At 58.1% G+C, this 461,373-nt stretch carries 434 protein-coding genes, 2 tRNA genes, 1 other RNA gene, 1 pseudogene and 1 riboswitch (1 of these 439 only partly in view); of the genes and pseudogenes, 208 read left to right on the top strand and 230 right to left on the bottom strand.

The genetic code is table 11. From position 1 onward, the window contains the following. Positions 1-617, bottom strand: the 5' portion of a protein-coding gene (gene queA / locus ACHZBF_RS02185) for a tRNA preQ1(34) S-adenosylmethionine ribosyltransferase-isomerase QueA (RefSeq protein WP_321527520.1). Its footprint begins 415 nt before the window's first position; the window shows 617 of its 1,032 coding nt (coding positions 1-617); it begins with the start codon at positions 615-617; its stop codon lies off the left edge, out of view. Between the two features lie 105 nt (positions 618-722). Between queA and ACHZBF_RS02180 the strand changes: the two genes are divergently transcribed. The 4 genes from ACHZBF_RS02180 (at position 723) to ACHZBF_RS02165 (ending at position 4,240) form a co-directional block, all read left to right on the top strand. Next, positions 723-809 (top strand) — tRNA-Leu (locus ACHZBF_RS02180). A gap of 345 nt (positions 810-1,154) precedes the next feature. Next, the gene (locus ACHZBF_RS02175; protein WP_321527519.1) at positions 1,155-1,793 is read left to right on the top strand and encodes a glutaredoxin family protein; all 639 of its coding nucleotides are present in this window, start codon (positions 1,155-1,157) and stop codon (positions 1,791-1,793) included. Between the two features lie 284 nt (positions 1,794-2,077). Next, on the top strand, positions 2,078-2,677 hold the full coding sequence (locus ACHZBF_RS02170) for a glycine zipper 2TM domain-containing protein (protein ID WP_321527518.1): 600 nt from the start codon (positions 2,078-2,080) through the stop codon (positions 2,675-2,677). Between the two features lie 153 nt (positions 2,678-2,830). Then, complete coding sequence (locus tag ACHZBF_RS02165; RefSeq protein ID WP_321527517.1) at positions 2,831-4,240, top strand: peptidoglycan-binding protein; 1,410 nt, start codon at positions 2,831-2,833, stop codon at positions 4,238-4,240. 51 nt (positions 4,241-4,291) lie between these two features. Here the strand turns inward: ACHZBF_RS02165 and ACHZBF_RS02160 are convergent, their stop codons facing one another. The 3 genes from ACHZBF_RS02160 to ACHZBF_RS02150 form a co-directional block, all read right to left on the bottom strand. Next, positions 4,292-6,007: a CHASE2 domain-containing protein gene (locus tag ACHZBF_RS02160; RefSeq protein ID WP_321527516.1), complete on the bottom strand. Its 1,716-nt coding sequence runs from the start codon at positions 6,005-6,007 to the stop codon at positions 4,292-4,294. A gap of 149 nt (positions 6,008-6,156) precedes the next feature. Beyond that, the gene (locus ACHZBF_RS02155) at positions 6,157-6,978 is read right to left on the bottom strand and encodes an SDR family oxidoreductase (RefSeq protein ID WP_029133911.1); all 822 of its coding nucleotides are present in this window, start codon (positions 6,976-6,978) and stop codon (positions 6,157-6,159) included. A 265-nt stretch (positions 6,979-7,243) separates the two neighbouring features. Next, positions 7,244-8,182: a hypothetical protein gene (locus ACHZBF_RS02150; RefSeq protein WP_273441028.1), complete on the bottom strand. Its 939-nt coding sequence runs from the start codon at positions 8,180-8,182 to the stop codon at positions 7,244-7,246. Positions 8,183-8,243: 61 nt separating this feature from the next. Here ACHZBF_RS02150 and ACHZBF_RS02145 point away from each other — a divergent pair, with 61 nt between their 5' ends. Continuing rightward, positions 8,244-8,537 carry a hypothetical protein gene (locus ACHZBF_RS02145; protein WP_321527515.1) on the top strand — a complete coding sequence of 98 codons (294 nt, stop codon included), beginning with the start codon at positions 8,244-8,246 and terminating at the stop codon, positions 8,535-8,537. Between the two features lie 372 nt (positions 8,538-8,909). Next, on the top strand, positions 8,910-10,127 hold the full coding sequence (boxA, locus tag ACHZBF_RS02140) for a benzoyl-CoA 2,3-epoxidase subunit BoxA (RefSeq protein WP_321527514.1): 1,218 nt from the start codon (positions 8,910-8,912) through the stop codon (positions 10,125-10,127). Here the strand turns inward: boxA and ACHZBF_RS02135 are convergent. Next, on the bottom strand, positions 10,121-10,249 hold the full coding sequence (locus tag ACHZBF_RS02135) for a hypothetical protein (protein WP_273441025.1): 129 nt from the start codon (positions 10,247-10,249) through the stop codon (positions 10,121-10,123). The genes boxA and ACHZBF_RS02135 overlap by 7 nt on opposite strands. Before the next feature lie 348 nt (positions 10,250-10,597). Between ACHZBF_RS02135 and ACHZBF_RS02130 the strand changes: the two genes are divergently transcribed. From ACHZBF_RS02130 to asd, 3 genes are all read left to right on the top strand, one after another. Then, positions 10,598-11,965 carry a substrate-binding protein gene (locus ACHZBF_RS02130; RefSeq protein WP_273441024.1) on the top strand — a complete coding sequence of 456 codons (1,368 nt, stop codon included), beginning with the start codon at positions 10,598-10,600 and terminating at the stop codon, positions 11,963-11,965. A gap of 136 nt (positions 11,966-12,101) precedes the next feature. Further along, entirely contained in the window at positions 12,102-12,917 is an 816-nt protein-coding gene (locus ACHZBF_RS02125; protein ID WP_273441023.1) for a sulfurtransferase, read from the top strand. Between the two features lie 72 nt (positions 12,918-12,989). Beyond that, on the top strand, positions 12,990-13,901 hold the full coding sequence (gene asd / locus ACHZBF_RS02120; RefSeq protein ID WP_335342937.1) for an archaetidylserine decarboxylase: 912 nt from the start codon (positions 12,990-12,992) through the stop codon (positions 13,899-13,901). A 267-nt stretch (positions 13,902-14,168) separates the two neighbouring features. Here asd and epmA read toward each other — a convergent pair whose 3' ends face one another. Together epmA and efp are read right to left on the bottom strand one after the other, a co-directional pair. Further along, positions 14,169-15,197 carry an EF-P lysine aminoacylase EpmA gene (gene epmA / locus ACHZBF_RS02115; protein ID WP_394707542.1) on the bottom strand — a complete coding sequence of 343 codons (1,029 nt, stop codon included), beginning with the start codon at positions 15,195-15,197 and terminating at the stop codon, positions 14,169-14,171. Beyond that, a complete protein-coding gene (gene efp, locus ACHZBF_RS02110) occupies positions 15,172-15,744 on the bottom strand; it encodes an elongation factor P (protein ID WP_288107029.1) in 573 nt (190 codons plus the stop codon). The genes epmA and efp overlap by 26 nt, the downstream gene beginning before the upstream one ends. A 35-nt stretch (positions 15,745-15,779) precedes the next feature. Here efp and epmB point away from each other — a divergent pair, with 35 nt between their 5' ends. From epmB to ACHZBF_RS02095, 3 genes are all read left to right on the top strand, one after another. Continuing rightward, on the top strand, positions 15,780-16,787 hold the full coding sequence (gene epmB, locus ACHZBF_RS02105; protein ID WP_321527513.1) for an EF-P beta-lysylation protein EpmB: 1,008 nt from the start codon (positions 15,780-15,782) through the stop codon (positions 16,785-16,787). 221 nt (positions 16,788-17,008) lie between these two features. Then, the gene (locus ACHZBF_RS02100) at positions 17,009-18,772 is read left to right on the top strand and encodes a hypothetical protein (RefSeq protein WP_321527512.1); all 1,764 of its coding nucleotides are present in this window, start codon (positions 17,009-17,011) and stop codon (positions 18,770-18,772) included. Between the two features lie 60 nt (positions 18,773-18,832). Continuing rightward, the gene (locus ACHZBF_RS02095) at positions 18,833-20,920 is read left to right on the top strand and encodes an EAL domain-containing protein (RefSeq protein ID WP_029133920.1); all 2,088 of its coding nucleotides are present in this window, start codon (positions 18,833-18,835) and stop codon (positions 20,918-20,920) included. A 68-nt stretch (positions 20,921-20,988) separates the two neighbouring features. On the opposite strand, the gene ACHZBF_RS02090 is transcribed toward ACHZBF_RS02095, so the two are convergent. Then, positions 20,989-21,576 carry a hypothetical protein gene (locus tag ACHZBF_RS02090; RefSeq protein ID WP_321527511.1) on the bottom strand — a complete coding sequence of 196 codons (588 nt, stop codon included), beginning with the start codon at positions 21,574-21,576 and terminating at the stop codon, positions 20,989-20,991. 376 nt (positions 21,577-21,952) lie between these two features. Between ACHZBF_RS02090 and ACHZBF_RS02085 the strand changes: the two genes are divergently transcribed. Next, positions 21,953-23,032: an SUMF1/EgtB/PvdO family nonheme iron enzyme gene (locus tag ACHZBF_RS02085; protein WP_321527510.1), complete on the top strand. Its 1,080-nt coding sequence runs from the start codon at positions 21,953-21,955 to the stop codon at positions 23,030-23,032. Positions 23,033-23,162: 130 nt separating this feature from the next. Here the strand turns inward: ACHZBF_RS02085 and ACHZBF_RS02080 are convergent, their stop codons facing one another. The 12 genes from ACHZBF_RS02080 to ACHZBF_RS02025 all read right to left on the bottom strand — a co-directional run bounded on the left by ACHZBF_RS02080 (position 23,163) and on the right by ACHZBF_RS02025 (position 39,133). Beyond that, the gene (locus ACHZBF_RS02080; protein WP_029133922.1) at positions 23,163-23,924 is read right to left on the bottom strand and encodes an ABC transporter ATP-binding protein; all 762 of its coding nucleotides are present in this window, start codon (positions 23,922-23,924) and stop codon (positions 23,163-23,165) included. Continuing rightward, positions 23,921-24,679 carry an ABC transporter ATP-binding protein gene (locus ACHZBF_RS02075; protein WP_037375422.1) on the bottom strand — a complete coding sequence of 253 codons (759 nt, stop codon included), beginning with the start codon at positions 24,677-24,679 and terminating at the stop codon, positions 23,921-23,923. Before ACHZBF_RS02075 ends, ACHZBF_RS02080 begins: the two co-directional genes overlap by 4 nt. A 4-nt stretch (positions 24,680-24,683) precedes the next feature. After that, positions 24,684-25,820 carry a branched-chain amino acid ABC transporter permease gene (locus ACHZBF_RS02070; RefSeq protein ID WP_335342936.1) on the bottom strand — a complete coding sequence of 379 codons (1,137 nt, stop codon included), beginning with the start codon at positions 25,818-25,820 and terminating at the stop codon, positions 24,684-24,686. A 1-nt stretch (position 25,821) separates the two neighbouring features. Then, positions 25,822-26,838: a branched-chain amino acid ABC transporter permease gene (locus ACHZBF_RS02065; RefSeq protein ID WP_029133925.1), complete on the bottom strand. Its 1,017-nt coding sequence runs from the start codon at positions 26,836-26,838 to the stop codon at positions 25,822-25,824. Positions 26,839-26,918: 80 nt separating this feature from the next. Next, positions 26,919-28,274 carry a substrate-binding protein gene (locus ACHZBF_RS02060; protein WP_029133926.1) on the bottom strand — a complete coding sequence of 452 codons (1,356 nt, stop codon included), beginning with the start codon at positions 28,272-28,274 and terminating at the stop codon, positions 26,919-26,921. 630 nt (positions 28,275-28,904) lie between these two features. Beyond that, complete coding sequence (locus ACHZBF_RS02055) at positions 28,905-29,393, bottom strand: hypothetical protein (protein ID WP_051302333.1); 489 nt, start codon at positions 29,391-29,393, stop codon at positions 28,905-28,907. Between the two features lie 166 nt (positions 29,394-29,559). Next, positions 29,560-30,138 carry a DUF302 domain-containing protein gene (locus tag ACHZBF_RS02050; RefSeq protein ID WP_321527508.1) on the bottom strand — a complete coding sequence of 193 codons (579 nt, stop codon included), beginning with the start codon at positions 30,136-30,138 and terminating at the stop codon, positions 29,560-29,562. A 78-nt stretch (positions 30,139-30,216) separates the two neighbouring features. Further along, the gene (locus ACHZBF_RS02045) at positions 30,217-30,849 is read right to left on the bottom strand and encodes a nucleotide-binding protein (protein WP_029133929.1); all 633 of its coding nucleotides are present in this window, start codon (positions 30,847-30,849) and stop codon (positions 30,217-30,219) included. 1,037 nt (positions 30,850-31,886) lie between these two features. Further along, positions 31,887-32,639 (bottom strand): hypothetical protein, encoded by a 753-nt coding sequence (locus ACHZBF_RS02040; RefSeq protein ID WP_037375430.1) that lies wholly within the window; start codon positions 32,637-32,639, stop codon positions 31,887-31,889. Between the two features lie 609 nt (positions 32,640-33,248). Then, on the bottom strand, positions 33,249-37,265 hold the full coding sequence (locus ACHZBF_RS02035; protein ID WP_321527578.1) for an efflux RND transporter permease subunit: 4,017 nt from the start codon (positions 37,263-37,265) through the stop codon (positions 33,249-33,251). Between the two features lie 78 nt (positions 37,266-37,343). Next, positions 37,344-38,495 (bottom strand): efflux RND transporter periplasmic adaptor subunit, encoded by a 1,152-nt coding sequence (locus ACHZBF_RS02030; RefSeq protein WP_029133933.1) that lies wholly within the window; start codon positions 38,493-38,495, stop codon positions 37,344-37,346. Positions 38,496-38,737: 242 nt separating this feature from the next. Further along, complete coding sequence (locus ACHZBF_RS02025; RefSeq protein ID WP_321527507.1) at positions 38,738-39,133, bottom strand: SCP-2 sterol transfer family protein; 396 nt, start codon at positions 39,131-39,133, stop codon at positions 38,738-38,740. 385 nt (positions 39,134-39,518) lie between these two features. Here ACHZBF_RS02025 and ACHZBF_RS02020 point away from each other — a divergent pair, with 385 nt between their 5' ends. Next, positions 39,519-41,054: a dynamin family protein gene (locus ACHZBF_RS02020; protein ID WP_084610097.1), complete on the top strand. Its 1,536-nt coding sequence runs from the start codon at positions 39,519-39,521 to the stop codon at positions 41,052-41,054. A 22-nt stretch (positions 41,055-41,076) separates the two neighbouring features. Continuing rightward, positions 41,077-41,988 carry an ROK family protein gene (locus tag ACHZBF_RS02015; protein ID WP_321527506.1) on the top strand — a complete coding sequence of 304 codons (912 nt, stop codon included), beginning with the start codon at positions 41,077-41,079 and terminating at the stop codon, positions 41,986-41,988. A gap of 54 nt (positions 41,989-42,042) precedes the next feature. On the opposite strand, the gene ACHZBF_RS02010 is transcribed toward ACHZBF_RS02015, so the two are convergent. After that, positions 42,043-43,206, bottom strand: a complete 1,164-nt coding sequence (locus ACHZBF_RS02010; protein ID WP_051302335.1) for a sensor domain-containing diguanylate cyclase — start codon at positions 43,204-43,206, stop codon at positions 42,043-42,045. Positions 43,207-43,234: 28 nt separating this feature from the next. After that, entirely contained in the window at positions 43,235-44,101 is an 867-nt protein-coding gene (locus ACHZBF_RS02005) for an HDOD domain-containing protein (protein WP_037375439.1), read from the bottom strand. Between the two features lie 167 nt (positions 44,102-44,268). On the opposite strand from ACHZBF_RS02005, the gene ACHZBF_RS02000 reads away from it, so the two are divergent. The 3 genes from ACHZBF_RS02000 (at position 44,269) to ACHZBF_RS01990 (ending at position 47,814) form a co-directional block, all read left to right on the top strand. After that, entirely contained in the window at positions 44,269-44,943 is a 675-nt protein-coding gene (locus ACHZBF_RS02000; protein WP_288107291.1) for an NUDIX hydrolase, read from the top strand. 25 nt (positions 44,944-44,968) lie between these two features. Further along, positions 44,969-46,021, top strand: coding sequence for a quinolinate synthase NadA (gene nadA, locus ACHZBF_RS01995; protein WP_321527505.1), 1,053 nt, complete (start codon positions 44,969-44,971; stop codon positions 46,019-46,021). 158 nt (positions 46,022-46,179) lie between these two features. Then, the gene (locus ACHZBF_RS01990) at positions 46,180-47,814 is read left to right on the top strand and encodes a methyl-accepting chemotaxis protein (protein WP_029133938.1); all 1,635 of its coding nucleotides are present in this window, start codon (positions 46,180-46,182) and stop codon (positions 47,812-47,814) included. A 91-nt stretch (positions 47,815-47,905) separates the two neighbouring features. Here the strand turns inward: ACHZBF_RS01990 and ACHZBF_RS01985 are convergent, their stop codons facing one another. The 4 genes from ACHZBF_RS01985 to ACHZBF_RS01970 all read right to left on the bottom strand — a co-directional run bounded on the left by ACHZBF_RS01985 (position 47,906) and on the right by ACHZBF_RS01970 (position 51,039). Next, positions 47,906-48,613, bottom strand: coding sequence for a Crp/Fnr family transcriptional regulator (locus ACHZBF_RS01985; RefSeq protein ID WP_029133939.1), 708 nt, complete (start codon positions 48,611-48,613; stop codon positions 47,906-47,908). A 191-nt stretch (positions 48,614-48,804) separates the two neighbouring features. Then, on the bottom strand, positions 48,805-50,163 hold the full coding sequence (locus ACHZBF_RS01980; protein ID WP_321527504.1) for a hypothetical protein: 1,359 nt from the start codon (positions 50,161-50,163) through the stop codon (positions 48,805-48,807). A 90-nt stretch (positions 50,164-50,253) separates the two neighbouring features. Beyond that, positions 50,254-50,511 (bottom strand): DUF2249 domain-containing protein, encoded by a 258-nt coding sequence (locus tag ACHZBF_RS01975; protein WP_029133940.1) that lies wholly within the window; start codon positions 50,509-50,511, stop codon positions 50,254-50,256. Positions 50,512-50,604: 93 nt separating this feature from the next. Continuing rightward, a complete protein-coding gene (locus ACHZBF_RS01970) occupies positions 50,605-51,039 on the bottom strand; it encodes a hemerythrin domain-containing protein (RefSeq protein ID WP_273441015.1) in 435 nt (144 codons plus the stop codon). A gap of 227 nt (positions 51,040-51,266) precedes the next feature. Here ACHZBF_RS01970 and ACHZBF_RS01965 point away from each other — a divergent pair, with 227 nt between their 5' ends. The 15 genes from ACHZBF_RS01965 to ACHZBF_RS01895 all read left to right on the top strand — a co-directional run bounded on the left by ACHZBF_RS01965 (position 51,267) and on the right by ACHZBF_RS01895 (position 66,220). After that, positions 51,267-51,713 carry a c-type cytochrome gene (locus ACHZBF_RS01965; RefSeq protein ID WP_029133258.1) on the top strand — a complete coding sequence of 149 codons (447 nt, stop codon included), beginning with the start codon at positions 51,267-51,269 and terminating at the stop codon, positions 51,711-51,713. A gap of 15 nt (positions 51,714-51,728) precedes the next feature. After that, on the top strand, positions 51,729-53,120 hold the full coding sequence (locus tag ACHZBF_RS01960; protein ID WP_029133259.1) for a cbb3-type cytochrome c oxidase subunit I: 1,392 nt from the start codon (positions 51,729-51,731) through the stop codon (positions 53,118-53,120). Between the two features lie 513 nt (positions 53,121-53,633). Next, on the top strand, positions 53,634-55,262 hold the full coding sequence (locus tag ACHZBF_RS01955; RefSeq protein WP_029134679.1) for a cytochrome D1 domain-containing protein: 1,629 nt from the start codon (positions 53,634-53,636) through the stop codon (positions 55,260-55,262). Positions 55,263-55,370: 108 nt separating this feature from the next. Continuing rightward, positions 55,371-58,199 (top strand): NapC/NirT family cytochrome c, encoded by a 2,829-nt coding sequence (locus ACHZBF_RS01950; protein WP_321527503.1) that lies wholly within the window; start codon positions 55,371-55,373, stop codon positions 58,197-58,199. A gap of 387 nt (positions 58,200-58,586) precedes the next feature. Continuing rightward, positions 58,587-58,937 (top strand): plastocyanin/azurin family copper-binding protein, encoded by a 351-nt coding sequence (locus ACHZBF_RS01945; protein WP_157606877.1) that lies wholly within the window; start codon positions 58,587-58,589, stop codon positions 58,935-58,937. 259 nt (positions 58,938-59,196) lie between these two features. After that, positions 59,197-59,520, top strand: a complete 324-nt coding sequence (locus tag ACHZBF_RS01940) for a c-type cytochrome (RefSeq protein ID WP_029134676.1) — start codon at positions 59,197-59,199, stop codon at positions 59,518-59,520. Beyond that, complete coding sequence (locus ACHZBF_RS01935) at positions 59,517-60,695, top strand: cytochrome D1 domain-containing protein (RefSeq protein WP_029134675.1); 1,179 nt, start codon at positions 59,517-59,519, stop codon at positions 60,693-60,695. Before ACHZBF_RS01940 ends, ACHZBF_RS01935 begins: the two co-directional genes overlap by 4 nt. A 1-nt stretch (position 60,696) precedes the next feature. After that, positions 60,697-61,221, top strand: coding sequence for a winged helix-turn-helix transcriptional regulator (locus ACHZBF_RS01930; RefSeq protein WP_157606876.1), 525 nt, complete (start codon positions 60,697-60,699; stop codon positions 61,219-61,221). After that, positions 61,212-61,688, top strand: coding sequence for a siroheme decarboxylase subunit beta (gene ahbB / locus ACHZBF_RS01925; RefSeq protein ID WP_029134673.1), 477 nt, complete (start codon positions 61,212-61,214; stop codon positions 61,686-61,688). The genes ACHZBF_RS01930 and ahbB (ACHZBF_RS01925) overlap by 10 nt, the downstream gene beginning before the upstream one ends. Continuing rightward, positions 61,685-62,140: an Lrp/AsnC family transcriptional regulator gene (locus tag ACHZBF_RS01920; protein WP_245621787.1), complete on the top strand. Its 456-nt coding sequence runs from the start codon at positions 61,685-61,687 to the stop codon at positions 62,138-62,140. The genes ahbB (ACHZBF_RS01925) and ACHZBF_RS01920 overlap by 4 nt, the downstream gene beginning before the upstream one ends. A 56-nt stretch (positions 62,141-62,196) precedes the next feature. Beyond that, complete coding sequence (ahbB, locus tag ACHZBF_RS01915; RefSeq protein WP_029134671.1) at positions 62,197-62,700, top strand: siroheme decarboxylase subunit beta; 504 nt, start codon at positions 62,197-62,199, stop codon at positions 62,698-62,700. 14 nt (positions 62,701-62,714) lie between these two features. Continuing rightward, the gene (gene nirJ, locus ACHZBF_RS01910) at positions 62,715-63,878 is read left to right on the top strand and encodes a heme d1 biosynthesis radical SAM protein NirJ (RefSeq protein ID WP_321527502.1); all 1,164 of its coding nucleotides are present in this window, start codon (positions 62,715-62,717) and stop codon (positions 63,876-63,878) included. Beyond that, on the top strand, positions 63,875-65,425 hold the full coding sequence (locus ACHZBF_RS01905) for a cytochrome D1 domain-containing protein (protein WP_321527501.1): 1,551 nt from the start codon (positions 63,875-63,877) through the stop codon (positions 65,423-65,425). Before nirJ ends, ACHZBF_RS01905 begins: the two co-directional genes overlap by 4 nt. Positions 65,426-65,443: 18 nt before the next feature. Then, positions 65,444-65,638, top strand: coding sequence for a protein nirD (locus ACHZBF_RS01900; RefSeq protein WP_037375993.1), 195 nt, complete (start codon positions 65,444-65,446; stop codon positions 65,636-65,638). A gap of 42 nt (positions 65,639-65,680) precedes the next feature. After that, positions 65,681-66,220 carry a thermonuclease family protein gene (locus ACHZBF_RS01895; protein WP_321527500.1) on the top strand — a complete coding sequence of 180 codons (540 nt, stop codon included), beginning with the start codon at positions 65,681-65,683 and terminating at the stop codon, positions 66,218-66,220. Positions 66,221-66,311: 91 nt separating this feature from the next. Here the strand turns inward: ACHZBF_RS01895 and ACHZBF_RS01890 are convergent, their stop codons facing one another. After that, positions 66,312-67,103: a hypothetical protein gene (locus ACHZBF_RS01890; protein ID WP_321527499.1), complete on the bottom strand. Its 792-nt coding sequence runs from the start codon at positions 67,101-67,103 to the stop codon at positions 66,312-66,314. Between the two features lie 282 nt (positions 67,104-67,385). On the opposite strand from ACHZBF_RS01890, the gene ACHZBF_RS01885 reads away from it, so the two are divergent. The 11 genes from ACHZBF_RS01885 to ACHZBF_RS01835 all read left to right on the top strand — a co-directional run bounded on the left by ACHZBF_RS01885 (position 67,386) and on the right by ACHZBF_RS01835 (position 78,357). Beyond that, positions 67,386-67,832, top strand: a complete 447-nt coding sequence (locus ACHZBF_RS01885; protein ID WP_029133258.1) for a c-type cytochrome — start codon at positions 67,386-67,388, stop codon at positions 67,830-67,832. A 15-nt stretch (positions 67,833-67,847) separates the two neighbouring features. Further along, a complete protein-coding gene (locus ACHZBF_RS01880) occupies positions 67,848-69,239 on the top strand; it encodes a cbb3-type cytochrome c oxidase subunit I (RefSeq protein ID WP_029133259.1) in 1,392 nt (463 codons plus the stop codon). A gap of 447 nt (positions 69,240-69,686) precedes the next feature. Next, the gene (locus ACHZBF_RS01875) at positions 69,687-70,301 is read left to right on the top strand and encodes a cytochrome c oxidase subunit 3 family protein (protein ID WP_037375108.1); all 615 of its coding nucleotides are present in this window, start codon (positions 69,687-69,689) and stop codon (positions 70,299-70,301) included. 8 nt (positions 70,302-70,309) lie between these two features. Further along, on the top strand, positions 70,310-70,585 hold the full coding sequence (locus ACHZBF_RS01870) for a cytochrome C oxidase subunit IV family protein (protein ID WP_029133261.1): 276 nt from the start codon (positions 70,310-70,312) through the stop codon (positions 70,583-70,585). A 27-nt stretch (positions 70,586-70,612) separates the two neighbouring features. Beyond that, positions 70,613-71,431: a CbbQ/NirQ/NorQ/GpvN family protein gene (locus ACHZBF_RS01865; RefSeq protein WP_051302125.1), complete on the top strand. Its 819-nt coding sequence runs from the start codon at positions 70,613-70,615 to the stop codon at positions 71,429-71,431. A 5-nt stretch (positions 71,432-71,436) separates the two neighbouring features. Further along, the gene (locus ACHZBF_RS01860) at positions 71,437-72,456 is read left to right on the top strand and encodes a 4Fe-4S binding protein (RefSeq protein WP_321527498.1); all 1,020 of its coding nucleotides are present in this window, start codon (positions 71,437-71,439) and stop codon (positions 72,454-72,456) included. 2 nt (positions 72,457-72,458) lie between these two features. Continuing rightward, entirely contained in the window at positions 72,459-74,294 is a 1,836-nt protein-coding gene (locus ACHZBF_RS01855; RefSeq protein ID WP_321527497.1) for a nitric oxide reductase activation protein NorD, read from the top strand. Between the two features lie 398 nt (positions 74,295-74,692). Further along, entirely contained in the window at positions 74,693-75,265 is a 573-nt protein-coding gene (locus ACHZBF_RS01850) for a NapC/NirT family cytochrome c (protein WP_029133264.1), read from the top strand. Positions 75,266-75,304: 39 nt separating this feature from the next. Beyond that, positions 75,305-76,246 (top strand): ankyrin repeat domain-containing protein, encoded by a 942-nt coding sequence (locus ACHZBF_RS01845; RefSeq protein WP_037375111.1) that lies wholly within the window; start codon positions 75,305-75,307, stop codon positions 76,244-76,246. 182 nt (positions 76,247-76,428) lie between these two features. Further along, positions 76,429-77,049: a c-type cytochrome gene (locus ACHZBF_RS01840; RefSeq protein WP_029133266.1), complete on the top strand. Its 621-nt coding sequence runs from the start codon at positions 76,429-76,431 to the stop codon at positions 77,047-77,049. A gap of 18 nt (positions 77,050-77,067) precedes the next feature. Then, on the top strand, positions 77,068-78,357 hold the full coding sequence (locus tag ACHZBF_RS01835) for an NAD(P)/FAD-dependent oxidoreductase (RefSeq protein WP_029133267.1): 1,290 nt from the start codon (positions 77,068-77,070) through the stop codon (positions 78,355-78,357). Positions 78,358-78,428: 71 nt separating this feature from the next. Here ACHZBF_RS01835 and ACHZBF_RS01830 read toward each other — a convergent pair whose 3' ends face one another. After that, the gene (locus ACHZBF_RS01830; protein ID WP_051302127.1) at positions 78,429-79,175 is read right to left on the bottom strand and encodes a c-type cytochrome; all 747 of its coding nucleotides are present in this window, start codon (positions 79,173-79,175) and stop codon (positions 78,429-78,431) included. A gap of 241 nt (positions 79,176-79,416) precedes the next feature. On the opposite strand from ACHZBF_RS01830, the gene ACHZBF_RS01825 reads away from it, so the two are divergent. After that, a complete protein-coding gene (locus ACHZBF_RS01825; RefSeq protein ID WP_321527496.1) occupies positions 79,417-81,420 on the top strand; it encodes an ATP-binding protein in 2,004 nt (667 codons plus the stop codon). A 70-nt stretch (positions 81,421-81,490) separates the two neighbouring features. Here ACHZBF_RS01825 and ACHZBF_RS01820 read toward each other — a convergent pair whose 3' ends face one another. Continuing rightward, positions 81,491-83,788 (bottom strand): TonB-dependent receptor, encoded by a 2,298-nt coding sequence (locus tag ACHZBF_RS01820; RefSeq protein ID WP_321527495.1) that lies wholly within the window; start codon positions 83,786-83,788, stop codon positions 81,491-81,493. 107 nt (positions 83,789-83,895) lie between these two features. On the opposite strand from ACHZBF_RS01820, the gene ACHZBF_RS01815 reads away from it, so the two are divergent. Further along, positions 83,896-84,102 (top strand): hypothetical protein, encoded by a 207-nt coding sequence (locus tag ACHZBF_RS01815; RefSeq protein ID WP_321527494.1) that lies wholly within the window; start codon positions 83,896-83,898, stop codon positions 84,100-84,102. A 187-nt stretch (positions 84,103-84,289) separates the two neighbouring features. On the opposite strand, the gene ACHZBF_RS01810 is transcribed toward ACHZBF_RS01815, so the two are convergent. The 10 genes from ACHZBF_RS01810 to ACHZBF_RS01765 form a co-directional block, all read right to left on the bottom strand. Next, the gene (locus tag ACHZBF_RS01810) at positions 84,290-85,558 is read right to left on the bottom strand and encodes a (Fe-S)-binding protein (protein WP_321527493.1); all 1,269 of its coding nucleotides are present in this window, start codon (positions 85,556-85,558) and stop codon (positions 84,290-84,292) included. A gap of 14 nt (positions 85,559-85,572) precedes the next feature. Continuing rightward, on the bottom strand, positions 85,573-86,214 hold the full coding sequence (locus ACHZBF_RS01805) for a hypothetical protein (RefSeq protein ID WP_273438902.1): 642 nt from the start codon (positions 86,212-86,214) through the stop codon (positions 85,573-85,575). Continuing rightward, positions 86,211-87,311 carry a formate dehydrogenase subunit gamma gene (locus tag ACHZBF_RS01800; RefSeq protein WP_321527492.1) on the bottom strand — a complete coding sequence of 367 codons (1,101 nt, stop codon included), beginning with the start codon at positions 87,309-87,311 and terminating at the stop codon, positions 86,211-86,213. The genes ACHZBF_RS01805 and ACHZBF_RS01800 overlap by 4 nt, the downstream gene beginning before the upstream one ends. A gap of 184 nt (positions 87,312-87,495) precedes the next feature. Beyond that, the gene (gene fdh3B / locus ACHZBF_RS01795) at positions 87,496-88,125 is read right to left on the bottom strand and encodes a formate dehydrogenase FDH3 subunit beta (RefSeq protein WP_029133273.1); all 630 of its coding nucleotides are present in this window, start codon (positions 88,123-88,125) and stop codon (positions 87,496-87,498) included. 16 nt (positions 88,126-88,141) lie between these two features. Next, complete coding sequence (locus ACHZBF_RS01790; RefSeq protein WP_321527577.1) at positions 88,142-90,976, bottom strand: formate dehydrogenase subunit alpha; 2,835 nt, start codon at positions 90,974-90,976, stop codon at positions 88,142-88,144. Positions 90,977-91,070: 94 nt separating this feature from the next. Next, the gene (locus ACHZBF_RS01785; RefSeq protein ID WP_321527491.1) at positions 91,071-91,280 is read right to left on the bottom strand and encodes a twin-arginine translocation signal domain-containing protein; all 210 of its coding nucleotides are present in this window, start codon (positions 91,278-91,280) and stop codon (positions 91,071-91,073) included. A gap of 41 nt (positions 91,281-91,321) precedes the next feature. Then, on the bottom strand, positions 91,322-91,987 hold the full coding sequence (locus ACHZBF_RS01780) for a TorD/DmsD family molecular chaperone (RefSeq protein ID WP_321527490.1): 666 nt from the start codon (positions 91,985-91,987) through the stop codon (positions 91,322-91,324). Between the two features lie 94 nt (positions 91,988-92,081). After that, positions 92,082-93,704, bottom strand: a complete 1,623-nt coding sequence (locus ACHZBF_RS01775; protein WP_321527489.1) for a 4Fe-4S binding protein — start codon at positions 93,702-93,704, stop codon at positions 92,082-92,084. Beyond that, positions 93,701-94,312 carry a DUF3306 domain-containing protein gene (locus ACHZBF_RS01770; RefSeq protein WP_321527488.1) on the bottom strand — a complete coding sequence of 204 codons (612 nt, stop codon included), beginning with the start codon at positions 94,310-94,312 and terminating at the stop codon, positions 93,701-93,703. The genes ACHZBF_RS01775 and ACHZBF_RS01770 overlap by 4 nt, the downstream gene beginning before the upstream one ends. Next, complete coding sequence (locus ACHZBF_RS01765) at positions 94,309-94,827, bottom strand: DUF3305 domain-containing protein (RefSeq protein WP_029133276.1); 519 nt, start codon at positions 94,825-94,827, stop codon at positions 94,309-94,311. The genes ACHZBF_RS01770 and ACHZBF_RS01765 overlap by 4 nt, the downstream gene beginning before the upstream one ends. A 306-nt stretch (positions 94,828-95,133) precedes the next feature. Here ACHZBF_RS01765 and moaA point away from each other — a divergent pair, with 306 nt between their 5' ends. After that, positions 95,134-96,165, top strand: coding sequence for a GTP 3',8-cyclase MoaA (moaA, locus tag ACHZBF_RS01760; protein WP_037375115.1), 1,032 nt, complete (start codon positions 95,134-95,136; stop codon positions 96,163-96,165). Between the two features lie 89 nt (positions 96,166-96,254). Continuing rightward, positions 96,255-96,530: a hypothetical protein gene (locus ACHZBF_RS01755; protein WP_029133278.1), complete on the top strand. Its 276-nt coding sequence runs from the start codon at positions 96,255-96,257 to the stop codon at positions 96,528-96,530. A 129-nt stretch (positions 96,531-96,659) separates the two neighbouring features. On the opposite strand, the gene ACHZBF_RS01750 is transcribed toward ACHZBF_RS01755, so the two are convergent. The 3 genes from ACHZBF_RS01750 to ACHZBF_RS01740 form a co-directional block, all read right to left on the bottom strand. Continuing rightward, on the bottom strand, positions 96,660-97,304 hold the full coding sequence (locus tag ACHZBF_RS01750; RefSeq protein WP_321527487.1) for a class GN sortase: 645 nt from the start codon (positions 97,302-97,304) through the stop codon (positions 96,660-96,662). Further along, the gene (locus ACHZBF_RS01745; protein WP_321527486.1) at positions 97,301-99,502 is read right to left on the bottom strand and encodes a marine proteobacterial sortase target protein; all 2,202 of its coding nucleotides are present in this window, start codon (positions 99,500-99,502) and stop codon (positions 97,301-97,303) included. The genes ACHZBF_RS01750 and ACHZBF_RS01745 overlap by 4 nt, the downstream gene beginning before the upstream one ends. 135 nt (positions 99,503-99,637) lie before the next feature. Further along, positions 99,638-100,384 (bottom strand): OmpA family protein, encoded by a 747-nt coding sequence (locus tag ACHZBF_RS01740; RefSeq protein ID WP_321527485.1) that lies wholly within the window; start codon positions 100,382-100,384, stop codon positions 99,638-99,640. Between the two features lie 358 nt (positions 100,385-100,742). Between ACHZBF_RS01740 and ACHZBF_RS01735 the strand changes: the two genes are divergently transcribed. Continuing rightward, on the top strand, positions 100,743-101,645 hold the full coding sequence (locus ACHZBF_RS01735) for a helix-turn-helix transcriptional regulator (protein ID WP_029133280.1): 903 nt from the start codon (positions 100,743-100,745) through the stop codon (positions 101,643-101,645). A gap of 23 nt (positions 101,646-101,668) precedes the next feature. On the opposite strand, the gene ACHZBF_RS01730 is transcribed toward ACHZBF_RS01735, so the two are convergent. After that, positions 101,669-101,917: a hypothetical protein gene (locus ACHZBF_RS01730; RefSeq protein ID WP_273438883.1), complete on the bottom strand. Its 249-nt coding sequence runs from the start codon at positions 101,915-101,917 to the stop codon at positions 101,669-101,671. Between the two features lie 204 nt (positions 101,918-102,121). Continuing rightward, complete coding sequence (locus ACHZBF_RS01725) at positions 102,122-103,525, bottom strand: sigma-54-dependent transcriptional regulator (protein ID WP_321527484.1); 1,404 nt, start codon at positions 103,523-103,525, stop codon at positions 102,122-102,124. A 436-nt stretch (positions 103,526-103,961) separates the two neighbouring features. On the opposite strand from ACHZBF_RS01725, the gene mobB reads away from it, so the two are divergent. The 3 genes from mobB (at position 103,962) to pdsS (ending at position 107,565) form a co-directional block, all read left to right on the top strand. Next, on the top strand, positions 103,962-104,537 hold the full coding sequence (gene mobB / locus ACHZBF_RS01720) for a molybdopterin-guanine dinucleotide biosynthesis protein B (RefSeq protein WP_273438881.1): 576 nt from the start codon (positions 103,962-103,964) through the stop codon (positions 104,535-104,537). A 203-nt stretch (positions 104,538-104,740) separates the two neighbouring features. Then, positions 104,741-105,451 carry a proteobacterial dedicated sortase system response regulator gene (gene pdsR, locus ACHZBF_RS01715; protein WP_273438880.1) on the top strand — a complete coding sequence of 237 codons (711 nt, stop codon included), beginning with the start codon at positions 104,741-104,743 and terminating at the stop codon, positions 105,449-105,451. After that, positions 105,448-107,565, top strand: a complete 2,118-nt coding sequence (gene pdsS / locus ACHZBF_RS01710; RefSeq protein WP_321527483.1) for a proteobacterial dedicated sortase system histidine kinase — start codon at positions 105,448-105,450, stop codon at positions 107,563-107,565. The genes pdsR and pdsS overlap by 4 nt, the downstream gene beginning before the upstream one ends. Positions 107,566-107,588: 23 nt before the next feature. Here the strand turns inward: pdsS and ACHZBF_RS01705 are convergent, their stop codons facing one another. Together ACHZBF_RS01705 and ACHZBF_RS01700 are read right to left on the bottom strand one after the other, a co-directional pair. Continuing rightward, positions 107,589-108,365 (bottom strand): ABC transporter permease, encoded by a 777-nt coding sequence (locus tag ACHZBF_RS01705; RefSeq protein ID WP_029133284.1) that lies wholly within the window; start codon positions 108,363-108,365, stop codon positions 107,589-107,591. Continuing rightward, the gene (locus ACHZBF_RS01700; protein ID WP_321527482.1) at positions 108,362-109,291 is read right to left on the bottom strand and encodes an ABC transporter ATP-binding protein; all 930 of its coding nucleotides are present in this window, start codon (positions 109,289-109,291) and stop codon (positions 108,362-108,364) included. The genes ACHZBF_RS01705 and ACHZBF_RS01700 overlap by 4 nt, the downstream gene beginning before the upstream one ends. A 261-nt stretch (positions 109,292-109,552) precedes the next feature. On the opposite strand from ACHZBF_RS01700, the gene ACHZBF_RS01695 reads away from it, so the two are divergent. After that, the gene (locus tag ACHZBF_RS01695) at positions 109,553-110,680 is read left to right on the top strand and encodes an NAD(P)/FAD-dependent oxidoreductase (protein ID WP_321527481.1); all 1,128 of its coding nucleotides are present in this window, start codon (positions 109,553-109,555) and stop codon (positions 110,678-110,680) included. Positions 110,681-110,779: 99 nt separating this feature from the next. On the opposite strand, the gene ptsP (ACHZBF_RS01690) is transcribed toward ACHZBF_RS01695, so the two are convergent. Both ptsP (ACHZBF_RS01690) and ACHZBF_RS01685 read right to left on the bottom strand, forming a co-directional pair. Further along, positions 110,780-113,044 (bottom strand): phosphoenolpyruvate--protein phosphotransferase, encoded by a 2,265-nt coding sequence (ptsP, locus tag ACHZBF_RS01690; RefSeq protein WP_321527480.1) that lies wholly within the window; start codon positions 113,042-113,044, stop codon positions 110,780-110,782. A gap of 153 nt (positions 113,045-113,197) precedes the next feature. Continuing rightward, positions 113,198-113,725, bottom strand: coding sequence for an RNA pyrophosphohydrolase (locus ACHZBF_RS01685; protein WP_037375165.1), 528 nt, complete (start codon positions 113,723-113,725; stop codon positions 113,198-113,200). 185 nt (positions 113,726-113,910) lie between these two features. Between ACHZBF_RS01685 and ACHZBF_RS01680 the strand changes: the two genes are divergently transcribed. Next, the gene (locus ACHZBF_RS01680) at positions 113,911-114,567 is read left to right on the top strand and encodes a histidinol-phosphatase (RefSeq protein WP_321527479.1); all 657 of its coding nucleotides are present in this window, start codon (positions 113,911-113,913) and stop codon (positions 114,565-114,567) included. A 50-nt stretch (positions 114,568-114,617) separates the two neighbouring features. Continuing rightward, positions 114,618-114,824, top strand: a complete 207-nt coding sequence (locus ACHZBF_RS01675) for a hypothetical protein (protein WP_029133290.1) — start codon at positions 114,618-114,620, stop codon at positions 114,822-114,824. A 78-nt stretch (positions 114,825-114,902) separates the two neighbouring features. On the opposite strand, the gene ACHZBF_RS01670 is transcribed toward ACHZBF_RS01675, so the two are convergent. Then, the gene (locus ACHZBF_RS01670) at positions 114,903-115,310 is read right to left on the bottom strand and encodes a hypothetical protein (RefSeq protein ID WP_029133291.1); all 408 of its coding nucleotides are present in this window, start codon (positions 115,308-115,310) and stop codon (positions 114,903-114,905) included. A gap of 45 nt (positions 115,311-115,355) precedes the next feature. After that, complete coding sequence (locus ACHZBF_RS01665) at positions 115,356-117,740, bottom strand: protein kinase domain-containing protein (RefSeq protein WP_321527478.1); 2,385 nt, start codon at positions 117,738-117,740, stop codon at positions 115,356-115,358. A 204-nt stretch (positions 117,741-117,944) separates the two neighbouring features. Here ACHZBF_RS01665 and ACHZBF_RS01660 point away from each other — a divergent pair, with 204 nt between their 5' ends. From ACHZBF_RS01660 to ACHZBF_RS01640, 5 genes are read left to right on the top strand one after another with little or no spacing between them, the layout of a single operon-like run. Then, a complete protein-coding gene (locus tag ACHZBF_RS01660; protein WP_321527477.1) occupies positions 117,945-119,705 on the top strand; it encodes an NAD(P)H-dependent oxidoreductase subunit E in 1,761 nt (586 codons plus the stop codon). Continuing rightward, on the top strand, positions 119,702-120,424 hold the full coding sequence (locus ACHZBF_RS01655) for a 2Fe-2S iron-sulfur cluster-binding protein (protein ID WP_321527476.1): 723 nt from the start codon (positions 119,702-119,704) through the stop codon (positions 120,422-120,424). The genes ACHZBF_RS01660 and ACHZBF_RS01655 overlap by 4 nt, the downstream gene beginning before the upstream one ends. Beyond that, entirely contained in the window at positions 120,417-120,956 is a 540-nt protein-coding gene (locus ACHZBF_RS01650; protein ID WP_321527475.1) for an NADH-quinone oxidoreductase subunit B family protein, read from the top strand. Before ACHZBF_RS01655 ends, ACHZBF_RS01650 begins: the two co-directional genes overlap by 8 nt. After that, on the top strand, positions 120,949-122,454 hold the full coding sequence (locus ACHZBF_RS01645; protein ID WP_321527474.1) for a Ni/Fe hydrogenase subunit alpha: 1,506 nt from the start codon (positions 120,949-120,951) through the stop codon (positions 122,452-122,454). Before ACHZBF_RS01650 ends, ACHZBF_RS01645 begins: the two co-directional genes overlap by 8 nt. Next, on the top strand, positions 122,451-122,939 hold the full coding sequence (locus ACHZBF_RS01640; RefSeq protein WP_273438865.1) for a hydrogenase maturation protease: 489 nt from the start codon (positions 122,451-122,453) through the stop codon (positions 122,937-122,939). Before ACHZBF_RS01645 ends, ACHZBF_RS01640 begins: the two co-directional genes overlap by 4 nt. A gap of 165 nt (positions 122,940-123,104) precedes the next feature. Here ACHZBF_RS01640 and clpB read toward each other — a convergent pair whose 3' ends face one another. From clpB to rluD, 6 genes are all read right to left on the bottom strand, one after another. After that, positions 123,105-125,681, bottom strand: a complete 2,577-nt coding sequence (clpB, locus tag ACHZBF_RS01635; protein WP_321527473.1) for an ATP-dependent chaperone ClpB — start codon at positions 125,679-125,681, stop codon at positions 123,105-123,107. A gap of 70 nt (positions 125,682-125,751) precedes the next feature. Next, positions 125,752-126,465: a lysophospholipid acyltransferase family protein gene (locus ACHZBF_RS01630; protein ID WP_273438863.1), complete on the bottom strand. Its 714-nt coding sequence runs from the start codon at positions 126,463-126,465 to the stop codon at positions 125,752-125,754. Positions 126,466-126,643: 178 nt separating this feature from the next. Continuing rightward, positions 126,644-127,168, bottom strand: coding sequence for a peptide deformylase (gene def / locus ACHZBF_RS01625; protein WP_029133298.1), 525 nt, complete (start codon positions 127,166-127,168; stop codon positions 126,644-126,646). A 2-nt stretch (positions 127,169-127,170) separates the two neighbouring features. Continuing rightward, positions 127,171-127,677, bottom strand: coding sequence for a glycine cleavage system transcriptional repressor (locus tag ACHZBF_RS01620; protein ID WP_029133299.1), 507 nt, complete (start codon positions 127,675-127,677; stop codon positions 127,171-127,173). Between the two features lie 143 nt (positions 127,678-127,820). Further along, entirely contained in the window at positions 127,821-128,564 is a 744-nt protein-coding gene (gene pgeF, locus ACHZBF_RS01615) for a peptidoglycan editing factor PgeF (RefSeq protein WP_335342935.1), read from the bottom strand. Next, on the bottom strand, positions 128,557-129,516 hold the full coding sequence (gene rluD, locus ACHZBF_RS01610) for a 23S rRNA pseudouridine(1911/1915/1917) synthase RluD (protein ID WP_321527472.1): 960 nt from the start codon (positions 129,514-129,516) through the stop codon (positions 128,557-128,559). Before rluD ends, pgeF begins: the two co-directional genes overlap by 8 nt. A gap of 185 nt (positions 129,517-129,701) precedes the next feature. On the opposite strand from rluD, the gene ACHZBF_RS01605 reads away from it, so the two are divergent. After that, positions 129,702-130,529 carry an outer membrane protein assembly factor BamD gene (locus tag ACHZBF_RS01605; RefSeq protein ID WP_029133303.1) on the top strand — a complete coding sequence of 276 codons (828 nt, stop codon included), beginning with the start codon at positions 129,702-129,704 and terminating at the stop codon, positions 130,527-130,529. A 165-nt stretch (positions 130,530-130,694) separates the two neighbouring features. On the opposite strand, the gene ACHZBF_RS01600 is transcribed toward ACHZBF_RS01605, so the two are convergent. The 4 genes from ACHZBF_RS01600 to sucC all read right to left on the bottom strand — a co-directional run bounded on the left by ACHZBF_RS01600 (position 130,695) and on the right by sucC (position 135,040). Then, entirely contained in the window at positions 130,695-131,033 is a 339-nt protein-coding gene (locus ACHZBF_RS01600; protein ID WP_029133304.1) for a P-II family nitrogen regulator, read from the bottom strand. Between the two features lie 131 nt (positions 131,034-131,164). After that, positions 131,165-132,778, bottom strand: a complete 1,614-nt coding sequence (locus ACHZBF_RS01595; protein ID WP_321527471.1) for an NAD+ synthase — start codon at positions 132,776-132,778, stop codon at positions 131,165-131,167. 162 nt (positions 132,779-132,940) lie between these two features. Beyond that, positions 132,941-133,810 (bottom strand): succinate--CoA ligase subunit alpha, encoded by an 870-nt coding sequence (gene sucD / locus ACHZBF_RS01590; protein ID WP_029133306.1) that lies wholly within the window; start codon positions 133,808-133,810, stop codon positions 132,941-132,943. A 66-nt stretch (positions 133,811-133,876) separates the two neighbouring features. After that, the gene (sucC, locus tag ACHZBF_RS01585; protein WP_321527470.1) at positions 133,877-135,040 is read right to left on the bottom strand and encodes an ADP-forming succinate--CoA ligase subunit beta; all 1,164 of its coding nucleotides are present in this window, start codon (positions 135,038-135,040) and stop codon (positions 133,877-133,879) included. 94 nt (positions 135,041-135,134) lie between these two features. Between sucC and ACHZBF_RS01580 the strand changes: the two genes are divergently transcribed. The 11 genes from ACHZBF_RS01580 (at position 135,135) to ACHZBF_RS01530 (ending at position 146,768) form a co-directional block, all read left to right on the top strand. Beyond that, positions 135,135-135,368 (top strand): PP0621 family protein, encoded by a 234-nt coding sequence (locus ACHZBF_RS01580; protein WP_273438857.1) that lies wholly within the window; start codon positions 135,135-135,137, stop codon positions 135,366-135,368. Between the two features lie 44 nt (positions 135,369-135,412). Next, positions 135,413-137,056 (top strand): sensor histidine kinase, encoded by a 1,644-nt coding sequence (locus ACHZBF_RS01575; protein WP_321527469.1) that lies wholly within the window; start codon positions 135,413-135,415, stop codon positions 137,054-137,056. Further along, positions 137,056-138,408: a sigma-54-dependent transcriptional regulator gene (locus tag ACHZBF_RS01570; RefSeq protein ID WP_321527468.1), complete on the top strand. Its 1,353-nt coding sequence runs from the start codon at positions 137,056-137,058 to the stop codon at positions 138,406-138,408. The genes ACHZBF_RS01575 and ACHZBF_RS01570 overlap by 1 nt, the downstream gene beginning before the upstream one ends. A 274-nt stretch (positions 138,409-138,682) precedes the next feature. Continuing rightward, entirely contained in the window at positions 138,683-139,162 is a 480-nt protein-coding gene (locus ACHZBF_RS01565) for a pilin (protein ID WP_321527467.1), read from the top strand. A 54-nt stretch (positions 139,163-139,216) separates the two neighbouring features. After that, positions 139,217-140,950 (top strand): PglL family O-oligosaccharyltransferase, encoded by a 1,734-nt coding sequence (locus ACHZBF_RS01560; RefSeq protein ID WP_273438853.1) that lies wholly within the window; start codon positions 139,217-139,219, stop codon positions 140,948-140,950. Positions 140,951-141,233: 283 nt separating this feature from the next. Next, a complete protein-coding gene (gene pilB / locus ACHZBF_RS01555; protein WP_273438852.1) occupies positions 141,234-142,946 on the top strand; it encodes a type IV-A pilus assembly ATPase PilB in 1,713 nt (570 codons plus the stop codon). Between the two features lie 5 nt (positions 142,947-142,951). Then, positions 142,952-144,193: a type II secretion system F family protein gene (locus ACHZBF_RS01550; protein ID WP_321527466.1), complete on the top strand. Its 1,242-nt coding sequence runs from the start codon at positions 142,952-142,954 to the stop codon at positions 144,191-144,193. Between the two features lie 27 nt (positions 144,194-144,220). Further along, positions 144,221-145,099 (top strand): prepilin peptidase, encoded by an 879-nt coding sequence (locus ACHZBF_RS01545; protein ID WP_273438849.1) that lies wholly within the window; start codon positions 144,221-144,223, stop codon positions 145,097-145,099. A 3-nt stretch (positions 145,100-145,102) separates the two neighbouring features. Then, complete coding sequence (gene coaE, locus ACHZBF_RS01540) at positions 145,103-145,696, top strand: dephospho-CoA kinase (RefSeq protein ID WP_273438847.1); 594 nt, start codon at positions 145,103-145,105, stop codon at positions 145,694-145,696. Between the two features lie 89 nt (positions 145,697-145,785). Next, positions 145,786-146,565: a cell division protein ZapD gene (gene zapD / locus ACHZBF_RS01535; RefSeq protein WP_321527465.1), complete on the top strand. Its 780-nt coding sequence runs from the start codon at positions 145,786-145,788 to the stop codon at positions 146,563-146,565. Positions 146,566-146,570: 5 nt separating this feature from the next. Then, positions 146,571-146,768 carry a DNA gyrase inhibitor YacG gene (locus ACHZBF_RS01530; RefSeq protein ID WP_273438844.1) on the top strand — a complete coding sequence of 66 codons (198 nt, stop codon included), beginning with the start codon at positions 146,571-146,573 and terminating at the stop codon, positions 146,766-146,768. A gap of 175 nt (positions 146,769-146,943) precedes the next feature. Here ACHZBF_RS01530 and ACHZBF_RS01525 read toward each other — a convergent pair whose 3' ends face one another. The 4 genes from ACHZBF_RS01525 to ACHZBF_RS01510 form a co-directional block, all read right to left on the bottom strand. Next, on the bottom strand, positions 146,944-147,900 hold the full coding sequence (locus ACHZBF_RS01525) for a Nudix family hydrolase (RefSeq protein ID WP_321527464.1): 957 nt from the start codon (positions 147,898-147,900) through the stop codon (positions 146,944-146,946). Between the two features lie 111 nt (positions 147,901-148,011). After that, positions 148,012-149,220: a bifunctional glutamate N-acetyltransferase/amino-acid acetyltransferase ArgJ gene (gene argJ / locus ACHZBF_RS01520; RefSeq protein ID WP_029133318.1), complete on the bottom strand. Its 1,209-nt coding sequence runs from the start codon at positions 149,218-149,220 to the stop codon at positions 148,012-148,014. A 143-nt stretch (positions 149,221-149,363) separates the two neighbouring features. After that, positions 149,364-152,174 (bottom strand): preprotein translocase subunit SecA, encoded by a 2,811-nt coding sequence (secA, locus tag ACHZBF_RS01515; RefSeq protein WP_029133319.1) that lies wholly within the window; start codon positions 152,172-152,174, stop codon positions 149,364-149,366. A 171-nt stretch (positions 152,175-152,345) separates the two neighbouring features. Further along, positions 152,346-153,278, bottom strand: a complete 933-nt coding sequence (locus ACHZBF_RS01510) for a M23 family metallopeptidase (RefSeq protein WP_029133320.1) — start codon at positions 153,276-153,278, stop codon at positions 152,346-152,348. A gap of 77 nt (positions 153,279-153,355) precedes the next feature. Between ACHZBF_RS01510 and ACHZBF_RS01505 the strand changes: the two genes are divergently transcribed. Then, on the top strand, positions 153,356-153,802 hold the full coding sequence (locus ACHZBF_RS01505; protein WP_321527463.1) for a DUF721 domain-containing protein: 447 nt from the start codon (positions 153,356-153,358) through the stop codon (positions 153,800-153,802). Between the two features lie 3 nt (positions 153,803-153,805). Here the strand turns inward: ACHZBF_RS01505 and lpxC are convergent, their stop codons facing one another. The 18 genes from lpxC to rnpB all read right to left on the bottom strand — a co-directional run bounded on the left by lpxC (position 153,806) and on the right by rnpB (position 173,530). Continuing rightward, on the bottom strand, positions 153,806-154,717 hold the full coding sequence (lpxC, locus tag ACHZBF_RS01500; RefSeq protein WP_321527462.1) for a UDP-3-O-acyl-N-acetylglucosamine deacetylase: 912 nt from the start codon (positions 154,715-154,717) through the stop codon (positions 153,806-153,808). 305 nt (positions 154,718-155,022) lie between these two features. After that, positions 155,023-156,192 (bottom strand): cell division protein FtsZ, encoded by a 1,170-nt coding sequence (ftsZ, locus tag ACHZBF_RS01495; RefSeq protein ID WP_029133323.1) that lies wholly within the window; start codon positions 156,190-156,192, stop codon positions 155,023-155,025. A 75-nt stretch (positions 156,193-156,267) separates the two neighbouring features. Then, positions 156,268-157,503, bottom strand: coding sequence for a cell division protein FtsA (gene ftsA, locus ACHZBF_RS01490; protein ID WP_029133324.1), 1,236 nt, complete (start codon positions 157,501-157,503; stop codon positions 156,268-156,270). 70 nt (positions 157,504-157,573) lie between these two features. Further along, entirely contained in the window at positions 157,574-158,335 is a 762-nt protein-coding gene (locus tag ACHZBF_RS01485) for a cell division protein FtsQ/DivIB (RefSeq protein WP_321527461.1), read from the bottom strand. After that, on the bottom strand, positions 158,335-159,258 hold the full coding sequence (locus tag ACHZBF_RS01480) for a D-alanine--D-alanine ligase (RefSeq protein WP_029133325.1): 924 nt from the start codon (positions 159,256-159,258) through the stop codon (positions 158,335-158,337). Before ACHZBF_RS01480 ends, ACHZBF_RS01485 begins: the two co-directional genes overlap by 1 nt. Further along, positions 159,255-160,160 (bottom strand): UDP-N-acetylmuramate dehydrogenase, encoded by a 906-nt coding sequence (murB, locus tag ACHZBF_RS01475; RefSeq protein WP_321527576.1) that lies wholly within the window; start codon positions 160,158-160,160, stop codon positions 159,255-159,257. The genes ACHZBF_RS01480 and murB overlap by 4 nt, the downstream gene beginning before the upstream one ends. Positions 160,161-160,314: 154 nt before the next feature. After that, positions 160,315-161,760: a UDP-N-acetylmuramate--L-alanine ligase gene (gene murC, locus ACHZBF_RS01470; RefSeq protein WP_037375127.1), complete on the bottom strand. Its 1,446-nt coding sequence runs from the start codon at positions 161,758-161,760 to the stop codon at positions 160,315-160,317. Beyond that, positions 161,757-162,836, bottom strand: coding sequence for an undecaprenyldiphospho-muramoylpentapeptide beta-N-acetylglucosaminyltransferase (gene murG, locus ACHZBF_RS01465; protein WP_321527460.1), 1,080 nt, complete (start codon positions 162,834-162,836; stop codon positions 161,757-161,759). The genes murC and murG overlap by 4 nt, the downstream gene beginning before the upstream one ends. Then, entirely contained in the window at positions 162,821-164,002 is a 1,182-nt protein-coding gene (gene ftsW, locus ACHZBF_RS01460) for a putative lipid II flippase FtsW (protein WP_273438827.1), read from the bottom strand. Before ftsW ends, murG begins: the two co-directional genes overlap by 16 nt. After that, on the bottom strand, positions 163,999-165,351 hold the full coding sequence (gene murD / locus ACHZBF_RS01455) for a UDP-N-acetylmuramoyl-L-alanine--D-glutamate ligase (RefSeq protein WP_029133329.1): 1,353 nt from the start codon (positions 165,349-165,351) through the stop codon (positions 163,999-164,001). Before murD ends, ftsW begins: the two co-directional genes overlap by 4 nt. Positions 165,352-165,382: 31 nt before the next feature. Further along, a complete protein-coding gene (gene mraY, locus ACHZBF_RS01450; RefSeq protein WP_029133330.1) occupies positions 165,383-166,465 on the bottom strand; it encodes a phospho-N-acetylmuramoyl-pentapeptide-transferase in 1,083 nt (360 codons plus the stop codon). Between the two features lies 1 nt (position 166,466). After that, positions 166,467-167,828, bottom strand: coding sequence for a UDP-N-acetylmuramoyl-tripeptide--D-alanyl-D-alanine ligase (locus ACHZBF_RS01445; RefSeq protein ID WP_321527459.1), 1,362 nt, complete (start codon positions 167,826-167,828; stop codon positions 166,467-166,469). Then, complete coding sequence (locus ACHZBF_RS01440) at positions 167,825-169,342, bottom strand: UDP-N-acetylmuramoyl-L-alanyl-D-glutamate--2,6-diaminopimelate ligase (protein WP_051302178.1); 1,518 nt, start codon at positions 169,340-169,342, stop codon at positions 167,825-167,827. The genes ACHZBF_RS01445 and ACHZBF_RS01440 overlap by 4 nt, the downstream gene beginning before the upstream one ends. Before the next feature lie 8 nt (positions 169,343-169,350). Further along, a complete protein-coding gene (locus tag ACHZBF_RS01435) occupies positions 169,351-171,114 on the bottom strand; it encodes a peptidoglycan D,D-transpeptidase FtsI family protein (protein ID WP_321527458.1) in 1,764 nt (587 codons plus the stop codon). A gap of 2 nt (positions 171,115-171,116) precedes the next feature. Continuing rightward, complete coding sequence (ftsL, locus tag ACHZBF_RS01430; RefSeq protein WP_029133334.1) at positions 171,117-171,389, bottom strand: cell division protein FtsL; 273 nt, start codon at positions 171,387-171,389, stop codon at positions 171,117-171,119. Beyond that, positions 171,386-172,321: a 16S rRNA (cytosine(1402)-N(4))-methyltransferase RsmH gene (gene rsmH / locus ACHZBF_RS01425; RefSeq protein WP_321527457.1), complete on the bottom strand. Its 936-nt coding sequence runs from the start codon at positions 172,319-172,321 to the stop codon at positions 171,386-171,388. The genes ftsL and rsmH overlap by 4 nt, the downstream gene beginning before the upstream one ends. 2 nt (positions 172,322-172,323) lie before the next feature. Continuing rightward, the gene (gene mraZ / locus ACHZBF_RS01420) at positions 172,324-172,779 is read right to left on the bottom strand and encodes a division/cell wall cluster transcriptional repressor MraZ (RefSeq protein WP_029133336.1); all 456 of its coding nucleotides are present in this window, start codon (positions 172,777-172,779) and stop codon (positions 172,324-172,326) included. Positions 172,780-173,167: 388 nt separating this feature from the next. Next, positions 173,168-173,530: RNase P RNA component class A (gene rnpB, locus ACHZBF_RS01415), an RNA gene on the bottom strand. 173 nt (positions 173,531-173,703) lie between these two features. On the opposite strand from rnpB, the gene ACHZBF_RS01410 reads away from it, so the two are divergent. Both ACHZBF_RS01410 and argF read left to right on the top strand, forming a co-directional pair. Beyond that, positions 173,704-174,888 carry an aspartate aminotransferase family protein gene (locus ACHZBF_RS01410; protein ID WP_029133337.1) on the top strand — a complete coding sequence of 395 codons (1,185 nt, stop codon included), beginning with the start codon at positions 173,704-173,706 and terminating at the stop codon, positions 174,886-174,888. Positions 174,889-174,917: 29 nt separating this feature from the next. Then, on the top strand, positions 174,918-175,841 hold the full coding sequence (argF, locus tag ACHZBF_RS01405) for an ornithine carbamoyltransferase (protein ID WP_037375132.1): 924 nt from the start codon (positions 174,918-174,920) through the stop codon (positions 175,839-175,841). 37 nt (positions 175,842-175,878) lie between these two features. Here argF and ACHZBF_RS01400 read toward each other — a convergent pair whose 3' ends face one another. Next, positions 175,879-176,088, bottom strand: coding sequence for a dodecin (locus tag ACHZBF_RS01400; RefSeq protein WP_029133339.1), 210 nt, complete (start codon positions 176,086-176,088; stop codon positions 175,879-175,881). Positions 176,089-176,307: 219 nt separating this feature from the next. Between ACHZBF_RS01400 and ACHZBF_RS01395 the strand changes: the two genes are divergently transcribed. Beyond that, positions 176,308-177,258 (top strand): MBL fold metallo-hydrolase, encoded by a 951-nt coding sequence (locus ACHZBF_RS01395; RefSeq protein ID WP_321527456.1) that lies wholly within the window; start codon positions 176,308-176,310, stop codon positions 177,256-177,258. Between the two features lie 7 nt (positions 177,259-177,265). Next, a complete protein-coding gene (locus ACHZBF_RS01390) occupies positions 177,266-177,637 on the top strand; it encodes a hypothetical protein (RefSeq protein WP_321527455.1) in 372 nt (123 codons plus the stop codon). A 3-nt stretch (positions 177,638-177,640) separates the two neighbouring features. Here the strand turns inward: ACHZBF_RS01390 and ACHZBF_RS01385 are convergent, their stop codons facing one another. Then, positions 177,641-178,024, bottom strand: a complete 384-nt coding sequence (locus tag ACHZBF_RS01385; RefSeq protein ID WP_169720398.1) for an antitoxin Xre/MbcA/ParS toxin-binding domain-containing protein — start codon at positions 178,022-178,024, stop codon at positions 177,641-177,643. A gap of 93 nt (positions 178,025-178,117) precedes the next feature. Beyond that, positions 178,118-178,555, bottom strand: a complete 438-nt coding sequence (locus tag ACHZBF_RS01380; protein WP_321527454.1) for a hypothetical protein — start codon at positions 178,553-178,555, stop codon at positions 178,118-178,120. A gap of 147 nt (positions 178,556-178,702) precedes the next feature. Here ACHZBF_RS01380 and ACHZBF_RS01375 point away from each other — a divergent pair, with 147 nt between their 5' ends. The 3 genes from ACHZBF_RS01375 (at position 178,703) to ACHZBF_RS01365 (ending at position 180,939) form a co-directional block, all read left to right on the top strand. Next, positions 178,703-179,596: a phosphoribosylaminoimidazolesuccinocarboxamide synthase gene (locus ACHZBF_RS01375; protein ID WP_029133344.1), complete on the top strand. Its 894-nt coding sequence runs from the start codon at positions 178,703-178,705 to the stop codon at positions 179,594-179,596. Between the two features lie 103 nt (positions 179,597-179,699). Next, on the top strand, positions 179,700-179,957 hold the full coding sequence (locus tag ACHZBF_RS01370; RefSeq protein ID WP_051302151.1) for a glutaredoxin family protein: 258 nt from the start codon (positions 179,700-179,702) through the stop codon (positions 179,955-179,957). Beyond that, positions 179,950-180,939, top strand: a complete 990-nt coding sequence (locus ACHZBF_RS01365; RefSeq protein ID WP_321527453.1) for a serine/threonine protein kinase — start codon at positions 179,950-179,952, stop codon at positions 180,937-180,939. Before ACHZBF_RS01370 ends, ACHZBF_RS01365 begins: the two co-directional genes overlap by 8 nt. Before the next feature lie 182 nt (positions 180,940-181,121). On the opposite strand, the gene ACHZBF_RS01360 is transcribed toward ACHZBF_RS01365, so the two are convergent. The 15 genes and pseudogenes from ACHZBF_RS01360 to ACHZBF_RS01290 all read right to left on the bottom strand — a co-directional run bounded on the left by ACHZBF_RS01360 (position 181,122) and on the right by ACHZBF_RS01290 (position 198,535). Beyond that, complete coding sequence (locus tag ACHZBF_RS01360) at positions 181,122-181,490, bottom strand: CZB domain-containing protein (protein WP_394707541.1); 369 nt, start codon at positions 181,488-181,490, stop codon at positions 181,122-181,124. Positions 181,491-181,586: 96 nt separating this feature from the next. Next, a pseudogene (locus ACHZBF_RS01355) lies at positions 181,587-181,805 on the bottom strand (methyl-accepting chemotaxis protein); the annotation flags it as partial. A 529-nt stretch (positions 181,806-182,334) separates the two neighbouring features. Further along, a complete protein-coding gene (locus ACHZBF_RS01350) occupies positions 182,335-183,639 on the bottom strand; it encodes a DUF58 domain-containing protein (RefSeq protein WP_029133346.1) in 1,305 nt (434 codons plus the stop codon). After that, entirely contained in the window at positions 183,636-184,634 is a 999-nt protein-coding gene (locus tag ACHZBF_RS01345; protein ID WP_084609995.1) for an AAA family ATPase, read from the bottom strand. Before ACHZBF_RS01345 ends, ACHZBF_RS01350 begins: the two co-directional genes overlap by 4 nt. Then, positions 184,627-185,853, bottom strand: a complete 1,227-nt coding sequence (locus tag ACHZBF_RS01340; protein WP_321527452.1) for a DUF4350 domain-containing protein — start codon at positions 185,851-185,853, stop codon at positions 184,627-184,629. Before ACHZBF_RS01340 ends, ACHZBF_RS01345 begins: the two co-directional genes overlap by 8 nt. Next, positions 185,840-187,360 (bottom strand): DUF4129 domain-containing protein, encoded by a 1,521-nt coding sequence (locus tag ACHZBF_RS01335; protein ID WP_321527451.1) that lies wholly within the window; start codon positions 187,358-187,360, stop codon positions 185,840-185,842. The genes ACHZBF_RS01340 and ACHZBF_RS01335 overlap by 14 nt, the downstream gene beginning before the upstream one ends. Next, on the bottom strand, positions 187,347-188,336 hold the full coding sequence (locus ACHZBF_RS01330; protein ID WP_029133350.1) for a stage II sporulation protein M: 990 nt from the start codon (positions 188,334-188,336) through the stop codon (positions 187,347-187,349). The genes ACHZBF_RS01335 and ACHZBF_RS01330 overlap by 14 nt, the downstream gene beginning before the upstream one ends. 1 nt (position 188,337) lies before the next feature. Then, on the bottom strand, positions 188,338-189,021 hold the full coding sequence (locus ACHZBF_RS01325; protein WP_051302157.1) for an RDD family protein: 684 nt from the start codon (positions 189,019-189,021) through the stop codon (positions 188,338-188,340). A 10-nt stretch (positions 189,022-189,031) separates the two neighbouring features. Then, on the bottom strand, positions 189,032-190,303 hold the full coding sequence (locus tag ACHZBF_RS01320) for a BPSS1780 family membrane protein (protein WP_051302158.1): 1,272 nt from the start codon (positions 190,301-190,303) through the stop codon (positions 189,032-189,034). 219 nt (positions 190,304-190,522) lie between these two features. Further along, entirely contained in the window at positions 190,523-191,587 is a 1,065-nt protein-coding gene (gene fba, locus ACHZBF_RS01315; RefSeq protein WP_029133353.1) for a class II fructose-bisphosphate aldolase, read from the bottom strand. A 139-nt stretch (positions 191,588-191,726) separates the two neighbouring features. Further along, positions 191,727-193,160 (bottom strand): pyruvate kinase, encoded by a 1,434-nt coding sequence (gene pyk / locus ACHZBF_RS01310; protein ID WP_029133354.1) that lies wholly within the window; start codon positions 193,158-193,160, stop codon positions 191,727-191,729. Positions 193,161-193,212: 52 nt separating this feature from the next. Beyond that, a complete protein-coding gene (locus ACHZBF_RS01305) occupies positions 193,213-194,394 on the bottom strand; it encodes a phosphoglycerate kinase (protein WP_029133355.1) in 1,182 nt (393 codons plus the stop codon). Between the two features lie 170 nt (positions 194,395-194,564). Next, positions 194,565-195,563, bottom strand: coding sequence for a type I glyceraldehyde-3-phosphate dehydrogenase (gene gap / locus ACHZBF_RS01300; protein ID WP_029133356.1), 999 nt, complete (start codon positions 195,561-195,563; stop codon positions 194,565-194,567). An 84-nt stretch (positions 195,564-195,647) separates the two neighbouring features. Next, positions 195,648-197,633 (bottom strand): transketolase, encoded by a 1,986-nt coding sequence (gene tkt, locus ACHZBF_RS01295; protein WP_321527450.1) that lies wholly within the window; start codon positions 197,631-197,633, stop codon positions 195,648-195,650. Between the two features lie 344 nt (positions 197,634-197,977). Next, positions 197,978-198,535 (bottom strand): thioredoxin family protein, encoded by a 558-nt coding sequence (locus ACHZBF_RS01290; protein ID WP_029133358.1) that lies wholly within the window; start codon positions 198,533-198,535, stop codon positions 197,978-197,980. A 273-nt stretch (positions 198,536-198,808) separates the two neighbouring features. Between ACHZBF_RS01290 and metK the strand changes: the two genes are divergently transcribed. From metK to ACHZBF_RS01260, 6 genes are all read left to right on the top strand, one after another. Then, positions 198,809-199,981 (top strand): methionine adenosyltransferase, encoded by a 1,173-nt coding sequence (gene metK / locus ACHZBF_RS01285; RefSeq protein ID WP_037375137.1) that lies wholly within the window; start codon positions 198,809-198,811, stop codon positions 199,979-199,981. A gap of 117 nt (positions 199,982-200,098) precedes the next feature. Next, positions 200,099-200,177, top strand: a riboswitch (S-adenosyl-L-homocysteine riboswitch). Between the two features lie 18 nt (positions 200,178-200,195). After that, positions 200,196-201,611 (top strand): adenosylhomocysteinase, encoded by a 1,416-nt coding sequence (ahcY, locus tag ACHZBF_RS01280; RefSeq protein WP_321527449.1) that lies wholly within the window; start codon positions 200,196-200,198, stop codon positions 201,609-201,611. Between the two features lie 120 nt (positions 201,612-201,731). Next, on the top strand, positions 201,732-202,589 hold the full coding sequence (gene metF / locus ACHZBF_RS01275) for a methylenetetrahydrofolate reductase [NAD(P)H] (protein ID WP_321527448.1): 858 nt from the start codon (positions 201,732-201,734) through the stop codon (positions 202,587-202,589). Between the two features lie 112 nt (positions 202,590-202,701). Continuing rightward, positions 202,702-203,826, top strand: a complete 1,125-nt coding sequence (locus ACHZBF_RS01270) for a hypothetical protein (RefSeq protein WP_321527447.1) — start codon at positions 202,702-202,704, stop codon at positions 203,824-203,826. A gap of 48 nt (positions 203,827-203,874) precedes the next feature. Beyond that, positions 203,875-205,227 carry an adenosylmethionine--8-amino-7-oxononanoate transaminase gene (locus tag ACHZBF_RS01265; RefSeq protein ID WP_321527446.1) on the top strand — a complete coding sequence of 451 codons (1,353 nt, stop codon included), beginning with the start codon at positions 203,875-203,877 and terminating at the stop codon, positions 205,225-205,227. 1 nt (position 205,228) lies between these two features. Next, positions 205,229-205,963, top strand: coding sequence for a 16S rRNA (uracil(1498)-N(3))-methyltransferase (locus ACHZBF_RS01260; RefSeq protein ID WP_321527445.1), 735 nt, complete (start codon positions 205,229-205,231; stop codon positions 205,961-205,963). Between the two features lie 207 nt (positions 205,964-206,170). Here the strand turns inward: ACHZBF_RS01260 and ttcA are convergent, their stop codons facing one another. From ttcA to ACHZBF_RS01215, 9 genes are all read right to left on the bottom strand, one after another. Then, the gene (gene ttcA / locus ACHZBF_RS01255; RefSeq protein WP_321527444.1) at positions 206,171-207,046 is read right to left on the bottom strand and encodes a tRNA 2-thiocytidine(32) synthetase TtcA; all 876 of its coding nucleotides are present in this window, start codon (positions 207,044-207,046) and stop codon (positions 206,171-206,173) included. Between the two features lie 107 nt (positions 207,047-207,153). Continuing rightward, positions 207,154-207,624 (bottom strand): chemotaxis protein CheW, encoded by a 471-nt coding sequence (locus tag ACHZBF_RS01250; RefSeq protein WP_029133367.1) that lies wholly within the window; start codon positions 207,622-207,624, stop codon positions 207,154-207,156. Then, positions 207,621-213,557 (bottom strand): hybrid sensor histidine kinase/response regulator, encoded by a 5,937-nt coding sequence (locus tag ACHZBF_RS01245; protein WP_321527443.1) that lies wholly within the window; start codon positions 213,555-213,557, stop codon positions 207,621-207,623. Before ACHZBF_RS01245 ends, ACHZBF_RS01250 begins: the two co-directional genes overlap by 4 nt. Positions 213,558-213,639: 82 nt before the next feature. Further along, positions 213,640-215,694 carry a methyl-accepting chemotaxis protein gene (locus ACHZBF_RS01240; RefSeq protein WP_037375138.1) on the bottom strand — a complete coding sequence of 685 codons (2,055 nt, stop codon included), beginning with the start codon at positions 215,692-215,694 and terminating at the stop codon, positions 213,640-213,642. Positions 215,695-215,812: 118 nt separating this feature from the next. Next, positions 215,813-216,355 (bottom strand): chemotaxis protein CheW, encoded by a 543-nt coding sequence (locus ACHZBF_RS01235; RefSeq protein WP_029133370.1) that lies wholly within the window; start codon positions 216,353-216,355, stop codon positions 215,813-215,815. A 10-nt stretch (positions 216,356-216,365) separates the two neighbouring features. After that, positions 216,366-216,788 carry a response regulator gene (locus ACHZBF_RS01230; RefSeq protein ID WP_051302160.1) on the bottom strand — a complete coding sequence of 141 codons (423 nt, stop codon included), beginning with the start codon at positions 216,786-216,788 and terminating at the stop codon, positions 216,366-216,368. A gap of 48 nt (positions 216,789-216,836) precedes the next feature. Further along, the gene (gene pilG / locus ACHZBF_RS01225) at positions 216,837-217,232 is read right to left on the bottom strand and encodes a twitching motility response regulator PilG (protein WP_029133372.1); all 396 of its coding nucleotides are present in this window, start codon (positions 217,230-217,232) and stop codon (positions 216,837-216,839) included. 109 nt (positions 217,233-217,341) lie between these two features. Next, positions 217,342-218,070, bottom strand: coding sequence for a rhodanese-like domain-containing protein (locus ACHZBF_RS01220; RefSeq protein ID WP_029133373.1), 729 nt, complete (start codon positions 218,068-218,070; stop codon positions 217,342-217,344). A 119-nt stretch (positions 218,071-218,189) separates the two neighbouring features. Further along, positions 218,190-218,564: a hypothetical protein gene (locus ACHZBF_RS01215; RefSeq protein WP_157606782.1), complete on the bottom strand. Its 375-nt coding sequence runs from the start codon at positions 218,562-218,564 to the stop codon at positions 218,190-218,192. A gap of 267 nt (positions 218,565-218,831) precedes the next feature. Between ACHZBF_RS01215 and gshB the strand changes: the two genes are divergently transcribed. From gshB to ACHZBF_RS01170, 9 genes are all read left to right on the top strand, one after another. After that, entirely contained in the window at positions 218,832-219,782 is a 951-nt protein-coding gene (gene gshB, locus ACHZBF_RS01210) for a glutathione synthase (RefSeq protein WP_029133375.1), read from the top strand. Further along, positions 219,779-220,834, top strand: a complete 1,056-nt coding sequence (locus tag ACHZBF_RS01205; RefSeq protein ID WP_321527442.1) for an FAD:protein FMN transferase — start codon at positions 219,779-219,781, stop codon at positions 220,832-220,834. Before gshB ends, ACHZBF_RS01205 begins: the two co-directional genes overlap by 4 nt. 14 nt (positions 220,835-220,848) lie before the next feature. Then, positions 220,849-221,748, top strand: a complete 900-nt coding sequence (locus ACHZBF_RS01200) for an energy transducer TonB (protein WP_321527441.1) — start codon at positions 220,849-220,851, stop codon at positions 221,746-221,748. Between the two features lie 50 nt (positions 221,749-221,798). Next, positions 221,799-222,362 carry a YqgE/AlgH family protein gene (locus ACHZBF_RS01195; RefSeq protein WP_029133378.1) on the top strand — a complete coding sequence of 188 codons (564 nt, stop codon included), beginning with the start codon at positions 221,799-221,801 and terminating at the stop codon, positions 222,360-222,362. A gap of 138 nt (positions 222,363-222,500) precedes the next feature. After that, entirely contained in the window at positions 222,501-222,902 is a 402-nt protein-coding gene (ruvX, locus tag ACHZBF_RS01190; RefSeq protein WP_029133379.1) for a Holliday junction resolvase RuvX, read from the top strand. 7 nt (positions 222,903-222,909) lie between these two features. Beyond that, positions 222,910-223,434 carry a bifunctional pyr operon transcriptional regulator/uracil phosphoribosyltransferase PyrR gene (gene pyrR / locus ACHZBF_RS01185; protein WP_273438923.1) on the top strand — a complete coding sequence of 175 codons (525 nt, stop codon included), beginning with the start codon at positions 222,910-222,912 and terminating at the stop codon, positions 223,432-223,434. Further along, on the top strand, positions 223,431-224,408 hold the full coding sequence (locus ACHZBF_RS01180; protein ID WP_321527440.1) for an aspartate carbamoyltransferase catalytic subunit: 978 nt from the start codon (positions 223,431-223,433) through the stop codon (positions 224,406-224,408). The genes pyrR and ACHZBF_RS01180 overlap by 4 nt, the downstream gene beginning before the upstream one ends. Then, positions 224,405-225,709: a dihydroorotase gene (locus ACHZBF_RS01175; RefSeq protein ID WP_029133382.1), complete on the top strand. Its 1,305-nt coding sequence runs from the start codon at positions 224,405-224,407 to the stop codon at positions 225,707-225,709. Before ACHZBF_RS01180 ends, ACHZBF_RS01175 begins: the two co-directional genes overlap by 4 nt. Positions 225,710-225,717: 8 nt before the next feature. Then, complete coding sequence (locus ACHZBF_RS01170; protein ID WP_321527439.1) at positions 225,718-226,599, top strand: dihydroorotate dehydrogenase electron transfer subunit; 882 nt, start codon at positions 225,718-225,720, stop codon at positions 226,597-226,599. Between the two features lie 147 nt (positions 226,600-226,746). On the opposite strand, the gene ACHZBF_RS01165 is transcribed toward ACHZBF_RS01170, so the two are convergent. After that, positions 226,747-227,904 (bottom strand): PilT/PilU family type 4a pilus ATPase, encoded by a 1,158-nt coding sequence (locus tag ACHZBF_RS01165; protein ID WP_394707539.1) that lies wholly within the window; start codon positions 227,902-227,904, stop codon positions 226,747-226,749. Between the two features lie 14 nt (positions 227,905-227,918). Beyond that, positions 227,919-228,959: a type IV pilus twitching motility protein PilT gene (locus ACHZBF_RS01160; RefSeq protein WP_029133385.1), complete on the bottom strand. Its 1,041-nt coding sequence runs from the start codon at positions 228,957-228,959 to the stop codon at positions 227,919-227,921. Between the two features lie 189 nt (positions 228,960-229,148). On the opposite strand from ACHZBF_RS01160, the gene ACHZBF_RS01155 reads away from it, so the two are divergent. The 20 genes from ACHZBF_RS01155 (at position 229,149) to mgtE (ending at position 246,522) form a co-directional block, all read left to right on the top strand. Continuing rightward, positions 229,149-229,847: a YggS family pyridoxal phosphate-dependent enzyme gene (locus ACHZBF_RS01155; protein WP_321527438.1), complete on the top strand. Its 699-nt coding sequence runs from the start codon at positions 229,149-229,151 to the stop codon at positions 229,845-229,847. Positions 229,848-229,925: 78 nt separating this feature from the next. After that, positions 229,926-230,753, top strand: coding sequence for a pyrroline-5-carboxylate reductase (proC, locus tag ACHZBF_RS01150; protein WP_273438756.1), 828 nt, complete (start codon positions 229,926-229,928; stop codon positions 230,751-230,753). Then, on the top strand, positions 230,753-231,331 hold the full coding sequence (locus tag ACHZBF_RS01145) for a YggT family protein (protein ID WP_288105885.1): 579 nt from the start codon (positions 230,753-230,755) through the stop codon (positions 231,329-231,331). The genes proC and ACHZBF_RS01145 overlap by 1 nt, the downstream gene beginning before the upstream one ends. 18 nt (positions 231,332-231,349) lie before the next feature. Beyond that, entirely contained in the window at positions 231,350-231,640 is a 291-nt protein-coding gene (locus ACHZBF_RS01140; RefSeq protein ID WP_029133389.1) for a DUF167 family protein, read from the top strand. Between the two features lie 118 nt (positions 231,641-231,758). After that, entirely contained in the window at positions 231,759-233,741 is a 1,983-nt protein-coding gene (locus ACHZBF_RS01135; RefSeq protein WP_321527437.1) for a dynamin family protein, read from the top strand. 120 nt (positions 233,742-233,861) lie between these two features. Beyond that, positions 233,862-234,308 (top strand): DUF4426 domain-containing protein, encoded by a 447-nt coding sequence (locus ACHZBF_RS01130; RefSeq protein WP_321527436.1) that lies wholly within the window; start codon positions 233,862-233,864, stop codon positions 234,306-234,308. Position 234,309: 1 nt separating this feature from the next. After that, the gene (locus ACHZBF_RS01125; protein WP_029133391.1) at positions 234,310-234,495 is read left to right on the top strand and encodes a hypothetical protein; all 186 of its coding nucleotides are present in this window, start codon (positions 234,310-234,312) and stop codon (positions 234,493-234,495) included. A 145-nt stretch (positions 234,496-234,640) separates the two neighbouring features. Then, positions 234,641-235,663, top strand: coding sequence for a calcium/sodium antiporter (locus ACHZBF_RS01120; protein ID WP_051302164.1), 1,023 nt, complete (start codon positions 234,641-234,643; stop codon positions 235,661-235,663). Then, positions 235,660-236,658 carry a KpsF/GutQ family sugar-phosphate isomerase gene (locus ACHZBF_RS01115; RefSeq protein ID WP_321527435.1) on the top strand — a complete coding sequence of 333 codons (999 nt, stop codon included), beginning with the start codon at positions 235,660-235,662 and terminating at the stop codon, positions 236,656-236,658. Before ACHZBF_RS01120 ends, ACHZBF_RS01115 begins: the two co-directional genes overlap by 4 nt. 52 nt (positions 236,659-236,710) lie before the next feature. Continuing rightward, positions 236,711-237,235 carry a 3-deoxy-manno-octulosonate-8-phosphatase KdsC gene (kdsC, locus tag ACHZBF_RS01110; protein ID WP_321527434.1) on the top strand — a complete coding sequence of 175 codons (525 nt, stop codon included), beginning with the start codon at positions 236,711-236,713 and terminating at the stop codon, positions 237,233-237,235. 42 nt (positions 237,236-237,277) lie between these two features. Beyond that, on the top strand, positions 237,278-237,847 hold the full coding sequence (lptC, locus tag ACHZBF_RS01105; RefSeq protein WP_051302166.1) for an LPS export ABC transporter periplasmic protein LptC: 570 nt from the start codon (positions 237,278-237,280) through the stop codon (positions 237,845-237,847). Beyond that, the gene (gene lptA / locus ACHZBF_RS01100) at positions 237,831-238,346 is read left to right on the top strand and encodes a lipopolysaccharide transport periplasmic protein LptA (protein WP_051302168.1); all 516 of its coding nucleotides are present in this window, start codon (positions 237,831-237,833) and stop codon (positions 238,344-238,346) included. Before lptC ends, lptA begins: the two co-directional genes overlap by 17 nt. A 7-nt stretch (positions 238,347-238,353) precedes the next feature. Continuing rightward, a complete protein-coding gene (lptB, locus tag ACHZBF_RS01095) occupies positions 238,354-239,079 on the top strand; it encodes an LPS export ABC transporter ATP-binding protein (RefSeq protein ID WP_321527574.1) in 726 nt (241 codons plus the stop codon). Positions 239,080-239,199: 120 nt separating this feature from the next. Further along, a complete protein-coding gene (locus ACHZBF_RS01090; protein WP_029133397.1) occupies positions 239,200-240,702 on the top strand; it encodes an RNA polymerase factor sigma-54 in 1,503 nt (500 codons plus the stop codon). A 24-nt stretch (positions 240,703-240,726) separates the two neighbouring features. Then, the gene (gene hpf, locus ACHZBF_RS01085) at positions 240,727-241,062 is read left to right on the top strand and encodes a ribosome hibernation-promoting factor, HPF/YfiA family (protein WP_029133398.1); all 336 of its coding nucleotides are present in this window, start codon (positions 240,727-240,729) and stop codon (positions 241,060-241,062) included. 15 nt (positions 241,063-241,077) lie between these two features. Next, the gene (gene ptsN / locus ACHZBF_RS01080) at positions 241,078-241,554 is read left to right on the top strand and encodes a PTS IIA-like nitrogen regulatory protein PtsN (protein ID WP_321527433.1); all 477 of its coding nucleotides are present in this window, start codon (positions 241,078-241,080) and stop codon (positions 241,552-241,554) included. Positions 241,555-241,641: 87 nt separating this feature from the next. Then, positions 241,642-242,520, top strand: coding sequence for an RNase adapter RapZ (rapZ, locus tag ACHZBF_RS01075; protein ID WP_321527432.1), 879 nt, complete (start codon positions 241,642-241,644; stop codon positions 242,518-242,520). 253 nt (positions 242,521-242,773) lie between these two features. Then, positions 242,774-243,043, top strand: coding sequence for an HPr family phosphocarrier protein (locus ACHZBF_RS01070; protein ID WP_029133400.1), 270 nt, complete (start codon positions 242,774-242,776; stop codon positions 243,041-243,043). Further along, a complete protein-coding gene (gene ptsP, locus ACHZBF_RS01065; protein WP_321527431.1) occupies positions 243,040-244,761 on the top strand; it encodes a phosphoenolpyruvate--protein phosphotransferase in 1,722 nt (573 codons plus the stop codon). The genes ACHZBF_RS01070 and ptsP (ACHZBF_RS01065) overlap by 4 nt, the downstream gene beginning before the upstream one ends. A gap of 399 nt (positions 244,762-245,160) precedes the next feature. Further along, on the top strand, positions 245,161-246,522 hold the full coding sequence (mgtE, locus tag ACHZBF_RS01060; RefSeq protein WP_029133402.1) for a magnesium transporter: 1,362 nt from the start codon (positions 245,161-245,163) through the stop codon (positions 246,520-246,522). A gap of 6 nt (positions 246,523-246,528) precedes the next feature. Here the strand turns inward: mgtE and ACHZBF_RS01055 are convergent, their stop codons facing one another. Continuing rightward, positions 246,529-248,412, bottom strand: coding sequence for a thiamine pyrophosphate-dependent enzyme (locus tag ACHZBF_RS01055; RefSeq protein ID WP_335342934.1), 1,884 nt, complete (start codon positions 248,410-248,412; stop codon positions 246,529-246,531). A 182-nt stretch (positions 248,413-248,594) separates the two neighbouring features. Between ACHZBF_RS01055 and ACHZBF_RS01050 the strand changes: the two genes are divergently transcribed. Next, complete coding sequence (locus ACHZBF_RS01050; protein WP_037375146.1) at positions 248,595-249,086, top strand: Lrp/AsnC family transcriptional regulator; 492 nt, start codon at positions 248,595-248,597, stop codon at positions 249,084-249,086. Positions 249,087-249,205: 119 nt separating this feature from the next. Further along, positions 249,206-249,487 carry a pyrimidine/purine nucleoside phosphorylase gene (gene ppnP / locus ACHZBF_RS01045; protein WP_029133404.1) on the top strand — a complete coding sequence of 94 codons (282 nt, stop codon included), beginning with the start codon at positions 249,206-249,208 and terminating at the stop codon, positions 249,485-249,487. 15 nt (positions 249,488-249,502) lie between these two features. On the opposite strand, the gene ACHZBF_RS01040 is transcribed toward ppnP, so the two are convergent. Genes ACHZBF_RS01040 through ACHZBF_RS01030 form a run of 3 tightly spaced genes read right to left on the bottom strand, consistent with a single transcriptional unit; the run spans position 249,503 to position 251,088 of the window. After that, positions 249,503-250,051, bottom strand: coding sequence for a DUF924 family protein (locus ACHZBF_RS01040; protein WP_321527430.1), 549 nt, complete (start codon positions 250,049-250,051; stop codon positions 249,503-249,505). Between the two features lie 18 nt (positions 250,052-250,069). Continuing rightward, on the bottom strand, positions 250,070-250,582 hold the full coding sequence (locus tag ACHZBF_RS01035; protein WP_029133406.1) for a GNAT family N-acetyltransferase: 513 nt from the start codon (positions 250,580-250,582) through the stop codon (positions 250,070-250,072). A 14-nt stretch (positions 250,583-250,596) separates the two neighbouring features. Then, a complete protein-coding gene (locus ACHZBF_RS01030) occupies positions 250,597-251,088 on the bottom strand; it encodes an FKBP-type peptidyl-prolyl cis-trans isomerase (RefSeq protein ID WP_029133407.1) in 492 nt (163 codons plus the stop codon). A gap of 235 nt (positions 251,089-251,323) precedes the next feature. Between ACHZBF_RS01030 and ACHZBF_RS01025 the strand changes: the two genes are divergently transcribed. From ACHZBF_RS01025 to mutM, 8 genes are all read left to right on the top strand, one after another. Next, a complete protein-coding gene (locus ACHZBF_RS01025; protein ID WP_321527428.1) occupies positions 251,324-254,275 on the top strand; it encodes an EAL domain-containing protein in 2,952 nt (983 codons plus the stop codon). 195 nt (positions 254,276-254,470) lie between these two features. After that, positions 254,471-254,638, top strand: a complete 168-nt coding sequence (locus tag ACHZBF_RS01020) for a hypothetical protein (protein WP_157606783.1) — start codon at positions 254,471-254,473, stop codon at positions 254,636-254,638. 43 nt (positions 254,639-254,681) lie between these two features. Continuing rightward, positions 254,682-254,885 carry a hypothetical protein gene (locus ACHZBF_RS01015; RefSeq protein WP_321527427.1) on the top strand — a complete coding sequence of 68 codons (204 nt, stop codon included), beginning with the start codon at positions 254,682-254,684 and terminating at the stop codon, positions 254,883-254,885. A 78-nt stretch (positions 254,886-254,963) separates the two neighbouring features. Further along, the gene (locus ACHZBF_RS01010; protein ID WP_321527426.1) at positions 254,964-255,881 is read left to right on the top strand and encodes an ABC transporter ATP-binding protein; all 918 of its coding nucleotides are present in this window, start codon (positions 254,964-254,966) and stop codon (positions 255,879-255,881) included. Further along, positions 255,878-256,624 carry an ABC transporter permease gene (locus tag ACHZBF_RS01005; protein WP_321527425.1) on the top strand — a complete coding sequence of 249 codons (747 nt, stop codon included), beginning with the start codon at positions 255,878-255,880 and terminating at the stop codon, positions 256,622-256,624. The genes ACHZBF_RS01010 and ACHZBF_RS01005 overlap by 4 nt, the downstream gene beginning before the upstream one ends. After that, positions 256,617-257,975 carry a GldG family protein gene (locus ACHZBF_RS01000; protein WP_245621712.1) on the top strand — a complete coding sequence of 453 codons (1,359 nt, stop codon included), beginning with the start codon at positions 256,617-256,619 and terminating at the stop codon, positions 257,973-257,975. The genes ACHZBF_RS01005 and ACHZBF_RS01000 overlap by 8 nt, the downstream gene beginning before the upstream one ends. Before the next feature lie 11 nt (positions 257,976-257,986). Then, complete coding sequence (locus tag ACHZBF_RS00995) at positions 257,987-258,826, top strand: DUF4340 domain-containing protein (protein ID WP_051302174.1); 840 nt, start codon at positions 257,987-257,989, stop codon at positions 258,824-258,826. 1 nt (position 258,827) lies between these two features. Next, the gene (gene mutM, locus ACHZBF_RS00990) at positions 258,828-259,640 is read left to right on the top strand and encodes a bifunctional DNA-formamidopyrimidine glycosylase/DNA-(apurinic or apyrimidinic site) lyase (RefSeq protein WP_029133412.1); all 813 of its coding nucleotides are present in this window, start codon (positions 258,828-258,830) and stop codon (positions 259,638-259,640) included. A gap of 75 nt (positions 259,641-259,715) precedes the next feature. On the opposite strand, the gene ACHZBF_RS00985 is transcribed toward mutM, so the two are convergent. The 4 genes from ACHZBF_RS00985 to ACHZBF_RS00970 form a co-directional block, all read right to left on the bottom strand. Next, positions 259,716-259,970: a hypothetical protein gene (locus ACHZBF_RS00985; protein ID WP_029134238.1), complete on the bottom strand. Its 255-nt coding sequence runs from the start codon at positions 259,968-259,970 to the stop codon at positions 259,716-259,718. 32 nt (positions 259,971-260,002) lie between these two features. After that, positions 260,003-260,449, bottom strand: coding sequence for a hypothetical protein (locus tag ACHZBF_RS00980; protein WP_157606842.1), 447 nt, complete (start codon positions 260,447-260,449; stop codon positions 260,003-260,005). Positions 260,450-260,556: 107 nt separating this feature from the next. Then, positions 260,557-262,221, bottom strand: coding sequence for a gamma-glutamyltransferase (ggt, locus tag ACHZBF_RS00975; protein WP_321527423.1), 1,665 nt, complete (start codon positions 262,219-262,221; stop codon positions 260,557-260,559). 14 nt (positions 262,222-262,235) lie between these two features. Beyond that, positions 262,236-262,484 carry a YfhL family 4Fe-4S dicluster ferredoxin gene (locus ACHZBF_RS00970; protein ID WP_029134235.1) on the bottom strand — a complete coding sequence of 83 codons (249 nt, stop codon included), beginning with the start codon at positions 262,482-262,484 and terminating at the stop codon, positions 262,236-262,238. Positions 262,485-262,706: 222 nt separating this feature from the next. Here ACHZBF_RS00970 and ACHZBF_RS00965 point away from each other — a divergent pair, with 222 nt between their 5' ends. Continuing rightward, positions 262,707-263,579 carry a formate dehydrogenase accessory sulfurtransferase FdhD gene (locus tag ACHZBF_RS00965; protein ID WP_051302456.1) on the top strand — a complete coding sequence of 291 codons (873 nt, stop codon included), beginning with the start codon at positions 262,707-262,709 and terminating at the stop codon, positions 263,577-263,579. After that, a complete protein-coding gene (gene mobA, locus ACHZBF_RS00960; RefSeq protein WP_321527422.1) occupies positions 263,572-264,189 on the top strand; it encodes a molybdenum cofactor guanylyltransferase MobA in 618 nt (205 codons plus the stop codon). The genes ACHZBF_RS00965 and mobA overlap by 8 nt, the downstream gene beginning before the upstream one ends. A 299-nt stretch (positions 264,190-264,488) precedes the next feature. Here the strand turns inward: mobA and ACHZBF_RS00955 are convergent, their stop codons facing one another. From ACHZBF_RS00955 to had, 11 genes are all read right to left on the bottom strand, one after another. After that, positions 264,489-265,682, bottom strand: a complete 1,194-nt coding sequence (locus tag ACHZBF_RS00955; protein ID WP_029134232.1) for an acyl-CoA dehydrogenase — start codon at positions 265,680-265,682, stop codon at positions 264,489-264,491. Between the two features lie 98 nt (positions 265,683-265,780). Continuing rightward, positions 265,781-266,488, bottom strand: a complete 708-nt coding sequence (gene fabG, locus ACHZBF_RS00950; RefSeq protein ID WP_029134231.1) for a 3-oxoacyl-ACP reductase FabG — start codon at positions 266,486-266,488, stop codon at positions 265,781-265,783. A gap of 10 nt (positions 266,489-266,498) precedes the next feature. Then, on the bottom strand, positions 266,499-267,413 hold the full coding sequence (locus tag ACHZBF_RS00945) for a GNAT family N-acetyltransferase (RefSeq protein ID WP_037375644.1): 915 nt from the start codon (positions 267,411-267,413) through the stop codon (positions 266,499-266,501). A gap of 147 nt (positions 267,414-267,560) precedes the next feature. Then, entirely contained in the window at positions 267,561-267,803 is a 243-nt protein-coding gene (locus ACHZBF_RS00940) for a YfhL family 4Fe-4S dicluster ferredoxin (RefSeq protein ID WP_029134230.1), read from the bottom strand. A gap of 29 nt (positions 267,804-267,832) precedes the next feature. Next, positions 267,833-268,675, bottom strand: coding sequence for a benzoyl-CoA reductase subunit D (bcrD, locus tag ACHZBF_RS00935; protein WP_029134229.1), 843 nt, complete (start codon positions 268,673-268,675; stop codon positions 267,833-267,835). A 2-nt stretch (positions 268,676-268,677) separates the two neighbouring features. Then, complete coding sequence (gene bcrA, locus ACHZBF_RS00930) at positions 268,678-269,997, bottom strand: benzoyl-CoA reductase subunit A (RefSeq protein ID WP_288106906.1); 1,320 nt, start codon at positions 269,995-269,997, stop codon at positions 268,678-268,680. Positions 269,998-270,009: 12 nt separating this feature from the next. Continuing rightward, on the bottom strand, positions 270,010-271,305 hold the full coding sequence (bcrB, locus tag ACHZBF_RS00925) for a benzoyl-CoA reductase subunit B (protein WP_029134227.1): 1,296 nt from the start codon (positions 271,303-271,305) through the stop codon (positions 270,010-270,012). Between the two features lie 7 nt (positions 271,306-271,312). Beyond that, positions 271,313-272,473, bottom strand: a complete 1,161-nt coding sequence (bcrC, locus tag ACHZBF_RS00920; RefSeq protein ID WP_084610151.1) for a benzoyl-CoA reductase subunit C — start codon at positions 272,471-272,473, stop codon at positions 271,313-271,315. A 2-nt stretch (positions 272,474-272,475) separates the two neighbouring features. Beyond that, positions 272,476-273,246, bottom strand: coding sequence for a cyclohexa-1,5-dienecarbonyl-CoA hydratase (locus ACHZBF_RS00915; protein WP_029134225.1), 771 nt, complete (start codon positions 273,244-273,246; stop codon positions 272,476-272,478). 3 nt (positions 273,247-273,249) lie between these two features. Beyond that, complete coding sequence (gene oah, locus ACHZBF_RS00910) at positions 273,250-274,386, bottom strand: 6-oxocyclohex-1-ene-1-carbonyl-CoA hydratase (RefSeq protein ID WP_029134224.1); 1,137 nt, start codon at positions 274,384-274,386, stop codon at positions 273,250-273,252. A 12-nt stretch (positions 274,387-274,398) separates the two neighbouring features. Beyond that, the gene (gene had / locus ACHZBF_RS00905; RefSeq protein WP_029134223.1) at positions 274,399-275,472 is read right to left on the bottom strand and encodes a 6-hydroxycyclohex-1-ene-1-carbonyl-CoA dehydrogenase; all 1,074 of its coding nucleotides are present in this window, start codon (positions 275,470-275,472) and stop codon (positions 274,399-274,401) included. A 208-nt stretch (positions 275,473-275,680) separates the two neighbouring features. Between had and ACHZBF_RS00900 the strand changes: the two genes are divergently transcribed. The 18 genes from ACHZBF_RS00900 to ACHZBF_RS00815 all read left to right on the top strand — a co-directional run bounded on the left by ACHZBF_RS00900 (position 275,681) and on the right by ACHZBF_RS00815 (position 297,279). Continuing rightward, positions 275,681-277,444, top strand: a complete 1,764-nt coding sequence (locus tag ACHZBF_RS00900; RefSeq protein ID WP_157606841.1) for a 2-oxoacid:acceptor oxidoreductase subunit alpha — start codon at positions 275,681-275,683, stop codon at positions 277,442-277,444. Next, a complete protein-coding gene (locus tag ACHZBF_RS00895; protein WP_029134221.1) occupies positions 277,444-278,283 on the top strand; it encodes a 2-oxoacid:ferredoxin oxidoreductase subunit beta in 840 nt (279 codons plus the stop codon). The genes ACHZBF_RS00900 and ACHZBF_RS00895 overlap by 1 nt, the downstream gene beginning before the upstream one ends. Further along, a complete protein-coding gene (locus ACHZBF_RS00890; RefSeq protein WP_029134220.1) occupies positions 278,280-278,798 on the top strand; it encodes a ferritin-like domain-containing protein in 519 nt (172 codons plus the stop codon). The genes ACHZBF_RS00895 and ACHZBF_RS00890 overlap by 4 nt, the downstream gene beginning before the upstream one ends. Before the next feature lie 298 nt (positions 278,799-279,096). Beyond that, positions 279,097-279,501, top strand: a complete 405-nt coding sequence (locus ACHZBF_RS00885) for a thioesterase family protein (protein ID WP_321527421.1) — start codon at positions 279,097-279,099, stop codon at positions 279,499-279,501. A 12-nt stretch (positions 279,502-279,513) separates the two neighbouring features. Further along, positions 279,514-282,249: a molybdopterin-dependent oxidoreductase gene (locus ACHZBF_RS00880; RefSeq protein ID WP_321527420.1), complete on the top strand. Its 2,736-nt coding sequence runs from the start codon at positions 279,514-279,516 to the stop codon at positions 282,247-282,249. Next, entirely contained in the window at positions 282,246-282,899 is a 654-nt protein-coding gene (locus tag ACHZBF_RS00875) for a 4Fe-4S dicluster domain-containing protein (protein ID WP_273438698.1), read from the top strand. Before ACHZBF_RS00880 ends, ACHZBF_RS00875 begins: the two co-directional genes overlap by 4 nt. After that, a complete protein-coding gene (locus tag ACHZBF_RS00870; protein ID WP_037375642.1) occupies positions 282,899-283,783 on the top strand; it encodes a hypothetical protein in 885 nt (294 codons plus the stop codon). The genes ACHZBF_RS00875 and ACHZBF_RS00870 overlap by 1 nt, the downstream gene beginning before the upstream one ends. Next, the gene (gene padE / locus ACHZBF_RS00865) at positions 283,780-284,382 is read left to right on the top strand and encodes an NADH-dependent phenylglyoxylate dehydrogenase subunit gamma (RefSeq protein WP_273438695.1); all 603 of its coding nucleotides are present in this window, start codon (positions 283,780-283,782) and stop codon (positions 284,380-284,382) included. Before ACHZBF_RS00870 ends, padE begins: the two co-directional genes overlap by 4 nt. Continuing rightward, positions 284,379-284,687 (top strand): NADH-dependent phenylglyoxylate dehydrogenase subunit delta, encoded by a 309-nt coding sequence (gene padF / locus ACHZBF_RS00860; RefSeq protein WP_051302454.1) that lies wholly within the window; start codon positions 284,379-284,381, stop codon positions 284,685-284,687. The genes padE and padF overlap by 4 nt, the downstream gene beginning before the upstream one ends. Further along, positions 284,687-285,925 carry an NADH-dependent phenylglyoxylate dehydrogenase subunit alpha gene (padG, locus tag ACHZBF_RS00855; protein WP_321527419.1) on the top strand — a complete coding sequence of 413 codons (1,239 nt, stop codon included), beginning with the start codon at positions 284,687-284,689 and terminating at the stop codon, positions 285,923-285,925. The genes padF and padG overlap by 1 nt, the downstream gene beginning before the upstream one ends. A 10-nt stretch (positions 285,926-285,935) precedes the next feature. Further along, positions 285,936-287,189, top strand: a complete 1,254-nt coding sequence (gene padH / locus ACHZBF_RS00850) for an NADH-dependent phenylglyoxylate dehydrogenase subunit epsilon (protein ID WP_029134213.1) — start codon at positions 285,936-285,938, stop codon at positions 287,187-287,189. Positions 287,190-287,204: 15 nt separating this feature from the next. Next, on the top strand, positions 287,205-288,536 hold the full coding sequence (padI, locus tag ACHZBF_RS00845) for an NADH-dependent phenylglyoxylate dehydrogenase subunit beta (RefSeq protein WP_029134212.1): 1,332 nt from the start codon (positions 287,205-287,207) through the stop codon (positions 288,534-288,536). 25 nt (positions 288,537-288,561) lie between these two features. Beyond that, a complete protein-coding gene (locus ACHZBF_RS00840; protein ID WP_321527418.1) occupies positions 288,562-289,872 on the top strand; it encodes a phenylacetate--CoA ligase family protein in 1,311 nt (436 codons plus the stop codon). Between the two features lie 9 nt (positions 289,873-289,881). Continuing rightward, complete coding sequence (locus ACHZBF_RS00835) at positions 289,882-290,088, top strand: hypothetical protein (protein WP_029134210.1); 207 nt, start codon at positions 289,882-289,884, stop codon at positions 290,086-290,088. A 227-nt stretch (positions 290,089-290,315) separates the two neighbouring features. Continuing rightward, the gene (locus ACHZBF_RS00830; protein WP_321527417.1) at positions 290,316-292,649 is read left to right on the top strand and encodes an aldehyde ferredoxin oxidoreductase C-terminal domain-containing protein; all 2,334 of its coding nucleotides are present in this window, start codon (positions 290,316-290,318) and stop codon (positions 292,647-292,649) included. A gap of 91 nt (positions 292,650-292,740) precedes the next feature. Further along, positions 292,741-293,634, top strand: a complete 894-nt coding sequence (locus ACHZBF_RS00825) for a helix-turn-helix transcriptional regulator (RefSeq protein ID WP_051302451.1) — start codon at positions 292,741-292,743, stop codon at positions 293,632-293,634. Between the two features lie 260 nt (positions 293,635-293,894). Next, positions 293,895-295,100, top strand: coding sequence for a 3-oxoadipyl-CoA thiolase (gene pcaF / locus ACHZBF_RS00820; protein WP_321527416.1), 1,206 nt, complete (start codon positions 293,895-293,897; stop codon positions 295,098-295,100). A gap of 124 nt (positions 295,101-295,224) precedes the next feature. Next, on the top strand, positions 295,225-297,279 hold the full coding sequence (locus tag ACHZBF_RS00815) for a CoA-binding protein (protein WP_321527415.1): 2,055 nt from the start codon (positions 295,225-295,227) through the stop codon (positions 297,277-297,279). A gap of 75 nt (positions 297,280-297,354) precedes the next feature. Here ACHZBF_RS00815 and ACHZBF_RS00810 read toward each other — a convergent pair whose 3' ends face one another. Beyond that, positions 297,355-297,612, bottom strand: coding sequence for a tyrosine-type recombinase/integrase (locus ACHZBF_RS00810; protein WP_321527414.1), 258 nt, complete (start codon positions 297,610-297,612; stop codon positions 297,355-297,357). Between the two features lie 329 nt (positions 297,613-297,941). Here ACHZBF_RS00810 and ACHZBF_RS00805 point away from each other — a divergent pair, with 329 nt between their 5' ends. Together ACHZBF_RS00805 and ACHZBF_RS00800 are read left to right on the top strand one after the other, a co-directional pair. After that, positions 297,942-299,084, top strand: a complete 1,143-nt coding sequence (locus ACHZBF_RS00805) for a helix-turn-helix transcriptional regulator (protein WP_029134207.1) — start codon at positions 297,942-297,944, stop codon at positions 299,082-299,084. Between the two features lie 535 nt (positions 299,085-299,619). Continuing rightward, a complete protein-coding gene (locus ACHZBF_RS00800; protein WP_157606840.1) occupies positions 299,620-300,759 on the top strand; it encodes a hypothetical protein in 1,140 nt (379 codons plus the stop codon). A gap of 271 nt (positions 300,760-301,030) precedes the next feature. Here the strand turns inward: ACHZBF_RS00800 and tehB are convergent, their stop codons facing one another. Next, entirely contained in the window at positions 301,031-301,597 is a 567-nt protein-coding gene (gene tehB / locus ACHZBF_RS00795; RefSeq protein WP_029134205.1) for a tellurite resistance methyltransferase TehB, read from the bottom strand. A gap of 130 nt (positions 301,598-301,727) precedes the next feature. Between tehB and ACHZBF_RS19745 the strand changes: the two genes are divergently transcribed. From ACHZBF_RS19745 to ACHZBF_RS00775, 5 genes are all read left to right on the top strand, one after another. After that, positions 301,728-301,877: a hypothetical protein gene (locus ACHZBF_RS19745; RefSeq protein WP_435685527.1), complete on the top strand. Its 150-nt coding sequence runs from the start codon at positions 301,728-301,730 to the stop codon at positions 301,875-301,877. Positions 301,878-301,931: 54 nt separating this feature from the next. Then, the gene (gene sigZ, locus ACHZBF_RS00790) at positions 301,932-302,477 is read left to right on the top strand and encodes an RNA polymerase sigma factor SigZ (protein WP_321527413.1); all 546 of its coding nucleotides are present in this window, start codon (positions 301,932-301,934) and stop codon (positions 302,475-302,477) included. 81 nt (positions 302,478-302,558) lie between these two features. Continuing rightward, on the top strand, positions 302,559-303,359 hold the full coding sequence (locus ACHZBF_RS00785) for an arsenite methyltransferase (protein WP_321527412.1): 801 nt from the start codon (positions 302,559-302,561) through the stop codon (positions 303,357-303,359). A gap of 246 nt (positions 303,360-303,605) precedes the next feature. Beyond that, a complete protein-coding gene (locus ACHZBF_RS00780) occupies positions 303,606-304,463 on the top strand; it encodes a flagellar motor protein MotA (protein WP_245621760.1) in 858 nt (285 codons plus the stop codon). Positions 304,464-304,469: 6 nt separating this feature from the next. Then, complete coding sequence (locus ACHZBF_RS00775) at positions 304,470-305,747, top strand: OmpA family protein (protein WP_321527411.1); 1,278 nt, start codon at positions 304,470-304,472, stop codon at positions 305,745-305,747. Positions 305,748-305,823: 76 nt separating this feature from the next. On the opposite strand, the gene ACHZBF_RS00770 is transcribed toward ACHZBF_RS00775, so the two are convergent. The 3 genes from ACHZBF_RS00770 to ACHZBF_RS00760 all read right to left on the bottom strand — a co-directional run bounded on the left by ACHZBF_RS00770 (position 305,824) and on the right by ACHZBF_RS00760 (position 308,199). Further along, positions 305,824-306,048: a hypothetical protein gene (locus ACHZBF_RS00770; protein ID WP_029134201.1), complete on the bottom strand. Its 225-nt coding sequence runs from the start codon at positions 306,046-306,048 to the stop codon at positions 305,824-305,826. A 104-nt stretch (positions 306,049-306,152) separates the two neighbouring features. Further along, positions 306,153-306,818, bottom strand: a complete 666-nt coding sequence (locus ACHZBF_RS00765; protein ID WP_029134200.1) for an FAD-binding oxidoreductase — start codon at positions 306,816-306,818, stop codon at positions 306,153-306,155. Positions 306,819-306,834: 16 nt separating this feature from the next. Further along, positions 306,835-308,199: an NAD-dependent succinate-semialdehyde dehydrogenase gene (locus ACHZBF_RS00760; RefSeq protein ID WP_321527410.1), complete on the bottom strand. Its 1,365-nt coding sequence runs from the start codon at positions 308,197-308,199 to the stop codon at positions 306,835-306,837. Between the two features lie 544 nt (positions 308,200-308,743). Between ACHZBF_RS00760 and ACHZBF_RS00755 the strand changes: the two genes are divergently transcribed. Further along, the gene (locus tag ACHZBF_RS00755; protein WP_321527409.1) at positions 308,744-309,490 is read left to right on the top strand and encodes a flavodoxin family protein; all 747 of its coding nucleotides are present in this window, start codon (positions 308,744-308,746) and stop codon (positions 309,488-309,490) included. Positions 309,491-309,715: 225 nt separating this feature from the next. After that, positions 309,716-310,927 carry an MFS transporter gene (locus tag ACHZBF_RS00750; protein ID WP_029134197.1) on the top strand — a complete coding sequence of 404 codons (1,212 nt, stop codon included), beginning with the start codon at positions 309,716-309,718 and terminating at the stop codon, positions 310,925-310,927. 27 nt (positions 310,928-310,954) lie between these two features. On the opposite strand, the gene ACHZBF_RS00745 is transcribed toward ACHZBF_RS00750, so the two are convergent. Continuing rightward, on the bottom strand, positions 310,955-311,485 hold the full coding sequence (locus ACHZBF_RS00745) for a DUF4405 domain-containing protein (protein ID WP_084610147.1): 531 nt from the start codon (positions 311,483-311,485) through the stop codon (positions 310,955-310,957). Between the two features lie 387 nt (positions 311,486-311,872). On the opposite strand from ACHZBF_RS00745, the gene ACHZBF_RS00740 reads away from it, so the two are divergent. Next, complete coding sequence (locus ACHZBF_RS00740) at positions 311,873-312,850, top strand: alpha/beta hydrolase (RefSeq protein ID WP_029134196.1); 978 nt, start codon at positions 311,873-311,875, stop codon at positions 312,848-312,850. Positions 312,851-312,882: 32 nt separating this feature from the next. Here the strand turns inward: ACHZBF_RS00740 and ACHZBF_RS00735 are convergent, their stop codons facing one another. From ACHZBF_RS00735 to ACHZBF_RS00695, 9 genes are all read right to left on the bottom strand, one after another. Further along, the gene (locus ACHZBF_RS00735; protein WP_029134195.1) at positions 312,883-313,656 is read right to left on the bottom strand and encodes a ferredoxin--NADP reductase; all 774 of its coding nucleotides are present in this window, start codon (positions 313,654-313,656) and stop codon (positions 312,883-312,885) included. 140 nt (positions 313,657-313,796) lie between these two features. Next, positions 313,797-314,330: a DUF2244 domain-containing protein gene (locus ACHZBF_RS00730; protein WP_029134194.1), complete on the bottom strand. Its 534-nt coding sequence runs from the start codon at positions 314,328-314,330 to the stop codon at positions 313,797-313,799. A gap of 74 nt (positions 314,331-314,404) precedes the next feature. Then, a complete protein-coding gene (locus ACHZBF_RS00725; protein ID WP_321527407.1) occupies positions 314,405-315,232 on the bottom strand; it encodes an SURF1 family protein in 828 nt (275 codons plus the stop codon). After that, on the bottom strand, positions 315,229-316,104 hold the full coding sequence (locus ACHZBF_RS00720; protein WP_273438657.1) for a cytochrome c oxidase subunit 3: 876 nt from the start codon (positions 316,102-316,104) through the stop codon (positions 315,229-315,231). The genes ACHZBF_RS00725 and ACHZBF_RS00720 overlap by 4 nt, the downstream gene beginning before the upstream one ends. A gap of 59 nt (positions 316,105-316,163) precedes the next feature. Then, on the bottom strand, positions 316,164-316,718 hold the full coding sequence (locus ACHZBF_RS00715) for a cytochrome c oxidase assembly protein (RefSeq protein ID WP_321527406.1): 555 nt from the start codon (positions 316,716-316,718) through the stop codon (positions 316,164-316,166). 126 nt (positions 316,719-316,844) lie between these two features. Further along, positions 316,845-318,440: a cytochrome c oxidase subunit I gene (gene ctaD, locus ACHZBF_RS00710; protein ID WP_321527405.1), complete on the bottom strand. Its 1,596-nt coding sequence runs from the start codon at positions 318,438-318,440 to the stop codon at positions 316,845-316,847. A 10-nt stretch (positions 318,441-318,450) separates the two neighbouring features. Next, positions 318,451-319,572 carry a cytochrome c oxidase subunit II gene (gene coxB / locus ACHZBF_RS00705; protein ID WP_335342933.1) on the bottom strand — a complete coding sequence of 374 codons (1,122 nt, stop codon included), beginning with the start codon at positions 319,570-319,572 and terminating at the stop codon, positions 318,451-318,453. A gap of 412 nt (positions 319,573-319,984) precedes the next feature. After that, positions 319,985-320,767, bottom strand: coding sequence for a slipin family protein (locus tag ACHZBF_RS00700; protein WP_321527404.1), 783 nt, complete (start codon positions 320,765-320,767; stop codon positions 319,985-319,987). Between the two features lies 1 nt (position 320,768). Next, positions 320,769-322,163: an NfeD family protein gene (locus ACHZBF_RS00695; RefSeq protein ID WP_321527403.1), complete on the bottom strand. Its 1,395-nt coding sequence runs from the start codon at positions 322,161-322,163 to the stop codon at positions 320,769-320,771. A 373-nt stretch (positions 322,164-322,536) separates the two neighbouring features. On the opposite strand from ACHZBF_RS00695, the gene gdhA reads away from it, so the two are divergent. After that, entirely contained in the window at positions 322,537-323,889 is a 1,353-nt protein-coding gene (gene gdhA / locus ACHZBF_RS00690; RefSeq protein ID WP_321527402.1) for an NADP-specific glutamate dehydrogenase, read from the top strand. A gap of 170 nt (positions 323,890-324,059) precedes the next feature. Next, positions 324,060-324,530: a c-type cytochrome gene (locus ACHZBF_RS00685; RefSeq protein ID WP_321527401.1), complete on the top strand. Its 471-nt coding sequence runs from the start codon at positions 324,060-324,062 to the stop codon at positions 324,528-324,530. Between the two features lie 9 nt (positions 324,531-324,539). On the opposite strand, the gene ACHZBF_RS00680 is transcribed toward ACHZBF_RS00685, so the two are convergent. Further along, entirely contained in the window at positions 324,540-325,433 is an 894-nt protein-coding gene (locus ACHZBF_RS00680) for a CPBP family intramembrane glutamic endopeptidase (RefSeq protein ID WP_321527400.1), read from the bottom strand. 2 nt (positions 325,434-325,435) lie between these two features. On the opposite strand from ACHZBF_RS00680, the gene ACHZBF_RS00675 reads away from it, so the two are divergent. Together ACHZBF_RS00675 and ACHZBF_RS00670 are read left to right on the top strand one after the other, a co-directional pair. Continuing rightward, entirely contained in the window at positions 325,436-325,735 is a 300-nt protein-coding gene (locus ACHZBF_RS00675; RefSeq protein WP_321527399.1) for a hypothetical protein, read from the top strand. Positions 325,736-325,889: 154 nt separating this feature from the next. After that, positions 325,890-327,479, top strand: a complete 1,590-nt coding sequence (locus ACHZBF_RS00670; protein ID WP_321527398.1) for a hypothetical protein — start codon at positions 325,890-325,892, stop codon at positions 327,477-327,479. A 121-nt stretch (positions 327,480-327,600) separates the two neighbouring features. Here ACHZBF_RS00670 and ACHZBF_RS00665 read toward each other — a convergent pair whose 3' ends face one another. From ACHZBF_RS00665 to ACHZBF_RS00655, 3 genes are read right to left on the bottom strand one after another with little or no spacing between them, the layout of a single operon-like run. Then, on the bottom strand, positions 327,601-327,804 hold the full coding sequence (locus tag ACHZBF_RS00665) for a YgaP family membrane protein (RefSeq protein WP_288105357.1): 204 nt from the start codon (positions 327,802-327,804) through the stop codon (positions 327,601-327,603). Between the two features lie 30 nt (positions 327,805-327,834). Then, positions 327,835-328,980: an OmpP1/FadL family transporter gene (locus ACHZBF_RS00660; protein ID WP_273438642.1), complete on the bottom strand. Its 1,146-nt coding sequence runs from the start codon at positions 328,978-328,980 to the stop codon at positions 327,835-327,837. Positions 328,981-329,029: 49 nt separating this feature from the next. Beyond that, positions 329,030-329,644 (bottom strand): hypothetical protein, encoded by a 615-nt coding sequence (locus ACHZBF_RS00655; protein WP_321527397.1) that lies wholly within the window; start codon positions 329,642-329,644, stop codon positions 329,030-329,032. Between the two features lie 170 nt (positions 329,645-329,814). On the opposite strand from ACHZBF_RS00655, the gene ACHZBF_RS00650 reads away from it, so the two are divergent. Together ACHZBF_RS00650 and ACHZBF_RS00645 are read left to right on the top strand one after the other, a co-directional pair. Further along, positions 329,815-330,522 (top strand): response regulator, encoded by a 708-nt coding sequence (locus ACHZBF_RS00650; RefSeq protein WP_273438639.1) that lies wholly within the window; start codon positions 329,815-329,817, stop codon positions 330,520-330,522. 9 nt (positions 330,523-330,531) lie between these two features. Next, positions 330,532-331,866: an ATP-binding protein gene (locus ACHZBF_RS00645; protein WP_321527396.1), complete on the top strand. Its 1,335-nt coding sequence runs from the start codon at positions 330,532-330,534 to the stop codon at positions 331,864-331,866. A gap of 238 nt (positions 331,867-332,104) precedes the next feature. On the opposite strand, the gene ACHZBF_RS00640 is transcribed toward ACHZBF_RS00645, so the two are convergent. Then, positions 332,105-333,256, bottom strand: a complete 1,152-nt coding sequence (locus ACHZBF_RS00640; RefSeq protein WP_321527395.1) for a helix-turn-helix transcriptional regulator — start codon at positions 333,254-333,256, stop codon at positions 332,105-332,107. A 333-nt stretch (positions 333,257-333,589) separates the two neighbouring features. Here ACHZBF_RS00640 and ACHZBF_RS00635 point away from each other — a divergent pair, with 333 nt between their 5' ends. Continuing rightward, positions 333,590-334,489 carry a bile acid:sodium symporter family protein gene (locus ACHZBF_RS00635; RefSeq protein ID WP_321527394.1) on the top strand — a complete coding sequence of 300 codons (900 nt, stop codon included), beginning with the start codon at positions 333,590-333,592 and terminating at the stop codon, positions 334,487-334,489. A 155-nt stretch (positions 334,490-334,644) separates the two neighbouring features. Here the strand turns inward: ACHZBF_RS00635 and ACHZBF_RS00630 are convergent, their stop codons facing one another. The 3 genes from ACHZBF_RS00630 to ACHZBF_RS00620 all read right to left on the bottom strand — a co-directional run bounded on the left by ACHZBF_RS00630 (position 334,645) and on the right by ACHZBF_RS00620 (position 338,877). After that, positions 334,645-337,065, bottom strand: a complete 2,421-nt coding sequence (locus tag ACHZBF_RS00630; RefSeq protein ID WP_321527393.1) for a hypothetical protein — start codon at positions 337,063-337,065, stop codon at positions 334,645-334,647. An 11-nt stretch (positions 337,066-337,076) separates the two neighbouring features. Further along, positions 337,077-337,928 (bottom strand): SH3 domain-containing protein, encoded by an 852-nt coding sequence (locus ACHZBF_RS00625; protein ID WP_273438632.1) that lies wholly within the window; start codon positions 337,926-337,928, stop codon positions 337,077-337,079. A gap of 253 nt (positions 337,929-338,181) precedes the next feature. Continuing rightward, positions 338,182-338,877: a hypothetical protein gene (locus tag ACHZBF_RS00620; RefSeq protein ID WP_273438630.1), complete on the bottom strand. Its 696-nt coding sequence runs from the start codon at positions 338,875-338,877 to the stop codon at positions 338,182-338,184. A gap of 115 nt (positions 338,878-338,992) precedes the next feature. Here ACHZBF_RS00620 and ACHZBF_RS00615 point away from each other — a divergent pair, with 115 nt between their 5' ends. From ACHZBF_RS00615 to ACHZBF_RS00605, 3 genes are all read left to right on the top strand, one after another. Next, positions 338,993-339,805 (top strand): NAD-dependent protein deacetylase, encoded by an 813-nt coding sequence (locus ACHZBF_RS00615; RefSeq protein ID WP_029134179.1) that lies wholly within the window; start codon positions 338,993-338,995, stop codon positions 339,803-339,805. A gap of 240 nt (positions 339,806-340,045) precedes the next feature. Beyond that, on the top strand, positions 340,046-341,776 hold the full coding sequence (locus ACHZBF_RS00610; protein WP_321527392.1) for a 2-oxoacid:acceptor oxidoreductase subunit alpha: 1,731 nt from the start codon (positions 340,046-340,048) through the stop codon (positions 341,774-341,776). A 1-nt stretch (position 341,777) separates the two neighbouring features. Continuing rightward, on the top strand, positions 341,778-342,623 hold the full coding sequence (locus ACHZBF_RS00605) for a 2-oxoacid:ferredoxin oxidoreductase subunit beta (RefSeq protein ID WP_321527391.1): 846 nt from the start codon (positions 341,778-341,780) through the stop codon (positions 342,621-342,623). 328 nt (positions 342,624-342,951) lie between these two features. On the opposite strand, the gene ACHZBF_RS00600 is transcribed toward ACHZBF_RS00605, so the two are convergent. From ACHZBF_RS00600 to ACHZBF_RS00580, 5 genes are all read right to left on the bottom strand, one after another. Beyond that, positions 342,952-343,197, bottom strand: a complete 246-nt coding sequence (locus tag ACHZBF_RS00600) for a YfhL family 4Fe-4S dicluster ferredoxin (RefSeq protein WP_029134176.1) — start codon at positions 343,195-343,197, stop codon at positions 342,952-342,954. A 44-nt stretch (positions 343,198-343,241) separates the two neighbouring features. Beyond that, complete coding sequence (gene coaD / locus ACHZBF_RS00595) at positions 343,242-343,721, bottom strand: pantetheine-phosphate adenylyltransferase (RefSeq protein ID WP_029134175.1); 480 nt, start codon at positions 343,719-343,721, stop codon at positions 343,242-343,244. A gap of 248 nt (positions 343,722-343,969) precedes the next feature. Further along, on the bottom strand, positions 343,970-344,545 hold the full coding sequence (gene rsmD, locus ACHZBF_RS00590) for a 16S rRNA (guanine(966)-N(2))-methyltransferase RsmD (protein ID WP_273438623.1): 576 nt from the start codon (positions 344,543-344,545) through the stop codon (positions 343,970-343,972). A gap of 6 nt (positions 344,546-344,551) precedes the next feature. Continuing rightward, positions 344,552-345,871: a M16 family metallopeptidase gene (locus ACHZBF_RS00585; RefSeq protein ID WP_273438621.1), complete on the bottom strand. Its 1,320-nt coding sequence runs from the start codon at positions 345,869-345,871 to the stop codon at positions 344,552-344,554. After that, positions 345,861-347,240, bottom strand: a complete 1,380-nt coding sequence (locus ACHZBF_RS00580) for a M16 family metallopeptidase (RefSeq protein ID WP_321527390.1) — start codon at positions 347,238-347,240, stop codon at positions 345,861-345,863. The genes ACHZBF_RS00585 and ACHZBF_RS00580 overlap by 11 nt, the downstream gene beginning before the upstream one ends. Before the next feature lie 201 nt (positions 347,241-347,441). Here ACHZBF_RS00580 and ftsY point away from each other — a divergent pair, with 201 nt between their 5' ends. The 15 genes from ftsY (at position 347,442) to ACHZBF_RS00505 (ending at position 363,297) form a co-directional block, all read left to right on the top strand. Next, complete coding sequence (gene ftsY, locus ACHZBF_RS00575; protein ID WP_288108391.1) at positions 347,442-348,437, top strand: signal recognition particle-docking protein FtsY; 996 nt, start codon at positions 347,442-347,444, stop codon at positions 348,435-348,437. Between the two features lie 18 nt (positions 348,438-348,455). Beyond that, a complete protein-coding gene (ftsE, locus tag ACHZBF_RS00570; RefSeq protein WP_321527389.1) occupies positions 348,456-349,133 on the top strand; it encodes a cell division ATP-binding protein FtsE in 678 nt (225 codons plus the stop codon). After that, on the top strand, positions 349,133-350,104 hold the full coding sequence (gene ftsX / locus ACHZBF_RS00565; protein WP_321527388.1) for a permease-like cell division protein FtsX: 972 nt from the start codon (positions 349,133-349,135) through the stop codon (positions 350,102-350,104). Before ftsE ends, ftsX begins: the two co-directional genes overlap by 1 nt. A gap of 134 nt (positions 350,105-350,238) precedes the next feature. Continuing rightward, a complete protein-coding gene (rpoH, locus tag ACHZBF_RS00560; RefSeq protein WP_321527387.1) occupies positions 350,239-351,087 on the top strand; it encodes an RNA polymerase sigma factor RpoH in 849 nt (282 codons plus the stop codon). A gap of 538 nt (positions 351,088-351,625) precedes the next feature. Then, positions 351,626-352,774 (top strand): ABC transporter substrate-binding protein, encoded by a 1,149-nt coding sequence (locus ACHZBF_RS00555; protein ID WP_321527386.1) that lies wholly within the window; start codon positions 351,626-351,628, stop codon positions 352,772-352,774. Between the two features lie 184 nt (positions 352,775-352,958). After that, a complete protein-coding gene (locus ACHZBF_RS00550) occupies positions 352,959-353,840 on the top strand; it encodes a branched-chain amino acid ABC transporter permease (RefSeq protein WP_273439356.1) in 882 nt (293 codons plus the stop codon). A gap of 240 nt (positions 353,841-354,080) precedes the next feature. Continuing rightward, positions 354,081-355,091 carry a branched-chain amino acid ABC transporter permease gene (locus tag ACHZBF_RS00545; RefSeq protein ID WP_321527385.1) on the top strand — a complete coding sequence of 337 codons (1,011 nt, stop codon included), beginning with the start codon at positions 354,081-354,083 and terminating at the stop codon, positions 355,089-355,091. After that, positions 355,078-355,851, top strand: a complete 774-nt coding sequence (locus ACHZBF_RS00540; protein ID WP_273439360.1) for an ABC transporter ATP-binding protein — start codon at positions 355,078-355,080, stop codon at positions 355,849-355,851. The genes ACHZBF_RS00545 and ACHZBF_RS00540 overlap by 14 nt, the downstream gene beginning before the upstream one ends. Next, complete coding sequence (locus tag ACHZBF_RS00535) at positions 355,841-356,563, top strand: ABC transporter ATP-binding protein (protein WP_273439362.1); 723 nt, start codon at positions 355,841-355,843, stop codon at positions 356,561-356,563. Before ACHZBF_RS00540 ends, ACHZBF_RS00535 begins: the two co-directional genes overlap by 11 nt. 159 nt (positions 356,564-356,722) lie before the next feature. Next, positions 356,723-357,379, top strand: coding sequence for a CBS domain-containing protein (locus ACHZBF_RS00530; protein ID WP_321527384.1), 657 nt, complete (start codon positions 356,723-356,725; stop codon positions 357,377-357,379). A 94-nt stretch (positions 357,380-357,473) separates the two neighbouring features. Further along, positions 357,474-357,932 carry a hotdog fold thioesterase gene (locus ACHZBF_RS00525; RefSeq protein WP_321527383.1) on the top strand — a complete coding sequence of 153 codons (459 nt, stop codon included), beginning with the start codon at positions 357,474-357,476 and terminating at the stop codon, positions 357,930-357,932. A gap of 3 nt (positions 357,933-357,935) precedes the next feature. Beyond that, a complete protein-coding gene (locus ACHZBF_RS00520; protein WP_029133072.1) occupies positions 357,936-359,237 on the top strand; it encodes a phenylacetate--CoA ligase family protein in 1,302 nt (433 codons plus the stop codon). Between the two features lie 90 nt (positions 359,238-359,327). Further along, a complete protein-coding gene (locus ACHZBF_RS00515; RefSeq protein WP_335342932.1) occupies positions 359,328-361,226 on the top strand; it encodes a thiamine pyrophosphate-dependent enzyme in 1,899 nt (632 codons plus the stop codon). A gap of 46 nt (positions 361,227-361,272) precedes the next feature. After that, on the top strand, positions 361,273-361,875 hold the full coding sequence (locus tag ACHZBF_RS00510; RefSeq protein WP_288107494.1) for an indolepyruvate oxidoreductase subunit beta: 603 nt from the start codon (positions 361,273-361,275) through the stop codon (positions 361,873-361,875). Between the two features lie 84 nt (positions 361,876-361,959). After that, positions 361,960-363,297, top strand: a complete 1,338-nt coding sequence (locus ACHZBF_RS00505) for a class II 3-deoxy-7-phosphoheptulonate synthase (RefSeq protein ID WP_029133076.1) — start codon at positions 361,960-361,962, stop codon at positions 363,295-363,297. 503 nt (positions 363,298-363,800) lie between these two features. On the opposite strand, the gene ACHZBF_RS00500 is transcribed toward ACHZBF_RS00505, so the two are convergent. From ACHZBF_RS00500 to ACHZBF_RS00485, 4 genes are all read right to left on the bottom strand, one after another. Next, positions 363,801-364,877, bottom strand: a complete 1,077-nt coding sequence (locus ACHZBF_RS00500; RefSeq protein WP_321527382.1) for a 3-deoxy-7-phosphoheptulonate synthase — start codon at positions 364,875-364,877, stop codon at positions 363,801-363,803. A 218-nt stretch (positions 364,878-365,095) separates the two neighbouring features. Next, a complete protein-coding gene (locus ACHZBF_RS00495; RefSeq protein WP_273437910.1) occupies positions 365,096-365,554 on the bottom strand; it encodes a YbaK/EbsC family protein in 459 nt (152 codons plus the stop codon). Beyond that, a complete protein-coding gene (locus tag ACHZBF_RS00490) occupies positions 365,551-366,150 on the bottom strand; it encodes an acyl carrier protein phosphodiesterase (protein WP_321527381.1) in 600 nt (199 codons plus the stop codon). Before ACHZBF_RS00490 ends, ACHZBF_RS00495 begins: the two co-directional genes overlap by 4 nt. Before the next feature lie 16 nt (positions 366,151-366,166). Next, on the bottom strand, positions 366,167-366,757 hold the full coding sequence (locus ACHZBF_RS00485) for a TetR/AcrR family transcriptional regulator (protein ID WP_321527380.1): 591 nt from the start codon (positions 366,755-366,757) through the stop codon (positions 366,167-366,169). Between the two features lie 97 nt (positions 366,758-366,854). On the opposite strand from ACHZBF_RS00485, the gene ACHZBF_RS00480 reads away from it, so the two are divergent. Continuing rightward, the gene (locus ACHZBF_RS00480; protein WP_321527379.1) at positions 366,855-367,499 is read left to right on the top strand and encodes a peroxiredoxin-like family protein; all 645 of its coding nucleotides are present in this window, start codon (positions 366,855-366,857) and stop codon (positions 367,497-367,499) included. 30 nt (positions 367,500-367,529) lie between these two features. Here ACHZBF_RS00480 and bioD read toward each other — a convergent pair whose 3' ends face one another. Genes bioD through bioB form a run of 5 tightly spaced genes read right to left on the bottom strand, consistent with a single transcriptional unit; the run spans position 367,530 to position 372,082 of the window. After that, complete coding sequence (gene bioD / locus ACHZBF_RS00475) at positions 367,530-368,207, bottom strand: dethiobiotin synthase (RefSeq protein ID WP_321527378.1); 678 nt, start codon at positions 368,205-368,207, stop codon at positions 367,530-367,532. Between the two features lie 6 nt (positions 368,208-368,213). Further along, complete coding sequence (bioC, locus tag ACHZBF_RS00470; RefSeq protein WP_321527377.1) at positions 368,214-369,104, bottom strand: malonyl-ACP O-methyltransferase BioC; 891 nt, start codon at positions 369,102-369,104, stop codon at positions 368,214-368,216. Then, positions 369,097-369,873 carry a pimeloyl-ACP methyl ester esterase BioH gene (gene bioH, locus ACHZBF_RS00465; protein ID WP_321527376.1) on the bottom strand — a complete coding sequence of 259 codons (777 nt, stop codon included), beginning with the start codon at positions 369,871-369,873 and terminating at the stop codon, positions 369,097-369,099. Before bioH ends, bioC begins: the two co-directional genes overlap by 8 nt. Continuing rightward, positions 369,870-371,033: an 8-amino-7-oxononanoate synthase gene (bioF, locus tag ACHZBF_RS00460; protein ID WP_321527375.1), complete on the bottom strand. Its 1,164-nt coding sequence runs from the start codon at positions 371,031-371,033 to the stop codon at positions 369,870-369,872. Before bioF ends, bioH begins: the two co-directional genes overlap by 4 nt. A 32-nt stretch (positions 371,034-371,065) precedes the next feature. Next, positions 371,066-372,082, bottom strand: coding sequence for a biotin synthase BioB (gene bioB, locus ACHZBF_RS00455; protein WP_051302109.1), 1,017 nt, complete (start codon positions 372,080-372,082; stop codon positions 371,066-371,068). A 124-nt stretch (positions 372,083-372,206) separates the two neighbouring features. Between bioB and ACHZBF_RS00450 the strand changes: the two genes are divergently transcribed. The 3 genes from ACHZBF_RS00450 to hisG all read left to right on the top strand — a co-directional run bounded on the left by ACHZBF_RS00450 (position 372,207) and on the right by hisG (position 374,413). Continuing rightward, positions 372,207-372,899, top strand: a complete 693-nt coding sequence (locus ACHZBF_RS00450) for a ComF family protein (RefSeq protein WP_321527374.1) — start codon at positions 372,207-372,209, stop codon at positions 372,897-372,899. A gap of 145 nt (positions 372,900-373,044) precedes the next feature. Beyond that, positions 373,045-373,287 carry a YdcH family protein gene (locus tag ACHZBF_RS00445; RefSeq protein ID WP_029133086.1) on the top strand — a complete coding sequence of 81 codons (243 nt, stop codon included), beginning with the start codon at positions 373,045-373,047 and terminating at the stop codon, positions 373,285-373,287. Between the two features lie 247 nt (positions 373,288-373,534). Beyond that, a complete protein-coding gene (gene hisG, locus ACHZBF_RS00440; protein WP_321527373.1) occupies positions 373,535-374,413 on the top strand; it encodes an ATP phosphoribosyltransferase in 879 nt (292 codons plus the stop codon). A 336-nt stretch (positions 374,414-374,749) separates the two neighbouring features. Here the strand turns inward: hisG and ACHZBF_RS00435 are convergent, their stop codons facing one another. After that, complete coding sequence (locus ACHZBF_RS00435; protein ID WP_321527372.1) at positions 374,750-375,820, bottom strand: class III poly(R)-hydroxyalkanoic acid synthase subunit PhaC; 1,071 nt, start codon at positions 375,818-375,820, stop codon at positions 374,750-374,752. Position 375,821: 1 nt separating this feature from the next. Further along, complete coding sequence (locus ACHZBF_RS00430; RefSeq protein ID WP_321527371.1) at positions 375,822-376,736, bottom strand: poly(R)-hydroxyalkanoic acid synthase subunit PhaE; 915 nt, start codon at positions 376,734-376,736, stop codon at positions 375,822-375,824. Between the two features lie 219 nt (positions 376,737-376,955). Between ACHZBF_RS00430 and ACHZBF_RS00425 the strand changes: the two genes are divergently transcribed. The 4 genes from ACHZBF_RS00425 to dsrA all read left to right on the top strand — a co-directional run bounded on the left by ACHZBF_RS00425 (position 376,956) and on the right by dsrA (position 381,117). Beyond that, the gene (locus tag ACHZBF_RS00425) at positions 376,956-378,140 is read left to right on the top strand and encodes an acetyl-CoA C-acetyltransferase (RefSeq protein ID WP_029133089.1); all 1,185 of its coding nucleotides are present in this window, start codon (positions 376,956-376,958) and stop codon (positions 378,138-378,140) included. Between the two features lie 215 nt (positions 378,141-378,355). After that, positions 378,356-378,820 carry a polyhydroxyalkanoate synthesis repressor PhaR gene (gene phaR / locus ACHZBF_RS00420; RefSeq protein ID WP_029133090.1) on the top strand — a complete coding sequence of 155 codons (465 nt, stop codon included), beginning with the start codon at positions 378,356-378,358 and terminating at the stop codon, positions 378,818-378,820. 194 nt (positions 378,821-379,014) lie between these two features. Next, complete coding sequence (locus tag ACHZBF_RS00415; RefSeq protein ID WP_273437923.1) at positions 379,015-379,392, top strand: phasin family protein; 378 nt, start codon at positions 379,015-379,017, stop codon at positions 379,390-379,392. 477 nt (positions 379,393-379,869) lie between these two features. Then, on the top strand, positions 379,870-381,117 hold the full coding sequence (gene dsrA, locus ACHZBF_RS00410; protein WP_029133092.1) for a dissimilatory-type sulfite reductase subunit alpha: 1,248 nt from the start codon (positions 379,870-379,872) through the stop codon (positions 381,115-381,117). Between the two features lie 49 nt (positions 381,118-381,166). On the opposite strand, the gene ACHZBF_RS00405 is transcribed toward dsrA, so the two are convergent. From ACHZBF_RS00405 to recG, 4 genes are all read right to left on the bottom strand, one after another. After that, entirely contained in the window at positions 381,167-381,625 is a 459-nt protein-coding gene (locus tag ACHZBF_RS00405; protein ID WP_029133093.1) for a hypothetical protein, read from the bottom strand. 29 nt (positions 381,626-381,654) lie between these two features. Continuing rightward, a complete protein-coding gene (gene ubiA / locus ACHZBF_RS00400; RefSeq protein WP_029133094.1) occupies positions 381,655-382,560 on the bottom strand; it encodes a 4-hydroxybenzoate octaprenyltransferase in 906 nt (301 codons plus the stop codon). After that, the gene (locus ACHZBF_RS00395) at positions 382,557-383,120 is read right to left on the bottom strand and encodes a chorismate--pyruvate lyase family protein (RefSeq protein WP_321527370.1); all 564 of its coding nucleotides are present in this window, start codon (positions 383,118-383,120) and stop codon (positions 382,557-382,559) included. The genes ubiA and ACHZBF_RS00395 overlap by 4 nt, the downstream gene beginning before the upstream one ends. 168 nt (positions 383,121-383,288) lie before the next feature. Further along, a complete protein-coding gene (gene recG / locus ACHZBF_RS00390) occupies positions 383,289-385,352 on the bottom strand; it encodes an ATP-dependent DNA helicase RecG (RefSeq protein ID WP_335342931.1) in 2,064 nt (687 codons plus the stop codon). Between the two features lie 334 nt (positions 385,353-385,686). On the opposite strand from recG, the gene ACHZBF_RS00385 reads away from it, so the two are divergent. Together ACHZBF_RS00385 and ACHZBF_RS00380 are read left to right on the top strand one after the other, a co-directional pair. Further along, positions 385,687-386,001, top strand: a complete 315-nt coding sequence (locus ACHZBF_RS00385; RefSeq protein ID WP_288105984.1) for an MTH1187 family thiamine-binding protein — start codon at positions 385,687-385,689, stop codon at positions 385,999-386,001. A 22-nt stretch (positions 386,002-386,023) separates the two neighbouring features. Beyond that, entirely contained in the window at positions 386,024-386,440 is a 417-nt protein-coding gene (locus ACHZBF_RS00380) for a secondary thiamine-phosphate synthase enzyme YjbQ (RefSeq protein WP_273437930.1), read from the top strand. A 119-nt stretch (positions 386,441-386,559) separates the two neighbouring features. Here ACHZBF_RS00380 and ACHZBF_RS00375 read toward each other — a convergent pair whose 3' ends face one another. From ACHZBF_RS00375 to ACHZBF_RS00355, 5 genes are all read right to left on the bottom strand, one after another. Beyond that, on the bottom strand, positions 386,560-386,940 hold the full coding sequence (locus tag ACHZBF_RS00375; RefSeq protein WP_273437931.1) for a RidA family protein: 381 nt from the start codon (positions 386,938-386,940) through the stop codon (positions 386,560-386,562). 19 nt (positions 386,941-386,959) lie between these two features. Then, positions 386,960-389,125 carry a bifunctional GTP diphosphokinase/guanosine-3',5'-bis pyrophosphate 3'-pyrophosphohydrolase gene (spoT, locus tag ACHZBF_RS00370; protein WP_321527368.1) on the bottom strand — a complete coding sequence of 722 codons (2,166 nt, stop codon included), beginning with the start codon at positions 389,123-389,125 and terminating at the stop codon, positions 386,960-386,962. A gap of 95 nt (positions 389,126-389,220) precedes the next feature. Then, a complete protein-coding gene (gene rpoZ, locus ACHZBF_RS00365; RefSeq protein ID WP_029133101.1) occupies positions 389,221-389,502 on the bottom strand; it encodes a DNA-directed RNA polymerase subunit omega in 282 nt (93 codons plus the stop codon). A 415-nt stretch (positions 389,503-389,917) separates the two neighbouring features. Further along, positions 389,918-390,532 carry a guanylate kinase gene (gene gmk / locus ACHZBF_RS00360; protein WP_321527367.1) on the bottom strand — a complete coding sequence of 205 codons (615 nt, stop codon included), beginning with the start codon at positions 390,530-390,532 and terminating at the stop codon, positions 389,918-389,920. A 54-nt stretch (positions 390,533-390,586) separates the two neighbouring features. After that, a complete protein-coding gene (locus tag ACHZBF_RS00355) occupies positions 390,587-391,441 on the bottom strand; it encodes a YicC/YloC family endoribonuclease (protein WP_273437935.1) in 855 nt (284 codons plus the stop codon). Between the two features lie 158 nt (positions 391,442-391,599). Between ACHZBF_RS00355 and ACHZBF_RS00350 the strand changes: the two genes are divergently transcribed. The 3 genes from ACHZBF_RS00350 to rph are packed head-to-tail and all read left to right on the top strand — an operon-like array spanning position 391,600 to position 394,168. Then, on the top strand, positions 391,600-392,577 hold the full coding sequence (locus ACHZBF_RS00350; RefSeq protein ID WP_245621698.1) for a serine/threonine protein kinase: 978 nt from the start codon (positions 391,600-391,602) through the stop codon (positions 392,575-392,577). Further along, entirely contained in the window at positions 392,574-393,455 is an 882-nt protein-coding gene (locus ACHZBF_RS00345) for a PP2C family protein-serine/threonine phosphatase (RefSeq protein WP_321527366.1), read from the top strand. Before ACHZBF_RS00350 ends, ACHZBF_RS00345 begins: the two co-directional genes overlap by 4 nt. Beyond that, positions 393,452-394,168 (top strand): ribonuclease PH, encoded by a 717-nt coding sequence (gene rph, locus ACHZBF_RS00340; protein ID WP_029133104.1) that lies wholly within the window; start codon positions 393,452-393,454, stop codon positions 394,166-394,168. Before ACHZBF_RS00345 ends, rph begins: the two co-directional genes overlap by 4 nt. Before the next feature lie 64 nt (positions 394,169-394,232). On the opposite strand, the gene ACHZBF_RS00335 is transcribed toward rph, so the two are convergent. The 3 genes from ACHZBF_RS00335 to aptA form a co-directional block, all read right to left on the bottom strand. Then, positions 394,233-396,437: a diguanylate cyclase gene (locus tag ACHZBF_RS00335; protein ID WP_321527365.1), complete on the bottom strand. Its 2,205-nt coding sequence runs from the start codon at positions 396,435-396,437 to the stop codon at positions 394,233-394,235. A 195-nt stretch (positions 396,438-396,632) separates the two neighbouring features. Beyond that, a complete protein-coding gene (locus ACHZBF_RS00330) occupies positions 396,633-398,126 on the bottom strand; it encodes a CoA-acylating methylmalonate-semialdehyde dehydrogenase (protein WP_321527364.1) in 1,494 nt (497 codons plus the stop codon). A gap of 123 nt (positions 398,127-398,249) precedes the next feature. Then, the gene (aptA, locus tag ACHZBF_RS00325) at positions 398,250-399,590 is read right to left on the bottom strand and encodes an omega-aminotransferase AptA (protein ID WP_321527363.1); all 1,341 of its coding nucleotides are present in this window, start codon (positions 399,588-399,590) and stop codon (positions 398,250-398,252) included. A 425-nt stretch (positions 399,591-400,015) separates the two neighbouring features. Here aptA and ACHZBF_RS00320 point away from each other — a divergent pair, with 425 nt between their 5' ends. Continuing rightward, positions 400,016-400,546 (top strand): pentapeptide repeat-containing protein, encoded by a 531-nt coding sequence (locus ACHZBF_RS00320; protein ID WP_273437947.1) that lies wholly within the window; start codon positions 400,016-400,018, stop codon positions 400,544-400,546. 97 nt (positions 400,547-400,643) lie between these two features. On the opposite strand, the gene ccmI is transcribed toward ACHZBF_RS00320, so the two are convergent. From ccmI to ccmA, 9 genes are all read right to left on the bottom strand, one after another. Further along, on the bottom strand, positions 400,644-401,885 hold the full coding sequence (ccmI, locus tag ACHZBF_RS00315) for a c-type cytochrome biogenesis protein CcmI (protein ID WP_321527362.1): 1,242 nt from the start codon (positions 401,883-401,885) through the stop codon (positions 400,644-400,646). Beyond that, positions 401,882-402,343: a cytochrome c-type biogenesis protein gene (locus ACHZBF_RS00310; RefSeq protein WP_029133108.1), complete on the bottom strand. Its 462-nt coding sequence runs from the start codon at positions 402,341-402,343 to the stop codon at positions 401,882-401,884. Before ACHZBF_RS00310 ends, ccmI begins: the two co-directional genes overlap by 4 nt. Beyond that, positions 402,340-402,873 (bottom strand): DsbE family thiol:disulfide interchange protein, encoded by a 534-nt coding sequence (locus ACHZBF_RS00305; RefSeq protein ID WP_029133109.1) that lies wholly within the window; start codon positions 402,871-402,873, stop codon positions 402,340-402,342. The genes ACHZBF_RS00310 and ACHZBF_RS00305 overlap by 4 nt, the downstream gene beginning before the upstream one ends. Next, on the bottom strand, positions 402,870-404,843 hold the full coding sequence (locus ACHZBF_RS00300; protein ID WP_321527361.1) for a heme lyase CcmF/NrfE family subunit: 1,974 nt from the start codon (positions 404,841-404,843) through the stop codon (positions 402,870-402,872). The genes ACHZBF_RS00305 and ACHZBF_RS00300 overlap by 4 nt, the downstream gene beginning before the upstream one ends. Beyond that, positions 404,840-405,289: a cytochrome c maturation protein CcmE gene (ccmE, locus tag ACHZBF_RS00295; RefSeq protein WP_288105714.1), complete on the bottom strand. Its 450-nt coding sequence runs from the start codon at positions 405,287-405,289 to the stop codon at positions 404,840-404,842. The genes ACHZBF_RS00300 and ccmE overlap by 4 nt, the downstream gene beginning before the upstream one ends. Beyond that, entirely contained in the window at positions 405,286-405,459 is a 174-nt protein-coding gene (gene ccmD / locus ACHZBF_RS00290) for a heme exporter protein CcmD (protein ID WP_037375017.1), read from the bottom strand. Before ccmD ends, ccmE begins: the two co-directional genes overlap by 4 nt. Continuing rightward, positions 405,456-406,205 carry a heme ABC transporter permease gene (locus ACHZBF_RS00285; RefSeq protein ID WP_029133113.1) on the bottom strand — a complete coding sequence of 250 codons (750 nt, stop codon included), beginning with the start codon at positions 406,203-406,205 and terminating at the stop codon, positions 405,456-405,458. The genes ccmD and ACHZBF_RS00285 overlap by 4 nt, the downstream gene beginning before the upstream one ends. Positions 406,206-406,370: 165 nt before the next feature. After that, the gene (gene ccmB / locus ACHZBF_RS00280; RefSeq protein WP_029133114.1) at positions 406,371-407,039 is read right to left on the bottom strand and encodes a heme exporter protein CcmB; all 669 of its coding nucleotides are present in this window, start codon (positions 407,037-407,039) and stop codon (positions 406,371-406,373) included. Continuing rightward, positions 407,032-407,667 (bottom strand): cytochrome c biogenesis heme-transporting ATPase CcmA, encoded by a 636-nt coding sequence (ccmA, locus tag ACHZBF_RS00275; RefSeq protein ID WP_029133115.1) that lies wholly within the window; start codon positions 407,665-407,667, stop codon positions 407,032-407,034. Before ccmA ends, ccmB begins: the two co-directional genes overlap by 8 nt. 280 nt (positions 407,668-407,947) lie before the next feature. On the opposite strand from ccmA, the gene ACHZBF_RS00270 reads away from it, so the two are divergent. After that, the gene (locus ACHZBF_RS00270) at positions 407,948-408,553 is read left to right on the top strand and encodes an XTP/dITP diphosphatase (protein ID WP_321527360.1); all 606 of its coding nucleotides are present in this window, start codon (positions 407,948-407,950) and stop codon (positions 408,551-408,553) included. A 95-nt stretch (positions 408,554-408,648) separates the two neighbouring features. After that, a complete protein-coding gene (locus tag ACHZBF_RS00265; RefSeq protein WP_321527359.1) occupies positions 408,649-408,999 on the top strand; it encodes a hypothetical protein in 351 nt (116 codons plus the stop codon). Between the two features lie 3 nt (positions 409,000-409,002). Here ACHZBF_RS00265 and ACHZBF_RS00260 read toward each other — a convergent pair whose 3' ends face one another. From ACHZBF_RS00260 to ACHZBF_RS00230, 7 genes are all read right to left on the bottom strand, one after another. After that, the gene (locus ACHZBF_RS00260) at positions 409,003-410,181 is read right to left on the bottom strand and encodes a CaiB/BaiF CoA transferase family protein (protein ID WP_029133118.1); all 1,179 of its coding nucleotides are present in this window, start codon (positions 410,179-410,181) and stop codon (positions 409,003-409,005) included. A gap of 390 nt (positions 410,182-410,571) precedes the next feature. Beyond that, positions 410,572-411,027 (bottom strand): response regulator, encoded by a 456-nt coding sequence (locus ACHZBF_RS00255; protein ID WP_051302045.1) that lies wholly within the window; start codon positions 411,025-411,027, stop codon positions 410,572-410,574. A gap of 109 nt (positions 411,028-411,136) precedes the next feature. Next, positions 411,137-412,072, bottom strand: a complete 936-nt coding sequence (locus tag ACHZBF_RS00250; RefSeq protein WP_321527358.1) for a 2-dehydropantoate 2-reductase — start codon at positions 412,070-412,072, stop codon at positions 411,137-411,139. A 197-nt stretch (positions 412,073-412,269) separates the two neighbouring features. Beyond that, positions 412,270-413,070, bottom strand: coding sequence for a type IV pili methyl-accepting chemotaxis transducer N-terminal domain-containing protein (locus ACHZBF_RS00245; RefSeq protein WP_321527357.1), 801 nt, complete (start codon positions 413,068-413,070; stop codon positions 412,270-412,272). Between the two features lie 172 nt (positions 413,071-413,242). Continuing rightward, a complete protein-coding gene (locus ACHZBF_RS00240; protein WP_321527356.1) occupies positions 413,243-414,085 on the bottom strand; it encodes an alpha/beta fold hydrolase in 843 nt (280 codons plus the stop codon). Between the two features lie 225 nt (positions 414,086-414,310). Further along, the gene (locus tag ACHZBF_RS00235) at positions 414,311-415,024 is read right to left on the bottom strand and encodes a cyclic nucleotide-binding domain-containing protein (RefSeq protein WP_084609961.1); all 714 of its coding nucleotides are present in this window, start codon (positions 415,022-415,024) and stop codon (positions 414,311-414,313) included. Between the two features lie 200 nt (positions 415,025-415,224). Further along, a complete protein-coding gene (locus tag ACHZBF_RS00230) occupies positions 415,225-415,860 on the bottom strand; it encodes an HD-GYP domain-containing protein (RefSeq protein ID WP_321527355.1) in 636 nt (211 codons plus the stop codon). Positions 415,861-416,302: 442 nt separating this feature from the next. On the opposite strand from ACHZBF_RS00230, the gene ACHZBF_RS00225 reads away from it, so the two are divergent. From ACHZBF_RS00225 to nhaA, 3 genes are all read left to right on the top strand, one after another. After that, entirely contained in the window at positions 416,303-418,096 is a 1,794-nt protein-coding gene (locus tag ACHZBF_RS00225) for a methyl-accepting chemotaxis protein (RefSeq protein ID WP_029133124.1), read from the top strand. A 131-nt stretch (positions 418,097-418,227) separates the two neighbouring features. Further along, positions 418,228-419,148 carry a ribosome biogenesis GTPase YlqF gene (gene ylqF, locus ACHZBF_RS00220; protein ID WP_321527354.1) on the top strand — a complete coding sequence of 307 codons (921 nt, stop codon included), beginning with the start codon at positions 418,228-418,230 and terminating at the stop codon, positions 419,146-419,148. 214 nt (positions 419,149-419,362) lie between these two features. Continuing rightward, positions 419,363-420,544 (top strand): Na+/H+ antiporter NhaA, encoded by a 1,182-nt coding sequence (gene nhaA, locus ACHZBF_RS00215; RefSeq protein ID WP_029133126.1) that lies wholly within the window; start codon positions 419,363-419,365, stop codon positions 420,542-420,544. 188 nt (positions 420,545-420,732) lie between these two features. Here nhaA and ACHZBF_RS00210 read toward each other — a convergent pair whose 3' ends face one another. From ACHZBF_RS00210 to ACHZBF_RS00165, 10 genes are all read right to left on the bottom strand, one after another. Then, positions 420,733-421,707, bottom strand: coding sequence for a quinone oxidoreductase family protein (locus ACHZBF_RS00210; protein ID WP_321527353.1), 975 nt, complete (start codon positions 421,705-421,707; stop codon positions 420,733-420,735). 127 nt (positions 421,708-421,834) lie between these two features. Further along, positions 421,835-422,563 carry a phosphate signaling complex protein PhoU gene (phoU, locus tag ACHZBF_RS00205; protein WP_029133128.1) on the bottom strand — a complete coding sequence of 243 codons (729 nt, stop codon included), beginning with the start codon at positions 422,561-422,563 and terminating at the stop codon, positions 421,835-421,837. Positions 422,564-422,566: 3 nt separating this feature from the next. After that, entirely contained in the window at positions 422,567-423,427 is an 861-nt protein-coding gene (gene pstB, locus ACHZBF_RS00200; RefSeq protein WP_051302047.1) for a phosphate ABC transporter ATP-binding protein PstB, read from the bottom strand. Between the two features lie 96 nt (positions 423,428-423,523). Then, on the bottom strand, positions 423,524-424,822 hold the full coding sequence (pstA, locus tag ACHZBF_RS00195) for a phosphate ABC transporter permease PstA (protein WP_273437977.1): 1,299 nt from the start codon (positions 424,820-424,822) through the stop codon (positions 423,524-423,526). Continuing rightward, on the bottom strand, positions 424,815-426,203 hold the full coding sequence (gene pstC, locus ACHZBF_RS00190; protein ID WP_321527352.1) for a phosphate ABC transporter permease subunit PstC: 1,389 nt from the start codon (positions 426,201-426,203) through the stop codon (positions 424,815-424,817). Before pstC ends, pstA begins: the two co-directional genes overlap by 8 nt. Positions 426,204-426,326: 123 nt before the next feature. Further along, entirely contained in the window at positions 426,327-427,373 is a 1,047-nt protein-coding gene (locus ACHZBF_RS00185; protein ID WP_335340029.1) for a PstS family phosphate ABC transporter substrate-binding protein, read from the bottom strand. Between the two features lie 189 nt (positions 427,374-427,562). Continuing rightward, positions 427,563-428,861 (bottom strand): phosphate regulon sensor histidine kinase PhoR, encoded by a 1,299-nt coding sequence (phoR, locus tag ACHZBF_RS00180; RefSeq protein WP_321527351.1) that lies wholly within the window; start codon positions 428,859-428,861, stop codon positions 427,563-427,565. Next, a complete protein-coding gene (phoB, locus tag ACHZBF_RS00175; protein ID WP_321527350.1) occupies positions 428,858-429,556 on the bottom strand; it encodes a phosphate regulon transcriptional regulator PhoB in 699 nt (232 codons plus the stop codon). The genes phoR and phoB overlap by 4 nt, the downstream gene beginning before the upstream one ends. Positions 429,557-429,690: 134 nt before the next feature. After that, positions 429,691-430,023: a DUF2782 domain-containing protein gene (locus ACHZBF_RS00170; protein ID WP_321527349.1), complete on the bottom strand. Its 333-nt coding sequence runs from the start codon at positions 430,021-430,023 to the stop codon at positions 429,691-429,693. A gap of 233 nt (positions 430,024-430,256) precedes the next feature. After that, entirely contained in the window at positions 430,257-430,970 is a 714-nt protein-coding gene (locus tag ACHZBF_RS00165) for an LOG family protein (RefSeq protein WP_037375019.1), read from the bottom strand. Positions 430,971-431,067: 97 nt separating this feature from the next. On the opposite strand from ACHZBF_RS00165, the gene rep reads away from it, so the two are divergent. Then, positions 431,068-433,077 (top strand): DNA helicase Rep, encoded by a 2,010-nt coding sequence (rep, locus tag ACHZBF_RS00160; RefSeq protein ID WP_321527348.1) that lies wholly within the window; start codon positions 431,068-431,070, stop codon positions 433,075-433,077. An 87-nt stretch (positions 433,078-433,164) separates the two neighbouring features. Here the strand turns inward: rep and ACHZBF_RS00155 are convergent, their stop codons facing one another. Then, on the bottom strand, positions 433,165-433,944 hold the full coding sequence (locus tag ACHZBF_RS00155; RefSeq protein WP_321527347.1) for a c-type cytochrome: 780 nt from the start codon (positions 433,942-433,944) through the stop codon (positions 433,165-433,167). Positions 433,945-434,198: 254 nt separating this feature from the next. On the opposite strand from ACHZBF_RS00155, the gene ACHZBF_RS00150 reads away from it, so the two are divergent. After that, positions 434,199-434,275, top strand: a tRNA-Arg gene (locus tag ACHZBF_RS00150). Between the two features lie 38 nt (positions 434,276-434,313). On the opposite strand, the gene ACHZBF_RS00145 is transcribed toward ACHZBF_RS00150, so the two are convergent. Then, positions 434,314-435,477, bottom strand: a complete 1,164-nt coding sequence (locus ACHZBF_RS00145) for an IS481 family transposase (protein ID WP_335342930.1) — start codon at positions 435,475-435,477, stop codon at positions 434,314-434,316. Positions 435,478-435,788: 311 nt separating this feature from the next. Continuing rightward, entirely contained in the window at positions 435,789-436,109 is a 321-nt protein-coding gene (locus ACHZBF_RS00140; RefSeq protein ID WP_037375020.1) for a glycine zipper domain-containing protein, read from the bottom strand. 433 nt (positions 436,110-436,542) lie between these two features. Here ACHZBF_RS00140 and ACHZBF_RS00135 point away from each other — a divergent pair, with 433 nt between their 5' ends. Continuing rightward, positions 436,543-437,400, top strand: a complete 858-nt coding sequence (locus ACHZBF_RS00135; protein WP_321527345.1) for a DMT family transporter — start codon at positions 436,543-436,545, stop codon at positions 437,398-437,400. 9 nt (positions 437,401-437,409) lie between these two features. Here the strand turns inward: ACHZBF_RS00135 and ACHZBF_RS00130 are convergent, their stop codons facing one another. From ACHZBF_RS00130 to ACHZBF_RS00095, 8 genes are all read right to left on the bottom strand, one after another. Then, positions 437,410-437,904 carry a TlpA family protein disulfide reductase gene (locus ACHZBF_RS00130; RefSeq protein ID WP_321527344.1) on the bottom strand — a complete coding sequence of 165 codons (495 nt, stop codon included), beginning with the start codon at positions 437,902-437,904 and terminating at the stop codon, positions 437,410-437,412. Between the two features lie 91 nt (positions 437,905-437,995). After that, positions 437,996-438,595, bottom strand: coding sequence for an energy transducer TonB (locus ACHZBF_RS00125; RefSeq protein ID WP_394707537.1), 600 nt, complete (start codon positions 438,593-438,595; stop codon positions 437,996-437,998). Between the two features lie 164 nt (positions 438,596-438,759). Further along, positions 438,760-439,131, bottom strand: a complete 372-nt coding sequence (locus tag ACHZBF_RS00120) for an ExbD/TolR family protein (protein WP_169720393.1) — start codon at positions 439,129-439,131, stop codon at positions 438,760-438,762. A gap of 19 nt (positions 439,132-439,150) precedes the next feature. Further along, positions 439,151-439,813, bottom strand: a complete 663-nt coding sequence (locus ACHZBF_RS00115) for a MotA/TolQ/ExbB proton channel family protein (RefSeq protein ID WP_245621699.1) — start codon at positions 439,811-439,813, stop codon at positions 439,151-439,153. After that, entirely contained in the window at positions 439,810-440,511 is a 702-nt protein-coding gene (locus tag ACHZBF_RS00110) for a sulfite exporter TauE/SafE family protein (RefSeq protein WP_321527570.1), read from the bottom strand. The genes ACHZBF_RS00115 and ACHZBF_RS00110 overlap by 4 nt, the downstream gene beginning before the upstream one ends. Further along, positions 440,511-441,563, bottom strand: a complete 1,053-nt coding sequence (locus tag ACHZBF_RS00105) for a 4Fe-4S binding protein (protein ID WP_029133141.1) — start codon at positions 441,561-441,563, stop codon at positions 440,511-440,513. Before ACHZBF_RS00105 ends, ACHZBF_RS00110 begins: the two co-directional genes overlap by 1 nt. After that, a complete protein-coding gene (locus ACHZBF_RS00100; RefSeq protein WP_321527342.1) occupies positions 441,560-442,390 on the bottom strand; it encodes a hypothetical protein in 831 nt (276 codons plus the stop codon). The genes ACHZBF_RS00105 and ACHZBF_RS00100 overlap by 4 nt, the downstream gene beginning before the upstream one ends. Before the next feature lie 11 nt (positions 442,391-442,401). Then, positions 442,402-444,588: a TonB-dependent receptor gene (locus ACHZBF_RS00095; protein WP_321527341.1), complete on the bottom strand. Its 2,187-nt coding sequence runs from the start codon at positions 444,586-444,588 to the stop codon at positions 442,402-442,404. A gap of 495 nt (positions 444,589-445,083) precedes the next feature. Here ACHZBF_RS00095 and ACHZBF_RS00090 point away from each other — a divergent pair, with 495 nt between their 5' ends. The 6 genes from ACHZBF_RS00090 to ACHZBF_RS00065 all read left to right on the top strand — a co-directional run bounded on the left by ACHZBF_RS00090 (position 445,084) and on the right by ACHZBF_RS00065 (position 450,483). After that, positions 445,084-445,431, top strand: a complete 348-nt coding sequence (locus ACHZBF_RS00090) for a metalloregulator ArsR/SmtB family transcription factor (RefSeq protein ID WP_321527340.1) — start codon at positions 445,084-445,086, stop codon at positions 445,429-445,431. Between the two features lie 39 nt (positions 445,432-445,470). Beyond that, positions 445,471-446,559 (top strand): ACR3 family arsenite efflux transporter, encoded by a 1,089-nt coding sequence (arsB, locus tag ACHZBF_RS00085; protein ID WP_029133144.1) that lies wholly within the window; start codon positions 445,471-445,473, stop codon positions 446,557-446,559. 2 nt (positions 446,560-446,561) lie between these two features. Continuing rightward, on the top strand, positions 446,562-447,479 hold the full coding sequence (locus ACHZBF_RS00080; RefSeq protein WP_335342929.1) for a sulfurtransferase: 918 nt from the start codon (positions 446,562-446,564) through the stop codon (positions 447,477-447,479). Between the two features lie 149 nt (positions 447,480-447,628). Then, the gene (locus ACHZBF_RS00075; RefSeq protein WP_029133146.1) at positions 447,629-448,630 is read left to right on the top strand and encodes an ArsJ-associated glyceraldehyde-3-phosphate dehydrogenase; all 1,002 of its coding nucleotides are present in this window, start codon (positions 447,629-447,631) and stop codon (positions 448,628-448,630) included. 5 nt (positions 448,631-448,635) lie between these two features. After that, positions 448,636-449,901 carry an organoarsenical effux MFS transporter ArsJ gene (gene arsJ / locus ACHZBF_RS00070; protein WP_037375021.1) on the top strand — a complete coding sequence of 422 codons (1,266 nt, stop codon included), beginning with the start codon at positions 448,636-448,638 and terminating at the stop codon, positions 449,899-449,901. Between the two features lie 129 nt (positions 449,902-450,030). Then, complete coding sequence (locus tag ACHZBF_RS00065; RefSeq protein WP_029133147.1) at positions 450,031-450,483, top strand: archease; 453 nt, start codon at positions 450,031-450,033, stop codon at positions 450,481-450,483. 11 nt (positions 450,484-450,494) lie between these two features. Here the strand turns inward: ACHZBF_RS00065 and ACHZBF_RS00060 are convergent, their stop codons facing one another. The 12 genes from ACHZBF_RS00060 to ACHZBF_RS00005 form a co-directional block, all read right to left on the bottom strand. Then, positions 450,495-451,820: a sigma-54-dependent transcriptional regulator gene (locus ACHZBF_RS00060; protein WP_321527339.1), complete on the bottom strand. Its 1,326-nt coding sequence runs from the start codon at positions 451,818-451,820 to the stop codon at positions 450,495-450,497. Next, positions 451,820-453,256, bottom strand: coding sequence for a HAMP domain-containing sensor histidine kinase (locus tag ACHZBF_RS00055; protein ID WP_029133149.1), 1,437 nt, complete (start codon positions 453,254-453,256; stop codon positions 451,820-451,822). The genes ACHZBF_RS00060 and ACHZBF_RS00055 overlap by 1 nt, the downstream gene beginning before the upstream one ends. Beyond that, the gene (locus ACHZBF_RS00050) at positions 453,253-454,113 is read right to left on the bottom strand and encodes a substrate-binding domain-containing protein (protein WP_245621700.1); all 861 of its coding nucleotides are present in this window, start codon (positions 454,111-454,113) and stop codon (positions 453,253-453,255) included. The genes ACHZBF_RS00055 and ACHZBF_RS00050 overlap by 4 nt, the downstream gene beginning before the upstream one ends. Positions 454,114-454,180: 67 nt before the next feature. After that, entirely contained in the window at positions 454,181-455,020 is an 840-nt protein-coding gene (locus ACHZBF_RS00045; protein WP_394707536.1) for a hypothetical protein, read from the bottom strand. A gap of 86 nt (positions 455,021-455,106) precedes the next feature. Next, the gene (locus ACHZBF_RS00040; RefSeq protein ID WP_273438000.1) at positions 455,107-455,577 is read right to left on the bottom strand and encodes a rhodanese-like domain-containing protein; all 471 of its coding nucleotides are present in this window, start codon (positions 455,575-455,577) and stop codon (positions 455,107-455,109) included. Further along, complete coding sequence (locus ACHZBF_RS00035) at positions 455,574-456,329, bottom strand: HisA/HisF-related TIM barrel protein (protein ID WP_321527337.1); 756 nt, start codon at positions 456,327-456,329, stop codon at positions 455,574-455,576. The genes ACHZBF_RS00040 and ACHZBF_RS00035 overlap by 4 nt, the downstream gene beginning before the upstream one ends. A 260-nt stretch (positions 456,330-456,589) precedes the next feature. Further along, the gene (locus ACHZBF_RS00030; RefSeq protein ID WP_051302061.1) at positions 456,590-457,522 is read right to left on the bottom strand and encodes an Mrp/NBP35 family ATP-binding protein; all 933 of its coding nucleotides are present in this window, start codon (positions 457,520-457,522) and stop codon (positions 456,590-456,592) included. Beyond that, positions 457,519-458,583: an Mrp/NBP35 family ATP-binding protein gene (locus ACHZBF_RS00025; protein ID WP_394707535.1), complete on the bottom strand. Its 1,065-nt coding sequence runs from the start codon at positions 458,581-458,583 to the stop codon at positions 457,519-457,521. Before ACHZBF_RS00025 ends, ACHZBF_RS00030 begins: the two co-directional genes overlap by 4 nt. Further along, positions 458,580-458,843: a hypothetical protein gene (locus ACHZBF_RS00020; RefSeq protein ID WP_321527335.1), complete on the bottom strand. Its 264-nt coding sequence runs from the start codon at positions 458,841-458,843 to the stop codon at positions 458,580-458,582. The genes ACHZBF_RS00025 and ACHZBF_RS00020 overlap by 4 nt, the downstream gene beginning before the upstream one ends. Positions 458,844-458,927: 84 nt before the next feature. Further along, positions 458,928-460,079 (bottom strand): 4Fe-4S binding protein, encoded by a 1,152-nt coding sequence (locus ACHZBF_RS00015; RefSeq protein ID WP_321527334.1) that lies wholly within the window; start codon positions 460,077-460,079, stop codon positions 458,928-458,930. Next, positions 460,070-460,504 carry a methylglyoxal synthase gene (locus ACHZBF_RS00010; RefSeq protein ID WP_037375025.1) on the bottom strand — a complete coding sequence of 145 codons (435 nt, stop codon included), beginning with the start codon at positions 460,502-460,504 and terminating at the stop codon, positions 460,070-460,072. The genes ACHZBF_RS00015 and ACHZBF_RS00010 overlap by 10 nt, the downstream gene beginning before the upstream one ends. Positions 460,505-460,719: 215 nt before the next feature. Continuing rightward, positions 460,720-461,373, bottom strand: a 654-nt coding sequence (locus tag ACHZBF_RS00005) for a glycosyltransferase (protein ID WP_321527333.1), incomplete at its 5' end; no start/stop codon positions are given.

The following is a 461,373-nucleotide window of genomic DNA, read 5'->3' as shown; positions in this document are numbered from 1 at the left end:
GCCCCCACATGCAGGGTGACGAAGGCACGTTCGACCCCCATGGCATCCAGCCGCGCCAGCATGGCCTGGTCAAAATGGAGACCCGCAGTAGGTGCAGCGACCGCGCCCTCGCGCTGGGAGTAGACGGTCTGGTAGCGCTCTTCATCCAGCGCCTGATCCTCGCGACTGATGTAGGGAGGGAGCGGCATATGCCCGGTCTGGCACATCAGTTCATGGAGGTCCACGTCACAAGCGGCAATGACGAACAGATCCTCCTGCCGCCCCTGCACCTCCAGCACATTCCCGTCTTCAAGCAGTATACGGCTGCCTGCCCTGGGTGACTTGCTGGCCCGGATATGGGCCAGCCCCCGACGAGGCTCCAACACCCGCTCGATCAGCAGTTCAACTTTCCCCCCAGTCGCCTTGGTACCAAACAACCTGGCGCGCATTACCCGGGTATCATTGAACACCAGCAGGTCACCGGGATTCAGTAGCGAGGGCAGGTCGGCAAACAGACGATCAACCGGCCCTTCTCCGCCGCAGGGCAGATGGAGTAGCCGGCTGTCCTGCCGGTTTCCGGTGGGAAACTGGGCGATCAGCTCATCAGGGAGATCATAGTGGAAGTCGCTTCTCTGCATGGGGCGCGCATCTTACCATAGACTGCCGTAGCGCCAAGGCTTCTGTGGTTACCACCGAGGGATTGCACTGCCCCATGAAAAGATTATACTACGCCTCTTCAATCTGCCGGGGTGGTGAAATTGGTAGACACAGGGGATTCAAAATCCCCCGGGGGCAACCCCTTGTCGGTTCGAGTCCGACCCTCGGTACCACTTAAATATCAAAGGCTTATTGCTGTTATTCGGCGTAGGCCTTTTTTATTGTGTGCGACACCAGGTAGCAAACAGGCAGCAAAATGCCCACAGGCCAGCTCACGCCAGATGAATGCAGGAAAGCGTTACTACTGACTGATTTTTGGCATCCAGCTTGGCCAGCGGGCTTGGCGGCTGAGGCGGCCGAAATCCTTGCTACAGCGCAAATCCTCTCCGGAAAACAGAAATTATTACCATCCACCGCAATATTTGTCCGTTGTTTGTCGGTCTATTAACAAGATGGGCTCAAACATTCAGTAGTGCATTGGCCCCAGAGAAACCGCCGCTTTCATCAAAGGCAAGCATATGGAAAACCATCGGATCGTAGTCACCCTGTTTCGCTGGGCGGGTGCCTGGGGACCGTTCAAGGTCAACATCCCCTGTGGCGAACGTTCATTATCCAAAGATGTCATTCTTGACACACTATCCACAGAACTGGCTGGAATACCGGTCGATCTGGATATTCGGGAGTGGTTAAGCGAGTGGTGGAAACCGCTATTGAAAGGAGGATGGCATGCACCCATCGTTATGGTCGAGGGCAAGGTGATCGCCCAGGGCCATGCCCTCAATCGTGGCGTTCTCACCCAAGCTGTCATCGAGGCCTATTCACATACAGCCGTGGTCACCGGCAATCATCTGTTTGGCAAGGAAAGTTGTCCGCACTGCAAACGCGCCAAGGGATACCTGGAAAAGGCCGGCATCAGCTACACATATCATGACGTAGTCAAAAACCCCCATGATCTTTATGAGATGCTGGCAAGGGTCAAACCCATCATCGGGCCCAAGACACCGATCACCGTTCCCCAGATCTGGATTGAAGGTAGCTACATCGGTGGCGCCGACCAGCTAAGTAAAATCGTCCAGCAGAACGTGACTCCAAATTTTGATCGCGGTAAGTGCTCTCTATCCCCTGAAAATCGGAAACTAGCCGAAGACCCAGCTTAAACCGCCATCTTCTGGGTACCGCATCCGTCAGTATTCCTGGCAAAACCTTGCCGCTGCGCATCCCTTTCTGCAAGGATGTGGGGAGTCCGAACGGATTCTAATACATCACTCTTTTGTCGAATGTTTATCGAATCTGTGCGGTTGTATTCCCGTCGCCTGCCGCCAAGCACGCATCAACACTACCTTACGCAGGGTTGTATCAATCCGCTTATCCTCATTTGGTCTAGAATAATAAATAGCCAATCGCCGCAGCGAATCGGCTAGAACCGAAGAAGGAGAATGCGATGATGCAGACTTCCAGGCACCTGTTTTCAGCTCTCCCCGCATTTTTGCCAACAAATAGAAAGGCCGGCGCAAAGGAGCCTCTTCCAAGCCAACGATTCAGGCCAGGCGTTGAAGCAACGAAGCAAAAATATCTCCCCATCATTTTTGCTGGTGTCGTCGCCCTACTCTCCAACGGCTGTGCCAGCAACGGATCGGACAAACAGACGATAGGCGCTATAACCGGCGCTGTTATCGGCGGTGTAATTGGCAACCAGATCGGCAGTGGCAGCGGCCGGACGCTCGCAACTGGTGCAGGGGTTCTTCTCGGCGCACTCGCAGGTAGCCGAATCGGCAGTTACCTGGAGGAGCAGGACCGCATGAAACAAGCAAAGGCTACCGCCGAGGCGCTCGACAACACGGAACGGAATGAGGTGGCCTGGCAAAATCCCGACAGCGGTGTAAAGGGAACGGTCGAGGCCGAACCCGTCGTAGTCGATAGGCAGGCCAATCTGCAGTGCCGCGTGGTAAAGCAGAAAGTCCGACTGTCGGACGGCCAGACAATGGATGAAGACCTGAAGTTCTGCCGGGGACCCGGAGACGACTGGGAGCTCTCCACATGATTATCGGCAAACCGGTTTCACCCCCCTTTAACCAGGCACCATTGTCACGGCAGTCATATCCATTCCCAATCACCGACACGATAAGTCGAGGCTGACCCCTTGATACGCAACGGCACAAGCCAGCACTGTAATATTTTGGTGATCGCTTGGGCCTTGCTAACGCTCGCCCTTGCGCCCAATGCGCAATCTGCAGACCAAAATGCTGGTGACGCAGGCATCAAGATTGTCCTGCGCAATGCAGTATCCGGGGATCGACCCGCCGACCCTGCTGAGTTCGCGGATATTCTCATCGTCAGGGATCGTCGATCAATCCCGGTTGTGCCCAACATGCGCCTGCGTCCGGGCGACCTTGTTTCCACCGGCAATCTTGAAGCGGTAATTACCTTCAACGGTGACGAAAAAGAGCTTATCGTTGGCAGTAACAGCCAGATTGACATCCTGAACCCTTCGATCAGAGCGGTTATCGGTGAGGTGGTCGTGAAAATTAAAACCGGGGTGACCAAAGCAGCCACCGCAACACGTGACCTGTTCCGTGTTGAAGGCGAATTCGTCCGCGCAGCGGCCGAGGGCACGATTTTCTATTTCCGCGCTTCAGCGGAGGCAACGGAGGTCCGTGTCTTCGAGGGGCGGATACGCATGGAACCCAATCTTGACGAGGCGGAATCACTCTTGCTGGAAGCGGGGGAAATCGCGACCTACCAGCCGAATAAAACACCGGTAAAACACCGGATGAGCAGCGACCAGATCAATGAGATCCTGGTTAAGGTACGTCGGGTCGAGCATGCAGTCCCGCCCTATTCGGGGCGCCAGATCATGCCGCCGCCAGAACCGCAACCGGTGGTACCAAAGCCACCCGACACCCCGGTGATTACTGCGTCAACAGACAGACCTGAACTCGTCCGGGAGGTAAAACGTCTGCTGCTTGCATTGGGTTACGACCCGGGTCCACTGAACACAAACGAGAACGAATCCACCACGGCCGCCGTACGCGCATTCAAACAAAGTCGTAATTTGCCCGGACCGGCGCAAATTGATGAGCCACTCGCCCGAGTGCTGAGAACTGAGAAAAATGCACTCGACAGACGCCAGCCGCTGCCACCGCTGGACCGCGGATCGATTAAAGGCATAGATGCAGCCGCGGGCAAAAAAGTATACACAAAGAACGTCATGACGGCCGATGAGCTGATCGAGTGTATTCGCCAGGACCAGCGGGCCGAAGCAGGGAAATCAGCACTGGACGCGACCATGGCAGAGCTGGATGCCAGAAAAAAGCTACTGGAGAATTTGGCAGAGGCACTGGATCAGCTGTATAAAAATCTGGATCGATCCGATCAGACCGCCGTGGACAGCTACAATGCAAGAATTACCGACTACCAGTTACTGGCAGAAAAATTCAATACAGAAGAGATTGGAAGACACAGAGAGCTGTTGAAGTCGTACAACGACGCACTGAATGCATGCGAAAAGATGTGCGCCAACCGGCAATACTATATTGATGATTACCTGGTGGCGCGGGATACACTTCGATTGAAAGAGCCGCACGACTCACGCTGCGGGATATGACCTGACGGCTGTTGAAAAGAGGAATTGCCACAACAGTGGCCATGTCACCTTTCATACCAGCCACTTGGTGGAAAAACGCCGGAACAACAGGTACGCGACAGTCAGGGTAAACAGGTCGTAGGCAGTGTGTAGCAGAAGATTCTCCTCGGCGACCAGATAAACCGATAACAGCAGATATAAAAACATCAGCACAGCGAATACCAGACGACGAAAATAAGCGGGCCTGCCAAACAGCTTTATTCCCAGCCAGGCCCCCAGGCTGGATATTGCCAGCATCAGAAAAACCTGAGGGTAGACGCCCAATGGCCGGACTATCCGGTTTGTTACAAGCGTGTTGATCGCATCGGCGTATAGTTCGTAACCGTAACGCTGTTCCGGCCCGAGGCCGTAGGCAACAGTAAACTCCTCTTCGGGGGCCTCAAGGCCAACAATTACCGTTCGCCCCCGGATTATGTTTCCGTCAAATTGACCGGCCAGGACGGCGTTCATATCTATACGCCTGTCATATGCACGTAACGCCACCAAAGGACTGAGACGCAACAGGATCAGCGCCGACTGCGTATCTGGATTCATTGCCTTACACCCTTTGGGCGTTGCGTGAATCCGCTCCAGCAGGGAGATCGGGTATTGGAGTTTCCTTCCATCGCCTGCGGCAAGCGTCAGCGAGTTCGATTCCGGGTTGAGGGAGTCGACGGAAACCCGTCCGGCAGCTCCCAGCAATGCGATACCCGGAAGACTGCTAATCCGATCCGGTTCATTCCTGGATTCCGCCTCCCGGTAATTCATCGCTATCGGCATCATCATCGTGTAACCGAGGCGTCTGCCCACGCAGACCAAGCCGAGCCCACCGACTGATTCCGCCAGTATTTTTACCGCCCGCGGCTTTCTCTCTTCCAGCTCAGCGAACCCGAAGAACACGCTTGTTCCCGCATCTGCCGCCGCCTCGAATGCGGCCGATAACGTTTCATCCTGATCACGTGATTCATGAAAAACAAGATCCAGGAGGATGGCGCCGGCACCGGCTTCAGTAAGTCTGGATATCAGTTCGGCGTAGGTGGCGCGGGCAGAGGGTGCATGCGTATTAAAGGTTCCGGGTATGGCAACCAGCGATACATTTGCTTCGAGCTGCGCGGGGAAGAGCATATCGGCCAGTGCGAGCGACCATGTGGTGGTGCGCGTCTCCAGGGTGAAGAGATCCAGAAGACCGACCCACAGAATAACCAGCATCAGCAGCGTAATTGCCGGAACCGACCAGCGCTTGGACCGTTCCAGCACGCGGCGTCCCTGTTCCCAACGCAGCTTCTCGCGCAGGCCGCGCCCGGTTATCCGGGCGATCAGATTCTCCAGGTCGGCATTAAAGGTCTCATGCCGAATACTGAGTGTCTGCATCCCGGCAAGCGGGGAGAGTAGCGCGGGCAGCTCTTCGTTAGCCAGTGGCGGGACATCCTCGAGCAGCACGGGTATCAGTTTTTTTTTCTTCTCCAGCGCTGACGCTATCTCCCACCTGGTCACGTCATCGGGATTGTCAAGACGTCGAACCCCGTTGGGTTCGGTCATCGTCAGCCATTCGCGTCCGATGAGGACTATCATGATATCCGATGAATCTATTCGCGCACCGAGCACATTGCGCCAGTTTTCACCGGCAGGAATACCCTCGACATCCATGAAAATATCCCAATCCGGCTGCGCGGCCCGCAGACGGTCGTATACCAGCCGGGAGTAGCCGGAACTCTCTTTTCGCCTGTAACTGATAAAGACTTTTTTCATCAACCCGCCTTGCACGGAACAGGACCGACGGCGCCAAAATGGGTCGAGTCCCAACCAGGATTGGTTGGATCCATTTCAACCTGCTGACCCGGATAACCCCGAATCTCGTCTGCAGCCAGCGGCACGCGCTATTGGACGGATTTGTCCAATCAATCTAAAAACAGGTCCTGGTACAATTTTCCCTTGGGATTGACAGCATACTGAGCGAAATCCGTGATTCCCGTTTCGGTCAAGACTTCGTCGTCGATAAAGAAATTACCCGTACATTCGCGGCTTTTACGTATCAGGATAGCGTAGGCGGCGTCGGCCACAATAGCGGGCTTGCGACAATTCTCAGGCTTTACCATATCACCGAGCATGGCGACTGCCGCCGTGTAGATTACAGTGCGCGGCCATAGCGCATTGACCGCCACACCCTGCTTTCGAAACTCCTCCGACATGCCCAGAACGCACATACTCATGCCGTACTTGGCAATGGTGTAAGCAGTATGATTTTTAAACCAGTGAGGCTTCATTAACAGCGGCGGGGACAGCGTAAGGATATGCGGATTCTCTGCCTTGAGAAGATGCGGCAGACAGGCCTGAGAGCTCGCAAAGGTTCCGCGGGCATTGACCTGGTTCATCAGGTCGTAGCGTTTCATCGGCGTCTCCAGCGTGCCGGTGAGACTGATGGCACTGGCGTTGTTGACGAGAATGTCGATGCCGCCAAACAGATCCACCGCCTGACGCACCGCCTCAGCAATCTGCGCCTCATCACGAATATCGGTCTGCACCGGCAGCGCCTTGCCGCCCGCCGCCTCAATCTCCGCTGCCGCAGTGAAGATAGTCCCTGGCAGCTTGGGATGAGGTTGGATGGTCTTGGCGGCGATAACGATATTGGCCCCGTCCTGTGCGGCGCGCAATGCAATTGCCAATCCAATGCCCCGCGTAGCGCCGGTAATGAAAATGGTCTTACCCTGCAAAGAGCCCATGTTATCTCTCCTTACGCCTGTGCCACCGAAACAAAACGCTACAGTGCAGAGTTTTCGTTTTGGCGATCGATTTTGAAGCGACTAGCCTTTCCGATCAGGTATTCAAGCACTAATAAAGAAAGATAGCCCCTGATCTTGATGGTGTCGATGCTCAGAGTGTGCTGAGCATCGACACCATATGCTGATCGGCTGTTTGTAGTGGCACATAGATAGTGCCCATGGTGAACAGGACATCACGCGGCTAAAAAACCGCTATGAGCCTCGATCATCTATCAGGGCTCATGGCGGCAAAACTCTTATCCTTCCATTCTCCGCCAGCAGCCAGGACCAGGGATTTATTTATCGCATCCGGCGTCGCCATAATCTGGGTAAACCCATGCTCGCCGACCATTCTCAGATCAGGAAAATTAACGGCAATTCGAAAGCGTGGCGCCAGTGCAACCACCTCTCTACCGACAACCAGAAGTTCGTAGGGCAGATGGGCCGTCTGCTTGAGCGCCTTGTAATCGATCACTTCCATCACCCGCCTGTCGTCCGCCATCCCTTCAGAGAGGGCGACACCAAACACAGATATATCCGAATGAGGAATATCGAGCCTGTAGACCAGACTGGTCCCACCACGGCCATTGGCGAGGGAGGCCTCCACAGCATTGAGCGCCTCCCGGTGGCTGTCGTATCGTGCCAGGTCCAGCGGGTCATCGAAATATTCCATGCCAAACGTGTAGTGGTATTTGCGCAGTTTTCTTGCTGTCAGCCCCTTGGACCCAAAATATTCAACCGCCCCCAACGCGGCCGCCAGTTTTTTAGTCACTGGTCCAACGTCACCCGACACCCGGTAGGCATGGGCAAAATAGTCTGGATTGGTGTAGGCGATCTGAAGGCCTTTTTTCGTCTGGGTAATGGCCACGCGCTGCGCTGACATATAGGCGGCGTTGGATTCTCCTGCGGCCAGAGCAATTAGATCGTCATTGGTCACAATGACGATATGTGCCTGCTCATAGGGGGTGTATTCCCCCACCACTGTAAACTGCTGAGCCTCCAGCGCCTCTTTTACCCGCTCAACGGTGGACGCAAAGTCACTATCCGAACCGTTTGCCAGGACAAAGGGTTTGAGTTTCTCTGCAGCAAAGCTACTGGAAAAAACACTCAACAAAACCAGAAACGTGTATACAAGCAACCCGAAACGGGACATAGCTGATCTCATCTCCACTCCTCCCTTGGTTTTTTGCATTTTTCCCGGTGATAGCCCGGGGGATCGGCTAACTTTGAACGACCCTGTTTACTTAGTTATTATCTATGTGGGCATTGTCGCCTTGCCCAACGGCAAAAACTTTTTTTGTCAGGTGCGCTGTAACGATTACCTGCCTGGCGGCTGCTCCGGCACCGTCCGCTCCCGGCTCATTATCGCAATAACGGATCCTTACATCTGGGGGGAGAGCAGTGATGAACAACCGCTGCTTGATTCAAACCGCCTGCCTCCGTCCTCAAAAACAGGGATAGGATTTTGCTTTCAGCAAATACCCAAGGTGCCGCCCAACCCCCGCTACAGCACTTTGTAACATAGCTGTGTTTATAGCCAGTGACCAGAACTACGTCCATTTTATGAGAACTTGCTTCCGTTTCATCAAGCATCCTCCATCTCTGTCAGGATTTCAAGTACTGCATCCGTTTTGGCCTATTCAGGCAGAATTGGCCGGACAGGTTTAGATTCCGGATAAACCACGCGGATTAGCTGTGTTCACCTGCCACCCCGAAGCAAGCACTACAATTAAAGCAGAGATTGTAAGGATGTAAATTCAATTTGACTCTGCTCTAATGAAGCGCATCTCTATGCTTACGTTATCGGTTATGCCATCCATACTCTGTAGTACTGATACGAAGACCCTTTTTTATCGGTTTGCTGACAAACCACCACGACTGGTCAACGCGCAATGAAACTTTTACGTCAACACCTGATTGATCCGGAAATCTGTATTCGCTGTAATACCTGTGAAGAAACCTGTCCGGTAGATGCCATCACGCACGATGACAATAACTATGTGGTGGATGCAGCCAAATGTGATTATTGCATGGATTGTATTTCACCATGTCCGACTGGCTCGATTGATAACTGGCGGATGGTAACAACAGGTTATTCTATTGAAGAGCAATTCTCCTGGACTGAGTTGCCTGCAGCAATTGACCATGGAGAAGCCGCTTCAGCTGAGTCACAACAACAGGAAGCGAATGAGGAGGATGCCAGCGAAATTCTGAAAATCGCACACTCTGGCGAGAGTGGAAAAGTACTGCCTCCAGCGTCTGCAGAACGTCCCTATATCAATATATACAATCGTGAAAAACCGATGGTGGCGCGCGTTGCGGGTAATTTTCGTCTGACCGATGCAGACAGCGAGTCGGATATCCGCCATATTATTCTGGACTTCGGTGATCGCACCTTCCCCGTGCTGGAGGGACAGAGTATCGGCATCATTCCTCCCGGAACGGATGAAAAAGGCCGTCCCAACCTGGTGCGACTATATTCCGTCGCCAGTCCACGTGATGGTGAGCGTCCTGGAGCCAACAACCTCTCACTGACCGTTAAGCGCGTGGTTTTTGAGCAAGATGGCAAAACGGTTCGGGGCCTGGGCTCAAACTATGTGTGTGATTTAAAGAAGAATGACGAAGTGCTTGTCACCGGTCCATTTGGCGCTACTTTCCTGATGCCTAATTCATCCAGCACTAATCTTATTATGATCTGTACTGGCACCGGCTCTGCGCCATTTCGCGCCATGACCGAGTACCGTCGCCGGCATCTACCCGACGCTGAGGGCAAACTGCTCCTCTATTTTGGTGCCAGAACACCCGGTGAACTACCCTATTTTGGACCGCTCAATAAACTGAGTGACCGGTTTATAGACAAGCAGTTGGTTTTTTCCAGGCTTCCTGATGCACCTAAAGAGTACGTGCAGGACCGCATGGTTAGCCAGTCAAAAAAACTTGCACCCCTGATGGCCTCAGAGGACACCTACATCTATATCTGCGGCTTGAAAGAGATGGAAGCAGGGGTTGAAGAAGCGTTTGAAAAGATCTGCATTGATAACGGCTCAAGCTGGAGCGATATAAAACTGGCAATGAGACAAAGCGGCCGTTATCACGTTGAAACCTACTGATTGTTTTGCTGCTCCAAAAAATAGCGCGTGTATAATTGGTTAGTACGGTTGGCCTCGCCACCCGGCAGCAGACGCAAAAAGCCGCTGGAGCCCGCAGCGGTTTTTTTGCCCGTCAGCGGCATAACCCACTCTGATCATACGCGGCCCACCAGGTCCATCAGAGGCAGATTCCGCGAGACGCCTCACGAAATCCACCGCCCCCGGCAATAAGTCTCAATTTATCCGCACCCCGGCCGATGTACTGTTTATGCCGGGTCGGTAATCACAACTGATGCCCGCAAGCAGCAAATGCAATATATTACAATGCCGTAAGGCCTCGTTCTCTCTTTTGTTCAGTGAGTTAGTAAGCAGTCTCGTTGTTCCTGACAAGAGTTCAACAGGCTGCCGTATGTCCGGTTCCCCCCGAACTGCATTGAGCGAATACCTAATAACGAGATGGGCCAGAGCCCAAGTGTGAGGATGAGATAGAGATGACAGATCACAGTTCTGACAAGTTCAGCACCCTTTCCCGGCGCGGATTCATGAAGCTGGGCGCCGTATCGATCGCCGCCGCGGCCAACACCCCGATGTTCTTTGTCAAGGATGCCTGGGCCGAGCAGTCCATAGGCAACTATCCGGTTAGAGGCAAAACGGTAAAATTCGGCTTCAACTACCCCCAGAGCGGCGCCTACGCCGATGAGGGGGCCGACGAGGGACGCGCCTACAAACTGGCTGTTCAGCACATCAATAACGGGGGCGGGATGCTCAACACCCTGCAACCACTTGCCCTGAAAGGCAACGGGATTCTGGGTAAAAAAGTCGAATACGTGATTGGCGATACCCAGTCCAGCCCCGGGCCGGCACGCACCAGCGCCCGACGCATGATTGAACAGGACGGTATTATCATGTTCTCCGGCGGCTCATCCAGTTCTGTGGCTATCGCTCAGCAGTATCTGGCGCAGGAGAAAGGGGTGATTTTCATGTGCGGCCTGACCCACTCCAATGACACAACGGGTAAAGACCGGCGCCGCTATGGCTTCCGCCACTTTTTCAATGCCTACATGAGCGGCAAGGCGCTGGCGCCGGTACTGGCGCGAAATTACGGCAATGACCGGCGCGCCTTCCATCTGACCGCGGACTACTCATGGGGACATACCCAGTATGCATCGATGAAGGAGTTCACCGAAAAAGAGGGATGGACCACGGTGAATAACATCATGACACCGCTCGGTTCCAGCGACTTCTCCATGTTTATCACCGCCATCCTTAACTCCGACGCGGATGTGCTGGTCCTCAACCACTATGGGAAGGACATGGTGAACTCTCTGACCCAGGCCGTGGAGTTCGGATTGCGTGATCTGCAGAAAAACGGCAAGACCATCGAGGTGGTAGTGCCACTGTTTAGTCGCGTCATGGCCAAAGGCGCCGGTGCCGCCAATATCGACGGGGTTTTCGGCACCACCGGGTGGAACTGGACCCTGCAGGATCCGGGCTCCCAGGCTTTTGTCAATAGCTTCACCAAGGAGTATGGCTTTCCCCCGTCGCAGGCAGCCCACACCTGTTATGTACAGACCCTGCTCTACGCCAACGCCTGCGAGAAGGCCGGTACCTTCTACCCCCCCGAAGTGATCAAGACCCTGGAAAATTCCCGCTATGCCGGCATCGGACCGGGAGAGACCTTTTACCGGGGAGAAGATCACCAGTGCTTCAAGGACATGCTGGTGATGAAAGGTAATGGACCCGACAAAATGACCGGACAGTATGATCTGCTGAAGATAGTGGAGCAGGTCAAGGGAGAAGACACAGTCTACGACCACAACACCTTCAGCGGCGAACTGGGCCCTTATATTCCCGCCTGAAATATCCGCCTCGTTACCGCCCGGCAAGGAGAAACCGGGCGGTAACCTCACTCACCCCGGCCAGATCCATACTTGAAAGCAGGCAATCCTGCCACCATTATCCTATTTTGAGAGCCGACCCGCCGGACTACCGACCATGAACAGACCCGATCTGCCGCTGATCCTGGAACCTGAAACCCTCGAACCATTACTGGGTAACGACAATCTGTTGCTGGTCGACCTGACCAAGCCAGCCACCTACACCGAGTTTCACATCCCCGGTGCGGTCTACCTCGATTACGGGCAAATTGTTGCCATGCGCAAACCGACCATGGGCCTGTTACCGGAAACAACCGTGCTGGAAAACTGTTTCTCATCCATCGGGATCGATGACTCGGTCCATGTGGTCGCCTATGACGATGAAGGCGGCGGCAAGGCCGGCCGACTGCTCTGGACCCTGGAAACGATGGGACACAACCACTTCTCTCTGCTGAACGGCGGCCTCCATGCCTGGGCCAATGAAGGCCATGCAATGGAACGGACAGCAACAATCCCCAACCCCAAAGTGTTCCACGCCCGGCCCAGCAACACCCCGGTGGCCAATGCGGAATATATCCAGCAGCACCTTGGTGAAACCGGCTTTGCCTTGCTGGATGCCCGTAGTCCGGATGAATACAACGGCCTGAAACGCTATGCGGAAAAAGCCGGACATATCCCCGGTGCCGTCAACATGGATTGGCTGCTCGCCCTGGACCAGCAGCGCAATCTGCGCCTGAAACCCGAGGCCGATCTTCAGGCAATATTGACCGAACTGGGGATTAACCAGAGCCAGCAGATCGTAACCTATTGCCACACCCATCACCGCTCATCCCTCACCTACATCATGCTCAAATCGCTTGGCTACCAGCGGGTAAAGGGATATCCGGGCTCCTGGTCGGACTGGGGTAACCGGCCGGACACGCCGATTGCCTGATATCTGCGTTTACCTGATGGAACGATGCCGGTAGTATCCCCCTCTATCCGACAACCCACGGAATCGTTGTAGATGAATCACCATCCTGAGAACACGGCCAAAGAAGCCGGCCTGGTCGACAAGCTGTTTGCCTTGCTGCTCTACCTGCTACCCCACCACCTCCTGTCGCAAGCCATGCACTGGCTGACCCGGATAGAGTGGCCACCTCTCAAGGACCGGCTGATCAAGGGGGCGATCCGGCTCTACCGGGTAGACATGGGCCTGGCCGTGCAACAGGACCCGACAGCCTATCCCAGCTTCAACGCCTTCTTTACCCGGGCACTGCAGCCCGCGGCGCGTCCGCTTGCCGGGGAACCATCCGCCGTCCTCTCGCCGGTCGATGGCGCCGTCAGTCAGCTCGGCAGGATAGAAGACGGCCGAATCTTCCAGGCCAAGGGACAGAGTTACACACTGCGGGAATTGTTGGGCGACGACAGCGAATGGTGCGAGCGGTTTGCCGAAGGCCATTTCGCCACCCTCTACCTCTCACCGAGGGATTACCACCGCATTCACATGCCGCTGGCCGGCGAGCTGAAAAAGATGCTGCATATCCCCGGCCGGCTGTTCAGTGTCAGCCCCTCCACAACCCGGGTGGTACCACGCCTGTTCAGTCGCAACGAGCGAGTAATCAATCTGTTTGAAACCGAGCATGGCCCGATGGCCGTGATCATGGTGGGAGCGATTTTCGTGGCCAGCATGGATACGGTCTGGGCAGGCACGGTCGCACCGCTCTCACGACGCATCAGCCAGTGGCGCTACGGCCAGCAGAAGCCGGTTGAACCTGTCACCCTGGACAAAGGCGAGGAGATGGGCCGCTTCAACATGGGGTCAACCGTGGTACTGCTGTTCCCGAAAGATGCCATCGAGTGGAGCGATCAGTTGTCCGCCGACACCAAGGTTCAGATGGGCCAGCAGATCGCCACCCTGACAAGGTCGACCGGCTAGGAGTTTGTCGGGCTTGACCGATCGTAGCGAGGGAAAGCCGATTTGTTCCGCACATCCCTGTGCTCCACCCCTTCGGGGTTGGCACGTCAATCGCTCCAGGCGATTGAATGAGACAGATTTTTTGATCTTTCGAGGCGAAGAGTGGTGCAGGGATGCACCGTTTACGGACCTAAGGATGGAATAGTGGACCTATTCAACGAGGAAGATCGGAAAATATGGCCAAATCCGGCTTTTCCGCAGTAGATCAGTGTTAAGTCCGACAGGCTCCTAGGCACGCTCCAGCGGAAAGGCCAATACCTGGCTGATCTGCTCCGCACCGGCCAGCTGCATGATCAGGCGATCAATACCCAACGCCACACCTGCGCAATCCGGCAAACCCAGTGAGAGTGCCTCGATCAACTGCCTGTCCATCGGCACATCCGCTTGACCGGCGGCCGATCGGGTCTGTAGATCCTGTTCAAAGCGGCGCTGCTGTTCGGCCGCATCGGTCAATTCGTGAAAGCCGTTGGCCACCTCAATCCCGTTGATATAGAGCTCAAACCGCTCCGCCACCGGCGGGTTGCCCGGCCGAACCCGGGACAGGGCCGCCTGGCTGGCCGGGTAATCATAGACAAAGCAGAGACCCGGCCCCATGGCCGGCTCCACGCAATGGGTCATCAGCAGATCCAGCCAGGCATCCCGGTGCGGCAGATCCAGTCGATCCACCCCCGACACCCCCTGGTTCAGGGCGCAGTCGCGCAGTTGCCCGGCCGAAGCCTGATGGGGGTCCAGCTGCAGCTGCTGCTGAAACAGCGCCTGATAGCTGATGCGCCGCACAGCCAGCGGTTCCGACATCAGCGCCTGCACCAGTTGCTCCACCTCATCCATCAATCGGTGATGATCAAAACCGGGGCGATACCACTCCAGCAGGGTGAACTCGGGATTGTGCAGGCGACCCGATTCTCCGTCCCGGAACACCTTGCATATCTGATAGATCGCGCCGGAACCGGCGGCCAGCAGCCGCTTCATGGGAAATTCTGGCGAGGTATGCAGATACAACGGCAATCCGGCCGGCGCTCCCGGCCCGGTGTAGCGGGTGACCAGGGATTCTATGGCGGGATCGGTCGTCGCTGATCGGGAGCAGACCGGCGTTTCCACTTCCATGACTCCCTGCCGGTGAAAAAACGTCCGGATCGCCGCTAACACCCGGGCTCGCATCCTGAGCATCTCTAAGGAAGCCGCAGGATACGCCCCGGAATCCGGTTTACCGTTGTTCAAGCGGTTGACCAACTCACTCTTCTTTGGCCCGGGAGACATATTCACCGGAACGGGTATCCACCTTGATCAGTTCACCTGTCTGCACAAACAGCGGCACCCGCACCACGGCACCGGTCTCCAGGGTTGCCGGCTTGCCACCACCACCTGAAGTGTCGCCCTTAAGGCCCGGATCGGTTTCCGTGATGGTGAGATTGACGAAATTGGGCACCTCGACAATGATCGGCGCACCGTTCCACAGGGTGACGGTGCACATATCCTGATCCTTGAGCCATTTCACCGAGTCACCGACCGCGGCCGCATCGGCGCTCACCTGTTCAAAGGTATCCGGATGCATGAAATGCCAGAATTCGCCATCCGAATAGAGATACTGCAGATCCATCTCCATCACGTCGGCGGCCTCGACGGACTCACCCGACTTGAAAGTGCGTTCGATGACGCGACCGGTTTTCAGATTACGTATCTTCACCCGGTTAAATGCCTGGCCTTTGCCGGGCTTCACGAATTCGTTTTCAATGATGGAGCAGGGGTCGCCATCCAGCATGATTTTTAGCCCACCCTTGAACTCACTGGTACTATAAGTTGCCATCTTGTCCTCACCAAACAACCGACTGGAAAACGCGCATGATACATCGAATAGAGCCTGTATGTCAGACTCCCCTGTGGCAGCAATCGCTGGCGAACGCCTTCAGCGATGTTGATGCGTTTATCGAATTCCTTCATCTGGACAAGGCGATATTACCCGCAGCGCGGGCCGCGGCGGGACTCTTCGGTCTGAGAGTCCCCAGGGAGTTTGCCGAGCTGATCCACAAGGGAGATCCCGGCGATCCCCTGCTGCGGCAGGTCCTGCCCATCGGTGCGGAAAATCTGCCCGCACCCGGTTTTGTCCGTGATCCCGTGGGCGATCTTGATCAGTCGATCATTCCGGGGGTACTGTCCAAATATCAGGGGCGACTGTTGCTGATCGCCAATGGCAGTTGCGCCGTCAACTGCCGCTACTGTTTCCGCCGTCACTATCCGTATCAGGAAGCCACCGCTTATCGACAGCGTTGGCAGGAGGCCCTTGATCACATCCACCAGGCGGAGAAAATCGATGAGATTATCCTGAGTGGCGGTGACCCGCTGACCCTGAGCGATGGCAAACTCATCGAACTGGTCAGCCGGCTGGAGACCATCCCGCACCTCAAGCGGTTACGCATTCATACCCGGCTGCCGGTGGTAATTCCCTCACGCCTGACGCCCGAACTGACGCGTTTGCTCACCGGCGGGCGTCTGCAGCCGGTACTGGTGCTGCACATAAACCACGCCCGGGAAATTTCCCCCGAACTCTCCAGCGGTTTGGTCCCATTGAAGCAGGCTGGCGTCACCCTGCTCAATCAATCCGTGCTATTGAAGGGTGTCAATGACAGTACGGCTACCCTCAGCGCGCTCAGTCTTGCGCTGTTCGATGCCGGTATTCTCCCCTATTATCTCCATCTGCTTGACCGTGTGGCCGGTGCTGCACACTTCGAGGTAGGCATAGGACATGCCCGACAGCTGCAGGAGGAACTGCGCGCCTATCTGCCCGGTTACCTGATGCCCCGAATGGTCAGGGAGGAGGCAGGAGCCCCGGCCAAACAGCCGGTATTCTGACCGGCAAATACCTCTCGGAGGCAAGGCAACAGCGTAGTCCGTACCCATTTACAATAAAATTTTTATTGTAGTAGGATCTGAACCTGCCGATAAAACACTGTACACTACACACGGCCAAATGGCCGTTGAATTCCATTTACCAGAACAGTAACGATTTCATGGAGATACAGAACACTCTCGGTTTTACCACGCCTGAGCGCTCAAGCGCGCCCGCAGGCTCGATGCTACTGAGCCCTAAGGAGGCCGCCATCTGGATAGGCAGTCTGCCGATGGCCAATGTCGGAGAGACCTCGCGACAGGTATTCAAGGCGCTTGTTGAATTCAATAGAATCAACATTCCCAATCTGGATCGAATTAAAATAGCCGAGCTGTTCCGGCGGCCGGTCGGTTACATATCCGACAATCTGCGCAAATACTACTACGACTCGCCCTTCCCCCTTTCGGCAAAAAGCCGCAAGATCGCCGTACTCAACCGCGAGCTCTATACTGAACTGGCCCTCGCCTACAAAATCTTCATCGAAACAATGATTTCCGGTGGATCAGGGAAATTTGACCGCAAGCTACTGATTATCGCCATCCATCGGGCAATGCGCTTTCTCACAACGGTCATCTATCAGTCGATGATAGTTTATGATCCGATTCCAGTGACTGTATGGAAAGAGCTCCACCGTCTATACGCCTACGCCGAACAGAACCAAATACATGAACTGGCGGTTAAGGATGGCAGAAACGATGACAAGGTCAGCAGCATCGCCGCCCTGTATAAACAGGCGTTGCTTCTCTCCGTCTGCTCACCCTACCGGATGCGGCAGCGTGAAATTGAAACTGTAATGCAATCTATGGAGCATTGGGGCAGCCTCACAACGCTGAACAAGCCGGCCAAGGAACCACTGGATCACTTTGACTTTGTCGTAAGACTCTCCACAGACTCTCCCCCCCTGCACAATGCGCTGGAAACGGATGAGGCAGCCAATCTCTGCCGAATACTGAACACTCAACCCCTGGTACAAATGTTGCGGGAAACCTTTGATCAAGTGCCGCAGGAGAGTGGCAGCAACGGTGCGAATCGAACAGAACCGAAACTATCAAGACACCTGCTGCGGCAGTTGATTCGGATTCTAAGCTCAGAACCAAAAAGGGAGTTTGTTCGTACCAAACTGAATTTTGAGTTGAAAGTGGCGGTTGGAATAACCGCAATCTACAGTCTACTCACAACAGAAAAAGTATCGCACGAACCAGCAACGGCACAACGAACCGGCAGCGACCTGGACTGGATAGATCAACCAACGAGTAATCTGCCCAACCCGTCGCTATATACAGTAACGGAACACAAACTGGCCCTGGAAGGGTTTGATGAATCCATTCAGGAGACCATCATTGCGAGCGGCTTTGGTGAGTCAGGCTGCCGACAGGACGGCACCCCCATTTGGGCAGCCCGACCGACAGAACAGCAGCATGAAACCTTCGCCTGCAAAACCAGCAATGAAAGCGCCGGTGGCTACTGCATCAACTGGCAGGGCAGCAACGCACCCAAGATAAAGATCGGCGAGGTGATTGGCGTACAGTCGGCAACTGTCAAGAACCAGTTCGCGATCGGTATCAGCCGCTGGATGAAAAACCAGCCTGGCCAGGGACTGCAACTCGGCATGCAGATGATTGCACCGAATGTCACTGCTGTACTGATTCACCACCTGGAAGGCGGCAACCCGGCCGGCCATCCCCAAAAAAGCCTGCTGCTGCCGGAACTGAGAGCTTCTGAACTCCCGGCCAGCCTGATATTACCCACACTGCCCTTCAAGACTGGTGATCTGATCATGATCGACCAGGCTGGCATTGAACGAAAGGCCAGGCTCACGCATCTTGTAGAGACAACCGGGGCATTTGCCCAGTTTTATTTCACCTACCTCAACCCACAGCCAAGCTTTGGAGACGACCCGTTTAACGACGATGAGGCGGATTTTGACAATATCTGGCCTGTGCTGTAGTCATGCCTAACTAATATAATCACATGTAGGCATCTTAATAACATTGGACACTTGCCACTTATGAATGGATATCCCGAGACCGACATACCGATCAGACTTCTGATAATTGAGTCCTCCCTCAATGAGGCAGAAGCCCATATCAGTACGCTGCGAAATGCCGGCCTGGTTGTCCATCCTACCGTTGCCGTGGATGACGATGCACTGCTCGATATTGCCGACAACGAAAAGCCCGAACTGATCCTGCTTTCCCTGACCGACACTACTGATAAGCTGACCGCCACTCTCAAGCTGTGTCGGGCGGCTTTCCATGACGCGCCCTACGTTATTCTTTACAAGAATCCTGAAACTGACCCCGACACCTTGCTCCAGATCATGCGTGACGGGGCAAGGGATGTGGTTTGCACCAGCGACCCGGATCATCTGCAATTGGTGGTCATGCGGGAATCGGAAAATCTTTCCATACGCAAGGAGTTGGCATTAACCCAGCAAAAACTGAAAGAAGCGGAAGCTCGCTGTAACACCCTCATCGCCAGCTCACAGGACGCCATCGCCTACATCCATGAAGGGATGCACATGCAGGCGAACCCGGCCTATCTGCAGATGTTCGGCTATGTCGATATGGGTGAACTGGAGGGGCTGCCCATCCTCGACATGATCCCGGCGAAGGACCACAAAAGCATTAAGGCCTTTCTCAGAACCCTGGGCAACGAGCATGCGGAGCTCAATATTGCCTGCCAGAACAGCGCCGGAGAAACTTTTGATGCAAAACTGGAGTTCTCTCCAGCCACCTATGATGGCGAACCCTGTACCCAGCTCGTCATCCGTAATGAAGCACAGAACAAGGAACTTGAACAGACCATAGAGCTGCTGAGCAACCAGGATGCCCAGACAGGCCTGGCAAATCGCCAATATTTCATGGCCAAAATGGAGCAGCAGATCGCCACATTGCGCGAAACGGGAGGAGGCTGTTCACTGTTCTATATCGTTATTGATGACTTCAGGGAGATCAGAGCTGAAATCGGCATTACCGCAAGCGACAATCTACTGAAGGAACTGGCCGGAATCCTCAGCCGTAACATAGATAAAAGTGATCTGCTGTCACGCTTCGGCGACCACTCATTTACCATTTTGAGCACCAAGCAAAACCCGATTGACGCAGAAACCATGGCGGAGCGGCTACGCCTGCTGATCGAGGAGTTTGTTTATCAACAGACCAATGTCACCTGCTGCATCGGTATCAGCCTGCTTGACCAGGAGATCACGGGAAGCCAGGATTTTATTAACCGCGCCTATCACGCCTACGAGGCGGCCCGCAACAGCGGCGGCAACCGCTACTCACTCTATGACGCCAGCGAGATGCAGGCCAGTTACGGGGAAGACAACACCGGCGATGAGGCTCGGATCAATGAACTGATACAGCACGCCCTGGAAAACGACCGATTTCGCCTGGTCTACCAGCCTATCGTCAGCCTTCAGGGGGACAGCCGGGAACACTACGCGGTTCTGACCCGGTTACTGGATAACAATAACGAGGAGATTCTTCCCGACTACTTTATCCGGCATGCCAAGCAGGGTGAGCAGATGGCGAAAGTGGATCGCTGGGTCATCAACAAGGCCATTGAAGAGCTCGCGGAACAGCGCACGGAAGGTAAAAAAGTCAATTTCTTCATCAGCATCTCAAGCGCCGGCCTGGAAGATGAAGGCATGTTGCTATGGATCTGCGACTGCCTGCGCAAGCACAGGGCCAAAGGCCCCTGGATCACCTTCCAGATACAGGATAAGGAGCTGCGTAACCATATCCAGACTGCGAAGAAGCTGATTGAAGGCCTGAAAAAGATCAAATGCCAGTTGGCCATTGATCAGTTCGGCGCCAGCCCAAAGGCGGAGACCCTGTTAAAACATCTGCCGGTGGATTTCGTAAAATTCGATTTTGAACTGATGCAGGACCTGGCCTCCAAGCAGGAGCAACAGGATCATCTGAATGAATTGAATGCCCTGGCCAAGCAGCACAATATCAAAACCATCGCCATGGGGGTGGAGGACGCCAACAGCCTGGCCATTCTCTGGACCGTCGGCGTCAATTACATTCAGGGTTATTTTCTCCAGGAACCATCGGAAAACATCTCGTACGAGTTCAGTTCCGCGTAGTCCTCGCTCGATTTGGAACACTGCCCCCGGGCCGGGGAAGCCCCAGTCGCCCGCGGTTCGCCAGTTTCTCAGTCGATTGCGAAACAGTAGAACAACCCATTACCACCTGTAGCCTTCAGCGCTTCCAGTCCGCAACCACGGGAGCTGTGGGAAGCGTTCCAGGACCGGGAAGGTGCATCGTCCCGCAAACCGATGCGGTCATGATGTCCGACAAAAGCACTTCCCTCGCCACTGCTGGTCCAGTCACTACAGGTCTGCCCCTCATTCAGGGTTCCGTCCGGGTTTGAACCGGTAAGTATGTCATGCATATTTGGCGAATCGCCCCGGCCATTCACCATCTCGCCCTGTTCGGTCAGCCCCGTTTCTTTATTTATGCCATTGGCTTCCGAGTGCAGTCCTGCCAGATCACTGGCAATCATGACACCCTTTATATTGTGCCAGGGCCCCATGCCGATCCGGTCCCGGGCATTCTCCCGTGAACTGCTCAGGTAGGCTCGCCAGGTCTTTCCACCCACACCTGCCGAGGCTGCCAGTTGCTGGCAGTGTGCATCCGCGCCCTCCAGGCCACCCAGATCGGCCCCCTGCCCCGGCCCATTACTGGTGATGAAAAAACTCGCTGCGTTCTCGGCCGATTGCAACGGCATTGAAACTGACATAACCAACAGACACATAACGAATGTCCTCATGAGATTCCACTCCTGTTCAGCATATCCGGGAATAACCAACCCTGGCTTATGCCAGGCTCTAATCTTCGTACAACCAGCACACAAGACTCATCAGCAATAGTAGACCAGCAGAAAGGATCTGCAGACCTTAAATCCAAAATCGTATTCTCCCGCTCCAGGCACGCCAATAACAATATTCCACGGCCCAGACGGGCAGCTGATCATGCGCAACGATAGCCGCTACCCATAAGAACCGGGTGTAGGGGGCAGTCAGCAAACCTTTTCAACTCAAAGGAGACGGAGTGAAACCATTTTATGTATTATGGGAGAAATCTTTAGAATCGATCACCGGAGTAGCTGCTGACCCATGCAGTGCGCCAACTGCCATCATCAGATTGAAGATCCGGAAGCGCTGTTCTGTGCCCAATGCGGTCAATCCCTTTGCCGTGAGGGACACTGTTGTTACTGCGGAAAACAGCTGCACCAGAAGGCCAACTTCTGCGACCGTTGCGGAGCACCGGTAACGGTCAATCCACCTCTCCAAAATGTGTCCGTGCCCCCCCTATTCAAAAAAACTCTCCGGCAGGTCGCCCCCCTCAAGGGCATCATTCAGGAAGAGGTCCGGCACCATGTTGAACAGGCACAGGTTAAACGGAGCATTGAACGGGCAATCCAGAGAGAAAAAGCCCATCAAGCCAAGCTGCTCAAGTGCGGACTGTGCGAAAGCGACTGGATCGGCATTGCGGGTGGCAAGTTTATTATGGGGTCGCCGCTCGACGAGAAAGACCGTTTTGAAAATGAACGTCAACATGAGGTACATGTTGGCCGCTTCGAGATGCTGAAGACACCGGTCACCTTTGCCATGTTTGATATCTTCTGCGACGAGGTGAGGCGCAACCGACCCCGCGATGAGAATTGGGGCCGGGGAAACCGGCCTGTCATCAATATTACTTACTGGTCGGCCATGGACTACTGCGACTGGCTGTCAAAGCAGACCGGCGCCAATATCCGCCTGCCGACCGAGGCCGAATGGGAATATGCCTGTCGCGCCGGAACCAACACTGCATTCTGGACTGGAAAGAGCATTTCGCCCGGGCAAGCGAACTTTGATGGAAACTATACTTATTGCGGGAGTGGCAAGGGGGCATCTCGAGGCCAGACGACAGCGGTAAACGAGTTTCCTGCCAATCCCTGGGGATTGCACGACATGCACGGAAACGTCTGGGAATGGTGCGCCTCTATCTATGATGAACTATACAGCGGTCTCGAACAGATGGATGCCGGCCATCTGGACGATGATCTTCGGGAACGAGTGGTCAGGGGCGGCTCATGGCACAACGTACCGGGCGGGCTGCGCTCTGCCTCGCGTAACAAACTGATGCCGAATTATCACTATCTCAGGATCGGCTTCCGAATAGTCCGCGACGTGGAGCAAACTTCGCATTAATGCTCTATCGGCCGGCACAAGGGGAGATCAGCCGTTAAGCGTTTTCATGGAATTGACGCGATGTGACACAAAAAGTCCGCGATACTCCATTCGAATACCGCGGACTCTGCAGACATAAGCCAGCGCCAGATCAGATCGCCAGATACTGCTGGCGCAGATCCTCGTTATCCAGCACTTCCTGGGCAAGACCATCAAACACAACCTGGCCCATATCGAGGATAATCGCCCGGTCCGCCAGACGCAGGGCGGCTACCGCATTTTGCTCGACAATAATGGTGGTGATGCCGAGCTTTTTGATTCCATCGACAATCCGCTCGATCTCATGCACGATCACCGGCGCCAATCCCTCGTAGGGCTCATCCAGCAACAACAGCTTGATGTCTCTGGCCAGGGCACGGGCCACTGCCAGCATCTGCTGTTCACCACCGGACAGCGTGGTGGCTTCCTGGGCACGACGCTCGGCCAAACGCGGGAAGTGGTCATAGATGCGTTCAATACTCCAACCGATGGGCGGGGCGATCTGTGACAGGATCAGATTCTCCTCGACCGTCATGCCGGCAATGATGCGGCGATCTTCCGGAACCAGGGCGACCCCGTTCTGCGCAGCCTCATGGGATTTCATGCTGTGCAGCGGTTTGTGGTCGAGCCAGATCTCCCCGTGGGTCACCTGTGGGCTATCCACCCGGGCAATAGAACGTAACGTGGATGTCTTTCCGGCACCGTTGCGGCCCAGCAGGGCCAGAACCTCGCCCTCGCGGACGTCGAAGCTGACTCCCTGCACGATATAGCTCTCGCCATAGTAGGAGTGGATATCCCAGCAGGAGAAGAACGCCGGATCAGAACCGGCCCGGGTAACCGGAGTGACCCGGTGCGTTGTGCTGTATTTACTCATAGCTCAGCCCCTCCCAGATAGGCTTCCTGAACCTTCGGATTACCACGGATCTCATCCGGTGTGCCACTGGCGATAATCCGACCCTGGGCCAAAACACTGATCGTGTCAGCAAGGCTGAACACCACGTGCATATCATGCTCGATAATAATCTTGGTCATGCCGCGCTCTTTGATCCGTTTCAGCAGATCAATGGTTCGGTTGGTATCGTGGCGCGCCATGCCGGCGGTCGGCTCATCCAGCAGTAGCAGCCGGGGATGCTGCACCAGTCCCATGGCCAATTCCAGGCGACGCTTGTCACCCCGGGACATGCTGCCCGCGTGCTTATGGATATGCTCTCCCAGCCCCATGTCCTCCAGTATGTGTACCGCGTCCGCCTCTATCGCCTTCTCCGAAGCCAGACTGACGAAGGCATTAAACTTGAACGTGCCGTCACGCCTGGCCAACGCAGGGATCATCACATTTTGCAATACCGTCAGATCGGGAAAGATTTCCGGAGTCTGAAACACCCGCACCATACCGGCATGATTGATCTCATGCGGCTGCATGCCGATCATGTTTTTGCCTTCAAACTCCACGGTCCCGCTATCAGGTATCAGACGACCGATACAACAGTTGAGCAAGGTGGACTTGCCGGCCCCATTGGGGCCGATAATGGCGTGGGTCTTACCCTCTTCAATATCCAGATTGATATCACCCAGGGCATGCAGCCCGCCAAAAGTTTTATCGACATTTTTGATGCTTAATACAATACTCATCACATCACTCCTTCTCTGCCGACAGGGCAACATCTTTGTCCCCGGACGATTGGAAAATACCTTTCACATAAGCGGACGCACGACGAATGCCCTCGACCACTCCGCCCGGCAGGAAGATCACCACTATCATGAACAGCAGTCCAAGGGTCAGATGCCAGCCCTCTCCAACAAACTCACCGGTGATGGCTACCACAATGTTTTCCAACCAGTCTGGAAGGAAAGCAAAAATCTCGTGTAGCCGACCATCATTCATGGCGGAGAAGATATTTTCAAAGTACTTGATAATACCGGCACCAAACAGAGGACCGAACAGGGTACCGGCACCACCCAGTATGGTCATCAACACAACCTCACCTGATGCGGTCCACTGCATGCGCTCCGCTCCAGCCAGTGGATCGGTGACAGCCATCAACGAGCCCGCAAGACCGGCATACATACCGGAGATGACAAAAGCAGTGAGCAGATAGGGTCGGGTATTGAAGCCGGTGTATTTCATCCGGGTCTGATTAGACTTGATCGCCAGCAATTTCAATCCAAACGGGGAGCGGAAGATCCTCAACGATATGAAAAAACCAAGAATCAACATCACCGCACAGAAATAGAATCCGTTGTACCCACTCATCTCGATACCGAACAGCTGAGTCGACGGCAATCCCTGACCGGCGGGACCGTCCAGCACTCGTGGATCATCCATAGTCAGCTGTAGACCGGTTTCACCATTGGTCAGCGGCGTCAGCACTGAGTACGCCAGGTTATAGGACATCTGGGCGAAGGCCAGCGTCAGGATGGAAAAATAGATACCTGAGCGTCTCAGACTCAAATATCCGATGACAACCGCAAATACACCAGCCAGCAGGATGGAAAAAATCACTGCCGGCAACACATTCATGGTTAACAGCTTGAATGACCAGACCGCCGTATAGGAACCGACCCCGAGGAACACAGCATGTCCAAACGACAGGTAGCCGGTCAGTCCGAACAATAGATTAAAGCCAATGGCAAAAATTCCAAATATTGCGAATTTCTGCATCAGGTCGGGATAGCCGGCACCGACGGGAGTAAGCCACAGGGGCGCGGTCAGGACAGCCACGGTGAATATGGCCATAATAACCCAGTCATTCTTTAGCAATGGCATATTCATATCAATCCTCCATCACGCCTTTGCGTCCCATCAGACCGCGTGGTCTGACCAGGATGATAACTACCGCGACCAGATAGATAATGATCTGGTCAATACCCGGAATGATGGCTTTAACTTCATTCATGGAGGCAAACGATTGCAGAATGCCGAGCAGAAACCCGGCCGCTACAGCACCACCCAGCGACCCCATGCCGCCGACAACCACCACCACAAAGGAGAGCACCAGAAAGTCCATTCCCATGTGATAGTCAGGTGGCAGGATCGGAGCGTACATAACGCCCGCCAGACCGGCCACGACCGCCGCTATACCGAATACAATGGTAAATCTGTGTTCAACATTGATACCGAGCAGTCCTACCGTCTCGCGATCATGCATACCCGCGCGCACCACCATGCCGAAAGTGGTGAACTGCAGAAAAGCGAACACGGCAAAAATGATAATGCCGGAGAACAACAGGTAGATCAGCCGCCACCAGGGGTAAACCACTGACTCTCCCAGTCCCAGCAGGACGCCAATCGGGGCACTGCCGGAGAATATTTCAGGTGCTGGAGAGGGAATCGGATTGGCACCAAAGAAGGACTTCACGATCTCCTGGAGTACAATTGCCAGACCGAAGGTCACCAGAATCTGTTCAGCATGGGGCCGCTTGTAAAAATGCTTGATAAGCCCACGCTCCATCACCAGCCCGATGAGCAGCATGACCGGAATGGCCAAAAGGATCGATATGGGTACCGACCAGTCAATTATCGTTGTACCGAAATCACCAAACCAGATCTCCAGGTAAGGCTGCTCCTTGTAGGCATCAAAGAAGGTAATGCTTTCATCCTTTACCTTCATGGAAATCGTCAATATTTTTTCTAAGGTAATCGCGCAAAACGCACCCAGCATGAACAGGGCACCGTGGGCAAAGTTCACCACGCCAAGCGTTCCGAACACGAGCGTAAGGCCGAGGGCAATCAGCGCGTAGGCACCGCCCTTGTCAAGGCCATTTAAGATCTGAAGAAAGATCGCATCCATTACTGTCTACACACCAGTGAAAATGAAAGAATAACAAGAGCCGGCTGCCCAGAGGCAGCCGGCTTACAGGCTAGAGTGGATCAGACCTCGTAAGGACCGAGTTCGCCGCCGAAGATTTTCGCGTCGTACTCCACCTCTGAGCGTGGCACGATCTTCTGAACTTGCAGCAGGTCAAACTGGGAAGTTGGATTCTGATTACCGCGAACGACCAGTACATCCTTAAAGCACTGGTGGTCTTCTGCACGGTATTCAGTCGGGCCGTTACCCATGCCATCAAACTTGAAACCTTCCAGTGTCTTGATGACTTCGGGTGGGTAGAAGGTACCTGCCTGTTCAACTGCGTTGGCATACAACAGGGCCTGTACATAACAGGTGTGCGCAGCCATTGAGGGTGGGAAGCCGTACTCCTGGCCAAAGGACTTCACAAAGGCTTTGGAACCTTCATCCTGCAGCGACCAGTTCCAGTTGGTGGTACCCAGGATTCCCTTGATGTTCTCACCGGCACCCTGTGCCATCAGACGTGAGAACAGCGGCACCACGATTTCGAAGTTCTTACCATTGACCTGCTTGTCACGCAGACCAAATTGAACCGCCTGGGTCAGGGAGTTGATCATATCCTTACCGTAATGGTTAAGGATCAGCACATCCGCACCGGAGTTCAGCACCGGCGTGATGTACTGGGAGAAGTCGCCGGCACCCACCGGGGTCTTAACCGCGGCGGTAGTCTGCCAACCCAGTGCTTCCGTGGTGTTCTTGATTGACTCTTCCTGGGTCCAGCCCCAGGTGTAGTCCGCGGTCAGGTGATAGGCCTTACGATCGGTACCCATCTCTTCCTTCAATACAGGACCCAGTGCCTTACCGGACATATAAGCGTTGAAGAAATGACGGAAGCCATACCGACGCTTGTCCTTACCCGTGGTATCGTTGGAGTGAGTCAGGCCAGCCATGAAGATGACTCCCATCTCCTGACACAGCCCCTGCACCGCAACAGCCACGCCGGAGGATGAACCGCCGGTAATCATCACCACACCATCTTTCTCGATCATGCGTTTGGCGGAAGCGCGGGCCGCATCAGATTTGGTCTGGGTATCGCCCGTTACATACTCAAGTTTTTTACCCAGGATGCCATTGCCTTTCAGAGTAAGCGGTTTCATGGTGTTCAGCATACCGCCGTCACCTTCACCATTGATGTGCTTGACAGCCAGTTTATAGGCACGTAACTCGTCAGCACCCTCATCCGCATACGCGCCGGTCTGAGGGACGTTGAAGCCGAATTTCACGGAACCGGCATTACCCGGATTATTGCGAAAATCTTTTGCCGCCCAGGCATCCTTGACAAAGAACATGGGCATGTTGGCCGCGGTCAGTGCTGCCGCACCCACCTTGATAAAACCACGACGGGAAAGTTCGCTGGTCTTAGACTTATCATCACTCATTACTATTTTTCCTCTCTCCATTTCGGGCTGAATGCCCGATTATTGTGCACGTACATAAGGTGCTGAATGGCCCCAGTGCGTTTTCGCGATATTGGCTGAGTGCCGGGGTAACGCCGCCGAATTCGATTAAGTACAACCCATCATCTTCAACTGGCGAAACAGTGCAATGAACAGCCAAATGATTAATGAACAAGATGGCTCTCCAGTTCTTTTCTTATGTTTGCTTAAGCAGTTAAAGCGCGCTGCCTTCTGCCGAAACAATATCGGCGCAGGCAATTGCCCGCCGACTAAAGGAGCATTGAGCAAGTTTCATGCCGACATAAACAGACTGGAGAATCAAGGACCTAAGATGAGCCACTGAGGAGCTGTGTTACCAAAGCACACAGGCATCGGTAACATCTTGTGTGTAGATTCGTAACGACTAAACACAAAAAGCTGAGCAAGATCACACGAACAGGCCGACTTATGTCACAGAGTTGGAGCAAGAAGCAGCCGCGCATCGCATGTGAAACAGCAACCCGGGGCAAACGATCAAACTTTATAGTTAACCTGGCGAACGGCCAATACGGCTGGTGCCCGGTCCGTCCGAGACAGGTGCATAAACCCCGCCACCCATACGGTCAGCATCTGTCACCAGGGCATAAAACTGTTCATGAAGGTCATCGGGCGGGAGACACTGTGATTTAACCGGGACATATCCTGCCGCATGATATAAGTGGAGAGGGTCATCGACTGTATGGAGCGATCCATTGATCCGATAGTTTCCAGCATCGGCTCAAGCGTGCTGACCTTATCGTTTATTTCGGACATATATCCAGACATGGTTCGAATATTGGCTGTCATATTGCCCATGTTATCCGACACTGACTGCATATTGCTGGCTAACACCGTCATATTGGAATCAACACTAACAGCCAGGTAGTGAACATCCTTGGCCAGACTATAGACCAGAAAAAAACCGTAGGCAGCGAGAATGATAAAAGCGAACAGGGACGGGTAGACAATCAACTCCCAGCGTCGGGCGCTGGTTTCAAACGCTTCCGAAAGGCGGTCCATCGAGTACGCCTGTCCCTGTTCCGGAACCTGCCCCTGATCCACATGTTCTTTTTCCTGGACCATCTATTCCACCCTCAAGGCCGCGTCCATATATATGTAATTAATTTATTTCTAATATTTGCAATCTCTAATATATGTTATCACAGAACGCTTTTAGGGATAGCCGTTTTTTACTTATAAAGATTATACGGCGATTTATACTAATTGAATTCTTAACGGGAAAACTCGATCAGAAATCCCCAATCGAACCGCGCCGCATGATCTCGAGAATAACCTTTTTCACATGCACCGCCTCCTCTTTAAGCGCGGGAGGCAACGGCTCACCGCCATGGATCATAAGATCCATATTCAGGGCATACAGCCAAAGCTGCCCCTGCTTGTCCTCAACCATGGTAATTCGGCATGGCAGATAGGCGGAAAATGCGTCGCTGTAGTCAAGCATCCGTGCGGCGGTAAGGGAGTTACAGAACATATAGATTTTAACAAAACGATACGACTCACCACTTTTCGCTTCGACATCCTTATACAATGGAAGCTCTCCAACATTGGAGATATTGAGTTCATTGGCGACCGTCTTCATTGATTGCTCAACATCCTCCGGTGTCAGCCCTTCCTCTACCGGCACTTTCCAGACCGTGGCCTCGGCGGCATTTCGCGTCTTAACTATATTCTCGATCAGTTCCTGGTATACCTGCACGGCACCAGGATCAAACCCATCCAATACAACCCGGGTTTGCACCACGGCCACGCCGCCGGCAATCACCGCGAGAAGACCGATCAAAGCGAACACATTCCTGATTACACGCATAAGTTACCCCTCGCCCCTACCAATGCCGACCCTGTTCTTAACCACTGACTTCCTGGCGGCATGCTCAGCCCACACTAGCTATTTCACCACCCCTGGATAAAGTTTGGCACAGAGAGCATTCAACTCTTTGCTACCTTTACCCCGCGGATTTAACTCAAATACCGCAAGCCCTTCACTGAATGAGCGGCGGAAAATGGTCCTTTGCGACAACCGCGGCTTGATAAATTTCATACCAGGTAGCGATACCAGCGCCGCGGCGGCTTCATCGGTTTCGCGCACGGCATGGTGAGTATCGCCACGATTGATAAAACCGATAATCTCCGGGGCATTCCCTTCAGTGGTGGAATTTACAAACTGTATGAAGCGCTGCGTTGACCAGATGTCCGCCTGGGAAGGCGGAACAGGTACCAGTATGCGATCAGCCAGCCGGATGGCACGCTTCATCATCTCGATATCCGCAGTACCGATATCGATCAACACCTCATCAGCACCATTCAGTTTGTCATCATCCAGCTGTTTTTTCCCTTTCACGGAGATGCGTGGTCGATAACCCTCCTCATCCCGAACTTCCGCAACATCTCTTAAAGTAGCCTGGGGATCAAGATCGATAACCTGTACGTCCGCCTCCGCCATTGCCAGCCAGACGGCAAGATTGAATGTTACCGTGCTTTTCCCTGAACCACCCTTCAGACTACCCACGACAGTGATCATGCCTACGCCCTTGCTCTAAATCAGATATCGAGAACCCATACAGCGCCCTTTCAAAACTAGTACGCCGTCCGGGAAAACTGTTTCGCTGTGTTGTGCCAGGCCAACACCTCTCCCTTGCGAATGGGCCTGTCCGGCATTTGCCAGGCCTGATAGGACCATACGGGCGTTCTGCCTAATCCGTGGTTAGGCGGACCCTGCCGAAAACGATAGTCCGGCGAATATCCCGGAGCGGCAGGATAACCTGGCGTAGGGTAGCCCTGATACGCCACTGACCTTGGCATGGGCCGGAAACGGAAATCCGGTTGCCCACCCGGCGACCTTGAATAAGGCTGATAACGGCCTGCAAATTGCCCTTGCACTGTGCGTGGCCCCGGCACCGGATACCGGTTTGATTGTCGATAGGGATAGGCCGTACCGGGCATCGGCAAAACGGCACGCCTGGGCGTTGCCCAGGACGGTTGGCGATAGTACACCGGAGCCATCGGCGGATAGGGCCGTTGTGCCCGAAATTGCACCGGGCGTGGATACCCCCATGTATTAACCGGGGGACGGGAGGGATAACGGTAAGCCATTCGGGGCATTGGCTGAACGCCATAACCCCCCGTCGGTGGCGGATAACCGGCCCAGCGCGGCGGCGCTCCACGATAGCCATAAGGCGGGAATCGGGGAGGTGGCATAGGCGCAGCAATGGGTCGATAACTGACTGGTATCGGCCAGTTGGCGGCATGGCGTCGTACCGGTGCATAGTGCGGCGGCACATTTACGGGATGGGGATACCGCGCCATTGGCCGAACCGGTTGAACCCTATACTGGGGTCTGAAACTGGCGACCCCCCGTGACGGCGACGCCGGTACATAGCTGGGCAACATCTGCTGAGGCAGTCCCGCGGGGCCCGCAACTACGCCGCCCCCCATCGAGAGAAGCGCCAAACCGAACACCGCTGACAATATCTTTCCGAATCTGATCTTCATTGTTTTACCCCATGATCATCTGATCATTCAGTATGCTCACCCGCAACAACCGACCTGCTATCATTTTTAACGCTGCTGTTGAGGGACGATTTTCTTGAACTGTTCGGGCACCTGGAACAGGCCAGGGTCCTGGGGGGCGATTGTGATATTGCGCAGCTCACGGATATAGCCCCCCGGGCTCTCCTCCTTGATGGCCAGATTGAGCTGCGGATCAAACCAGCGTGTCGAACGCTGAACCGGCTGATCGCCCTCGGTTATGGTCATTTCCCACTTCTCAACTGTCCGCCCGTGGAGCTGTTCCACCTCCAGCATACGCTGCTCCATTACAGGACCTCCCGCGATCTCCTGCCGCAACAGGATTGAACGCTGTTTACCGATCCACTGCGTACTCTGCACAGCCCCCCCTGGTGAGGGCATCGTCACCTGCCATTTGGTGGCCATCCGACCCTGTATGCTCTCATCACCCAGTTTCTTGCACTGTGACCCCGGCAGACCCTCACAGGGGCTACCCTTCTCAGCCATCGGCTGCGCGGTCTCCACGCGATATTCTATATAGCTGCGCTGCCGGGGATAGAGCACCCAGGTTACCTGATTTTCGGTATCTATAATATTTACAACCGGTTGGCCATTTTGCTGCGTTTCACTGCGCACCAGGCTTTTCCCGACAAAAATGTGTCCCACCCGCTGATTCTTCTGCGGATCAGTTTGAACGGTATCAGCGGAAAACTCTACTGCAGCCGGGGAAGCCGCTTCGCCATGATGCATGCCCACAAACAGTAGCGAGAGACCAAACATCATAATTTGACCGCGTATTGACATCTATACCTCCAAAGCGCCCAGGCAAATTCATCCTTGGCGCAACTGCCTACCCTCACTATCTCCCGGCTGACCTGCAAATGTGCGGGTTTGTTATTTCTGTATCCAATGCTTCGCCAGGAAACCTTTAATACTCCCAATACCGGTGCCCTTATGGACGAAAGCGATAACCTGGATTCGTCCATCCCGGCGGAGCTGCCTGATGAACAGAAAAACCCGGCCCCGGTTGCGCGCTGTAAGGGGGGCGCTTCTCGTGCGCTGTCGACTTACGTTCTCGACGATCAGGTCTGAATCTCAGTTCCGGCTGCTGGTCCTGCCTCGGTGACATGATATAGCGCCCCTTTCCGGCTCCCACCTTCCCGCGATATGGATATCCCGGTTGCGCAAATGCAGGGACACCGGATATGGTCCTGGGCAAGTAATAACCGGTTTCACCAGAATACCTGCCACCTTGCTTACCCGCGGATGGGTTTTCCGTTGTCCCCGTTAACGGACGAAACTTCCCGTAAAACTGCCCGAATCCTTCAGCCAATGCCATTTGTGGAAGCATCAGAGTACAAATGATGCCGGTGCTCAACATTCGCTTGAAAGTGTCCGACACACCCATCTGGATCACTCGATACCGCTCTCGTTATCAAGCTTCAGCCGAATCCCGCGCCGGCCACTTTTTCGACCGGAGTCAGGTTGCGAACCGGGATGATTGTCCCTTGCCGGAGCCGGCTTTTCGGTCGTCTCAACGGTACTCCGGGCTGTCGGTTTGGTCGTGACCGCTTTTTTTACTACCTTTTTCTTTGCCACGCTCTTTTTCCTGGTCACAGCCTTTTTTACCGGCGCTCTCCTTTTCCTGGCTACCGTTTTCTTGGCGACGGGCTTGGCCACTCCCTGCCCATCATGAGGCAACTCCTCCTGAACGCTTTTTACTCCCCCGGTATCCGGTGCTTCGGTTTTAACTGCCAGTTGATCAGCTTCATCCGGCATCTGTTGACGCCGGGAAACAACGGAAGATTCATCAGCACTCCCATGACGTGAGTCTTCAGGGACGACCGGTGACACCTGGGTCGCGGTAGCGCCTTCAGCCACGGACTGCTCCCCGGAGATGGACTCCTCCGTCTCCTTGGCTGATATGCCGGCAGCAGCAGGTGATGGAGCTGTTTTCTGTCGGGGAATCAACTGTCCCAGAAGGAGAAAAATTCCACGGACCGCATAAAAAAGCATCAGCATCAGAGTGGCGATCTTGCCCCACAGCAGCAACAGAAACGACTGCCGAGGAACAGCTGGCTTTACATCCGCTACCGGCGGTTCAGCGTCTTCCGGCAGCGGTGGATTACCATCGTCATAACCGGCGGCCGCCACCTCGCAAAGTGATGCACTGGCCTTCATACAACCGAGTGGAATCACTATCAAGGTCAACAGGGTGGAGACCATGACGCCCGAGGCCAGTGAGATGGCCATGCCCTGAAATATGGGGTCGGTGAAGATCACGCTGGAGCCGCACACCAGGGCCAGCGCCGTGATCATGATAGGCCGGGTACGGGTGGTACAGGCGCGCACTACCGCCTGCTCCACCGGCACACCGCGCTGGATTTCATGAATGGAAAAATCCACCAGCAGGATCGAGTTACGCACGATGATACCGGCCAGGGCGATCCAGCCGATCATGGAGGTGGCGGTAAATTCCGCCCCCATGATGGCGTGCATTGGAATGATGCCGAGAAGAGTCAGCGGAATCGGTGCCATGATCAGGGCCGGGATGCGGAAATTACCGAATTCCCACACCACCAGGATATAGATCAGCACCAGCGCCACCATGAACGCCGCCCCCATGTCGCGGAAAGTCTCAAAGGTAACCGTCCACTCACCGGTCCACTCGATACTGGAGCTGCTGTCATCCCCGGGCGGCTTGAACCAGAAGGTGTCGACTTTTACGCCATCCGGGGCAACATAATTAGCCTCCAGCAGGTCCTGCACCTGAAACATGCCGTACACCGGTGCCGCAAGTTCACCGCCCACATCGGCCACCACGTATTCAACCGGACGCAGATCCTTGTGATAGATAATCGGCTCTTCCTGCATCATCTCAAAGGCACCCAACTCACGCAGTGGCAGGGTGACGCCACTGGTGGACTGGATCGGCAGGTCACCCAGACGATTGATCTGGGAGCGCTCGGCCAGCGGCACCTGAATCAGGATATTAATCGGCTCATGCCCCGCCTTCTGTTTCACATCGCCCAACCGCATCCCGCCGAGCGCCATGGAGAGATTGCGGTTGATGGTATCCACCGAGACACCGCGTCTTACCGCCTTCTCGGTGTCAACTTTAAACAGCCAGTACTCATAGCTGCCGCGCAGGTAGTTGTCCACGTCGACCAGGCTCTCCGCCTGTTCAAAGATACCGGTCAGATCCTCCGCCAGCTGCCGCCGTACCTCCGGTGTCGGTCCATGCACCTCGGCCACTACCGACTGCAACACCGGCGGGCCGGGTGGCATCTCCACCACGGCAAACTTGGCCCCCGACTCCTGGGTAATCTCTCCGACCAGTTCCCGTGCCGCAACCGCCAGTTCATGACTGCTGCGCTCCCGTTTGCTCTTGTGCAGCAACTGCACCTGTACTTCCGCCTGCCACGGATCCTGGCGCAGGTAGTAGTGTCGCACCATGCCATTGAAATCAAACGGCCGTGCCGTACCGACATATACCTGCAGGGCCGTCACTTCCGGCATCTGGCGCAGACGCTCGGCAATTTGGTGGGCCAGGTTGGCGGTCACCGGCAAGGCTGTGCCCTCCGGCATGTCCAACACCACCGAAAACTCAGGTTTGTTATCCAGGGGCAGCATCTTCACTGCCACCCACTTGGTATAGAACATGGAGCAGGCAAAGAAAAACGAACCCCACAGCACCACCCGAAAGATGATGCGCTTGTTGCGTGAACGAATCAGCGGGGTGAGGATTTTTTCGTAAAAGCGCGCCAGTCGCTCCGTCCCCACCTTCTCCCGCTCTTCAGCCACTTCCAGATAGGTCATGCTGGGCCGCAGCCAGCGGGAAATAGCCAGCCAGGGAGTAAACACAAAAGCGGCAAACAGGGAGATCAGCATGGCGGCCGAACCGAGGGCCGGAATTGGCTCCATGTAGGGTCCCATCATGCCGGTCACAAAACCCATTGGCAGCAGTGCTGCGATCACGGTGAAGGTTGCCAGTATGGTGGGATTGCCCACTTCCCGTACCGCGTCCACGGCGGTATAGGCGTCGGTCGAACCGGTTTCGAGCCAGCGCCGATAGATGTTCTCCACCACCACGATCGCGTCATCCACCAGGATACCGATGGAGAAGATCAGGGCGAACAGGCTGACCCGGTCGATGGTGTAACCGGTCACCCAGGCGTAGAAGATGGTCATCAACAGCACCACCGGGATCACCAGCACCACAACAATGGCCGGACGCAGGGCACGGAACGCAAACAGCACCAGCAGGAACACAAAACCGGTGGCGACGAACAGCTTGAAGATCAGTTCATTGACCTTGTCCTCTGCCGTCTCACCGTAGTTGCGCGTAACACTGACACCAACGTTGGATGGAATGCGCAGCCCCTTCAGATGCTCCACCCGATCGAGAATGGCGCTGGCCACGGTAACCCCGTTAACGCCCGGCTTTTTTGCCACCGCGATGGTGACGGCGGGAATGCCGCTGGCCGGCTGTTCATGGTCACCGGCCGGGCCTGTGTAGTAGGCCACCAGCTGTTTGGCATCCTCTGGCCCCTGCACCACGCGAGCCACATCATGTACATAGACGGGGACGTCGTTGTGGGTGCCGATCACCAGTCGGCTGATATCGTCGGTGGTCTTGAGGAAGGCGCCGGTCATCACCGTGAAACGGGTGTTGCCGGACTCCACCCCGCCCGCCTGCTGTTCGCTGTTGGAGGTCTGGATGCGGTTGGCCACCTGGTCCAGGCTGATGCCATAGCCGGAGAGTCGCTCCGGCGACACTTCGATGGTGACCTGCTCGGCACGCCCGCCCACGACGAAACCGTTACCGGTATCCGGGATCTCCTTGATGCTTTGCAACACATCATGGGCCAGCATGCGCAGCTGGCCGTCATCCACATCCGGGATACCGTTTTTGTCCAGGTCTTTGGACCAGAGGGTGATATTCACCACTGGCACATCGTCAATACCCTTTGCCTTGACCAGAGGTGGCGACACGCCGGGCGGGATCTTGTCCATGTTCGAGTCGAGCTTGTCGTTCACCTTGACCAGTGACGGACCCATCTGCTCGCCCACATCAAATTCGATGGTGACCATACCCATGCCCCGTTGTGAGGCGGAGTAGACATGCTTGACGCCATCGATCTCGCTCATGATCCGCTCCAGCGGCTCGATGGCGAGATTGGAAACCTGGTCAGCGGAGGCACCGGTATACTGGACAAAAATATCCACCATCGGCACCGAGATCTGCGGATCCTCCTGCCGGGGCGTCATCATCAGGCCCAGCAGACCCATCAGCATCATGGAGATAAAGAACAGCGGTGAGAGCGGTGAGTTGATGAAGAATCTCGCGGTACGCCCGGCAAGCCCCAATTGCTCATCGGTCAGTTGCGCGTTGTTCAGCTCATCTTTATTTGCATCTTCCTGATTCATCATTTTCACACTTGGTAGCAGCTGTATGACAGGAGTGAGTATCGGTCACTGGAATAGCCGAAAGGCCAGGTGCGTGTTTCAGCGCTTGTCAGCCGGGCTGACCCACCCCGAAGCGACACCATTCGCGGGATTTCGCAATATACGCTCCCCCGAACTCAACCCGGAAAGCACACTGACATAGCCGTTATCCAGACTTTCGCCGACGCGAATCAGACGCAGCTCCGGCCGCCCGCCCTTGCCTTCGACATACACGCCCGGCAGACTGCCGTTGTAACGTATGGAGGAAGCAGGGATGACGGGATGATTGCGAGCAGGCGCTGTAAGGTCCGGCACCCTGACCTTGACATACATGCCGGGCGCGGAGACCCCCTGTGGCAGATCGAACTTCACCTTGACGGTATGACGCTGTGAATCAGCGGTTGGGAAGATTTGCGCCACCCGCACCGGCACCACCTGTCCGGTGACATCCAGTTCCGCCTGCAGCATCATCTGCTCATACAGACCTGGGCGCAGTCTGGCCGGCACATCCACCATGATCTGCAGATACTCCACATCGGCATAAACCAGCAGTGGCTGGCCCGGCTGCATGGTATCGCCAACCTCAACATACTTTTTCAGGATGACGCCATCGAACGGTGCAAGACTGATGGCATCGCGCAACTTGGCATCGATAGCCTGAATCTGGGACTGGGCGGACAGGATGGCATTCTGAGCCTGGGTGATCTGCACCCCGGAGGCGTAGAGATCGGCCCGCCGCTCTACATTCTGGTTGCGGTTGCCGGCCATGCCCTCCATGGGACGCGTGAACATCTGATCAAACAGATTTGGCAACCCCATGCCACCCATTGCCTGTTTCGACTGTGGTGACCAGAGCTCGCGGTTGTATTGCACCCCGGCGGCGCGCAGTTGCGCATCCGCATTGGCCAGCTGGGCCAGGGCCGCATTGCGCTTGGCCAGTAGCTCAGTGTCATCCAGCGCAACCAGCAGCGTTCCCTTCTCGAAAGTATCGCCCTCTATACCGGCAAGGTGTTTCACCCGGCCGGGAAGCTGGGCCGACAGGGTCACCTCCTTATAAGGTATCACCGTCCCGCCCAGCGAGACGGTTGAAGCACCTTGTGCCTGTTGAACGACGAAATACTCGCCACTCTCCTGAGCGAAACCCGGTTGGGGCAGAACTGCCGCGACAGCCAGGGCCGTCGCCAGCGCAATCGCATGGACCTGTATTTCCATTGTTATAGTTATCCCGCTGATTAAGGACTGCTATTGATATACCACCCCGGTGACTTTACCACGACCGGCAAAGCTCGGGGTACTTTCGAATACTCAGACGCCTTATTCAGAAAAACGCCTAAAACTGATAGAGCCTTACCGCAACAAACAGGCCCCTTGGTTCATTCAGAACCAGGAGGCCATAAATTTTTGTTGCTTGTTTTCAATCAGGAAGGCCAAATCAGCCCGCCCGAACGATGACATCAGGCCTTACCCATGACAGAAAAGCTTTTAATAAAGGGACCGGCCATACGTGGGTCCTTCAACATGGAGGCATAATCACCCACCTTGAATTTCATCTTGCCGGAGGTAAATGCCACCCCAAGCCCCATCATGCCAGGCGGTTTGCCAATCCATTTCTTCCACTGCGCCTCACTACACCGGATATCCCAGTTCAGAGACTCCCCACTGTAGGCTCCAGCGGCTACAGCCTTGCCATTTTCGACGGTAATCACTCCCCGTGGCTGATCTTCCCCTTCAAATCCATAACCGATCACACTGCTAAAACCGATCTGGGCAAGGGCACCAACCAAGTCAGACTCCGCATTCCACTGCGTCATAAAACTCTGCATCCACTCCTCAGAAAATAGTTCAGCCATCTCCACGCTCCCTTATTATCAATATTCCAGGATACGCCGCCAGATGGAAATCAGCAGGGCAACAACCGGCGACAAAAGTGTATTAAGTATCTCTTATATACTCATATAGTGCAATAGTCCCTGACAAAACCAGGATAATTACTTTTACTATAAGTATTTGGGCAAATACGTTTTTTTGTTTTTTTGAGCGGTTACCGGCCTAGCCGAACTGCAACCCACTCTTCCCGCTAATGCACGGGTTTTCGCTAGAATCCACATTGACAGACTACCACCTGTCGTCCCGTCGCGTTAGTATGGCTTATAGACAAATCCGGGGTAATAGTGATCTGAAGCAAACAAAGTCAGCGGTCGGGCAAACAACCCTTCCCTACAGCAGGAGTAGTTCATGAACACGGCAGGAAGACTCATCGAAGGACGCCTGAAACATCTTGAGACGCACCTTGAGCAAGAGAATCCGGTACTGCTGAAGACAGTGCAGAGTTTCAAGAAACTGGACCGGATTGCCTACAGAACCGGCTTGCTGGAGACCGATGACTCCTACGCCACCCAAATACCCTGGTGGCCGCTGATCTCGGTTCTTGGCACCTTCTCATCCGGCAAATCCACCTTTATCAACCACTATCTCGACTACAAACTCCAGCGCACCGGCAATCAGGCCGTCGATGACAAGTTTACGGTCACCTGTTACAGCCGGGAAAAAACCGCTCACGCCCTGCCGGGAGTGGCACTGGACTCGGACCCACGTTTCCCCTTCTACCAGATGAGCGAGGATATCGAGCGGGTCGCCAAGGGCGAAGGTGACCGTATTGACTCCTACCTGCAGTTAAAGACCTGCCCCAGCGAACGGTTGCGCGGCAAGATTCTGATCGACTCTCCGGGATTCGACGCCGATGCCCAGCGCACATCCACACTGCGCATTACCGATCACATAATCGATCTTTCTGATCTGGTACTGGTGTTCTTTGATGCCCGCCATCCCGAACCGGGGGCGATGCAGGACACACTTGATCATCTGGTAAGCAATACCATCAGCCGCAATGACGCGGGAAAGTTCCTGTATATACTCAACCAGATCGATTCCGCCGCACGGGAAGACAACCCCGAAGAGGTGGTGGCGGCCTGGCAACGGGCGCTGGGGGAACGCGGGCTGACCGCCGGCCGTTTCTATACTATCTACAATCCGGAAGCCGCCGTGCCGATTGACGACGACAACCTGCGGCAGCGTTTTGAGCGTAAAAGGGATGCTGATCTGGAGGAGATCCACAATCGCATGCATGAGGTGGAGATCGAACGCGCCTATCGTATCGTCGGCGTACTGGAACGTACGGCCCGGGATATTGAGGAACGCGCCATCCCTGCCATCAAGGACGCCGTAGCCCGTTGGAAACGACGTGTACTCTGGGGTGATGCACTGGCGTTCGGCCTCCTGTTGCTCAGCCTGTTCGCCATCACCCTGAAACAGGGTTATTGGCAGGGGTTTCGTTTCGAGCCGCCCTGGCTGGAGTCTCTAACTACCAGTCCGGCGCTGCAAATCGGGATTTCCGGCGGTGCTTTGGCCGTGGTACTGGGCCTGCATTTCCTGATTCGCTCCCTGGCTGCCCGCAGCCTGTTGCGGCAACTGAGAAGACAAGGAGACAAGCTGGCGATCAGAGGCAATCTGGCCAACGCCTTCCTGCGTAACACCAAACCCTGGCGCAGCATTTTCAGCAGTTCCCCGGCGGGCTGGGGGCGTAGCGCCAGAAAGCGGCTGACCCAGGTCAAGGAGGATGCCGACAATTATGTCCAGACCCTCAACGACCGTTTCACCAATCCGTCCGGGGATGCTTCGGTTCACCTGGAAAACCAACCCATGCTTGCCGACACTGATGCCGTCCCGGATGAAGAGGCTGAATTGAGCCCTGCCTCCACCGGCCGCGGTTAGCCACCGCGCGGCCGATGCAGTCATGCGTATTGGAGTTGATCTCGGGGGTACAAAAATAGAGGCGATCGCCCTGGATGACCGGGGCAATAGCCTGACCCGACAACGCATTCCGACACCGACCGGTGATTACCACGCCACCCTCGATGCCGTTGCCACGCTGATCGGCCGCATCGAACAGCTGACCGGCATGCACGGCAGCGTCGGCATCGGCACGCCCGGATCACCCTCACCCGCCACGGGACTGATCAGAAACGCCAACTCGACCTGCCTCAATGGACAGCCCTTGCAACAGAATTTCGAGCGACTGCTGAACCGCCCCGTTCGACTGGCCAATGATGCAGACTGTTTCGCCCTCTCGGAATCGATCGACGGTGCAGGACAAGGATTTCACTCGGTATTCGGCGTTATCATCGGCACCGGCGTCGGAGCCGGCATCGTCATCAACGGAAGCCTGATCCCGCATGCCAACCGTATTGCGGGAGAATGGGGACACAATCCACTCCCCTGGCCCAGTGCCACGGAGTCACCCGGTGAGGCTTGTTACTGCGGCAAAAAAGGCTGTATTGAAACCTTCCTGTCGGGTGCGGGGTTACATCTCGATTACCGCCGGGAGACCGGGCTCGAGATATCTGGGCCGGAACTGTCAAAACGACTGGAACAACAGGAGCAAGCCGCAGAACGGGTCATGGCACGTTACGAGAATCGCTTGGCACGCAGTCTCGCCACGGTTATCAACCTGCTGGATCCGGAAGTGATCGTCCTCGGCGGTGGCTTATCCAACCTCGTACGACTCTATGAACGGATACCGCGAATCTGGGCGGAATACATTTTCTCCGACGTGGTGCGCACCCGCCTGCTGCCACCCCGGCACGGTGATTCAAGCGGAGTCCGCGGTGCCGCCTGGCTGTGGCCTGAGGGCGAGGATCAACACTGACGCAAGCCACGCCTATTCACGGCTGCATGATCGTCCATCTACTTGACCAACGGGCTACAATTCAAGAGCGGGTGAATAGAAGCGGCGTTGACCACCCCCCTCCCGCTTGCAACACTCAACGGCGCAATCAGCCTGGTGATAAAGCAGATCCAGATGATCCTGCAACTCCATGTCGCCGAGCTCGCACAAGGTTGTCATGCCGATGCTTGCCGTGAGATCCACCGTCTCATCCTGGTGCAGTAAATCCAGGTTACTGACCGCCTCCTGAATGCGCTCAGCCATGCTTTCCATCCCCGCCGGCAAAGTGTGGGGCAACATCAGCACAAACTCACCATCACCCAGGCGGGCCACCAGATCGCCTGTTCGCGCCTCTTGTTGCAGCGTCCCGGCAATCCGGCAGATGGCCTGATCCCCGACCAGATGCCCCCACTTGTCATTAATGCTTTTCAGCTGATCCACCTCGATCAGCATCAGCCCCACCGGGTGGTCATAGCGCACTGCTCTCGCGAGCATCGCTTGACCCTCGACAAAAAAATGGTGCCGGCTACACAGTCCGGTCAACTCATCGGTGACCGAGAGTTCCTGGTGCAGGATGCGCAATTTCTCGGACTCCTCCAGCGACTGGGCTAATGCATGCGTACGTGAAGCGACTTGGTCTTCAAGCCGGTTGACCAGGCGGTGCAAATGCAACAATCGGCCGAGAAAATTAGCGAACAGCATGAAAAAATGCTGGTGCCAGGTCTGAAAAAACTCCGGCTGATGATGTGAAACATTGAGCACACCCAGCACCTCGTCATCCGAAACAATGGGAGCGGATATCAGGGAGCCGTCACCATAGAACAGGGTCGTCCTGGAAAACGGCTTAAAACGCGAATCAGTCTTACAGTTCCGACAATACTGAATCTGGCCGCTCTGCAGGGCCAGCCCCATGATTCCCTCGCCGGCAGTAAACCGCATACCTTCAGTATCGGCAGATGGATCATCCGTGCCCCGTCGACTAAAGGTATTCACACCCCCCCCGACCGTACATCTCAGCACATCCCCCTCAAGCAGAAAGATCGAGCACTGCTCAAGATCCTGATATTCGATAAGCGCTTCCAGCGCCTGATCCAGAAATTGCTGCTCGGAAACACCCTCTATCGGCATCCGTGAAAGCAACCGGATAGCCGAGAGTGAATCCACCAGTGAAAAGAAATGATCCTGCTGGCCAAATATCACATCGATGTCTCTTGGTTGATTTGATTACTCATGCAAGCTGTCTCGCGACCAGTTCCAGGTCATCCAGCTGGCCGAGAAACGTCTCCTCTATCCGCAGAATCCGCTGCCGCTCAAGCCCGTCAATACGATTCAACCAACGGCACTCGCTCAGTGCATACGCCTCGCCTGCACGAACAGCGCTCATCCGTTCGACCGCACAATTCAACAAATCCACTTCCGTCTGGTAGGTCCCCGAATAGTCGCCATCCCCCAGTTGTCCCATCATGGCCACAATCGCCGCAGGCAGATGCCAGCGTTCGGCCAGCCAGGCGCCCGCTTCCCGATGATCAATACCGAGCCGCTCTCTTTCAATATCAAGCAGCCTTTCCGCCGGTTCCTGTACCGCTCTGCTCAGAGCGCCGGCATAAGCTTCACCGAGAACATGCGCCAACAACAGAGCGCCCAGATTATGGAACAGGCCTCCAAGGTATAGCGCCGCCGGATCCGGACGCCGTGCCAGCGGGACCATCACGGCAAGTGAACGAACCAGTTGCCCGCATGCCAGGGCTTTATACCAGTATCCCGGAAGATCAAAAACCGGGCACTTTTCCAGATTGAAGGCCCCAGCAACACTGATACCCAGGGCAAGGCTTTTGACCATATTCAAGCCCAGGACACGGATAATGGCCTCCTCCACGCTATAAACAGGCGAAGGCTGGGCAAAATAGGCCGAGTTTGCCAAACCCACGATACGCGCGGCGAGTCCCGGATCCATCTCTATAATCGCGGCCAGCGCTTTCAGGTCGATTTCGTCGTCGGAGATGGCTTCAAGCAGTTTAGCCGCCGTGGTCGAGAGTGGCGGCAAATGTTTGACCTGAAGTATTTCACGCACGGCACTCTCTCTATCCGCTTGCATCACACAAATCTTCCCGTTTTTATTCGTCATTATGTTAGCGGGATTTCGCTGGTTTTCTTTAACAGCCAATAGATTATCCACATCACATCAAACCCGACCGGACAGATGACTTGACATGTTGCACTGCAATGATCAATATATAGTGTATTATTAACACTTAGTCGCCGATGGCCGTGCCGTATCAGTACAAATACCCCCACCCTGCAGTGACCACCGATGTGGCGGTATTCACCCTGCGTAATCAGCAACTGCAACTACTTTTGATACGCCGGGCACAAGAGCCGTACATGGGCCAGTGGGCGCTACCCGGAGGCTTTCTCGAAATCGATGAAGACCTGGACAGTTGCGCCAAACGGGAACTGAAGGAGGAGACGGGTGTTGCCGATCTCTACATGGAACAGCTCTACACTTTTGGGCGTCCCGACCGCGATCCAAGGGAGCGGGTTATCAGTGTTACCTATTACGCCCTGGTGCCGACCGATAAACTCACCCTGTCCGCCGGGAGTGACGCAGCGGAGACGGCCTGGTTTCCATTGCAGGAGCTTCCGGAACTGGCTTTTGACCATGAAGAGATCATTCTGCTGGCCCGTGAACGGCTGGCGGCCAAGACACACTATTCCACCATTGCCTTTCAGCTCATGCCGGAAACCTTCACCTTGAGCGAACTGCAATCGGTCTATGAAATTCTGCGTGACGAGAAACTCGACAAACGGAATTTTCGTAAATGGGTTCTGGCACTCAAACAACTGGAAGAGACCGGCGGAAAACGCAGAAACGGCAATCACCGACCCGCTAAAATCTACCGGCTGACCAACCCCGATCGTGTCGATATCGTACGCTGAGCCGGCAAAACACAGAGAGAAAACCATGACACAGACATCCAGTCCTGTAGAAATTCAACAACATCCCGTCATTGTCCCTCCCCATCCCCAATGGCCAACCCTCAGTGTGGATGAGAAACGGGTGATCAAGGAACGTATCAAGACACTGTTGAAGGCGCGCAATGCGGTACTGGTAGCGCATTACTACACCGATGGCGACCTGCAGGAACTGGCCGAGGAGACCGGTGGCTGTGTATCCGACTCGCTGGAAATGGCCCGCTTTGGTGCACAACAGGAAGCGACCACCCTGGTGGTCTGTGGCGTTCGGTTCATGGGAGAGACCGCCAAGATCCTCAATCCGGAAAAACGGATTCTGATGCCCGACCTGAATGCAACCTGCTCCCTTGACGAAGGCTGCCCGGCCGATGAATTCAGCGCCTTCTGTGATCAGTATCCCGACCACACGGTGGTGGTGTATGCCAATACCAGCGCCAAAGTCAAAGCCCGCTCGGACTGGGTCGTAACCTCCGGGATTGCGCTGCCGATTGTCAAGCACCTCGCGAGCCGTGGGGAAAAGATCATCTGGGCTCCGGACAAACATCTCGGCCATTACGTACAGAAGATGACCGGCGCCGACATGCTGTTCTGGAACGGCGCCTGCGTGGTCCACGAGGAGTTTAAATCCGTGGCACTGGAACGGGTTCGGCGCCTGCACCCGGACGCCGCTGTTCTGGTTCACCCTGAATCCCCCGAGGCGGTGATAGAACAGGCCGATGTGGTGGGCTCGACCACCGCTTTGATCAAGGCGGTAGTGGAGATGGGTAACAGCGAGTTTATCGTCGCTACCGATGGCGGCATCTTCCACAAAATGAAACAGCTGGCGCCCAACAAAAAACTGATCGAAGCCCCTACTGCCGGGGAGGGTGCCACCTGCGAGAGCTGCGCCCACTGCCCCTGGATGGGGATGAACGCGCTACAGAATCTGCTGGAAGTACTCGAGAATGAAAGTAACGAAATCCTGATCGACCCGGCCACCAGAGAACTGGCGGTCAAACCCATTCAGCGCATGCTCGATTTCGCCCAAAACCAGGAAAAATAGGAGGCCGGCAGAGATTTTTGTTGCAGCGTGTCATTTTTTGTTCAAGTTCCTCTTCTGGTGGTCGCCACATAACCGGGACCAGTAGCAGCAGTATCCCAAGGTCACTAATTTTTACAGCGGCAGAATGGGGACTTCTGGCACTGTTACGAGGAACTCCCATGAATATCTTACGCCGCCTGAATATCACCCACCGACTCTGGACATTGATAACCCTGGCTATTTTCGGCATTGCCATGATTACGGCATTCTCCCTCCTGCAGTTCAAATCCAGTCTGCTGCATGAGAAAGAGTTACAGACCCGGAAGCTGACCGAGATTGCCTACAGCATCATTGCCGATTTCCATGCGCAAGCCAGCAAAGGCGAATTAGACGAGCAGACCGCACAGAAGAGTGCCCTCGCCAGCGTCAGATCCCTGCGCTACGAAGACGGCAACTATTTCTGGGTCATTGATATGGATGCGGTCACCCTGATGCATCCCATCAAACCTTCGCTTGAAGGCAAGGATCTGGCCGGATTGAAGGATGCAAATGGCACAGCCATTTTTGTCGCCTTCGTCAACAAGGCAAAAGAGAGCGGCGAAGGGATGGTGCCTTATCTCTGGCCAAAACCCGGCAGTGAGAGTCCTGTGCGGAAGGTATCCTATATCAAGGGTTTCAAGCCTTGGGGCTGGATCGTCGGCACCGGCATCTATATCGATGACGTGGATAGCGTTTTCTGGAACAACGCCACCACACTGTCTCTCGGCACCGGCGTCGTGCTGCTGATCCTGATTACCGTATCGCTTATTATCGCACGCAGTATCTGTACCCCACTCCAATTGACCACACAGGCAATGCACAACATTGCGGCCGGGGACGGTGATCTCACCCAGCGGCTGGACAGCAGCGGCAATGATGAAGTGGCAAGACTGGCCGGTGCATTTAATGAATTTGCCATCAAGGTACAAAACACGATTGCCCAGGTCAGCACCGCCACCAACCAGATCGCCACTTCCGCCGATGAACTTACGGCCATCACCGCACAAAGCCACGAAGGCATGGACCAGCAACGAAACGAAACCCATCAGGTGGCCACCGCTGTAACCGAGATGGCTGCCACGGTTCATGAAATTGCTCAAAATGCCGAAAATACCGCCAGTTCCGCCCGCGAGGCAAATACGGAAGCGAACGCCGGAAGAACCGTCGTGGACGAAGCGTCCCATGCAATTAATCAACTGGCCAGCGAAGTCGAAAAAGCCTCCAGTGTTATCAACCGTCTGGAAACAGAGAGCGGAGCGATCGGCAGTGTGCTGGATGTAATCCGTGGTATCGCGGAACAGACCAACCTGCTGGCGCTGAATGCGGCCATTGAGGCCGCACGCGCGGGTGAACAGGGTCGCGGGTTTGCCGTGGTAGCGGATGAGGTGCGCACCCTGGCAAGTCGGACACAACAGTCCACCCAGGAGATTCAGGAGATGATCGAACGCCTGCAGTCCGGCACCAACGAGGCTGTTCAGGTCATGGAACGGAGCCAGTCCACAACTCAGATTACCGTCGACAAGGCACGTGCTGCAGCTGATTCACTCAACAAGATCGTGCAATCTGTAGCCACGATCTCGGACATGAACACGCAGATTGCCAGCGCGGCAGAAGAGCAGTCCGCAGTCGCCAGGGAGATCGACCGCAGTATTGTACAGATATCGCAACTGGCCGAGCAGGCGACCGGAAGCACTGATAAGGTGGCAACCGCCAGCCAGGCGCTTGCGAGACTGGGCGAAGACCTACAGATTCAGGTCAGCCAGTTCAAGGTCTGAACCCACCATACCCAAGTTCGGAACAGCTAACGACAGAGGGCGCCCTGGGCGCCCTCTGTTTATGGTCGGGTAAGCGGAGCAAACCCCGCAATCAACTCTCCGGGCTGATATGCTGCCCACAAATCCCAGATGACTCGGCATGTTTGCGCAAACCCTCCACATCGAGGATCTCGATATGCCCTCCCTTCACCTTTACCAGTCCCTGGCTGGTAAAGTTGCTCAGAATTCTTGAGAAGGTCTCCGGCTTGACCGACAGTCGGGACGCCAGTACGCCCTTTGGCGTCGCAAGATCAAAGGCAACCCTGACCTGCCCGTTGAACATGGATTTTCCGCAAAGATACCCGGCGACCCGACCGGTGGCACTCTGCAAGGTAAGATCGTCGATCTCTTTAATCATGCGACGCAACCGCATGCTCATATCACCCATGACCCTGAAACAGGTATCGGTTGATTCCCGAAGCAAATCCAGAAATCCCCGACTATCCACCGCCGTGAGCCGTACCTTGCCGATTGCGGAGGCACGAACGGGGTATGATGGCTTATCCGAGAACATAAGGGCCTCGGCAAAAGTGTACCCGGCCGTGACCACTTCAATCACCTTTTCGTTCCCATTCATTGAAAGTCGGGATAGTTTTATCTGCCCCTCCTGAACCAGAAAGAAGCGTTTTGCCTCATCGCCTGCCTCGAACAGGGCCTCATTATCCTGAAGCTGGATTTCACTACTCATTTTTCGCACACGCTCCAACTGACCCTCATCGAGTTGGGAAAAAAGGTAGGCTTCTCTCAGTTCAGACGGCATAGTCGCACCATGAAAAAATAATTTGCTTAACTTTCATGAAGTTAATATTTCAAGAATGCGTATTTTAGCGCAGAAAATACCTGATGAAAATCATAAAGAGTAAAGTCACGACTCAATACATCCGGTCAAAAATCCTGATCGGATGGTTAGTCTCCCTGACGAAGTGCCTTTAAGTATAGCGGTTACCGCAATTAATCGACATCACCATCAGGCACCCGGACACTTTCAGCGTAGGCCAGCAGTGCACGATTCGTCTCACGATAACGAAGCATTGCAACCAAAAGGTTTTTTAGCAGGAGGGCATTTGAAGCAAAGAAGAACAAACCGGCCAGGTGGGCGAACCAATCGGGACGAAGGGTAGCAAGCAGGGCCGTCAACAGCGCAAGCAAGAACAGACGGAACTGCAAGCGAGCCGCCTTGTCAGAGATAAACTCCTTCATGTTCGGCACCTTTACGGTCATACACATCAGGCCCATCTGCCTATTTTGCAGGTGAAACCAGGAGAGGAAGGGAACAATTTTATATAGCATCCCATTGATTACCGACACACCGACACCCAGGAGCAGGCTCACCCCGAGCAGCAGATTATAATGCGGGTTATAGCCAATGCCAGGTGAAAGGTTTCCCGCAACCCATACCAGTGCGCATACCGGCACAAACAGCATACCGGTACGCCAGAACATCATTGTTATATCCGGTATCCGGCGTTTTCGCTGCAACTGCAACCGCACCGTTACCACCGCATAAATCACAAAACCGGACAGCAGAAAAAACATCCAGATTCTGGGTACTATTTCATTCAGGGCACCAAATATTTCACCCAGCACCAAAGCGGTCCAGATCAACATACCAATGAACAGTGCCGGTGCCAGCAACCGACGCAGGCGGGATGGATATTCCGGGGTCACCTGAAACATCGGCACCACCTGATAAGAGATACCAATCAGTAATAATCCAATCCAACCGAAAATACCCCACCCAAGGTGTACATCCACCAAAGAGGCAATATCTCCGAAACCCATGGTACCCAGGATGCCACTACCCAGCAGCAACCCAAGCAGTAATGTGACCAGTAATGAGACAACGGCGAGGCGTATCGCTACAACAGTGGCACTCACACTTTTCACCCGCCACAGAGCAATCATCACAGCAACAAAGAACAGTATAATTCCGCCGCCCAGCATACCCAGCGCAACCGCGTCCCCAATAGCACTACCCGACAGGAATGCAAAAACCAACATGACCGTTCCCAGGGTAATCATCAGGTGACAGATCGATCCTACCGCGACCACCTTGGGAACAGGTGATCCGGCAAGTACCGGCAACATCTGCAGCAACGCACCGCACATCACCATGGCCAACATTCCCAGGGTCAGCATATGGGTAAGACCCAGGGTCATGGGTGACCAGCGGGTAAGAAACAGATCTGGTCCATTTATCAACAACATTCCCGCCGCAGCCAGACCAAACAGCGGAGCTGTCAGAAAAAATCTGAATGGAATCGAAATCGGCGGAGCCTGATCCAGGGAGAGATTTGCGGTATTGAGCATCTGTTAACCAAGCAGTCAGTGAATAGCCAAGTGATATAGTATCAAATGATACTATATCGCAAGGGAGCGCGTCGCAGTAACTATATATAACTACGAAGTGGCGGAATCCACATCAAGGGCCGCCGCGACATCATCCGTCTTCCAGATAAATATCTCATAACCTCCTGACGAATCATCCCGGCAGCGCCACAAAAAACCGCTTTTTTCCAGTAGCGGATAGAGCAGGTGGGGTTCACGCCGATGCAACACACGCAGATAGTCACCCGGATTCAACTGCTTTATCGCTTCCAGCGTTTGCTCTAGAGGCTCACAGGGCTCAAGCATGCTCACATCAAGTTGTATTTCCATTGCAACAACATGCTCCTGAAGTATGGTGACCACATTGACCGGACATCCTGTCCCTGCCAATGTCTGTATAGCTTATTCATGCTAGCATCGACGCTAAAGCATTTTCATCTCTTGCAGGGTTGCCTCCGCATCGGCGGCAAACACCTGATCCGTCATGGGATAAAGCATCTGCTCCTCTTTCATATTGTGCTGTTGCATCACCATCATCATGGTTTCAGATAGCCCCAGATAGCGCTCATCATCTTCATGAGCCACGGCCGCTTCCATATCCGCCATCAACTGGCGCATCTGAGAGTGCTCCATGCGCATCATCTGGGTCGGCCCCGCCGCCTGCCCCGTGCGTTGTTCAAAGCCCGGAAAGAGAACCCCCTCCTCCATGCTGAAATGGTTTTCGGTCGTATTGCGAAAGGCCTCAAACTTCTCACGCCCCTGTGCCCAGTCCCCCTGCGCAATCAACTCTTCGGCTTCGGCAAACAGTGCATCACAATGCCGATGATCGTTCGCCATGGTTTCGGTGATCGTTGTCATTTCTCGTGTCCTGATCCAAGTCATAATTAGATATTCAGAACGGTGAGTATCGGGAATTCACAACCACTCACACATTGATTTCAATCAATCCGGAGCAAATTCAAAATGTTACCGATCGTTAATATTCTATTGACTCAAATCAAGGAACTAATCGAAACATGCAGGCCTAATGCGGCCTGTACACCTTTCGCGTTACTTACGTACGGAAAAATAATGAGGGGATAACAATGGCCCAGGCCTTCACAAAAACTATGGCGCGGAACATCTTTTACGGTGGTTCTGCGTTTTTCTTCCTCCTTTTCCTGGCTCTGACCTTTGATTCAGTTGGCCAACTGCCCAATCGCGACAATCGTGCCGCACTTGAAGGGGCTGTCGGCGAACAGGTAGCCAAAGGCAAGATACTCTGGGAAGAGAATAACTGTATCGGCTGTCACACGCTGCTCGGTGAGGGTGCCTACTTCGCACCGGAACTGGGCAATGTCTACAAACGCTTCGGCAATTCCAAAGACGGCATCATCGGCTTTATCAAGAGCCGTCCTGCCAACGGCATTCCCGGTCGCCGCAGCATGCCTCAGTTCAACTTCTCCGATGACGAGCTCGACGCCATCGCGGAGTTCCTGAAGTATGTCTCCGAGATCAATGCCGCCAACTGGCCGCCAAACATTCAGGGTTAAGGGGGAGTTTTAACCATGACATATCAATCTCAATCGGTCGCCAAGCTGTACTTTACGGCTGCCATCGCCCTGTTTGCCGCGCAGATCCTGTTTGGTCTGATCATCGGCCTGCAGTATGTGATCGGGGACTTCCTGTTCCCCTATATCCCGTTCAACGTGGCCCGCATGGTCCACACCAACGCCCTGATCGTCTGGCTGCTGATGGCCTTTATGGGCGCCGCCTACTATCTGATCCCGGAAGAGGCCGAGACGGAGCTGTTCAGCCCCATGCTCGCCACTCTGATGTTCTGGGTCTTCCTGGTGGCCGCGGCCCTGACGGTCGCCGGCTACCTGCTGGTGCCCTACTCCACCCTGGCCGCGCTGACCGGTAACGAGTTGTTGCCCACCATGGGACGCGAGTTCCTGGAGCAGCCGACCATTACCAAGCTCGGTATCGTGGTGGTGGCCCTGGTCTTCCTGTTCAATATCGGCATGACCATCCTCAAGGGTCGCAAGACCGTGATCAACCTGGTGCTGCTGCTGGGTCTGGTCGGGCTCGCCGTGTTCTTCCTGTTCGCCTTCTACAATCCCGTCAACGTGGTGCTGGACAAGATGTTCTGGTGGTGGACGGTGCATCTGTGGGTAGAGGGTGTTTGGGAGCTGATCATGGCCTCCATCCTGGCCTTCGTGCTGATCAAGGTGACCGGCGTGGACCGGGAGGTGATCGAGAAGTGGCTCTATATCATTATCGCCATGGCCCTGATCACCGGTCTGATCGGTACCGGCCATCACTACTTCTGGATCGGTACCCCCGAGTACTGGCAGTGGTGGGGTTCGGTGTTCTCCGCCCTGGAGCCGATTCCGTTCTTCATGATGACGGTGTTTGCCTTCAACATGGTCAACAAGCGGCGCCGCAACCACCCCAACAAGGTCGCCACCTTGTGGGCACTGGGTACCGCAGTGATGGCATTCCTGGGTGCCGGCGTGTGGGGCTTCCTGCACACCCTCGCCCCGGTGAACTACTTCACCCACGGTTCCCAGATCACCGCGGCGCATGGTCACATGGCCTTCTACGGTGCCTACGTGATGATCAGCCTGACCATCATCTCCTATGCCATGCCGCTGCTGCGCGGTCGCTCCGCGGCCAACAGCAACAAGCAGCAGGTGCTGGAGATGTGGGCATTCTGGTTGATGACCGTGGCGATTGTCTTCATCACCCTGTTCCTTACCGGCGCCGGTATCCTGCAGGTCTACCTGCAGCGGGTGGCGGAGAATGCGCAGCCGTTCATGGCGGTGCAGGATCAGATCTCGCTCTTCTACTGGTTGCGTGAGGTGGCCGGCCTGATGTTCTTCACCGGTCTGGTGGTCTATATCGCCAGCTTCTTCATCGGCCAGGATGAGCCCGAGGCGGTTGTCGCCGACGCTTAACCAACATCCTCCGGAGGGGTTCCCCCTCCCCCCTTAAGGCCGGCTCCTGGAGCCGGCCTTATCTATTGAGGCCGCCCAAAAAGCCAACATCCCTCACCTGATTATCAAGTACCGGCAACAGGGACAAGCCATCATTAAAGTGGCTACGGATTGATGTTTTTATTGATCCAGATCAACAAGATCACTGATAGGAAATCAAACCAGAATAACAGCCAACCGCCTGCCCCAAATACTTCTCACCTCAAACGCACGAAGCATATAAGCCATTGTTTATATTGTTTTTTTATGCACATCAAGCAGAATCATGCAATAATCACCACGGCATAAATAGTCAGCCATACAATTATACCCAGAGCCTTGAACGTATGATTCGGCCGCAGTAAATACCGCTCTTTGACCAAGGTCAAAGAAGTTTCCAGCCGTATATATGATCGTAGCGACTCGGGAATATACCGCCGCGGACATCACTTCCGCGTTCACTCATATCAATAGCTATTGATGGGGATTTACTAGATGAAAAAAACCAACTTCAGCCTTTCTGCTCTCGGTATGGCCGTCGGCCTGGCTGCATCAGGCGTTGCCGTCAACGTCTCTGCAGCAGAACCCACTCTCTCCGAGGCGGACTTTGAGCAAGCAAAGACCACCTATTTCCAGCGTTGTGCGGGCTGTCACGGCACCCTACGTAAAGGTGCAACCGGTAAAAACCTGGAGCCGAAGAACACCCTGAAACTGGGACAAGAACGTCTTGAGAAGATCATCCAGTTCGGTACTGAGGGTGGCATGAACAACTTCGACGACATCATGTCGAAGGAAGAGATCAAGATGATGGCCACCTATATCCAGATGGAACCACCTGTTCCACCTGAGATGTCCCTGGCACTGATGAAAGAACGTCATCACGTCTTTGTTGAACCAAAGGATTACCCGACCAAACCGCTGCACGGCCGCAACTGGGAGAACTTCTTCCTGGTGATCGAGCGTGATGTCGGCAAGGTTGCTGTCATCGACGGCGACAAGAAAGAGGTGGTTGCCCATATCCCCACCGGCTATGCGGTACACGTACTGAAGGCCGCCGAGCATAGCAAAGTTCTGCATGCAGAGAACCCCGGCCGTTTCTGGTACACCCAGGGCCGTGACGGCAAGTTGACCAAGATCGACCTGTGGCAGACCCCGGACAAAATGAAGGTTGCCGAAGTACAGATCGCCTATGACGCCCGTGACGTCGCCGTCTCCGGTGATGGCAAGTACGTGGTTGGTGGCGGCTACTGGCCTCCACACTTCGTGATCGCCGATGCGGTGACCATGGAGCCGCTGAAGGTCGTTTCCGCCCGTGGCGTGAATGTTGACGGCGAATATGTCAACGAGTCTCGCGTGGCCGCTATCTACGATACCCCCAACCACCCCAGCTGGCTGGTCTCCATGAAGGAACTGGGCCAGATGTGGCAGGTTGACTACAGCGATATCGACAACCTGAAGATCACCAAGATGGATACCGCCAAGTTCCTGCATGACGGTTTCTTCGATCCCACCGGTCGTTATTTCCAGATCGCCGCCAACGCCTCAAACAAGATGGTAGTCGTCGATACCGACACCCAGAAACTGGAGGCATTGATCGATGTCGACAAACTTCCACATCCGGGTCCTGGCGCAAACTGGAACGATCCCAAGTGTGGACCGGTTGGCGGCACCACCCACCTGGGTGTAGGCAAGGTCACTGTCTGGGGTAATGATCCAGCCGGTCACAAGGACCAGGCCTGGAAGGTCTGCTATGAGGTAGAAACCGACGGTGCGGGTCTGTTCATTCGTACCCATCCGAAGAGCGACTACTTCTGGGCCGACCAGACCAAGCATCCGGAGCCTGAGGTTCAGCAATCCATCCAGGTCATCGACAAGAAGACCCGGGAGATTGTCAAGACCATTCGTCTGACCGACAAACCGGGCTATGCAGCGGTTCACATCGAGTTCAATAACGACGGTTCCGAAGTTTGGACTTCGGTATGGAATCGTAAGGACAGCAAGGAAGCCAATGGCGAGATCATCATCTTTGATGCCAAGACCCTCGAAGAGAAGGGACGCGTCAAAGGTCTGTTCGGACCGACCGGCAAGTTCAATGTCCACAACCGCGTGAATCACGTCACCTGATTGCGGATGTAGTATGAGCTAGTCCAAAAGCGGGTATGGAGCACTCTCCATACCCGCTTTTTTAATAAAAACTTCACTCTTCTCTTCTGTACCTGGAGAAACAAAAAGATGGCGGTTCAGGAATCAAAAAAACCGGGCTTGATGTCTCGCCGGATCATTCTAGGCACCACAGTAGCGGGCGCCTTACTCTTCTTTATAGTCGGCATCATATTCTGGGGCGGCTTCAATACCGCAATGGAAGCCACCAACAACCTCGATTTCTGTATCAGCTGTCATGAGATGGAGGAAAACGTCTACGAGGAGTATAAACCGACAATCCACTACTCCAACCGGACTGGCGTCCGGGCCACCTGCCCCGACTGCCACGTTCCTGATCCCTGGGTGCACAAGATGGTTCGCAAGATCCAGGCGAGCAACGAGGTCTACCACAAGATTATGGGAACGGTGAATACCCCGGAGAAGTTTGACCAGCAACGCCTGACCATGGCCAAGCGGGTCTGGAACACCATGAAGAAAACGGACTCACGTGAGTGCCGTAACTGCCATAACTTCGAATCAATGAACCCCGAATTTCAGCGTCCACGTGCACGAAACCAGCACATGAACGCCTTTGAAACCGGTCAGACCTGTATCGACTGTCATAAGGGAATTGCGCACAAACCGGTTCGCAACCTGTTGACCGATGAAGAACTTGAGAAACTCGAGGCGCCCAATCCAGACTTCATACGTCCGGTTCCTGAAATGTTTGCCGAGGGACTGAAGCGGGTCGAAGCCAAAGAAGCCGCCGCAGCTGAAGCTGAGAAGGCGGAAAAAGAGAAAGAACGCGAAGCAAAGCTGGCCGCAAAAAAAGCAGAGCAGGCGCGCATTGAGGCTGCCGTTGCTGCCGCCCTGGCCGGCCAGAGTGCAGGCGCCGCAGGCAAAACAGGCACCGCACCTGCAACCGGTGTAGGCATTGACTGGAGCGATGTGCCAGGACGCAAGATCACTCTGTTTTACCCCGGTGAAACCTCGATGGAATGGGTCATGACTGGTAAGGATCATGGTGGTGCGCGTCCATTCCTGAATGGGGGCGATCGCTGCATCACTTGCCATGATAAAGAGACCGCCGACATGGGTAAAAAGATGGTCACCGGTGAAAAGGCCGAGTCCACTCCCATCCCGGGCAAACGTGGCAGCATCCCGGTCAACATCCAGGCGGCTCATGATGGATCAAACCTTTTCCTGAGATTTGAGTGGGAGGATACCGAGCACGCTCCGGTTCCGTTCGTCGAGGGTGGCAAAATGGATCCCGCCAACCCAATGAAGCTGGCAATTATGCTGGGAACGGATGATGTGGAGTTCGCCGACCGGGCCGGTTGCTGGCAGACTTGTCACGAAGACGCCCGCACTATGCCCGACGCACCGGATGCAGACACCATGGCTTCAAATGATGTGGCGAAGACCCTGGACCTCAAAGCAGGCGTCACCAAGTACCTGAAAGAGAGCCGCAGCAGTATCGAAGTCCAAGGTAGGCGTGGCAAAAAACGCGGCGGCTGGGACAAGCTGAAGAGCAGCGATGAAGTAGCTGCGGCGCTGAAGGCCAACCAATTCATGGACCTGCTGCGCTACCAATCGGGAACAGAAACAACCGAGGATGGATATATCCTGGAGCAGCGCTATATGCAAGGCGGCCAGGGATTCCAGGCCAATGCCCGCAAAGAGGGCAATAACTGGGTGGTTGAGATGAAGCGGAAGCTGCAATCCGACCAGCCGGGAGACATCAGCATCGACGCCGACAAGCTGTATAACTTCGGTTTTGCCATCCACGACGACTACAGCAATGCCCGGTTCCACCATGTCAGCCTGGGCTACAAGCTCGGCCTGGACAACGAAGCAGCGGAAGTGAATGCCGTGAAGCGTGAGGCCAAGTCGGTGGCTGCCGCAGCACCGACCAAAGCCGCAGCAACATCCAGTAAGGCGGCCACGGGTTCAGCTATCGAGGTGGACTGGAGCAAGGCGGGCAGCCGCGACATCACCCTGTTTTACCCCGGTGAAACCTCGATGGAATGGGTCATGACTGGTAAGGACCACGGTGGTGCCCGTCCCTTCCTGAAGGGCGGTGACCGCTGTGTCACCTGTCATGACAAAGAGACCGCCGACATGGGCCAGAAAATGGTCAGCGGAGAAAAGGCCGAGACCAGCCCGATCCCGGGTAAACGCGGCAGTATCCCGGTAACCGTGGAATCAACCCACGATAGTGAAAACCTCTATTTGCGGTTTAGCTGGCCGGAAGGCGAGCATGCCCCGGTACCCTTCGCCGAGGGTGGAAAGATGGACCCGGAAAACCCGATGAAATTGGCGCTGATGCTTGCCACCGATGATGTGGAGTTTGCCGATCGGGCCGGCTGCTGGCAGACCTGTCATGAGGATGCCAACAGCATGCCGGACAGGCCGGAAGCTGACGCTATCGCCGCCAGCGATACCGCCAAGGTCCTTGATCTCAAAGCCGGTGTTACCAAATACCTGAAAGAGAGCCGCAGCAGTATCGAAGTCCAAGGCAGAAGGGGCAAGAAGCGGGGTGGCTGGGACAAGCTGAAGTCCGCCGATGAAATAAAGGCCGCTATGGATGCCCATCAGTTCATGGATATCCTGCGCTTCAAGTCGGGCAAGGGAGAGACCGAGGATGGCTATATCCTGGAACAGCGAATGATGACCGGTGGTCAGGGTTTCGAGGTCAATGCGGCACAGGAAGCCGGCAATTGGGTGGTCACCCTGAAGCGGAAACTGAAGTCAGACAAGGCGGGGGACATCAGCCTGGATACGGACAAGGTATATAACTTCGGCTTTGCCATTCATGACGACTTCAGCAACGCCCGTTTCCACCATGTCAGCCTCGGCTACAAGCTCGGATTCGACAACGACTCAGATGGCGTGGAGATCAACGCCATCAAACAGTAATTAACAATAAGCTATAAACGCAGCACCCTTGAACGCGTCACTCGCCAGAGTGGCGCGTTTTTTTGTCCAGGGATGGACTTATGCCGCGGAGGCCAAGGATGGCCGGGAGCGGCTTTGCCAGGGATGGACTTATGCCGCGGAGGCCACGACTCCAGGGATGGAGGAGGTAGAGCGAAGCACACCGCCAAGGATGGCGGTGGTAGACAACATCGGGAACCGGTTGTCGAGGAAGCCAGAGCCGAAGGATGGCCGGGAGCGGCTTTACCAAGTCCGGCGCGTACAACCGAAAAAAACATACGATACTTTTACGGTATCTGTCATTTTGTCCTAATATTCTTTAAGTGGAAGCGCCGATCCCGAAAATCAGCAAACATTTAGGACATGGTCATGTATTCCCAAAACAGTCGATGGATATCAAAAAGAAGCAACCTGATAACCGCCATATTACTTACAGCCAGCACAGGTGTTTATGCAGGCGGTAGCACACCGGCGGAAGTCGAGATTCAGGGTTTCAAGTTCATCCCTCAGGAAATCACTGTCAAGGTTGGTACTGCCATACGCTGGACCAACAGAGAGAAGCGGCAATACCACAGTGTCTGGTTTGAACAGGCGGGAGACCCCGAACCGGCCTATTTTTTCCCTGAAGAGACCTACGAGCGCTCTTTTGACAAGCCGGGGGTCTATTCTTACCATTGCGGCCCCCATCCAGAGATGACTGGCACCGTCACTGTCGAGTGACGGCAGATTATAGTCACGCCATGCTTGCCCCACCCCCCACGGGGATCCATATCTTGGGGAATAAAAAAACTACCTACCTAAGTCATTGAATTATCAACTGTTGACATTTGACGGAGGTCAATGCTCACCCGGCTCCACTCCTGCTACATTGCCAATCCAGTGATATGCCGTAGGGCCGATTTCCAGACTAAACAAAAACGGGCGGTTCGGGCGTTGAGACCATTGTCAGATTCGTTGCCAACAGACGCCGAGAGCCTTGATGACAAGAATTATCGTTGCCATTACCGCCATCCTACTTGCCGGAATAGGCTCTGTTGTTTCTGCTGAAGTCCCGCTCCAGCGCCAGACTGAACTGCTCCATCTGCTCAAACATGATTGTGGATCTTGCCATGGCATGCGCCTGGAGGGCGGGCTGGGACCGGCCCTTACCGCACAAAGGCTGGCACCCTACGGGATTGATTTCCTTGCCCTCACCATCATTCAGGGCCGACCGGGAACACCCATGCCACCCTGGCGTCCCTTTATTTCCGAACATGAAGCCCGCTGGCTGGCCCAACAACTCAAACAGGGTATCCGTCCATGAGATTAATCCGCTATCTGCTCTCGGCACTGCTACTCTATTCAGGCCAGGCGTCCGCTGATTGCCTGACCCGTGGTACGGGCGATATGGGCATCGTGATCGAGCGGGCGGACGGCAGTGTACAGGTACTCGATCGCCGGGCGCATAAATCCCTGTTCAGGATTGAAGGCCTGGGAGACCTCTCCCATGCATCAGCTGTCTATTCACCGGATGAGCGCTATGCCTATATCTTTGGCCGGGACGGTGGACTGACACGGATAGATATCCTGTGCGGCAGCATTACCCATCGTATTGTTCAGGGTGGCAACAGCATTGGCGGCGCCATCTCCCAGGACGGCAACCTGATTGCGGTATCCAATTACGAACCGGGTGGGGTAAAAATCTTCTCGGCCAGCGACCTTAGCCTGGTTGCCGACATTCCGTCCACACCGGTCAACAGCGAGAAGAGATCCAAGACCGTTGGTCTGGTTGACGCCACCGACCAGCGCTTTGTGTTCAGTCTCTACGACACCGGCGAAACCTGGATCGTGGACATGACCGACCCGGCCAACCCGGCCATCCAGAAGCACACGCAGATCGGCCAACTTCCCTACGATGGCCTGATCACCAGGGACGGCCGTTATTATATTGCCGGACTGTTTGGACAGGACGGCCTTGCCCTGCTGGATCTGTGGCATCCCGAACAGGGCACGCGACTGATTTTGAAAGACTACGGAAAAGGCGAACAGAAGCTGCCGGTCTATAAAATGCCGCACCTGGAAGGTTGGGCGATGGCCGGGAATCGCGCTTTCCTGCCGGGTGTTGGGCACCACCAGGTACTGGTGGTGGAGCGTGGCGAATGGAATCCAGTGACCAAGATCCCGGTTCACGGGCAACCGGTGTTCGTCATGGCGCGACCCGATGGCCGGCAGATCTGGGTCAATTTTGCCTTCCCCGACAATGACACCATCCAGGTGATTGATACCGAAAGCCTGCAGGTCATCAAGACGCTCAAACCGGGCAAGGGCGCCCTCCACATGGAGTTTGCCCCGCGCGGAGAGGAGGTGTGGATCTCCATCCGGGACAAGAATGAACTCCAGGTGTACGATACCCGCAGCCTGGAGTTGATCCACACACTGCCGGCGGCCAATCCCAGCGGTATCTTTTTCACTTCGCGTGCACATACCACAGGACTCTGAAATGGCAACTCCGGCACCGATCATCAAGCAGGCCATCACCCAGCCCCGGCGAGAGAACCGTACCAAGGACGCTATACCGTTGAACGATCTTGAGAAACGACTGCTGAACGAGTATCAAAAAGGGCTCCCCCTGTCGCCCACCCCCTATGCGGACATCGCACAGCGGCTGGGCACCAGTGAGGCCCTGGTACTGAAGATCCTTGATCGCCTCCAGCAGCTGGGCGTGATCAGTCGTGTCGGTCCGGTGTTCAAACCAAAACAGGTCGGCGCCAGCACCCTGGCGGCAATGGCGGTACCGGAGGCGCTACTGGAGGCGGTTGCCGACCAGATCAGCGCCTATCCGGAGGTCAATCACAACTACGAACGCGAGGACAGCTACAATCTCTGGTTTGTCGTCACCGCCCCAAATCAGCAGCGACTGGAGCAGGTACTGGACGAGATGGAACGGGAAACCGGCTACGATATCCTCTACCTGCCACTGGAAAAGCAGTTCCACATTGACCTGGGATTCCCGCTATGGTGCTGAACGAGCAGGATTACCGGCTGATCGCCGAAATTCAGGGCGGACTGCCGCTCACCAGCCACCCCTACGCCGAGATCGGTGAACGCATCGGACTCGATGAAAAAACCGTGATCCAGCGTATCGATGCGATGCTGGAAAGCGGCATTATCAAGCGCCTCGGCATTGTGGTCCGTCATCATGAACTGGGTTACACCGCCAACGCCATGGTGGTCTGGGATGTACCGGATGAACGACTGAATGAGGTGGGCGAGAAACTCGGCGCACTGGACTGCATCACGCTCTGTTATCAGCGCCCTCGCCGCCTGCCCGATTGGCCTTACAACCTGTTCTGCATGATCCACGGACAGGAGCGTGAAAAGGTACTTGCCTATATCGACCGGCTGGTCGGCAGCGAAGGACTGGCGGACATCCCCCATAAAGTGCTGTTCAGTGGCCGACGTTTCAAGCAGCGCGGAGCCCGCTATCAATGAACCGTGAGCTGGATAGTATCGACCGTGCCATCCTGAATCGCTATCAGGGCGGCTTCCCGATCTGTGAACGCCCCTACCAGGCAGCAGCGGAAATAATTGGTATCTCGGAGTCGGAGCTGATCCGACGGCTTGAGCGCATGCTGGAGCAGAAACAGCTCTCGCGTTTCGGCCCCATGTATCATGCCGAACGTCTGGGTGGAGGGCTGAGCCTCTGCGCCATGCGCATCCCGGAGGAGCAGTACGACCAGGTCACCGAGCAGGTCAATGCATTCCCCGAAGTAGCCCATAACTACGCTCGGGATCATGCCTTCAATATGTGGTTCGTGCTGGCCACGGAAACCCCCGAGCGGATCGGTTCCGTCCTGGAGGAGATCGAACGGCGCACCGGTTTCCGGGTCTACAATATGCCCAAGCTGCAGGAATTTTTTATCGGACTGAAGTTCGAAGTCTAGCGCTGCGGAACAGACCCATCCGCCCCGTTACACAGGCAATAGAGTGTTTGTTATTCATGACAGAAACACAATCAACCACGCTGGATGACCTGGATCGCCGAATCATCGTCGCCACCCAGTCTGGGCTGCCCCTGGTGCCGGAACCCTTTGCCGCGATCTCCACTCAGGTGGGTAGTACCAGCGAGGAGGTGATGCGGCGGTTCCAGCGCATGTTGGAGAACGGGATTATTCGTCGCATCGGCGCGGTGCCGAATCACTATACCCTCGGCTTCAAGGGCAACGGCATGACCGTCTGGGACATCCCGGACGACAAGATTGGCCACTACGGTAAGTTGATCGGCAATCTCGATTTTGTCAGCCACGCCTACCAGCGTCCCAGACACCAGCCGGAATGGAACTACAACCTGTTTGCCATGGTCCACGGCAAGGACCGGCAGGAGGTCGAACAGAAAGTGGAAAAGATCGCCGAGCTACTGGGCGATGACAACCGGGGACACGAGATTCTCTACAGCTCCCGCATCCTCAAAAAAACAGGCCTGCGCCTCGTTTCCGACAAATAGCTTCCAGGTACGCCATGTTTCGCATCACACAGTTCATGCAAGAGGTTCTTGATCCCAAACCCCTGGGACCCAAGCGTAACCCGCCCGGCCCGGTGGTGATCTGGAACCTGATCCGCCGCTGCAATCTCACTTGCAAGCATTGCTACGCCATCTCGGCCGACAAGGATTTTCCCAACGAACTGGACACCAATCAGGTGTTCGAAGTAATGGACAACCTGAAACAGTTTCGCGTGCCGGTACTGATTCTCTCCGGTGGCGAACCGCTGATGCGGCCGGATATTTTCGAGATTGCCCACCGTGCCAAGGCGATGGGGTTCTACACCGCCCTCTCAACCAACGGTACCCTGATCGACGAGGCGAATATCGACCGGATCGCCGAGGTCGGATTCGATTATCTGGGTATCAGCATCGACGGCATCGAACAGACCCATGACAAGTTCCGCCGCAAGGAGGGTTCCTACCAGGCATCGATGCATGGCCTGCGGCTCTGCCGTGACCGGGATATCAAGGTGGGCCTGCGTTTCACCATGACCCAGGACAACGCCCCCGAGTTGCCGCAACTGCTGGAGCTGATGGACCGGGAGCGAGTCGATAAATTCTACTTCTCCCATCTTAACTATGCCGGTCGCGGTAACAAGAACCGCGAGACCGACGTGTTCCTGCAGACCACCCGCTGGGCCATGGAGCTGCTGTTCGAACGTGCACTGGCCGATGTACAGGCGGGGAAGCACACCGAGTTCGTCACCGGTAACAACGATGCCGACGGGGTCTTTCTGCTGCACTGGGTAGCGCAGCACTATCCGCAACAAGCTGCCCACATACGCGCCAAACTGGCCCAGTGGGGCGGCAACAGCTCCGGGGTCAACATCTCCAACATCGACAACCAGGGCAATGTGCATCCCGACACCATGTGGTGGCACTACAATCTGGGCAACGTCAAGGAGCGGCCTTTCTCGGATATCTGGCAGGACACCTCCGATCCGATCATGGCGGGCCTGAAGGCCTCGCCCCGAAAAGTCGGCGGCCGCTGTGGTGAATGCGCCTATTTCGATATCTGTGGCGGCAACACCCGGGTACGCGCCCTTCAGCTCAGCAATGACGCCTGGGCCGAGGACCCTGCCTGTTACCTGACGGACGATGAGATCGGCATTACCCAACAGGCTCATGCTGAAAAATGAACCGTTTCTTCACCTCACTTATATCCCTGGTCCTGCTGGCCGCTGCCTCCGCACTGGTCATGGCCGACACCGAGGCACTCTATAAACAGCATTGCGCCGAATGTCACGGCGTTGACCGGCTGGGCATCATGGGCCCGGCCCTACTGCCGGAAAACCTGAAGCGGCTGCGCAAGCAGAACGCCTTTCAGGTCATCCAGAACGGCCGCGCCGCCACCCAGATGCCGGCCTTCAGGGAGAAGCTGCAGCCGGAGCAGATCCAGTCTTTGGTGGATCTGGTCTACACCCCGCTGGAGCAGGTGCCGGTCTGGGGCATGGCCCAAATCAAGGCGAGCCAACTGGTTTACCATCCACCAGGGTCTCTGCCGGACAAGCCACTGTTTGATGCCGATATCGACAACCTGTTCATGGTGGTGGAATTGGGCGATCATCACGCTACCCTGCTCAATGGCGACACTTTCGAGCCGATCCACCGCCTGCCCACCCGTTTCGCCCTGCACGGTGGCCCCAAATGGGCGGACGGCGGACGCTATATCTATTTCGCCTCCCGCGACGGCTGGATCAGCAAGTTCGATGTATTCAACCTGACCTATGTCGCCGAGGTACGCGCCGGCATCAACAGCCGTAACCTGGCAGTGTCCCATGACGGCCGCTATGTAATTGTCGCCAACTATCTACCCCACACCCTCACGGTACTGGACGCCCGCGACCTCTCGCCGATCAAGGTGATCGAGGCGAAGGATGAAAACGGCGTCAGCTCCCGGGTCAGCGCGGTGTACACGGCCGATCCCCGCAACAGCTTTGTGGCGGCCATGAAGGATATTCCGGAGGTGTGGGAAATCAGCTATCTGGACGAGCCGCCCGCCGGTTTCTCCGGCTGGGTGCACGATTACAACAAGGAGTCGGGCGACGCCCATAAGGAGCAGCCGTTTGCCGTGCGGCGCATTCGGGTCAAGGATTATCTGGACGATTTCTTCATGACCCAGGACTATGACCAGATCATCGGCAGCACCCGTAACGGTTCGGGTCAGGTGGTGGATCTGGATCTGAAACGGGCCGTGGCCAATGTGGCGCTACCCGGCATGCCCCACCTCAGCTCAGGGATCACCTGGGATTATCAGGGCCGCACCGTGCTTGCCACACCCAATATCAAGGAGGGTCAGGTGTCCATTATCGACACCAAAACCTGGCAAGTGGTCAAGCAGATCCAGACCGATGGCCCCGGCTTCTTTATGCGCAGCCATGAACAGAGCCCCTACGCCTGGGTGGATGTCTTTTTTGGCCCCAACAAAGACCGGATGCATGTCATCGACAAGCAGACTCTGGAGATCGTCAAGACCCTGAAACCGGCCCCCGGCAAGACCTCCGCCCATGTAGAATTCACCCGGGACGGCAAATATGCCCTGGTCAGCATCTGGGATGATGACGGCGCACTGGTGGTCTACGACGCCAACACCTTCAAAGAGATCAAACGCCTGCCGATGAAAAAACCATCCGGCAAATACAATGTGCACAACAAGCTGACCCGCTCGGCGGGCACCAGCCATTAGATCGGGAAAGATTTTCAGATGGGCGATACTCAGGTCAACTGTCTCTACTGCGGCAAGAAAATCGCCGGCGACGTGGCCGAGTGTCCCCACTGTGGCGCCGTATCCCACTTTCAGACCCGAGGCTATCGTTCAGGCGCCCGGCTGCGATTTGTCCTGTTCTGGATCGGCGTGGCGGCATTCTGCCTGTTCTTCGCCCTCTGGTTGCCCCGCTAGTCATCCAGCCATCCCTTAATCAACCACCAAGAAACATAAATCATGAAACAGCACATCCTGCTACTGGTCAGCCTGATCGCATTGAGTCCCATCGCCCTGAGCCAGGAGGGCACCCGCTACCCGCTGGTGGCAGTAGAGGATGGGGATACCATCACGATTCAGGTTGATGGAGAGATCAAGCGGTTACAGCTTGCCGGTATCGACGCACCGGAGGATCAGGTGAATCCGAAACTGACCAGGGACCTGGAGCGCACCGGCTTGTCAGCCGATACCCTGCTGGCACTGGGCAACGCAGCAACAGCACACCTCAAACAGCTGATTTTGCCGGGTGACGAGGTGGAAGTAGCGGGAGATCTGGCAGCGAGCGACAGATATGGCCGGATACCGGTCTTTGTCTATAAGGATAAACACTCCCTGAATGCGGCGATGGTGACGGACGGCTACGCCATCGTGCTGCAGCAATCATCCATTGCCCAGGAGATCAAGGCCGAGCTATCCGCACTACAGCTAAGAGCACAAAGTGAAAAGCGCGGACTCTGGGGTTCTCATGATTCTGAAACCTTCAGCTGGAGCGGCCTGTAAGCCAGACCAACCCCTCGGCCACCAATTGTCGTGTATTTCGGATAGCGGATGGGCCAAGCTTTTTCACCATCCTCTATCCAACAAAACCAGCTCAGGGCAGCAGTGTCTCGCGGATATCATAGGGCGACCGATGCACCGCATGGCAGCGGGCACAGGCGTAGACCGCCGCGCCGCCCAGTGAACGTCCCGCCAGCTTTTTATCGCCCTGTTTCAATCCCCGCTCCAGATCTTCCAGCGCATCGCGGGTGAGCTTTCCCAGGAAACGTTCCCGTGGCGCCGGATCATTGTGACAGGCTGAACAACCCTCACCCAGGTCATCCAGTCTGCGCCGCAGTTGTTCCAGTGACGCAAGAGCCTGCTGTTCTCGGCTGTCGTCCGTGGCAATCTTGATCCGGTTGATCAGGGACGACAGCTCTTCCATCACATCTGCAAAACTGTCCGCCGATCCGTCGGTCGGTTTTTTTATCATGATATTGCTGAAATCAGGGGTCCGGTAGAGGATCGCCGTCACCGCCCGATATTCACGATGGCAGGATTTACAGCCTTGACCGATCTTGCGCAACGCCAGTTCAACACCCTCGCCATCACCCGTCTCTGCCGCCGACCGCAAACGTTCAAGCCAGTGATACTCCAGCTCATCCTTCCACTCGGGAACCATCTCGGCGATTTTCAGGTAATTGCCAGTAAAGCGTTCGGCCCATTTTTGGGTAAGCGCCTGCTCGCCCGCTGCCGCATATTCAGTGACCGCCTGCATCTCACGCCGTAGACTGAACATGGTGTGGAGCCAGACCTGACGATCGTTTTGCGGTTTGTACCACTGGGCAATACTGGCCGGCGGTAGCAGCAAATACTTCTCGGCGGCGACGCCGCTGCCTGTGATCATTAAAAACCCTACGGCTATCAACCAGAAACTGCTCTTTTGTCCCATCATCTGCCTACCCGGATACTATCCACAATGGATACTTACTATACCCTAAACATCTATGTATAAGTTTTCCGGGCCAATCCTGCACCTGCCGGATTTAGCGAAATATCCCTTCTGTTTAAACGGATTAGTTTACAAAAATAGTCGGATATTTGCCCTACTTGATTAAGGTCAATGCCCCACCTAACCGCTTTGTCTTTTAATCTGCCTGCTTATTCGCACCGCATAGGAGTTACCCTAATGGCCCAGGCCTTCACAAAAACTATGGCGCGGAACATCTTTTACGGTGGTTCTGCGTTTTTCTTCCTCCTTTTCCTGGCTCTGACCTTTGATTCAGTTGGCCAACTGCCCAATCGCGACAATCGTGCCGCACTTGAAGGGGCTGTCGGCGAACAGGTAGCCAAAGGCAAGATACTCTGGGAAGAGAATAACTGTATCGGCTGTCACACGCTGCTCGGTGAGGGTGCCTACTTCGCACCGGAACTGGGCAATGTCTACAAACGCTTCGGCAATTCCAAAGACGGCATCATCGGCTTTATCAAGAGCCGTCCTGCCAACGGCATTCCCGGTCGCCGCAGCATGCCTCAGTTCAACTTCTCCGATGACGAGCTCGACGCCATCGCGGAGTTCCTGAAGTATGTCTCCGAGATCAATGCCGCCAACTGGCCGCCAAACATTCAGGGTTAAGGGGGAGTTTTAACCATGACATATCAATCTCAATCGGTCGCCAAGCTGTACTTTACGGCTGCCATCGCCCTGTTTGCCGCGCAGATCCTGTTTGGTCTGATCATCGGCCTGCAGTATGTGATCGGGGACTTCCTGTTCCCCTATATCCCGTTCAACGTGGCCCGCATGGTCCACACCAACGCCCTGATCGTCTGGCTGCTGATGGCCTTTATGGGCGCCGCCTACTATCTGATCCCGGAAGAGGCCGAGACGGAGCTGTTCAGCCCCATGCTCGCCACCCTGATGTTCTGGGTCTTCCTGGTGGCCGCGGCCCTGACGGTTGCCGGCTACCTGCTGGTGCCCTACTCCACCCTGGCCGCGCTGACCGGTAACGAGTTGTTGCCCACCATGGGCCGCGAGTTCCTGGAGCAGCCGACCATTACCAAGCTCGGTATCGTGGTGGTGGCCCTGGTCTTCCTGTTCAATATCGGCATGACCATCCTCAAGGGTCGCAAGACCGTGATCAACCTGGTGCTGCTGCTGGGGCTGGTCGGGCTCGCCGTGTTCTTCCTGTTCGCCTTCTACAATCCCGTCAACGTGGTGCTGGACAAGATGTTCTGGTGGTGGACGGTGCATCTGTGGGTAGAGGGTGTTTGGGAGCTGATCATGGCCTCCATCCTGGCCTTCGTGCTGATCAAGGTGACCGGCGTGGACCGGGAGGTGATCGAGAAGTGGCTCTATATCATTATCGCCATGGCCCTGATCACCGGTCTGATCGGTACCGGCCATCACTACTTCTGGATCGGTACCCCCGAGTACTGGCAGTGGTGGGGTTCGGTGTTCTCCGCCCTGGAGCCGATTCCGTTCTTCATGATGACGGTGTTTGCCTTCAACATGGTCAACAAGCGGCGCCGCAACCACCCCAACAAGGTCGCCACCTTGTGGGCGCTGGGTACCGCAGTGATGGCATTCCTGGGTGCCGGCGTGTGGGGCTTCCTGCACACCCTCGCCCCGGTGAACTACTTCACCCACGGTTCCCAGATCACCGCGGCGCATGGTCACATGGCCTTCTACGGTGCCTACGTGATGATCAGCCTGACCATCATCTCCTATGCCATGCCGCTGCTGCGCGGTCGCTCCGCGGCCAACAGCAACAAGCAGCAGGTGCTGGAGATGTGGGCATTCTGGTTGATGACCGTGGCGATTGTCTTCATCACCCTGTTCCTTACCGGCGCCGGTATCCTGCAGGTCTACCTGCAGCGGGTGGCGGAGAATGCGCAGCCGTTCATGGCGGTGCAGGATCAGATCTCGCTCTTCTACTGGTTGCGTGAGGTGGCCGGCCTGATGTTCTTCACCGGCCTAGTGGTCTATATCGCCAGCTTCTTCATCGGCCAGGATGAGCCCGAGGCGGTTGTCGCCGACGCTTAACCAACATCCTCCGGAGGGGTTCCCCCTCCCCCCTTAAGGCCGGCTCATGGAGCCGGCCTTTTTTTTGTCCAGGGATGGAGAAGGTAGAGCGAAGCAGGAGCCTGGGCCGAGTGATGGCCGAGAGCGGATTTGTCCAGGGATGGATTTATACCGCGAGGGGTGGTGTCGCATTGCTTTTGGCAACGGTTTCTCAGCGTAAATCATGCATACTGACTGGACACCATCGCTTACTTGAGTAAAATAGTCGGATATTTTTTATCTTATTTAACATTTGTCAATTCGCCCCCCACTATCTTTCTGGTAACTTAATCGACGAATCGTATTAACTACCTGATTTAAAAGGTCTATTGAATATTTATTCAAACGATTGACAAATTACCCGCCGCTCCCGGCCAGCCTTGGCCTTCGCGGCATCAGTCCATCCCTGGACACAATGGAGCTTAACTGATGACACAGGCAGTAGATGCACTCGATCCTGATCAAGGAACATTCGATCCTGATCAGGCAAATCGCTATCCTCCCGGGGATCTGGCGATCTGGATATTCATCCTCGCCGAGCTTTTGGTATTCGCGGTCTTTTTTGGCGCGTATGCCTTCACCCGAATGGACAATGTCGAGCTGTTCAACGAATTCCAGCTTCACCTGGATCGCCAGGCAGCCTTGATCAATACCCTCGCCTTGATTACCAGCTCCTATTTTGTGGTGCGCGCGGTCTCGGCAATCAAGCAAAACCACAGCGCAGCCTGTACCCGCTGGCTGATTGCCGCGATGGGCATGGGAGCGGTCTTCCTTGCCGTCAAGACCGGTGAGTACAGTCACCATATAGAACAGGGCATCAATCTCAGCACCAACACCTTCTATATGTTTTACCTGTCTCTCACGTTCTTCCATTACATGCACGTGATCATGGGAATGGTGATACTCGCCGCAGTCGCTATCAAGGCAAAGAAAGGCGGCTACACCGCACAGGAGCATACCGGCGTCGAGACCGGCGCCTCCTACTGGCACATGGTGGACCTGGTGTGGCTGATCCTGTTTCCACTCGTTTACGTAATGCGCTGAGGTGATCCATGAGTAATAAACCTTTTCTCGGCATACTCCCCAGTACCTGGGTATACGGAATCCTGATTGCGTTGACCTTCGTTACCTACTCGATCGGTGAAGAGGGATTGGGCGGTCTTGAATTGTCCCTGCTAGTGCTTGGCATCGCCATAATCAAGGGCCACTTGGTGGGCGCCTATTTCATGGGCCTGGGCAAACTGCGTGGACCGTGGCGCTGGCCTGTGTCAGTCTGGCTGATTATCCCGGGCGGACTGATCGCCACGGCCTTTATTTTCTCCAACTGAACATTCATTGATAACGGAACTAACGGCATGAGCAACGCGCCCCAGACCGCGGAACAGACCGTGGCACTCGACACCCCCTTCTACAAGCCACAGGGTAATGAGGTTGAGCTGTTCCAGCACGCCTACAAACACCAGCTGCCGATGCTGATCAAGGGTCCGACCGGTTGCGGCAAAACCCGTTTTATCAACTACATGGCCGCCCGTCTGGGGAGGCCGGTATACACCGTCGCCTGCCATGACGACCTGACAGCCGCCGATCTGGTGGGCCGGCACCTGATCGGTGACAGCGGCACTTATTGGAGCGATGGTCCCCTGACCCGGGCCGTCCGGGAAGGCGCCATCTGTTATCTGGACGAGGTGGTTGAAGCACGTAAGGACACCACGGTGGTGTTGCATCCGTTGACCGATGACCGGCGCATCCTGCCAATCGAACGTACTGGCGAGACCCTGCATGCCCCCCCTGAGTTCATGCTGGTAGTCTCCTACAACCCGGGATATCAGAACCTGCTCAAGGGCATGAAGCCAAGTACCCGGCAGCGCTTTGTTGCGGCACGCTTCGATTTTCCCAACGCCGAACTGGAGCAGGAGGTAATTATTGGCGAGACGGGGATCGATGCCATGATGGCCAGGCGGCTGGTCAACCTGGCCAACAGTCTGCGCGCCCTCAAGGACCATGACCTGGAAGAGGCCGCATCAACCCGTCTGCTGGTCTATACCGCAACACTTATTCTTGGTGGCTACGATCCCGTTGAGGCCTGTCGGGCGGCCATGGTGGAACCATTGACCGATGACGAAGAAACCACCCGGGCATTGATGGAAGTAGTCGATATCGCTTTCGGGAACTGATTGTTATGGATCTGGTCAAGAGTGCAACCAAGCAGCAAAAGAACCGGCTCTGGTTTCAGGCCGGATTCTTCACCCTGTTTGTGCTGGCCCCACCCCTGGATCTGTTCCGCTTTGACCTGACCCAGAACCATTTCTTCTTTCTGGGCCAACATTGGACATTGGGTCTGGACGCCTTCATCGCAGGCGAAATTGGCCCCGGACAAGCGGCCTTTAATCTGATCTTCCGTGGCTTCTTACCCATCGCCATGGTTGGCGGCGGCCTGATCTGGGCGGCCTGGCGCTTTGGCAGGCTCTATTGCGGCTGGCTCTGCCCCCACTTTTCGGTAGTCGAGACGATCAATAAACTGATGTATCGCGCCAGTGGCAAGCCGAGCATCTGGGAGAAGAATCCGTTACCGGAACTGCAACCCAACGGCTCGGTACAAAAACCGGACAGGCGCTTCTGGCCGGTAACGGTGCTGGCGGCACTGTTTTTCGCCTTTCTCTGGGCGTTGTCACTGCTGACTTATCTGTTGCCGCCATTTGAGATCTATCACAACCTGATCACCGCCTCCCTGACGCCCAATCAGATGCGCTTCCTCGGCATTGGCACGCTGCTACTGTTCATTGAGTTCATGTTTGCCCGCCACCTGTTCTGTCGTTTCGGCTGCGCGGTGGGCCTGTTCCAAAGCCTGGCCTGGATGGCCAACGACAAGGGCATGGTAGTGGGCTTTGACCGCAAGCGGGCCAACCTCTGTTCCGATTGTAATAACGCCTGTGACAACGCCTGTCCCATGCGGCTGAAGCCGCGCTCGATCAAGCGAAAAATGTTCACCTGCACCGAATGTGCCCAGTGCATATCGGCCTGCAACCAGGTGCAGGCACAGCAGACACGCCCCGGGCTGCTCAAATGGGTGGCCGATCTGGAAGCACTGCCGGTGGTCACGGGACGCGAGGCCAGTGGCAAAAAAGCATCACCGCCCACATCGATACCAGACAAACCACAGCACCAGGCCGATATTACAACAGGGTTCCAGGAACAGTAGGCATGGAAGAGAAAGTCGGCGAGCTCTGGCACCGCATGATTACCCGGATAGCCGATACCCGCTATCCGGAAGCCGCCGTTCACCTGGAGGAGATGGAACTAACCGTCGGTATCATGTTCCGTGCCCTGGGTGGAGATGGTGGCCTGGAGGTTTCCGCAGCCAATGCCACGGAACATGGTGCACGACGCGGTCTGTTGCAGCGTATCGCCGGCAGCAACAAACGGATCGAACTAGCCTGGCGGGATGAACAATCGCTACGGCTTCCCGCATCCATCGACTACTTTCCGGAAAAACAACTCAATCACTATCTCTATACCTGGCTGGCCGCCCTGGCCGTCGGGGATCACCAGGAGGAAGAGGCCTGGCTGACCAAGAACCAGCGCCTGACCGTAAAAACCCTGCATGATTACCCCGGGATAACCAGGCGCTACAAACTGCTGGTTGAAGCTCACCTGGCGGAACGCATGCCGGTGGACCAGCTACCCCCATCGGAGGCAGCCCAGGAATCCGCCATCCGTCAGGCCTTGCTGCATCCCGGCAGTACCGACCGTCTGCCGGTGGCTAAACGACCACCACAACCGGTCCCGCTCTGGCTGCACCCCTTCCCGCCGATTGCCACCCCCTCCTCCGGCAACGCGGGAGACCAAGAGGGTGAACGCGGTAGTGGCGAAACCAAGGAGATCGATGACCAACAGCGACACAAGGCGGAGCGAGCCAAAAAACCCGAGAAGGAGGACCAGGGCCTGATCACCATCCGCATGGAGAATATCTTTACCTGGGGTGAGTTCATGAATCTGGACCGCGGCTCCGAGGAGAACGAAGACCTGGACAGCGCCGCGGATGCCCTGAAGGATATGGATAATCTCAGCGTCAGTCGTGATGCCAAGGCATCGGCCGGCAAACTGCGCTTTGATCTGGATCTGCCCTCAGAAGCCAACGACGATCTGGTCCTCGGCGAAGGCATCCTGCTGCCGGAGTGGGACTTCAAGAAGCAGAAACTGATCCCGGATCACTGTCGCGTACTGCCGATGATGGCAGCCGATGCCCAGCCACGGGACCTGCCTGACAGCCTGCGCAAGACCGCAAAAAAACTGCGCGCCCAGTTTCAGCACCTGACACCGGCCCGTATCTGGCACCGGGGCCAGCAGGATGGCTGCGAGATCGATCTCGATGCCTATCTGCGCTATGCCAGCGACCGCGCGGCCGGCCATACTTCCGCCAGTGACGGCCTGTACAAGGACTTGCGCGTAGGTGCCCGCGATCTTGCCTGCCTGCTATTGGCCGACCTTTCGCTATCTACCGATACCTGGGTAAACAACCACACCCGGGTTATCGATGTTATCCGTGACTCACTGTTCCTGTTTGCCGAGAGTCTCTCTGCCACGGGTGATCAGTTCGCCATGTATGGATTCTCTTCCCGCAAGCGGGATCCGGTACGGGTGCACCAGCTGAAAACCTTCGATGAACACTATTCCGGGACCGTCCGGGGTCGCATCGATGCCATCAAGCCTGGCTACTACACCCGTATGGGGGCGGCTATCAGACACTCCAGCGACCTCCTCAAGGAGCAGCCGGCCGGCCGCCGACTGCTATTGATCCTTACCGATGGCAAACCTAACGACCTGGATAAATATGAAGGACGCTATGGCATCGAGGATACCCGCCGTGCCATCCATGAAGCGCGTCAACTGGGACTACAACCCTTCTGTGTCACCATCGATGCACAGGCTAATGACTACCTCCCCCACCTGTTTGGTACCGGTAGCTACGTGGTTATCCACAAACCCTCACAGCTACCGCGCGAACTGCCACTGCTCTATGCCAAACTCACCGCCTGAGATACAGGCTGCCAGCCGAAAAACCTCCATTCAATTTTCTGATTGAAGCACAGCAAATATCAATACCCCATAAACTCCCAATATATCACTCAATAATCACCTGTTAAATCAATAAGATAACAATATTTTTACTGGTTTCCCCCAACTATCGAAAGCGACTTAGATCATATAGTGGAAAACCACCAGCTGCTTTGCAAAAACCCCGAATATCCCGTACCATCATTGTGAATAATAAAGAGAAATTCTGTGTTTAGAGGGGCATAAGAAGCGGGGATCAGGCACTAATCAGCGAGGCTTGGGGTATTTTCGTTAAATATTATTATCCTTCCCTGCCGCCCTTTTCCCAATATTCACGCAAAACCCACGCCTAAGTTCATGGATATATTTGAGGGTTGTGTATGACAGGCAGTTCCAACGGTGGAAACACCTCAAGGAAAAAATTCATCGTCATCCTTGTATTGGTATTTTCAGCGGGAATACTCTTTACCGGGCTATTCAATATAGGCCTCTCCTCGACTAATGAAATGGAGTTCTGCACGTCATGTCACTCCATGAAGGTCAACTTTGAGGAGTACAAGGAGACTGTTCATTACCTCAACACCTCAGGTGTCCGGGCGACTTGTTCTGATTGTCATGTTCCCAAGGAGTTTGGGCCCAAGATTGTGGCCAAAGTGCTGGCCTATAAAGACGTAGTGCATGAAATTCTGGGCACTATCGACACTAAAGAGAAATATGAAGCCCATCGCTGGAATATGGCCAGTCGGGTATGGGCCAAGATGAAGGCAACAGATTCGCGCGAATGCCGCAGCTGCCACAATTTTAATCAGATGGACCTTAGCACACAGAGCCGGATGGCCCGCAAACGGCATTCTGGCGCAGTCGATGAGGGTTTGACCTGTATTGACTGCCACAAGGGCATAGCCCACATGGAACCCGATGAACCTGAAGAGAATACAGATAACAAGGGTTGATCATTATTCACGGTTCAAATAAGGGAGACGGTTAAGATCATGAAGCAGAACTGGATCTTCGCCATACTGTTACATCTGGTTATTGTCGCTCCCGCTCTTGCGGGAGACAGTGCCAAAGAGGCTGAGTATCGACTGGCCGCGAGTATCGGGGATATCGACACGGTAACGCGTCTCTTGAATGAGGGTGTGGATGTAAACAGTGGCAATCAGTTTGGCGTTACCGCCCTGATGATGGCCATACAGAATGACAATTTTGAGACTACGGCCTATCTATTAACCCGTGGTGCCGATGTCAACGCCGTAGCATCCGCTGGCTGTACCGCGCTCACCTTTGCCGCGGAGAATGGACATTCGGCCCTCACCGCCATGCTGCTGGAGCGCGGTGCCGACCTTAATGCACGAACCCGTGCCGGATGGGATTCACTCAGTATAGCGGCACGTTACGGCCTGACGGATATGGTCGAACAGTTGCTGTACAAGGGCGCAAACCCCAATCAGGGCGACAATGACGGACGCACTGCTCTGATGCATGCGGCGGAGAAAGGGCATACGGAAACCGCCACCAAGCTCATTGAACGGGGCGCCGACCCCGAAGCCCGTGACGCACATGGCAGTTCGGCACTGATTATTGCGGCTGACAAAGGACACCTGGAAGTGATGGAAGCACTTTTGGAAAAGGGCGCCAATGTGAACGCCAGGGACCATGACGGTGCCACTGCATTGATCTGGGCGGTCGGCCGGGGCCGACTGGAGGCCGTTGAACTGTTACTTCGGCGCAAGGCGGATGTGAATAGCGCCGACAATGACGGTGTCACCGCACTGATGGAGGCGGCCACCCTGCGGGACGAGCAGCTGGTCAAGCTGCTGCTGATCAACGGCGCGGATACCGCCCTGACGGACAAAAGTGGACGTACTGCTGCCGATATTGCTAAAAAGAAACGGAATAAAAAAGTGATTTCACTGCTGGCCGGTGAATCCTGAACAAACAGGAAACGATAATAGATTTGTATCCGGCATGCCGGTACATCCGGACATGAAAACGCTATATTCATGTCGTAACAAGTGGTGCAAGAGAAGCCAGGTAACTGGTATATCATGCATTGTATAAAAGAGGCTCCTAAACCCTCTTGCCAAAGAAAAGCCTGAAAACCAAAGGAGGTATCATGGCGTATAAAACCTTAACTAGGGCCGCACTGGTCGCTGGTCTCGCGGTTGGCGCCGCGTTCTCAGCTACTGCAGCCGATGAGCCAAAAACAATGATGGGCGCGGATGCCGCCATGCTGTCCAACACCTGCGCCGGTTGCCACGGAACCAATGGCAACAGCATGGGACCCGCAGCACCCAGCATCGCCGGACTCTCTCCCACTTATTTTGAAGAGACCATGGTTGGCTTTGCCAGCGGTGATATCCCTTCAACCATCATGACCCGCATCGCCAAGGGTTACACCGAAGATGAAATCAAGGCCATGGCCAAGTTCTACGCCGGCCAATCTTTCGTCAAGGCAAAACAGTCCTTCGATGCCAACCTGGCTTCGAAAGGTGCCAAACTGCACGACAAGTATTGTGAAAAATGCCATGCCGATGGTGGACAGTCGGCTGAAGATGACGCGGGCGTTCTCGCTGGCCAGTGGACACCCTATGTAAACTGGACCCTCGCCGACTACAAGGCGGGCGATCGTGAAGCCACTAAGAAGATGAAGAAAAAACTATCAGAATTGCTGGAAAGAGAGGGCAGCGACGGTGTTATCGCCCTGCTCAACTTCTACGCAAGCCAGCAGAAATAAGATAGGGGACATATGAACATGAAGATTACACGTCGAGGATTTATTCAAACTGCTGGCGCGGCAACCGCTGCAGGTCTGATCGGTGTGCCCTATATCGCACTGGGCGCGTCAAAAAAAGTGGTTGTGGTCGGTGGTGGTACCGCCGGTGCCACCGCTGCAAAATATATTCGCATGGCGGACCCCAGCGCGGATGTCACCCTGATTGAGGCCAACAGCAACTACTACACCTGCTATATGAGTAACGAGGTGCTGGGTGGCGATCGTTCCCTGGACTCCATCAAGTTCGGCTACAGCGGCCTGGGCAAACATGGCGTCAAAGTGGTACACGCCAAGGTCACCGGTATCGATGCCAAGGCCCGTGTCGTCAAGGCTTCCGATGGCAACACTTATAACTATGATCGCTGCGTGGTCGCACCCGGTATTGATTTCCAGTGGGACAAGATAGAAGGCTACGACGAAAAAGTCGCCGAAAAAATCCCCCACGCCTGGAAGGCCGGCCCGCAGACCGCCATGCTGCGTCAGCAGCTTGAGGCCATGAAGGATGGTGGCACCGTGGTCATCGCTGCGCCGCCGAACCCGTTCCGCTGTCCGCCGGGACCCTACGAACGCGCCAGCCAGATCGCCATGTATCTGAAGCAGCACAAGCCGAAATCAAAGGTAATGATCTTTGACCCGAAGCCGAAGTTCTCCAAACAGGGCCTGTTTGTCGGCGCCTGGAAAAAGATGTACGGCTACGAGAGCGACAATGCCATGATCGAGTGGCACGGCCAGCAGGAAGAGGCCGGTGTTGTGAAGGTGAACGCGGCCAACAATTCGGTCGTGACCGCCTTTGGTGACGAGATCAAAGCTGATGTACTGAACGTCATCCCGCCGCAGAAGGCAGGCGCCATCGCCTTTGCAGCCGGATTGACCAACGACAGCGGCTGGTGTCCGATTGACCTTGGAACCTTCGAATCAACAATTCACCCGAACATCCATGTCATCGGTGATGCCAGCATCGCCAGCAGCATGCCGAAATCAGGCTACTCCGCCAACTCCCAGGCCAAGGTCTGCGCCGCTGCCATCGTGGCCATGCTGAATGGCCAGGAGCCCGGCACTCCTTCCTATATCAACACCTGCTACTCCATTGCCGGTAAAGACTATGCCTTCTCCGTGGCAGCCGTCTACCGCCTGACGGAAGATCGCTCGAAGATCGCTTCGGTCTCCGGCGGGTTGACTCCAGGCGATGCCAGCCCAGAGGTGTTCAAGCGGGAGGTGGCCTACGCCCACAGTTGGTTCAACAACATTACCCACGATATCTTTGGCTGACATTCAGCTTGACGCATAAAAGAAACGGGGCCGATTGGCCCCGTTTCTTTTTCCTCAACCTGCCCCCTTGACTAGCGCGCCATCTGATATGCCGGCAAAGTCTGCCAGGGGTGGCGGGCATAATCAGGGAAATCGGGATTCTGCCATCCGGGCTGTGCCAGCTTATTCTCCGGCGGCCTGATTCTGGAAACGTAGTCCAGCACGGAATACTCTTCACGCGGAGTGAAACGCTGAATCTGCTTGACCATTTTTGAGTCCGCATTGCGACGCTTGCCGGAGCGTATCCAGTCAAACTGACGAATCAGATAGAAGTAGTTCTGCCCCTGGATCAGGGGAATATGGTCCTTCTTGTCACCCTCACCTGCGGGACCATGGCACTCGGCACACTCATCCTTATACAGGCGCTCACCCAGCTCAAGATCAAATCCGGGGCCAACCATATTGTTGGGATTCATCGGAAGGGCAGAAATATAAGCCGCCACATCAGCAATCTCCTGTGCCCCGCCCAGCAGCCGTGGTGAAGTGAAAGGCAACATGGTCGGGTTATCACGGTTTCGCGCCCGAATATCCGCCAGTTGCTTGATCAGCACACTGGCCTGTTGGCCGGCAATCTGCGGATACATACCATCCGGGCTGGCCCAGCCTTCAGGACGATGACAGACGGTACAGACCATATATACCTTTCTGCCGTTTTCCGCATCGGGGGTCAAATGCAGCGCTTCCTCCACCTCCCTGGCAGCCTCTTCCAGCCCCTGGGCAGAAACCCCGGACGAAAGCAGCGCAAACACAACTCCTACTCCACCTCGTTTTAACATCATTACAGCCTCCCAGTCGGATTCCCTTCAGTACCGCTTAATATTGTTATTACCCAGCCTTGATGGGGTCAAGGTGGCCCTGCAGGGTAACTGGATAAAAGTTATCACTTCAATTGGGTATTTCCCTTAACAGGGGTTTCGATCTCAGGATCAATTAAGCTTATTAGTTCGCCAGAATCACCGGCTTCAAGCGCTTCTGTTGTACACTGTGACCTGGCTGACAAGGACCCGATATTCCCACACCATGAACATCCGTTGGAAGCTTTTCACCACGATCAGCACCGCGCTCGTCATCAACCTGGCGGTAGGCTATTACGCCTTCATGAGTCTCAGGCAGGCCACTGTTGATAGCAACAGGATAACCGAGCATACATTCAACGTTGTCACCCAGAGCCTCACTACCCAGGTCCATTTCAAAAAGCAGGTTCAGGAGTGGAAAAACATCCTGATTCGGGGACACCAGGCTGAACTTTATGCGCAGTACCTTGATCAGTTTCAGCGCGCAGAACAACTGACTCAGCAGAGCATCAACAATCTGCTCGAACTGCTGGAACCGGGAACAGTCTCCTGGAAAGCCGCCCGCGATTTTCAGCAGGCACACGAAACTCTCGGCGGGCAATACCGGAACGCGCTGAACACAAACCGCAATATCACCGGGGGCACCTATATCGATATTGACCGGGATGTAAGGGGCATTGATCGCCAGCCGACAAAACTGATGGATCAGGTGGTGGACGCCACTCTCGACTACAAGACGGCCAGGCTGGAGCAGATTGCCCAACAACAGTCGGAGGTTGAACAGGGCATTCTGTTTGCGGTGATCGGACTCCTGACACTCACGGTGATAACGCTGGTCTGGTTTGCCGATCGCTTGATCGCCCGGCCCATCGCTGAGGCCACCCAAGTGGCCCGACGTATATCCCGGGGGGATCTCAATGGCGTCATACCGGCACGGGGAGACGATGAGGCCGGTGAACTGCTGCAGGCGCTGAAGTCCATGCAAGAGAGTGTCGCCATATCTCAGGGCAGACTCAAACAGGAGCAATCACGTCTGGCTGAGCGCGTGGAACGGCGCACCCGGGCACTCAACATTGCCAATGCGGAACTGGCACGCGCGGCCAAGACCAAGGACATGTTTCTGGCCACCATGAGTCATGAGTTGCGCACTCCGCTGACGACCATCATGGGACTGACAGAAATGTTGCAGGACCAACTCTACGGTCCAATAAATAGTGGACAGGGCCGTTCCCTGGCCACTATCCAGGAGAGCTCCCGCCACCTGCTCACCCTGATCAACGATATCCTGGATGTCGCCAAGGTGGAATCGGGAAAAATGGTGCTTAAATGGGACTATCTACCGGTCGACCAGCTCGCCGAAGCCAGCCTGCGAATGGTCCGGCAACCCGCTATCAGCAAAAAACACCACCTGATACAGCAGATCGACCCGGCGGTGAAACTGATCCACGGCGATGGCCGTCGACTGAAACAGCTCCTGGTCAACCTGCTTGGAAATGCGATCAAGTTCACCCCTGAAGGAGGGACGATCGGTCTTGAGATCACCACAGCTGGAGACAATGCCGGCATTGAATTAGCCGTCTGGGACAACGGTATCGGCATCGAGAAGGAACAGCAGCAGCACCTGTTTGAGCCCTTCGTGCAGCTGGACAATGACTCAACCAGGCGTTACAGCGGCACCGGACTCGGCCTGACCCTGGTCAAACGAATGGCAGAACTGCATGGTGGTGAGGTCAAGGTGGAGAGTACGCCCGGCACAGGTAGCCGGTTTACCGTAAGACTACCCTGGTGCAGCGATGACAACACGGCGCATCATCACAAGTTATCCCAGGAACATACCGATGAGTCCCCCATACAACCGCAATCGCTACAGGAAACCAAGCTTCTGTTAGTCGAAGACAACCCGGCCAATAGCGCCATGCTAAGTGATTTTCTGCGGCTGCAGGACTTCAATGTACTGAGCGCCAGTAGCGGTATGGACGCTCTCAGACTGGCCTATGAGCATCTACCCGACATCATACTCATGGATATTCAGCTCAGTGACATGGATGGGCTGGAGGTGACACGACAACTGCGCAAACACCCGGTGATGGCCAAGACGCCTATCATCGCACTGACCGCACTCGCCATGCCTGGTGATCGGGAGCGCTGCCTGGAAGCCGGCATGGATGACTACCTGAGCAAACCGGCCGGGTTGAAGGAGATCTACCAGCTGCTGGCGAACTACCTCTGACCGAATACCCGCCATCCAAAAAAAGCGCCGGCTGATGCCGGCGCTTTTTCTGTCCAACAAGCCTGCAGGTCTAGAAGCTGTAATTGACCCCGGCATACAGGGAACGTCCCATGCCCGGTACTGCAATACCCCAGGGCACACCGGTCCCGGACATGGTCTTGCCCTGGCCCACATAGGCGCCAGCCAGGGGATGGTTGTAGAACTTGTCGAACAGGTTCTCCACGCCCAGGTCCAGGCGCAGCTGTTTCCACTCGTAGCTGCTACGCAGATGCAGTAGAGCGTAGGAGTCGGTTTCCAGCTCGTTCCGGACACTGGAGACATCGGACTTGTTATCCACCAGTTCAGCCTCCAGGGAGTTGGTCCAGCCGCCATACTGCTGCTCAACCGCCAGCTTGAGATTCAACGGCATCATATTATAGAGATTGTCACCGGTATCCCGGTTTTCACCACGCACGTAGCTCAACGCACCGCGGGCAGTAAACCGGCCAAACCGGGTGCCCTTGGCAAGTGGATAGTGCCCGGAGATATCGAGACCGTACAACCTGGCCGACTGGTTAACAAACTGCAGGTAGACAAAGGCATCCGTCGCCGTCTGGTTGGCTGCTCCGCAGTTCGAATTGGCCGAGCTACAACGCTTCGCGTCAATATAGTCATCAACATAGGTGAAGTAGGGGGTCAGTTTCAGGCCCCAGTCCTCACCATCGGCTGCATGCCAGTCAAAGGTTGCACTCAGGGTGTGCGCTATCTCAGGTTCCAGGTCAAGATTGCCTACATAGCCATTGCCGTCACCAGCCATGTTGATCATGCGCATCGCCATACCACCGGTCGACCAGGCGTAGCGTTCATACAGGTTGGGTGAGCGGGTCTTGCGGGCATAACCGAATTCGATGGAGCGATTCCGGTCCGGTGTAAAGCGGGCAAGCGCCGTCAGGTCCAGGTTATTGTCGGTCTTGTCACGATCGGCCGTATTGAACGCTGCGGCTTCAGCAGCGTAGGTCGCGTTGTACCCCTGAACCTCACCGGTATCCATGCTCACCCGCTCTCCCCGCACGCCAAACTGGGTCAGCCACTGCGGATCCCACTGGGCCTCCCATTCTGCGAACAGTGCCAGGCGATCGCGTTGGCCATCGTTGATATTCAGGAAGGTATCGGGCCACATGCCCTTGCCGGAAGGTTCCCACCAGTCATCCAGTCGGTAACGTTGTACCTCACCACCGACCCGCAGCATATCCCGTAACGACAGGGCAATGTCCGTCTTTATAGTCAGCCCTCTGTTATCACCCTCGGTATCCATCGGCATACCAGCAGCGCAACCATTCATCCCTGGACTCGGCGTGCAGGGCACGCCATCGGGATTGGGGGCACCTGCATTGGATCCGTACCAGAAGAGTTTATCGTCACCAAACTGCATCTTGTGCCGGGTATGCTCGCGGTAGGCACGTGCATCAAGACTACCCCAGTCAAACTCCCCTTTGTAACCTAGATTAATCTGGGTACTGTCGTTGCCGGTCATATCCATGCGTTGATTGGGATATCCCTGGTCGGAGATGTCCTGCAAGCCAAGCGTCAGCTCAAACAGGTGATTTCCATTCCGAAGCCCAAGATCCAGCGCATGGTTGGTGGAGTCGTAGTAAGTAGAGCCGACCTCATCGGCATCCAGCCAGTCCCGGCCAGCCGCCGCGGGACCAGCCGACTTGAAGGCGCCACCTGCCTTGTAGTCATCTGCCTTGATGGTGGAACCACGGTAAGTGAGGCTGATGCTCTCATTGGCCAGGGTGGCCTTCACATTGCCGCCCCGCACATTCCCGTTGCTGCGGAAGGTGGCACCCACCTCCCCTTTCTGCAGCAGGCCAGCCCCTGGTTGGGCAAATTCCGGTTCCGGTGAGTCGACCAGGATCGCACCACCGATACTGTCACCACCCACACTGACCGGGGTGATACCGGCAAACACCTGGGCATTGTTGACGCTGGTTGGATCGATATAGGAGAGTGGCGGGTTCATGTGGTTACCACAGGCCGAGATCAGATCCATGCCGTCCACCTTGATACGCAGACGATCATCCGCCAGACCGTGGATCACCGGGAGACTGGAGACACCACCCGCACCGTAGGTCGTCACACCGGGAACATTTTCCAACAGGCTGGCGGTATCGCTGGTGGCGGCTCGCGAGCGTTTCACCACGGCGGCATCAACAGCTGTTCGGTCGGGAGCTTCACCGTCCACAATGGGTTCCGCAGTGACCGTAATGCTTGGAGCTTCCGATTTTTCCTCAGCCAGGGCCCCACCCTGGATCAGACAGGCTGTTACTAGGACCAGTAAGCGTTTGGTATAGGGCGGAGCGTGAAGTATCCCGTGATTGTTGTTCATCCTGCTTATTCTCCCGATTCCGGTTTTTGTACAGCACCCTCATCGCCTGGCACTGCATTGATAGTTACGCGTGCGGCAGTTTATCGACTTCGATAATGGAGAGGTTGATGAATATCAACTTCAATCAGCCCATATATCAAAAACAAAATATGAACACCTCGAGTGTGCCATATGACATAGAGCTTCAAGTGATTTGCAGTATTTGGATGGGGATCAATCAGGCATCTAATATTGCCAAAAAGGATTCAGGCAGGCTCAACACAATCGACCACGACAGGTCGGACAAGAACCCTTGGCTCAGGGCTCGCATTTAGTTCCAATATTGATATGGTCCTACCCTGGTACTGATGCGGGTAAGGGGGGGCTACACCTTCAGCTTGACCTTCCAACAAGCGTGCCCCGTTCCGGGTGATGAAGATGCTCCGGGGTGGAGGTTATACCAAAGCCGTACAAATAAGCGGCAGCTAGCATTGCTGTATTGAAATACACTTGCCGACCCGTTCACTGTGCCGATTTGGTGGTGAGATACTCGGCCACCAGTTCTGTCAGCCCAATCACTTCAACATCCATGTCACGATCTTCGATCCCTTCCTCGAGTACGATTCGACAGTTCGCGCAGGCGGTGACCATAGTCTTGACGCCCAGCTCTTCAAGCTGTTTGCGTTTGCGATCAAACACCTTGAGGCGCAACTCCTCGGCACGCTCATTGGCGCTGACGCCGCCACCGCCTCCACAGCACCAGTTCATCGTCCCGTGGTCGGCCATCTCGACAAAACCGCTGGCGACCTTGCCCAGCAGATCCCTGGGTGGTCCGACCACGCCGCCACGCCGCACGATCTGGCAAGGATCATGGAAGGTCAGCGGGGTATCCGTGTGACCGGAGAGTTGCAGACGCCCATCCTTTTGCAACTGGTCCAGCAGCTCCAGGATATGAATTATCTCGAATTTATAGGGCCGCCCGATCAGGTTCGGCCCCTCCCAGCGAATCGCACTGTACGCATGCCCGCACTCGGGACTGATCACAAATTTAACACCCAGTGATTCGGCCGCGTTCACCACCCGGCTGACCAACTCCCCGGCCGCCTCGTGGCTACCAATCTGTATGCCGCTGTTGGTGGCCTCAAACGCCTCGCTGCTAATCGTCCAGGAGACACCGGCGGCATCAAAGATACGTGCCACACTTTCGATGTACTCCGGGAAGTTGACGATCTCCATGGACGAAAACAGGGTCATGTAGTCCGCACCCTGTTGATCCATCGGTATCTTCAGGCCGGTATCCTTCTCGACGTGGGCCAGTGCCGCCTTCAGCGTCTTCAGCGTCACGCCCATCGGGCTACCGATAGTCAGGGCGCGATGGGTCGCCTCCTGCATACCGACTGGCGAGTAGCCAGCCGTGGAGAAACCCTCCCGCTCCTTGCGAATCATGTAGGCGATATCGTTACCGACCGGACAGACCATGGAACAACGGCCACACATGGTGCAGCTGTCATACACCAGCTCCTCCCAGTCGGCGAAGTCCTGTTCGGTCAATGGCTTGCTCAAGCCCAGCTTGACGGCAAACTTGCCCCAGAAGGTGTGCTGCTCCTTCCACAGCCGGCGCATCGGCTCCAGCTTGTAGATCGGTGTGTAACGCGGGTCTCCGGTCTCAGTATAGAACAGGCACGCCTCGGCACAGAGTCCGCAGTGAACGCAGGAAGAGAAGTAGGAGGCAATTCTCGAATCGATCTGGCGACCCAGCTCTTCCACCCCTTTTGCAAAGTCATGTTCCATGATCTCTCCCGCTCTCAGGCGTTGACGCCCTTGCGTCCCATGATGGCGCCGGTATAACCGCGGCTGAACACAAAGGTGAAGGTGTGCATCAGGCTGCTGAACGGGAAATAGATCAACAGAAGTTCAGCCAGAAACAGGTGTAGCAGACGCAACGGTTCAAAAGATTGCGCCAGGGCCAGGCAACCGGTCAGCATGACCAGGAATACCAGGCCGGTACCAATGTGGTCGTCGGCTGTTGAGAGCAACCGGGTCACCGGATGCAACAAACGGTGCAGCCAGAGCAGCAGCAGACCGATGAAGGCAATTTCCGCACTGATGATAAAGGCCCAGTAAGGCAGCGCCGGCCAGTCAAAGCCGGTAATCCGTTCGGCATAGAAATCCACATGGGGACGGGCGAAAAACAGCAGCGCAAACAACCCCAGGTGAAACAGATAACCGGCAACCAGGGTCAGCCGGCCGCGCGTCGCCACATCCCGCCGGGGAACAAAGCGGGTGAACAGGTTACGCAGGGCGCCGGCCGCCCCACCTGCGCGGGGTACGGCGAGATCCGGCTTCAGGCCGGCCCGCAGGATGGTGAAAAAACGAAATAACACACCCAGACAGAACACCCCCAGGGAGAAGTACCAGAGCGGTCCGTCGATCAGCTGTCCGATCATTGCCCGGACTCCTGTGCCCCAGCCGGCGGGATATGACCGCCGGACGACTCTCCACGTAACCGGGATACCTCGGCCTCTGATACCACCTGTCCCTCCTGCTCACAGCGCTCGGCCCACTGGGCATGATGTTCACGCGCCCAGTTCAGATCACAATATCCGGTGGTCATGCCATCCAGTGCCCCTTCCATCCCCACCGAACCGATATAGATATGCCCCATGATCACCAGGATCATCAGCAGCGTGGTGATGGCATGGGAGAGATGAGCCAGTTCCATGGTCACTCGTGTCTGGCCAAAGAGCGGGAACACCAGTATCAGCCCGGAACCGATGATCACGATACCCAACAGCACCAGCAGCCAGAACATGCTCTTCTCACCCATGTTGAAGAAATTGGACGGCACGTGGCCCTTGCCGATGATGCCACCGCCTTTCAGCAGCCAGGTGAGATCACCCCTCTGATAGATATTACGCCGGACAAAGCGGATAAAGATCAGCAACAGCGCCACCACGAATACCGGACCGAACAGGTTGTGCCCCTCCTTGCTGGCGGAGGCGAGCAGAGAGAACAGCTCCTGCCCCATCCAGGGAATCAGTAGTGAACGGCCGAACAGCAGTATCAGACCGGTCAGGGCGAGAAACAGGAACACCGAGGCGATGAACCAGTGGATCATCCGTTCATAGAGGCTGTAACGAAACAGCTTCTTGTCACTCATCCCGGCATTCACCTTCACCTTGCCCCGGATGGCGAAGAACAGCAATAACAGCAGCAGCATCCCCACCAGCAGATAACCGCTATAGGGGATCAGTTGCTGCATGCGGAAATTACGCCAGGTTTCACCATAAGGGTTGATCAGGGCCCCGCTGTCCACACCCGCCACCTGAGTCTTGCCCACCAAGATCCCATCACGCTGGCGCACTTCCCGCCACAGATCGGCACTTGGATTGGGGACCGGTATGGCTTGTGCCTGTTCGGCTGTTTCCGCGCCCATGGCGGCGGTGGACGTCACAAGCGGCAATAACATCAACACGCAGAGCAGAAACAACCATCCGCCCTTCATTGCATCTGCCACATTTTGCGGGAACAAGACCCTGCCCATTATTCTCTCCTGCTGTCATGCTCCGGAACACCACGGAGTGATGCCGTGGTGGATGCGCTGTCACTTATCCCGATCTGACCTGGCTTGAAGAACCCACCCGCAGGAGCGGCTTCAACCGCGAATTTCACGGCTGGCGCCACTCCTGCGAAAAATACTCCAATGCGACAGGTAACCGGGATATAGCCTATTTTTTCATGCTGCTCTTGCCCTCCATGCCGCGTGACGCACGGAATGCGGCATTCTGGTAGGAAACCCCCCGGTTCAGCACGCTGGCTCCCCGGTTGATGACCCGTTCACGGTAAATATCCGCGATCACATTCGCATCACCGGCCAGCAGGGCCTTGGTGGAACACATCTCGGCACACAGCGGCAGCTTACCCTCGGCCAGTCGGTTGGAGCCATACTTGCGCCGCTCCTCGGCACTGAGGTCTTCCTCGGGACCACCGGCACAGAAGGTGCATTTATCCATTTTGCCACGCGACCCAAAGGCCCCTTCCTGGGGAAACTGCGGTGCCCCGAAGGGGCAGGCGTAGAAGCAGTAACCACAACCGATACAGATGTCCTTGTTATGCAGCACCACGCCGTCGAGGGTATCGTAGATACAATCCACCGGGCAGACCGCGATACAGGGCGCATCGGAGCAGTGCATGCAGGCGACGGAGAGCGAACGCTCGCCCGGCTCGCCATCCTTGATAGTCACCACGCGGCGGCGATTCACCCCCCAGGGCACCTCGTTCTCGTTTTTACAGGCGGTGACACAGGCGTTGCACTCGATGCAGCGTTCAGCGTCACAATAGAATTTCATTCGAGCCATCGTCTTATCCTCTTGTCTACGCTTTGCTGATCTTGCACAGGCTACACTTGGTCTCCTGCATCTGGGTCACCGAGTCATAGCCGTAGGTCATGGCCGTGTTACATGCCTCACCCAACACATAGGGATCGGCACCCTCGGGATATTTCGAACGCAGATCCTTGCCTTCGAAATGTCCGCCAAAGTGGAATGGCATAAAGGCCACTCCGGAGGCGACGCGACGGGTAACCTGGGCCTTCACCTTCAGCCGGGCACCCTCGGCACCCTCCAGCCAGACGTCATCACCATCCTTGATCCCCGCGTTATTGGCATCGCGCGGATTGATCTCCACAAACATCTCCTGCTGCAACTCCGCCAGCCATGGATTGGAGCGGGTTTCATCGCCACCGCCCTCATACTCCACCAGACGCCCCGAGGTGAGAATCAGGGGATAATCCTTGGAATAATCCTTCGCCTGAATCGAAGCATAGCGAGTGGGCAGCCTGAAGAACGATTTGCGATCCTCGTAGGTGGGATACTTCTCCACCAGATCACGCCGACTGGTGTAGAGCGGCTCGCGGTGAATCGGCACCGGGTCGGGGAAGGTCCAGACCACGGTACGCGCCTTGGCATTACCGAACGGCGAACAGCCATGCTTGATGGCAACCCGCTGAATGCCTCCGGACAGGTCGGTCTTCCAGTTTTTGCCTTCCGCCTGTTTCTGCTCCTCCGGCGTCAGGTCATTCCACCAGCCCAGCTTCTGCAACAGTTCATCGGTAAACTCGGGATAGCCGTCCTTGATTTCCGAGCCCTTGGAGTAGGAACCATTGGCCAGCAGGCTCTCGCCATTACGCTCCACGCCAAAGCGGGCGCGGAAGGTCAGTCCGCCCTCCGCCACCGTCTTGCTGGTGTCGTAGAGGTTCGGCGTTCCCGGGTGTCCCATCTCGGCAGTTCCCCAGCAAGGCCAGGGCAGCCCGTAATGTTCACCGTCGCAGGGGCCACCCTCTGCCAGCAGCGTATCGTAATCAAAAGTACCCCAGTTCTGCTGCTGTTTTTTCATCCGTTCCGGGCTCTGACCGGTATAGCCGATCGTCCACATGCCCCGGTTGTATTCACGGGTAATGTCCTCGATCAGTGGCTCTTCGCCATTGAGCTGGATGTTTTTCACCAACTGTTCGCCAAAACCGAGTTTTTTGGCGAACTTGTACATGATGGTCTGATCGGGCAGCGACTCGAACATGGGTTCAATCACCTTGTCCCGCCACTGCAGTGAACGGTTGGATGCGGTGACCGAGCCGGATGTCTCGAACTGGGTTGAGGCCGGCAACAGATAGACCCCATCCGTGCGGTCGTGCATCACTGCGGAAACCGTGGGATAGGGATCGACAATCACCAGCATGTCCAGTTTCTCCATGGCACTCTTCATCTCCTTGCCACGAGTCTGGCTGTTGGGGGCATGCCCCCAGAGCACCATCGCTTTCACGTTGTCTTTCTGTGCGATGTTCGCCTTGTCCTCCAGCACGCCGTCAATCCAGCGTGAAACCGGGATGCCGGCCGCGTTCATTTGACTCACTTCCTTGCCATTGCCCTGCGCATAAGTGCCGTCATCAAAGCGCCCCTTCAACCACTCGAAATCGAGATCCCAGACGCCGGCCCAGTGTTTCCAGGCACCCTCGGAGAGTCCGTAATAACCCGGCAGGGTATCCATAAGGACACCCAGATCGGTCGCCCCCTGCACATTGTCATGACCGCGGAAAATATTGGTGCCGCCACCGGCAACACCGACATTGCCCAATGCCAGCTGAAGGATGCAGTAGGCACGGGTGTTGTTGTTACCGATGCTGTGCTGAGTCCCTCCCATGCACCAGATCAGGGTTCCGGGTCGGTTATCCGCCATGGTCTTGATGGCGGCAAACACCTGGTGTTCCGGTATACCGGTCACCCGCTCCACCTCATCCGGCGTCCACTTGGCGACCTCTTTCCTCACCTCATCCAGGCCGTAGACACGCTGACTGATGTACTCCTTGTCTTCCCAGCCGTTCTGGAAGATGTGCCAGAGCATGCCCCAGATCAGCGGCACGTCCGTGCCGGGACGCAGCCGCAAATATTGATCGGCATGGGCGGCGGTGCGGGTGAACCGCGGATCAACCACGATCAGCGGCGCATTGTTGCGCTCTTTTGCCCGGAAGATGTGCTGTAACGAGACCGGGTGCGCCTCGGCCGGATTACCACCGATCAGCAGGATGGACCGGGAAAAATGGATGTCATTGTAGGAGTTGGTCATGGCCCCGTAGCCCCAGGTATTGGCGACGCCGGCTACGGTGGTGGAGTGACAGATTCTGGCCTGGTGGTCCACGTTGTTGGTACCCCACAGGGCGGCAAACTTGCGGAACAGGTAGGCCTGTTCATTGTTGTGCTTGGCGGAGCCGAGCCAGTAGACCGAGTCCGGCCCTGAACTCTCGCGGATCTGCAGCATCTTGTCGCCGACCTCGTTGATCGCCTCATCCCAACTGATGCGTTTCCACTTGCCATCCACCAGCTTGGTGGGATACTTCAGGCGCCGTTCGCCATGGCCATGCTCCCGTACCGAGGCGCCCTTGGCACAGTGGGCACCGTGACTGAAGGGATGATCAAAGGCCGGTTCCTGGCCGGTCCAGACGCCATTCTCGACTTCCGCGATAATGCCGCAGCCGACCGAGCAGTGGGTGCAGATGGTCTTTATCTGTTGCACCTCTCCGGCAGTTGCCGATTCGGCGGCCTGTACCCGCTTGATCATGCCGGGCGTGTAGCTACTGGCCAGTACCGCACCACCGGCCATCAGGCCAGAGTTGCGCAGGAATGCGCGACGACTGATGGCACTCCTGCCGGACGCCATACCGCTATTGCTGTCGTTGCCCGGCTGCGCGGGTATCTGGTCGGATCTCTTTGTCAGTTTCATTGCATTCCCCCTGCTGGGCGTTGGGTGCCGATCAACTTGCCGTGGTTTTGTAGTATTCAAGGATATGCGGGGTCAGGCGATAGCCCTTCTGCTCCTTTGGCTGATCGGGAGAATCCTCTTCAGTCGCCACCACCACACCCGGCAACACCGTAGCGGTTGCCACGCCCACACCGGTCACCAGCGAACCCTTGATGAATTTCCGTCGTTCACTATCAAGGTGCTTTTTCTGATCCTGTTTCATTGCAACTCCTCCCGCAGGGGACAAAAAGATTAAGGGTTCCATCAGACCTGCATGGACAGGTAACGCCGCTCTACCTCCATGAAGGCAATACCGAAGCGGCCCACCGCACGATAAAACACGGCGGATCGCGCCTCACTCAGATCAATAAAAAAACGCTTACACCAATCGGCCATATGGGTATTGAAGAAATCTGCCTGACGGTTGTGTGGTACGGCATCGCTGATCAGCAACTGCATCACCTCACACAAGGCCGCCGCATGATCTTCCGGCTCGTGTACCCCGGGATCGCGCTGAAACCCCAATGCCGCCAGGTCATCCCGCAGGCGTCCCAGTGGCCGCTCCATCAGAAACCCGGTGAGATACCAGGAGCCATAAGGCACCAGCTCGCCCCGGCCCAGGCCGATAAACAGCGCGTGGTATTCATCATCAATGGCTTCGGGTCGACAGGTTGTGGCCGCCAGTCCCAGCATGGACATGGCCAAGGCCATCTCATCGCCGGTTTGTTCGACCGGGGCAAAACCGGACACCCAATCCAGCCGCTCCTGATCCGGTGGGCGGCTCAAGAGTGAAGCCAGCAATCCATAGGCACCGGCACGATAGCGCTGCTCCGGAGATTGCTCATTGTCACCCGCTGAGATCGTGGCGGTATTGGTTTGTGATTGTTGTTCCAATAACTCTGTCCGCATAGCTTCGACCTGATTCGCCATCACATCTTCCTCGTAGTAGCTATGAGCAATGGACGGGCCAACAGGCCCGGTAAAAAAGTGACCGATAAGGCGTAAAACAACCAAACCCGACCGCTCACTGGAGTGTTTCGCCCTTTACTCCCTGGGCCATGGCCTGGGGATCCTGCACGATATCCACCACGCGGCAATCCTCACACAGGGTCAGCCGGTGGCGAGCCTTGCTGTCCTGGAACATCCAGTGACCCTCCAGCTTCTTTAACATGTTTTCAATAACCGACCGGGTGGCAAAGGGCTTGCCGCATTCGCTGCAGCAGAAAGGGGGCTCCCGGTGCAGCAGGCGTATCCGGTTGCGTTCCTCCCGATCGAACAGCAGTCTTGGGGTGATCCAGATGGCATCCTCGGGACAGGTCCGGGTACAGATACCGCACTGCAGACAGTTGGCCTCGATAAAACGCAATTGAGGTTCATCCTCCCCCGCCAGCAGCGCCCTGCCGGGGCAGGCACCGACGCAGGCAAGACAGAGTGTGCAGGCATCCGCCTCCACCTGGGCGGTACCGAAGGGTGCACCCACCGTCAGATTGACCATCGGACGGGCCCGTGTGGACTGCTCGAACAGATGATCGATGGCCATGTAGGCGACCTGTCGTTTACCGCCATTGGCAGAAAAATTGGCTGGAGTGATCGCTACCTGTGCGTTCTCGACATCAGCCGACAGACTCTGCTCATCGACCAGCCGAACAGCGCTATCCGGATAACCCAGGGCCGCCAGTATCTCTCCAGCGCTCCCAATCTGCTGTTTAACCGCTTCCCCCACGCGCTCCGGCATCGCCCCCCGATCAAGCAGCAGCACCGATTCGGCGCCATAGGCCAACGCACTCAGCCAGGTCTCCAGTCCGACGCTGGCCAACTCCTCGACCTCAAGCGGGATCAGGTGGGGTTCAAGTGGCGGCGGCGCGCCGTCGGTATCTGCGCTGATCACCAGGACCGGATTCAGTCCACCCGCCTGCCGATAGGTCTTGAGTAACAGACGGACCTGCTCCAGGGTGTCCCTGGGTTGCGGGTAACTGTAGCGGATGGCGCCACTGGGACAGACGGTGGCGCAAACACCACCCCCCTGACAGCGATGAACATCCACGGTGACCTTTTCGATCAGCGAGCTGATCGCCTCGGCCGGACAGGCGTCAATACAGCGGGTACAGGCGATCTGCCCGGAACGCCCGTGGGCACAGATCGAGGCGTCGTAATTGAAGTAGCGTGGCTTGTCGAAAGTACCCACCAGGTCCCTGAGCTGTTCAGCCGCCTGCTCCAGACTGGGCTCATCGGTACCGCTGCAGAGATAACCCGGCGGCTTCATCGGCATGTCCAGCTGCGGTTCGGTTTCCAGATCCAGGATCAGATCCGCCGTGAGTAATTCGGCATTGGGTTTGCCCGGCTCGCCCAACTGTAGCCGGAACGCCCCCAGATGCCCGTCAATGCGCAATGTCCGCCCTGCCTGCGGGATTACCGGTACGCCGGGCAGCTCTTCACCTTCGGTCAACAGCACCTGCGCCCGTAACGGCGGTTGCAACCGGCTGGCAAACTCCAGCGCCTCGTTTCCGCCGATGATCACCACCCTGCCCCGGGACTGAAACTCGATCAGGTCGGTGGCCTCGACCTTGACGCCGGCAAGTGCGGCCAGGGCCGCTGCGCGGGCTCGCTCGTTGCGCACCCGGATGGTATCGGTTATCTGCTCACTCATGATGCCGTTCCATCGTCCGTTGTTAAGCCAGGTTGGCCATTGGCCGCAGAAATCGAATCATTCGCCCCGCTGCCACGGGGATGGGTATCGTCATGGGTCATGGCAGTCTGCCCCCTGGCCTCGGGTTCCGATTCCTGACCCGGGACCGGGGGCCGCTCTTCCGCAGCGGCAATTGCCGGATCTGTCTGGCCCGACTCCATAGCCGCTTTCAGTCGCTCCTCCGCCATGGCCAGCTGATGCCGCATGTCCGCGGTGATGACGTCTCCCAGTTTGGTAAAACTGGTGTAATCGTCATCGTAATCATCCAGGCCGTCCCGGACATTGAAGGCCGCCTGATGAAACAGCTTACGCAACGCCTGCCGGCGCAACGATTCGCTCACCTTTTCCGACAGGAAACCGGTGTAATCGGATGTCTCGTCCAGAGATTCCAGGGGCGGCATATCCGCATCCGTGAGTGGCTGCTCCGAAACTTCCTCGGGAAGCGACGCCTCAGAGGACTCCGCGACCGCCTGGGGCGGTGATGCAGCAGCCCGCTTCAGGCGGGACCAGCGGGAAATAAAACCGCCGGGTGATTGACTATCCACGGCATCCTTCTCACGTCCACTCATAACGCCGCACTCCCGCCAGTCTCCTTGCGCCAATCCGTCAAACGGCGCTTTTGCCTTTTTTCCGGCACAAAGTGATTCAGCACAAACAGCTCGCACCAGCGATAAAGCTCCGGCGGCATGGCAACCGCGTAGACGGTTTCGTCAACCTCCTCGCAGGCATTGGCCTGATCGAAACTGAGGCTGAGCAGAAAAGGGACCGGTGTGCCCTCTCCGTTCTCCCGGGCCATCACAAAACAGCGGGGCGTGGGGGAACAGAGGTTGTGGTAATAGCTCTCACACTCATCGGCATGCAGCTGCAGGCGGAATCCACTGTACAGGTAGTGGCATATCTCACCCTGCTGGTGCACCAGGCTTACCGCCTGCGGCGCCGCCTCCCACGGGGCGGCGGTGACGCCGACTGCCTCCCACAGATAAGTTTGCCAGGGACTTGTCGCGGGTGATCGCTGCATCACTACCGACAGTGAGAAATCGGTTGGCGCCGGCCCATTCAGATCGTCGACAGGTTTCTCGGACATCACACATCGCCTCGTATCCACTCTCCGTCAGAACTCCAACGCAAAGAACATACCAGCCGCTCTGCTAGCGCTCTTAATCAAGGACAAGTGGAACTGCCAGACCAGCCAACGAACTAAATGCAATGAAAATTGCGGCAAAATGTCACAGCTAAACCTGGACATTGGGACAAATGGCACCAGTTGTCCCACCGGACAAACAAGGACCACCGGGACAACTTGACCGGCGGCCGCATGGAGCAATAACCCTAGTAATTAGGTATGGTATTTGCTCGGAGCTGACTCTACACTTTGCCTTGAGGAGTGGTTATGGATGAGTCAGAGTACATCAGCAGCAGTGCTACGACAGAGCGTCAGGGCCTGATCGACCGATTTGGCAGGGAGATTAAGTATCTGCGTATCTCGGTTACCGACCGGTGTGACCTGCGCTGTGTCTACTGTATGTCGGAGGAGATGCAGTTTGTACCCCGCTCCCAGCTGCTGACCCTGGAAGAACTCTACCGTATCGGCAAAACATTCGTCGAACTGGGGGTCAACAAGATCCGCATCACCGGTGGCGAACCCTTGACCCGCCGGAACATCATTCATCTGTTTCAGTCGCTGGGCCAACTGGATGGCCTGAACGATTTCACCCTTACCACCAACGGCACCCAGCTGCCGAAATATGCCAAAGCACTCAAGGCGGCCGGTGTCACCCGGATCAATATCAGCCTGGATACCCTGCAACCGGACCGTTTCCACGCCATCACCCGCACCGGTGAGCTGCAACGCACCCTGGATGGTATCGATGCCGCGCTGGATGCCGGTTTCGGGCGCATCAAGATCAATTCGGTGATTCTGAAACACCGTAATCACGACGAGGTGGTGGATCTGGTGCAGTTCTGCCAGGCGCGCGGCATGGACATCAGCTTCATCGAGGAGATGCCCCTGGGGATAATCAGCGAGCATGATCGCGCCGAGGCCTACTACTCCAGCGACCAGATTCTGCAGGATCTGCAACAGGTGTACTCCCTGCTGCCCACGACGGAAACCACCGGTGGTCCCTCACGCTACTACCGGATCAGCGACAGCGAGACCCGGGTGGGCTTTATCTCTCCCCACAGCCACAACTTCTGCGACAGTTGCAACCGGGTACGTATGACAGCCGAAGGCCGATTGCTGCTCTGCCTCGGTCAGGAACACTCCATGGATCTGCGTCGGGTACTGCGTGCACATCCGCTGGATGATGCACCGTTGCGCGCCGCCATACGAGAATCCATGAATATAAAACCCAAAGGTCACGATTTCGATCTCACCAGTCAACCTGTGCTATTCAGACACATGAACGCCACCGGCGGCTGATCGTAAAATCTGGTGATGTGAATCAACGCACGGCCCTCCGTAACGTGCCATAGTTACACGTGAGAGTATCCAACCGGAGGAATCAACCCATGCTGACTTTTGAAGACTGCCTCGGCCTCTGTGAACTGGATGAAGATGAAATCATGGCCATTGCCGAGCATGAACATGTCCCGGAAATCGTCGCACTGGAGATGGCCCAGTATCTTATCCAACTACCGGACGGAACGGTGACCATCAAGCGCATGATAGTGGAGGATATCCAGCACGCCAGGGAGAACAACAACCTGGCCCATGCGGAACTGCTGCAAAGTGCGCTGAAGCATTTTATCGCCACTCACCCCGAGTTTGACGCATACCGCCGCTGATCCATGCGCCCCGCTGACGAACGTCATTGTGGCGCAGGGGCTGTTGTATGCTGAAACCTGATCCTGCCTCATTCCATCGGATTTTGCCGGCCACAGGTTGAAGAAGGCCGGCGGAGTCTGTACCGGTTGTTACATATAGATCCTCTGCTGCTCTCCCGGATCAGCGACTAACGGTGCCTGAGGGAGCAACCCCGCACCCTTCAGCGGTATGGCGCGAATTACGAAACGGCCCGTGCCTCCCGGCAACAGTGCATCAAAGGGGTAACAGGTGATCAGCGTGAGCAGGGATTGACCCTGATCCAGCAGCCAGAGATCGTCTTTGTCATATACTTCCGCACTGACAACCGCATACATCAACCTGGCACCACTTGCCGGTGTCAGTTCAATCAGGTCACCCGGTTGCAGATCCCGGAGAAACCGGAAATGGGTATCCCGGTGACCACTGAGCACACTGTTGCCAGCCATACCGGGAGCGGCGGTTCCCGCGATATGTCCTGGTCCGAAAGCCAGAGTCCGGCCGCTGGCACCTGACAGGACAACTTGATCAACACCGAGCCGTGGCACCCGCAGCCGGGCCACCGGCCAGGTGTCGGCCCAGGGCCAGGGGCGTACCCGCGCCTCACCCGCCTGGGTGGTCTCCCAGGCCGACTGCAGCAGGTACTGCGCCAGCCAGGCCTTCGCCTTGATATATCCGCCCTCGGCAATCTGCCAGGTACCGGCCAGTATCATCCCGGTGACCAGCAAATGCATCAGGCGATCCCGGGACCGGTTCATAGAACATTCCCCCCATGCGCCTTACCAGCACTCACCGGTCCCACCCGCACCCCGAAGCCGACACCCGGCCAGCGGGAAAAGAGCACTCCGCAGGCCAGCAGCAACAGACCAACCAGGAGGTTCCATTCCGACGCCGTCGCCGTTTGCGGCAGGCTGCCGAACACCTTGGTCGCACTCCAGCCTTGCGGCAGGTTGGTCGGCAGCGCCTTGTTTTCCAGCCCCTGATCCGCCGGTCGGGACGGCGTCTTGTCCACGGCCACCAGGCTGGTATAGCGACTCACCAGCCGGTGGGTCAAGGCAACGTCCAGCACCGCCTTGCGCACCTCGGGCTCGGCAACACCCTGCGCCCGCTGGTCCATCAGATCGGCGATCTTGCGACGGGCCCAGAGCTGATGCACCCCGGACCGTGCCGCCCCGCCCCGCAGGGTGACCTGCTGTTGCCAGGGGACGCCGGCGGCATCGCCCGTGAGGGTCAGCGGCAGGTTCGGTTGTTGCAGCTTCAGCGCCACCAGAACCGGCTCTCCCAGATAGAGATCGGGTATCCGCGCCGGCCACATCTCCACTGGCTGATCTTGCGGCCAGTGGATCTCGATATCGGTAAGTCGCGGCGTCTCCAGCTTGCTGAACAGGGCCGCCATCTTCTCACCCACTTCCGCCACCTTGCCGATGTAGGTGAAGGTGCCCCGACCAAACTGCGCCGCCCGGGTCATGAAAAAGCTGTTCGGTGCCGAGCCGATTCCCACGGTGAACAGACGACTGTCACCAAGTTGCTGATGAATCAGGCTGAACAGCGCCTGCTCGTTACCCACGCTGCCATCGGTGAGAAAGATAATCTGGCGCAACACCCCCTGCTCCGGCTGCTGGCCCAGGGCCAGTTGCAGCGCCGGCAACATCTCGGTCCCGCCATCCGCCACCAGTCGATCGACGTAAGAAAGGGCCCGCTGCAGGTTGTCCGCAGTAGCCGCCACGGCCCGGGAAAACAGCGCCGAGGTTTGATGATTGAACTGGATGACATTGAATCGATCGGCCGTTGTCAGCCGCTCCAGTGCCAGTTTGAGTGCGGCGCGGGCCTGGATGATGGAATCGCCATGCATCGACCCCGATGTGTCGATCACATAGATGACCTCCCTCGGCACACGCAGTGCCGTGGCCCCTGCCGGTGCCGGTGCTGGCGGCATCAACATCAGCAACGCATACTCATCGCCCTGCCACTGTTCATTGAACAGTGCCGCCTGGGGCGCATTCCCTGGCGCGGGCACCCAGAGCAGCTCAAAATCCCGATTCGCCGGCACCTGCGCATCCTGCAGTGTCAACTGATAGATTCCCTGGGCATTTTTTTCTGTATTCACCGCATGATAGACGCTCTCCAGATGTGCCAGCGGCATACCCGGATCCAGCCGAATATGCATCGACACCGGATTGACCGGAGCTTCTGTCGGCGCCACCACCGGCGGCGTGATACGCGAGGCATCGGGCACTTCAGGGGTATCCCGCGCCCAGCCATTGCCCTGAAATGCCGTCACCTCAGGACTCCCCGATGGATATCCCGGAATATAGCGGGGTGCTACCACCAGTGGAAAACGGAGTCTGAACTGCCCCTGGCTGTAGGGAATCGCCTGCTGATACTCGATCTCCACCTGCACCGTCTCACCGGGTGCGATATTGGCCACGGCGGTGGTAAAGATATTCGGGCGCTCCTGGTCCAGCAGGCTGGCCTTTTTCCCTTCCCGCCTGGCCGCTTCGTAGGCTTTTCGCGCCTCGCCCTTTTCGCGGATCTCGCCCTCAATCAGGCGTTCACCGATACGCAACCGCATCCGGTCAACCGCCGCCTCCTCGGGCAGGGGAAACACGTAGCTGCCCTCCACCCATTCAGCGGCGGGATTCCTGAAGCGCTGACGCACCGTCACCCGCGCCAGCATGCCGCTGATATTCATCGCTACATCGGTATGCAGCACCGGCGCTTCCACGACCACACCGCCACTGGCCTGTTTCAGCAGCAGCGAACCACGCTGTACCAGGTCAGGCCGAATCCGTTCTGACTGCAGTGAGCCGACGTTGTCAGCCGCCTCCACCGGCCTGATGAAGATGAACACCAGTAACCCGAGCAACAGCGATGTAACAACACCCGCCAGCAGGGACGCCAGGGAGGTGAACCACATATCCCGTCCCAGATGATTAACCGGTTTTTGCTTTGGCATGACGATCCCCTTGGGTTTTTTTCGGTTTTTGGCTGAACCCGGCCCGCGGAGGCGGGGACAATCGGTAAAGTTCCCGGTTCATCGTCTCCGGGGAACAGTAGAGAAAGTGCTCACTCAGCGGTTGGATGAGCCGACTCATGAGGTGGCCCCCGACAGGAACCGGATCACCACCTGGCGGTCGTAGCCCAACCCCTCGCGGTCCTCGGCCGGATAACGCGCATCCGCCTCGCCATGCGCCTGCCGGACAATGCGCTCCGGGTCCACGCCATGCAGGATCAACTGCCGGCTGACCGCCTCCGCTCGCGCCACACTCAGATTCTGGTTGACCCCCTCCCTGCCACGACGGTCTGCATGGGCATGAATCACTATCCGCAGCTCGCCGATAGTCCGCAGCGCCACTGCCAGATGTGTCAGCTCACGCAGATCATCCGGTTCCATGACGTTTTGCCCGGTTCGAAAATGGATGCGGTGGACAAAGCCGTTGGCTATGGCATCCAACTGCTGTTGATAGCGCGATTTTGCCGACTCCAGCCGTTGTGTCAGTTGCTGCACCTGCGATAGCTGTTGCTGTTCAAGCTGCTCCACCTCCTGCCGGGCACTGCGCAGATCGGATTCGAGCCCCGCACTTCTGCCTGCCAGCACACCCCCGGCGGCACCCAGGATAAGTCCCGGTGGACCAGCCAGGAGCGCACCGGCGATGGCACCGATTCCGGCACCTTGCCACTCACCCGCATAGTGAACGTAACCAGCCATCTGGTCGTCTTCACCAGCCTGCCACTGTTCCAACCCCAACGCCGTTCCCTGCCCCCGGGTCTGATAAGCATTGGCATTGCCAGCCAACATCACACCAACGATCAGGGAATTAACTACCAGTCTATTCATCACACGCTCCCGATTGGTCCAGCGCACCATCCCTGGTGAAGCAGTCATCCTGACTTGCGCCGGTTGCTTGTTATGTTGCGGACATTAAAAGGGAGTGGGATGGCAGGTGGATTTCCTTCTCCGGGCAATCTGCTGACGGATTTGGGCAAAATTGTGGCAATTTGTCCAAGCCGGCCAGCAGCATTGGTACAAATCTGACCACATTCGGGGAGCAGGTTTCGACAAACAGCCGGAAAAACAGGCGGAAAAACCGACTAACTATCGGGAGAACGGATATAAAACCATCGCGGTATGAAATTTGCCTGAAGTATCAGGGCACATCCGAGCAAGACTAGAGAATCCACTGATGGCGGCCTTAATGTCACCCCACAGCGATGCGTTCATGAGTGTCAAGCAGGTGGCCGAATACCTCCACCTGAACGAAAAGAAAATCTACGCACTGGTCAATGAGGGCGGCATTCCGGCCACCAAGGTTACCGGCAAATGGATGTTTCCACGTGAGTTGGTTAACCGCTGGATGCTGGACTCGACTCACGGTGGCCTGCTGAGCGATCGGCTGGTGATCTCCGGCGGGGAAGACCCGCTGCTCTATCATCTGGTCCAGGAATTTGCCCGGGCGACGGGGGCGCATGCCCTGATCAGTTATACCCCTACCAGCACCCGTCTGGGGCTGGACCTACTGCAATCCAACCGGGTGGACACCTGCGGCATTCACTGGGGACCGGATACTGAAAGCCACATCCGTCACCCGGCACTGTTGAGCCAGTATCCCCAGCATCGTCAGTGGGTGCTGATTCGCGCCTTCAAACGGGAACAGGGACTGGTAATCACTCCGGCAATTACCGGGCGGGTCAAAGAGCCACAACCACTGTTTGATCCCCGGTATCGCTGGGTACTGCGGCAGACCGGATCGGGGGCACAGCGATTCCTGCTGGAGCTGCTGAGTCACTACGGCATCGACAAGGACCAATTAAACTGTTGCATCACCGCGCTGTCCGAACGGGAGGCAGCCGCCGCCATCGCCATGCAGCGGGCCGATATCGCACCCGGCACCCGAGCCACGGCAACCGCGTATGGCTTAGGTTTTATACCCTGTGGCTGGGTCTCATTCGATCTCGCCCTACCCCGGGCGATCTGGTTCAGAAAACTGTTTCAGGAACTCCTGACACGATTGAAATCCCAACCGTGCCAGGCAATGGCTGACCTGTTTACCGGCTACAACCTGGATGGTGCCGGAGAGTTGGTTTGGGGGGATGAATAACGGATGGAAACCCCGGCAGGCTCCTAGTCGGGATTTTTCAGCCCTTTCAGGGCAATATCCAGCCGCTCTCCCTCCAGATACTGGAAGCAGCGGGCACTCCACTCATCGGGCGTCATACTGCCATCGGCAAGCATCGCCGAGACCACCTGCCCCCACTGGATCAGGTAGGCATTCGTTTCCAGCAGTTTGGTGTGCTGCTCGAGAATTTCCCGGCGTCTTTTATCCAGCTTCTCAAGCTCTCTTTCAACAAATAACCCATGCTCATCGGTCATGACGGTACCTTTATTAATCGATCAATATCTTTGCGGTATTTGCATGGATAGTATCCTGACACCACAGCCTGCCTCAACTGACAGTCCATATAACTTTCGGAACCTGCAGCCGCAACGTCAACGGAATAGCTTATTGATCACAGCCGACCAAAAACAGATTTCTGAACGGGAACAGCGGCAGCACGAAAAAATCAGCCGGGATACTCAGTCACCCCGGTTGCCGCGCTGCCCACTCATCTCCCAGGCCTGAACTTTTCTCTCCAGCGTCTTGCGCGATATACCCAACAGTCGCGCCGCGGCGGATTTGTTGCCCCCTTCGCGCTCCAGTACCCTGAGAATATGCCGCTTTTCCACACCTTCCAGCTGCAGATCGGCATCGCTATCCCGCGCTACAACTGCCATATCCGCGCTACTCGGCCGGGCCAGGCATTGACTGGGACTACTGTTGAGCAGCAGGCATCGTTCAATTACATTTTTTAGTTCGCGCACATTACCCGGCCAGTTGTAACTACTCAGGCAGGCCAGATCGCCAGCAGAAAATTCCGGCGGCTCAACCCCCAGTTCCGACGCCAGCGACTTGCTGAAGTAGTCGGTCAACACCGGAATATCATCCAATCGTTCCCGCAACGAAGGCATACGGATGGAGAGTACATTCAAGCGGTAAAAGAGATCCTCACGAAACTCCCCGGAGCTCACCAGCTCACCCAGATCCTGGTTGGTTGCGGCGATAATCCGTACCACTACGGGAACCTCCTTGTTGGAACCGACCGGCCGCACCGTTCGATCCTCCAGCACGCGCAACAGATGAGCCTGCATGGAGAGCGGCATCTCGCCAATCTCATCCAGGAAAAGAGTCCCCTCATTGGCATAGGTAAACAACCCTTCACGCGCCTGATGGGCTCCGGTAAAGGCGCCCTTGATATGACCGAACAGCTCACTTTCCAGCAACTCGGCAGAAATAGCGCCGCAATTCACCGGCACAAAACTGCCGGAACGGCCACTCCACTGATGAATCGCCCGGGCGGCCAGCTCTTTCCCCGTGCCGGACTCGCCTTCAATCAGTACGGTCGAGGGCATGGGCGCAACCCGTTTGATCACCTGGCAGAGGCTTCGGATCAGCTCGCACTCCCCCACCATTCCCGACTTGTCAAAAATGTGCTCCACTTGGCGGCGTAGCACGAAATTCTCCCGCTGCATCTTTTGGCGATCCATGTAACGTTTCACCGAAGCCAGCATCTGCTCCATGCGAAAAGGTTTCATGATGAAATCCTCCGCACCGGCACGAAGTGCGGCGACGGCAGTCTCCAGATCGGCATAGGCGGTCATGAAAATCACCCCGGTTGCGGCTCCCTGCCCGCGCAATGCATTCACCCATTCAACGCCGGTGCGTCCCGGCAACCGGATATCCGCAATGATCAAGTCAAAATAGCAGCGATCGTTCAGTACCTCGGCGGCGGCGGCACTGTCGGCAGTCTCCACCAAACCGAAATACTTCTGCAGCCCTCGCTGCAGAAAGCTGCGTATTTCCGGCTCGTGATCCACAATCAGTACCGAGGTCATGCGAGTGTTCGACTCAACCCGGTCTGGGTCCACTAGATGTTCTCCCACTATCATCACCTTGCTTCTGGAATCTGAGAATTAAAAAGCACAAGGAACCACGCGTCCCTGGGGACATATTGTTATTCTGATGCAAAAGGGTGACCGATCAGCCCATGCCGATCCGGACAGAAGGGTAAAATCTGCCCCTGCGCTCTCCAAGTATGGGACATTTTGTCACAATTGCCAGCAAGCACTCTTGGACAGTCTGACCTTACAGCGGGGCATCTATCCCCCAGCCCGGGCGCAGAATAGCCAAACGGGTCCACCCACTCCGATAAACAGCCCGTTTTGTTGATTTTATTCTGACCAGCCAGAGGGAATATCAGGCAAGGTTGTATCAAATCCGACACTCTCACCAATTGGCATTTTTATTGCTAAAACGTATAACAGACGATCAGTCTGAACACACTCTCGCGCCCTGAAGCCTGCCCAGGAGACAAGACGTATGATTGAATTCCCGCTCCCGATCCTGGGATTCAGCGCCTTCAGTGGCACCGGAAAAACCACGTTATTAACCCGATTACTGCCGATACTGACAATGCAAGGCCTGCGTATCGGTGCGATCAAACATGCCCATCACCTGTTCGAGGTGGAGCATCAAAAAAAGGACAGTTATCAATTGCGCCAGGCGGGAGCGGACCAGATGCTGGTGGCATCGCGTAACCGGATGGCCCTGATTACCGAACTGCAGACACGGCACCCGGAACCGACCCTGGCCGAACTGCTCAACGCCCTGAACCTCTCCACGCTGGATCTGGTACTGGTGGAGGGATTCAAAAAAGAGCGTTTTCCGAAGATTGAACTGCACCGGCCCAGTCTGGGCAAGCGACTGCTGTATCCGGATGACCCCGATATCATCGCCATCGCGACTGATGGGCATCTCAGTACCCGGCCGTGCCATATTCCGGTGCTGAATCTCAATCAGCCTGACGAAATCGCCGGTTTTCTCCTCGACTACTGTTTTCAGCAACCGGGACAGCCATCCCATTTGCCGCCGCTGCTTGGGCAACGGCGACTGTAGCGATCCTCCTGCACAGACCATACCGGCGCATCGTCCAAAACAGGGCGGTGCGTGCCCGCCGCCATAACCCCGGCACCCACGGGTGCCCAAACACTCATAAGTCGCAAACAGGCTGGCCAGGCCAATCTTTCGTGCCAGCTCGGCCACTTATTGCCGACCCGGATATGGTGTAGAGTGAGCGGCAAAAGCCACACACCGAGACTATGAAAAAACTGATTGCCATCGTTGAAGACGAACCCGCCATTCGGGAAAACTATGCCGACCTGCTGCGTCGCCACGGCTACGAGGTGCGCGGTTACGCCTCACGCCAGGAGGCCGATGAAGCTTTCCGCGAACGATTGCCCGATCTGGCGATTCTGGATATCGGCCTGAATGACGAGATGGAGGGGGGCTTTACCCTGTGTCGTGAATTGCGCGCCCGCTCCACCACCCTGCCGATCATTTTCCTCACCGCCCGGGATAGCGAGCTGGACACCGTCTCCGGCCTGCGTCTTGGAGCTGACGACTACCTGACCAAGGACATCAGCCTGGCCCACCTGGCGGCGCGTATCTCTGCCCTGTTCCGGCGTATGGAGGCGCTGCGCCAGCCGGTCCAGGAGGAGAAGGTGATGCTGCGTGGCCCATTGCGACTGGACCTGGACCGGCTGCAGGTGAGCTGGAACGACACCCCCATCGACCTGACCCTGACCGAGTTCTGGTTTGTTCATGCCCTCTGCCACCGCCCCGGCCACGTGCGCAGCCGGGACCAGTTGATGGATGCCGCCAACATCCTGGTGGACGCCACCAGCATCAGCACCCACATCAAACGCATCCGGCGAAAATTCGAGGAGTGTGACAGTCAATTCAACGCCATCGAGACCGTCTACGGCATCGGCTATCGCTGGAACAACACCTCGCCCCCTGCCCCGGAATGACCCGCAAACGTCGTTTTTTTCAGAGCATTCGCTTCAAGCTGCTGCTGGTCTCCCTCGCACTGCTGGCTATTCCCTGGGCTGGCTACCGCTACCTGCAGGAGACCGAGCGGTTTTTGCGCCAGACCCAGGAGACCATGCTGCTGGGTACGGCACAGGCAGTGGCGGCCATCCTCCACAACAGTCCGGCCATGATCAACCCTACCCGACACACGATGGGGGACCTGTCCGGCGATCCGCTACAGTATGTCAATCAACTGGAGCGACCGATCCAGTTGGACGGTTACACCGAGGACTGGCTGCCCTATATGGGAAACCTGCAGCGTTTTCCCGAGCAGGGTGAATGGCTGTTCGACAGTATCCTGGGCGAGTACGGTGGTTATCTCTACCTGCTGCTGCGGGTGAATGACCGGCGGGTTCTGTATCACCCCCCAGGCAGCACCCGGCTGGACCAGGGGGATTACATCGACCTCAGGCTGGAATCACCCGATGGAAAGATTACCCGCTACCGTATCGCCACCACCTCACCCGGCTGGGTCAGCGCCCGCGAGATGCCGGACAGGTCTGAAAACCCATTGCCGATTGGCCGTGAAGACAGGATTCAGGGTGAATGGCAGACCTCGGAGAACGGTTACACCCTGGAACTGAGGATTCCCCGCTACCTGATCGGGGAGCGCATCGCGGTTACCGTGGCGGACCTGGATGATACGGCCGGAGAGCTGACCCGTCACCTGGTAAGTTCCACCGGAAACGGCCAACCCGCCCCGCTGGGACGTATCGTACGACCGGACCCGGAGATCGGCCGTCTGATCGGCGGACTGGAACATGAGAATGCCCGCATCTGGGTAGTGAACAACCAGCGACTGGTGCTGGCCAGACGCGGCCGTCTGCAACCACCGGAGACGGTAATCGAAAACGATGAGCCGGTTCAATTCTCCCCACTGCAACCGCTGATGCGACTGATCCTGGACCAGCCCAGCGCGCATTTCCAGGATGACTTCTCCCGCAGCGCCCGTCTGGGAGGTCGCGAGATCGATGCCGCCCTGGCAGGTCAACCGCAGTCGCGCCGCCGCAGCACGACCGATGGGCGGGCAGTGATCCTCTCTGCCGCGTGGCCGATCCAGTCATCCAGTGGCGTGGCCGGAGCCGTGCTGGTAGAGCAGACCACCAACCGGATTCTCAGTCTGCAAAACCAGGCACTGGAACAGATCACCGGCATTACCCTGGCACTGTTTCTGTTCATCGGACTGGCGATTCTTGGTTTTGCCAGTCTGCTGACAGCGCGCATCCGCCGGCTCAGCCAGCGCATTGAAAAGGCGGTAACCACCGATGGCCGGATTCTCGGTCCGCTGACGGCAGACAGATCCAATGATGAAATTGGCGATCTGAGCCACAGCTTCTCGGGCGTACTGAATCGACTCGCGGAGTACAATCGCTATCTGGAGGCGATGGCCTCGCGTCTCGCCCATGAGTTCCGAACCCCGTTGACCATTGTCCGCTCCTCCCTGGAAAATCTCCAGACTGACACCGCGGACGGGGATCAACAGCGCTACATCCTGCGGGCCCAGGAAGGGATAGAACGGCTCGGACTGATCCTGCATCGTATGCGCGAGGCGACCCGGCTGGAACAGCAGCTGGCGCAGACCGAGATGCTGTCGTTCGATCTCGGTGCGCTACTGGATATGGCCCTGGAAGGATATGGCAGCGCCTTCCCGCAGGTGATGTTCCAGCTCGATCGTTGCGAAGGCCCGGTTATAATCCATGGCGCCCCCGATCTGATCAGTCAGGCGCTGGATAAATTGATCAGCAACGCCGTCGACTTCCATCAGCCCGGCACCGCTATTCAACTGATATTGAAAAGAACCGACCGGCATCATGTCCGGCTAAGCGTCCGCAACAGCGGCCCGCCACTCCCGCAGGGCATGGAGCAGGAGCTGTTTTCATCCATGGTTTCCATCCGCAAAAACAGCGGCAACGAACCGCACCTGGGACTGGGACTCTATCTGGTGCGACTGATCAGCGAGTTTCACGGCGGGCGTGCCGAGGCGGATACCCTGGAATCACCGTCAGCCGTCGAGTTCAGCCTGCTGCTCCCGGTCATTCCGCAATCCCGCTAAAAACCCGGGAGCCCGTCGGACTGTCAATTCTTGATACCGATGCCCCGGTTGAGCAGATAGAGACTGAAGCCGGTAAGCGCCACGATAAACAGGACGACAATGCCCAGGGCCACACCCATGGGGATATCCGACACACCGAGCAGGCCATAGCGGAAGGCGTTGACCATATAGAGTATGGGATTGGCCAATGAGACCTGCTGCCAGAACTCCGGCAGCATACTGATGGAATAGAAGACGCCGCCCAGGTAGGTCAACGGGGTGAGAATAAAGGTCGGTACAATGGAAATGTCATCAAAGCTGTTGGCATAGACCGCATTGATGAAACCGGCGAGGGAGAAGAGGATCGCGGTGAGAATGAACACCGTCAGGGTCCAGCCATAACTCTGCACCTGGATGTCGGTAAAAAACAGCGACACACTGGTGACGGCGATGCCCACCATCACGCCACGCGCCACGCCGCCCGCCACGTAGCCGGCCAGGATCACCCAGTTGGGTACCGGCGATATGATCAACTCCTCCACATGGCGCTGGAACTTGCTGCTGAAGAATGACGAGACCACGTTGGAATAGGAATTGGTGATCACCGCCATCAGGATCAGTCCGGGTACGATGAAATCGATATAGCTGAAACCATCCATTTCACCGATACGCGAGCCTATCAGATTACCGAAAATAATGTAGTAGAGCACCGTGGTGATCACCGGCGGCAGGATGGTCTGCAGCCAGATGCGGGTAAAGCGCAGCAACTCCTTGGTGAAAATGGTCTGGAAGGCGGTCAGGTAACGACTATAACGGGTCATTGCGCCGCTCCATTCCTGGCGCTCTCCACCATGTTCATGAACAGTTGCTCCAGGCGGTTCTGCTTATTGCGTAACGAGGTGACACCGATTTCGTGCAATGAGAGTTGCTCGAAGAGCTGGTTGATGCTCTGTTCGCTGTTGACCGCTACCTCGACCCGCTGTTCATCCAGCCGTTTCAGTTCAAAGCCCTGCAGCGACGGTAGTTCATTCAACGGATCCCGCAGATTCAGCACAAAGGTTTCGGTGTGCAACTGATGCAGCAACCGATCCATGCGCGAATGCTCCACAATGCGCCCCTGGTTGATGATGGCGATATTGCGGCAGAGACTCTCCGCCTCTTCCAGATAATGGGTGGTGAGGATAATGGTGGTCCCCTGACGGTTCAGCTCACTCATGAACTCCCACATGGAACGGCGGATCTCGATATCCACCCCGGCCGTCGGCTCATCCAGGATCAGCAGCTTCGGCCGGTGTACCAGCGCCCGGGCGATCATTAACCGACGCTTCATACCACCCGACAGGGTACGCGACATCTGCTGGCGTTTGTCCCACAAATCCAGCTGTCTCAGACTCGCCTCGGCGCGCCGCCACGCCTCTTTCCGGGGTATACCGTAGAAGCCGGCCTGATTGACCACAATCTCGCCGATCGGCTCCCACATGTTGAAATTGAACTCCTGCGGCACCAATCCGATGCAGGATTTGACCCCTTCGGGGTCGTTATCCAGATCGTGGCCAAACACCTCCACGTGACCAGAGGTTTTATTGACCAGAGAACTGATAATACCGATAGCCGTCGACTTGCCGGCCCCATTGGGTCCCAGCAGGGCGAAGAAGTCGCCCTGCTGTACGGTGATATCAACCCCCTTGAGGGCCTCAAAACCGTTCTTGTAGACCTTTCTCAGGTCCCTGATATTCAGTGCATTCATGGGGTAACGATAAATCCGGATAACCGATCTGGGATGCAGGCGCACAATAGTTGAACTGTATCACCGGATCAACCACCCGGATGGATCCCGCACCTACTCTCAAGGCCATCCAGCCTATATGGTGTCGCCACCGATGAAATCAACCGTGGGCAAAGCATACAACCCGAGCAATGTCGGGGAGACGATCCAGGCAAAACCGATATAATGGGGCAAAGCGTTTGGGACATCTCCCGGCCATAACAATATCCTTGAGGTATAGGCATGAACAGAATCACCCTCGTCGGGGCCGGCTTCGCGGCACTGACCGCCGTGCAGAAACTGCGCGCCGCCGATCCGACCGCCGAGATCACCCTGGTCGCACCGGCAGCCGAATTCACCTACCTTCCCGGCACCATCTGGATCCCGTCCGGACTGCGTCAGCCTGAGGATCTGAAGATCGATCTGGGCAACTTCTTCCGCCGCATGCGCGTGAACTACCATCAGGGATCGGCTAGCGGGCTCAAGGCAGGGGGGCGCATCCTGGTAACCGACCAGGGCGAGATCGAAAACGACGGGCTGATCATCTGTTCCGGCGGACGCTTCATCAAAAAACTTCCCGGTATCGAACACGCCATTACCCCCTGCGAGGGCATCCCGGCGGCAGTAAAAATAAAAGACCGGCTGCAGGCGTTGCAGGGCGGCACCATCGCCGTCGGTTTCTCGGGCAATCCGAAAGAGCCCTCTGCCATGCGCGGTGGCCCGATGTTTGAATTTCTCTTCGGTATCGACCGGCAACTGCGCCGCGAGGGCCGTCGGGACCGCTTCAAGCTGGTGTTCTTCACCCCGGCACCGGAACCGGGCAAGCGTCTCGGCCCCAAGGCGGTCGCGGGCCTGCTTCGGGAGATGCAAAAGCGCGGCATCGAGACCCATCTGGGGCACAAGATGAAACAGTTCACCGACAGCAAGGTGATTACCGAGGGAGGGGAGTTCGCCGCCGACCTGATCCTGTTCATGCCCGGTATGACCGGAAACCAGTGGTTTGATAACACGGATCTTCCCAGGTCGGAGGGTGGCCTGATCAGGGCGGATGCCCAGTGCCGGGTGGAGGGGATGGAGCGGGTTTATGTGGCGGGTGATTCCGGCAGCTATCCCGGCCCCGACTGGATGCCGAAACAGGCCCACATGGCCGACCTGCAGGCGGAGGCCGCGGCGGCCAACCTGCTGGCCGAGCTGAACGGCGAGCAGCCCACCCGGACCTTCAAGGTGGAGCTGTTCTGTATTGTTGACAGCCAGACCACCGGCAGCCTGGTGGCACGTACGCCGAAGTACAACATTGCACTACCACAGATGCGGGCATTCCACTGGATGAAGCGGTTGTTCGAGTGGTGGTATCTGCGGCAGTACCGCTAACCCCACTGCCTGTAGGAGGCTCGCCCTCGGCCGATTGGTCGCAACACCGCTGCAGGGTCAAACATCGCGGCGAGGGCGCCGCTCCTGCCGGTTCGGCGGCTATTTACCCGGACGTACCAGCCCGCCCAGGCCCATCTCATCGAGGGATTTCTCCATCAGTTCACGCACCTGACGCGCATCGGTCATGCGCAATGCCGCCTGCAGCAGGCTCTTCGCCCGGGCCCGGCTGTAGCTGCGGATCACCCACTTGATCTTGAGCAGGCTGCCGGCACTCATACTGAGACTATCCACCCCCATGCCGAGCAGCAGTACCGCGGCCAGCGGGTTGCCCGCCAGTTCGCCACAGACACTCACCGGCCGGCGATAGATGGCTGCCCCCTCGACTATCTGCACCAATGCCCGCAGCACGGCGGGATGCATATCATCAAAAATGGCGGCAACACGGGGATTGTTCCGGTCCACCGCCAGCAGATACTGGGTCAGATCATTGGTGCCGACAGAGAGAAAATCGACCCGGCGCGCAATCTCGTCAATCTGGTAGACCGCCGACGGTACCTCGATCATCACCCCCACCGGGGGCATCACCACGTCGTAGTTCTCTTCCAGCAGCTCATCATGGGCGCGTTGAATCAGCATCTGCAGCTCATCCACTTCCGAGACCTTACTGATCATGGGCAACATGATCTGCAGATTGTTCAGCCCGATATTGGCTCGTATCATGGCGCGAATCTGGGTCAGGAAGATCTCCGGATGATCAAGGGAGATGCGCACCCCGCGCCAGCCGAGGAACGGATTGGATTCCACAAAGGGGAAATAGGGCAGCGGCTTGTCGCCGCCGATATCCAGGGTACGCAGAATCACCGGGCGCGGCGCGAACGAACTCAGCATCTGCTGATAGCTCTCGACCTGAACCTCCTCACCCGGAAAACGATCCCGCACGATATAGAGCAGTTCGGTACGGTGCAAACCGACCCCTTCTGACTCCTCCAGCCCCACAGTCATGACATCGGATATCAGACCGGTATTCAGATAGAGCGGCACAGTCACACCATCGGTGGTCTCCGCCTTCAGGCCCTTCATGGCTTCCAGGTCCCGGGATATCTCGGACTCTTCCTTGGCCAGGCGGGCGTATTCGTCACTGACAGACGGATCAGGCGAGACATAAACCCGGCCGCGGTACCCGTCTACGATAATCTCCAGACCTTCCAATCTGCCCACTGGCAGATCGGTCACGCCCATCACTGCCGGAGCACCCATGGCGCGCGCCAGGATCGCTACATGGGAAGAGCTGGAGCCCTTGGCAGAGACGATAGCCGCCAACCGTTCCGTCGGCACCTCGGCCAGTTGCACGGCGCTGATATCATCCCCAACCAGGATGGTCTTTTCCGGGTAATGGATCTCGCGGGGCTTATCCAGTTGCAGGTGCATCAGAATACGCCGGCCGAGATCACGGATATCCGAGGCTCGCTCGCGCAGATAGACATCATCCATGTTATCGAATACCCGGGCATGGATTTCGATGGTGTGGCGTAGCGCACTCTGCGCCCACTGCCCCTGCTCGATACGCTCCACGGTCTGACTCACCAGGGCGTCACTGCCGAGCATCAACAACAGTGCATCAAACAGCGCCTGCTCTTCAACCGGCAGTTCGGTTGAGAGACGCTCCTTGAGGGTTTTCAGCTCCTGCCGGGTCATGGCAACAGCTTCCTTGAACGCGGTCACTTCCGACTGGATATTCTCTGTTGTGCGATCCGGTACCGCATCAAGATCCGCCAGTTGATAAGCCACCACAGCCTTTCCCGTGACCACCCCTGGAGCACTTGGCTGTCCACTGAGATAGCGATTCAGCGGACTACGCGTGGGCTGCAGTTGGGTCAGTTCACCGCTGGCCCGGGCATAGGTAATCGCACCAGCCAGTTGTGCCGCCAGGGTGAACAGGAAGGTAACCTCGTTATCATCGAATTTACGCGACTGCACCTGCCGCACCACCAGCACCCCCAGCACCTTACGGTTCTGGATAATGGGTACACCGAGGAAACCCCGGTATTGGGTTTCACCCGTGGCGTGAATAAAGAGGTAGCGGGGATGCTCCGTCGCATCATCGAGATTGACCGGCTCGGCGCGCTCACAAACCAGACCTACCAGGCCACGGTGCATCGGCAGGCTGACCTTGCCGACCGCCTCCTGACGCAGACCCTCGGTAGCCAGCAGAACATGCTCGCGCCGATCAAAATCGGTCAAATAGACCGAACAGACATCGGCCTTAATCGCCTGCTTTACCCGCTGCACGATCAGCTTTAACGCCTCTCCCAGATCCGGAGCCGCATTAACCTCTTGTACAATCCGATGAAGTATTTCAAGCATGATTTTGTCTTTACAGATCGCGTTACGAAATAGGTGGCCTGCCTCCGGGCATCAGCAAGAAGGCAGCGTTTCTCCCACTCTGAGATACCCGCATCAAGGAAAGCAGCCATTCAACTGTCCTCTCCAAGAGGCCAGCTGAATGGCTACGACTGGCTAGGAGCGCCTGTTCTGGCGAAGATAATTGGTCTGCGTCCGGGCAGGGGCGCCCTCAGGAAACAGCAGTGGTGCCAGTTCCTCAAGTGCCTGCACATAGACCTTGCGCTTGAAATAGACCACCTCGCGTAACGGGTGCCAATACTTTACCCATCGCCAACTATCAAATTCCGGCTTGGGCGCATGATCCAGACAGAAATCTGTCTCTTCACACAGCACCCGCAACAGATACCAGAGCTGTTTCTGGCCAATGCAGAGCGGTTTGCAGTGGTGGCGCAGAAACCGCTTCGGCAAACGGTACCTGAGCCAGCCCGACGTCACACCGATGATCTCAACCTGGTGCTGTCGCAGTCCCACCTCTTCCTCAAGTTCGCGAAACATCGCCTGTTCCGGCGTCTCGCCCTTGTTGATCCCACCCTGGGGGAACTGCCAGGCATCCTGCCCTATGCGTCTTCCCCAGAATAGTTGCCGCTGATTATTGCAAAGTATGATGCCGACGTTAGGTCTATACCCTTCTGAATCAATCAAAGGAAAACCTATATAAGAATCAATAAACTGACTTGATTGTTCCACAATCCACCGTACTCCGGCAACCACTAGCATCCTGCTCCTCCTCCCAGCCACCCGCTTTTTCCACCTCCGCACCACGGCGGCTTATACCGACACTGAGTTCTGGGTTAGAATGGCCGCCCATTTCACCAGGAGCAGTGACCTTGCCTTTAGCCATATTTGATCTCGACAACACCTTGCTTAATGGTGATTCAGACCATCTCTGGGGCCAGTTTCTGGCCGAGCAGGGCATTGTTGATGGCGACTGGTACGAGCGCGAAAACGACCGTTTCTACCAGGAATATAAGGAGGGGACGCTGGATATACATGAGTTCCTGCGCTTCTCCCTGAAACCACTCAGCCAGCATTCACCGGAGCAGTTGCGCCAGTGGCACCAGGCATTTATGCATGAAAAGATCGAACCCATCCTGCTACCGGCCGCTCAAATACTGATCGACAAACACCGGGCCGCGGGCGATACCCTGATGATCATTACCGCCACCAACGCCTTTGTGACCGCACCAATCGCCGCCGCCTTTGGCATTGAACACCTGATTGCCACCGACCCGGAGATGGTCGGTGGCCGCTATACCGGTGAAGTGGCTGGAACCCCCTGCTTTCAAGAGGGCAAGGTGACCCGATTGAAGCAATGGCTGGAACAGCATCGGCAGAATCTTGCCGGAAGCAGTTTTTACAGCGACTCTCACAACGACTTGCCGCTGTTAAGGCAGGTGGAACACCCGATTGCCGTTGATCCCGATGAAACCCTGGCACAACACGCCCGCAAGCACGGCTGGCCCATCATCACCCTGCGCGAATAAACCGCATGCTATAGTCGACCTATCTGGTGCGGATTGAGCAGGCAAAGAATATGAAGCAGAAACCCTTTCTTCTGATAGTCGCCGTCCTGATCGGTGTCATTATCTACGCCTACTACGCCCCGAAGGAGTCCCCGGAGCGGGCCACCACACTGACACCAAAACAGTACATCGAACTGGTGGAACAGAAAAAGCAGGAGCGGAAGGCAGAGGCGGCGGAAGAGGAAAAACAGCAGGATTCGGAGAAAGCACAGCAGTAGCATCCACGCTGCCAAATGCAGGTGAGACGTTCACCGACCTACGAACCACAAGGCTAATGGCAGAAAATCAGCAGGAAATCACAACCGCCGACAGACGGAGCGCTCATCCGGATGCTCCACCGCATCGACAATGGAATTGATGAACCGGCCCAGTTCATCTGTGCTCAGCACTTCGAGAATCCGGTTCAGCAGTGCCGGGTCCACCAGAGCCTGCACGGATCGCCCATCGCTGAGATTGACGCTGACACCGGCGGCATGCACATGCTCGGTTGCATCGGCCTGTTCCACAAACAGCGCCTCGTTCATATCCAGCATCTCATCATAAAAGGCCTCGATGTCATCCATCAGGCTGTCATCGGTATCATCCGGCAACCGCACCATAAAGCCCTGATCCTCGCTGGCAGAGAGAGGCTGCAGCCCCTTCTGTTCCAGAAAGGCGATGAATTGCTGCCAGGGGCGTTCGTCAAAAAAGATATATTCCAACATGGGGAGCGACCTTGATCCTGCCGATACAACAGAGTGGAAACATTTTCACATTCGCGACCTGAATGCAAGAATCAACTGATTGCGCAGGGTCTTGACCAGGTTCAACTGCTTGGCCGTCAGCACGATACCGTCCGCCTGGGGATGATCGGCATAGATCAGCCCCAAAGGACGTTGCTTGATAACCAACGGAAAGACCAGGAACGAGCCGGCGTTGGAGAGCTTTTTGTACCACTCCGGCAGGTTATCCTTGATCCGGGGATCGCTGGTATTGGAGACCGCCAGGTCCACGCCATTTTTCAGCGCGGCATGAAACACATCCGCGCTGTACTGTCTGGAAAAATGGAACCCGGTGATGAAGTTGTCGATATCGCTACCAAATCCCAGCTTCGCCTTAATCTTCTGTTTGCTCTGATCCTGCAGGCAGAGTACCACCCGGTGGAAGGCCAGGGCCCGGTAGATCGTCTCCAGTACCACATTGAACACCTGGATGATATTGCTGTTATCATCCAGCAGCATATCGGTCACTTCCTGCAACCCCTCGGTCAGCACAATCTCTGCATTGATCGCCGGGTCATCCGGGGTAATCTCAGCGACCGGTTCTTCTGTGTAAGCTGATTTCCCCGGTTCCAGTGCAAGTGTGGTAGTCATATCCTCCTTGCGTCCCTTGCCCCGGGTCACGTGGGATGTATCGGGATGGGCAGGCCGGGACAACCGGCGCATAAACGGATCGTTGGCCGCCTTGGCTGACAGACTTCCGCTCAGTTCAATAAACTCCTTTCTCGCCTCGTCCAGCATGCCCTCAAAGCGCCGCTCACTGATCGCCAGGCCGCGGCGAAACCTTTTCAGCAGCTGCTTTATCTGCTGCTCTCCGCCATCGTCCGACTCGCCAATAATCCGCGTTGCCTCATTGGAAAAATTGGCAATCAGTCGCAGCTTTACATCCGTATCCTTGAGGTCACCGGGGGCGGCTGGATCAACCTTGACCATGCCCCGGGTAATGGTGGCGGGAAAATTCCACTGTTCGGCAATGGCAATCCCCATCTCCTGAAAGGTCATGCCCAGCACACGACGCTCCGCCTGCTCCTGAGACACCGATTCGGTTTTGACCAGACGCCGGATCTCCTCACTCTCGTCATTCAGGTAGTAGGTCACCAGGATCTTGCCCAGGGTGTGCAGCATGCCGCAGAGGAACCCCTCTTCAACATGCTCCATCTCCGCATCTTCCGCGGCCTGCCGCGCCAGGGTCGCGCTGAAAATGGCCGCCGCTATCTCATTTTTGAGTTTGACCGCCTGGGTCTTGTTGTGCAGATGTTCAAAAAAGATCAGCGAGGCGGCAATGGAACGGATGGTCTGGATACCAAGCACCACAATCGCCCGCGATATGGTGCCGATGCGCCCGGCAAAACGGCTGTAATAGGCCGAGTTCACCACCTTGAGAATTTTACTCGCCAGGGCAAAGTCACGAATGATTATGCGGGCCAGATGATCCATGCCCTTGTCATCCGACTCGGTCAGGCGGTTAAGGGTTCGAATCGATTCCGAAAGCACTGGAAAATCACTTTTATGCTGCATTCTCCGCAACAGAAAATCGACCGTCCCCTTGGCCGCCTGCCCGGTGATCTCGTCACGGCTTTTACGGTACTCAACAATCGCTCCCAGCATCTCTCCGGCATCCGCAAACCGCGCACCGGGCTCTTTTTCCAGGGATTTCTGCACGATCGCATCCAGCTGTTCACTGACTTCCGTATTGAAACAGGAGGGATTTTCCACGCCATTGGCGCGGATGTTCTTCAGCAGGGTCTGTTGATCCCGGGCGTCAAACGCCATCTTGCCGGTCAGTAGTTCGAACAGAATCGCCCCCAGGGCGAACACATCGGCCTGAGGGCTTACCTTTCCCTGGTCAATATATTCCGGTGCCATGTAGCGCGGGGTACCAGTCAGCTCCATATCCCGGCTCACCGCGCCACCGAGCAGCCGGGCAATACCGAAATCCATGACTTTTGGTGTGCCGTCACCATTAAGAATTATATTCGCTGGTTTCAGGTCGCGATGCACAATGCCTTTCCGGTGCACCTGATCAATCCCGGAAAGAATACCCGTAATAATCTCCAGCGCCTCATGCAGGCTCAGCGTTCCGCGTCGCAGGCGATCCGACAACAGTTCGCCCTCGACAAATTCGAATACCAGAAAAGGCCGTGCCCGCTCCTTGCCCACATCGAAAATCGACACGATATTGGGATGCTGAATCTGGCTGATGGTGCGCGCCTCACTCAGCAGAGTGTCTACGCTGGAGTTGGCGCCCGGCATGACACGATCAAACAGTTTGATCGCTACCGGCCGGTGCAACTCGGAATCGACACATCGATAGACCGAGCCCTGGCTCCCGGCCCCCAATTTCTCCTTGATGTCAAACCGACCAATCTGTGGCATAACCTGGATACTTGTACTCTCAAATCAATATGTACAGAGGTTAGCGGCACGCCAGCGCAAATCTTTCCGATTTAAATCACCCGTCCCCGAAGCCAACCGAATTGCGCTATAGTGAACGGAATTGAATGTGGCCGCCTGCACATTCATATCAGTGAAATCCACGGATTCCATAATAGCTGAGGATAATCCCAAGCTGACTCCAATATGCATACTGTCCAGGAAAACGATCCATCAAATCTGCTACAGCGACTGATTGGGCTGCAGCAAGCCTTTCGGCATATACCGAGCGATGCCATAGATCATCTCGCGGAATCACTCGGTCTGAGCCGGGCGTTCATTCTCGGTGTCATTCAGTTCTACAGCTTCCTGCACAGCTCACCCCGGGGCGAGTACGACATTCTGTTCAGCGACAATATCACGGACCAGATGCAGGGCAGCCGGCTGCTGGCGCAACGCCTCGCCAGCAAACTGGGTGTTGATATCGGTCGCACCCGTGACGACCGGCGCGTCACGCTGGATTACACATCCTGCACCGGCATGGGCGACCAGGGGCCTGCCGCACTGGTCAATGGACACCCCATCACCCGTTTAACCATGGAACGCGTAGACCAACTGGCTGCCCTGATCGAACAGGCAGTCCCGCTCGACAACTGGCCCGCTGAACTTTTTCAGGTCAGTGCCGGGGTTGAGCGCCGCGACATCGTACTCAACAGTGACTATAAACCGGGAACCGCCATCCTGCGCTGCCTGGAAGAGGGTGCAGAGGAGTTGCTGCGCCGACTGGAACAGGCCGGTCTCAGGGGCTGCGGGGGTGCCGGTTTCAGCACGGCAAAAAAATGGCGATTCTGTGCGTCCACCGAATCGGCAGAACGCTACGTGGTCTGTAATGCCGACGAGGGGGAGCCGGGCACCTTCAAGGATCGTTACCTGTTACAGGCCCACGCCGACCGGCTGTTCGAGGGCATGACCCTCTGTGCGGCCGTGATCGGTGCACGCCGCGGTTTCCTCTATCTGCGTGGTGAGTACCGTTATCTGCTGGGGCCGCTGCAACAGATCCTGCAACAGCGCCGAGAAAACAGTCTGCTGGGCCAGGCCATTCTCGGCCGGGACGGCTTTGACTTCGACATCGACATCCATCTGGGCGCCGGTGCCTACATCTGTGGTGAAGAGTCGGCGCTGATTGAATCACTGGAGGGGAAACGCGGTATTCCCCGTAACCGCCCCCCCTTTCCGGTGACCCAAGGCTATCTCGGCATGCCCACCGTGGTGAACAATGTGGAGACCCTCGCCAACGCCGCCCTGATCGCCCAGCAGGGGGCGGAGTGGTTCCGCTCCGTGGGCACGGCCCAGTCACCCGGCAGCAAGCTGCTGAGCATCTCGGGCGACTGCGAAAGGCCCGGCATCTACGAATTTCCCTTCGGCACACCCATTAGCGAGATACTGGCCGCCTGCCAGGCTCACCACACCCAGGCGGTTCAGATTGGCGGGGCGGCGGGACGCCTGATCCCACCGGCCGAGTTCAACCGCACCCTGGCCTTCGAGGATCTCGCCACCGGGGGGTCATTCATGGTGTTGAATCAGAGTCGTGAACTGCTCAATGCGATCGACAATTTCACCCGCTTTTTCCGCCATGAGAGCTGTGGTTTCTGCACCCCCTGCCGGGTCGGCACCGCCATGCTGACCAAACAGTTGGGCAAGGTGATGGTGGGACACGCCACCAGCAAGGACCTAGATGAACTCGGCACCCTCGGCAGCCTGATGCGACAGACCAGCCACTGTGGCTTGGGCCAGACGGCAGCCAATCCCATTCTCGACGGCCTGGAGAAGTTTCCCGACATTTTCCAGTCACGCCTGCGCTCCACCAGCTTTGAGCCGGCATTCGATCTGGACGCCTCACTGGAGGAGGCTCGTGCCATCACCGGCCGTAGCGACCCTGGTGCCCACCTGGAAGGAGGCGGTGTATGAGTGGCAGCTTCAGCATTGACGGCGTAACGGTGCCATTTGAGACGGGACAGAGCATCATGGATGCCGCCCTGGCGGCGAAAATCTATATCCCGCATCTCTGCCACAATCCGGAGTTCCAGCCCCACGGCAGCTGTCGGCTCTGCTGCGTCACCGCCAACGGCCGCACAGTCGCGGCCTGCACCACCCCGGCAACCGACGGTCTGGAGGTGGCCAACGAAACCCATGAGATCACCACCCAGCGACGCCTGCTGCTGAAACTGCTGTTTGTCGAGGGCAATCACGTCTGTCCGGCCTGCGAGAAGAGCGGCGCCTGCCAGCTGCAGGCGGTGGCCTACCACTGCGGCATGCTGGCGCCGGAGTTTGTGCACTTCTATCCAAAGCGGGCGGTCGACGCCTCCCATCCCGAGACGATCATCGACTTCAACCGCTGCATCCTGTGTGAACTCTGCGTCAGGGCCAGCCGGGATCATGACGGCAAATCGGTGTTCAATATCAGCGGACGAGGCATTGATGCCCATTTGACCATCGACTCACCCAGCGGCAGGCTGGGTGACTCCAGCTTCAGCGCCAGTGACAAGGCAGCCCGGGTCTGCCCGGTGGGAGCGATACTGCCCAAACACCGGGGCTATGAGATCCCCATTGGACGGCGGCTATACGACCAGGAGTCGATCAGTCAGGTCGGCGACGTGGCCGGCCATCGGGAGCAGGAAGATGGCTGACAAGATCAGGATTGCCACCGCCTCCCTGGCCGGCTGTTTCGGCTGTCACATGTCCCTGCTGGACATTGATGAGTGCCTGATTGATCTGGTGGCGCATATCGAGTTCGACCGTACCCCGCTGACCGACATCAAACAGATCGGCCGTTGCGATGTGGGGCTGATCGAGGGTGGTGTCTGCAACGCGGAGAATGTGGAGGTTTTGAAGGAATTCCGCCGCCACTGCAATCTTCTGGTGGCAGTGGGTGCCTGTGCCATCAATGGCGGCATTCCGGCCATGCGCAATCAATATTCGTTGACCGAGTGCCTGGAAGAGGCCTATCTGCATGGCAGCGGCATCGACCAGCCCCAGATCCCCAACGATCCGGAGCTGCCGCTGTTGTTGGACCAGGTGCATCCGATTCACGACGTGGTCTGGATAGACTATTTCCTCCCCGGCTGCCCGCCCTCCGCCGACACGATTTTTACTTTTCTGGATGAGCTGCTCTCCGGCAAGCCAATCCAGTTCGCCTACCGGCAGATCCATTATGACTGACAGCACGCCCACCGATATCGGCCGTCTGGAGACGGCGGAGCATCCGGAAAACCTCCGGCGTATCGCCATTGAACCGCTCACCCGGGTGGAGGGGCATGGCAAGGTGACCCTGCTGCTGGACCATGACAACCGCATCCAGCAGGCGCGCCTGCATATCGTCGAGTTCAGGGGCTTCGAAAAATTTATCCAGGGCCGCCCCTACTGGGAGCTACCAGTGCTGGTGCAGCGACTCTGCGGTATCTGTCCGGTCAGCCATCACTTGGCGGCCGGCAAGGCGATCGACCAATTGGCTGGCGTGGACCAGCTAACACCAACCGCGGAGAAGGTGCGTCGCCTGATGCACTATGGACAGATCCTTCAGTCACATGCCCTGCACTTCTTCCACCTCTCCTCCCCTGACCTGCTGTTCGGGTTCGACAGCGACATCGGCCAGCGCAACGTGGTCGGGCTGATTGAGCGGCATCCCGATCTGGCCAAACAGGGCGTGCTGCTGCGCAAGTTTGGTCAGGAGGTGATCCGGGTCACCGCCGGCAAGCGGATACACGGCACCTGCGCCATCCCGGGCGGCGTCAACAAGTCGCTGGACAGCAGTGAACGGAACTACCTGCAACAAGATCTTCCGAAGATGATCACATGGGGGCAGGAGGCGCTGAACCTGGCCCGGAGCTTGTTCCTGGAGGCGCGCGAAAAGCACCGGCGGTTTGCCCGCATCGACACCCCCATGATGAGTCTCTGCCGTGATGACGGGGCGCTGGAGCTCTACCATGGCGGCCTGCGGGTAGTCACCGGCGATGGCCACAAACTGCTGGACCGGATCGACTCCCGGGAATACCACCGGCATATCCGGGAGCAGGTCAAGTCCTGGAGCTACATGAAGTTCCCCTATCTGCAGCAACTCGGTCCGGAACACGGCTCCTACCGGGTGGGCCCGCTGGCCCGCGTCAACAGCTGCGACTATATCGATACTCCGCTGGCGGAACGGGCAAGGGTCGAATTTCGCGCCCTGGAACCGGGTGGACTGGTCCAGTCCACCCTCGCCTACCACTGGGCACGCATGATCGAACTGCTGCACTGCGCCGAAAAGATCGAGCAGTTACTGGACGACCCGGACCTGCTGGGCAGCGATCTGCAGCAAAGCGGTGAGATGCGGCCACGCGGCATCGGCGTCATCGAGGCGCCCCGCGGCACCCTGATCCACGACTACGAGATCAATCCGGACGGCCTGGTGACCCGCGCCAACCTGATCGTCTCCACCACCCACAACAACCGCGCCATGAACGAGTCGGTCAGAACGGTAGCGGCCGATCTGTTCGACGGCCGGGAGATCAGCGAGGGCATGCTGAACAGCATCGAGGTGGCGGTGCGCGCCTACGACCCCTGCCTCTCCTGCGCCACCCATGCCCTGGGCAAGATGCCGCTGGTGGTTGAATTACAGGAGCCGGAGGGACGCATCATCGACCGCCTGATCAAGGATACCCGAGGTGAACTGAGCCGGTGAGCAGGGCACCGGTTGCAATTATCGGTTACGGCAATCCTTCCCGGGGCGATGACGCCCTGGGGCCGCTGCTGCTGGAGCGATTGGGGCAATCTCAGGATATCGATCCAAGGCAGTATGAATCCGTTACCGATTTCCAACTGCAGATTGAGCACGTCACCGACCTGGAACAACGTGATTTACTGCTGTTTATCGATGCCTCGGTCTCGGCCCGGCCGCCGTTCGAGTTTTCCCGCCTGACCCCGCAACGGGACCACAGCTACAGCAGCCACAGCCTGAGTCCGGCCACCCTGCTGTCGGTGTACCAGGATGTCTACAAAATCGCACCGCCGCCCGCTTATCTGCTCACTATTCCAGGCTATCTGTTCGAACTGGGCCAGCCGTTGAGCCAGAGGGCAGCGGAGCATTTGGAGCAGGCCGTCAGTTTCGTTGAAGAGCTATTGCAGCACCCGCAGAGGAGATTCTGGGAGTCGAAAATTCGCAGCTAAAGCCGCGACCAACGCTGGAGCGTCGCATTAGCGCAGGGTAATCCGACAACCTATGCCCCCCTGAGCGCAAACCCTGTCGGGTTAGCCGATGGCGTAACCCGACCTACCCGCCGCCAATAGAGGGCGGGAACGGGCCAACCGGGTGACCCGGCCGGCCCGTTCCACTTACGCCTTACTGAAACGCAATCCCTGGTCCGAAGCATCGACCCGGATGGTATCCCCCGGACCGAAGCGACCACCAAGGATCTCCTGGGCCAGCGGATTCTCCAGCTGCTGGCGGATTGCCCGCTGCAACGGCCGGGCGCCGTAGACCGGATCGAATCCGGCCTCGCCCAGCCGGTCCAGGGCGGCATCGCTGAGTTGCAGACCCATGTCGTGATCGGCCAGACGCTGCTCCAGATAGCGCACCTGGATCACCGTGATGGCGCGGATCTGTTCGCGCCCCAGCGGATGGAACACCACGATATCATCCACCCGGTTGATAAACTCGGGCCGGAAGTGCTGTCCCACCACCTCCATCACCGCCTGTTTCATGTCTTCATAGCGCTCCTCGCCCGCCATGGTCTGGATCAGGTCGGAGCCAAGATTTGAGGTCATGATGATCACGGTATTACGGAAATCAACCGTGCGGCCCTGGCCGTCGGTCAGACGCCCGTCATCCAGCACCTGCAGCAGCACGTTGAACACATCCGGATGGGCCTTCTCCACCTCATCCAGCAGGATCACCGAGTAGGGTCGGCGACGCACCGCCTCGGTCAGGTATCCGCCCTCCTCGTAGCCCACATAGCCGGGGGGCGCACCGATCAGACGAGCCACCGAGTGTTTCTCCATGAATTCGGACATATCGATCCGCACCATGGCGTCTTCGGTATCAAACAGGAAATCCGCCAGTGCCTTGGAGAGTTCGGTCTTGCCCACGCCGGTGGGCCCGAGAAACAGGAACGAGCCGTTTGGCTGGCGCGGGTCGGAGAGCCCGGCGCGGGAACGGCGAATGGCGTTGGCCACAGCGGAGATGCCCTCAGCCTGGCCGATCACCCGCTTACCCAGCTCCTCTTCCAAGCGCAGCAGTTTGTCCCGTTCGCCCTCCAGCATCTTGCTCACCGGGATGCCGGTCCACTTGGAGATCACGTCAGCAATCTCCTCATCGGTCACCTTGTTGCGCAGCAGCTTCATCTCCTGCATCTCGGCCTGGGAGGCCATATCCAGCTGTTTCTCCAGCTCCGGGATACGTCCGTACTGCAGCTCCGACATGCGGCCCAGGTCACCGGCGCGGCGCGCGGTCTCCATATCCAGCCGCGCCCGCTCCAGCTCCTCCTTGATGTGGGCGGTACCCTGCAGGGCGGCTTTTTCGGACTTCCAGATCTCATCCAGATCGGAGAACTCCCGATCGGCCTTTTCAATCTCCGCCTCCAGCTGCGCCAGGCGTTTTTTCGAGGCCTCATCCGACTCTTTCTTCAGCGCCTCACGCTCGATCTTGAGCTGGATCAGACGCCGCTCCAGACGGTCCATCTCCTCGGGCAGGGAGTCGATCTCCATGCGGATCTGCGAGGCCGCCTCGTCGATCAGGTCGATCGCCTTGTCCGGTAGCTGCCGGTCGGTGATATAGCGGGTGGAAAGAGTGGCAGCGGCGACAATCGCCGGATCGGTGATATCCACGCCATGATGCAGCTCATAGCGCTCTTTCAGTCCACGCAAGATGGCGATGGTGTCTTCCACCGTCGGTTCGTCAACCAGCACTTTCTGGAAGCGCCGTTCCAGTGCCGCGTCTTTTTCAATATACTGCCGGTACTCATCCAGGGTGGTGGCACCAACACAGTGCAGTTCACCGCGAGCCAGGGCCGGCTTCAGCATGTTTCCGGCGTCCATCGCACCCTCAGCCTTGCCGGCACCCACCATGGTGTGCAGCTCGTCGATAAACAGGATGATCTGCCCCTCCTGTTTGGAGAGATCGTTCAGTACCGCCTTCAGACGCTCCTCGAACTCACCGCGAAACTTGGCGCCCGCAATCAGCGAACCCATATCCAGCGACAGCAGACGTTTGTTTTTCAGGCCCTCCGGCACTTCGCCATTGACGATCCGCTGCGCCAGCCCTTCCACAATAGCGGTCTTGCCCACGCCGGGCTCACCGATCAGGACCGGGTTGTTTTTGGTGCGCCGCTGCAGTACCTGAATGGTGCGGCGAATCTCGCTGTCCCGGCCGATGACCGGGTCCAGCTTGCCCTGCTCCGCACGTTCGGTGAGATCAATGGTGTATTTCTCCAGCGCCTGGCGCTGGTCTTCCGCGTTGGGATCATTTACCTGCTGACCGCCACGCAGGTTTTCAATCACCTTTTCAATCGGCGCCTTGGCGGCCCCCGCCTTGCGCAGCAGCTCGCCCACAGCCCCTTTGTCATCGAGCGCCGCCAACACAAACAGCTCGCTGGAGATGTACTGGTCCTTGCGCTTCTGCGCCAGCTTGTCGCACTGATTGAGGATCCGCCCCAGATCGTTGGAGATATGCATATCCCCGGACGCGCCCTCGATGCTGGGTAAACGGTCCAGGATATCGCCGAGGCCGGACCGCAACTGGTTCACGTTGACATCCGCCTGGGTCAACAGATGCCTTACCGTACCCCCCTCCTGGTCAAGCAGGGCGGTCATCATGTGCACCGGCTCGATAAACTGGTGATCGCGGCCCACCGCCATACTCTGGGCATCCGCCAGGGCCATCTGAAACTTACTGGTTAGTCTGTCCATTCGCATGGAAATTACTCCGATATTTCTAAGGTTACCCAGGAGATGGGGCACCCGATATCGAAATTCAACTGGAAATTCAGATCGCTACAGAACTCTCTTGATCTTCGTCACCTTCCAGGATTCCCTGAACCAGGGTCTGCAACTGATCCCGTCCCCACTCCTCGGGATAGATCGCGGAACTCGCCTTGATACTGGCCCGACCACGCAGCAGCACCCCGCCGATCACGCCACCCTCTCCACGAATACCGCAGATGCGATGGGGGAAGATTGGCGCGCCGGTGATCTGGGAGAGACGGATGGCACCAGCCTTGATGCGACGCGGCGGATCCGAGTCCAGATGGATCTTGCCATGGGGAAACAGCGCCACCACCTCGCCGTCACGCAGGCAGCGCAGCGCCTCCCGCAGCGCCTGCTCCGGGCGTTTTTCCCGATCCACCGGGATACAGCCGATGGCCCGAAACAGCCAGGTGAGGCCAAAGCGCTGATACTCCTCGCGGGCGATGATAAAACGCAGGGGACGCCGGGCCGAGGCGACCAGCAGCAGCGGATCGAGTCCGGAGACATGGTTAGCCACCACAATCGCCGGCCCGGACTTCGGCAGGCGGATGCCGATCCGATTGAGCCGGTGATAGCGGTAGCAGAACAAGCGGTTGAGTCCATCCAGCAGGTTCACCCAGCCACGCCCCCAGTCAACCCGGTTGGCACGGCGGCAGGCCCGGTAGAGCCGCAAGAGCTGCCACAGCAGCAGGGCGGCCAGCAGGGATGAAATGACTACGGCGGTGGATGGCACAACTCCCTCGTAAACTTAAGCCGCGAATGATCGCGAGTAGTATGCATTCCCACGCGGAGCGTGGGAACGAGAAACGAGAAAAGGCGGATGGCAGTTTAATCGCAGCGAAAGCAACTCTACACCCGCCCTGATTACGGATAGATAATCCCGATCGTAGGCGCGGCTAAAATCAATCCGGCTATTTTTTAGGCTTGCCGCCTTTCTGATACACCTTGCGCTGAAACAGGTCGGTACGCCGGCTCACCACCCGATCGATGAACAACATACCGTCGAGGTGGTCCAGCTCGTGCTGCACGGCGCGCGCTTCGTAGCCCTCCATCTCATACTCCAGCGGCTGCCCCCAGGGGTCCTGGGCACGGATCTTGATCTGGGTGGCGCGAATCACGTTACCGGTGTAATCGGGCACCGAAAGGCACCCCTCCCGACCCATCTCGAAACCGTCCCAGTGGGTGATCTCTGGGTTCACCAGGATCATGTAGCCGTGGTTGGGCACCGGCTTGCGGGTATTGGAGACATCGACAATCACCACCCGTTGAAACCGGCCCACTTGTGGAGCGGCAATGCCGACTGCGGCGGGACCGTCACGACGGGTCTGTTCCAGGTCATCGATAAAGGCGCGCAGTTCATCGTCGAACTGTTCCACCGGCTCCGATACCTGCTTCAGACGGTCGTCGGGGATTTTTAATATTTCCAGAACTGCCATTGTTATCCAATCAGTGTCTCAATGGGGGATACACGCACGTCGATATCACCCAGGTTATCCAGCGCCGCCTCCAGCGACTCTAACGGCAGATCCGCATAACCCTGGATATGCATGATGTAGACCGGCCGCTCACTGGAGCCGGCCACGTCCGATTCCAGTTCCAGAATATTAAAGCCCTGCTCCGCCAGCACGGCGGTTACCTGTGCGACTATGCCGGCCCGGTCGGCTCCGGCTACCCGCACCTGGATATTGGGGACTACATGCTGATGCAGCGAGCCGGCAATATTATCCACATGCATGTGCAGTCCCAGGGCATCCACGACCGGCTGCAACACCGGCTCCACCACGCCCTCACCGGTCACCATCATCATGATGGTGAAGTTGCCCCCCAGGCGGATCATCGAGGCCTCGCCCAGGTTCCAGCCCGCCCGGTAGAGGGCATTCGTCACCTGCCCCACAATCCCGGGTTGATCGGCGCCGACCAGTGTCAGCATTTTCCAGTCATTCATCTTTTTCATCTCCCGTTATTAAACGGACCTTGGTATCAACCCGTAGGTTGGGGTGAGGAACGAACCCCAACATCATGGCGCACACACATGCCCCCCGTTGGGGTTCGCAAGCTCACCCCAACCTACGAACTCGTATCGATTTTTCACTCGATCCAGATCAGCGACGCCATGCGTCCCGTCACCCCGTCCCGGCGATAGGAAAAAAAACGCTTAATATCGGTTACTGTACAGTAATCCCCACCACCGATAAAACCGACCCCTGCCCGCGCTAACCGCAAACGCGCCAGCCGGTAGATATCCGCCAGCCAGTGTCCCGGCCGGCCCGGATGGAACGCACTGGCAGCCTGCGGATCATCCTGTAAGAACCGTTCCCTGACCTCGGGACCCACCTCAAAGGCATCCGGACCAATCGCCGGACCCAGCCATGCCAGCAGTTGGTCGGCCGGGCCCTCAAAACCGGCCAGCGCCGCCTCGATGACGCCATCGGCCAGACCACGCCAGCCGGCATGCACGGCTGCCACCCGGCTGCCCGCCCGGTTACAGAACAGGACAGGCAGGCAGTCAGCGGTCATCACCACGCACACCTGGCCCGGCTGGCTGGTCACGCTCGCATCGGCCTCCCGGCTTGTTACAGATCCCGCACAATCCAGCACCCGAGTACCGTGTACCTGATTGAGCCAGATTGGAGTTGCCGGCAACCGTGCCACAACTTCCAGCCGCTTGCGGTTCTCCGCCACTGCCGCCGGATCATCACCCACATGGTCTGCCAGATTGAGACTGTCAAACGGGGGCAGGCTCACCCCACCGACCCGGGTGGAGATCACGGCATGCACGGCAGCTGGGGCAGGCCAGACCGGAATCAGCAGTTCGGGGATTGGCTCAGGCATGTTGCAGATCCATTCGCAGGGCCTCCAGCAACTGCCGCATATCCTCCGGCAAGGGCGTCTCCCATTCCATCCATTCACCCGATTGCGGATGGGTGAGCCCCAGCTTGAGAGCGTGCAGCGCCTGCCGATGGAATTGGCGAAGCGTCTCGCGCAGCTGTTCCGAGGCGCCCGCCGGCTGACGCAGCCGTCCGGCATAGACCGGATCACCCACCAGGGGATAGCGCAGATGGGCCATATGGACCCGAATCTGGTGGGTTCGGCCGGTCTCCAGCTTGACCTTCAGATAGGTATGGGCGCGAAAACGCTCCAGCACCCGATAGTGGGTGACGGCCTCCTTACCGGCATGGTGGACCGCCATCTTGACGCGCTGGGTCGGGTGACGGCCAATCGGCTCATCCACCGAACCACCTGCCGTCATCACCCCGGTGGCGATCGCCCGGTACTCACGCTCGAACTCGCGCGCCTGCAGTTGCTCCACCAGGAACTTGTGGGCGGCCGGCGTACGGGCGATCACCAGCAGGCCGGTGGTCTCCTTGTCGAGCCGGTGAATAATTCCTGCCCGAGGCAGCTGGATCAGTGACGGGTCGTGGTGCAACAGCGCGTTCTGCAAGGTGCCATCGGGATTTCCGGCAGCCGGGTGAACCACCAGACCGGCCGGTTTGTTGATCAGGATCAGGGCCTCATCCTCATGGACGATATCCAGCTCAATCGCCTGTGGCCGGCACTCAACCTGATCCTCCAGATGCGCTTCCAGCGCCACCCACTCGCCGCCCAACACCTTGTCCCGCGGTCGGCAGGTTACCCCGTCCAGGGTGACCAGACCCTCTTTCACCCACTGTTGCAGGCGGCTTCGGGAGTAATCCGGAAACAACTGGGCCAGCGCCTGGTCCAGCCGTTTGCCCGCCAACTCAACTCCCACCCGTGCACTGAGATGCTCTACTCTTTCAGACAATGCCGCCGCTCCCGATCATTCTGTCCAGTCTCTGCCCAACTCCTCTGAGGGAGGGGAGTTTAACGCATTCCACCCCTCCGCTGCTCACCTTACCAACCTGCTGAACCTTATTTTTCCATAATCGCCCAACAGAAACCTTTCGGGTATACTTTTCGACTCTAATCATCATCCAGTTACGATCACAAATGGCCAGACATCGCATTTTCACCGCTGTACTTATTCTGTTCCTGCTCTCGGGCTGTTCCCTGCTCCCCAAAGAGAAGGACGAAACCATCGGCTGGAGCGCCCAGAAATTCTATTCCGAGGCCAGCTTCGCCATGTCTGACGGTGATTATGAAACCGCCATCAAATATTTCGAAGGCCTGGAATCCCGCTACCCCTTCGGACGCTATGCCATGCAGGCCCAGCTTGACGTGGCCTACGCCTATTACAAGGATGGCAATCATGAATCAGCCATCGCCGCGGCCGATCGCTTCATCCGGCTGCACCCGCGCGATCCCCATGTAGATTACGCCTACTATCTCAAGGGTATTGTCAACTTCAATCGTAACCTGAGTTTTATTACCCGGTTTATTCCAACCGACACCTCCCAGCGCGACCCCGGCTCGACCATTGACTCTTTTAATGATTTTGCCGAACTGGTGCGCCGCTTCCCGGAAAGCCAGTATGCCGAGGATGCCCGCAAGCGCATGTTCTATCTGCGCAATAATCTGGCCAGCCATGAAGTTCATGTGGCCCGTTACTACATGAAGCGCGGCGCCTACCTGGCAGCCGCCAATCGCTGCGTTACCGTGGTAGAGAAGTACCAGCGCACACCATCGGTCAAGGAGGCACTTGAAATCATGATCTCGGCCTATGACAAACTGGGACTGGAAGAACTCTCTGCCGACGCCCAACGGGTACTGGCGCTGAACCTGCAGAGCGGCGCCCTGGATGTGGCAGAGACCAGCTATGAAGAGAAAAAGTCGCTTGGCAAGGCGGTCTGGGATTATCTGGAGCTGGACAAGAACTGAGTGGATCGTCGGAACACGCTATCGCTAATCCGACCCACGAACCCCGCAACCGGGTTGAGCGGTAGGTCGCGTTAGCCCGAAGGGCGTAACCCGACAAATCAGCTGACGCATCGACCACAAAGAAGGGGTGCATGATGCACCCCTTCTTTGTGGCCCTAATAAAAATCAGATTGCGCTTTCGTCTTCCTCACCGGTGCGAATACGCACCACCTTTTCGACCGTCGAAACAAAGATCTTGCCATCGCCGATCTTGCCAGTCTTGGCCGCACTGGTGATGGCCTCAATGCAGTCATCCAGTTGATTGTCGTTGATCACCACCTCGATCTTCACCTTGGGAAGAAAATCAACCACGTATTCCGCCCCGCGATAGAGCTCAGTATGGCCTTTCTGTCGACCGAATCCCTTTACCTCACTGGCGGTCATGCCGGTGATACCGACAGCAGACAATGCTTCTCGGACATCATCCAGTTTAAAAGGCTTAATAATCGCGTCGACTTTTTTCATTGTTTCCAGGCTCCTGTTGTCACCTTACCGCATTGGCGGCGGAATTACTGTTTTATGGATGCTCATCTTACCGGAAATAACCACACCGGCAATATTGTGGAATGATTCTTCCTTTTAACAGAGCAATCCGGTTAAAAACCATTGGTCAGGGGATAGCGTCTGTCCCTGCCGAAGGCGCGCTGGCTGATTTTGACGCCCGGCGGTGCCTGGCGGCGCTTGTACTCGTTGCGGTCCACCAGCCGGACCACCCGGCGCACATCCGCTTCATTGAACCCGGCCGCCACAATCTCCTTGGTCCCTTTATCCTGTTCGATATACATCGCCAAAACCGGGTCCAGGATTTCGTAGGGTGGCAGCGAATCGGAGTCTTTTTGATCCGGGGCCAGTTCCGCCGACGGCGGTCGTTCGATCACCCGGCGCGGAATCACCTCCCCCTCCCGGTTGCGGTACTCCGCCAGTCGATAGACCAGCAGTTTCGGTACATCCTTGATCGGGGCGAACCCTCCGGCCATATCCCCGTACAGGGTGGCATAACCAACCGACATTTCGCTTTTGTTGCCGGTCGTCAGGAGGATTTTTCCCGTCTTGTTGCTAATGGCCATTAACAGTACGCCACGGCAACGGGCCTGGATATTCTCTTCAGTGGTATCCCGGGTGGTACCGGCAAAGGTCTGTTCCAATAAATCGAGAAACGCGTTGAAGGCCGGTTCAATAGGAATGGTTTGATGCTTCACACCGAGGGTTTCAGCCTCGCGAACGGCATCCTCGTTACTCATATCCGCGGTATAGCGGGAAGGCATCAGAACCACTTCAACCTGATCGGCACCGAGGGCATCGACCGCTATGGCCAATGTCAGCGCCGAATCAATACCTCCGGAAAGCCCCAGCACCGCCCCCTTGAAACCGTTTTTCAGGACATAACCCCTGACACCATTGACCAGGGCCGTATAAACCGCCTCCTCTTCAGAGAGCAGCGGCGTGATATGGGCCAATATGGGGACCATCTGCCCATCCCGCTCGGTAAACTCCACCAGCGGCTGATCCTCCCTGAAGAAGGCCGCCCGCTGGGTGATCTCTCCCTGTGGATTGACCACGAACGAGCCACCGTCGAACACCAGTTCATCCTGCCCCCCCACCAGATTGAGGTAGATAATGGAGAGTCCGGTCTCCTGTGCCCGCTTCTGCAGAAGGGTCTCACGCTCCGGTGCCTTGCCGGAATGGAACGGCGAGGCGTTCAGATTAAGCAGGATTTTCGCGCCCGCCTCAGCCGCCGAGGCAGCCGGGGTCTTGTACCAGATATCCTCGCAAATGGTGACGCCTACCGGAATCCCCTGCAACTCGAACACGCAGGGCCGATCGCCGGATTCAAAATAACGCTTTTCATCAAATACGCTGTAGTTGGGCAGCAGTGACTTGAAATATTCGGCGATGATTACGCCATCCCGGATCACGCCTGCCGCATTGTAAAGCTTGCCGTCCTGACATTTGGGGTAGCCCAGAATCAGGTCAATCCCGCTACATTCACTGCACAAACGTTCCAGCTCTGACTCCACCCGGGCAATCAGTTCCGGACGCAACAGCAGATCCTCGGGCGGATAGCCGGTGAGGGTCAGCTCCGGGAAGACCACCGCATGGGCCTGCTGCTGATCCCGGGCAACCCGCATCGCCGCCAGGACGCGATCGGCATTGCCCCTGATATCACCTACCATCAGGTCGATTTGCGCTAAGGATATTTTCAAACTCAAGGGACCACCAACCGATATGCCGGCACAATACCGACATCACCTTCCAGAAAATTGGGCGGGACAATGGGCAACACCAAGCCCTTCACCCCACCAAACAAAAGCCGCCACCGACCTGACGGCCGGGGCGGCATATGATACCCAAAATCAAAAAATTTGGCGCTATCAGCTCATCAGTTCCAGCATCTTGGCGCCAATATCCGACGGGGAGCGCACGGTAGCAACACCGGCCGCTTCCAGAGCAGCGAACTTGCTGTCCGCGGTGCCCTTGCCGCCACTGACAATCGCGCCCGCATGGCCCATGCGCTTGCCCGGAGGAGCGGTTACACCGGCGATATAACCCACCACCGGCTTGGTCACATTGGCCTTGATAAAGGCTGCTGCATCTTCTTCGGCAGAACCACCGATCTCACCGACCATGACGATACCCTCGGTCTGGGGATCTTCCTGGAACAGTTCCAGGCAGTCGATAAAGTTCATACCGTGGATCGGGTCACCGCCAATGCCGACGCAGGTGCTCTGACCCAGTCCGGTGGTGGTGGTCTGGAACACCGCCTCGTAGGTCAGGGTACCGGAACGGGAGACAACGCCGATTTTGCCGGGCTTGTGGATCATGCCGGGCATAATGCCGATCTTGCAGGCACCCGGGGTGATGATACCGGGACAGTTGGGACCGATCAGGCGGCAGTCGTAGTTGGCCAGGGCCGCCTTGACCTTGAGCATATCCAGTACGGGGATGCCTTCGGTGATACAGGCGATCACCTTGATGCCCGCATCCGCAGCTTCCAGGATCGCGTCCGCGGCAAAGGCCGCCGGTACGTAGATCATGGTGGCGTCGGCGCCGGTCGCGTCAACGGCATCATGGACGGTATTGAAAACCGGCAGATCCAGATGTTTCTGGCCGCCTTTGCCTGGGGTAACACCACCCACCATATTGGTGCCGTAGGCGATCGCCTGTTCGGTGTGGAAGGTTCCCTGTTTGCCAGTGAAGCCCTGGCAGATTACTCGGGTGTCTTTATCAATGAGAATACTCACAATTCTTTTCCTGTATCTGGTGATTCCGGCCCGGCGCCTGTTGGACACCGCTTCCGGTTCAAACAATCAGCCTTTGGCGGCAGCGACAACTTTCTCTGCGCCTTCCGAGAGGTCAGCAGCGGTGGTAATTGCCAGACCGCTGTTGGCCAGAAGCTCCAGCCCCTCGGGCGCCTTGGTGCCTTCGAGCCGCACCACCACCGGCACTTTGACATCCACCTCTTTCACTGCCTCGATAATGCCCTCGGCAATCAGGTCACAGCGGACGATGCCACCGAAGATGTTGACCAGTACGGCCTGCACCTTGTCATCGGACAGGATCAGCTTGAACGCCTCTGCCACACGTTCGGCAGTAGTACCGCCGCCCACATCCAGGAAGTTGGCAGGTGAACCACCTTTCAACTGCACCAGATCCATGGTGGCCATGGCCAGTCCGGCACCGTTCACCATACAGCCGATATTGCCATCCAGAGTGATGTAGTTGAGGTCATGCTCTGCTGCCTTTGCCTCTCGCTCATCTTCCTGGCTGATATCACGCATTGCCAGCAGATTGGGTTGGCGGTAGAGGGCGTTGCTGTCCAGGTTGATCTTGGCGTCCAACGCAATCAGATTGCCGGCCTTGGTGACCACCAGCGGATTGATCTCCACCAGACTGGCATCGCTCTCGATAAACAGGTTGTAGAGGGCGAACATGAACTTCTGGAATTCACGGATCTGGGTGCCTTCAAGGGCCAGGGCGAACGCCAGTCTGCGGCACTGATAGCCCTGCAGACCCGCCGCCGGATCGATGCGGATGATGTGAATCTGTTCCGGGGTCTCCTCTGCAACCTCTTCGATATTCATGCCGCCTGCCTGAGAGGCCATGAACAGAATCTTCTTCGATTCCCGATCCACCAGCACACTCAGATAGAGCTCACGCTCGATATCGGTGATTGTCTCAACCAACAGGGTGTTGATAGGCAGACCAGGTTCGCCCGTCTGCTTGGTCACCAGCATGCTGCCCAGCAGACGCTGTGCTTCGGCCTCAACCTGGTCCAGGCTGTCCACCAGCACCACACCACCGACCTTGCCACGGCCACCGGCGTGAACCTGAGCCTTGACCACCCAGCGGTCGCCACCCAGGGCTTCCGCCGCCCGACGCGCTTCCTTGACGGAGGTGACTGGACTACCCTCCGGGACAGGAATACCCTGTTTTGCAAACAACTGTTTTGATTGATATTCGTGTAGATTCATTCTCGCAACCGGTCAACGTGATAAAAAAGAGTGCTATTCTGGTCGAAATCGACAAAATAAGCAAAACTAGGAAATACCCTAATAAACTGAGATTATGGGCATAAGGCTACTACTGATTCTTCTCACCCTGTGGGCGCTGTTCATTATAGTACGGGCCTACATCAGGCGCTTCCCAAAAAAGGATGTCAAAAAGAATAATAAAATTGCAGCCAACATGGTTCAGTGCAAAGTTTGTGGCACCTATCTACCCGAAGCCGAGGCGCTGCAGCACCAGGGGACCTTCTTCTGTTCCCGGGAGCACCTGATGCAGCGGAAAGATGAGAAATAGTCATATAATGCAACCCGCCCTACCGTCCAGGACCTCCCCAAAATATGGCACTTGCTGACCCCAGACAACACAACCTGGCACTGGACACCACTCAGCAGACAGGAACACCACCCCTGCGGCCGCTGGCAATCTTTTTCTATTACCGACTGATGCTGGCGACCCTGCTCGGCATACTCTATTTCAGCAAGGCCGGCCCCACATTGCTGGGGCATACCAACCCCGAGCTTTTCGCCCTGGTGGTCACCGTCTATTTTGGCCTGGTGATCGCCAGCGGACTGCTGCTGTACGCCGCCCGCCCCCTGTCTCTCAATCAACAGACGTTCTTGATGGTACTCGTGGATATCTGCGCCATCACGTTATTGATGCATGCCAGTGGGGGTATCGGTTCCGGCCTTGGCATGCTGCTAGCCGTCTCCATCGCCACCGGCAGCCTCATTACCCGGGGTGTCTATGCCAGTCTGGAAGCGGCAATGGCGTCCATATTTATTTTGTCGGAACAGGTTTATGCCCATCTGAACCAGACCTTCGAGACCACCTCCTACACCCAGGCGGGGCTGCTCGGCACCCTGTTCTTTGCCATTGCAATTCTCGCCCAGGTCATGGCACGCCAACTGAAGTCCAGCGAAGCCCTGGCAACCCAGCGCCAACTGGATCTTGCCAATATGGAACAGCTTAATGACTACGTCATCCAGCACATGCTCACCGGGATTATCGTGGTCGACACCCATAGCACCATCCGCCTGATGAACGAGTCGGCCTGGTATCTGCTTGGCATGCCCGAGGTCGGCACTGGCAGCCCGCTGGAGCAGGCGTGTCATAAACTGGCGGCTCAACTCTCGGAGTGGGATCAGGCAATTCACCCCACGCCCGAACCGTTCCGCCCGATCGCGGGTGGCCGGGAGCTGACCGCGGGGTTCTCCATGCTGGGCGAGAACAACAAGGGCGGAGCGGTTATCTTCCTGGAGGATACCGCCACCGTCACCCAGCAGGCACAGCAGATGAAACTGGCCTCACTGGGTCGGCTGACCGCCAGTATCGCCCATGAGATCCGCAACCCATTGGGCGCCATCAGCCATGCCGAGCAACTGCTCAAAGAGTCGCCGGAGATCCCCCAGGCGGACAGACGGCTGATCGATATCATCAGCACCAATACCCGGCGGGTGAATGAGATTATCGAAAACATTCTGCAACTGTCGCGCCGCGGACGCTCACTGCCCAAGGAATTTCTGCTGAAACCCTGGCTGGAGCAGTTCATCATCGAGCTGGCCCGAACCCTGAATTTGCCAGACGGGGTGTTAAAGCTGCAGATCGATCCGGACAGCACATTGATTCGCACCGATCCGAGCCAATTCCGCCAGGTTTTTGTTATCCTGTGCGAGAATTCCATCAAACACTTCGACAGGGAGCGCGAAGCCTTGAGCATACAGATCAGCGGCGGTATTACCCGGGAGTCGGGCGGCCCCTTCGTGGATGTTATCGATAACGGCCCGGGAATTGCCCCCGAGCATGTGCGACAAATGTTCGAACCCTTCTTCACTACCCGAAATGCGGGAACAGGCCTGGGCCTGTATATTGCCAAAGAGCTCTGTGAGGCCAATCGTCTTGGGCTGGACTATATTGCCGTGCCCGGGGGCGGCAGCTGTTTCCGCATCACCTTCCCCGGCAGGGGCAACCAACCGGTCCGATAATGAATAATCCACTGGCACTCATTGTTGATGACGAACCCGATATCCGGGAACTCCTCGAGATCACCCTCGGACGGATGAAAATCGACTCCCGCTCGGCAGAAGATCTGCGGGCAGCCAGAAAATTGCTGGAATCCGAGCGCTTCGACCTCTGCCTGACCGACATGCGCCTGCCAGACGGCAACGGCATCGAACTGGTGGAAACCATCAGCCGATACTACCCAGACATCCCGGTGGCGGTGATCACGGCTCACGGCAACATGGACTCGGCCGTCCAGGCATTGAAAGCGGGGGCCTTTGATTTCGTCTCCAAGCCGGTGGACCTGGGCATGCTGCGCAACCTGGTCAACACCGCACTGAAACTGGAGCGGGACTTAGCCACAGAGGCGAAGGCGGGGGAAGCCGGCGGCAAGTCGGAGCTGCTGGGAAAATCCCCCGCTGCCGAACAGATTCGCACCCTGATCCGCAAACTGGCGAGAAGCCAGGCGCCGGTATTCATCAGTGGCGAATCCGGCACCGGCAAGGAGCTGGCGGCGCGGCAAATCCACCAGCAGAGCCCACGCGCCGATCACAACTTCATCGCCGTCAACTGCGGCGCCATCCCCCAGGAGCTGATGGAAAGCGAATTCTTCGGCCACATGAAGGGCAGCTTTACCGGCGCCATCAGTGACAAACAGGGGCTGTTCCAGGCGGCCAACGGTGGCACCCTGTTCCTCGATGAGGTGGCCGACCTGCCGCTCAACATGCAGGTAAAACTGCTGCGCGCCATCCAGGAGAAATCGATCCGCCCCGTCGGCGCGCAGAAAGAGATACCGGTGGATGTCCGCATCACCAGCGCCACCCACAAGGATCTGACCGGCCTGGTGGAGAACGGAAATTTCCGACAGGACCTGTTCTATCGAATCAATGTCATCGAGTTGGCTATCCCCACCCTGCGGGAGCGCAAGGACGACATCCCGCTACTGGCGGACATGATGCTGGGCCGCATCGCCGCCCACTCTGGTTGCGCGAAACCTCGCATCGACAGAGATGCCCTGAAGGGGCTGCTCAAATACAGCTTTCCCGGCAATATCCGCGAACTGGAGAATATCCTGGAGCGGGCTGTGGCGCTCTGTGAGAATGAGACCATCACCCTGGAGGACCTGCTGATTCCTGCCGACCCAGCTACAGAGTCCCCAACCGCCCACAGAGTCAACCCGGACCTGCCGCTTGAGGCACACCTGGAACAGGTCGAACGGAAACTGATCACCACCGCGCTGGAAGAGACCCACTGGAACAAAACCGCCGCCGCGAAAAGACTGGGGATCTCATTTCGCGCACTGCGGTACAAACTGGACAAGCTGGGCATGGAGTGACAATTTACGTCACTTTTTGACATTTAATGCAGGTCTATTCTATATCAAGCATCCGCCCGACACCAGAACACCCCTCGCCAACAACACAAACTACACCTTTACTTTCAGCTAGTTAAGCACTCATCGAAGACTATATTTTATATCTGGCACACACTTTGCTCAATACCAGTCAAGTAGTCTGAGGCTGGCAACTGCCGGGCCGCATGATGAAAGGGATGACGGATTACACCAGGCATTTGCCGCAGAATATTTGAGTATTTAAAGGGAGAGACCCATGAAAAAAGTACAAGCTGGTTTTACATTGATCGAACTGATGATCGTGGTGGCGATCATTGGTATTTTGGCGGCTATTGCGCTGCCTGCCTATCAGGATTACACCGTTCGCGCCAAGGTTTCTGAGTTGATTCTGGCCGGCTCGGCTTGCCGCACTACCATTACCGAAACGGTGCAATCAGCCAACACCTTACCCGCAGTAGCTGACACCTGGGGTTGTGGTGAAGGAGGAACTAACGCATCACCTATCTCCCAGTATGTTCAAAGCATCGGCACTGCAGCAACTACCGGCGTGATCACCATTACGGGCCAGACCCCCAGCCAGATTGCAGGCTTAACTATTGACATGACTCCTTGCTCAAATGTGACCGGTGCATGTGCCGCTCCGTCTGCTGGTGGCAGGATCGCACGATGGATCTGTGATGGAGGCGCTGCTAACCCAATCCCAGACAAGTACCTTCCAGGTTCTTGTCGCGGGTAATTAGTCAAAATCAGCCTTTATGCTAAGGAGGGGGAGCAAAGCTCCCCCTTTTTTATGATTGCCGCCTTTCTATATTCCCTGTCAGCTATTGCACTGCTTATCTCCTGGCTTGTGCCGAATCACTATCAGCCCTGGTTAGGTTTCTACAACGAATCTATAGCGGTCTTGGGATTACTCGCACTTTCAACGTGGCTCCTCATACGAAAAAAGAATAACAGCCAAACTCGAATCGCATTACCTTTAGCCGCGCTCCTGTTTCTGACCCTGACATTAATACCTCCCCTGCAAGCGGTATTGGGTATCATCCTGTTTTGGGGTGACGCATGGATCACCTCCCTATTTCTTGCCATGATAGGACTCTCCATAATTGTCGGTTATGGAGTTGCCGGGACCAATGGCTCCAAACTCACTACTACATTGGCCATCGTCTTGTTACTGGCTGCGGTGACCTCATTCTATTTAGCACTCTGTCAATGGTTTGGAATTACGCTTGATGTCTGGCTTCTTGATGCACCTTTCGGCGGCACGCCCTATGCCAATATCGGCCAGCGCAACATACTGGCAACACTTTTCTGCTTTGGTTTGATAGCTACCTTTTATTTACGAGAAGGCGGTTTTGTTGGGAACATCAGCACACTCCTGATCACGTTGCTACTGCTTGTTGGGTTGGCCATGACGCGTTCGCGCACTCCATTTTTAATCATGGTGGTGCTGGCAGTATGGATACTTTGGAAGCGGGAGTATCTGCAACTTAAGCTAAATAAAACGGCTGTCATAACCGGCACGGGGATCTTTGCACTGCTGTGGTTTACTTGGCCAAACATTGCAGTTCTTGTCGATCTCACCGCCGAACCCAGTCTGGGCCGCTTAGAGGGAGCGGCAAGTGGAGAGATACGGCTTACGTTGTGGCGTCAATTGATAGAAGCCGCATGGCGGCAACCCTTGTCCGGTTATGGCTGGAATCAGGTAAGTTTGGCTCAGCTTGAGGTTGCTGCTGACTCACTCCCATCAACCGGAGTGCAGTATGCACACAATATCATTATCGACTTCATACTCTGGAACTCTCCTCTATTGGGCTTAGCACTTACCGCTGTGGGCGCTTGGTGGTTTGTGATACGGCTGAAGGAATGCCGCACATTAGACACCTGGTTCTGCTTGAGCATTCTGCTGATCATGGCTGTTCACAGTATGCTGGAAACACCGCACACCTATGCATTCTTTCTTGTGCCGGCAGGCCTCTGTATCGGAGTCATCGAGCAGGCACATGGTGCGACAAAAATCCATATACCACTCTGGAATTATGCCTTGGCAGTGTTATTTGGTTGGGGAATGCTTACATGGGTCAGCAGCGAATATCTTGCGGCGGAAGAAGACTATCGCCTGATGCGTTTCGAGTCCGCCAAAATAGGGTCTGGAACCGGGGCATCAAGCGCGGCTGACCTCAAACTTCTGACCCAATTGAAAGAAAAGATTCTTCTCGGTCGCACTACGCCTTCCACAGAAATGACAGCTGATGAAATTTCATGGATGGAGAAAACCTCTCACAGAAACCCGTCACCGGAAAACCTTTCAAAATTAGCGCTTGCCCAAGGACTGAATGGGCAAACGGACAGATCAGCCAGGACCCTCCAAACGCTAGAGAAATTATACGGCAGGAGAAACCTACAACATACAAAACGACGCTGGTTGGCCTATGCCTGCGATTACCCGGAACTGGGAAGTGTAATTACACCCTGGAAGCTTGAGAAATGTATAAACAGCGAAGAACCACAGGGTGCACTTGAATAAGGTTAACAAAAGCTAATTTACGCATGATTTTCACTAGAAACCGGGGCGATATAGCCATCACTTCGGGGATAGCCTGCGGGAATTTCGCAGCCGAACCAACAAGTCAGGCAAGGAATGTTCGCTATATAAAACAATGCCTTGATCATAAATTACTACATTTAACTTGAAAAGAACCCTATAATCGATTATTAGGCATGGATAGGTTATAGTTCTCCGAATATGATTTACTAGCCGTTACAATTACACAATTTTTTTCATAAAGTATTTTCAATCCAATAATCAGATGACAGCGGCAACTCAGAAAATAGCGTTAAGCGGCTTACCTCGGCGCCTAGTAGAGGACAATTTGCTATCTGAAGAGATTGCGCAAAAATCAATCCTGGAATCCGCAAAAAAACGCCAGCAATTTGTCTCCTTCCTGGTTGAAAATAAACTGTTGGACAGTAAAAGCATCGCACTCTCCGCTTCACAGGAATTCGGTGTGCCTCTTTTCCAACTTGATGCCCTCGACATGGCCGTGGCCCCAATAGGTCTAGTCGACGAAAAACTCATTCGCATCCACCACGCCTTACCTATATTTCGTCGGGGCAACCGACTATTTCTGGCTGTATCAGATCCCACCAACATTCAGGGCCTTGATGAGATCAAGTTTCATACCGGACTGGCGATCGAAGCGATTGTAGTGGAAGAGGAGAAACTCGTTCAGGCGATCGAGTCCGCGCTGGAGGCCAATGATACCAGCATGTCCGATTTGCTGGATGCCGACCTGGACAACCTGGATATCTCCTCCGAGGATCAAGATGCACAAAGGAAAGAGGGGGATCTGGATGTCGACGATGCGCCGGTGGTGCGCTTTGTCAACAAGATGCTGCTGGATGCCATCAACAGTGGCGCATCGGATATCCACTTTGAACCTTATGAAAAAACTTTCCGGGTTCGACTGAGACAGGATGGTATCCTGCATGAGGTCTCTTCACCTCCGGTCAATATTGCCTCCCGCCTGACCGCACGAATCAAGGTAATGTCCCGGATGAACATTGCTGAGCGACGCGTCCCCCAGGATGGCCGCATCAAAATGAAGCTGTCGCGCAATCGCGCCATTGATTTTCGTGTCAACACCTGCCCCACCCTATACGGCGAGAAAGTGGTGTTGCGTATCCTGGATCCGGCCAGTGCGCAACTCGGTATCGAGGCCCTCGGTTTTGAGCCTGAACAGCAACGGCTGTTTGAGACCGCGATCAGAAAGCCCTACGGTATGATTCTGGTCACCGGCCCTACCGGCAGCGGTAAAACAGTTTCGCTCTATACCGCGCTGAATATGCTCAATAGCGAGGGTGTGAACATATCCACAGCAGAAGATCCGGTGGAAATCCAGGTTGCCGGCATTAATCAGGTCAACGTCAATGTCAAAACCGGCCTGACCTTTGCCGAGGCACTCCGCGCCTTCCTGCGACAGGACCCGGACATTGTGATGGTGGGTGAGATCCGTGACCTGGAGACGGCAGAAATCGCCGTCAAGGCCGCTCAGACGGGCCATCTGGTGCTCTCAACCCTGCACACTAATGATGCCCCGCAGACCCTGACACGACTGGCCAACATGGGTATTCCACCCTTTAATATTGCGTCTTCGGTAATATTGATTATGGCCCAGCGACTGGCCAGGCGGCTCTGCGAGCACTGCAAGGTGGCCGACGATCTGCCCAAAGAGGCTCTGATCGAAGAGGGCTTCAAAGAGAATGAGCTGAAAAGTTTGACCGTCTATAAAGCGGTGGGATGTGACCGCTGCACTATGGGTTACAAGGGCCGTGTTGGTATATTTCAGATCATGCCCATCTCATCTGCCATGGAAAAGCTGGTGATGGAGGGGGGCAACTCATTGCAACTGGAACAACAGTCCAAGAATGAGGGCATCCTCACATTGAGGGAAGCCGGATTGAACAAAATCAGGGCGGGTGTCACCAGCCTGGAAGAGATTAACAGGGTTACCAAGGATTAACTGATATGGCCACTGCAACTGCTGCAAAAAAAGCCCCCAAGGCCGAAAAGGCCTATGTCTATACCTGGGAGGGCGCAGACAAGAAGGGTAAGCGACTCAAGGGAGAATCCCGTGCCGCCTCTCTCGCGCTGGTAAGGGCCGACCTTAGACGACAGGGCATAAATCCGTTAAAGGTAAAGAAAAAAGCCACAGCACTTTTTAACAGCAAGAAAAAAATTACCCCAGGGGATATCGCGGTATTCTCACGCCAACTGGCGACCATGATGGAATCAGGCGTCCCCCTGGTCCAGGCTTTTGATATTGTCGGTCGGGGGCACAATAATCCGGCAATGCAGGATCTGATCCTCGCCGTCAAGGCCGACGTGGAGGGGGGCACTGCGCTGGCAGAAGCGCTCGCAAAGCATCCGCTCTATTTTGACGACTTGTTCTGCAACCTGGTGCGCGCCGGTGAGGCGGCGGGTGTGCTGGAAGACCTGCTGGACAAGATTGCGACCTATAAAGAGAAAACCGAATCCATCAAGGGTAAAATCAAGAAGGCCCTCTTTTATCCGGCTGCGGTCATTCTCGTTGCAATATTGGTAACCATTCTGATTATGCTTTTCGTAATACCCCAGTTTGAAAGCCTGTTCACAAACTTCGGCGGTGATCTCCCTGCATTCACGAAGATGGTGGTAGCCATGTCCAAATGGATGACCAGCTACTGGTGGCTGTTATTGATAGGGATAATGGGAGCTGTTTATGTATTTGGCTATACCTACAAACGCTCAAGAAAAATGCGACAACAGATAGATAAGGCGCTACTTCAGTTTCCGGTTATTGGTACTATCATACACAAAGCAACCATCGCAAGATTTTCCCGTACGCTCGCTACTATGTTTGCAGCTGGGGTTCCACTAGTTGAGGCACTTGAATCTGTTGCGGGTGCCACGGGTAATATCATTTACACAGATGCAGTCCTCCGGATGCGCGAAGATGTTGCGACTGGCCAATCGCTCCAACTGACAATGAAGCAGCAGCAACTATTCCCCCATATGGTGATCCAAATGGTTGCCATTGGCGAAGAATCCGGTTCACTTGATCATATGTTATCTAAAGTAGCGGACTTTTTCGAAGAGGAAGTAGATAACGCTGTCGACGCACTCAGCAGCTTGCTCGAACCACTCATAATGGTCGTCATTGGCACTCTTGTTGGCGGTCTCGTGGTAGCCATGTATCTGCCGATCTTCAAGATGGCAGCCGTAGTTTAAAAAAACCTGGAAGCAACCGCGGTACTAATGAACTTTCTCTCGGTTTTCCAGCAAAGCCCGCTGCTTTTTGCAGTCGCCTGCACGCTCCTCGGCCTGTTCGTCGGCAGTTTCCTGAATGTAGTGGCATATCGACTTCCAAAAATGATGGAGATCGACTGGCGGAATCAATGCCATGATTTTCTGGATATCAAGAACACATCCGAAGCATCCAGCCCGCCCCTGACCCTGAGTCGCCCCGGCTCAAGCTGTCCCCATTGCGGGCACAAAATCAAAGCGTGGGAGAATATCCCTGTCATCAGCTGGCTGCTGCTGCGGGGCCACTGCTCCGAATGTAAAAAACCCATCTCCTTGCGTTATCCAGTCATCGAACTGGCGACCGGGCTGCTCTCCCTGGCAGTGGCACTCCATTTCGGTTTCAGTTGGCAGGCGGCCACGGCCCTTCCGCTGACCTGGGCCCTGATCGCCCTCACCCTGATCGATTTTGATGAGCAGTTGCTGCCCGATTCCATAGTACTCCCCATGCTCTGGCTCGGCCTGCTGCTGAGTATTTTTGGCATCTTCACCGACAGCCACTCGGCCATTATCGGTGCGGTGGCGGGTTACCTCTCGTTATGGACCGTCTTCCAGCTGTTCAAGCTACTGACCGGCAAGGAAGGCATGGGCTACGGTGATTTCAAGCTGTTCGCGCTGTTTGGCGCCTGGTTTGGCTGGCAGTCCCTGATCCAGATCATTCTGCTCTCTTCCGTGGTTGGCGCGGTAGTGGGCATTCTGCTGATAATAATTCGGGGGCGTGATCGCAATATCCCCATTCCCTTCGGACCCTACCTCGCGGCAGCCGGCTGGATCAGCCTGATCTGGGGTGACCTGATCAACGCGGCCTACCTCCAGTGGGCGGGCTTGGCCTGATCCATGTTCGTAGTCGGACTCACCGGCGGCATAGGCTGCGGAAAGAGTGCGGTAACGGATTGCTTCGCCGCGCTGGGTGTGCCCATTATCGATGCCGATGTGGTGGCAAGGGCAGTGGTTGAACCCGGCCAACCCGCACTGCGGGAGATTGGCGAGCAGTTTGGCACCGACGCACTGCTCCCCGACGGGACACTCAACCGGGTCTGGCTCAGGGAACATATCTTCTCCAATCCGGATGCCAAATCCACACTGGAGGGGATTCTGCATCCCAGGATACGCTCTGAAATGCGTCGCAGGCTGGATGAATTCGATACGCCCTATGCCATCTTCTCCATTCCGCTGCTGTTTGAAACAGGGCAAGACAAGAGCGTCGACCGCATACTGGTGGTGGACTGCGCGCCTGAACTGCAGATCAGCCGTGTCACTCGGCGGGACCAGGCAAGCGAAGCACAGACAAAGTCCATTATCGCCTCCCAGATTGACCGGAAAAGTCGCCTGGCAAAAGCCGATGATATTATCGACAACTCAGGGACTCTGGATGATCTCCGCCCGATGGTCGAACTCCTCCACCAGAAATATCTTAAACTTGCCCACTGACAAGCTTATAGTTGCCAGAATCGGTATAATGTAAAAAATTGCCGGATCCAGGCACCGGGGCAGGTGCGGTTATTAACAGACATCGATTCATGCAACCAGCCGTTTCAGACAAGATCATCTATGAGCACCCGCTCAATGAGAAAACCAGAACCTTTCTGCGTCTGGAGCATCTGTTTCGCCAGGTGGATTTTCACATCCCGCAATCCAGCACCTGGGACAGCCGGGCCGCCATCACCAGCCTGATGGACATGGTGGCCATATTTTCCCGCGCCGACATAAAGACCGATCTGATCAAGGAGTTAAAGCGGCACCAGGAGAAGCTGGCCAGCATTCGCGCCATTCCGGATATCAATGAAGAGCGCCTGGACCAGATTTTGCGCGAGCTGAATGGGGTGTCCGGCAAGCTCCAGCAGCACAGCGGGCAGTTGGGACAGGAGCTAAGAGAGAATGAGTTTCTCAAAAGCATCACCCAGCGCAGCAGCATCCCTGGGGGGAGCTGTGCCTTTGATCTACCTCTGTATCATTTCTGGCTGCAGCAGCCTTTCGAACAGCGTCACCAGGAGATTGTTGCCTGGAGGGAGACGCTGGAACCGGTTTTTACCGCGGTCAGCCTGCTGCTCTCACTCGTCCGGGGCAGTACCACGCCGACCCGTGAACTTGCTTCCAACGGTTTTTTTCAGCAGAGCCTGGATGCCCAGTCACCCGCCCAACTGATCCGCGTCGGGCTACCCCGGGAAAGCCACCTGTTTGCCGAGATCAGCGGCGGCAAGCATCGCTTCACCATCCGCTTCATGGAGCAATCGAAGGAGGAGCGCGCCACCCAGACCAAGCTGGACACCACCTTTTTCCTCAACTGCTGTATCCTTTAAAGAATATGTCTGATGCGCTGAAAAACGTACGCTGCCCAATCTGTAAGAAAGCCTTTGACTGGCACAGCAATCCGGAATCCCGCCCCTTTTGCAGCGAGCGCTGCCGACTTATCGACTTGGGGGACTGGCTGGAAGAGAAACACCGTATTCCGGACACGACCCCGGCAAAGCCGTTCCTGACGCCTGAGGATGATTACAGTTAGCCTTTCCTGATCCAGAAATGTAGACATGAGGATGGGGTTGGGGCACTCCTGCGCAATGTACCGGATTCGCCCCTCCCACGCTGTCGGGTTACGCCTTCGGCTGACGTGACCTTCTGTGTGGATTGCCGGTTCCTAATATAGGTCGATTTAGCGATTGCGTAATCCGACAATCAAGCTACTCAATTGAATTCTCATCCGCCCAGAGCGCACTGATGGCGGCTATGCCCTGACCGCCATTTTCCAGAGCTAGCTCGACATGATTCGGGCTCAAACCACCCAGGGCATACACCGGGATATTCGCCATCGCGACGATTTGGGAGAATTTGCCCCACCCCATGGGCACGGCATTCGGATGGGAAGTGGTGGGCAACACCGGGGAGAGCACACAGAAATCCACATCAATTGCCATTGCCTGCTGCAGCTCTTCCGTATTGTGACAGGAGGCGGCAACCCATTTATCGTGAGTAAGTGGTCGCTCACTCAACTCAGCCAACTGACTGCCGCTAAGATGAACACCATCCGCATTCAGCTCCACCGCCAATTCCACAGGACAATTGCAGAGCAGCTTCGCATCGTATTGCTGGCACAGTGCCAGCGCATCGGTGGCCAGCATTGAATATTCGACCCATCCAAGCCGGGGCGCTCTCAGCTGAACCAGCCGCACGCCACGAAGTAAAGATGCCTCAAGACGCCGCAAAAATTGGCCGGGAATCGCCGGGTCGGGACCGGTGATCAGATACCGGGGGGGCAGTTTCAACGCAGTGCAGATGGGCCGGTCAGCTGCCGGCATGGCGTACTGGTGCAGATTTTCAGGTAATACCCACTCAAGGGGTTGCCCTTCCAGGCCGGTAGGATCACCGCTGTACCGGAGTATTCTGTGCACGTCCAGCCGGACACTCTTATCCGAGTAGTGATAGGTGAGGTCAATCAGAGGTTGGTGAGTACTGACTTCAATACCCAGCTCTTCCCGAATCTCCCGGTGCAGCGCCTGGGAAAGGCTCTCCCCATTCTCCACCTTGCCACCTGGAAACTCCCACAGACCACCCTGATGCACATCTTCGGCGCGGCGCGTCAGCAACACACGACCGGCAGCGTCCTGGATGACGGCTACAGCGACGTGGACCGGCAGCATAAATTAAATCTTCTCAATATCGGCATTTGGCTCGTTTGTTCCTGGCTGAAGCCCCTCTTGCGCCTCTATCCAGTTGCATTGCGGGCGGCTCGACCGGAAACATTACATCGACTACGAGCGGTACTCCGCATTGATCTTCACGTAATCGTAGGAGAGATCGCAGGTCAGCACCCGCGTCATCGACTCGCCCCGCCCCAGCGCCACCCGGATAGTCAGTTCGCTCTGATCCATCACCCGCTTGCCGGCGGCTTCGGTGTAGTCATCCGCACGGCCGCCATCTCTGACAATGCAAACATCATCCAGCCAGATCTTGATCCGGTCGATATCCAGATTTTCGATCCCGGCGCGCCCCACGGCGGCAAGTATGCGCCCCCAGTTGGGATCAGAGGCAAACAGCGCTGTTTTGACCAGCGGTGAATGGGCGATGGTGTAGGCTACGTCACGGGCCTCCTGCTCACTCCCGGCCGCCTCAACCCGTACCTCAACCAGCTTGGTGGCACCTTCACCATCCAGCACAATAGCCCTGGCCAGTTGCATACAGACCTCTTCCACCACGGCGCACAACTTGAGGAAGTCAGGCGAAGTCTCGTCGGTGATAGGTGAGCACCCACTAACGCCGGACGCCATCAGCACACAGGCGTCATTCGTGGAGGTATCGCCATCAACGGTGATTGAGTTGAACGAGGGTTTGACCGCCAGTTCAAGACAGCGCTGAAGCAGGTGCCGGTCGACCAGCGCATCGGTAGCAATATAAGCCAGCATGGTCGCCATATCCGGGCGGATCATACCCGACCCCTTGGCCATGCCGGTGACCGTGATGGTCTTGCCGGCGAGTTCCAGCTGCCGGGAAACCAGTTTGGGGACCGTATCGGTGGTCATGATGGCGCGAGCCGTCCTGGCCCAGCCCTGTTCAGACAAGGCGGTGAGCGCATCGGGCACCGCCACGGCAATCCGGTCCACCGGAAGCGGTTCACCGATCACCCCGGTGGAGAAAGGCAATACCTGATTAATGGCGCAGGCTCTTGCCGCCGCGACCGCCTTACAGGACTCTCTGGACGCGCGCAGACCGGCATCGCCGGTACCTGCATTGGCATTGCCGGAATTGATCAGCAGATAGCGTGGCATCGTGGCCGAGAGGTGCTCCCGGGCAACCACCACCGGCGCCGCACAGAAGGCGTTGCGGGTAAAGACCGCCGCGCAAGTGCTGCCCTCGGCCAGTTCAATAATCACCAGATCATCGCGATCCCGATACTTGATCCCCGCGCCTGTTGCGCCGAGGCGAATACCCGGGACCGGCTGAAACTCCAACTCTTCGTTCATTGACTCGATTCCGCCAATTCTCGTTTTTGCTTAATCCACACACACCACCCTGATCAGCCGATTGATGGGCACGCTACGCTTTGCCCATCCTACTGCCCTGCCTATCCTATCCGCAGGTATATCTGGTGTGGATGCTGGCCCTGCTATTGAATACGCCCGTGGCACTGTTTGTATTTTTTACCGGAACCACAGGGGCAGGGCTCATTACGCCCCACCTTGCGATCAGACCGGACAAACGGCTGCTGCGACTCCTCGTCCGCCCCGCTTGCCGCTGCATCCTCTTCATCGCCAAAACCGCCAAAGGTTTCATGCTTGAACTGGAAATCGGCTTCATTCTGCTCATGAGCCGGAATTTCCATCATCTCCTGCGGCTGAATCCTCACCTTGGTAAGGACGACTATGATCTCCGCCTTGATGCTGTCCAACATGTTGGAGAACAGCTCATAGGCCTCCCGCTTGTACTCCTGCTTGGGGTTCTTCTGCGCATAGCCGCGCAGATGGATACCCTGCCGCAGATAATCCATTGCGGCAAGATGCTCTTTCCAGCTGGCATCCAGGATCTGCAGCATGATCGCCTTCTCATACATGCGCAGATTCTCGCTTCCCGCCAGCGCCTCTTTTTCGGCGTACTCCTGCTCCATCTGATCGATAATCCGCTGCCGCAGGGTCTCCTCGTGCAGGCTATCATCCGTGTCGAGCCACTCCTGTATCGGATAATCCAGCTCATATTCCGCCTTCAAGGCCTCGGTGAGACCGGGAATATCCCACTGCTCATCGAGACTCTCCGGCGGAATGTAGCGGTCGATCAGCGCGTTCACCACATCATGCCGGATAGAGGTGATAGAGTCGGACACATCCCCGGTATCCATCAATTCATCACGCTGCTGGTAAATCACCTTACGCTGGTCATTGGCTACATCATCGTATTCCAACAACTGCTTACGGATATCGAAGTTGCGCCCTTCCACTTTCTTCTGAGCGTTGGCAATCGCCTTGGTTACCCAGGGGTGTTCGATCGCCTCACCCTCCTCCATGCCCAGTTTCTGCATGATGGCCGACACCCGGTCGGAGGCGAAGATACGCATCAGGTTGTCTTCAAGTGAAAGATAGAATCGGGTTGAACCGGGATCACCCTGCCGTCCGGAACGGCCGCGCAACTGATTGTCCACACGTCGCGACTCGTGCCGCTCGGTGCCCACCACGTGCAGTCCGCCCGCATCCAGCACCTGCTGGTGACGCTCCTTCCAGTCAGCCCTGATCTTCTCGATAGCCTCCGGGGTGGCTGCGTCACCCAGATCGGCGATCTCCATATCCGGATTGCCACCCAGCACGATATCGGTACCGCGTCCCGCCATATTGGTGGCGATGGTCACCGCACCGGGCCGCCCGGCCTCGGCAACGATATTGGCCTCGCGCTCATGATGCTTGGCATTCAGGACCTGATGCGTGACCTTGGCCTTATCCAGCAATTCCGAGATCAGTTCGGATGTTTCAATAGAGGCTGTACCCACCAGCACCGGCTGACCCCGTTTGACACAGTCCTGAATGTCTTCAGTAATGGCCCGGTACTTTTCCGCTGCGGTCAGATACACCAGATCGCCCATGTCATCACGCACCATATCCCGGTTAGTGGGTATCACCACGACTTCCAGACCGTAGATCTGCAGGAACTCCGGCGCCTCGGTATCGGCAGTGCCGGTCATACCGGAAAGCTTGTTATACAGACGGAAATAGTTCTGGAAGGTGATCGACGCCAGGGTCTGATTCTCCTTCTGGATTTCAACCCCCTCCTTGGCCTCTACGGCCTGATGCAGGCCCTCTGACCAGCGTCGCCCCGGCATGGTGCGGCCGGTGAACTCATCGACAATGACAATCTGACCGTCGCGCACGATGTAATCGACATTTTTCTGGAACAGCGCATGGGCGCGCAACGCGGAAGTGACATGATGCATCAGGCTGATGTTGGCGGTGTCATAAAGGCTGGTCTCGGGATCGAGCAGACCCATCTCAAGCAGCATCTCTTCCACATGCTCATGCCCATCTTCACTCAGGTATACCTGCCGGGCCTTTTCGTCCACCGAGTAGTCGCCGGGACCAAAGGCCGGTTTGCCATCTTCATCCGCTTCGATAGGTTCCTGTCGGGTCAGGCGCGGAATCACCTGATCGATGCGTGTATAGAGGTCCGAACTCCCCTCGGCCGGCCCGGAGATGATCAGCGGGGTACGCGCCTCATCAATGAGGATTGAATCCACCTCATCCACCACTGCGAAGAACTTCTCCCGCTGGACGCGCTGATCGGCGCTGAAGGCCATGTTATCGCGCAGATAGTCGAAACCGTATTCGTTGTTGGTGCCGTAGGTGATATCACAGGCATAGGCTTCACGACGACTTATCGGACGCAGATGAGGATAACCGCCGCTTTTGCCATCGTAGTCGTAATCACAGGCAAAGGAAGAGTCCTCGAGTCCGGCGCCGGACGACTGAATCACCCCGACGCTCAGGCCGAGAAAGGTATAGATTTTCCCCATCCACTCCGCGTCGCGTCGGGCCAGATAATCATTGACCGTCACTACATGCACACCCTTGCCCGGCAAAGCATTGAGATAGACCGCCAGGGTTGCCACCAGAGTCTTACCTTCACCGGTGCGCATCTCGGCGATCTTGCCGTCGTTGAGGACCATACCGCCGATCATCTGCACATCGAAATGGCGCATATTCAGCACCCGACTGCCGACCTCGCGCACGACCGCGAAAGCTTCCGGCATCAGTGTATTCAGCTCCGCACCCTGTTCAAGCCGCGCCCTGAATTCTCCGGTTTTGGCTTTCAGCTCATCATCCGTAAGGGCCTGGAGCTCCGGCTCCAGTGCGTTGATCTGATCAACCACCTTCGACATCCGCTTGACGAGGCGGTCATTGCGACTGCCGAAGACCTTCCTGAGAATCTTACTGACCATGGAAAAACTCTTGCTGATATGAATTTAGGCCCACACCGGCAGAGGCCGATGCGAACAGAAAATAAAACGGTGATGATACCGTAAAAAGACTGCGATAGCAGGCATTACATACAATCAGGACGCTATCCAGTGCGGATCGTGGCGGCATGGCAGAAGCACCTGCCGTGTGGGTCAGCGTTTGGCGCTGAGATACTTGGAAGGATTGATTGTCTTGCCGTTGCGGGCTATCTCAAAGTGCACGTGGGGTCCGGTTGAACGGCCGGTAGACCCCATCAGTGCGATCGGCTGACCCTGGGTAACCAGGTCTCCCGGGGCCACCAGAATTTTGCCATTATGACCATAGCGGGTCACATAGCCACCTGAGTGCCTCACCTCGATCAGGTTCCCATAGCCACTCTTGGTCCCGGTCCAGGTAACAATACCCGAAGCAACTGCAACGACGTTCGAATTCTTTTTTCCCGCTACATCCACACCATGATGAAACGCTTTCTTGCCACTGAACGGGTCATTACGGTAACCATAGCGAGAGGATATCCAACCCTTTTCCACCGGACGTCCGGCGGGGACCAATTCTTCATTCAGCAGGTTATTGCGCATCAGACCTTCCATAAGATCCAGTTTATGCTCACGATCAGTAATAACCAGCGAGAGCTGCTCCATATCGGCTACCAGCTCAGACACACTGACCGACTGTGCCGCCTCCAATGCCTCGATTCCGCCACGGGCAGGCTCTTCATCGAAATTAAACTCGCCCTCATCCAGCTTGCCGATCTTGGCCAGATGTTCACCCAACGCGTCAATCCTCAGAATATGTGACTGCAACTGGCCAAGTCGGAGCGCCAGCGCATCCAGGTGTTCCTGAGTCCGCCCCTTGGCCTCCTGCAGTTCATCACGTTGTGCCTGTAACAGATTGCGCACCACTTCCGTGGTGTTGTCAGTTGCGGCCTGCGGTAACGACGCATCCATTCCCAACTGGTAGCCCGCCCACAGGGATCCTCCCATCAGCAGTGCAAGCACTGGCACAAGGGTAAGCATTAATTTGTACGGAGAGATCGGACGGCTGCCTTTTTTATGGCAGAACCTGGAGAGGAGTATAATCTTCATGGTAGCGTATTAGACTCACAAGTGCCTGTTTGAAAGATAAATCACCAAGACAGCAACTTCCGTGACACAATTCATCCATGAACAAACGACCGCGTCTCATCAAAGACTATTTTCAACGCAAAAATACACTCCGTGGATTACTGGAACAATCCAAAGTGCAATCGTTGTTGCTGCAGCGTATTCGCGCCCTGATTCCGCCGCCCCTGAATACACACTGCGCCGCAGTGGTACAGAAGGGTTCCCAACTGGTGCTCTACGTCGACTCGTCCACCTGGGCCAGTCGACTGCGCTTCACCACCCGGGAACTCGCCCGGCAACTGAATGCCAACGGTATAGCAACCGAGCGCATTACAGTGCGTGTACTGGTCACCAGCAACCCGCCTAAGCCGGAGCACGAGAGGACCAGGCGCCTAAGCCTGGAAAACGCGTCCCTGATTAATCAAACAGCCGCCGGGATCGAGGACAGCAATCTGAGTGAAGCCCTGATTCGCCTCGGCAAACACGCCGTTAAATCACCCGAATAACCGTCAGCTTGCCTGAACCGGTTTCATATAGGAGATGGGCACACTATCTCCCTCTTCGAAGGTCACCTCTTCCCAGGCGGACTCATCCGCTATCAGCGCCTTGAGCAGTTTGTTGTTCAGGGCGTGCCCTGATTTATAACCGCTGAACGCGCCGATCAGACTGTGTCCGAGCAGATAGAGATCACCGATGGCGTCCAGAATCTTGTGCTTGACGAACTCATCCTCGTAACGCAAGCCATCCTCGTTCAACACCCGGTAATCATCCACCACAATGGCATTGCTCATGCTTCCGCCAAGCGCCAACTCCCGCTCGCGCAGCATTTCAATGTCACGCAGGAAACCAAACGTCCTCGCGCGACTCACCTCTTTAACGAAAGAGGTGGAGGAAAAATCGATAGTGGCGGACTTGGTACGCTCGGCAAATGCCGGATGATTGAAATCAATACCAAAGGAGACCTTGAAACCGTCAAACGGTTCGAACGCCGCGAATTTGTCATCCTCCTTGACCATCACCTTGCGCTTGATGCGAATAAAGCGTTTTGCTGCATTCTGCTCTTCCACGCCCGCGGACTGGATCAGAAACACAAAGGGTCCCGCGCTACCGTCCATAATGGGAACTTCAGGGGCACTCACATCCACATAGGCGTTATCAATGCCCAGGCCGGCAAAGGCGGAAAGCAGATGCTCGACGGTGGAAATCTTCAGGCCGTCCTGTTCCAGCGTGGTGGAGAGCCGGGTATCGCCGACATTATCCGGCCGCGCCGCGATCTCGACCGGCTCATCCAGGTCAACCCGACGGAAGACCACTCCAGTGTCAATCGCCGCGGGACGCAGGGTAAGGTATACCTTCTCCCCCGTGTGCAGCCCCACCCCTGTAGCACGAATAACGTTCTTGAGCGTGCGTTGCCGTATCATGTTGCCTGTATTCCCCATTTCCCGGCTACTAAACGGCCGGATGGTATCACACATTCCGCTCATTGAGCTAAACAGAAGCCCATTAACCGCGAACTGCGCCCTATAAAAATAGTGCCAGGCTCAAACATCTACCAGATGAATACCTGCCCCCCGAATACCCATTAGGGTATTCCCTTATTAAGTACCAGCTTCACCCTTTTATTGCAAGTTTATTTCGCCCTCAGGAACGGGCACTGGCCGCTCCGGGAGCCGGTTAGCGGGTAATCCGCCACACCTGCCTTATCAAGGTGTCTGGCACTCACGCCTCAATCTGCCTGGCGCCGCAGGAATGCCGGGATATCCAGATAGTCCATGTTGTGTTCCTGTGCAGCGGCAACATAGGATTTAGCCGCCTTCCTGACCACGGTCGGGCTATCCATTTCACGATAATCAGTCGGCCCCGGTGCCACCACATCGGAATTAACCAGGCGCACCGGGGGAGCTTCTTCAATCACCGACGGCTTGATTTCCACCGTACCCACAGAGCCGAGACCGGTTGCCACGACGGTAACCCGCAATTCATCGCTCATATCGGGATCGATCACGGTACCCACAACCACAGTAGCGTCATCGCAGGCAAACTCCTTGACCGTGCTGCCCACCTCGTCGAACTCACCAATCGAGAGATCCAGACCTGCGGTGATATTCACCAGAATACCCTTGGCGCCCGCCAGATTGACATCTTCCAAAAGCGGGCTGTTGATCGCCTGTTCCGCTGCATCACGCGCCCTGTTTTCACCCTTCGCCGAGCCGGACCCCATCATCGCGGTACCCATTTCGGACATCACGGTACGGACATCTGCAAAGTCGACATTGATCAGGCCCGGACGGGTAATCAGCTCGGCAATACCCTGTACCGCACCCTGCAGCACATCGTTGGCCGACTTGAAGGCGTTCAGCAGGCTCATGTCGCGCCCCAGTACCGCCAACAGCTTTTCGTTGGGAATAGTGATCAATGAATCCACATACTGGCTCAACGCCTCGATGCCCTGATCGGCAATCTGCATTCGTTTCACGCCTTCGAACGGAAACGGCTTGGTCACCACCGCCACCGTCAGAATACCCATTTCACGGGCCACTTCGGCAACCACCGGCGCCGCTCCGGTACCCGTCCCGCCCCCCATACCGGCGGTAATAAAGACCATGTCACTGCCCTGCAGGGCCTCATGGATGCGCTCCCTGTCCTCCATGGCCGCGTCGCGCCCCACATCGGGATTGGCACCGGCGCCGAGTCCCTTGGTGATATTGGAGCCCAACTGAAGCAGCGTGCGCACCTGACTATTCTTCAGTGCCTGAGCATCGGTATTGGCACAGATAAAGTCCACCCCTTCGATGCTCGCATTCAGCATGTGGTTGACCGCATTGCCACCGCCGCCGCCGACACCAATGACTTTGATCACTGCGTTCTGACTGTATGCATCCATTAATTCGAACATGTCACTCTCTCCTCATGATCCAGGCCCTGCTACACGGCCACCTGAAAAAACCCAAAAAATGTTTAAAAACAAAACTTAAAAATTGCCCTGAAACCAGCTCTTCATGCGAGTCCAGATCGCTTTGAAATTGTTACTCCTCGGGAGATCCTGCAATCGTCCCGTCTGGTTCTGCCGCCCGAACAGCAGCAGACCGACCCCTGTCGCGTAGATCGGATTACGTACTACATCCACCAACCCCGTTACATACTGCGGAACACCCAGCCTCACCGGCATATGAAATACCTCTTCCGCCAGCTCAATCAGCCCCTCCATCTTGGAACTGCCGCCGGTCAACACAACACCTCCGGCGATCAGATCCTCAAACCCGCTGCGTCTCAGCTCAGCCTGGACCAGGCTCAGCAACTCCTCATATCTTGGTTCCACCACTTCGGCCAGAGTCTGGCGGGACAACCTCCTGGGCGGCCTCTCACCGATGCTCGGCACCTCAATGGTCTCGTCACTGGCCGCCAACTGGGTCAGTGCACAGGCATAGCGGATCTTGATCTCTTCCGCATGCTGTGTCGGCGTGCGCAAGGCCACCGCAATATCGTTGGTCACCTGGTCACCGGCAATGGGAATCACTGCGGTATGGCGTATCGAACCCTCGGTAAAGACCGCGATATCGGTGGTGCCGCCGCCAATATCCACCAGGCAGACACCCAGCTCCTTTTCATCATCGCTGAGTACGGCATAGCTTGAGCTCAACTGCTCAAGGATCAGGTCATCCACTTCAAGGCCGCAGCGCCGGACACACTTGACGATATTCTGCGCTGCGCTGACCGCCCCGGTGACCATGTGCACCCGGGCCTCCAGGCGCACGCCGGACATACCCACCGGCTCGCGGATTCCCTCCTGCTCATCGATAATGAATTCCTGTGGCAGGATGTGCAGGATCTTCTGGTCGGCGGGAATGGCCACGGCTCGTGCCGCATCAATCACCCGCTCGACATCGCCATGGGTCACTTCCCGGTCCTTGATCGCCACGATGCCGTGGGAGTTGAGGCTGCGAACATGATTTCCCGCAATGCCGGCATGCACAGAATGAATCTCGCAACCAGCCATCAGTTCGGCCTCTTCCAGGGCCCGCTGAATCGACTGAACAGTGGATTCGATATTCACCACCACACCCTTCTTCATCCCGCGCGACGGATGTGAACCGATGCCAATAATCTCAATCTGATTATCCGGCTTGATCTCACCCACGATGGCCACCACCTTTGAGGTGCCGACATCGAGCCCGACAATCAGGTTTTTTTCTGTCTTTTTGGTCATTAAAACCGTTCCTCTGCAACCGGGCACATCCCCACCCTGTGACTGGTCGAGACGTTTATTTTCATTACCTTCAACTTGCTTCTCCCCAGAGCACCGCCACCCCATTGGCATAGCGCATGTCCACTCGCTTCACCCTGCGCTTCTCCGCCTGTTCAAGCATTGGATAGAGCCGCACAAACCGGTCCACCCTCGCCTCGGTATCCGTATGACCCAGCTTGAGTTCCATCCCCTGTTTAAACCCCACGGTCCAGGCGCCTCGCCCGTCCATAACCAGTCGATCGATATCCAGCTTCAGGGCGGCAAACCGACTGCCCATGCGCTGGTAGCGGGCAACGATTTCCGTCGCACTGTCCGCAGGGCCTGCCAAACTGGGCAGCTCCGTCTTCAGCGCCTCGGACTCGGGGGTAAACACACCCCCACGTCCATTCACCAGTTGTGAATCACCCCAGCGCGCCAACGGCTGCTGCTCTTCCACCCACATATTCAGGGTATCCGGCCAGATACGCCTGACGGTTACCTGATCGACCCAGGCCAACTTCAGCGCCGCCGCCCTGACCGCATCCAGATCGACGGTAAAAAAGTTGCCATCCACCACCGCACCGACGGCCTGTTCCAACTCTCGGCGATCGAGATTTCTGAGCTCACCATCGATCCGCACAAGCTTGAGCGGCAGTACCGCCGGATCACGCAGGGTTATCACGCCCCAGACTCCACCACCTGCAAACAGCAGCAGCACACCGAGGACGGTCAGCCAGTGCAACAACCGCTGCAACATGCCGGCACCGGCTGCCGCCTCGGCCTTCTGTGTGGTTTTGCGGGGCTCCATCGCCATTAGCCGCTTACCCGACTGGCCGATAAAATCCGCCAGACCAACTCATCAAAATCGATACCCGCCGCCCGGGCCGCCATCGGCACCAGACTGTGGCTGGTCATGCCCGGCACGGTATTCACTTCCAGCAGATAAGGGCTCCCCGCTTCATCCAGCATGATGTCGACACGGCCCCAGCCTTGCGCTCCAACCGCACGGAACGCCTGCTCCGCCAGTCGCTTCAGCGCCTGCTCTTGTTCTGTATCGAGGCCACAGGGGCAGTGATAGGCCGTGCTGTCGGCCTGATATTTAGCTTCATAGTCATAGAAGGTATTGGGCGTCTCGATGCGGATCAACGGCAACACCTGGTCGTCCAGAACCGATGCCGTATACTCGGCGCCGCTGATCCAGCGCTCCGCCATCACCTCGATGTCGTAACCGGCCGCCTGCCGCCACGCCTCTTCCAGCTGCTGGCGACTCTCCACCTTGGCCATACCAATGCTGGACCCCTCGTGGGAGGGCTTGATCATCAGCGGGAAACCGAGCGCCTCAGCGCGATCCAGATCAGCCGCCTGTTCCAGCATGACAAAATCCGCTGTGGGCAAAGCCAGTCCATTCCATAGCAGTTTGCAGCGATACTTATCCATGCCCAGCGCGGAACCTGCGACGCCGCTGCCGGTATAGGGCATACCGATACTCTCCAGCGCGCCCTGGATCACCCCGTCCTCACCGCCGCGACCATGCAGCATGATGAATACCCGGTCGTAATGCTCCTGTTGCAGCAGGCTGAGCACATCCCGTCCAGCATCCACGCCATGGGCATCCACACCCCGGCGAACCAGTGCCTCCAGCACCGCCCGACCGCCCTGAAGCGACACCTCCCGCTCAGCCGAAAGCCCGCCCATCAGCACCGCCACCTTGCCGAAATCTGCTGCCAACTCTGTCATAGCCGCTCCTCCGCCTCACCGACGATATGTACCTCGGTAATCAGTTCCACACCGCTGGCCGCCTGCACCTGTTTCCTGACCTGTTGAATCATTGCTTCAATATCCATGGCCGTGGCATCACCCCGGTTGATGATGAAATTGGCATGCTTCTCCGAGACCTGGGCCCCGCCAATTACCGTCCCCTTCAAGCCGGCCGCCTCGATCAGGCGCGCGGCATGATCACCGGGCGGATTCCTGAACACGGAGCCGCAACTTGGCTGGCCGATCGGCTGACTGCTGTTGCGCCGTTCCAGCAACGCCCGTATCTGCCGCTGGCTTTCACTGACATCACCCGCTTCCAGGCGCAGGGTTGCGGCCAGGAACCACTCCTCCGCCGGTCGCTCCACCTGCCGATAGCCCACCTTGAACTCAGTCGGCAGGCGCTTGTGCAATTTTCCTGTTCTGTCCACCGTCTCCACGGCCGTCACATGAGTCCAGGTCTCGCCGCCGAAGGCGCCGGCATTCATTGCCAGGGCGCCGCCGAAGGTGCCGGGAATACCGGTCAGAAACTCCACCCCACAGAGTCCCTGCCGCGCCGCGAACCGTGCCACCTGGGCGCAACTGACGCCGGCCTCGACCCGCAATTCGGTAGCGGAAATCAACTCCATCCCATCCAGCCGGCCCTGGGTGGCAATCACCGTGCCGCTGAAACCGCCGTCCCGGACCAGCAGATTGCTGCCCAGACCCAGCCACAACAGGGGTTCGCCCGCCGGCAGGGTGGCGAGAAACTGCAGCAAATCGGCGCTGTCGGCCGGCCGGTAGAACTGGCGCGCCGGCCCACCCACCCGCCAGGTGGTGTAGCGAGCCAGCGGTTCGTTGAACCGCATCTCACCACGCAGAGAAGGTTTGTCCTGTGCCGCCATCACGCGCCCTTGCCTCCACATGGCCGCGGCCGCTCCGGCCGTTTCCCGGGCGCAGCCGGGGGACGGATCAGCGCCCGTGACTTGTCACGCAAGGAAAAAATCCCTGAGAGTGGCTCACCACAACCCATATGCAATCGTCGATTCACCTCGTCTGTCACGACTCACCTCCCTGCTGTTGAAACCAGCCCGGTAACAGGGCGGCAACCTGCCCGATATCCCCGGCCCCCAGGGTCAATACAATGTCACCATCCAGAATCATCCCTTCCAGCAGCTCCGGCAGTTCGCCGATCGGATCGACAAACACCGGGTCGACCTGTCCCCGCGCCCGGATGGCACGACTCAGGGAACGACCATCCGCCCCGGCTATCGGGACCTCACCCGCGGCATAGACCTCTCCCAGCACCAGTACGTCGGGCCGCGAAAGCACCTGGGTAAAGTCATCAAACTGCTCCTGGGTGCGACTGTAACGATGCGGCTGGAACACCAGCACCAGCCGTCGCTCCGGCCATCCCGCGCGCACGGCGTCCAGGGTTGCCGCAACCTCGCGCGGGTGGTGTCCATAGTCATCCACCAGCATGAACCGCCGACCATCGGTCAGCGCGCATTCAGTGGCGTTGAAACGCCGCCCGATGCCTTCGAATCGCTCCAGGCCGCGCTGGATCGCAGCCACATCCACACCCACCTCATGTGCCACCACGATAGCCGCCAGGGCATTGAGCACGTTGTGTCGCCCCGGCATGTTCAGGGTCACATCGAACGACTGCTCACCGCTGAAGGCGACGCTGAAATGAGTGCGCAGCCCCTCTTGCCGAATCCCGCTGACGCGGCAATCCGCATCCGCCGATTCGCCATAGGTGATCACCTGCCGCGTGACTTGGGGCAGCAGCCCGCGCACTTCCTCGTCATCGATACAGAGAATCGCCAGGCCGTAGAACGGCAGATGATGCAGAAATTCGATGAAGGTCTGGCGCAGGCGATTGAAATCACCGCCATAGGTGGTCATGTGATCCGCGTCCACATTGGTGACGATGGCCATCATCGGCTGGAGATAGAGGAAGGAGGCGTCACTCTCATCGGCCTCGGCCACCAGATACTCCCCACCGCCCAGCCGGGCATGGGTGCCGGCGGAATTGAGCCGGCCGCCGATCACGAAAGTCGGATCCAGGTCACCCTCCGCCAGCAGACTGGCCACCAGACTGGTGGTGGTGGTCTTGCCATGGGTACCCGCCACCGCGATACCGAAATGGAAGCGCATCAGCTCCGCCAGCATCTCCGCCCGGGGTACCACCGGGATACGCTGCTCCCGGGCCATGCGCACTTCCGGATTATCCTCTTTGACCGCGGTAGAGATCACCACCGCGTCGGCACCGGCGATATTTGACGCCGCATGGCCGATATGGATGCTCGCACCCTGTTTGGTCAGTCGGGTGATAGCGGGGTTACTCTTCAGGTCAGACCCGGAGATCCGGTAACCGAGATTGAGCATCACCTGGGCGATACCGTTCATTCCAGCGCCACCGATACCGACAAAGTGCAAGTGACGGATGCGGCCCATAGTGGTTGCCGCCAGGCGACGCTGTGTAGCTTCACTCTTTTTCATCGGCTCGCAATCTCCTCACAATAATCCGCCACGGCATTGGTGGCGCCGGGCATCGCCAGGGCGCGAGCCTTTACCGCCATCTCCATCAGTGCCGCACGATCCACCAACAGCGTCCTCATACTCTCGGAAAAGCCGCTTCGTTCCAGTTCGGCCTGGGGCAGCAGTCGGGCCGCACCCGCAGCCACCAGGTAGTCGGCATTGCGGGTCTGGTGATCATCAACCGCATGGGGATAGGGCACCAGGATGGCGGCAACCCCGGCCGTCGCCAACTCACTCACCGTCAGCGCACCGGCCCGGCACACCACCAGGTCCGCCCAGGCATAGGCATCGGCCATATCCTGAATAAAATCGCTCACCTCTGCGTCCACACCGAGCCGCTGGTATGCCTCACGGGTTGTCTCACTTTTTCCGCGCCCAGCCTGATGGCGTACTAGCGGGCGCTCACTGCCGCCCAGGGCTGCCAGCACCTCCGGTATCGACTGATTCAGCGCCTGCGCCCCCAGCGATCCGCCGACCACCAGCAGCCGCACCGGACCGCTGCGTCCCTGCATGCGCACGGCCGGGCCCGGCAGTGCGGCGATCTCCCGGCGCACCGGGTTGCCGCAGGCTATCGCGCCGACACGCTCACCGAAGCTGCCGGGAAAAGCCTCAAATACCCGCGTGGCCATCCGCGACAACCAGCCATTGGTCATGCCGGGCACCGCGTTCTGTTCATGAATCACCAGCGGTATTCCGAGCAGACGCGCCGCCAGGCCGCCAGGGCCGGTAACAAAGCCCCCCATCCCCAACACCACCCGGGGCCGGCGTTGCCGCAAAATCCGTGCTGACTGAAGCATGGCGCGACCGATCTTGAACGGCGCCGATAACCAGCGCTTCAGCCCGTTCCCGCGCAGCCCCTTGATATCCACCAGCTGGATATCGAACCCGTGCTCCGGCACCAGCCGCGATTCAAAACTGTCCGGACTGCCGAGCCAGGAGACCGCTATACCGCGATTGCGCAGCTCCTGGGCGACCGCCAGGGCCGGGAATACATGTCCACCGGTGCCGCCTGCCATCAGCATTACGCTCCCTGCCATGCCGCCCCCCCCTGCTCGACCGGTTCCGGCCGCAGCAGTTCGTAGTCGATGCGCAGCAGTATCGCCACCACCAGGATGGCAACGATGATGCTGTTACCGCCATAGCTCATGAACGGCAGGGTCAAGCCCTTGGTCGGCAGCAGTCCAACATTGACGCCAATATTGATGAACGCCTGCATGCCGATCCAGAGTCCGAAACCATAGGCCACATAGGCAGAAAACCGCCGGCTGTGCGCCTCTGCCCGGGCACCGATGCGGAAGGCACGCCAGACAATCAGGGCAAACAGGGTGATCACCACCAGGGTGCCCAGCAACCCGAACTCTTCACCGATAACCGCCATAAGGAAATCGGTATGGGCCTCCGGCAGATAAAACTGTTTCTGGATACCATTGCCCAATCCGACACCGAACCACTCGCCGCGGCCGAAGGCGATCAGCGCCTGGGCGAGTTGATAGCCGCTGTTTTCCACATCGGCCCAGGGATCGAGAAAGGCGGTCACCCGCTGCAGCCGATAGGGTGAGACCAGTACCAACCCCACCAGCGCCGAGCCGGCAAGACCGATCAGGATGGCGAACTGCCACACCGGGACGCCACCCAAAAACAGCATACCCATGGCCGTGGCCAGCAACACGGTGGTGGTGCCGAAATCGGGCTGCACCATGATTAGCGAACAGGCGATCACCAGCAGCAGCATCGGTTTAATGAATCCCCAGATACTGTGCGCGACCTCCAGCTGCCGGCGCACCAGATATCCGGCGATATAGATCACCATGAACAGCTTCATGAATTCCGAGCTTTGCAGGTTGAATGCGCCCAATGGTATCCAGCGCGTGGCACCGTTCGCCTCGCGGCCGACACCGGGCACCAGCACCAGCACCAGCAGCAGCAGCCCGATAAAATAGAGCAGAGTTCCGGAGCGCTCCCACAGCGTCACCGGCACCCGGGAGATGATCAACGCCCCTAGCAACCCCAACCCGATAGCCACCAGATGACGGTTCACATAATAGAAAGGCGCCTCGCCGATCCGATGCAGTGAAGCGGAGGCAACCATCACCAACCCGAGACCCAACAGAACCAGTGCAGCAAACAGCAGCGGATAATCCAGCGCCGGCAACAGCCTGCGCCCTTCTCCGATGGTAGCCTGGCGATGAGCGGTCAGGTTCATGGGATAAGCCTCGCTACCGCATCCACGAACATTTCGCCCCGCTGCTGATAGTTTTTGTACATATCGAAACTGGCGCAGGCGGGCGACAGCAGCACCCGATCCCCCGGCTCGGCGTAACTGGCCGCCAGCAGCACCGCATCATCCATATTCTTGGCATGCATCAACGGCACCGTGTCGCTCAGGGCTTTGGCGATGCGGGGCGCATCCTTTCCCAGCAGGATCACGGCGCGGGCGTGTCTGACCACTGCCGGAGTCAGCGGGGAAAAGTCGGCCCCCTTGCCGTCGCCGCCAGCTATCAATACCGTGCGCGCCGCATCCCCGGTGGACAAGCCCTCCAGCGCCGCGGCGCAGGCCCCGACGTTGGTGCCCTTGGAGTCGTTGTACCAGCGTACCCCGGCGGACTCCTTGATAAACTGGGTGCGGTGCGGCAGACCGGAAAAGCCCACCAGGCTCTTCAGCATGGTGTCGCGAGACAACCCCAACAGGCTACCGATAGCCAGCGTCGCCAGCGCATTGGCGAGGTTGTGTGTGCCGGGTATTTTCAACGCCGAGGTACGGATCAGCCGCTCGGCGCCGTGACAGAGCCAACGCCCCCCCTGGTCTTCGCAAACCCCAAACACCCCTTCATCGGGCTGGCCCAAGGTAAAGAACAGGTCACCCGTTGCGTGCCGATTCATGGCCATCACCTGGGGGTCGTCCAGATTGAACACCGCGGCCTCGGCATCCCGGTAAATGGTCGCCTTGGTATCCATATAGGACTGCAGGTCCGCATAGCGATCCAGGTGATCCGGCGAGATATTCAGAACAACTGCCACCTTCGGCTTTAGGCTGAAGGTGGTCTCGAGCTGGAAACTGGAGAGCTCCAGCACATAGAGCTCCACATCATCATGCAGCAACGACAGAGCCGGATCGCCCAGATTTCCGCCAACAGCGGCCTTCAACCCGGCATCCCGCAACATGACGCCCAGCAGGGTGGTGACGGTACTTTTGCCATTGGAACCGGTAATTGCCACCACCGGCGCCTTTGCCTCCCGGGCAAACAGCTCGATATCGCCGACCACCGGCACTCCCCTGGCCACCGCCTGCTGGATCAGCGGCTCACTCATCGGTACCCCGGGACTGACCACCAACTGCTCCGCCACCGCAAAGGCATCCGGATCAAAGCCGCCCAGAAACAGGGCAATATCGGGTAGCTCCTGGCGCAGCTCACTGAGCCCCGGCGGGGTGTCCCGGCTATCGGTAATCGCCACCGGCACACCGCGGGCCGACAAATAACGGGCACAGGAGAGCCCGGTCTTGCCCAGACCAACAATCAGACTCTTTCTGTTACCCGCCAGTTGCTGTTTCATATACCTTTAAACGCTTCGATGCGTGGTTCCATTAACGAATTTTCAGACTCGCCAGCCCAACCAGGACCAGAATCACCGTGACGATCCAGAAGCGCACAATCACCCGGGGTTCCGGCCAACCTTTCAATTCAAAATGGTGATGCAGCGGCGCCATGCGGAAGATGCGCCGTCCGGTGAGCTTGAATGAAGCCACCTGCAGCATCACTGATACGGTTTCCATTACGAACACGCCGCCCATGATCAACAGCACCAGTTCCTGGCGAACGACCACTGCCACCACGCCAAGTGCGGCGCCCAGTGCGAGAGCGCCCACATCGCCCATAAATACCTGGGCCGGATAGGCGTTGAACCAGAGAAATCCGAGCCCTGCACCCACCAGGGCGCCGCAGAAGATGACCATTTCACCAACCCCGGGCAGATGAGGGATCAGCAGGTAATTGGCGATCTGGGCATGACCCGATGCATAAGCAAAAATACCCAGCGCGCCAGCCACCAGTACGGTCGGCATGATCGCCAGTCCATCCAGACCGTCTGTCAGGTTGACCGCGTTGCTAGTGCCAACAATCACGAAATAGCTGAGCAGAACAAACCAGGGCCCCATGTCGATCACCACGCTTTTCACAAACGGGATAATGAGTTGAGTTTCGGCCGGTAGCGACGAGGTGCTGTAGAGCGCATAGGCGGCGCCGGCACCCACCAGCGACTGCCACAAGTACTTGTAACGGGCCGAAAGTCCCCGGGAATCCTTCAATACCAGTTTTTTATAGTCGTCGTAGAAGCCGATCAGCCCGAACAGCAGGGTTACCAGAATCACGATCCAGACATAGCGGTTGTCCAGGTTGGCCCATAGCAGGGTGCTGACCGCCACCGCCACCAGCAGCAGGGTACCGCCCATGGTCGGCGTACCTGCCTTGGAGAGATGACTCTGGGGCCCATCGCTGCGTACGGTCTGACCAATCTGGTGATGGGTCAGGCGGCGGATCATCACCGGTCCCACGATAAACGAGATCGCCAGGGCCGTGAGTATGCCCAGGATGGCGCGCAGGGTGAGATACTGGAATACACTGAAGCCACTGTTGAACTGGGTCAGGTAATCGGTTAGGTAAACGAGCATCTCAGTCTGTCTCCCGGTCGACGAGTGCGTTGATGACTTTTTCCATTCCGGCGCGACGGGAGCCTTTGACCAGCACCCTGTCACCTGAGCGCAGCTCCTGCTGCAGCCTCTCAATCAAAGACTCGCGATGCTCGAAAACCGCGCCGCCCCGGGTCATCTGTTGGGCCGCCTCACCCGCCTCACCGACGGCGTAGAGATGGTCGATCCCGGCCGCCTGTGCCTGCTGGCCCAGCTCCCGGTAGAACCCCAGGGTGCCCTGCCCCAATTCGCCCAGTTCACCCAGTACCAGAAAACGACGGCCCGGCGCCTGGGCAAGAACATTGATGGCAGCACCTACAGAATCGGGATTAGCGTTATAGCTGTCATCGATCAACCAGACACCCTGCCGACCCTGTAGCGGTTGCAGCCGCCCCTTGACCGGGCGGATTGACGCCAAGCCGTCAACGATATTCTGTTCGCTCGCTCCGACCTGTAGGGACGCGGCAATAGCCGCCAGGGCGTTCATGCGGTTGTGCTCCCCCGCCAGCGGCAGATCAATGGTCAAACTGCCGTTCGGTATATTCACCGCAAAGCGACTGCTGAAGCCCTGCGCATGCCATTGCAGCTCCAGGCTACCCGGACTGCTGATATCGGCCGGCTGACGAATGCCGAATGTGCAGAGACGCCGTCCCGCGGCGACGCCACCCCAGAACGGCGCGAAATTGTCATCGGCGTTGAATACGAAGCAGCCGGTCTCGGCGAGCCCGGAAACAATCTCGCTCTTCGCCTTGGCCACCCCTTCCAGGGTGCCGAACCCTTCCAGGTGCGAGCGGCAGGCATTATTCAGCAACGCTACATCCGGCCGGGTGATTTTGCTCAGATACGCAATTTCACCCGGATGATTGGCGCCCATTTCAATGACCGCAAACTTCTCATCCTGCAGTTTCATCAGGGTCAGCGGCAGACCGATGTCGTTGTTCAGATTCCCCTGGGTGGCCAGCACCTTGCCGTTGCGGCTCAGGATGGCGGCGATCATCTCCTTGACCGTGGTCTTGCCGTTACTGCCGGTCACCGCGATCACCTGTGCCGTGCTTTTCTGACGCCACTCCGCCGCCATCAGCCCGAGCGCGATTCGTGTGTCAGGCACCACCAGCTGCGGGCACTCCAGGGGCATTTCATGATCCACCACGGCCGCGACCGCACCCTGCGCCAGCGCCTGATCGAGGTAGTCATGGCCATCGAAATTGGGGCCTTTCAGGGCCACAAACAGATCGCCGTTAACCAGTGTCCTGGTATCGGTGCTGACGGCGGCAAAACGACTATCACTGCCCAGGTGCCGGGCGTGGATGGCTGGCGCCATTTCAGCAAGCGTGAATGCGATCATCGCCTCACCTCCTGCAATACCTTTTCCACCTGCTCCCGGTCACTGAAATGAAGCACCTGGTCACCCACCAGCTGATAGCTCTCGTGCCCCTTTCCGGCAATCAGAATCAGATCGCCCGGCAGCGCTTCACGGATACTCATGGCAATGGCCTCGGCGCGGTCACGCACGATCTGGATAGGATCCGTATGATCCATACCGGACACGATCTCCGCGACGATGCGATCACCCGATTCACTGCGTGGATTGTCATCAGTAACGATCACCCGGTCCGCCAGCCGCTCGGCAATAGCCCCCATCAACGGCCGTTTTCCCCGGTCCCGGTCACCACCGCAACCGAACACGCACACCAACCGGCCTCCCACATGTTCACGCAGGGCGGTCAGGGCGTGCTCCAGGGCATCCGGGGTATGGGCGTAATCCACCACCACCAGCGGCAACTCGCCACCGCCGAAGCGCTCCATGCGCCCGGCCACTGTCTCCACCCGCGCCAGCTTCTCAAGCGCCGCGGCGAACGGAATACCGCGATAGAGCAGCACAGCCAACACGGCCAGCAGATTGCTCGCATTGAACCGACCCAGCAGCCGGCTGGCGAACTGACCCCGCCCCCAACTGCTATCGATGGTCAGGGACATGCCTTCAACCTCCGGCACGATGCGGGTCGCCTTCACCCAATATTCCGTCTCCGGAACATTGGCCGCATCCGTGCTGTAACCGATTTTTCGCACGCTCTCGGGCAGCACGGAGAGCACCCTGCCGGCAAACGGGTCATCCATGTTGAGCACCGCGCAATTGATCTCACAGGCCGTGAACAGGCGCAGCTTGGCGTCGGCGTACCCTTCCATACTGGCGTGATAATCGAGATGATCCTGGGTCAGGTTGGTCAACAGGGCGACATCAAAACGCACGGCGGCGGCTCGCCCCTGATCCAGGGCGTGGGAGGAGACCTCCATGGCCACCATGTCGGCGCCGCGGTTTTCCAGATCCCACAGCTGGGCCTGCAGATTGACCGCATCAGGCGTGGTATGGCTGGCATTTTCCAGCGCACCCGGCAGACCGTTACCGATGGTCCCGATCAATCCGCAGAGATGCTCCGGACTGAACACCTGGGCCAGGAAATGGCTGCAGCTGGTCTTCCCGTTGGTGCCGGTGATGCCGAACACCACCAGGCGGTGACTGGGATCGGCATAAAAACGTCCGGCGATGGCGCTAACCTGTTGGCTCAATCCGCTGATCGCATACAGCGGTATCCGCGCCGTCCGCGCCAGCTCCCGGATATCGTCCAGGGTCCAACGCGCATCTGGCTCACAAGCCACCGCGGCTGCTCCGCGATCCACCGCCTGCTGGAGAAATTCAAGCCCATGATGGGCGATCCCCGCACAGGCCAGAAACAGCGATCCCTCACGGATTTGCCGACTGTCCAGGGTAATATCGCTGATTTCCCGATCCGCCAGTGCGGCGGCATCGACCCAGCCGTCAAGCAGCCGGGATAACCGGCAACTGTGGTTATGTGACATGGCCGCCATCACCCGCCACCTCCGCTGCCGGCCAGTTTGACCACTGACTCATCCAGGGCATCGGGGGCAATGTTGAGCAGCCGCAAGGCGCCGGTCATCACTTGCGAAAACACCGGTGCGGCCACGGAACCGCCGTAATATTTTCCAGCTGTCGGTTCATCGATCATCACCACCATCACCAGGCGTGGATCGCTGGCCGGCGCAATGCCGGCGAACACCGAGATATAACGGTCGTCGGCATAACCACCGCTGATGCTCTTTTTTGCTGTTCCTGTCTTACCGGCCACCCGGTAACCGGTAACGGCCGCGGCCGGTGCCGTGCCCTCATCAGTCACCACCGCCTCCATCATTTTGCGCACCGCCCGGGCCGTGGATGCACGCATGACCCGCTCACCCTTAACCGGCTCATCCTGGCGCAGCAGGGACACCGGGTAGCGGATACCATCGCTGGCCAGCACGCCATAGGCGCGTGCCAGTTGCAGGGCGGTTACCGAGAGACCATAACCGAACGCCAGGGTTGCCTGATCGATCTCCGCCCAGCGGCGGTAGGGCGCCAGCTGGCCGGTCACTTCGCCGGGAAACCCGGTACTGGTGGGATCACCAAAACCAACCCGTGAGAAAAAGCCCCAGAACTTGTCCTTGGGCAGATCCAGGGCGATCTTGCTGACCCCCACATTGCTGGACTTCAGGATCACCCGGGCCAGATCGATACGACCGTAGTCGCGATGATCCCGCACCAGATTCCGGCCGACCCGAAAGGTACCCGGGGTGGTATCGATCACCGTACCGGGGGTGTAACGGCCCGACTCCAGCGCGGCGGCAATGGTAAAGGGCTTTACCGTGGATCCGGGCTCGAACACGTCGGTAACCGCACGGTTGCGAAAACGACCGGCCTTGCCGGACTTGGTGCCGTTCGGGTTATAGGCCGGCTGGTTCACCATGGCCAGAATCTCGCCATTGCGGGCGTCTAGAATAACTGCGGAGCCGGACTTTGCCTTGTTCCGCTGCACCGCGCCCTTCAGTTCGCGATAGGCAAGAAACTGCAGACGCCGGTCGATCGATGTCACCAACTCCTTGCCGGCCTGTGGCTCCAGGATGTTCTCCACATCCTTCACGGCCCGGGCACGCCCGTCCTGAATCACCCGCTTGCGGCCGGCAGTTCCCTGCAACCACTCGTCGTAGGCCAGCTCCAGCCCCTCCTGACCCTTGTCGTCTATATTGGTAAAGCCAACCACATGGGCGAACACCTCACCGTCAGGATAATAACGGCGATATTCGCGCTGCAGGCCAATGCCCGAGATATCGTTTTCCGCCACATAGTCCATCAAACGTTTGGCTCTGTCGGGATTGACCCGTCGCTTCAGATAGACAAACGAGCGATCACTGCGACGCGCCAGCAACTGGCGCAGATGATCCAGATCCATCTCGAGTATTTGTGCCACCGGCACCAACACCCGACGATCCGGCGACAGGGTGCGGGGATTGGCCCAGATGGAATCGACCGGGGTACTGATGGCCACGGGGGCACCGAAACGGTCCTTGATCATGCCGCGATGGGCCGGCATCTCCACCACCCGGAGATAGCGGCGCTGCCCCTCATTCTGCAGAAAGTCGGTTTCAAAGATCTGCTGGTCAACCGCACGCCAGACCAACAGGGAGGCGGAGAGCGACAACAGGCCCAGCAGGGTCCAGCGCCGGGCGCGATAGCTCGGCAGGGCCAGCTCAACCCGGCGGGCATTCTTCTGACGCCTGTTTCTGGTTTTCCCACTCATGTCTATGGTTTCACCACCACGACCTCCTCGGCCGTCGGTATGTGCATTTTTAACCGCTTGCGGGCAATCTTCTCGACCCGTGCATGGGTAGCCCAGGTACTCTGTTCCAATTGCAACCGCCCCCACTCCACCTCTATCGCGTCACGCTCGGCGCGCAACATCTGCAACGCCACAAACTGTTTACGGGTGGCGTATTTCGAATACACCACTCCGGTCGAAGTCAACAGCAGACTAAAGGCCAGAAACAGCAATATGATCAACTGACCCCGGTTCACTGCTTTCGCTCTGCTACCCGCAACACGGCACTGCGTGCGCGCGGATTCTCTTCCACCTCCCGAAGCGAGGGCTTGATCGCTTTGCCAATCAGGGCAAGACGTGAATTGCGCTGCTGCTCAGTCACCGGAATACCGGCGGGAAAACGATCACCCCGTTCCGCATCGCGCATGAAGCGCTTGACTATCCGGTCCTCCAGCGAATGAAAACTGATCACCGCCAGACGCCCACCCGGCGCCAGAACCCGCAAGGACTGATCAAGACAGGCCTTCAGGTCATCAAGCTCCCGGTTAATATGGATACGGATGGCCTGAAAACAGCGGGTCGCGGGATGCTTGCCCTTTTCCCAGGAGGGATTGGCCGCCGAGACAATTTCAGCCAAGCGCCGAGTCGTCACGATAGGCTGCTCGATCCGTGCCTCGACGATGGCACGGGCAATCCGCCGGGCGAAACGCTCTTCGCCATATGTCTTGAATATCTGCGCCATCTCATCGGCCTCAGCCACCTTCAACCAATCAGCCGCACTGACACCGGTACTGTTATCCATGCGCATGTCCAATGGCCCATCATTGAGAAAGCTGAAACCCCGCTCGGCCCGATCCAACTGAGGCGAAGAGACTCCCAGATCCAGCAACACACCGTTGACCTGCCCATCAACCCCCGCCGCATCGGAAAAACGCTGCAGATCGGCAAAAGAGCCCTGCTGTATTTCAAACCGCGCATCATCCCCAAACATACTCCGGGCGTATGTAACCGCATCCGGATCCTTGTCAATTGCCAGCAAACGCCCCGCCCTACCCAGCCTCTCCAATATGGCCGCGCTGTGACCGCCACGCCCGAAGGTGCCGTCGATATAAATGCCGCCCGGTATAATATTCAGCGCCTCCAGCGTCTCGTGGAAGAGCACCGGCAGATGTGTGTCCGTGTTGGTCATGACTATATCGAGAGCGTTTCTAAGTCGGCTGGTAAATCGAGGTCTTCCAGATTCACCTCATCCAGCCAATCAGCTCGTTGGCTGTTCCAGCGATCCTCATCCCACAACTCAAACTTGTTGCCCTGCCCGATCAGCACAACGTGCTTCTCCAAACGAGCAAAATCCCGTAGGGCGGGGGGCAGCAAAACGCGCCCCTGACCATCCATCTCAACCTCGGTGGCATGCCCCACCAGCAGACGCTGCAGATTGCGAGCCGCCTTGTTAAAGGAAGGAAGTTTCATCAGCTTTCGTTCAATCTCCTGCCATTCAGGCAGCGGGTAGATTAATAGACAATGATCACGGTCTATCGTCACCACCAATTCCGAGGCACAACCCTCCTGCAGCCGCTCGCGATAACGCGTCGGCACAGCCAAACGCCCTTTGGCATCCAGGTTGAGTCTGTTAACGCCCCGAAACAATGAACGAGTCCCCCTTTTTTGGAATTCCGATTTCCAGAAAAATCCACTTTTACCCACTTATCCCCATAATAGGTACTCAAATTAGGTATTGTCAAGGAAACCATCCCACCAAAACAGGAGAAAGTTCCTTTAAAGACAGAGGGTTAGGGGTGTCGCTTAAAGAAAAAACAGGCGCACAAGACAATAAAAAACAGCGCGATAAAATGCGGAGTTAAAGTAACTTATAAAGATATATTGAATTTAAGCCCTGTTTTACGCATAAGCTCCACTTTTCCAGGTAAAACGGATCGACGGAGATATGGCAATCGGCCATCAGCAGCATTAACGAGAGAGGGAGGAGGAAAATCACTAACGCAGGAGCAGATACCTCTGCCCTGCCAGGGAATTGGTTGGGAGTCGGCCTGTAAGCCGGGTTCTGTCTTGAATGGTCATTCATCTGGGATGCGCGTCACCGCGCACCTCAAGCGACCTACCCGGGGACCGTGCGGGCCACACGTGGCGATCGAATCGCCTGCCCCCCTATTTGGTCTTGCTCCGGGTGGGGTTTACCCTGCCACTGCTGTTACCAGCAGCGCGGTGCGCTCTTACCGCACCATTTCACCCTTACCAACCGATCCGTGGATCGGTGGCGGTATATTTTCTGTGGCACTTTCCGTAGGCTCGCGCCCCCCAGGCGTTACCTGGCACCCTGCCCGTCGGAGCCCGGACTTTCCTCCGCCTTTTTCAAGGCAGCGACCATCCGGCCGACTCCCGGCGTGGAGGGTAGTCCTATCATCCCGCTTGTGCAAGCCAATTCGGCGGTCCGTCTCTCTTGCCATCCACGACCAATACTCATAGTATTGACGGTTTTCTTGGCTATTTGCGCCTCGTCTGAGGCGACTGAATACTGCTCTTCCCGGTTTGGAGACCTTAAGGATAACGACCATGTCCAACGCTTTGATGGCCACATATAACAGGCTTCCCGTCAGTTTTGAACGGGGTGATGGGGTTTGGCTCTGGGACACCGAGGGGAAACGCTATCTGGACGCCCTTTCCGGCATCGCCGTATGCGGTCTCGGGCATGCCCATCCCGCCATCCAGAAGGCCATCTGCGATCAGGCCGGCACACTGTTACACACGTCCAACCTTTACCAGATCCCGCTACAGGAGAAACTGGGTGAAAAACTGACCGCCCTTGCGGGCATGCAGCAGGTGTTTTTTGCCAACTCCGGCGCCGAAGCCAACGAGGCAGCGATCAAGATCGCCCGCTTCTACGGCAATCAGAAGGGGATTCAGAACCCGGCCATCGTGGTCATGGAAAAAAGCTTCCATGGTCGCACCCTGGCCACCCTGACCGCTACCGGCAATCGCAAGGTGCAGGCCGGCTTTGAGCCACTGGTTCAGGGCTTCGTGCGCATCCCGTTTGGTGATATTGACAGCCTGAAAAATGTCGCGGAGAACAGCCCGAACGTGGTCGCCGTACTGGTGGAACCGGTGCAGGGCGAGGGCGGCATCAATATCCCCGCCGATGACTACCTGCCCCAGATCCGCCAGATATGCAATGAGCACGAATGGCTGATGATGCTGGACGAGATCCAGACCGGTATCGGCCGCAGCGGCAAATTCTTTTCTCATCAGCATCAGGGGATCGTGCCCGACGTCATGACCCTGGCCAAGGCGCTTGGAAACGGTATGCCGATCGGTGCCTGCCTGGTGAACGGCCGGGCCGCCAACCTCCTGGGACCGGGCAACCACGGCACCACCTTTGGCGGTAGCCCGCTGGCCTGTCGGGTTGGACTGGCAGTGGTCGAGACGGTCGAGCAGTTCAATCTTACCGCCCGGGCCGAAGTACTGGGGGCAAAGCTGCTGGCCGACTTTGCCGATGCCCTGACGGATGTTGCCGGCGTGGAGGAGATCCGCGGGCAGGGCCTGTTGATCGGTATCGAACTGGAGCGCCCCTGCGGCGAACTGGTCAAACAAGCCCTGGAGCAGGGCCTGCTGATCAATGTCACCGCGGACACCGTCATCCGCTTGCTGCCACCACTGATCATGAGTGACAAAGAGGCTGCCAAACTGGTGCAAACCCTCTCCACCCTGATCCGGGATTTTCTGACTGAGCAGAGCGATTGAGGCGTAACACCTGCGCAAGGTAGACGATTATGACAGCCCAAGCCAATAAACCCGTCAGACATTTTCTGTCGCTGCTGGATCTCTCGCCCGATGAGCTGCGCGCACTGGTGCGCCGGGCCACCGAGCTTAAACGGATTCTGCGCGCCGGCGAGTTGCACGAGCCGCTGAAAAACCAGACTCTGGGGATGATTTTCGAGAAATCCTCGACCCGTACCCGGATCTCCTTCGAGGCGGGCATTACCCAGCTCGGCGGGCATGCCCTGTTTCTGTCGTCACGGGATACCCAACTGGGACGCGGTGAACCGATCGAGGACAGCGCCCGGGTGATCTCCCGCATGGTGGACTGTGTCATGATCCGCACCTTCGAGCACGACAAGGTGGAGCTGTTTGCCGCCCACTCCCGGGTGCCGGTGATCAACGCCCTGACCGACCTGCTGCATCCTTGTCAGTTGCTGGCCGACATGCAGACTTATTTCGAACATCGCGGCGACATCGCCGGCAAGTCCGTCGTCTGGGTAGGAGACGGCAACAACATGTGCCACTCCTACATCAACGCCGCCCGACAGTTTGATTTCAAGCTGAATATCGCTTGTCCCGAAGGGCATGAACCTGACCCGGAGATTCTGCAGGCGGCGGGAGACCGCTGCCAGGTGATCCGCAACCCGATGGACGCGGCCAGCGGCGCAGATCTGGTGGTAACGGACGTGTGGGCCAGCATGGGCCAGGAAGAGGAGCAAAGACAGCGCGAAATCACCTTCGCCAATTACCAGGTGAACGACCAGCTGATGGCACAGGCCCAGCCGGATGCACTGTTCATGCACTGCCTGCCAGCGCATCGGGGCGAAGAGGTGACCGCCTCAGTGATCGACCGCGCGGACAGCGTGGTCTGGGACGAGGCGGAAAACCGCATGCACTCCCAGAAGGCCCTGCTGGAGATGCTGCTCAGTCGCTGATCTGATCATAGGGGGTGTGCCGCGCGCGATACCCCGGCTAACCTTCCAGCCGGAACCCCACCTTGATTACCACCTGCCAGTGGGCGACCTTGCCGTCCACCACATGGCCGCGCGTCTCCACCACCTCGAACCAGTCCATGTTACGTATGCTTTTGGCCGCGTGCTCCAGGGCATTTTCAACCGCCTTGTCGGAACTCTCGCTGGATGTACCCACCAGCTCGACTTTCTTGTAGATATGTGAACCCATGCCGAATCTCCTTAAAGTGTTTCTTTAACTACTATAGCCAAAGGATACGGAAACAAACTGATTCCCGCATGCCTTGAAAATCCATCCAATAATAAAAACTGCTCAGTAACCCCAATAGCGTTTATACACAAAAATTACCGGGTCAATAGCACCTTGCCCGACCCGGCCATACATGGCAAAGTCCACCGCCTGACGTAAGGCAACCCGTGAGCTGAAATCGTGAAACTCTCCTATCAAGACCTGGGACAGGGCATTTTCTGCATCGACACCTTCTATTATCGCCCCAATCTGGATGGCTGTTATCTGATCCAGCAGGGTGACGAGGCGGCATTGATCGACACCGGCACTTCACACGTCGCACTGGCGGTGATGGAACTGCTCGACCTGCGTGGCATCCGTCCCGAACAGGTGAAGTACGTCATCCCCACCCACGTTCACCTGGACCACGCCGGCGGAACCGGACAGCTGATGGCCCTGTTACCCAATGCGCAGATGATTATCCACCCCATGGGCGCCCGCCACATGAACCATCCGGAAAAGATCATCGCCGGCACCATCGCCGTCTACGGCGAGGAGGTATTCAAGGAGCGCTACGGTACCATCCTGCCGGTGCCGGAAGAACGCACCATTGAGGCGGAGGATGGTTTCGAGGTCTCCCTTGCCGGGCGCAAGCTGCGCTGCATTCACACCCTGGGGCATGCGCGGCACCATTTTTGCGTCTGGGATGAGCAGAGCCGTGGCCTGTTCACCGGCGACACCTTCGGCATCTCCTACCGGGAGCTGGATACCGACCAGGGCCCCTTCATGTTCCTCCCCTCGACTCCCATCGACTTTGACCCGGAGGCGTGGCACGACTCACTGAACCGACTCACCCGTCTCAATCCGACGCAACTGTTTCTGACCCATTTCTGCCGGGTGGACCAGCCCGCGCTGCGGGCGGTGGCGCTGCATGAAGAGATTGACGACTATGTCGCCATCGCGCTCAATGCCGGCGGCGAGCAGCGGGAACAGCAGATTCGTGAAGGGTTGACGCACTACTATCGTGACCGGCTCAGGCAGCATGGATCGCAGCTGAGTGATGTCGAGATCGACGAAGTCCTCGGCATGGACATCGCCCTCTGCGCCCAGGGCCTTGAGGTCTGGCTGAAACGCCGGGAAAAGCAGCAGTAAGTCCGGGATGGAGTTTTACCGGCAACTCAAGAGTGAGCTCGGGACGACCCGGCTGCAGGATCTGATTGTTCTGGATCGACTGCCGGAATTATGCGCCTCGATCGACACCCTGCTGGAACAGCAGGGAGAGCAGGGGCGGATCTATTGCGTCTGGGGCACCTTCACGGTAAACCGTGAGGAGATCCGGGATGGCGTTCGCTTCACGCTGCCCGGGTGCCCCAACGCGCTGGCATGGACCATCACCGCGGAACCGGAAAACATCACCATCCACTGCACCATCAACCGCAGCGAACACGACGCCGAATTTGTGGCATCGATCGATCAGTTTGTGGAAGATTGGCGCATCGGCCTGTCAAAGGCACTCAACCCGGACAACTGACAGTCATGAGGGCCGGGTGCTGTTCTGTTCCCAGCAGAAGGTGCAATCCAGCTCCGCCAGTACCTGCTCCAGACCGCCCTCACCCTGCTCCAGGATCAGTGACAGCGGCGCCCGACCAAGGCGACGATGGGTCTGGCGCAGCCAGCGGCCCCCCATGGTGGGATTGGTGGGATAACTGGTGTGCAGCGCCTGGGCGATGCGTCGCACATAGGCGGCACGGCGCTGAATCTCCGGATCATCGGGAAACGCCTCACTCTGTCCCAACCGGTTGAGTTTTCTTAACCGGGTCTCCGGCAGACCCAGGACAAAACAGACCTGCTCCACACCCAATCGCCAGACCCGCAGGACCTCCATGGTCTCTTGTGTTTTGTATATCGCTTGATTCATGGATACCGCACTCATGAAACATGCCTCCCGTTACTTTAATTTCATAGTTATTTACTAGGTTTTTTAGTCTAGCACTTTTAGAATGAATTTACCTTAGCCAAATAGCTGCCGCCACCAGCGTTTGCGATTGTTCGGCAGGACACGGGTCGAAGGGAGATCACAGGGAGGGATTTTACTCAATACCCAACCCGGCAACGGCGGGTTGTCACTGTAGCCGCAGGAGACGCCCAGATTGTGCGGATCATAAATCTTGATAAAGGTCGGCTGCTGCAGATTATCGGCATAGACAATTCCGCAGTAATCTTCATCGTGTTCCCGGCGCAGGAACCGGTCCATCTGATCGATAAAACGCAGCAGTTCCTCCGGGGTTGCGGGAATTTCCGGTGGAGACTCGCCCACTGCATAGATAAACCAGTCAGCGCCACTGTCCGTGCGCAACAGATCCCAGAGCGCATCCAGCTGCGGCCAGCGCAGCGCCGAGGTGAAGCTTCCGCGAAAGGCGGACATGAATTCGCTATCTTCTACAGTCATAGTACCCAGGTTCCCGCTTCCGTCAGCACTGCTGCAGTCTCCCACAGCAATCGGATAATTTGTAATCAAAATGTATTAAGGGATTATAAAGAGCCGCAGGTTCAGGGTATAATCGCTCCCCCTTTTCAGTCACCAAGTTTCACTACTATGAGCCAAGCTGACGCACTGTTTGAGACCGATCTGCCCCACCTGAAGCTGCTGAACCGCGGCAAGGTGAGGGATATTTTTGATATCGACGAGGGGCACATGCTGATCGTCGCCAGCGACCGCTTGTCGGCCTTCGATGTGGTGCTGCCACAACCGATCCCCGGCAAGGGCGAGGTGCTGACCCGGGTAGCCAACTTCTGGTTCGAGCGCACCCGCTCCATACTGCCCAATCACCTGTCTGATCTGCCGTTGGAGCAGGTGGTACCGGACCCCGCCCAGCGGGCCATGCTGGGTGACCGGGCCATCGTGGTACGCAAGCTGAAACCCCTGCCGGTGGAAGCGATTGTGCGCGGCTATATCATCGGTTCAGGCTGGAAGGATTATCAGAAAACCGGCGAAGTTTGCGGTATCCGCCTGCCGGAGGGACTGCGCCAGGCCGACAAGTTGCCGGAACCGATCTTTACCCCTTCGTCCAAGGCCGAAGTGGGCGATCATGATGAGAACATCAGCTTCGACCAGATGGTGGAGCTGATTGGCGAAGAGATGGCCAATCGGGTGCGCGAGGCGAGCCTGCGCATTTACAGCGAGTGCGCCGACTACGCGCTGCAGAAAGGCATTATCATCGCCGACACCAAATTCGAATTCGGCCTGGATGACCAGGGCCAGCTTTATCTGATCGATGAGGTGCTGACCCCCGACTCCTCCCGTTTCTGGCCAGCCGACCAGTACCAGCCAGGCATCAGCCCGCCGAGTTTCGACAAGCAGTTTGTACGCGATTACCTGGAGACACTGGACTGGGACAAAACCCCGCCGGGACCGGTACTGCCGGACGAGGTAATCAGCAGGACTGCCGAAAAATACCGCGAGGCCGAAAGCATCCTGACTGGCCGTTGATCCCTGGGTCAGAACCACGCAGGGTGGGTACGCCTACCGGCTTATCCACCCTGCGAAATCGAATGGAGTGACACCGGCCCACACTCACCGGGTGATTTGAACCATGAAAAAGCGACAGACACGCATCACCCTCTACAGCAGCCGCAACTGCAGCCACTGCCGGCGCGCCAAGGCATATCTGCAGGAGCACCATATCCCTTTTACAGAGCAGGACGTGGAGCGTAACCGACGCGCCCAGCTCGACTTCATGCGCGCCGGCGGGCGCGGCGTGCCGCTGATCACGGTCGGCGAACAACAGATCCAGGGCTTCGAACCGCGCCAGCTGCAGCGGGCGCTGCGCCAGGCGGGATTCGATGTCTGAGGCGCAAACACCCTACGCCGACCTGACACCCGAAACCATCCTCTGCGCACTGGAATCCGTCGGCTATCAGCCGAGCGGGGGCATGCTGGCGCTGAACAGTTACGAAAACCGGGTCTATCAGATCGGCATGGACGAGGCACCACCCCTGGTGGCCAAATTCTATCGGCCAGAGCGTTGGAGTGATGCCAGCATCCAGGAGGAGCATAACTTCACCCTGGCACTGGCCGCCGATGAGATCCCGGTGGTAGCACCCCTGACGGATGCCCAGGGCAGCACCCTGCACCGCTTCCAGGGTTACCGTTTTGCCCTGTTCCCCCGTCGTGGCGGGCGCTGGCCGGAGCTGGAAAACCCCGACAACCTGGAGTGGATCGGCCGCTTCATCGCCCGCATCCACCTGCTCGGCGCGGCCCAGCCGTTCAAGCATCGCCCCATCATCGACCCGGACCAGATGGGCCGGGCATCTGCTGACGACCTGTTGGCCGAGGGCTGTATACCACTCGAGCTGGAATCAGGCTACCGGCGAATCACCGAAGCGCTGCAGCAGCGCATCGACGAGGCGTTTGCCGCCACTCGGGATTGCCGGGTGATCCGCCTGCATGGTGACTGCCATCCGGGCAACATTCTCTGGACCGAGCAGGGTCCGCACTTCGTGGACATGGATGACTGCCGCAGTGGCCCGGCGATTCAGGACCTGTGGATGCTGTTGTCCGGTGACCGCCAGGAGATGGCGCTGCAATTAAGTTATATCCGCGAGGGCTATGAAACCTTCCGGGAACTGGATGGACGGGAGGTCGCACTGATCGAACCACTGCGCACCCTGCGCATGATCCATTATGCCGCCTGGCTGGCACGACGCTGGTGCGATCCAGCCTTTCCCCAGGCCTTTCCCTGGTTTCATACCCATCAATACTGGCAAGCTCATCTGGGCGAGCTGGAGCAGCAGCTCAGGTTGCTGGATGAGCCGCCGCTGCCGCTCTATTAAGACACACCGCTATGGCGCCCCGGATTTCGCCCGAATGGCTCAGCGTACCTGGCCGGGATTCCGGCAACGGTGCGATTCACAAGCCAACCGGCACCGGATGATCAAGAATCATAGGGCGGGCGGTGTGCCCTATGCTTAGCAGCGCTGGAGGCGGGCCTGGATCGAGTCGCCGAATATGCAGATTATCGCCCGTCCTGCTTGGCATCCGCCTCTACCCGGTCGAGCATTTCAAACACCTTCTGGCTGTTCTCCTCCATCACGTGAAACGCCTGCAACAGGGCCGGATAATCACGCTGTTCCCCGCCCAGCAGTTCAAACACCCCTTTGGTTCCCTGATGAACTACCGAGTGAGGCTGCTCAATCTGCTTATAGTGATTTGAATGGGAGAAATACTCCTTGCCGTCCCCTTCGTAATACCACTTGCCCAGACGACAGTTGTGATGATCCACGAAATTAAAGGCCGGTTCGTTCATATTGACCGAGAGGTAGGTATTGACCTTCCAGAGCACATGATCCAGCTTGGCCAGACTGAGAAAAACGTTGTCAGTCATCAGGGTGACATCATCAAAATAGGACTGCACCCCACTCCCCATCTTGCCCAGATCCTGCTGAAAACCACTGACCGCCACCGTGACCTTGCCCACCTTCTCGATCACCTGTACCGATGCCTGGGAGACCGACTTGACGTTGTCCTGCATCGTCTGAATCACATCATTGATTTCGGTAATCGCCGCCTGGGTCTTGTCGGCCAATCCACGTACTTCATCGGCAACCACGGCAAAGCCACGCCCCTGTTCACCGGCACGTGCCGCCTCAATAGCCGCATTGAGCGCCAGCAGGTTGGTCTGCTCGGCAATCCCCTTGATCAGGGCCAGAATAGAGCTGATCTCACCGGCCCGGGAAGACATATCCGACACCGATTCACCAGACCGCTCTGACACCTCAGAAAGATTGCCAAGATCCGCGGTGATCTGCTGAATATGACTGGAAAGTGTCTTGAATTCCCGGTTGATTTCACCGAATCCGGCCAGTGAGTGTTTGGCGGCACCAACCGATCCTGCCAGGTTTCCCTGGATATCCACCAGCCCCAGTTTCAGGTTTTCATTCTCATAGCGCATCAGGCTATCCAGTTGCGCCTCCATACCAGCGCTAACCCGCAGGCGCTCCAGCTCTTCATTCCGGGCCGCCAGTTCAGCCCTGTATCGCTCCATCTCCTGGCAGAGTCGCTTGTTCTCCTCTTCCAGCTCAATCAACCGCCTCTTTTGTTCACCCATGCCAAACAGTGCCATCACTACCTCCTGCACAACCACTCTCTGTCCTGTTGTATTCCCCCATCCCTGTTAACTGCTATAGCGTCATCTGGCCGGTAATCTGTAGTTTGTTCCCGTAACCTGATCAGAGTGAACCCGACGCCTTGATCATCAGATAGCCATTCACCAGGGCCACCGGCAACTGGGGCGCCTGCAGGTCCAGGGTCAATACCCCCTGGTGGCGCAGATTCTCCAGACTCTTCCGCCGACTCTCCAGATACTCGTTGACCGTATGAAACTCCAGCGCCCCGTCCAGATCACTCACCGGTCGTTCCAGGACCTCGTCCAGTATCGACTCGCGCAGATTGGCCACTACCACCAGATGGCGCCGTTTCAGCAGCTGAATCGCTCCAATCAGGTCGGCATGCTCTTCATCCCGGGTGTTGGTCAGCAGCACCACCAGCGCCCGGCGCTGCTGCAGCGACATCAGCTGTTTTGCGGCCAACAGGAAATCGGCCGCGTCCTGCCCCGCCATCAGGTCATAGGTACGCGACAGCAGTTCCCTGACCACTCCAGCCCCTTTGCGTGGCGGCAGCCAGCGGTCGGTGCCACCAAAGGTGAGCAGACCCACCGCGTCCCCCTGCTGTGCTGCCACATGGGCCAGCAACAGCATGGCGTTCAGCGCCTGATCCAGATGTACCCGGCCGGACTCCTCGTGATGCATGCGACGACCACAATCGAGCAGAAACAGCACCTGCTGATCACGCTCGTCCTGGTACTCCTTGGAGATCAGCTTGCGATAGCGCGAACTGGCCTTCCAGTCGATCTGACGCAGGGCATCGCCGGCACGGTATTCGCGCAACTGATGAAAATCGTTACCCTGCCCGCGCCGCTGGCGCCGCCGTACGCCCATCTGGCTGAGCCGATGATCGGTTGCCAGCAGGGCATAACGCCCGATCTCCTGGAAATCGGGGAACACCTTGACCCGTTCGGCCAATGGATAGAAGTGCCGTTTACGCCAGAATCCCAGTGGAGACACGGCGATTACATCACACCCGTTGAACTCGGCATCGCCGCGCCGGAGCGGCTTGACCCGATACTCGACCCGCCCCGTGCAGTGCGCCGGGAGATCCAGTGAACAGGGCATGGATTGGCTGTCGAATCCGGGCGGATAATGGTCATGCAGCGACAGCCTGAGGGGGCGCGAGTCCACATTCTCCAGGGTCAGGCCCACTTTCGACCAGACTCCGACCGGAATACTGTGTCGCAGGGTACGACTGACCGTCATCCCCGGGGTCTTTCGTGCCAGCACGGCATCCAGCAGCAGCACGCCGCCAATTACCCAGCACAGCACCTGCCAGGGGTCATACAGTGCCGGGTAAAAGACCGCCAGCAGGGCCGTCAGGCTGACGGCGAGAGCGGTCCAGAGCAGTGACCGGCTGGGGGTCATACCCGGGGCGCATCCACGTTAACCAGGATATCGGCCAGTACATCATCGGGACGGTAGCCTTCGATCTCCAGATCGGTGGCCAGCTTCATGCGATGGCGCAACACCGCGGTCGCGACCCCCTTCACATCGTCCGGGGTGACGAAGTTGTTTCCCGCCAACAGGGCATGGGCACGGGCGGCGCGCAGCAGGGAGATACTCCCCCGCGGTCCCGGCCCCACCTCCACGCCGCTCCAGTCCCGTGCCGTGCGCACAATCCGCACCGCGTAGGCGACAATCTGCTCATCCACCCGCAGTCCCGCCGCCGCCCGCTGCAGGTTCAGTACCTGGTCCGGTTGCAGTAGCGTCTGCACTTGCGAGATATCCAGCTGATCACCCACCGCGCCGTTGGTAACATGCTGCACCAGCGCCTGCTCTTCTTCCTGAGCGGGATAATCGATGAACACCTTGAGCAGGAAACGGTCCAGCTGGGCCTGTGGCAGGGGATAGGTGCCCTCCTGCTCGATCGGGTTTTGTGTCGCCAACACCAGAAACGGCAGTTGTAGCGGATAAGAGTTGCCCTCAATGGTGACCTGCTGCTCCTGCATCACTTCCAGCAGGGCGGACTGGGTCTTGGCCGGCGCGCGGTTGATCTCGTCCGCCAGCAGGAAATTACAGAATACCGGCCCCTTGCGCACCCGAAAGGCATCCCGCTTCATATCGAACATCACATGTCCGCTGATATCGCTGGGCATCAGATCCGGGGTGAACTGTACCCGGCTGAAATGGCCACCCACGGCGGCCGCAAGCGCCCGCACCAGCAGTGTCTTGCCCAGTCCCGGGACCCCTTCCACCAACACATGCCCGGCCGCCAGCAGACCGACAATGACCTCCCGGATCACCCGGATCTGGCCGATAACGGCGCGTTGCACCTCACGCTCCAGCCCCTGGACCTGGTCCTGTATTTCCTGAGACAAACCGCCGGCTGTCTGATCGGTCCCGTTCGTTTCCTCATCCACTGTCCTTCTCCCCGTTTGAAGTCTGTTCTTTCTGTATCCGCAGCTGTGCCGCCAGCCTCTGTTGTATGGCCGTCACCTGGATAAATCCCTGCTCCCCCTGGTATTCGCCATAGAGCGCCTGCTCCACCTGCTGCGTGGGCAGCCCGACATGTCGCGCAATCCATTGACAGCGCGCGGCCTGTTCCATCGCCCCCAGCACCGGATGGCGCCGTCGCCATGCCTGCTCCAGCGCCGCCTGGGAATGCAGGAAGGCCCCGGCTGCCTGATCGGTGCGCCAGAGGTAGCCCCCCACTGCCGCCAGGTGTTCCATCAGGTTACGCCGGACCGGCCGCCCTACCGACCTGACCGGCCCGCTGCGCAGGGTCAGCGACCAGACCAGCAGCACCCCCAGCGCGAGCAGCGATATAACCAGGCCGGGGGCCCGTCGCCAGAGCAGTATCGGCAGGGCCGGCATGGCGCTGCTGTATAGCAGCCAGGCATGTTGCTGATCACCCACCAGCAGGGCAAGCAGCAGGGCGTGATCATGCTCACCAATCGACGGATTGGAAAACGGCTGCAGATCACTGATCACCGTGATCCTTCCCTGTCCAAGCGCGTATTGCAGCAGATGCCCACCCTCGTTGGTCTCAACCTTCCAGTCCGCGTGCCCCAGGCTGTCAAACAGCACGCGCCGCTCGCTAAAAGCCACGGCAATCGGCTCGTCTACCCCGGGCATCTCGAAGCGTAGCGGCGCTGGTTTGTCCGAACCATCGGCGGACGACTCCGCATCCGGCTCATCGGACTGATCCTGCCCGCTGTCCCGTAAAACCAGCTGGACGCCCAGCGTATCCAGCAGGCTGTTGCCACTGGTTTCCGCCTCTTCGTCCCAGGCATCCTGCGGCGTGATCAACAGATGACCGCCCTGCCTCACCCACGCCAGCAGTGCCTGCTCGCGCTCGGCCGGCAGGCTCACGCCCAGCCGGTAGACCAGCAGCAGGCCCGGTTCCGCCGGTGGATTCAGCAGCCGATCCCGGCCACTGACACTCTCGGTTACCACATGGATGCGATTCAGGAAACGCTCGGCCGCCAGCAGCGGGTTTCTCTTTGCCGCCGGCGACATCCCTTCAACCACCTCCCGGGTACGCTGTTCAAAGTTGGCGGAAAACCACCGTATTCCCCAGCCTGCGAGCAGTAACAGCAGCGCGGCAATCGACGTCCATATCAGCTTATTCCGCACCATCAGTCACCCGGCCAAACAGCCGCTCCCATTCACCGCAGAGCCCGCTCACCTGCCGCTCATCCGGTGCCTGATGGCCATAGGCGGCCCCTATCCATAACCCTGTGAGGCGCACAAAGTATGCACTCTGGTCCTCGGGACAGACCGCCCGCACCCGCTCAATACACTCCCCCTCTGTGGCGCTGTCCGGTATCTCCAGGCGGTCATGCTCCAGCAGCGCCATCAGCACGCCCCGGTAGAGCAGGCTCAAGCCCCCCCGAACATCCCCTTGCTGCAACAAACTTCGACACCCCCCGGCAATATCGGCTGGCAGTGACCCGGCATCCAACGGCAGGCCGAACAGGAGGGCCGGCCGCTGCCGCTGCCTTGCGGTTGGCGGCTGACGGATGACCAGGTACTCCCGATTGGCCCAGGCCTTATACAGCAACCAGGCCAGCAGCACCCCCGCCATGATCAGCAGCAGTGCCTTGCCAAACGCGGCAAAGCCCTGGGTGAAACCCTCCAGCACTTCCAGTATCCACTTCACCAGCCAGGGCAAATCCTCCGGGGCGCCTGGTGCTTCGTCGTTTGTGCCGATATATTTCCAGTAAGTCACTTGTTTGCGCTGGCCGAACGCCTCGTCCGCCAATACTTGATCGATCACCGTCTTCGCCTCTGCCGCCTCCATTGCCGCGGCCTGCAGATCGGATGTATAGCCAGCGGACAGTAGCGTGCCACACAGCAGCAGAATAATTGCCCTGCCCGACAACCCGACACGACGGATCTGCCTTCCGCCGTGCTTTCTACCGATCAGGCGGCGGAAGGCGATCTCGATATCCCACGCCTCCAGATCGGTACGCCGGGTCAGGTAGAGTGAAAAACCGGCCGCCACGTAGAACGGGGCAATCAATGACATGGCGAGCAGGTCTCCCAGATGCTGCAACCATTGCTCCAGTGGTCCGGGGTTAAACAAAAAGCCGTCCAGATCCAGCCAGCGCAACTCCTCCGGCAGCATGACGATGATCAGAAAGATGAAGGAGAGCTGCAGTATGAGTTCAAACACCAGCCCAACGATAGTCAGCCAGGTACTCGCCTGCTGTCCCCGGCTCAATACCGCGATGCGCTTTTTTCGCGCCTTGCCCTTGAGTTTTTCCAGTACCGTCACCGGCATGTTGAACGAGCGATTCGGATTGAAGCGGCGCCAGGTCAGGTTGGCGATCAGCTGCGGACGGATGACGCTGAACGCCTGCCGGATCAGGGTGCGGGCGCCGATCCTGTCGGCAAACAGGGCGCGACTCAGCCAGAACAAAAGCAGCGGTTCGTAGACCGGTTTACACCACCAGACGATGAGAATCGCCCAGGACGGCTGGTCGGCAAAAAACAGTGCGGACAGCAGATAGACCGGCAGTGCCAGGGCCAGCCAGAGCAGCCAGAGCGGAACAAACCAGGACCGGGCCATGGCAAAGCCGAGGTCAACCGCCTCCCAGGAGGTGCGGGGACGAACGATCACCGCAATCCTATCCAGTTCCATGGGCTTTCCTGCCGGCAAGTCCCAGATAGAGCAGTACCAGTATCCAGAACAGACCGGCCACGCCATATTTGATTTCACCGGCCACCGGACTGGAGGACCAGAACGCCTCGATAAAGGCAGCGATCAGCAGCATGAAGGCGGCCCCCATCACCAGCGGCAGCGCTTCCCGGGCGCGCAGTTTCAGCGCCTCCAGCCGGGTCAGCGGCCCCGGTGCGATCAGGGCATGTCCGAGCAGCAGCCCGGAGGCACCGCAAATCACAATGGCGGTCAATTCAAACGCGCCGTGACCGCTGACAAAAGGCCAAAACGTGTCCTGATAACCGATCCGGGTCAAATGACCCGCCACGGCACCGATGACCACACCATTGAACAGCAGCAGCAGCGCGGTCCCCAGGCCAAACAGCATGCCACCGGCAAAGGTGCGAAACCCGATACCGATATTATTCGAGATATAGTGACCGAACATCATCAGGTCGGTCTCCGCGCCGCGCTCCAGCGACCGGCCCGGTTTACGGTTCGCCGGGTCATACATTGATTCCATGCCGGCCACCTGATCCTCATCCATTACACTGTAGATCAACTCGGGTTGCAGATAGCAGAAGCTGCCCACCAGTAACCCTGGCAGGGTCAACAGTGCCGCCGCGAGCCAGAAGTAGCCGATATGACGGCGCAAGGCGCGGGGAAAGCCATAAGCGATGAACTGCACCAGGCGCCACAGCTCGGCGCTGCGGCCCGAATAGAGCTGGCGATGGCCGCGCAACACCAACTCGTGCAACTGCTGCTCCAGCGCCGGACTGTAGTGGCGGCTTCGGGCAATCGCATAGTGATTACAGAGTTCCCGGTAGAGTTTGGGCAGGGATGCCAGCTCAGCAGCCGTGTGCTGGCGTTTGCGTCGCGCGCGATCAAGGTCATCCAGCAGCAGCCTTAACCGTTCCCAATGGTCCCGATGCTGCTGCTCGAAGCCCAGTTGCCGCATGCTAGCGCCCTTGTCCCTGCGCCAGCCAACTGGCGTAGGCTAGCAGCTCGGACACCGCCGGCTCACCCCTTCGACCGCTCAGATCGGTCAGAATTTCCGCCAATTCAATGCGCCGCGCCGCGGTTAACAGCGGCGCGCGTTCGGCAAATGCCAGCAGGGTTTGTTTCTCTTCACTGGTAAAGTGATTGGGCGGCTGGACGGGCGGTACAGACTGCATTTCATGACGCACGGAGGCCTTGTCCCTATAGACCACCAGGGTGCCCGCCGCCAGATCACCCAGACGCTGAAAGTTTCGGCTCAACAGCATCGAAATCAGTCCGGTGGCATATAAGAAAGGGAGAAAGTCGGCCGCCCGTAACAGATTCCTGATCAACGATGCAGACCAGGATACCGGTGTCCCATTGTCATGGATCACCTCAAGTCCCATAGCCTTTTTCCCCGGCGTGGCACCCTGTCGCAGTTCAAAGAACACCGGGTAAAACCATTCGATGACAAAGAACACCACCAGGCTGATACCAAACCCCAGGCCACCAAGAAACGAGAACGGGATGGCAATCGCCAGATAGAGTCCGGCGCGGATCAGCATATCAATGGCCCAGGCGCAGCTACGTACTACCGGTCCGGCAATGCGCAGACTCAGCGCAATCCCCTCCGGCGTCTCATAGCTGCGGCTGGTGTCGAGCATCAAACAGCGTTCATTGATAATAGATATCGCGATAGGCGGTGTACATGGAGGCGGTAATTACCGGCATCACCACCAGCAGACCCAGGCCCACCGGTATGGCGCCTATGAAGAACATCACCAGCGCCACAACACCATACAGCAGGAACGGCAGGATATTCTTCAGGCAGCCGGAAAAACTCATTTTCATGGCGGCGAGGGCCGACATCCCTTCCATCGCAATCAGCGCGGGCGCAAACCAGTAAGCCATCATCAGCGGGATGGAGAGGCCAAACGCCACCAGCATCACCAACACCACCGAACCAACCCCCATGGCAGACTGCAGCGCATCCGGATCGGAATTCTGCATGGCATCCATTCCCCCCAACATACCGATCATCACCCCGCCACCGACCATGGCCATTACAAAGGCAATGGCGATAAAGCCGACCAGATAGAGCAGACCGACCAGCACCAATTGACCGACGCTGGAGGAGAAACCGGCAAACAAGTGACTGATTTCAAAGTCACCTCCATGCTCCTGGGCGGCACACCCCAGCATCAGGCCGGCCAGGATCACCGGTGAAACCAGGGTAATCACCAGCGAACCGATAAACGGCACCAGACTGAGCACCACCGAGAGCACCACCCAGACCACCAGGGTGATAATCCACGCCAGCGGGTTCTGCTTGAAATGCCAGAAGCCCCGGCTGATCCACTGCCAGCCGTTGCCTATCGGCCGGGATATCGGGCCGGACAGCTCGCCTCGTTCCGCCTCACCCACCAGCTCGGCCCGGGGTGCGGCATAGGGGTCTTCCGCCTCACTCGCCGATTCTACAAAAGTGGTCTGTTCGGCCGCAGCCGCCTGTCTAGCGAGGTATTTGGGTATCACGATACCGCAACTGAGGCAGGTGTCGTTCTCCAGCTGTTCCGAGCCGCATTTGGGGCAGGTCGGGGTCGCCCGCTGGGAGCGTTCTTTCCCGGTATTCAACGAGGCCACGGTAGGGCTGTCCGCTTCCGCTTCTCCATCCTCCAATGGCACCAGTGAGAGTGCATCCGACTTGGCCGTCTGCTCCATCGGTTCCAGGCGCACGATCATGCCGACCGCCTCCAGCGCCTGCAGGTATTTTTCCGCCTTCTCTTTTTCCAGCGCCTTCTTCAGTATCACTTCACGGGCTGATGAAAGAACCTTCCTGGCCTTCTCCTCGGACACCTTGAAACGTTGGCAAAAATTCTCTATCGCGTCGCTTATTTCGGTGCCAAGCCGCAACTGGCCGGTATAGATCACTTGGTAGTGCTCAACCACAATCTTTTCTCCTTCCTGTTGTCGTTGTTATGTTGCGGGCCGCCCCAGACGACCGCTCACCATGCCCTATTCCTCGCCTCCGCAATCCGCTAGCCTTGCCACCGACAGAGCACTATCGATGGATTCTATGACATAGGAGTAAAAATCTAAATCCTGATTCCCATAAAAAAAGGGGTGCTTTTGGGCACCCCTTCGAAAAAACGACTGGAAGATCGCGGATCAGCTGATCTTCGGGTCCAGTTCGCCACTCTCGTACAGACCGAACATGGTTTCCAGGGATCGGGCACGAATCTTCGATGCGTGGCCGCTGCAACCAAACGCCTCATAGCGCGCCTTGCAGATCTCCTTCATGCCCTTGGTCGCCTCTTTGAGGAACTTGCGTGGATCGAAGTTGGAGGTATTTTCGTGCAGGTGGCGACGGATGGAGCCAGTCGATGCCATGCGCAGATCGGTATCGATATTGACCTTGCGCACTCCGTGCTTGATACCCTCGACGATCTCTTCAACGGGCACGCCATAGGTCTGGCCCATATCACCACCGAAGTTGTTGATAATGGCCAGCCACTCCTGCGGTACCGAGGAGGAACCGTGCATCACCAGGTGGGTGTTGGGGATGCGCTGATGGATCTCCTTGATCCGGTCGATGCGTAACACCTCGCCGGTCGGTTTCTTGGTGAACTTGTAGGCGCCGTGGGAGGTGCCGATGGCGATGGCCAGGGCATCCACCTGGGTCTGCTTGACAAAGTCGGCCGCCTGCTCGGGATCGGTCAGCAGCTGGTCCATATCCAGCTTGCCAACGGCGCCAATGCCGTCTTCCTCGCCCGCTTCGCCGGTCTCCAGGGAACCGAGACAACCCAGCTCGCCCTCCACCGACACGCCACCGGCATGGGCCATCTCCACCACCCGGCGGGTGACATCCACATTGTACTCATAGGAGGATGGGGTCTTGCCATCGGTCATCAGCGAGCCGTCCATCATCACCGACGAGAAGCCGGACTGAATGGAGCGCAGGCAGACGGCCGGGGAGGTGCCGTGATCCTGGTGCATGACGATGGGGATATGCGGATAGGCTTCCAGGGCCGCCAGGATCAGGTGCCGCAGGAAGGTCTCACCGGCATAGGCACGCGCACCCGCGGAGCCCTGCATGATGACCGGACTGTCGGTCTCGTGCGCAGCCTGCATGATGGCATGCACCTGCTCCATATTGTTGACGTTGAACGCGGGCATACCGAACTGATGGTCGGCGGCATAATCCAGCAGCTGTCGCATGGAAATAAGAGGCATGATGTTCTCCTTCTCTAGATAATTTTTTGTTTAATCCGCCGGACGAAATCCCGTCCGTCTAGTAAATCAAGCGCGTAGGGTGGGCACAGAAGAGGCACCCCCCTTACCCTCTGTTATTCGTAAAACAAACCAATCCGGCTCAACAGTGCTCCCCGACGCGTAAAATCTTCATCACGTTGGTGCCCCCCATGACCCCGTTGGTATCACCTTTGGTGATAATCAGGAGATCGCCGTTGCGCACGGCACCCCGCTGCAGCATCTCGTCCACGATTGCCTTGTTGATATCCTGGGCGCTATCGTTGGAGACATCAAAGCTGACCGGATAGACGCCCCTAAACAGGGTCACCTTGCGCCGGGTTGCCACGTGTGAGGTCAGGGCGTAGATCGGGATGCCGGAGCTGATGCGTGACATCCACATCGGCGTATAGCCGGTCTCGGTCCAGGCCGCGATAGCCGCCACATCCAGATGATTGGCGGTATACATGGCGGCCATGGCGATTGCCTCATCGATACGGCCGAACACGCTGTTCAGACGATGATGGGATTTACGCACCTTGCGCTGCTTCTCCGCCTCACGGCAGATCTTGCCCATCGCCTCCACTGTCTGCACCGGGTAACGGCCGGCGGCCGTCTCCGCCGAGAGCATCACCGCGTCGGTACCGTCCAGGACCGCGTTAGCCACGTCAAACACCTCGGCCCGGGTCGGGATCGGATGTTCAATCATCGATTCCATCATTTGAGTGGCGGTGATCGCCACCTTGTTGCGCGAACGAGCCAGGCGGATCAGTCGCTTCTGCACCGCCGGAAGCTCCGCATCGCCAATCTCGACGCCCAGGTCGCCCCGGGCGATCATGATCGCCTCGGATGCGGCGATGATCTCCTCGATCACCTCCAGCGCCTCGGCCCGCTCCACCTTGGAGACAATGCCGCCACTTCCGCCCGCCTCGCGCAGCAGCGCCCGGGCCTGATCCACATCCTCGGCACTGCGCACGAAAGAGACAGCCAGATAGTCGGCCTCGATACTGGCGGCAAACCGGATATCCAGCTTGTCTTTGTCGGTCAGCGCCGGAGCCGAGAGACCGCCGCCCTGCTTGTTGATCCCCTTGCTGTTGGAGAGCTCGCCACCGGTCTCCACCTTGCAGTGAATCTCGGTCTCATTCACCTCGTTAACCCAGAGCACGATGGCCCCGTCGGCCAATACCAGGGTGTCACCCCGTTTCACATCCTTGATCAGTTCGGGAAATGTCAGACCGACCCGCTGCTTGTCGCCCTCTTTGGGGCCACACCGGGTATCCAGGATGAATGGATCACCCTGCTCCAGAAAGACCTTACCCTCACGAAATCCTGTGATGCGGATCTTGGGACCCTGCAGATCCACCAGTAAACCCACCTGACGGCCGCTGGCGCGCGCCCGGTCACGGACTATCTCGGCACGCTGCCGGTGCTCCTCATGGGTACCATGGGAGAGATTCAGCCGGACCACGTCCACCCCGGCACTAATCAGTTGATCCATTACCTTGGGGTCATCGGTAGCCGGACCCAGGGTAGCCAATATTTTGGTTCTTCTTAACATAGTTTCTCCGGAATCACCGTCCGATCCTCACAGACGGTGATTCCTCAGGTTGTCAGCCAGCCGCGCGTGACTCGAGCATCTCGACAGCCGGCAGTTTTTTGCCTTCCAGAAACTCCAGGAAGGCGCCACCGCCGGTTGATATATAAGAGACGCGATCGGCAATGGCATATTTATCCACAGCAGCCAGGGTATCGCCGCCGCCTGCAATCGAAAACGCCGAAGAGTCGGCAATTGCCATACCCAGGGTCTGGGTACCGGCACCAAACTGATCGAATTCAAACACACCCACCGGCCCGTTCCAGACAATGGTGCCGGCGGATTTCATCATCCCGGCAAAGCGGGCCGCTGTCTCCGGCCCGATGTCAAAAATCATATCGTCGTCCGCCACATCCTCGACCCGCTTGACGGTCGCCTCGGCCGATTCGGAGAACTCTTTGCCACAGACCACATCGGTAGGCACCGGAATCTCGCCACCCTTGGCCTTGGCTGCCGCCATCAGGCGCTTGGCCTCCGGAATCAGGTCGGCCTCATAGAGCGACTTGCCCACGTTGTAACCGGCCGCCGCAATAAAGGTGTTGGCGATACCGCCACCGGGAATCAGCTGATCGACGATCTTGGACAGGGCGTCCAGCACCGTCAGCTTGGTAGACACCTTGGAGCCGCCGACGATGGCCGCCATGGGACGGGCCGGGTTGTCCAGCGCCCGCCCCAGGGCATCCAGCTCGCCCGCCAGCAGCGGACCGGCACAGGCGGTCGGCGCGAAACTGCCGGCGCCATGGGTTGAGGCCTGGGCACGATGCGCCGTACCGAAGGCATCCATTACATAGATGTCACACAGGGCGGCATAGCGGCGCGACAGGGTCTCGTCGTTTTTCTTCTCGCCCACATTGAAACGGACATTCTCCAGCAGGACCACATCGCCGTTATTCATCTGTGGAGGAGTCTCCAGATAATCACTGACCAGCCGCACATCCTTGCCCAGGGCTTCACTCAGGTAACCGGCTACCGGTTGCAACGAAAATTCCTCGGCATACTCACCCTCGGTGGGTCGGCCCAGGTGGGACATCAGCATCACCTGCGCCCCCGCCCTGACGCAATGTTCGATGGTCGGCAGGGAGGCGCGAATGCGCTTATCCGAGGCCACCTTGCCCGCCTTGATAGGCACATTCAGATCCTGGCGGATCAGCACCCGTTTTCCGGCAAGGTCAAGGTCGGTCATTTTGATTACGGACATGGAAAAGATCTCCTGAGAACGCGTGTTTATTATTTAAGAGGGATTAGGTGAAACCAGCATTTCAACTAATGCCTCTGGTCGTAACCGACGGCCCCGGTACGATCGGTTCGTACCGGGGCGCCGTCTGCCGGCGGTTCAGGGGCATTCCCCCGCCCCGCCAAGTCACGCGACTATTTCTGCATGACGCGGACCATCTCCAGCACCTTGCTGGAGTAGCCCCACTCATTGTCATACCAGGAGACGACCTTGACGAAGGTCTTGTCCAGGGCGATACCGGCTTCCTCATCAAAGGTGGAGGTACAGGACTCGCCGCGGAAATCGGTGGAGACCACCTTCTCGTTGGTGTAGCCAAGAACGCCCTTCATCTTGCCCTCGGAGGCGTCCTTCATGGCGCTACAGATCTCCTCGTAAGAGGCTTCACTGTTCAGCTCGACGGTGAGGTCAACCACCGACACGTCCGAGGTCGGCACGCGGAACGCCATGCCGGTCAGCAGGCCGTTCAGTTCCGGTATCACCTTGCCAACCGCCTTGGCGGCACCGGTGGAAGAGGGGATCATGTTCTCCAGGATGCCACGTCCACCGCGCCAGTCCTTCATCGACGGACCGTCCACGGTCTTCTGGGTAGCGGTCGCCGCGTGCACGGTGGTCATCAGGCCACGCTTGATACCGAAGCTGTCATTCAGCACCTTGGCAATCGGCGCCAGACAGTTGGTGGTACAGGAGGCATTGGAAATGATGGTCTCACCGGCGTATTTCTCGTGGTTTACGCCGTACACGAACATCGGTGTGTCGTCCTTGCTGGGCGCGCTCTGGATCACCTTCTTGGCGCCGGCTGCAAGGTGCTTCTCGCAGGTCTCCTTGGTCAGGAACAGGCCGGTGGATTCCACCACCACCTCGGCACCCACTTCGTCCCACTTCAGGTTGGCGGGGTCACGCTCGGCGGTCAGGCGGATGCGGTTGCCGTTGACGATCAGGGTGTTGCCGTCGACGGCGATCTCACCCTTGAAGCGGCCATGCACTGAATCGTATTTCAGCATATACGCCAGGTACTCGGGATCCAGCAGATCATTGATACCAACGACCTCGATATCGTCAAAATTCTGTACGGCGGCCCGGAACACCATGCGACCGATTCGACCAAAACCGTTAATGCCTACTTTGATAGTCATTAGAAAAACCTCCAGATAAGTTGTTATTTACTGCAATCGGATCTTCAGGCCGGGGACGCCCGAGGCGCCCCGGCACTATTTCAGTTAAAGTGTCTCTTCCACTGCCTTGACGACATTTTCAACGGTAAAGCCGAACTCCTTGAACAGTTGATCAGCCGGCGCAGACTCGCCAAAGTGGTTAATACCCACCACCTTGCGTGCATATTTGTACCAACCGTCTGTTACACCCGCCTCGACCGCAACGCGGGCAGTCACCGACGCCGGCAAGACCGACTCCCGGTAGGCCTCATCCTGGGCTTCAAAGGCATCCACCGACGGCATCGAAACCACCCGCACCCGGGTGCCCTTGCCGGCCAGTTCCGCCGCCGCATCCACCGCCAACCCAACCTCGGAACCGGTGGCGATAAGGATGGCATCCGGTGTGCCGTCACAATCCCGCAGCACGTAGCCGCCCTTGGTGATATCAGCGATCTGATGCTCATTGCGCTGCATGAACGGCAGTCCCTGGCGGGAGAAAATCAGGCAGGACGGTCCGCCACTTCTCTCGATTGCGGCCTTCCAGGCCACGGCGGTCTCCACGCTGTCACAGGGACGCCACACCGACATGTTGGGGATCATGCGCAGGGTGGCAATTTGCTCGATCGGTTGATGGGTTGGACCGTCCTCACCCAAACCAATGGAATCATGAGTATAGACAAACAGCGAACGCTGTTTCATCAGCGCCGCCATGCGCAGGGCATTGCGGGCATATTCGGAAAACATCAGGAAGGTGGCGCCAAACGGGATCAGACCGCCATGCAGGGCCACACCGTTCATGATGGCCGACATACCGAATTCCCGCACCCCGTAGTTGATGTAGTTGGAGTCGGGCGACTCTGCCCGCATCGGCTTGTAGCCGGACCATTCCGTCAGGTTGGAACAGCCCAGGTCTGCGGAACCGCCAAACAGCTCCGGCAACAGGGCGGCATAACCCTCGATGGCAGCCAGCGAGGCCTGACGGGTCGCCGGACTCTTCGCCTCGGCATTCATCTTGGCGACAAATTCAGCGGATTTGGCCGCCCAGTCTTCCGGCAGATCACCTGCCATGCGCCGCTTGAACTCAGCGGCCAGTTCCGGGTGGGCTTCCTGGTAGGCGGCAAATTTGCTGTTCCAGGCCGCCTCGGCGGCAGCGCCCTTCTCCCGCGCATCCCAGCCGGCATAGATATCCTCCGGGACCTCGAAAGGCCCATGATCCCACCCCAGCGCAGCCTTGGTGAGATTGATTTCCTCGTCACCCAGCGGCGCCCCGTGACAGGCGTGACTGCCGGCCTTGTTGGGGGAACCAAAACCGATGGTGGTCTTACAGCAGATCAGAGTCGGCTTGTCGGTCATCGCCCTGGCGAACTCCAGCGCCTTGTTGATCGCCTCGGGGTCGTGTCCGTCCACATCAGGGATCACATGCCAGCCGTAGGCCTCGAAGCGCTTCGGAGTGTCGTCCTGGAACCAACCCTCAACATGACCATCAATGGAGATGCCGTTGTCATCCCAAACGGCAATCAGGTTGCCCAGCCCGAGGGTACCGGCCAGCGAGCAGGCCTCGTGGGAGATGCCCTCCATCAGACAGCCATCGCCGAGGAATACGTAAGTGTTGTGGTTGACAATAGTGTGGCCGTCGCGATTGAACTCGGCCGCCAGCGAACGCTCCGCGATGGCCATGCCGACGGCATTGGTGATGCCCTGGCCGAGTGGGCCGGTGGTGGTTTCCACTCCCGGCGCATAACCGTACTCCGGATGCCCCGGAGTCTTGGAATGGAGTTGGCGGAACTGTTTCAGGTCCTCAATGCTCAGGTCATAACCGGTCAGATGCAGCAACGAGTAGATCAGCATCGAACCGTGCCCATTGGAGAGGACAAAGCGGTCCCGGTCAGGCCACTTGGGATTCGCCGGATTATGCTTCATGTAGTCGTTCCAGAGGACCTCGGCGATATCGGCCATACCCATGGGCGCACCGGGATGGCCCGACTTGGCCTTCTGGACCGCATCCATGCTGAGGGCACGGACGGCGTTTGCAAGATTTCTGCGTGAGGACATATGTCTCTCCTGTCTTTAGGATGGTTTAATAATTCTGTATTCCGCCCGGCCGGGATTACCCTGTACCGGCGGCAGGAGTCGCCTGCACGGCAGGCGACTCCCATTAATTCATTGGCTGTAGCGATCCGGTCATATTTCCGACCCGAACCTGTCGCGTGGAGAGACCCCACCCGGGCGACACCACACCCGAAAACCGGCCCGGGGTGTCATTCTTGCGCCATCATCTTCGCAGGGCAAGCCAGATCCGCTTATGGGGGTAAAAACAGCATCCCACAACCGATATAAAGCATTGATTTCAATGCATATACACTGTTTGCAACATGAATAAACGGTATGCGCGCCGGTTATGCGTCACGCCATTTTATCGAACAACCGATACTGGGGATTTGATCCTCCGGCCCCTTTCCTGTCATGGCAACCTGCCGCATCGCCTCAAACAGTTCACGCCGCGCATCGTCAGGCGCAGCCGCCTTGCCACTGGCATCCAGTCGCCCGCGGTACTGCAACTGCAGGTCGGCGTTGTAACCGAAAAAATCCGGCGTGCAGACTGCGCCATACTGCCTGGCCACCGCCTGGCTCTCATCCAGCAGATAGGGAAAAGGAAAGCGATATTGCCGGGAGACCCGAATCATATTCTCGAACGAGTCCTCTTCGTAGAGCGCGGGATCATTCGACATAATCGCTACCGCGTTGACCCCCAGGCTTGTAAGCTCCGCGGTATCTCGTACGATCCGTTCCCGCACCGCCTGAACATAGGGACAATGGTTACAGATAAACATTACCAGCAGCCCTTTCTCGCCACGGCAGTCCGCCAGAGTCCAGCGTTTCCCGTCCACACCCGGAAGATCGAAATCGATCGCCGGCTGGCCAAAGTCACATACCGGAGTTTGCAGAGAGACCATGTCGCACCCTCCCGATCTTATTAGGCGCAAAAACAACGGAACATAATCCTACCTTAAAAGAATGGCAAGATTGATATAAAATTCTTATGGAAGCTATTACTGTGGATTAATTGACATTGATAGAGGCTGAGGCTAACTTAGGGCAGCGCCAATTTGACTCAGATTGCGGGCGCTCTATAAATACAGCTAAAGCGAGGGAACAGTTAAAGATCACTGTGAACCCGTCTTTAGCAATCGCTAGACGGGTTTTCTATTTTCTGGAAGAAATAAATTATGAGTGACTACATCTTTACTTCTGAATCGGTCTCCGAAGGCCATCCCGACAAGGTTGCAGACCAGATCTCCGATGCGGTGCTGGATGCCATCCTTGCCCAGGACCCCAACCCGGAACATGCCCGGGTGGCCTGTGAGACCATGGTGAAGACCGGTGTGGTCATTGTCGCCGGCGAAATCACCACCGACGCCTGGGTCGACCTCGACGACCTGGTGCGCAAGGTGATCTGTGACATCGGCTACACCAGCTCGGACGTGGGCTTTGACGGCAGCACCTGCGCCGTCATGTCGTTGATCGGCAAGCAGTCCGGCGATATCGCCATGGGCGTGGATCGCAAGGCGCCGGAAGAACAGGGCGCCGGTGACCAGGGACTGATGTTCGGTTATGCCACTAACGAGACCGATGTGCTGATGCCCGCCCCCATCACCTATGCCCACCGCCTGGTGGAGCGTCAATCGGAGATGCGTAAAAAACGGGTACTGCCCTGGCTCCGTCCCGATGCCAAGAGCCAGGTAACCCTGCGCTATGAGAATGGCGTGGTGACCGGCATCGATGCTGTAGTGCTCTCCACCCAGCATGACCCCGAAATCAAGCAGAGTGATCTGTACGAAGCCGTGATGGAGAACATCCTGCAGCCGGTGCTGCCGAAGGCCTGGCTGGACAAATGCCCGCAGAACAAGATTCATATCAACCCCACCGGCTCCTTCGTGATCGGCGGTCCGGTGGGCGACTGCGGCCTGACCGGGCGCAAGATTATCGTCGACACTTACGGCGGCATGGCTCGTCACGGCGGTGGCGCCTTCTCCGGCAAGGACCCCTCCAAGGTGGATCGTTCAGCCGCCTATGCCGGGCGCTATGTAGCCAAGAATATCGTCGCCGCCGGACTGGCGGATCGGTGTGAGATTCAGGTCTCCTATGCCATCGGTGTGGCCGAGCCCACCTCCATATCCATAGAGACCTTCGGCACCGCCAAGATCGACGAGGCGAGGATTGCCCAGCTGGTGCGTGAACACTTCGACCTGCGTCCCTATGGTATTCTGCAGATGCTGGATCTGGTGAAACCGATCTATCAGAAGACCGCCGCCTACGGACATTTTGGTCGTGAAGAGCCGGAGTTCACCTGGGAACGCACCGACATGGCCGAGGCGCTGCGGGCAGAGGCCGGACTTTAGGACAAATTGACAGAATGGCCAACAGATTGATCCTGTCGTAGGAGCGACTTTAGTCGCGAAACATTGGATATCGCGGCTGAAGCCGCTCCTACAAATCAAATCAGGCCGCAATACCCTCCTCCTGAGAAGCGCTGCAACAGGGTCACCTGCCAGGCTCGGGAGGGGGAGCACGAGTAATGAACGGCGCTTAGTACTCTAACCAAGGAGACTAATCATGAACGCCGTAGTAGAAAACAGCTTTACCGATTACAAAATCGCCGACCTCTCCCTGGCCGAATGGGGCCACAAGGAGATCGCCATCGCCAACACCGAGATGCCGGGCCTGATGGCGCTGCAGGAGAAATACGGGGAGAGCAAGCCCCTTAAAGGCGCGCGCATCGCCGGCAGCCTGCACATGACCATCCAGACTGCCGTGCTGATCGAAACCCTGGTGAAACTGGGCGCCGAAGTGCGCTGGGCCTCCTGCAATATCTTCTCCACGCAGGACCACGCCGCGGCGGCCATCGCCGACCAGGGCATTCCGGTCTTCGCCTTCAAGGGTGAGAGCCTGGAGGATTACTGGGCCTATACCCACAAGATCATGGAGTGGCATGACGGCGGCACCCCGAACATGATCCTGGATGACGGCGGCGACGCCACCGGCCTGCTGATCCTCGGCAGCAAGGCGGAAAAAGATATCAGCGTGCTGGACAACCCGGGCAGCGAGGAGGAGAAGGTGATGTATGCCGCCATCCGCGCTCGCCTGGCGGAGCAACCCAACTGGTATTCCAGCAACCTGAAGAACATCAAGGGCGTTACCGAAGAGACCACCACCGGTGTGCACCGGCTCTACCAGATGCAGGAGCGTGGCGATCTCCCCTTCCCGGCTATCAATGTCAACGACTCGGTGACCAAGTCAAAGTTTGACAACCTCTACGGCTGCCGCGAATCCCTGGTGGACGGCATCAAGCGCGCCACGGACGTAATGATCGCCGGCAAGATCGCCCTGGTGCTCGGCTATGGCGATGTCGGCAAGGGTTGCGCCCAGTCCCTGAAGGGACTTGGAGCCACCGTCTGGGTCAGCGAGATCGATCCGATCTGCGCCCTGCAGGCGGCGATGGAAGGCTATCGGGTGGTGAACATGGACGAGGCTTGTGCCGAGGCCAATATTTTTGTCACCACCACCGGCAACTATCACGTGATTCAACATGATCACATGGCGAGGATGCGGGACCAGTCCATCGTCTGCAACATCGGCCACTTCGACAACGAGATCGACGTGGCCAGCCTGGAGCAGTACGAGTGGGAAAACATCAAGCCCCAGGTGGATCACATCATCTTCCCGGACGGCAAGCGCATCATCCTGCTGGCCGAGGGCCGGCTGGTCAATCTGGGTTGTGCCACCGGTCACCCGAGCTTTGTCATGTCCAACAGCTTCACCAACCAGACCCTGGCACAGATGGAGATCTGGAATAACACCGGCGGATACGAAAACAAGGTCTATACCCTGCCGAAAAAGCTGGATGAAGAGGTCGCCCGTCTCCACCTGGAGAAGATCGGCGTCAAGCTGACTACCCTGACCCAGCAGCAGGCGGACTATATCGGCGTACCGGTGGAAGGGCCCTACAAGCCCGAGCACTACCGCTACTGATCGGCAACCGGCCCGGCCCCGCTGTTTCAGCGGGGCCGTCCAGACTAACTCAGGGCAGTCCCATTTTCGAACGCTACGCTTCGAGGTGGTCAGCCGATTTTTATAGATCCATAGAAACCGATGCATTCACAACAGACCGATCAGAAACTGTTCAGCTTTGAGCTCTTCCCACCCAAGACCGAGGAGGGCATGGAGAAGCTGAAGACCCAGGTCAAAAAACTGGCCCGGATCAATCCGCTCTATGTCTCCGTTACGTTCGGGGCCGGCGGATCCACCCAGCACCGCACCTTCCAGAGTGTCGAGTGGCTGGTGTCCGAGGGGATCGAGGCGGCGCCTCACATCTCCTGCATCAGCAGCAGTGCGGCAGAGATTGTGGAGATGCTGAACCGCTATAAAGACCAGGGCATCCGCCGGCTGGTCACCCTGCGTGGTGACCTGCCATCAGGCACCGGATTGAGCGGGCGGGGCGAACTCAACTATGCCAATGAACTGGTGGCACTGATTCGCCGCGAGTTCGGGGACTATTTCCACATTGAAGTGGCCGCCTATCCCGAGTTCCACCCCCAGGCGGCCAACGCCCGGGCAGACCTGAACAACTTCAGGCGCAAGGTGGATGCCGGGGCGAATGCCGCCATCACCCAGTATTTCTACAATGCCGACGCCTATTTCCGCTTTGTAGACAGTTGCGAAAAAATGGCTATCGGGATTCCCATTGTGCCGGGCATTATGCCGATCACCAACTTCAGCAGCCTGAGCCGCTTCTCCGACGCCTGTGGGGCGGAAATTCCGCGCTGGATTCGTAAACGCCTGGAGGCTTATGCCGATGACGTGGAGAGCATCCGCGCCTTTGGCGTGGATGTGGTCAGTGAGCTGTGCCGACGCCTGCTCGATCACGGCGCGCCCGGCCTGCACTTCTACACCATGAACCAGTCGGCGGCGACTTTGAAGATCTGGGATAACCTCGGCCTGACCGAGTGAGCATTGCCATGGAACGGTACCGGGATCGGAGACAAACCAAACCGCCTTTACCGCTGTTTTCCCGGGTATTACCCGGTTTGACACCAACCCCTTGGTGTTTCAGGGATAACTGGTGAAACTGCACCCGCTGCTGATAGTTCTGCTGTTGACCACCCTGGCGGGATTCGCCTCGGGACTGCTGCTGCCGTACATGCTGCCGCTGCGCCCGTCCGCACCGCTGCACCTGATATTCGCCCTGGGTATCATGCCGCTGATCATGGGTGCCATGACCTATTTCGTGCCGGTACTGACCCGTACCCGCACGGCGGAGCCCCTGTCACTGGTTCCGGCCCTGCTGGCACTCGGCGCGGGCATAGTGCTCAGTTTCAGCCTGTTTTTCTCTTTCGCCCTCTATCCATTTGGCGCCGTGGCCGGACTGATTGCCGCACTCTGGCTGAGCATCTGGATGCAACGGCGCAAACGGCAGACCCTGGGGCGCCCCCACCCCGGACTGCTCTGGTATCAACTGGCCCTGCTGGCGCTGATACTTGGTCTGCTCTCCATTCTGGCCGGTTATCTGCTGCCGGATCAGTGGACCCAGTTGCGGCGACTGCACCTGCACCTGAATCTCCTGGGATTTGTCGGCTTGACTGCCCTGGGCACCCTGCGGGTGCTGCTCCCCACCACTGGCGGCTATGCCGATCCCGAGGCAGGCCCTTGGCTGATGCGTCAATGGCCCTGGATCACAGCCGGCGCCGGATTGATTGCTGCGGGTGCCGCCTGGTCTCCCGCCCTTTCACTGCTTGGCCTGCTGCTATGGCTGCCCCCGCTCGGTCAACTGCTGAGATCACTGCTGATCACCCATCGACGGGCAGTGTGGCAGGCACATGGCGCCAGCACCTCACTGGCAACAGCGGTATCCGGCCTGCTGATCCTGCTACTGAGCGGCACGGCCCACGCCTTTGGCTTGCTCAACGCATCAAACACTACCCAGGCATTCATTCCGCTGTTTCTGTTACCGCTGGTGACCGGTGCAGCTACCCATCTGCTGCCCCTCTGGATCACATCGGCAGGTGACAACAGCCGGGAGCAGGCCTTGCGTAAACGATTGGGACGCCACAGCGCCGTGCGCGCCACGTTGTTTCTCCTGGGGGGCGCGCTCATACTGGCCGATCAAAACTGGGGTTTGGTACCGATTCTGCTCGCGCTTCTGCACTTCCTCAGCGCCGTGCTTTTCTCCCTTCGCTCGAAATCATGAGCGCAACTGTTATCATCCTCCCTGAGATGCAGATCAGGTATTAACCGTATGAGTAACAATCAGCAAATCGCCCGGCGCGACCTCTCGGTGCTTTGGCACCCCTGTACCCAGATGAAAGATCATGAGTGGCTACCGATGATCCCCATCAAAAGAGGCGAAGGGGTCTGGCTGGAGGACTTCGACGGCAACCGCTATATCGACGCAGTCAGCTCCTGGTGGGTCAACCTGTTCGGCCACGCCAATCCGCGGATCAACGCCGCCCTCAAGGCCCAGGTGGATCAGCTGGAACATGTCATGCTGGCCGGTTTTTCCCACGAGCCGGCGATACAACTGGCGGAAAAACTGGTTGCACTTACCCCGCCAGGACTGGATCGCTGTTTCTACGTGGACAACGGCTCCTCCGCCATCGAGGCCGCACTGAAGATGAGTTATCACAGCTGGCGCAACCAGGGCCACAAAGGCAAGCACCGTTTTGTCACCCTCTCCAACAGCTATCATGGCGAGACCCTGGGCGCCCTGGCGGTGGGCGACGTATCTCTCTACAAAGAGACCTACGAGCCGTTGCTGATGGAGGTCTTTACCGCCCCCTCACCGGACTGCTTTAACCGGGAGCCGGGAGAGTCCTGGGAGGCCTACTCGATTCGGCGATTTGCCGAGATGGAAACGCTACTGGCCGAGCACAGCCGTGAGATCAGCGCGGTGATTGTCGAGCCGCTGGTACAGTGCGCCGGCGGCATGCGCATGTACCACCCGATCTATTTGAAGCTGCTGCGTGAGGCATGCGACCGCCACCAGGTGCACCTGATCGCCGATGAGATCGCCGTCGGCTTCGGCCGCACCGGCACCCTGTTCGCCTGTGAGCAGGCGGACATCACCCCGGACTTTCTCTGCCTCTCCAAGGGGCTGACTGCCGGCTACCTTCCCCTCTCCCTGGTACTCACCAGCGAGCAGACCTACCAGACCTTCTACGATAATTATGAAAATCTGACCGCCTTTCTGCACTCCCACAGTTACACCGGCAACCCGCTGGGTTGCGCCGTCGCGCTGGCCAGTCTGGAAATTTTCGAACAGGACAGCGTGATCGAAAACAACCAGAAACTGGCCCAGGTGATGACAGAGGCGACGGCGCACCTGAATGACCATCCCCAAGTGGCCGAGGTGCGCCAGCACGGCATGATCCTCGCCATCGAGATGGTCAAGGACAAAGCCAGCCGTACCCCCTACCCCTGGCAGGAGCGACGCGGCCTGCGGGTTTACCAGCATGCACTGAGCCGTGGCGCACTACTGCGCCCGCTGGGCAATGTCACTTACTTCATGCCGCCCTATGTGATCACGCCGGAGCAGATCCGGGAACTGGCAACCATTGCCACCGAAGGCATCGATCTGGCGACCCGGGACTGACATGCAGCAGCACCGCATCTACACCGGTCAGCCACTCCAGCCAGGCGTTGTAGTGATCCTGGAAGAGAGTCCGGCCCGGCACCTGACCCAGGTGCTGCGGTTGAAGGCGGGTGCAGAGATCACCCTGTTTAACGGCGACGGCCACGACTACAGCGCCCGCCTGAACGAGGTTTCCCGCCGCGCCACCAGCGCACAAGTGGACCGGTGCCTGGAACCCGCCGAAGCGCCTGCGCCCCTGCAAATCCACCTGGCCATCGGCATCTCCAGGGGCGAGCGGATGGACTTCGCCATCCAGAAGGCGGTCGAGCTGGGGGTTGCCGACATCACTCCGCTGATCACCGAGCGCTGCCAAGTGCGACTACCCGGTGAGCGTCAGGAGAAGCGACTGCAGCATTGGCAGCAGGTGATCATCGCCGCCTGCGAGCAGTCCGGGCGCCGCTATATTCCCGCGCTCAATCATGTGATGGAGCTGAATGAATGGCTCCGGCACCGGGTCACACGGGGTGGCATCCTGCTGGATCACCGCGCCGAAAGCGCTCTGCATGAACTGCCCCCGCCGTCGGGTGAAGTGACCCTGCTGATCGGTCCCGAAGGCGGCCTGTCGGCGGATGAACAAACCCAAGCCGCAGCGGCCGGATTCACCGGCGTGCGCCTGGGTCCACGGGTATTGCGTACCGAAACCGCACCGTTGGCCGCCATCGCCGCCATCCAGACCCTGTGGGGGGATTTTCGCTGATGCAAACAGGGGTCCGGAGTCAAAATTGATGGACATTGCCTATCAAACGCCCCGTTTCCCTGATCAATTTTGACTCCGTCACCGCTCCTGTCACCGACTTTGGTGCAGCGCGCAGGATGAGGTGAGTGAAGCGAACCGTATCACTAGGAATATAGGCACTGAATGCAACGGGCAACCACTGGGGGTTGTCCCTAAGGACAGGCCAGTTCAGCCAATCTTGTAGATACCCAACGCCGGCCCGGCAACCTCGGGCGGGTCAAACACCGTATCACCCTCACCGTCCGCGGCCCCCAGACTCTTGAAATCATACAGCGCGGCATCGGCCAGATGGGATGGCACCACGCTGGACAGGGCGCTGAAGATGTTGGCGGTGCGGCCTGGATACTGCTGCTCCCAGGCCGCCAGCATCTGTTTGATCTGCTTGCGCTGCAGGTTCTCCTGGGAGCCGCAGAGATTGCAGGGAATAATGGGGAATTCACGGGTCCGGCTGTAGCGGGAGATATCCTTCTCGGCACAATAAGCAAGCGGTCGGATCACCACATGGCGGCCATCGTCGGTGTGCAGTTTTGGTGGCATCGCCTTAAGTTTGGAGCCAAAGAACATGTTCAGGAACAGGGTCTCGACAATATCATCCCGGTGATGGCCGAGGGCGATTTTGCTGATTCCCATCTCACTGGCAACCCGATAGATGATCCCACGGCGCAACCGGGAGCAGAGCGAACAGGTGGTCTTGCCCACCGGAATCTTCTCCTGCACCACGGAGTAGGTGTCCTCCTCCACGATCCGATACTCCACACCGAGCCGTTCCAGGTAGGCCGGCAGCACTTCCGCAGGAAAACCAGGCTGTTTCTGATCCAGGTTCATGGCGATCAGGGTAAAGTCAATCGGTGCCCGGGCCTTCAGGGTAAGCAGGATATCCAGCAGGGTATAGGAGTCCTTGCCGCCGCTCAGGCAGACCATGACCCGGTCGCCCGCCTCGATCATGTTGAAATCGCCGATCGCCTTACCGACTTCCCGCTCCAGCCGTTTTTTCAGTTTGTTGAAATTATTGGAGCTTCGGGTCTTTTCCGGGAGTTCTGACATGGGACTTATCGCAGTGGTGGGGTAAAGCGGGGGATATTACACGCGCCCGCCGAAAAAAAACAGCGCGGCGCCTCAGTCGGCGGAGACATCGATGCGTCGTTACAAGATTACAACGGAAATGCGGACAGCGCTGACTCCAGGGCATCCAGATCCGGGATCCAGGCATCCACGCCGTTGATGATCACCCGGCTGGCGACCATTTCATGCTGTGGCTCTTCCCCGGCAAACGGCACAATCGCCGCCTCGGTTACCCGCACCAGATGGGGCGCCGAACGGAGTAAAATCCCGATATAGGGCAGTTGGTCATTTCCGTTCAGGGTATTGCAAACGGCCACCCGGGCACGCAGGCCGACCTCACCGGCATCCCGGCCCAGCAAACGCTCAAAGGCGATCAGCGGCAGAGCATGGTTACGCCATACAAATGTTCCCAGGAGCCAATCGGGTACTGTTGTGGAGGGGGTATCCGGAGTTCGATAACTGACCACTTCGCATACCGCCGCGTTCGGCAGCAGCAGCTGTCCCTCCTGCAATGGCAGCAATACACCCCTTACCTCCGCAGAGGCCTGGCCGCTGCTCATATTGCCCCCTCATTCAGGACCGAATAGATGTTCTCCAACAGCTCACTCTCTTGATAAGGTTTTCCAAGGTAGCGTTTCACACCCAGCTCCATGGCAAGATTGCGATGTTTGTCACCGGTGCGCGAGGTGATCATGATAATCGGTATTCCTTTCAGTTCAGCCGAATTACGCATATGTCGGGCAAGCTCATAGCCGTCCATTCGAGGCATCTCGATATCCAGCAGCATGATATCCGGCCGCTGCTCCTGCAGCATTGCGACGGCATCCACACCATCCTTCGCCGTCACCACATTCATGCCATGCCTCTCAAGCAGTCGCCCGGTCACCTTGCGCACGGTGATCGAGTCGTCCACCACCATGACCGAACGACCAACTCCCGGTTCCGGAGCGGCCATATCGACCCGCGCGACCTCGGGTTGTGGGGCCGCGGTCTGGGCCACATCGGACCGCACCAGTGCGGTCACATCCAGAATCAGCGCAACCCGTCCATCGCCCAGGATCGTACCGCCGGAGATCCAGCGCACGGTGGAGACCTGTACGCCGACTGACTTGACCACAATCTGGCGATTACCCAGCAGACCATCCACCTGCATGGCCACATGATGTTCGCCAGCACGCACCAGCAGCAGCGGATACCATTTGCGCTGATCGGAGAGATTGACCTGACCCACATTAAGCATGCTGCCCATGTAGCGAACCTGATAATCCTGTCCGGCGTAGCTGTAGACCCGCTGCCGTCCGCTGTAGCAAGCCTCAAGTTCTTGCCGGGAGACCCGCACCACGCCCTCAACACTGGTGTGAGGGATAGCGTAAATCTCTCCGCCGAGCTCCACCAGCAGGGCATCGGTGATGGCCAGCGTAAGTGGCAGACGTATGATAAAGCTGGCTCCCTGGCCCACCTGTGAGCTGATATCCAGTGAGCCGCCCAACTGCTTGACCTCACTCACCACCACGTCGAGTCCCACGCCGCGCCCGGAAATCTGGGTCACTTCCTTGGCGGTAGTGAATCCGTGCTCCAACACAAATGGCAACACATCGGAATCCGCCACATCGGCATTGGGATCGAGCAGGCCGCTCTTGATCGCCTGCTCCCTGATCCTGGCCATATCAACCCCGGCGCCGTCATCGGAGATCACGATCTGTACATCCGATCCCTCCCTGGAAAGCCGCAACTGGATCTGTCCGGTCTCCGACTTGCCCGTCTCCACCCGCCGGGCGGGTTTCTCAATGCCGTGGGCGATGGCATTTCGCAGAATATGTTCCAGCGGGCCGATCATGCGCTCCAGGATGCCACGATCGATCTCGCTTTCAGCACCCTGTATCACCAGTTCAGCGGGTTTGTTGAGTTGGTTACTGGTCTGCCGGACCACCCGATGCAGACGCGGCACAATCTGCGCAAACGGCACCATGCGGGTGCGCATCAGCCCGTCCTGCAGATCAGTGGTGATCCGTGATTGTTGCAGCAGCAGGGTATCTGTCTCAGCCTGCAACTCCTCCAGGAAGCCGTTGATATTGGCCAGGTCGTTCACCGTCTCCATCAGGCTTCGTGAGACCTGCTGCATGGCGGAGAATCGATCCAGCTCGAGGGGATCAAACGAGGCATCATGGGACGGCTCGTCACCCCGGTCCTGCTCATAACGGAACAGGATCTGTGCCTCTGTCTCAATTTCCAGCTGCCGAAGCTGATCACGCAAGCGGCTTACAGTCTGTTCCAGCTCGGACAGGTTGAATCCCAACTGTCCGTTCTGCTGCTCGATACGGGTACGATAGATACTCACCTCACCCGCATAGTTGACCAGCCGGTCCAGCAGATCCGAGCGGACACGCACCTGCTCGCGCTGAGCACGCCCTGGCAGCGAACCTGCCTCCTCGGCGACCACGCTCATGGTGGTATCGGACGGGACCGACTTATCAACTTGCGCGTTTGGCGTGAAAATGGCCTCATCGGCAATCTCCAACGCAGGCGCCTCCGGCTCCTGCAGTTCCGCTTCCACATCCGACTCTTCGGTTTCGAGCAGCCCTGTCACCGGGGAGTCCGGGATGGACTCGACCGGGACCGGCGCTGTCTCGTCTTCGGCACCGACAACCGGCATCCCGGAATCGTCACTGCCAGCAGGCAGATCGGCGGTGGTTGATGGTGGCCCGCCCGCAACCAGCCACTCATCCATCTTCTGGACCAGATCATCCGCCACGCGCAGCCGGGGGCCACCGGACAAATCGTCAATCTGTTCCGCCAGACGATCTACCACCTCATGGGTCAACTTGACCAGTTGATCCCCGGTAGCGACCTTCTCCTGGTCGACGGCTGTCAGAAGTGATTCAAAACCATGACTGAGATCGCCAATCGGCATCGCCCCCGCCAATCGCGCACCCCCTTTGAGGGTGTGCAGGGTGCGCTGCAACTCTTCCGAAAGCTTTTTGTCGGAGAGGTCGAACGCCCCCGCCTGCAGCGACCCCTCCAGGGATTCGTGCAGCTCTCTCGCCTCTTCCAGAAAAATATCCACAAGTTCGGGATCACCATCCAGGTCCACCATGACCGGGCCGGCCGTGTCCATGCCTGCTTCCTGGCTGACAACAGGCGGGGCCTGTTCCGTGGCAGCCCAGGTCGGCTCTGTCGCCTCATCCGGGGCTTCTACCGGGATTGCTTCATCCAACAGCGGTGGTGACAGATCCTGCGCTTCTAGTTGATCTGCACGTTCATCGACGCTCTCCAACTCTTCGGTTGGCGCCTCGGGGGCGGTGAAGACCGTTTCAGCAGGCATGGATTCCGCTACCACCGGCTCACCCGCCTCGCCACCTGATTCAATCTGCGACGGGTCGGCGCTCGACTCTCCTGCAAGCGCTTCCAGGGGCTGGATAGAATCTGTTTCCGTCACATCCCCATCGTCGGCCTCATCCAGCCACTCTTCTTGGCCGGCGACATCCTCAATCGCCTCATCAGGCTCTTCGGACAAATCGACAAGGGAGACATCATCGTGGACCGAAGCAGTCGACACGACTGCCGAACGGTCATTTTCATCCGGCGGCGACCGTGGGACGGTAGCAGCGCGTCCGTAGGCGTAAATATCACCTACCAGCACCTGCCAGTCCGGCAATTGCGCCCCGGGGACATTGATCGCGCCAAGTATTGTTCCGAATTGATCAACACTGCGACCTATCAGATCCAGGGCCACCGGATCAGCGGGCCGGTTCATGCTTTTCAGATCCGCCGCCAGGGATTCGAGCGCCGAGCTGACCTGGGCGATGGAATCAACCCCCGCCATCTCGGCACTCCCGTGCAGGGTATGGAGCGCCCGGACCATCTCCTTGTCGATTCTGCAGGCGATCGGATTGCCGCTACACGCCTCGTGAAACTGACCCAGGGTCTCGATATGGGTCCTGGATTCCGCCTCAAATATCTCCAGCAGCATCTCGTCCATGCTGATCGGAGCCGCCGCGGTTTCAGCGCCATCGTCAGCCTCGGCCTCGACTGCCAGTTCGATTTTGGCCTCATCCGACTGCGGCAACAACTCTTCGTCAACGGCCGGAGATTGCGCCACCTGTTCCGCGGCCGTTTCCATATCCAGATCGTCTGAAGCGGTAAACTCCAACGACTCATCCGCGCTGATCTCGTCTTCAAGCGCATCCAGTTTTTCTTCAGACGTCAGCGGTTCATCCACTCCACCAACAGCATCGTCGGATGTTGGCGCGGCCGCTGCCCGACCCGGCTGGGCCAAGGCCTCGGCCCGATCCATCAGCGGTTGCGTGGCCACCGTGGGAACAACCCCGCGTTTCTGGCAATCAATCAACTCGGGCAGTATCTCGACCGCCTCGTTCAGCAACTGGATAACTGCGGGCGATACGTCAATCGTCTGGTCAATGACACGATTGAGCAGGTTCTCGATCGCCCAGGAAAATTCGCCGATGGTTTTTGCACCGACCAGCCGCCCACTCCCCTTCAGGGTGTGAAAAGAGCGGCGGAAGGTCGTCAGCGCATCCCGGTCATCCTGATTTTTACACCAGCGCGGCAGGTACTCCTGAATGACCGCCAGCTCCTCTTCCGATTCCTCGATGAAGATCTCAAGGATCTCGGCATCGATATCCTCAAGCGCGGGCTTGTCGGCTGAGGGCGTATGGGCGGGCGCGGCTTCCGTTACAGCATCGACCGGACTTTCGCTCGCCACTGACAACGGGGCAACAGTATCCTCATGCGGTGTCGCTTCAACTTGATCAAACTCGTTTTCGGCGGCTTGTGATTCCGTCTGAACAGGCGATTCCGGCACCCCGAGACTCGCCAGGGCATCCCGGGTAACATCAAGGATTTCCAGGTGAATGCCACGCCCTTCGGTAACCGCTTCCATGAAATACTCGATACCGGTCACGGCATCGGCAAAGGCGTCCAGATCATCGGCACTGGGAATGCCGCAGTCGCCGAGCAGGGTCTGCTCGACATAGCGGTTCAACCGCCCCATCAGGGCCGCCGCATCAGTTAGTGAAAGCACGCTAAAGGCGCCGGCAATCCCATTGAACCGGCGTGGCACATCCACCAGGAGCGCCCGGTTATCGGGCGTTTCGATATAGCTGATAATGGCCTCTTTGTTGCGGGCCATATCGATACCAGCCTCGTGCATCACCGAGTCGACCAGGCGTTCGAACTCGCCTTCGGGCAAACTGGATTTTGCCTGGTCGCTCTGGGGCTGGGCATAGCGCCTGACGACCGAGAGATTATTCAACGAGGTTTCAATAAACAGGATATCGCCTGCCATGGCCATCAGGTCCTGTTCATCAGGCTGGCTGTTGGCGGCGACGATTTCCTCGATCTTGTCGGCTTGACGCTTCAGGCGCGAGCGCAACTCACCCTGGCCGACCATACCAAGGGTGTCGGCAAGTTTCTTCAGTGGCTCCTGTTGCGCCTGCAGTCGACTGAGATCACCGCGCTTGCCGCGGATAAACAGGTCGAGCTGATCCTTGATCGTCGTCAGGTCGGCACTGATGGCGGTACGCAGGGATTCAAGCAGGTCTCGGCCGGGCGCGTGCAGGTCGGCCTGCTCTCCCGCCAGGCCTGACTGGCCGTGCGGGCCATGAGTCAGATCAAACTCCTGACGAATCTGCGCCACCACCGGATCGGATGAGTCCGCACAGGCGGTGTAATACAGCAGATTTTTCGTCAGGTCATTGGCCGGCGTTTCAGCAACAACCTGTTCCCCCACATCGATGACCCGCTTGATCTCCCGGTCAATTTTGCCCACCAGTAATTTGGTGGCAATACCCGAATCAAGGCCTCCGTCACGCAGGGCATTGACCACCGCCTGCCCGACCCGGAACAGGCGCTTGACCTGATCGGTCCAGGCGCTCTCTTCAAGATCCCGAAATATTCCGGCAATGCGCTCCAGACCACCCGTGGCATCTTCGCCCCGGTACCAGTCGAGCAATGCCTTGTGATACTGGTACCGGAGTTTTCTGGCGACTGCCGGCAGTTCGGGGTTGGCATCCTGAGTCCCGTCGGCAGGCAGCAGTTTGCCCTCCAGATCAGGTGCGAACAGCGCCACTTCGGATAACAGGGAGGCATCCCGCGCCGCCCGCAGTTCATTCATCAGGGGCAACAGCAGGATCGGACTGTCTGCTGAACCCGACTCGATTTTTTCGAGATACTCGGGCAGTTGCGCCAACCCGACCATCAGCGCTTCAGCGGACTCCTTGCGCCGCTTCTCACCGAGCGACCCCAGGGCCTTGGCCACCAACTCCATCTCTTCCGCCAGCATGGCCGCGCCGTACAACTGCATCAGTTGCAGGGTTCCGCGCACCTGGTGCAGTTGAGCTATGCAACCATCCAGTTCCGTTTCCGGACCCGATTCATCCACGTACGACTCTAATGCATGCCGAGCCAGCTCAAGAGACGAATCAAGTTCACCCCTGATCCATTTCAGCACACTATGATCTTGGACATCACTCATACCAGGCCTTCATATCCGCCAGTGGTCGTTCATCGTTACCAAAGTACTGCCACTGAATCCTTCCATCTGAAACAAGCGCCCGTTAGTTGTATTCAGGGAGACGGAAACCGGCAACCGATCGCTGCAGTTCATCCGCCATATCCGCCAAGGTTCCAATCGCCGCAGCCGTCTGGTTGGTACCATCCGATGCCTGGGTGGTGATTTCCTGGATAACACTCATGGTATCATTCACGCGGGCCGCTTCTTCCGACTGTGTCTGTGCGGTATCGGCAACGCGCTGAATACGCTCGGAGATGTGATTCGAAACACTCTCGATCTCCTTCAACGCCTCACCGGCATCCTCAGCCAGTTGAGCACCGGTCACCACTTCGGTAGTGGTCGCTTCCATGGAAGAGACCGCCTCATTGGTATCGGCCTGAATGGTCTTCACCAGCGCTTCAATCTGCTTGGTTGCATTACCGGAACGTTCCGCGAGTCGCTGTACCTCGTCCGCAACCACCGCGAAACCACGACCGGCCTCGCCAGCCATCGCCGCCTGCATCGCCGCGTTCAAGGCCAGGATGTTGGTCTGGTCGGCAATGTCATCAATCAGTTCCACGATATCGCCAATCTCCTGGGAACTTTCACCCAGCCGCTTGATTCGTTTCGAAGTCTCCTGGATCTGCTCGCGGATAGTGTCCATACCCTTGATGGTTTTCCGCACCGTCTCATTGCCCTTGGCGGCGATGTCCACCGAGTGCTGTGCCACCGTTGCCGACTCGGTTGCCTCCTGGGACATCTGATCAATGGTCGATGCCATCTTGTTAATGGCGGTAGTTGCGGAGGTGATCTGGTCGGCTTGATGTTCACTCGCTTCCGCCAGGTGCATGGCGGTAGCACGGCTCTCCTGCGCAGACGTGGATACCTGTTCGGAAATCTCGTTAATGGTGGTTACCAGGCTGCGCAGCGCCTCGATAGCGTAGTTGATGGAGTCGGCGATGGCGCCGGTCACATCTTCGGTCACAGTCGCCGTCACCGTCAGGTCACCATCCGCCAGGTCACCCATCTCGTCCAGCAGTCGCAAAATAGCCTGCTGGTTTCGCTCATTCAGCTGATTACTTTCCACCTCACGTCGACGGGCGGTCAGCAGCAGCACATAACCGAGTGAGATGAGCATGGCAATGGAGAGACCACCCAGCACCGCAATCAGTACCGGCCCCGCCTTGACGCCCATGATACTGATCAGCCCCGGGCTGTCGCCGTAGGCCTCTACCAGCCGTAGCGCTGCATCATTCACCCGGTCAGATACCGAGGTCACCTGACCGGCTGCCTCGAGCGCCGGCAGCACTGCGGGAACCGTCTCGATGATCTCGTCCGCGTGATCATTGATTGAGCTGAACAGCATCGCCGCTTCACGCAGCTTCTGTACCACCCCGGGGTTGGTGATCTTGGCAATGCCCAGCGACTCACTACCCTCCAGCATGCCGTCGAGTACCCGGCCCAGATGATCGGAGTCACGGCTGAACTGGTCGATGGCTGCCGCCGTCGCCTGGCCGCCCGCCAACACCTTATTCACGTTTTTATCGATACGTTCAGAGAGCATCAATTGGCGGGAGGCAATGGATATCTGTACCGGGTCCGCATTGGTTGCCACCAGATCGCTGACCACCTGTTCGGAAAGTTCCTGCAACTGCGGCATGAACTCGGTAATCACACTGATAAACTCCTGCACCGACAGAATGGCATCCCGGTTTGACAGGATGTCATCAGCATTCTGGCGCAACTCCAGCCAGGCGTTTTCAACTTCGCGCAACTGCGCAGAGACCGGTTCAGGCGAGGGCGGCAAATTCACCGCCGGGTCGCCCTGTTTCAACTCCGACATGATGCGTTCGAACTTGTCCCGGGCTTCCCGCAACTGAGCGAAAGCCGCCTTGTTGCCAGCCGCCGCTGAGAGCGCGCTTTTGGCGATCTCCTGGGAGACCACGCGCTGCTCTTCAGAACGGATAATGTAGATTTCGTCATTGGCCGCCCATTTTGCCACATTGGCAAATGCCAGCAGTGTCACTAGCAGCGTGACCAGCAAGCCGATTGACAGCACAACCACCAGCCTGTTTGAGGCCGCTCCACCACCTGTACGTCTGGTAACCCTGGTATTCATTTAGTCTCTCTCCCGCAAGAGGCTTGTTCTTGTAAGGTTTCCGTTGCCACAAAAGACAAAAGTTCACACACAGAAATCGCCTGGAAAAAAATCATCCTGGAATCCGCAGATACCAGGTTCATAGCGAAGCCACCCTGAACTCGGTGTTTTCCGCCAGCAGATTCATACTGAACACCGGCCTGACCGCGTCCTCAACCTGGTACGCACCCTGGACAAACTGCCGAATATACTCCGGCAGGATGGGAACCCCGGTGCGCTGCTCCTCAAGGAAGTGACGCATGCCCTGAACATTCCCTACCAACAATCCGGAATACACTCCCTGGTGATTGATGACCAGCACCCGGCTGCGCCGCCCGATCACTAAGGGCGCCCCGCCCAGGAACTGCTGAAGATCAATAATCGGCAGCAGATTTCCACGAATATTTGCCATCCCAAGCAGCCAGGCCTGTGTACCGGGCACCTGGGTCAGCTCCTCCGGATAGTTGAGAATCTCCTTGACCTCCTGGAGCGGCGCAATCACACCCAGACCGGAAATACTGAACAGCACACCTTCCCAATACTGCTGAATCTTGTGCTTGGGCAGACCCACCGCATACTGGTGACTTCTGTTTTCGATAGTCTGCAGCAGCTGCAGCAGATCGGCCGATGTAGTTTCCGTCATATTCTTCTTATCAGCCGGCAAGAATGTTCCTGATCTTACCGAGCAGATCCTCTGCCGCCACGGGTTTTACCACATACTCCTTGGCACCCTGCCGCAATCCCCAAGCGCGATCAGTCTCCTGATCCTTCGTGGTCACCACGATAACCGGGATGTCCTGGGTCTCCGGCAACTTGCTGAGCTGACGTGTCGCCTGGAAACCGTTCAATCCCGGCATCACAACATCCATCAACACAAGATCAGGTCTTGATTCTTTTGCTGCTGCAACACCCGACTCGCCATCCGAGGCGGTAATCACCCTGTACCCGCCACTCTCAACAATCCCTTTAAGAATGTGCGTCTCCGTTGGGGAATCATCGACGATCAAAATGGTTGCATCCACAGCAGCATTTTCACCGGATTGTTCTGCACTGTTTTTCTTAAAAAAACTTCTCATAATCTAATCTCTGCGGCTTTATTGGGATACGGGCTCAGGAGCGGCTCATCAGGCGGCCCTGGCGATGTGTTTTCGAATGGCACCCAGTAGCTCATCTTTGGTAAACGGTTTGGTAAGATACTCCTCGGAGCCGACAATGCGTCCCCGGGCACGATCAAACAGGCCATCCTTGGAGGAGAGCATGATGACCGGGGTCTTTTTGAACTCACTGTTATGCTTGATAAGGGCACAGGTCTGATAGCCGTCCAGCCGCGGCATCATGATATCCACGAAGATGATATCCGGATTGGTGTCAGCGATTACCGAAAGCGCCTCGAAACCGTCATTGGCGGTGAACACCTCACACCCGGCTTTTTTCAGCAGGCTCTCGGCGGTCCTGCGAATTGTCTTGCTATCATCGATGACCATCACCTTCCGACCGGAGATATCGACATCTTCATTCATTACCCAGCTTCCTTTGATTCGCACAACCCTTGGTATGGACGATACAGCACCGTCCCTGCCGTTGGCCGCGGTGATATATTTACCCATCCGCATCCAACAGGGATCACATTCAATTTACCGTGGTCAGTCCCCACAACTGCCAGAGCTGCATCCCACCACGATAGTAATATATCTTTTCTGCCGGATAACCCACTGCCAGCAAGCCGCGAATTGCCCTGGGTGATTGCCCGCATTCAGGACCGTTACACCAGAGCACCAGTTCCTTGCAGTCGGTGAAGTCCCACTTGTCCGTCATATGTTCGGCGTCCAGCACACCCCACTGCTCCAGTGTCTGCGTCAGCGCCCCGACCGGCTCCCTCTGCTTGGCGCCGAACAACAATAGCGCCTCTACCATTTCTATGTCTTCGACGTCTTTACTCAAATCTGTAAAGGGAATATTGATCGATCCAGGAATGGTACCCTTGGCGTACCACTCCGGTGTTCTGGCGTCGATCAGGAGTCCCAGACCATCCCGCAACTGATTCTCCATAAAGTGAAAAACTTCAATTTCACCGATCGTCTTGACCGACTGATCCACTTCCATCGGTCCGATGCAGAACGGCGGGCAAGGCCGGGCGGTCTTGGCGTAGTAGCCGCGCAGTTCATAATCAGGGTCCTGCACCCGCTGTACCTTGACCGAACGACCTTTGTGAATCACATGAAGATAGGGCTTTCCCTTGTAGAGCATGATCGCGCCATCATCCGCGCCCACCTTCACTTCATCTTCGGCACCAAACCCCGTCCCCGCCGCCAGCGACAGGACAGCAAAAACGGCCAGAAAGACCATTAACTTCCTCATACATTACCCCCATTGAGACCTGCTATCTGACGTAGCTTAATTATTGAAACTTCACTGTTACTTTCAGCTGTATCGTCCGGTTATCGTCTAACCTGAATATTTTTTTTCTGTTTTTGCCATCATCGATGCAGAAAACGATCCATGATCTTTTTTCTCAGCTCAGAAATAGTCGCGCCGGATTGATACTCCTGATATATCTCTTCCTGGCTGCTAGGTCCCAGCTTGCTGTAAAACACAGCGCTGCCGGCATATTTTTCCTTCAACTCACTCTCAAAGGATTCACGGGAAAGTCGGTCACCCGCCACCTCTGCGGAAGCCACGCCTGCGGCAGGCTTGTCAACCTTGCCAGCCTCCTGTTGAAGAGCGCTCAGATAATCATCTTCTCCGGCCGCACTCACTGAGAACGAGATCACAAAACCGAAAATCACCCGGCAGGACCAGCGCAGTGTCGGGACAACCCGGCCTGTTTCACCACGAAATTGCCACATCCTCATAACACATCACACCTCCCAAACCACACATACACTAGAGATTCAAAATCCCACGCCTGACAGCCTTTCACTGCCCTCAAACGCCCATTCCATTGGGTGTAATTGTAATAATCGGGTCCCTGTATGAATCTGATTTTTTCTAGCCATGGCGCTTTATTACGATCATAACCTGAGAGAAAATAGCAACAGATAACCCCCACTGCAACCATGAAAAAGGAAAGTTGCCACAAGGTCGCCGACAAACAGACCGTCCTCGGGTATTATTGGAAAATGACTATTACTCTCGGTGTCGTGATGGATCCGATTGATTCCATCAACATAAAAAAAGACAGCACCTTTGCCATGCTGCTGGAAGCCCAGCGACGTGGCTGGGGGGTGCGATACATGGAGCAGCAGGATCTGTATCTGGACAACGACCGGGCCTGTGCCCGGGTCCGGACTCTGCTGGTTGAAGAGAATCCCCAGGAGTGGTTCCGTTTTGTAGGTGATGAAACCATCCCACTGGATGAACTTGATGTCATCCTGATGCGCAAAGACCCACCTTTCGACATGGACTATATCTACTCCACTTATCTGCTGGAGAAAGCGGAAGAGCGTGGTGTATTGATCGTCAATCACCCGGCCAGCCTGCGAGACTGTAACGAGAAGCTGTTTACCGCCTGGTTTCCCCAGTGCTGCACACCTACTCTGGTCACCAGCAATCGGGAACGAATTCTTCGCTTCATGGAGCAGCAGAAAGACATTATTCTCAAGCCACTGGACGGGATGGGCGGCAGCTCGATTTTCCGCATACGCCAGGGAGATCCCAATGCCAATGTGATTATCGAAACCCTGACCAGCCACGGCAAACGGCTCAGCATGGCGCAACGCTTCGTACCCGAGATCAGTCAGGGCGACAAACGCATTCTGATGGTGGATGGCGAGCCGGTTCCCTATGCCCTGGCGCGAATCCCCAAGCCGGGTGAAACCAGAGGCAATCTGGCGGCCGGCGGCACCGGCCAGGGTATTCCGCTGTCAGAACAGGATCGCTGGATTGCCCTTCAGGTAGGCCCCAGCCTGAGGCAGCGTGGCATACTGTTCGCAGGACTGGATGTAATCGGTGATTATCTTACCGAGATCAACATCACCAGCCCGACCTGTATCCGCGAACTGGATAGCCAGTTCGGACTCAATATCAGCGCCCAACTGATGGATCGTATTGAAGAGAAACTGGCTGCATGAAGTGTCTGAAAACCGTTGCCTGGCTGATATTACTGCTACTCCTGACCGGCTGCGACACGCCCCCACCGATCTACAAGGGAAAATTCCTGGCCTTTGGCACCCTGGTGGACATCTCTATCGCCGGACTGCCTGAGCGGGAGGCCCAGGCCGCCACCGACATCATAGAAGATGACTTCAAGCGCATGCACCGCTCCTGGCACGCCTGGGATCCGGGCCCGCTGGGTCGGGTCAATCGACTGATTCAGACCGGCGAGACCTTTTCCGCGCCGCCTTCCGTGCTGCCGTTAATCAAACGCGGCATCGGGTTGTCAGACAAAAGCAATGGCCTGTTCAATCCGGCCATTGGCCAATTGATCGATTTATGGGGTTTTCACAGCAACGATCCGAACGGACATCGCCCTCCGCCACAGGCAGCCATTGACCGGATGCTGGCTGACGCACCAAAGATGAGCGACCTGCAGCTGGACGGTATACAGATGCGCAGCAACAATCCCTCGGTCAAACTGGATTTTGGCGCCTTCGGGAAAGGCTATGGAATTGATCTCGCCATGGAGCACCTGAAAGAGCTGGGCATTCAAAACGCCATTCTTAATGCTGGCGGAGACCTGCGGGCGATAGGCAACAAGAACGGCGAGCCCTGGCGCATCGCCATACGTCACCCGAGCGGTGAGGGGGTGCTGGGCGTTATAGAGACAAAGGGGAGTGAAAGTATCTTCACCTCGGGCGACTACGAGCGAAATTTCACCTGGGAGGGCAAACGCTATCACCACATCATCGACCCCAGAACCGGCTATCCTGCCATCGGCACCCGCTCGGTGACCGTGATCCATGATGACGCCACCACGGCGGATGCGGCCGCTACCGCCCTGTTTATTGCCGGCCCCTCAAACTGGTATGAGATCGCCCAGCGCATGGGAATAGGCTATGTACTACTGGTCGACTCGGACGGCATCCTGCACATGAATCCGGCGATGCAGGAACGGGTTGAACTGACCGACAATAGCTACACCATCAAGCTGAGCCCCCCGCTCACAACGAAACCCGGACATTGACCGGCCAAGGCATAATGAAGCGTTCCGGCATAATCACCTCGATAGACCGACTGGGACTAACGTTGTTCGTGGCGGTCACCCTGCATGCCATCATCATTCTGGGCATCAGCTTCACCCTGGAGACACCGAAAAAGCCCCCCACACCTGATCGTACCCTGGAGATCATGGTGGTGCAGAATCCCAAAAAACCCGAGATAAAAAAGCCGATAGAGAAGGCAGACTTTCTTGCCCAGTCCAGCCACGAGGGCGGCGGAGACCAGACCGAGAAGGTACGTCCCAAAACCGAGATAACGCCTCCAACACCACCCCAGCGGCGGGAGCAGGTCCAGGCGGCACCTACATCACCACCGACACCCGAAACAACGGCAAAAAAACCCAGGAAGGTGCTTACCCGGCAACAGCCGACCGAACAGAGGATCGAAACCACACCCAAGCAGCAGCCGAAGCCGTCCACACCAAAAAAGGTGACCGCGGCACAGTTGCTGGCCAGCACCAACCAGGAGATCACCCGGCTGACCGCCGAACTGGACAAAAAAACCAAGGCCTACGCCAAGCGCCCGCGCCGCAAAACCCTTATGGCAAGCACCCAGGAGTACAAATATGCCAGTTACCTGGATGCCTGGCGACGCAAGGTGGAGCGGGTCGGCAACCTGAACTATCCGGATGAGGCAAAACGGCGCAAGCTGTATGGCAACCTGGTACTGCACGTGGCGATTCGCCCCGATGGTAGCGTCAGGGCAATCAATGTGCGCAAATCCTCAGGGCACAAGCTGCTGGATGACGCGGCCATCCGCATTGTCAAGCTCTCCGCCCCGTTCGCCCCCTTTCCGGCCGAGATCAGAAAAGAGACCGATATCCTCGATATCATCCGTACCTGGCAGTTCCGCAACAACGACCAACTTTTTTCAAAATAGTATCCGCTGGTGGTTGCGGAGCACACCCCCGCATCCGATACTATATAGCCATGAGCAACCCTGAATCCCTGACCAACCAGTTTCTCATCGCTATGCCGGGGCTGGATGATGCCAATTTTCACCATACCGTGACCTATCTCTGTCAGCACGGACTTGAGGGCGCCATGGGTATAGTCATCAACCGACCTTCCGGTTTGCGCCTCAATGACATTCTCGAACAGCTTGAGATCAGTGACAGCGCCCTGCCATCTGCCGAACAGCCGATCTATATAGGCGGGCCGGTACAGACTGACCGCGGTTTCGTGCTGCACACCAGCGGAGGCGAGTGGGATTCAACACTGCAAATCACCTCTACCATCAGCATCACCACCTCTCGGGACATCCTGGATGCCATCGCCAAGGGCAAGGGACCGGAAAAGTCCCTGATCGCTCTCGGTTACGCCGGTTGGGGAGTAGGTCAACTGGAACAGGAGATGAGTGCCAACGCCTGGCTGAACGGGCCGGCGCCGGAGAATGTGCTGTTTGATCTGCCGGCGGAGGCGCGCTGGGAAGCCGCCGCAAAAGCTCTCGGGATTGACCTGAACCTGCTGTCGGGTGAAGCCGGGCATGCCTAGGAACCCGGCCGATTTCAAACTGACCCACCCGGTTCAGGATTCCCGCTCCGCAGTTGATCCCCTATCTCCGGGGCCGCATGGAATTTTCGGCAGTCATTCAGACGCCTGCCGAACTGCACGCTGATCCAGCGCGAAAAAATGGGTACACTACTGGGCTTCGACTACGGCACCGCCAAGATCGGCATTGCCGTCGGCCAGACCGAGACCGGGACCGCCAATCCACTCACGACCCTGCGGGCCATCCAGCAAAAACCTGACTGGACAGCGATCGGCAGACTGATCGACGACTGGCTACCGGAGGCACTGGTGGTAGGCCTGCCGTATGACATGGATGACACAGAGACCGAGATTGCGCCCCTGGCGCGCCGCTTTGCCCGGCAATTGGAAGGTCGTTACCGGCTCCCTGTGCACATGGCGGACGAGCGGCTTACCTCACAGGTAGCCCGGCAGTTACTGGGGCGCAAGATAAAAAAATATGAAGAACTGGACGCTATTGCAGCAAAACTGATACTGGAAACCTGGCTAAGTGAACGACGATAAAATCTATATGCAGGCCGAAGCGATTGATGAGCTGATCGGCGAAATGACACAAGCCATCAAAACCCGCCTTGAGGTTCAGCAAATCAAGGACCCGGTCATGATCGGCATTCACACTGGTGGCGTCTGGCTGGCGGAGCGACTGCACAAACTGCTGGGAATCAAACAACCGCTGGGCACCCTGGACATCTCATTCTACCGGGATGATTTCACCCGTATCGGCATGAACCCGAAGGTCAAGCCGTCACAGATCCCCTTCGAGCTGGAGGACCGCCACATTATCCTGGTGGATGATGTGCTGCAGACCGGCCGCACCATCCGCGCCGCCATGAACGAGATTTTCGACTACGGCCGCCCCGCCTCGATCACCCTGGCCACCCTGGTGGAGCGCAGCGGTCGAGAGCTGCCGATACAGCCCAGCGTGGTGGGCGTACGGCCGCCCCTGACCAGCGAACAACAGATAACATTGACCGGGCCGGACCCGCTCAAGCTGATCATCGGCACCTCGAAACAGGAGACCAGGGGAACATCGTGAGCAAGCCCAATATCCAACTCGACAGCCACGGCAGACTCAAACACTTCCTCACGATTGACGGCCTCAAGCGGGAGATGCTGACCGAAATACTCGACACCGCCGAATCCTTCACCGGGGTATCGGAACGGGTGGTCAAGAAGGTACCGCTGCTGCGCGGCAAGACCATCTGCAACCTGTTCTTCGAGAACAGCACCCGCACCCGCACCACCTTCGAAGTGGCGGCCAAGCGGCTCTCGGCGGATGTGCTCAATCTCAATGTCAGCACCTCCTCCACCACCAAGGGCGAGACCCTGCTGGATACGCTGCGGAATCTCGAAGCGATGCACGTGGACATGTTCGTGATCCGCCATTCAGACAGTGGTGCCGCGCACTTTTTCGCCACCCACGCCGCACCTCATATCAGCGTCATTAACGCCGGCGACGGCCAGCATGCACACCCCACCCAAGCGATGCTGGACATGTTCACAATCCGGCGCCACAAAGGGGAGTTCACCGGACTGCGGGTGGCCATAGTCGGGGATGTGCTGCACTCCCGGGTGGCCCGCTCACAGATCCTGGCCCTGAACACCCTGGGCACATCCGAGGTCCGGGTGATTGCCCCGCGCACCCTGCTGCCACCCGACCCCCGCACCCTGGGGGTGCACATTTTCCATGACCTGGAAGAGGGCATCCGGGATGTGGATGTGGTGATCATGCTGCGTCTGCAGAAAGAGCGCATGACCGGCGCCCTGCTACCCAGCGAGCATGAATACTTCCAGCTCTACGGACTCACCGAAAAGCGCCTCAAGGCGGCCAAGCCGGACGCTATCGTAATGCATCCAGGCCCCATCAACCGGGGTGTGGAAATGGATTCCCAGGTGGCCGACGGGCCGCGCTCGGTGATCCTCCAGCAGGTGAGTTTCGGTATCGCCGTGCGCATGGCGGTGATGTCCATGACCATGGGTACCCAGGCCCAGGGAGCAGCGGCACGATGAACGCCCCCAACAGCACCTCTATTCTCGGCGGACGCCTGATTGATCCAGCCAGCGGTATCGACAGCGTCACGGACATTTTCATACACAATGGAAAAATCCTGGCCATTGGCGAGCCACCCGAGGGCTTCACCGCCCACCACACCATTGATGCCAGCGGCCAGATTGTCTGTCCCGGCCTGGTGGACCTGAGTGCCCGGATGCGCGAACCCGGTCAGGAACATATCGCCACCATCGCCAGCGAAACCGCGCTGGCGGCCCGATCCGGCATCACCACCCTCTGCTGCCCACCGGACACCGATCCGGTTATTGACACACCGGCGGTTGTCACCCTGCTGTTGCGCCGCGCCAAACGCTCGGCGCGGGCGCGACTGCTGCCGATCGGCGCTATGACCCAGCAACTGGCTGGCGAACACCTGAGCGAAATGGTGGCCCTGAAACGGGCCGGCTGTGTCGCCATGAGCAACGGCTACGCCCCGCTCGCCAACACTCTGGTTGAACGGCGCGCCCTGGAATATGCCGCCACCTTTGGCATTACAGCGATCCTGCGCCCGGAAGACCGTCATCTGCGTAACAACGGCTATGCCCACGAAGGACCGGTGAGCGCCCGCCTGGGTTTACCTGGCATCCCGGAAGCGGCCGAGTCGGTGGCGGTGGCCAGGGATCTGGCCTTGGCCGAGCACACCGGCTGTCGCATCCATTTCCACCTGCTCTCCAGCGGCACAGCGGCACGCATGATCGAACAGGCCCAACAGCAACGCCTGCAGGTGTCCGCCAATGTGGCCGCCCACCAGTTACACCTGACCGAGATGGATATCGAGGACTTCGACAGCAACTGTCACCTGAACCCGCCCCTGCGCAGCCTGGCAGACCGGGAGGCCTTGCGTGCAGCCCTTGCCAAGGGGGTAATCGGCGCCATCTGCTCGGATCACCAACCGCTGAAAGCAGACGCCAAGGAGGCGCCCTTTCCCTCCACCGCCACCGGCATGGCCGGTTTGCAGACCCTGCTGCCGCTGACCCTTAAACTGGTGGATGAGGGGGTACTCGGCCTCTCCGAGGCGATTGCCCGCATCACTTGCGGTCCGGCGGATATGCTGGGCCTCCCCTATGGCAGGCTCCAGCCGGGCAGCAGCGCGGACATCTGTATATTTGATCCCCACAGACACTGGGTCCTCAAGCGGGAGGAGATGCCAAGCTCGGGACGCAACACCCCCTTTATCGGCTGGGAGTTCCAGGGCCAGGTGACCCATACCCTGTTTGAAGGGCGCATCGTTTTCCACTCCGACAGTACAACCCAGGCTTGAGCCAGCACATGACAGACAGCAGACCCCACAGAGACACCATCTTCCTGGAAGAGGCGGAGATCATCTCCCACCAGGCGTTCGAAGGCGATCAATACATTCTCCGCCTGCGGGCGCCCCGCTGTGCTGAAAAGGCGCTTCCCGGCAGTTTCGCCCATATCCAGTGCGACAACTCCAGGCCGCTGCGCCGACCGATTTCCATCATGCGCACCTCGGCGGAGCAGGGCTGGGTGGAATTCCTGTACAAGGCCGTGGGTGAAGGCACCCGCCTGCTGGCCCGACGCAAACCGGGCGAGCGGATCAGCGTTCTCGGCCCCATCGGTGTCCCTTTCAAGTTCAATCCGGAGCGCTCCCGGCCGCTGCTGATCGGCGGCGGGGTCGGCATGCCACCGATGGTTTTTATCGCGCAGGCACTGGCGGGCAATGCCGAGTTCAAACCGCTGGTGATCCTCGGCTCCGAGGTGCCTTTCCCCTTCAAGCCCCAGCCTTCGGCCCTGCTGATGCCAGAGATGCCGGACGGGGTCATCGCCAGCATGCCGCTGCTGGATGACTGGCACATACCGAGCCGGCTGGCCAGCCTGCAGGGTTTCCCCGGCTGCCACGAAGGCTACGTGACCGATCTGGCGCGTCACTGGCTACAGGCATTACCTGCGGATGAACTGGCCCAAGTGGAGATCTTCTCCTGCGGGCCCCATCCGATGCTGGAGAGCGTGGCGCGGCTGGCAGGTGAATTCAGCCTCCCCTGTCAGGTCTCACTGGAAGAGTTCATGGCATGCGGCGTGGGCGGTTGCGCCGGTTGCGTAGTAGAGGTGCAGACTGGCCAGGGTCCTGCCATGAAGCGGGTCTGCGTGGATGGGCCGGTGTTCGACGCGCGCGCGGTGTTTCCGTCCTGAGAGCCGGCCACAGCGGGCGGGAACCGATCCCGCATCCCGATGCATTCCCACGCGGAGCGTGGGAACGAGGGGCTCCCGGGATCTCAAGGTGACGTAGGTTGGGTTCCGACGCTCGCAGTTTCGTAGGTTGGGGTGAGGAACGAACCCCTAGATATCTTCCTCATCCAGCAGTGAGACCGTATTCATCCTCGCCGCATGGCGCTCCGCATCACCCCCTCCCAGCTTGATCATCAGACGCACCTCGTTGGCCGAGTCGGCATACAGGATGGCATCTTCATAGGTGATCTCGCCGTCGGTATAGAGCTTGTAGAGCGCCTGATCGAAGGTGACCATCCCCTGCTCGGTGGAGCGCTTCATCAGTTCCTTCAGCTTGTGCACCTCACCCTTGCGGATCAGGTCGGATGCCAGGGGGGTATTCACCAGGATCTCCACCACCGGCCGGCGGCTCTTGCCATCCGGACGGCGAATCAACTGCTGGGCGATAACCGCCCGCAGATTCAGCGAGAGGTCCATGAACACCTGGTCACGGCGATCTTCCGGGAAGAAATTGATCATCCGGTCCAGTGCCTGGTTGGCATTGTTGGCATGCAGCGTGGAGAGCACCAGGTGGCCGGTTTCCGCGAATGCAATCGCATGCTCCATGGTTTCCCTGGTGCGGATCTCACCAATCAGGATCACGTCCGGCGCCTGACGCAGGGTGTTCTTCAGCGCCACTTCATAGGACTCTGTATCTATACCCACCTCGCGCTGGGTAATGATGCAGCCGTCATGATTGTGGATAAACTCGATCGGGTCCTCAATGGTGATGACATGGCCTGAACTGTTGCGATTCCGGTATCCCACCAGGGACGCCAGCGAGGTGGACTTGCCCGTTCCCGTGGCACCGACAAAGAACACAATCCCCCGCTTGGCCATTGCCAGCTCCTTCAATATGGGGGGCAACAGCAGATCATGGATCTCCGGGATACGGGTCTCGATACGCCGCAGCACCATGCCGACGGCATCCCGCTGCACGAAGGCACTGACCCTGAACCGTCCCGCCCCCTTGGAGCTGACCGCAAAGTTACACTCATTGGTCTGGTTAAACTCTTCCCGCTGGGCCGGTGACATGATGCTCATCACCAGTTCCCTGGACTGCTCATCGCTGAACTTGGTCTTGGCCACCGGCATGATTCGGCCATTGACCTTGATGCAGGGCGGCATGCCCGCGGTAATAAAGAGGTCGGAGGCCTTTTTCTGGGCCATCAGATTCAAGATTGCATTAAAGTCCACTTTATCCTCGCTACCGATTTCCACCGGCTCCATGATTCACGCATGCATTAACTACTGAATATCTCTTTGTTCATCGCCTTGGAACGTGCATCCAGCCGACTGATCATTCCCTTCTTCACCAGCTCCTGCAGATGCTGATCCAGCGTCTGCATGCCATGGGCCTGTCCGGTCTGGATCGCCGAGTACATCTGCGCCACCTTGTCCTCGCGGATCAGGTTGCGGATCGCCGGCGTACCGACCATGATCTCCCAGGCGGCGGTACGGCCACCCCCTACCTTCTTCAGCAGGGTCTGGGCGATCACTGATCGCAGCGATTCCGACAGCATGGAGCGGACCATCGATTTCTCCCCGGCCGGGAACACATCGATAATACGATCGATGGTCTTGGCCGCCGAACTGGTATGCAGGGTACCGAACACCAGGTGTCCGGTCTCGGCCGCCGTCAACGCCAACCGGATGGTCTCCAGGTCACGCAGCTCACCGACCAGAATAATATCCGGGTCCTCACGCAGTGCCGAACGCAACGCCTCGGAAAAACCCAGGGTATCCCGGTGCACTTCACGCTGGTTGATCAGGCACTTCTTGCTGGTGTGTACAAACTCGATTGGATCCTCGATGGTGAGGATATGGGCATACTCATTGTCGTTCTTGTAATCCATCATCGCCGCCAGCGTGGTGGATTTACCCGAACCGGTGGGCCCGGTCACCAGCACCAGCCCGCGTGGCACATTGACAATATCCTTGAAAGTTTCCGGACAACCCAGATCTTCCAGCGTCAGCACCTTCGACGGAATGGTACGGAAAACCGCGGAAGCACCGCGATCCTGATTGAAGGCATTGACACGAAAACGGGCAAGACCCGGTATCTCGAAGGAGAAGTCCGTTTCCAGAAACTCCTCGTAATCTTTCCGTTGCTTGTCGTTCATGATGTCATAGACCAGACCATGAACGATCTTGTGGTCCAGTGCCGGTACATTAATCCGGCGAATATCCCCGTCCACCCGAATCATGGGTGGCAATCCCGCCGAAATATGTAAGTCCGAAGCCTCATGCTTGACGCTGAAGGCAAGAAGCTCAGCAATATCCATACAACACTTCTCCCGTTATTTTGTTATCTGTATGGCACGCCGTGACACTATCCCCACTGCCCCGGTTGTGCCTGCCGTTTACGGATTAGCGGCCGCTATTGGGGAAACTGGTATTTATTTGTTTTAATATCCAAGCTGCAACCGCACCCCATTACCAACCCATTATAGACACACAGGCCTATCAAGATCATGCCCTCTATCCAATCCCGGCTCGAATCCGTCAGACAGCAGATCCAACAGGCTGAACAGAAGTACCATCGCGACGCCGGTACGGTGCAACTGCTGGCTGTTAGTAAAACCCGCCCTGTGGAAGATATTCTCCAGGCCGTCGAGGCCGGGCAACACCGGTTTGGCGAGAGCTATATCCAGGAGGCCCTCGACAAAATCGAACAGCTCGGCAATCTGGCTCTCGAGTGGCACTTTATCGGCAGGATACAGGGAAACAAGACACGAGCCATAGCGGAAAACTTCGACTGGGTTCACAGTATCGACAGTGCCAAACAGCTGAGACGCCTGAATGACCAGCGTCCGGGGTCGTTGGCTCCTCTTAAAATCTGTCTGCAGATCAAGATAGACGAAGAAGAGAGCAAGGCAGGCATCCGGCCAGATGAGGCGCGAGAACTGGTTAAAGCGATGCACCACTACCCCAGGCTCTCGCTGCAGGGACTGATGACCCTTCCGGCACCTTCAGATCAGCTTGAGGCCCAACGGAAGCCATTCAGGCAACTGAGGGAGCTCAGGGATGAACTGGCCAGCGCTGAATTACCGCTCACCATGCTCTCCATGGGGATGACGGATGATCTTGAGGCGGCCATTGCGGAAGGCTCGACCATGGTACGTATCGGCACCGCCATCTTTGGCCCGAGACACTATCCCGCCCAGTCATGATCCGGCATATATCAGCCGATCCGAATGCGCTAGGATATAGGGTCAAATCAACCACAACAACCAACTACGATGACTGACATGAGCAGCAAGACCATCACATTTATCGGCGCCGGCAATATGGCCACCAGCCTGATCGGCGGCCTGGTCGCCGATGGCTACGCCCCGAAAAGAATCATTGCCAGCGACCCTGACAGTGGCAAGCTGGCCGATCTCTCGGCGCGCTTCGGCATCCAGTCAGCGACGGACAACAGCACCGCCATCCAGCAGGCGGATGTGGTGGTACTGGCGGTAAAGCCCCAGGTACTGGAGCGGATATGCGATGAAATCCGGCAAGTCGTGCAGCAACGGCAGCCCTTGCTGGTATCGATCGCTGCAGGCATCCGGGAGGCGGACATGCAGGCATGGCTGGGCGGCAATATCGCCCTGGTACGCACCATGCCCAACACACCCGCCATGCTGCAGGCCGGCGCCACCGTGCTGCATGCCGGCCGTGGCGTATCAGAGGCACAACGGGACCTGGCGGAATCCATTCTGCGCGCTGTAGGGCTGACCCGCTGGGTCGACAACGAAGCCTTGATGGATATCGCCACCGCCCTCTCCGGCAGTGGCCCCGCCTACTTTTTCCTGGTCATGGAGGCGATGGAGGCAGCCGCCATCAGCAACGGCCTGCCCGCCGATACGGCCCGCCTGCTCACCATCCAGACCGCCCTCGGTGCGGCGCGCATGGCCATCGAAAGCAGCGACGGCCCGGCAACCCTGAGACAGAAGGTCACCTCGCCGGGCGGCACCACCGAGCGGGCCCTGTCGATTCTGGAACAGGGCAATCTCAGGACCCTGTTCGAAGACGCCATCAGCGGTGCCTGTGAACGCTCCCGGGAGCTGTCAGAGATGTTGGGGAATCACTGATGGGCAGCAATTACCTGACCGATCCGCTGGCGTTCCTGATCCAGGTCATCTTCGACCTGATGATTCTGGTGGTGATGCTGCGCTTCATCCTGCAACTGGTGCGGGCCAACTTTTACAATCCGATCTCCCAGTTCACGGTCAAGATGACCACGCCGCTGTTGCGTCCACTGCGTCGGGTCATCCCCGGGATGGGCGGTATCGACATCGCCTCGATCGTGCTGATGATCCTGCTCAAGACCCTGGAACTGATCCTGATCATGCTGGTCTCGGGAACGGGGGTCCAACCCCTCGCCGCCATGGCCATCGCCATACCTGAGCTGATCAGTCTGGCTATTAACTTCTTCCTGATTGCCATTCTGATCCAGGTGATCCTGAGCTGGGTCAATCCGGGCAGCTACAGCCCTGCCACTGACCTGATCCAGAGCATCACGGCACCCCTGCTGAGACCGGCCCAGCGCCTGATCCCGCCCATTGGCGGCATCGACCTCTCTCCCATGGCGGTACTGGTGGGGCTGCAACTATTGAAAATGCTGCTGATCCCTCCATTGCAGATGTTAACCGCGGGCCTGCTCCTTTGACCGGGGACGATGGCCATCTTGAGCGCTGACTGGTATCGCTGGGAGGGGGATGACCTGCTGCTTCGCCTGCGGGTGCAGCCCAGGGCGGGGAGAGATCAGTTTGTCGGCCCTTACGGTGACCAGTACAAGGTGCGCATCACTGCTCCACCCGTGGAGGGCAAGGCCAACGAGCACCTGTTGCGTTTCCTCGCCAAGGCCTTCGGGGTCAGCCGGGAGCAGGTTAGCCTGATCAGTGGTGACAGCTGCAAAAACAAGGGATTCCGCATCCAGGGGCCGCGCAAATTCCCAATCTCCCTCACAAAACCATAAAAAACACCTGCGGTTTATTTGAATTTTCAACGCAGTAGCCGTGAAACTACCTATAATTTCTCGAAACTTCAGCCAACCCTGTAGTAAGATCGGCCAATAAAAACAGAAGGAGCGTCCTGTGGAGCGATCGCGACTGGAAACACAGTTGAAGGCCTACGAGCAATGGAAAGCGGATATTATTCGTACGGTCAAGCTCTACTACAGCTGGTTGAGCAAACATCGCCTGGCGACGGATGAGAGTGAAAAACGCATCCGGGAGTGCCTGGCATCGCTCTATAGCGATCGCCTGACCATCGCCTTCGTGGCCGAGTTTTCCCGCGGCAAGACCGAGCTGATCAACGCTATTTTTTTCTCAGACTTTGGCCGTCGCCTGCTCCCCTCCACCGCCGGCCGCACCACCATGTGCCCAACCGAGCTGTTCTATGACCAGCAGGCCGACCAATCCTACGTCCGGCTGTTGCCGATTGAAACCCGTCTGCAGGACACCAGCATTCGCGATTTGAAGCGTAAACCGGCGCTCTGGGTGACCTATCCGCTGAACCTGGACTCGGCGGATCAGGTCGAAGATTGCCTGCAGGAGGTGGTCAAGACCCGCAAGGTCACTTTGGCCGAGGCGGTTCGTCTGGGCATGTATGACCCCCAGCAGCACCCCAATCAGAGCCGGCCACCCGATTTCGTCGAGATACCCAAGTGGCGTCATGCCATGATCAGCTTCCCCCATCCCTTGTTGAAACAGGGGTTGACCATCCTCGACACCCCGGGACTCAATGCCCTGGGCAGCGAGCCGGAACTGACCCTGAAGATGCTCCCCTCCGCCCAGGCGGTGCTGTTCGTACTGGCCGCCGATGCCGGCGTCACCCGCAGTGATCTGGAGATGTGGCAGAACCATATCAAGGGCTTTCAACGCAGTCGCCAGCGCGGCCTGATTGTGGTGCTGAACAAGATCGACACGCTCTGGGATGAACTACAGGATGAGACGAGTATCAATGACGCCATCAGCCGCCAGCGCAATCACACCGCCCAGATACTTGGGGTCAACCGCAAGGCGATATTCCCGGTCTCTGCCCACAAGGGCCTGCTGGGTAAGATCAAGGGTGACGACAAGTTAATGGAGCAGAGTCGCCTGCTGAATCTGGAGCACTACCTGTCAAACGATATCCTCGACTCACGCCAGGAGATCATCAAGGATACGGTGACGGCCGAAATCAGCCAGATGGTCGAAAACACCCGCGGCATTGTCGCCACCAAACTGAACGGCATCCAGGCACAACTGGATGAACTGCGCCAGCTCAGCGGCAAAAGTCAGGAAGTGATCGAACACATGATGACCAAAACCCGCGCCGAACAGGCGGACTACATGCGCAACGTCAACAGCTTCCAGGCCAGCCGCAAAATCCTGAAAGAGCAGGCCACCACCCTGCGGGACGCCCTGGATCTGAAAAAACTGGAGCGTTCTATCACCGCCACCCACAACACCATGGCCGATAACTGGACCACTCTCGGCCTCAAATCGAGCATGCGCACCCTGTTCGACGACATGCGCAGCGACATGCAGGTGGTGGTGGACCAGAGCGAGCAGGCGCGCAAGCTGATCCGCAGTATCTATCGGCGGTTTCAGAATGAGCACGGCTTCTCCGTGGTGCAGCCGAAGATGTTCTCCATCATGCGTTACCGGGTTGAGCTTGAGATGCTCTATCAGGAGGCGGAGATTTTCCGCAAGAGCCCGGTTACCGCCATGACCGAAAAACATTTCGTGGTAAAGCGATTTTTTGTTGCCATGGTGAGTCGGGCCAAGGATATCTTCTTCCAGGCCCGACAGGAAGTGGACAGCTGGCTCAGCACCGCCCTGGAACCCCTCACCTTCCAGATCCGCGAGCACAAGGAGCAGATGGAACGCCGCCTGCTGGACCTGCAGAAGATCAGCCGCTCCCGGGACACCCTGGACTCCAGGGTGACTGAACTGAAGAATCAGCACAATGCAGTGGCTAAGCAGCTGACCATTTTACGAAATATCCACAATACGTTGAATACCAGCTATCCGCTGGCGGAAGAGGCGCGACCGAAACCCAAACTGGTATCGACCAGAAAAACCGCCAGTTGAGCCAGTCCGCCAGAATCAACTGCTGCCAGCAGCGCATTTTCATAAAGGCGCTTTAGCGCTATCCTTTAAGACAGAATGAGTTACCCCTCACACCGATGGACCCAGAAGAGAGGCAGCACCATGCAAGTTCGGATTTCCACGATTGCCGTCACCCTGCTACTGCTGCTTACCGCCACATTGGTGGCTGCCGAAAACAGTACCCGGGCCAACGGTTACACCATCCATCACAACGCCATTCCAACGGCGCTGCTGAGCCCCGAGGTGGCAAGCAATTACCGGATTGTGCGCAGCAAGTACCGTGGGCTGCTGAATATCAGCGTAATCCGGGATGTCCCGGGCACGACCGGTCAGCCGGTGACGGCCAAGGTGTCGGCCTACGCATTGAATCTGATCGGCAGGCGCCATGGCATAGACCTCCGGGAGATCCGCGAGGCGGATGCCATCTACTACATCGGGGATTTTCCCATCGTCGACGGGGAGACCTTGAATTTCATGCTTGAAGTGACCCCTGAAGGCAGCTCACGCCCGATCGACGCCACCTTGTCCCAGGATTTCTACATCGACTGAAATGGGCAACATACTCCCGTTCAAAAAGATCCGCGCCAGCGAACGCCACAAGGGCAATACACTTTGCCGCAACGGCCACCACAAATGGACACTTGATCAGTCCCAGGTATTCGATGTCAAGCAGGGCCGGCTGGTCAGTCGCTACCGCTGCAATCGTTGCGGCATCGTCCGCAACCGGGCGGAATAAGCCCAGCAGAGGATCTGCCCGACCAGACTGTAACCGGCACGCTCCGGCAGCAAGAGGCTTGGACAATCCGGGCAAGGTCTGAAACAATGCCTGCGCTAAAAAAAGCTGTTGAATTTTAACCATATCGTCCCCCACGACTCTCTTTATGCTGTTAGATATTGTTGCCATCATTGCCGGTATTACCCTGCTGGTCTGGGGTGCCGACCGGTTTGTCATCGGCGCGTCCGGCATTGCCAGCAATCTGGGGCTGCCGCCGATGATCATCGGACTCACCATCGTCGGTTTCGGAACATCGGCCCCCGAGATACTGGTCTCCGGCATGGCCGCCGTGCAGGGCAATACCGGTCTGGCCATCGGTAACTCTCTCGGTTCCAACATCGCCAATATCGGTCTGATCCTGGGTATCACCGCCCTGATTGCCCCCTTGAATGTCCAATCGGATACCCTGCGCCGGGAATATCCCATCCTGCTGGCGGTCTGTCTTGGCACCCTGCTGCTGATGCTGGATGGCACCCTGGGGAGAATCGATGGCATGGTCCTGCTGGTGGGGCTGGTGGCGATGCTCTTCGCCATGGTGCGCATTGGCATGCGCAGTCTCGCCAGCGACCCGATAACCGCCGAGATCCTGGACGAACTGCCCGAGGCGATGACCACCGCCAGGGCGGTGGTCAACTTCAGTCTAGGCCTGGCCCTGCTGCTGTTCAGCTCCCGCATCCTGGTCTGGGGTGCAGTCAATATTGCCACCGCCTACGGCGTCAGCGACCTGATTATCGGCCTGACCATCGTCGCCTTGGGCACCAGCCTGCCGGAACTGGCAGCCAGTATCGCCAGCGCCCTGAAGAATGAGCACGATATTGCCATCGGTAATGTCATCGGCTCCAATATGTACAATCTGCTGGCGGTCCTGGCGGTGCCGGGACTGATTGCCCCCGGCCCGTTCGATCCGCTGGTATTGACCCGGGACATGCCGATGATGATCGGTCTGACGCTGGCGCTGTTTATCATCAGTTACGGCTTCGGCGGTACCGGGCGCATCAACCGGATTGAAGGATTCCTGCTGGTACTGGCCTTTCTCGCCTATCAGGGGGTACTCTTCATGCACACCGGCAGTGTCAAGGCCGCTGAACCCGCGGCATATCAACAGACAGTAGAGCAGCAAGCCACATGAACAAGGACTGCAAGCCCTCTCCCGAAGAGGCAAAAAAACTCCAGGCCCTGGGACTGGCGGTGATTCATAACGAAGCATCAGCCATCCAGGCGCTATCTGATCGGATCAATGGCGATTTTGCCCATGCCTGCGGCATTATGCTGAACTGTGAAGGCCGTATCGTGGTGACCGGCATGGGTAAATCGGGCCACATCGGCAGCAAAATCGCCGCTACCCTGGCCAGCACCGGAAGTCCGGCCTTCTTTGTCCACCCGGGCGAGGCCAGCCATGGCGATCTGGGCATGATCACCGCCAAGGATGTGGTACTGGCCCTCTCCAACTCGGGAGAGACCAGCGAGCTGCTCACCATCCTGCCGCTGATCAAGCGCCTGGGCGTCCCGTTGATTGCCATGACGGGTAATCCTCAATCCAACCTGGCCCAGCAGGCTGATGTCCATATCGACGTCAGCGTGGCACAGGAGGCCTGCCCACTCAATCTGGCACCCACATCCAGCACCACCGCCACCCTGGCCATGGGGGATGCGCTGGCCATCGCGCTACTGGAGGCGCGGGGCTTCACCGAGCAGGATTTTGCCCGCTCCCATCCCGGCGGCAGTCTTGGTCGCCGGCTACTGCTGATGGTGAGTGATGTCATGGTAACGGGCGAACAGATACCCCGGGTCTCTGACCGGGCGAGCCTTAAAGATGCATTGCTGGAGATGACCAGGAAGGGGCTGGGCATGACGGCAATAATTGATGACCAGGGTCGTCTCGCCGGGATCTATACGGATGGCGACCTGCGCCGCACCCTTGACCGGCCGATCGATATACGTAACTGCCTGATAACCGACGTCATGACCCACGGCAGCACCACGGCCAGAGCCGACATGCTGGCAGCCGAGGTGCTGAAAATCATGCAGGAGAAGAAGATCAACTCCCTGTTTATAGTGGATGACCGGCAGATACCGATCGGCGCCCTGAATATGCACACCCTGTTGCTGGCGGGCATCGTCTGAGCGATGAATGCCTTGTGGCAACTCACTTAATGCGGTAGGAAAGATTTAAAAGATGCAGGAGATCCTGAACCGGGCGAAACAGATCCGCCTGATTATCTTTGATGTGGACGGGGTCCTGACCGACGGCAGCCTCTACCTGGGGGATGACGGGCAGGAGTACAAGGCGTTCAACTCCAAGGATGGCCTTGGCATGAAGCTGCTGCAGAAGAGCGGCGTGGAGATCGGCATTATCACCGGACGCACTTCCAACGTAGTAACCATTCGCATGGAGAGCCTGGGTATCCGCGATGTCTATCAGGGACAACGCCACAAGGTCCCGGCCTTCGAAGAGCTGCGGGACAAACTGGGCCTCAAAAATGAACAGATTGCCTATGTGGGTGATGACGTGGTCGACCTGCCCATCATGCGTCAGGTCGGGTTGGCGATTACCGTACAGGACGCCCACCCGCTGGTAAAACAACATGCCCACTGGCAGACTTTGGCCGGTGGTGGCCGTGGGGCGGCACGCGAGATCTGCGAAATGCTGATGGAGGCGCAGGGAACCCTGGAGCAGGCATTTGAAAAATATCTCAAGTAAAGCATCGATCACCCCGGTACCGCTGGTGGGAAGCAACGCCTTATGATCGATCAGAAAAACCTGATGATCGGCGGCATCCTGCTGCTACTTGTCGCGGGCACCTTCTGGCTGTCCAGACAGAACACAGCGGAAGATCCGGGGTACACCACCCGTGAACACAGGGCCGATTACTACCTGGAAGGGGTTGACTCCACCTTGATGGATCTCTCCGGCAAACCAGGCAAACGCCTGGTTGCCGAACGCATGACCCATTTTATGGACGACGACAGTACCGAATTGAAGTTACCCCGCCTCACCCTGTATGACCTGGACCGGCCGCCCTGGCGGGTCAACTCCGAAACTGGCTGGCTATCGGGGGATGGGGAGGTGCTTCTTTTGCAGGGTGCGGTTAAAATCGACCGTTCTGCGGCACTTGGGGTACGCCCGATGCGTATCAGAACCCGGGATCTGCGCGTGCAGCCGGGCGACAACTACGTGGAGACCGACGCTGAAGTGAACGTCCGCAGCAACAAGGACCACATCGACGCCAAAGGCATGCAGATATGGCTCCAGCAGCCAATCCGCATCAAACTACTTGCCAATGTACGAGGACGCTATGAAGTCAATCCCTAAGCCCCATCACACTGGCCGGCGCTGGTTCGCCATTGCCCTGCTGCTGATACTGCCGGGAGTTGTATCCGCCCTGCAGTCGGACAAGGACCAACCCATCTATATCGAGGCCGACGCGGTCGATATCGATGACCGAAGCGGCATCAGTACCTATAAAGGCAATGTGGAACTGACCCAGGGAAGCATCATTATCAAGGCCGACAAGGTAACAGTTACCCAGCGCCAGAACGAGACTGATCAGATCGAGGCGGTCGGCAAGCCGGTCACTTTTCAGCAGGATACTGAAGACGGCAAGGGCACTATCAAGGGCCGCGCCAAGAAGACCGAGTACTCTGCCAACAGCGAAATCATCAATATGATCGGTGACGCCGTACTCACCCAGGGTCAGGACACCTTCAAGAGCGACCGGATCATCTATGATCGCGCCCGGGCGGTAGTGAAGGCAGGTGCCAGCGCCAAGGGCAAAGAGCGCGTCAAGGTCACCATCGGTGGAAAAAAGTAATCGATCCATGACCCTGCTGGCTGCTGACAATCTGGCGAAACACTATCGCCGCCGCGCCGTGGTGAACGGTGTCTCCCTGAACGTTTTGAGCGGTGAAGTGGTGGGGCTGCTGGGACCCAACGGCGCCGGCAAGACCACCTGCTTCTACATGATTGCCGGACTGGTTCCCTCGGAAGGTGGAACCATCCGCATAGACGGTCATGACATCACTGCCCTGCCGATGCACGCCCGGGCGCGCCTCGGCCTGGGTTATCTGGCCCAGGAACCCTCCATCTTCCGCAAGCTGACCGTATTCAATAATATTTTCGCCATCCTGGAGACCCGCAAGGATCTGCGACCCCCGGAACAGATCGAGGCCTGCGAAGCACTGCTGGTGGACTTTAACCTCACCCATCTGCGCAACAACCAGGCGATGAGTCTCTCCGGGGGTGAACGTCGCCGCCTGGAGATCGCCCGATCACTGGCCATGGAGCCCCGCTTCATACTGCTTGACGAACCATTCGCCGGTATCGACCCGATCTCGGTCAAGGACATACAGAATATTATCCGTACACTCTCATCCCGGGGGATCGGCGTACTGATCACCGATCACAATGTCCGGGAGACCCTCGGCATCTGTCAGCGCGCCTATATTATCAGCGAAGGCAAGGTGCTGGCGGAGGGCGAACCGGAGCAGATTCTGGCCAATCAGGAAGTGCGCTCCGTCTACCTGGGAAAAGAGTTCAGTCTCTAGAGTTGATCATCAGTTGATTGACGGCAATAAACCATTTTCTCCTTGTGCGTCTGGTGATTTTTTACGCTAGAATGAAACTGTGAAAACCATACAAATTACGTACCAGATCCAGATACCCGCATGAAGCAAACGCTCCAGCTTCGCCTTGGCCAACATCTCACCATGACGCCGCAGTTGCAGCAGGCCATCCGCTTGCTGCAACTCTCTACGCTGGATCTCAAGCAGGAGATTCAGGAGGCGCTCGACTCCAACCTGATGCTGGAGACCGAAGAGGAGAACAGCGCCCGCGAAGAGGCCCGTGGGAATGAACAAGAGCGCACCATCGAGCGGCTCAATGGCGATGGCCTGAAAGGGGACAAGGCCAGCAGCAATGACCTCAACAACGAAAAAGAGGTCAACGGCGAGGCAAACTCCATACCGGAAGAGCTGCCGGTGGACAGCGGCTGGGACGATGTCTACGACAGCACGCTACCACCCTCTTCCGGACTGGCATCCCGGGACGCCGGCGACAGTGACTACCTGGCCCAGCGCCGCAGTGCCCGCACCCTCTACGACTATCTCACCTGGCAGTTGAACCTGACCCCGTTCAGCGATCTGGACCGCGAGATTGCCGTCTCAATCATTGACGGCATCGATGAAGACGGTTACCTGAGGATGGATCTGAACGAGATTCTTGTCAGCATGTCCGCTGACGAGGTTGAGCTGGATGAGATCGAAGCGGTGCTGCACCGGATTCAGCAATTTGACCCACCCGGCGTGGGCGCGCGTGACCTGAGGGAGTGCCTGCTGATCCAGCTAAGTCAGCTGACGGATCCCCATCCGTGCATGGCCCTGACCACTCAGCTGATCAACAATCACTTCGACCTGCTGGCCCAGCAGGATCATAACCAGATCAAACGCAAGCTGAAGATTGATGACGACACCCTGAAATCGATTAATCAGCTGATCCGCTCGCTGATACCGCGCCCCGGCAGCCTGGTGGCCGAAACCGAACCCCAATATGTCATTCCCGACGTATTCGTGACCCGCCGAGATGGCGTCTGGCATGTGGATCTGAACGCTGATGCCGCCCCCAAACTCCGGGTTAACCCGGAATACGCGCGGCTGATCCGGCGCGCCGACAACAGCGACGACAACAACTACCTGAAGAATCATCTGCAGGAAGCGCGCTGGTTTATCAAAAGTCTGATGAGCCGCAATGAAACGCTGTTGCGCGTGGCCACCAAGATTGTCGAACTGCAGCGCGGATTCTTCGAGCACGGCGAAGAGGCGATGAAGCCCCTGGTATTGAGGGACATCGCCGAGGCCCTGGAGCTGCATGAATCCACCATATCCAGGGTCACCACGCAAAAATATATGCATACCCCCCGGGGTACGCTGGAATTCAAGTATTTCTTCTCCAGCCATGTCAGCACGGCTGGAGGCGGAGAGTGTTCCGCCACCGCGATACGCGCACTGATCAAGAAACTGGTCGCTGCCGAGAAGCCGAACAAGCCACTCAGCGACAACAAACTGGCGAGCATACTCGCCGATCAGGGCATTCAGGTCGCACGGCGGACGGTAGCAAAATACCGCGAGTCCATGGCGATCCCGCCATCAAACGAGCGAAAGCGCCTCGTCTAGAGGCCAGTAACCAAGGAGCAAATCATGCAAATCAGCATCACCGGTCATCATGTGGACATCACCGAAGCCATGCGCAACTATGTCGAAACAAAATTCGAGCGCCTGGAACGGCACTTTGATCATGTCACCAAGATCCATGTCATCCTGAGTGTTGAGAAACTGCGCCAGAAGGCGGAAGCTACTCTCCATGTGAATGGCGCCGATGTCTTTGCCGACTGTGAAGAAGAGGATATGTATGCCGCCATCGACGGTCTGGTGGATAAAATCGACCGTCAGGTGAAAAAGCTCAAGGAGAAAAGCACCAACCATCGCAATGGTGTAGGCATGAAGGGAATCGATCCCGCCAACGCCGAAATCTAATCAACAGGCAAAATCATGTTTCCCGCAAATTTCATTACTGCCGAACGCATCAGCGCCGCGAATCCGGCCGCCAGTAAAAAGCGCGTACTCGAAGAGATAGCCGGACTGCTGGCCTCCGCCTCGGAGGAGCTCAACCAGGGTACTGTGTTCGACAAACTGCTTGAGCGGGAGCGATTGGGCAGCACCGGGCTGGGGCATGGCATAGCACTGCCCCACGCCCGTGTTGCCGGTGTCACGGAGGCCCGAGGCGCCTTCATCCAGCTCCAGTCCGGCGCCGATTTCGACGCTATAGACCAGCAACCGGTCGATCTGGTGTTCGGCCTCCTGGTACCGGAAGAGGCGACAGAAGAACATCTGCAACTCCTGGCAAAACTGGCCACTCTGTTCAGTGACGAAGCATTCTGCCAGAAACTCAGAAAAGCCCGGGACAGCGAGACACTGCTACAGGAGTTCATACAACAGGAACCGATGCCGATAAGCGCCAGCGGCTGATCCCTGGCCGCCTACAGAGGATCTCTGTTTTCGCTGCCGACACGCTTTTCTGCCATCCATCGTGTAATCAGAGGTAACGGAGACCCTATGAAGCTGGCCATCATCACCGGACTCTCCGGTTCTGGAAAAAGTGTCGCACTCCATACCCTGGAAGATGAAGGCTACTACTGTATCGACAATCTGCCGGTATTTCTGCTGCCTGCATTAGCCGGCGAGCTGGTCAAACGACAGGACAAGCGATTCCAGTTGGTCGCCATCAGTATTGATTCACGCAATACGCCCACCGAATTTGAAAGCATCTCCGCACTGCTGCAGCCGCTGAAAGCGGAGAAGATTCGCTTTGAGGTTATTTTCCTCGAAGCACAGGACGAGACCCTGATCAAACGCTTCAGTGAGACCCGGCGGCGTCATCCCCTGACCGGTGGCGCACGTCCGCTGGCGGAAGCGATCAGCTACGAACGGGAACTGATGGCGCCGTTCCTCAACGTTGCCGACATCCGCATCGACACCAGTCAGACCACTCTGCATGAGCTGCGGCACCTGATCCGTTCCCGCATCACCGAGCGGCTGGATACCAAGATTTCCCTGCTGTTTCAATCCTTCGGTTTCAAGCAGGGTGTACCCCGGGACGCGGACTTTGTCTACGACGCACGCTGCCTCCCTAATCCTCATTGGCAGCCGACGCTGCGCCAGCTCACCGGAAAAGACGAGGCTGTGCAGGCATTCCTCGGTGCGAGCAATGACGTGAAGCATTATCAAGCGGATCTGGCCCAATTCCTGGAACAGTGGATACCCCGTTTTGAAACCGAGGGGCGAAGCTATCTGACCATCGCTATCGGCTGCACCGGCGGACAACACCGCTCGGTCTATCTGGTGGAGCAACTGGCCATCCATTTCCGCGCCCATGGCAGGCAGATTCAGACCCGTCATCGGGACCTGCCACGGGAGGAGAAGGCACCGAATTAACCCAATAGGCAGTTTGCAGCCTGGATAAAGCCCAGCCCACGAAAGCCCGCAGACAGGCAATTCCTAACGGGCGGAATCCGGCGCATGGCACGGCGGCCACTCCCGGATTACACCACCTTGAGCACAGGTGGTGATGTCGGTTTCACCGGGAGCGGCTTCATCCAGGCTTCGGTGCCATGTGAGATGGATGGTTTGTTACCGGCACGGATTGTGCGATATTGTTTCCCCTTGGCATGGGCGATTTGAGCTTTTTATGGTCACAAAGCAGATTACAATTATCAATCGACTGGGACTGCATGCCCGCGCCGCGGCCAAGTTCATCACCGAGGCGGGACAATACAGCAGCACCATCCAGCTGATCCGAGACGCCAAACCGGCCAACGGAAAAAGCATTATGGAGGTGATGATGCTGGCAGCCAGCCAGGGTACGGAGTTGACACTCACCACCGAGGGCGATGATGAAATCGAGGCAGCCAATGCCCTCGAGGCCCTGGTCAATGACCGCTTCGGAGAGCCCGAATGACCTTTGCCGGTAACGGTATAGGCATCACCCGGGGCATCGCCATCGGCGAGGCCCATATCCTGCAGCGCGGCCTGCTGGAAATCAGCCCGCGTATGATTGATACCGCCGATGTCCCGGCCGAGATCAAACGCTTCCAACTGGCGGTGAACGGCGCCAGGGAAAGGCTTCATGAGATACGTCAGAAAATCCCCGGCAACACCCGCTCTGACATTATCGCCTTCATTGACACCCACCTCCTGATGATGAATGACGCTGCCCTGGTGGAGGTACCGATCAAGTTGATCCGCAAGCACGCCTACGCCGCTGAGTGGGCACTGCAGTTGCAGCGGGAATCCCTGGTGCAGGTGTTCGACACCATGGATGATCCCTACCTGAGAACACGCAAGGATGATGTGGAACACGTGGTGAATCAGATCCAGATGGCCCTGCTGGATCTGGATGATGAGAGCAACGACAACCTCAGTGGCAAGGTGATCCTGGCCCAGGACCTCACCCCGGCCGACACCATTGTGATGCGCCATCAGGGAATCGCCGCCTTCATTACCGAGTTTGGCGGCCCCATGTCCCATACAGCCATTCTGGCCCGCAGTCTCGATATACCGGCGGTTGTTGGTGTGCACAGCATCACCCGGTTGCTGCACCAGGGTGAAACCGTGGTGGTGGATGGAGAGCAGGGAGTAATATTGGCGGATGCCGATCAGGCCACCCTCGCCCATTATCAACACCGGATCAGCGCCGCCCAGAGCCGGGCCACCCAATTACGCAACCTGATCGGCAAGGCCGCCACCACCCGTGAGGGTGTGCGGGTACATCTGATGGCCAATATCGAACTCCCGGAGGATATTGAAACCACCCGGGAACTTCAGGCCGATGCCGTCGGCCTCTACCGTACCGAATTTCTCTATATGAACCGGCAGGGCATGCCGGATGAAGAGGAGCATTACCAGACCTACCGCCGGGTGGTGGAAGGACTCGACGGTATCCCGATCACCATACGCACCCTGGACCTGGGTGCCGACAAACAGGTCGACGGTTGCACTTCCTACTGCTGCAATCCGGCACTCGGGCTGCGCGCCATCCGTCTCTGCCTGAAGGAACCAAAAATGTTCCAGCCCCAGCTGCGGGCTATCCTGCGCGCTGCCGTTCACGGGCCGGTACGGATTATGATCCCGATGCTCTCCAATCTCCAGGAGGTGCGCAAACTGAAGGCCCTGCTGGCCGAAACCGAAGCCGCATTGAGTGCCGATGGCATACCGTTCGCCAAAGACATCCCGGTGGGTGGGATGATCGAGGTGCCAGCCGCCGCCCTGGCCGCCGACGCCTTCACCCGCGAGCTGGATTTCCTCTCTATCGGCACCAATGACCTGATCCAGTACACCCTGGCGATCGATCGCGTGGACGACGAAGTAAACTATCTCTATGACCCGTTACACCCCGCCATCCTGCGTCTCATTCAGATGGTAATCACTGCGGGCCAGCGCGCCGGGATCCCAATCAGCATGTGCGGTGAAATGGCCGGTGATCCACGCTACATCCCGCTGCTGATCGGCATGGGCCTTCGGGAATTCAGCATGCAACCGGGGTCGCTGTTAATCGCCAAGGAGCGATTGCTGCAACTGGATGCGGCCAAACTGGCCAAACAGACGCGCAAGCTGATGAAGCGCCTGGGCGAGAGCGATTTTGAGCAGCTGCTGGGGAAAATCTGCGCCCTGCACTGAATCGCCTCAATCGGTGGGAAACTGAACAAGCGCTATTCAGCACTCGCTGGAGACACAGAAAAAAAGCGTAGGATGGGCAAAGGAGCGCAGCGACCTGCCCATCATCTAGAGACTTGATGGGCACGCAAGCTTTGCCCATCCTACGGTGCTCTCGTAACATACAAGGATGGGTAAAAACCGAAATCACCGGTCCGCTAAAAGGCTGGCACACACCGTTTTGTGTCCACCCCCCCATCTACCATTCACAGTCAGCCCCCCCCTGATTCAGGCTGAAAAATGGCCGAAAAAACGGTATTCGCGTTTATTCATGCCGTATGTCTCCCGCTTGTCATCTGCAACTGCTAGAATCGGCCCCGTCTGACCCACCCACCCTTCACTTGGCGAGGAACCACATCAGTCATGTCTGATCAGGTACCTGTACAAACTGGCAGCACCCGTCTGGAGCGCCTGCACGCGGCCCTGGAGAGCGGCACCCTGCAACAAGCCAGGCGAATGCTGAACGCCCTCCATCCCGGTGAGATTGCCCACCTGCTGGAATCGTTGCCGCTCACCCAGCGCGATATCGTCTGGGGTCTGGTGAATGAGGAGAACGGCGGTGAGGTGCTGATCCTGGTCGCCGATGAGGTGCGGGCCGACCTGATCAGCAAAATGGATACGGAAGAACTGCTGGCCGCCACCGAGGGACTCGACACCGACGACCTGGCCGACCTGGTCCAGGAGCTCCCGCTGGCCATTACCCGGGAGATCCTCGACTCCCTGGATCACCAGCGCAGAGAACAGCTGGAAGCGATCCTCTCCTATCCGGAGGATACCGCCGGCGGTCTGATGAACCCGGATACCATCACCGTGCGCCCGGAAGTGACCCTGGACGTAGTGATGCGTTATCTGCGCCACTTTAGAGACAAGATGCCCCCGCAGACCGATATCCTGATGGTGGCCAACCGGGATGGAAAGTACCTGGGGGTTCTCCCCCTCACCGTGCTGGTCACGCACGATCCGGATGAGACAGTGGCGGAGGTGATGTCCCTGGATGTGCGCGGCATTCCGGCCAGTTGGGACGACGGCAAGGTGGCCAACCGCTTCGAGCAGCATGACCTGATCTCAGCCCCGGTGGTGGATGACAATGGCAAACTGATCGGCCGCATCACCATCGATGACGTGGTGGACGTGATTCGTGAGGAGGGCGAGCACCAGTTCATGGGCCAGGCCGGTCTTTCGGAAGACGAGGACATGTTCGCACCGGTCTGGATCTCCACCCGGCGGCGGGCACTCTGGCTCGGCATTAACCTGATCACCGCCCTGCTTGCTTCCTGGGTGATTGGCCTGTTCGAGGCGACTATCGAGAAGGTGGTGGCGCTGGCGGTACTGATGCCGATTGTCGCCAGCATGGGCGGCATTGCCGGCAGCCAGACCCTGACCCTGACCATACGCGGCATCGCCCTGGGTCAGCTCTCCAGCAAGAATACCCGCTGGCTGATCCTCAAGGAACTGGCCGTGGGCACCCTGAACAGCCTTATCTGGGCCGGGGTAGTGGCAGTGATTGCCGGCTTCTGGTTCCACGATGCGAACATCGGACTGCTGATTGCCACGGCCATGTGCATCAACCTGATCCTCGCCGCCCTTACCGGCACTGTGCTGCCGATGGCCCTCGCCCGGCTCGGCATCGATCCGGCGCTGGCCGGCTCGGTGCTGCTTACCACCGTGACCGATATCGTCGGCTTCCTCTCCTTCCTGGGTCTCGCCACCCTGTTCCTGATCTGATCCGGATCACTCCTCGATCGGCTCTATCCTGGAGAGATCGGCCGGCAATATCGCCTCCGGCCCGCAGGTCTGCAAGCAGATATCACAACCTGTACAGGCGGCGGATTCGATGCGCACCCACGCCTTCATCACCTCTCGCCCGCCCTTGCGCACCTCGGTCTCCCGCCGGGTCACCAGGATGGCCGGACAACCGACACTCAGGCAGTTGGCACAGCCGTTACATTTGTCCGCCTCCACCATCAGGGGACGACGCGGTGCAAAGCGGTCGGTCAGCACACAGGGACGCTTGGCCACGATGACCGAAGGCACCGGCGCCGCCATCTCCTGCTTGACGATCTTGTAAAGCACCGGCAGATCATAAGGGTCCACCACATGCACGCGCTCCCGGTCTACGCCCAGGGCACAGGCCAGCTCGGCAAAATCCACCTTCGGCGCCTCCCGGCCCCGCAGGTCGCGCCCGTTGCCATGGTTGTTCTGGCCTCCGGTCATGCCGGTGGCGGAGTTGTCCAGGATCATCACCGTCACATTGCCCTGGTTGTAGACCAGGTCCAGCAGCCCCTGGATACCGAGATGCAGGAAAGTGGAGTCACCAATAATGGAGAAGATCCCCTTCTCCTTGTCGCTCTCACCGCGCCCGAGATCCATACCCAGACCGATGCCGATCGCCGACCCCATGCAGATACAGGTATCCAGGGCATTCCAGGGCTTGCCGGCACCTAAAGTGTAACAGCCGATGTCACCGGCAAAATTGGCCCGCTTGCGCAGCCGCGACAAGGTATAGAAGACCGCCAGATGGGGGCAGCTGACACACATGGTGGGCGGACGGGGGAACAGTGCCTGTACCGGCGGTATCGCTATCGGCTGGGCAGGTGGCTGTTCAACTTCACCGTTCAGACGAGCGATACCCCGGCGCAGGATCTCCGGTGCCAGTTCGCCACTGGCCGGCAGGATATCCTTGCCGCTGACAGTCAGACCGGCAGCCTTGAGTTCATTCTCGATCAGCGGCTCGGTCTCCTCCACCACAATCAGGGACCCAACCCCCCCGGCAAATTGCCGGATCTGTTCAACCGGCAGTGGATGGCTGAAACCGATTTTGTACACTGGCGCCTCGGGGAACGCCTCTTTCACATGGACGTAGGCTGGTCCTGAGGTTACAAAACCATACCGTTGATCGCTGCCGGGTTGCGAGGAATTGAGGGGAGACTGCTCACTGTAGGCGCGCAGTTTCCCATCCCGCTGGTGCTGCAACTGCAAACGTTTTTTTGCGTTTCCCGGCACCATCACCCAATGAGCAGGATCGGGGGTAAAACCTGCGGCAGCATGTTGTTGGCGTTGACCGGTGGAGACCACTCCCTTGACATGACAGATCCGTGTGGTCAGGCGCAGAATCACCGGGCAATCAAACTGTTCGGAGAGTTCAAACGCCTCAAGCACCATCGCATACGCCTCCTGGGAATCGGCCGGCTCCAGCACAGGCAGATGGGCGAAACGCCCCCAGTAGCGCGAGTCCTGTTCGTTCTGGGACGAGGACATGCCCACATCGTCGGCAATAGCGATCACCAGCCCACCCACCACCCCCGCCAGGGTCTGGGTCATCAGTGCATCAGCCGCTACATTCATACCGACATGCTTCATGGCGCAAAAGGCACGCGTGCCGCACATCGAGGCTCCGATGGCTACCTCCAGCGACACCTTCTCATTGGGTGACCAGTTGGCATGGATATCGTCATAGGTACCCAGGTATTCCAGGATTTCGGTCGCTGGTGTCCCGGGATAGGCCGTGGCGACGCGGGCGCCAGACTCCCAGACCCCCCGGGCCACAGCCTCGTTTCCGGACATGAAACGCCGACTGGCCAGGGCAGGGTTGATCTCTTCAGCGAGCGCATTCACAAATGGAGTCCTCGGTCACGGTGAGACGCGGCAACCCGGGAATGCCGGATGACCGTCCTCTCTATGGATAATCAAGGCGGCAAGGTTACCATTAATACGCTTCAATCATTTTGCAAATAACCTATAATCAACCCCGTTTATTGCAACAAATTCGCAGCAAAGCCCACCAAAAAGAGAAAATAATGCACGACAAGGCACTTGATACAGCCGACCTCCGAATACTGGCTCACCTGCAGAGCCATGCCAAAGCCTCCAACCATGAACTGGCAGAGGTGGCATTCCTCTCCCCTTCCCAATGCCACCGTCGGGTAAAGCGACTGGAGGAACTGAATATCATCCGCGGCTATACCACGCAGATCGATCCACAGGCACTGGGACTGGAGATCACTATTTTTGTCAATGTCTCCCTGGATGCCCACGGTCCCAACCCGGCACAACGCTTCAGCGACGCGATTAAAAATGTGCCCGAAGTGATCGAGTGCTTCTCCCTGACAGGCGAGACCGACTACCTGATCAAGGCGCGGCTACCCAACCTCAAGGCGATGTCGGAGTTTCTGATGCACCGACTGATGTCGGTACCCGGGGTGGGCAGTATCAAGACCTCGGTGGTGGTCGAGGAGATCGAGTGCGCGCCGGGGCTGATCAACGCCACCCTTTCGGATTCACGGTCATAGGGCGCCACGTTCGCCAATGGGCGACGCCTCCGATGGAGGCATGGGCACGAAAAAGGGGTTGACGCTCCAACAGAATCGGTCCACCTTTAGCGCCTTTTTTCTTCCCCGGGAGTCACCCCATGTTCAAGATCAACCAGTACTTTGACGGCAATGTCGCCTCCATCGCCTTTCAGACCGCCACCCTGCCGGCGACTGTCGGCGTCATGGCCGTGGGTGAGTATGAGTTCGGCACCAGCCAGAAGGAGACCATGACCGTGGTCAGCGGTTGTCTCACCGTCAAGTTGCCGGGTGCAGCCGACTGGCAGGATTATCGGTCCGGTGAACAGTTTGTCGTGGAGGCAGGGGCGAAGTTTCAGCTCAAGGTAGCGGTCGAGACCGCCTATCTCTGCACCTACGAATAGTCACGCCAGGCACCGTCAGCCGGTGAATGCCCCCTCGGAGCTCAGGTATTCCAGCTCTTCAGGAGTGCTCGGTCGACCCAGAATGGCGTTGCGGTGGGGGAAGCGCCCATAGCGGCGCACAATCTCCCGGTGGTGCCGGGCAAAGGCGAGGTTATCCTGCAGCCCGGCACGCTCATAGAGCTCGACGGATCTATCCTGGTCATCCGGATTCTCGCTGTGCATGTAGGGCATGTAGAGGAAGGCACACCGGGCTCCGCTCAGGGTCTCATCAAAGCCGCGTTTAATGGCAACACCGGCAACAGTCCTGGCCTGGGCTTCGGTCTGAAAGCTCTCAGGCCGGCCGCGGAACATATTCAGCGGAAACTGATCCAGCAGGATCACCAGGGCCAGACAACCCTCGGCGCTGGTCATCCAGTGATCCAGCTGCCCCTCGGATGCCAGTACCCAGAGGCGCTCAAAGCGGTCACCGATCTCCTGGTCCAGCTCCGGTGTGGGAGAGAACCAGTGCCGACAGACCGGCTCGGTAAACCAGTAGTCGAGGATTTCCTGTGGTTCAATCGCCATCTCGATTCCCCCGTTTCATCAATGTTGGTGCCGGTAGAGGCACCACTCCCCACCGCGGAAAGGCAGGGTCTTTTCAAACAGCGCCCCCATCCGTTCCGCCAGTGCGATAGAGGCGCGGTTCTCGGCCTGGATAAAGCTGATCAGCCGGAGCCCGGGCAGGGTCTCAGCGGCCATCCGCCTTACCGCCAGGGCCGCCTCAAGGGCATAGCCCTGCCCCCAGAAATCCCTGGCCAGGGCCCATTTGATCTCCGGTCCAGGCCAGTCCAGGGGATACCAGAGCCCGACCGGACCAATCACCCGGCCAGAGCCGCGCTCTAGAACTGCGTAGGGCCCATAGCCGCGCATTTGCCAGTGGCCGATCATCCCCGCCAGCACCTGCCAGGTTCCCGCCTCGCTGAGCGGTTTCCCCATCGTGTAGCGGGTGCATTCAGGGTCGGAGTAATAGGCGTGCAGGTCCCGCCAGTCCTCCTCCTGAAAGGTACGCAGAACGAGCCGCTCGGTCTCAAGCCGCTCAGGTATGCGGTAATGCATGACGCCCGGGCGGTTCAGTGAGTCTGACAGTGCGCGCCATCGTGATGCACATGGCCGTGCTCGATCTCGTCGGCACTGGCTTCTCGCACCTCGATAATCTCCAGATCAAAGTTGAGGTCCTTGCCGGCCATGGGGTGATTGCCGTCCACGGTGATCGTCTGTTCATCCACCTCCACCACCGTCACCAGGAAGGGGACCCCCTCATCCATTTCGGTCTGGAACTGCATGCCCACCTCGATACGCTCGATACCGGGAAAATTGTCCCGGGGCACTCCTTCGATCAGGCTCTCATCCCGCTCACCATAGGCCTCTTCACAGGGAATACTGACGGACAGTTTCTCGCCCTGCCGGTGCCCCGCCAGCGCCTGCTCCAGTGCCGGAATCAGACTTTCGGTGCCGTGAATATAGGTCAGATAGCCATCATTGGCGGAACTGTCGATGATCTCGCCACTCTGGTCACGGGTTACATAATCGAGGATGACGGCTTTAAAATCGCTGATCTGCATGAAATATCTCAAATAAAGTATGAAGTGGAGGGCTAATACCACAGCAACATTAAGGTTACTGTAGATTCGTTAAAAACTTTTTAAAGAATCGCTAGTTGGCGCCGACAAGCATATCTGTAAGCATAGCGACCGGGACGCTGCATTACCTGCACGACATCACGGGCAGGCTGAATTCAACACGGGCGCATTATTTCACGCCAGGGATGCCGTCGCAAAACAACTATAAGGTGATAAGTTGCCCGGGCTCCGAAAATTGATCTGCCATATCCGTATACGCCGCCTGCTGTTGATGGTACTGGGCCTGCTGTGTGCGATCGCCATCTCTGCCATCGCCTGGAACAGCATCGACGTCATCCGCCAACACCAAGCCGCCAGCCGACTCGGACTGGTCAACCTGTTGGCGGACAAATCACTCAAGCTGACCATGGAACTGGCCGTGGAGCGGGGTCTCACCTCGACACTTCTGGCCATGCCGGACAAGCTGGACCCCGATCAGCTGGTCCGCCTGAATAACCAGCGCAAGAGAACAGACAACAGATACCAGGAGTTCTCGCAAATCCTGCAGAAACATCAAGCCCCTGAAGGTGCGACCCCTCTAGAGCATGCCTACCCGGCCATGCAGCAGATTCACCAACAGTTGCAGCAGCTCCGCCACGAGGTGGATCGGGTCTTTCTCGGCGACAGGGACCCGCAGATATCGCTGCGCTGGCTTGGTCTGATGACAGGCAAAATCAATGACATATCAAAACTGCAGCGTTCCATCATGGCCCCGACGGAAGAAACCGGGCACGTCATCAATTACGGGCAGATGCTGCGTGATTCATTCTACACAATGGCCGAGTATGCCGGTCGCGAACGGGCCACAATCGGCCGGGCCATTGCCCTGGAGCGGGCGCTTGACGAGGGTGAACTTCGACAGCTCGTGCAATTCCGCGAGGCCATGGAGTATGGTGAGAAAAAGAGTTTTGAAGTTCTGGACTTCTACCCGGAAACCCCGGAGATCAAGGCCGCCCTGGCCCGTTATCACTCGATATTCAAGGGCAGTTTCGAACAGTTGCGCAATCAGGTACTGGAAGCCGGCAGGAGCGGTATGCCCTATCCGGTGACTGAACTGGTCTGGTTTTCTGAGGCCTCACGTTCCATCGATACCATTACCGCCATATCGGAAGCCGCCAGCATCCACAATCAGCAGGATATCGACATCATTCAGCAGCAGGCCAACCAGACGGTGGCCAGTCTGCTGGCCACTATTCTGCTGGTTGTCATGCTCTTTATCGCCACTTATCTCATCACCTATCGGCGCATCCTCTCCCCCCTGAATCTGTTGGAGAACGCTGCCAGAACCATAGAGTCCGGTAACCTCAACCAACCCTTTTTGATCGACGCGCAGGACGAGTTTGGCCGCCTGGGCCAGAGTTTTGAATCGATGCGACTGAGTCTGCTGGCGGACCGGCAAAAGCGGGAACTGGCAGAGCAGGAGTTGCGAAAACTGCATCAGGCGGTGGAGCAGAGTGTCAGTTCCCTGGTGATTACCGATGCCAAAGGCGTTACCGAATATGTTAACCCCCGCTTTGAACTCACCACCGGCTTCCGCCAGGAAGAGGTTATTGGCAAAAGGTATAACAAAACCCGATCCGGCCAGACTCCAAAAGCGGTGTATGAACAGATGTGGCGCACCATCGAGTCGGGCCATATCTGGGAAGGGGAACTGCTAAACCGCAAGAAGAGTGGCGAGCTGTTCTGGGAACTGGTCAGCATTTCGCCCGTCAGGAACAAACAGGGAGAGATCAGCAACTATATCGGCATGCATCACGATATCACCCAGCGCAAGGCGATGGAGGAACGGCTTAATTTCCTCGCCTATCATGACGAGCTGACCGGCCTGCCAAATCGCAGCCTGTTGACCGACCGTTTCACCCAGCTGATCAGCCACTCGCAACGCCACCAGAAAAAAGTCGCCCTGCTGATACTGGATCTGAATCGGTTCAAACTGATCAATGACAGCCTCGGGCATGAGACCGGCGATCGGGTGCTGGTTGAAGTCGGTAACAGGCTGACGAAACTGGCGCGCACCAGCGACACCGTTTCACGCTATGGCGGTGCCGAATTTGTCATCCTGTTGACGGAGATTGAATCAGCCAACACCGTCACGGACTTTGCACGCCGAATTAGCCGGGAAATCAGCAAGCCGATAACGGTCGGCGACCGCCTCCTCCATGTCAGCTGCACCATCGGCGTCGCCCTCTGGCCAGAGGACGGTAAAACACTGGACAACCTGCTGAGCAATGCCGACGCCGCCATGTATCAGGCAAAAAAACGCAATGGGGAAAAACTGCAGTTCTTTACCGAAGAGCTGAACCACCAGGTTCAGCAGCGCATGGAGATGGAGAACGGTCTGCGCAACGCGGTTCAGGGCAATGAACTTGAACTCTACTACCAGCCCCAGTTCAACCAGCAGACCAACCGGATAACCGGCATGGAGGCGCTGTTGCGCTGGCACCACCCGCATCGCGGACTGATCAGCCCGGACCGGTTTATACCTCTGGCCGAGGAGACCGGTCTGATCCTGCCGATCGGGGAGTGGGTACTGGAGACCGCCTGTCTGCAACTCAAGCAGTTTCAGCGCAACGGTTATCCGGACCTGGTTGTCGCCGTCAATGTCTCGGTACGCCAACTGGAAGGTCAGGACATGACGGACACCGTTCATCGGATCATCAGCAAGACCGCAATCAATCCCTCCTCACTGGAGATTGAGATCACGGAGAGCACCATGATGGAAGATCCGGACCGCATGATCGAAGCCCTCAGTGCGCTGAAAAAACTGGGTGTCCGGCTGGCCCTGGATGACTTTGGTACCGGCCACTCATCCCTCTCTTACCTGCAACGCTTCCCCTTCGACAAAATCAAGATTGACCGGGCATTTATCCGGAACATCACCCGCTCGGAGGATGACGCCGCCATCGCCATGACCATCGGCGCCATGGCCAAAAGCCTGAAACTGGAGGTGATTGCCGAGGGCGTTGAAACGGAGGAGCAGATGAAGTTCCTGAAGCGTTGCGGCTGCGACAACATCCAGGGCTACCTGATCAGCAAGCCGATTCCGGCCATGGAGTTTGGGCATCTTCTGGCTCAGCACCAAATACAGCCTTTCTGGCTGACCCAGAATCCTGATCCGCAATTGCAATAGGTGCTATTTTTTACGCGGCCCCTCCAGCCCTCCGCTACCACCCGCTGGTTCCCCGGATAAAAACCAACAGGACCGGAAAGCCAATCAGAAAAATCATCGTCACACGCTTAATACCATTGAAATATTTGTGCTTGATAATAACCAAGTGAAACAGTATGGTATTAACCAATAGATTATCGATACAGGGGGCTTGCCATGGAACAACAAACCATCAATTGTCAGGAACGGGAACGGATAGCCGATTTTCTCGCGCTATCGGCAGACTATATCGGCGTGGAGCCTCCCTCCGAGCACACCTTTGCCCGCTGGACCTCCAGTTGTGTATGCCAGCATACCGGCACGCCGGACCAGCCATCCCGCTAAACAATCGGAGTATGGTTTATCCCATCAAATAACAGGTGACGCCATGAAACTAAATTGCCTTATCCGGGCCTTTCGTGAATCGGGCCGGCCTATTGTTTTTCTGACCCTGCTCTGCCTGGGATTGGGTATATTATTCAGCCTGCTCGGCTCGGAGGTGGGTATTTCCCTGATCAGTGCCGGACTGGGCGCACTGCTTCTGTTCATCCTGTTGGGCTCCAGCATGGGGTGTCGACCCAACACCGGTTAACCATAGTTGCCGCAACTTTGGAGAGCGGGTCGTGACGCCTTGATCTCACGACCCAATCTCCTGTACCTTGCTGCCCCAATGGCAGCATTAATCCACATCGAAAACCTCTTCCGATACTATGGCGATCACTGCGCCGTGGCGGGTATCAATTTCGATCTGCAACCGGGCGAGGTGCTGGGATTTCTCGGCCCCAACGGCGCCGGCAAATCCACCACCATGCAGATTATCAGCGGTGTACTGGCACCCAGCAGTGGCAGTGTGCGGCTGGATGGTTTCAATCTGCAGGAAGATCCAGTCAGGGCAAAACGTACCCTTGGCTACCTGCCGGAAGTGCCCCCGCTCTATCCGGAAATGCGGGTGGACGAATACCTCCGCTATTGCGCCCGACTGCACCAGATCGGCACGTCCGACACGGACCGTGCCGTTGCCCGGGCCAAGGAGCGCTGCGGACTGAAACCGATGGGCTCACGGGTGATCGGCAATCTCTCCAAGGGATACCAGCAACGGGTAGGTATTGCCCAGGCGATCATTCATAACCCGCGCATCATCATCCTGGACGAACCGACCAGCGGGCTGGACCCGAACCAGGTACGGGAGATTCGCACGCTGATTCGGGACCTGGCTGAAGAGCGTGGCATTCTGCTCTCCACGCATATCCTGCCCGAGGTGCAATCCCTCTGTGACCGGGCGCTGATCCTGTACCAGGGCGGGCTGGTCTATTCCGGGCCGGTCAGTCAACAGCAGCGCAACCGGTTGCTGATCACGCTGGCGACAGATGATGCGGAGAACGGCTATCTGACCAGCCTGCCCGGCGTACTGCATGTTGAACCCCTGAGCCCGCACCAGTTCCGGCTGACCCTTTCAGATAAGTGCAGCCCGGCCGACATCGCCGAGGCGATCGTGAAACATGGCGGCCAACTGTGCGAACTGCGCACCGATCAGGATGACCTGGAACGCATCTTCACCCAGGCCACACTCGGCGGGCGGGTTCAGTGATCCGCACGGTGGCCGGCAGAGAGTTGAGAGCCCTGTTTCTCTCCCCCCTTGCCTGGAGCCTGCTGGGCGTCGCCATGCTGATTCTCGCCTGGCTGTTTCTGGTACAGATTGAGAGCTTCATGCAGCTGCAACCAAAACTGATTGCCGGGGCATCGGAACTGGGAGTCACCGACCTGGTAATCGCACCGCTGTTCGATTCCGGCGCCATGATCCTGTTATTGCTGACCCCGCTGCTGACCATGCGCCTGCTGTGTGACGAGTACCGCAGCGGCACCATCCGGCTGCTCTTCTCATCTCCGCTCTCCTCAACCCAGATCGCACTGGGCAAATACCTGGCTGTATTGGGTGTGTTCGGCCTGCTGCTGCTACTGGCCGCGCTGATGCCGCTGTCACTGCTGCTGGGCGGCGCCCTGGACCTGGGGCGGCTTGCCGCCGCCCTGTTCGGCCTGGGGCTGCTGCTGGCCTGCTACGGCGCCATTGGACTGTTTCTTTCCAGCATGACGGAACAGCCGGCGGTGGCGGCCATCAGCACCTACGGATTGCTGCTGTTTCTCTGGATCGTCAACCTGTCCGGCACCGATGATCGGAGCAGCCTGTTCGAATGGCTCTCCCTGAGCAGCCACTACCGGCCCTTTCTCGACGGCGTGGTGCGCAGCGGTGATCTGGCTTACTTCCTGCTGCTGATTGCCGGCAGTCTGCTGATGACCATCCACCGCCTGGAGAGTCGACGCCGTGGTGACTGAGCCACTGAAAACAGTCTCCCGCAATCGCCTCAGACAGCGCCTGGAGGGACTGCTTTTCTACCTGCTACTGGTAATTGCCATAGGCCTGGCCGGCTGGCTCAGCCAGCGCTATCAGGGCGTATTCGACTGGAGCGACCGGGCCAGAAACAGCCTCAGCAGTGCCAGCCAGCAGCTATTGAGTCGACTGGAAGCGCCGCTGTTGATCCGCTCCTTTGCCCCGGACGATGCACAACTGCGCCAGCGCATACGGGCAGTCATAGAGCCTTATCAGCGGGCGCGTCCTGATATCACCCTGGAGTTCATCGATCCGTCCCTGCAGCCCGAGCTGACCCGTGAATCGGGTATCCGCCGCTCCGGCGAACTACACATCAGCTACCAGGGACGTAGCGAAAACCTGTCCACGCTGAATGAGCAGCAGATCAGCAACAGCATCCAGCGACTGATTCAGCAGGGCCAGCGTTGGATCGCCACCATTGAGGGGCATGGTGAGCGCCGCCTGAACGGCAAGGCCAATCACGACCTGGGGGATTTTGGCGCCGCCTTGCGGCGCAAGGGCTACCGGATACAGCCCCTGCAACTGACCGAGCAACCGGTAATCCCGAGAAATACCGCGCTGCTGGTAATTGCCGGGCCACGCGTTGAATATCTGCCGGGTGAACTAGCGGTGATCCACGATTACCTTGACCGGGGCGGCAACCTGCTCTGGCTGACCGACCCCGGACCACAGCATGCACTGCCGAGCCTGTTTCAGGAGCTTGGCCTGGAAATACTGCCCGGCACCGTGGTGGATGCCAACGCTGCCGGACTGGGTCTGGACAATCCCGCCATCGCCCTGGTGACCCGATTTCCGGAGCATCCGGCTACCAACCAGTTCCGACTGGTGACACTCTATCCGTTTGCCGCCGCCCTCAAGGCCGGCACCGCCGCAGGCTGGCAGACTACACCCCTGTTGCAGACCCAGCCCGGCAGCTGGAACGAGACCGGTAAACTGGTTGGCGAGCTGCAGCGTGATGCCGACCAGGGCGAGGAGTCCGGCCCCCTGACCCTGGGCTATGCCTTCAGTCGTCAACTGGACGGGAAATCACAACGGCTGGTGGCACTGGGTGACGGCGATTTTCTCTCCAATAGCTATCTGGGCAACGGCGGCAACCTCGATCTGGGCCTCAACCTGATTCGCTGGCTCAGCGGTGACGATAACCTGCTGGACATTCCAGCCAGGACCGCCCCCGATACCCGGCTCGACCTCAGTCGCACCAGCGGAGCCATCATCGGACTTGGATTCCTGTTTATATTACCCATACTGCTGTTCACCGCCGGCCTGTTTATCTGGTGGCGCCGCCGCAGGGCCTAGGAAAACCCGCAATGCGCAAACAAAGCCTGGTCAACCTGCTCCTGTTACTACTGGTGGCTGCGCTCGGCCTGTTTGTCTGGTATACCCCGGACGAGGAGAGCAGCCATCCAGGCAGTCCGCTTACCCGTCTGGATCCGGCAACCGTCAAGCGCATAACCATCAGCAACAAGAACGGTCCCCGGTTCGTTCTGCAACGGGGCACCCGGGGTTGGCACATGACCGAGCCCTACCAGGTAGCCGCCAATACGCCACGCATCCATAGCCTGCTGGATCTGCTCTCCACACCGCAGATCGAAACCTTTGCCCTGCCGGCCGATCGACTGGCCGAATTCGGACTGGAACAGCCGCTGGCCGAACTTACTTTCAACCAGACCAAAATCACCTTCGGCGGCACCCACCCCTACAACTATGGCCGCTACCTGCGCATTGATGACCAGCTCTATCTGACCAATGACATCTTCCCCCACCACGCCCTGGCCCGGGCCGAGGAGTTTGTCAGTCATACCCTGTTCCCGGACGGTGAGGAGATCAGCGAAATCAATACGCCGACCTGGCGCCTGTACCGGCAGCAGGGCATCTGGACGCTTGATCCTGACGGCACAGGAAGCGATCCGGAGCAGTTACAGGAGAAGGTGGCGGCCTGGCAGCACACCCGGGTGTCCAAGGTCATCAAGGCCCCTGATACACCACCGGAACAACAACTGACCATTCGTCTACGGGGCAGCGAAGGTCCGATAAAGCTGGGGATAATCAGCCAGGCGCCAAGGATTCTGCTGATCAATCAGGCGCTGGGGCTGGGCTACCAACTCAATAGCGACGCCCTGCTCAGAGCCCCGGGAATAAACCAATAGCATGCCGGAACTGCCCGAAGTCGAGACCACCCGCAGCGGCATTGCGCCGCATATTGAGGGAAAACGCATCGCCGGGGTTGCAGTGCGCCAGCCGCAGCTGCGCTGGCCGATCCCGGACGATCTGGCCAGCCTGCTGACCGGCAGAACCGTTCGTTCAGTAGAACGGCGCGCCAAGTATCTCCTGCTCAATCTCGCCAACGGGACCCTGATACTGCATCTGGGTATGTCGGGCAGCCTGCGCATACTGCCGCGAGAAACCACCCCGGGTAAACATGACCATTTCGATCTGCTGTTCAGGCACTGTTGCCTGCGACTGCGTGATCCGCGCCGCTTCGGTGCGGTACTCTGGACCGACCGGCCAGTGGAGCAACACCCGCTGATCACCCACCTGGGACCGGAGCCCCTGTCGTTGGAATTCAGCGGCGACTATCTCTACCGGCAGGCACAACAGCGTCGGGTGGCGGTAAAGAACCTGATCATGGACGGCCATGTCGTCGTGGGGGTAGGGAATATCTATGCCAACGAGGCGCTGTTCCGCGCCGGCATCCACCCGGCCCGGACCGCCCAACGGATATCAGCCGCTCGCTGTGCCCGGCTGACCGGGGAGATCAAAAGCGTGCTGGCGGCCGCCATCCAGCGAGGCGGCACCACGCTCAGGGATTTTCAGCAGGAGGATGGCAAACCGGGTTATTTCGCCCAGGAGCTGCTGGTCTACGGGAAGGCCGGGGCGCCCTGCCCCGGCTGTGGAACCCCACTGAAACAGCGACGGATCGGACAGCGCTCCAGTTTTTTCTGCGGCCGCTGCCAAAGATGATATTCATAGGGTGGGCACGCTTTCCGTGCCCACCCTGCGAGATTTTGGTGCAGCCAGAACGGCACCCCGGCAATCTCACTTGCCGACCGGAATCCCGATACCGCCCATCTGACTCAGCTGCTGCTGTTTGCGTACATTCCTTGCCGCCTTCTCGCCCACAAAGGCAGTGAAAGCCTCTACATTCTCGTAACCCATGTCCATGGCGAACTTGGTAACGGCAAAGACTAGGTCACGGGTCTTGGCGATCTCTTCGTGACTGCGCCCGCAACCGGAGCAGTGGGTGCCCTCCTGACTGCAGAAATCACCACCTTTACACGGACTGAATTGCATAAATACTCTCCTCACTTTTAAAACCGTTACTATCAATGAGCGGTCATCAAACGAACCGTACCGATGACCTCTTTCGCGCCACCGTCGTGGCTGTCATAGATCCTGAAGAAGATACCACCTTCCGGCAGCTCCCCGCCAAACTGGCCGGTGGCGGCATAGCGCCAGTCATCCTGACTGGCCTGCACGTTGTCAAACTTCAGTTTATCGAACAGAGTGCCTTCCCTGTCCATGATATCCACCTCAAGTTGATGCTCACCCCTGTCCAGCAACAGATTGAGCACCATATAGGCCATGACCTCGGGATCACCCGCCCTCAGCCGGTTAAACACCCGTTCCGGCTGCACCGAATCCTCATCCGATGCGATCCGCTCGGCGAAATAGAGGTTGGTGATATAGGCAGCCTGACGATATTTTCCCGCCAAGGCCAGTTCGGGAAGCAGCAGACCCAGCAGGCACAAGACAACGAATACTCTAAGCATCCATCCTTTCCGGTAACGTTTGCGGACAGGCACATTGAAACCAGATGAGGCGACTTTTTCAAGTCGGCGGCCTTCCACGAACAGCCGCACGGATTCGGAGAACGCACTCACTCCACAACCGCCTTGCCGATTCCCCGGGGATCACTGGCGCCACTCAGGTGGCCGTCCTGCCGGTTCCAGAACAGGGCCTGCATGTTCCCGTAACCTGAATCAAGCGGCTTCAGTTTGTGTCCCAGCTCCATCAGCTGCCGCTGTTCATCGGTATCCAGTGCGCCGGGTTCAAATTGGATCACGTCCGGCAGATACTGGTGGTGGTATCGCGGCCGGCTGACCCAGGCTTCGGGTCCACCCCCCTCCGCTAATGCCAGGATACCGTGCAGCAGCATGCTAATGATCCGACTGCCTCCGGGTGTGCCCAACACGGCCACGCCCTGATCGGTTTCAACAAAAGTGGGGGTCATGCTGGAGAGCATCCGCTTGCCCGGTTCAATGGCATTCGCCTCACCCCCCACCAGACCATAGACATTGGGTGCGCCGGGGCGCGCCGAGAAGTCATCCATCTCATCATTCAGCAGAATTCCGGTGCCCGGCACCACAAAGCAGGAGCCAAAAGGATAATTGACGCTCAGGGTGGCGGAGACCCGGTTACCCTCGGCATCGATAATCGAATAGTGAGTGGTGTCCTGCCCCTCAAGCCCAGTTCCGGCCGGCTGGTAACGACTCGGAGTGGCGGCATCCAGCTGAATATCGCGCGTCAACCCGGCCGCATAGTCGGGATCTATCAGCCGCGCCACCGGCATATCGACAAAATCCGGGTCACCCAGATACTCGGCCCGATCCCGATAGGCGCGACGCATCACCTCCACCACCAGATGCTTGCGCTGCACTGACGGGTATTTATCCAGGTCAAACCGGGCCAGTTGGTTGAGCATGCTGATCAGTACTATACCGCCGGATGAGGGGGGCGCCGCACTGGTGATTTTCATGCCGCGGTACTCACCACGGACCGGCTCCCGCTCCACCACCCGGTATTCGGCCAGATCCGGCAACTGCCAGATCCCCCCGGCGGCCCTGACACCGGCCACCAGACGTTCCGCCACCGGACCGCGATAGAAGCCATCATGGCCCTGCTCCGCCATCCGGCGCAGGGTTTCTGCCAGCTGCGGCTGCCTGACAACTGCGTCCAGAGGCGGTACCGCGTCATCGATCAGGAACTGTTGTTTGCTGGCCGGCCACTGCCGAAGCTGCTCCAGCCGCCACTCCGCCATGCGCCGGTAGTGGCCGTCCACCGGGAAACCCTCCCGCGCCAGGCGTATCGCCGGCGCCAGGGTCCGGGCCAGCGGCAGGCGACCGTAGCGGGCCGCGAGATGGGCCAGCGCCGCCGGCTGTCCCGGAATACCGGCAGCGAGTGGACCATTCACCGACAGGCCTGGCACCACTTCGCCCTTCGAGTCCAGATAGAGATCACGATGCGCCGCCAGCGGCGCTCGCTCGCGGCCATCCAGCATCACCTCGAAACCGTCCCGGGCCCGGTGCAGCAGCCAGAAGCCGCCACCGCCCATACCGGAGCTGTAGGGTTCCACCACCGCCAGCACCGCTGCCACCGTGACGGCGGCATCGAAGGCGTTGCCGCCCTGGGCCAGGATGGCATGCCCCGCCTCGGTAGCCAGCGGATGGGCCGAGGCGATGGCACCGCGCTCCTGGGCCGCCGGCAAACCAGGCGGCAGCCACAGGAGCAACAACAACCACAGGAAGGGGCGCGGATGCCGCATGTCAGGCAACCGGGTTATCCATTGATGATCCGGTTGAACTTCTCCAACAACTGCTCTTCGGTCTCCACATGGTCCGGATCCTTGGGGATACAATCCACCGGGCAGACCTCGACACACTGGGGTTCATCGAAGTGGCCCACGCATTCGGTACAGAGATTTGGATCGATCACATAGATCTCATCCCCCTGGCTGATGGCGCCATTGGGGCACTCGGGTTCACAGACATCACAGTTAATACACTCATCGGTAATGATCAGGGCCATTGTTTAAACTCCAGATAGACTTGGCATCATGCCGTGAATTATATCCTGTATCCGTTATGTCAGGATAAATTGATAAAAGTAACGATCTGTCGGTCCAACCTTCAGGGCGGCCGGTTTACGGATCTGTGGCATAATGCCGCATCGACCAACGGCGGCGGCATGTAGCGATCCAGCTTCGGCCCCATCAACAGGTAACCCGTCAGATCAAGGAATTCGAGCATCATGACTGCCGATTCAATATCCTCGTCCGCATCCACCAGCCTGATACTGAGTGACGCCGGACTCGACTCCACCCTGGCCGTTACATCGCTGGATGAATACGGCGACCCGCGCGAAGGCCATGTAGCGGCGGAGCGTGCCCTGACCCTCTATCTAAACAAACGCGAGCTGGTCACCCTGATGACCCTGGGGTCGCAGCCCGAGATGCTGGTGCTCGGCTGGCTACGCAACCAGCGACTGGTGCAGCGGGTCGACCAGGTCGCGGTGATCCAGGTGGACTGGGAGACCGGTTCCGCCGCCATCCAGACCCGTGAAGAGATCCCGGACCTTGAAAACCGGCTCAGCCGCAAGACCGTCACCACCGGCTGTGGCCAGGGTACGGTGTTCGGCGACCTGATGGATGACCTGGACAAGATCGACCTGCCCAAAACTGAACTCAAACAGTCCCTCATCTATGGCCTGCTCAAGGCCCTGGACCAGCACAACCAGATCTACCGGCGCGCCGGCGCCGTGCATGGCTGCGCCCTCTGCCAGGGCACCGATATTCTCCATTTCGTCGAAGAGGTCGGTCGCCACAACGCCGTCGACACCATTGCCGGCCACATGTGGATGAACCAGACCGCGGGCCACGACAAAATTTTCTATACTACCGGCCGGCTCACCTCGGAGATGGTGATCAAGGTGGCCCAGATGGGCATCCCGATCCTGCTCTCCCGCTCCGGCGTCACCCAGATGGGGCTGGAACTGGCCCAGCGCTTGGGGGTCACCCTGGTGGCCCGCGCCAAGGGTGAGCACTTCCTGCTCTATCACGGTGCCGAACAGTTCCAGTTCGACCAGCCTCCGGGCAGAGCCAAACAGGTAAAACACCATGACTGACCAGACATCCCGGCCATCAATCACCGCCGTCATCCTGGCCGGCGGCAAGGCCCGCCGCATGGGCGGACAGGACAAGGGGCTGGTGGAACTGGCTGGCCGGCCCCTGATCGAGCATGTGATTGCCCGCATCAAACCCCAGGTCAGCCGGATCCTGATCAACGCCAACCGCAATACCGAGCAGTATGCCCGTTATGGCTATCCCGTGGTCAGTGACAGCCTGAGCGATTTTCAGGGCCCACTGGCCGGATTCCTCGCGGCCATGCAGCAGGTAGAGAGCGATTTCATCGTCACCATCCCCTGTGACGGTCCCTGCCTGCCTGATGACCTGATCAACCGCCTCTACAACGCCCAGCAGGCGGCAAAAGCCGAGATTGCCGTGGCCCACGACGGCAACCGCATGCAGCCGGTCTACGCTCTCATCTCCACCCGCCTGCAACAGAGCCTGAATGAATTTCTCGCATCAGGCGAACGCAAAATCGACTGGTGGTACGCGCGGCACAACACGGTCACCGCCGACTTTTCCGATGCACCGGAGACCTTCCTGAACATCAATACCCTGGAAGAGCGGGATCGGTTCCAGCCAATCGGCCACAACAGTCCCTCCTGTTGATCCAATCCGCCGGTTTCATCGGCAACGGCAACCCCTGCAACTACCCGGGTTTCCGCTCGCATCCAATCAGATCAGGTACAGCCCCACCTCCCAACAAACAACAGAAACAGAAAGCCGGCAGCCCCACGCTGATTCATTAGATTCACATCTCTCCGAATATGGCGCTGCGCTCCCTGAGCCTCGCCGCATCACTTCACCCGTGGTCAAAAAAACGGCCCCGGGGAGGGGCCAAAAATGAGAGACGGGAATACGAGATGAAATGGTTGCCGGTTGCTATAGCAACCGGCATTGGAGACGAATCAGGGCGCGAACGCCTGAATGCCGGTCTGGGCACGCCCAAGTATCAGCGCGTGCACATCATGGGTACCTTCGTAGGTATTGACCGCCTCCAGGTTCATGGCGTGACGAATCACGTGGAACTCATCCGAGATGCCGTTGCCACCGTGCATATCACGGGCAATACGCGCGATATCCAGCGCCTTGCCAGCGTTGTTGCGCTTCATCAGGGAGATCGCCTCCGGCGCTGCCTGTCCGGCATCAAACAACCGTCCAAGCTGCAGGCAGCCCTGCAGTCCCAGGGTGATCTCGGTCTGCATGTTGGCCAGTTTCAACTGGATCAGCTGATTGGCCGCCAGCGGCCGACCGAACTGTTTCCGGTCCAGGGTATAGGTGAGCGCACGATGCCAGCAGTCTTCCGCAGCACCCAGTACGCCCCAGGCAATGCCGTAACGGGCACGGTTGAGACAGCCGAAGGGACCGGCAAGCCCCTTCACGTTTGGCAGCAGATTCTCCGCCGGGACAAATACCTCGTCCATGACGATCTCGCCGGTGATGGAAGCGCGCAGCGAGAATTTGCCTTCGATCTTGGGTGCGGACAGTCCCTTCATACCCTTTTCCAGGATAAAGCCACGGATCACACCCTCGTCATCCTTGGCCCAAACGATAAAGACGTCGGCGATCGGTGAGTTGGTAATCCACATCTTGGAGCCGGACAGGGAGTAGCCGCCATCCACGGTGCGGGCACGGGTCTTCATGCCGGCCGGGTCGGAACCGTGATCCGGCTCGGTCAGGCCAAAACAACCCACCAGTTCACCAGTGGCCAGCTTCGGCAGGTATTTCTCGCGCTGCTCTTCCGTACCGTAGGCGTAGATGGGATGCATCACCAGGCTGGACTGCACGCTCATGGCGGAACGGTAGCCGGAATCGACCCGCTCCACTTCACGCGCAATCAAACCGTAGGAGACATAGTTGAGTCCGGCGCAGTCGTAACCATCAATGGTGACGCCCAGCAGACCCAGCTCGCCCATCTCGTTCATGATTTCACGATCAAAATGTTCGTGGCGATTGGCCTCGAGCACCCGTGGCATCAACTGTTCCTGACAGTATTTCTGCGCGGTATCCCGCACCATCCGCTCTTCCTCAGTCAACTGCTGATCCAGGAGTAACGGGTCTTCCCATTTGAATGGGGCTCTTGCCTGTGTTTTTGAATTCATAGCCACTTATTCCGGTTGTCTGAGAATGGTGGATGCGCTTCGCTTATCCACCCTACATCTGTGGGTGGATAAGCCGGCAGGCGTATCCACCGGATCTGTTAAATATACTGACCGCTATCCACCTTGATCACCTCACCGGTAATCATGCGCGCCTTTTCGGAAAGCAAAAACAGCACCGCATTGGCGATATCTTCCGGAGTTGCCAGCTCCTTCAGCATCGTCTCATCCAGCGCCTTCTGCAGGAATTCCTCCGGCAGCTTTTTCGCCATCTCGGTAAGTACCATGCCGGGAGCCACGGCATTCACCGTCACACCCTTGCCGCCCAGTTCCCGGGCCGCCGTCTTGGTCAGACCGATCATGCCCGCCTTGGCAGCAGTGTAGTTGGCCTGACCAAACTTACCCCGCATACCGTTGATCGAGGTGATATTGACAATACGGCCATGACCCTGTTCGCGCATCCGCGGGGCAAGCGCCCGGATCAGATAGAAGGCGCCACCCAGATTGATATTGATCACCGAGTGCCACTCTTCGTCACTCATCTTGGCAATACTTCTGTCCCGGGTGATACCGGCATTATTCACCAGCAGGGTGACATCATCCGGCAATTCATCCACCGCGGCCTTGACGCTCTCCGGGTCGCCGATATTGACCTCATGGAAGATGCCGGGTGTTGACCCGCTCTCTCCCACGCTCAGGTCAAATACATGCACCTCGGCACCCGCCGCTACCAACATCTCGGCCACCGTCCGGCCGATACCGCTGGCACCTCCGGTTACAACCGCCTTTCTGCCTGAAAAATCCCACATAACTATCGCCTCAGAGCGCGCAGGAGAGTGACAGTTCCTGGGCGGGACGGAACCCCGAGCTGGCCAGGAAACGATTCAGGTCAAAATTCTCCCACTCCACTTCGGTGCGCACATTTTCCACCTGCAACGAGGCCAGGTTATCCATCAACTGGGCCATCAGGGCGGAGCCGATACCGGCCCCCTTGTACTCCGGCCCGACACCCAGGGTATCGACCACGGCGGTGGACTCGGCACGGCCAAAGCTGCCGTAGTCAACCCGCGCCATTACAAACCCGGCCACCAGACCGTCCTGCTCGGCCACCATGGAGACACGAACACCGCTATCCGAAATCACTTCTGCTACCTTTTGCGTCAGATAGGTCTCACGATCCTCATTGGTGATATGTCTGTCAATCCGGCGAATCGAATCCAGGTCGGATTCAGCCAGTGAACGTACCGGGCGAAGTTCGATATCATCTTCCTCGTCCAGCGCCAGCGGGCTGGTATCCCGGGTCAGCACATTGCGTGCCGCCAAGGTGAAACCGGCGTTGGCAAAGTAAGCCAGCAGCTCCTGCTGATGCCAGTTGGCCTGGGTGCGCAGGCTGCCGCAACCCCGTTTAGCCGCCTCTTGCTTGAGTGCATTCATCAGCAGCATGCCGACACCTGAACCCTGCTCACCGGGTTGCACACCGAGAGCATCGATCACCGCCACCGGCTGATGGGTGCCAAACTCACCCTTCAGCACATGGGCGAACAGGAAACCACAGAGCTGGCCATTCACACTGGCGACGAAACTGATATGGGTCTCCGGAGAGCGGCCCATCGCCTGCAGGCGTTTATTAAAGAATTCCGGGCGCGCATCGCCGCCGAGATTTTTGTCCAGTCCAATGACCTGCTCAATATCGCCTTCCTGCATTGGCTGTATCTGGCATTTTTTTTCCGACATCTCAACCCCTCCGGGTATTTTGTTTAGCATGCTGATGCACCAATGTGCACCGCCTGGCCAATACGGCGGGCAAGCGACTCCACTGCGGATTGGTACGGCCTGATCCGATCCGCGGGAGACGGTTGCCCGGCTTGACCTTCAGTCAACTCAGTGCAGCGTCTCGTACTTCGCCTGCAGCTGTTCCTGGGTCTCCTCAAAATCCGGATTGGGTACGATACAATCCGGTGGGCAGACCAGCTGGCACTGTGGTTCGTCCTCGGCGCCGACGCATTCGGTGCATTTCATCGGATCGATCACGTACATCGGATCACCCGCCGTGATGGCATCGTTCGGACACTCGGTCGGGCAGGCATCACAAGCGGTGCAGTCTTCATTAATCATAAGGGCCATAGCAATTTCTCCTTACGTGGGATAGATGATTATGACGCGATTGCCAGTGAGCCCTGCTCAGCCAGCTTCTCGTAACGATAGGCGCCCCAGATGGCGGCACCGATGGCACCAGCATAAGGAGAATCCGGATGGTTCACCGCCTTGGTCGGAATCTTCATTTTAACCATGGAGGCGTTGATGGAGTCCATCAGCCCCTCGTCCAGCGCCAGACCGCCACTGAGGAATGTCACACCCTCGTTAGCCTTGATTACGCGCAGCAGTTTTACCAGTCGACCCGCCATGGAGTCATGGATTCCACGCAGGATATTGGGTGCCGAGATGCCGCGCGACACCATGTTGATCACATCGGTCTCCGCCAGTACCGCACAGATACTGGATACATCTTCCGGATTGTCAGCCTGCTTGGAGAGTTCACCAATCTCGTTCTGGGCAATACCCAGGTAACGGGAGATATTCTCCAGGAACTGGCCCGAGCCGGAAGCACACTGACTGGTCATACGATAGGTCAACACCTTGCCGTGCTCATCCATCTTTACCGCTCGACCATTGAGCGCGCCCATATCCAGCACCGAGCGGGACTCGGGGTTGAGGTAGATGGCGCCACGGGCGTGTGTCGTCATGGAGTAGAAGTGACCGGTAGAGAACTCGATGTTCTCACCGTCGCCGGTGGTGGCGGTGTACTGAACATCCGACTCTTTAAGCCCGGCCTCTTCCAGCACCTCGTCGTAGGCGCGCCGCGCCAGCTCCTTCGGATCGCGTTGACGGATCTTGTCATTGCGACGGGCCACCCACTCATAGTTGTCCCCATCTGTTTTGAACAGAACGGTTTTAATACAACCTGAGCCAACATCAATGCCTATACTTGTCGTCATGCTTATGCCTCCTCTACGGCACGGCGGGCAAACTCTGCACCACCCAGTGCCCCGGTATAAATTGAATCCGGGTCGATATTGATCTGCACGTCGCCATAGTTCTCCTGAACCAGTTCGCGCAACTGTTTGACAGCGGCCTCGTTCTTGGCCACACCACCGGTAAAGGTGAATTCATCATCGATACCGCCGGAGCGGGAAATGATCGACATGGCGCGCAGGATAATGGCGCGGTGCAGACCGGCCATGATGTCCTCACGTTTCTCACCCAGCGACAGGCGGTCGCGCAACTCGGCACCGGCAAACACGGTACAGGTAGAGTTGATGCGCACGGTCTTGGTGGCTTGCATGGCCATCGGTCCCAGTTCGTGCAGGCCCAGGTTCATCTCGTCCGCGATGTAACCGAGGTAGCGACCGCAACCGGCGGCACAACGGTCATTCATCTGGAAGTTGACCACGATACCCTTGTCGTCGATCTGGATACCCTTGGTGTCCTGTCCGCCGATATCCAGCACGGTGCGGGTCTTGGGATACATCAGATGAGCGCCCAGACCGTGACACAGAATCTCGGAGCGAATGTGCTCTTTCGGGAACGGCAGACGTACGCGGCCATACCCGGTGCCAACGACAAAGGTCTCTTCCAGGTCCAGATCCAGCACGGCCTTGATGGCCTTCATCACATCAGCCGGATCGACACTGAGATCAGTCTCTTCCTCCAGCACCTTGGTCAGTGCCCGCAGGAATTTCCCTTCCATGTCGGCATTCGGTGGACGGTTCTCCACCTCAATAATCGACTTGTCATAGATATTGATCAGGGTATCGAAATTCATACCCATCTCTTTCGCGGTCGCTTCGGCAATGTTCATGTACTCAGAACCTGCCAGATCCCTGAAGAAGTCAGACTTGCGCACCACGCCCGGTCCAAACAGACCTTTCAGCTTGTCGGCCAGGCGGGCAAAGGCCACATCCAGCACGTCACAGATCTTCTCTTTCTGTCCCGGATAGCGCAGATCTCCCGCATTGTTCGCGCAGGTCTGATGCAGATCTTCCAGCTGCTCCAGGAACAGCTCCAGACGGAAGTGACGCTCCAGGTTGAACAGCAACCGGTCGATCTTCTCGCCTTCAAGCCCGGCCAGCCCTTCCAGCTGGCGATGAAACAGGGTCAGACGTGTACTGATGAATGCTTCCAGTTTCGCCACGCGGCTGGCGGTATCATAGTTGGAGCGGGAGTTGGTAATACCACGTCCCAATACTTCGCCTTTTTCGTCCATTACCACCGCCTTGGTGGTGGTGGAACCCAGGTCAATGCCTATATAACACTTCATGCTCAGGCCCCCTTAAGCTGTCTTTCTGCTGGAACGACGTTTCTGATCGACCATCTGGAAATAACTCTCCAGGCGGTTTTTCACATTGGCCGCGGAGAAGTAACGCGGGTCAACCAGATCAGTCTCTACAAATGCACCCGGTTTACCGGTGCGTTTCTCGATTTCGTTCATCATCATCAACTGGCCGGCAGAGAAGCTGTTGCAGCTCTTAATCGAGTTGATGAGCAGACCATCGGCCTGATACTCATTCATGTATTTCTCGATCAGGTCAACACGGCTGGGCATGTTGCGGTTGGTGTAGCAACCCAGGCAGTAGTCGGCCAGGGACTCCAGCGGGTTGGTCGGGTCATGACGGAAACCCTCGTCATACACGCCGCCCACCTTGGTGTAGGTGCTGGCCACAACCACGGCGCCCTCGTCATAGAACATCTTCCAGAACTCGCGGAAGCTGGTCCAGTTTGGCGGACCTTCCACAACCAGGCGGTATTTCTCTTCACCCATGTCACCTTCCGGGGTGATAGGTCCAAGACCATCCTTTAACCGCTGCTCGATCTCACCGCGCAACAGCTGATAGTACTCAATGGCATCCTGGGTACCGCGGAATGCGGTGAAGATCGGGCCAATGTAGTAGACACCACCGAAGTAGGCATCAATGGGTGAACGCACATTCTTGGCGCTCTCCAATACCCAGACCAGGTCGTCTTCCGCCTTGGCGGAACGGGCCATGTTCTCCCGCAACCGGTCGATATCAAACTTGACGCCCGAGGTCTTTTCCAGTGCCGGAATCACCTCCTCCTTTAACTGCTTGACCACAAAGTCACGCATGTTGTCGGTAATGACACCGTCGCCGGTATAGGGCACCTGCAACATGACGGTGTCGCAGTTGTACTCCTTGCGCAGCAGCTCGAACCACTTCATGAAAGTAAAGCAGCCGGTGTAAGAGAGCAGCAGCAGATCGGGGTTTGGCATCACCTTGCCATTGGGGGCAATGTTGCCCTTGGACATCATGCCGATGTCCGCCTTCACGTAGGTACAAACATCCTCTGAGTGACCACCGCGTTCGGCATCCATGATCATGCCGCCGCTCTGCTTGCGCATGCCGTTGTTGATCGCATTAATCTCCGGCAGATTATTGAGCAGGCCGAAGCTGCTGATCAGCTCGTTCAGGTTTCCCGGAACGAAAGTTGAGACGATCTTTTTGCCGGTTTCAGGAGCACCGGTGAGTGCATCGTAGTTGCCTGCGATCATCTCTTTCTGCTTGAGCATCGATGCGTCTTTGATCGCTTCTGGTTTGGTTGCAGTATTCATAGTGATCTTAGCTCCACAGCTTGAGGGAATCGGCAAAGGTACCCGCCTGTTCGCGGATCGGCTGCATCTGACCCGAGTTCTCTGCATATTTAAAGGAGATGTGCGGTACATCATTCTCGCTCATCTTGGCGGCCAGCAGGGGGCGTTCCAGCAGGGCCGGGTCACAGAAACTCGGCGCGGCGAAGATCACACCTTCCGCCTTGTTTTTCCTTACCGAGTCCAGTAGATACTGACCAACCTTCTCCTGGGTGTCGCAGTATTTGGCGGAAGAGTCGGCCGAGTGATGGAGGAAGGCATCCGCCAGGTTCTTGATCGGGTCACCCTCCGTGGGCACCTCTTCCATCAGCCAGCGGTTGACCAGCATGTAGTCATCATCCACCACATAACAACCGGCCATCTCGATCGACTTGATCAGGTTCAGCGGCGGCTGTTCACAGAACGCACCACAAGTGATGATGCGACAGTTATCGCGGATCGGACGATCCTCTTCCTGGGCCGCTGCCATGTAGTCGGTCAGCATCACAATATGCTCTTCAACCGGCAGTACCTGACCGGCACGCATCAGCAGATAGACCTCGGAACTCGGCACCTTCCAGGGCTCGTCGGAACGCATGGCGTAGACATCACGCACCAGTTGACGGTGCTGGTTATAGATGGCGATGGAGTTGCTCAGCGCCTCATCGGTAATCTTGTTACCGGAGAGCTTCTCCATGTCATGGCGCAGCTCCTGCATCTCCCTCTGGTAATACTCGCCACCGATGTCATCGCGGTAGTTCTGCGGTACGTCAAAATACTTGGCATAGACGTTCGGCTTCATCAGCTTCCACATACCGGAGAGGTTGCGGATTACGTCGCAGATGCTGGGGAACAGCATGCCATCGACAAAGTCGAGACGACCGGTCAGGCCCAGTTCAATGGTGGAACGGGGGATGCGGCAGATGTAGCTCTGGTAGAAGGCGTCACCATGGATCACCTCCAGGCCGTCACCACCACCCAGGATGCCCAGGGGCAGCATGCCGGCGGCATGGATGATCTCCTCCGGAATGTACACCGGCATGAATCCAACCACTTTGCGACCGGGAGCCGCCTCTTTCCAGGCACGTGATGCAGCGAAAGTAGTATCTTCATACAACTCTTCACAGCGTGCGATTATCTCTGCAGTACTCATACTTACCTGTCCTCCCATTTGGCTGGACGTTTCTCAAGGAACGCATTTAAACCTTCTACAGCATCATGACTGGCCATCAGACCGTCCAGATAAAGGGCTTCAACGCTTGCCAGTTTGGCTTTGATACGCGCCACCACATCACTTCTGGCCGCCTGCACTGCAAAACGCAGCGAAGAGGCCGAATGGGGCGCAAGGAATTTGTCGAAATAGGCGATTGCCGCTGCCTCGGGATCTTCGGCAACCTGATTAACCAGCCCCATGCTCAGGGCCTCGTCACTCTTGACGCTGCGACCGGAAAACAGCAGGTCTTCCGCGTTGGCCAGACCGATTCGCTCGGGTAGCAGGCAGGAGGCCGCCGGGGCGAACACCGCCAGCTGTATCTCCGGCTGACCCAGACGCGCATCGGGCGCGGCAAACAACTGGCTGCCGGCCGCGACCACTTCCAGGCCACCGCCCAGACACTGACCCCGGATGGCTACCAGGATCGGCACCGGGAAATCCAGCATGGTCTCAATCAGGCGATGCAGGCTGCGCAGCATGGCAGCGCAACTGCCGGGCAGATGCTCCTCCACACTGGCGCCAAAGCTGAAGTGGGGACCTTCAGCATCCAGCAGCACAGCGCGCAACGAAGCCTGCCCGGCATATTGCTCGAAGGCCGTCTGCAGTGCGCCGATCATGGCGGCATCCACAATATTGGCCTTGGGCCGGTTGAGCCGCAGCCGCAGCAGCGCCCCGTCCCGGTCCATCCAAACCTTGAGCGGCGAATCGCTCATGCCTCAGCCCTCCTTACCCGGCATCAGGCTCTCGATCAGCTCGGGAGTCCAGGGAGCCGCCTCTGCCAGGGCCTGGCGCAGGGCGACAAAGTCGATCTCACGTCCCACCTCGCGATTGCCTTCATTGAAGGCACGGAAACCGGTGCGGGCCTCGTTCATCATGTTCAGGGCCAACCAAGCCCGGGAGTTTTCCTTGTTGCGGTTCCACGCCTCCAGTTTCGGTTTGCGCAGTTCCTCAAGACTTTTGGTCATGCACTCGGGGAAGGTCTCGATCAGCTTGGCGCAGAGATCTTCCACCGCCTGGTCCAGCAGGCTCAGATCGATCTCGCCCTGCTTGATCAGTGCCTTGGCCGCCTTGGCCTCTTCGCCACTCTTGAACTCACCGTGCACGATGCGACCATACTCATCCAGCATCTGGTCGGTGACCGCCATCGGGTTGGCGACAAACTTACCGTCCACCTTCAGGGCCGGTACGATCTGGGAGACGATACCCAGGCGGTACGCCTTGTGTGCCGAGAAGGGCTCACACAGCGTGCCGGAAACCATCGCCTGCTCGCAGCCGATCATGACCGGCAGGAAGTCGGTAGCGCCGCCAATGGCCGCGGAACCGTGCTTGGGACCAGCCTGGCCGAAGTTGGCCAGATCCTGTGCCACGGAGTAATCCGCCGCCATGCCGATCTCCTGTCCGCCGCCGATACGCATGCCATTGACCCGGCAGATCACCGGCTTGTCGCAGCCCAACATGGCGCTGACCATGTCGTTAAACAGGCGCATATACTGACGGTATTCCTGCGGGTTGCCGGCATAGTACTCGGCATATTCCTTGGTATTGCCACCGGTACAGAACGCCTTGTCGCCGGCACCGGTAAACACCACGGCGTTCACATCACGGGCGGAACTGGCGGCACGGAACGCGAGGATCACGCCCTTCACCATCTCAGTAGTATAGGAGTTATATTGGGCCGGGTTATTCAGGGTGATCCACATGTTGTAGAGCCCCTCTGCCACGGTACCGTCACGGCGCTTGGCAGGCCGTTTCTCGACCAGCAGTCCCTCGAAACTGAGTTCAGGAACCAGGTTATGGTCAACCATGGCGGCCGGCTTGGTGTTATTGATAATGCTGCGTGTTGAATCTCTCATAATACGTCCCCTTTAAAGATTCGGAACCAGAATGGCACGCTCGGTCAGAAGGTGGCCCTTGGCCGCTTCAAACACCGCGTTGATATCGTTTAACGAATGAAGTTTCACAAAGGGCTTCATCTGAATCTTGTTCTGCATCACCAGATCAAGCGCTTTTGGATAGTATTCAGGCAGGCAACCCCAGTTGCCCTGCAGGCGGGCGCTGAAGGCCATCAGATTTGACAGCCGCAACTCCAGCTTGGCCATGGTAAAACCGACCACCGCCAGATGGGAGCCGTAGGTCAGCAGACTGAAGGCGGTCTCCTGACCCGGAGCCGAACCGGAACATTCAAAAATCTTCCACTCGGTGGCACGCAGCCCATTCGACTTCACATGCTCTTTAATCAGCTTTTTGATCGCACGGGCATCGTGCTCCTTGGCGTTCAGGGTCAACTCGGCACCAAAATCCTTCAGCTGATCCAGCTTGCCCTGATCCACGTCGATAGCGACCACATGGGCCCCCATGGCGTTGGCAATCTGCACCGCGTAGCCACCGACACCGCCAACACCGATCACAATGGCCACATCACCCTCATTGATCCCGGCCAGCACCGCGGCCTGGTAGGGGGTGGTCACCGCATCGGCCAGCACCGCCACTTCGGCCAGACTCATACCGGCCGCCTCGAGCTGGGCCTCATCCACCGGACAGAGTCCGCGGGCCGGCACATTAATATGGGAAGCGAAGCCGCCCTGGATATCGTTACCCGGCATCTTTTGGCTGCGGCACATGGTACCCAGGCCGCGCTGGCAGAGATCACACTCACCACAGGGCATCACCGCGGGAATTACCACCGCCTTGCCCAGCATGGCCTCGGCACCTTCTCCACAGGCGACTACCCGGCCGCTGATTTCATGCCCCAGGGTCAGGGGCAACTCGTGGTTGGTACGGACACCGTCATATAGAAAACCAAGATCGGTATGGCAGACACCGCAGCCGGCCACTTCCACCGTTACCTCACCTGCCACTGGCGTCTCGAAAGTGCACTCCTGCTTGGCGAAAGGCTCGCCAACAGCAGTCATTTGCCAACGGTATCCATTAATACTCATAGTCTGCTCTCTCCGAAATTTTCATTTCACGCACTTACGCTGTGGCAATGAATTATATTTCACTTTCAACCCTTGTCAACCTAAAATTGTGTACTATATTTCCTTTGACACGACCCATTTCATGAAATATGATTCATTTCACCTGCAACCAATCGGGTAAATCCCAGCAAAATCCTGCGATATATATCATATTTATAAGGTATATCTAATGAACAATTCTGCATCCACCGAGACCGCCAAAGGCAGTTCCACAGGCGCTCCCCGTTCACTCTCCATTGCCATGCTCGGCAGTGGAGGTTCCGGTGTCATGACTGCCGGCCAGCAACTCCTGGACGCAGCTGGCCAGGCCGGCTGGTACGGCATGATGACCCGTTCATCGGGCCCACAGATCCGCGGCGGTGAAGCCGCCGCCCTGCTGCGCCTCTCCCCTCAACCCGTGGAGACCCACAAGGGTCGTTTCGATATCCTGCTGGCCATCGACTGGCTGAACGCCGACCGTTTTGTCGGCGAGATCATTCTGGACAGCAACAGCATCGTGATCGGCGATGTGGGCGGCCAGGTACCTGATGCCATCAGCAATATGGGTGGACGTTATGTGGAACTGCCCCTGAGCGAACTGGCCAAGGGCATCACTGGCGGACGCCCCAACATGGTGGCGCTCGGCGCTCTGGCGCAGCTGATCAACCTGCCGGTGGACGCCCTGGAAAAGGTGTTGACCAAGTCGTTGTCAAAAAAAGGCGAGGCGGCTATCGAGGCCAGCATGTCTGGCGTCAGGGCCGGTATCGAGCAGGCATCCGCTATTCCTGATATCCCGGAATTCCGGATTGAAGCCAACTCCCAGGTGGAGCGCTGGAGCATCACCGGCAATGAAGCCGCCGGCCTGGGCGCGATCCGCGGCGGCGTGCGCTTTGTGGCGGCCTACCCGATCACCCCCGGCACAGAAATCCTCGAGTGGCTGGCACCCAATCTAAAGAAGGTGGGCGGCGTACTGGTGCAGGCGGAAGATGAACTGGCCTCGATCAATCAGTTGATTGGCGGCTCCTTCGGCGGCACTCCCTCGCTCACCGCCACCTCCGGCCCCGGTCTGGCGCTGATGATTGAATCCATCGGTCTGGCCGTCGCCTCGGAGACGCCGGTGGTCGTGGTCGACGTCATGCGTGGCGGCCCCTCCACCGGTATCCCGACCAAGTCGGAACAGAGCGATCTCAACATCGCCCTCTACGGTCTGCACGGTGACGCACCCCACATCGTGGTCGCACCGATGTCGATTGGCGATTGTCTGTTCACCACCCAGTGGGCCACCCACCTGGCCGAAACCCTGCAAACCGCATCGATCGTGCTGTCCGATCAGTCACTGGGCCAGACCCGCGCCCTGATCGACCGGCCGGCCGATATAGCGTTTGTCTCCGGCGGCCGCAAGATCACCAGCAAGGCGGAAGATTTCCGTCGCTATGTGGTCAACGAATCCGGCGTTTCTCCCATGTCCATCCCGGGCACACCGGGCTGCCAGTACACCGCCGACGGCCTGGAACACTCCCCCACCGGCACTCCCTCCAGCCGGGCCGAGGACCATATCCAGCAGTTGAACAAGCGCAAGCGCAAGCTTGACCAGTTTGACTATGGTGATCACTGGGCCAAGATCGAGGGTAAAGGCGACATGGCGGTACTGACCTGGGGCTCGAGCACCGGGCCGGTCAGCGAGGCGATCGACATGCTGGCGGCGGAAGGCCACAAGGTCAGGCTGATCAGCATGCGTCTGCTGTCACCGACACAACCGGAACGCCTGGCGGCCGCCCTGGCCGGCGTGCAACGCACCCTGGTGGTCGAACAGTGCCACGGGGCACAGTTCTATCACTATCTGCGCGCCCATTATGACCTGCCATGCGAACTTCGCTCCATGGCCGTCCCCGGCCCCCTGATGATCCGTCCCGATGATGTCTACAGCGAACTCAAAGCGTGGGAGAACGACTAATGGAAACAGCAAACCCCTGTCCCAGCCTGAAACCGAATGAATACAAATCCGGCACCAAGCCCGTCTGGTGTCCCGGGTGTGGTGACTACAGTGTGCTGCTGGCCATCACCAAGGCGATGTCCGAGATGAACCTGGAGCCGGAAAACGTCGCGCTGGTCTCCGGCATCGGCTGCTCCTCGCGTCTGCCCGCCTACCTTAACGTCTACGGATTCCATGCCGTTCACGGCCGTGCGCTGCCCGTTGCGACCGGTCTCAAAGTCTCGCGTCCCGACCTCACGGTACTGGCGGCGGGTGGCGACGGTGACGGTTTCTCCATCGGCGGCAACCACTTCATGCACGCCTGCCGGCGCAACGTGGATATGACCTATATCGTCATGGACAACCAGGTCTATGGCATGACCAAGGGCCAGGCATCCCCCACCACCGATCCCGATTGGGACAAGAGCAAACTGACCCCGGGTGGCACCAAGATCAATCCCTATTACCCGCTGGTGATCGCCCTCGCCTCCGGTGCCAACTTTATTGCCCGCGCCTCCAGCACCGATCCCAACGGCGCGGCCAAGGTACTGGTGGACGCGATTCGCCATCCCGGCTTCTCCTTTGTGCACATGCTCAGCCCCTGCGTCACCTTCCGCCCCGAACAGAAGGACTGGAAGAAAATGGTGCGCGCGGCGCCGGTCGAGCCGACCAAGGATCCGGCGGTCGCCGCCAAGCGGCTGATGACCGATGACAACTTCTTCCTCGGCACGCTGTACAAGGGCGACCGGGCTGCCTATCAACCGGAGCTGAAAACCACGGTTGAACACCTGTCGGACCTGGAACAGGGGTTCGTGTTGTGACCGGGTCACAGATCGACAGCAAGGTCGAACTACTTGCCCGCACCCTGGCCATGCTCTCGGAAATGGTTGAGCGCTATGACCTGTTTGCCGACCAGATGGAGGTGATGAACAATCCGGAAGCGGCGGAGCTCTTCCGCTGGCTGGAAAAAAAGCAGAATAGCCGTACCCGGGTGGTGCAGGAACTCAGCGAAGGACTGACCCTGCCACATATCCCACCCTGGGATTACAACTGGGATGACGCCATCAATACCGAGGTGCCGGGACACAGCAGCGCCCACTATATGATGACGCCCTACCACACCCTGACCCTGGCAATGGATGTCGAGCAGAGTGCCGCTGACCTGTTCCGACAGATCGAACAGGGTTCGACGGTTGCGGAGGTACAGAAACTGGCGCGCAGCTTTGCCCGGGAGGCCAGTGAATTCCGTGACTACCTGAAACAGAAACGCGCAGCGCATCCAGTGCCTGAAGCAGGCTGGGACGAGGATGAGGATCCACCCTTGCTGCTTGAGTAAAGCAACAGATAGTTTCTTTAATAACTTTTTAAAAAGGAGATTATCACGTGGTCGACGGGGTTCGTTTTACTCGTCAGATTCTGCGGACTTTACATCTGACCACGTACCATCCCAGGATCATCTGACAATTGTCAGAAACAACTCAATTGGAACAAAAACCGGTTGACGATTGCACCAAATAGTTTATTTTGAAACTAAATCAATAATAATAAATGCGAACATGAAAACTGTATCGGATTGTCACTGACAAGACGATTCAAAACCCTTACTTGAACAATAACAGACGAAGGCATAGGCAATGAAAGAGAGCTTGAAGGAAGGACTGGCAAGAACCGACCGCTACGAGATTGACAAGGCTCGTACCGTAAACTTTGTCGGCAACGACTGCGCGGTCTATTCAACACCCAGCCTGATCTACGATATGGAAGTGACCAGCCGCAACCTGCTGCTGGAGCATCTGGATGCAGGTGAGGACTCGGTCGGCACCCGGGTTGAAATGGATCACACCGGCGCCACCCTGCTCGGTATGTGGGTGGAGATCACCAGCACCATCACCGAGGTAAAGGGTCGCATGGTGAGCTACGAGTTCACCGCCCGTGACGCGCTGGAGAATGTCGCCAGGGGCAAACATACCCGCTTTATCGTGGATACCGAGCAGACCGCCGCACGGCTTAAATCCAAGGCCGCAAAAGCAACCAGCTAAAGGCAGACAGCCATGACCACTGAATCACCCACAGGCAAGACCAAGATCCCGACATACTGTTATCAGTGCGTCGCCGGTCCCGACCTGCTCAACGTCCGGGTCGAAGACGGTATCGCCACCGAGGTGCAACCCAACTTCGACGCGGCGGACTGCACACCGGCCGCTGGCAAGGTGTGCGTCAAGGCGTTTGGACTGATTCAGAAGGTCTACAATCCGCATCGCATTCTCACCCCGATGAAGCGGACCAATCCGAAGAAGGGGCGCAACGAAGATCCGAAGTTTGTCCCGATCAGCTGGGACGAGGCGCTGGACACCATCGCCGACAAGGTGAAACAGATCCAGGTCGAAGGCAAGACCGACGAGGCGGGCTACCCCAAGATCGCCGCCAGTTTCGGCGGCGGCGGCACCTCCACCTACTACATGGGCACCTTCCCCGCATTCCTCAGTGCCATCACCCCGATCGACATGGGATTCGGCAGCGGCCAGGGCGTCAAGTGCTACCATTCGGAGCATCTTTACGGTGAGCTCTGGCACCGCGCCTTCATCGTCACCCCGGATACACCGAAGTGCGATTACATTATCTCCTTCGGCATGAATATCGAGGCCTCCGGTGGTGTGTGCGGTGTAAAACGGCATGCCGACGCCCGCGACCGGGGAGTCAAACGGATTCAGGTTGAACCGCATCTCTCCCAGACCGGTGCCGCCTCCTCCGAATGGGTGCCGATCAGGCCGAAGACCGATCCGGCATTCATGTTCGCACTCATCCATGTGCTGCTGCATGAGCAGCGCGACCGCCTGGACAAGGTGTTCCTGCGTGATCGCACCGGCTCCCCCTACCTGGTGGCGCCCAACGGCTACTACCTGCGTGACCCGGAGACCAAAAAGCCGCTGATCTATGACCTGAAAAGCAAGCAGGCGGTGCCCTTTGATACGCCGGATACCGAACCGGCCCTGGAGGGACAGTACATCCTCAGCGGCATCGAGCTGGGCGCCGACGAGGATCGCTGGGAGCACCAGGATATCAAGGTCACCACGGCCTTTGAGAAACTGGTTGAACACATGAAGCCGTTCACCCCGCTATGGGCCGGACGGGTCTGCGATGTGGACCACAAGATCATCCGCCGCATCGCCCTGGAGTACCTGGATCACGCCCGCATCGGCGAGACCATCGAGGTGGACGGGCGCACCATGCCGCTGCGCCCGGTCGCGGTCACCCTCGGCAAGACCGTCAACAACGGCTGGGGCGGCTTCCACTGCTGCTGGGCCCGTACCATGCTGGCAGTGCTGGTGGGTGCACTGGAAGTGCCGGGTGGTACCATCGGCACCACCGTGCGTATCAACCGCCCCGCCTCCGATCGCAACGACAGCGTCAAGCTTTCCGAGGACGGCTTCCTCGCCTATCCGATGAATCCGACCGACAAGGAGAACTGGGTCGCCAAGCCGGAGGTACGTAACGCCAACCGCACCCTGGTGCCGCTGGTCGGTAACTCGGCCTGGAGCCAGGCCCTGGGGCCGACTCATCTGGCCTGGATGCAGCAGGAGAAGGGGCCGGAGCATTGGCCACAGGCCACCAAGCCGGCCCTCTGGTTCGTCTATCGCACCAATCCGGCCATCTCCTTCTGGGATACCGAGCAGATCACCGAAACCATCGCCACCTTCCCGTTCACGGTCTGTTTCGCCTATACCCGCGACGAGACCAACCACATGGCGGATATCCTGCTGCCGGATCGCACCGACCTGGAGGGGCTGCAGCTGATCCGTATCGGCGGTACCAAATTTATCGAACAGTTCTGGGATCATCAGGGCTTTGCCCTGCGCCAGCCGGTGACCGAGCCGCAGGGCGACACCCGCGACTTTACCTGGATCAGTACCGAGCTGGCACGACGCTGTGGCGTGCTGGAGAAGTACAACAAGGCCGTCAACCGCGGCGCCGCCGGCGTCGCACTGAAGACCGACTATTACGATTTCAGCCTGGACGAGAGCCAGGCCCACGACGTCGAGACCATCTGGGACGCCAACTGCAAGGCGGCCAGTGCCGAGATTACCGGCGGCAAGGAGAGCCAGGGCCTCGACTACTACAAGGAGAAGGGCTACCGACTCACCGGCTTCCCGCGCATCAAGTGGTACCTCACCGCCAAGATGGAGGATGAGGGTGTGCGCTATGAACTGCCCTACCAGGAGACCCTGAAGCGGGTCGGCGTACAGCTGGGTCGGCGCCTGCACGAGCGCGGCATCAGCTGGTGGGACGAGCAGTTGGAAGAGTACGAGGGACTGCCCGACATGATGGATTTCCAGGCACTCTGGGAAGGGGCGCTGGAGCGCAACTTCGGTGTCGATATCAGCGATTATCCGTTCTGGCTGGTCACCTCCCGCAGTATGCAGTACGCCTGGGGCGGCAATGTCTCGATCCAGATGATCCGCGAAGTATCCCAGAACATCGGTACCCATGGCGGCCTGGTGATGAACACCGGTCAGGCGCACAAGCTGGGCCTCAAGGATGGCGACCGGGTGGAGATCACCTCACCGCTCAGCGCCACCCGGGGCATCCTGGTCACCCGCCAGGGCATCCGCCCCGACACCCTGATGCTGATGGGCCAGTTCGACCACTGGGCGACCCCGTTTGCCAAGGATTTTGACGTACCGAGCATGAACTCCCTGGTACCGATGCTGCTGGATCTGACCGACTCCAGCGGTTCCGGCGCGGATCTGGCCCGAGTCAAGATCAAGAAGATTGGAGATGCCAAATGACCCGTTATGTGATGGTCGCCGATATCAACCGCTGCGTCGGTTGCCAGACCTGCACCGCGGCCTGCAAGCACACCAATGCCACGGCACCCGGGGTGCAGTGGCGCAAGGTACTGGATTTTGAAGTCGGCACCTACCCCAATGTACGCCGCGCCTTCATTCCGGTGGGTTGCAACCACTGTCTGGATGCGCCCTGTGCCGATGTCTGCCCCACCCTGGCCACCTACAAGCGGCCCGACGGCATCGTCTCCATCGACTACGATCTCTGTATCGGCTGTGCCTACTGTATCCAGGCCTGTCCCTATCAGGCCCGGGACCGGGTGGACATACCCAACAAGGCCTATGGCAAGCAGTTCGGTCAGATGAAACATGAGCAGAAGGTGCCCCACAGCGAACGCCGCGCGGTGGCGCAGAAGTGCACCTTCTGCGTTGACCGCATCGACTATGGCACCGCCAACGGCCTCACGCCGGGCATCGACCCGGACGCCACGCCGGCCTGCGCCAACAGCTGTATCGCCAATGCCCTGATTTTCGGCGACATCGACGATCCGGAGAGCAACGTGTCCCAGCTGCTGCGCACACATGAATACTTCCAGATGCACGAAGAGCTGGAAACCGGCTCGGGCTTCTATTACCTGTGGGAACGTAAATAATGTTAGGTCCTACTCTACAGAAACGCTGGGACTGGCGCGCTGCCGGCAACTTCATCTGCGGCGGCACCGGCTCCGGTCTGCTGGTGGTCGCAGCCCTGTTGTCGGCCCTGGGGCTGCACACCACCGGCTACGCCCTGCTCGCCAGCGCCTTCGTCGCCACCGGCCTGGGTCTGGTATGGCTGGAGATCGGCCGCCCGCTGCGCTCCATGAACGTGTTCCGCAACCCGGCCACCTCCTGGATGACCCGCGAAGGCATGGTGGCCATGCTGCTGCTGCCACTGGGCATCCTCACCTTCTTTACCGGCTCCACTTCCCTGCTGATCCTGAGCGCCATCCCGGCGGCCCTGTTTCTGTATGCCCAGGCGCGTATCCTGCACATGGCCAAGGGCATCCCGGCCTGGCGCACCAATGCCATCAATCCGCTGATCGTGACCACCGGCCTGACCGAGGGCATGGGTGTGTTGCTGATATTTGCCGGGCTGGTGGAAGGCAACGTGGCCGCCCTGTTCGTCGGCTATGGCTGGATCATCGCCCTCTCGCTGGTATTCCTGCGCGGCGCGGCCTGGCTCAACTACCGCTACTCACTGGCCAACAACGCACCGGAGCAGACGCTGCAGGTGCTGGAACGGGCCAACATCGTCATCACCCTGCTTGGTATAGCCACGCCGCTCGTGCTGCTGTTCCTGGGCAAGAGTTACGCGGCCTATCAGTTACCGCTGGCGGCGGTAGCCGGATTTTTCATGGTGCTGTGCGGCTGGTTCTGCAAGTACCAGATCATCATCTATGCGGCCTACTACCAGGGCTTTGCCATCACTCACACCCCGGCGCGGGGCGGCGGCAAGCCCGGCCCCGGACTGAAACCCGGCTGGAGATTGCCACAATGACAATAACCGCAGTAGAACAAAAAACCACCCACGAGGTACGCCTGCATGGTCGCGGCGGACAGGGCGCGGTGCTCGCCTCCAAGATCCTCGCCAAGGCCATAGTCATGAGCGGACAGCATGTCACCGCCATCCCGGCTTTCGGCTTCGAGCGGCGCGGCGCGCCAGTGGCCGCCTTCTTGCGCTATTCCGACCGACCCTTGCGGGCGGTCACCAATATCTATGCGCCGGATTACATTATCTGTATCGATCCGAGCATCCCCAAGGCGGTGGATATTTTTGCCGGGGTGCAGCCGAACAGCACCCTGATCCAGGCCACGCGCCAGTCGGCCGAGTCCCTCAACTGTCCGGAGCAGATCACCAGGGTAGTGCTGTGCGATGCCGTCTCCATCGGCATGGAGGTATTCCGCCGTCCCATCACCAACACCATTATGCTCGGCGCCTTCGCCAAGGCCACCGGCATCGTCACCATGGAGGGACTGCGTGCCGGACTGGAGTCGGCCAACTTCCGCGACGCCGGCCTGGAGCAGAATCTGATCGCGGTCGAACGCGGCTTCAACGAATCGATAGTGAAACAGCGACAGGGAGGAGAGTGGGTATGAGCAACGACCCGGATTACAAGATGAAAGCCCACCCGCGTCCCGACATGAGCCAGGTACCGGACAACCTCTGCCCGGTCGCCATCATCGAGAACGGCATGCTGCCGGGCGACTGGCGCGCCGAGCGGCCAATCGTCGACCGCGCCAAATGCGTCAAGTGCGCCATCTGTTGGATCTTCTGTCCGGTACAGTGCATCGTCGAGAAGCCGGCCTGGTTCGATGTCAACTACGACACCTGCAAGGGTTGCGGTATCTGTGCCGTGGAGTGTCCGCACAATGCCATCAAGATGATTGAGGAGATCAAGTAATGGCCACGCCTGCCCTGAAGATGAAACACCCCGGCTGCGCCCAGTCCATTGTCTGTGACGGCAACGAGGCGGCCGCCTGGGCCGTCGCCCTGGCCCGCCCCGACCTGGTGGCGGTGTATCCGATCACCCCCCAGTCCTCGCTGGTGGAGTACGTCTCCCAGTTTATTGCCGACGGCAAGATACAGGCGGAACTGATGAACGTGGAGGGTGAGCACAGCGTGCTCTCCGCCCTGCACGGCGCCGCCCTCGCGGGTGGCCGCACCTATACCGCCACCTGCGGTCCCGGTCTCGCCTTCATGTTTGAACCGTACTGGCGCACGCCGGGCATGCGCCTGCCGATCGTCGCCTCGCTGGTCACCCGCGACGGCATCACCCCGCAATGCGTCTGGGGTGGCCAGCAGGACGCCATGACCATGAAGGAGACCGGCTGGATCCAGATCTACTGCGAGACCGTGCAGGAGGTGCTGGACACCACCGTCATGGCCTACCGCATTGCCGAGCATCACGACGTGATGCTGCCGGTGAATATCTGCCATGACGGCAACTATCTCTCCTACGGCGTCACCCAGGTGGACGTGCCGGAGCAGTCCGCTGTAGATGACTACCTGGGCGAGAAGGACGTCAACTGGCATGTGGCGCTGGATCCCATGCGGCCCATGGCCGTCGATCCGCTCACCGGTGGCGCCGGCGGTCCGGGGCCGAGCAAGTTCGTCGCCTATCGCAAGGGTCTCTGTGAAGGCATGCAGAACGCCCTCGGCGTGATCGAACAGGCCCATGCCGACTGGGCGGATATTTTCGGTCGCGACTATGCCCCGCTGGTGGAGGAGTACCGGCTGGATGACGCCGACTACGCCCTGGTCACCATCGGCTCCATGACCGGTGCCGCCAAGGATGCCATCGACAGCGCCCGGCTGCGCGGTGAACGGGTCGGCCTGATCAAGATCAAGACCTTCCGCCCGTTCCCCGTCCAGGCCATGACCCGCGCCCTGAAAAAGGTCGAGGCGGTCGGCGTGGTGGATCGCTCTGTGCACTACGGCTGGGATTGCGGACCGCTCTACCAGGAGGTACTGAGCTGCCTCTACCGCGCCGGCAAACCGGTTGCCTCCGGCTCCTTCATTGGCGGACTGGCCGGTGCCGACCTGACCGAAGCCCACTTCGCCCGCGCCATCGAGCGCACCGCGCAATTGCTGGCGGGTACTGAATTCGACGGCCCGGTGTGGCTGAACGAGAACGATTGAGGAGCACCCGATGAACACGACCCACTATCTCATCGCCGGTGCCAGTCATGCCGGCCTGGAAGCGGTCCACCGGATTCGCCTGGTGGATGAGACATCCCCCATCACCCTGGTGACCCGCGATGCCCACGCACCCTACTCACCCACCATCCTGCCCTACGTGGTGTCGGGACAGAGTGCCCCGGAGCGGGTGGTGCTGCGCAAGGCGGATTATTTCACCCAACACAACGTCACCCTGATCAGCGACAACGAACTGGTGGCCATTAATGAGAACGACCGGGTCGCCAGCCTCAAATCCGGCGACCAGTGGCAGTATGAAAAACTGCTGCTGGCCACCGGGGCCGACCCGATCATCCCGCCGATTCCGGGACTCAGCGAGACACCGTTCCATGTCCTGCGCACCATGCAGCACGCCATTGATCTGCGTGAGCATGCCGGCAAGGCAAAGCGCGCCGTGGTGCTGGGTGCCGGTCTGATCGGCATGCACGGAGCGGAGAACCTGCGCCACGCCGGTCTCGATGTCACCATCGTGGAGATGTGTGACCAGGTGCTGCCGGGTTATTTCGACCCGCGCGCCGCTTCGGTCATCGAGACCGCCTTCAACGACAACGGCATCCACATGGTGATGGGTAGCCGGGTAGTTAAAGTTGAATCGCAGGATAACGGCTGTCGGATCACCCTGGAGAATGGCAACAGCCTGGAGGCCGACCTGCTGCTGGTAGCCACCGGCGTGAAACCGCAACTCGATTATCTCAAGGGCACCTCGGTCCAGGTGGACCAGGGCGTCCTGGTGGATCGCAACATGCGCACCGACGCACCGAATATCTGGGCCGCCGGCGATGTCGCCCAGGCCGCCGACTTCTATGGCGAGGACAAGGTGATGATGGGCATCCTGCCGGATGCCGTTACCCAGGGCGCGATTGCCGCCATGGATATGGCCGAGGATCATGCACTCGCACCCTACGTGGGCGGTGTGCCGATCAACACCTACACCTTCTTCGGCCAACAGGCGATTTCGGTCGGCCAGTGCATGGCCGATGCGCAACTGGAAGAACTGACCCGGACCGATGACGATAACCAGCGCTACCTGAAGATCCTGCTCAAGGATAACCGGCTGCATGGCATCTCCAGCATCAATGAAGAGATGGATGCCGGCATCATGTGGCAACTGATCCTGCGCAAGATCGATCTCACCCCGGTAAAAGATGCCTTTATCGCCCGACCGCTGGAAACCGGCCGCGCCCTCATGTCCAGCACCTGGCGATAACGGGAGAACAGATTTATGACCGCTTATAACACCATCGCCTTCGATCCGTCGCGCTGCGAACTGTGCAACGACTGCAATGCCTGCATGACCGCCTGTTCCCAGATCAAGGCAGGTACCGACGACCTGCTGCATTCACGGATCAAGATTGTCGCCGGCTTCAACGGCAACCCTCCGGAACTGGCCCTGTGCCGTCAATGCGGCGACCCGGAGTGCACCAAGAGCTGCCCCTCCACCGCCCTGACCAAGAACCCGGAGACCGGCCTGATCGACTGGGACGAGAGTCTCTGTATCGACTGCCTGCTCTGCACCGTCGGCTGTACCTACGGCGGCATCACCTACAACGCCGAACTGAAGCATGTGGCCAAGTGCGATCATTGCGATGGCGACCCGGCCTGCGTCAAGGCGTGCCCGAGCGGCGCGCTGACCTATATCACCTCGGCCAGTATTTTCAACGAGCAGCATGAGCGGGAAGACCTGTTCGTACCCGGGCTCTCCGCCTGTCAGGGCTGCAACTCCGAGATGATCATGCGCCACTCGTTGCGCAAGGTGGGACCCGACACGGTGCTGGCCACCCCGCCCGGCTGCATCCCCGGCATGGGTTCGGTCGGATTCAACGGCACCACCGGCACCAAGGTCCCGGTATTCCATCCGCTGCTGACCAACACTGCTTCGATGCTGGCGGGGGTGAAAAAGCAGTACAACCGCATGGGCCGCAATGTCACCGCCATGGCACTGGCCGGCGATGGCGGAGCCGGTGACGTGGGCTTCCAGTCGCTCTCCGGTGCGGCCGAGCGCAATGATCAGATCCTGTTTATCTGTGTCGATAACGAAGGCTACATGAACACCGGCATGCAGGCGTCCGGCAGCACCTCCTACGGCTCCTGGACCACCACCACGCCGGTGGGCACCGAGATGAAAGGCAAGCGCACCAGCCAGAAAAATCTCGCCATGATCATGATGAACCACAACTGCGAGTACGTGGCCACCGCCTCTACCGCCTTCGTTGAGGACTATTATGAAAAACTGGACAAGGCACTGGCCGCCTCCGAACGCGGCTTTGCCTATCTGCACATCTACTCTCCCTGTCCCACCGGCTGGCGCTTCCCGTCGTCCCAGACCATCGAGGTCTGCCGCAAGGGCGTGGAGACCAACTTTGCTCCCCTCTGGGAGTATGAGCGGGGGGGTGAACTGCGCTTCACCCACTCCATCGATAACCCCCTGCCGGTCGAGGCTTATCTGAACCTGAGTGGCAAGTACCGCCATGTGAGCAAAGAGCAGTTGGCTCACATACAGGAGCAGGTCAATGAACGGGTAAAATCCCTAAAACGCTTTGCCGGACTAAACTAAAAAATACAACGAGGAGTGTGACACCATGTCAGATACTGGTGCCGATAATTATTATTTTGATCAAGAAGCCGAATGCATGCCGCGTGAGCAGTTGTTGCAACTGCAGTTGCAGCGACTGAAGACACGCCTGCAGCACGCCTATGACAACGTCCCGCACTATCGGGAGGCGTTCGATGCACAGGGTGTGAAGCCTCATGACCTGGAAAACCTGGAAGATCTCGCCAAGTTTCCCTTCACGGTAAAGAACGATCTGCGCGACGCCTACCCGTTCAACATGTTCGCCGTGCCCCGGGAACAGATCTCCCGGCTGCACGCCTCTTCCGGCACCACCGGCAAGCCGACCGTGGTTGGTTACACCGATGGGGACATCAAAAACTGGGCCGACCTGATGGCACGCAGCATCTCCTGTGCCGGCGCCCGCCCCGGCGACATTGTGCACAACGCCTATGGTTACGGCCTGTTCACCGGCGGGCTGGGCGCCCATTACGGTGCCGAGCGGCTGAAGTGCACCGTCACCCCCATGTCCGGTGGCAATACCGAGAAGCAGATTGCGGTGATGAGCGATTTTGGCTCCCACGTACTGCTCTCCACCCCCTCCTACGCCCTCAACATTGCCGAGGTGGCCAGGAGTGAGGGCGTGGACCTGGCGGCCGGACCACTGCGCGTGGGTATATTCGGTGCCGAGCCCTGGAGCGACGAGATTCGTGGCGAGCTGGAGAAACAGCTTGGCGTGAAGGCGATGGATATCTATGGCCTGTCCGAGATCATGGGCCCGGGCGTGGCCTGCGAATGTACCGAGCAGAACGGCCTGCACGGCTGGGAGGATCACTTCCTGTTCGAGATCGTCGATCCCGAAACGCTGCAACCCCTGCCCTATGGCGAGGTGGGCGAACTGGTGATCACCACCCTGACCAAGGAAGCGCTGCCGATCATCCGCTACCGTACTCACGACATCACCAAGCTGACCGATGAGCCGTGCAGCTGCGGCCGCTCCCATGTGCGCATCCTGCGCGTCACCGGTCGCAACGACGACATGATGATCATCCGCGGCGTCAACGTCTATCCGTCACAGATCGAGTCGGTGCTGGTGAGTGTTGCCGGCGTGGCGCCCCACTACCAGCTAGTGATCCAGCGTGAGGGCATCATGGACACCCTGAGCGTAGATATCGAGCCGGAACCCGATTTCATCGGTGACAGAAAGGCGCTCGGCGCGGAAGTGAAACACCACATCAAGTCGATGATCGGCGTGACCTGTACAGTCAACGTACTGGATACCGGCGAGGTTCCCCGTTCCCAGGGCAAGGCCATTCGGGTTCGCGATCTGCGAAAAAAATAGGAGGCACTCGTGAGCTTTTGTCACAGCTGTAGTCACTGGCGTTATGAGGAGAACGTCGTCCTGCGCAACGAGCATGAGCAGGAAGGGTTCGGCGTTTGCGAACTGTTCGAGCAGATGCGCTCAAATCCGCTGCGCGCCCTGGTGCGCACCGATGATGAATTCGCCGGGATACAGATGCGTGGCGAGTTCGGTTGCAATCTGTTTCAACAGAAGTAGCGATTCAAAACGGATCGGCGCCCGCAGGGCGTCCGCAGGGCGGACCAGCTCCGCCACCGAAAGGTCGGGGTCGGCGTTGACTCCGCCCCTCGGGTAAACATGGATCAACAGCGGCTTCCGGCAAAGGGAGCTACACAGGGAGTGGGCGTATGCAGGCAACGGAGGCCTGTACACGCCCGGCCCGCCTGCTGCCGAATCGGTAACAGGAGAATGTCAGAGGATATGTCATGAATACCAGAGATCGCGTCGACGCATTGCTGAACCGCCTGCATGATGCACCCCAGTACCCCACTCAGGGAGCTGTACTGTTCGTGGATCTGGAGCGGCGCAGCCACCGCAAGGCCTATCTGCCGAAGGAGGTGTTGACCACCTTCCTCAGCGGCCGCGGTGCCAACATGTACCTGCTCTACAATCTGCTCGCAACCGAGCAGGCGGAACCGCTCAAACCTCTCGATCCACAGGTACCGTTGATCTTCGGCAGCGGGGTCTTCACCGGCTACATGGCCTCCGCCACCCGGGGCAATGTCACCAGCCTCTCTCCGGAGAGTGACGCCATCCTCGACAGTAATGTCGGCGACTATTTCCCCGCTTTCATGCGCCACCACGGTTATGACCACCTGGTAGTTTATGGGCGCAACCCGCAGTGGACCCTGTTGAAGATCTCATTCGACGACGTGCAGTTCCTTGATGCCACCCCCTACCTCGGGATGGACAACCTGGACGTTACCGAGGCGATCGAGCGAGATTTCGAACGCACCGAGCGCAAGGACATGGCCCTGGCGCGTATCACCAGCGCCGGCGAGAACCTGGCCCTGAGTGCCGGCATCATGGGTGGTATCAAGGCGATCTGGGCGCGTGGCGGCCCCGGCGCCAAGATGGGCTCACTGGGTCTCAAGGCGATCATGATCGATGGCGCGCCGGGCAAGATCGCCACCTCCAAGGAGTTCAAGCTGGGAGCCAAGGAGATCAGCAACAAGGTGATCAGCACCAGCGTGATTCACAACGCACTGAAGACCGTTGGCACCCCGTTTCTGTACAAGCCAAGCCGTATCCTTGGTGCCATCGGCACCAAGAACAACCAGGAGAACACCTGGGTGGAGGACCTGGACGCCGACAATTTCGACGGCTACCGCACCGGCATGGACGGTTGTTACAAGTGCCCGGTGAAGTGCCGGCCGTTGAACGACATGACTCCCGGCGCCAAGGGTGGCTTTGGCGCCAACGCGCTGAAAGGCGTGACCGGCAACGCCAGCTACGATACCTCGCAGGCGGAGGTGCAGCATGAACACACCGCCAGCTACCAGGGTATCAAGGGCGACGGGGTATTCGACCGGTACGACAAGGGCGATGGTCCGGAATATGTCACCGTCGGCAAGTTCGGCCCCAACATTGGCATCACGGAACCGGAAAAGGTGCTGCGGCTGAACAACATCCTCAACGACCTGGGACTCGACTCCTCCGGTACCGGAGGCGCCATCGGTTGGGCCATGGAGCTCTACCAGCGCGGCGTTATCGACCAGACCATTACCGGCGGCCTTGACCTGAGCTGGGGCAACTATGAGGCGGTAGAAAAACTGCTGTTCATGCTGGCCCGGCGCGAAGGCTTCGGTGACGTGGTGGCCGATTCCAGCCAGGCGGTGGCCACCGGCAAGTATCCGCCCGAGGCACTGGACTATCGCATGACCGTTAAGGGGCTGTTCCAGTCCGACCCCCATGACAGCCGCATCCTCAAGGCGTTTGCCCTGGGGCTGGCGGTAGCGACCCGCGGCATGGATCACCTGCGCAACCGGGTCACCCTGGAGATCAACGCCCGTATCAACGACGACGCCGAGTTCAAGACCGCCCTGTATGGCGGCAAGGTCTCCGCGGAACCGAATCAGTACGGCGGCAAGGAGTACGCGGTACGCCGCTGCGAGGATACCTTCGCGGTCGGCGACTCGGTAGGCATGTGCCGCTTTACCACCAAGCTGTTCAACTCGCCGTCCCTGACCGGTACCGAGGAGTTTGCGCAGCAGCTCAAGTTGCTGACCGGGATCGAGATGAGCAGCGACGACCTGCTCAACAGCGGTCGCAACGTGATCGCCGTGGAGCGCATGATCAATGCCCTGCGCGGTCTCACCGATGCCGACGACACCCTGCCCAGACGCTGGTTCGAGGAACCCAACAGCGCCGGCCCATTCAGCGGCGAAAAGATTGATCAGCAGGCGTTCGATGAGATGAAACAGCGTTTCTACGAAGTTTCCGGCTTCGAACCGGATGGACTGCCCAGCAGCGACTGGTGGGACAGCCTCTCCCAGGTGCTGACCGGTTACAGCCTGAAGGTAAATCTGCCGAAACTGCCCGGGGTCAAACGCAACAGCCTAGTCATCAACCGGCCGGTGAAAGATATCCGGGAGCTGAGGCAGCGCCTGAAAAACAGCCTGCCGCAGGCGGCTGAGGCGCTGGGCGACAGTTCGTTCGGTATCTCCATCAACGATCATCTGGTAGTCGCCTCTGAACAGGGAATGACCCTGCACAATGGCGACGAAGTGAGTCTGGTACCGATGCTGGCGGGGGGGTAAATATATAGACAGAAATCAATGTGGAAAAGGTACAAATATCAGTATCATGGTAATATCAGGCTGGAGAGGTTACTCATAGGAACGTGAAGGCATGACCGAGACAATCAACCCCCCCACAGGGGAAGACGCAGGTATTGAAGAGCTCACCGAAGTGGTCGGCTCTCGGGTGCGTTCCGTGCGTTCGCGGCGCGGGCTGACACGCAAGAACCTGGCCTTTCATTCGGACGTCTCGGAGCGTTATCTGGCCCAGCTGGAACGCGGCACCGCCAATGTCTCACTGGCCCTGCTATCACGTATCGCCAACGCTCTCGGGGTACGTATCGGCTCACTGCTACCTGAGCAGGAAGAGACCTGCATCAAGTACCCGCCGCTCGGCGAGTTGATCGATACCTTCACTCCCGAGATACAGGAGAAGGCGTTCAAGCTGTTGCGTAACGCCTTCTCGCCTGGCCAGGGCGTCTATCGCGGCGTAGCCCTGATCGGGATGCGCGGCAGTGGCAAAAGTACCCTGGGTGAACTGCTGGCAAAGCATTTCCAGGTGCCGTTCATCCGCTTGCAGAACGTGACCTCACGACTGGCGGGGATGGACATAGGCGAGTTGATCTCCCTCACCGGCCAGGGCAACTACCGCCGGCTGGAGCTGCAGGCGCTGCAGCAGACCATTACCGACTATCGGCACGTGGTGCTGGAGACCGGCGGCAGTCTGATCTCCGAGGCGGAGACCTTCCGGATGCTGCGGGAGCACTTCTACACCATCTGGGTGCGTGCGCTACCGGAGGATCACATGAACCGTGTCATTGAACAGGGTGACATGCGTCCGATGGCAGGCAGCCAGCAGGCGATGGATGATCTGAAACTGATATTGGATGAACGGGAAGCGGACTACCGTCTGGCGAATTTCGAGATCATGACCTCGGGCCAGACCATCGAGCAGAGTCTCGAAGTGCTGATTCAGCAGTGCGCGCCCTACTTGCAGGGCAACTGACCGGCCAGCGTTCGTTTTGCTACCCGGCCGGCCCGACCGGCTACACCTGCCTTTTCCCACACTGAATTCCCATAGCCAAGCCATACCGGCAGGAGGCCCACGTCCGGGCCGAAATCGCCGTGGTCCGAGACAATTGCTGTAGGAGGCCCGCCCCGGGCCGATGCGACCACGAAACGTTCGCGACGGGGGCGTCGCTTCTACAGGCCGACGGATCACTGAACAACATTGGACAACCAACATTCAACCAAAGGAGCATAAACATGCCCGAAGCCTTTATCTGCGATGCCATCCGCACCCCGATCGGTCGCTATGGCGGCACCCTCGCTGCCCTGCGCACTGACGATCTTGCCGCCCTGCCGGTCCAGGCGCTGATGGAGCGCAATCCTGATGTCGACTGGTATCAGCTGGACGATCTGCTCTACGGCTGCGCCAATCAGGCAGGCGAGGATAACCGCAACGTGGCACGCATGACCGCCCTGCTGGCCGGCCTGCCCGATGCCGTGCCCGGCGGCACCCTGAACCGGCTTTGCGGTTCCGGCATGGATGCGGTAGGCACAGCCGCCCGCGCCATCAAGAGCGGCGAGGCGGAATTGATGATTGCCGGCGGTGTGGAATCCATGTCCCGCGCCCCGTTCGTCATGGGCAAGGCGGAGAGCGCCTTCTCGCGCCAGGCGGAGATTTTCGACACCACCATCGGCTGGCGCTTCATCAACAGGAAAATGAAGGAGATGTACGGTGTCGATTCGATGCCCGAAACCGCCGAGAATCTGGCAGTCGAGTTCGGCATCAGTCGCGAGGATCAGGATGCCTTCGCCCTGCGCTCCCAGCAACTCACCGGCGCCGCCCAGGAAGCGGGTCGGCTGGCCGAAGAGATCATCCCTGTCACCCTTCCCCAACGCAAGGGCGACCCGGTCATCTTCAGTCAGGACGAACACGCCCGGCCCCAGACCCGGATCGATCAGCTGACGAAACTGCGCCCCATCGTCCATCCCGAGGGGAGCGTCACCGCCGGTAACGCCTCGGGCGTCAATGACGGTGCATGTGCACTGCTGATCGCCTCCGAACAGGCGGCCCGGCAACAGGGGCTGACACCCCGCGCCCGCATCCTCGGCATGGCCACCGCCGGTGTTCCGCCGCGCACCATGGGCTTTGGCCCGGCACCCGCGAGCGAAAAGCTGCTGAAACGGCTCGGACTGACCCTGGACCAGATGGATGTCATCGAACTCAACGAGGCGTTTGCCGCCCAGGCCCTGGCGGTGACACGGCACCTGGGACTGGCCGATGACGACGCGCGCATCAATCCCAATGGCGGCGCGATCGCCCTGGGACACCCTCTTGGCATGAGCGGCGCACGCCTGCTCACCACCGCCACTTACCAGCTGCATCGCAGCGGGGGCCGCTATGCCCTCTGCACCATGTGCATAGGCGTTGGCCAGGGCATAGCCGTGGTGATTGAGCGGGTTTGATGCCACCCAGCGCTAAAAACGACCTGTAGGAGGCCCGCCCCGGGCCGATATGCCGCGACACAATCGCGGCTGAAGCCGCTCCTACGGCCAATGACAGACACAGATCACTATCAGGAACAGCACTATGACAAACAACACCCCCGACCTGGACGGCATCACCGCCCTGCTGCAGACCCGCACCGGCGACGGCCACCAGACCCTGCACGACGCCGACCTGCGGCAGTTGCTAGAGATGGCCGGCCTGCCGCTGGCCAGTGTCGAACCCGGCACCGGCATTGAGCTCTCCCTCGCTATCCGTAACACCCGCGAATTCGGCATGGTGATCAGCGCCGGGCTGGGTGGCGAGACCGGCGAACTGCTGGCCAGCGCCCTGCGTAAGGGCCAGGGCGGCGTCAGTGCCGCCGCCGACCTGACCAGCGGTGAAGATCTGCTGCAGGCATTCAAGGCGACCATCGCCTATCGCAAACTGGAAGGAAAGGTAGACGACCAGAACCTGAGCGACTGCTTCACCGCCTTCATCAGCCTGGCCCGACACTACGCCCCGACCAACCCGGACGCCCCGTTCGTGCTGGAGTGCCTGGAACTCAACCCGTTCAGCTTTATCGATAACCGGATCGCCCTCGGTGAGGGCGTCTGCGAGTACAGCCGTCCCACCCCGGTGCCGGCTCCGCGCCCGGTAAAGAAAATCGGCAAGATGCTGCATCCAAAATCGATCGGCATTATCGGTGTCTCCGGCAGCAAGATGAACTTCGGTCGCATCATCCTCAAGAATATTCTGGCCAGTGGCTACCCGGCTTCGCAGATCACCATCATCCGCCCCAACGAGGATGAGATCGACGGCGTCAAATGCGCCGAGAGCCTCGCCTCCCTGGAGCACAAGCTGGACCTGTTCGTGGTTGCCATTGCCGCCGACGCGGTCTACGACCTGGTGGACGAGGTGATCGCCACCAACGCCGCCGAGGCGGTGATGCTGATCCCCGGCGGACTGGGCGAGACCACCGCCAGTCGGGAACCGGCGGCGGCCATGATGAAACGCATCAACGAGGCGCATCACAGCGAGGACGGCGGCCCGGTTTTCCTCGGCGGCAACTGCCTCGGCATCGTTTCCCATCCCGGTGAGTACGACACCTGGTTTATCCCCAAGAACCGCCTGCCCCAGGGGCAAAAGAAGGCGCAACGCAACTCGGCCCTGATCAGCCAGAGCGGCGCCTTCATGATCACCCGTATCAGCCATAATCCCTGGCTCGACCCCGCCTACATGACCGCGCTGGGCAACCAGAACGACCTCACCCACGGCGACATGGTCAACTATTTCGCCGAGCTGGACGGCATAGACACCATCGGCGTCTACGCCGAGGGCTTCCGCGACCTGGATGGCCTGCACTTCGCCAAGGGCGTGCGCAAGGCGGTGCTGAAGGGCAAGCAAGTGGTGCTCTACAAGGCGGGCCGCTCCGAGTTCGGCGCCAACGCCACCATGGGCCACACCGCCTCGATCGCAGGAGACTTCGCACTGCTGGAAGCGGTGATCACCCAGGCCGGCGGCATGGTCTGCGACGACTTCGACCGCTTCAACGACCTGTTCTACATAGCCGACTGCCTGCACGACAAGACCATCGGCGGTAACCGGCTGGGCGCAGTCAGCGGCGCCGGCTTCGAGGCCGTGGGTATGGCCGACAACGTTCAGTCGGACAACTTCTCACTCGAAGTGGCCGCCCTCTCGGCCGAGACCGAGACCCGCATCGGCGAGATCCTGAAAGCGAAACGGTTGGACGCCCTGATGGAGATCCGTAACCCGATGGACATCAACCCAGGCGCCGACGACGAAGCGCACCTGCAGTGTGCCGGGGCGATGGCAAAGGATCCCAATATCGACGCCGTGGTGGTGGGACTCGATCCCATGTCACCCGTGATGCGCACTCTGGTGGAGAACAAGCTGCGCCCCGGCTATGACCTGGGTGACGAGCAGAGCATCGCCCACCAGATGCCGAAGATGGTCGCTGCACTGGACAAGCCGCTGATCGGCATTGTCGATGGCGGCGAACTCTACGAACCCCTGGTGGCAAAAATGAAAGACCAGGGCGTCTGCGTGTTCCGTTCCTGCGGCGCCGGCGTCAAGGCGCTGTCCAGCTACACCCGGGCACGGCTGCGGGCGGAGGAGATCCGGAAGCGGTTTGGTTGACAGGTGTCGGGATCGGTCGTTTGGCCGGTCCCGAGCTGTCCCCTCGGCAGCAGCCCATTGCCCCATAACAGTCCGCTAAAAATCATCAACCGGACTGTTAACCCCCAGACCGCCCTTCTTCACCACGTGGGTATAGATCTCGGTTGTTTTCAAATCGGCATGACCCAAGAGTTCCTGAATGGTTCGGAGATCGTAACCCTTCTCCAGCAACCGGGTGGCAAAGCTGTGTCGAAACGTGTGGCTGGAGCATTGACGGGGAATTCCGGCACAGCGTACTGCATCACGCACCTGTCGCTGCAGCGTTCTGTCAATTATGTGGTGCCGGCGCTTCAATCCCGAGCGGGGGTCGATCGATGGCTGTTTCGCGGGAAAAAATAATTGGGGTCAGATGAAAAACACAATGGGGCTATTTTAGCGCTCTGCATTGTGAAATCCGTGGGCGCTTGTCATTTTAATAAATCGTCTATCGAAAGATAAAAATGAAAACACCATTGGGGTCAGATGAAAAACCCAATACCGCACTTTTGGTCCCTTGATGCCAGGTTGCAGGGCGCCATACATATCCTATTCTTAAGGGTAGCGCAGCTAACGACTCACGCAGTTGCCCGGGAAACCTGGGGTTACAGATAGATTGTTCAACCGCGACAAGGAGGTTCGATGCCATGCAGGATATGCAGCAGGCCGTACTCAACCTGATCCCGCTCATCTATCAAGCTGCTGGAGATGATGAGGCTTGGCGCAACGTCATAACGGCAATCTGTCAAACCGTCGGTGCAGACCAGGGATTGTTCGTTCACCACAACTCATCCATACGCCAGACAAATCTGGAGTGCTGCATCAACCTGGAAGAGCGGTATGCACAGGAGTATGACGCTTACTACCAGTACATCAACCCATATATCTCCATCCACCCGTCGCTACTGCCTAACCCCGGTACGCTGGGTTTGCTAGCTGATCTGATCCCCGATAAAGAGGTGGAGAAGGGTGAATTCTTCAATGATCATGTGTCACCACAAGGTTTAACGGTTCGGAATGCCATCCGAATCACCTTACAAAAAACGGGACAGGTACATTCAACTATCGCTCTACACTATGCCAAGGATAAGCGACATTTGGATCCGGCAAGTCGATTGAGGTTCTGCGAACTCATACTTCCTCACCTGCAAACCGCGTTACAGCTGCACACAAAAATTTCTCATATAGATGCGCGACTTGACCGGCTATCCAGAGTTGTCGACACGGTTCTTCAAGGCGTTGTACTTCTGGATATCTCTGGCCAGGTACTGGAAATCAATGATGCAGCAAGAGTGATGCTTGAACGGGCAGATGGACTGCATCTCAGAAATCATGAGCTCCACACCATGCTTCCCGGCGAGGATACTGCGCTCTATAGACTTATCAATGGCATATGCAAAACGATTCAGGGTGAAGCCATCACCCATGGCCGGTCCTTTCCTGTTCTCCGCCCATCAGGAAAACGCCCCTTTGAATTGCTGATTGCACCAGCCTATGAACAAACAAATATCAATAGTAAGCGTGATAATGCGGTTGTTATTTTTATTCATGATCCTGATGCCGCTAGTGAATCCAGGGAGGAATTGATCCGACACCGCTACAACTTGACGGTGTCGGAAACCAAGGTAACGATCATGCTGGTTCAGGGTTATACCGGCAAGGAGATTGCCGATGCCATGAAAATTTCTCGTGAAACCTTGAAATCTCACTTGAAACATATTTTCAAAAAAACCAACACCCACCGACAAAGCGAACTCATTTCAGTGGTGATGCGCAGCTTTCCATCCTGAAGAACCGACACAGGCTTATCAATTCAAGACTTCGGACGGAACAAAACTAAAGATGCAATGCCTTGCGCATATAGCCCAAGCTCTCACCGGTCTATTCTCGCCATCGTGAGAATTGCCGATCGATCAGTGACACCTTCGAAATTGCCAAGAACTTGGTGTCTGCCGATACCGATCGACACATGCTGGATGAGTGCAATCTTGGCGCACGGTTAATTGTGCCGCTTACGCTGACCGTCTCTTCTTTTCATAATCCGGCATTGCCCATATCCCCCGTTCGGGGGAGACGACCCGTTTTACATGTTAATCATGGCAATAGATATAAGTTATTGATTTATATTACATGGCCCGATACTTGCTTATCTCTATGCGACGTTACTGGGCTTTTGGCCGTTTGCCGTGCCTCTTCAAAGTAATCGGTCACATGGATTAAGAATATGCACAAGGAACTTCATACCCCATTGAATGGAACTTTGGCTGTTGGCGCTTCAATTTTACTACCTCGCCAAGCTGGGGCCTTTAAAGGGAGGTGATGCCGATGAAGACCACATACTTAGGGTTGCTGATTTTTATATTCCCGCAATTTGCACCATGCGCTGAGTCTGGGAGTATTTGGACACCCCTGGTACAAGATTACTTCATGGATATTCTGCTCGATTTTGGACCAACCGACACTTCTGCCATCACTGTTAAGACAAGTGACTTGCTGATTGACGACCTGGAGAAACTGATTGTTTATCAGGACGCCATATTTGCCGATAAGGCAATAAGTCCCATCGATGTTTATGACGTCAGTTTCAATCTGCAAGGCAACCCAATCAAATGCACGGGTTTTATCGTCAAAAGGACAGATGACATCAACCGGATCAAAAACAAAAAAACTGTTGAACGGGCTCGCCTGGTTTTATTGGGAAACTGCCAAAATCTCGCTACACGGGAAAAGGTGTCGATAAACATTTCCAAGTATGTGATTTTTCCACGGAAATTGGCATTTGGAGCCACAACCGGCTACGAGCGTTATCGCTCGGTAAAAAATATAAACACCAACGACAAGATCCTGGCATGTGTATCAAATGACAGTAATCCTCTGACTCAAGGCCCGCGCCATATAGTGGCTGTATATAACACGGCAGATGAGTATATTCTCGGTTGGGAGAGTGAGAGTTCTTCCATAGATCAGCGGAAAGCAGAATACCCCGTAAAAATCAACGATTACCATGATTCGGGAACAATCGAAGATATCAAAGACACCATCCAGTTCTTTCAGGGGCATGACGGGCGTGGTCAAATAGTTTTTGACAAGGATGACTGTGAGTTTCACGCCGCCGACCACCAGGACCTCATCTATCTGCAATGCTATATCGGGAAACAGGACCGGTTTCATCCACCTGTTTCGCAAATCAATGCCGAGATCGTGATGAAAAAAATCCGTGACGCTCGTTATCTGCGTGGAAACAGCACACCTGAAACCAAAAGCTACGACTATATTTCAACAGAAGTGTCCATATCATTTGTAACGACTCCCGCTTCCGGTGGAAAAAGATTTTCAACGGGTTTTGAATTCAGAAACAGTTATCCTGATTCGGCGGATGCGAACAGGGAATGCTATATCAGGGTGCCGGTAAAATCTGGATTGGCGGGGCAAATTCAATCAAAAAAGCAGATAGGACAAAATTGACTGGGAAACACCGAGAAAATTCGAGAACCACAACCTGACACGAATATTCAGGGTCACCCATTAGCCGCCTTTAGTCAACGGAGCGAGGGTTTCTCTGACGAGACGCCGCCCCGGTAGATGATGAGACCACCGATGGCGCGTCTGCTTTTTCATCTCTTGGGAGGGCCAAAACGTGCATTGGAGCCAGTTATGGCTAGGTAGTCTGTTGAATCTTTATGCGGTGTGGTTATGTCGACCGCTGAGGTAACAACGGCCTTCATCATTCATTTAACTACCCAGGTTTCCGCGCCAACATGGTCGCAAACTGCAATTGCGCGCCATTGTGCATGGTACCTAAATCTTCATTGTACTTAATCAGCTCCCACCCCGCGTAAGCCTCACGCAACTGCCCTGCTTTCAGGGTAAAAGCGAAGGGGACTGGGCATGGGTGTTCTTCAGTGCTCATGGCGCAAACAATCAGGTTATAACCGCCGGGCAGAGTATGCTCTTGCATATCGGCAATAACAGCATCAACACGAGTTGGGTCGAGAAACATTAAGGTTACGGTGCTGGCAATAAAGCCATAATCCACACCAAGCCCGGCATTATTGATGTCGTACACCTGCGCCTTAATGTTGGCTATCCCCTCTTCGCTCACAATCTGCTGCAGCATATCGATAGCGCTGGGGTTGTTGTCTACTGCGATCACGTTAAAGCCAAGCTGGTTGAGATATAAGGCATTGCGTCCATTGGAACAGCCCATATCCAAGGCATTGCATGGCTCAATAATTTTGCACGCCTCTACCACTTCACTATGCGCAGGATTTAAGCCGTAACGGCTATTTAGGTCAACTGTCATGGCAACCACTTAGTTTTTGAAATGAGGACCTGTATGTTACTACTTTTTAGGCGCAGTTAAATGGCAATAGCCAAAGCTATTAACAAAAATTGGGGTCGGATGAGAAACCCAATATCGCACACGCAGGTCCATGAATAGTTTTTCATTTGACCCCATATTTTGCCATACTTTGGTTTGTATGATCCTTGTCCATCCGGATCAGTACATTGCGAATATTCTGCCGGTGGATGATTTTGCTGGTCTTACCCGATTCTTCGATGGGATTTTAACAGGTGCCTGAGAATCAAAGGCCTAATCCTGCTTATGATCAAACGCTCCTTAAATTGAGAAAACCATGCACCCGATATCTGACATATGGGACGAACACAAGGCGCGTTTACGCGCTTACGTGGTCAGACGCGTACCTGAACCGGACGTGGTGGATGATATCCTCCAAGAGGTATTTATTAAGGCGTATGAAAACCTCCATTCACTGCGGGTGCGCGGTAGCGTCGCACCGTGGTTGTATCGGATCGCATCAAACGTCATCGCCGATCACTACCGATCGCAGAAACCCTGGACTGAACTGCCGGAGGAATTGACCGCCCCGGAACGGGAGCGCGACCCGGTAGAGGAACTGGCTAGCTGTCTCCAGCCGCTTATTGACGACCTGCCGGAGACCTACCGCTTGGCCCTGACGCTGTCCGAGATTGAGGGGTTATCCCAAAAGGAGGTAGCAACGCACCTTGGACTCTCCTATTCCGGAGCGAAATCGAGGATACAGCGGGGCCGTGACCAATTACGGCAGCGCTTGCACGACTGTTGCGTGATCGAAACCGGACAAAACGGCGTCGTCGACTATGAGCCGCGTCAAAAAGAGTGCAATGGACGGTGCTCGTGAATTTTGCGTCTTTTTTGCTATGTCTCCGTCTATATGGGTATGACGCAACCAGCGTCGGTACCCAAGCGACAGGAGAAACCAATGGGTTATGTGAGAAATGATGAGATCCGCCAGGCGGTGCGCCGGCGGTATGGGCAAGTGGCAGAGAGTGAAAATGCGGGCTGCGGTTGTGGCACAACCTGCTGTGATGCCTCCACGCCAAGTGCCGAGGCCATTTCACAAGAAATGGGTTACAGCACTGACGATGTTACGTCCACCCCCCAAGGAGCAAACATGGGGCTTGGATGTGGAAACCCGCAAGCAATTGCTGCACTCAAGGCAGGTGAAATCGTCCTTGACCTGGGTAGCGGTGGCGGCTTCGACTGTTTTCTTGCAGCCCGACAGGTGGGAGACACGGGACACGTCATCGGCGTGGATATGACCCCTGAAATGATCACCAAGGCACGCGCCAATGCGGACCAGGGCAACTACCGGAATGTGGAGTTTCGCCTCGCCGAGATCGAGAACCTGCCGGTCGCCGATGGCAGTGTCGATGTGATCATTTCAAACTGTGTCATCAATTTGTCACCAGACAAGCCCAGGGTATTTTCCGAGGCTTACCGTGTCCTGAAACCCGGCGGCAGACTGGCAATTTCGGACGTGGTTGCCGCTACGGAACTGCCCCAAGAGGTTCGTGAAGACATGGCGCTGTATGCGGGGTGCATGGCGGGTGCATCCCCGGTGCCGGAGATTGAGCGGATGCTGGCAGGAGCAGGGTTCACGAGCATTCATGTTGCCCCAAAGGATGAAAGCAGATCGTTCATCCGTGAATGGGTGCCGGGGAGTGATATTTCAGACTATATCGTTTCCGCAGCGATTGAGGCGGTAAAGCCAGCAACTTAACAACCGTGTTAACCCGGACCGCCCGCACCCTAACGGACTGCCGCCACCGGGTGATATGGCCTGCGCGGCACGATGGGAAGTCATCCGGTCAGGCCACCCTTTTCTTCCGCCCCGGCAAATTAATCGAGCCGATCACAGATTCGTGATTTGCCGGCGCGCCACACATGGCGGGGCCATGCGCCCCGTTGAACCCCCTGCCGTCCCGGAGTATGGTGGCAACTCTGCTTTCGGGAGGTTTCTCAAGACATGAGTAATCCACGCCATTCCCTGCTCTGGATGGGTATTTATCTGGCCCTGGTGGCCGGCGTCTGCCTGTTGCTGTTTGCGCCGCTGCAAAGCGCCTTCATGGCAAACTGGGGTTTCAACTCACTGATTATCGGCGCCCTGCTGATCGGCATTATCATCAACATACGCCATGTGGTGATCCTGGAACCGGAGATCCGCTGGATCACCCTGTTCCGGACCGGGGAGGCGGGGATTTCCGTTGCCGAAAGCCCGCGCCTGATGAAAGGGCTGGCCCGCCATCTGCATGGACGGCGCAAGGACCGTTTCCGTCTCTCCGCCCTGTCATTGCGCACAGTACTGGACGGCATTCGCGCGCGCCTCGATGAGTCCCGCGAGATCTCCCGCTACATGATCGGTCTGCTGGTCTTTCTCGGCCTGCTCGGTACCTTCTGGGGGCTGCTCGGCACCATCTCCTCGGTGAGCAGTGTCATTGGTGGGCTGGACGTGGGCAATCGTGACTTTGCGGCCGTTTTCGGACAGCTTAAGGCCGGGCTGCAGCAACCCCTCAACGGCATGGGCACCGCCTTCAGCTCATCCCTGTTCGGCCTCGGCGGCTCCCTGGTGCTGGGATTCATCGATATCCTCGCCGGGCATGCCCAGAACCGCTTTTTCAACGATCTGGAGGAGTGGCTTTCCGGCGTCACCCAGTTGATCGACGAACCCGGTGGCCGTCCCCCCGTGGAGGACCCTGATGATATGGAGCAGCGTCTCAGCCTGCTCATCGAGGAGAAGCTGGGGCAACGCAACCAGTCGTCGCAGATGCAACCAGCCACCGATGAGGCGGTGGCTGGAAAACAGCCTGGCAGCGGCGCGGAGTGATATCCCATGTCAGCCTACTCACGCCGCAGCCGTCTCAGCGTCAACGTCTGGCCCGGCTATGTGGATGCCCTGGCCGCCCTGCTCATGCTGGTCATCTTCGTTCTGCTGGTCTTCACCTTCGCCCAGTTCATGCTGACCCAGATCCTCTCCAGCCAGGAGAGCGAACTGGGCGACCTGGAACAACGCCTCAATCAACTGACCATTGAGCTCGGACTGGAGCAGCAGAAGAACCAGGCGCTGTCGGCTAATGTAGAGAATCTATCCGGGATGATCAGTCAGCTCACCGAAGAGCGCTATGATCTCACCAACCAGATGGATCAACTGAAGCAGGCGCAGGCAGCCGATCGTCAGCAGATCGAACAACAGTTGCTGAACATCGCCAGCCTGCAACAGGACATCGACCGGCTCCGGCAACTGCGGACGGAACTGGAAGCGCAGATCGGCAGCCTGAGCGCCAATCTCCGGCAGCAGACCGATGAGGCGACCCAACTGCGTGATCGCAGCAAGGCACTGGAGGCACGCCTGGCCGAGGCGAACGAACGCACCCATCTGGCACAGGTGGAGGTCGAGGACCGGGAGATCCGTATCCAGGCCCTCAGTGCCCTGGTTGGCGAACAGTCACAGGCGCTGAGAGAGGAGCGACGGCTCTCCGCCGACGCCCAGGCCGAGGTGGCGCTGCTCAAACAGAAAATCGACGGACTCAGCGCCCAGCTCAAGGAGATCAGCCAGGCCCTGGCGCTTGCCGAGAAACAAAAAATAGCGCAAGCGGCCGAAATCACCGATCTTGGCAAACGGCTGAATGTCGAACTGGCGCGGCGCGTCAACGAACTGGAGAGCTATCGCTCGGATTTCTTTGGTCAGCTAAGCAGCCTGCTTAAATCCAACCCCTACATCCAGGTGAAGGGGGACCGCTTCCTGTTCCAGTCAGAACTATTGTTTGATTCGGGTTCGGCGCAACTGGGCGAAGCAGGCCAGCAACAGCTTGATGAGCTGGCCCGGGTGCTGCGTGATGTGATCAAGATCATCCCGGATCAGATCGACTGGATTTTACGCATTGATGGACACACCGACCGGGTACCGATCAAGAGCGCCGTATTTGCCTCCAACTGGGAGCTCTCCACGGCACGGGCCGTGTCGGTATTGCGCCATCTGGCGGCGCGGGGCATTTCCCAACAGCGCATGGCCGCCACCGGCTTTGCCGAGTTCCACCCGCTGAATCCGGCGAACAACGAGGCGGCCTACCGGCAAAACCGCCGTATCGAGATCAAGCTGACGGCACGCTAGTGCGGCCAGACCAAGGGTCTGGAGTCAGTTGTCCCGCTCGGCAGAACAAGGACCAGGAAGGGTTTGGGTGACAGGTTCACCGCCCTGCCGTATGCAGAAACTCATCCACCAAGGCGTTGACAATCTGCTCTTCCGACGCCACGCAGGGGCATAATTTTTGCCGGACTACCTGTAGCGCACACTGATATACCTCTGGCCGGGAGTGGGCGTTGCACAGCGTGATCCGGGAACGGGCAATCTGCAATAGCTCCTCGAATGGTATGGCTTCCGAATACCAGTCCAGTGGGGTTGCTTTCGTCATGACATCACCTGCCGTATAAACCTGAAGGGTTTCAGTTACAAAGTATTTCCCTGATCAACAATCAGCAACAGCGGCCATCGCATGGCCGGCACTGGCAGCGACTGCTACTGCTCGAACACCAGCGCATCCGATTTCGCACCCAGCGACGCCAGGGCATCTGTTATGGCTTTGGTAAATGGATCGGGTCCACAGATATAAAAATGCTGGTCAAAATCAGTAAGCTTTTTCTCAAGAAACGTCCTGTCGATTCGCTGATGGTCATAACCCGGCACATTGGCCTGGGTGCAGGTCAGCAGGCAGCGTTCAGCCAACGTGTATCTGAACTCCTTTTCGTTAATAACATCCGCCGGGGTTTTGTTGGAAAACATCAGCGTCTGATGCTTGAGTTTCTTCTGTATGGACAGATCCCTCAGAATGGCGATAAAGGGGGTGATGCCGGCGCCACCGGCGATAAAAACACCGGGCCCCTTGTATTCGATGGTACCGAAAGGGTCACTCAGGGTCAGTGTTGCGCCGGGCGGTAGCTCATGCAGCGCCTGTGTGACCCCCTGATGCTCCGGATACCGCTTGATTATAAATTCAAGCACACGGTCGTCCGCCAGGGATGTCGGCGTGAACGGGCGTCCCTGGTCTCTCCAGCGGCTGTTATCAATCGCCAACTCCACCCCCTGGCCGGGGGTGAATGTGAACCCATCCGGTTTTTCCACGATGAAGCGCTTTACATCATGGGTGACAAATTCGCTCATCAATAGTGTTGTGGTGTAGGTCATGCCTATTATCCCCCCGCTATTTTATCCACACGGTTTTGGCGTTGATGAACTCCTGAATACCCAGACGGGACAACTCACGGCCGTAGCCGGAATGCTTTATGCCGCCAAAGGGCAATCTTGGGTCGCTTTTGACCAGGCCGTTAACGAAGGCGGAACCGCACGCCATGCGGCGCGCAAATTCTTCGCCGCGTGCCGCATCTCCTGTCCACACGCTGCCGCCCAGACCAAATCGGCTGTCATTGGCAATGCGCAGGGCATCCTGCTCATCGGTGGCCCGTATCACCGCAGCCACCGGCCCAAACAGCTCCTCTTCATAGGCCGGCATACCGGGTGTTACCTGGTCCAGCAGGGTAGCGGCATAGAACCAGCCCGGCCGGGGCAGGAACTGGCCACCGGCAAGCAGCAGGGCACCCTGATCGATACTGTCGGTTACCTGCCGATGCAAGGTCTCACGCAGATCATCCCGTGCCATGGGACCCAGCGTGGTCTCCGCCTCCAGCGGGTTGCCGACTTGCAGATTGTTGATAGCGGCGTGAAACTTTTCGACAAAACGGTCTCCTATCCCATCCACCACAATAAACCGCTTGGCGGCAATACAGCTTTGCCCGCAATTGAGAAAACGGGACTGTACGGCCGCCTTTACCGCGGCATCAAGATCTGCGTCATCCAGCACCACAAAGGCATCTGAACCTCCCAGCTCAAGGACTAACTTTTTCAGATTCTTCCCCGCCACCGAGGCCACGCTGCGGCCGGCCGCCTCGGACCCGGTGAGGCTGATGGCATGTATCTGTGCATCGGCCACCAGGTCGGCCACCTGACCTGATGAAATCAGCAGGGTTGAGAAAACACTGCTCGGAAATCCCGCATCCTGGAATAGCTGCTCCAGCATCAGCGCGCAGCCCGGCACATTGGAGGCATGCTTTAACAAGACGCCGTTGCCGGCCATCAGCGCCGGGGCGGCACAGCGAAAAACCTGCCAGAAAGGGAAATTCCACGGCATGATGGCCAGCACCAAACCCAGCGGCTGTTTGACCAGCATACTGCGGCTGGCATCGGACTCGATAACCTCATCCGCGAGAAACTGTTTGGCCGTGTCGGCATAGTAATGACAGATCCAGGCACATTTTTCGACTTCACTCTCGGCTTCGCCAATGAGCTTGCCCATCTCTGAGGTAATGAGCTTTGCCAGCTGCCGCTTCCCCGTCTCCAGTTGCCGGGCAACTTCGCGTAACAGTGCGGCACGCTGATCGATTGGCAGCGCCATCCAGTCACCCTGTGCGTGTGATGCATTCACGCACAGGGTTGACAGGTCATCCGCAGAGAGCTGTTCGTAAGACTGTATCTCGTGACCCGTTGCGGGGTTGATTGAACTGATCATCATGACTTGAAAACTCCACTACCGACAATGTTCCGTACGGTCTGCATGCGTCGGAAACAGATGGGGCAAACATCCTGGGTGCAAGCCTGCCACCACTGGCGGCTTACCCGGGCCGGCCGGAGGTTTGACTGGTCGCTCCGGCTTGGGCGGATGGATCTGTGGCTCCTCCGGCTTGGACACCCTTTTCGGCACGGATTGAAGAGCTGAAGCAGGGTACAACCCTGCCCGGGTACTGCACTCTGTTGCTGCCGAGATTGCAGCTGCAACAGTCATTTTCCAAGGACAACCGACTGTAGCGAGTCAAATTGTTGTGCAGTAAATACATGCCTGAATGGTCCGCTTGCTGCTATTTGTGCGCCATTTTCAGTTCGGATCTATCGGAAACCGGATACACCTTCCGATCATTATAGACGCTCAGTTTCAGGTGACTGATGCATGGCGGGAGCCACCGGCCGGTTTTGGTGGATTCTGGTCTGCTGAATAGCCTATATTTTCTAAACAGGATGACCCTGTTCATGGGCCTACACGCGGCGGGAGGATCGCTATCATGCAATTGAACAGCGAACAACAGGCACTTTGTGACAATCACCCCTTTGACTTCACGGGACTATCCGCCCTTTTTCTCAACTGCACACTCAAGCCAACCGGCGTGACTTCAAACACCGAAGCCCTGATCGATGTCTCCCGCTCCATCATGGCGGCCAACAAAGTCAAAACCGAGATCTTGCGCCCTGTCGATTATCTGTTGCCTCCCGGCGTCTACCCCGACATGACAGAACATGGCTTCGAACGGGATGACTGGCCAGGTCTTTGCCGCAAGGTCATGGCGGCCAACATTCTGGTGATCGGCACACCAATCTGGCTGGGAGAGGAGAGTTCAGTCTGTCGCCGTGTCATTGAGCGCCTTTACGGTGAGTCGGGAAAACTGAACAGACACGGGCAATATGTCTATTACGGAAAAGTGGGTGGAACCATAATCACCGGCAACGAAGATGGCGTGAAACACTGCGCCATGAGCGTGCTGTATGCCCTGCAGCATCTCGGTTACACCATCCCGCCGCAGGCAGACGCCGGCTGGATTGGTGAAGCGGGACCTGGGCCCTCCTACGCCGATCAAGGATCAGGCGGACCCGAGAACGAATTCACCCAACGCAATACCACTTTCATGACCTGGAACCTGCTGCACATGGCCCGAATGCTGGAGGAAAATCGCGGCATTCCTGCGCATGGCAATCAACGCGACAAGTGGGAGGCGGGCTGCAATTTTGACCACCCGAACCCGGATTACCGGTAATCCGCCCGTTTAACATCTCGGCGGCCGCATCCTGGCCCGGTCAAGGTATATTCAACCAGACGGCAGGCCAAAACCTTTTTGCCGAAAGCTTCATCGACACGGCTATCGCCCCCAGCTCCGGTACTTCCTCCACAAGAGGGATCAGGAAGAAAGAGTAAAAGTGCGTGAAAAATAACGGATTGCAAGTGACAATAGCCGGTTACCATCGATCAGTTATTGAGGCCAATGAAACAACCATCAAAGACCAACTGGGGAGCCGTCATCATCGCACTGGCCGCCGGCATATTTGCGGCGGCTCATTATGGCAAGGCGCCAACCGCATTGCCGGAGATCCGATCACAGATACCCATCAGCCTCATTGTCGGCGGCTGGGTGATGTCAGTCTTCAGCCTGACAGGCATGGTATTCGGTATCGCAGCGGGTACCTTTGCCGATCGACTGGGGGCGAAGCAGGTGGCCATGCTTGGACTGGGAACCTTGAGCCTGGGCAGCCTTATAGGAGGGCTGGCTGATTCCGGTGAAATACTACTGCTCAGTCGGGTTATCGAGGGTTTTGGCTTCATCTCGGTAGCTGTCTCGGCACCTATTCTGATTATGCGCGCCGCATCACTCAATGATCTGCAACTCTCGCTGGGCATATGGACCACTTACATGCCGGTGGGTATGGCACTCTCCATGATATTTACACCCATCATGGTTGCCGCCATGGGATGGCGTGCATTCTGGATACTCTCCTCGGCCACCACACTGCTCTGGCTCTCGCTTCTCTGGTTAAAAACCGACAGCGGAAAACAATCGGGCAATGTTACCGCCGCCCCGGAACATGGCCTGCTGGAAAATATTATGCTGACCATCCGCAGTCCCGGCACCTGGCTGTTGAGCATCGGTTTTGGCTTTTACACCATCCAATGGATCTCATTGATGGCCTGGTTGCCCAGCTTCATGGTCGAGCAGCGCGGTCTGTCACTTGAAGCAACGGGCCTGCTAACCGCGCTGGTGGTGGCTGCCAATATCCCCGGTAACCTGACGGTGGGCTGGCTGTTCCGATGGGGATTGACGCGTTCAACCACATTGATAATCTCCGGCGCCGGTCTCGGCATTACCGCGCTTGGCATTTTCAATGACGGATTTTCTGATCTGTCGCGCTTTCTACTGTGTCTGGCCTTCTCATTCTTTGGCGGCATGACACCGGGCTCTGTACTCTCCGGTGCTCCCGTCGTGGCCCCGACACGCGGGCAGATCGGCACTGTCAATGGCATGATGGTACAGGGCTCGCACATGGGGCAGTTACTCGGCCCCCCGGCACTGGCCGCACTGGCCACCTATACGGGCAGCTGGCAGGAGACGCGCTGGCTCATGCTGGCCAGTGCATGTGGCATCATAGTGATATCACTGCTGTTTCAACGTCTGGCGACAAACAAGCCGATAAAAATATAACCTCGAGACACTATCCAGATCCATAAATCAGCGCATGCTGCCTACACTGCTGACCAGCTGTTTCACGGCATCGCGTTCGTTCATTCCTGCCAGCACAGCGGCATCGCGTATGCTCTGATCATTTGCGGCTACAGGGATACCACGACTCCCAAGCTCTTTTATCAAGAGCGATTCGTCGACTTTGAACAACACCGCCAGCGATGCGATCGGCGCATCCCCCAAGGCACTGTATATGACGTTTGGACCACCCGGCTGGCTGATAGCGCCACTGCCAAGAAAAACTCCCGTTAGCAGTAGTACCGAAAGCACCCCCGCCCTGGCAGTACTCTGTCTGAAGTGCTGGGTAAATGCTTTCCAGTTGGAGAGTATGTGAATCAGCATGGCTGCCACGAACAGCAAGCCCAGCCATTCATGGGCCACCTTGACCAGCCCCTCGCCCAGATGAAAGAACAGCATACCGCCACTGACACCGATAACCAGCGCCAGGGCTCCTGTGACAGGCGTAATGACTCTTCGCGGAAACACTTTTACAACACCTGTGTTGAATTGACTTGCCATGTTGACTTCCCCTCAAAATTTGAGACTTCAGTGTAGGGGAGCTGTTTTTCTGGCATATGTCTGGCTTGTAATAAAGTGTAACGGCGGTTAATAGCGGGTCGGATAAACCGACCATACGGGCAATTTTTCGAAAAGTGCAATCAATTTCAATTCTCTGCTAATCTCATTAGTGACAGAGGGAGTATGGCCACGGACAGGATACCGCTCGCTTTTAATGATCCTGCCACGAGGCTGTTCTTCCACTTCAGTGCGGGTGGCAGTCGATCCATGCCGGGGAACACATAATCTGACAGAGTTTTGTCGTGGATAATAATTCTGTGATTTTCACGTTTAGTACAGGATCCACTGTTGGATGACGTGGCGTAGATATAGAGGGAGATAATACCAATGCTGTTCATCACCAACCGTTTTCCTAAGCAGAGTATACGCACCCGCGTGGGACGGAAGTTTGATTTCAATCTTGATAATAATGCAGCAAGCAACTCTGTCTTTTTTTGCGAGAGGACTGGCGATACCGCCTATACGGAAATAGGCAGTATTGAATTTCTTTCCAGGCTCAAGATCGCTCCTTACCGGCAGGTACTCATTTACATTCACGGCTTCTCAAATCTCCCTGAGGAGGTGTTCAGTGCCGTAGAGGAGTTTCAGAAGCTGTGCGAAAAAAAGAAGAAGCAGGAGGTGCTGGTCGTGCCGTTGATCTGGCCATGCGATAACGATATCGGGATCGTTCAGGATTACTGGGATGATCAGAAGGCGGCCGACTCAAGCGCCTACTCGTTTGCCAGGATTCTGGAAAAATTTTTAACCTGGAGGAATTCTGAAGAGTACAATCCGCAAGCCGATCCCTGCTTCAAGCGAATCAACGTGCTCTCCCATTCGATGGGCAACCGGGTGTTACGCGAGACCCTCTCCACATGGAACAGATATGACCTGGCCGATGGGGTTCCGCTTATTTTCAGAAATACTTTTCTTGTGGCGGCAGATATTGTCAATGAATCCCTGCATGTGGGTGAACCCGGCGAATTGATATGCCACGCTTCACGCAATGTAATTGTCTACTTCGCGTCCGATGATCTTGCGCTGCGCGCCAGCAAGGCATCCAACCTCAAGAACAAGATCGCCTCCCGCCGGTTGGGACATACCGGCCCGGAGGACATGCGGCTCACCCCAGCCAACGTGTATACCGTGGACTGCGATGATGTGAATAATATTTACGATAGCCCCAAGGGGCACTCCTATTTCCGGTCCGGCAGAAAGAAGGGCCAGCCCGGACTGGTATTTGAGCACATTTTCGAAACCCTGATATCAGGTCGGGTCTTTCCTGATGATGAGTTTCGCCGGACAACCATCATCAGGGAGGCTTGAGCACCAGGAAAATAGAAGAACAGATATGGCGATCAGGACTCCACGAACGCCCGTTCAATAACATAACGTCCCACCACCCCATTGCGGGATTCGTCAAATCCCCTACTTTTCAGAATATTGCAGGTATCTTTCAACATGCTTGGACTGCCACAGATCATGAAGCGATCATGCTCATGATCAAATGCCGGCAGACCAATATCACTGAACAGCTTGCCGCTCTCCATCAAATCGGTCAGCCGCCCCTGGTTACGGAAGGATTCCCGGGTAACAGTGGGATAATAGATGAGCTTGTCGGCCACCAGGTCGCCAAAGAATTCATTCTGAGGCAACTCATCAAGGATCATATTTTGATAGGCAAGCTCGGATACATAGCGTACTCCATGCGTCAGGATCACCTTTTCGTAGCGCTCGTAGATATCGGGGTCCTTGATAATACTCAGAAATGGGGCCAGACCGGTCCCTGTCGCCAACAGGTAGAGACGTTTGCCCGGTAACAGATGATCCGCTATCAGCGTACCGGTGGATTTTTTACTGAGCAGCAGTTCATCACCGGCCCGGATTTTCTGCAGGCGTGAAGTGAGTGGGCCGTCTGGCACCTTGATGCTGAAAAACTCCAATTCGTCTTCATAGTTTGCGCTCGCGATGCTGTAGGCTCGCATCAGCGGCCTCCCCTCCACCTCGATACCGATCATGGTGAAGTGGCCATTGTGAAAGCGAAACGAGTCGTTGCGACTGGTCTTAAAGCTGAATAGTGTCTCGTTCCAGTGATGAACACTGGTAACCCGTTCACGAATAATATTACTCATTGGATAAAACCTGTCCTGGAAAATTTGCGGTACTGGTTGTAAGACCATAACCCGGCCCAGAGTTCATCCAAAAGAAGTAATTGGAATCAGCTTATAGGGAAAGCCCAACCACAAATTTACTGATGTATTCGCACTGCCGTTCAGGGTACCCGCCAGCCCCAGCCATGGCCTGATGACCGCAGAGGTGAGCCAGCCAGCACCCGGCAGGCGGCAACCGCACGGGCCAGATCACCGGCCAGTGTTTCACGCTCTGACTCAACCAGGCAACCACCTATTTCAACTTCGGAATCCGCTGACCGCAGGTAGAGGTGACCGGAACCCAACGGGCCTTCCCCTCTTTGCAGATTGACATGCGCATGGGGCAGGATCATCTGAAACTCCGGGTGATCCCGGCCCTGCTGTACCCGCACCGATTCTGCTTCAACCGAGATCACCTCCCTGGAGTACGCCTTCAACGAGGTTCGGTAGAGCGCAAACGCGAGCACCGCCAACTCCGCGACGACAAAGGGAAAGACCAGCCAGGCCCCAATCGACCAGAAGGCCAGCGCGATAGCGAGCATGCCCAGGGCAATAATATTGAACAACCACTTGGCGTGCCGCCACTTCAACGAGTTATTCGGGCGAACAATAAACACCTCGCCCTGCGAATTGGGCAGTTCATAATGCATCACCATACTGAACCTCCTCCGCAGACCCGCATCCGCGGTCCAAAACCCGATCACACCCGGCCCGGCGAAATCTGTGCCGGTCAGCTTGAATCAGGCCGTTTCAGATTGGTTACCAGGTAAATAATCACCAGGGCCAGCGCCAGAGAGAACCACTGCAGCGCATAACCCCGGTGCCGTTCCGGATCAAGCCAGAGCGTCTCGCGCTGTTGCCTGTACTGGCCCACTAATTGCGCATCCTGCAATAAGACAGACGACTGCAGATCCACATGCAATACCTGCCCCAACCAGGACAGGTCAAGATAGGGCAACTCCATTACCGGGGCATCGGGTTGATAACGCAATTCCCCGAGGCGCAGTCCGACACGCGGCACGGGTACCAGCATGCCCTGCACCTTCTGGTTGTTGTAGAGGTTGAACCGGGAAGCCGTGATCATCGGTTTACCCTCAGCGGTCGCGGGAACCCAGCCCTGGTTGATCAGCAGGTACTGGTCGGATTCCGCCAGTCGGAACAGATTCAGCAGATGAAAGCCGACCCGTCCCTGATAGATCTGGTTATTGAGCAGAATGAAGGGGGCATCCCGATACTCACCGTCAGCCGCTGCAAAGCGATAGTCCAGCTGCTGACCATTCAAATCCCCGGCATTCAGATCCACCGCCGGCAGGGCGCTGTTTTTCTCATAGCGGTCGATCAGCTGCACCTTTGCCTCCGCACGAGCCAATTGCCAGAAACCCAACATCACCAGCAACGAGACCAGCACCAGGGTCAACAATGTCATGGACCAGCCCGGCTGGAAACAGTAGCGCCCCAGATGAATAGAGGGATGGCGAATTACCAGTCCACGCCAACCACCCGGGCCGCCGACCAGCAGACCGGAGTCTTTGCGACGCTCTGCATCAACAGGTTTCATAGCCAGTAGACAAAGGTAAACAGGATCAGCCAGACCACATCCACGAAGTGCCAGTACCAGGCGCTGGCCTCAAAGGCAAAATGGCCCAGCGGGGTAAAATGCCCGGCCAGACTGCGCCCCAGGATAACCATCAGCATAATCGCCCCCACCGTCACATGCAGACCATGAAAGCCGGTCAGCATGATGAAGGTAGTGCCATAGATGCCGGAACTGATGCTCAAATTGAGATCGGTGAAGGCGTGCCGGTACTCATAGGCCTGCAGCCCGAGAAACAGCAGACCGAGGGCAATGGTCAGCACCAACCCCACAATCAGTTGGCGCCGGCGACCGGCCTTCAACCCCCAGTGCGCCCAGGTCACAGTGGCCGCACTGGAGAGCAGTATCAGGGTGTTCAGTGCGGGAATTCCGGCGGCGGCCATGGGTGCCTTGGCCACATCGAACTGACTGGGGTCAGGCAGTTGCAGCAGCGGCCAGGCAGCGAGAAAATCGGGCCAGACGTACAGGTGGGTACTGAAGCCACTGCCTTCGCCTCCCAGCCAGGGGACCGAGAGTACGCGGGCATAGAAAAGCGCGGCAAAAAAAGCACCGAAGAACATCACCTCGGAGAAGATAAACCAGCACATGCCCCAGCGGAATGACCGTCCCACCTGCTGGTTGTAGCTGCCGGACTGACTCTCACGAATCACCGTGCCGAACCAGCCGACCAGCATCAGCACCATGATCAGACCGCCCACGACCATCAAAGTGCTGCCAATATTTTCACCAGTGAGTACGCGGGCAAACCCGACGAACAACGCGCATAAACCAATCGACCCCAGGATCGGCCAATAGCTGTTATGCGGCACATAGTATCTATCGTTTACTGAAGACATGGCATAACACCTTCAGCCATCAACATGGCTGGGTTACGAACCGGAAAACCCTGGACCATTCAGGAGCCGGGCGCGGACTCTCCGTCCAGGCTGTCAAACAGGGTATAGGCGATACTGACGGTGCCCACCTCAGGCGGCAGCCTATTGTCCACCATGAAGCGCAGCGGCATCAGGCGCTGCTCATTCGCGGCAAAACGCTGCTGCCGGAAACAGAAACACTCCAGCTTGTTGACGTATCCGGCCGCCGTGCCAGGCGCGATACTGGAAACCGCCCGCATGGTCATCGCCCGATTGGTCGGGTTGTGGGCCCTGTAACTGACCGAGTAGAGTTTCCCCGGCTGCACCCGCAACTTGCTGATGCTGGGTTGAAACTCCCAGCTGCCTGCCGCATTGCTGTTGGACAAAAATTCCACTGTCACCCAACGACTGCCGTCAACCGCGACCTGCTCCACCGCACTGATCCGGTTTACGCCCTTGCCATTCAGGCCGGTGATATCACAAAACACGTCATACAACGGGACCAGGGCGAAACCGAAAGCAAACATGGCAAGGGTGACGCCCGCCAGCCGCACTGCCAGTTTCCGGTTAGTCTGTTGTCGGGTTGAATTTTTCATGGCTCAAAGATGGCTCAGGAGTGTGAGACTGAAAAATACCAGGGCGACAATGAACAGGCCCAGCGCCAGCAGGATGTTGTTGCGCCGACGGCTGGCTTGCGCTGTATCGATTTGTCGCTGCACAGCCTAAACCCCCTCACTTTGTAACTGCCCATCCGCCAATTTCGGCGGCTCCTGAAACGTGTGATAGGGTGCCGGCGAAGGCACACTCCACTCCAGTCCAACGGCCCCATCCCAGACCCGGGCCGGCGCCTTGCGCCCCGCGCGTATCGCGTGAAACACGACATAGACAAAGATCAACTGACTGAGCCCAAAACCGAAACCTCCAATGGAGGAGACCTGGTTCCAGTCGGTGAACTGGATGGCATAGTCCGGGATTCGTCGCGGCATACCGGCCAGACCCAGAAAATGTTGCGGGAAATAGAGCAGGTTGGAGAATACCACCGAGCACCAGAAATGGATCTTGCCCAGTCGTTCGTTGTACATATTCCCGGTCCATTTCGGCAGCCAGTAATAGACTGCACCGAAAATGCCGAACACCGACCCTGTAACCAGCACATAATGGAAATGGGCGACGACAAAATAGGTGTCCTGATATTGAAAATCGGCCGGTGTGATGGCCAGCATCACCCCGGACAGCCCGCCGATGGTAAACAGCACGACAAAAGAGATCGCCCACAGCATTGGTGTCTCGAAAGTCATGGAGCCGCGCCACATGGTCGAGACCCAGTTGAAGATCTTCACCCCTGTGGGGATGGCAATCAGCATGGTGCTGTACATGAAAAACAGCTCGGCAACCAACGGCATACCCACGGTGAACATGTGATGGGCCCAGACAATGAATGACAGGAAGGCGATGGAGGCGGTTGCATAGACCATCGAGGCGTAGCCGAACAGCGGTTTGCGGGCAAAGGTGGGAATGATGGTCGAGACCACGCCGAAGGCGGGCAGGATCATGATATAGACCTCGGGATGCCCGAAGAACCAGAAGATATGCTGAAACATCACCGGGTCTCCGCCCCCGGCGGCGTTAAAGAAACTGCTGCCGAAATAGCGGTCGGTCAGCAGCATGGTCACCACACCGGCCAGTACCGGCATGGCGGCAATCAGCAGAAAGGCGGTCACCAGCCAGGTCCAGACAAACAGCGGCATTTTCATCAGCGGCATGTCCGGGGTGCGCATATTGAGAATGGTCACAATGATATTGATGGCACCCATGAGTGAGGAGAGCCCCATCAGGTGAATCGAGAAGATCAGGTAGGGAAACGCATCGCCGGTCATCAGCACCAGCGGCGGATACATGGTCCAACCACCGGCAGGTGCGCCACCGGGCATGAACAGGGTGCTCAACAGCATGCTGAAGGCGAACGGCAACAGCCAGAAGCTCCAGTTGTTCATGCGCGGAAAGGCCATATCCGGCGCACCGATCATCAAGGGAATCTGCCAGTTGGCCAGGCCGACAAAGGCCGGCATCACCGCCCCGAAGATCATCACCAATGCATGCATGGTGGTCATCTGGTTAAAAAACAGCGGATCGGTAAACTGCAGACCCGGCTGAAACAGCTCGGTACGGATCACCATCGACATGGTGCCGCCGATAAAGAACATCAGCAGTGCGAACAGCAGGTATAGAGTACCTATATCCTTGTGATTGGTGGTCACCACCCAGCGCCAGAAACCGGCCGGTTTCTCATCTGCGTGTGCCTGTATCGAATCCGTCATGACTGTCTCCTCACCGCGCTGCCTTTATCTGCGTCGGCTGAACATGATCTCCGGTGTTATTTCCGAAGGCATTGCGTTCATAGCTGATGACCGCCGCCAGATCCAGGTCCGAAAGCTGGCCGGCAAACGCCTGCATGGCAGTGCCCTGCTTGCCGTTCAGCACGATGTTGATATGAGCCTCAAGGGGGCCGGTCGCCACCGGGCTGCCCTTGAGGGGCGGGAATACGTTGGGTACACCGACACCCCCGGGCTGATGGCAGGCGACACAGGTCTTGTTGTAGATTTCTTCACCCCGCGCCACCAGCTGTTCCAGGCTCCACTCCTGCTCTGACAACGCCTGCTCACTCTGCTGGGCCACTTTCTGACTTGCGACCCACTGCCGGTATTCGTCCTCGGCTTTGGCCACGACCACGATAGGCATAAAGCCGTGATCCCGGCCACACAGCTCGGCACATTGCCCCCGGTAGGTACCGGGCTCCTCTATCCAGGCCCAGGATTCATTGATAAAGCCGGGAATGGCATCGCGTTTCCAACCCAGGTCGGGCACCCACCAGGAGTGGATGACATCATTGGAACCGAGCAGAAAGCGTATCTTTTTCTGCGTCGGCACAACCAGCGGCTGATCGACTTCCAACAGATAGTGTTCGCCCTTGGGCGAGCGGTTTTCGATCTGGTCACGGGGGGTCGCCAGCAGACTGAAAAAACTGACCTCATCATCCAGATAGCGATAGTGCCATTTCCACTGATAACCGGTGACCTGGATGGTCAGGTCGGGATTGCTGGTATCCTCCATGGCGATCAGCGTTTTGGTTGCCGGTATCGCCATCGCCACCAGAATCAGGCTCGGCACCAGGGTCCAGATAATCTCCACAAAGGTGCTTTCGTGAAACTGTGCGGCCACCGCTCCTCGTGAACGACGGTGGCGGAGAACGCTGTAAAACATGACGCCAAACACCAGCACGCCAATCGCCACGCAGATCCACAGGATAATCATATGCAGGTCATAGATCTCCCGGCTGATCGGGGTCACACCCTGACGCAGGTTAAGGGTGTAATCCGCCTGAACAACTGGTGCCGCCTGAACCAGCAGCACCGCGGTAAGACTGGTGACTATCCGTTTTATCCCGTTCAACAGAGCCTCCAACCATAGCGTTTTCGCATAGCCGCGACGGCTTTGATTGGCCGGAGATTCACATTGTCAAACACCAAAGATGTGGTGGCCAATTCTGGCTGCAGCCTTGATGCTTACCCTGAAAGTAGCAATGAATGGCGGGTCTGGTGGCAGGCGCGCCACGGACAGCAGAAGGATGCCAAGGACTTGATGCTACTATCGAGACAGCACCCTAAGCATAGTTGATGAATGGCGTTATTCAATTATTGGAACCGGTCTTGTATCCTGACTATCCACCGGTATCCTCATATGATTTAGCGGCACCACAGGATGCATCCAGAGACGAATCGCATTCCACAATTTAACGATCCACCCGTTCTGCCAATCTGCCTATCCATGTGGCCGGGTATCCGGCCAGTGCCCACGGGACAGCCTATTTCTCGCTGTTATCCGGCCCGTCGGCGCCACCGCTTTTGGTCCACTGGTTGATTAGATCGACCGGCAACGGGAAAACAATGGTGTGGGTATTCTGGCCGGCAATCTCGGTCAGGGTCTGCATGTAGCGTAACTGCAGCGCCTGCGGTTGTTTCGCCAGGATCTGCGCCGCATTGAGCAGTTTTTCGGCCGCCTCCAGTTCACCGCTGGCATGGATCACCTTGGCGCGCCGGGAACGCTCCGCCTCGGCCTGTTTGGCGATGGCGCGGATCATGCTTTCATCCAGGTCGACGTGCTTGATCTCCACGTTGGCCACCTTGATGCCCCAGGCGTCGGTCTGCTTGTCCAGGATCTGCTGAATATCGGCATTGAGCTTGTCACGTGCGGACAGCATGTCATCCAGCTCATGTTGGCCGAGCACCGATCGCAGGGTGGTCTGGGAGAGCTGGCTGGTCGCCTCCAGATAGTTTTCCACATGGATGATAGCCCGCTCCGGATCCACCACCCGGAAATAGAGTACCGCATTGACCTTGACCGAAACGTTGTCCAGCGAGATGACATCCTGGGTCGGCACATCCATCACCAGGGTTCGCAGATCGACACGCACCATCTGCTGAATCACCGGCACCACGATCACCAGCCCCGGCCCCTTCACCTTGTAGAAGCGCCCGAGCATAAAGATGACGCCGCGCTCGTACTCGCGCAGGATGCGAAACATCGTGATCATCAGTAATACAACAGCAACGATCAACGTCAGAGCGAAGTACTGTATGCCTATCATGTCAATCCTCCAGCTTGTCGACGACCAGGGTCAATCCATCCAGTGCCCGGACCCGGACCCGGTCGCCCACGACCAGCGGGTCGGTACAACGCACCGACCAGAGCTCACCTTCAAGCCGCGCCATCACCTGATCGGCACTCACCCGTTCAATTGTGGCACACTGGTTGATCACCGACTCCGCGCCGAAGACCCGGGGTCGCCGGTGGGCGCGCATGGCCATACTCAGAATCACAAACAGCAGCACGCCGGTCATAACCGACAGGGCCACGATGACCGGCATCGCCACCTGATAGGCGGGAATTTCGGTGTCCATCAGCATGATCGAGCCGACCACAAAGGCGATCAGCCCACCGACCCCAAACACGCCAAAACTCGGCATCATCACCTCGGCCGCGATCAACCCCACACCGAGCAGCATGAGACCGAGTCCGGCATAGCTGATCGGCAGTATCTGAAAGGCGTAGAGCGCCACCAGCAGGCAGGTTGCGCCGAGTATGCCGGGCAGGCCGAAGCCGGGATTGGAGAACTCGAAGATCAGTCCATAGAGGCCGATCAACATCAGCACATAGGCGACATTGGGGTTGGTAATCACGGCGAGGAACTCACTGCGCCAGTCCGGGTTATGCACCACCCGGGGTGCGGTGACCAGATCCAGACTGATTTCCCGTGAACCGATCTTGATGTGCTTATCCCTCAGTGCTGTGAGCAGTGCTTCGGTATCTGCCGCAACCAGGTCGATCACGCCCATCTCCAGGGCGCGCGCGGCACTCAGGCTGGCCCCCTCCCGTACCGCCTTTTCCGCCCAGTCGGCATTGCGGCCGCGCAGTTCGGCGAGACTGCGGATATAGGCGACGGCATCGTTGGTCACCTTGCGCTCCATCGCGCTCTTGGAGGCCGGGGCTGCCTGCTTGTCGTCACCCGGGGCATCACCGCCAGCCTCCGGCTTCGGACTTTCCCCACCCGGTGCCGGGGTCAGCGGCGCACCGATCGACACCGGGGTCGCCGCGCCCAGATTGGTGGCCGGCGCCATGGCTGCTATATGGCAGCTGTAGAGCAGAAAAGTACCGGCACTGGCCGCGCGCGCGCCGCCGGGTGCCACATGACAAATCACCGGTATCGGCGAGGCCAGAACCGCTGCGACCATATCGCGCATAGAGCTGTCCAGCCCGCCTGGCGTATTGATCCTTAACATTACCGCTGCCGCGCCGGACCCGGCCGCCTGCTCCAGTCCGCGCACCAGGTAGTCAGCCGTTGAAGGACCGACCGTACCATCCAGTTTCAGCATCCAGAGTGCACCCGCCGGCACACGCTCCTGCTCTTCGGCCTGGACTGATACTCCCGATGCAATCAGCAATACCAGCAGCAACAGCCGGAGTGTGGAACTCAATACATTCATACTTGTCTCACCTTCTCACGATTTAAGTATAGAAGGCTCAGTCCGCACAGTGATTAACGCGATCACCCCACAGGAACACCCATCTGATGCCTGATCGGCCGTGAGGCCAGGCTCAGCCGACAGCAGATTGCCTGATAGAGGCCACAACATGCCTATGAGGTTTGAATGGATCGTTACTAGAGGACTTGGGAGAAAAGCGTTTGTTCTTTGCTATACATAGAGAAGTTATTATCTGTTTACGCAGTGACCTGTATTGCCGCTAACGCCCGGAGGTATGCGGAATGACCCCGTATATCGGAAAGCCCTGTGACCAGGAGAGTCCGGGTGCAAATAGCACAGCCGCTTGACCGCACAATAAAAACCTGGGTATATCATGACTTATATTCACCAAACTATCCTGAAGCTCCAACACACCAGCCCGGCACAGACGGAATTTTACCAAGCGGTTGAAGAGGTGCTGAATTCTCTGCGGCCGATCCTGGAGAACGACGAAAACTACAGACACCACGCCATCATTGAGCGGCTAGTCGAGCCGGAACGCCAGATCATGTTCCGTGTACCCTGGGTGAATGATCTTGGGGAGATCCAGGTCAATAAGGGCTATCGCATCGAGTTCAATTCAGCACTCGGTCCCTACAAGGGTGGGCTCCGCTTTCATCCCAGCGTCAACGCCAGCATCATCAAATTTCTGGGGTTCGAGCAGGTGTTTAAAAACGCGCTGACCGGCCTGCCCATCGGTGGTGGAAAAGGCGGAGCCAACTTTGACCCAAAGGGCAAATCTGACGGTGAAATCATGCGTTTCTGCCAATCCTTTATGAACGAGATGTATCGTCACATTGGGCCGACCACCGATGTACCAGCCGGGGATATCGGCGTAGGGGCGCGCGAGATCGGCTACATGTTTGGTCAATACAAGCGGCTGACCGGACGCTATGAAGGGGTACTTACCGGCAAGAGCCTGCTGTGGGGTGGCTCGCTGGCACGCAAGGAGGCCACCGGTTACGGCTGTGCCTACTTCGCCCAATACATGCTGGAAGCGAAGGGCGACAGCCTGGCCGGCAAGCGCTGCCTGGTGTCGGGTGCGGGCAACGTGGCGATCTATACCATCGAAAAACTATATCAGCTGGGCGCCCGTCCAATCACCTGCTCTGATTCCAGTGGCACCCTCTACCATGCAGAAGGCATTAACCTCGACACGCTGAAAGACCTGAAAGAGGTACGCAAGGCGCGCCTGGACAACTATCTTGCCCCACACCCCGGGGCGAAATTCATACCGGTAAGCGAGTATCCGGATGATGGTCATGCGGTGTGGCGCATACCCGGTGATCTGGCCTTCCCCTGCGCCACCCAGAACGAGTTGGGCGCGGCTGACGCCGTGGAACTGCTCAGCAATGGCTGTATCGCGGTTACCGAGGGGGCCAATATGCCGACTTCCCAGGATGCGGTGGATCTATTCCGGGATGCCCGGATCTGTTTTGGTCCGGGCAAGGCGGCCAATGCCGGAGGCGTATCGGTCAGTCAGCTGGAGATGGCGCAGAACGCCAGCATGCAGACCTGGAGTTTTGACGAGGTGGACAGGAAGCTCAAGGCAATCATGTCCCGCATCTACCAAAACGCCAGTGAGACGGCCAGGGAGTTCGGGAAACCCCATGACCTGGTATTGGGTGCCAATATCGCCGGTTTTCGGCGGGTGGCGGATGCAATGATTGAGCAGGGTGTGGTCTAGCGCGCGGCAACCTGCTGAGACACCTGTTGGCGATGTGCCCGTCTGTCACGGCGCAGCAGAGACAGCTTAAGAAATGGTTTTATGAAACCAATCGTGTTACAGATTGCCACACTATGGAATAAACCGATCTGCTCATAAACACCCGAGCGGAACAACCGACTGGAAGCAGCATGACTGTGAAAACACACCGATTAGGCCTGGCCGCCGCAATACTGATGATCTCAGGTACACTGGCCGCTGATGCAACCGGGCCACTGAGCCAGTATCAGCCGCCATTGAGCGAGGCATTCAAGCAGCAACTCAGAGAGGCCGATCTTACCGCCGGAGAGCACACCTTCATGCGCAAATGCTCATCCTGCCACGACCTTAAGCAAGAGGGCGGTCATGGCAAGGGGCCGCACTTGTGGAACCTGATGGGGCGCAAGGCCGGTACGGTAGCCGGGTTTGAATTCTCCGCCGCCATGCGCGACAGTGGTCACACCTGGAATATCAATACCCTCAACTACTATTTGACCAATACGGAGCGGGCGGTACCCGGCAGGCTCATGGACTTTCGCGGCATCCGTCGGGATCAGGAGCGCGCCAATCTTATCGCTTTCCTGAACCAGTTCAACGACAACCCGCCCGCTCTGCCTGAATGAGCACGGCCGCTATTGCGTAACTGTCCGCCCGGCATGTGGACGGCGCCAGAAGCGATAGACGATCAGGGTATGAATCAACAGGCCGGCCGCCGACAGGTAGCCGATCATGCCGTCATAATTTCCCACCATGAAGTTGAACGTGCTGTCCGGATTTAGGTCGGTGAATTTTCGTACGATTTTGATCACAAACACAAAGCCGGCATGCGCCCCAATGCAATAGGCGATATTGCCGGTGCGCTCCCGTACCACGGCAAAAAAAGCGCCCAGTCCAAACAGGGCAATGAATGAATCGGCTATCTGCCATTCGGTAAACTGCACAAAGGCACCGGACAGAATCAACAATCCACTGTACCAGGCCCCCGCCGCATCGCCTGACACCGGCAGCGGTTTAATAAAATGCAGGCCGGCATAGAACAGGCTGGAGAGTAACAGGGTTACTGCAAAGCCGTGATCCCTGCGGATGGCACCAAACAGCCCACCACGGAAAAAGGTCTCCTCGATAAAACCGATCAGCAAGCCGCCGATCAGGGCAACCAGGGTAGTTTTTAGCAGCAGGGGTAACCATGCCTCCGCTGGAATGCTGACGCTGCGCACGCCAAACAGGATCAGGGCGGCACTTAACAGCATCAGGATCAGCAGACCACTGAGCCAGCCTCGCAGCAGATCACGCAGAAATTCCGATTTCGCGAGGCCATAACCAAGCCCGATCCTGTTGTCGATGGCAAAGTGCCGGATGATCAGAATAAACCCTGGTATGGCAATCAGCTTTGCCACGGTATTGATCAACTTGTGCGGTCCATTGCTCATGCTCTCCTGCAGCAGATTGTAGAGCGGATAGTTGATCAGGGCGCTGAGAAACAGGGACACCAGCAGAAGCAGGACAAAGTAGGCGAAGGCGCGCATGAGTGACGGATACTCCGGTGCGGATCATTGGCATGGTGGACAGAGGTCAGCCGCGCATTCTACCGGAAACCGGCAGTCGGCAACATGCCGATGCCGAACTGGACGCGAATCGACCGATCATCATACCGGCGGCCTCCATGCGAACCAGACAATATCGACTACACTATCCTGACCGGATGCAGATCCATGCAAGCAATAAAAATCCGGCCTTTGGCGGTAACCCGAACAAGAGAATCGTGATGTTTCATAAATCACACCAAACGGTCAGGCAATACCGCCAAGCCATAACCATTCATTTTTAAATCAATTTAAATATCACCCTGAGACACCTCAGGCTGAACACAACCATTTTGCAGTACAGTTTAAAATATTGGCCCCAGCAGCCGGAAGAGTAGCCGGTGAAAAAGGTTATTCTCCTGTCCCTCGGGTTGCCCATATATAGGGAGGAAAGCAGAAATGTACATTAGAGGAGAATCATCCAGGCGGCAGGACAAGCATAACCCCACCGACCGGCAGGCAAGCAGAGAAGCTGACCCGTCCGCGTCTTCCCGCAACCGCTCCGCCCCCCAGAAAGCGTGGCTACTGCTGCTATGTCCACTTGCCGCGCTGGCGCAGACAACTACACCGGATTGCCCCCGATTGGAACAGTGGTCCGCAAAACTGGAACCTGGCAAGACCTTTTCCATCACACCAAAACTGGAGCTTACCACCCTGTTGAGCGATGAGCTCACCACCCCCCTGTTCGGCAGTCCCGGGCGCACCTGGAGCACCGAACGACTGTCCGAAATCGGCGCTGAACTGCAGCAGTGCCGGCGGGCAGCAGCCAAACGCAAGGACAAACAGGCTGCAAATGATCTGTATAAGGCGATGAAGGAGCTACGGACCGCTTCCAAATCCCTGTTTCGTGTTGAGCGGGCCAGGGTGACAGCGGATCGGGATGTCCAGTTACTTGTCGACCAGCCACCGACACCCGGTCTGTCAAACCTGATTGCGCTCGCCCAACAGGCATTGCGAGGCGTCGATGTGCAGCAGGAACTACGCAGCAATCGAAGTTTCGGTCCAATCGGCGGCAATGTAGCAAACCTGCAACGGGCCTATGATTCACTGCCGGAAAAGGACCGTGAAGCGCTGATTGCCCGATTGGGTGAGAGAGGGGAAAGCGCAAATAGCGAACAGCAGTCTATTGATCAGGAGTGGGCCGAGGCCAGGCAGGCGCTTGCCGGTGTGCCGGCCGACGCGCAGGGGCTACAGACGCTGCAGCGCCTCGTTCAGCTGCCAATACTGGACAAGGTGGACCGGAATGAGGCACGCGCCTATCGCGACGCCATACAGAAAAAGCGCTGGGCAATCCAAAGCAGCCTGCAAAAACAGCAGGCGCAACAGGCCGCTGCAGAAGCAGCCAGGCCGATTGACCTGATCGCCAGGCTGGAGGCCCTGTTCAGCGGCGACAGGGTGGATACAGCCAGCCTCGGCGGACTGCAGCCCGGCATGCCATACAGCCAGGCCGCCAACACCCTGGAACGCGATTGGCATTTTGAGGGCGAATTTCCCCCTACAGGATCACCGACAAAGTATGCAGGAACCCGCCAGGAGTGGCCTAGATTCAAAAGTGAGCGACGCAATGGCGGCATTGTGGAACTGGCCAAACTCGATGATGGACAGATCGGACAGATTACCTATACCGAGCTCTACAAGGCGATGGTGATTGACGCTGTTGCACGCAATTGGCTCATTCAGCGTTTCGGCGAACCCGACGACATGCAGGCATCTTCCGAGTCGCACCTGATGAGCTGGAATGCGGGTTCTCGACGGCTACAGGTCAGTCTCTCCCATCAGCTGGATATGTTTGACAGGTCGGCCGGTTACAAGAGTCAACTTGCCATAGCCGTGTGGAATGAAGCATATGAGGATTTTCTACAGGCACAGAACGCGCGCTGTGATGAGATCCGCAAGATCCCCAGAAATGAGATGAGCATCGAACAGTCGGTGTGGTTCTTCCCCAACTGCCCGCTCGGGCCGGGGCATCACGACACCGCGGGGTTATAGTCTAAAAAAAACAAGGGATAGTCGGGTTAACTACTGCCTAACCCGACGACCCCTTGAACCGGTGGCGATCCCTATCGATCATTACCACCGGAGTCAGCCTACCTTCACTTTTTACCTTCTATCAGGAGCAGCAGCTCCCCTCCTGTACCCCCAGGCGTTTTAGAATGCTCGCCAGGGGACAGAAGTTGGTGAGCCCACTCTGTGCCAGGTTCAACCCGACAAACACACCCAGAAAAATCCAGTTGGGGTGAACAAAATGGGCCAGGGCGATACTGATCAATACCATCAGTCCCGCCACAATATGTACGATTCGATCAACTGTCATTAGTCTCAATCTCCCAATTGACTATGATGATTAGAAGCGATAGGACATCTGCAGATTCACCACATTCTGCTCCAGCTCGATCTTGTTGCCACTGCCGCTGTTCGAGGTCACCTCGTTATGGAAGGCATGGGCATAGGAGAGCGAGGTAAACAGGCGCTGGCCGAGCTGACGGGTCAGACCCAGTGTCAGATGCGCCTCGGTGACCGCCAGGGAGCCGATATTGCTGTCCACGTCTTCCGGGCCGATGGGCGATTCCCCATAGTTGAAGCCTGCGCGCACGGTGGTTTTTGGATTAACCTGTTTCTGCACACCGATGGCAAACACGGTCTGGTCCGACCAGCCGAAATTCATCTGGGATGTGCCGGCCGGCGTCTTGAAGGCGACCTTGTCCAGCACATCACTGAAGGCGATATGCTTGATATCGGCCTCGATCAGCAGACCCGGCATCGGCTTGAAGGCGAGTCCAACACTGAAGATCGGCGGCGCATCCATGGTCATGCCATAAGTACCCGCCATGGTGTTCCACTTGAACTCATCCATCTCCTGCTTGGTGGTATAGGAGGCACCGATGGTGAAACGGGGATTGGGTTTATAGGTCAGACCAAAGGTGGCACCAAAACCATACACCTGATTTTGCGGCAGCTGGAACATGGGAGTGGCTAAAGCCAGGCTCTGATAGTCGATGTTCAGCGCCGCGCCCACCGCCAGCTTGTCATTCACCTGATAACCGAATCCCGGGGCGATCTTGTAAAACTGCTTGGTGGTGACAATCGACTGGAAACCGGGCGCTGGCTGCGTGTCCGGAAAATCCACCCCCATGCCGGAAAGTCCGGCCATGCCCATGCCCAGGGTCAGCTTCTCATTCGGCCGATAGGCGAGCGCTCCTGCCGGCATCAGATAGTAATCCGAATCACTGTCCTGGTTGTTCACCTTGCGCGGCGGGTTCAGGATGCCGAAACCGAAATCGGCCCGAAACTCCTGCATGGACAGGTCGGCCAGGCCGGCCGGATTGGTCAGTACGGTGGCCGCGTCCTGGGGCGCGGCGGTGTGAGCACCGGCCATGCCCCACTGCATGGCGGTTACACCCAGCATCTGGTCGCCATTGGTAGCGAAAGACGGGGCGCTGATGATACCAAGTGCCATGGCTACTGACAGTCTGCAGTATAATTTCTGCATTATATTCTCCTCCAATTGATGGTTTTATGTGGCTGTTTGTTTTTGTTGTTTAACGGAGCAGCGCGGACTTTCCGGGCACACCACGGAATATACTGTGGCAACTGAAGCAACCCTGTGTGATATCCCCTACCAACGCGGATGCCTTGATCATATCCCCTTCATCCGCGGCCGCTGCCAAACGCTTGGCATTTCCCTCCACGGCATCATTGAACCCGGCCAACGCACTGAGACCTTCGTCATTGACAAACTTGATATCCAGATAGGGCACCAGGCCACCGATCGGGATGCGGTGATTGGCCAGACGACGAGCGCTGTCAGCGGCCTGCTCGGCATTGTCGGTAAGGACACCGGTGACCATGCTATGGTAATCCGACAGCACCTCATGCATCACCTGGCGCAGGGTCACCTTGTTGCTGTGACGGGTATGCTGGCCATAGATCTGCAGCAACAGTTTCTTGGTCTGGGGTGACAGTGCCTTGACCTTTTCCTGCAGCTCCGGTTTCATTAAACTGATCTGCTGACCCATCATCTGTTGCAGTTTCTGCATATCGGGCGCAGCATTCTGGGCCTGCGCCACGCTGACGCTGGCGGACAGACTGATGGCGGCGAGTAGCACCGCACCTTTTTTGATAGTACCTTGAAACTGTTTTATCGGGTTTTGCATAAAATGAGACCTCTTCTGCGGTTGCACAACGGCATGAAAAACATGGACTGTCTGTTGGTTTTGTTGTAACTGGTGAGATTGTCGAAGAGTTATGCGGATTTGATTGCGCTGAGGTGTCATGTTGTTTCAAATTGTTTCAAAGCGGTTACATATATCCGATCGGAACGGCCATGAGTGAGCAGACCGGCCGTCTGCTGGTGGTGGATGACGAACCTGAACTGCGGGCATTGCTGAAACGTTATCTGACCGAACAGGGTTACCAGGTCGAGGCGGTGGCCGACGGCACGGCCATGGAGCGTTATCTGAAAAAGCAGCCGGTGGACCTGATCATTCTCGATCTGATGATGCCGGGTGATGACGGTTTGACCCTGGCCAGGCGCTTACGCCAGCAGGGGGACCAGGCCATCATCATGCTCTCCGCCCGGGGCGACGAAGTGGACAAGATCGTCGGACTCGAGGTGGGGGCTGATGACTACCTGACCAAACCGTTCAATCCACGCGAATTGCTGGCGCGGGTACGCGCGGTCCTGCGGCGCAGCCCGCAAACACAGCCCACCCACGCGACTCCCGGGGAAGTGATCCGTTTCGGACCGTTTGAACTCAATCTCTACAGCCATAAACTGAGCCGGGGACAGACGGACATTCCGCTCACCGCCGGTGAATTTGAACTGCTGCGCATTTTTGCCCAGCACCCGAACAGCGTATTGAGCCGGGATCGCCTGCTCAATCTGACCAAGGGCTACGAGCGCGCTCCCTTCGACCGCAGTATCGATGTACGGGTCAACCGGCTGCGCCGCAAGATCGAGACGGATGTCTCCGAGCCGCACTACCTGCGCACCATTTGGGGCGCGGGCTATCTTTTCTCCCCCGATACGTAGTCCTGCCCTGTGACGTTCCTCAAGCCACGCACCCTGTTCGGCCGCACCCTGAACACCATCGCCGTGGTTTCCATCGGCTTCCTGGTGTTCATGCTGATGGTGATCGGCTCACTGCTGCTGATTCCCCTCGGGCAGCGCTCCGCGGATGACCTGGCGGCCCTGATGATCGCCAGTGCGGAACAGTGGCAGACAGCCGGCTCTGAACGCCCCGCGCTGGAGGCGATGTTCGTCAATCGCTACCACATCACCCTGACCGGTAGCGACCAATCCCATCCACCCAGCAACAGCTGGCTACCCTACCGCTTCTTTCTTGAACAGGCACTGAGTCAGCGCACCGGGCAACCGATTCGGCTGCTGGAGGAACGCTCGGTCAGCCAGGGACAGTGGTTCTGGGTCGATATCCCAATCAGGGGGCAACTGATACGGCTCGGCTTTCCACGCTCCCGAATCGGCGTCCGCCCGCCTGTCGCCATCCTGCTGGTGCTGATTGTCGGTGTCGGCGTGACCCTGATCACTGCCGTGGTCCTGGTCAAGCGCCAGACCGCGCCGCTGGAGTCACTGTCCAAGGCGGTCCGCACCCTGGGGTCCGGTGAGTGGCCCGATCCGATTGCCGAACGGGGTCCCGATGAGCTGGCCAACCTGGCCCGCAGCTTCAACCGCATGACCGGGCAGGTGCGGGAACTGCTGGCCAACCGCACCACTCTGTTGGCCGGCATCTCCCATGACCTGCGCACCCCCATCACGCAGATTCAGCTGGCCCTGGCGATGTTGCCCGATGAAGGAGGCGATGCCGAACTGCTGGCCGGCATTCGCCGCGATCTGGAGCGGATGAACCGGTTGATCGGCATGTTTCTGGATATCAGCCGGGGACTGGAGGGGGGACAGAGTGAGAACCTGCTGATCGAGCCGCTGCTGGACGAACTGGTCCGGAAGTTCAGGGAACATGGCGTCACCATCCACTGGCAACCCTGCCCCGGCTGTCGCCAGGAGGTCAACGCCATGGCATTGACCCGCATCGTCTCCAATCTGCTGGAAAACGCCCTGCGCTATGGAGAAGGATCACCTATCTCCGTGACTTGCGGCTGTACCGAAAAAGGGGTGGTCATTGCGGTCTCGGACCAGGGGCCAGGCATCCCTGAAGAGGAACTGGAAAATGTCTTCCGCCCCTTCTACCGCCTGGAACAGTCGCGCAACCAGGGTACCGGCGGCAGCGGCCTGGGCCTTGCCATCGTCCGGCAACTGGCGCTGGCCTATGGATGGGATGTGGCACTGCAGGCCAAGCCGGAGAGCGGCACAACAGCCACCATCAGCCTGAACCGAAAAAACTGTAAAACACTACCCTGACCCACATCCTGCGTTGTTCCCTGCCAGGCAATCAGGACCAAACGCAACCCGACCCGAAAAAAGCACCGCTCCGGACGGCTGTTCCGATCCTCCGAACGATCCAACAACACGACGGCCACTCAGGCATTCCAAGTCTGGAAGCATCGTGGTCCGGTTACAAACCGCCGGTAGGCCGCATAGGGCGAAAAAGGGATGCCGATGACCGTTATTGCGGGCAGCACAACACCCCCAGGAAAAATCAGTGGAGCAGGTTATTCCGGATCACGATCTGTTCCGACAGCAGGGCGCGTATCAGTTCGGTCTGCCGGCTGGTGCCGGTCTTCTGGAAAATACTCTTGAGATACCAACGTGCCGTCTCATAACTGAGTTCCGCCGCGGTCGCGGCCTGGCGTAGCGTGCTGCCCTGACTCAAGTTGCGTGTGAGCCTCGCCTCGGTTTTGGTGAGTTGATAACGTTGCTGCAGCCAGTCCACAGAAACAACCGACTCCTGTTCCGGATCATTCAGGATGAGGGCGACAGCGGCCCTTTCCGCCTGGAACGGGCCGGGCGTCTGGCGCGGTAGCGGTATGGCGACAGCACAGAGTGGCGGCCTGCCCTCCGGGCGGCGCAGGCTGGCCAGATGCGCAGACCCGGCATCCGACCCGAGATGAGCGGCCAGCGCACAACGGATCACCCCGGCCAGCTTCCGCTCATCCCCCCGATGACTGGCAACCAGCCTGGAATGCCTGACAACCAATCCATCGTGCCGTCTGAGCAGCGCCTCGGCAAACGGATTGGCCTGGATGATATGGCGATCAGTATCGAGCAGCAGCACCCCGCAGGTCATGCGATCGATTATCGCGAGCAGATCCTTGCGGGATGACTCTTCGACCGCAAGACGCCGTGCCACCCGCACGGCATTGGCAAGATGGCCGCTGACCCACCTGAAGCGATCTATATCGTGCGTCGTGAACGGCCGCATCTGCCGGGGTCGATAGAGGAAGCATTTTGTCTGGGCGTATTCATCGACATAAAGATTGATACCCAGCGTATGAATGAAATCCTGCGGTTTCATCCATTCGTTATAGAGCTCGGTTTTATGATAGAACCCCTGTTTTCTGTAATAACGGTCGAGGGAATTGTCGGTTCGCACATACCCTTGCCGCTGCAGCGCGGGCACCTCCCGCCAGGGGTTACTGCATAAAAAGCGCCCGATATAACAGTCCAGCAGACCGGCATCAATCCCGCGCAAGTTCACCGGCGACACCCGGTTGCGCTGCAGATGGGTGGTATAAATTCCGGAAGCGATACAACCGAACATCTGTTCCAGGGTTTCCAGTACCAGCGGCCAGACAGTGGCATCCAGTGCCGCCGCATATATCTGATCGATTAGCTTTTGGGATCGCTCCACTGCTTCCATCCTGCGGCGTGCCCATAGGATTGGCCACGCCGTCGCCGATAAACTTCCGTATAAATCTGGTGAATCCGTAACGATTGGTCACCGGAAACCCAGCACAAACAGGCAAACCCGGTCTTATGACCGATTCCCTTGATAATAGTCGGCTTTTTTCTATCTTCAATGTGGCCTGGGTGGGTGACGTCGATTCCGAAATGGTTTCCGCCTGATTTGTGCTGACGCTCTGCAGCCCCTGCGGTTCCGGGGCTGCTATAGTTTGCAGAGGATTAACTGAAAATTTGACCCGTAAAGACCGGGGCCGGACTCCGGAGCAGGAGGGTGGTTGCCTTGGAAGCCGGAATTCCGATACAGGTTCTTCTGCCACTGGTGATCGCGGCCATGATGCTGGGCGTCGGCATGAGCCTGCGCATAACCGACTTTACCGCGTTGTTGACGACGCCGCTTTCAGCGGTCATCGGCCTGTTGAGCATGTTTCTGATATTTCCGGGCCTCTCCTTCCTGATTGCCGGGAGCTACCCGCTATCCATGGAACTGCAGATTGGACTGGTATTGCTGGCGGCCAGTCCATCGGCCTCAACCTCCACCCTGTTCACCTATCTTGCCCGGGGCGATGCCGCCCTGTCACTGACACTGACCGCCATCAGCAAGTTGCTCCCGGTAATCACAATCCCGCTCTATATCGGCCTTGCCGCACGGCTGTTCGCCAGTACCGATACCACCCTGGACCTGAGGCTTGAGATGATTTCCGAGCGGCTGGTCCAGATGGTGTTGCTGCCCACACTGGCCGGTATGGCCCTGCAGCATTTCAGGCCCCGCTTTGCCGATCGGATAAGGCCCGCTGTGATTCGTATAGCGGTAATCGCGCTGATCCTGCTGATTGCCGCACTGGTGTTCCGTGAACGTCATAAACTGCCGGACATGCTGCTGCAGGCCGGCCCCGCTGCCTTGACACTGTGCCTGGCCGGCATGGCCTGCGCCTATTTACTGGCCCGTGTTACACGGCTGCAACCCCGACAGAACACGGCTATTGTGATCGAGACAGGCATGCAGAGCGGCGGCACTGCCATTGCCATTGCGGCCGGCATACTTGCGGTACCGGCCATGGCCGTGCCTGCTGCCGTCTACTCCCTGATCATGTACCTGGTGACGGCCATGTTCGTCCATCTGAAGCGGGGTGGGAAATTCCACCTTGTCCACACCCGACCCGAGGGGCCGCTGGACACCTGACTCAGCGCTCTAGCCTCACCTTGATATCCCGGTGAAGCTGGTTATCCCGAATCAGGTAATATTAGTGAGTTGTTCTCTGGCCGCATTTCCTTGCCATACCCTGGGAGCCTGTCGGACTTAACACTGATCTACTGCGGAAAAGCCCGACAGGCCTCCTAGTTCGAAGCTTCCCAGCCTGCGTCGGTCCGGACGAAGGCGACCTTGGACCGTATGGCCTGGCCGGTCTTCATCGAGTTGATCAGGCCCCGAACCGGTCCGTCCACCGCCTGTGCGAACCGCGGATCGAGGGCGAACTCGGGTAGGACGGGGGATGCTTCCAGGATGCCGGTCACATAGGTGCGCCCGTCGCGCTTGAACGGTGCCGAAATATCGCTGATCTCCTCGGCCGCGAGCTTGGCGAAACAGAGGCCGTGCTTACCCTGAAAGTAGGGTTCGGCCATTGCGGTCAGGGTGTAGCGGTAGTTCCGATAGGAGACGTTCTGGCTCGGCCGCTCTTCCACTTCGATGAGACCGAGATCGCCAAGCAGCGCGAACCGCCGGACCGTGTCCCGGTCCATCGCCCCCGCCTGCAGAGTGACGGGGAAGGCGGTCACGCTCTGGGTATAGACCGTTGTCACACACCCCTGTGGCGTGCTGTCGAGCTGGGCCTGCGCGGCCGGCAGCAACGCCTCCCCTGCGATGCCCGGGGGCGTGTAGCCGGTCAGTTCCGCGGCCAGTTCCTGCCAGGCCGTCACGGTCAGGTCCCGCGTCTGGGTCGGGTCTTTCATGCGGGTGCCGACCAGCATGTCCGGCTTTCCCTTGATGGCCTCCACCAGCTCCATCTCGAAGACCAGAGAGGGGCCCGACGGTATCTGCATGACCAGCTCGTGCGTGCTGCCGAAGAACCCCGGCTTCTTGTACTCGCCGAAGGCGAGACCCTTGTCGGTGAGCGCGCAGACGAAGGCGCCGAAGGTGGATTCACCGCCCGGCCCGAGCAGCGGCGTGGCGGCGTCGCCGCTCAAGTCGTACCTGGCCAGGGTGTTCTTGCAGGCGACGCTATTCATCTCCTCATCGATCTCGGCCAGCCGCTTCGTCACCGCCTTGCGGTAGGCGCGGATGTTGCGTGGCAGCGGCTGTTGCGGAAACAGCGTGTTGACGGCCGCCTGCACCGTTGCCTTGCCTTCGGCGCTGGCGGGCGCCGCCTGCATCTCGGCAACGAACCCCGGCAATGCCGCCGCCGCCAGGGCATTGGTCCGCTCCGCCTCAATGGTCAGGAAATCCTGCACCTTTCTGCTCTTGTACCTGCTGAGCTCCGCCCGTGCCGTCGCCCGGTAGGTGATCAGACCGCGCAGCCCGTCGAGGCTTTCGGGAAATTTCTTGATCTCCTCGGCTGCCGCCATGACCATCCGGTCGGCGAGGTCGAGCGTGGCGGCATCCAGAAGCTGCACATGCGGCGTCCGCGCCGGACCCAGGGCAATCAGTTTTTTATCCTTCTTCATCGCATTAAGGGTCTCGAAGCTCTCCTTTTCCGGCGGCAGGCTCTTCAGCGCGCTGAGTTGCGCGTCACGGGTCGCAATGGCTTCGTCATATGCCTTGTAGGCGGCCTTGTGGCGCGCCAGCACCGGTGCCGCAGTCTGCGGGTTGAGCTTCTGACCGAGGGCGGCACGCAGCACGTAATCGTCGGCGCCGATCAGCAAGTCGCGTCGTGGATGGCCACGTGGCAGGCCCAGCATCTCGGGCCGTAGTTCCCGCCGGCAGGCTTCCACAGTCTGCGCGAATTTCGCGTACTCGGCCGGCGTTATTTCGGGGAACGGCGCGCCGAACACCGGTATCCAGTATTCATCCTTGAACCCCGAGAGCAGCCAGGTACCGCTTTGGAAGGGCCGGCCGCCGCTCCGTAACGTGTCCTGATCCTCCTGGTAGGCCCTGGAGGCCCAGGTCACGATCGCCTCGCAATCGGGGATTCGGATCGCCGCCGATGCGGGTGCGCCGGACTTCCCTCCGGCGAGTTCCATCTGATCCTTCTTCTGATCGGCTTGCGCCACCACTTTGGCAGGCGCCTGCGCGGATGGAGCTAGGTTCACGGCTTGCCGCTCTGGAACCGGTACCGCGGGTGCTACCACCACAGGCTGACCTGGGAGAGGTGTGTCGACGCTCACATCCGGCGCTGCGGCAGACGGGGTTTTGGCTGCTACCTTGGGGGCCGTCAGGCCGGTTTTTTCACTGCCGGGTGTCTTTGTCGCCACGGAGGCTGTCGCCGGCTGCCGGATACGCCATCCGTCGCCTTTTTCGGCTTCGCCATTCCATACGAGCCGACCGTCACTCATGCCGGTGATGGACAACCGCTCGGCATCGGGGCATTCCCGGGACAGCACCTGTCCAAGGCGCTGGATAATGTCGCCATAGTCGGGCGTGGCGAATTTTCCGGCATCCGTGGCATCGCCCCGAATTTTTACTTCCGGCGCGCACCAGACGTCACCCAGGGCGGTGAATGACATGCCCAGCGATTTGCTGTGAGCAAGGGTTTTATCCGCAATCACCACGCCACTGAAACCGAGCAACAGCGTCGCGACAACTGCAATCTGCGTGGTACGCATGACGATCCTCCTCAGCCCAGCTCCCAGACACCATCCGACTTCTGACACGCCTGGGTCGTCTCGTTATTCGTTCCCTTGTCTGTGGTGACGCTGATCTGAACATCACGACAGCCCAACTGGGTGGTTACTGTGGACGTAGTGGTCTCCATGGCATCCAGGTCGATACCGGCAAACCCTTCCTGCCGGGGCAGGGGCTCGACTTCTATACTGTCAAGATCAATGCCCTTGGCCTTGGCCTGAGCAACGGGGTTATAAGGTTTCACGTAGTCCCCATGCACATAACCCACGGTCACGCCTTTCTTCACCAGCATCAGCCAGCCGCTGTCAGTACGACCCGCGGATGTGACCAGATCACCCGGCTGCAAAGTGGTGATGGCGTGGTAGTCGGTGCCCGGTCCGGAACGGACCCGCAGGGCGGACGTGGTTTCATACTCGCGATTTTCCAGCCGGATACTGGGTACCGCTTCGACCGCCGCCAGTCGCTTGACCTGGCGGGGCTCGCTCTTGTAGCTGATCTCACCGGTTTTGATCTGTGCCGCCGCACCACTGCGATCACTCTGCCAGCTGGAGACGGTGGCGGCAGGTTGATCAAGGACTTCGATGGTTTGTGCCGCCAACGCCTGTCGATCACGTTCATCCAGCGACCGTCCGATCATCTTTCCGGCATAGAAGCCGGCCGCACCACCAATGGCCGCCCCAAGCCAACGATTGTTACCACCAGCCACCTTGGCACCAATCAGGGCACCTCCGACCGCCCCCAAGGCAGAGCCCAGATCCTCCTTGCGCATACTGCCGGTGGTGCCATTGCAACCGACAGAAAGCGCCGCCACGATTAGTACTGAATAGCGCAGTAGCCTGTTCATCTATCTCGCCTCCTTCCCAGCTCGGAAAGCCACCCTGTTTATTCGTCGTGCAGATCGAACCGACCTGCCCGACATTCGTTATGGTGCTAGTTGATTATCCGCAACGGGTTTTATCTGACACCTCCCAAATGGGAGGCAAGGAGGTCAAACGGAAACTAAGACAAACACAGGCACTCCAGCGGTTGCAGGCTCGCCGGATTCAATAATAAAAGTGGGTACAGCCCGCCCCAGGGTATAGTTTCGGAAAAGCCGGTTAATCAGCAGCGGTTAATGCGCGTTCAAATAGCCGCGTCAACTCCTGCGCCTCCTGCAGAAACACCGGCAGCTCCTTGGCCTTCAGACGCTGGCCAAAACGATAGAACAGCAAGTCGTGGCCTCGCCCCTCCACGACCAGTCCGGGGTGGTTCAGCAGAAACGCCCGCACCTCGGGGTTAAACAGCATCCTGCAACGGACACCGTCCCTCGCCAGCAGATGATAGGCCTGACTGAACGCTCGCTCCTCTTCAAAGAACAGCGGCGCGAAGCCGAACCGGGCCGCGACCTGACGCTGGTGACTCCGAGTGGGACTGACATCAAAATCGGCAAAGCGCATTGTCGACTGCACGCGAATCACGGTCTGATTGCGCCGTTCCATACTGACCGGATCATCGGCAGCCGGGTGGGCGCCATAGCCCTCACCCGCCACCATGGCGTCGTAGCTGTAGTCGAAGATATCAATCTGATCACCCTGCTGCTTTCCCGACATCCGGTTGGCGATCTCCCGGTTGCCCTGTGCCAGCAGGTCAAACTCCAGCGCACTCAAGTCGGCGGATATGGGCTGCAGGCCTGAACTAAAAGCCAGCCCCAGTCGTTTGGCGGTATGCTCCAGATTATTGCTCCGCTGCAGTTCCGTATAGACACCGGCCGCGACAATCAGCACGATAACAATCAGGATGGCTATCTTGGTCATGGTTTTCTCTGTTGCGACATCATCCGATTCGGGTCAGACAGCCATCCCTGACTGCCCTGCTCATGGGCTAATACGATACACTAAATTCAAGAACCACGGGCGGACGGCTCCTCTGATGCAGCTCCTTCAACAATTCATCGCACAACACCGGCAGCTGCTGGTACTGACCGGTGCCGGCTGCAGCACCGACTCCGGCATCCCCGACTATCGTGATGGCGAGGGTCTGTGGAAACGCCGCAAACCGATTCTCTACCAGGAGTTCATGGGCAGCGAGGCCACCCGCCAGCGCTACTGGGCTCGCAGTTACCTGGGCTGGCAGCCGTTCAGTCAGGCCATTCCAAATCCCGCGCACCACGCCCTGGCCCGCCTGGAATCACAGGGCAGAATAGGCCAACTGGTCACCCAGAACGTGGACGGCCTGCATCAGAAGGCGGGCAGCCGCCGGGTCATCGACCTGCACGGCCGGCTGGAGCAGCTCTGCTGCCAGTCCTGCGGCGAGCTGGAATCACGCCACTGGATGCAACAGAAGCTGGCCTCACTCAATCCCGGGATCGACGCACTGAGCGCCACCACCGCGCCAGACGGCGATGCCGATCTGGAGATCGATTTCAGCCGCATAACCATACCCGGCTGCCCGATCTGTGGCGGCATCCTGAAGCCTGACGTGGTGTTCTATGGTGAGCAGGTGCCGCGCAGCCGCATCGCAGCGGTCTATGACGCCCTGCGCCAGGCGGATGCGCTGCTGGTGGCAGGCACTTCCCTGATGGTGTTCTCAGCGTTTCAGTTTATCCGTGAAGCATCCCGACTGGGCAAGCCGATTGCGGCAATCAACCAGGGAAAAACACGGGCGGACCACCTGTTTCAATTAAAAATAGAACAACCCGTCGGTGATACCCTGACGGCGCTGTCCGCCAGCCTGCCGGAGTGAAGTCTGCCGCTCCGGTCACATGACGTTTGCTTCATAAGCCGGGAATTACTGCGCCAGGAATCTGTCCCGCTGCACACAGGGGCAGTGTGTCGAAAACCACCATAACCGATTGGCTGCTACTTACCAGCAGATGATTATTATCATTACCTTATAAACCCGAACATGCGAGTATAAGGAGCAGCAGAAATAACTTGGCGCTGTTCCGCCCGGAACGGATTGAGAGCTTAAGCAGGAAGGCCCATGGACAGGAAAACCGATTTAAGCGAAACCCGCAGCCTCTCGGTGGCCATTATTGGTTCCGGTGGGAGCGGGGTGGTGACGACTGGAAAAATACTGCTGGAGAGTATCGCACGGTTTGGCCTTTATGCGTTGATGACCCGCTCATCAGGGCCCCAGATCAGGGGCGGAGAATCGGCCATCATGCTGCGGGTGGCAGACCGGCCGGTGGCCAGCCTGGATGACCATTTCGATCTCCTGCTGGCACTGGACTGGCTGAACGTCGACCGCTTTGCCGACGAACTACCGATCAGCACCGAATCGATCATTCTGCGCGACAGTGACCAAGGCGAGGTGCCGCCACGCTTTAATCTTTCGCCAGAGCGACAGCTCGCGGCCCCGCTCTCGCAACTGGCCGCTGAATCCGAAAACGGCCGCGCCAATATGGTGGGGCTTGGTCTGCTGGCGCAGCTAATGGGCCTGCCACTGGAAACGGTTAAAGAGACCGCGCAGGATATTCTGAAACGGAAAGGAGATGCCGTCCTCGCATCCAGCCTGCTCTGTATCGAACGGGGCTACGGGCAGGCGCCGGAGAAAAAAATCATCACCCCGCTGACACAACCCGCATCACCCACGACACGCTGGAATATCAGTGGCAACGAGGCGAGCGGACTGGGTGCCGTGCAGGGCGGCATACGTTTTGTGGCCGCCTATCCCATCACCCCAGCCAGTGAACTGCTGGAGTGGCTGGCACCCAACCTGGAACGGCTGGGTGGCGGACTGGTTCAGGCGGAGGATGAGCTGGCCTCCGTGAACATGATCATCGGCGCCTCCTTCGGCGGCGTCCCCTCACTCACCGCCACCTCCGGCCCCGGCCTCAGCCTGATGATGGAGGGACTCGGCCTGGCGGTTGCCAGCGAAACTCCGGTGGTGGTCAGCAATGTGATGCGCGGCGGCCCCTCCACCGGCATTCCCACCAAATCCGAGCAGTCCGACCTGAACCTGGCCCTGTACGGCCTGCATGGTGATGCCCCGCACCTGGTTTTGTCTGCCCTCTCCATCCGGGACAGCGTGTTCACTACCGAATGGGCGGTAAAACTGGCCGAGACACTACAGACCGTGGCGATAGTGCTGAGCGACCAGTCACAGGGGCAGGCCCGGGCGGTGATCGATCCGCCCACTTCACCCATGCTGGAAGGCAAACGCAAACTGGCCGTTGAACACGCGGATTATCGACGTTATGCACTGACGGAAGACGCAGTCTCGCCGATGGCCATACCGGGTGACGCCGACTGCATGTATACCGCGGACGGTCTGGAGCACAATCAACTCGGCACCCCCTCGGCAACCGCCACAGACCATCAACTGCAGCTGGACAAAAGGCGCAATAAACTGAGCGGATTTGATTACGGCGACGACTGGGCAGATATCGGCGGCGAAGGCGATATCTGTCTCATCACCTGGGGCTCCGCCAGTGGCGCCACCCGGGAGGCGGCTGAACGGCTCACCCGGGCAGGCTACCCGACCCGCACCGTTGCGGTTCGCCTGCTCTCCCCGCTACCGATCGCCCGGTTCAGCGCCGCCATCGAGGGCACAACCCACCAGCTGGTTGTAGAACAGAATCACGGCGCTCAATTCTATGATTATCTCAACGCGCGCAAGGTGTTGCCCCCGACCGCCGGCTCTCTTGCCCGACCCGGGCCGCTGCCATTACGGCCCCAGGAAATCGTCAACCGCATCATGAAAGGACTATAAAATGCACGGCCCACCTCCCCTGCCACCCCTGAAGGCAAAAGATTACAAGTCGGATGTCAAACCGATCTGGTGCGCCGGCTGCGGCCACTTCGCGGTACTGAGCGCCATAACCAAATCACTGGCCCACCTCGCGCTGCCCCGGGAACAGGTGGCCCTGGTTTCCGGCATTGGCTGTTCATCCCGCCTGCCGGCCTACACCCATGTGTATGGATTTCACGGCATTCACGGGCGCGCCCTGCCGATCGCCACCGGACTGAAGGTGGCACGTCCCGATCTGACAGTGCTGGTGACCGGCGGTGACGGCGACGGTTTCTCCATCGGTGGCAATCACTTCATGCACGCCTGTCGACGCAATCTTGATCTGACCTATATCGTCATGGATAACGAGGTGTACGGCATGACCAAGGGGCAGGCCTCGCCCACCACTCCGCCGGACTGGACCGAGAGCAAACTAACGCCTCACGGCACCGGCCTGCCCAGTTTCAACCCGGCCGCCATTGCGCTGGCAGCAGGAGCGGGATTCATTGCGCGGGGTTTCTCCGGTGATCCGAGCGGACTGACCGACCTGCTGACCGAGGCCATCCAGTATCCGGGTTTCGCCTTCATTCATGTGCTCAGTCCCTGCGTCACCTTTCATCCGGAACAGAAGGCGTGGAAGCAGACCGTGCATGAGCAGACCCAGACCACCACCGCCGACCGCGTTGTGGCGGCCCAGCGCCTGCAACAGGATGATCGCATGGCGACAGGCCTCATCTTTCGGGCACCAGCCAACGCCAGAACGGAACATACCGCCCCCGCACACCCAGCCACACTGGAGCAGATGGCCGCGCGGTTTTTAACCGGATAACCCCCCAGCCGAGAGCCTACTTATCAGAATGCCTGGTATAGAAAGGCGCTGTCCCAATTATGTGTTGGTCTTGTTTTGGCTTAGCTTGGCGATTCGCCCGGTAGGAGCGGCGCCTCGCCGCGAATTCGGCCCGGGGCGGGCCTCCCACGGGTCAACCCCCTCTCCGGCGACCAGGCGTAGCGGCAGGAGTGGCTTCGGCCGCGAAATTCGCGATAAGTCCGCTCCTACAAAAGCACCGCCCCTCATGCAACAGGTAACTGGGGCAGAGCCATAAAAAAAGGCCCTTGCATGAAGGGCCTTAGTAATTTTACCAGCGAAGCGGGCCAAATCAGCCGCAAAGACGCTCGTACTTGGCCTGCAACTCCTCTTCACTCTCTTCGTGATCCGGATCCTTGGGGATACAGTCAACCGGGCAGACTTCGACACACTGGGGTTCGTCATAGTGTCCTACACACTCGGTACAGAGCTCCGGATTGATCACGTAGATCTCGTCGCCCTGGGAGATAGCCCCGTTCGGGCACTCCGGCTCGCACACATCGCAGTTGATGCACTCATCAGTAATCATTAATGCCATAACACATACTCCTGAAAGAGGTCCTTTACCTCAAATTTTCTGGGTTAAACCGGTTGCTTGCCGTTTAGCGCCTCGACAACAAGGGGATGCACAAACTCTGACACATTCCCCCCCAAGGCCGCAATTTCCTTTACCAGGCTTGAGGATATATAAGCGAACTGTTCGGCCGGGGTAAGGAACATCGTCTCCACCTCCGGTGCCAGTCGCCGGTTCATCCCCGCCAGCTGAAACTCGTATTCAAAATCGGATACCGCGCGCAGGCCACGCAGAATCACATCCGCCTTGCACTGCCGGGTAAAATCCACCAGCAGGGTATCAAATTCAATAATCTCAATCTTCTTCACCGAAGCCAGCACCTGGTTGGCCAGATCGACCCGTTCCTGAAGCGAAAACCGGGGGCGCTTGCCGCTGCTTGCCGCCACCGCAACGATAACTTTATCGAACAGTTTGGCCGCACGCTGGATCAAGTCGGTATGACCATTGGTAATGGGATCAAATGTACCTGGGTAGATTGCAATGGCCATAGTGTATGTCCTTGGTCTTTAGTCGCCCGTATCGGTGCTGAACCTGACGGCAATCGCATAACGACACAAAAATATGGTAAGGGATGGCGGCGATCATCTGATTGAAGTGCCGCATCTTACCGCGAAGGGCCCGTTCCTGATTAGCAAAGCGAGCCCGTTTTGTTCCCCAGGGTGCGAGATAATAGTATCGGATGAGACAATGTCAAATGAGAAATCTCATTTTTCCGGAAATTTATCAACCCTGTATGCTATCGGGTATAAAGCGCATAGGCCACTTGACCGGCCTTTTTCTCTTTCAGATTGACCCAGTGCGGAGGGAGTTCAGGGGTCGGGCCGTGCAGGTCCCACTCCAGATAGATACGTGGATCGAGCCCCAGCCAACCGCCTTGATCCAGCTTCCGGCAACAGTCGGTGAGCAGGTGATCGGCAAATGGCGGATCCAGAAAAATGATATCGAACGGTTCCGGCGGTTGATCGAGCCACTTGATGGCATCGGCCTGGCGCACTGCGACCGACGCCATGCCCAGCAGCGCGCGGTTTGCCTCCAGTTGCGCGGCAACCCGTGAATCCTGTTCCAGCAGGGTCACCTGCCCGGCGCCACGGGACGCCGCCTCGAACCCCAGCGCGCCACTGCCGGCGAACAGGTCCAGGCATCGCGCTCCGGGAAGCTGCATCTGCAACCAGTTGAACAGCGTCTCGCGGGTACGGTCGGCGGTCGGACGCAGTCCGGGGCTGTCGGGAAACTCCAGCCGACGCCCGCGATGCTCGCCACCGATGATGCGGACCTGGTTGCCCTGTCCCGTACGATGCCGCTGTTTTGCCATGGCCGCTCAGTTGGCCTGCTGCTCATTGCCCACCACGACCGTGAGCAGCTGATCCGGTTTGATACGACGCTTGAAGGCGTCGCGAATCTGTTCACCGGTAACGCTGTTGACCTTGTCGACAAAGGTGTCGAGATAGTCCAGCGGCAAGTCATAGAAACCGAGCATAGCGATGTATTCCAGTATCTTGCTATTGCTGGCGATGCGCAGCGGGAATCCACCGGTGATGTTCTGCTTGGCTGCGGTCAGTTCCGCCTCGCTCGGTCCCTGTTCGATAAACCGCGCCAGGGTTTGGCGAATCACCTCCAACGCCTCACCGGCCTTGGCGTTCTGGGTCTGGGCGCCGATCAGAAACGGCCCGTTTCTGCGCATCGGCGAGAAGTAACTGTACACACTGTAAGAGAGGCCCCGCTTCTCCCGCACCTCTTCGCTCAACTGGGAGACCAGCCCACTGCCACCGAGGATATGATTACCTACGTAAAGCACGAAGTAGTCAGGGTCGCCCCGGTGCATGCCGGGCTGTCCCATCAGGATGTGAGACTGGCTGGAAGGAAACGGCAGGTTCAGGGTCCGCGAAGTCTGCAAGTCGGATACCGGGGGCAGTTCAGGGGCACGCTCTCCAGATTGCAGCCCGGCGGTCACCAGTTCTGCAAGTCGCGCGGCCTCCGGTTGTTCCACCGCACCGACAATGGCGATTACCGCATTCTTCGCCACGTAGAACTTTTTGTAGTGGGCAATCACATCTTCACGGGTAATGCGCTCCAAGGACTCCTGGGTACCCTCCACCTGGGAGGCGTAGGGATGGTCGCCAAACAGGGTGTGCATAAAGGTCTTTTGTGCCACCGTGCCGGGCGACTGCTCATCATGATTCAGCGATACCAGCATCGCTTTTCGATTGCGCTCAAAGGCAACCGGATCGAAACTGGGAGCGCCCAGTACCTGGGCTACCGTATCCAGGGTCACGGTCAGCGCCCGCTTCTCGGTCAGGGTACGTACCGTCAACCAGGCCATATCGCGCTGGGAATCCACCGACATCTTGGCGCCGACACTGTCCAGCCGGCGGGCAATCTCATCGGCATCCCAGTCACCTGCCCCCTCTTCCAACAGGGCGCTGGTGAGTGCCGCGGCACCAGGGATCGCTTCACGCGCACTGCCGCCATCAAACACCACCCGCAGATCCAGCATCGGCAGCTCCGGCGCCGACACAAACAGCACCCGAGCACCTTTTTCCGTGGTCCAGCTCTGGATCGCCGGCCCGGCCCAGATCTGGTTCGACAGCAACACCAGCACCAGTATCAACACACGATAGCCCATCAGCTTAACCTCCATGACGCCCCCCTGCGGACCGGCGCACCTGCTTACCATTTTCCATCGGCTGAGGATCCAGCTGAGTAACTGTCAGATTGTCATCCTGCAGATAGCGCTGCGCCACCGTGCGCACCTGTTCGGGCGTCACCTGCTTGAGTTTCTCCACATACTGATCCAGCAATCGCCAGTCCAGTCCGATAGTCTCCAGCATGCCGATCTCCATCGCCTGATAGAACACCGAATCAAGCTCAAACACCTTGGAGGCGATTACCTGGGTGCGTACCCGATCCAGCTCCTCTTCCGCCACCAGATCGGTGCGCAGGCGGGCAATTTCCTCACGCAACGCCCCTTCCAGTTCGGCAATGCTGCGTCCCTTGGCCGGGGTTCCATCAAGCATCAGCATGCCCGGCAGGCGGGTAAAGGCGTTGTATTCCGCACTGGCAGAGAGCGCGACCTCGCTGCCACGTACCAGATTTTTACTGAAGCGGGCACTGTTACCACCATCCAGTATCGCCACCAGCATCTCCAGGGCATAAGGCTCCCAATCCTTTTCCGCCGTGGTGACCACCGGGGTCTTGTACCCCATTAGCAGGTAGGGTTCGTTGGCGGGTATCCTGACTAGCGAGCGGATCTCACCCTTCTGCGGCGGTTCCCGCAGGGGTTTCAAACTCGGGATCGACTCCTGCTTCAGTGGACCGAAATACTGTCTGGCCAGTCTGAAGACCTCCTCCGGCACCACATCACCCACCACCACCAGAGTGGCGTTGTTCGGCGCATACCAGAGACGGTACCAGTCGGCCAGGTCCTCAACCTGCATATTATCCAGGTCATTCATCCAGCCGATTACAGGATTGGCATAAGGCAGGCTGCGGTAGGCAAGTGCAGCAAACTGCTCATAGGTCTGTCCGGTTGGCTTGTCTTCGGTACGCAGGCGTCGCTCCTCCTTGACTACCTCGACCTCCTTGACAAACTCTTCGGCCGGCAGGGCCAGGTTACGCATCCGGTCCGCCTCCAGCTCAAGGGAGATGGCCAGCCGGTCACTGGACATCGTCTGGAAGTAGGCGGTGTAGTCTCGCCCGGTAAAGGCGTTCTCGGTGCCGCCGTTGGCGGCAATAATGCGCGAAAACTCACCCGGCGCATGGGATTGGGTTCCCTTGAACATCATGTGTTCAAGGACGTGGGAAATGCCGGTAATACCGTCCGGCTCGTAAGAGGCTCCCACCTTGTACCAGACCTGGGAGACCATGATCGGCGCTCGGTGATCCTCCTTTACTATCACCTTCATGCCGTTATCCAGCCGTGTCTCGTGTACCTTGATATCGGCCAGCACGGATTCGGCCGATGCAGAACCGGATAGCAGCAACAGGGCCGCGCTAAGGAGTAATCTCATATTGTATTCCATGACACCCTTTTATTACCGATGAAGTAAGAGGGATAGGTTGATTCCCCGCAAAATGATACGATCGACTCTAACACTTAAAAACCGGCCTGCAGATTATTTTCACTGCACCGCATAAAGTCCAGGGCCGGATTTCCTTTAAAGAGACAAGACGTATTGTCATCAGTTCAATGACATACCGGATAAACCAGCATGTTCGGATTTGGAAAGAAAAAACCACCCCAGACCACTCCCGGCGAAACCAGCATCGCAGCAGAACCTGAAGCCAGGGAGGGGTTATTTGCACGCCTTAAAAACCGGTTGGTCAAGACCCGCAGCAACTTTACCGATGGACTGGCCAATCTGGTGCTCGGGCGCAAGAGTATCGACACCGACCTGCTGGAGGAGCTGGAGACCCTGCTGTTGATGGCTGATGTCGGGGTGGATGCCACCAGCCGAATCATTGACGACCTGACCGGACGGGTAAAACGCAAGGAACTTTCCGACCCAGAGCGCCTGACCGCTGTGCTGAAGGAGCAACTGGAGCAGATCCTCAGCCACTGTGACAAACCGGTCCGCCAGGCACAACCCGGCAAGCCCCAGGTGATCCTGATGGTGGGTATCAACGGGGCAGGCAAGACCACCACCATCGGCAAACTGGCCAAGCGGCTGCAGGATGAGGGACAGAGTGTCATGCTGGCCGCCGGCGACACCTTCCGGGCCGCAGCGGTGGAGCAACTGCAGACCTGGGGAGAACGCAACCGGATACCGGTAGTAGCCCAGCACACCGGGGCGGACTCTGCTTCGGTCATATTTGATGCCCTGCAGGCAGCCACCTCCCGGGGCATCGATGTCCTGATCGCCGATACCGCCGGGCGCCTCCACACCAAAGGCAACCTGATGGAAGAGCTGGCCAAGATCGCCCGGGTAATGAAAAAGATCGATCCCGATGCCCCACATGAAGTGATGCTGGTGCTGGATGCCACCACCGGGCAGAACGCCCTCAATCAGGCCACCCAGTTCAACCAGACCGTTGGGATTACCGGCATCACCCTGACCAAGCTCGATGGAACGGCCAAGGGCGGCATCGTCTTCGCCATTGCCGAGAAGCTCGGCCTGCCGATCCGCTTTATCGGGGTTGGCGAGGCCATCGAGGATCTCAGGCATTTTGATGGGGCCGAGTTCGTCAACGCCCTGTTTGCGGAATAACACACAGCGGTCCGGCGGATGATCCACTTTGATAACGTCACCAAGCGCTACCCCGGTGGACATGAGGGGCTGAGTAACGTCAGCTTCCATATCGAGCCGGGGGAGATGGTGTTTCTCACCGGGCACTCGGGTGCGGGCAAGAGTACCCTGCTCAAGCTGATCGGACTGCTGGAACGCAGCACCCGCGGACAGGTCCGGGTGGCCGGACGCAATCTGACCCGGCTGGGCCGTGGCCAGATCCCCTATCACCGTCGCGAGGTCGGCATGATCTTTCAGGATCATCGCCTGCTCTATGACCGCACGGTGTTCGACAACGTCGCCATGCCGCTGGTGGTGGCCGGCCTCGGTCATATCGAAATCGGCCGCCGGGTGCGTGCCGCGCTGGACAAGGTGGGGCTGCTCTCGAAGGAGAAGAACCTGCCGATCACCCTCTCCGGTGGCGAGCAGCAACGGGTCGGCATCGCCCGCGCAGTGGTGAGCAAACCGCCGGTGGTATTGGCCGATGAGCCCACCGGCAATCTGGACCCCGCGCTATCCCGGGAGATCATGAGCCTGTTCGAACAGTTCAATGACGTAGGCGTCACCCTGCTGATCGCCACCCATGACCTGGAACTCATCTCACGCATGAACCGGCGCATCCTGGTACTGGAAAAGAGCCGACTGGCGAGGGACAGCGCCGCCGAGGTGATAAGCTGATGCGCAGATTCCGCAAGAAACAGTCAGCCAGGATCAGTCCACGCAGCTCCCTGAGAATGGATGTCTGGCTGATGCGTCATCTGCAGGTAGCCCTGGCCAGCTTGGGTCGCCTGATCCGAACCCCCCTGTCCAGCCTGATGACCACCCTGGTGATCGGCATTGCGCTGGCCCTGCCAGCCGGGCTCTACCTGCTGTTGGGCAATGTCCAAACACTCAGCGGCAACTGGGATGGCGCTGCCAGCATCTCGCTGTTTCTGAAGCAGGAGGCCAGCGACAAACAGGCACGGCAACTCGCCAGCCGACTGCAAAACGATCCGGCCATCAACCAGGTCAAATTGATCAGCCGAACCGAGGCACTGGAGGAGTTTCGCCAGCTCAGCGGCTTCGCCGGCGTCCTGGATAGCCTGGATGAAAACCCGCTCCCCTCGCTGCTGATCGTAGAGCCAACGGCGCAACATGCGGAACCGGTCCCGGCCGAGGCACTGCTCGCCAGACTCAGACAGAACAGCGAAGTGGAGTTTGCCCAGCTCGATCTGCAGTGGGTCAGACGCTTTCACGCCATTACCAGGATCGCCCAGCGCGGTGTCATCATCCTGGCATCGCTACTGGGGCTGTCGGTCCTGCTGATCGTCGGCAACACCATCCGGCTGGAGATCCAGAACCGTCATGCGGAAATCGAGATCACCAAACTGATCGGCGGCACCAACGCCTTCATACGCAGACCCTTCCTCTATAACGGCGCCTGGTATGGTCTGTTTGGCGGCATCTCCGCCTGGCTGATGGTCACCGTCTCACTGCTGCTGCTGGATAACCCGATCGAACAGCTCGCCGGGCTCTACCAAAGCGGCTTCCAGTTAAGCGGCATCGGCTTCTCCACCCTGCTGATGCTGCTCGGCGGCAGCACTCTGCTGGGACTGGCCGGCTCATGGATTGCCGTGGGCCGGCATCTGAATGAGATTGAACCCTCCTGAAATCAACGATCGCACCACTCTCCTGGAACTTATCCGGTAATTAGCACTCCTACACCGCGAGTGCTAAAATGTAATGGCACTCCATATTCAAGAGTGCTAATATAATACCAGACTAATTAACTAGGGTATTTCAGATGAGCAAAGAACTCGCTATCGCAAACACACTGCCCACGGGCAGTATCGACGCCTACATCAGCGCTGCCTATCAGTTGCCGATGCTGAGCGCCGAAGAGGAGCGTAGCCTGGCAGTGAGACTGCAGGAAGAGGGTGATCTTGAGGCAGCCCGTGCCCTGGTGATGTCCCACCTTCGCTTTGTCATCCGTATTGCACGGGGTTATGCCGGTTATGGCCTCGCCCTTCCTGACCTGATTCAGGAGGGAACCGTCGGTCTGATGAAGGCGGTGCGCCGCTTCGATCCCGACCACGGCGTTCGCCTGGTCTCCTTCGCCGTCCACTGGATCAAGGCCGAAATCCACGAATACGTCCTGCGCAACTGGCGCATTGTCAAGGTGGCCACCACCAAGGCACAGCGCAAGTTGTTCTTCAATCTGCGCAGCTCAAAAAAACGTCTGGGCTGGTTCTCCCAGGAAGAGGTCGAGGGCGTCGCCAAGGATCTCGGCGTCAAGCCGGAAACCGTGCTTGAAATGGAGAGCCGCCTTAACAACCATGACCTGGCGTTCGACGGCATTGATCACGGTGATGACGACCAGGCACCAGCACCCTCAGCCTATCTGGCCGATATGCGTATGGAACCCTCTCGTCAGTTGGAGAACACCGACACGGAGGAGAATGACAAAAAACAACTCTATCTGGCCCTTGACGAACTGGACGAGCGCAGCAAGGAGATCCTGGAAGCCCGCTGGCTGGCGGAAAAGAAGATGACGCTGCATGAGCTGGCGGATAAATACGGGGTCTCAGCCGAACGCATCCGGCAAATCGAAAAGGCCGCCATGGGTAAACTGAAGGCGCACCTGATAGCCTGAGACAACCGGGAAACATGAATAATATTTCATGTTTCCCGGCATCTGATGTCACATCAGGTAAAATAATTCAATATTACCTCATAAAATCCCCAGAAAATAACTATTCTGTTACATGGTTAATTATATTTAATAGCCATTTTACATTGAGTTAGACATTTTTTTAGTTTAATTTTAGATTAACGACACCCCTTCTCCATCCTGTTGACCCCAACACACCTAGCCGTTATGCTCACCCCGCGAATCCTTAAGCAGTGGCATTTAAAGGGTTTTTACCTCAAATCAGGTCTGCACATTCAGTACCGTCAGGTGCATGTGCGACCTCCGAACAAGCATTAACGGACATATAAAACCCGGAATGATATGTATTATTTTTCATTTCTTTCGACTGGCACCGATATATCTACCATAGGTTTCGCGCGGTAATAATTAAAATGTATAGTAGTGGTCTGCATTGACAGCGTACTGCATGGCAGCACCCTTTCAAACGCACGATTCACAAGAACTTACAGACAGAACCATTGAGGAGTGACCATACGATATGAACATTAAAAAAAGCGTAACTGCCCTGGCCATCAGTGCGGTACTCACCCTGGGCGTGGCGGGACAGGCTGTGGCGGCGGAGCCGATCAAGGTGGGCACCTTTTTGGCGGTGACCGGCCCGGCGTCGTTTCTGGGTGATCCGGAGCTGAAGACCCTGCAGATGTACATTGAGAACATCAATGCCAAGGGCGGTATTGACGGTCGGCAGGTGGAGCTGGTGCATTATGACACCGGCGGCAATGCCAAGGAGGCGGTCAACTTCGCCAAGCGCCTGATCCAGAAGGACCAGGTGGATGTGATCGTGGGCGGATCCACCTCCGGTTCCAGTCTCTCGGTGATGCCGCTGGTGGACAAGGCCGGGATCCCCTTCATCTCCCTGGCCGGTTCGGTCAAGATCATCGATCCGGTGCAGAAGTGGACCTTCAAGACCCCCCATACCGACCGTATGGCGGCGCAGAAGATCTACGAGGACATGAGCCGGCGCGGCATTACCAAGGTGGCCCTGATCAGCGGCAACGGCGGTTTTGGCAAGTCCGGCCGCAACGAGAGCCTGGCGATGGCGGCCAGTTATGATATCGAGATCGTCGCCGATGAGCAGTACGGCGCCAAGGATACCGATATGACCGCCCAGCTCACCAAGATCCGCGACACCGACGCCCAGGCGATCCTCAACTTCGGTTTCGGTTCCGGACCGGCGATTGTCACCAAGAACGTGCGTCAGCTTGGTATCGATCTGCCGCTCTACCAGTCGCATGGCGTCGCCTCGAAGAAGTTCATCGAGCTGGCCGGTGACGCGGCCGAGGGCGTCCGCCTGCCGGCCGCCGCCCTGCTGGTGGCCGACAAGCTGCCGGAGGACAATCCGCAGCGCCCGGTGCTGCTGGGTTACAAGAACCTCTACGAAGCCAAGCACGGTGATGTCTCCACCTTCGGCGGTCACGCCTATGACGGTCTGATGATCGCCCTGGAGGCGATCGATCGCGCCAACTCCACCGACAAGGCCAAGGTGCGTGACGAGATCGAGAAGACCAAGGGCTTCCCCGGCACCGGAGGTGTCTTCAACATGAGTCCGAGCGACCACATGGGTCTCGGCCTGGATGCGTTCCAGATGCTGGAGATCAAGAACGGTGACTGGACCATCGTGAAGTAAGTCTGCCGTCAATCGGTCCGGCGGTCCGGTGGTCACACCGGGCTGCCGACTGCCCGCAGGGAGCGGGCGCATCACTCAACCAGCTCGTTTCAAAAACCCGGGAGTGCCGCAGCCCAGCCTGCCTCAAGCGCCGTTTGCTTGGGCCTGTGCGGTTCGCTGACCTCCCTGACACAGGATTTTTCGGATGTTCGATCAGATCCTCCAGTTTCTGCTCACCGGGATCACCGTCGGCTCGACCTACGCCCTGGTGGGACTCGGCTTTGCCATTATCTATAACGCCTCGGACGTGGTGAACTTCTCCCAGGGGGAGTTCGTGATGATCGGTGCCATGAGCGCGGTGGCGCTGTCGGCCGGCGACACCGGCCTGCCGCTGTGGGCGGCCGCCCTGGCGGCGGTGCTGATCACCACCCTGGTGGGCATGGCGCTGCAGCGTTTCGCCATCGCCCCGGCCCGCGGTGCCTCGGTGGTCACCACCATCATCATCACCATCGGCGCCTCCATCTTCCTGCGTGGCGTGGCCCTGCTGGTATGGGGCAAGGATCTGTTTGCCCTGCCGCCCTTCTCCGGCAACGAACCGATCCTGATCGGTAACGCCACCGTGCTGCCCCAGAGTCTCTGGGTCATGGGCGGCGCCGCCGTGCTGGTGTTCGGTGCCCAGTACTTCTTCACCCACACCACGCTCGGCAAGGCGATCCTCGCCTGCTCCTGCAACAAGACCGCCGCCCATCTGGTGGGGATCAATGTGGGGGTGATGCTGCTGGTCGCCTACGGCCTCTCCGCCGCGCTCGGCGCCATGGCCGGCATCCTGGTGGCGCCGATCACCTTCGCCTCCTATGACACCGGCGTCATGCTCGGCCTCAAGGGCTTCTCCGCCGCCATCCTCGGCGGCATGGGCAACCCCATGGGCGCGGTCGCCGGCGGCCTGCTGCTGGGACTGATCGAGTCCCTCTCCGCCGGCCTCATCTCTTCCGGTTACAAGGATGCGATCGGCTTTATTATTCTGCTGCTGGTGCTGTTCTTCCGCCCCAGCGGCCTGTTCGGCAAAGCGTCCGTGGAGCGGGTATAGGCATCCTGGAGCCCTCCGTTGACCGCTGCCGCATACGAGTAATTATATGTATTCAAGCACCTATTTTGATCATCCCCGGACAAGCCAGGCGCTAACAGCGCTACGAGCCGGATTGCACGACCTGCACGGCGCAGGACGGCGTTGCGACGCCTCGCCATGGATAAACCATGCCTCGTTGCCGCGCCTTGCCCTCCACCCCGCAGCCCGCACACTCCGACCCGTCCAACGGAGGGTTCCAGGATGAAGCGCCTCAGCGGATTTTTTCTTCTGGCGGTGGCGATCATTGTGCTGCCGTTCATTTTTCCCGATAACTATTTTGTCACCGTGGTCGGCGTCTCGGCCGGACTGCACGCGATCCTCGCGGTCAGTCTGAACCTGCTCATGGGCTATGCCGGGCAGATCTCCCTGGGCCATGCCGCCTTCTTCGGCATCGGCGCCTACACCTCGGCCATTTTGACCACCCGTTACGGCTGGAACCCCTGGCCCACCATCCTGGTCGGCGCCGCCTTTACCGGCATCCTCGCCTACATCGTGGCGCGCCCGATCCTCAAGCTGAAGGGTCACTACCTGGCCATGGCCACCCTCGGCCTGGGCATCATCGTGCATATCTTCATCGTGCAGCTGGGCTGGCTCACCGGCGGTCCCGACGGCCTGGGCGGTATCCCCACCCTCTCCCTGTTCGGCTGGGCGGTGGACAGTGACGCGCGCTGGTATATGGTCATCGGCGCCCTGCTGCTGATCGTGGTCTGGCTGGCGCTGAACATCATCGACTCGCGCAGCGGTCGTGCCCTGCGCGCCCTGCACGGCTCCGAGGTGGCCGCCGAGATGATGGGCATCAACACCGCCGCCACCAAGACCGGCGTGTTCGTGCTCGCCGCCCTGATCGCCTCGGTGGCCGGCAGCGTGTTCGCCCACCAGCAGGCCTTCGTCAGCCCCGACTCGTTCAGCTTCTTCTTCTCCATCGAGCTGGTCACCATGGTGGTGCTCGGCGGCATGGCCTCCACCTACGGCGCCGTGCTCGGCGCCATTATCCTCACCTTCCTGCCCGAGCTGCTGGTGGTGTTCGAGGATTACGAGGTGATGATCTTCGGTGGCATCCTGATGGGCACGATGATCTTCCTGCCCCAGGGCCTGTTCGTCGGCCTGCAGGAGCTGCTGCGCAAGCTCACCCGGCGCCGCCAGCGCGCGGCACAGGCAGCGCAGGCCACCGAGGCCACCAAGCAGAAGGAGGACAACCATGGCGTTGCTTGATGTCAAGGACCTGACCATCTCCTTTGGCGGCGTGACCGCCATTGCCGACCTCCATTTCGAGGTCCCGGAGAGCCAGGTCTATGCGGTCATCGGTCCCAACGGTGCCGGCAAGACCACCCTGTTCAATATGCTCTCGGGTATCTACCGGCCCAACGAGGGGAGTATTAAGTTCCAGAACCAGGAGATCGTCGGTCGCCTGCCCCATCGGGTGGCGAAGATGGGCATCTCCCGCACCTTCCAGAACCTGCAGATGTTCTTCAACATGAGCGTGCTGGACAATGTCAAGGTGGGCTGCCATCTGCGCACTCACAGCCATCTCTGGAGTGCCGCCCTGCGTCTGCCCAATATCCTCAAGGAGGAGCGTCAGGCCCAGGCGTGGGCGCGTGAAGCGCTGGTGTTCTGCGGCCTGGAAAAGTACATCAACATGCCGGCCGACTCCCTGCCCTACGGCGTCCTGAAGCGGGTGGAGATCGCCCGCGCCCTGGCCGCCCAACCCAAGCTGTTGCTGATGGACGAGCCGGCGGCCGGACTCAATGACACCGAGACGGTGGAGATGCGTGAGCTGATCCGCCGCATCAGCCAGGCGGGCATCAGTGTGCTGCTGGTGGAGCACAACATGGGCCTGGTGATGCAGGTCTCCGACCGCATCCTGGTGATCGATTATGGCAGCCGGCTGGCCGAGGGGCTGCCGGAAGAGATACAGAACAACCCGAAGGTGATCGAGGCCTATCTGGGGGGAGAGGTGCAGTATGCCGTCTAAGGCCCTGTTACAGGTGGCGGAACTGACCGCCCATTACGGACCCATCCAGGCCCTGCACGGGATCTCCCTGGAGGTCAACCCCGGCGAGCTGGTGGCCATGGTGGGCGCCAACGGCGCCGGCAAGACCACCCTGCTGCACACCCTCTCCAATGTGCACAAGGCGAGCAGCGGCCAGGTGATTTTTGACGGACGGGAGATCACCCGCACCGCGCCGCACAAGATCGTGCAGGCCGGGATCTGTCATATCCCCGAGGGGCGGCAGGTGTTCGCGCCGCTCAGTGTCGAGGACAATCTGCTGCTGGGCAGTTTTACCCAGCGCAAGGACAAGGCCTGGGTGGCGGAAGAGCTGGCACGCATCTACACGCTGTTTCCGATCCTCCAGGAGAAGCGCCGCCAGGCCGCGGGCACCCTGTCGGGCGGTCAGCAGCAGATGCTGGCGATGGGCCGGGCGCTGCTGGGCCGGCCCAAGCTGCTGTTGCTGGATGAGCCCTCCATGGGACTGGCGCCGCTGCTGGTGGCGGAGATCTTCCGCGTGGTGCGCGAGCTCAACGAGAAGGGCGTGACCATTCTGCTGGTGGAGCAGAACGCCAAAGCGGCGCTCGGCATTGCCGATCGCGGCTATGTGCTGGAGACCGGCCGGGTGGTCTTGAGTGCCGACGCCGACGACCTGCTGGCCGACGAGGCGGTGCAGAAGGCCTATCTGGGCCATTGACAGCACCGGCCCAGCGCCGGAATGTGGAACAGGGCACCTTGTAGGAGGCCCGCCCCGGGCCGATGTTCGCGGCGAGGGCGCCGCTCCTACACCGGCTCCGCGCCAGATACTGCCGGGAGCGGGCCATTACTAATCGAAGCAACTGAGGGTAAAGACGCTATGTATGTGGAACAGATCATGACCCGTGAGGTGGATACCGTGACGGCGGATATGAAGCTCAGCCATGCGGCCCAGGTGATGCGGGAGAAGGGCCGGCGTTATCTGCCGGTGGTGGATGACAAGAACCACCTGGTGGGCCTGTTCAGCCAGAAGGAGCTGGACCGGGCCGAGCCCTCGGCCATCACCACCCTGTCGGTGGGCGAGGTGAACTATCTCACCTCCAAGATCACCGTCGGCGAACTGATGGTGCGCGAGGTGATCACCTGCGCCCCCGACACCCTGGTGGAGGAGGCCGGCCAGCTGATCCGCGACAAGCGCATCGGCAACCTGCCGGTGATCGACAACGGCGAACTGGTCGGCGTGGTCAGCGAGACCGATATCCTCGACTTCTTCCTCGATATCATGGGCTGCGGCCTGGATAACACCACCCGCATCGCCGTCAGCCTGCCCAACAAGGCCCGCGCCCTCGGCGGTCTGCTGCACCAGATCAACGACGCCGGCGGCTATATCGCCACCGTCGTCTCACCCGTCTCCCAGATGGGCAGCCCCCAGCGCGTCGCCATCGTGCGCTATGCTGCAGACAATCCCCAGGATGTGGATGAGAAACTGCGTCAGGACGGTTACACACTGCTGTCGGAAACACTGGCACGGTCGTGACTTTCCGGGCACACTCCGTCCCCACTGAAACGGTATCCCTTGCAACAGAAAGGACTTGGTCATCCCTGGTCCCGCGTTTAGAATAAGGTTTTTTATGTCGATAGAAACAGCACAACAGGCCGAGGCGATCGGCCATTGGATGGAGCAGCAGGACAAGTTTGCCCGACTGCTGGATATCAAACTGGATTCGGTCAAACCCGGATACGCCCGCGCATCCCTGACCGTGCGGCCGGACATGTTGAACGCGGTCAAGGTCACCCAGGGCGGCGTCACCTTTACCCTGGCGGATTTCGCCTTTGCGGTCGCCTCCAACTCCCACGGCACCACATCGCTCGCCCTGTCGACACAACTCAGTTTTCCCGGATCGAGCCGCGAAGGCGACCGTCTGATCGCCGAAGCCCGGGAGGAGAGCTCAACCAGACGCACCGGTCTCTATACTGTGGAGGTGAAGACCGGCGAGGGCCAGTTGGTGGGCCTGTTCAGCGGCACGGTATTCCGTCGATCTGACAAGATCGCGGAGTGGATGGAGAAAAATTCTTATCCCGGAGGATAAACAATGATACTGCATTCCGATTTCGAGACCATGCCAAGGGAAGAGCTGGAGGCGCTTCAGCTCAGACGCCTGAAAGCCACGGTGGAGCGCTGCTACCACACGGTTAAGTTTTATCGGAATGCGATGGACGAGCTGGGGGTGAAACCCGAGCACATCCAGCAGCTCGGTGACATCCGTCACCTGCCCTTCACCAAGAAAGAACATCTGCGGGAGAACTATCCGTTCGGACTGTTTGCCGTACCCACCGAACAGGTGGTGCGGGTGCATGCCTCCTCCGGCACCACCGGCAAGCCCACCGTGGTGGGTTACACCAAACGGGACATCCGCACCTGGGGACAACTGGTGGCACGCTGCCTCTCCGCCGCCGGCCTGCATCCGGGTGACCGATTGCACAACGCCTACGGCTACGGGCTGTTTACCGGCGGCCTGGGACTGCACTACGGCGGTGAGGAGCTGGGCGTCATGGTCACCCCGATGTCCGGCGGACAGACCCAGAAGCAGCTCATGCTGCTGCAGGATTTTGCCCCCACCGCCATCAGCTGCACCCCCTCCTACGCTCTGAACCTCGCCGAAGCCGCCGAAGAGATGGGGATCAATATCCGCAAGCTGCCGCTGCGGGTGGGTGTCCACGGTGCCGAGCCCTGGACCGAGGAGATGCGCTACGAACTGGAGTCCCGCCTGGGCATCGACTGTGTCGACATCTATGGTCTCTCCGAGGTGATGGGCCCCGGCGTCGGCAACGAATGTATCGAGGCGAAGAACGGCCTGCACATCTGGGAAGATCACTTCCTGGTGGAATGCGTAGACGTGAATACCGGCAAGGCAGTGCCTTATGGCGAAGAGGGCGAGATCGTCTTCACCTCCCTGACCAAGGAGGCGTTTCCGATCATCCGTTACCGCACGCGGGACATCTCGGTACTGGACAAGGCCCCCTGCAAGTGCGGCCGCACCCATGTGCGCATGCAACGCATCACCGGACGCAGCGACGACATGCTGATCATCCGCGGTGTCAACGTCTACCCCACCCAGGTCGAGGCGGTGTTGATGCAGAGCGAAACCCTCTCGCCCTTCTATCAGATCGAGCTGTTCCGCGAGGGCAGCATGGATACCATGGTGGTCAACGTGGAGGGCAGTCCGCCGCTGATGGAGCAGCCGCAGGAGGCCAGGGACCGCACCGCGGCGAAGGTAGTGCGTGACATCAAGGACTTTATCGGCGTCTCCTGTAAGGTGGTGATCAAGGACGTGGGCGAGGTACCCCGCTCCGAGGGCAAGGCGGTGCGGGTGATCGACCACCGAAAAAAGTGAATTCATCCTGCTTTGTAGTAGGATAGAGCGATTTCTGGGGGCTGGCTGATATGGCAGCCCCTATTGTTTCAAGCGTTAGAGGTGAACATTGTGAGTGCTGTCCCCCCATTGGCCGGTTCCAACCGGCGTTTCATGTCGGGAAACGAAGCCGTGGCACGCGGCGCCTGGGAGGCCGGCTGTAATCTCGCGGCCGCCTATCCCGGTACCCCGTCAACCGAAATCCTGGAGTTTGCCGCCCACTACCCGGAGATGTACACCGAGTGGTCGGTGAACGAAAAGGTCTCCCTGGAGGTCGCCATCGGCGCCTCTTTGGCCGGCAGCCGGGCGTTCTGCGCCATGAAGCATGTGGGCCTGAATGTCGCCTCCGATGCCCTGATGAGCCAGACCCTGGCAGGGGTCGGTGCCGGCCTGGTGATCGCCGTGGCCGATGACGTCGGCCTCTCCTCCTCTCAGAATGAGCAGGACTCCCGCTTCTGGGGCCGCTTTGCCCATGTGCCTTTGCTGGAGCCGGCCGACGCCCAGGAGGCCTACGAGTATACCCAGCGGGCATTCGAGCTCTCCGAAAAGTTCAATACCCCGGTGATCCTGCGCCTGACCACCCGGATCTGCCACGTCAAGGGCGTGGTCAACTTCGGGGAACGCCGTGAGCATGAAAATGCCCAGGGCTTCGTCAAGGACCCCGGCCGCCTGATCATGACCCCCGGCGTGGCAAGACAGCGCCTGCCGATGATGTTTGAACGCGAGGCCGAAATTCAGCGCCACAGCGAATCCAGCAACCTGAATATCATCATGGACGGCAGTGACAAGCGCGTCGGATTTATCACTTCGGGCCCCACCTACATGCATGTCAAGGAAGCCTTCCCGCATGCACCGCTGGTCAAGCTGGGCCTCAGCTATCCGGTCCCCTTCGACAAGATCCGTGCACTGGCCAGCCAGGTGGACCAGTTGGTGGTGGTGGAAGAGGTGGAGCCGATCCTGGAGACCGAATTGAAGGCCGCCGGGATTGCCTTACTGGGCAAGGAGATCCTGCCCCGCATCGGCGAGCTGTCACCCAATGTGCTGCGTCCGGCCATTGCCGAACTGCTGGGCGAGGCGGTGCCGGAGACCGCGCCGGTCAAGGCACCCATCGAGATCAAGCCGCCGGCGCCGCGTATCGATCCGGCCACCGGCATCAACGTCTTTCCGCGCCCGCCCACCATGTGCGTGGCCTGCCCCCATCTGGGTATCTACTACTGCCTGTCAAAAATCCGTAACACCACCATCTCGGGCGATATCGGCTGTTACACCCTGGGCGCCGGACACCCCTGGAATGCCCTGGACACCACCGTCTGCATGGGTGCCTCCATGGGTATCGCCCACGGTCTGGACAAGGGCCGGGTCGAGGCGGACAAGGATAAGAAGATCATCGCGGTGATTGGTGACTCCACCTTCATGCACATGGGCATGCAGGGACTGCTCGACATCACCTACAACAACGGCAACGTCACCATCCTGCTGCTGGACAACCGCGCGGTCGGCATGACCGGCGGCCAGGACAACCCCGCCAGTGGCCGCGACATCCACGGCAAGGAGTCGACGAAAGTCGATTTCCGCAAGCTGTGCGAGGCCCTGGGGGTAAAACCGGAGCGGATTCATGAGGTGAATCCCTATGAACTGCCGACCCTGTTTACCGCACTGCGCGACGAAGTGAAGATTGCCGAACCCTCGGTCATTATCACCAACCAGCCCTGCGTACTGATCGACTACTACGGCGCCCAACCGGCCCTGACGGTGGATGACGACAAGTGCACCGGCTGCGGCAACTGCCTGGATATCGGCTGCCCGGCGATCCTGGTGACCCGGCGCGAAACCGTGGTCAAACCGAACGGCAGCGAGAAGGAGCTGGCCTTTGTCAAAATCGAGAGCGGCGCCTGCACCGGCTGCAATCTCTGTCCCAAGACCTGTGGTCCGGACGCCATCCTGCCACTGGCCGACTACATTCGCCAGTGACCCGGAATCGATCAAAGAATTAACGAATCAGAATCGAGAACCTATTGTGAGCGAAAATACTATCACCAATATCCTGGTGGCCGGCATTGGCGGCCAGGGCGTCATGACCGCCGCGGAAGTCCTCTCCCAGACCGCCCTGTCACAAGGCTTCGATGTGAAGAAGACCGAGGTGGCGGGCATGGCCCAGCGCGGCGGCGTGGTCACCTCTCATGTGCGCTTCGGCACCCAGGTGTTGTCTCCCGCCATTCCGCCCGGTGAGGCGGACATCCTGGTGGGATTCGAGCCGGCCGAGGCGCTGCGCTGGTGCAGCCACCTGCGTCCCAGCGGCGTCGCCATGATCAACACCACGCGCCAGGAGCCACCGGTGGTGAGTCTCGGACTGTACGACTATCCGGAAGATCCGATCGGCGAGATCGCCAAAACCGGTATCGAATATCACGCCTTTGATGCCGGTGCCATCGCCAGGGAACTGGGCAATTTCAAACTGGTCAACACGGTGATGCTCGGCGCCATCTCGGAACTGCTGCCGTTTCCGGCCGAGGCACTGAAGAACGAGATCCTCGATCGCTTTCGCGGCCGCAAGCCGGAGCTGGTGGAGATTAATGAAAAGGCCTTCGAACTGGGCCGTCTGGCTAGTGCGGAAAACTAGCGGTTTGAAGCCAATCAAGCGCCACCGGAACGGGCACGGCCAATCTGTCAACAGAACGAATCACCTGAACCCCGGGTCACATAGATGAATCATTGGCACCCCAAATCCTGGCAGGAGAAACCGGCCAAACAGCAGGCCAACTATCCCTCGGCGGACGCGCTCGATGCCACCCTGGAACAGCTCTCGCTGCTGCCGCCCCTGGTCACCTCCTGGGAGGTCGAGGCGTTGAAGAGTCAACTGGCGGCAGCGGCCCGGGGCGAGGCGTTCCTGCTGCAGGGTGGCGACTGCGCGGAAAACTTCAGTGACTGCAACGCCCAGATTGTTACCAACAAACTGAAAATCCTGCTGCAGATGAGCCTGCTGCTGATCCACGGACTGAACAAACCGGTCATCCGGGTCGGACGAATTGCCGGTCAGTTCGCCAAGCCCCGCTCCGCAGATACCGAGACCATCGACGGTATTACCCTGCCCAGTTATCGGGGCGATCTGATCAACGGCCCGGAGTTTACCCCGGAAGCCAGGATTCCTGACCCGGTTCGACTGCTGCGCGGATATGGACGGGCCGCCATGACCCTGAATTTTATCCGTGCCCTGTCAGACTGTGGCTTTGCCGACCTGCACCACCCGGAGAATTGGGACCTGGATTTCATGAGTCACTCCCCGCTGGCCGAGGAATACCACCAGGTGGTGGCCGAGCTGTCCCACTCGCTCAAATTCATGGAGACCCTGGGTGGCGCCAGAAACAGCGAACTCAACCGGGTGCAGTTTTTCACCAGCCACGAGGGCCTGCATCTGCACTATGAGCAGTCCCTGACCCGTCAGGTTCCCAACCGTAGCGGTTATTACAACCTGACCACCCACCTGCCCTGGATAGGTTTTCGTACCGCCGCCACCACCGACGCCCATATCGAGTACTTCAGCGGCATCCAGAATCCGGTCGGCGTCAAGGTAGGACCCGGTATGTCGGCGCAATGGATCGAGGAACTGGTGGAACGGCTGAACCCGGAAAACCAGGAGGGCAAGCTGCTGTTTATCCACCGCTTCGGTGTGGACAAGATCGCCGACGGCCTGCCGCAGCTGATCCAGGCAGTCAAACGGACCGGGCGGCATGTGCTCTGGGTCAGCGACCCGATGCACGGTAACACCGAATCGACCCAGAGCGGTTACAAGACCCGCCGTTTTGACAATATCCTCGGCGAACTGGAGCAGGCGATTGCGATCCATCAGAGCGAGGGCAGCATCCTCGGCGGCGTCCACTTTGAACTGACCGGGGATGATGTGACCGAGTGTATCGGTGGCGCCCGTGGCCTGGATGAGGCGGGGCTGAAACGGGCCTACAAAACCCAGGTAGACCCGCGCCTCAATTATGAACAGGCGCTGGAGATGGCCCTGGCGATCACCCGCAAACTGGGGCGCACATAAAGGCGGGCCTTCGAGTCTGTCCGACTCATGATCTGTACGTTGGGGTGAGCCCGCGAACCCCAACATTTAGCATCGGGTAAAACCGGCTGTTGGGATTCGCTCCGCTCATCCCTACCTACACTCTGACCATTGGGCCCCCGCAGGGGCAGGTCCCCGTGCCTGCCCTCTCCGCGGCATAAGTCCATCTCTTCCCAAAGCCGCTCCCGGCCATCCCTGTGCTCGGCTCTGGCTTCCTGCTTCGCTCTACCTCCTCCATCCCTGGAGTCGTCCGCGGCATAAGTCCATCCCTGGACAAAAAAACAGGCCGCGTTGCGAATTCGCAATGCGGCCTGTTGCTGTTCCGTGGTCAAATCTGTCCATGGTCAGGGTGATGGACCAAAGGCAGTATCGAAGTAGCGCGATCGCCCTGATCAACTCCTCCTTTTGGATTAAGGCCGCAACCTCCTTGCGGCCTCTTTTTTTGCCATGACAATCCGATGTCTGGATTGCCAGTGCAAGACACCCTAGGATTCGAGCCGGGCAGGCAACACATCCTTCAGCTTCGCCGCCATACTCCGCAGCAGCTTCTCGTTGGTTTCCCAATCGATACAGGCATCGGTCACCGAGACACCGTATTTGAGCTCACTGAGATCGGCCGGGATGGACTGGTTGCCGAACTCCAGGTTGCTCTCCAGCATCAGGCCGGTGATCGACCTGTTACCCTCGACGACCTGGTTAACCACGTTTTCCGCCACCAGCGGCTGCAACTCGGGTTTCTTGCTGGAATTTCCGTGACTGCAGTCGATCATGATGTTTTCGGGCAGTCCGGCCTTGCGCAACGCCTCTTCACAAAGTGCCACGTTCACTGAATCATAATTGGGCCCGCTATTGCCGCCGCGCAGGATCACATGTCCGCAGACATTGCCCTTGGTCTGGATCACCGTCACCTGCCCTTTCTGGTTAATACCGAGAAAACTGTGGGGGTTGGCGACCGACTCCAGGGCGTTGATCGCCACCGCCAGTCCACCATCGGTGCCGTTTTTAAAGCCGACCGGCATGGAGAGTCCGGAGGCCATCTCGCGATGGGTCTGGGATTCGGTGGTGCGCGCGCCAATCGCCGCCCAGGAGAAGAGATCGCCCAGATACTGGGGATTGAATGGATCCAGCGCCTCGGTCGCTACCGGCAGATCCAGTTCAGCCAGCCAGACCAGCAGCTCGCGTGCCTTGTGCAGCCCCTCCTCGATATGAAAACTGTCGTCCATGCGCGGATCGTTGATCAGTCCCTTCCAGCCGACGGTGGTTCTGGGCTTCTCAAAATAGATGCGCATCACGATATAGAGGGTATCCGCCAACTCATCATGCAGTTTTTTCAGCCGCAGGGCGTAATCTTTGGCCGCTTCCACATCATGGATGGAGCAGGGACCGGTCACCACCAGCAGGCGGTGGTCCTCCTTGTTGAGGATCCGCTTGATGGTCTGCCGCGCTTCGATGACGTGGCGTTCCCCTTCGGCTGACAGGGGCAGGTGGCGTTTCAGGTCAACGGGAGAGATCAGTACCCGCTCGGCCAGCAGATTGGTATTTGTCAGGCTGTCTTTGAACATTTTCGAGCTCGATTGTACAAAAAAGGTTCTGAAGAATAGGAGATTCGCCGGCCTTTTGCCACCTCTGGCCGGCAGAATCTGCTGCGGTCGCAGCAAAAAACCCTGGAAAGGCATTATAGTGTCGCGTCTGGCCTGTTGTTGAGCGACATGATTGCAGTATAAATCCACCCCATCGCCTCGCTTGCATGGGAAGCGCACAGCGGGGCGAATCGGCGAATTCAGCGCTCCATCACATCCACCACCCGGCCACCGGTGACCTGTTGCAGCTGTTCAAAGGTGAGCGGGACACCGGAGGCGTCGTTTCCCGCCGCCGGATAAACCAGTGGATAGTCGGCCAGACCGATATCCAGCAGCGTCTCCACCCCTTCGACCCCGAACGGACAGACGCCACCGGGACGAAAGCCGGTCACCGCCTCGGTCTCATCCTCCCTGGCCATGCGCACCTTGGTGCCGGTCTCGCTCTTCATCTTTTTGCTGCAGACCCGCCGGTCACCCGGGCAGACCGCCAGGTAGAACATGCCGTTCTTGCCCTTGAACAGCATCGATTTGGCTATCTGGCCCACCGCCACGCCAATACGCTGTGCCGCCAGCTCGGAGGTGGGCGTGCTGCCCGGTTCGAACTCCAGTGCCTTGAGGCCGTGGGTTTTCAAGATGTCACTGACTCTGTCCGGTATCACGGTCGATTCATCCGCTCCTGTTGTTGTACAAACACTATCAGTTCCGGAAAGAACTGCCTGAAATCCTGCGCCAGTTCAGGATAGTGCCGGCGCACCTCTTCCATTGCCCCGGCCAGCCGGTTTGGTTGCCGCATGCGCTGAGACATGCGCTGGTAAACCTGCCCGATCACCTCAAACTCCGCATAGGAACCGAGCCAGTCCTCCCGCTGCATGCGCGGCGCCAGAGCACGCAGTCGTGCCGGCAGGTCATTCCGTCGCCGGTCCAGGAGCCGGTAAATATCCTGGATGAAACTTTGCCGGTCCTGCCCGCTGAACTCAGACCAGTAACTGCTGAGGAAATGGTCGTACAGTATATCAAGGATGATGCCGCTGTAGCGCCGGTAGGGGGCTGCTATACGCCGTCTGCTCTGTACGACCCAGGGGTTGTCATCGGTAAAGCGGTCCACCTGACGGTGCAGGGCGATCCCCCACATCACCCCTGGAGGATAGTCCTTGGCCAGGGTCTGCAGGCGTCCGCGGGTGAAGTCGGCGATCAGACTGCCGAGTCGTTCGTCCGGATCCTCGGATGCCAGAAACAGGTGCGCAAGATAGTTCACCGCCCAACCCGGCCGATCAACGGTAAAGTACAGAGAGCAGCTGTTCCACCACGCTCTCTAGCTCCTTTCTAGGCGGTCGGGTCTGGCCATAGAGGCGCAACCCCCGCACACCCACCAACAGAAAACGCGCCAGGGCGGCCGGATCTTTCTCCTTCGCCAGCTCACCGCTGGCCTGGGCAGCGACCAACGCATGCTGAAACTGCCGCTCATGACTGCGGAACATCTCATCCAGGCGCCTGGCCAGCGCCTCGTCCTCCGCCTCTTCCGCCAGTTCGGTGGCGGTATTGATCATCAGGCAGCCCTTGATGGAGCTTTCATCCCCGATCTGATCCAGTAGCTGGCCAAAGAAACAGCGGATGCCCTGTAGCGGGCTGTCGCCACTCTCCAGGGCTTGCCGAATCGACTGGCTGCTGCGCTCGAAATAGAGCTCCAGGGCCTCCATGAACAGCTGACGTTTATTTTTGAAGGCGCCGTACAGACTGCCCGGGTGCAGGGCCAGTTGGTCGCTGAGGCGCTGAATGGAGGTACTCGCGTAGCCGTAGCGCCAGAAAATCCGCATCGATTTCTCCAGCGCCGCTTCACGATCAAATTCTATTGGACGAGCCATGGCTTTACTTTAACAAGATATTGAGCGATCATTCAATTAATAATTATTGAACGATCGATCAATAACTAATCTGCCACCATCCAACCAGGAGCACATCATGGGACTACAGCAGCAACTTGAAGAACAGAAAAAGAGCACCATCAACAAGGCCTCGCCGGAGATCCTTCAGACCATGGCCCAGGCAACCGCCGACCTGAAGGCATCGGGGATAGAAAACCAGGCCCTGGGAGCGGGTGATCTGGCGCCGGATTTCACCCTGCCCAACGCCCGTGGCGAGGAGATCCGCCTGACCGATCTGCTCAGTCGCGGCCCGGTGGTAGTCAATATCTATCGTGGCGGCTGGTGCCCCTACTGCAATCTGGAGTTGCGCGCACTGAAGGAGAAATTGCCAAAGATTGAAGCATTGGGCGCTTCACTGGTCGCCATTGCACCGGAAAAGCCGGACAAGGCGGCAGAGACCACCGTGCGGCATGATCTTGAATTCGAGGTATTGAGCGACCTGGGCAACCAGGTATCACGGCAGTTTGGACTGGTCTTCACGCTGCCGGAATCGATACGCGCCATCTACGCCAGCTTTGGCACCGATCTGCCGGCCTACAATGGCGATGAGCGCTTTGAATTGCCCCTGCCGGCTACCTACGTGATCCGGCCGGACGGACAGATAGCCTATGCCTTTGTCGATGCCGACTACACCCGGCGCATGGAACCGGCGGAGATTATCGAGGTGCTGCGCGCGCTGTGACAACGGATACGAACAACGCTACCGAGTCGATCAAAAGTCCGCCGGCAGTTGCAGGCAGTCGCTGACCGCTTGTGGGGTCAGTAGCACCTGCCAGGGCACCAGCCCCAGGCAGGGGATGTCGAGTCGCTGTTTCAGGGTTTCAATATTGGCGTCCCGTTCTTGCATGGCCGGATCCACCTGGTTGCCGATCCAGCCGGCCAGACGGGCCCCGGACGCCCGGATCGACTCCGCACTCAGCAGGGCATGATTGATACAGCCCAGTCGCAACCCCACCACCAGGATAACCGGCAATCCGAGTAACACGGCCAGATCCGAGATGCTCTGCGCCGGGCCCAGCGGCACCCGCCAGCCGCCGGCCCCCTCCACCAGCACCCGATCCGCGCCAATCGCCAGTTGATTGAAACAGCGTCCGATCTCAAGAAAGTCTATTGTCTGTCCCGCCCGCTCCGCCGCCAGATGGGGGGCAATCGGGGGTTCAAAGCAGTAGGGATTGATCTGCCCGTAGGCAATGGCGCGTGAGGCCTGCGCCTGCAGTTGCAGGGCATCACTGTTTCTCAGACCCGCATCGGTCTGCTCGGCACCCGCAGCCACCGGCTTCATCCCCAGCACCTGCAGCCCGCGGGATTGCAGCTGGGCCATCAACCCCAGGGTCACAACCGTCTTGCCGCTGTCGGTGTCGGTACCGCTGATGAAATAACCGCTGGCCATAGCGGTTCAGCCGCTCCGGCCGGCCCGATTCAGATCACGGCCGATACTGTCCAGGGCAATGGACGGGGCGTTGGAGCGGTGGCCCGCTTCGGGCGCCCAGGCGTGGCCGTAGACCACCTCATAGCTGGCCGGCAGCAGGCCGTCCTGATCACGGCGAAACGCCTCGTAGGCGGACTGCATCGCCTGCAAGCGTCCCTTGCCGGTGAGACCCCTTGGCCGATCATGGTTGACATTGTGGGCACCCAGGATCTTCAGATCTTTCATCAGCCCGCTGACCCGTTCGTAGGTGAGGGTCATGCGATCCACGTCCATCACCGGGTCCGCCAGCCCGGCACTCAGCAGGGCGTCCCCCACATCGTGCATGTCCATGAAGGTACTGACATGGGCGCCGCTGTCCACGGCCGCCCAGGCCGCCCGCAGCTCTTTCAGGGTGTCCGGCCCGAAGGTGGTGAACATCAGCAGCCCACCCGGCCGCAATACCCGACGGAATTCGGCAAAAGTGGTATCCAGGTCATTGCTCCACTGGATGGCGGCATTGGAGTAGATCAGATCAACACTCTGTTCCGCCACTGGCAACTGCTCCAGGTCGCCACAGATACAGCGCGGCTTACGCAGCCAGCCACCCCGCTTGCGCGTCTGCAGCAGCATGGGGAAGGCAAAATCGAGTGCCAGTACCCGGGATTTGCGATAGCGCGCCGCCAGGGCGGCGGTGGCCACCCCGGTACCGGCACCGATATCCAGGATCACCTGCGGTTGCAGCCGCACCAGTTCCAGCCGCTCCAGCATGCGTTGACCGATCTCCCGCTGCAGCACCGCCACCTGGTCGTAGCGTTCGGCGGCACGGGAGAAGGCGAGGCGCGCCTGCTGTTTGTCGATGCGGTGCTGTCGGTCAGGCATGGTCCGGTTCCAGGAAGTGATTCAGCGCTCGCAGGCACTGTCGCGGGTGGGAGAGAAACGGGGCGTGGGCGCAGCCCTGCAGGATCAGAATCTCGGCCGCCGGCATCAGCCGCTCCAGTTCGTCACAGAGATCGGCCGGCACCAGGGTGTCACGTTCGCCGAACAGCCACAGCGTAGGGCAACGGATATCCCCCAGCCCGGCCCGCAGGTCCACCGTGCGCAGCAGCTCCAGGCCATGCTCCAGCGCCAGCGGATCGGCCTCGGGGCGCAGGGCGATGTCCTGACGCAGCAAGCGCAGGGTCTCGCGGGCCGCCTCATCACCCTGCACCTGCAGGGAGAGAAAACGCTCCAGGGTCTGATGGTGATCCCGCCTTAACGCCCGGGCGAACTGAGTCAGGGTGGCCAGCGCCATGGCGTGAGGCCAGCCGTCTCCAACCACAAAGCGGGGGCTGGCGGTCACCATCACCAGGCCACTGATCCGTTGCGGATCCCGCAAGGCCGCCCGCTGGGCCAGCTGACCGCCCAGCGACCAGCCGATCCACACCGCCCGTTCCGGTGCTGCGGCCAGGCAGGCGGTGACCCAGTCATCCAGGGTCGAAGCGGCCGGGTCGTAAGCACTCGCCCCGTGTCCCGGCAGCTCGATGACGGTGACCCGAAACGCCTGGGATAGCTCTGCAACCACCGGCGACCAGACCGCCGCATTCATGCCCCAGCCGTGCAGCAGCACCAGTTCCGGCCCGTCTCCGGTTGTCTCGACGAACAGCCTCAAACGCCCATCTCCCGATTGAGTTTCCCGAGCGCCTCCAGCAGCCGGTCCAACTGATCGACCGTGTGGCTGGCCGAGAGGGTCACCCGCAGGCGGGCGCTCCCTTCCGGCACGGTGGGCGGGCGGATCGCAGTCACCAACAGGCCCTGGTCCTCCAGCGCCTGGCTCCAGGCAACAGCCTGTTCGGCACTGCCGGCCAGGATCGGCTGGATGGCCGTCTCCGACGCCATTAACGCAAGACCCAGCTGGGCCGCCCCCTCCCGGAAGCGGGAGATCAGCTGCTGCAGCCGCTCACGCCGCCACTCCTCCGCCTGCACCAGGCGCAGGCTGGCGCGGGTCGCCTCCGCCACGGCGGGTGGTAGCGCGGTGGTATAGATATAGCTGCGGGATTGCTGGATCAGGGTCTCGATCAAGGCCTCGGAACCGGCCACAAAGGCGCCAAAGGTACCGAACGCCTTGCCCAGGGTACCCATGAGAATCGGCACCGCCTGGTCATCCAGACCAAAGTGATCCACGCTGCCCCGCCCATCTCGCCCCAGCACGCCGATGCCGTGGGCATCATCGACCATCAGCCAGGCCTGCTGCTCCTGGCAAATTCGCGCCAGTTCCGGCAACGGGGCCAGGTCGCCATCCATGCTGAACACACCATCCACCGCCACCAGGGCGTCACCGCCGCTCTGGCAGGCCATGCGGGCAGCCAGGGCGGCCAGGTCATTGTGGGGATAGCGCTTCAGCTCGGCCCGGCTGAGTAGCCCGCCATCGATCAGCGAGGCGTGATTCAGCCGGTCCTGGTAGAGGGTGTCGCCACGCCCCAGCAGGGCGGTGATGACCCCCTGGTTGGCCATGTAGCCGGTGGAGTAGAGCAGCGCGCGCGGCCGCCCGGCGAAGGCCGCCAGCTCCTCCTCCAGGGCGTGATGGGCGGCGCTGTGACCCGACACCAGATGGGCCGAGCCGCTACCGGCTCCGTACTGACCGGCGCCGCGCTGCAGGGCGGCAATCACATCGGGATGATTGGCCAGCCCCAGGTAGTCATTGCTGCAGAAGCTGAGCAGGCTCTTGCCGTCCATCTGCAGCAGCGGCCCCTGGGCACTGCCCAGCACCCGGCGTCTGCGGTAGAGATGCTCGGCCCTGCGCCGCTCCAGTTCCGGTTCCAGTGGTCGCATGGGGATTGCGTTGTCTTGTGACAGGGCTGCGATCAGGAGAACTCGGCCGCCAGGCGCACCTTACGCTTGCTGTCACACTCCTTTTCGGTGGCCTGCAACTCCCGGGTCTCCTCGAAATGGAGCCCAAGGCGTTCAAACAGCTTGCGATCGGCGTCGGCTTCCGGGTTGTCCGTGGTCAACAGCCGTTCGCCGTAGAACATGGAGTTGGCCCCGGCCATGAAGCAGAGCGCCTGCATTTCATCACTCATCTCGGTACGTCCGGCCGACAGGCGCACATAGGACTGCGGCATCAGAATGCGGGTTACCGCAATGGTGCGGATGAATTCGAACGGATCCAGCGCGGCCGTGCCATACAGGGGCGTCCCCTCCACCTGCACCAGCATGTTGATCGGCACCGACTCCGGGTGCTTCGGCAGATTTGCCAGCTCCCGCAGCATGGAGGCGCGGTCACGGCGCGACTCGCCCATGCCAAGGATACCGCCGCTGCAGACGTTGATCCCCAGATCGCGCACCCGCGCCAGGGTGTCCAGCCGGTCCTGGTAGGTACGGGTCGTTACCACGTTACCGTAGAACTCCGGCGAGGTATCCAGATTGTGATTGTAGTAGTCGAGACCCGCTTCCTTGAGGCTTTGCGCCTGCTGTTCGGTCAGCATGCCCAGGGTGACGCAGGTCTCCATGCCCATATCGTGCACGGTGCGTATCATCTCCACCACACGCTGCAGATTCTTGTCGGTGGGATTGCGCCAGGCCGCACCCATACAGAAGCGGGTCGCCCCCTTATCCTTCGCCTCCTGGGCCGCACGTTTCACTTCATCCAGCGGCAGCAGTTTCTCCTTCTCCAGGTCGGTGGCATGCTTGGCGCTCTGGGAGCAGTAGCCACAATCCTCGGAGCAGGCGCCGGTCTTGACACTCAGCAGGGTACTCACCTGCACCCGGTTGGGGTCGAAGCGCTGACGATGGACACCCTGCGCCTGAAACATCAGGTCATTAAACGGCAAATTGAGCAGAGACTCGATCTCTTCCAGGCTCCAGTCGTGTCGTGTCGTCATATCGTTCATCTCGGACTCTGTCGGTAGTAACGGGGATAGTGGATAATGCACCGCTGGCAGGAGACACCCGGCCAGCCCGCTATGATACCGGAGCAGGAGTGCTCGTCAACCAAAACGGATTTGCATGGTTTACAATTGTATTAATAATATACTATCCCTGATCTATCCGGATTACTGTCAGCTCTGTAGCGCCCCCGCGACGGACGGTATCTGCGCAGGCTGTTGGCAGGAGCTGCCACACAATAGCCACGGATGCAGGCAGTGCGGATTACCGCTGACGACAAACCGGGCAGCGGTGTGCGGCCACTGCCTGAGGCACCCCCCGGCCGTTGATTGCAGCCTGATTCCATTTCTCTACACCACACCGATTGACCGGCTGATCGGACAGTTTAAATTCTCCGCAAAACTGCCCCATGGCCGCCTGTTGAGCCGACTGCTGCGAGTGCATCTGGAGCAGTACGCCACAATGCCCGACCTGCTGATACCGGTTCCCCTGCATCCCAGCCGCTTGCGCCAGCGCGGTTACAACCAGGCACTGGAGCTGGCCAGACCCCTAAGCCGCCACTTTGGCATACCGCTGGATTTTCGGAGCTGTCGCAGGATTCTGCATACCCAACCTCAGAGCGAACTGAAAAAACGCCAACGCAAACGGAATATTCATGGCGCCTTCCAGGTCACCGGCCCGCTGCCGGCAACCCATGTCGCGCTGGTGGACGATGTGGTCACCACCGGCAGTACCGTCAATGAACTGGCCAGACACCTGAAGCGGGCGGGGATAGCACGGGTGGATGTCTGGGCCGTGGCACGCACCCCCTGAACCGATGGACTGACCGGGCAAGCGGTAACGTCAATCAGTTGCCGTGCATCATGTTATGACCGGCGTCGCCCCCTATAATCATAAGTGGTGTATCCAGACACCGAACCCACAACGACATCTCGATATCTGACACAAGGAGATAGCCATGCTCGGAGAAACACACGACATCCTCCACGAATTTCCCAACCTGGAGGAGACCATCAGAAATCTTCGCCATAACGACGTCCAATTTGCCGGACTGGTGGAGAAACACGACAACCTGGACAACGAGATCCGCAACCTGGAAGAGCTCAATCAGCCGATTGATGATTTTGAAATGGAAGAGATGAAAAAGACCCGGGCACTATTGAAAGACCAGATCTACCAGTACCTGCGCGACAACAGATAACCTGGCGTACAAAAATTAATATCCATTTCCCCGGCTGCTCCGGAACCGGGGAAAAGCCGGTGGATGCGTTGCACTTTTCGCCCCACCAGGACAGCCATGTTGGCGCGCGGAATGGTGTTGGATGGATAAACGTGAGCGTTTCCACCCCGGCACTGTTGTCAGTGCCGGTCAGCCGAATGGATATTCATCCCAATAACCGGGTAAAATCACCCCCGCATTTTTCATCACTGACCAAATAAAGAGCCCTATGTCACAACTGAAACTCGGTATCCCCAAGGGTAGCCTGGAGAGCGCCACCCTCTCCCTGTTCAAACAGGCCGGCTGGAATATCACGCCCCGATCACGCAACTACTTCCCGTCCATCAACGACGCTGATATCAGTTGCGCCCTGGTGCGCTCCCAGGAGATGGCACCCTATGTCGCCAACGGCACGCTCGATCTGGGACTCACCGGACACGACTGGATTCTCGAGACCGAGTCGGAAAATGAGCTGCAGGAGATCTGTGAACTGGTCTACTCCAAGAGTTCCGACCAGCCCTGCCGCTGGGTGCTGGTGGTGCCCAAGGAGTCACCGATTCAATCCATCGAGGACCTGCAGGGCAAGAAGATCTCCACCGAACTGGTCTCCTTTACCAAGCGCTATCTGGCAGAGCGGGGAATTCAAGCCCAGGTGGAGTTTTCCTGGGGTGCAACCGAGGCCAAGGTGGTGGAGGGACTGGTCGATGCGGTGGTGGAGATCACCGAAACCGGCAGCACCATCAAGGCCCACGGCCTGCGCATCGTCTGTGACATACTGCACACCGAGACCCGCCTGATCGCCAACAAACAGGCGATGCAGGACCCGTGGAAGCGGGAGAAGATCGAACAGATCGCCACCCTGCTGCAGGCCGCGCTGACCGCCCGCCAGAAGGTGGCCCTGAAAATGAACGTGCCGGCGGACCAGCTGGAGCTGGTGGTTGGCATGCTGCCCAGCCTGCACGCCCCGACCGTCAGTCATCTGTACGACCAGGAGTGGCTGGCAATAGAGACCGTGGTTAACAGCGGTGAGGTTCGTGACCTGATCCCGCGCCTGAAGGCGGCCGGTGCCGAGGGAATCCTGGAGTACGAACTGCGCAAGATGATTTGATTGCCGCGCTTGCCTCAGCCGGATTACCCACAAAGCTCAGCCAAGGTCGGAAACCGTTTATACCGATTCTGTCCCAATTGTGTGCGGGAGTTGTTTTAGCTTCGGCATTCGCCCCGGATAGGGCGGCGCCTCGCCGCGAATTCGGCCCGGGGCGGGCCTCCTACAGCTCCACTCCTTAGCCAATAGGTTAGGGTGAGCCTGCGAACCCCAACATGTGGCATTAACATGGAGCCGCCGTCCGTTGGGGTTCGCTCCGCTCATCCCAACCTACCCTTGCTGCTTTATCGATATTTGCGCGTATTCGTTCATTCGCGGCTTGATTTCCCGCTCTCCAGATCAGCGCGCATCCAGCCACTGGCCGATGTTGGAAGGAATCAGCGCCTGGGCCTTGCCGCTGACATAGATGCCGATATGGCCGCCGGGAAACGCCAGTTCGCTGTAGTCCTTGCTCGCGGTCAGCCCCTTCAGGGCCCGGGAAGCGGCCGGGGGCACCAGATGATCCTGTTCGCCGTAGATATTCAGTACCGGGCAGGTGATGTCCTTCAGCTTCACCAGTTGTTCACCCAGGGTGATCTCGCCCCTGACCAGTCCATTCTGCTGATAGAACTGTTTGATAAACTGGCGGAAGGTCTCGCCGGCCTGGTCCGGGCTATCGAATATCCACTGCTCCATGCGCAAAAAAGTCTCCACCTGAGCATCATCCTCCAGGATATCCACCAGGTGCACGTACTTCTGGCCGGCCAGTGTAAACGGCTTCAGTGCCAGGAAGGTCCAGTTGAGGAAGTCACCCGGGATATTGCCCTGCACATCCACCAGCAAGTCCACATCCAGATGCTGGACCCAGGCGCTCAACATATTGTCCGGGGTATGGAAATCGACCGGCGTCACCATGGTCACCAGATTGCGGATCTTCGGCTGGTGCAGCGCGGTATAACAGAGACTCATCGCCCCGCCCTGACAGATGCCGAGCAGATTGATTTGATCAACTTCATGCCGCGCCCGCAGCTGGTCGACACAACGGTCGATATAGCCATTGATATAGTCATCCAGGGTCAGGTACCGGTCGACACTGTCCGGATAGCCCCAGTCGATCAGATAGACCGGCTGCCCCGACTCCAGCAGGTTCCTGATGGTTGAACGGTCCGCCTGCAGATCTGCCATGTAGGGACGATTGACCAGGGCGTAGACAATCAGCAACGGCACCGGATTGGGCGTGGCAGGGGCAGTCGTGACGGGCAGATAGCGGTACAGGGTGAGCTTGTCCTCGCGGTAGACCACTTCGCGGGGAGAACTCCCGGTCCCACCACCACCGGTCGCGCACAGACGCTCGGCACCCGCCTGCAGCTTGCGACTGTAATCCACCACCTCTTCAATCAGTTTTTCCGGATTTAACTCGATGGGCGCCATACTATTTTTCCGCCGGGGCCGCTTTTTTCCGGGTACCGGGTCGTTTTTTTATCGGCACCATGGCCTGCCGCATGGCAGCAACTTCGGCCCGTAGTGCCTTGATGGCCTGCCGATCCTGGTGCGCCCGCTGTTCCAGTGCACGTACCGCCCGGGTGGTGGGCATACCCAGGGCCGTAAAGGTCTCATCCAGCATGTCACGCATCTGCTGCTTGACCGCCATCTGGCTGTTGATCAGCTCCCCGTAGAGCTTGACGTATTCCGCTGTCATGGCCTGTTCGGTATACACGCCGTCACAGGCTGACACCCAGACATCGTAAAGCGTACGGGCAGAATCGATCCGTGCTCCCTGCCCGTCTAGACTCGCTATCTCATCCTGCAATCGACTGATTGAGCGATTACCCAGATCGGTCAAAAACCCCTCATAGGCCTGGCGCGCCTTCTGATAACGCAGCAGACGCGAGATCATCTCCCGCTGCTGGGTCTGACCATGGTGTCCCAGGCCCAATCCAGGCAGGGCAAACAGCCGTTCCATATAGTCACGGGAACCGTCGATCGTCGCCTCGGACAGCAGCTCTTCCGGCAGCGGATTCATGGTGCCGGTAATAGCGGCGATAATCCCGCGCAGATCGCCGAACGTCTGCTGAACCGCCGACTGCCAGTCCGAGCCAGCCTCCGGCCCTTTCTGAGCCTCGACAAACTTTTCGGCCAGCTGGAACAGTTGGCGACCCTGGGCCAGCGTCTTCTCCAGCAGCTCCTGGATCTGCAGTGGTGCGGTGGGTGCCAGGGTCTGCCACCACTGATTGAGCGCCTGCTCCCAGGGATTGGCGGAGGTTTCTCCTGTGGTACCTTCCTTTCCGACACGCGCCGACCACTCAGCCCAGTAGTTACGCTGAGCCTCGAGCCAGTCATCGTTCAAGAAGCCACCGTCTCCCATTAGCCATTAACCCTACTATCATTACAACGCTGCATACTAGCACGCAAACCGGTGTAGTGCGGTGCAGCAATTTGCATTACACTGGAGCGTATGTAGTAGAACTGAATACTCCGGGCGCCATCCGGCGCAACCATCCAAGGGGTGTCGGCTGCACCAGGATTTCGCGGCCCCCCCTGCCCATGACAGCAAAAGGTAATGCGTATGAGTGATAACATCGTAATCGTCGCGGCAGGCAGAACCGCTATCGGCAGCTTCTCCGGCACCCTGTCCGGCATCCCGGCCAGTGAGCTGGGCGCCAAAGTGATCGCCGGTCTCCTGGAGCGCACCAAACTCTCACCTGAGCAGATCGATGAAGTGATCCTGGGTCAGGTGCTGACTGCCGGCTGCGGACAGAATCCTGCACGCCAGGCCACCCTGGGCGCCGGCCTGCCGCAAGAGGTTCCCGCCATGACCATCAACAAGGTGTGCGGCAGCGGCCTGAAAGCCGTGCATCTGGCCATGCAGGCGGTAGCTTGTGGCGACTCGGAAATCGTCATCGCTGGCGGCCAGGAGAACATGAGCCTGGCCCCCCACGTGGTACCCGGCTCCCGCAAGGGCCAGATGATGGGCGACTGGAAACTGAAAGACAGCATGATAGTCGACGGCCTGTGGGACGCCTTTAACCAGTACCACATGGGCGTTACCGCCGAGAATGTTGCGAATAAGTTCAAGTTCAGCCGCGAGGCCCAGGACCAGTTCGCCGCCGCCTCACAGCAGAAAGCCGAAGCCGCACAGAAGGCCAATCGCTTCCAGGACGAGATCATCCCGCTGGAGATCCCGCAACGAAAGGGCGATCCGGTCATTTTCAGCAGTGACGAATTTCCGCGCCACGGCACCACCGCCGAGACCCTGGGCAAACTGCGTCCCGCCTTCGATCGTGACGGCACGGTCACCGCCGGTAACGCCTCAGGCCTTAATGACGGTGCCGCTGCGGTGATCGTCATGAAGGAGAGCAAGGCCCTGGAGTTGGGACTGACCCCTATGGCGCGCATCAAGGCGTTTGCCGCCAGCGGCGTCGATCCCGCCATTATGGGTACCGGGCCGATCACCGCTACCACCAAATGCCTGGAAAAAGCCGGCTGGTCGGTCAGCGACCTGGATCTGGTCGAAGCCAATGAGGCGTTTGCCGCCCAGGCCATGTCGGTCAACAAGGAGCTGGGCTGGGATGCGGAGAAGATCAACGTGAATGGTGGCGCCATCGCGTTGGGCCATCCGATCGGTGCATCCGGCGCCAGAATCCTGGTCTCCCTGCTGCACGAAATGGCTAAACGTGACGCCAAGAAGGGACTGGCAACCCTGTGTATCGGCGGCGGTATGGGTGTAGCCCTGGCCGTTGAACGCGCCTAGTAAATCGCTGGAACTGCGGGGCTGACCTGGGATCTCTCCAGGTCAGCCCCGCTTTTTCCCCTTCCCTGCCCACCCACCGAGAATGATTTAAACGGTCGTGACGGGCATCCCCTCAGCTATTTTTCAAACCACACAGACCAAAGAGTTTTCCCTTTGCCAATATTCCCGGGTAAACTGTAACTGCAGATGGAATTTCATGTTGAGGATCCCGCTTGATGTCTAGTACCAGAATTATAAAAAAGTACCCTAATCGTCGCCTCTACGATACGGAGTTGAGTCGCTATATCACCCTGAGCGACATCCGGGAACTGGTTATGAAGGGAACGGATTTTCAGGTGGTTGACACCAATACCAACGAAGACCTTACCCGCTCAATCCTGCTGCAGATCATGCTGGACGAAGAGTCCGGCGGCGAGCCGCTGTTCAGCGCCAAGATGCTGTCCCAGATCATCCGTTTCTATGGCGGCACGGTACAGGGCATCCTGGCCCGCTACCTGGAAGAGAGCCTCTCCATGTTCGTGCAGCAGCAGGACCAGCTTAACAACACCGTCGGCACCGATCCGGTGAAGGCGATCACCAACATGGCTGAACAGAACATGCGCATGTGGGCCGACATGCAGAAGAATTTTTTCAAAGCAGCCGGTCTTGCCGGTGCCGGCAACAGAAAAAAAGAAGAATAATCCTCAAGCCATCCCACATTAACCACCCATACAGGCTTCTCCGCCGTCGGTCCGGCCTGCCACGGCGCTGATCCAAGCGATACGGATTGTGCGTCGCACAATTTTTTTTTCGAACCCCCTATTGACACGACCCCCTCCACCTTTTATGCTGCAATGCAATATTGTTGCAACGCACAATTCCTGGAGAGCGCGCAATGAAAGATCCAAAGGCAAATCTTGAACTGATCAAAGAGTTCGGTATCAACGGCTACGAAAATATCCGGACCCTGGCGGAAATCAACCTGCGCACCTGGGAACAACTGATCGAAAAACAGATGGATACTTTCGGCCTGTTGGTGGATACCGGTATCGAGCAACTCTCGGTCAACAGCAAATCCAGTGACCCAAAGGAGCTGTTCAACAGCCAGGTCGCCTTGAGCAAGAGCCTCAGCGAAAACCTTGCCGGCAAGGGTCGTGACGCAGTCAACCTGGCAACTCAGGCTGGAAATGAGTATCGCAGCTGGCTGGAAAACGGCATCAATACCTTCAACAGCAAAGTAACAGCCGCGGCTGAAGAGGCGTTGAAACAGTAACTATTGTCCGCATCCGCCGTTGCGGATGCGATGAAATCCCGAAGGCCTCTGGCGGCCTTCAGGCAGAGATCCTCCTCTCTCTGAACAGTGCATAGAGAGATTTTCGCCCGGCTCCCCGCCGGGCATTTTTTTTAAACCTCATTAATTACCGCCAAGCACGCAAAGAACACAAAGGAAAACAGTAGCTTGTATTCGTGACATCCTTCCTCTACCAGGCGGGACAAAAGGAATACATGCCATTGCATCGCTTGGCGTACTCTGCGTTCTTCGCGGTTGAATCAAAAAACCAAGGGTCGCGGACAGTTCACATCCAGCCACCGCTCGCATACCCCAATTACCCAGTGGTTTACTTGGTATTGGTTTGATCTATCATCATCGTCAAGCCCCCATAGATAGGCGGGCCACACTCTAAAGGCAGTCCCGGAGCGACATCTCGACTCAATATTCCGGGTGACTGGTAATTTTGGGAGGAGCAGTATGACAAAACCAATGCATGATACCCCGATGCTGGATCAGCTGGAGGGAGGTCCTTGGCCGAGCTTTGTTACCGGCCTGAAGCGTCTGGCAAAAAACAGCGACATGATGGTCGACCTGCTGGGTCAACTCGAAACCTCGTACGAAACCCGAAAAGGCTACTGGAAAGGCGGCACCGTCGGTGTCATGGGCTACGGCGGTGGTATTATTCCCCGCTTTACCGAATTAAAGGACGCCAACAACAAGCCGCTGTTTCCCGCGGCTGCCGAGTTCCACACCCTGCGCGTTATACCGCCACCCGGCATGCACTATGACACCAAGACCATCCGTCATCTGTGCGACATCTGGGAGAAATACGGATCCGGCCTGATCGCCTTCCACGGCCAGTCCGGCGATATCATGTTCCAGGGCTGTACCACGGAAAATGTGCAAAAGGCGTTTGATGAGATCAACAAGGCAGGCTTCGACCTGGGTGGCGCCGGCCCGGCCGTGCGCACCGGCATGTCCTGTGTCGGCGCGGCGCGTTGCGAGCAGTCCTGTTATGACGAGGCGCGGGCCATGCGCACCTGCGTGAATGCCAATCTGGACGACATGCACCGCCCGGCCCTGCCTTACAAGCTCAAGTTCAAGGCATCCGGTTGCGCCAACGACTGCATGAACTCGATCCAGCGGGCCGACGTGGCGATGATCGGTACCTGGCGTGATGACATGAAGGTGGATCAGGCGGAAGTCCAGGCATTCGTGGCAAAGAAGGGTCGCAAGTACACCATCGATAACGTGATCACCCGCTGCCCGACCCAGGCACTCTCCCTCAACGATGACGACACGCTGGTGGTGGACAACCACAACTGTGTGCGCTGCATGCACTGTATTAATGTCATGACCAAGGCGCTCTCACCCGGTGACGACAAGGGTGTGACCATCCTGGTGGGCGGCAAGCGCACGCTGAAAATTGGCGATCTGATGGGCACGGTAGTCGTGCCGTTTCATAAGCTGGAGACCGACGAGGATTTCGAGTGGCTGGAAGAACTGAGCACCAACATCCTCGACTTCTTTGCCGAAAATGCCCTGGAGCACGAGCGTACCGGTGAGATGATCGAGCGTATCGGCCTGATCAACTTCCTGGAAGGCCTCGGTCTGGAGATCGAGCCGGAGATGATCTCCCAACCACGCACCAACCCCTATGTCCGCACCGACGACTGGGATGAGCAGGCGGCGAAATGGAACGAGCGTAAATCAGGGGCTATCTGACCCTATCCCATCTCATGGAACGGATACCCGGCCTTCATGTCGGGTATCCTTACTTTGGCGTTATGTGCAGTTCCGTATTGTCGATATGGGCGATCAGCACCATCAGAAACTTGAACAGGTATTGCAGCCGGGCACGTACGTCGATGGCGGCGGAATTGAGGTTGAGCTTCTTAAGCACCGCCACCCGTTCATAGGCTTTATGGATCAGCTGTCCGGTTGACCACCCATGATATTTCTCAAACTCTTTCACGCCACCATAGGTACGTCGTGCAAGGCACTTCTTCTGGATCGAATCGAGAGGGGTGCCCTTTTCATTGGCTCGCCTGTACTGCCCCTCTTCCAGACCGGCAATAATCGTTGAATCATCCAGTCGCTCCGCCAGCCCGGCACGCAGAAAGGCAAGATTCTGCCTCAGCTCCATCACCAGCAGGTTTTTTGAGGAGCGCCGGTCCAGGTGTCTGGCGTATTCATTATCGAAAATATGGTACAGGTCCTGAATAATAGTCACGATCTTTCGTTATTCCGCCCCTGGCTCCGTCACGCCAGCAGATAATCCAGCAACAGCCCAAAGAAAATCACCATGCCGACACAGTTGTTGTTCAGGAAGGCGGTGAAACAGGCGGCAGGCTCGCGATTCCGGATCAAGGCCTGCTGCCGCACAAACAGCAGGCCCGCAACGACCAGGCCCAGGTAGTAAGCCAGACCCAGTCCCACCTCTACGCCGACCAGAACCAGCAGTACCAGCATGGTCAGCTGCAACAGACCGATAATCAGACGATCCTGCCGGCCAAACAGGATGGCGGTGGATTTGACCCCGATACGCAGATCATCTTCCCGGTCTACCATGGCGTATTCGGTGTCATAGACCAGCGCCCAGATGATAGCCGCCAGATAAAGCAGCCAGGCAATGGCCGGGATGTTACCCAACAGGGCCATGTAGGCCATCGGTACCGCCCAGCCGAACGCCATGCCCAGAACCAACTGCGGCAGATGGGTATAGCGCTTCATAAACGGGTAGAGTGCCGCGAGCAGCACGGCCACGACCGACATCAGCACAGTCTGCCGGTTGAGCAGCAGCACCAGACCGAAGGCGACCAGACAGAGCGCGCCAAAGACCCAGAGCGCCGCTTTTGGCGACACTGCGCCGGTGGCAATTGGCCGACCACAGGTCCGTTTTACCTGGCCGTCGATATGCCGGTCGGCATAGTCATTGATAGCACAACCGGCGGAACGCATTAGCGCCACACCCAGAATGAAGACCAGCACCACCCCCCAGCGCGGCTCACCGGCGCCTGCCAGCCACAGCGCCCAGAGTGCCGGCCACAGCAACAGCAGGATACCGATCGGCTTGTCCAGCCGCACCAGACGAATGTAACCATCCAGTTGTTGGCGCAGGGTACGGGGCGCCGTGACTGCCTTGATATCAAATTCCGAATGACTCATGAACTACTCGTTGGGATATCGGGTAAAAACAGTTCATTCACCAGCAGTGGCTTGCCTGCCAGGTGAAACAGGGTCCGCCGCCCCCAGATCGCCTCCACGGTTTGCAGATTCACCATTGCAGATGAAAACAGGGCGTGTCCAGGCAGCAGGCGCGCGATTTGGGTGACCCCACGCCGCATGGAGGGATCGGTAAACAGCACCTCACCCAACGGCCGTTCCCCCAGCACGGCCAATCGCCGGGCCGGCCCCTTCAGGCTGCGGACCGGAATCAGGGTGCGGGCGAATACCCACGGCACCCCGCCACAGAGCAACTCCACCTCGCGCAGCATGGCAATCCCGCCCCGGCGCATGCCCAGCAACCGACGTTCGCTATCCAGCGGCCTGGCCCAGCCCTGACGCAGCAGATTGACCCGAAAATCACCCTGCGCGGCTCGCTTCAGGCGCGCCGTCAACGATCCGCCATCCCGCAGCCACTGCTCGATTTCCGCAGGCACCTGATGGTGCCGAAACCGGCACCAGGGGGTCCAGTTGGGTTCACCACGGCTGTAATAACGCTTCAATGGCCACTTCCGGTGACGGCAAAGCTGCCATTATCACCGATTTTTAGCCCGGTTTCCCCTCTAAATGCATTTCGCCGCACTCATGGACTGTGCCCGCCGACGGCGCCCACGGGGCGCCCTATGACGGTTTTTCGGGGTAGGATCAGGGACGTTTATGGCACTGTCACCTCAGGCATTGATATAGTGTTGCCGATCACCGACCCAGCGCCGCACCAGCGGCGTGACCCGTTCCGGATACTGTTCCAGCAGCAGTTGGGCAGCCTGCTGCACCTCTTCCAGCAGGGGCTGATCACGCAGCAGATCGGCAATGCGAAACTGCATCTCGCCGGTCTGGCGAGTACCCAGCACTTCGCCGGGACCCCGCAGTTCCAGATCCTTGCGGGCAATCAGAAAGCCGTCATTGGTCTCGCGCATGACACCCAACCGCTGCTGCGCGTGCTGGGACAGCGGCGGGTGGTACATCAGGACACAGTGACTCTCCACCGCCCCACGGCCGACCCGTCCACGCAGCTGATGCAGCTGGGCCAGCCCCAGGCGTTCCGGGTTTTCAATAATCATCAGGCTGGCGTTGGGCACGTCAACCCCGACCTCGATCACCGTGGTGGCCACCAGCAGATCCAGTTCAGCCTGCTTGAAAGCAGCCATCACAGTCTCTTTTTCCAAGGGTTTCAAACGTCCGTGCACCAGCCCGATACGCAGCTCCGGCAGTACTTCCTGGAGCATACGCACCGTATCCTCGGCCGCCTGGCACTGCAGCGCCTCGGACTCCTCGATCAGGGTGCAGACCCAGTAAGCCTGACGTCCGGCCACACAGGCGCTGCGCACCCGCTCCACCACTTCAGCACGCCGGCTGTCCGGTATCACCACGGTCGCGACGGGGGTGCGTCCGGGCGGCAGCTCATCAATGATCGACAGGTCCAGATCAGCGTAGGCGGTCATCGCCAGGGTGCGGGGAATAGGCGTGGCGGTCATGATCAACTGATGGGGCAAGGCGCTGCCACTCCCCTTCTCCCGCAACGCCATACGCTGGTGCACACCGAAACGGTGCTGCTCATCAATAATAACAAGACCCAGCGCATGGAAAGTGACATCAGCCTGGAACAGGGCGTGCGTGCCCACCACAATGCGGGTCCGCCCGGCTCGCAGATCATCCAGCAGCTGTTCCCGCACCTTGCCCTTATGCCGTCCCGTCAGCCAGGCCACCTCCAGACCCAGTGGCTCCAACCACTCCCGGAATACCCGCAGATGCTGTTCCGCCAGCAGTTCGGTAGGCGCCATCAGGGCGACCTGATGGCCCGCCTCCAGTGCCTGTAGGGCCGCCAGCGCCGCCACCACGGTCTTGCCCGATCCCACATCGCCCTGCACCAGACGCATCATGGGATGGGGCTGCTGCAGATCCCGGGCGATCTCCTGCAACACCCGCCGTTGCGCGCCGGTCAGGCAGAAACCCAGACGCTTGAGAAACGGCCGCGTCCACGCTGCCGTGGCCGACAGAATCGGCGCCTCCCGCTGTTTTTGTCGCAGACGGGTCTCTCGCAGGCTGAGCTGGTGCGCCATCAACTCTTCAAAGGCGAGGCGCTGTTGGGCCGGGTGACTGCCGGCCAACAGCTGCTGCTGCGGGGCATCCGGCGGCGGCCGGTGCAGATAACCGAGGGCGTCCGTCAGATCGGGCAGTCGGAAACGCCGCAACAGCTCATCCGGCAGCCACTCCGGCAGGGCGGCCGGATCGGCCTGCAGCAGCGCCAGAGCCCTGCCGGCCATGGCGCGCCAACTGAGCTGGTGCATCCCCTCGGTGGTGGGGTAGACCGGGGTCAGGCTCTCCTCCACCTGCGGACTCTCCCCTTCAGTTATGCGCTGATATTCCGGATGAACCATCTCATAGCCGGCGGGGCCGGGACGCACCTCGCCATAACAACGCAGACAGCTGCCACGGCTCAGCGCCGATTTCTGGGCCGCCGAGAAATGGAAAAAGCGCAGGGTCAGGGCGCCGCTGCCATCGGCCAGTCTGACCAACAGCGAGCGGCGCCGTCCAAAGCGGATATCCGCCAGCTCTATCTCGCCCTCGACCACCACGCTGTCACCGGGACGCAGCGAGCCAATCGGCACCACCCGGGTACGATCCTGATAGCGAAACGGCAGGTGGAAGAGAATATCCTGAACGGTCCGGATACCGATCTTGGCCAGTTTTTCGCTGTTGCGCGAGCCGACACCCTTGAGGGCGGTTACCGGCATCTGGTCCAATCCTGTAGTCCGGCCGTTTTTATTCAAGGGCACCTCTGACATCCTCCGCATCCCTCTGTGAGTGATCTGCTCTATCGGACCCCGGCGTGACCGAGGCCGGAGTCAGCCCCCCGGCCAACTCCCTGGTTCATCCGACCCAAGCGCAGCCAGACACCGTCCACTGATTTAATGTGGTAATCATGGCCGGCGGCGCATCCCTGTGCCACGCTTAACCTGACAAATATACTTGGCAGATTTATCCGGCCGACGGCCAATTAAGGCGTGATAATATTACCAGATAATTTCGTATGGAAAACCTATAGAGAACAAATAGAGGAGACCGTCCATGTCCGTATTGCTGGAGTTTGCCATGTTTCCAACCGACAAGGGGGAGAGTGTGAGCGCCTATGTCAGCCAGGTGATCCAGATGATCCGCGACAGCGGCAGTGACTATCAACTGACCCCCATGGGGACCATTATAGAGACCGACAGCCTGGCACAGGCCCTGGCGTTGGTGGAGGCGGCCTATGGAATACTGGATCAGGCCGGCTGCGAGCGGGTCTACTCCTCGCTGAAACTGGATATTCGCAAGGGCAAGAAGAACAGGATGCAAGGCAAGGTGGCGTCGGTACGGGAGAAGATCGGCGACGTGCGCAGCTGAATCCCTTTTCGGAGATCGGATCATGATCCATCAGGTAATACTACAGATTCAGTGCAACGGCAGGGGCACCTACAACATCACCCGGGAAGTGGAGCGGGTAGTCAGCGATTCCGATATTAATACTGGTTTGTGTCATGTGTTCAGCCACCATACCAGCGCCTCCCTCACCCTGTGCGAGAACGCCGACCCGGCAGTGCGACGGGATCTGGAACAGTTCATGGAAAGGCTGGTACCGGATGGCGACCCAGCCTATGAACACAGCCTGGAGGGGCCCGATGACATGCCAGCCCATATCCGTTCGATCCTGACCAATATGGACCTGACTCTGCCGGTCACCGCCGGGCGCTGTGCCCGTGGCACCTGGCAGGGGATCTATCTGTGGGAACACCGCACCGCTCCGCTACGCCGTCAGATCACCGTCACCCTGCAGGGCGAGTAAACGCGCTGCTGATGTAAGGAAGCGCCTGTCGGGCTTAACCGATCGTAGCGAGGAAGAGCTGAGGGGAGACAGGTTTTTCAATCTTTCCCCACGAGGTCATTGTTAAACCCTGCAGGCTCCTAAAGCACCATCACCGCATCCATCTCCACGGCCGCCCCTTTGGGCAACTGGGCCACACCGATCGCGGCCCGGGCCGGATAGGGCTGGGAGAAGTATTCCGCCATCACGCTGTTTACCAGCGGAAAGTGCGTCAGGTCAGTAAGGAAAGCATTCAGCTTCACCACATCCCTGAGCTCACCGCCGGCCGCCCTGGCCACCGCCTGCAGGTTATCGAATACGCGCCGGATCTGGGCCTCCATATCCCCCTCCACCATCTCCATGGTCTCCGGCACCAGCGGAATCTGCCCGGACAGATAGACCGTGTTTCCCACCTTGACCGCCTGTGAATAGGTCCCGATCGCCTGGGGCGCCAGGTCTGTTCGAATAATCTCTTTTTCCATATCTGTTCTCTACCTCTACTTATCCGACCCGATGTATCCGCAACACCGAACTCAACTGCCGCAGGCGGCGCATGATGTTGGCCAGATGGACACGGCTATCCACCGCCACCACAAAATGCAGCGTGGAGGTGAGTCCGTCCCGCTCCTCCATGATGACGTTCTTGATATTGGAGCCCATCTCCGAGATGGCCGATGCGACCGAGGCCAGGGCACCCCGCTTGTTCCCGACATCCACCTTGATCTCGGTGGTAAAATCACCCACCGGCTCCTTCTCCCACTTTACATCCAGCCAGCTGTCGCTCTTACGGAAGTCACCGAGATTGCGGCATTCATGCCGATGCACCACGATGCCCTTGCCCGGATTGAAAATCGCCACGATCTCATCGCCTGGTAACGGCCGACAGCATTTGGCAAACCGTACCACCATGCCTTCGGTGCCGGTAATGGCCAACGGAGCCGATCCGGCCTGCTGCGGTAAATCCTCTCTGGGCAGCTCGGTATCCGAATCGGTCAGCCGCCGGGCCACCAGCAGCGGCATGCGGTTACCCAGGCCGATCTCCTCCAGCAACGCCTCCTTGCTGGTCAGGTGAAAGTCCTCCAGCAACCTGCCGAGCTGGCTATCCGGTATCTGGTCGATAGTCAGATCATGTTGCGCCAGATCCTTGTTCAACAGCCGCCGTCCCAGCGTCACGGCTTCCTGGTGGCGCAGGTTCTTCAGATAACCACGGATGTTGGCCCGCGCCTTGCCCGTTACCACAAAATTGAGCCAGGCGGCGCTGGGGTTGGCGGTATCGGAGGTGATGATCTCCACTGTCTGGCCGCTGTACAACCGGGTGCGTAACGGCACCATGTGCCGGTCTACCCGAGCCGCCACCGTATGGTTTCCCACATCGGAATGTACCGCATAGGCAAAATCAATCACCGTGGCCCCCTTGGCCAGCACCATGATCTTTCCCCGGGGAGTGAATACGTAGACCTCATCCGGGAACAGATCCACCTTGACATGTTCCAGGAACTCCATGGAGTCGCCCGCATCTTTCTGCAACTCCAGCAGATTCTTCAGCCAGTTGGAGGCGTCGGCGTGCGCCTCGCCACTCTGGTTCTCGCTGGATTTATACAACCAGTGTGCCGCAATGCCCGATTCCGCCATGCGGTCCATCTCCACGGTGCGGATCTGTATCTCGATCGGCAGGCCGTGGGGGCCGAACAGCAGGGTATGCAGCGACTGGTAACCGTTCGCCTTGGGTATGGCAATATAGTCCTTGAAGCGCCCGGGCACCGGTTTATAAAGATTGTGCACCACCCCCAGCGCCCGGTAACAGGTATCCAGGCGGTCGACAATGATACGGAAGGCATAGACATCCACCACCTCGGAGAACGAGAGTTTCTTGTCCCGCATCTTGGTGTAGATACTGTAGAGGTGTTTTTCCCGTCCCCTTACCACGCCGACAATGCCTTCCTGTTCCAATCGCCCGACCAGTGCGGCATCAATATTCCCCATCACCTCCTTGCGGTTGCCTCTGGCAGCCCGCACCGCTTCCTTCAGGGCACGGTAACGCATCGGCCAATAGGCGGCGAAACAGAGCTCCTCCAGCTCGGTGCGCAGCCGGTAGATGCCCAGTCGATGGGCTATGGGGGCATAGATCTCCAGGGTCTCGCGGGCAATCCGCCGACACTTCTCCGGCCGCATCACCTCCAGGGTGCGCATGTTGTGCAAGCGGTCCGCAAGTTTGATCAGGATAATGCGGATATCCTGCGTCATGGCCAACAGCATTTTGCGGAAACTGGCGGCCTGCGCTTCAGCCTTGGAGGGGAAATTGATCTGATTCAGTTTGCTGACGCCATCCACCAGGGTGGCCACCTCTTCACCGAACTCCTCTTCCAGCTGGGCCTTGGTGACCGGCGTATCCTCCAGCACGTCGTGCATAATCGCGGCCATGAGGCAGCGGGAGTCAAGCCGGATATCGGCCAGAATCCGGGCCACGGCCAGGGGATGGTAGATGTAGGGCTCGCCACTGAGACGCTTCTGTCCTTCGTGCGCCTCGGCACTGAAAACATAAGCGCGATAGACTTCGCGAATCTGCTCAACACTCAGATAGGATTCGAGGTAGACGCAGAGATCGCTGATCAGGAAGCGGGGTTTACTGCTAGGTTCGGAAGGCTGGATGCTGGCCGGACTGTTCATACAACGGTCCGGTCAGGGGCCGCGCCATAGACCGGCGCAGCCTCTCTAAACTGTGGGCTGAAAATTTTTCTTGAAAGGCCTCTGGTGCACATTCCCTATTTGGCAAATGCCTGTTCATCCACCAGCTCATCCGAGCCGAAATTCTCTTCCAAAGCACTCATATCGACCTCGGTGTCGGACTTTGGCGCCACTACATGATCATCGACCAGTCCGGCAGCAATTTCCCGCAGGGCTACCACCGTCGCCTTGTCATTCTCCCAGGCCAGCATTGGCGCCACGCCATGGCTCAGCTGACGCGCACGCTTGGTTGCCAGCAAAACCAGGTCAAAACGGTTATCCACATGTTCAAGGCAATCTTCAACTGTAACGCGGGCCATGTTCAATATACTCCGAAGGTCTAATCCCCGGATACACTTTCAGCGGGGAAGAAAATAATGCGGTTATGTCAGCCGTTACGGCCGGAACATTAAATAGTATAACAATACAAGCCCACACACCAGATGCGTAGCCAGCTATATCAAGACTCCCTGCCAATTATGTGTTGGTATTATTTTGACTTAACGAATCATACCGGTGGAAGGGGCCACTCTCTGCGAACCCGCCCCCTCGGAGCCGGTATCCTGCGTTGCGGGTAGATGCGGGAATCTGCCGGTACTTCCTCTTGGGAGCGAAGCGGTTCCAGCATCCATACCGATCTTTCAATGTAACGCTCTCAAAGACGCCAAGATCGCACAGATAAAGATGCACCTTGTGCTTAAGGGGTCCAACTACCCTTTTCGTTGAAGCAACCGTTCACTCCAGCAGCGAACGCAGCCGCTCCTGCAGCCGTTCCGCCTGGATCGGCTGGCGCAGGCGTTGCGCCGTGATAATCGCCCTGAGCTCACCGAGCGCCTGATCAAACAGGTCATTGACCACTAGGTAGTCATATTCGGGATAGTGCGACATCTCTTCCCTTGCCTCACCCAGTCGCCGCTGTATCACCGCTTCGCTGTCCTGTCCCCGGCTGCCCAGCCGCTGCCGCAGCGCCTCCGGCGTGGGGGGGAGAATAAAAACAGACACCGTTCCCGGAAAGCGCGCGCGGACCTGCTGCGCGCCCTGCCAGTCGATCTCCAGGATCACATCATTGCCTTGTTCCATCTGCTCGCGGATACCGGCTTCGGAAGTACCATAATAATTGCCAAACACCTCCGCGTGCTCCAGAAACGCACCGGCTTCCACCATTCCCGTGAAGGTATCCTGAGCCACAAAATGGTAATCCAGGGCATCAGTCTCACCCGGCCTTTTGGGCCGGGTAGTGTGCGAGATGGAAACCCGCACACGCTCTTCAGTCTCTACCAGCGCCTTCAGCAGGCTGGTCTTTCCCGCCCCGGACGGGGCGGACACTATAAACAGGGTGCCTGTAGTCATGCTCTTTCCACTTTTCCTTGCTGTCGTTTTATCAATAGCCGGGGCGCAGCGCGCCTACTCGATATTCTGGATCTGCTCGCGCATCTGCTCGATCAACACCTTCAGTTCCACCGACACCCGGGTCATTTCCACATCATTGGACTTTGAGCCCAGGGTATTGGCCTCCCGGTTGAGTTCCTGCATGAGAAAATCCAGACGGCGTCCCACCGGCTCATCCCTGGCGAGCACCGCCTCGACTTCATCCAGATGGGTCTGCAGCCGGTCCATCTCCTCATCCACATCGAGCCGCTGGGTCAGCAATACCATCTCCTGTTCGATGCGTCCCTCATCCAGTTCGGCGGTCAGTTCAGCCAGCCGGGCACGCAGCCGGTCACGCAGTGACACCAGCAGCTGCGGCATCAGCTGCTTCACCTTGGCCACCTCTTCGCGCATTGCCCCGCAGCGCTGGATGATCAGTTCGGCCAGCCGACCACCCTCTCGCTGGCGGGATTCCACCAGGCCATCCAGGGTCTCATCCAGCAAGGCCGCCGCCCGCTTATGCACCGGCGTCAAATCCAGCTCTTCAGTCTCCAGCACACCAGGCCAGCGCAGGATATCTATCGCGCGGGGCGGCACGGACTCATGGAGCAGAAGACCCACCTCCCCGGCCGCATCAATGATCTGTTGGGCGAAACGTTCATTCACCGCCACCCCGGCGGTAGCACTTTTGGATGGCACGAAGCGAAACAGGCAATCCACCTTGCCACGTCCCAGCCGGGCGGCAACCCGCTCCCTGACCAGCGGCTCCAGGGCACGCAACTCCTCGGGTAACCGGACAAACAGCTCCAGGTAACGGTGATTCACCGAGCGTAGCTCGCATACCAGCTCACCCAGTTCGTCCCGGCTCTCTCTTCTCGAAAATGAGGTCATACTGCTTATCATGTGCGCACCTGTTATTTATCCTTGGAGGCATACTGCGTATTATCGGTTAAACGCAGACGTTGAGTATCCGCCAGTTCACCGGGCCGTCCATCTCCTGTCGACACCCCTGACGTGGTAACCTGTATCATAATGCGCATTCAGACAGAGTGCATCTGGAGCCGACTATTTCTTCACCCACGGAACAGAACAGGGACAGCCTACCATCCGGTACCGTCATCGACTGTTACTCGATCATCAAGCTGATCGGGAGTGGCGGTTTCAGCCTGATTTACCTCGCGGAGGACGAGGATAGCCAGGATCACGTGGTGATCAAGGAGTACCTGCCGAAGAAGCTGGCGGTACGGGACCGCGCCGGCATGGTGCAGGTCAGCGGCGACAAGCAGAGCGATGCCTTCCATAACGGACGCAAACTCTTCTACCAGGAAGCGAAGGCGCTGGCCACCCTGCGCCACCCCAATATCGTCAATGTCCGCACCTTCTTCCTGGCCAACAACACCGCCTATCTGGTGATGGACTATGAGCACGGGAAGAACCTCGGCAGCTATGTAAAAAAGCGCAACGGCGGGCTCAGCACCACCTTTCTGCTGACGGTGTTTCCGGCGGTGCTCGACGCCCTCAACCTGATCCACTCAGAGGGACAGCTGCACCTGGATATCAAGCCCAGCAATATCCACCTGCGCCCGGGGGGCAATCCGCTGCTGCTGGATTTTGGCGCCGTACATCAGTTCGCGACCACACGCAGCCGGCAATCCTCCCAGGTGGTGACTCCCGGATTTGCCCCGGTCGAGCAATATTACTCCTCCGGTTACGTGGGTCCCTGGAGCGATGTCTACGCCATCGGCGCCACCATGCGTTCCTGCATCGAGGGAAAGCCACCACCCTCCGCCATTGAACGGCATGCTAAAGATTCCATGAAACCGATCGCAAGCCTGTACAAGAAGCAGTATCCGGCCTATCTGTTGGAGGTGATCGACTGGGCGATGGAGGTGGACCCGCTGCTCCGACCTCAGAATGCCGGCATTATGCTGGAGGCACTGACCCAGCAACGGGGGCGTCCGGCCAACAACCGCCAGCCACAGCTAGAGTCGGCTGACGAGCTGTTCAAGGAGAAACACCCTGAATGAGTATACAACCCGGTGAATTCGCCTCCAGCAGCCTGATAGGCGACCGCAAGATCAATCAGGACCGCTGCATCCGGGTGGATGACGGTAATGTAGTCCTGCTGGGATTGGGCGACGGCATGGGCGGCCATCCACGCGGTGAGACGGCGGCACAGGTGTTGATCGACACCTGCCAGAATTATTTCAATCGCACCCCCCATCCAATCCTCAACCCAAGCAGTTTTCTCACTCGCCTGCTGCATAAAGCGCATGAGAACATCGTCGCCTTCGGTTATGAGCAGCGGCCGGCTATCGACCCCAGAACCACGGCGGTAGCCTGCCTGATCCAGAAGAATGTCGCCCACTGGGCACATGCCGGCGACAGCCGGCTCTATCTGTTGCGGGAACAACGGATACTCGCCAAGACCATAGACCACTCCTATGTAGAGCGGCTGAAACAGCAGGGCGTGATCACCGCCCGGCAGCAAAAGAATCACCCGCAGCGAAACTATGTCACCCGCTGCCTCGGGGGTGCACTGGTTTCCCCGGACATCACCCTGGGAAAACACAAGCTGGAGGCCGGGGATATCCTGCTGCTCTGCAGCGACGGACTCTGGGGAAGCATCAGCGAATCCGAGATGCTGACCACCCTGTTCAGTCGGCTGCCGCTATCGGAAGCGGTACGGACACTGTCCGAACAGGCGGCACACAAAGCCTTTCCAGACAGTGACAACATCACCCTTATTGCCCTCAGGATGCAGCCGCTGGATGAGGAGACTGACGGCGAACCACGGAACAACAAACAGGAGCGCGCCGAAGAGGGCAACCTGGCCCAGGCCATTGCCGACCTTCAGAACGCCATCAGCAATTTTGAAACAGAAACCAGGCAGGATAAAGAATGAGACCCAGTGGCCGTACACCCGAGCAAATGCGCAATGTCCGCATTACCCGACATTTCACCAAACATGCAGAGGGCTCGGTACTGGTCGCCTTCGGCGACACCCAGGTTATCTGCACCGCCTCGATTGAGGAGCGCGTCCCCCCCTTCCTCAAGGGTACCGGTCAGGGTTGGGTCACTGCAGAGTACGGCATGCTGCCCCGTTCCACCAACAGCCGCATGGCACGGGAAGCGAGCAGAGGCAAACAGGGCGGCCGCACCCTGGAAATCCAACGACTGATTGGGCGCAGCCTGCGGGCAGTGACCGATCTTCAGGCCCTGGGGGAACGCACCATCACCCTGGATTGTGACGTGATCCAGGCTGATGGCGGAACCCGCACGGCGTCCATCTCGGGCGCTTACGTCGCACTGTGCGACGCCATCAGCAATCTGCAGACATCAGGCAAACTCGCCACCGACCCGATTCATGGCCAGCTCGCCTCCGTTTCGGTGGGTATCTATCAGGGCACACCGGTACTGGATCTGGATTATGCCGAGGACTCCCAGGCCGAGACCGACATGAACGTGGTGATGAACAATGCCGGAGCCTTTATCGAGGTTCAGGGCACAGCAGAGGGCCACGCCTTTCATCTGCAGGAGCTCAATGCCATGCTGGCATTGGCGGATAGCGGAATACGGGAGATCATGACGGTACAGCAGGAAGCATTGGTCAGCTAGGTTTTAACGGCAGAAAACGCTCCCGCGACAAGGTGTCCGGGAGCGGCTTCAGCCGCGCTGCCCCCTACACCAACATCAGCTCGGGCACAGGTTGGGTACAGACCCGGTTTCGCCCCTGCTCCTTGGCCTGATAGAGCGCCCTGTCGGCCCTCACCATGGCCGGCTCAATAGACACATCACCCGCAGCGAACCCGCTGATACCGATGCTGATGGTCACCATAATTTCCTTTTCACCAACCTGGATGCGCAGATTTTCGATCGCAGACCGGACGCGCTCTGCGGTTGCTCCGGCGGACGGCTCATCGGTCGACGGCAACAGAACGGCAAACTCCTCGCCGCCAATCCGACCCAAAATATCCTCTTCACGCAGCGCCGAAACAATGGCCTGTGCGACGAATTTCAGCACCCGGTCACCGGCCGGGTGACCGTGGTTGTCATTCACCTGCTTGAAATAATCCACATCCAGCAACATCACCGACAACTCGCCCTGATGGCGCAGCCGCCGCGCCACCTCCATTTTCGCCCGCTTCATGAACTCGCGGCGGTTGATCACTCCGGTCAGGGAATCAATACTGGCAAGCCGCTTGTACTCCTCGCCCTCCGCCGTGCTGCGCTTCAATGCCAGGACATGCCGGCTCACAGCCAGCGGCCCCAGTTGCTCGCCCATCGTCAGCATATCGGTGCGTATCAGTTTACGGCGGAACGTCTCGTAGGCCTGCACCATATCTCCCAACTCATCCTTGCGCTTGGCAAACGGAATACGGTAGGACTTATCATCCGCGGTCAGCGCCCGCATACCATCGGTCAGACTGAGAATGGGAAGCCGGATCGACCTTGCCAGCTGCAGCGCCACAAAACCGATCAACAGCACCATGGCTCCCCCGCCCAAGACCGTCGCCATGAACGTGATGGTGGAGAGGCTGCGCTGACGCCCCATCTCATCCAGCAACTGGTTGATCAACTGCTGTTGAAATTCACTGATGAGATTGATGCGCTGCGTGGCGACCTTGAACCAGGTAAAGCTATCTATCGAGACCACCCCGTCGCCACTGCCGTGTTCCAGAGCGTAGTCACTGAGACGCCGATAAGAGGTCACCTCATCCACCGCGTAGTGCGACCGCCACTGAACCCGCTGTTCATCAGAAAGAAACGAGTAGAACTGTCTTTCCAAAGACTCCTGCTCCGAGACCAGAGAAACCAGCTGTCGATACTCCTGCCGGGTGAAGGCGCCTCGGCCTAACGCCGCGGAAACAACCGCACGTTCACGCCCGCCCATTTCGGCAAACTGTATCAGGATGTTGTTGGCCTGAAACAGCTCGTAGGCGCCCTGGCGCCGTGACATGATAGCAATCTGATTGGTTAGTCCGATCAACTCCGCAATCAGTCCGGTAAAACCCTCAAAGCTCTCCTGGGAAGAGAGTGATCGCTTATCAACCTGGTTACGGAAGCGCTCCAGCGCCTCCAGGCGAACCGCCACCTTTGTCGCCAGATTACCGATCTGTGCCAACCGGCCCTCCTGCTTCTGAGCCTCCTGGTTCACCCTGAATATCTCCAGCTCACGATCACTGCGGCTGCGCTGCAGCTTCAGTGCAGCCTTGAAAGCAGGGTCATCGCTGGTCAGGAGACCGGCACTGAGTCCACGCTCCTTCTGCAGTTCATGGGCGAGATTGCCCACCCCCTGACTGAATGAGGCAAGCTGAGCAACGTCACCCGCACCTACCGCCTCCTGCCAGGACTGATACATAATCATTCCGGCAAAAATCAACATCGGCAACAGGGAGATGACCACCAGCATTTCGAGTCCCCGGACGAAGGATAGCTTCTGGAATTTGAGCACCAGAAATTCCGCCAGGGAATGGTTCTTTACCTCTCGTTCAGCCAGCAGGGGCGCCAGATCCAGGTCCTGATCAATAATGTGGTTGATCAGCAGCTTGACCAGCGATTCGGTCACATCGATCAGGGACCCCCCCAGATCGTCAGATCGTAACTGGCTTCTCGCTTCGATTATGGCCGACAGGAAATCGCTGTGCTCGCGCCGCTGCTCCTCTTTAAAATCCTCACCGGCGGTGGCGCTGAGCATCTCCTCATGGCGACTGTGCGCCGTAGCCAGCTGCTCCAGCTCATCCAGAATCCGATGCACCTGCTCCGCATCGGGCGCTTCGTCGATCAGATCAATGAGTCGGTTCAGGAGTGAGATAAGCTGCCGGTGCTCACCATCCAGCCCAGGATCACCAATACTAAGCCCTTCATCCCAGTGGATTTTCTTCATAACAGGTCATTCAGGCGCCAATCTGGTCACCTGCTGGATTAATCTCATGCACTTGCGGATTGCGCCATTCAGCCGCGCCCGCGCCCAACGTACACCCGGCTTGTAACCGGAGTACCCACTGATAGCGGCCCCGTCACCGATTTCTGAAGTAGATACGACACATGGATGATGTTTTTTATTTCCAATCTGTAACGTTTACAGGGTGGGAAAGGCGTAGCTGCTCCCTTCGCGCACGGATGCAGAGGGCCAGCGCTGGGTGATGGTCTTGCGCCGCGTATAGAAACGCACCGCGTCAGGACCATAGGCATGGAGATCGCCGAACAGCGAGCGTTTCCAGCCCCCAAAGCTGTGGTAGGCGACAGGTACAGGCAGAGGGATATTCACTCCCACCATGCCGACCCGGATATGGTCACTGAAGAAGCGGGCCGCCTCACCATCCCGGGTAAAGATGCATGTGCCGTTGCCGTACTCGTGGTTATCGATCAGGGTCATCGCCTGCTGCAGGTTTTCCACCCGCACTACACAGAGCACCGGCCCGAATATCTCATCACGGTAGATCGACATCTCCGGCGTGACCCGGTCAAACAGACAGCCACCCAGAAAGAACCCTTCCGCATGGCCTTCGACCCGCTGACCCCGGCCATCCACCACCAGCTCAGCCCCTTCATCCAGACCCCGATCCACATAGCCCCGCACCTTCCGCAGGTGCTGTGCAGTCACCAGCGGACCCATTTCGCTTCCCGACTCACGACCCGGCCCCACTTTCAGGTGCGCCAGCTTTTCCGCCAGCCCGCCAACCACGGCATCCGCCACCGTATCGCCGACACAGACCACCACCGAAATGGCCATGCAGCGCTCACCGCAGGAGCCATAGGCCGCCCCCATCAGGGCATTGACCGCATTGTCCAGATCAGCGTCCGGCATCACCACCGCATGATTCTTAGCGCCACCCAGCGCCTGCACCCGCTTGCCGGCCGCAGTACCGGTGTGATAGATGTACTCCGCCACCATGGTGGAACCGACAAAGCTGGCCGCCTGCACCCGGGGATCATTCAGTAACGTGTCCACCGCCTCTTTGTCGCCGTTAACCAGATTGAACACACCGTTCGGCAGCCCAGCCTGCTGCAACAATTCGGCTATGCGCAGAGCCGCCGAGGGATCCCGTTCGGAGGGCTTAAGAATAAAGGTATTGCCGCAGATAATTGCCATTGGGAACATCCACATCGGCACCATCACGGGAAAATTGAATGGCGTGATCCCCACCACCACCCCCAGTGGTTGAAACTCGGACCAGGAGTCGATAGCCGGGCCGACACTCTTGGAGTATTCCCCCTTCAGCAGTTCCGGCGCGCCACAGGCGTACTCCACCACCTCAATGCCGCGCATCAGTTCGCCCATGGCATCATCCAGCACCTTGCCGTGTTCATCGGTGATCAGTCCACAGATCTCCTCGGCATGCTGTTCAAGCAGCTGTTTGTAGCGGAACATCACCTGGGCCCGCTTCAGGGGTGGGGTCTCCCGCCAAGCCGGGAAGGCCGCCTCGGCGGCGGCAATCGCCCGCTCAACCGTGGCCCGGGAGGCCAGTGCCACCTGCCGCGGCGTCTCACCGGTGGCCGGATTGTAGACCGGCTGGGTCCGTTGGTCGTCGTTGACGATCTCGCCGTTAATGAAATGACCAATGGTATTCATAAGTTGCTCCTGACAGAACGAGCCGCGGCGGGCTCTCTGGTTATCATCCTGAAGACCCCTGTTGCGATACAAATACGCCAGAACAGGCGTGAGCTGTTTCCGGCTGGATCGCAAACCAGGGGATCAAATCGCCTTGAGGCTGTCCCCCACGACGTTGATCAGCCGATCAATCTCTTCCTTCTCGATAGTCATGGCCGGTCCGAACTGAATGGTGTCGCCGCCATAGCGTACATAGACACCCCGCTCCCAGCAGCGCATGGCGATCTCCCAGGGGCGGCGTGCCGGTTCATCCGGGTAGGGGGCAATCTGCAACGCACCCGCCAGGCCGAAGTTGCGGATATCGGTAATGTGCGGACCACCCCGAAGACTGTGCAGGCCCGACTCAAAATAGGGCGCCATATCGCGGGCCCGTTCCGCCAGCCGATCCTGTTCAAACAGCGTCAGCGCGGCCAGTCCCGCTGCACAAGCCAGGGGGTGGGCCGAGTAGGTATAGCCATGGGGGAACTCCACCATATATTCCGGACCGCCGTGTGTCATGAAGGTCTGGTAGATATCTTCCCGCACGACCGTTGCCCCCATCGGCACTGCCCCGTTGGTCAATCCCTTCGCCAGGGTCATGATGTCCGGCACAACACCGAACGCATCCGCGCCGAAGGCATGTCCAGTACGGCCGAAACCGGTAATCACTTCATCAAAAATGAGCAGAATTGCGTGCTTGTCGCAGATCTCCCGCAGTCGTCGCAGATAACCCTCAGGCGGCACGATCACACCCGCCGACCCGGCAACGGGCTCAACAATCACGGCGGCAATATTGGAGGCGTCATGCAGCGCCACCAACTCCTCCAGCTGATCCGCCAGAGCGACGCCATGCTCCGGTATGCCACGACTGAAGGCATTCTCCGGCAACAGGGTGTGGGGCAGGTGATCGGCATCCAGCAGGGTGCCGAACAGTTTGCGGTTCGGCCCGATGCCACCCACACTGATACCGCCAATATTGACCCCGTGATAACCCTTGGCCCGCCCAATCAACTTGGTCTTGCCCGGCATGCCCTTCAGACGCCAGTAGCCGCGCGCCATTTTCAGTGCAGTCTCTACCGCCTCGGAACCGGAATTGGAGAAAAACAGATAATCCAGGCCTGGCGGCGTCAGCTGCCTGAGACGATTGGCCAGTTCAAACGCGAGCGGATGACCGAACTGAAATCCCGGGGCATAATCCATGCGGCCCAGTTGGGCAGTAATCGCTTCGCTGATCTCCTGTCGATTGTGTCCGGCCCCGCAGCACCAAAGGCCGGACACCCCGTCCAGAATCTGCCGGCCATCGGCACTCCGATAATAGTTGCCCTCGGCGGCCACCACCATGCGGGGATTCTGTTTAAAATCCCGGTTGCCGGTGAACGGCATCCAGAGGGCTTCCAGTGCCTCACGGCTCAGGCCGGCACTGAGCCGGGAATCGAAATCTGACATGGGGATATCCTTGATCCATCGGTGAATATAAGCCTAGTCCGGCTATTGAAATATGTTAAATAAATTTGGATTTTTCAGCATCCATAGCCACTTAAACATAGATATCGAATGAGGCCGGGGTTTTAGTCACCTCACCCCTTCCGGTGGCCAGATAAGTAATATCGATATCCGCCAGCTTTGCATCTTTCGGGCGGTCGTGGCACGCTGGCCGAGCTTGAACGCCCGATCCCGGAATTCCTCACGAAACAGCCGTTGGAAAAATTCCGCTTATTTATGCTATCGTTCCGGATCAAGTTTGATAAAATATTACACTGATATCATAAGTAATACTGATCGACATTGTCGTATCAGGCTCTCTACCAGAGCCGACACAACACCTTTCCTTAACAGCGCCCTGAGCCGGGCAACAGATCCAGGAAAACACCATGATTTCACCGAACCTACGAGCGACTGTCATCGGAGTCACTGCGGCACTCCTCTCCACTTATGCCATCGAATCCAACGCCTGGCGCAAGGATATCGAGACCTCTGGTCGTATCAAAAACACCACTTGCAAGTATGAACCGGAGGCGCAATGCTCCTGGGCGGTACGGATCGGCGCCCAGATCCCCGGCGTCGATATGCATGAGGCCTCCATGGCCTCCATGCGGCTGGATAACGCCAATCTGCAGGGCGCCAATCTCTCGCGCGCCACTCTGCACCTGGCAAATCTGCAGGGCGCCAACCTGATGCTAAGCAACCTGGAATATGCGGCCCTGCATGCTGTGAACCTGCAGGGCGCCAACCTGATGCTGGCAAATCTGAAAGGCGCCAACTTCCTGGATGCGGACCTCAGCGGCGCCAATCTTCGTGGCGCCAATCTCGAGGGTACCATTCTGATTGCGGCCAAGCTGGACAACGCCACCTGGACCGATGGGCGTGTCTGCGCTGTCGGCTCCAAAGGTGAGTGCCTGTAGTCAGAATATGACCTGACGCCGCTCCCGACCATTCCTGAAAAAAAAGGCCTTACCCGCGAGGGGAAGGCCTTTTTTCTCTTCCGAATGTGGAGTGAAGTTAAGGAATTACCGAGTCAATCACCAACTCCACCACCGCCTGATCACTGACGGTCACCGGAGACACTTCTCCCAACAGATCGCCACTGGCGGCTATAGCATTACCGGATCGTGAGATCCGGGCTCCTACCACCACCTGAGGAAACTTCGACAAATTCATCCCCGGCACCATCGCCTGGGCATCACTTAATTCAACCGTGGTCGGCAGATCACCCGCTTTCAGACGCACCGCGGCCAGGGGCATTTTCGGGCCCGTCAGGGCACGGGCATAAATAAACAGGCTCTCTTCCGGCTTTACCTGGGCCGCCAGCTCGGCAGAAAGGGAAACACGGGCAGTGATAGCCGTGCCTGACGGGATAGCCGCCGCCGGTTTTTCCGGCACGCTCTCCGAACCCGACGCGGTCAGCTGGCGTTCGGCCACCGCAATCAGCCGGTCGACCTGCTGGGTTGCATCCGGGTCATCCGCCAGCATCGGCTTGAGATGACGCCAGTGTTCCAGGGCACGGGCATAATTGCCCGATTGATTTTCCGCCATACCCGCCAGCCAGAGCGCCGTCTGATCTTCAGGCGCCAGGGTAACCGCCTTGCGGATCAGTTCGGCAGGGCGCCCCTGCATATCCCCACCCGCCGACATCGCCAGGGCATCGGCCAGCGCCAACATGATAGAGGGCTGCTCACCGGCAAGCTGGTTCAGCTTGTCAAAGGCAAAGGCTGCGCTCTGATAATCCTTCATCGCCATGTGAGTACGCCCCAGCAGATACCACCCTTCTGCATCCTCGGGATTCTCTTTCAGACGCTCCACCAGGGTGGTCATCATCTCCTCAATTGAGGGCAGTTTCTTGTCTGACGACTGTTGCGCCACCACAACCTGCGGATCAACCAGTTGCGGCGTCCCCAGATAGAGATAGACCGAGATCGTAGCGGCCACCACAAACAGCGCCGAGAACAGCAGGACCAGGAGGCCGCCCTTGCCGGCCCCCGCAGCGCCACCCGAATCACCACTGGATTCCAGGTCTATCAACAGCGCCTGCTCCAACTCAAGCTTGGTCTGCTCGTACTCTTCGTCCGACAGGGAACCGGCGGCATGCTCCTTGTTCAGTTCGGCCAGCCGCTCGCGGGCAATCACCACATTCTGTTTATCGCGATCCGATTCCTGCAGCTCCGACGCGCGCAGCAGGGACGGGGCAATAAACGCTAGCGCGACCAGTATCATGGCCGCCGAAATTATCCAGAAAATTGTCATGTATTATTATCTTCTTCGCCAAGCAATGTCTTGGCTCTCTGCAAGTCGTTATCACTGATCTGGTTATCAGCCAGTTTGCCTTTTCCCCGAATAAATATAAACAGGATGGCGACACCACCCGCCAGGATGCCAAACGGCCCCAGCCAGAGCAGCAGGGTCGACAACTGGAATGGTGGGCGATAGAGCACGAAATCTCCATAGCGCTTGACCATGTAGGCGACCACATCGTCGCTACTGGCGCCACTCTGCACCAACTCGTAAGTCTTGCGGCGCATATCCTGGGCCAGCTCGGCATTGGAGTCGGCCAGGTTCTGATTCTGGCAAACCAGACAGCGTAACTCCGCGACCAGCTGTTTGTAGCGGGCCTCCTTCTCCGGGTCATCGAACTGAGTTGCCTCAATGGCTGCCTGGGAGAACAGCGGTATCAACAGCAACACAAACAGCCAGGCTCGGATCATGACTCACCCTCCAGCTGTTGCAGCAGAGGCTTGAACTCATCCTCCCACACCTGCTGGTAAAGGGGGCCGGTGTGTTTCTTGCGTATCATTCCCTGCTTGTCGATCACAAAGGTCTCCGGTGCGCCATAGACGCCCCAGTCCATGATCGCCTCGCTTTCGGGATCGAATCCAACCGCGGCAAACGGGTTGCCTTTCTTGGCCAGGAAGGCCTGTGCCTCAGCCCGATCATCGCGCCAGTCGATACCGATAATGGTGACGCCCTCGGTTTTTGCCAGACGATTGAGAAACTCATGCTCACGCCAGCACTCCGGACACCAGGTTCCCCAAACATTCAGCAACCATACCTTGCCCTTCAAGGCATCGGAACTAACCGTTTTCTCCGGATCAAACAGATCCGGAAGATTAAATGTCGGTGCCCGCTCATTGATCAGCACCGACGGTACATCACGCGGATTCAGTGTCAGGCCGATACCAAGCAGCAGCGCCAGGACCAGAAAGATGCCCAGCGGTATCAAAAAACGCGCTTTCATGCTGTACCCACCGTGACCCCGTCAACGCCCACACTGGCCTTGCGTTTCAGTCGATAATAGCGACGATCGGTGGCCGCCAGCAGGCCACCCAACGCCATGAACAGGCCGCCCAGCCAGACCCAGCGAACAAACGGTTTGTGGTAGAGACGCACACTCCAGGCACCTTCATTACCCAGAGGCTCGCCCAGAGCGACAAACAGATCACGGAACAACCCTGCGTCGATACCCGCTTCGGTCATCGGCATACCACTCTTGTAGTTGCGTTTCTCCGGGCTGAGGTGCGTAATCTTGGTGTCGTTCAGGTAGATGTCCACCTCACCCCTAAATGCCAGGTAGTTGGGTCCCTGGGTTTTTTTCACCCCCTGGAACTGAAAATCATACCCGCCCAGCGAATAAGTCTCGCCCGGCGCAAGCCGCACGTCCTTCTCCTCGCTGTATACGCTGGTCAGGATGATACCGACCACAAACACGGCCAACCCGGTATGAGCCAGCATCATGCCCCAACCGGAGCGGGGAGTATTGGCCAGGGTCTGGGTAAAGGCGCGCCCGGCGGTGTGCCGGTCAAACAGCCACTGCAGGGTGCTGAGGACCACCCAGACGGCCAGCACCAGAGCCAAGTTTGCACCCCACGAGTAGTAGGGGGCCAGCAGCATCAGGCCGGATCCGGCAATCAGACTGAACAACAATGACAGCCGCAGCTTTGTAAACAACCGCTGACCGCTGTCGTGCCGCCACCTCGCCAGTGCGCCAACACCCACTAACGCAGCCAGCGGAGCAGTCAGGGGAATAAACACCGAATTGAAATAGGGAGGTCCAACCGAGATCTTGCCCAGACCCAGGGCATCGATCGCCAACGGATAGAGCGTTCCCAGCAATACACTGCAGGCAGCCACCACCAGGATCACATTATTCAGCAGCAACGCCGTCTCCTTGGAGATCAATTTGAAGCTGACGCTGCTGCGGATCTGCGAGGCACGCCAGGAGTACAGCAGCAGGGAGCCGCCAATGACCACCACCAGGAAGGCGAGGATAAAGATACCCCGTCCCGGATCGGTGGCGAAGGCATGTACCGAGGTGAGTACACCGGAACGCACCAGGAAGGTACCCAGGAGGCTCAGCGAGAAGGCAAAGATGGCCAGCAGTACGGTCCAGGCCTTGAATGCGCCTCGCTTCTCGGTCACCGCCAAGGAGTGAATCAGCGCCGTGCCCACCAGCCAGGGCATGAAGGAGGCGTTCTCCACCGGGTCCCAGAACCACCAGCCGCCCCAGCCCAACTCATAGTAGGCCCACCAGCTGCCCAGCACGATACCCAGGGTGAGGAACATCCAGGCGATATTGGTCCAGGGACGTGACCAGCGCGCCCAGGCCGCATCCAACTGACCGCCCAGCATGGCGGCAATGGCAAAGGCGAACGCTACAGAGAACCCGACATAGCCCATATAGAGCATCGGCGGGTGAATCGCCAGACCGGGATCTTGTAGCAAGGGATTCAGGTCCCGACCCTCAATGGGCGGATTGACCAGCCGGTCAAACGGATTCGAGGTAAACAACATAAACAGCAGGAAGCCGACACTGATCATACCCATCACGCCGACCACCCGGGCCAGCATGATCTCCGGCATGCTGCGGCTGAACAACACCACTGCACCGGTCCAGACGGAGAGAATCACCGCCCAAAGCAGCAGGGAACCCTCATGGGCACCCCAGACCCCGGAGACCAGGTAGAGCGTCGGAAGGTGGGTGTTGGAGTTTGACGCCACATAGGTGACCGAAAAATCGTGCACCAGGAAGGCATAGGTCAGACAGCCGTAGGAGATCAGCATGAACAGCAGCTGTCCCAGCGCCGCAGGCTTGGCCACTGCCACCCAGCTGGCAATACGGCGATGGGCGCCGATAATCGGCAGAGTGGCCTGAATCAGCGCCAGCGACAGCGCCAGGATCAGCGCCACATGTCCGAGTTCGGGAATCATTTGTTGGCTACTCCGGTTGGTGTACCCTGATGCGCCTTGTCCAGGGCGTCCGCCACCTCGGGTGGCATGTAGTTCTCATCATGCTTGGCCAGCACCTCATCGGCGACAAATACCCCATCCGGGCCCATGCGCCCCTGGGCGATCACACCCTGGCCCTCGGCAAACAGATCCGGCAGGATACCGGTATAGGCGACCTTCACGGCATGGGCGGTATCGGTCACCAGAAAGCGCACCGTCAGCTCCTGGCCACGTTCAAGACTGCCTGTCTGTACCATGCCTCCAAGACGATAGACGTGATCGGCCGGTGCCTTGTTCTGTACCACATCGCTGGGCGAGAAGAAGTAGGAGAGATTACTGTCCAGCGCATTGAATACCAGCCAGGCGGCCAACCCGAGCCCTGCCAGTCCGGCGACCAGAAATCCGAATCGCTTGTGTCTTGCCTTCATACCTTCTCTCCTGCCTTAATCCGGATGATCCTGGCAATGCGTTGCAATACGGCACGCCGGTGATTTCGCAGCATAATCGGCTCAAGTATCATCAAGAGTGCGGATACGCCGAACGAGCCCCACACATAGAGGGCGTAGCCGCCCATGTCCAAAAATTCCGCCACGCTCATAGCCTCACCTCTGCCAATTCACTGACCCAGGTGGTGTCTGCCTCCCGCTCCAGGATGATCGAGCGCACGCGGGCCAACGCCACGGCAATGGTGTAGGCCCAGAAACCCAGCGCCATGATCAGCATGGTCCAGAGCATGGTAACACCCATTTTTGACCCGTTATCCATGCTGATAGTGGCCCCTTGATGAAGAGTATTCCACCACTGCACCGAGTAATAGATGATCGGAATATTTACCACGCCGACCAGCACCAACAGGGCACCTGCCCGGTCTGCCCGCCGCGTGTCATCAATGGCCCCCTGCAGGGCCAGATAGCCGAGATAGAGAAACAGCAGAATCAGCTCCGACGTCAGCCGCGCATCCCATACCCACCAGGTGCCCCACATCGGCTTGCCCCAGAAGGCGCCGGTCCAGAGCGCCAGGAAGGCGAAAATGGCGCCGGTCGGCGCCAGGGCCCGGGTCATCATGCCCGACAGGCGGGTGTTGAACACCAGGCCGAGCGCCGCCCAGAAAGCCATGATCAGATAGATAAACATGGACATCCAGGCAGCAGGCACATGAACGAAAATAATTCGATAACCTTCACCCTGCTTGTAATCCGTCGGCGCCACGAAGAAACTCATGTAGAGTCCAACGCCAATCAGAGCAAGTGCGAGTACGGCGAAAATCGGAACCAGACGACCCGCCAAAGGATAGAAGGTGGCTGGTGATGAAAATTTAAACCAGTTAATTAATCTTGAATTCATTGGATAGTGTAGGCCAGCTGTTCCGGGGGTTTGATATTACAAATAGGGTTTGGTTCCCGTGACTTCATTAAATTTTGCAACGGGAGGCGTTTATACCCAACTCGGTCACACACGGGCATTGACCGAAAGCAAAACCGCACCCAACAATAGCGCCATTCATTCCCACTACTCTACGGAAATCCTCAGCGCCGCAGAGGCGGCCAGCGGAGCAAGCAGCAAGGATAATACCAGAATGGCGCCGAGCATGGAGATATGTCCCTGGCCACCGAGACCGGATGCGGTCGCCTCCACCGCCCCCGAGCCGAAGATCAATACCGGTATATAGAGTGGCAGAACCAGTAGCGAAACCAGCACACCGCCCCCGCGCAGACCCAGCGTGAGCGCCGCGCCGATTGCACCGATCAGGCTTAGCGCCGGCGTTCCCAGCAGCAACGACAGCACCATCACGCCCAGGGCCTCGCTGGAGAGGTCATACTGCAATCCCAGCAGGGGCGCCATCAGCACCAGCGGCAGACCGGTCACCAGCCAGTGGGCGGTCACCTTGGCCAGCACCAGAACAAACAGCGGCTGCGGGGCAAGCAGCATCTGCTCCAGGGCTCCATCCTCATAATCCACTGCAAACAGGCGCTCCAGTGCCAGCATCGAGGCGAGCAGTGCCGCTACCCAGAAGACACCCGGCGCGATAAGCCGGAGCGTATTCATCTCCGGTCCGATGCCAAGTGGAAACAGGCTCACCACGATGACAAAAAAGAACAGGGTGGTGAACAGGTCCGAACGCCGGCGCATCGCCAGCAGCAGATCGCGTCCCATCAGCGTCCTGAAGGCGCTAAACATGCCCGACCTCCTTCCAGCCAAGCTGCAATTCCTTGACCTGCTCCCGGGTGATCCTGACCTCCTGGTGGGTGGTCAGTATGACCATACCGCCACTATTAATATGGTCTCGGATGATGGACTGGAGAAAGTCAACCGCCGCTACATCCAGCGCGGTAAAGGGTTCATCCAGCACCCAGAGCCGCGACTTGTTCACCAGCAGCCGGGCCAATGCCACCCTTCGCTTCTGGCCCTGGGAGAGCACGCGGCTGGGCAGATCCTCATGCCCCATCAGCCCCATCCGCTCCAGCGCATCCCAGGCCTGCCGCTCAGTGATCGGATTGCCATCGAGGGCACTGCAGACACGCAGATTTTCCACTCCGGTCAGATCGTCCTTAATACCGTTCTTATGCCCGATGTAGACCACATCCCGGGTAAAATCCTCCCCCAGACGATGGATCGACTCGCCGTTCCAGCGGATCTCACCATCACTCTCCTTCATCAGGCCACACACTGTGCGCATCAGGGTGGTCTTGCCACTGCCGTTGTGGCCGTGCAGATGCAACAGCTCTCCCGCCTCGAGCCTGAAACTGAGATCGGAAAACAGTTTGCGGTCACCCCGTATACAGGCCAGCCCCGCCACTTCGAGCATCGAAAGCACCCTAATAACAGTCAAAAACCGCCCGATTGTACACAGCCTGACCCCGCTTTCCCATAAGAGCTCGCGAAAGAATAAGTTCCTGTATTCGGTCGCCCCTGGCCCCGCTGCCGGCGTTACGCCTTTTGGTAAGGGAACAGTCATTGCCTGCAAGGCGTGCCTTGCCCGCGTGACCCAGGAACGCCCTTGGTACGACGGAATTATTCTTTCGCGAGCCCTAAGCCATGTTCCGGGGTAGAATCCCGGTATTCAATTCACAGCAGGAAACCGTGTCATGACAGCGAGTCATCGTGGAGAAAAGGTGGTACTGGCGAGCAATAACGCCGGCAAGGTACGTGAAATCAATCAGTTGCTGGCGCAACAGGAGATTCAGGTAATCCCGCAAAGCCAGTTCGACACACCGGAAGCCGAGGAGACCGGCCTGACCTTCGTGGAAAATGCCATTCTCAAGGCACGCAATGCCGCCCGGCACAGCGGCCTGCCGGCCATCGCTGATGATTCAGGCATCGAAGTCGACGCACTCAACGGGGCGCCCGGCATCTACTCAGCACGCTTTGCCGGACCCGCCTGCGACGACCAGGCGAATAACGAAAAGCTGCTGGCCGACCTGCAAGGGGTGGCGGACGAAGATCGTACCGCCCGCTTCCAATGTGTTCTGGTCTATCTGCGTCATGCCGACGATCCGACTCCGATCATCTGCCAGGGGACCTGGGAGGGGCGCATTCTGCACGCAGCCCAGGGCGAGAACGGTTTTGGCTATGATCCGCTGTTTCTGGTGCCGCAGTTCGGCTGCAGCTCCGCCGAGCTCACCCCGGATCAGAAGAACTCCCTGAGTCACCGGGGGCAGGCGTTGCGCCAACTGGTAGCCGCCCTGGCCTGAGGCAATAAAACCTTAACCGCAGCGCAACCGAACTGAAACCAGACTTCGATAGCCTTCTGTTCTGAAACCCAAGGACTAACAGGAAGAGATCGAACATGAGCCATAACCACGCGTACCCGAATAACCCTGTCAATCTGCTGCTGCCGGCCCAGATCGGCTACCACGGACGCACTTTTTCCGCCACACTGGGTAGCCTGACTGCAGAAGGCGCGCTGCTCGAGACCCATGCCTTGACCCTGCCCGTCGGCATGGAGGTGGAGTTGTCGGTGGCCCTGGGCCAGTCGACCTGGCAGATCAAGGCGGTCATCACCCATACCACTCCGCATGAGATCGGTATTCTGTTTAGAGAGACCCAGCACAAACTCCGTGCAGCAGCCCGTAATGAATTCCAGCCCGGCTTCAGATCCATCCCCTGCACGATCATGGAACCCGCTGCAATAGGCTGACTGTCACTCCTCCAGCAGCCAGTTCAAGACTGTCTCGGTATCCGCACCAAGCAGTGGCGGCGCCCCCTGGTACTCCACCGGGGTGCGCGAAAACTTTACCGGATTGGCTACCTGGGGCACGTGGCCGGCGACAGGATGGGGCAGATCCAGCCGCATACCCCGGGACAGCACCTGCGGATCACGGAACACCTGGTCAATGCTGTTGATCGGCCCACAGGGCACCTGCTCCGCCGCCAGTAGTGCGCGCCATTCGGTGGTGGTTTTCTGCCTGAACAGCGGTTCCAGCAGCAAGATCAGCTGTTCACGATATTTCACCCGCTGCCGATTGGTGACGAAGCGCGGGTCCTGCGCCAGCTCCGGTTGACCCAACACCTTGCAGCAGGCGGCAAACTGCCGGTCATTGCCGACCGCCAACATCAGGAAACCGTCGCCAGTCGGCAGTGCCTGGTAAGGCACGATATTGGGGTGTGCCGTACCCTGTCGGACCGGCGCCTCACCGCCGATCAGGTAATTCATGCCCTGGTTGGCCAGCCAGGCCACCTGGGTATCCAACAGGCCCAGATCGATCTGCTGCCCCTCTCCGCTCTTCTCGCGGTGATGCAGGGCCGCCAGTATGGCGCTGACCGCATACATCCCGGCCATCAGATCCGCCACCGCCACCCCGACTTTCTGCGGGCCGGCCCCGGGCAGGCCGTCACGTTCACCGGTGATGCTCATGAGGCCGCCCCGTGCCTGCACCATGGCGTCATAACCGGCCAACCCGGCATCCGGGCCGGTCTGGCCAAACCCGGTGATCGAGCAGTAGATCAAGCCGGGATGCTCTGCGGAGAGGGTGGCATAGTCCAGACCGTACTTTTCCAGCCCACCCACTTTGAAATTTTCCACCAGAATGTCGGCCCGGGCGACCAGCTTCCGGATAATGGCCTGGCCTGACTCTGTGGTGATGTCCACCGCAATGGATTGTTTTCCCCGGTTGGTGGAGAGGTAGTAAGCGGATTCGGCCGTATCGATCCCCTGTGGGTCCTTGAGAAACGGGGGACCCCAGTGACGCGTGTCATCCCCCACTTCGGGCCGCTCGATTTTCCAGATGGTGGCCCCGTAATCGGCCAGCAGTTGTGTTGCCCAGGGCCCGGCCAGAATACGGCTCAGGTCCAGTACCCTTATCCCCTTCAGTGGTCCCATGGCGTGTCTGACTCCGAAAACAGGTTAACGAGGAGCTTATTGTGCCATCCCGCTGCCAATCTCGCCCCGACATCGCAAGTTGTTTCAATCACTCTCGTGGGGCGGGGTTCATCCAGGCTAAGGTGCTGCAGCTGATCCGGAATCATGGGGCGAGGCGAACTTCGCGACTGAAACCACTCCTGGCGCTACGCTTGGCCGCCGCAGAGGGCTTTGAACTGCAGGAGGCCCGCCCCGGGCCGAATTCGCGGCGAGGCGCCGCTCCTACCGGGCGAATCGCCAAGCTAAGCCAAAACAGGACCAACAACTAATTGGGGCAGAGCATAAAAAAGCATCGCAGACTTACTAACGGTACCCGACCATAGCCGAGCCGGGCAGGCATATGGAGTCGAGTCAATAGATGGCACTCTCCAGCCGCCGGAAAAATTCACCCCGTTCGAAGGGTTTGGCCATGAACCCCGTGGCGCCGATTTTCCGCACCCAGGTCTGAATCGTGGCCTGCCGGTTGCCGCTGATGATGATCACCGGGATACCCTGGGTATCCACATCGGTCTGCAGTTTTCGCGTCGCCTGGAACCCATCCATACCCGGCATCATCACATCCATGAAGATCAGATTCGGTTTATGGTTGCGCGCCAGTTCGATTCCCCGCGCACCATCTTCCGCCTCCAGTGTCTGATAGCCGGACTGGTGTAACATGCTGCTCATTATCCTGCGTACCGTTTTGGAGTCATCCACGATCAGCACCGTGGTACCTTCCGCCGGCATCACTCGGCGATTGGTCCGACGATCTTTGTTAATGGCGGGACGATTGCGCTGGAATAGTCTGTAAAAACTTGAGAATCCCATCTCTATCTGCACTCTGAAATACGCGGTTGAAAATTACGCTAATGTTAACCGAAACAGCCCGGATGACTATAGGCACAATCTGAAAATCAGGCTGTCTGCGAAACATTGGCTAAAAGACCAACTCTCCACGTGCCCGGCGCTCCAGGGGCAGCAGTGCATCGGTAATCAGTTGATGCGTCGGCGTGGCTACCCCATAACGTCTTCCCAGGCGCACAACAGCGCCATTCCAGGCATCGATTTCCGACGGCCTGCCGGCTGTGATATCCCGCTGCAGGGAACTGGTACCACTCGGCTCCAGCGCCTGGGTAAATTCCCAGGTCCGGGAGATGATATCTTGCGGAAAGACAATTCCTGCCGCTGCAGCCACGGCCACTGTTTCATGCAGGCAGGCATCGATAATGGCGCGCGTGCCCGGCTCTTCACGCAGAATACCGATCGGGGCCCGGCTGATCGCACCCAGGCCACCCCAACCGGTGATAAACAGGAATTTTCTCCAGATCTCCAGAAGAATAGAATCAGGCAGCTCTACGGTGATTCCGGCGTCGGTGAGCATGGTGGCCAGCGCGTCCAGGCGCCGACTGGGTGCACCGTCAAGCTCACCCAGCATTAACGTCGGCTCATGGCCGATATGCCGGATCAACCCGGGGCGCTCGATAAAACTGAAAATTTTCGCCACCCCACCCAGCACCCGCTCTTTGCCGAGTATCTCACCGAGCAGATCAGGTGCCTCTACGCCGTTGAGCAGGGAGACGACACAGGTTTCCGGGCCGATCAGGGGCTTCATCGCCCGGGCCACCTCCGGTACCTGCCAGTTCTTGACACAAACCAGGACCGCATCAACTGGCCCGATCTCCGTCGGGTCGTCAGTTACGAACGGTGAGGTGATGGTGAAATCACCCTTGATACTTTCGACCGCCAGCCCCTGCTGTCGCATTGCCTGTAGATGCGCTCCCCGGGCAATAAACGCCACCTCGTGACCGGCTCTGGCCACCCGGCCGCCAAAATAGCCACCCACACCACCACTGCCATACACCGCTATTTTCATCAGGATACCCTCGATCTCACATCAGTCCGAACCCTTGCGACACGGTAAGCATAGCGCATTGGACCGGACCCAAAAAACCAGGGCGGAAAAGGTCATCGACGGGAGGTGGGGCAACTGGGGAAACGCTCTATACGCTCCCGGTTTTCATCGGCGCCGCTCCTCACAGCGCGGAAGGAGCGGCGATGGATATCTGGAGATTAGTTGGATTTGGACGCCCAATGGGCCTTGACGTACATGAGCGTAATGGCGTTCATCCGCTTCATGATGTCATCGGTGGTCACAAAAATGGTCACCGGATAACCCACCTCACTGTTGTCAGTAAAATAGTGCCGGATGGTCTTCCACAGATTCTCCACTCCTTTCAGCTCCCGGTTGATCTTTTCCGAATTCAGGCTGTTACTCTCGAGGTTTGCATGAGCACTTTCGAACTCCTCTACCGCACGCGTCATCTGCGCCATCGTGGCGTCACTCTGAAACCCGGCCTGATGAGCCGCATAAAATTTGGAAATTCGCTGTGAAAGCATCCGCTGACGCCCGGCGATATTGACCGCCGAAACGGTCTTTTCGGCCTGTTTGCCCTCAAGCTCCATGACAACCGCCTGATTCAGTTCCAGTAGCGTCTCACTCAATTCGAGCATGGTTGCTCCACCGAACTTGACATAGGGCGCCTGGGAGATCTTGACCATCTTCTCCAGCAACGGGTCAATCTCATCCAGCAATTCCCGCACCCTGGCATCGGTAACCGATTTTTTCAGGACATCGTGATTGTTCACCATCAGGGCAACGCTGCCCTTCATTTGGCGTGTCGCCTTGCCGGCGCGGATCTGTCCGCCCAGAAAGAGATAATCCTTGGCAATACGTTGCGAGAGCATCCGCTGCATCCCTGCGGTATTCACCAGTGCCGCCATGTCGGCCGCAACGGCACCGGAGGCACTCATCGGCAGCCAGAGCAGCGCTGCAAACCAGAGTATTATCAGCGCCTTATATTTTACTTTCATGCTTATCCCCATCCCCTTATTCTGAAATCATGCTCACAGCCCGGTTATAACAAAAATTTTGCCAGCACAAAAGAAAATTAATCCTGGCGGCCCTGGATCTCGAACCGAAATTGTCTGGGAGACTCGCTACTGAGCGGGGTGTTGATCTGCTGTTGACTGGATATCTTGGTGACTAATTCGACACGAACTTGGCTATCTCTTCGGTAATCCGCGCCGCGCCCGCACCATACAGCATGGTGATGTGGTTGCCCGGTACCTCGCTATAGCTGCCCTGGGGCAGGGCGGCAACAGTTGCTTCTGCCTGCTCACGGGGTAGTAACGGAGGTGCGCCGGGCAAGCCATAGCCTCCCGTGGCATTGAGCAACAGGGTCGGCTGACCGATGAGTGGCAGCTTCTCCCGCCACGCCTCGGCCAATACATGCTCCACCGCCTCGGTAATAGCCGCGGGAGATGAGCGGGACACCACCTGGCCACTCGGCAGCGTCTCTATATCTGCGCGAAAATAGCTCTCGATAGCCGGGTCCCACCACTGATGGAAGAAGGGCATCACTTTAACCGCGGCCAGGTAGGTTTCCCATGACGGTACCGGCTTGCCCAGTCGATCAATGGCAGGCTGTATCAGGCGCCGGGTATCCGGATGCATCTCCGCCGCGGCATCGATTACCACAAGCTTCTCCACCCGTTCCGGGTTGTTTGCCGCCAGATAGAGGCCCAGCAGGCCACCGTAGGAGTGGCCGCCGAGTATCACGCTATCCAGCTCCAGCCGGTCCAGCAGGCCAATCACATCAGCCGCATGATCCGCCAGGGAATAGCCGGATTCGGGTTTGTCGCTCAAACCCCGTCCGCGCAGATCCAGCGCCAACAGCCGCACGGCGGGTACCAGTCCGGCACTCACCAGGCCATCAAACGAGTGAGCATTGGCGGTCAGCCCCGGCATCAGCAGCAGAGTCGGACCAGCCGACGCATGATCCAGATAGTGCAGCCTGATACCGTTTGCCTGTAAAAACCGATCCACTCAACACCCCTGAGTTACTGAATAACAATCACGATGGAGAGGGTTGCCTCCATCATGGACAAGACACCACAAAGTCAGAGTCTGGGTCCGCTACATGCCAAGAGGCGGCGTCGCCCCGGCCAGTGCAATACCGGGTAGACGGACGCGGCAGGGTTATGCATTTCCTCCGGCTTAACGTCGAACACCCGCCTTCCTCGAATGCACCGGACCAGCCGGGTAACCTGCTTACTCCTTCGGGGTGATTCTGTCCGATGCATCCAGCTTGTTACTGAACCCGCAGAATCTCCGCAACTTGACGATGGACTCAATCCGTACCTGCTTGTGATCGATCGTCACACCCTGTTCCCGAAGCGCGGTAAAGGTACGGGACAAGCCCTCCTGGGACATCCCCAGAAGCGCCGCCAGCATCTTTTTAGTGTGGGGAAGGATGATGCAGTTTTCCCCCCGACCCTGGTCATAGGCCAGATCCAATAGAAATGCCGCCACCCGCTGCGCGGTGGTGCGCAACCGCTGATTCTTCACCTGACGCACCATGCTGCGGTACTGGGTTGAAAGGGTCGCCATCATGTTGAGGCCGAAGTCACCACCATGCCGGATCAACCCTACCAATTCAGCACCCGGTATCTTGAGTACACGGGAACTTTTCACTACCTCGGCGGACATCAGAAAACGCTTGCCGGTGATCACTGCTGCCAGGATGAAGGAATCCCCCGGATAGAGAATCTCTATCACGGTCTGCTGCCCCTCCGGTCCCTTTGCCGTCATCTGCGCCAGCCCGCTTACCAGCACATAAAGGTACTCCGCCTTATCACCTTCACGGAAAAGGATATTGCCTTTCTCACAGACCAGCTCTTGGGTGTGTTGTGCCACCCGCGCCAGATCCTCGCTACTCATGTCGGAAAAGAGAGGTATCTGCTCCAGTAATTTTGCTGCATTCATAATTGGTAGGTTTATCTAGAGTTGGCATAACCGGCATCCAAGCACCCGACTGCGTCCTGCGGACTATAGAGGTTAACACATAAGCATGAAAAACAGTCTGAATTACAGCGCCAGCGACCGCTGGCGTTAAACGCGGAGGGCTTCTTAAGGGGAATAATGACACCTGATGGTCATGCGGCTAACGACAAAGCCTGGGGAATTCAGTCAATACCTCCACCTCGCCAGGTCTCGACCAGCTGCTGCAGTTTATTCACCAGATAGGGATCCAGCTTGGTTCCGGCCTCTCCCGACATGATATCCAACGTCTCTGCGACCGGACGCGCTTCATGATAAGGCCGGGTTTTGGTCATCGCATCATAGCTGTCAGCCACCGAAATAATGCGGGAGAGAATCGGTATTGTCTCGCCCTGCAGGCCATCCGGATAGCCCCCGCCATTGAAGTGTTCATGGTGATGCCGCACTACCCGGGCAATCAGATCGCCGGCCTTCAGCCCCAGCTCCCTGACGATTCCCTCTCCCTTGGTGGCATGGTCTTTCATCACCTCCATGTCTTCCACGGTGAAGCGTTCCGGTTTTAGCAGAATATGATCGGGAATACCGATTTTGCCGATATCGTGAAAAAAGGCGCCCAGCTCAAGCACCTCAAGATCGGCCCGATCCAGGCCACAAGCAAGGCCAATCAGCCGGGAGAAGCCGGCCACGCGTCGGGAGTGGCACTGGGTGTAGTGATCCCGCTCATTCAGCGCCGCCCCCAATGCCCGGGAGCCGGGATCAAGTTCGAAGTGATGGAGAAACTCATTCATGCCTTGCATTACCACCCAACGGTGCAGATTCATCCTGGATAATATCCGTCAACCTCAATACCGCACGACCACTGGCGATATTGCCACACTTACCCGCCGAAACAGTGACGGCCGTCACACCGAGTATAGCCGATCAGTCATGAAATTCCGGCGTATAACGCCCCGTCCGCAGGCGTATATTGACCCTGTTTCTCCCCTCTAAGCCCGCCTGGGTTGTGGTGACAAACCCGGGGTAAACGACGCCCCGCTATCAAAAAAATGTGTTAATTGCCACATAAATTAAAGAAATAGGCCATATGCCCGAAAACCTAGTATGCCAGCAGGCAGTAACCCCGTCGGGCACGGGACGGCACAAAATGGAGGACCACAGGATCGAATAACACCAGCGGTCACTGACGCGGGAACTGTCACCACAAGCCTCACCAGGGATGAGAGAACCCTGGATAAAATATTATTACAAGTCAGAGACCGAACAATGAGCCTATATACTCAGATCGAAAAGAGTTTCTTCTATACCCTCACCCGTAAAATCATCGGCAATGTGGGTTTTCTGCTTCTTTTTCAGCTCCTTACCTTCTGGCTGGCCTACAGCCATATCACAAACACACGTTCCATACTGCAAGAAGGCACAACGGATGCCGCACTGGCCGACCAACTGACGACCCAGTTGGATAACCACCTGATGTTGATGCTCGGGGTCACCCTGCTGAGTGTCGTGGCAGCGATCGGCATCATGCTCTACATGCGGCACCTGTTTCTGCATCCCATACAGGGGATCACCGATATCCTGAGCGGTATCACCGAAAAGGACGGCGATATCTCGGCCACACTGCCGATCACCACCCAGGATGAGATTGCTGAAATGGCACGCAGCTACAATCGATTTGCGGAAAACCTTCGCAATATCATCGACAAAACCCGCCGCCGTACCGTCAGCGTCGCGCTGGGATCAACCCGGCTGGACAAGATCATTCACTCTGCCCACCTGCGGGTCGACCGGCAGGAGATGAACGCTACACAAGTATTTCAATCCAGCAGCGAGGCAACCCGCGCCATTGATGAAATTGCCCGCCACACCAACGCCATCTCGGAACAGAACAGCGCCAATCTCGAGGTGGCCAACAGCTCATCAGAGCGCCTTGGTGCGGTAACGGAGCAGGTGGCGGCCGTCGGCAAACTGCTGGACGGGTTCAATGACACCGTCAACCTGTTGAGCAAGAACTCGGAAAATATCCGTACCATACTGACCATGGTGCAGGAGTTCTCGGACCAGACCAACCTGCTGGCGCTTAATGCCGCCATCGAGGCGGCACGGGCCGGCGAGAACGGCCGCGGCTTCGCCGTGGTGGCGGACGAGGTGCGCAGCCTCTCGCACAAGGTCAACAGCGCCACCGGCGAGATCAGTAAGAACATCAGCGAAATGTCCCTGTTGGTGGAAAACACCAAAAAGGGCACCCAGGAGATACAGAGTTATACAGAGAACACACAGACGGTGATCGGCGACACCGCCTCCCAGTTTCGCAAGATGGTGAGTGATTTTGATTCGGTCAATTCACAGCTGATTGAGATCAGCGCGGCTATCGAAGAGCTTTCGATCACCAATAAGGAATCTCACCGCAACGTCAGTGAGATCGCCGAACTGAGCAAAAACATCAAGGCCGACATGGATGATTCGGAGAAATATTCCGATGAACTGGAAGTGGCCACCGAACAGACCCAGGAACTGCTCTCCCGTTTCATCATCGGCCGCGGCGGTTTTGAAAACATGATCCTGACTGCCCGGGAGTGGGCCGCCCAGGTACAGCAGATACTCAATGAGCTGGCTTCCCGGGGCACCGATCTGTTTGATACCAATTACCAGCCCATCCCCAACACCAACCCGCAGAAATACAACCTTCCCTACGTATCCGCCTTTGAACCGCTGATCCAGCCGCTGATCGACAGCTTTATCAAGGCGCGCCCCGAGTTCATCTATGCGGTCGCCCTGGACAAGAACGGTTTCCTGCCGGCACACCACAAACACCTGTCCAAACCGATGACCGGTGACTTCGAAACTGACAATCTCAACAGCCGGCATCTCAAAATCTACAACAACAGCCGGGCGGAAAAACGCCGGGCAGCCAATACCGAACCTTTCCTGCTGCAGACCTATACCCGCGACACCGGCGAAGTGCTCAATGACTTGTCACTGCCACTCTATATCGATGGCACGCACTGGGGCGCCCTGATCCTCGGCTTCACCCCGGACCGGCTGCTGGAGCACGACTAACAGGAGCGGGTAAGCATGGCCGCGCGTGGATAGCCGGAGGTGTTATCCACGCTCACCGACAAACTTCGGTATACTGCCCCGCCAGGAAGTGTGTCAGGCAGGCTGACGCCGGCGGCGACAGGTAAACACCCATGCAGATTCAGTGGTACCCGGGCCACATGCACAAGGCCAGCAAGCAGATCAAAGAAAACCTGCCGAATGTCGATGTCATTATCGAGGTGCTGGATGCACGCATCCCCTACAGCAGCACCAATCCCATGCTCGCCACCCTGCGGGGCGACAAGCCCTGCATCAAGGTCCTGAACAAGAGTGATCTGGCTGACCCTGTAATGACGGAACAGTGGCAGCACTGCCTGGAGCAGGAACAGGGGGTAAAAAGCCTGGCCATCAGCTGCCAGCAACCGGCTACACTGAAACAGCTTCTGCAACTCTGCCGCCAACTGTTTCCGGCAAAAGCCAAAAGCGTCAAGGGCATTCACGCCATGATTGTCGGGATTCCCAATGTCGGCAAGTCGACCCTGATCAACATCCTGGCCAACCGCACCATTGCCAAGACCGGTAACGAACCCGCCATCACCAAGGCACAGCAGCGCATCAATCTGGGTGACGGCATTGTCCTTTCCGACACCCCCGGGGTACTCTGGCCCAATATTGAAAACCGTAACAGCGGCTATCGCCTGGCCACAACCGGTGCGATCAAGGAGACGGCCATGCAGAATGACGATGTGGCCCATTTTGCCGCCGAGTATCTCCTGTCGGCCTATCCGGACAATCTCCAGCAACGTTATTCCCTGGCGCAGATCCCCGGGACCGAGCAGGAACTGCTGGAACTGATCGGCCGAAAGCGGGGTTGCCTGCGCAGTGGCGGCAGGGTGGACATGGAGAAGGCGAGCAAACTGCTGCTGACAGAACTGCGCGCCGGCAACCTGGGACGAATCACCCTGGAAACGCCGCAGATGATGGAGCGGGAGCAGGAAGAGACCCGGCGCATCCAGGCGGAAAAGGTCGCCAAACGTGCAGCCAGGAAAGCGCGCCGGTCGCCAAAAGGGTGATTGAATCCGCTGCGACCCTGCGGGCCCCGCTATCGGTCTGCACGGCGCCAATCGCCTGCCACTGCATATTTTACGGGGTTGAGATAAGCGGCAAGAATCGGCAAACTGCAGACCCATAAGACAGCGTCGGATCAAGGTCCGTCAGCTTCACCAAACTGCTGGACCGCTGTGATGCGACCTGATCCCAGCCCCGGCCACAATTTCAGACTCGTTGATGAATAACTCACAAGAATCATTCATAACCGGATTTTTCAAGCTCGAATCCGCCGGCGGCATTATCCTCATGGTCGCCGCGGTTTTCGCCATGATTTGCGCCAACACGCCGTTGCAGTCTTACTACTCCCTGATCCTGGATACCCCGGTGGAGATCCGTATCGGCGCATTCGGAATCGCCAAACCGCTGCTGCTGTGGATCAACGACGGTCTGATGGCGGTGTTTTTTTTCCTGGTAGGACTGGAACTGAAAAGAGAGCTGATTGAAGGTGAGCTGGCCGACCGACGCAACATCATCCTGCCGGGCATCGGCGCCATCGGCGGCATGGCGGTACCCGCAGCGATCTATATCTTTTTCAATCTGGACGACAGCACCGCCATGGCCGGCTGGGCCATCCCGGCCGCGACCGATATAGCCTTCGCGCTGGGGGTTCTGATGCTGTTGGGATCACGCGTTCCCACGGCCATTAAAATCTTCCTCACTTCGCTGGCCATCTTTGATGATATCGGCGCCATTCTGATCATCGCGGTCTTCTACACCGCAAAAATATCCCTCAGCTCCCTGATCGTGGTCGCCTGCTGTATTCCGCTGTTGTTGCTGTTCAACCGGCGCCAGGTCGAGTCGAAGAGCCTGTATATGCTGGTGGGTATCATCATGTGGGCCGCCATGCTGAAATCCGGTGTGCACGCCACCCTGGCCGGGGTGATTCTGGCCATGTTTATTCCGATGAAATCGAAGAGCGACCCGCAACACTCTCCGCTCAAGGAGATGGAGCATGATCTGCACTCCGTTGTAGCCTTCTGGATACTGCCGATATTCGCTTTCGCCAATGCCGGCATCACGCTTACCGGCGTCGGCATGGAGCAACTGCTGCATGATGTACCGGTGGGTATCGCCCTGGGTCTGTTCATCGGCAAGCAGCTGGGGGTGTTCGGTTTCTGCTGGCTGGCCATCAAGCTTAGCCTGACCCGCCTGCCCAGCGGCATCTCCTGGGGTTCACTGTACGGCACCGCCGCCCTGTGCGGCATTGGCTTTACCATGAGCCTGTTTATCGGTTCGCTGGCGTTTGAGGAGACCGATATCAATCTCATTTTCGACGAGCGGCTCGGTATTATTATCGGTTCGCTGGCTTCCGGTCTAATGGGGTATCTGGTGTTGCGGCGCAGCCTGCCGAAATCATAGAGGCGGTACGGCACCTGCCCCTACCCTAATGAACGAACCGATGTGTCCGTAGGTTGGGAAGAGCGGAGCGAACCCCAACGAATGAGGGTACCGTTTGACGCCACATGTTGGGGTTCGCGGGCTCACCCCAACCTACGGGCTACCGGCCTAAAATCGTAAGGGCATGGGTTCGCGTTGCGTAGAAACGGCTATGGTAACAACACCGTCGCGCCGGTGGTTTTCCGCGCCTCCAGGTCACGGTGCGCCTGCGCCACATCGGCCAGCGGGTAGGTCTGACCGATTCTGACCTTGACCGCCCCGGACTGCACCGCATCGAACAGGTCACCGGCACACTGATCCAGCAGTTCGCGACTGCGGATATAGGTGGCCAGGGTCGGCCGCTGAATATAGAGCGAGCCTTTCTGTGCCAGCAATCCAATATTGAAATCGCTGATCGGGCCGGAGGCATTGCCGAAGCTAACCAGGGTGCCGGTGGGGCGCAGTGAATCGAGGGAAGCCGTCAGCGTCGCCTTACCGATTGAGTCATAGACGGCCGCCACACCCGCGCCACCGGTAATGTCCCGCACCCGGGCGGCCACGTCCTCATCTTTATAGAGGATGGTGTGATGGCAACCGTGCTCCTGCGCCAAGCGGGCTTTCTCCGGACTACCGACACAGCCGATCACCGTGACACCCAGATGATTGGCCCACTGACTGAGCAGCGTACCAACACCGCCCGCCGCCGCCATTACCAGGATGGTGTCGCCGGCCTGCACCGGGTAGGAGCTCTTGAGCAGATAGCGCGCTGTCATCCCCTGCAGCATCATGGCCGCGGCGGTCTGGTCCTCAATGCCATCTGGCAGTTTAACCAGCTTGTCGACACTTATCGTTCGTTCGTTGCAGTAAGCGCCCAGGTCCATGGCGTAGGCCACCCGGTCACCGGTGGAAAATCCTTCGACATTCGGCCCGACCGCCTCAATGACACCGGCCGCCTCCATACCCAGGGTCTGGGGAAAAGCACCCAGCGGATAGAGCCCGGTGCGCTGATAGACATCAATAAAATTCAGGCCAATGGCGCTGTGCCGGAGCCTGACTTCCCCCGCCGCCGGATCACCAGCCGTCACGGTCTCCAGGGTCAGGACCTCCGGCCCGCCATATTGATGGATACGTATTGCGCTGTTCACGGGCTCTCCTCCGGCTTGACTGGATATCTGTCATACAAGTGTAACGGCATTGAACCGGTATACCAGCAAAAACTGATATCCCCGCCAGAGAGAGCGGAATGGAACGGTAATGGCCCCGAACTTCAGGCTATTTCAGGGTGGAAATAATCTCTGCCTCAACCGCGTCAAGATCCTTGTGCCGGACATCTTTCCCTTTCACCAGAAAGACTACATAGCGACTGATGTTTTTGGCATGCCCTCCAATACGCTCAAGCGCACGCAATCCCAGCACCACATCCACCATATGTCCGACACTGCGGGAGTCCTCCATGATAAAGGTGGAGAGACGACGCAGTGCGGAGCGGAAATCATCCGACACAATACTGTCGCGCCGGATCACGTCCATCGCCCGATTCAGATCCAGATCGTCAAAGGCATTGACCGAATCCTCAACCATCCGGTTGACGAAATCGGCCATTTTGTTCAGATCATCCAGCAGATGGCGATTGGGTGGAATAACATCCCCATCATAAAAACGAATGGTCAGACGCGCCAATCGCCGTGCCTGATCACCTATCCGTTCCAGGTCACCGACTATCTTTGCCACGGTCATAATCTCCCGCAGATCACGCGCCACCGGCTGACGCTTGGCTATCAGGCGGATAATCTCCTCGTCCGCCTTGATATCCAGCGCGTCGATCTCCCGATCACTGACAATCACGGCCCGGGCCAATTCGACATCCTCATCCTCCAGCGACCGGGCCGCTTCCCTTACCTGTCTACAGGCCAGGTCCTTAATCTGGATCACCAGCTGATGGAGGTGATTCAGGTCCTTGTTGTAGCTGCTGACGATATGGCCGTCGGTCATCTCATTCATACCTTATCCGAACCTTCCGGTGATGTAGTCCTCCGTCAGGCGGTGACGGGGATTGGTGAAAATATCATCCGTCTTGCCCACTTCGACCAACTCGCCGAGATGGAAGTAGGCGGTGCGCTGGGAGACCCGTGCCGCCTGCTGCATGGAGTGGGTAACAATGGCGATGGTGTACTGTTCACGCAGCTCATCAATCAGCTCTTCGACCCGGGCGGTGGCGATCGGATCGAGCGCGGAACAGGGTTCATCCATCAGAATCACTTCGGGGGCAACCGCAATGGTGCGCGCGATACAGAGGCGCTGCTGCTGGCCACCCGAGAGACCGGTACCCACCTCGTCCAGGCGATCCTTTACCTCGTCCCACAGGCCGGCCTTCAACAGCGACTGCTCGACAATCTCATCCAGCTCGCTTTTGCTGCCGGTCAGACCGTGAATGCGCGGACCGTAGGCCACGTTGTCATAGATCGATTTGGGAAACGGATTGGGCTTTTGAAACACCATGCCCACCTGGGCGCGCAGCGGCACCACATCCAGGCCACTATCATAGATATCCTGATCATCCAGGCGGATCTCACCCTCTACCCGGCAGATATCGATCGTGTCGTTCATCCGGTTCAGGCAGCGCAGAAAGGTGGACTTGCCGCAGCCGGACGGACCGATCATGGCGATCACTTCATTTTTGCCGATATCCAGGCTGACGTTGTTGATCGCCAGCTTGTCACCGTAATAGACATTGACATGGCGGGCGGTCATGCGCGGGTCGATGGCGGTGATATCACCCACCGTGCCATTGATCGCCCGTGAGTCATCCGCGACCGGGCTGAAGCCCGCGGCAATGACGCCCGCCGGTGCGGTGACCGTACCCATGGAGTCTGGCGTTACACTTAACATTTCGTCACTCCTGTTCTGCATTCAGTTATCTACTCTGTTTTTTAACCGTCTTAACTTGTTCACTAAAATCAGTTACCAGCGACGCTCAAACCGCTTGCGCAAGATAACCGCGATCACGTTCATCAGTATCAGGAAGCCCAGCAGCACCATGATGGCCGCCGAGGTCTTCTCCATGAAGGCCCGCTCCGGACTGTCGGCCCAGAGAAAGATCTGTACCGGCAACACCGTGGAGGGATCGAGTGCACCGCCGGGAATATCCACGATGAAGGCGACCATGCCGATCATCAGCAGCGGCGCGGTCTCGCCCAGCGCCTGAGCCATACCGATGATGGTGCCCGTCAGCATGCCGGGCATGGCCAGCGGCAGCACATGGTGAAACACCGTCTGCATGCGCGACGCACCGACACCCAGCGCGGCTTCACGTATTGACGGCGGCACCGACTTCAAAGCCGCCCGGCTGGCGATGATGATGGTCGGCAGAGTCATCAGGGTCAGCACCATGCCGCCCACCAGTGGCGCCGACCGGGGCAGCCCGAAAAAGTTGATGAACACCGCCAACCCCAGCAGACCAAACACGATGGAGGGCACCGCCGCCAGGTTGTTGATATTGACCTCCACCAGGTCGGTCCAGCGGTTGCGCGGGGCGAACTCCTCCAGATAGACCGCCGCCGCCACTCCGATCGGGAATGACAACAGCAAGGTGACAATCAGGGTATAGAGTGAGCCCATCACGGCACCACCAATGCCGGCCAGTTCCGGCTCGCGTGAGTCGCCACCGGTAAGGAAGGTCAGATTGAACTGTTTTTCTATCGCCCCGGTCGATTCCAGCTGTTCGACCCAAGCCACCACGCGATTATCGAGACGCCTCTCCGACTCCGGCAGCCGGCGATCGATATATCCCTTCACCAGCATGTCGATATCATCATCCACCGGCAGCCAGAGCTGCTCGCGGGTACCGATCAGGCCGGGATCCGCCATGACCCGCCGGCGCAACTCCAGAAAGGCTCCACTGCTGAGCATGCCATAGAGTTCGCGCTTCTCCCCGCGCCCCTGCACGGCAGGGAAAAGCGCCCGCAGCGAAGACTTGACCAGGGCGGCGTAATCTGCCGATGAGAGGGTCGCGGGATCGCGCGCCCCGGTTGGATCAATCACCTCCGCACGGTAGTCGATCTCCAGCAGAATACGGGTCTGCTGAAAAGCGCTGTAACCGTTGCCGATGATGTTCAGGAACATCAGACCGACAAACAGCAGGCCCAGCAAAACCGCGCCGAGACCAAACCGGCGGAAACGGCGCTCCCGGTTATAGCGCTGCTTGAGAGTGGCATTGACCCGGTCAATGGTTCGCATCTGTTCAACTGCCGGCTTATTCATAGGCTTCCCGATACCTTCTCACCACATGCAGGGCGACCACGTTGAGAACCAGGGTGATCAGGAACAGCAGCAGACCCAGGGCGAATGCCGCCAGCGTCTTGGGACTGTCAAACTCCTGATCCCCCACCAGCAGGGTGACGATCTGCACCGTTACCGTGGTCACGCTCTGCAACGGATTGGCCGTCAGATTAGCCGACAGACCCGCCGCCATTACCACGATCATGGTCTCTCCGATGGCCCGGGAGACCGCCAGCAGAATGCCGCCGACAATACCCGGCAACGCGGCAGGCAGGATCACCTTGCGCACGGTTTCAGAATGGGTGGCACCAATTCCCAGGGAGGCGTCGCGCATGGTCTGGGGTACCGCATTAATCACATCATCGGACAGGGAAGAGATGAACGGGATAATCATAATCCCCATCACCAAACCGGCCGCGAGGGCGCTCTCGGAAGAGACATCAAGCCCCAGCAGCGCGCCGTTGTTGCGGATGAATGGGGCCACGGTGAGGGCGGCAAAAAAGCCGTACACCACCGTCGGAATACCCGCAAGGATCTCCAGTAGCGGCTTGGCCCAGGCACGGAAATGCGCTCCGGCATATTCGGAAAGATAGATGGCGGACATCAGTCCGATCGGTACCGCCACCAGCATGGCAATCAGGGCGATCAGCAAGGTACCGGCAAACAGCGGAATCACGCCAAAGGCACCCGAAGAGCCGACCTGATCCTCGCGGATAGCCATCTGCGGGCTCCACTCCAGGCCGAACAGAAACTCCGTGATGGGCACCGTCTCAAAGAACCGGATCGCCTCGAACAGTACCGACAGTACAATACCCAACGTGGTGAAGATGGCGATGGTGGAGCAGCCCACCAGTAGCCACTTGACCACCGATTCCACCCGATTGCGCGCCCTGAATTTGGGTGTGATCAGGCGCCACCCCAGGGACAGGCCGGCCAGCGCCAGGCTCAGTACCACGACCACGGATGCGGCGTAACCCGTCTGCTGCAGGCGCTGATAATGCGCCGCCGCCTGCTCCATGGCCGGGTTCACCTCAGCGGAAACGATATTGCCCTGGGCAAGATTCTGGATATCGTTTATGACCAGGCCCAGCTGTGCCGGCGGCAATGCACGCTCCATTTCCGGCAGATCCGAGATCACCAGGTCCCGGATCACCCCGGGCTGCAGCGAAACCCATAGAAACAGCACCAGCAGCGCCGGCAGCCCGCACCAGAGCGCGGTGAAGAAACCGTAATAGGCAGGCAGTGAGTGAAGGGCGCGCACGCCACCGGAACCCGCAACCAGTCGCCGGGAGCGGCGCACGCCCAGCCAATAGGCGAGCACCATCAGGCCAAGCAATATCAAAATGAGTAGGGTGTTAGACATAGTACTTCAGCAACAGCTACTTCCTGGCTTATGCACGACAACACCCTCTGCCGATTCCCGGAAGAGGGCTTTGTCGCGACAGGCTATTCCCGACCGGAACAGCACTTTGCATAAGAGATAAATTTACTTGGCCAACCTGAGAATATTCAGCCCCTTGACATCGGCTGCAAACTGGCTGCGCTCCTGGTTAGGCATCGGGATCATGCCCTTGTCCACCAGGTAACCCTCTTCACCCCAGGCCTTGTCACTGGTGAACTCGGCCAGAAACTCCTGGATGCCCGGGATCTTGCCAACGTGCGCCTTCTTCACATAGAAGTAGAGCGGACGCGAGACCGGATAGCTGCCATCGGCAATCGCTTCAAAGGTGGGTGCCACATTGTCGACAATGGAGCCCTGCACCTTGTCGGCGTTCTGGTCGAGGAAACTGAAACCAAAAATACCCAATGCCGCAGGGTTACTCTCCAGTTTCTGCACAATCAGGTTGTCATTCTCACCCGCCTCGATGAAGGCGCCATCTTCGCGGATGCTGTGACAGATCCCCTTGTACGTCTTCTTGTCCTGTTTCTTCATCGCCTTGATGAAGTCGAAGGTCTTGCAGCCGCCTTCCATGGCCAGTTCCACAAAGGCGTCACGGGTGCCGGAGGTGGGCGGCGGACCCAGCACCTCGATCGCGGTCGCCGGCAGACTGGCATTGACATCCTGCCAGGTCTTGTAGGGGTTATCGATCAGCTCGCCGCCACCGTTGACATTCGGCACCTTCTTGGCCAACGCCAGAAACAGGTCACGACGGGTCAGGTTAAACTGCGGTGCGGACTTGGCATTGGCAATCACGATACCGTCATAGCCGATCTTTACTTCAACAATGTCATTTACGCCGTTGCTGGCGCAACGCTCAACCTCGGAACTTTTGATGCGACGTGACGCATTGGTAATATCCGGATGCTCAACACCCACTCCGGCACAGAACAACTTCAGGCCGCCGCCGGAACCGGTGGATTCGATCTTCGGGGTTTTGAACGCAGTGGTCTTGCCGAAGGTTTCGGCCACCACGGTGGCGAACGGGTAAACCGTGGAAGAACCGACCACGGAGATGTAGTCGCGCGAAGCGGCTTGAACGCTTGATGCGGCGGCAGCGGTCAGTGCGGCAGCCAGGATAAGACGATTGTTGATCACTGAGACCTCCAGGTCATTGAGTAATTGCTATATTCAACCTGGAGAAAATTATCGGGATGTTTTGTTACAGGAGTCTTGGTTTAGTGTTACAGATTCGTGACAGCGCACCGGACCGGCGGAAAGAGTGGTTGGCACGGATCGCTGTGTTAATCGGCGGGCATGGCCCGCCCTATGGAACCGCAAACTTCACGAAGCCACCCGGGCATGTGGAAAACAGCAGGTGAAGACGCTCCCGTTGCCCGGCTCACTCTCCACAACCAATTTCCCATCGTGCCGCGTCAGCACATGCTTGACGATCGCCAAACCGAGACCGGTACCGCCGCTCTCCCGGGAGCGGCCGACATCCACCCGGTAGAAGCGCTCGGTCAGCCGGGGAATGTGCTCCGGTGCAATCCCGATACCACTATCGGTCACGGAGAAACAGGGACCACTGCCCGACAGCCACCAGCGAATACGAATCTCCCCGCCCGCCGGGGTGTAGCGGACCGCGTTATAGACGAGATTGGCAAAGGCACTCTCCAGCTCGTGGCTGTTACCCACCAGACGCAACCGTTCATCCGCTTCCAAGCTGACTTGATGTCCGCTGTCGCCACTCAATTGGCGCGCCCCTTCCACGATTCCGCGTAACAGTGAGTAGACTCCAACTACCCCCTGCCCCTCATTATTGCGCCGCGTCTCCAGGCGGGAGAGCAGCAGCAGATCGTCTACGATCCGCTGCATGCGCAGTGTCTGCACCTGCATCTGGCCGAGGATTCGCTTCCAGGGTCCCAGAAACGCCTCGCTGCTCTCCAGCATGGTCTCCACATAACCGTGCACCACGGTCAGGGGGGTACGTATCTCATGCGAGACGTTGGCCACGAAATCGCGCCGCACGATCTCCAGTTGATGCAAACGGGTAATGTCCCGCGCCTGAAGTAAGCGCTTACCTTTGCCATAAGGAACCACCCGCACCTCAAGACTGATATTGGCATTCACCGGCGCCGGCATCTGCAGCGACCGGCCATAGTGGCCGGCATGCAGATAGTTCAGGAACACCGGATCAGAGATCAGATCATCAATCAGTGCGCCCTTGTCCCGCTTGCGATCGAGGCCGAGAAACTCCGCGGCCACACTGTTCCACCAGTCCAGCCTGCCCTCGTCATTCAGCACCAGAGTGGCGTCCGGCAGCGCGCCGGTGGATTCGAGGAAGCCGCTGAGCATGCGGTTGAGCTTGCGCTTGCGTTTCTGCCCACGGCCGGAGAGTTCATCCACCCGCTGCATGAGGGGGCGCCAGATACCGAACAGATGGGGACGAGGATGACGCTTCGGCTTGCCGAGCCAGCGGGTGAAGCGATAGAGCTGGTAGAGATGCCAGCCAAGGTAGAGCGTCAGGCCGCCCCACAGGAAAGGGATCAGGTAGCCGCTGCCCAGGCCGAGTGGAATCAGCAGCAGGGCGAAGAAACCGGCAGCGACCAGTTCACTCCGCCACGCCTGCTCCAGGCTCATCGAGCTGCAACCTGCTCCGAGAATCGATAGCCTGCACCACGCACCGTCTGGATCAGACCATCCATGTCAAAGGGTTCGAGGGCCTGACGCAGGCGTCGGATGTGCACATCCACCGTGCGCTCTTCAATGTAAACATTGGTGCCCCACACCTTGTCCAGCAGACGGGAGCGGCTGTAGACCTTCTCCCGGTGGGTCATGAAAAAGTGCAGCAGCTTGAACTCGGTCGGACCCAGCTCGATCGGCCGGTCGCCCATGGTGACGCGATAGGAGACCGGATCAAGCCGCAGGTCACCTGCCTGAACCGCCTCCTCGGTGGCGTGGGGAGCAACCCGACGCAGGATCACCTTGATGCGCGCCGCCAGCTCCTTGGGCGAGAACGGCTTGGTGACATAATCCTCGGCACCGCACTCCAGCCCGCGTACCTTGTCATCCTCTTCGCCACGGGCAGTAAGCATGATGATCGGGATATCGCGCGTCACCGGGTCCTGCTTCAGTTCACGGGTATATTCCACCCCGCTGACCCCCGGCAACATCCAATCCATCAGGATCAGATCCGGTGGCGCATCGGCCATGCGCTCCTTCGCCTTGTCCACGCTCTCTGCGCCGATCACATCGTAACCGGACTGCTCAAGTACGAACTGGATCATGTCCCGTACTGCGGATTCATCTTCAACGACCAGGATCTTTGTCGCCATACGCGTCACTCTGCCTTCTCTGATTGCCAACCGCGGGTTGTGTGAAGCGAATATTACACCGTCACAACATTACAGTTTGATGACAACCCGGCAGGCAGATTCGGCTGGATCAAGACAATACAGGCAGTGAGTAGTTACCAACTGAACAGTACCCACTGGGGAATGGAGATATTCCCCGGGCGCGCCTCTTCACGCACATCCAGCACGCCATCGCCGTTATTGTCCAGCAGATAGTAGGCCGGGCCGGCGATCGGGGTGATCTTCACCATATAGAGCCGGCCGTTGATACGGTACTCCTCGGTAGTGCCCTTCTCGCTCTCGATAATGGTCACCTCCGGCTCCAGCACCTCGCCGCTCTCCACCTTGGGCGGCAGATCCGGAGGCTCGGGCTGTGCGGCGGACTCCTGCGCCAGGAGCATGTGTGGCGCCACCAGCAGAAGCAGCGTGGCCAGTAATGTTTTTTTCATCTTCTTCTCGTTTCCTTTTTCCGGGCTACCTGATCATATTAGGTATCAGACAACGCCCATGGTTTCTGAGACAGGGGTTCAAACACCAACCATTAACATCCGCTCAAACCCGGCAAAAGGATAGGCGGCAGCCGTTAATATGACGTTACCCTAATGGTAATTTTAGCGGCCCCTGGGTGTTTTTTCTGAACCGCGCCCGGACCTGACGGGAAAACGCCGGAAGCGGAATCATATTACAGTTCCAGAAGGATTTCCTGCTCGGAAAATGAGGGTTCAAAACCGCGCGATTCATAATGGGCGAAAATGGCATCCACCACCTCCTGGGGCTCTTCGCAAAGCTGCACCAGTTCCAGGTCGCTGGCGGATATGGTGCCGGTAGCACACATGGTATTGCGCATCCAGTCGAGCAGTCCGCTCCAGAACCCGGCGTTCACCAGAATGATGGGGATGCGCCGGGTCTTGCCGGTCTGTATCAGGGTCAGGATCTCGGCAAACTCATCCAGGGTACCGAAACCACCCGGCATCACCACATAGGCCGAGGCGTATTTCACGAACATTACCTTGCGGGAGAAAAAATGTTTGAAGTGCAGGGAGATATCCTGATAGGGATTGGGCTGCTGCTCCTTCGGCAGCTCAATGTTGAGCCCCACACTGGGCGCCCGTCCCCGATGCCCGCCCTTGTTCGCCGCTTCCATAATACCGGGACCGCCACCGCTGACCACCGCGAAGCCGCTCTCTGACAGCAGATAGGCAATCTGCTCCGCTTTCAGATAATCCGGGCTCTCCCTCCCGGCCCGCGCCGAACCAAAGATACTGACCGCCGGCCAGATACCTGAAAGCTGTTCAAAACCCTCGACAAACTCGGCCATGATCTGGAATACCTTCCAGGACTCCCGGGAGAGTTGGCTCTGTTGCGGCCGCTCAGAGTAATCTTTGTTCTTCGCCATCTGGTCTATCCCTCATCTTTTCCGCATAATACCGGCAGTGACCCGCCAGCACTTCCACACGAACCATTAGATTCTATCCTGTTTTCTGTCCAAAGAGATGTCTGACCTGAATCCCAGCCAGCTAGAGGCTGCACGACACATCGACACCCCGCTGCTGGTGCTGGCCGGCGCGGGCTCGGGCAAGACACGCGTGATCACCCGCAAGATCGCCTACCTGATCGAGACCATCGGCATGCAGCCGCGCCACATCACCGCCGTCACCTTCACCAACAAGGCGGCACGGGAGATGAAGGAACGGGTGGCGGCGCTACTGAAAGGCAAAAACAGCAAGGGACTGAGCATCTCCACCTTCCATACCCTTGGGCTCAACATCATCCGCCGCGAACACAAACTGCTGGGATTGAAATCCGGCTTCACTATTTTTGACGCGCAGGATGCGGAGAGTCTGCTCAAGGAGCTCTTGCGCAAGGGCAAGGGAGATGACGAGGTCGCCTCCAGCTACCAGTGGCGCATCTCCGAATGGAAGAACGACATGCTCAGCCCGGAACAGGCACTGAGCCGGGCCGAGAGCGAGCTGGACCAACGCTCGGCCCTGCTCTATGCCCACTACCAGCGCTCCCTGCGCGCCTTCAACGCAGTCGATTTCGACGACCTGATCCTGCTGCCGGTGCGGCTGTTTCGCGAGTCCCCGGAGAGCCTGGAGCAGTGGCAGAACCGCATCCGCCACCTGCTGGTGGACGAGTACCAGGACACCAATCTGAGCCAGTATGAGCTGGTCCGGCAACTGGTCGGCGTGCGCCAATCCCTCACCGTAGTGGGCGATGATGACCAGTCGATCTACGCTTGGCGCGGCGCCCGACCGGAGAACCTGATTCGCCTGAAGGAGGATTTCCCGCGCCTCAAGGTGGTCAAGCTGGAGCAGAACTACCGCTCCTCGGGGCGCATTCTCGGGGCGGCCAACACCCTGATCGCCAATAATCCCCATGTGTTTGAAAAACGCCTCTGGTGTGACCTGGGCCCCGGTGAACCGATCCGCGTCATGAGTTGCAAAAACGAACTGAATGAAGCGGAAAAAGTGGTCTCGGAGATCATCCACCACAAATTCACCTCCGGCGCCGCCCACGGCGATTACGCCATCCTGTATCGCGGCAATCACCAGGCCAAGCTGTTCGAGTCCGCCCTGCGTCAGCACAACATCCCCTACTTCCTGAGCGGCGGCACCTCCTTCTTCAGCCGCGCCGAGATCAAGGATGTGATGGCCTACCTGCGCCTGCTGGCCAACCCGGATGATGACGCCGCCTTCCTGCGCATCGTCAACACCCCACGGCGCGAGATCGGTGCCAGTACCCTGGAACGGCTCGGCAACTACGCCACCGAGCGGGACGCGGGCCTGCTGGCCGCCTGCGACGAACTGGGGCTGGAGCAGCACCTCTCGGCCCGGCCGCTGGAACGCCTGCGCGAATTTGCCGGTTGGGTCCGACAATTCCAGCAGAGGGCGGAGCGGGACCATCCGGTAGAGACCGTGCGCGACATGCTCAGGGAGTTGCAATACGAGGACTGGCTGTATGAAAAGGCCTCCAGCGACAAGGTGGCGGAGCGGCGCTGGGAGAATGTGCTGGAACTGGTGCAGTGGCTGGATCAGCTGCACAAGGGTGACCGGGTGGGCGAAAGCCTGACCGAGATGGTGAACCACCTTGCCCTGCAGGATATCCTGGAACGGCAGGACGACGACAGCGGTAACGACCAGGTCCACCTGATGACCCTGCACGCCTCCAAGGGCCTGGAGTTTCCCCATGTCTTCCTGGTGGGCATGGAGGAGGAGCTGCTGCCCCACAAGAGCAGCATCGAAGAGGACAATATCGAGGAGGAGCGGCGCCTCGCCTACGTGGGCATCACCCGGGCCCAGCGCACACTCACTATCAGTTTTGCCGAGAAACGCAAACGCTTCGGGGAGATAATCGCCTGTGAGCCAAGCCGCTTCCTGGGCGAACTGCCGGAAGCCGACCTGAAATGGGAGGGACGACAGGGTGACAGCCTGTCCAAAGAGGAGAAACAGGAACGGGGCAATGCCCACCTGGCCAACCTGCGCTCCCTGCTGGGTAAATAGACAGGTCCATGGGATAAACGAAGCACGTCATCAAACTAAAAAGGGCATGCCATGGCATGCCCTTTAACCTGCCATCGGCCTGGTTGTTTAGCGCGGCTGCTGACTCAACCAGCCGGAGATCGCCTTCATATCCTCTTCGGAAACGGACGCCATAATTCCCTTCATCGCCGCAGTCTGCCCATTATTGCGGGCACCGCTCTTGATATCTTTCATCTGGTTGAAAATGTACTGCTCGGGAAGCGCGGCCACCTTGGGATAGGTGGACATGATGGGGGTCTTGCCGTCTGCCCCATGGCAAGCGGCACAACCCTTGGCTGCATACAACGCCGCACCGGGGTCAGCGGATGGAGCCGGCGCGGCGGCTGCCGGGGCTGGTGCTGCGGTAGCTGGTGCTGCCGGAGGCGCTGCGGCGGCAGGAGCAGCCTCACCCCGGGGCAGACTGCTCAGCCAGGCCGCCAGCACTTTCATATCCTCTTCGGAAACAGCCGCCATAATCCCTTTCATGACCGCGCTCTGGCCGTTGTTGCGGGCGCCGCTCTTGATGTCTTTCAATTGATTCAGAATGTACTGTTCAGGCAGGGCGGCTACCTTCGGATAGGTGGACATAATGGGCGCCTTGCCCTGGGCGCCGTGACAGGCGGTACAGCCCTTGGCCGTATAGAGTGCCTCAGCCGGATCGGCCGGTGCGGCTGGCGCTGCCGCGGTCGGGGTTGCGGCCGCAGTGGATGTGGCTGCGGACTGAGCCTGCCCCTCTACCGCGACCTGGCCGACCGGCTTGATACGCTCGATCACCTCGGTCCGATCCTGCGCCATCAGCGGGTTACTCATAACCAGGACGGCAATACCCGCCATAGTCATACTTTTCATATGGGAAACAGCTTTAGGGCTCACAATCTAACTCCTCATACATCGGGATCATATGGATGGGCGTCTGACGCCATACATTGGCCCGCCCCGGATTTAACAGGGCGCAGTATAACGACAACCGTAATAAAGATCGACTGTCAACCCGGTATCACCGCCCGGAAACGGGGGAGATGGGATAGACGTGCCGGGTACCTCAGGGTAAGATACGCCCTCTTCGCCCACCGCAGCGAAAAAACGGTGGGAAGGAATCTCAAGCGCCCGTAGCTCAGCTGGATAGAGTACTGCCCTCCGAAGGCAGGGGTCACAGGTTCGAATCCTGTCGGGCGCGCCATCTTTTCAAAGGTGTGTACCGAGCACATAGGTCACACTTTATACCGGAGAGATAGGTAACACTTCGGTCAAGAAAGGGTTGGGCGCTGGCTCAACCCTTTCTTCGTTTTCATCAAAAAATCCTAAGTCATATTTCATAAAGCTGACAAGCCAAATTTTGTCACTGACCTCGCGAATACCCACATATTGACCGGCGAACACCGTACTGAGATTAATTTTTCGGCGGCCGATGCAGATACGTCCGCACTTCGTGATTTTTACGGTGCGATCATGAAAAGGGTATTCAGGTACTTCGGGAACGCGATATTCACGGGTGGAAGGTGTATACAGCTCACCGGGGTACTTCATGCCCAGTGCCTGGTGAGGGCGCTGGTTATTGTAGACCTCTAAAAATTGGTCAAATCGTTCTTGCTGCTGAAGAAAATTGAACGCAGGCGGCTTAGTGGCCTCCTTCTTCAGTGTTAAATGCATGCGCTCATGCCGCCCGTTCTGCTGCGGTTGTCCCGGCTGAATCCGCTCGATAGCGATGCCCAGGCGCAACCACCAGACGGAGAGTCGGCTCAGACCAAAAAGCGCATTGGGCGAGGCGAAAGGCACGCCGTTATCGGTGCGGATAGCCTGCGGTAAGCCAAATTGTTTAAAGGTCCGCTCAAAGACAGGAAAAGCGCCGACTTCCTTGGTGGACTCCAAGCCTTCACAGGATAGTAGATATCGTGAGGCGTAATCCGTCATGGTTAGCGGATAGCAATAACAGCGATTGCCTAACAGGAATTCGCCCTTGAAATCGGCACACCAGAGTCCATTGGGGGTTTGACTGTCACGTAGCGAGGTGCCTTGAGCCTTTGGGTGGTGCCGTTTTCTGCGTGTGACCAGGCCGTGTCGATCAAGCACGGCATGGACCGTACTCTTGGCTGGCGGCCGAATCATTGGATAAAGGCGAATCAGTTTCTCGCGGATTTTAGGTGCGCCCCAACTCTTATGTTCCGTCTTGATCTTGAGAATGGCGCGTTCAATTTGGAAGGGCAATTTATTGGCATGCCGATAGGGGCGTTTGCTTTGGTCCTCCAGCCCTGCTAATCCTTCATTTTTATAGCGATTGAATAGCTTATAACCTGTTTTACGGGAAATGCCGAACTCCCGGCAAAGGGGAGCCATTTTTTCACCGTCAAGCAGACGGGCAACAAATCTAAGGCGTTCTTCCATACGGTTACACTCTTTCCAGGGCATTTGAGATTCCTCCCAAATACCGTCATGTGTAACCTATGTCTCCGGTATCGTCTGTAACCTATGTGTCAGGTAGCACAAAAGACTTACCAACACTCCGAGCACCAGAAGTTCCTCATTGGCGCACCTTTGGCACAATGAGCGTTTGCTATTGGGTCAATTCAAAAGCGCGGTACAGCTATCGCAACCTGTCGAAGCAAAAAAACAGATCGAGCATAGCCGCTGAATTTTTCACCAAAACCCTGAACACAAACTCATAGCACCGCAGAAAACCGGGATCCCCGGACTAATCAGCAGCGCCCTTTTTTCCTCTGGCCAGGTGGGCAGTGGTACGCGCCAGGATGGCCTCCACGCGGCGCACTGCTCTCATATCGTACTGCGGGAGGCGGGGAAGAGCGACCGGACTCTTCCTCGGTGTTAACCGCTGTTCCGACTGCCGCACCGAGTGCACCCCCGATAATCGCACCGTCACGACCACCCACCTCGTTGCCAATTGCGGCGCCAGCAGCACCACCAAGACCACCACCAATCGCGGCGTCCAGGGTTGAACTGTCTGCGGTTGCTTCAACGGCAACCAGGGCGATGGAGAAAATCAGGTATTGTAATTTCATCGTATTCTCAGGATCCCAGATCAAAGTAACGGAACGCCCTTATGTTATCCCCATTAACCATTGAACCATAGAGACCCTTGTCACAATCAGGCACCCACACCATGACCTGGAGCATTTGCCGATAATCCGTTCGATCCCGCAAATTCCATCGCCACTACCGCATGGCTACACAGACAATTCCATGCGATACAACGCCAGAAACGACCGGACCCATTAGCGAGACGATAAACCCGGTCCGGTCGCGTACTAAATAATCGCTCTGAACGGACAAGCACCCTTCACCACCAAGTACACTCCCTTTACTATCAACGGCTATCCGTCTGATCTATCCTAAAGACTCGCCAGTTACCAGATATTAACAGTCGGCAGTCGCGGCCACGCCGACACCCAGAACCCGATTAACAAGTCTTCGCCAATAAATAACGGAATCCGGATGTCCCACGCTGTTGATATAAAAACCTTGTCGCTTACCGCACTGACCATGACGGCCTTTGCCGCCAACTCCCTGCTGTGCCGACTGGCCCTGGGAGAACAGGCCATCGACGCAGCCAGTTTTACCACGGTGCGCCTGACCTCGGGCGCCTTGATGCTTTGGCTGATCATGCATCTACCCAGCACCACCCAGGAACAGCCACTTAAAAGCGACTGGCTGGCAGCACTCATGCTGTTTATATACGCGGCCACCTTCTCCTTTGCCTATATCACACTCAGCGCGGGTACGGGCGCACTGATCCTGTTCGGCGCGGTACAACTAACCATGTTTTTTTTCGGACTACGCAGCGGTGAGCCATTCTCCGGTCTCTCCTGGCTCGGTCTGACAGTGGCCCTGACAGGGCTGGTTTACCTAGTGTCACCCGGGGTTACCGCCCCTGAACCGATCGGCACTATCCTTATGGTAATCGCGGGCATCAGTTGGGGCGTCTACTCATTGCGAGGTCGCGGTGTATTCAACCCCTTGCAGTCCACGGCCCACAACTTTCTGCTTGCGGTACCGCTGGGACTGCTGCTGAGTATTATGTTTATCGACAACTTGCACTTTAGTACCCGGGGATTGGCGATTGCCATCATCTCGGGCGCTATTGCCTCGGGGCTTGGCTATGTCGTCTGGTATGCAGCCCTGCGTGAACTGAAGGCCACCACTGCTGCAACCGTGCAACTCTCGGTACCCGTCATCGCGGCCTTCGGCGGCGTATTGCTATTGTCCGAGGCAATCACCCTGCGATTGCTGATCGCTTCGGCGGCCATTCTTGGCGGTATTGCGATCGTGGTGACACAGCGCAGCACCTCTTAAACCAATGGTCTATTTTTGTTGAGTAGCGGTTTCGGCAGACTCTGTCTGACGCGCAATAAACCGCTCGATCATGTGGGCGGACACCACGCCCACCTGCCTTGCAACCACTTCTCCCTGGGGTGAAACCAGGAAGGAGGTTGGCAATCCGGAGAGCGGGCCCAGCGCGGTCTGCTGTGAAGGGGAGGCAACCCAGACAGGATAATTGATGGAAAGCTCGTCCATAAAGATGGTTAAGGCCTCCGCATCCAGTTGTTCCATATTGATACCGATCACTACGGCATCCTTATCTTTATGCCGCGCATGAAACTGGACAAGTTCCGGTATCTCTTCCAGGCAAGGTGTACACCAGGTGGCCCAGTAATTGACCAGCCGCCATTTTCCCTGAAACTCCGCCAGCGACCGTTGATTGCCCTGCAGATCATAGACTGGCTGCTCTTCCGCACATGCATCAGATAGCAGTGCGAGGCAGAAAATCAGCAAACTGTAACGCGTTATTCGTCTCATGATTGACATCTTTATCATCTGGATAACCTGATCAACGCTATCGCGTCTTTTTCCCGACTCTATTTTTTGCGTTGTCAGCGGGATGTTTTCACTACATTGAGAGGGAATATTTCAGGTTGAAACTCAACCGGATCGGCAAACTGATGGAGTCAGGTGACGCCGGCAGGGGCAAGGCTTTTTGCATCGCGCGCTGGGTCGCCTTGTTGAGCAAATTATGCCCCCCCTTAACCTGCAGATCCTGTATGCGGCCATTTTCCGAGAGTGTAAAACTCACCTGCACCAATCCCTCAATACCCCGTCGCCTGGCCGGTATCGGATAATGTTTGTATTGCTCGATATGTCGCAACAACTGTGCAATATAGAGATCCTTTAACTCGGACAGAGTTGGCTGTTGAGTCACCACTGGCTGATCCGTCTCTGGCAGATCCGGCATTTTCTGCTCAACAACCGGCGCACGATCAACCACCTCCTCCTGCTTCGGAACCGGTTCCGGCTTGGGCTTGGGCTTGGGCTTGGGCTTGGGCTTGGGCTTGGGCTTGGGCTTGGGCTCCGGCTTGGGCTCCGGCTTGGGCTCCGGCTTGGGCTCCGGCTTGGGCTCCGGCTCGGGCTCCGGCTCGGGCTCGGGTTCCGGCTCGGGCTCGGGTTCCAGTTCGGGTTCGGGTTCGGGTTCTGGCTCTACCTGTTTCACCACGGGTTTTGGAGAAGGAAAGCTTATCCGAACGGGCGTTGGATCAGCTTGAGCAATTTTTTCAGGCGCACTGATAACCCGGCTCTGCCATATATCCACTATGACCAGGACATGGATGACAATAGAACAGAAAATGGCGAACAGCCGCCAGTTGATATCCCGCGCAGTCACGGCTTCTCGGTTTGAATATCCAGAGCTTCGGCACCTGCCAGACGGGCCGCATCAATAACCTGCACCGCTTTACCGAAATCTGCCTGTTGATCACCCTTTAAGCGGACAAAACTCTTTCCGGGTGAATGCAGCGCGCCCCGCAGCACTTCCGTCAAATCAGTCAACTCCGTAACGCTTCCATCCACCAGCAATTGTCCATCTGGCGTCAGTGTCACCGTTACATATTTGCTGTCCTCCAGCGGCTCACTGCTGCTGGCTTTTGGCAATTGGATATCAATCCGCTCCTCCTCGATGAAGTGGGCGGTCAACATAAAGAACACCAACAATAGAAAGACGATATCGATCAGCGGTGTCAGGTTGAGCACCACATTGGAGTGTCGTCTGGGTTCAGACGCCATCCGTTATCCCTTCCCAATGATGCGGCTGTTCCGACGGGGCATGATAGGCCTGCGCCTTTCCCCTGCGCTCCAGCAACAGGGCGATAGTTGTTTCCATTGATTGATTACGCCGTTCCACCGCACCCTCAAGGAAATGCAGCAAAATCAACAACGGAATGGCGACAGCCAACCCTACGCCCGTGGTAATCATCGCTTCCCAGATGCCACCGGCGAGTGCCTGGGCATCCACTTTACCCCCCGCCTGCTCGATGACCATGAACGCCTTGATCATGCCGGTAATGGTACCCAGCAGGCCGAGCAGCGGTGCGGTATTACCCAGAATACCCAGGGTACGAAGCCCATACTCCATGCGCTGTAGTTCGTCACTTCGCACACGATTACCTACGCTGCGCAGATCTTCCACTTCACCTGCATCCGCATTCGTGATCGCCTGCACAATCCGGTACTCGGGGCCTGGCTTCGCATCCGAGTTATCTAGCTTCTCCGGCTGATCGAGCAGGCATCTCAGATTTTCCTGCAACGCCCGGGGGAGTCTGCGTTGTCGCAAAAACAGCAGCGATCGTTCCAATACAATGGCCAGACCGATTGCAGAATAGCAGACCAGCAACCAGACAACGGGTCCACCCTTGGTTAGTAATTCAGCCATACTCATGGTGCTATCCATCCCATTGCTGTCCCCAGGCCCATAATGAGCAGCAGTCCGACGCTGGCGTTTTCCAAAGAGTTACCCCAGCGGCTCAAATGTTGTTTTAGCTGTTGCCCGAAATGGGCAACACCCAATGAAAAGACCAGTGTTGGTATCAATACCGCACCGATACCGAAGCCAGCCCCAAGCATCATGCCAGCGGCTGCGCTACCGGTGGTTGCCGACGCCAAAATAACGGTAGTGAGTGGCGCGCAGGGATTAAGCGCCATGCCGGCACCCATTAAAAACAACCCACTCGGTAACGCTGGTTCCGACCTGCCCGAAACAGGCGGGGAAACTTCCACCGGGTCAGCACCTCCATGCCTTGAGTTACAACTCAATTGACGTTTATGCCGCCGCCAGATCAACGAAAGCGCCACCGTAATGGTGGCCCCGCCCAGCACCCAGCGCACCCAGGGCGCGGCAATCCAGTCCTGCACGATCAGTCCAAGAAAACCGGAAAAGGCACCCAGCAAGGCATAACCCGTAAGGCGGCCGGCGGAAAAGGGCAGCAGAATTCTCCAGGCGCTGCGGATGCCGTCGCCGGTAGCTGTGAATACCGGCCCCAGGTAAGGAAGGCAGGCAATATTACAGGGGCCGGAGCCAAAACCCAGACCAAGCAAAAGCACGGCGCTGAAGCTGAGTACAACCGGCTCAAGCGGCATCACGGTTCGGTCACCCCGCGTTGTTTTGTTTTTGAAAACAGCGAACGCAAGGTGCGCTTTTCCCACACGCTCTGTGCCTTTTTACGTACCTTGAAATATTGCGGATCGGCCTTGAAGACCGGAAACATGGCATATTTCAGCTTCAGCACATCCTTGTCGGGACAAAACTCCACGCAACGACCACACAGTGTGCAATCCTCAAATGTGACATCCTTCTTGACCATCTCCGTATGGATCTCCTTGATATCCATCGGACACGCTTTGGCACAGAGTCCGCATTTTCCGCAACGTGGCGAGGCCTCCTTGACCAGCCGCAACAACCCCACTTTCCGGAACACGGCATGCAGTGCCAACATGGGACAGATGCGGCAGAACGGTTGACGGACTGTCAGTGCCAGCGCAATCATCAGACCAAACAGAAAATCCGCGATCAGGGTAAGCACGATGGTTGTTGTGCTCGCGGAATCGACCACCAGCTGGCTGGCGTCGCCATTGGCCAGGGTGGTGAGAATCCGGCTGGGACAGATCTTGCAGAACGGATCGCCCAGATCATGATTGAGATAACCCAACCCGGTCATTAACGGAAAGCCGAACACCAGCAGCGCAAGAATCGCCCACTTCACTGGCCGTGTCTTCTGTACCACGCCCGGGTCTACCGATTCTGTTCGTTGCAACCCCAGCTTCTGCCCCAGGATCTGCACCAACTCCTGGAATGTACCCAAGGGGCAAATCCAGCCACAGAACGCCTTGTTCAGAACCACAAAAAATATCAGGAATGTACCCAGGGTAATCAGCGTCGGCATCAACCCCATCAGTATATCGCCGCCCTGGTTAATTACCGGACCCAAACGGTGGTCCATCTGGTGTTGAAACGGGATCAACGCACAGAGATCCGAGCCATTCATGTCATAGGCACAACTCAATGCCGGCAGCGCACCAGTGATCTTGTCGGCCAGATAAAAACTGCCCAGGGCACTGCCGTAGACCAGCAGCAAAAAGGCCCCCAGTTGAACCAGTTTACGAATAACAGAGAGGTTTTTTATCGGGTTCATTTCGCTCCCCCTTTTTTATGGCGCGCTATACGGCGGGTTAAAAAACCACCGAACACAAACCCGATACCAGCAACCGCGACGCCCCAGGGTTTTGATTGCCAGTGCTCAGGAGACACCCGATATTCCGCAGTCAAGACACTGTTATACTGGACACCCTCAGCCTGGTACTCCGTACTGACACTGAGCTCCGCTCCGCGTTGATCCCTTTCACCCGGCACGACGTCGGAAAAATCATCCGGTATCTGGAACACCACCCGTCCCTCGCTATCCGATACCCCATTCACGGAACTGCCATTACTGGTCTGTAATACCACCGGGTGATTGGCCAGCAACTGATTCTTGTAGCGCAGAATAAATGCCGCCTCGGCCCTGGAGTAATAACGATGGTGCTCCCTCGGCAGCGGATCCGGCACTACCTCGACCGGCGTCTTAACCGCCGAAGTTAATTTGCGCGGACTCTCGCCACTGGGCTTACCTCGCATATACTCATAGCGAACGATGGCATCAACCGAATCGCCCCAATCACGTTCCACCACAATGGCGTGATAATTGTCCACGCCGGTGGGCGGAAGGGTAATCATGCCCATCTTGGGCTCGAGCTCACGTTTACCGAGATCGGGTTTCCAGAGCGTGACTACCGCCCCATCCGCGTTGGACAAGGCCAGTTTCTTGGGGCCGCGATTGTGTTGCATGGCCTGGGCGGGCGGCTTTTTTTCCGCGCCCCCGGCGGCACCTTGAGTTTGCGCCGAGGCCATGCCACTGCACCAGCCACTCACCACAAGGGCGGTAAATATCACCAGCGTCGGACGATAATTCAACCAGATCATGCGGACCCCCGTTAAAAGCTGTAGGTGTAGTTCAGCATTGCGGTACGGGGTGAACCCGCACTATAGGTTTTGTTGCCGCTGGTATCCTTTTTCACCTCGGTGGCAAAACGCTTGTCGAACAGGTTATCCACGTTCAACGACACCTTGTGCGCACCGGTCTCATAACCGAGCATCAGGCTGGTGAGAAAATCGTACCCGTCATACTTTTCCGTATTGGCGTTATCCATGTAATAACTGCCCCAGGTGTCGGCCTGGATACGCGCCCTGAAACCGGACGGGTGATCATAGTCGAGACTCAGGCTGTACTGGTGATTGGGCACGAAGGGGGTCTGGTTGCCTGAACGGTCGAAGGGAGTAAGAACCCCCATTATTCTCACAAGCTCATTGAAGTCCTGATAGCGGTAATCACTGTAGGCGTAGTTGGCACCCAGCCAGAAGTGCCGGCCCAGTGCCACATTACCGCTCAGCTCAAAGCCCTTCTTCAGGGTCTCTCCCGCATTCTGGAATTCACTCTGGTTACCAGGCTGAAGCACCGAGACAATCTCGTCTGTCACAGTGGTCCTGTAGAGGGAGAGATCAAGGTTCCAATCCTTTGCTCTGGCCTTTAAACCAATCTCCACATTGGTTGCGGTTGCCGCATCCAGATTGGAGTTGCTCTGAATTTCCGACTCCGATGGCACCTGGCCGGACTGCGCCACCATGCCGTAGACGCTTAAGGTCTTGTTCAGGGCATAGGTGGCACCCAGTTTGGGCGAGAAAAGATCAAAGCTTGTGTCTGTCTTGGTGGTGACCGGCGCGCCGAAGGTATCGTAACTTTTGGTGCCCCAGTCATATTCACCATAAGCGATCTCCTCAATATCGAAATTCATCCGGTCAAAACGGAACCCGGCGTCGATGGTCAGCCGGTCGGTCGGTCGTACCGTCTCCTGCAGGAACAGGCCAAACAGGGTGTTGGCGGAGTCCTCCGTGGATAACAAGGCACCCTTTCGATCAGAGAGAGTTCGGACAATCTGATTGACGAACGGACTTGGCCCGAAAGGTCCATCTGGATCAACAAAAACGGTGTCGACGTCCGCATACTGATATTTCTTGGACCCGTCTGTCTTGTCCAGCCGCGCGGTCACACCACCCACCAGGGTGCTGTCGCCCAACAGGTTATGGCTGTAGGCAAACTCCAGATCGGTGCCAAACACATTGGTGCCGGGATTGTCGTTGATCGCCCCGGTGACCGGATGATAGTGATCCCAGCTGTTGAAATAGAAGCGGGGCTTGAATACCAGGTCGCCGAACTCCTGCTCATAACGGGTATTGAAGAACCAGATGGTTGAATAGCGACCGCTGTGTTGCCACTGGCTGCTGGTGTTGTGCTGTTCGCCGGTGTTGCGGTAGGTTTCAAATTCAGCTTCGGTAAGCGACCCGGGCAACTGCAGGTCCGCCTGGGAATAGCTGAGTTCGGTTTCCAGCGTCGCACCGCTATCCAGCATCAACCCATGCTTCAGGCTCAACTGCTGGGTATCGAAGTTATTCCAGTCACGCCAGTTGTTATCGGCGGCCCGATGGGAGCCGGTCAGCAGGACACTGTTGCTGTCATTCAACTCCTGACTGTAACGAAAATGCAGATTCTCCTGTCCATCTTCACCAATTCCGAGCTTGACCCGGTTGCCATCCACGTCGAATACGGATTTGGAAATAATCTGGATCGTACCGCCCGATGAACCGCTGCCGTACAACGACCCGGGTCCTTTGGTGATTTCAATACGTTCGATATCCTGGGTATCGATAAAATCGAAGCGTGAGAAACTGTCGGGATCGGTCATGGGTACGCCATCACGAATCACCATGATTTCACGCACACCGTAGTTGGCTTTTTGACCGGCTCCCCGGATGATCAGGCGCGAATCGTAACCGCCATTTTTCGATTCAATCAGTACACCCGGAGTGCCCCTGATCGCATCCTTGATGTTCTGCATCTGCTCAGCATCAATACGCTTGGAATCGATCACGTTGATCGCCGCCGGCACCTCTTTGGTGCCACGGGCGATTCGGGACGCTGTGACACTGATGGTGTCTATCGCTTCGTCGGATACCGGATCCGCATCACCACTCTGGGAATCTGCCGCGAACAGGCTGTTACTGAATATTAGTAAGGAAGAGGCAAGGGATGATTTAAAAATACTGTTATATTTATTGAGATGCATAACTACTTCGCAACCTAATTAAAATTATCAAAAGGACTTGCGAACGAGGCCACTACCCATCCGCAAACAAAACACCCGATACTCAGGTTAAATTCCCTTTAAAAATGAGCGGTAAAATTGTATTGCCCTGGATCTGAATGTTCAGAAGTATGTTGGTAGCCAGCTGACGAACTAATTTATTAATTCTTTGATATTCATCAACTTATAAAATTGACGGCGGTCACATTCCTATCTCGCCTGAGTTAAACAACACATTTAGTACGCCAATTAACCCAAAAATATTTTCTGTAGCGCCGACCGCAAACGCCTCCCTCACCATCGATCACTCTTTTGAACATGGCCATGCAGGGCATTAATTGGGGGTACCCGACGCGCCCTGATTGACCACGGCTAAGCCGATCGACGAGAACACCCCGCTCAAAAAACAGCGCTTGCCATAGTCGGACGAATCGCTAAAATATATATCTAAATTGGTATATATAGATATTTATAGATATGGAACCCAGCACCTTCTTCAAGGCCCTCTCCGACCCCACCCGCCTGCGCTGTATTGCCCTGCTCAGCCGTCATGACGAGCTCTGCGTCTGCGAACTGACCGAGGCGCTGGATCTGCCTCAACCCAAGATCTCCCACCACCTGGCCGCGTTGCGCAGGGCCGGGCTGGTGATTGATCGCAAGGAGGGGCTGTGGATTCACTACCGCATCAGCCCCGGCCTGCCGGAGTGGGCTGCCGGGGTGATCCAGACTACCGCCGACGGAATCGCTGACCAGGAGCCCTTCGCCGGAGACAGCAACAAGCTGCTTGCGACAAACCAGCGCGCCACCGAGCTTTGCACCGGCTGACGCAACCTCATCATCAACACCTGACCAGCGGGAGCCCCCATGTCCAGCCAGTGTGAAACCGTCGCCAAACAGCAGAGTGGCGCCAGGATGGGATTTTTTGAACGCTACCTGACCCTCTGGGTCTTTCTCTGCATCGTTGCCGGCATCCTGCTGGGCCATCTGCTGCCCGTCCCGTTCCAGCTGCTGGGTCGGATGGAAGTCGCCCAGGTCAATATCCCGGTGGCCGTCCTGATCTGGCTGATGATCATCCCCATGCTGCTGAAGATCGATTTCAGTGCCCTGCACCAGGTCCGGGAGCACTGGCGCGGGGTCGGTGTCACCCTGTTCGTCAACTGGGCGGTCAAGCCCTTCTCCATGGCCCTGCTGGCCTGGCTCTTCATCCGCGGCCTGTTCGCCGACTGGCTGCCGGCCGATCAGATCGACAGCTATATCGCCGGACTGATCCTGCTGGCCGCTGCCCCCTGCACCGCCATGGTCTTCGTCTGGAGTAACCTGTCGGACGGTGAACCCCACTTCACGCTGACCCAGGTGGCGCTGAACGACACCATCATGATCTTCGCCTTTGCCCCCATCGTCGGGCTGCTGCTGGGACTCTCCGCCATCACTGTGCCCTGGGACACCCTGTTTCTCTCGGTAGTGCTTTACATCCTTGTGCCGGTGGCATTGGCCCAGCTGTGGCGCAAACTGCTGCTGAACAGTGGCGGCCCGGCCGCCCTGCAACGCACCCTGGAGCGGCTTGGTCCCGTCTCCCTGCTGGCCCTGTTGATTACCCTGGTGCTGCTGTTCGGCTTCCAGGGCGAGCAGATCCTGGCGCAGCCGACCATCATCGCCCTGCTGGCGGTGCCGATCCTGATCCAGGTCTACTTCAACTCCGGCCTCTCCTATCTGCTCAATCGCCGATTCGGTGTCGCCCACTGCGTGGCGGCACCCTCGGCCCTGATCGGTGCCAGCAACTTCTTTGAACTGGCGGTGGCCACCGCCATCGTGCTGTTTGGTTTCGAGTCCGGCGCCGCGCTGGCCACCGTGGTCGGGGTGTTGATCGAGGTGCCGGTAATGCTCTCGGTCGTCAAGATCGTCAATAACACAAAAGGCTGGTATGAATCGGCCATAAAATCACCTGGAGGATAACTGTGAATCTAATCAACAAGGGACTTGCCGCCCTGCTGTTTCTTTTACCCACCCTGGGCTGGGCCGCCCCTGCCTTTCTGGTCGATTCGGAGTGGCTCGCAGAGCATATCGACGAGGAGAACCTGATCGTCCTGGAGGCGCGCTATCATCCGCACCGCCACTACACCGTCGGCCATATCCCGGGGGCAGTGCAGGTGCAACGCTTCCGGGACCTGGGGGACAACCAGGGCAGCCCCCTGATGCGCTTCCCCTCGCGGGAGGCGTTCCAGGCGACCCTGCGTCGCTGGGGGGTCAGCGACGACTCCACCCTGGTGCTCTATGACGACTCCAACACCGCCCTGGTGTCACGCCTCTACTACCTGCTGGAGCTGTACGGCTTCGACATGGCGCAGGTGAAGATCCTCAACGGCGGCACCGTGGAGTGGAGCGCCTTTGAGGAGATGAGCAAGGAGCCGACGCCACAACGGGCGACGGGGAGCGTGACCCTGAAAGCGGCCAACCCGGCCCTGTTCGTCGAGTGGACCGATGTTTATGACGACGTGCTGTCGCGGCGTGATCCCGGGGTTGTGCTGCTGGATGCGCGGCCCCGCGACATGTACACCGGCCAGGTGATCGCGCACGCCATCCAGGGTGGCCATATCCCCGGCGCGGTCAACGTGGTGAGCCTGGAGGGAACCAGCGGTCAGAAGTGGAAATCCGGCGAGGAGCTGGCGGCGCTGTACCGGGATGTGCCAAAAGAGAAGACCATCTACGCCTACTGCCATGACGGTTTCCGCATGAGCCTGGCCTATCTGCAGCTGAAATATCTTGGTCACAAAGATGTGCGACTCTATAACGGCGGCTGGTCCCACTGGGGCAACGAGTTGACCCTGCCGGTGGTACAGGGCGAGGCGCCCTACAGCGGCGACTACGAGTTGTGATCCGCGGCGGGTATTCCGACAGGCAACGAATCCGTAGGTTGGGATGAGGAATGAACCCCAACATCGTGACGCACACACATGAAAACCCGTTGGGGTTCGCAGGCTCACCCCAACCTACCAGTTAACAAGCAGCGAGGCACTGAACAGGCATGACCATCAAAGTAGGCATCAACGGCTTCGGCCGCATGGGGCGGCTGGGCCTGCGCGCCGGCTGGCAGCGGCCGGAATTCGACTTCATCCGTATCAACGAAATCGCTACAGACGCAGCCGGGTCGGCCCACCTGTTGCAGTTCGATTCGGTACACGGCACTTGGGAGCGGGAGGCCACCACGGAAGGGGGACAGGTCCTCATCGAGGGCAAGGCGCTCGACTACAGTAGCAACCCGGGCATAGCCGACAGCGACTGGGCTGGTTGCGACATCGTGATCGAGGCCACCGGCAAGCACCACAAGAAGCCGGAAACCCTGCAACACTATTTCAACCAGGGGGTGAAAAAGGTAATCGTGGCCGCGCCCACCGAGGGGGCCCTGGACATCGTCTACGGCATCAACGACCAGCTTTACGACCCGGAAGTACACCACCTGGTCACCGCCGCCTCCTGCACCACCAACTGCCTGGCGCCGGTGGTCAAGGTGATGCACGAACAGGTCGGTATCCTGCACGGCTCGATGACCACCATCCACGACATCACCAACACCCAGACCATTATCGACAAGGGCCACAAGGACCTGCGCCGGGCGCGTGCCTGCGGCCAGTCGCTGATTCCCACCTCCACCGGCTCGGCGCGAGCCATCACCAAAATTTTCCCGGAACTGACCGGCAAGCTCAACGGCCTGGCAGTACGGGTGCCGCTGCTCAACGCCTCCCTCACCGACTTCGTGTTCGAGGCGGCGCGTCCTGTAACTGTGGAAGAGATCAACGGCTATTTCAAGGCGGCTGCCGAGGGCGAACTCAACGGTATTCTCGGCTACGAAGAGCGACCCCTGGTCTCGGTGGACTATCTTAACGACCCCCGTTCGTCGATCGTCGACGCCCTCTCCACCATGGTTATCGACAACACCCAGGTAAAAATCTACGCCTGGTACGACAACGAGTGGGGCTATGTGAACCGGCTGATGGATCTGGCGAGCAAAGTAGCATCCAGCCTGTAAGCAGTATGGAACAGGGACTTCGCAACTACTTCGTAGTAACCGCCGGCTACTGGGCTTTCACGATTACTGACGGCGCCATTCGCATGCTGGTGGTGCTCTATTTCCACCTGCTCGGCTATTCGCCGTTCGAGGTGGCGATGCTGTTCCTGTTCTACGAGTTCTTCGGCATCGTCACCAACCTGGTGGGTGGCTGGCTGGGGGCACGCATCGGCCTCAACCTGACCATGCACATCGGTATGGGACTGCAGGTGCTGGCGTTACTAGCGCTCACAGTCCCGGATACCTGGCTCTCGGTCCCCTACGTGATGGCGGCCCAGGCGCTCTCCGGCATCGCCAAGGATCTGAACAAGATGTCAGCCAAGGCCTCGGTCAAGTACCTGAGCAGCGGCGGCGAGGGAAAGCTGTTCAAATGGGTGGCGATACTCACCGGGTCCAAGAACGCGCTCAAGGGGGCGGGCTTCTTTATCGGTGCCGTGTTGCTGGAGTGGGTCGGATTTCGCGGCGCCCTGGCCCTGCTGGCCGGGATGCTGGTGATTGTCCTGATCACCACCGCCCTGCTGCTACCGTCCGGCGTCGGCAAGTTGAAATCCAAGCCGAAATTCACCCAGGTATTCTCCAAGGTCGCGGCCATCAACCGACTGGCGGCAGCACGCTTTTTCCTGTTCGGCTCGCGCGATGTCTGGTTCGTGGTCGGCCTGCCGGTGTTTCTCTACGAAGTGCTGGGCTGGTCGTTCAGCCAGGTGGGGGGCTTTCTCGCCCTCTGGGTGATCGGCTACGGCCTGGTGCAGGCCAACGCCCCGCGACTGCTCCGCCTTTTTCAATGGGGTCAGACTCGATTGAAAACAGGTGGAGACTCCGCCCCATTGAAACAAACAGGCGGCGACACGGCGCGCCTGTGGGCCTTTGTGTTGCTGCTGTTCCCGGCAGGTATCGCCCTCGGCCTGCAACAGGACTGGCCGGCGCAGTGGGTATTGATCGTGGGGCTGATTCTGTTCGGCATCGTCTTCGCCATCAACTCCGCCGTGCACTCCTACCTGATCCTCGCCTACTCGGATCACGAGCGGGTCTCCATGAACGTCGGCTTCTACTACATGGCCAACGCCGGCGGCCGCCTGGCGGGTACGGTGCTCTCCGGCTGGGCCTACCAGACCCAGGGGCTGGAGGGCTGCCTCTGGTGGTCGGCGGCCTTCGTACTGGCCACGGCGCTGCTCTCCTTTGGCCTTCCTCAAATCGAAGAGAGCCAAAGGCAGCCGGAGACGCAGAAAGGTTGACGGTAAACCAGGGCCGCGCCCGGGGGCGAGCACTGCGAACCGGCTATCATAGTGATACCATTGGTGACTTCCCCGGAAAGGACGGAGCCGCTGACATGCCGTCCCTACAGAAAATACGGAACAGACACCATGGCAAACTACAGTTTTACAGAGGACCCCAAGGGCGGCGTGGGCCTGGAGGTGATCGCCCGGGACCATAACGAGATGTTCGATGCGGCCTCAACCGCGCTCTGTCTTTTTATGTGGGATCAGGAGACGGTGGAGGAGCGGGAGGAGGTTCCGATCAGTTGGTACGGCTTCGACATACCGACCACCGTGGTCGGCCTGCTCTCGGAACTGCTGTTCCAGATGGACAACGGCTGGGTCTTCAAGCGCTTCGTGACGCAGTCACTTGAAGAGGTGGACGATCTGGATGAGCGTCATCGTAAAAAGCAATTGAAGATCAGCGGTATTGCCTATGGAGAACGGCTTCGCCCGGAACACCACAAGGCCCGCTATCCCGTGCAGGCGGTGCTTCTGCCACGGCTCAAGGTAAAGGAGATCGACGGTGGCGTACGTCTTTATTGTGTACTTGATGCGTAACAGCCACCACCTCAAGCCGGTTGCGAAATATCGTACCGCTTCATCTTCTCCCACAGGTTCTTTCGACTGATGCCGAGACTTTCCGCAGTCTCGGCTATGCGCCATTCATGGTGCTCCAGGGTCTCCCGCAGCAGGCGCTCTTCGTAGTGCTCCATCGCCTCTTTCAGAGAGAGGTGATCCGGTGACAACAACGGCTCCTCCCCGGAAGCGCCAAACTCGCGCGGGCCCAGAACCTCCTGTGGAGAGAGGATGCAGGCCCGTTCCACGGCATTCGCCAATTCACGCAGGTTGCCCGGCCATGGCTGCGCTTCCAGGTAACGCTCGGTCAAGGGCAGAATCAATCGACGCGCCTGGTGTTCATTGAAATAGTTTTCCACGACGCGATGAGCGAGCCAGAGAATATCCTCTTTACGCTCCCGCAGCGGCGGGATGTGCACGTGGGCCACGTTGATCCTGAAATAGAGGTCCTCGCGAAACTCCCCGCGATCGACCATCGCCTTCAGATCCCGGTTGGTGGCGTAGACCAGGCGCACATCCACTGGAATTTGATCCTCACTGCCGATCGGCTGCACCACCCGTTCCTGAATGGTACGCAGCAGCTTGGCCTGCATGCGCGGCGAGGTCTCGCCCACCTCATCGAGAAACAGCACCCCGCCACTGGCCTGCTCGAACATCCCGCGCCGACTCTTGGTGGCACCGGTAAAGGCTCCCTTGACGTGGCCGAACAGCTCGGCCTCCAGCAGATCCTCGGGCAGTGCGGCGCAGTTGATGGCGATAAACGGCTTGTCAGTACCCTTATTGTAACGCTGGGCGAAATAGCGGGCCGCATACTCTTTGCCGACACCGGACTCCCCGGTTATCAGCAGATCCACCCGGTGCGCCGCCAGGCGGTCCAGGGTGTTTTTGATTTGCCGCATTGCCGGGGACACCCCAAGCTCCGCATTGCCCTGATGCATGTCCTCGAACAACGAGGGTGACACCTCCCTCAGTTTCGCCAGCAGATCATCGAGATCAAATGGCTTGGTAATGTAGTCCCTGGCCCCGAGCTTGAGCAGGCGTACCGCCTGGTCGATGGTGCCATACCCGGTGATGAAGATGGTGGGAGGAGGTGGTCGTTCCGAATCCAGCAGCCGGATATAAAGGTTTTCACCGCTCATATCCGGAAGCCGGATATCGCTGATCAGGGCTGCATACTGCCGCTCCGCCAATGCGCCCAGGGCCTCTTCGGCATGGGTGAAGCAGTCGCAGCCAATATCTTCGATCTTGAAACGCTGGCACAGAGAGGCACGCATGATGGCATCATCCTCGACCAGGCACAGACGAGAGGTGTTGATCACTACGTCTCCTTTATCGGCAATTCCACAACAAACTGTGTTCTTCCGCCACGGGATTTTACCTCAATATTACCCTCCAGCTGGTGCACCAGCTGGTAGGTTACCCAGAGCCCGAGACCATTGCCCGTGGCGTTCTCGGAGAAGGGTTCGAACAGGCTCAGCTTCTGCTCCCGGGAGATGTTCGGTCCCTCGTTGACAACGCTCAGGCAGAGCCGGTTTTCACGGTTTTCCACAAGGCAGTGTACCGCCCCCCCTTCCGGGGAGGCCTGCACGGCATTCAGCGACAGGTTGATCAGTACTTGCCTGATCGGCGTCGAGGGCAACGCGACATCCCCCTCCAGGCAATTGCGCCAATCCAGCCTGATCTGCTTTCGACTAACGTCCGCCAGCAGTAGCATGCGCACATCATTGACATCTTTGGGGCTCAGACTGTGGCTGCGCGGATTGGCCTCCACCAGCAGTGCGGAAACGGTTTCCCGAATCTGTTGCAGCCCCCGTTCAATCAAATCAAAAGTTTCCCGGCCCAACGCGTCTGTCTCACTGTAGCGACGAAAGGTATTGAGCGCGTTCAACATACCTCCCAGCGGATTGTTGATCTCGTGGGCCACCCCCGCCGCCAACCGGCCAACGGCAGCCAGCCGTTCAGAAGCCAGCATACCGGATTCCAGGCGCTCTTTCTCATCCAGCTCACCGAGCATCTGTTGAAAACTGGTCCCCAGCCGGCCTATCTCGTCCTTGCCCTGGCGCAGGTCACAGGTAATCTCCTCGTTGCTGCCACGTCCCACCTTGGACATGCAGTTGGCCAGGTGGCCGAGCGGCTTGACCATTCGATTGCCCAGATACCAGCCGAACGGCAACAGCAGAACCGTTACCAGCAGGGCGGAAACCACCACCCGCTCAACGATGGCAATAAACCTTGGCCAGAACAGTGCCCGGTCATAGCCGATCACCAGTGTGCCCATGGCAACCCCGTCACTCAACATCGGCAGGATCACATAGAGGCGCTGGTCATTCGGGTATTCGTAGGGACGCGGCCGCAGGTCGCCGGTCAACCTCAAAACCTCCGCTTCAACACGCGCCAATTCCGCCCCGTGCGCACGCAGCGGCGTGGTTACCGCCAGCTCCTTGGGACGATTGGAGACATAGATGCGACCATCCTTGTCCAGCACTACCAGCAAGCGGCTGGAGGTCTCCCCGGACCACCCCTCAGCCGCCTGCACCAGGCGGTAGGCGCCCCAGAGATCATCGTGCAACATGGCGTTGGGCAGGCTGTTGGAGAGCACGCTGCCAATCTCCACCGCATTGTTGAACACCTCCTCGCGCAGCTCCTCGTAAGCACGCCAGGTAAGTGCAAGCGTGACTACGCTGGCGGTGATCAGAATCACCAGGGTGAACATCAGCGGCACCTTGATCCGGTAGCTGATATCCCCCATCTTCATTGGGCATCCTCCAGTATCCGCACCGACTCGGCCACGCCATCGTACAGGCTGTCCTCGCCCTCCGTGAAGCCATCCAGATTCAGACGTTGCAACAGTCGCCTGCCTTCAGTAACGGAGGCCATTTTCAACAGGGCGTTGCGCAAGGCGGAAAAATTCGCCGGGGAAATATCCCTGCGCACTACCAGCGGCGGAAACCCGAACAGCGGAGACTTGCTCACCAGGCGGGTGCCGGCTGTCAGCGCCGGTTCATGCCGGGAGAGTGTCTCCCACACATAGCCATCCACCGCGCCACCCTGGGCCACGCCATCGGCCACCGCCTTCACCACATCCCGGTGCGCCCAGGCAAAAAAAGTCTTGGAAAAGAAATGCTTCGGTTCCAGCCCCTCCCTGATCATACTGACCTGGGGGTAGAGAAAGCCGGAATTGGAGTTCGGGTCGGAGTAGGCAAACACCTTGCCCTTGAGATCCACGATACCCTGGCTCACGCTATCGGTGGTGGGAACAATCAGATAGGAGCGGTAGAGTGGCTCGCCGTTAAACAGGGGCACCGCCAGCAGTTTCAGCTGCTCCCGGTTGCGTACATAGGGAAAACCGCAAATCCAGGCCGCATCCAGGTCCCCGCCGAGCAGCAGATCCGTCACCTCCTCGTAAGTCTGGCGCTGGATGAACTGGACCGGGCGCTGCAGGGAGTTGGAGAGGTAGTCCTGCCACTCCTTGAGAAAGGATGTCTGATCGGTAAGGATCACCGCGGTCAGGCCTATTCGATAGGTCTTTTCGCTGCTGGCCAACAGATTACCCGCCATTAGCAGGCAGGCCATCAGCAGAATACAGCGAATTGTTGTTCGGCCCTTGATCATCTCAACAGCACCCGGCAACCCGTCATGTGGCCACTCGCCTTCGACATGAGCGGTCTTGTTGTACCCATCATCGCTCCCGCTCCGCCCTGGTTGGCACGAATCGCGCCAGCTCCACCAGCACCACCTGGTCGGGATCAACCTCGTCCAGCTCCCCCGCCCTGAAGCGATAAACCAGCTTAGCACGAATCACCCCGGCTGCTTCATGCAGCGGGATTTCGAGCACACGGCCCGTACCTGGCGGCAGTGTGTTCTGCCGCCAGCCGGCGCTGGCCGAATGGAGCCATCCGAAGCGGTAGCGGCGACTGTCCAGCATCCGCTCCTGTGCATCGCGCTGTTCAACCAGCAGCCAGACCGCGCGTCCAGTGGTTCCGCCCGGCAAGGCGTGTCCCGCGCGGTGCCGAATCTGCAGCAGCGCAACCCCGCCCTCCGCGTCATGCCGAAAGGCCATCCTCAAGGTGGCGATGCCCTGCAGAAAGCCGGGCCGGGTCGGCCCCCGGAAATCATGACTGTTGCCACTCCCTTGCAGGTGGCAGGTCAGGCAGTCCTCGCCCCGGCGGGCCGCCGGCGAGTCGAGGAAGCCCTGCAGCGTGATCTCTCCCGGTGCATCATGGCAGCGGGCGCAGGCCTCCGGCACTTGCAGGGCAGGATAGGGGTGTCCGTTCGCACCATGGCAATCGGTGCAGATGACACCTTCGGAACCCGAGGGGGAGTGACAACCAAGGCAGGCCTTCGGTTCACCCTTGCGCCGCCATTCATCGAGAAACGTTTCGGTGCGCGCCGCCACGGCCATGCGGCTGCGCTCAAATCCGGCCTGTTGCCGCGGGTGACAAGCGGCGCAAGAGGCCGACTCATCAGGGGGGTAAGCGGTTTCGGAGCAGGCCAGCAGCGGAAAAAAAAACAGAACCACAACCCATGCCAAATCAAATCCGGACAGCTGCTTCCCGACTATTCCAGGGAGGGTTACCGGTCGCCTGACTACTGCGGTCAACATCCTCAATCAAACACCTGGGACGGGCTGCCGCCCTCGCACAAGCCCCTGGGAATAAGAAAGGGGACACTGCCAGGCCGGGTGTAGGTGGATTGCGGAATCTCCACACTACCGCCCGCCTCGACCCAACCCGCGATGCCACCCTCCAGTATCCACACCTGGTGACCGGCGTCGGTGAGACGGGCAAACCAGGCCTCCACCAACTGTTCGGAGGCACCTTCCGGCAGCAACAACACCAGCCCCCCGCCACCATCAGGCAAAAAGCCGCTCGGTTCGACTCCGCCATCCAGCGCCCCGGCAAGGGTTCCGGCACGATACGCGGCGCGGCCACGCACATCCAGGATCAACGGCGGATCGGCTGTATCCAGCCACGCCTGCAACTGCCCGGGGCTGACGCCTGGCCAACGGGCAGAAAGGTCGCCAGACCCCAGCAGCAGAAACACCGCGAGGAGCAGCAGGACAAACAGGGGCCTCACACCGTGCCTGCCGGGGCATCTCCCTGACCTATGCGGATGGGCACCTGCTGCAGCGGCACGCGGGGAATCAGCGCCTGCCTCAGTCGTTCCATGCCGGACTCCCGGGCCAGAGCCTCACCAACCACCACCGCCGATGCGCCGCCAGCCCGGGCCAGGTTTTGCAGGTACTTCAATTCGGAAACACCACCGGACAGCCAGATCGACAGGGGGCCACCCCGAACCCTGTCCAGCACATCCAGATCCAGCCCCTTGCCACGGGACTCGGCCGCTTCGGAGTGCAGCCACAGTGAATCGAACCCCAGCTCGGCGGCCCGGGTGACCGCCTCGGAAAGCAAGGTCTCGCCATCACTCACCCGCCAACCCTTTATTGCCGCCGTATCCGGCATGTAGAAGGAGAACCCTTCGCCGACTGCAGGCCCTGAGAATCGATAACTGGTTTCCGGCTTGAAGACAGTCAGCCGGGGTACCCAGTGCAAGCCGGGCCAACGCTCCTGCAGTCGGGCGGTCGCTTCCAGTCCCTGGTCACAGATCCAGCAGCTACGTTCGCCATCTTCACGCCACTCCACATCACGCACCGGATCACCCGCCAGCAGCAGCGCGGTCTCAAACACCAGATTCCCCAGCCGTTCCGGGGTGCAGCCGCACGGATTGATCACCAGGCCATCAGCACCGGCCAGCCAGGCGTCCGCCTCCTGTTGCATATCCTCAGCTTCTGGTTGGTACTGTACAAACAGTTTGGTCTCTTCACTCATAACCCTACCTCAATCGATTAATCCGCGGTTTCCCGGATTGGTGGATGCGCCTGGCGGCTTATCCACCCGTACTGGACCAATTTGGTGAACCCTGTAGCGTGGGCACAAAAAGCGAGCCCACCCTTCTACCGAGCTAAGGCCCACCACCTGTAGGAGCGGCGCCCTCGCCGCGATTCGGCCCGGGGCTGACCTCCTACAGCTCGATGGGTGAGCCAGCGAACCCCAGCCTACGAGCCTCTCTTTAACGTGTTTTTCCAGCGTTAATCATCCAACAGATTTTCCCAAAAGGTTTCGTGTTTGGAGCGCATCTCATCGCTGCTCTCCCGCGTCCGGGATGCGCGCTCCCGCCCGACCGCCTCACTCACCTCCAGGGCAAGATCGGAAAAAGCGGCGGCAGCCACGCTTTCGGGACGACCAATCACCAGTGGCAGACCACCATCGGCCAGCATCTGCCCCTCCGGATCGAGTGGCACGCCGCCCAGGAACTTGACATGCTTGCGTCCGGCCAGGGCCTTTGCCGCACCATCGGGGAACAGCGGCTGCACCTCACCACAACATGGGCAGAGGTAGCTGCCCATGTTCTCCACCAGGCCGAACACCGGGATATCGAGGTCGTGAAACATGGCGATTCCCCGGGCCGCATCGACCACCGAGAGTTTCTGTGGAGTGGTCACCAGCACCGCGCCGGTGACCGGAATCTGCTCCAGTATGGTGAGCGGAACGTCACCGGTGCCGGGCGGCAGGTCCACCAGCAGGATATCCAGCTCCGGCCAGGCGATATCGTGGAACATCTGGGTCAGGGCCTGGGTCACCAAGGGTCCCTTCCACACCAGCGCCGCCTCGGGTGGCAGGACGTTACCCACCGACACGGTCCAGACGCCGTGATTCTGCACCGGCAGGGTGCGTCCCTCGTCATCCACCGGGAGCTCGCGGTCGGTACCCATCATGCGGGTGATCGACGGACCGTACAGGTCGGCATCGAGGATGCCGACACGCTTGCCGGCCCGGGCCAGGGCGCAGGCCAGGTTGACGGTGACGGTGGATTTGCCGACCCCGCCCTTGCCGCTGGCCACCAGGACGATATCCTCGATCCCGGCAACCGGCGCCTGGGGCTCGGCATACCAGGCCTGCTCACTTCCGGGATCGCCCCTATTCACCTGCACGTCAATGGGAAACTCCGGTAATCCGCTCATACCCCTGCCTCCTTCCGCACAGCCAGTTTCAGATCATCGGCGATTCGGCTCGCCAGGGCATGGAATAACGCCCCGTTACCGGCACTCTCCCTGGCCACCGGCTCGCCACTGTCAGAACCCACCGCCACCTCCGGAATGAACGGCAGACTGGCCAGCAGCGGCAGACCGGTCAGGTCTGACAGACCGGTGGCCCCGCCGGCACCAAACAGGGCACCCACATGTCCGCAACGCCGGCAACTGACCCCGGCCATGTTCTCCACCAGCCCCAGGCAGGGGACCGCCAGGTCGGCAAACATCTCCAGCCCACGCCGCACGTCATCGATGGCCACCTGTCCCGGGGAGGTGACGGTGATCACGCCGGACAGTGCCACGACACGGGCCACCGCCAGATGCACGTCCGAGGTTCCCGGAGGCAGGTCCACCAGCAGGATATCCAGGGCGCCCCAGTCTATATCGTTGAACAACTGCGGCAGCCCCTCGTCCACCAGGGATCCACGCCAGATCAGGGCCTGCGCCTCGGGCAGTAGCAGGCCGATCGACATCATGCGTACGCCGAACGCCTCCCGGGGAGCGATACGATCGCCCGCCGCCGTGGTTTCTGCCCGTCCACTCACCCCCAGCAGGGTCGGCGCCGAGGGTCCGTAGACATCGGCATCCAGCAATCCCACGGCGTACCCCTGCTGCGCCAGAGCCACGGCAAGATTGGCCGTCAGGGTTGACTTGCCCACCCCACCCTTGCCGCTGTGCACACCCACCACGTGGCGGATACCCGGCAACGAGTCACGCCCGGCAATGGAGCGGGGGCGCGGCTTTACCACAGCGCGATCAACACCCGGCAGGGATTCCACCAGCGGGATGATCGCATCAGCCAGCGGTTCCAATGCATCCTCCGCAATCCGCTCCGGGTCCAGCAGCACACGGACGGCACCCGCCGTGGCCACCACGTCATACACCTGGCCGGCGCTAACGACATCCGGACCGCCGTCACTCAGGCTGAGTTGGCGCAAGCTTTCCAGCACCTGCTGCTCCAGACTCTGTATCGGTTGATATGAGCAATTCATGGACATATAAAGGCTTCCTTCAGGTAGTCCCGGATAGCCAGCGCCTCCTCGGCACTGATCACCTGGTCGGCGCCGTGTTCATGGCGCATTACATCGACAATGGCTGGCCGCAACGCCGGTTCAAATTCGCACAGACGCGCAATTCGCAGTTCGTGACAACTGGAGCAACGCGCCAGAAACAGCTCCCTCGGTGTTCGCGGCAGCATGGCCCACCAGACGAACACAGCCGAAAGCAGGACCATCAACACCCCGGCACCCATCCACGTCCCCCTACTTTGCATGACAGACAGTGGACAGGTTATGGATCGAACCAGTCCATCTCCGATCCCTTTGCCTGCGCGTCTCTAGCCGGACAGCATGTCGAGCCACTCGTCATCCAGCTCCTGTTCATTGCCACATACCCGGCAGTTCTCTTGTCCCGACTGCTCCGGGACAAAGGGTGTCCCGCAACGACCGCAAGGCCGTTGGCGGAGGTGGATTAACCGCGAACGGCCCGCCTCCAGCTCTTCCAGGGCGAGGGCGGAATGCGGCACCATCGCCCCTTCGGGGCAGATGCGTTCACACAGCAGGCAGTCAGTGCAGAGCAGCGGATCGAAGCTCAGCTCCCGTGCCTGGCCACTCTCAACGGCCTGCAGGGCACCCGTGGGACAGCGTTCGCCGCAAGCCAGGCAGCCACTGCACAGCGTATTGACCGAACGTGGCGTCCAGGGCAGCGGCGCGTCATCACGCCAGGGTACCCGGCCGATCCGACTCGCCAGCACCGCCTGGTATTGGACCGTGCGTTGCGGATACACACTGTTCTGGTAGAAAGGCAGCACGTCCGCGTCCGCCTCCTCCGGGCGGAGGCCGGGAACGATCCATTCCGCCGCCTGAGTCACCGCCTGGGCGCCACCAAAGCGCAGGAAGGCGCGGCGACTCAGGTGGGGTTGATCCTGGTACTCACGCACCGCCTTGCGCGCCCCGTCAGCGGGAGCCAGATCCAGCAGCGGCGACACCTCGCCCAGCCATTCGTCGAGGGTCTCGGCAACCTGGCGAAGCCCGTCGTGGGCATCGCCGTAACGGCATTCGGCACAGTGATCCAGTCCATGCAGGGCCAGTATCTCCACCCCCTCCGCCCGGGCCGCGCTGATCAGGCGCGCATCGAGCACGGCATGGCAGGGGATCACCACACCGCCGCCCGCGCCGGTGCTGGCACGGCAGTGCAGATCGACCCGCTGCCGCCCTGCCAGGGCGGAGACAAAACGTTCCGGTACAAAACCGCTGGAGCGCAGGGCACCAGCCGGACAGCTGGGCAGGCAACTGTTGCAACCGGTGCACTTCTGCTGGTCCAGATCCACGGCATCTGCCGACAGCCGCAGAGCATCGGAGGGACAGACATCGCGGCAGCGGGAGCAGTGCTCCAGGCGGCCGCGCAAGTTGATGCACAGCTCTTCCTCGACGATCATTTCGGATAGCCTCAGGTAACCGTCGGCCTGTTCGGACGTGGTCATTCGCATGCCGCTTTCTCCCTGGATTCATCAGCCGCCGGCGCGGCGGCGATCTTACGCCCCAGCCAGTAGGTCAGGGCGACGGCGCTGACCATGTTGGTCGCCAGCGGCACGTTGTTCAGATCACAGACCCGGTAGAAGGGCGTGATATCCGGTTCGTCGGCAGCCGGGGTCTCCGGGTCGCGAATAAAATAGACCGCCCGGATCGTATTGGTACAAACCAGACCGCAGAGCTGGATCTCACCACCTTTTTTTCCAGAGAAGAGGTGAGTGACTTCCAGGCCCAGTTCACGCTCTATGGCCTCCCCGGTCTCGCTGGTGGCAAGCAGGCGATACTCACTGAAGACCGCCAAGCGGTTTTTGATCAGTTTGATCAGCTCCGGCAGCTTGCGCTCGTGCGCGATCAGGATCACGGTCTGTCCGGCACCCGCCATGTTATGCACCCCCCAATGTTGTATGGAAGTTGTGTAGGTTGGGGTGAGCCCGCGAACCCCAACGGAGTTTCATGCCTGCATGCCATGATGCTGGGGTTCGTTCCTCACCCCAACCTACGGGCTTCATGGTGCTCTCGGGCCAACAAAAAAAGTGAAACATCCCTGTCTCAAGTTGGTACCGGAGTTCTGTATCTGGTTGCTTATGCATGGCGGGCTCAAACCTCCGAAAGCGGCGCCGGAAAGGCTGGAAGCCGATACGCCTCACCACCCGGCAGACACTCCGAGCGGACTTTCAGGTAGAGCTGCCGGTGGTCCTCGGCAAGCCGGTCGATAGACGCAAGGGGATCATCCATGGCGGCGAGCCTGTCCCTCACCCCGACCAGCCAGCGGGTCTGCTTCAGGCGGCGCTCCATGGCCGCGTGATCATCATGGGCGAAAGTACAACCGTGTATGCCTTCACGAAATTCGGCGCCCTGCACCCGGTCGGAGCGCAGCACCGGCAGACGCAGCGCGGCGGCCAGATCGAGCAGCGGACTCTTGCACTGCTTGACATAGGGCATCAGCAGCAGATCGGCATCCCGGAACAGGGCGGCGACCTCCCGGGGTGCCACATAGCGGTCGATCAGGGTGATGCGGGCGGCACGGCTGGCGGCGTCAAGCAACGCCTCCGATATACCGCCCAGCACACCCTCGCCCGCCACCACCAGATGTACCGTCCCGGGCCAGTGGTTGCCGGCCACGGTTTCCAGCAAACGGTCCAGTCCCTTGCGCCGGCAGCCGTGGCCGAAGAACAACAGTCGACGCTCACCCGCCACTTTTTTCGGAGCAGGCGAATCAGCCTGGCATTCCAGCGCCTGCAGCGCCAGAAA

This window comes from Sedimenticola selenatireducens, from assembly GCF_963675335.2.
Lineage (GTDB): Bacteria > Pseudomonadota > Gammaproteobacteria > Chromatiales > Chromatiaceae > Sedimenticola > Sedimenticola selenatireducens.
Note: the sequence above shows the minus strand (reverse complement) of the source record. Positions and strands in the feature narration are given on the sequence as shown.

What these genes read in the sequence shown, in the direction of transcription:
- ACHZBF_RS02175 (WP_321527519.1), top strand. Translation starts at nt 1,155, where the DNA reads ATGGAAAACCATCGGATCGTAGTCACCCTGTTTCGCTGGGCGGGTGCC.
- ACHZBF_RS02170 (WP_321527518.1), top strand. Translation starts at nt 2,078, where the DNA reads ATGATGCAGACTTCCAGGCACCTGTTTTCAGCTCTCCCCGCATTTTTG.
- ACHZBF_RS02160 (WP_321527516.1), bottom strand. Translation starts at nt 6,007, where the DNA reads ATGAAAAAAGTCTTTATCAGTTACAGGCGAAAAGAGAGTTCCGGCTAC.
- ACHZBF_RS02155 (WP_029133911.1), bottom strand. Translation starts at nt 6,978, where the DNA reads ATGGGCTCTTTGCAGGGTAAGACCATTTTCATTACCGGCGCTACGCGG.
- ACHZBF_RS02150 (WP_273441028.1), bottom strand. Translation starts at nt 8,182, where the DNA reads ATGAGATCAGCTATGTCCCGTTTCGGGTTGCTTGTATACACGTTTCTG.
- boxA (WP_321527514.1), top strand. Translation starts at nt 8,910, where the DNA reads ATGAAACTTTTACGTCAACACCTGATTGATCCGGAAATCTGTATTCGC.
- ACHZBF_RS02135 (WP_273441025.1), bottom strand. Translation starts at nt 10,249, where the DNA reads ATGCCGCTGACGGGCAAAAAAACCGCTGCGGGCTCCAGCGGCTTTTTG.
- ACHZBF_RS02130 (WP_273441024.1), top strand. Translation starts at nt 10,598, where the DNA reads ATGACAGATCACAGTTCTGACAAGTTCAGCACCCTTTCCCGGCGCGGA.
- ACHZBF_RS02125 (WP_273441023.1), top strand. Translation starts at nt 12,102, where the DNA reads ATGAACAGACCCGATCTGCCGCTGATCCTGGAACCTGAAACCCTCGAA.
- asd (WP_335342937.1), top strand. Translation starts at nt 12,990, where the DNA reads ATGAATCACCATCCTGAGAACACGGCCAAAGAAGCCGGCCTGGTCGAC.
- epmA (WP_394707542.1), bottom strand. Translation starts at nt 15,197, where the DNA reads ATGTCTCCCGGGCCAAAGAAGAGTGAGTTGGTCAACCGCTTGAACAAC.
- efp (WP_288107029.1), bottom strand. Translation starts at nt 15,744, where the DNA reads ATGGCAACTTATAGTACCAGTGAGTTCAAGGGTGGGCTAAAAATCATG.
- epmB (WP_321527513.1), top strand. Translation starts at nt 15,780, where the DNA reads ATGATACATCGAATAGAGCCTGTATGTCAGACTCCCCTGTGGCAGCAA.
- ACHZBF_RS02100 (WP_321527512.1), top strand. Translation starts at nt 17,009, where the DNA reads ATGCTACTGAGCCCTAAGGAGGCCGCCATCTGGATAGGCAGTCTGCCG.
- ACHZBF_RS02095 (WP_029133920.1), top strand. Translation starts at nt 18,833, where the DNA reads ATGAATGGATATCCCGAGACCGACATACCGATCAGACTTCTGATAATT.
- ACHZBF_RS02090 (WP_321527511.1), bottom strand. Translation starts at nt 21,576, where the DNA reads ATGTCAGTTTCAATGCCGTTGCAATCGGCCGAGAACGCAGCGAGTTTT.
- ACHZBF_RS02085 (WP_321527510.1), top strand. Translation starts at nt 21,953, where the DNA reads ATGCAGTGCGCCAACTGCCATCATCAGATTGAAGATCCGGAAGCGCTG.
- ACHZBF_RS02080 (WP_029133922.1), bottom strand. Translation starts at nt 23,924, where the DNA reads ATGAGTAAATACAGCACAACGCACCGGGTCACTCCGGTTACCCGGGCC.
- ACHZBF_RS02075 (WP_037375422.1), bottom strand. Translation starts at nt 24,679, where the DNA reads ATGAGTATTGTATTAAGCATCAAAAATGTCGATAAAACTTTTGGCGGG.
- ACHZBF_RS02070 (WP_335342936.1), bottom strand. Translation starts at nt 25,820, where the DNA reads ATGAATATGCCATTGCTAAAGAATGACTGGGTTATTATGGCCATATTC.
- ACHZBF_RS02065 (WP_029133925.1), bottom strand. Translation starts at nt 26,838, where the DNA reads ATGGATGCGATCTTTCTTCAGATCTTAAATGGCCTTGACAAGGGCGGT.
- ACHZBF_RS02060 (WP_029133926.1), bottom strand. Translation starts at nt 28,274, where the DNA reads ATGAGTGATGATAAGTCTAAGACCAGCGAACTTTCCCGTCGTGGTTTT.
- ACHZBF_RS02055 (WP_051302333.1), bottom strand. Translation starts at nt 29,393, where the DNA reads ATGGTCCAGGAAAAAGAACATGTGGATCAGGGGCAGGTTCCGGAACAG.
- ACHZBF_RS02050 (WP_321527508.1), bottom strand. Translation starts at nt 30,138, where the DNA reads ATGCGTGTAATCAGGAATGTGTTCGCTTTGATCGGTCTTCTCGCGGTG.
- ACHZBF_RS02045 (WP_029133929.1), bottom strand. Translation starts at nt 30,849, where the DNA reads ATGATCACTGTCGTGGGTAGTCTGAAGGGTGGTTCAGGGAAAAGCACG.
- ACHZBF_RS02040 (WP_037375430.1), bottom strand. Translation starts at nt 32,639, where the DNA reads ATGTCAATACGCGGTCAAATTATGATGTTTGGTCTCTCGCTACTGTTT.
- ACHZBF_RS02035 (WP_321527578.1), bottom strand. Translation starts at nt 37,265, where the DNA reads ATGAATCAGGAAGATGCAAATAAAGATGAGCTGAACAACGCGCAACTG.
- ACHZBF_RS02030 (WP_029133933.1), bottom strand. Translation starts at nt 38,495, where the DNA reads ATGGAAATACAGGTCCATGCGATTGCGCTGGCGACGGCCCTGGCTGTC.
- ACHZBF_RS02025 (WP_321527507.1), bottom strand. Translation starts at nt 39,133, where the DNA reads ATGGCTGAACTATTTTCTGAGGAGTGGATGCAGAGTTTTATGACGCAG.
- ACHZBF_RS02020 (WP_084610097.1), top strand. Translation starts at nt 39,519, where the DNA reads ATGAACACGGCAGGAAGACTCATCGAAGGACGCCTGAAACATCTTGAG.
- ACHZBF_RS02015 (WP_321527506.1), top strand. Translation starts at nt 41,077, where the DNA reads ATGCGTATTGGAGTTGATCTCGGGGGTACAAAAATAGAGGCGATCGCC.
- ACHZBF_RS02005 (WP_037375439.1), bottom strand. Translation starts at nt 44,101, where the DNA reads ATGCAAGCGGATAGAGAGAGTGCCGTGCGTGAAATACTTCAGGTCAAA.
- ACHZBF_RS02000 (WP_288107291.1), top strand. Translation starts at nt 44,269, where the DNA reads ATGGCCGTGCCGTATCAGTACAAATACCCCCACCCTGCAGTGACCACC.
- nadA (WP_321527505.1), top strand. Translation starts at nt 44,969, where the DNA reads ATGACACAGACATCCAGTCCTGTAGAAATTCAACAACATCCCGTCATT.
- ACHZBF_RS01990 (WP_029133938.1), top strand. Translation starts at nt 46,180, where the DNA reads ATGAATATCTTACGCCGCCTGAATATCACCCACCGACTCTGGACATTG.
- ACHZBF_RS01985 (WP_029133939.1), bottom strand. Translation starts at nt 48,613, where the DNA reads ATGCCGTCTGAACTGAGAGAAGCCTACCTTTTTTCCCAACTCGATGAG.
- ACHZBF_RS01980 (WP_321527504.1), bottom strand. Translation starts at nt 50,163, where the DNA reads ATGCTCAATACCGCAAATCTCTCCCTGGATCAGGCTCCGCCGATTTCG.
- ACHZBF_RS01975 (WP_029133940.1), bottom strand. Translation starts at nt 50,511, where the DNA reads ATGGAAATACAACTTGATGTGAGCATGCTTGAGCCCTGTGAGCCTCTA.
- ACHZBF_RS01970 (WP_273441015.1), bottom strand. Translation starts at nt 51,039, where the DNA reads ATGACAACGATCACCGAAACCATGGCGAACGATCATCGGCATTGTGAT.
- ACHZBF_RS01965 (WP_029133258.1), top strand. Translation starts at nt 51,267, where the DNA reads ATGGCCCAGGCCTTCACAAAAACTATGGCGCGGAACATCTTTTACGGT.
- ACHZBF_RS01960 (WP_029133259.1), top strand. Translation starts at nt 51,729, where the DNA reads ATGACATATCAATCTCAATCGGTCGCCAAGCTGTACTTTACGGCTGCC.
- ACHZBF_RS01955 (WP_029134679.1), top strand. Translation starts at nt 53,634, where the DNA reads ATGAAAAAAACCAACTTCAGCCTTTCTGCTCTCGGTATGGCCGTCGGC.
- ACHZBF_RS01950 (WP_321527503.1), top strand. Translation starts at nt 55,371, where the DNA reads ATGGCGGTTCAGGAATCAAAAAAACCGGGCTTGATGTCTCGCCGGATC.
- ACHZBF_RS01945 (WP_157606877.1), top strand. Translation starts at nt 58,587, where the DNA reads ATGTATTCCCAAAACAGTCGATGGATATCAAAAAGAAGCAACCTGATA.
- ACHZBF_RS01940 (WP_029134676.1), top strand. Translation starts at nt 59,197, where the DNA reads ATGACAAGAATTATCGTTGCCATTACCGCCATCCTACTTGCCGGAATA.
- ACHZBF_RS01935 (WP_029134675.1), top strand. Translation starts at nt 59,517, where the DNA reads ATGAGATTAATCCGCTATCTGCTCTCGGCACTGCTACTCTATTCAGGC.
- ACHZBF_RS01930 (WP_157606876.1), top strand. Translation starts at nt 60,697, where the DNA reads ATGGCAACTCCGGCACCGATCATCAAGCAGGCCATCACCCAGCCCCGG.
- ahbB (WP_029134673.1), top strand. Translation starts at nt 61,212, where the DNA reads ATGGTGCTGAACGAGCAGGATTACCGGCTGATCGCCGAAATTCAGGGC.
- ACHZBF_RS01920 (WP_245621787.1), top strand. Translation starts at nt 61,685, where the DNA reads ATGAACCGTGAGCTGGATAGTATCGACCGTGCCATCCTGAATCGCTAT.
- ahbB (WP_029134671.1), top strand. Translation starts at nt 62,197, where the DNA reads ATGACAGAAACACAATCAACCACGCTGGATGACCTGGATCGCCGAATC.
- nirJ (WP_321527502.1), top strand. Translation starts at nt 62,715, where the DNA reads ATGTTTCGCATCACACAGTTCATGCAAGAGGTTCTTGATCCCAAACCC.
- ACHZBF_RS01905 (WP_321527501.1), top strand. Translation starts at nt 63,875, where the DNA reads ATGAACCGTTTCTTCACCTCACTTATATCCCTGGTCCTGCTGGCCGCT.
- ACHZBF_RS01900 (WP_037375993.1), top strand. Translation starts at nt 65,444, where the DNA reads ATGGGCGATACTCAGGTCAACTGTCTCTACTGCGGCAAGAAAATCGCC.
- ACHZBF_RS01895 (WP_321527500.1), top strand. Translation starts at nt 65,681, where the DNA reads ATGAAACAGCACATCCTGCTACTGGTCAGCCTGATCGCATTGAGTCCC.
- ACHZBF_RS01890 (WP_321527499.1), bottom strand. Translation starts at nt 67,103, where the DNA reads ATGATCACAGGCAGCGGCGTCGCCGCCGAGAAGTATTTGCTGCTACCG.
- ACHZBF_RS01885 (WP_029133258.1), top strand. Translation starts at nt 67,386, where the DNA reads ATGGCCCAGGCCTTCACAAAAACTATGGCGCGGAACATCTTTTACGGT.
- ACHZBF_RS01880 (WP_029133259.1), top strand. Translation starts at nt 67,848, where the DNA reads ATGACATATCAATCTCAATCGGTCGCCAAGCTGTACTTTACGGCTGCC.
- ACHZBF_RS01875 (WP_037375108.1), top strand. Translation starts at nt 69,687, where the DNA reads ATGACACAGGCAGTAGATGCACTCGATCCTGATCAAGGAACATTCGAT.
- ACHZBF_RS01870 (WP_029133261.1), top strand. Translation starts at nt 70,310, where the DNA reads ATGAGTAATAAACCTTTTCTCGGCATACTCCCCAGTACCTGGGTATAC.
- ACHZBF_RS01865 (WP_051302125.1), top strand. Translation starts at nt 70,613, where the DNA reads ATGAGCAACGCGCCCCAGACCGCGGAACAGACCGTGGCACTCGACACC.
- ACHZBF_RS01860 (WP_321527498.1), top strand. Translation starts at nt 71,437, where the DNA reads ATGGATCTGGTCAAGAGTGCAACCAAGCAGCAAAAGAACCGGCTCTGG.
- ACHZBF_RS01855 (WP_321527497.1), top strand. Translation starts at nt 72,459, where the DNA reads ATGGAAGAGAAAGTCGGCGAGCTCTGGCACCGCATGATTACCCGGATA.
- ACHZBF_RS01850 (WP_029133264.1), top strand. Translation starts at nt 74,693, where the DNA reads ATGACAGGCAGTTCCAACGGTGGAAACACCTCAAGGAAAAAATTCATC.
- ACHZBF_RS01845 (WP_037375111.1), top strand. Translation starts at nt 75,305, where the DNA reads ATGAAGCAGAACTGGATCTTCGCCATACTGTTACATCTGGTTATTGTC.
- ACHZBF_RS01840 (WP_029133266.1), top strand. Translation starts at nt 76,429, where the DNA reads ATGGCGTATAAAACCTTAACTAGGGCCGCACTGGTCGCTGGTCTCGCG.
- ACHZBF_RS01835 (WP_029133267.1), top strand. Translation starts at nt 77,068, where the DNA reads ATGAAGATTACACGTCGAGGATTTATTCAAACTGCTGGCGCGGCAACC.
- ACHZBF_RS01830 (WP_051302127.1), bottom strand. Translation starts at nt 79,175, where the DNA reads ATGATGTTAAAACGAGGTGGAGTAGGAGTTGTGTTTGCGCTGCTTTCG.
- ACHZBF_RS01825 (WP_321527496.1), top strand. Translation starts at nt 79,417, where the DNA reads ATGAACATCCGTTGGAAGCTTTTCACCACGATCAGCACCGCGCTCGTC.
- ACHZBF_RS01820 (WP_321527495.1), bottom strand. Translation starts at nt 83,788, where the DNA reads ATGAACAACAATCACGGGATACTTCACGCTCCGCCCTATACCAAACGC.
- ACHZBF_RS01815 (WP_321527494.1), top strand. Translation starts at nt 83,896, where the DNA reads ATGAATATCAACTTCAATCAGCCCATATATCAAAAACAAAATATGAAC.
- ACHZBF_RS01810 (WP_321527493.1), bottom strand. Translation starts at nt 85,558, where the DNA reads ATGGAACATGACTTTGCAAAAGGGGTGGAAGAGCTGGGTCGCCAGATC.
- ACHZBF_RS01805 (WP_273438902.1), bottom strand. Translation starts at nt 86,214, where the DNA reads ATGATCGGACAGCTGATCGACGGACCGCTCTGGTACTTCTCCCTGGGG.
- ACHZBF_RS01800 (WP_321527492.1), bottom strand. Translation starts at nt 87,311, where the DNA reads ATGGGCAGGGTCTTGTTCCCGCAAAATGTGGCAGATGCAATGAAGGGC.
- fdh3B (WP_029133273.1), bottom strand. Translation starts at nt 88,125, where the DNA reads ATGGCTCGAATGAAATTCTATTGTGACGCTGAACGCTGCATCGAGTGC.
- ACHZBF_RS01790 (WP_321527577.1), bottom strand. Translation starts at nt 90,976, where the DNA reads ATGGCGTCCGGCAGGAGTGCCATCAGTCGTCGCGCATTCCTGCGCAAC.
- ACHZBF_RS01785 (WP_321527491.1), bottom strand. Translation starts at nt 91,280, where the DNA reads ATGAAACAGGATCAGAAAAAGCACCTTGATAGTGAACGACGGAAATTC.
- ACHZBF_RS01780 (WP_321527490.1), bottom strand. Translation starts at nt 91,987, where the DNA reads ATGGCGAATCAGGTCGAAGCTATGCGGACAGAGTTATTGGAACAACAA.
- ACHZBF_RS01775 (WP_321527489.1), bottom strand. Translation starts at nt 93,704, where the DNA reads ATGAGTGAGCAGATAACCGATACCATCCGGGTGCGCAACGAGCGAGCC.
- ACHZBF_RS01770 (WP_321527488.1), bottom strand. Translation starts at nt 94,312, where the DNA reads ATGAGTGGACGTGAGAAGGATGCCGTGGATAGTCAATCACCCGGCGGT.
- ACHZBF_RS01765 (WP_029133276.1), bottom strand. Translation starts at nt 94,827, where the DNA reads ATGTCCGAGAAACCTGTCGACGATCTGAATGGGCCGGCGCCAACCGAT.
- moaA (WP_037375115.1), top strand. Translation starts at nt 95,134, where the DNA reads ATGGATGAGTCAGAGTACATCAGCAGCAGTGCTACGACAGAGCGTCAG.
- ACHZBF_RS01755 (WP_029133278.1), top strand. Translation starts at nt 96,255, where the DNA reads ATGCTGACTTTTGAAGACTGCCTCGGCCTCTGTGAACTGGATGAAGAT.
- ACHZBF_RS01750 (WP_321527487.1), bottom strand. Translation starts at nt 97,304, where the DNA reads ATGAACCGGTCCCGGGATCGCCTGATGCATTTGCTGGTCACCGGGATG.
- ACHZBF_RS01745 (WP_321527486.1), bottom strand. Translation starts at nt 99,502, where the DNA reads ATGCCAAAGCAAAAACCGGTTAATCATCTGGGACGGGATATGTGGTTC.
- ACHZBF_RS01740 (WP_321527485.1), bottom strand. Translation starts at nt 100,384, where the DNA reads ATGAATAGACTGGTAGTTAATTCCCTGATCGTTGGTGTGATGTTGGCT.
- ACHZBF_RS01735 (WP_029133280.1), top strand. Translation starts at nt 100,743, where the DNA reads ATGTCACCCCACAGCGATGCGTTCATGAGTGTCAAGCAGGTGGCCGAA.
- ACHZBF_RS01730 (WP_273438883.1), bottom strand. Translation starts at nt 101,917, where the DNA reads ATGACCGATGAGCATGGGTTATTTGTTGAAAGAGAGCTTGAGAAGCTG.
- mobB (WP_273438881.1), top strand. Translation starts at nt 103,962, where the DNA reads ATGATTGAATTCCCGCTCCCGATCCTGGGATTCAGCGCCTTCAGTGGC.
- pdsR (WP_273438880.1), top strand. Translation starts at nt 104,741, where the DNA reads ATGAAAAAACTGATTGCCATCGTTGAAGACGAACCCGCCATTCGGGAA.
- pdsS (WP_321527483.1), top strand. Translation starts at nt 105,448, where the DNA reads ATGACCCGCAAACGTCGTTTTTTTCAGAGCATTCGCTTCAAGCTGCTG.
- ACHZBF_RS01705 (WP_029133284.1), bottom strand. Translation starts at nt 108,365, where the DNA reads ATGACCCGTTATAGTCGTTACCTGACCGCCTTCCAGACCATTTTCACC.
- ACHZBF_RS01700 (WP_321527482.1), bottom strand. Translation starts at nt 109,291, where the DNA reads ATGAATGCACTGAATATCAGGGACCTGAGAAAGGTCTACAAGAACGGT.
- ACHZBF_RS01695 (WP_321527481.1), top strand. Translation starts at nt 109,553, where the DNA reads ATGAACAGAATCACCCTCGTCGGGGCCGGCTTCGCGGCACTGACCGCC.
- ptsP (WP_321527480.1), bottom strand. Translation starts at nt 113,044, where the DNA reads ATGCTTGAAATACTTCATCGGATTGTACAAGAGGTTAATGCGGCTCCG.
- ACHZBF_RS01675 (WP_029133290.1), top strand. Translation starts at nt 114,618, where the DNA reads ATGAAGCAGAAACCCTTTCTTCTGATAGTCGCCGTCCTGATCGGTGTC.
- ACHZBF_RS01670 (WP_029133291.1), bottom strand. Translation starts at nt 115,310, where the DNA reads ATGTTGGAATATATCTTTTTTGACGAACGCCCCTGGCAGCAATTCATC.
- ACHZBF_RS01665 (WP_321527478.1), bottom strand. Translation starts at nt 117,740, where the DNA reads ATGCCACAGATTGGTCGGTTTGACATCAAGGAGAAATTGGGGGCCGGG.
- ACHZBF_RS01660 (WP_321527477.1), top strand. Translation starts at nt 117,945, where the DNA reads ATGCATACTGTCCAGGAAAACGATCCATCAAATCTGCTACAGCGACTG.
- ACHZBF_RS01655 (WP_321527476.1), top strand. Translation starts at nt 119,702, where the DNA reads ATGAGTGGCAGCTTCAGCATTGACGGCGTAACGGTGCCATTTGAGACG.
- ACHZBF_RS01650 (WP_321527475.1), top strand. Translation starts at nt 120,417, where the DNA reads ATGGCTGACAAGATCAGGATTGCCACCGCCTCCCTGGCCGGCTGTTTC.
- ACHZBF_RS01645 (WP_321527474.1), top strand. Translation starts at nt 120,949, where the DNA reads ATGACTGACAGCACGCCCACCGATATCGGCCGTCTGGAGACGGCGGAG.
- clpB (WP_321527473.1), bottom strand. Translation starts at nt 125,681, where the DNA reads ATGCGAATGGACAGACTAACCAGTAAGTTTCAGATGGCCCTGGCGGAT.
- def (WP_029133298.1), bottom strand. Translation starts at nt 127,168, where the DNA reads ATGGCAGTTCTGGAAATATTAAAAATCCCCGACGACCGTCTGAAGCAG.
- ACHZBF_RS01620 (WP_029133299.1), bottom strand. Translation starts at nt 127,677, where the DNA reads ATGAATGACTGGAAAATGCTGACACTGGTCGGCGCCGATCAACCCGGG.
- pgeF (WP_335342935.1), bottom strand. Translation starts at nt 128,564, where the DNA reads ATGCCTGAGCCAATCCCCGAACTGCTGATTCCGGTCTGGCCTGCCCCA.
- ACHZBF_RS01605 (WP_029133303.1), top strand. Translation starts at nt 129,702, where the DNA reads ATGGCCAGACATCGCATTTTCACCGCTGTACTTATTCTGTTCCTGCTC.
- ACHZBF_RS01600 (WP_029133304.1), bottom strand. Translation starts at nt 131,033, where the DNA reads ATGAAAAAAGTCGACGCGATTATTAAGCCTTTTAAACTGGATGATGTC.
- sucC (WP_321527470.1), bottom strand. Translation starts at nt 135,040, where the DNA reads ATGAATCTACACGAATATCAATCAAAACAGTTGTTTGCAAAACAGGGT.
- ACHZBF_RS01580 (WP_273438857.1), top strand. Translation starts at nt 135,135, where the DNA reads ATGGGCATAAGGCTACTACTGATTCTTCTCACCCTGTGGGCGCTGTTC.
- ACHZBF_RS01575 (WP_321527469.1), top strand. Translation starts at nt 135,413, where the DNA reads ATGGCACTTGCTGACCCCAGACAACACAACCTGGCACTGGACACCACT.
- ACHZBF_RS01570 (WP_321527468.1), top strand. Translation starts at nt 137,056, where the DNA reads ATGAATAATCCACTGGCACTCATTGTTGATGACGAACCCGATATCCGG.
- ACHZBF_RS01565 (WP_321527467.1), top strand. Translation starts at nt 138,683, where the DNA reads ATGAAAAAAGTACAAGCTGGTTTTACATTGATCGAACTGATGATCGTG.
- ACHZBF_RS01560 (WP_273438853.1), top strand. Translation starts at nt 139,217, where the DNA reads ATGATTGCCGCCTTTCTATATTCCCTGTCAGCTATTGCACTGCTTATC.
- pilB (WP_273438852.1), top strand. Translation starts at nt 141,234, where the DNA reads ATGACAGCGGCAACTCAGAAAATAGCGTTAAGCGGCTTACCTCGGCGC.
- ACHZBF_RS01550 (WP_321527466.1), top strand. Translation starts at nt 142,952, where the DNA reads ATGGCCACTGCAACTGCTGCAAAAAAAGCCCCCAAGGCCGAAAAGGCC.
- ACHZBF_RS01545 (WP_273438849.1), top strand. Translation starts at nt 144,221, where the DNA reads ATGAACTTTCTCTCGGTTTTCCAGCAAAGCCCGCTGCTTTTTGCAGTC.
- coaE (WP_273438847.1), top strand. Translation starts at nt 145,103, where the DNA reads ATGTTCGTAGTCGGACTCACCGGCGGCATAGGCTGCGGAAAGAGTGCG.
- zapD (WP_321527465.1), top strand. Translation starts at nt 145,786, where the DNA reads ATGCAACCAGCCGTTTCAGACAAGATCATCTATGAGCACCCGCTCAAT.
- ACHZBF_RS01530 (WP_273438844.1), top strand. Translation starts at nt 146,571, where the DNA reads ATGTCTGATGCGCTGAAAAACGTACGCTGCCCAATCTGTAAGAAAGCC.
- ACHZBF_RS01525 (WP_321527464.1), bottom strand. Translation starts at nt 147,900, where the DNA reads ATGCTGCCGGTCCACGTCGCTGTAGCCGTCATCCAGGACGCTGCCGGT.
- argJ (WP_029133318.1), bottom strand. Translation starts at nt 149,220, where the DNA reads ATGAACGAAGAGTTGGAGTTTCAGCCGGTCCCGGGTATTCGCCTCGGC.
- secA (WP_029133319.1), bottom strand. Translation starts at nt 152,174, where the DNA reads ATGGTCAGTAAGATTCTCAGGAAGGTCTTCGGCAGTCGCAATGACCGC.
- ACHZBF_RS01510 (WP_029133320.1), bottom strand. Translation starts at nt 153,278, where the DNA reads ATGAAGATTATACTCCTCTCCAGGTTCTGCCATAAAAAAGGCAGCCGT.
- ACHZBF_RS01505 (WP_321527463.1), top strand. Translation starts at nt 153,356, where the DNA reads ATGAACAAACGACCGCGTCTCATCAAAGACTATTTTCAACGCAAAAAT.
- lpxC (WP_321527462.1), bottom strand. Translation starts at nt 154,717, where the DNA reads ATGATACGGCAACGCACGCTCAAGAACGTTATTCGTGCTACAGGGGTG.
- ftsZ (WP_029133323.1), bottom strand. Translation starts at nt 156,192, where the DNA reads ATGTTCGAATTAATGGATGCATACAGTCAGAACGCAGTGATCAAAGTC.
- ftsA (WP_029133324.1), bottom strand. Translation starts at nt 157,503, where the DNA reads ATGACCAAAAAGACAGAAAAAAACCTGATTGTCGGGCTCGATGTCGGC.
- ACHZBF_RS01485 (WP_321527461.1), bottom strand. Translation starts at nt 158,335, where the DNA reads ATGGCGATGGAGCCCCGCAAAACCACACAGAAGGCCGAGGCGGCAGCC.
- ACHZBF_RS01480 (WP_029133325.1), bottom strand. Translation starts at nt 159,258, where the DNA reads ATGACAGAGTTGGCAGCAGATTTCGGCAAGGTGGCGGTGCTGATGGGC.
- murB (WP_321527576.1), bottom strand. Translation starts at nt 160,160, where the DNA reads ATGGCGGCACAGGACAAACCTTCTCTGCGTGGTGAGATGCGGTTCAAC.
- murC (WP_037375127.1), bottom strand. Translation starts at nt 161,760, where the DNA reads ATGAAAAAGAGTGAAGCTACACAGCGTCGCCTGGCGGCAACCACTATG.
- murG (WP_321527460.1), bottom strand. Translation starts at nt 162,836, where the DNA reads ATGGCAGGGAGCGTAATGCTGATGGCAGGCGGCACCGGTGGACATGTA.
- ftsW (WP_273438827.1), bottom strand. Translation starts at nt 164,002, where the DNA reads ATGAACCTGACCGCTCATCGCCAGGCTACCATCGGAGAAGGGCGCAGG.
- murD (WP_029133329.1), bottom strand. Translation starts at nt 165,351, where the DNA reads ATGAAACAGCAACTGGCGGGTAACAGAAAGAGTCTGATTGTTGGTCTG.
- mraY (WP_029133330.1), bottom strand. Translation starts at nt 166,465, where the DNA reads ATGCTCGTTTACCTAACCGATTACCTGACCCAGTTCAACAGTGGCTTC.
- ACHZBF_RS01445 (WP_321527459.1), bottom strand. Translation starts at nt 167,828, where the DNA reads ATGATCGCATTCACGCTTGCTGAAATGGCGCCAGCCATCCACGCCCGG.
- ACHZBF_RS01440 (WP_051302178.1), bottom strand. Translation starts at nt 169,342, where the DNA reads ATGTCACATAACCACAGTTGCCGGTTATCCCGGCTGCTTGACGGCTGG.
- ACHZBF_RS01435 (WP_321527458.1), bottom strand. Translation starts at nt 171,114, where the DNA reads ATGAGTGGGAAAACCAGAAACAGGCGTCAGAAGAATGCCCGCCGGGTT.
- rsmH (WP_321527457.1), bottom strand. Translation starts at nt 172,321, where the DNA reads ATGACCAACACGGACACACATCTGCCGGTGCTCTTCCACGAGACGCTG.
- ACHZBF_RS01410 (WP_029133337.1), top strand. Translation starts at nt 173,704, where the DNA reads ATGTCCAACGCTTTGATGGCCACATATAACAGGCTTCCCGTCAGTTTT.
- argF (WP_037375132.1), top strand. Translation starts at nt 174,918, where the DNA reads ATGACAGCCCAAGCCAATAAACCCGTCAGACATTTTCTGTCGCTGCTG.
- ACHZBF_RS01400 (WP_029133339.1), bottom strand. Translation starts at nt 176,088, where the DNA reads ATGGGTTCACATATCTACAAGAAAGTCGAGCTGGTGGGTACATCCAGC.
- ACHZBF_RS01390 (WP_321527455.1), top strand. Translation starts at nt 177,266, where the DNA reads ATGGAGTTTTACCGGCAACTCAAGAGTGAGCTCGGGACGACCCGGCTG.
- ACHZBF_RS01385 (WP_169720398.1), bottom strand. Translation starts at nt 178,024, where the DNA reads ATGAATCAAGCGATATACAAAACACAAGAGACCATGGAGGTCCTGCGG.
- ACHZBF_RS01380 (WP_321527454.1), bottom strand. Translation starts at nt 178,555, where the DNA reads ATGACTGTAGAAGATAGCGAATTCATGTCCGCCTTTCGCGGAAGCTTC.
- ACHZBF_RS01375 (WP_029133344.1), top strand. Translation starts at nt 178,703, where the DNA reads ATGAGCCAAGCTGACGCACTGTTTGAGACCGATCTGCCCCACCTGAAG.
- ACHZBF_RS01370 (WP_051302151.1), top strand. Translation starts at nt 179,700, where the DNA reads ATGAAAAAGCGACAGACACGCATCACCCTCTACAGCAGCCGCAACTGC.
- ACHZBF_RS01365 (WP_321527453.1), top strand. Translation starts at nt 179,950, where the DNA reads ATGTCTGAGGCGCAAACACCCTACGCCGACCTGACACCCGAAACCATC.
- ACHZBF_RS01360 (WP_394707541.1), bottom strand. Translation starts at nt 181,490, where the DNA reads ATGACTGACAACGTTTTTCTCAGTCTGGCCAAGCTGGATCATGTGCTC.
- ACHZBF_RS01350 (WP_029133346.1), bottom strand. Translation starts at nt 183,639, where the DNA reads ATGACCCCCAGCCGGTCACTGCTCTGGACCGCTCTCGCCGTCAGCCTG.
- ACHZBF_RS01340 (WP_321527452.1), bottom strand. Translation starts at nt 185,853, where the DNA reads ATGGTGCGGAATAAGCTGATATGGACGTCGATTGCCGCGCTGCTGTTA.
- ACHZBF_RS01335 (WP_321527451.1), bottom strand. Translation starts at nt 187,360, where the DNA reads ATGGAACTGGATAGGATTGCGGTGATCGTTCGTCCCCGCACCTCCTGG.
- ACHZBF_RS01330 (WP_029133350.1), bottom strand. Translation starts at nt 188,336, where the DNA reads ATGCGGCAACTGGGCTTCGAGCAGCAGCATCGGGACCATTGGGAACGG.
- ACHZBF_RS01325 (WP_051302157.1), bottom strand. Translation starts at nt 189,021, where the DNA reads ATGCTCGACACCAGCCGCAGCTATGAGACGCCGGAGGGGATTGCGCTG.
- fba (WP_029133353.1), bottom strand. Translation starts at nt 191,587, where the DNA reads ATGCCTCTTATTTCCATGCGACAGCTGCTGGATTATGCCGCCGACCAT.
- pyk (WP_029133354.1), bottom strand. Translation starts at nt 193,160, where the DNA reads ATGTTAAGAAGAACCAAAATATTGGCTACCCTGGGTCCGGCTACCGAT.
- ACHZBF_RS01305 (WP_029133355.1), bottom strand. Translation starts at nt 194,394, where the DNA reads ATGTCCGTAATCAAAATGACCGACCTTGACCTTGCCGGAAAACGGGTG.
- gap (WP_029133356.1), bottom strand. Translation starts at nt 195,563, where the DNA reads ATGACTATCAAAGTAGGCATTAACGGTTTTGGTCGAATCGGTCGCATG.
- tkt (WP_321527450.1), bottom strand. Translation starts at nt 197,633, where the DNA reads ATGTCCTCACGCAGAAATCTTGCAAACGCCGTCCGTGCCCTCAGCATG.
- ACHZBF_RS01290 (WP_029133358.1), bottom strand. Translation starts at nt 198,535, where the DNA reads ATGGTCTCTCTGCAAACTCCGGTATGTGACTTTGGCCAGCCGGCGATC.
- metK (WP_037375137.1), top strand. Translation starts at nt 198,809, where the DNA reads ATGAGTGACTACATCTTTACTTCTGAATCGGTCTCCGAAGGCCATCCC.
- ahcY (WP_321527449.1), top strand. Translation starts at nt 200,196, where the DNA reads ATGAACGCCGTAGTAGAAAACAGCTTTACCGATTACAAAATCGCCGAC.
- metF (WP_321527448.1), top strand. Translation starts at nt 201,732, where the DNA reads ATGCATTCACAACAGACCGATCAGAAACTGTTCAGCTTTGAGCTCTTC.
- ACHZBF_RS01265 (WP_321527446.1), top strand. Translation starts at nt 203,875, where the DNA reads ATGAGTAACAATCAGCAAATCGCCCGGCGCGACCTCTCGGTGCTTTGG.
- ACHZBF_RS01260 (WP_321527445.1), top strand. Translation starts at nt 205,229, where the DNA reads ATGCAGCAGCACCGCATCTACACCGGTCAGCCACTCCAGCCAGGCGTT.
- ttcA (WP_321527444.1), bottom strand. Translation starts at nt 207,046, where the DNA reads ATGTCAGAACTCCCGGAAAAGACCCGAAGCTCCAATAATTTCAACAAA.
- ACHZBF_RS01250 (WP_029133367.1), bottom strand. Translation starts at nt 207,624, where the DNA reads ATGAGCAGCGGCCAGGCCTCTGCGGAGGTAAGGGGTGTATTGCTGCCA.
- ACHZBF_RS01245 (WP_321527443.1), bottom strand. Translation starts at nt 213,557, where the DNA reads ATGAGTGATGTCCAAGATCATAGTGTGCTGAAATGGATCAGGGGTGAA.
- ACHZBF_RS01240 (WP_037375138.1), bottom strand. Translation starts at nt 215,694, where the DNA reads ATGAATACCAGGGTTACCAGACGTACAGGTGGTGGAGCGGCCTCAAAC.
- ACHZBF_RS01235 (WP_029133370.1), bottom strand. Translation starts at nt 216,355, where the DNA reads ATGACGGAAACTACATCGGCCGATCTGCTGCAGCTGCTGCAGACTATC.
- ACHZBF_RS01230 (WP_051302160.1), bottom strand. Translation starts at nt 216,788, where the DNA reads ATGAGAAGTTTTTTTAAGAAAAACAGTGCAGAACAATCCGGTGAAAAT.
- pilG (WP_029133372.1), bottom strand. Translation starts at nt 217,232, where the DNA reads ATGAATGAAGATGTCGATATCTCCGGTCGGAAGGTGATGGTCATCGAT.
- ACHZBF_RS01220 (WP_029133373.1), bottom strand. Translation starts at nt 218,070, where the DNA reads ATGAGGAAGTTAATGGTCTTTCTGGCCGTTTTTGCTGTCCTGTCGCTG.
- ACHZBF_RS01215 (WP_157606782.1), bottom strand. Translation starts at nt 218,564, where the DNA reads ATGAGGATGTGGCAATTTCGTGGTGAAACAGGCCGGGTTGTCCCGACA.
- gshB (WP_029133375.1), top strand. Translation starts at nt 218,832, where the DNA reads ATGACTATTACTCTCGGTGTCGTGATGGATCCGATTGATTCCATCAAC.
- ACHZBF_RS01205 (WP_321527442.1), top strand. Translation starts at nt 219,779, where the DNA reads ATGAAGTGTCTGAAAACCGTTGCCTGGCTGATATTACTGCTACTCCTG.
- ACHZBF_RS01200 (WP_321527441.1), top strand. Translation starts at nt 220,849, where the DNA reads ATGAAGCGTTCCGGCATAATCACCTCGATAGACCGACTGGGACTAACG.
- ACHZBF_RS01195 (WP_029133378.1), top strand. Translation starts at nt 221,799, where the DNA reads ATGAGCAACCCTGAATCCCTGACCAACCAGTTTCTCATCGCTATGCCG.
- ruvX (WP_029133379.1), top strand. Translation starts at nt 222,501, where the DNA reads ATGGGTACACTACTGGGCTTCGACTACGGCACCGCCAAGATCGGCATT.
- pyrR (WP_273438923.1), top strand. Translation starts at nt 222,910, where the DNA reads ATGCAGGCCGAAGCGATTGATGAGCTGATCGGCGAAATGACACAAGCC.
- ACHZBF_RS01175 (WP_029133382.1), top strand. Translation starts at nt 224,405, where the DNA reads ATGAACGCCCCCAACAGCACCTCTATTCTCGGCGGACGCCTGATTGAT.
- ACHZBF_RS01170 (WP_321527439.1), top strand. Translation starts at nt 225,718, where the DNA reads ATGACAGACAGCAGACCCCACAGAGACACCATCTTCCTGGAAGAGGCG.
- ACHZBF_RS01165 (WP_394707539.1), bottom strand. Translation starts at nt 227,904, where the DNA reads ATGGAGCCGGTGGAAATCGGTAGCGAGGATAAAGTGGACTTTAATGCA.
- ACHZBF_RS01160 (WP_029133385.1), bottom strand. Translation starts at nt 228,959, where the DNA reads ATGGATATTGCTGAGCTTCTTGCCTTCAGCGTCAAGCATGAGGCTTCG.
- ACHZBF_RS01155 (WP_321527438.1), top strand. Translation starts at nt 229,149, where the DNA reads ATGCCCTCTATCCAATCCCGGCTCGAATCCGTCAGACAGCAGATCCAA.
- proC (WP_273438756.1), top strand. Translation starts at nt 229,926, where the DNA reads ATGAGCAGCAAGACCATCACATTTATCGGCGCCGGCAATATGGCCACC.
- ACHZBF_RS01145 (WP_288105885.1), top strand. Translation starts at nt 230,753, where the DNA reads ATGGGCAGCAATTACCTGACCGATCCGCTGGCGTTCCTGATCCAGGTC.
- ACHZBF_RS01130 (WP_321527436.1), top strand. Translation starts at nt 233,862, where the DNA reads ATGCAAGTTCGGATTTCCACGATTGCCGTCACCCTGCTACTGCTGCTT.
- ACHZBF_RS01125 (WP_029133391.1), top strand. Translation starts at nt 234,310, where the DNA reads ATGGGCAACATACTCCCGTTCAAAAAGATCCGCGCCAGCGAACGCCAC.
- ACHZBF_RS01120 (WP_051302164.1), top strand. Translation starts at nt 234,641, where the DNA reads ATGCTGTTAGATATTGTTGCCATCATTGCCGGTATTACCCTGCTGGTC.
- ACHZBF_RS01115 (WP_321527435.1), top strand. Translation starts at nt 235,660, where the DNA reads ATGAACAAGGACTGCAAGCCCTCTCCCGAAGAGGCAAAAAAACTCCAG.
- kdsC (WP_321527434.1), top strand. Translation starts at nt 236,711, where the DNA reads ATGCAGGAGATCCTGAACCGGGCGAAACAGATCCGCCTGATTATCTTT.
- lptC (WP_051302166.1), top strand. Translation starts at nt 237,278, where the DNA reads ATGATCGATCAGAAAAACCTGATGATCGGCGGCATCCTGCTGCTACTT.
- lptA (WP_051302168.1), top strand. Translation starts at nt 237,831, where the DNA reads ATGAAGTCAATCCCTAAGCCCCATCACACTGGCCGGCGCTGGTTCGCC.
- lptB (WP_321527574.1), top strand. Translation starts at nt 238,354, where the DNA reads ATGACCCTGCTGGCTGCTGACAATCTGGCGAAACACTATCGCCGCCGC.
- ACHZBF_RS01090 (WP_029133397.1), top strand. Translation starts at nt 239,200, where the DNA reads ATGAAGCAAACGCTCCAGCTTCGCCTTGGCCAACATCTCACCATGACG.
- hpf (WP_029133398.1), top strand. Translation starts at nt 240,727, where the DNA reads ATGCAAATCAGCATCACCGGTCATCATGTGGACATCACCGAAGCCATG.
- ptsN (WP_321527433.1), top strand. Translation starts at nt 241,078, where the DNA reads ATGTTTCCCGCAAATTTCATTACTGCCGAACGCATCAGCGCCGCGAAT.
- rapZ (WP_321527432.1), top strand. Translation starts at nt 241,642, where the DNA reads ATGAAGCTGGCCATCATCACCGGACTCTCCGGTTCTGGAAAAAGTGTC.
- ACHZBF_RS01070 (WP_029133400.1), top strand. Translation starts at nt 242,774, where the DNA reads ATGGTCACAAAGCAGATTACAATTATCAATCGACTGGGACTGCATGCC.
- ptsP (WP_321527431.1), top strand. Translation starts at nt 243,040, where the DNA reads ATGACCTTTGCCGGTAACGGTATAGGCATCACCCGGGGCATCGCCATC.
- mgtE (WP_029133402.1), top strand. Translation starts at nt 245,161, where the DNA reads ATGTCTGATCAGGTACCTGTACAAACTGGCAGCACCCGTCTGGAGCGC.
- ACHZBF_RS01050 (WP_037375146.1), top strand. Translation starts at nt 248,595, where the DNA reads ATGCACGACAAGGCACTTGATACAGCCGACCTCCGAATACTGGCTCAC.
- ppnP (WP_029133404.1), top strand. Translation starts at nt 249,206, where the DNA reads ATGTTCAAGATCAACCAGTACTTTGACGGCAATGTCGCCTCCATCGCC.
- ACHZBF_RS01040 (WP_321527430.1), bottom strand. Translation starts at nt 250,051, where the DNA reads ATGGCGATTGAACCACAGGAAATCCTCGACTACTGGTTTACCGAGCCG.
- ACHZBF_RS01035 (WP_029133406.1), bottom strand. Translation starts at nt 250,582, where the DNA reads ATGCATTACCGCATACCTGAGCGGCTTGAGACCGAGCGGCTCGTTCTG.
- ACHZBF_RS01030 (WP_029133407.1), bottom strand. Translation starts at nt 251,088, where the DNA reads ATGCAGATCAGCGATTTTAAAGCCGTCATCCTCGATTATGTAACCCGT.
- ACHZBF_RS01020 (WP_157606783.1), top strand. Translation starts at nt 254,471, where the DNA reads ATGGAACAACAAACCATCAATTGTCAGGAACGGGAACGGATAGCCGAT.
- ACHZBF_RS01015 (WP_321527427.1), top strand. Translation starts at nt 254,682, where the DNA reads ATGAAACTAAATTGCCTTATCCGGGCCTTTCGTGAATCGGGCCGGCCT.
- ACHZBF_RS01010 (WP_321527426.1), top strand. Translation starts at nt 254,964, where the DNA reads ATGGCAGCATTAATCCACATCGAAAACCTCTTCCGATACTATGGCGAT.
- ACHZBF_RS00995 (WP_051302174.1), top strand. Translation starts at nt 257,987, where the DNA reads ATGCGCAAACAAAGCCTGGTCAACCTGCTCCTGTTACTACTGGTGGCT.
- mutM (WP_029133412.1), top strand. Translation starts at nt 258,828, where the DNA reads ATGCCGGAACTGCCCGAAGTCGAGACCACCCGCAGCGGCATTGCGCCG.
- ACHZBF_RS00985 (WP_029134238.1), bottom strand. Translation starts at nt 259,970, where the DNA reads ATGCAATTCAGTCCGTGTAAAGGTGGTGATTTCTGCAGTCAGGAGGGC.
- ACHZBF_RS00980 (WP_157606842.1), bottom strand. Translation starts at nt 260,449, where the DNA reads ATGCTTAGAGTATTCGTTGTCTTGTGCCTGCTGGGTCTGCTGCTTCCC.
- ggt (WP_321527423.1), bottom strand. Translation starts at nt 262,221, where the DNA reads ATGCGGCATCCGCGCCCCTTCCTGTGGTTGTTGTTGCTCCTGTGGCTG.
- ACHZBF_RS00970 (WP_029134235.1), bottom strand. Translation starts at nt 262,484, where the DNA reads ATGGCCCTGATCATTACCGATGAGTGTATTAACTGTGATGTCTGTGAA.
- ACHZBF_RS00965 (WP_051302456.1), top strand. Translation starts at nt 262,707, where the DNA reads ATGACTGCCGATTCAATATCCTCGTCCGCATCCACCAGCCTGATACTG.
- mobA (WP_321527422.1), top strand. Translation starts at nt 263,572, where the DNA reads ATGACTGACCAGACATCCCGGCCATCAATCACCGCCGTCATCCTGGCC.
- ACHZBF_RS00955 (WP_029134232.1), bottom strand. Translation starts at nt 265,682, where the DNA reads ATGAATTCAAAAACACAGGCAAGAGCCCCATTCAAATGGGAAGACCCG.
- fabG (WP_029134231.1), bottom strand. Translation starts at nt 266,488, where the DNA reads ATGTGGGATTTTTCAGGCAGAAAGGCGGTTGTAACCGGAGGTGCCAGC.
- ACHZBF_RS00945 (WP_037375644.1), bottom strand. Translation starts at nt 267,413, where the DNA reads ATGTCGGAAAAAAAATGCCAGATACAGCCAATGCAGGAAGGCGATATT.
- ACHZBF_RS00940 (WP_029134230.1), bottom strand. Translation starts at nt 267,803, where the DNA reads ATGGCCCTTATGATTAATGAAGACTGCACCGCTTGTGATGCCTGCCCG.
- bcrD (WP_029134229.1), bottom strand. Translation starts at nt 268,675, where the DNA reads ATGACGACAAGTATAGGCATTGATGTTGGCTCAGGTTGTATTAAAACC.
- bcrA (WP_288106906.1), bottom strand. Translation starts at nt 269,997, where the DNA reads ATGAAGTGTTATATAGGCATTGACCTGGGTTCCACCACCACCAAGGCG.
- bcrB (WP_029134227.1), bottom strand. Translation starts at nt 271,305, where the DNA reads ATGAATACTGCAACCAAACCAGAAGCGATCAAAGACGCATCGATGCTC.
- bcrC (WP_084610151.1), bottom strand. Translation starts at nt 272,473, where the DNA reads ATGAGTACTGCAGAGATAATCGCACGCTGTGAAGAGTTGTATGAAGAT.
- ACHZBF_RS00915 (WP_029134225.1), bottom strand. Translation starts at nt 273,246, where the DNA reads ATGAGCGATTCGCCGCTCAAGGTTTGGATGGACCGGGACGGGGCGCTG.
- oah (WP_029134224.1), bottom strand. Translation starts at nt 274,386, where the DNA reads ATGAGAGATTCAACACGCAGCATTATCAATAACACCAAGCCGGCCGCC.
- had (WP_029134223.1), bottom strand. Translation starts at nt 275,472, where the DNA reads ATGAGTATTAATGGATACCGTTGGCAAATGACTGCTGTTGGCGAGCCT.
- ACHZBF_RS00900 (WP_157606841.1), top strand. Translation starts at nt 275,681, where the DNA reads ATGAACAATTCTGCATCCACCGAGACCGCCAAAGGCAGTTCCACAGGC.
- ACHZBF_RS00895 (WP_029134221.1), top strand. Translation starts at nt 277,444, where the DNA reads ATGGAAACAGCAAACCCCTGTCCCAGCCTGAAACCGAATGAATACAAA.
- ACHZBF_RS00885 (WP_321527421.1), top strand. Translation starts at nt 279,097, where the DNA reads ATGAAAGAGAGCTTGAAGGAAGGACTGGCAAGAACCGACCGCTACGAG.
- ACHZBF_RS00880 (WP_321527420.1), top strand. Translation starts at nt 279,514, where the DNA reads ATGACCACTGAATCACCCACAGGCAAGACCAAGATCCCGACATACTGT.
- ACHZBF_RS00875 (WP_273438698.1), top strand. Translation starts at nt 282,246, where the DNA reads ATGACCCGTTATGTGATGGTCGCCGATATCAACCGCTGCGTCGGTTGC.
- ACHZBF_RS00870 (WP_037375642.1), top strand. Translation starts at nt 282,899, where the DNA reads ATGTTAGGTCCTACTCTACAGAAACGCTGGGACTGGCGCGCTGCCGGC.
- padE (WP_273438695.1), top strand. Translation starts at nt 283,780, where the DNA reads ATGACAATAACCGCAGTAGAACAAAAAACCACCCACGAGGTACGCCTG.
- padF (WP_051302454.1), top strand. Translation starts at nt 284,379, where the DNA reads ATGAGCAACGACCCGGATTACAAGATGAAAGCCCACCCGCGTCCCGAC.
- padG (WP_321527419.1), top strand. Translation starts at nt 284,687, where the DNA reads ATGGCCACGCCTGCCCTGAAGATGAAACACCCCGGCTGCGCCCAGTCC.
- padH (WP_029134213.1), top strand. Translation starts at nt 285,936, where the DNA reads ATGAACACGACCCACTATCTCATCGCCGGTGCCAGTCATGCCGGCCTG.
- padI (WP_029134212.1), top strand. Translation starts at nt 287,205, where the DNA reads ATGACCGCTTATAACACCATCGCCTTCGATCCGTCGCGCTGCGAACTG.
- ACHZBF_RS00840 (WP_321527418.1), top strand. Translation starts at nt 288,562, where the DNA reads ATGTCAGATACTGGTGCCGATAATTATTATTTTGATCAAGAAGCCGAA.
- ACHZBF_RS00830 (WP_321527417.1), top strand. Translation starts at nt 290,316, where the DNA reads ATGAATACCAGAGATCGCGTCGACGCATTGCTGAACCGCCTGCATGAT.
- ACHZBF_RS00825 (WP_051302451.1), top strand. Translation starts at nt 292,741, where the DNA reads ATGACCGAGACAATCAACCCCCCCACAGGGGAAGACGCAGGTATTGAA.
- pcaF (WP_321527416.1), top strand. Translation starts at nt 293,895, where the DNA reads ATGCCCGAAGCCTTTATCTGCGATGCCATCCGCACCCCGATCGGTCGC.
- ACHZBF_RS00815 (WP_321527415.1), top strand. Translation starts at nt 295,225, where the DNA reads ATGACAAACAACACCCCCGACCTGGACGGCATCACCGCCCTGCTGCAG.
- ACHZBF_RS00805 (WP_029134207.1), top strand. Translation starts at nt 297,942, where the DNA reads ATGCAGGATATGCAGCAGGCCGTACTCAACCTGATCCCGCTCATCTAT.
- ACHZBF_RS00800 (WP_157606840.1), top strand. Translation starts at nt 299,620, where the DNA reads ATGAAGACCACATACTTAGGGTTGCTGATTTTTATATTCCCGCAATTT.
- tehB (WP_029134205.1), bottom strand. Translation starts at nt 301,597, where the DNA reads ATGACAGTTGACCTAAATAGCCGTTACGGCTTAAATCCTGCGCATAGT.
- ACHZBF_RS19745 (WP_435685527.1), top strand. Translation starts at nt 301,728, where the DNA reads ATGAATAGTTTTTCATTTGACCCCATATTTTGCCATACTTTGGTTTGT.
- sigZ (WP_321527413.1), top strand. Translation starts at nt 301,932, where the DNA reads ATGCACCCGATATCTGACATATGGGACGAACACAAGGCGCGTTTACGC.
- ACHZBF_RS00785 (WP_321527412.1), top strand. Translation starts at nt 302,559, where the DNA reads ATGGGTTATGTGAGAAATGATGAGATCCGCCAGGCGGTGCGCCGGCGG.
- ACHZBF_RS00780 (WP_245621760.1), top strand. Translation starts at nt 303,606, where the DNA reads ATGAGTAATCCACGCCATTCCCTGCTCTGGATGGGTATTTATCTGGCC.
- ACHZBF_RS00775 (WP_321527411.1), top strand. Translation starts at nt 304,470, where the DNA reads ATGTCAGCCTACTCACGCCGCAGCCGTCTCAGCGTCAACGTCTGGCCC.
- ACHZBF_RS00770 (WP_029134201.1), bottom strand. Translation starts at nt 306,048, where the DNA reads ATGACGAAAGCAACCCCACTGGACTGGTATTCGGAAGCCATACCATTC.
- ACHZBF_RS00765 (WP_029134200.1), bottom strand. Translation starts at nt 306,818, where the DNA reads ATGACCTACACCACAACACTATTGATGAGCGAATTTGTCACCCATGAT.
- ACHZBF_RS00760 (WP_321527410.1), bottom strand. Translation starts at nt 308,199, where the DNA reads ATGATGATCAGTTCAATCAACCCCGCAACGGGTCACGAGATACAGTCT.
- ACHZBF_RS00755 (WP_321527409.1), top strand. Translation starts at nt 308,744, where the DNA reads ATGCAATTGAACAGCGAACAACAGGCACTTTGTGACAATCACCCCTTT.
- ACHZBF_RS00750 (WP_029134197.1), top strand. Translation starts at nt 309,716, where the DNA reads ATGAAACAACCATCAAAGACCAACTGGGGAGCCGTCATCATCGCACTG.
- ACHZBF_RS00745 (WP_084610147.1), bottom strand. Translation starts at nt 311,485, where the DNA reads ATGGCAAGTCAATTCAACACAGGTGTTGTAAAAGTGTTTCCGCGAAGA.
- ACHZBF_RS00740 (WP_029134196.1), top strand. Translation starts at nt 311,873, where the DNA reads ATGCTGTTCATCACCAACCGTTTTCCTAAGCAGAGTATACGCACCCGC.
- ACHZBF_RS00735 (WP_029134195.1), bottom strand. Translation starts at nt 313,656, where the DNA reads ATGAGTAATATTATTCGTGAACGGGTTACCAGTGTTCATCACTGGAAC.
- ACHZBF_RS00730 (WP_029134194.1), bottom strand. Translation starts at nt 314,330, where the DNA reads ATGGTGATGCATTATGAACTGCCCAATTCGCAGGGCGAGGTGTTTATT.
- ACHZBF_RS00725 (WP_321527407.1), bottom strand. Translation starts at nt 315,232, where the DNA reads ATGAAACCTGTTGATGCAGAGCGTCGCAAAGACTCCGGTCTGCTGGTC.
- ACHZBF_RS00720 (WP_273438657.1), bottom strand. Translation starts at nt 316,104, where the DNA reads ATGTCTTCAGTAAACGATAGATACTATGTGCCGCATAACAGCTATTGG.
- ACHZBF_RS00715 (WP_321527406.1), bottom strand. Translation starts at nt 316,718, where the DNA reads ATGAAAAATTCAACCCGACAACAGACTAACCGGAAACTGGCAGTGCGG.
- ctaD (WP_321527405.1), bottom strand. Translation starts at nt 318,440, where the DNA reads ATGACGGATTCGATACAGGCACACGCAGATGAGAAACCGGCCGGTTTC.
- ACHZBF_RS00700 (WP_321527404.1), bottom strand. Translation starts at nt 320,767, where the DNA reads ATGATAGGCATACAGTACTTCGCTCTGACGTTGATCGTTGCTGTTGTA.
- ACHZBF_RS00695 (WP_321527403.1), bottom strand. Translation starts at nt 322,163, where the DNA reads ATGAATGTATTGAGTTCCACACTCCGGCTGTTGCTGCTGGTATTGCTG.
- gdhA (WP_321527402.1), top strand. Translation starts at nt 322,537, where the DNA reads ATGACTTATATTCACCAAACTATCCTGAAGCTCCAACACACCAGCCCG.
- ACHZBF_RS00685 (WP_321527401.1), top strand. Translation starts at nt 324,060, where the DNA reads ATGACTGTGAAAACACACCGATTAGGCCTGGCCGCCGCAATACTGATG.
- ACHZBF_RS00680 (WP_321527400.1), bottom strand. Translation starts at nt 325,433, where the DNA reads ATGCGCGCCTTCGCCTACTTTGTCCTGCTTCTGCTGGTGTCCCTGTTT.
- ACHZBF_RS00670 (WP_321527398.1), top strand. Translation starts at nt 325,890, where the DNA reads ATGTACATTAGAGGAGAATCATCCAGGCGGCAGGACAAGCATAACCCC.
- ACHZBF_RS00665 (WP_288105357.1), bottom strand. Translation starts at nt 327,804, where the DNA reads ATGACAGTTGATCGAATCGTACATATTGTGGCGGGACTGATGGTATTG.
- ACHZBF_RS00660 (WP_273438642.1), bottom strand. Translation starts at nt 328,980, where the DNA reads ATGCAGAAATTATACTGCAGACTGTCAGTAGCCATGGCACTTGGTATC.
- ACHZBF_RS00655 (WP_321527397.1), bottom strand. Translation starts at nt 329,644, where the DNA reads ATGCAAAACCCGATAAAACAGTTTCAAGGTACTATCAAAAAAGGTGCG.
- ACHZBF_RS00650 (WP_273438639.1), top strand. Translation starts at nt 329,815, where the DNA reads ATGAGTGAGCAGACCGGCCGTCTGCTGGTGGTGGATGACGAACCTGAA.
- ACHZBF_RS00630 (WP_321527393.1), bottom strand. Translation starts at nt 337,065, where the DNA reads ATGCGTACCACGCAGATTGCAGTTGTCGCGACGCTGTTGCTCGGTTTC.
- ACHZBF_RS00625 (WP_273438632.1), bottom strand. Translation starts at nt 337,928, where the DNA reads ATGAACAGGCTACTGCGCTATTCAGTACTAATCGTGGCGGCGCTTTCT.
- ACHZBF_RS00620 (WP_273438630.1), bottom strand. Translation starts at nt 338,877, where the DNA reads ATGACCAAGATAGCCATCCTGATTGTTATCGTGCTGATTGTCGCGGCC.
- ACHZBF_RS00615 (WP_029134179.1), top strand. Translation starts at nt 338,993, where the DNA reads ATGCAGCTCCTTCAACAATTCATCGCACAACACCGGCAGCTGCTGGTA.
- ACHZBF_RS00610 (WP_321527392.1), top strand. Translation starts at nt 340,046, where the DNA reads ATGGACAGGAAAACCGATTTAAGCGAAACCCGCAGCCTCTCGGTGGCC.
- ACHZBF_RS00605 (WP_321527391.1), top strand. Translation starts at nt 341,778, where the DNA reads ATGCACGGCCCACCTCCCCTGCCACCCCTGAAGGCAAAAGATTACAAG.
- ACHZBF_RS00600 (WP_029134176.1), bottom strand. Translation starts at nt 343,197, where the DNA reads ATGGCATTAATGATTACTGATGAGTGCATCAACTGCGATGTGTGCGAG.
- coaD (WP_029134175.1), bottom strand. Translation starts at nt 343,721, where the DNA reads ATGGCCATTGCAATCTACCCAGGTACATTTGATCCCATTACCAATGGT.
- rsmD (WP_273438623.1), bottom strand. Translation starts at nt 344,545, where the DNA reads ATGGCAAAACAGCGGCATCGTACGGGACAGGGCAACCAGGTCCGCATC.
- ACHZBF_RS00585 (WP_273438621.1), bottom strand. Translation starts at nt 345,871, where the DNA reads ATGGAGGTTAAGCTGATGGGCTATCGTGTGTTGATACTGGTGCTGGTG.
- ACHZBF_RS00580 (WP_321527390.1), bottom strand. Translation starts at nt 347,240, where the DNA reads ATGAGATTACTCCTTAGCGCGGCCCTGTTGCTGCTATCCGGTTCTGCA.
- ftsY (WP_288108391.1), top strand. Translation starts at nt 347,442, where the DNA reads ATGTTCGGATTTGGAAAGAAAAAACCACCCCAGACCACTCCCGGCGAA.
- ftsE (WP_321527389.1), top strand. Translation starts at nt 348,456, where the DNA reads ATGATCCACTTTGATAACGTCACCAAGCGCTACCCCGGTGGACATGAG.
- ftsX (WP_321527388.1), top strand. Translation starts at nt 349,133, where the DNA reads ATGCGCAGATTCCGCAAGAAACAGTCAGCCAGGATCAGTCCACGCAGC.
- rpoH (WP_321527387.1), top strand. Translation starts at nt 350,239, where the DNA reads ATGAGCAAAGAACTCGCTATCGCAAACACACTGCCCACGGGCAGTATC.
- ACHZBF_RS00555 (WP_321527386.1), top strand. Translation starts at nt 351,626, where the DNA reads ATGAACATTAAAAAAAGCGTAACTGCCCTGGCCATCAGTGCGGTACTC.
- ACHZBF_RS00550 (WP_273439356.1), top strand. Translation starts at nt 352,959, where the DNA reads ATGTTCGATCAGATCCTCCAGTTTCTGCTCACCGGGATCACCGTCGGC.
- ACHZBF_RS00545 (WP_321527385.1), top strand. Translation starts at nt 354,081, where the DNA reads ATGAAGCGCCTCAGCGGATTTTTTCTTCTGGCGGTGGCGATCATTGTG.
- ACHZBF_RS00540 (WP_273439360.1), top strand. Translation starts at nt 355,078, where the DNA reads ATGGCGTTGCTTGATGTCAAGGACCTGACCATCTCCTTTGGCGGCGTG.
- ACHZBF_RS00535 (WP_273439362.1), top strand. Translation starts at nt 355,841, where the DNA reads ATGCCGTCTAAGGCCCTGTTACAGGTGGCGGAACTGACCGCCCATTAC.
- ACHZBF_RS00530 (WP_321527384.1), top strand. Translation starts at nt 356,723, where the DNA reads ATGTATGTGGAACAGATCATGACCCGTGAGGTGGATACCGTGACGGCG.
- ACHZBF_RS00525 (WP_321527383.1), top strand. Translation starts at nt 357,474, where the DNA reads ATGTCGATAGAAACAGCACAACAGGCCGAGGCGATCGGCCATTGGATG.
- ACHZBF_RS00520 (WP_029133072.1), top strand. Translation starts at nt 357,936, where the DNA reads ATGATACTGCATTCCGATTTCGAGACCATGCCAAGGGAAGAGCTGGAG.
- ACHZBF_RS00505 (WP_029133076.1), top strand. Translation starts at nt 361,960, where the DNA reads ATGAATCATTGGCACCCCAAATCCTGGCAGGAGAAACCGGCCAAACAG.
- ACHZBF_RS00500 (WP_321527382.1), bottom strand. Translation starts at nt 364,877, where the DNA reads ATGTTCAAAGACAGCCTGACAAATACCAATCTGCTGGCCGAGCGGGTA.
- ACHZBF_RS00485 (WP_321527380.1), bottom strand. Translation starts at nt 366,757, where the DNA reads ATGGCTCGTCCAATAGAATTTGATCGTGAAGCGGCGCTGGAGAAATCG.
- ACHZBF_RS00480 (WP_321527379.1), top strand. Translation starts at nt 366,855, where the DNA reads ATGGGACTACAGCAGCAACTTGAAGAACAGAAAAAGAGCACCATCAAC.
- bioD (WP_321527378.1), bottom strand. Translation starts at nt 368,207, where the DNA reads ATGGCCAGCGGTTATTTCATCAGCGGTACCGACACCGACAGCGGCAAG.
- bioC (WP_321527377.1), bottom strand. Translation starts at nt 369,104, where the DNA reads ATGCCTGACCGACAGCACCGCATCGACAAACAGCAGGCGCGCCTCGCC.
- bioF (WP_321527375.1), bottom strand. Translation starts at nt 371,033, where the DNA reads ATGCGACCACTGGAACCGGAACTGGAGCGGCGCAGGGCCGAGCATCTC.
- bioB (WP_051302109.1), bottom strand. Translation starts at nt 372,082, where the DNA reads ATGACGACACGACACGACTGGAGCCTGGAAGAGATCGAGTCTCTGCTC.
- ACHZBF_RS00450 (WP_321527374.1), top strand. Translation starts at nt 372,207, where the DNA reads ATGGTTTACAATTGTATTAATAATATACTATCCCTGATCTATCCGGAT.
- ACHZBF_RS00445 (WP_029133086.1), top strand. Translation starts at nt 373,045, where the DNA reads ATGCTCGGAGAAACACACGACATCCTCCACGAATTTCCCAACCTGGAG.
- hisG (WP_321527373.1), top strand. Translation starts at nt 373,535, where the DNA reads ATGTCACAACTGAAACTCGGTATCCCCAAGGGTAGCCTGGAGAGCGCC.
- ACHZBF_RS00435 (WP_321527372.1), bottom strand. Translation starts at nt 375,820, where the DNA reads ATGGCGCCCATCGAGTTAAATCCGGAAAAACTGATTGAAGAGGTGGTG.
- ACHZBF_RS00425 (WP_029133089.1), top strand. Translation starts at nt 376,956, where the DNA reads ATGAGTGATAACATCGTAATCGTCGCGGCAGGCAGAACCGCTATCGGC.
- phaR (WP_029133090.1), top strand. Translation starts at nt 378,356, where the DNA reads ATGTCTAGTACCAGAATTATAAAAAAGTACCCTAATCGTCGCCTCTAC.
- ACHZBF_RS00415 (WP_273437923.1), top strand. Translation starts at nt 379,015, where the DNA reads ATGAAAGATCCAAAGGCAAATCTTGAACTGATCAAAGAGTTCGGTATC.
- dsrA (WP_029133092.1), top strand. Translation starts at nt 379,870, where the DNA reads ATGACAAAACCAATGCATGATACCCCGATGCTGGATCAGCTGGAGGGA.
- ubiA (WP_029133094.1), bottom strand. Translation starts at nt 382,560, where the DNA reads ATGAGTCATTCGGAATTTGATATCAAGGCAGTCACGGCGCCCCGTACC.
- recG (WP_335342931.1), bottom strand. Translation starts at nt 385,352, where the DNA reads ATGCCGGTAACCGCCCTCAAGGGTGTCGGCTCGCGCAACAGCGAAAAA.
- ACHZBF_RS00385 (WP_288105984.1), top strand. Translation starts at nt 385,687, where the DNA reads ATGTCCGTATTGCTGGAGTTTGCCATGTTTCCAACCGACAAGGGGGAG.
- ACHZBF_RS00380 (WP_273437930.1), top strand. Translation starts at nt 386,024, where the DNA reads ATGATCCATCAGGTAATACTACAGATTCAGTGCAACGGCAGGGGCACC.
- ACHZBF_RS00375 (WP_273437931.1), bottom strand. Translation starts at nt 386,940, where the DNA reads ATGGAAAAAGAGATTATTCGAACAGACCTGGCGCCCCAGGCGATCGGG.
- spoT (WP_321527368.1), bottom strand. Translation starts at nt 389,125, where the DNA reads ATGAACAGTCCGGCCAGCATCCAGCCTTCCGAACCTAGCAGTAAACCC.
- rpoZ (WP_029133101.1), bottom strand. Translation starts at nt 389,502, where the DNA reads ATGGCCCGCGTTACAGTTGAAGATTGCCTTGAACATGTGGATAACCGT.
- gmk (WP_321527367.1), bottom strand. Translation starts at nt 390,532, where the DNA reads ATGACTACAGGCACCCTGTTTATAGTGTCCGCCCCGTCCGGGGCGGGA.
- ACHZBF_RS00355 (WP_273437935.1), bottom strand. Translation starts at nt 391,441, where the DNA reads ATGACCTCATTTTCGAGAAGAGAGAGCCGGGACGAACTGGGTGAGCTG.
- ACHZBF_RS00345 (WP_321527366.1), top strand. Translation starts at nt 392,574, where the DNA reads ATGAGTATACAACCCGGTGAATTCGCCTCCAGCAGCCTGATAGGCGAC.
- rph (WP_029133104.1), top strand. Translation starts at nt 393,452, where the DNA reads ATGAGACCCAGTGGCCGTACACCCGAGCAAATGCGCAATGTCCGCATT.
- ACHZBF_RS00335 (WP_321527365.1), bottom strand. Translation starts at nt 396,437, where the DNA reads ATGAAGAAAATCCACTGGGATGAAGGGCTTAGTATTGGTGATCCTGGG.
- ACHZBF_RS00330 (WP_321527364.1), bottom strand. Translation starts at nt 398,126, where the DNA reads ATGAATACCATTGGTCATTTCATTAACGGCGAGATCGTCAACGACGAC.
- aptA (WP_321527363.1), bottom strand. Translation starts at nt 399,590, where the DNA reads ATGTCAGATTTCGATTCCCGGCTCAGTGCCGGCCTGAGCCGTGAGGCA.
- ACHZBF_RS00320 (WP_273437947.1), top strand. Translation starts at nt 400,016, where the DNA reads ATGATTTCACCGAACCTACGAGCGACTGTCATCGGAGTCACTGCGGCA.
- ccmI (WP_321527362.1), bottom strand. Translation starts at nt 401,885, where the DNA reads ATGACAATTTTCTGGATAATTTCGGCGGCCATGATACTGGTCGCGCTA.
- ACHZBF_RS00310 (WP_029133108.1), bottom strand. Translation starts at nt 402,343, where the DNA reads ATGATCCGAGCCTGGCTGTTTGTGTTGCTGTTGATACCGCTGTTCTCC.
- ACHZBF_RS00305 (WP_029133109.1), bottom strand. Translation starts at nt 402,873, where the DNA reads ATGAAAGCGCGTTTTTTGATACCGCTGGGCATCTTTCTGGTCCTGGCG.
- ACHZBF_RS00300 (WP_321527361.1), bottom strand. Translation starts at nt 404,843, where the DNA reads ATGATTCCCGAACTCGGACATGTGGCGCTGATCCTGGCGCTGTCGCTG.
- ccmE (WP_288105714.1), bottom strand. Translation starts at nt 405,289, where the DNA reads ATGAAGGCAAGACACAAGCGATTCGGATTTCTGGTCGCCGGACTGGCA.
- ccmD (WP_037375017.1), bottom strand. Translation starts at nt 405,459, where the DNA reads ATGAGCGTGGCGGAATTTTTGGACATGGGCGGCTACGCCCTCTATGTG.
- ACHZBF_RS00285 (WP_029133113.1), bottom strand. Translation starts at nt 406,205, where the DNA reads ATGAATTCAAGATTAATTAACTGGTTTAAATTTTCATCACCAGCCACC.
- ccmB (WP_029133114.1), bottom strand. Translation starts at nt 407,039, where the DNA reads ATGTTTAGCGCCTTCAGGACGCTGATGGGACGCGATCTGCTGCTGGCG.
- ccmA (WP_029133115.1), bottom strand. Translation starts at nt 407,667, where the DNA reads ATGCTCGAAGTGGCGGGGCTGGCCTGTATACGGGGTGACCGCAAACTG.
- ACHZBF_RS00270 (WP_321527360.1), top strand. Translation starts at nt 407,948, where the DNA reads ATGACAGCGAGTCATCGTGGAGAAAAGGTGGTACTGGCGAGCAATAAC.
- ACHZBF_RS00265 (WP_321527359.1), top strand. Translation starts at nt 408,649, where the DNA reads ATGAGCCATAACCACGCGTACCCGAATAACCCTGTCAATCTGCTGCTG.
- ACHZBF_RS00260 (WP_029133118.1), bottom strand. Translation starts at nt 410,181, where the DNA reads ATGGGACCACTGAAGGGGATAAGGGTACTGGACCTGAGCCGTATTCTG.
- ACHZBF_RS00255 (WP_051302045.1), bottom strand. Translation starts at nt 411,027, where the DNA reads ATGGGATTCTCAAGTTTTTACAGACTATTCCAGCGCAATCGTCCCGCC.
- ACHZBF_RS00250 (WP_321527358.1), bottom strand. Translation starts at nt 412,072, where the DNA reads ATGAAAATAGCGGTGTATGGCAGTGGTGGTGTGGGTGGCTATTTTGGC.
- ACHZBF_RS00245 (WP_321527357.1), bottom strand. Translation starts at nt 413,070, where the DNA reads ATGAAAGTAAAATATAAGGCGCTGATAATACTCTGGTTTGCAGCGCTG.
- ACHZBF_RS00235 (WP_084609961.1), bottom strand. Translation starts at nt 415,024, where the DNA reads ATGAATGCAGCAAAATTACTGGAGCAGATACCTCTCTTTTCCGACATG.
- ACHZBF_RS00230 (WP_321527355.1), bottom strand. Translation starts at nt 415,860, where the DNA reads ATGAATCTGCACCGTTGGGTGGTAATGCAAGGCATGAATGAGTTTCTC.
- ACHZBF_RS00225 (WP_029133124.1), top strand. Translation starts at nt 416,303, where the DNA reads ATGAGCCTATATACTCAGATCGAAAAGAGTTTCTTCTATACCCTCACC.
- ylqF (WP_321527354.1), top strand. Translation starts at nt 418,228, where the DNA reads ATGCAGATTCAGTGGTACCCGGGCCACATGCACAAGGCCAGCAAGCAG.
- nhaA (WP_029133126.1), top strand. Translation starts at nt 419,363, where the DNA reads ATGAATAACTCACAAGAATCATTCATAACCGGATTTTTCAAGCTCGAA.
- phoU (WP_029133128.1), bottom strand. Translation starts at nt 422,563, where the DNA reads ATGAATGAGATGACCGACGGCCATATCGTCAGCAGCTACAACAAGGAC.
- pstB (WP_051302047.1), bottom strand. Translation starts at nt 423,427, where the DNA reads ATGGGTACGGTCACCGCACCGGCGGGCGTCATTGCCGCGGGCTTCAGC.
- pstA (WP_273437977.1), bottom strand. Translation starts at nt 424,822, where the DNA reads ATGAATAAGCCGGCAGTTGAACAGATGCGAACCATTGACCGGGTCAAT.
- pstC (WP_321527352.1), bottom strand. Translation starts at nt 426,203, where the DNA reads ATGTCTAACACCCTACTCATTTTGATATTGCTTGGCCTGATGGTGCTC.
- phoR (WP_321527351.1), bottom strand. Translation starts at nt 428,861, where the DNA reads ATGAGCCTGGAGCAGGCGTGGCGGAGTGAACTGGTCGCTGCCGGTTTC.
- phoB (WP_321527350.1), bottom strand. Translation starts at nt 429,556, where the DNA reads ATGGCGACAAAGATCCTGGTCGTTGAAGATGAATCCGCAGTACGGGAC.
- ACHZBF_RS00170 (WP_321527349.1), bottom strand. Translation starts at nt 430,023, where the DNA reads ATGAAAAAAACATTACTGGCCACGCTGCTTCTGCTGGTGGCGCCACAC.
- ACHZBF_RS00165 (WP_037375019.1), bottom strand. Translation starts at nt 430,970, where the DNA reads ATGGCGAAGAACAAAGATTACTCTGAGCGGCCGCAACAGAGCCAACTC.
- rep (WP_321527348.1), top strand. Translation starts at nt 431,068, where the DNA reads ATGTCTGACCTGAATCCCAGCCAGCTAGAGGCTGCACGACACATCGAC.
- ACHZBF_RS00155 (WP_321527347.1), bottom strand. Translation starts at nt 433,944, where the DNA reads ATGAAAAGTATGACTATGGCGGGTATTGCCGTCCTGGTTATGAGTAAC.
- ACHZBF_RS00145 (WP_335342930.1), bottom strand. Translation starts at nt 435,477, where the DNA reads ATGGAAGAACGCCTTAGATTTGTTGCCCGTCTGCTTGACGGTGAAAAA.
- ACHZBF_RS00140 (WP_037375020.1), bottom strand. Translation starts at nt 436,109, where the DNA reads ATGAAATTACAATACCTGATTTTCTCCATCGCCCTGGTTGCCGTTGAA.
- ACHZBF_RS00135 (WP_321527345.1), top strand. Translation starts at nt 436,543, where the DNA reads ATGTCCCACGCTGTTGATATAAAAACCTTGTCGCTTACCGCACTGACC.
- ACHZBF_RS00130 (WP_321527344.1), bottom strand. Translation starts at nt 437,904, where the DNA reads ATGAGACGAATAACGCGTTACAGTTTGCTGATTTTCTGCCTCGCACTG.
- ACHZBF_RS00115 (WP_245621699.1), bottom strand. Translation starts at nt 439,813, where the DNA reads ATGAGTATGGCTGAATTACTAACCAAGGGTGGACCCGTTGTCTGGTTG.
- ACHZBF_RS00110 (WP_321527570.1), bottom strand. Translation starts at nt 440,511, where the DNA reads ATGCCGCTTGAGCCGGTTGTACTCAGCTTCAGCGCCGTGCTTTTGCTT.
- ACHZBF_RS00105 (WP_029133141.1), bottom strand. Translation starts at nt 441,563, where the DNA reads ATGAACCCGATAAAAAACCTCTCTGTTATTCGTAAACTGGTTCAACTG.
- ACHZBF_RS00100 (WP_321527342.1), bottom strand. Translation starts at nt 442,390, where the DNA reads ATGATCTGGTTGAATTATCGTCCGACGCTGGTGATATTTACCGCCCTT.
- ACHZBF_RS00095 (WP_321527341.1), bottom strand. Translation starts at nt 444,588, where the DNA reads ATGCATCTCAATAAATATAACAGTATTTTTAAATCATCCCTTGCCTCT.
- ACHZBF_RS00090 (WP_321527340.1), top strand. Translation starts at nt 445,084, where the DNA reads ATGGAACCCAGCACCTTCTTCAAGGCCCTCTCCGACCCCACCCGCCTG.
- arsB (WP_029133144.1), top strand. Translation starts at nt 445,471, where the DNA reads ATGTCCAGCCAGTGTGAAACCGTCGCCAAACAGCAGAGTGGCGCCAGG.
- ACHZBF_RS00075 (WP_029133146.1), top strand. Translation starts at nt 447,629, where the DNA reads ATGACCATCAAAGTAGGCATCAACGGCTTCGGCCGCATGGGGCGGCTG.
- arsJ (WP_037375021.1), top strand. Translation starts at nt 448,636, where the DNA reads ATGGAACAGGGACTTCGCAACTACTTCGTAGTAACCGCCGGCTACTGG.
- ACHZBF_RS00065 (WP_029133147.1), top strand. Translation starts at nt 450,031, where the DNA reads ATGGCAAACTACAGTTTTACAGAGGACCCCAAGGGCGGCGTGGGCCTG.
- ACHZBF_RS00055 (WP_029133149.1), bottom strand. Translation starts at nt 453,256, where the DNA reads ATGAAGATGGGGGATATCAGCTACCGGATCAAGGTGCCGCTGATGTTC.
- ACHZBF_RS00050 (WP_245621700.1), bottom strand. Translation starts at nt 454,113, where the DNA reads ATGATCAAGGGCCGAACAACAATTCGCTGTATTCTGCTGATGGCCTGC.
- ACHZBF_RS00035 (WP_321527337.1), bottom strand. Translation starts at nt 456,329, where the DNA reads ATGAGTGAAGAGACCAAACTGTTTGTACAGTACCAACCAGAAGCTGAG.
- ACHZBF_RS00030 (WP_051302061.1), bottom strand. Translation starts at nt 457,522, where the DNA reads ATGAGCGGATTACCGGAGTTTCCCATTGACGTGCAGGTGAATAGGGGC.
- ACHZBF_RS00025 (WP_394707535.1), bottom strand. Translation starts at nt 458,583, where the DNA reads ATGAATTGCTCATATCAACCGATACAGAGTCTGGAGCAGCAGGTGCTG.
- ACHZBF_RS00020 (WP_321527335.1), bottom strand. Translation starts at nt 458,843, where the DNA reads ATGGGTGCCGGGGTGTTGATGGTCCTGCTTTCGGCTGTGTTCGTCTGG.
- ACHZBF_RS00015 (WP_321527334.1), bottom strand. Translation starts at nt 460,079, where the DNA reads ATGCGAATGACCACGTCCGAACAGGCCGACGGTTACCTGAGGCTATCC.
- ACHZBF_RS00010 (WP_037375025.1), bottom strand. Translation starts at nt 460,504, where the DNA reads ATGGCGGGTGCCGGACAGACCGTGATCCTGATCGCGCACGAGCGCAAG.